The organism is Streptomyces canus, assembly GCF_030815415.1.
GTDB lineage: Bacteria > Actinomycetota > Actinomycetes > Streptomycetales > Streptomycetaceae > Streptomyces > Streptomyces canus_F.
Window position 1 is genome coordinate 1 of the sequence record NZ_JAUSWW010000001.1, and the last position, 461,373, is coordinate 461,373.

364 protein-coding genes, 2 tRNA genes and 58 pseudogenes (1 of these 424 only partly in view) are annotated in these 461,373 nt (G+C 68.7%); 184 read left to right on the top strand and 240 right to left on the bottom strand.

The genetic code is table 11. The annotated features are described in order from the left end of the window. Positions 1-131 (bottom strand): annotated as a pseudogene (locus QF037_RS51360) (DUF2637 domain-containing protein); the annotation flags it as partial. Positions 132-337: 206 nt separating this feature from the next. Here QF037_RS51360 and QF037_RS00005 point away from each other — a divergent pair. Both QF037_RS00005 and QF037_RS00010 read left to right on the top strand, forming a co-directional pair. After that, complete coding sequence (locus QF037_RS00005) at positions 338-583, top strand: hypothetical protein (RefSeq protein WP_307020539.1); 246 nt, start codon at positions 338-340, stop codon at positions 581-583. Positions 584-813: 230 nt separating this feature from the next. After that, positions 814-1,665: a methyltransferase domain-containing protein gene (locus QF037_RS00010; RefSeq protein ID WP_307020542.1), complete on the top strand. Its 852-nt coding sequence runs from the start codon at positions 814-816 to the stop codon at positions 1,663-1,665. Positions 1,666-1,779: 114 nt separating this feature from the next. Here the strand turns inward: QF037_RS00010 and QF037_RS00015 are convergent, their stop codons facing one another. Then, the gene (locus QF037_RS00015) at positions 1,780-2,151 is read right to left on the bottom strand and encodes a hypothetical protein (RefSeq protein ID WP_307020544.1); all 372 of its coding nucleotides are present in this window, start codon (positions 2,149-2,151) and stop codon (positions 1,780-1,782) included. A 147-nt stretch (positions 2,152-2,298) separates the two neighbouring features. On the opposite strand from QF037_RS00015, the pseudogene QF037_RS00020 reads away from it, so the two are divergent. Then, positions 2,299-2,454: pseudogene (locus tag QF037_RS00020) on the top strand (IS5/IS1182 family transposase); the annotation flags it as partial. A 447-nt stretch (positions 2,455-2,901) separates the two neighbouring features. On the opposite strand, the gene QF037_RS00025 reads toward QF037_RS00020, so the two are convergent. Continuing rightward, positions 2,902-4,341: an amino acid permease gene (locus tag QF037_RS00025; RefSeq protein WP_307020546.1), complete on the bottom strand. Its 1,440-nt coding sequence runs from the start codon at positions 4,339-4,341 to the stop codon at positions 2,902-2,904. A gap of 241 nt (positions 4,342-4,582) precedes the next feature. On the opposite strand from QF037_RS00025, the gene QF037_RS00030 reads away from it, so the two are divergent. After that, on the top strand, positions 4,583-5,317 hold the full coding sequence (locus QF037_RS00030; protein ID WP_307020548.1) for a FadR/GntR family transcriptional regulator: 735 nt from the start codon (positions 4,583-4,585) through the stop codon (positions 5,315-5,317). Positions 5,318-5,387: 70 nt separating this feature from the next. After that, positions 5,388-6,860: an APC family permease gene (locus tag QF037_RS00035; RefSeq protein ID WP_307020550.1), complete on the top strand. Its 1,473-nt coding sequence runs from the start codon at positions 5,388-5,390 to the stop codon at positions 6,858-6,860. Positions 6,861-6,876: 16 nt separating this feature from the next. Here the strand turns inward: QF037_RS00035 and QF037_RS00040 are convergent, their stop codons facing one another. Next, positions 6,877-7,398: a cupin domain-containing protein gene (locus tag QF037_RS00040; protein WP_307020552.1), complete on the bottom strand. Its 522-nt coding sequence runs from the start codon at positions 7,396-7,398 to the stop codon at positions 6,877-6,879. A 492-nt stretch (positions 7,399-7,890) separates the two neighbouring features. On the opposite strand from QF037_RS00040, the pseudogene QF037_RS00045 reads away from it, so the two are divergent. Continuing rightward, a pseudogene (locus QF037_RS00045) lies at positions 7,891-8,553 on the top strand (GlxA family transcriptional regulator); the annotation flags it as partial. 47 nt (positions 8,554-8,600) lie between these two features. Beyond that, the gene (locus tag QF037_RS00050) at positions 8,601-8,819 is read left to right on the top strand and encodes a helicase associated domain-containing protein (protein WP_307020554.1); all 219 of its coding nucleotides are present in this window, start codon (positions 8,601-8,603) and stop codon (positions 8,817-8,819) included. 592 nt (positions 8,820-9,411) lie between these two features. Here the strand turns inward: QF037_RS00050 and QF037_RS00055 are convergent. The 4 genes and pseudogenes from QF037_RS00055 to QF037_RS00070 form a co-directional block, all read right to left on the bottom strand. Further along, positions 9,412-9,579, bottom strand: coding sequence for a hypothetical protein (locus QF037_RS00055; RefSeq protein WP_307020556.1), 168 nt, complete (start codon positions 9,577-9,579; stop codon positions 9,412-9,414). A gap of 37 nt (positions 9,580-9,616) precedes the next feature. Next, positions 9,617-9,973, bottom strand: coding sequence for a PRC-barrel domain-containing protein (locus QF037_RS00060; RefSeq protein ID WP_307020559.1), 357 nt, complete (start codon positions 9,971-9,973; stop codon positions 9,617-9,619). Between the two features lie 221 nt (positions 9,974-10,194). Further along, positions 10,195-10,468: pseudogene (locus QF037_RS00065) on the bottom strand (hemolysin III family protein); the annotation flags it as partial. Between the two features lie 59 nt (positions 10,469-10,527). After that, entirely contained in the window at positions 10,528-11,790 is a 1,263-nt protein-coding gene (locus QF037_RS00070) for an IS110 family transposase (RefSeq protein ID WP_307020561.1), read from the bottom strand. A gap of 436 nt (positions 11,791-12,226) precedes the next feature. Between QF037_RS00070 and QF037_RS00075 the strand changes: the two are divergent. Then, positions 12,227-12,346 (top strand): annotated as a pseudogene (locus tag QF037_RS00075) (transposase family protein); the annotation flags it as partial. 17 nt (positions 12,347-12,363) lie between these two features. Here QF037_RS00075 and QF037_RS00080 read toward each other — a convergent pair. From QF037_RS00080 to QF037_RS00090, 3 genes and pseudogenes are all read right to left on the bottom strand, one after another. Then, positions 12,364-13,701, bottom strand: a complete 1,338-nt coding sequence (locus QF037_RS00080) for a flavin-containing monooxygenase (RefSeq protein WP_307020563.1) — start codon at positions 13,699-13,701, stop codon at positions 12,364-12,366. 33 nt (positions 13,702-13,734) lie between these two features. Beyond that, positions 13,735-13,920, bottom strand: coding sequence for an NAD(P)-binding protein (locus QF037_RS00085; RefSeq protein ID WP_307020565.1), 186 nt, complete (start codon positions 13,918-13,920; stop codon positions 13,735-13,737). 233 nt (positions 13,921-14,153) lie between these two features. Next, a pseudogene (locus tag QF037_RS00090) lies at positions 14,154-14,303 on the bottom strand (IS256 family transposase); the annotation flags it as partial. Between the two features lie 1,299 nt (positions 14,304-15,602). On the opposite strand from QF037_RS00090, the gene QF037_RS00095 reads away from it, so the two are divergent. Next, positions 15,603-17,552, top strand: coding sequence for a flavin monoamine oxidase family protein (locus QF037_RS00095; protein ID WP_307036904.1), 1,950 nt, complete (start codon positions 15,603-15,605; stop codon positions 17,550-17,552). 20 nt (positions 17,553-17,572) lie between these two features. Here the strand turns inward: QF037_RS00095 and QF037_RS00100 are convergent, their stop codons facing one another. Together QF037_RS00100 and QF037_RS00105 are read right to left on the bottom strand one after the other, a co-directional pair. Then, on the bottom strand, positions 17,573-19,531 hold the full coding sequence (locus QF037_RS00100) for a CASTOR/POLLUX-related putative ion channel (RefSeq protein ID WP_307020566.1): 1,959 nt from the start codon (positions 19,529-19,531) through the stop codon (positions 17,573-17,575). Positions 19,532-20,057: 526 nt separating this feature from the next. After that, the gene (locus tag QF037_RS00105) at positions 20,058-20,507 is read right to left on the bottom strand and encodes a lamin tail domain-containing protein (RefSeq protein WP_307020568.1); all 450 of its coding nucleotides are present in this window, start codon (positions 20,505-20,507) and stop codon (positions 20,058-20,060) included. Positions 20,508-20,545: 38 nt separating this feature from the next. Here QF037_RS00105 and QF037_RS00110 point away from each other — a divergent pair, with 38 nt between their 5' ends. Then, entirely contained in the window at positions 20,546-20,788 is a 243-nt protein-coding gene (locus tag QF037_RS00110) for a hypothetical protein (RefSeq protein ID WP_307020570.1), read from the top strand. A gap of 420 nt (positions 20,789-21,208) precedes the next feature. Here QF037_RS00110 and QF037_RS00115 read toward each other — a convergent pair whose 3' ends face one another. From QF037_RS00115 to QF037_RS00125, 3 genes are read right to left on the bottom strand one after another with little or no spacing between them, the layout of a single operon-like run. Next, entirely contained in the window at positions 21,209-21,847 is a 639-nt protein-coding gene (locus QF037_RS00115) for a TetR/AcrR family transcriptional regulator (protein ID WP_307020571.1), read from the bottom strand. A gap of 4 nt (positions 21,848-21,851) precedes the next feature. After that, entirely contained in the window at positions 21,852-22,979 is a 1,128-nt protein-coding gene (locus QF037_RS00120) for a hypothetical protein (RefSeq protein ID WP_307020573.1), read from the bottom strand. Between the two features lie 15 nt (positions 22,980-22,994). Next, a complete protein-coding gene (locus QF037_RS00125) occupies positions 22,995-24,503 on the bottom strand; it encodes an FAD-dependent oxidoreductase (protein ID WP_307020575.1) in 1,509 nt (502 codons plus the stop codon). Between the two features lie 253 nt (positions 24,504-24,756). On the opposite strand from QF037_RS00125, the pseudogene QF037_RS51365 reads away from it, so the two are divergent. Both QF037_RS51365 and QF037_RS00140 read left to right on the top strand, forming a co-directional pair. Beyond that, positions 24,757-25,483 (top strand): annotated as a pseudogene (locus tag QF037_RS51365) (transposase); the annotation flags it as partial. Between the two features lie 365 nt (positions 25,484-25,848). Then, the gene (locus QF037_RS00140) at positions 25,849-26,685 is read left to right on the top strand and encodes an IS5 family transposase (protein ID WP_307020581.1); all 837 of its coding nucleotides are present in this window, start codon (positions 25,849-25,851) and stop codon (positions 26,683-26,685) included. Here QF037_RS00140 and QF037_RS00145 read toward each other — a convergent pair. Then, entirely contained in the window at positions 26,637-27,107 is a 471-nt protein-coding gene (locus QF037_RS00145; RefSeq protein WP_307020583.1) for a hypothetical protein, read from the bottom strand. The genes QF037_RS00140 and QF037_RS00145 overlap by 49 nt on opposite strands. A gap of 764 nt (positions 27,108-27,871) precedes the next feature. On the opposite strand from QF037_RS00145, the gene QF037_RS00150 reads away from it, so the two are divergent. The 3 genes from QF037_RS00150 (at position 27,872) to QF037_RS00160 (ending at position 31,312) form a co-directional block, all read left to right on the top strand. Beyond that, positions 27,872-28,282, top strand: a complete 411-nt coding sequence (locus QF037_RS00150) for a hypothetical protein (RefSeq protein ID WP_307020584.1) — start codon at positions 27,872-27,874, stop codon at positions 28,280-28,282. 24 nt (positions 28,283-28,306) lie between these two features. Beyond that, positions 28,307-30,673, top strand: a complete 2,367-nt coding sequence (locus tag QF037_RS00155) for an ATP-binding protein (RefSeq protein ID WP_307020585.1) — start codon at positions 28,307-28,309, stop codon at positions 30,671-30,673. Between the two features lie 474 nt (positions 30,674-31,147). Further along, positions 31,148-31,312: a hypothetical protein gene (locus QF037_RS00160; protein ID WP_307020587.1), complete on the top strand. Its 165-nt coding sequence runs from the start codon at positions 31,148-31,150 to the stop codon at positions 31,310-31,312. Here the strand turns inward: QF037_RS00160 and QF037_RS51370 are convergent. Then, positions 31,296-32,538 (bottom strand): annotated as a pseudogene (locus QF037_RS51370) (IS3 family transposase). The gene QF037_RS00160 and the pseudogene QF037_RS51370 sit on opposite strands and share 17 nt — an antisense overlap. A gap of 95 nt (positions 32,539-32,633) precedes the next feature. On the opposite strand from QF037_RS51370, the gene QF037_RS00180 reads away from it, so the two are divergent. Continuing rightward, a complete protein-coding gene (locus tag QF037_RS00180) occupies positions 32,634-32,936 on the top strand; it encodes a transposase (protein ID WP_307020592.1) in 303 nt (100 codons plus the stop codon). 32 nt (positions 32,937-32,968) lie between these two features. Then, positions 32,969-33,583: pseudogene (locus QF037_RS50795) on the top strand (IS3 family transposase); the annotation flags it as partial. Between the two features lie 472 nt (positions 33,584-34,055). On the opposite strand, the gene QF037_RS51375 reads toward QF037_RS50795, so the two are convergent. From QF037_RS51375 to QF037_RS00195, 4 genes are all read right to left on the bottom strand, one after another. Beyond that, positions 34,056-34,223 carry a helicase associated domain-containing protein gene (locus QF037_RS51375; protein ID WP_444972126.1) on the bottom strand — a complete coding sequence of 56 codons (168 nt, stop codon included), beginning with the start codon at positions 34,221-34,223 and terminating at the stop codon, positions 34,056-34,058. Between the two features lie 28 nt (positions 34,224-34,251). Then, the gene (locus QF037_RS51380) at positions 34,252-34,374 is read right to left on the bottom strand and encodes a hypothetical protein (RefSeq protein WP_444972106.1); all 123 of its coding nucleotides are present in this window, start codon (positions 34,372-34,374) and stop codon (positions 34,252-34,254) included. Between the two features lie 601 nt (positions 34,375-34,975). After that, the gene (locus QF037_RS00190) at positions 34,976-35,452 is read right to left on the bottom strand and encodes an NPCBM/NEW2 domain-containing protein (RefSeq protein WP_307020594.1); all 477 of its coding nucleotides are present in this window, start codon (positions 35,450-35,452) and stop codon (positions 34,976-34,978) included. 125 nt (positions 35,453-35,577) lie between these two features. Beyond that, positions 35,578-36,096: a hypothetical protein gene (locus QF037_RS00195; RefSeq protein ID WP_307020596.1), complete on the bottom strand. Its 519-nt coding sequence runs from the start codon at positions 36,094-36,096 to the stop codon at positions 35,578-35,580. A gap of 177 nt (positions 36,097-36,273) precedes the next feature. On the opposite strand from QF037_RS00195, the pseudogene QF037_RS00200 reads away from it, so the two are divergent. The 3 genes and pseudogenes from QF037_RS00200 to QF037_RS00210 form a co-directional block, all read left to right on the top strand. After that, positions 36,274-37,224: pseudogene (locus QF037_RS00200) on the top strand (ISAzo13 family transposase); the annotation flags it as partial. Between the two features lie 110 nt (positions 37,225-37,334). Continuing rightward, positions 37,335-38,642 (top strand): IS4 family transposase, encoded by a 1,308-nt coding sequence (locus tag QF037_RS00205; RefSeq protein WP_373463625.1) that lies wholly within the window; start codon positions 37,335-37,337, stop codon positions 38,640-38,642. Between the two features lie 17 nt (positions 38,643-38,659). Then, positions 38,660-39,343, top strand: a pseudogene (locus QF037_RS00210) (ISAzo13-like element transposase-related protein); the annotation flags it as partial. 323 nt (positions 39,344-39,666) lie between these two features. On the opposite strand, the gene QF037_RS00215 reads toward QF037_RS00210, so the two are convergent. The 10 genes from QF037_RS00215 to QF037_RS00260 form a co-directional block, all read right to left on the bottom strand. Beyond that, a complete protein-coding gene (locus QF037_RS00215; RefSeq protein ID WP_307020600.1) occupies positions 39,667-42,861 on the bottom strand; it encodes an RICIN domain-containing protein in 3,195 nt (1,064 codons plus the stop codon). Positions 42,862-43,207: 346 nt separating this feature from the next. Beyond that, positions 43,208-45,055 carry an RICIN domain-containing protein gene (locus QF037_RS00220; protein ID WP_307020602.1) on the bottom strand — a complete coding sequence of 616 codons (1,848 nt, stop codon included), beginning with the start codon at positions 45,053-45,055 and terminating at the stop codon, positions 43,208-43,210. Positions 45,056-45,129: 74 nt separating this feature from the next. Beyond that, positions 45,130-45,339 (bottom strand): hypothetical protein, encoded by a 210-nt coding sequence (locus tag QF037_RS00225; RefSeq protein ID WP_307020604.1) that lies wholly within the window; start codon positions 45,337-45,339, stop codon positions 45,130-45,132. Positions 45,340-45,394: 55 nt separating this feature from the next. Continuing rightward, a complete protein-coding gene (locus tag QF037_RS00230) occupies positions 45,395-47,263 on the bottom strand; it encodes an RICIN domain-containing protein (RefSeq protein ID WP_307020606.1) in 1,869 nt (622 codons plus the stop codon). Between the two features lie 65 nt (positions 47,264-47,328). Then, the gene (locus QF037_RS00235) at positions 47,329-49,086 is read right to left on the bottom strand and encodes an amylo-alpha-1,6-glucosidase (protein WP_307020608.1); all 1,758 of its coding nucleotides are present in this window, start codon (positions 49,084-49,086) and stop codon (positions 47,329-47,331) included. A gap of 108 nt (positions 49,087-49,194) precedes the next feature. Next, positions 49,195-50,037 carry a carbohydrate ABC transporter permease gene (locus QF037_RS00240; protein ID WP_307020611.1) on the bottom strand — a complete coding sequence of 281 codons (843 nt, stop codon included), beginning with the start codon at positions 50,035-50,037 and terminating at the stop codon, positions 49,195-49,197. Beyond that, complete coding sequence (locus QF037_RS00245; RefSeq protein ID WP_307020613.1) at positions 50,034-51,017, bottom strand: carbohydrate ABC transporter permease; 984 nt, start codon at positions 51,015-51,017, stop codon at positions 50,034-50,036. Before QF037_RS00245 ends, QF037_RS00240 begins: the two co-directional genes overlap by 4 nt. An 18-nt stretch (positions 51,018-51,035) precedes the next feature. Continuing rightward, complete coding sequence (locus QF037_RS00250) at positions 51,036-52,283, bottom strand: sugar ABC transporter substrate-binding protein (protein WP_307020615.1); 1,248 nt, start codon at positions 52,281-52,283, stop codon at positions 51,036-51,038. A 158-nt stretch (positions 52,284-52,441) separates the two neighbouring features. Beyond that, complete coding sequence (locus QF037_RS00255; protein ID WP_307020616.1) at positions 52,442-53,497, bottom strand: LacI family DNA-binding transcriptional regulator; 1,056 nt, start codon at positions 53,495-53,497, stop codon at positions 52,442-52,444. Positions 53,498-54,605: 1,108 nt separating this feature from the next. Next, complete coding sequence (locus QF037_RS00260) at positions 54,606-54,782, bottom strand: hypothetical protein (RefSeq protein WP_307020618.1); 177 nt, start codon at positions 54,780-54,782, stop codon at positions 54,606-54,608. Positions 54,783-54,858: 76 nt separating this feature from the next. On the opposite strand from QF037_RS00260, the pseudogene QF037_RS00265 reads away from it, so the two are divergent. Then, positions 54,859-55,691: pseudogene (locus QF037_RS00265) on the top strand (IS701 family transposase); the annotation flags it as partial. A gap of 211 nt (positions 55,692-55,902) precedes the next feature. Here QF037_RS00265 and QF037_RS00270 read toward each other — a convergent pair. The 5 genes from QF037_RS00270 to QF037_RS00290 form a co-directional block, all read right to left on the bottom strand. After that, entirely contained in the window at positions 55,903-56,817 is a 915-nt protein-coding gene (locus QF037_RS00270; RefSeq protein WP_307020619.1) for an SDR family NAD(P)-dependent oxidoreductase, read from the bottom strand. 62 nt (positions 56,818-56,879) lie between these two features. After that, the gene (locus tag QF037_RS00275; RefSeq protein ID WP_307020621.1) at positions 56,880-58,124 is read right to left on the bottom strand and encodes an MBL fold metallo-hydrolase; all 1,245 of its coding nucleotides are present in this window, start codon (positions 58,122-58,124) and stop codon (positions 56,880-56,882) included. 137 nt (positions 58,125-58,261) lie between these two features. Further along, entirely contained in the window at positions 58,262-59,467 is a 1,206-nt protein-coding gene (locus QF037_RS00280) for a cytochrome P450 (protein ID WP_307020624.1), read from the bottom strand. 44 nt (positions 59,468-59,511) lie between these two features. Continuing rightward, positions 59,512-60,687 carry an NAD(P)/FAD-dependent oxidoreductase gene (locus QF037_RS00285; protein WP_307036908.1) on the bottom strand — a complete coding sequence of 392 codons (1,176 nt, stop codon included), beginning with the start codon at positions 60,685-60,687 and terminating at the stop codon, positions 59,512-59,514. Positions 60,688-60,692: 5 nt separating this feature from the next. Continuing rightward, entirely contained in the window at positions 60,693-60,890 is a 198-nt protein-coding gene (locus QF037_RS00290; RefSeq protein WP_307020626.1) for a ferredoxin, read from the bottom strand. Between the two features lie 312 nt (positions 60,891-61,202). Here QF037_RS00290 and QF037_RS00295 point away from each other — a divergent pair, with 312 nt between their 5' ends. Beyond that, positions 61,203-61,778, top strand: coding sequence for a TetR/AcrR family transcriptional regulator (locus QF037_RS00295; protein ID WP_307020628.1), 576 nt, complete (start codon positions 61,203-61,205; stop codon positions 61,776-61,778). Between the two features lie 157 nt (positions 61,779-61,935). On the opposite strand, the pseudogene QF037_RS00300 reads toward QF037_RS00295, so the two are convergent. Continuing rightward, positions 61,936-62,570: pseudogene (locus QF037_RS00300) on the bottom strand (transposase); the annotation flags it as partial. Positions 62,571-63,380: 810 nt separating this feature from the next. Here QF037_RS00300 and QF037_RS00305 point away from each other — a divergent pair. From QF037_RS00305 to QF037_RS00315, 3 genes are all read left to right on the top strand, one after another. Then, the gene (locus QF037_RS00305; protein WP_307020630.1) at positions 63,381-64,286 is read left to right on the top strand and encodes an alpha/beta hydrolase; all 906 of its coding nucleotides are present in this window, start codon (positions 63,381-63,383) and stop codon (positions 64,284-64,286) included. A gap of 78 nt (positions 64,287-64,364) precedes the next feature. Further along, a complete protein-coding gene (locus tag QF037_RS00310) occupies positions 64,365-64,949 on the top strand; it encodes a TetR family transcriptional regulator (RefSeq protein ID WP_307020632.1) in 585 nt (194 codons plus the stop codon). 95 nt (positions 64,950-65,044) lie between these two features. Beyond that, the gene (locus QF037_RS00315; RefSeq protein ID WP_307020634.1) at positions 65,045-65,167 is read left to right on the top strand and encodes a hypothetical protein; all 123 of its coding nucleotides are present in this window, start codon (positions 65,045-65,047) and stop codon (positions 65,165-65,167) included. Between the two features lie 91 nt (positions 65,168-65,258). Here the strand turns inward: QF037_RS00315 and QF037_RS00320 are convergent, their stop codons facing one another. Next, on the bottom strand, positions 65,259-65,420 hold the full coding sequence (locus tag QF037_RS00320; protein ID WP_307020636.1) for a hypothetical protein: 162 nt from the start codon (positions 65,418-65,420) through the stop codon (positions 65,259-65,261). A gap of 225 nt (positions 65,421-65,645) precedes the next feature. Between QF037_RS00320 and QF037_RS00325 the strand changes: the two genes are divergently transcribed. Further along, positions 65,646-68,558, top strand: coding sequence for a LysM peptidoglycan-binding domain-containing protein (locus QF037_RS00325; protein WP_307020638.1), 2,913 nt, complete (start codon positions 65,646-65,648; stop codon positions 68,556-68,558). Positions 68,559-68,708: 150 nt separating this feature from the next. Here QF037_RS00325 and QF037_RS00330 read toward each other — a convergent pair whose 3' ends face one another. Beyond that, positions 68,709-69,404: a hypothetical protein gene (locus QF037_RS00330; protein WP_307020640.1), complete on the bottom strand. Its 696-nt coding sequence runs from the start codon at positions 69,402-69,404 to the stop codon at positions 68,709-68,711. A 79-nt stretch (positions 69,405-69,483) separates the two neighbouring features. Here QF037_RS00330 and QF037_RS00335 point away from each other — a divergent pair, with 79 nt between their 5' ends. Next, positions 69,484-69,681, top strand: a complete 198-nt coding sequence (locus QF037_RS00335; protein ID WP_307020641.1) for a hypothetical protein — start codon at positions 69,484-69,486, stop codon at positions 69,679-69,681. Here the strand turns inward: QF037_RS00335 and QF037_RS00340 are convergent. Next, positions 69,656-69,967 (bottom strand): annotated as a pseudogene (locus QF037_RS00340) (helix-turn-helix domain-containing protein); the annotation flags it as partial. The gene QF037_RS00335 and the pseudogene QF037_RS00340 overlap by 26 nt on opposite strands. 134 nt (positions 69,968-70,101) lie before the next feature. Between QF037_RS00340 and QF037_RS00345 the strand changes: the two are divergent. Next, positions 70,102-70,617 (top strand): hypothetical protein, encoded by a 516-nt coding sequence (locus tag QF037_RS00345; protein ID WP_307020642.1) that lies wholly within the window; start codon positions 70,102-70,104, stop codon positions 70,615-70,617. Between the two features lie 321 nt (positions 70,618-70,938). On the opposite strand, the gene QF037_RS50800 is transcribed toward QF037_RS00345, so the two are convergent. Next, entirely contained in the window at positions 70,939-72,822 is a 1,884-nt protein-coding gene (locus QF037_RS50800; RefSeq protein WP_373463626.1) for a DUF2637 domain-containing protein, read from the bottom strand. Between the two features lie 292 nt (positions 72,823-73,114). Here QF037_RS50800 and QF037_RS00355 point away from each other — a divergent pair, with 292 nt between their 5' ends. Beyond that, positions 73,115-73,255 carry a hypothetical protein gene (locus QF037_RS00355; RefSeq protein WP_307020644.1) on the top strand — a complete coding sequence of 47 codons (141 nt, stop codon included), beginning with the start codon at positions 73,115-73,117 and terminating at the stop codon, positions 73,253-73,255. A 454-nt stretch (positions 73,256-73,709) separates the two neighbouring features. Here the strand turns inward: QF037_RS00355 and QF037_RS00360 are convergent, their stop codons facing one another. Then, positions 73,710-78,395 carry a WD40 repeat domain-containing protein gene (locus tag QF037_RS00360; RefSeq protein WP_307020645.1) on the bottom strand — a complete coding sequence of 1,562 codons (4,686 nt, stop codon included), beginning with the start codon at positions 78,393-78,395 and terminating at the stop codon, positions 73,710-73,712. 203 nt (positions 78,396-78,598) lie between these two features. On the opposite strand from QF037_RS00360, the gene QF037_RS00365 reads away from it, so the two are divergent. The 3 genes from QF037_RS00365 (at position 78,599) to QF037_RS00375 (ending at position 81,140) form a co-directional block, all read left to right on the top strand. Next, a complete protein-coding gene (locus QF037_RS00365) occupies positions 78,599-79,483 on the top strand; it encodes a hypothetical protein (RefSeq protein ID WP_307020646.1) in 885 nt (294 codons plus the stop codon). Positions 79,484-79,647: 164 nt separating this feature from the next. Further along, positions 79,648-80,441 (top strand): IS5 family transposase gene (locus QF037_RS00370; protein WP_444972127.1). Its coding sequence is split into 2 segments (ribosomal slippage): positions 79,648-79,980 and positions 79,983-80,441, totalling 792 coding nucleotides; the frame shifts between segments, so codons are not numbered across the junction. 36 nt (positions 80,442-80,477) lie between these two features. Then, positions 80,478-81,140: an HAD family hydrolase gene (locus QF037_RS00375; protein WP_307020649.1), complete on the top strand. Its 663-nt coding sequence runs from the start codon at positions 80,478-80,480 to the stop codon at positions 81,138-81,140. On the opposite strand, the gene QF037_RS00380 is transcribed toward QF037_RS00375, so the two are convergent. Continuing rightward, a complete protein-coding gene (locus tag QF037_RS00380) occupies positions 81,121-82,347 on the bottom strand; it encodes a helix-turn-helix transcriptional regulator (protein WP_307020651.1) in 1,227 nt (408 codons plus the stop codon). The two genes, QF037_RS00375 and QF037_RS00380, sit on opposite strands and share 20 nt — an antisense overlap. Before the next feature lie 188 nt (positions 82,348-82,535). On the opposite strand from QF037_RS00380, the gene QF037_RS00385 reads away from it, so the two are divergent. From QF037_RS00385 to QF037_RS00415, 7 genes are all read left to right on the top strand, one after another. Next, a complete protein-coding gene (locus tag QF037_RS00385; protein ID WP_307020653.1) occupies positions 82,536-83,333 on the top strand; it encodes a hypothetical protein in 798 nt (265 codons plus the stop codon). 191 nt (positions 83,334-83,524) lie between these two features. Next, on the top strand, positions 83,525-84,892 hold the full coding sequence (locus tag QF037_RS00390; RefSeq protein WP_307020655.1) for an ATP-binding protein: 1,368 nt from the start codon (positions 83,525-83,527) through the stop codon (positions 84,890-84,892). A 101-nt stretch (positions 84,893-84,993) separates the two neighbouring features. Next, complete coding sequence (locus QF037_RS00395) at positions 84,994-85,428, top strand: roadblock/LC7 domain-containing protein (RefSeq protein ID WP_307020658.1); 435 nt, start codon at positions 84,994-84,996, stop codon at positions 85,426-85,428. Further along, positions 85,425-85,808, top strand: coding sequence for a DUF742 domain-containing protein (locus QF037_RS00400; RefSeq protein ID WP_307020660.1), 384 nt, complete (start codon positions 85,425-85,427; stop codon positions 85,806-85,808). Before QF037_RS00395 ends, QF037_RS00400 begins: the two co-directional genes overlap by 4 nt. A 76-nt stretch (positions 85,809-85,884) precedes the next feature. Further along, complete coding sequence (locus QF037_RS00405) at positions 85,885-86,433, top strand: GTP-binding protein (protein WP_307036912.1); 549 nt, start codon at positions 85,885-85,887, stop codon at positions 86,431-86,433. Beyond that, positions 86,433-87,080: a GAF domain-containing protein gene (locus tag QF037_RS00410; protein WP_307020662.1), complete on the top strand. Its 648-nt coding sequence runs from the start codon at positions 86,433-86,435 to the stop codon at positions 87,078-87,080. The genes QF037_RS00405 and QF037_RS00410 overlap by 1 nt, the downstream gene beginning before the upstream one ends. 100 nt (positions 87,081-87,180) lie before the next feature. After that, positions 87,181-88,431 (top strand): acyl-CoA dehydrogenase family protein, encoded by a 1,251-nt coding sequence (locus QF037_RS00415; protein WP_307020664.1) that lies wholly within the window; start codon positions 87,181-87,183, stop codon positions 88,429-88,431. 190 nt (positions 88,432-88,621) lie between these two features. Here the strand turns inward: QF037_RS00415 and QF037_RS00420 are convergent, their stop codons facing one another. Then, a complete protein-coding gene (locus QF037_RS00420) occupies positions 88,622-89,062 on the bottom strand; it encodes a helix-turn-helix domain-containing protein (RefSeq protein ID WP_307020667.1) in 441 nt (146 codons plus the stop codon). Positions 89,063-89,326: 264 nt separating this feature from the next. Next, positions 89,327-90,649, bottom strand: coding sequence for an XRE family transcriptional regulator (locus QF037_RS00425; RefSeq protein ID WP_307020669.1), 1,323 nt, complete (start codon positions 90,647-90,649; stop codon positions 89,327-89,329). A gap of 238 nt (positions 90,650-90,887) precedes the next feature. On the opposite strand from QF037_RS00425, the gene QF037_RS00430 reads away from it, so the two are divergent. The 11 genes from QF037_RS00430 (at position 90,888) to QF037_RS00480 (ending at position 100,274) form a co-directional block, all read left to right on the top strand. Beyond that, positions 90,888-91,526 (top strand): rRNA adenine N-6-methyltransferase family protein, encoded by a 639-nt coding sequence (locus QF037_RS00430; protein ID WP_307020671.1) that lies wholly within the window; start codon positions 90,888-90,890, stop codon positions 91,524-91,526. Beyond that, on the top strand, positions 91,523-92,692 hold the full coding sequence (locus tag QF037_RS00435) for a metallophosphoesterase (protein WP_307020673.1): 1,170 nt from the start codon (positions 91,523-91,525) through the stop codon (positions 92,690-92,692). Before QF037_RS00430 ends, QF037_RS00435 begins: the two co-directional genes overlap by 4 nt. Beyond that, positions 92,685-93,497, top strand: a complete 813-nt coding sequence (locus QF037_RS00440) for a TauD/TfdA family dioxygenase (RefSeq protein WP_307020675.1) — start codon at positions 92,685-92,687, stop codon at positions 93,495-93,497. The genes QF037_RS00435 and QF037_RS00440 overlap by 8 nt, the downstream gene beginning before the upstream one ends. Next, positions 93,494-94,048, top strand: a complete 555-nt coding sequence (locus QF037_RS00445) for a dCTP deaminase (RefSeq protein ID WP_307020677.1) — start codon at positions 93,494-93,496, stop codon at positions 94,046-94,048. Before QF037_RS00440 ends, QF037_RS00445 begins: the two co-directional genes overlap by 4 nt. Further along, entirely contained in the window at positions 94,045-94,569 is a 525-nt protein-coding gene (locus QF037_RS00450) for a dCTP deaminase (RefSeq protein ID WP_307020679.1), read from the top strand. The genes QF037_RS00445 and QF037_RS00450 overlap by 4 nt, the downstream gene beginning before the upstream one ends. Positions 94,570-94,574: 5 nt before the next feature. Further along, positions 94,575-95,294, top strand: a complete 720-nt coding sequence (locus QF037_RS00455) for a PIG-L deacetylase family protein (RefSeq protein ID WP_307020681.1) — start codon at positions 94,575-94,577, stop codon at positions 95,292-95,294. Further along, entirely contained in the window at positions 95,291-96,022 is a 732-nt protein-coding gene (locus QF037_RS00460; RefSeq protein WP_307020682.1) for a WbqC family protein, read from the top strand. Before QF037_RS00455 ends, QF037_RS00460 begins: the two co-directional genes overlap by 4 nt. Further along, a complete protein-coding gene (locus tag QF037_RS00465; RefSeq protein WP_307020686.1) occupies positions 96,019-97,125 on the top strand; it encodes a glycosyltransferase family 4 protein in 1,107 nt (368 codons plus the stop codon). The genes QF037_RS00460 and QF037_RS00465 overlap by 4 nt, the downstream gene beginning before the upstream one ends. Further along, positions 97,122-98,786 carry a proline--tRNA ligase gene (locus QF037_RS00470; RefSeq protein WP_307020688.1) on the top strand — a complete coding sequence of 555 codons (1,665 nt, stop codon included), beginning with the start codon at positions 97,122-97,124 and terminating at the stop codon, positions 98,784-98,786. The genes QF037_RS00465 and QF037_RS00470 overlap by 4 nt, the downstream gene beginning before the upstream one ends. Positions 98,787-98,984: 198 nt before the next feature. Continuing rightward, a tRNA-Ala gene (locus QF037_RS00475) sits at positions 98,985-99,059 on the top strand. A 117-nt stretch (positions 99,060-99,176) separates the two neighbouring features. Next, complete coding sequence (locus QF037_RS00480) at positions 99,177-100,274, top strand: UDP-N-acetylglucosamine--N-acetylmuramyl-(pentapeptide) pyrophosphoryl-undecaprenol N-acetylglucosamine transferase (RefSeq protein ID WP_307020690.1); 1,098 nt, start codon at positions 99,177-99,179, stop codon at positions 100,272-100,274. Here the strand turns inward: QF037_RS00480 and QF037_RS00485 are convergent. Next, complete coding sequence (locus QF037_RS00485) at positions 100,271-100,669, bottom strand: HIT family protein (protein ID WP_307020692.1); 399 nt, start codon at positions 100,667-100,669, stop codon at positions 100,271-100,273. The two genes, QF037_RS00480 and QF037_RS00485, sit on opposite strands and share 4 nt — an antisense overlap. A gap of 277 nt (positions 100,670-100,946) precedes the next feature. Here QF037_RS00485 and QF037_RS00490 point away from each other — a divergent pair, with 277 nt between their 5' ends. The 3 genes from QF037_RS00490 to QF037_RS00500 all read left to right on the top strand — a co-directional run bounded on the left by QF037_RS00490 (position 100,947) and on the right by QF037_RS00500 (position 103,365). Beyond that, positions 100,947-101,072, top strand: a complete 126-nt coding sequence (locus QF037_RS00490; protein ID WP_307020693.1) for a hypothetical protein — start codon at positions 100,947-100,949, stop codon at positions 101,070-101,072. 24 nt (positions 101,073-101,096) lie between these two features. After that, positions 101,097-101,291 carry a hypothetical protein gene (locus QF037_RS00495; protein WP_307020695.1) on the top strand — a complete coding sequence of 65 codons (195 nt, stop codon included), beginning with the start codon at positions 101,097-101,099 and terminating at the stop codon, positions 101,289-101,291. Positions 101,292-102,756: 1,465 nt separating this feature from the next. Then, entirely contained in the window at positions 102,757-103,365 is a 609-nt protein-coding gene (locus QF037_RS00500; protein ID WP_307020698.1) for a hypothetical protein, read from the top strand. Positions 103,366-103,472: 107 nt separating this feature from the next. Here the strand turns inward: QF037_RS00500 and QF037_RS00505 are convergent. Beyond that, positions 103,473-103,895: pseudogene (locus tag QF037_RS00505) on the bottom strand (transposase); the annotation flags it as partial. A 52-nt stretch (positions 103,896-103,947) separates the two neighbouring features. Here QF037_RS00505 and QF037_RS00510 point away from each other — a divergent pair. Then, positions 103,948-104,913: an immunity 49 family protein gene (locus tag QF037_RS00510; protein WP_307020700.1), complete on the top strand. Its 966-nt coding sequence runs from the start codon at positions 103,948-103,950 to the stop codon at positions 104,911-104,913. Positions 104,914-105,288: 375 nt separating this feature from the next. Here the strand turns inward: QF037_RS00510 and QF037_RS00515 are convergent, their stop codons facing one another. Together QF037_RS00515 and QF037_RS00520 are read right to left on the bottom strand one after the other, a co-directional pair. Beyond that, the gene (locus QF037_RS00515; RefSeq protein WP_307020702.1) at positions 105,289-106,428 is read right to left on the bottom strand and encodes a hypothetical protein; all 1,140 of its coding nucleotides are present in this window, start codon (positions 106,426-106,428) and stop codon (positions 105,289-105,291) included. A 55-nt stretch (positions 106,429-106,483) separates the two neighbouring features. Then, positions 106,484-106,669 (bottom strand): annotated as a pseudogene (locus tag QF037_RS00520) (helix-turn-helix domain-containing protein); the annotation flags it as partial. Here QF037_RS00520 and QF037_RS00525 point away from each other — a divergent pair. From QF037_RS00525 to QF037_RS51385, 5 genes are all read left to right on the top strand, one after another. Continuing rightward, a complete protein-coding gene (locus QF037_RS00525; protein WP_307037806.1) occupies positions 106,632-106,943 on the top strand; it encodes a hypothetical protein in 312 nt (103 codons plus the stop codon). The pseudogene QF037_RS00520 and the gene QF037_RS00525 sit on opposite strands and share 38 nt — an antisense overlap. A 389-nt stretch (positions 106,944-107,332) precedes the next feature. Continuing rightward, on the top strand, positions 107,333-108,148 hold the full coding sequence (locus tag QF037_RS00530; RefSeq protein ID WP_307020704.1) for a phytanoyl-CoA dioxygenase family protein: 816 nt from the start codon (positions 107,333-107,335) through the stop codon (positions 108,146-108,148). After that, entirely contained in the window at positions 108,145-108,456 is a 312-nt protein-coding gene (locus QF037_RS00535) for a hypothetical protein (protein ID WP_307020706.1), read from the top strand. Before QF037_RS00530 ends, QF037_RS00535 begins: the two co-directional genes overlap by 4 nt. A gap of 340 nt (positions 108,457-108,796) precedes the next feature. Continuing rightward, entirely contained in the window at positions 108,797-110,734 is a 1,938-nt protein-coding gene (locus QF037_RS00540) for an RICIN domain-containing protein (RefSeq protein WP_307036913.1), read from the top strand. A gap of 201 nt (positions 110,735-110,935) precedes the next feature. Next, a complete protein-coding gene (locus QF037_RS51385; protein WP_444972107.1) occupies positions 110,936-111,286 on the top strand; it encodes a hypothetical protein in 351 nt (116 codons plus the stop codon). A gap of 145 nt (positions 111,287-111,431) precedes the next feature. On the opposite strand, the gene QF037_RS00550 is transcribed toward QF037_RS51385, so the two are convergent. From QF037_RS00550 to QF037_RS00600, 11 genes are all read right to left on the bottom strand, one after another. After that, complete coding sequence (locus QF037_RS00550; protein ID WP_307020708.1) at positions 111,432-112,409, bottom strand: expansin EXLX1 family cellulose-binding protein; 978 nt, start codon at positions 112,407-112,409, stop codon at positions 111,432-111,434. Between the two features lie 201 nt (positions 112,410-112,610). Beyond that, entirely contained in the window at positions 112,611-114,380 is a 1,770-nt protein-coding gene (locus QF037_RS00555) for an alpha-L-fucosidase (protein WP_307020709.1), read from the bottom strand. 323 nt (positions 114,381-114,703) lie between these two features. Continuing rightward, positions 114,704-114,991: a LutC/YkgG family protein gene (locus QF037_RS00560; protein ID WP_307020711.1), complete on the bottom strand. Its 288-nt coding sequence runs from the start codon at positions 114,989-114,991 to the stop codon at positions 114,704-114,706. Between the two features lie 348 nt (positions 114,992-115,339). Then, on the bottom strand, positions 115,340-116,836 hold the full coding sequence (locus tag QF037_RS00565; protein ID WP_307020713.1) for a LutB/LldF family L-lactate oxidation iron-sulfur protein: 1,497 nt from the start codon (positions 116,834-116,836) through the stop codon (positions 115,340-115,342). Further along, positions 116,833-117,573, bottom strand: a complete 741-nt coding sequence (locus QF037_RS00570; protein WP_307020715.1) for a (Fe-S)-binding protein — start codon at positions 117,571-117,573, stop codon at positions 116,833-116,835. Before QF037_RS00570 ends, QF037_RS00565 begins: the two co-directional genes overlap by 4 nt. Continuing rightward, positions 117,564-118,472: an amidohydrolase family protein gene (locus tag QF037_RS00575; RefSeq protein ID WP_307020717.1), complete on the bottom strand. Its 909-nt coding sequence runs from the start codon at positions 118,470-118,472 to the stop codon at positions 117,564-117,566. The genes QF037_RS00570 and QF037_RS00575 overlap by 10 nt, the downstream gene beginning before the upstream one ends. Further along, the gene (locus tag QF037_RS00580) at positions 118,469-118,780 is read right to left on the bottom strand and encodes an L-rhamnose mutarotase (protein WP_307020719.1); all 312 of its coding nucleotides are present in this window, start codon (positions 118,778-118,780) and stop codon (positions 118,469-118,471) included. Before QF037_RS00580 ends, QF037_RS00575 begins: the two co-directional genes overlap by 4 nt. Next, positions 118,777-119,805 carry an aldo/keto reductase gene (locus QF037_RS00585; RefSeq protein ID WP_307020721.1) on the bottom strand — a complete coding sequence of 343 codons (1,029 nt, stop codon included), beginning with the start codon at positions 119,803-119,805 and terminating at the stop codon, positions 118,777-118,779. The genes QF037_RS00580 and QF037_RS00585 overlap by 4 nt, the downstream gene beginning before the upstream one ends. Then, complete coding sequence (locus QF037_RS00590) at positions 119,802-120,575, bottom strand: SDR family NAD(P)-dependent oxidoreductase (RefSeq protein ID WP_307020723.1); 774 nt, start codon at positions 120,573-120,575, stop codon at positions 119,802-119,804. The genes QF037_RS00585 and QF037_RS00590 overlap by 4 nt, the downstream gene beginning before the upstream one ends. After that, positions 120,572-121,909: an L-fuconate dehydratase gene (locus tag QF037_RS00595; protein ID WP_307020725.1), complete on the bottom strand. Its 1,338-nt coding sequence runs from the start codon at positions 121,907-121,909 to the stop codon at positions 120,572-120,574. The genes QF037_RS00590 and QF037_RS00595 overlap by 4 nt, the downstream gene beginning before the upstream one ends. Positions 121,910-121,923: 14 nt before the next feature. Further along, on the bottom strand, positions 121,924-122,775 hold the full coding sequence (locus QF037_RS00600) for a fumarylacetoacetate hydrolase family protein (RefSeq protein ID WP_307020726.1): 852 nt from the start codon (positions 122,773-122,775) through the stop codon (positions 121,924-121,926). Between the two features lie 858 nt (positions 122,776-123,633). On the opposite strand from QF037_RS00600, the gene QF037_RS00605 reads away from it, so the two are divergent. From QF037_RS00605 to QF037_RS00620, 4 genes are all read left to right on the top strand, one after another. Further along, on the top strand, positions 123,634-124,683 hold the full coding sequence (locus tag QF037_RS00605) for a sugar ABC transporter substrate-binding protein (RefSeq protein WP_307020727.1): 1,050 nt from the start codon (positions 123,634-123,636) through the stop codon (positions 124,681-124,683). A gap of 133 nt (positions 124,684-124,816) precedes the next feature. Next, positions 124,817-126,418, top strand: a complete 1,602-nt coding sequence (locus tag QF037_RS00610) for a sugar ABC transporter ATP-binding protein (RefSeq protein ID WP_307020729.1) — start codon at positions 124,817-124,819, stop codon at positions 126,416-126,418. A 2-nt stretch (positions 126,419-126,420) separates the two neighbouring features. Next, on the top strand, positions 126,421-127,464 hold the full coding sequence (locus QF037_RS00615; protein WP_307020731.1) for an ABC transporter permease: 1,044 nt from the start codon (positions 126,421-126,423) through the stop codon (positions 127,462-127,464). Positions 127,465-127,552: 88 nt separating this feature from the next. Further along, positions 127,553-128,254: a FadR/GntR family transcriptional regulator gene (locus QF037_RS00620; RefSeq protein WP_307020733.1), complete on the top strand. Its 702-nt coding sequence runs from the start codon at positions 127,553-127,555 to the stop codon at positions 128,252-128,254. Between the two features lie 203 nt (positions 128,255-128,457). On the opposite strand, the gene QF037_RS00625 is transcribed toward QF037_RS00620, so the two are convergent. After that, on the bottom strand, positions 128,458-130,656 hold the full coding sequence (locus QF037_RS00625) for an MMPL family transporter (RefSeq protein ID WP_307020734.1): 2,199 nt from the start codon (positions 130,654-130,656) through the stop codon (positions 128,458-128,460). Between the two features lie 235 nt (positions 130,657-130,891). On the opposite strand from QF037_RS00625, the gene QF037_RS00630 reads away from it, so the two are divergent. Together QF037_RS00630 and QF037_RS00635 are read left to right on the top strand one after the other, a co-directional pair. Next, positions 130,892-132,265: a flavin monoamine oxidase family protein gene (locus tag QF037_RS00630; RefSeq protein WP_307020736.1), complete on the top strand. Its 1,374-nt coding sequence runs from the start codon at positions 130,892-130,894 to the stop codon at positions 132,263-132,265. Positions 132,266-132,312: 47 nt separating this feature from the next. After that, positions 132,313-132,798, top strand: coding sequence for an SRPBCC family protein (locus QF037_RS00635; protein WP_307020738.1), 486 nt, complete (start codon positions 132,313-132,315; stop codon positions 132,796-132,798). Positions 132,799-133,225: 427 nt separating this feature from the next. Here the strand turns inward: QF037_RS00635 and QF037_RS00640 are convergent, their stop codons facing one another. Beyond that, positions 133,226-133,978, bottom strand: a complete 753-nt coding sequence (locus QF037_RS00640) for a FadR/GntR family transcriptional regulator (RefSeq protein ID WP_307036915.1) — start codon at positions 133,976-133,978, stop codon at positions 133,226-133,228. Between the two features lie 412 nt (positions 133,979-134,390). Here QF037_RS00640 and QF037_RS00645 point away from each other — a divergent pair, with 412 nt between their 5' ends. From QF037_RS00645 to QF037_RS00675, 7 genes are all read left to right on the top strand, one after another. After that, positions 134,391-135,680, top strand: a complete 1,290-nt coding sequence (locus QF037_RS00645) for an ABC transporter substrate-binding protein (protein WP_307020740.1) — start codon at positions 134,391-134,393, stop codon at positions 135,678-135,680. Continuing rightward, positions 135,677-136,591 carry a carbohydrate ABC transporter permease gene (locus QF037_RS00650; RefSeq protein WP_307020742.1) on the top strand — a complete coding sequence of 305 codons (915 nt, stop codon included), beginning with the start codon at positions 135,677-135,679 and terminating at the stop codon, positions 136,589-136,591. Before QF037_RS00645 ends, QF037_RS00650 begins: the two co-directional genes overlap by 4 nt. Continuing rightward, on the top strand, positions 136,581-137,555 hold the full coding sequence (locus QF037_RS00655; RefSeq protein WP_307020744.1) for a carbohydrate ABC transporter permease: 975 nt from the start codon (positions 136,581-136,583) through the stop codon (positions 137,553-137,555). The genes QF037_RS00650 and QF037_RS00655 overlap by 11 nt, the downstream gene beginning before the upstream one ends. A 50-nt stretch (positions 137,556-137,605) precedes the next feature. Continuing rightward, the gene (locus QF037_RS00660) at positions 137,606-139,630 is read left to right on the top strand and encodes a hypothetical protein (protein ID WP_307020746.1); all 2,025 of its coding nucleotides are present in this window, start codon (positions 137,606-137,608) and stop codon (positions 139,628-139,630) included. Continuing rightward, the gene (locus QF037_RS00665; protein ID WP_307020749.1) at positions 139,627-139,974 is read left to right on the top strand and encodes an L-rhamnose mutarotase; all 348 of its coding nucleotides are present in this window, start codon (positions 139,627-139,629) and stop codon (positions 139,972-139,974) included. Before QF037_RS00660 ends, QF037_RS00665 begins: the two co-directional genes overlap by 4 nt. 63 nt (positions 139,975-140,037) lie before the next feature. Then, the gene (locus QF037_RS00670) at positions 140,038-142,722 is read left to right on the top strand and encodes an RICIN domain-containing protein (protein ID WP_307020751.1); all 2,685 of its coding nucleotides are present in this window, start codon (positions 140,038-140,040) and stop codon (positions 142,720-142,722) included. A gap of 117 nt (positions 142,723-142,839) precedes the next feature. Continuing rightward, positions 142,840-143,712, top strand: coding sequence for an amidohydrolase family protein (locus QF037_RS00675; protein ID WP_307020754.1), 873 nt, complete (start codon positions 142,840-142,842; stop codon positions 143,710-143,712). Positions 143,713-144,061: 349 nt separating this feature from the next. Here the strand turns inward: QF037_RS00675 and QF037_RS00680 are convergent, their stop codons facing one another. From QF037_RS00680 to mhpA, 7 genes are all read right to left on the bottom strand, one after another. Further along, on the bottom strand, positions 144,062-144,289 hold the full coding sequence (locus tag QF037_RS00680) for a hypothetical protein (RefSeq protein ID WP_307020757.1): 228 nt from the start codon (positions 144,287-144,289) through the stop codon (positions 144,062-144,064). A 64-nt stretch (positions 144,290-144,353) separates the two neighbouring features. Next, positions 144,354-145,550, bottom strand: a complete 1,197-nt coding sequence (locus tag QF037_RS00685) for an RNA-guided endonuclease InsQ/TnpB family protein (RefSeq protein WP_307020759.1) — start codon at positions 145,548-145,550, stop codon at positions 144,354-144,356. A 44-nt stretch (positions 145,551-145,594) separates the two neighbouring features. Then, positions 145,595-146,035, bottom strand: coding sequence for an EthD domain-containing protein (locus QF037_RS00690; RefSeq protein ID WP_307020761.1), 441 nt, complete (start codon positions 146,033-146,035; stop codon positions 145,595-145,597). Between the two features lie 101 nt (positions 146,036-146,136). Next, a complete protein-coding gene (locus tag QF037_RS00695; RefSeq protein ID WP_307020763.1) occupies positions 146,137-147,192 on the bottom strand; it encodes a maleylacetate reductase in 1,056 nt (351 codons plus the stop codon). Further along, positions 147,189-148,058 (bottom strand): dioxygenase family protein, encoded by an 870-nt coding sequence (locus tag QF037_RS00700; RefSeq protein ID WP_307020765.1) that lies wholly within the window; start codon positions 148,056-148,058, stop codon positions 147,189-147,191. Before QF037_RS00700 ends, QF037_RS00695 begins: the two co-directional genes overlap by 4 nt. Positions 148,059-148,066: 8 nt before the next feature. Further along, entirely contained in the window at positions 148,067-149,152 is a 1,086-nt protein-coding gene (locus QF037_RS00705; protein WP_307020767.1) for an alpha/beta hydrolase family protein, read from the bottom strand. Further along, entirely contained in the window at positions 149,149-150,705 is a 1,557-nt protein-coding gene (gene mhpA, locus QF037_RS00710) for a bifunctional 3-(3-hydroxy-phenyl)propionate/3-hydroxycinnamic acid hydroxylase MhpA (protein ID WP_307020768.1), read from the bottom strand. The genes QF037_RS00705 and mhpA overlap by 4 nt, the downstream gene beginning before the upstream one ends. Positions 150,706-150,881: 176 nt before the next feature. Here mhpA and QF037_RS00715 point away from each other — a divergent pair, with 176 nt between their 5' ends. After that, positions 150,882-151,529, top strand: coding sequence for a TetR/AcrR family transcriptional regulator (locus QF037_RS00715; protein ID WP_307020771.1), 648 nt, complete (start codon positions 150,882-150,884; stop codon positions 151,527-151,529). Positions 151,530-151,844: 315 nt separating this feature from the next. On the opposite strand, the gene QF037_RS00720 is transcribed toward QF037_RS00715, so the two are convergent. Together QF037_RS00720 and QF037_RS00725 are read right to left on the bottom strand one after the other, a co-directional pair. Continuing rightward, entirely contained in the window at positions 151,845-153,893 is a 2,049-nt protein-coding gene (locus QF037_RS00720; RefSeq protein WP_307020773.1) for an alpha-L-fucosidase, read from the bottom strand. A gap of 318 nt (positions 153,894-154,211) precedes the next feature. After that, a complete protein-coding gene (locus QF037_RS00725; protein WP_307020775.1) occupies positions 154,212-156,512 on the bottom strand; it encodes an alpha-L-fucosidase in 2,301 nt (766 codons plus the stop codon). A 395-nt stretch (positions 156,513-156,907) separates the two neighbouring features. Between QF037_RS00725 and QF037_RS00730 the strand changes: the two genes are divergently transcribed. Next, on the top strand, positions 156,908-158,347 hold the full coding sequence (locus QF037_RS00730; protein WP_307020777.1) for an RICIN domain-containing protein: 1,440 nt from the start codon (positions 156,908-156,910) through the stop codon (positions 158,345-158,347). Here the strand turns inward: QF037_RS00730 and QF037_RS00735 are convergent. Then, a complete protein-coding gene (locus tag QF037_RS00735) occupies positions 158,289-159,533 on the bottom strand; it encodes an MFS transporter (protein ID WP_307020779.1) in 1,245 nt (414 codons plus the stop codon). The genes QF037_RS00730 and QF037_RS00735 overlap by 59 nt on opposite strands. A gap of 216 nt (positions 159,534-159,749) precedes the next feature. Here QF037_RS00735 and QF037_RS00740 point away from each other — a divergent pair, with 216 nt between their 5' ends. Further along, entirely contained in the window at positions 159,750-160,823 is a 1,074-nt protein-coding gene (locus tag QF037_RS00740; protein ID WP_307020782.1) for an AraC family transcriptional regulator, read from the top strand. 8 nt (positions 160,824-160,831) lie between these two features. Here QF037_RS00740 and QF037_RS00745 read toward each other — a convergent pair whose 3' ends face one another. The 9 genes and pseudogenes from QF037_RS00745 to QF037_RS00785 form a co-directional block, all read right to left on the bottom strand. Then, positions 160,832-162,244 carry an aldehyde dehydrogenase family protein gene (locus QF037_RS00745; protein WP_307020784.1) on the bottom strand — a complete coding sequence of 471 codons (1,413 nt, stop codon included), beginning with the start codon at positions 162,242-162,244 and terminating at the stop codon, positions 160,832-160,834. Further along, positions 162,241-163,119, bottom strand: a complete 879-nt coding sequence (locus QF037_RS00750) for an SDR family NAD(P)-dependent oxidoreductase (RefSeq protein WP_307020786.1) — start codon at positions 163,117-163,119, stop codon at positions 162,241-162,243. Before QF037_RS00750 ends, QF037_RS00745 begins: the two co-directional genes overlap by 4 nt. After that, the gene (locus QF037_RS00755; RefSeq protein ID WP_307020788.1) at positions 163,116-164,462 is read right to left on the bottom strand and encodes a flavin-containing monooxygenase; all 1,347 of its coding nucleotides are present in this window, start codon (positions 164,460-164,462) and stop codon (positions 163,116-163,118) included. The genes QF037_RS00750 and QF037_RS00755 overlap by 4 nt, the downstream gene beginning before the upstream one ends. Positions 164,463-165,131: 669 nt before the next feature. Further along, a complete protein-coding gene (locus QF037_RS00760) occupies positions 165,132-165,770 on the bottom strand; it encodes a SpoIIE family protein phosphatase (protein WP_307020790.1) in 639 nt (212 codons plus the stop codon). A gap of 145 nt (positions 165,771-165,915) precedes the next feature. After that, entirely contained in the window at positions 165,916-166,545 is a 630-nt protein-coding gene (locus QF037_RS00765; RefSeq protein WP_307036916.1) for a TetR/AcrR family transcriptional regulator, read from the bottom strand. Between the two features lie 455 nt (positions 166,546-167,000). Next, positions 167,001-167,191: pseudogene (locus QF037_RS00770) on the bottom strand (IS982 family transposase); the annotation flags it as partial. A 140-nt stretch (positions 167,192-167,331) separates the two neighbouring features. Then, the gene (locus tag QF037_RS00775; RefSeq protein WP_307020792.1) at positions 167,332-168,861 is read right to left on the bottom strand and encodes a carotenoid oxygenase family protein; all 1,530 of its coding nucleotides are present in this window, start codon (positions 168,859-168,861) and stop codon (positions 167,332-167,334) included. A 57-nt stretch (positions 168,862-168,918) separates the two neighbouring features. Continuing rightward, a pseudogene (locus tag QF037_RS00780) lies at positions 168,919-170,387 on the bottom strand (benzaldehyde dehydrogenase). Between the two features lie 43 nt (positions 170,388-170,430). Beyond that, positions 170,431-174,162, bottom strand: coding sequence for a S8 family serine peptidase (locus tag QF037_RS00785; RefSeq protein ID WP_307020794.1), 3,732 nt, complete (start codon positions 174,160-174,162; stop codon positions 170,431-170,433). A gap of 789 nt (positions 174,163-174,951) precedes the next feature. Here QF037_RS00785 and QF037_RS00790 point away from each other — a divergent pair. Beyond that, positions 174,952-175,875 (top strand): LAETG motif-containing sortase-dependent surface protein, encoded by a 924-nt coding sequence (locus QF037_RS00790; RefSeq protein ID WP_307020796.1) that lies wholly within the window; start codon positions 174,952-174,954, stop codon positions 175,873-175,875. Positions 175,876-176,051: 176 nt separating this feature from the next. Here QF037_RS00790 and QF037_RS00795 read toward each other — a convergent pair. After that, positions 176,052-177,237: pseudogene (locus QF037_RS00795) on the bottom strand (IS3 family transposase). Between the two features lie 310 nt (positions 177,238-177,547). Between QF037_RS00795 and QF037_RS50805 the strand changes: the two are divergent. Further along, positions 177,548-178,024, top strand: a pseudogene (locus tag QF037_RS50805) (AAA family ATPase); the annotation flags it as partial. Between the two features lie 29 nt (positions 178,025-178,053). Here the strand turns inward: QF037_RS50805 and QF037_RS00800 are convergent. From QF037_RS00800 to QF037_RS00810, 3 genes are all read right to left on the bottom strand, one after another. Then, entirely contained in the window at positions 178,054-178,419 is a 366-nt protein-coding gene (locus QF037_RS00800) for a helix-turn-helix domain-containing protein (RefSeq protein WP_307020800.1), read from the bottom strand. Positions 178,420-178,648: 229 nt separating this feature from the next. After that, a complete protein-coding gene (locus QF037_RS00805; RefSeq protein WP_307020802.1) occupies positions 178,649-179,530 on the bottom strand; it encodes a helix-turn-helix transcriptional regulator in 882 nt (293 codons plus the stop codon). Positions 179,531-179,600: 70 nt separating this feature from the next. Further along, entirely contained in the window at positions 179,601-180,395 is a 795-nt protein-coding gene (locus QF037_RS00810) for an SDR family NAD(P)-dependent oxidoreductase (RefSeq protein ID WP_307020804.1), read from the bottom strand. A gap of 446 nt (positions 180,396-180,841) precedes the next feature. On the opposite strand from QF037_RS00810, the pseudogene QF037_RS00815 reads away from it, so the two are divergent. After that, positions 180,842-182,250 (top strand): annotated as a pseudogene (locus tag QF037_RS00815) (IS701 family transposase). Between the two features lie 116 nt (positions 182,251-182,366). On the opposite strand, the gene QF037_RS00820 reads toward QF037_RS00815, so the two are convergent. Continuing rightward, complete coding sequence (locus QF037_RS00820; protein WP_307020806.1) at positions 182,367-182,573, bottom strand: YaaC family protein; 207 nt, start codon at positions 182,571-182,573, stop codon at positions 182,367-182,369. 342 nt (positions 182,574-182,915) lie between these two features. Between QF037_RS00820 and QF037_RS00825 the strand changes: the two genes are divergently transcribed. Beyond that, entirely contained in the window at positions 182,916-185,105 is a 2,190-nt protein-coding gene (locus QF037_RS00825) for a WD40/YVTN/BNR-like repeat-containing protein (protein WP_307020808.1), read from the top strand. Positions 185,106-185,369: 264 nt separating this feature from the next. Here the strand turns inward: QF037_RS00825 and QF037_RS51390 are convergent. From QF037_RS51390 to QF037_RS00840, 4 genes and pseudogenes are all read right to left on the bottom strand, one after another. Then, positions 185,370-185,519 (bottom strand): annotated as a pseudogene (locus tag QF037_RS51390) (transposase); the annotation flags it as partial. Next, entirely contained in the window at positions 185,477-186,241 is a 765-nt protein-coding gene (locus QF037_RS50810) for a zinc finger domain-containing protein (RefSeq protein ID WP_444972108.1), read from the bottom strand. The pseudogene QF037_RS51390 and the gene QF037_RS50810, both read right to left, overlap by 43 nt. A gap of 325 nt (positions 186,242-186,566) precedes the next feature. After that, positions 186,567-187,379, bottom strand: coding sequence for a hypothetical protein (locus QF037_RS00835; protein WP_307020810.1), 813 nt, complete (start codon positions 187,377-187,379; stop codon positions 186,567-186,569). A gap of 34 nt (positions 187,380-187,413) precedes the next feature. Further along, positions 187,414-189,267: a serine/threonine-protein kinase gene (locus QF037_RS00840; RefSeq protein ID WP_307020812.1), complete on the bottom strand. Its 1,854-nt coding sequence runs from the start codon at positions 189,265-189,267 to the stop codon at positions 187,414-187,416. Positions 189,268-189,457: 190 nt separating this feature from the next. Here QF037_RS00840 and QF037_RS00845 point away from each other — a divergent pair, with 190 nt between their 5' ends. Further along, positions 189,458-190,603: an FHA domain-containing protein gene (locus tag QF037_RS00845; RefSeq protein ID WP_307020814.1), complete on the top strand. Its 1,146-nt coding sequence runs from the start codon at positions 189,458-189,460 to the stop codon at positions 190,601-190,603. A 624-nt stretch (positions 190,604-191,227) separates the two neighbouring features. Here the strand turns inward: QF037_RS00845 and QF037_RS00850 are convergent. The 4 genes from QF037_RS00850 to QF037_RS00865 form a co-directional block, all read right to left on the bottom strand. Beyond that, positions 191,228-191,470 carry a hypothetical protein gene (locus tag QF037_RS00850; RefSeq protein WP_307020816.1) on the bottom strand — a complete coding sequence of 81 codons (243 nt, stop codon included), beginning with the start codon at positions 191,468-191,470 and terminating at the stop codon, positions 191,228-191,230. Beyond that, positions 191,467-192,237 carry a hypothetical protein gene (locus QF037_RS00855; protein WP_307020818.1) on the bottom strand — a complete coding sequence of 257 codons (771 nt, stop codon included), beginning with the start codon at positions 192,235-192,237 and terminating at the stop codon, positions 191,467-191,469. Before QF037_RS00855 ends, QF037_RS00850 begins: the two co-directional genes overlap by 4 nt. A 267-nt stretch (positions 192,238-192,504) precedes the next feature. After that, on the bottom strand, positions 192,505-193,050 hold the full coding sequence (locus tag QF037_RS00860; protein WP_307020820.1) for a hypothetical protein: 546 nt from the start codon (positions 193,048-193,050) through the stop codon (positions 192,505-192,507). 174 nt (positions 193,051-193,224) lie between these two features. Continuing rightward, positions 193,225-193,869, bottom strand: coding sequence for a GAP family protein (locus QF037_RS00865; protein WP_307020822.1), 645 nt, complete (start codon positions 193,867-193,869; stop codon positions 193,225-193,227). A gap of 440 nt (positions 193,870-194,309) precedes the next feature. Here QF037_RS00865 and QF037_RS00870 point away from each other — a divergent pair, with 440 nt between their 5' ends. Continuing rightward, positions 194,310-195,254, top strand: coding sequence for a DUF1214 domain-containing protein (locus QF037_RS00870; protein WP_307020824.1), 945 nt, complete (start codon positions 194,310-194,312; stop codon positions 195,252-195,254). A gap of 113 nt (positions 195,255-195,367) precedes the next feature. Then, positions 195,368-196,723 carry a hypothetical protein gene (locus QF037_RS00875; RefSeq protein WP_307020826.1) on the top strand — a complete coding sequence of 452 codons (1,356 nt, stop codon included), beginning with the start codon at positions 195,368-195,370 and terminating at the stop codon, positions 196,721-196,723. A gap of 249 nt (positions 196,724-196,972) precedes the next feature. On the opposite strand, the gene QF037_RS00880 is transcribed toward QF037_RS00875, so the two are convergent. Both QF037_RS00880 and QF037_RS00885 read right to left on the bottom strand, forming a co-directional pair. Next, positions 196,973-197,284, bottom strand: coding sequence for a hypothetical protein (locus QF037_RS00880; RefSeq protein WP_307020828.1), 312 nt, complete (start codon positions 197,282-197,284; stop codon positions 196,973-196,975). Between the two features lie 534 nt (positions 197,285-197,818). After that, positions 197,819-198,253 carry a hypothetical protein gene (locus tag QF037_RS00885; RefSeq protein WP_307020830.1) on the bottom strand — a complete coding sequence of 145 codons (435 nt, stop codon included), beginning with the start codon at positions 198,251-198,253 and terminating at the stop codon, positions 197,819-197,821. A gap of 328 nt (positions 198,254-198,581) precedes the next feature. Here QF037_RS00885 and QF037_RS00890 point away from each other — a divergent pair, with 328 nt between their 5' ends. Then, positions 198,582-199,046: a hypothetical protein gene (locus QF037_RS00890; RefSeq protein ID WP_307020832.1), complete on the top strand. Its 465-nt coding sequence runs from the start codon at positions 198,582-198,584 to the stop codon at positions 199,044-199,046. Positions 199,047-199,644: 598 nt separating this feature from the next. Here QF037_RS00890 and QF037_RS00895 read toward each other — a convergent pair. Continuing rightward, positions 199,645-200,079, bottom strand: coding sequence for a hypothetical protein (locus QF037_RS00895; protein ID WP_307020834.1), 435 nt, complete (start codon positions 200,077-200,079; stop codon positions 199,645-199,647). A 190-nt stretch (positions 200,080-200,269) separates the two neighbouring features. Beyond that, entirely contained in the window at positions 200,270-201,283 is a 1,014-nt protein-coding gene (locus QF037_RS00900) for a DNA polymerase Y family protein (RefSeq protein ID WP_307020836.1), read from the bottom strand. Positions 201,284-201,371: 88 nt separating this feature from the next. On the opposite strand from QF037_RS00900, the gene QF037_RS00905 reads away from it, so the two are divergent. The 3 genes from QF037_RS00905 to QF037_RS00915 all read left to right on the top strand — a co-directional run bounded on the left by QF037_RS00905 (position 201,372) and on the right by QF037_RS00915 (position 203,424). Further along, positions 201,372-201,749, top strand: coding sequence for a DUF6233 domain-containing protein (locus tag QF037_RS00905; RefSeq protein WP_307020838.1), 378 nt, complete (start codon positions 201,372-201,374; stop codon positions 201,747-201,749). Positions 201,750-201,826: 77 nt separating this feature from the next. Further along, positions 201,827-202,033, top strand: a complete 207-nt coding sequence (locus QF037_RS00910) for a hypothetical protein (protein ID WP_307020840.1) — start codon at positions 201,827-201,829, stop codon at positions 202,031-202,033. 296 nt (positions 202,034-202,329) lie between these two features. Continuing rightward, the gene (locus QF037_RS00915; RefSeq protein ID WP_307020842.1) at positions 202,330-203,424 is read left to right on the top strand and encodes a pentapeptide repeat-containing protein; all 1,095 of its coding nucleotides are present in this window, start codon (positions 202,330-202,332) and stop codon (positions 203,422-203,424) included. 311 nt (positions 203,425-203,735) lie between these two features. Here QF037_RS00915 and ku read toward each other — a convergent pair whose 3' ends face one another. The 6 genes from ku to QF037_RS00945 all read right to left on the bottom strand — a co-directional run bounded on the left by ku (position 203,736) and on the right by QF037_RS00945 (position 208,420). After that, positions 203,736-204,638, bottom strand: coding sequence for a non-homologous end joining protein Ku (ku, locus tag QF037_RS00920; RefSeq protein WP_307020844.1), 903 nt, complete (start codon positions 204,636-204,638; stop codon positions 203,736-203,738). 132 nt (positions 204,639-204,770) lie between these two features. After that, entirely contained in the window at positions 204,771-205,067 is a 297-nt protein-coding gene (locus QF037_RS00925; RefSeq protein WP_307020846.1) for a hypothetical protein, read from the bottom strand. Positions 205,068-205,408: 341 nt separating this feature from the next. After that, complete coding sequence (locus tag QF037_RS00930) at positions 205,409-205,909, bottom strand: hypothetical protein (protein WP_307020848.1); 501 nt, start codon at positions 205,907-205,909, stop codon at positions 205,409-205,411. Between the two features lie 807 nt (positions 205,910-206,716). Then, positions 206,717-207,070, bottom strand: coding sequence for a transposase (locus QF037_RS00935; protein ID WP_307020850.1), 354 nt, complete (start codon positions 207,068-207,070; stop codon positions 206,717-206,719). Between the two features lie 269 nt (positions 207,071-207,339). Further along, entirely contained in the window at positions 207,340-207,789 is a 450-nt protein-coding gene (locus QF037_RS00940; protein WP_307020852.1) for a hypothetical protein, read from the bottom strand. A gap of 133 nt (positions 207,790-207,922) precedes the next feature. Then, positions 207,923-208,420 carry a GNAT family N-acetyltransferase gene (locus QF037_RS00945; RefSeq protein ID WP_307020853.1) on the bottom strand — a complete coding sequence of 166 codons (498 nt, stop codon included), beginning with the start codon at positions 208,418-208,420 and terminating at the stop codon, positions 207,923-207,925. Positions 208,421-208,796: 376 nt separating this feature from the next. Here QF037_RS00945 and QF037_RS00950 point away from each other — a divergent pair. Next, positions 208,797-208,976, top strand: a pseudogene (locus tag QF037_RS00950) (NF041680 family putative transposase); the annotation flags it as partial. On the opposite strand, the gene QF037_RS00955 reads toward QF037_RS00950, so the two are convergent. Further along, positions 208,961-211,888, bottom strand: coding sequence for an AfsR/SARP family transcriptional regulator (locus tag QF037_RS00955; protein ID WP_373463633.1), 2,928 nt, complete (start codon positions 211,886-211,888; stop codon positions 208,961-208,963). The pseudogene QF037_RS00950 and the gene QF037_RS00955 overlap by 16 nt on opposite strands. 151 nt (positions 211,889-212,039) lie before the next feature. Between QF037_RS00955 and QF037_RS00960 the strand changes: the two genes are divergently transcribed. Further along, a complete protein-coding gene (locus QF037_RS00960; protein WP_307020857.1) occupies positions 212,040-212,534 on the top strand; it encodes a peptidoglycan-binding domain-containing protein in 495 nt (164 codons plus the stop codon). 434 nt (positions 212,535-212,968) lie between these two features. Further along, positions 212,969-213,340 carry an ATP-binding protein gene (locus tag QF037_RS00965; RefSeq protein ID WP_307036919.1) on the top strand — a complete coding sequence of 124 codons (372 nt, stop codon included), beginning with the start codon at positions 212,969-212,971 and terminating at the stop codon, positions 213,338-213,340. A gap of 267 nt (positions 213,341-213,607) precedes the next feature. Here QF037_RS00965 and QF037_RS00970 read toward each other — a convergent pair. Continuing rightward, positions 213,608-213,681 (bottom strand) — tRNA-Met (locus tag QF037_RS00970). Between the two features lie 510 nt (positions 213,682-214,191). Between QF037_RS00970 and QF037_RS00975 the strand changes: the two genes are divergently transcribed. From QF037_RS00975 to QF037_RS00985, 3 genes and pseudogenes are all read left to right on the top strand, one after another. After that, the gene (locus QF037_RS00975; protein ID WP_307020859.1) at positions 214,192-214,896 is read left to right on the top strand and encodes a hypothetical protein; all 705 of its coding nucleotides are present in this window, start codon (positions 214,192-214,194) and stop codon (positions 214,894-214,896) included. Positions 214,897-215,556: 660 nt separating this feature from the next. Beyond that, positions 215,557-215,751 (top strand): annotated as a pseudogene (locus tag QF037_RS00980) (helix-turn-helix domain-containing protein); the annotation flags it as partial. 438 nt (positions 215,752-216,189) lie between these two features. Next, positions 216,190-217,313: pseudogene (locus QF037_RS00985) on the top strand (IS110 family transposase); the annotation flags it as partial. Positions 217,314-217,318: 5 nt separating this feature from the next. On the opposite strand, the gene QF037_RS00990 reads toward QF037_RS00985, so the two are convergent. Beyond that, a complete protein-coding gene (locus tag QF037_RS00990) occupies positions 217,319-218,020 on the bottom strand; it encodes a hypothetical protein (RefSeq protein ID WP_307020861.1) in 702 nt (233 codons plus the stop codon). Between the two features lie 99 nt (positions 218,021-218,119). Between QF037_RS00990 and QF037_RS00995 the strand changes: the two genes are divergently transcribed. Then, positions 218,120-218,515: a pentapeptide repeat-containing protein gene (locus QF037_RS00995; RefSeq protein ID WP_307020863.1), complete on the top strand. Its 396-nt coding sequence runs from the start codon at positions 218,120-218,122 to the stop codon at positions 218,513-218,515. Between the two features lie 192 nt (positions 218,516-218,707). Here QF037_RS00995 and QF037_RS01000 read toward each other — a convergent pair whose 3' ends face one another. The 8 genes and pseudogenes from QF037_RS01000 to QF037_RS01035 all read right to left on the bottom strand — a co-directional run bounded on the left by QF037_RS01000 (position 218,708) and on the right by QF037_RS01035 (position 224,491). Continuing rightward, the gene (locus QF037_RS01000; RefSeq protein WP_307020864.1) at positions 218,708-219,004 is read right to left on the bottom strand and encodes a hypothetical protein; all 297 of its coding nucleotides are present in this window, start codon (positions 219,002-219,004) and stop codon (positions 218,708-218,710) included. Positions 219,005-219,094: 90 nt separating this feature from the next. Next, positions 219,095-219,997, bottom strand: a complete 903-nt coding sequence (locus QF037_RS01005) for a replication-relaxation family protein (RefSeq protein ID WP_307020867.1) — start codon at positions 219,995-219,997, stop codon at positions 219,095-219,097. A gap of 440 nt (positions 219,998-220,437) precedes the next feature. After that, positions 220,438-220,654, bottom strand: a pseudogene (locus tag QF037_RS01010) (hypothetical protein). A 790-nt stretch (positions 220,655-221,444) separates the two neighbouring features. Continuing rightward, entirely contained in the window at positions 221,445-222,380 is a 936-nt protein-coding gene (locus QF037_RS01015) for a hypothetical protein (RefSeq protein ID WP_307020869.1), read from the bottom strand. A gap of 223 nt (positions 222,381-222,603) precedes the next feature. After that, complete coding sequence (locus QF037_RS01020; RefSeq protein WP_307020871.1) at positions 222,604-223,302, bottom strand: Clp protease N-terminal domain-containing protein; 699 nt, start codon at positions 223,300-223,302, stop codon at positions 222,604-222,606. A 64-nt stretch (positions 223,303-223,366) separates the two neighbouring features. Then, positions 223,367-223,840: pseudogene (locus QF037_RS01025) on the bottom strand (RNA-guided endonuclease InsQ/TnpB family protein); the annotation flags it as partial. Positions 223,841-223,871: 31 nt separating this feature from the next. Continuing rightward, the gene (locus tag QF037_RS01030; RefSeq protein WP_307020874.1) at positions 223,872-224,207 is read right to left on the bottom strand and encodes a hypothetical protein; all 336 of its coding nucleotides are present in this window, start codon (positions 224,205-224,207) and stop codon (positions 223,872-223,874) included. Next, entirely contained in the window at positions 224,204-224,491 is a 288-nt protein-coding gene (locus QF037_RS01035; protein WP_307020876.1) for a hypothetical protein, read from the bottom strand. Before QF037_RS01035 ends, QF037_RS01030 begins: the two co-directional genes overlap by 4 nt. Positions 224,492-224,548: 57 nt before the next feature. On the opposite strand from QF037_RS01035, the gene QF037_RS01040 reads away from it, so the two are divergent. After that, on the top strand, positions 224,549-225,127 hold the full coding sequence (locus tag QF037_RS01040; protein WP_307020878.1) for a DUF4240 domain-containing protein: 579 nt from the start codon (positions 224,549-224,551) through the stop codon (positions 225,125-225,127). A 25-nt stretch (positions 225,128-225,152) separates the two neighbouring features. On the opposite strand, the gene QF037_RS51395 is transcribed toward QF037_RS01040, so the two are convergent. Beyond that, a protein-coding gene (locus QF037_RS51395; protein ID WP_444972109.1) for an IS630 family transposase occupies positions 225,153-226,231 on the bottom strand; the annotation gives its coding sequence in 2 pieces (ribosomal slippage) (positions 225,153-225,730 and positions 225,730-226,231; 1,080 coding nt in all). Between the two features lie 352 nt (positions 226,232-226,583). Between QF037_RS51395 and QF037_RS01055 the strand changes: the two genes are divergently transcribed. After that, positions 226,584-227,786: an IS110 family transposase gene (locus tag QF037_RS01055; RefSeq protein ID WP_307020883.1), complete on the top strand. Its 1,203-nt coding sequence runs from the start codon at positions 226,584-226,586 to the stop codon at positions 227,784-227,786. A 42-nt stretch (positions 227,787-227,828) separates the two neighbouring features. Here QF037_RS01055 and QF037_RS01060 read toward each other — a convergent pair whose 3' ends face one another. The 5 genes and pseudogenes from QF037_RS01060 to QF037_RS01075 form a co-directional block, all read right to left on the bottom strand. Next, positions 227,829-229,553, bottom strand: a complete 1,725-nt coding sequence (locus tag QF037_RS01060) for a family 43 glycosylhydrolase (protein WP_307020885.1) — start codon at positions 229,551-229,553, stop codon at positions 227,829-227,831. A gap of 439 nt (positions 229,554-229,992) precedes the next feature. Continuing rightward, positions 229,993-231,504, bottom strand: a complete 1,512-nt coding sequence (locus QF037_RS01065; RefSeq protein ID WP_373463636.1) for an arabinofuranosidase catalytic domain-containing protein — start codon at positions 231,502-231,504, stop codon at positions 229,993-229,995. A 190-nt stretch (positions 231,505-231,694) separates the two neighbouring features. Next, a complete protein-coding gene (locus QF037_RS01070) occupies positions 231,695-233,122 on the bottom strand; it encodes a non-reducing end alpha-L-arabinofuranosidase family hydrolase (RefSeq protein WP_307020887.1) in 1,428 nt (475 codons plus the stop codon). Positions 233,123-233,333: 211 nt separating this feature from the next. After that, a pseudogene (locus QF037_RS50815) lies at positions 233,334-233,460 on the bottom strand (IS5/IS1182 family transposase); the annotation flags it as partial. Between the two features lie 86 nt (positions 233,461-233,546). Then, positions 233,547-234,017: pseudogene (locus QF037_RS01075) on the bottom strand (Tn3 family transposase); the annotation flags it as partial. 176 nt (positions 234,018-234,193) lie between these two features. Here QF037_RS01075 and QF037_RS01080 point away from each other — a divergent pair. Continuing rightward, positions 234,194-234,511, top strand: a pseudogene (locus QF037_RS01080) (helix-turn-helix domain-containing protein); the annotation flags it as partial. Here QF037_RS01080 and QF037_RS01085 read toward each other — a convergent pair. The 3 genes and pseudogenes from QF037_RS01085 to QF037_RS01095 all read right to left on the bottom strand — a co-directional run. After that, positions 234,508-235,133, bottom strand: a pseudogene (locus QF037_RS01085) (winged helix-turn-helix domain-containing protein); the annotation flags it as partial. The pseudogenes QF037_RS01080 and QF037_RS01085 overlap by 4 nt on opposite strands. 36 nt (positions 235,134-235,169) lie before the next feature. Further along, positions 235,170-237,302 carry an alpha-galactosidase gene (locus tag QF037_RS01090; RefSeq protein ID WP_307020891.1) on the bottom strand — a complete coding sequence of 711 codons (2,133 nt, stop codon included), beginning with the start codon at positions 237,300-237,302 and terminating at the stop codon, positions 235,170-235,172. A gap of 74 nt (positions 237,303-237,376) precedes the next feature. Continuing rightward, complete coding sequence (locus QF037_RS01095) at positions 237,377-237,712, bottom strand: hypothetical protein (protein WP_307020892.1); 336 nt, start codon at positions 237,710-237,712, stop codon at positions 237,377-237,379. Between the two features lie 636 nt (positions 237,713-238,348). Here QF037_RS01095 and QF037_RS01100 point away from each other — a divergent pair. From QF037_RS01100 to QF037_RS01110, 3 genes are all read left to right on the top strand, one after another. Beyond that, positions 238,349-240,808, top strand: a complete 2,460-nt coding sequence (locus QF037_RS01100) for a SpoIIE family protein phosphatase (RefSeq protein WP_307020893.1) — start codon at positions 238,349-238,351, stop codon at positions 240,806-240,808. A 313-nt stretch (positions 240,809-241,121) separates the two neighbouring features. Continuing rightward, complete coding sequence (locus QF037_RS01105) at positions 241,122-242,330, top strand: RNA-guided endonuclease InsQ/TnpB family protein (RefSeq protein ID WP_307020895.1); 1,209 nt, start codon at positions 241,122-241,124, stop codon at positions 242,328-242,330. A gap of 61 nt (positions 242,331-242,391) precedes the next feature. Further along, positions 242,392-242,538, top strand: a complete 147-nt coding sequence (locus tag QF037_RS01110) for a hypothetical protein (protein WP_307020897.1) — start codon at positions 242,392-242,394, stop codon at positions 242,536-242,538. 123 nt (positions 242,539-242,661) lie between these two features. On the opposite strand, the gene QF037_RS01115 is transcribed toward QF037_RS01110, so the two are convergent. Then, positions 242,662-243,102: a hypothetical protein gene (locus QF037_RS01115; RefSeq protein WP_307020899.1), complete on the bottom strand. Its 441-nt coding sequence runs from the start codon at positions 243,100-243,102 to the stop codon at positions 242,662-242,664. Positions 243,103-243,109: 7 nt separating this feature from the next. On the opposite strand from QF037_RS01115, the gene QF037_RS01120 reads away from it, so the two are divergent. Next, entirely contained in the window at positions 243,110-243,442 is a 333-nt protein-coding gene (locus QF037_RS01120) for a hypothetical protein (protein WP_307020901.1), read from the top strand. Between the two features lie 213 nt (positions 243,443-243,655). On the opposite strand, the gene QF037_RS01125 is transcribed toward QF037_RS01120, so the two are convergent. After that, on the bottom strand, positions 243,656-244,822 hold the full coding sequence (locus QF037_RS01125) for an RNA-guided endonuclease InsQ/TnpB family protein (RefSeq protein WP_307020902.1): 1,167 nt from the start codon (positions 244,820-244,822) through the stop codon (positions 243,656-243,658). 17 nt (positions 244,823-244,839) lie between these two features. On the opposite strand from QF037_RS01125, the gene tnpA reads away from it, so the two are divergent. From tnpA to QF037_RS01140, 3 genes and pseudogenes are all read left to right on the top strand, one after another. Beyond that, a complete protein-coding gene (tnpA, locus tag QF037_RS01130; protein ID WP_307020904.1) occupies positions 244,840-245,268 on the top strand; it encodes an IS200/IS605 family transposase in 429 nt (142 codons plus the stop codon). A 357-nt stretch (positions 245,269-245,625) separates the two neighbouring features. Further along, positions 245,626-245,826 (top strand): annotated as a pseudogene (locus tag QF037_RS01135) (transposase family protein); the annotation flags it as partial. Between the two features lie 89 nt (positions 245,827-245,915). Continuing rightward, positions 245,916-246,242: pseudogene (locus QF037_RS01140) on the top strand (transposase); the annotation flags it as partial. A 199-nt stretch (positions 246,243-246,441) separates the two neighbouring features. Here QF037_RS01140 and QF037_RS50820 read toward each other — a convergent pair. The 6 genes and pseudogenes from QF037_RS50820 to QF037_RS01165 all read right to left on the bottom strand — a co-directional run. Then, a pseudogene (locus QF037_RS50820) lies at positions 246,442-246,672 on the bottom strand (glycosyl hydrolase family 95 catalytic domain-containing protein); the annotation flags it as partial. 167 nt (positions 246,673-246,839) lie between these two features. Then, complete coding sequence (locus QF037_RS01145; RefSeq protein WP_307020906.1) at positions 246,840-248,342, bottom strand: RICIN domain-containing protein; 1,503 nt, start codon at positions 248,340-248,342, stop codon at positions 246,840-246,842. A gap of 73 nt (positions 248,343-248,415) precedes the next feature. After that, the gene (gene arfA / locus QF037_RS01150; RefSeq protein WP_307020908.1) at positions 248,416-249,951 is read right to left on the bottom strand and encodes an arabinosylfuranosidase ArfA; all 1,536 of its coding nucleotides are present in this window, start codon (positions 249,949-249,951) and stop codon (positions 248,416-248,418) included. A 65-nt stretch (positions 249,952-250,016) separates the two neighbouring features. Then, a complete protein-coding gene (locus QF037_RS01155) occupies positions 250,017-250,889 on the bottom strand; it encodes a carbohydrate ABC transporter permease (protein WP_307020910.1) in 873 nt (290 codons plus the stop codon). Beyond that, positions 250,889-251,857: a carbohydrate ABC transporter permease gene (locus QF037_RS01160; protein WP_307020912.1), complete on the bottom strand. Its 969-nt coding sequence runs from the start codon at positions 251,855-251,857 to the stop codon at positions 250,889-250,891. The genes QF037_RS01155 and QF037_RS01160 overlap by 1 nt, the downstream gene beginning before the upstream one ends. Before the next feature lie 15 nt (positions 251,858-251,872). After that, positions 251,873-253,147, bottom strand: coding sequence for an ABC transporter substrate-binding protein (locus QF037_RS01165; RefSeq protein WP_307020914.1), 1,275 nt, complete (start codon positions 253,145-253,147; stop codon positions 251,873-251,875). 318 nt (positions 253,148-253,465) lie between these two features. Between QF037_RS01165 and QF037_RS01170 the strand changes: the two genes are divergently transcribed. The 3 genes from QF037_RS01170 (at position 253,466) to QF037_RS01180 (ending at position 259,488) form a co-directional block, all read left to right on the top strand. After that, entirely contained in the window at positions 253,466-254,650 is a 1,185-nt protein-coding gene (locus QF037_RS01170) for an ROK family transcriptional regulator (RefSeq protein ID WP_307020916.1), read from the top strand. Between the two features lie 133 nt (positions 254,651-254,783). After that, positions 254,784-256,754, top strand: a complete 1,971-nt coding sequence (locus QF037_RS01175; protein ID WP_307020918.1) for a glycoside hydrolase family 97 protein — start codon at positions 254,784-254,786, stop codon at positions 256,752-256,754. Between the two features lie 394 nt (positions 256,755-257,148). After that, positions 257,149-259,488 (top strand): alpha-L-fucosidase, encoded by a 2,340-nt coding sequence (locus tag QF037_RS01180; RefSeq protein ID WP_307020920.1) that lies wholly within the window; start codon positions 257,149-257,151, stop codon positions 259,486-259,488. A gap of 556 nt (positions 259,489-260,044) precedes the next feature. Here QF037_RS01180 and QF037_RS01185 read toward each other — a convergent pair. The 3 genes from QF037_RS01185 to QF037_RS01195 all read right to left on the bottom strand — a co-directional run bounded on the left by QF037_RS01185 (position 260,045) and on the right by QF037_RS01195 (position 262,643). Further along, positions 260,045-260,179: a hypothetical protein gene (locus QF037_RS01185; RefSeq protein ID WP_307020923.1), complete on the bottom strand. Its 135-nt coding sequence runs from the start codon at positions 260,177-260,179 to the stop codon at positions 260,045-260,047. A 662-nt stretch (positions 260,180-260,841) separates the two neighbouring features. After that, complete coding sequence (locus QF037_RS01190) at positions 260,842-261,984, bottom strand: sensor histidine kinase (protein ID WP_307020925.1); 1,143 nt, start codon at positions 261,982-261,984, stop codon at positions 260,842-260,844. Continuing rightward, on the bottom strand, positions 261,981-262,643 hold the full coding sequence (locus QF037_RS01195; RefSeq protein ID WP_307020927.1) for a response regulator transcription factor: 663 nt from the start codon (positions 262,641-262,643) through the stop codon (positions 261,981-261,983). The genes QF037_RS01190 and QF037_RS01195 overlap by 4 nt, the downstream gene beginning before the upstream one ends. A gap of 183 nt (positions 262,644-262,826) precedes the next feature. Between QF037_RS01195 and QF037_RS01200 the strand changes: the two genes are divergently transcribed. The 5 genes and pseudogenes from QF037_RS01200 to QF037_RS01220 all read left to right on the top strand — a co-directional run bounded on the left by QF037_RS01200 (position 262,827) and on the right by QF037_RS01220 (position 266,733). Then, entirely contained in the window at positions 262,827-263,762 is a 936-nt protein-coding gene (locus tag QF037_RS01200; protein WP_307020929.1) for an ATP-binding cassette domain-containing protein, read from the top strand. After that, positions 263,759-265,288 (top strand): ABC transporter permease subunit, encoded by a 1,530-nt coding sequence (locus QF037_RS01205; protein ID WP_307020931.1) that lies wholly within the window; start codon positions 263,759-263,761, stop codon positions 265,286-265,288. Before QF037_RS01200 ends, QF037_RS01205 begins: the two co-directional genes overlap by 4 nt. Next, a complete protein-coding gene (locus tag QF037_RS01210) occupies positions 265,285-266,043 on the top strand; it encodes an ABC transporter permease (protein ID WP_307020933.1) in 759 nt (252 codons plus the stop codon). Before QF037_RS01205 ends, QF037_RS01210 begins: the two co-directional genes overlap by 4 nt. 49 nt (positions 266,044-266,092) lie before the next feature. Then, positions 266,093-266,357, top strand: a pseudogene (locus QF037_RS01215) (ABC transporter permease); the annotation flags it as partial. 49 nt (positions 266,358-266,406) lie between these two features. After that, positions 266,407-266,733: a hypothetical protein gene (locus QF037_RS01220; RefSeq protein WP_307037811.1), complete on the top strand. Its 327-nt coding sequence runs from the start codon at positions 266,407-266,409 to the stop codon at positions 266,731-266,733. 61 nt (positions 266,734-266,794) lie between these two features. On the opposite strand, the gene QF037_RS01225 is transcribed toward QF037_RS01220, so the two are convergent. From QF037_RS01225 to QF037_RS01245, 5 genes are all read right to left on the bottom strand, one after another. Next, positions 266,795-267,238: a hypothetical protein gene (locus QF037_RS01225; RefSeq protein ID WP_307020935.1), complete on the bottom strand. Its 444-nt coding sequence runs from the start codon at positions 267,236-267,238 to the stop codon at positions 266,795-266,797. 950 nt (positions 267,239-268,188) lie between these two features. Then, positions 268,189-268,695, bottom strand: coding sequence for a hypothetical protein (locus QF037_RS01230; protein WP_307020937.1), 507 nt, complete (start codon positions 268,693-268,695; stop codon positions 268,189-268,191). 437 nt (positions 268,696-269,132) lie between these two features. Then, complete coding sequence (locus QF037_RS01235; protein ID WP_307020939.1) at positions 269,133-269,342, bottom strand: hypothetical protein; 210 nt, start codon at positions 269,340-269,342, stop codon at positions 269,133-269,135. Between the two features lie 257 nt (positions 269,343-269,599). Further along, positions 269,600-269,770 (bottom strand): hypothetical protein, encoded by a 171-nt coding sequence (locus tag QF037_RS01240; RefSeq protein ID WP_307020941.1) that lies wholly within the window; start codon positions 269,768-269,770, stop codon positions 269,600-269,602. Further along, a complete protein-coding gene (locus tag QF037_RS01245; RefSeq protein ID WP_307020943.1) occupies positions 269,767-270,333 on the bottom strand; it encodes a hypothetical protein in 567 nt (188 codons plus the stop codon). Before QF037_RS01245 ends, QF037_RS01240 begins: the two co-directional genes overlap by 4 nt. Before the next feature lie 129 nt (positions 270,334-270,462). Between QF037_RS01245 and QF037_RS01250 the strand changes: the two genes are divergently transcribed. After that, a complete protein-coding gene (locus QF037_RS01250) occupies positions 270,463-271,800 on the top strand; it encodes a transcriptional regulator (RefSeq protein WP_307020945.1) in 1,338 nt (445 codons plus the stop codon). A gap of 44 nt (positions 271,801-271,844) precedes the next feature. Further along, positions 271,845-272,381: an NUDIX hydrolase gene (locus tag QF037_RS01255; RefSeq protein ID WP_307020947.1), complete on the top strand. Its 537-nt coding sequence runs from the start codon at positions 271,845-271,847 to the stop codon at positions 272,379-272,381. 15 nt (positions 272,382-272,396) lie between these two features. Here QF037_RS01255 and QF037_RS01260 read toward each other — a convergent pair. The 16 genes and pseudogenes from QF037_RS01260 to QF037_RS01335 all read right to left on the bottom strand — a co-directional run bounded on the left by QF037_RS01260 (position 272,397) and on the right by QF037_RS01335 (position 289,699). Next, positions 272,397-273,328, bottom strand: a pseudogene (locus tag QF037_RS01260) (IS5 family transposase). 53 nt (positions 273,329-273,381) lie between these two features. Next, the gene (locus tag QF037_RS01265) at positions 273,382-273,813 is read right to left on the bottom strand and encodes a hypothetical protein (protein WP_307020949.1); all 432 of its coding nucleotides are present in this window, start codon (positions 273,811-273,813) and stop codon (positions 273,382-273,384) included. Continuing rightward, positions 273,810-275,294, bottom strand: a complete 1,485-nt coding sequence (locus QF037_RS01270; RefSeq protein ID WP_307020951.1) for a LutB/LldF family L-lactate oxidation iron-sulfur protein — start codon at positions 275,292-275,294, stop codon at positions 273,810-273,812. The genes QF037_RS01265 and QF037_RS01270 overlap by 4 nt, the downstream gene beginning before the upstream one ends. Beyond that, entirely contained in the window at positions 275,291-276,031 is a 741-nt protein-coding gene (locus tag QF037_RS01275; protein WP_307020953.1) for a (Fe-S)-binding protein, read from the bottom strand. The genes QF037_RS01270 and QF037_RS01275 overlap by 4 nt, the downstream gene beginning before the upstream one ends. Further along, positions 276,022-276,438 (bottom strand): annotated as a pseudogene (locus QF037_RS01280) (amidohydrolase family protein); the annotation flags it as partial. The gene QF037_RS01275 and the pseudogene QF037_RS01280, both read right to left, overlap by 10 nt. A gap of 44 nt (positions 276,439-276,482) precedes the next feature. Next, a complete protein-coding gene (locus QF037_RS01285) occupies positions 276,483-277,517 on the bottom strand; it encodes an aldo/keto reductase (RefSeq protein WP_307020955.1) in 1,035 nt (344 codons plus the stop codon). After that, complete coding sequence (locus QF037_RS01290; RefSeq protein WP_307020957.1) at positions 277,514-278,272, bottom strand: SDR family NAD(P)-dependent oxidoreductase; 759 nt, start codon at positions 278,270-278,272, stop codon at positions 277,514-277,516. The genes QF037_RS01285 and QF037_RS01290 overlap by 4 nt, the downstream gene beginning before the upstream one ends. A gap of 29 nt (positions 278,273-278,301) precedes the next feature. Continuing rightward, entirely contained in the window at positions 278,302-279,153 is an 852-nt protein-coding gene (locus QF037_RS01295; RefSeq protein ID WP_307020959.1) for a fumarylacetoacetate hydrolase family protein, read from the bottom strand. A 62-nt stretch (positions 279,154-279,215) separates the two neighbouring features. Continuing rightward, the gene (locus QF037_RS01300) at positions 279,216-279,599 is read right to left on the bottom strand and encodes an L-rhamnose mutarotase (RefSeq protein WP_307036924.1); all 384 of its coding nucleotides are present in this window, start codon (positions 279,597-279,599) and stop codon (positions 279,216-279,218) included. Between the two features lie 48 nt (positions 279,600-279,647). Continuing rightward, positions 279,648-282,851: an RICIN domain-containing protein gene (locus tag QF037_RS01305; RefSeq protein WP_307020961.1), complete on the bottom strand. Its 3,204-nt coding sequence runs from the start codon at positions 282,849-282,851 to the stop codon at positions 279,648-279,650. Between the two features lie 216 nt (positions 282,852-283,067). After that, a complete protein-coding gene (locus QF037_RS01310; protein WP_307020963.1) occupies positions 283,068-283,952 on the bottom strand; it encodes an amidohydrolase family protein in 885 nt (294 codons plus the stop codon). Positions 283,953-283,990: 38 nt separating this feature from the next. Then, positions 283,991-284,338, bottom strand: coding sequence for an L-rhamnose mutarotase (locus QF037_RS01315; RefSeq protein WP_307020965.1), 348 nt, complete (start codon positions 284,336-284,338; stop codon positions 283,991-283,993). Next, on the bottom strand, positions 284,335-286,350 hold the full coding sequence (locus QF037_RS01320) for a hypothetical protein (protein WP_307020967.1): 2,016 nt from the start codon (positions 286,348-286,350) through the stop codon (positions 284,335-284,337). Before QF037_RS01320 ends, QF037_RS01315 begins: the two co-directional genes overlap by 4 nt. A gap of 106 nt (positions 286,351-286,456) precedes the next feature. Further along, a complete protein-coding gene (locus QF037_RS01325) occupies positions 286,457-287,368 on the bottom strand; it encodes a carbohydrate ABC transporter permease (protein WP_307020969.1) in 912 nt (303 codons plus the stop codon). 55 nt (positions 287,369-287,423) lie between these two features. Then, positions 287,424-288,338: a carbohydrate ABC transporter permease gene (locus QF037_RS01330; RefSeq protein ID WP_307020972.1), complete on the bottom strand. Its 915-nt coding sequence runs from the start codon at positions 288,336-288,338 to the stop codon at positions 287,424-287,426. Next, a complete protein-coding gene (locus tag QF037_RS01335) occupies positions 288,335-289,699 on the bottom strand; it encodes an ABC transporter substrate-binding protein (RefSeq protein ID WP_307020974.1) in 1,365 nt (454 codons plus the stop codon). The genes QF037_RS01330 and QF037_RS01335 overlap by 4 nt, the downstream gene beginning before the upstream one ends. A 374-nt stretch (positions 289,700-290,073) precedes the next feature. Between QF037_RS01335 and QF037_RS01340 the strand changes: the two genes are divergently transcribed. The 8 genes and pseudogenes from QF037_RS01340 (at position 290,074) to QF037_RS01375 (ending at position 297,785) form a co-directional block, all read left to right on the top strand. After that, entirely contained in the window at positions 290,074-290,871 is a 798-nt protein-coding gene (locus QF037_RS01340; protein ID WP_307020975.1) for a FadR/GntR family transcriptional regulator, read from the top strand. Then, positions 290,798-291,466, top strand: coding sequence for a hypothetical protein (locus QF037_RS50825; protein ID WP_373463637.1), 669 nt, complete (start codon positions 290,798-290,800; stop codon positions 291,464-291,466). Before QF037_RS01340 ends, QF037_RS50825 begins: the two co-directional genes overlap by 74 nt. 200 nt (positions 291,467-291,666) lie before the next feature. After that, positions 291,667-293,730: an alpha-L-fucosidase gene (locus QF037_RS01350; RefSeq protein WP_307020980.1), complete on the top strand. Its 2,064-nt coding sequence runs from the start codon at positions 291,667-291,669 to the stop codon at positions 293,728-293,730. Positions 293,731-293,905: 175 nt separating this feature from the next. Further along, positions 293,906-295,540 carry a GDSL-type esterase/lipase family protein gene (locus tag QF037_RS01355; protein WP_307020982.1) on the top strand — a complete coding sequence of 545 codons (1,635 nt, stop codon included), beginning with the start codon at positions 293,906-293,908 and terminating at the stop codon, positions 295,538-295,540. 300 nt (positions 295,541-295,840) lie between these two features. Further along, positions 295,841-296,137 carry a transposase gene (locus QF037_RS01360; RefSeq protein WP_307020984.1) on the top strand — a complete coding sequence of 99 codons (297 nt, stop codon included), beginning with the start codon at positions 295,841-295,843 and terminating at the stop codon, positions 296,135-296,137. A 161-nt stretch (positions 296,138-296,298) separates the two neighbouring features. Continuing rightward, positions 296,299-296,454: pseudogene (locus QF037_RS01365) on the top strand (transposase); the annotation flags it as partial. A gap of 372 nt (positions 296,455-296,826) precedes the next feature. After that, a complete protein-coding gene (locus tag QF037_RS01370) occupies positions 296,827-297,087 on the top strand; it encodes an integrase core domain-containing protein (RefSeq protein WP_307036926.1) in 261 nt (86 codons plus the stop codon). Between the two features lie 41 nt (positions 297,088-297,128). After that, positions 297,129-297,785 (top strand): annotated as a pseudogene (locus tag QF037_RS01375) (IS6 family transposase). A 130-nt stretch (positions 297,786-297,915) separates the two neighbouring features. On the opposite strand, the gene QF037_RS01380 reads toward QF037_RS01375, so the two are convergent. Next, positions 297,916-299,277, bottom strand: a complete 1,362-nt coding sequence (locus QF037_RS01380; protein WP_307020986.1) for an SAM-dependent methyltransferase — start codon at positions 299,275-299,277, stop codon at positions 297,916-297,918. A gap of 237 nt (positions 299,278-299,514) precedes the next feature. After that, positions 299,515-300,648, bottom strand: coding sequence for an SGNH/GDSL hydrolase family protein (locus QF037_RS01385; protein ID WP_307020988.1), 1,134 nt, complete (start codon positions 300,646-300,648; stop codon positions 299,515-299,517). A gap of 583 nt (positions 300,649-301,231) precedes the next feature. On the opposite strand from QF037_RS01385, the pseudogene QF037_RS01390 reads away from it, so the two are divergent. Continuing rightward, positions 301,232-301,393: pseudogene (locus tag QF037_RS01390) on the top strand (IS5 family transposase); the annotation flags it as partial. Between the two features lie 256 nt (positions 301,394-301,649). On the opposite strand, the gene QF037_RS01395 reads toward QF037_RS01390, so the two are convergent. The 4 genes from QF037_RS01395 to QF037_RS01410 all read right to left on the bottom strand — a co-directional run bounded on the left by QF037_RS01395 (position 301,650) and on the right by QF037_RS01410 (position 307,942). Next, positions 301,650-304,730: an alpha-L-rhamnosidase gene (locus QF037_RS01395; protein WP_307020990.1), complete on the bottom strand. Its 3,081-nt coding sequence runs from the start codon at positions 304,728-304,730 to the stop codon at positions 301,650-301,652. 125 nt (positions 304,731-304,855) lie between these two features. Continuing rightward, positions 304,856-306,121, bottom strand: a complete 1,266-nt coding sequence (locus QF037_RS01400; RefSeq protein WP_307020992.1) for an ABC transporter substrate-binding protein — start codon at positions 306,119-306,121, stop codon at positions 304,856-304,858. Positions 306,122-306,176: 55 nt separating this feature from the next. Further along, entirely contained in the window at positions 306,177-306,998 is an 822-nt protein-coding gene (locus QF037_RS01405; protein ID WP_307020993.1) for a carbohydrate ABC transporter permease, read from the bottom strand. After that, on the bottom strand, positions 306,995-307,942 hold the full coding sequence (locus QF037_RS01410; protein ID WP_307020994.1) for a carbohydrate ABC transporter permease: 948 nt from the start codon (positions 307,940-307,942) through the stop codon (positions 306,995-306,997). The genes QF037_RS01405 and QF037_RS01410 overlap by 4 nt, the downstream gene beginning before the upstream one ends. 345 nt (positions 307,943-308,287) lie before the next feature. Between QF037_RS01410 and QF037_RS01415 the strand changes: the two genes are divergently transcribed. The 3 genes from QF037_RS01415 to QF037_RS01425 all read left to right on the top strand — a co-directional run bounded on the left by QF037_RS01415 (position 308,288) and on the right by QF037_RS01425 (position 313,215). Then, positions 308,288-309,325, top strand: a complete 1,038-nt coding sequence (locus tag QF037_RS01415; protein ID WP_307020996.1) for a LacI family DNA-binding transcriptional regulator — start codon at positions 308,288-308,290, stop codon at positions 309,323-309,325. Between the two features lie 181 nt (positions 309,326-309,506). Continuing rightward, a complete protein-coding gene (locus tag QF037_RS01420; RefSeq protein WP_307020998.1) occupies positions 309,507-310,637 on the top strand; it encodes an ABC transporter substrate-binding protein in 1,131 nt (376 codons plus the stop codon). Positions 310,638-311,451: 814 nt separating this feature from the next. Further along, entirely contained in the window at positions 311,452-313,215 is a 1,764-nt protein-coding gene (locus QF037_RS01425) for a hydroxysqualene dehydroxylase (protein WP_307021000.1), read from the top strand. Positions 313,216-313,839: 624 nt separating this feature from the next. On the opposite strand, the pseudogene QF037_RS51400 reads toward QF037_RS01425, so the two are convergent. The 6 genes and pseudogenes from QF037_RS51400 to QF037_RS01455 all read right to left on the bottom strand — a co-directional run. Further along, positions 313,840-313,962: pseudogene (locus QF037_RS51400) on the bottom strand (IS5/IS1182 family transposase); the annotation flags it as partial. A gap of 703 nt (positions 313,963-314,665) precedes the next feature. Then, positions 314,666-315,357: pseudogene (locus QF037_RS01435) on the bottom strand (IS5 family transposase); the annotation flags it as partial. A 68-nt stretch (positions 315,358-315,425) separates the two neighbouring features. Next, the gene (locus QF037_RS01440; RefSeq protein WP_307021003.1) at positions 315,426-316,271 is read right to left on the bottom strand and encodes an LLM class flavin-dependent oxidoreductase; all 846 of its coding nucleotides are present in this window, start codon (positions 316,269-316,271) and stop codon (positions 315,426-315,428) included. Between the two features lie 507 nt (positions 316,272-316,778). After that, positions 316,779-318,074 (bottom strand): annotated as a pseudogene (locus tag QF037_RS01445) (ISAs1 family transposase). A 47-nt stretch (positions 318,075-318,121) separates the two neighbouring features. Next, positions 318,122-319,318, bottom strand: a complete 1,197-nt coding sequence (locus tag QF037_RS01450) for an IS110 family transposase (protein WP_307036927.1) — start codon at positions 319,316-319,318, stop codon at positions 318,122-318,124. Between the two features lie 486 nt (positions 319,319-319,804). Then, on the bottom strand, positions 319,805-320,305 hold the full coding sequence (locus QF037_RS01455; RefSeq protein WP_307021005.1) for a peptidoglycan-binding domain-containing protein: 501 nt from the start codon (positions 320,303-320,305) through the stop codon (positions 319,805-319,807). A 353-nt stretch (positions 320,306-320,658) separates the two neighbouring features. Between QF037_RS01455 and QF037_RS01460 the strand changes: the two genes are divergently transcribed. Continuing rightward, positions 320,659-321,543: a transposase gene (locus tag QF037_RS01460; protein ID WP_307021007.1), complete on the top strand. Its 885-nt coding sequence runs from the start codon at positions 320,659-320,661 to the stop codon at positions 321,541-321,543. Positions 321,544-321,550: 7 nt separating this feature from the next. Further along, complete coding sequence (locus QF037_RS01465) at positions 321,551-322,015, top strand: FMN-binding protein (RefSeq protein ID WP_307021009.1); 465 nt, start codon at positions 321,551-321,553, stop codon at positions 322,013-322,015. On the opposite strand, the gene QF037_RS01470 is transcribed toward QF037_RS01465, so the two are convergent. Together QF037_RS01470 and QF037_RS01475 are read right to left on the bottom strand one after the other, a co-directional pair. Continuing rightward, positions 321,912-323,285 carry an RHS repeat-associated core domain-containing protein gene (locus QF037_RS01470; protein WP_307021013.1) on the bottom strand — a complete coding sequence of 458 codons (1,374 nt, stop codon included), beginning with the start codon at positions 323,283-323,285 and terminating at the stop codon, positions 321,912-321,914. The two genes, QF037_RS01465 and QF037_RS01470, sit on opposite strands and share 104 nt — an antisense overlap. Positions 323,286-323,375: 90 nt before the next feature. Further along, a complete protein-coding gene (locus QF037_RS01475) occupies positions 323,376-323,747 on the bottom strand; it encodes a hypothetical protein (protein ID WP_307021015.1) in 372 nt (123 codons plus the stop codon). Here QF037_RS01475 and QF037_RS01480 point away from each other — a divergent pair. Further along, entirely contained in the window at positions 323,724-324,146 is a 423-nt protein-coding gene (locus QF037_RS01480; RefSeq protein WP_307021017.1) for a hypothetical protein, read from the top strand. The genes QF037_RS01475 and QF037_RS01480 overlap by 24 nt on opposite strands. Positions 324,147-324,483: 337 nt before the next feature. Next, complete coding sequence (locus QF037_RS01485; RefSeq protein WP_307021018.1) at positions 324,484-324,741, top strand: integrase core domain-containing protein; 258 nt, start codon at positions 324,484-324,486, stop codon at positions 324,739-324,741. An 85-nt stretch (positions 324,742-324,826) separates the two neighbouring features. Here the strand turns inward: QF037_RS01485 and QF037_RS01490 are convergent, their stop codons facing one another. The 6 genes from QF037_RS01490 to QF037_RS01515 form a co-directional block, all read right to left on the bottom strand. Beyond that, positions 324,827-324,940 carry a family 1 glycosylhydrolase gene (locus QF037_RS01490; protein ID WP_307021020.1) on the bottom strand — a complete coding sequence of 38 codons (114 nt, stop codon included), beginning with the start codon at positions 324,938-324,940 and terminating at the stop codon, positions 324,827-324,829. 101 nt (positions 324,941-325,041) lie between these two features. Continuing rightward, positions 325,042-325,173, bottom strand: a complete 132-nt coding sequence (locus QF037_RS01495) for a hypothetical protein (RefSeq protein WP_307021023.1) — start codon at positions 325,171-325,173, stop codon at positions 325,042-325,044. A gap of 203 nt (positions 325,174-325,376) precedes the next feature. Next, positions 325,377-325,715 (bottom strand): AbfB domain-containing protein, encoded by a 339-nt coding sequence (locus QF037_RS01500; RefSeq protein WP_307021025.1) that lies wholly within the window; start codon positions 325,713-325,715, stop codon positions 325,377-325,379. Beyond that, entirely contained in the window at positions 325,706-326,167 is a 462-nt protein-coding gene (locus QF037_RS01505; protein WP_307021026.1) for a hypothetical protein, read from the bottom strand. Before QF037_RS01505 ends, QF037_RS01500 begins: the two co-directional genes overlap by 10 nt. 901 nt (positions 326,168-327,068) lie before the next feature. Further along, complete coding sequence (locus QF037_RS01510) at positions 327,069-327,944, bottom strand: hypothetical protein (protein ID WP_307021028.1); 876 nt, start codon at positions 327,942-327,944, stop codon at positions 327,069-327,071. A 178-nt stretch (positions 327,945-328,122) separates the two neighbouring features. Then, positions 328,123-328,383: a hypothetical protein gene (locus QF037_RS01515; RefSeq protein WP_307021030.1), complete on the bottom strand. Its 261-nt coding sequence runs from the start codon at positions 328,381-328,383 to the stop codon at positions 328,123-328,125. 54 nt (positions 328,384-328,437) lie between these two features. Between QF037_RS01515 and QF037_RS01520 the strand changes: the two genes are divergently transcribed. From QF037_RS01520 to QF037_RS01535, 4 genes and pseudogenes are all read left to right on the top strand, one after another. Continuing rightward, entirely contained in the window at positions 328,438-329,766 is a 1,329-nt protein-coding gene (locus tag QF037_RS01520; RefSeq protein WP_307021032.1) for a HEAT repeat domain-containing protein, read from the top strand. Between the two features lie 18 nt (positions 329,767-329,784). After that, positions 329,785-329,934, top strand: a pseudogene (locus QF037_RS01525) (DUF6192 family protein); the annotation flags it as partial. Positions 329,935-329,937: 3 nt separating this feature from the next. Beyond that, a pseudogene (locus tag QF037_RS01530) lies at positions 329,938-330,367 on the top strand (RacP protein). A 109-nt stretch (positions 330,368-330,476) separates the two neighbouring features. Continuing rightward, positions 330,477-330,838 (top strand): annotated as a pseudogene (locus QF037_RS01535) (transposase); the annotation flags it as partial. 6 nt (positions 330,839-330,844) lie between these two features. Here QF037_RS01535 and QF037_RS01540 read toward each other — a convergent pair. Beyond that, positions 330,845-332,086, bottom strand: coding sequence for an IS110 family transposase (locus tag QF037_RS01540; RefSeq protein ID WP_307036930.1), 1,242 nt, complete (start codon positions 332,084-332,086; stop codon positions 330,845-330,847). A gap of 366 nt (positions 332,087-332,452) precedes the next feature. Here QF037_RS01540 and QF037_RS01545 point away from each other — a divergent pair. After that, positions 332,453-332,937: pseudogene (locus tag QF037_RS01545) on the top strand (transposase); the annotation flags it as partial. On the opposite strand, the gene QF037_RS01550 reads toward QF037_RS01545, so the two are convergent. From QF037_RS01550 to QF037_RS01560, 3 genes are read right to left on the bottom strand one after another with little or no spacing between them, the layout of a single operon-like run. Next, positions 332,907-333,089 (bottom strand): hypothetical protein, encoded by a 183-nt coding sequence (locus tag QF037_RS01550; protein ID WP_307021034.1) that lies wholly within the window; start codon positions 333,087-333,089, stop codon positions 332,907-332,909. The pseudogene QF037_RS01545 and the gene QF037_RS01550 sit on opposite strands and share 31 nt — an antisense overlap. Positions 333,090-333,144: 55 nt before the next feature. Beyond that, a complete protein-coding gene (locus QF037_RS01555) occupies positions 333,145-334,419 on the bottom strand; it encodes a glycosyltransferase (protein ID WP_307021036.1) in 1,275 nt (424 codons plus the stop codon). After that, positions 334,416-335,060, bottom strand: a complete 645-nt coding sequence (locus QF037_RS01560; protein WP_307021038.1) for a tetratricopeptide repeat protein — start codon at positions 335,058-335,060, stop codon at positions 334,416-334,418. Before QF037_RS01560 ends, QF037_RS01555 begins: the two co-directional genes overlap by 4 nt. 407 nt (positions 335,061-335,467) lie before the next feature. Between QF037_RS01560 and QF037_RS01565 the strand changes: the two genes are divergently transcribed. Beyond that, entirely contained in the window at positions 335,468-336,919 is a 1,452-nt protein-coding gene (locus QF037_RS01565; RefSeq protein WP_307021040.1) for a hypothetical protein, read from the top strand. 9 nt (positions 336,920-336,928) lie between these two features. On the opposite strand, the gene QF037_RS01570 is transcribed toward QF037_RS01565, so the two are convergent. Continuing rightward, positions 336,929-338,109 (bottom strand): IS3 family transposase gene (locus QF037_RS01570; protein ID WP_307021042.1). Its coding sequence is split into 2 segments (ribosomal slippage): positions 336,929-337,845 and positions 337,845-338,109, totalling 1,182 coding nucleotides; the frame shifts between segments, so codons are not numbered across the junction. Positions 338,110-338,582: 473 nt separating this feature from the next. Here QF037_RS01570 and QF037_RS01575 point away from each other — a divergent pair. Further along, positions 338,583-341,276 carry a hypothetical protein gene (locus QF037_RS01575; protein WP_307021044.1) on the top strand — a complete coding sequence of 898 codons (2,694 nt, stop codon included), beginning with the start codon at positions 338,583-338,585 and terminating at the stop codon, positions 341,274-341,276. Positions 341,277-341,434: 158 nt separating this feature from the next. Here the strand turns inward: QF037_RS01575 and QF037_RS01580 are convergent, their stop codons facing one another. From QF037_RS01580 to QF037_RS01595, 4 genes are all read right to left on the bottom strand, one after another. After that, positions 341,435-341,923, bottom strand: a complete 489-nt coding sequence (locus QF037_RS01580; protein ID WP_373463638.1) for a dTDP-4-dehydrorhamnose 3,5-epimerase family protein — start codon at positions 341,921-341,923, stop codon at positions 341,435-341,437. Continuing rightward, positions 341,920-342,108 (bottom strand): hypothetical protein, encoded by a 189-nt coding sequence (locus QF037_RS01585; RefSeq protein ID WP_307021047.1) that lies wholly within the window; start codon positions 342,106-342,108, stop codon positions 341,920-341,922. Before QF037_RS01585 ends, QF037_RS01580 begins: the two co-directional genes overlap by 4 nt. Positions 342,109-342,169: 61 nt before the next feature. Continuing rightward, a complete protein-coding gene (locus QF037_RS01590; protein WP_307036932.1) occupies positions 342,170-342,550 on the bottom strand; it encodes a sugar phosphate nucleotidyltransferase in 381 nt (126 codons plus the stop codon). 350 nt (positions 342,551-342,900) lie between these two features. After that, positions 342,901-343,299, bottom strand: a complete 399-nt coding sequence (locus QF037_RS01595) for a hypothetical protein (protein ID WP_307021049.1) — start codon at positions 343,297-343,299, stop codon at positions 342,901-342,903. A 159-nt stretch (positions 343,300-343,458) separates the two neighbouring features. Here QF037_RS01595 and QF037_RS01600 point away from each other — a divergent pair. From QF037_RS01600 to QF037_RS01615, 4 genes and pseudogenes are all read left to right on the top strand, one after another. Further along, positions 343,459-343,641, top strand: a pseudogene (locus tag QF037_RS01600) (NF041680 family putative transposase); the annotation flags it as partial. Between the two features lie 437 nt (positions 343,642-344,078). Beyond that, on the top strand, positions 344,079-344,420 hold the full coding sequence (locus QF037_RS01605; RefSeq protein WP_307021050.1) for a hypothetical protein: 342 nt from the start codon (positions 344,079-344,081) through the stop codon (positions 344,418-344,420). Positions 344,421-344,604: 184 nt separating this feature from the next. After that, positions 344,605-344,982 (top strand): STAS domain-containing protein, encoded by a 378-nt coding sequence (locus tag QF037_RS01610; protein ID WP_307021052.1) that lies wholly within the window; start codon positions 344,605-344,607, stop codon positions 344,980-344,982. Positions 344,983-345,652: 670 nt separating this feature from the next. Beyond that, a pseudogene (locus QF037_RS01615) lies at positions 345,653-346,162 on the top strand (ATP-dependent DNA ligase); the annotation flags it as partial. A gap of 467 nt (positions 346,163-346,629) precedes the next feature. Here the strand turns inward: QF037_RS01615 and QF037_RS01620 are convergent. Continuing rightward, the gene (locus QF037_RS01620; protein ID WP_307021054.1) at positions 346,630-347,472 is read right to left on the bottom strand and encodes an alpha/beta fold hydrolase; all 843 of its coding nucleotides are present in this window, start codon (positions 347,470-347,472) and stop codon (positions 346,630-346,632) included. Positions 347,473-347,633: 161 nt separating this feature from the next. Further along, complete coding sequence (locus tag QF037_RS01625; protein ID WP_307021056.1) at positions 347,634-348,209, bottom strand: Dps family protein; 576 nt, start codon at positions 348,207-348,209, stop codon at positions 347,634-347,636. 459 nt (positions 348,210-348,668) lie between these two features. Here QF037_RS01625 and QF037_RS01630 point away from each other — a divergent pair, with 459 nt between their 5' ends. After that, positions 348,669-351,542 (top strand): helix-turn-helix transcriptional regulator, encoded by a 2,874-nt coding sequence (locus tag QF037_RS01630; RefSeq protein WP_307021058.1) that lies wholly within the window; start codon positions 348,669-348,671, stop codon positions 351,540-351,542. Between the two features lie 100 nt (positions 351,543-351,642). On the opposite strand, the gene QF037_RS01635 is transcribed toward QF037_RS01630, so the two are convergent. Then, positions 351,643-352,929 carry an MFS transporter gene (locus QF037_RS01635; protein WP_307021060.1) on the bottom strand — a complete coding sequence of 429 codons (1,287 nt, stop codon included), beginning with the start codon at positions 352,927-352,929 and terminating at the stop codon, positions 351,643-351,645. A gap of 453 nt (positions 352,930-353,382) precedes the next feature. Here QF037_RS01635 and QF037_RS01640 point away from each other — a divergent pair, with 453 nt between their 5' ends. The 12 genes and pseudogenes from QF037_RS01640 (at position 353,383) to QF037_RS01695 (ending at position 365,074) form a co-directional block, all read left to right on the top strand. Continuing rightward, positions 353,383-354,402, top strand: coding sequence for a helix-turn-helix domain-containing protein (locus tag QF037_RS01640; RefSeq protein ID WP_307021061.1), 1,020 nt, complete (start codon positions 353,383-353,385; stop codon positions 354,400-354,402). Positions 354,403-354,446: 44 nt separating this feature from the next. After that, a complete protein-coding gene (locus QF037_RS01645; protein ID WP_373463639.1) occupies positions 354,447-355,316 on the top strand; it encodes a helix-turn-helix domain-containing protein in 870 nt (289 codons plus the stop codon). A 163-nt stretch (positions 355,317-355,479) separates the two neighbouring features. Next, entirely contained in the window at positions 355,480-356,457 is a 978-nt protein-coding gene (locus QF037_RS01650; protein ID WP_307021065.1) for an alpha/beta hydrolase, read from the top strand. 59 nt (positions 356,458-356,516) lie between these two features. After that, complete coding sequence (locus QF037_RS01655; protein ID WP_307021066.1) at positions 356,517-356,858, top strand: SsgA family sporulation/cell division regulator; 342 nt, start codon at positions 356,517-356,519, stop codon at positions 356,856-356,858. A gap of 500 nt (positions 356,859-357,358) precedes the next feature. Further along, positions 357,359-358,330: an alpha/beta hydrolase gene (locus tag QF037_RS01660; RefSeq protein ID WP_307021068.1), complete on the top strand. Its 972-nt coding sequence runs from the start codon at positions 357,359-357,361 to the stop codon at positions 358,328-358,330. A gap of 92 nt (positions 358,331-358,422) precedes the next feature. Continuing rightward, on the top strand, positions 358,423-358,890 hold the full coding sequence (locus QF037_RS01665) for a cupin domain-containing protein (RefSeq protein ID WP_307021070.1): 468 nt from the start codon (positions 358,423-358,425) through the stop codon (positions 358,888-358,890). Positions 358,891-359,015: 125 nt separating this feature from the next. Then, a complete protein-coding gene (locus QF037_RS01670; RefSeq protein WP_307021071.1) occupies positions 359,016-359,894 on the top strand; it encodes an LLM class flavin-dependent oxidoreductase in 879 nt (292 codons plus the stop codon). A gap of 299 nt (positions 359,895-360,193) precedes the next feature. Continuing rightward, positions 360,194-360,652, top strand: a pseudogene (locus QF037_RS01675) (MarR family winged helix-turn-helix transcriptional regulator); the annotation flags it as partial. 10 nt (positions 360,653-360,662) lie between these two features. Beyond that, positions 360,663-360,791: a hypothetical protein gene (locus QF037_RS01680; protein ID WP_307037813.1), complete on the top strand. Its 129-nt coding sequence runs from the start codon at positions 360,663-360,665 to the stop codon at positions 360,789-360,791. Between the two features lie 358 nt (positions 360,792-361,149). Further along, complete coding sequence (locus QF037_RS01685; protein WP_307021072.1) at positions 361,150-361,605, top strand: hypothetical protein; 456 nt, start codon at positions 361,150-361,152, stop codon at positions 361,603-361,605. Then, positions 361,602-363,356: a M48 family metalloprotease gene (locus tag QF037_RS01690; protein WP_307021073.1), complete on the top strand. Its 1,755-nt coding sequence runs from the start codon at positions 361,602-361,604 to the stop codon at positions 363,354-363,356. Before QF037_RS01685 ends, QF037_RS01690 begins: the two co-directional genes overlap by 4 nt. 452 nt (positions 363,357-363,808) lie before the next feature. Then, positions 363,809-365,074 carry an IS701 family transposase gene (locus QF037_RS01695; RefSeq protein ID WP_373463640.1) on the top strand — a complete coding sequence of 422 codons (1,266 nt, stop codon included), beginning with the start codon at positions 363,809-363,811 and terminating at the stop codon, positions 365,072-365,074. 420 nt (positions 365,075-365,494) lie between these two features. Here QF037_RS01695 and QF037_RS01700 read toward each other — a convergent pair whose 3' ends face one another. Then, positions 365,495-366,163 carry a response regulator gene (locus tag QF037_RS01700; protein ID WP_307021075.1) on the bottom strand — a complete coding sequence of 223 codons (669 nt, stop codon included), beginning with the start codon at positions 366,161-366,163 and terminating at the stop codon, positions 365,495-365,497. Continuing rightward, positions 366,160-367,338 carry a sensor histidine kinase gene (locus QF037_RS01705; RefSeq protein ID WP_307021076.1) on the bottom strand — a complete coding sequence of 393 codons (1,179 nt, stop codon included), beginning with the start codon at positions 367,336-367,338 and terminating at the stop codon, positions 366,160-366,162. The genes QF037_RS01700 and QF037_RS01705 overlap by 4 nt, the downstream gene beginning before the upstream one ends. Positions 367,339-367,585: 247 nt before the next feature. Between QF037_RS01705 and QF037_RS01710 the strand changes: the two genes are divergently transcribed. Continuing rightward, entirely contained in the window at positions 367,586-367,990 is a 405-nt protein-coding gene (locus tag QF037_RS01710) for a hypothetical protein (RefSeq protein ID WP_307021078.1), read from the top strand. A gap of 187 nt (positions 367,991-368,177) precedes the next feature. Here the strand turns inward: QF037_RS01710 and QF037_RS01720 are convergent. Beyond that, positions 368,178-369,123: pseudogene (locus tag QF037_RS01720) on the bottom strand (IS5 family transposase). On the opposite strand from QF037_RS01720, the pseudogene QF037_RS01725 reads away from it, so the two are divergent. Next, positions 369,113-369,424: pseudogene (locus tag QF037_RS01725) on the top strand (transposase); the annotation flags it as partial. The pseudogenes QF037_RS01720 and QF037_RS01725 sit on opposite strands and share 11 nt — an antisense overlap. Positions 369,425-369,589: 165 nt before the next feature. Here QF037_RS01725 and QF037_RS01730 read toward each other — a convergent pair. From QF037_RS01730 to QF037_RS01760, 7 genes are all read right to left on the bottom strand, one after another. Beyond that, on the bottom strand, positions 369,590-369,718 hold the full coding sequence (locus QF037_RS01730) for a hypothetical protein (RefSeq protein ID WP_307021080.1): 129 nt from the start codon (positions 369,716-369,718) through the stop codon (positions 369,590-369,592). Further along, a complete protein-coding gene (locus QF037_RS01735) occupies positions 369,715-369,987 on the bottom strand; it encodes a hypothetical protein (RefSeq protein ID WP_307021082.1) in 273 nt (90 codons plus the stop codon). The genes QF037_RS01730 and QF037_RS01735 overlap by 4 nt, the downstream gene beginning before the upstream one ends. A gap of 141 nt (positions 369,988-370,128) precedes the next feature. Next, the gene (locus QF037_RS01740) at positions 370,129-370,821 is read right to left on the bottom strand and encodes a response regulator transcription factor (RefSeq protein WP_307021084.1); all 693 of its coding nucleotides are present in this window, start codon (positions 370,819-370,821) and stop codon (positions 370,129-370,131) included. Continuing rightward, the gene (locus tag QF037_RS01745) at positions 370,818-372,164 is read right to left on the bottom strand and encodes a sensor histidine kinase (RefSeq protein ID WP_307021086.1); all 1,347 of its coding nucleotides are present in this window, start codon (positions 372,162-372,164) and stop codon (positions 370,818-370,820) included. Before QF037_RS01745 ends, QF037_RS01740 begins: the two co-directional genes overlap by 4 nt. Positions 372,165-372,173: 9 nt before the next feature. Further along, positions 372,174-374,420: an MMPL family transporter gene (locus QF037_RS01750; RefSeq protein ID WP_307021089.1), complete on the bottom strand. Its 2,247-nt coding sequence runs from the start codon at positions 374,418-374,420 to the stop codon at positions 372,174-372,176. Positions 374,421-374,623: 203 nt separating this feature from the next. Next, on the bottom strand, positions 374,624-375,532 hold the full coding sequence (locus QF037_RS01755; RefSeq protein WP_307021091.1) for a helix-turn-helix domain-containing protein: 909 nt from the start codon (positions 375,530-375,532) through the stop codon (positions 374,624-374,626). Between the two features lie 304 nt (positions 375,533-375,836). Continuing rightward, positions 375,837-376,637, bottom strand: coding sequence for a class I SAM-dependent methyltransferase (locus QF037_RS01760; RefSeq protein ID WP_307021093.1), 801 nt, complete (start codon positions 376,635-376,637; stop codon positions 375,837-375,839). Positions 376,638-377,107: 470 nt separating this feature from the next. On the opposite strand from QF037_RS01760, the gene QF037_RS01765 reads away from it, so the two are divergent. Further along, positions 377,108-377,785, top strand: coding sequence for a hypothetical protein (locus tag QF037_RS01765; protein WP_307021095.1), 678 nt, complete (start codon positions 377,108-377,110; stop codon positions 377,783-377,785). A gap of 181 nt (positions 377,786-377,966) precedes the next feature. Here QF037_RS01765 and QF037_RS01770 read toward each other — a convergent pair. Together QF037_RS01770 and QF037_RS01775 are read right to left on the bottom strand one after the other, a co-directional pair. Then, a pseudogene (locus tag QF037_RS01770) lies at positions 377,967-378,372 on the bottom strand (hypothetical protein); the annotation flags it as partial. 245 nt (positions 378,373-378,617) lie between these two features. Continuing rightward, complete coding sequence (locus tag QF037_RS01775; RefSeq protein WP_307021097.1) at positions 378,618-379,106, bottom strand: MarR family winged helix-turn-helix transcriptional regulator; 489 nt, start codon at positions 379,104-379,106, stop codon at positions 378,618-378,620. 64 nt (positions 379,107-379,170) lie between these two features. Between QF037_RS01775 and QF037_RS01780 the strand changes: the two genes are divergently transcribed. Further along, positions 379,171-379,551 carry a tautomerase family protein gene (locus tag QF037_RS01780; protein ID WP_307021099.1) on the top strand — a complete coding sequence of 127 codons (381 nt, stop codon included), beginning with the start codon at positions 379,171-379,173 and terminating at the stop codon, positions 379,549-379,551. Between the two features lie 288 nt (positions 379,552-379,839). Here QF037_RS01780 and QF037_RS01785 read toward each other — a convergent pair whose 3' ends face one another. Further along, complete coding sequence (locus QF037_RS01785; protein WP_307021101.1) at positions 379,840-380,172, bottom strand: carboxymuconolactone decarboxylase family protein; 333 nt, start codon at positions 380,170-380,172, stop codon at positions 379,840-379,842. A gap of 153 nt (positions 380,173-380,325) precedes the next feature. After that, positions 380,326-381,419 (bottom strand): IS630 family transposase gene (locus QF037_RS51405; protein WP_444972110.1). Its coding sequence is split into 2 segments (ribosomal slippage): positions 380,326-380,973 and positions 380,976-381,419, totalling 1,092 coding nucleotides; the frame shifts between segments, so codons are not numbered across the junction. A gap of 766 nt (positions 381,420-382,185) precedes the next feature. Here QF037_RS51405 and QF037_RS01800 point away from each other — a divergent pair. Further along, entirely contained in the window at positions 382,186-384,087 is a 1,902-nt protein-coding gene (locus tag QF037_RS01800; RefSeq protein ID WP_307021105.1) for a sensor domain-containing diguanylate cyclase, read from the top strand. A gap of 108 nt (positions 384,088-384,195) precedes the next feature. On the opposite strand, the gene QF037_RS01805 is transcribed toward QF037_RS01800, so the two are convergent. Continuing rightward, complete coding sequence (locus tag QF037_RS01805; RefSeq protein ID WP_307021107.1) at positions 384,196-384,645, bottom strand: hypothetical protein; 450 nt, start codon at positions 384,643-384,645, stop codon at positions 384,196-384,198. A gap of 96 nt (positions 384,646-384,741) precedes the next feature. On the opposite strand from QF037_RS01805, the pseudogene QF037_RS51410 reads away from it, so the two are divergent. Both QF037_RS51410 and QF037_RS01820 read left to right on the top strand, forming a co-directional pair. Next, positions 384,742-385,851: pseudogene (locus QF037_RS51410) on the top strand (IS630 family transposase). Positions 385,852-386,482: 631 nt separating this feature from the next. Beyond that, positions 386,483-386,893, top strand: coding sequence for a hypothetical protein (locus QF037_RS01820; RefSeq protein ID WP_307021112.1), 411 nt, complete (start codon positions 386,483-386,485; stop codon positions 386,891-386,893). 277 nt (positions 386,894-387,170) lie between these two features. Here QF037_RS01820 and QF037_RS51415 read toward each other — a convergent pair. Beyond that, positions 387,171-387,317 (bottom strand): annotated as a pseudogene (locus QF037_RS51415) (IS630 family transposase); the annotation flags it as partial. 153 nt (positions 387,318-387,470) lie between these two features. Here QF037_RS51415 and QF037_RS51420 point away from each other — a divergent pair. Continuing rightward, positions 387,471-388,549, top strand: a protein-coding gene (locus tag QF037_RS51420; RefSeq protein WP_444972111.1) for an IS630 family transposase whose coding sequence is annotated in 2 segments (ribosomal slippage) — positions 387,471-387,972 and positions 387,972-388,549 — 1,080 coding nt in all. Because the reading frame shifts where the segments join, the coding sequence is not laid out codon by codon here. On the opposite strand, the gene QF037_RS01835 is transcribed toward QF037_RS51420, so the two are convergent. Continuing rightward, complete coding sequence (locus tag QF037_RS01835) at positions 388,541-389,959, bottom strand: condensation domain-containing protein (RefSeq protein ID WP_307021113.1); 1,419 nt, start codon at positions 389,957-389,959, stop codon at positions 388,541-388,543. The two genes, QF037_RS51420 and QF037_RS01835, sit on opposite strands and share 9 nt — an antisense overlap. A 354-nt stretch (positions 389,960-390,313) precedes the next feature. After that, positions 390,314-390,436, bottom strand: a pseudogene (locus QF037_RS51425) (IS6 family transposase); the annotation flags it as partial. Between the two features lie 456 nt (positions 390,437-390,892). Here QF037_RS51425 and QF037_RS01845 point away from each other — a divergent pair. After that, a pseudogene (locus QF037_RS01845) lies at positions 390,893-392,170 on the top strand (IS110 family transposase). Between the two features lie 3 nt (positions 392,171-392,173). Here the strand turns inward: QF037_RS01845 and QF037_RS01855 are convergent. From QF037_RS01855 to QF037_RS01915, 13 genes are all read right to left on the bottom strand, one after another. After that, on the bottom strand, positions 392,174-392,875 hold the full coding sequence (locus QF037_RS01855; RefSeq protein ID WP_307021119.1) for a cytochrome ubiquinol oxidase subunit I: 702 nt from the start codon (positions 392,873-392,875) through the stop codon (positions 392,174-392,176). Positions 392,876-392,916: 41 nt separating this feature from the next. Further along, the gene (locus QF037_RS01860; RefSeq protein ID WP_307021121.1) at positions 392,917-394,113 is read right to left on the bottom strand and encodes an RNA-guided endonuclease InsQ/TnpB family protein; all 1,197 of its coding nucleotides are present in this window, start codon (positions 394,111-394,113) and stop codon (positions 392,917-392,919) included. A gap of 203 nt (positions 394,114-394,316) precedes the next feature. Next, complete coding sequence (locus QF037_RS01865; RefSeq protein ID WP_307021123.1) at positions 394,317-395,486, bottom strand: esterase-like activity of phytase family protein; 1,170 nt, start codon at positions 395,484-395,486, stop codon at positions 394,317-394,319. Positions 395,487-395,586: 100 nt separating this feature from the next. Continuing rightward, positions 395,587-396,540, bottom strand: a complete 954-nt coding sequence (locus QF037_RS01870) for an ABC transporter permease (protein WP_307021124.1) — start codon at positions 396,538-396,540, stop codon at positions 395,587-395,589. Continuing rightward, positions 396,540-397,673 carry an ABC transporter permease gene (locus QF037_RS01875; RefSeq protein WP_307021126.1) on the bottom strand — a complete coding sequence of 378 codons (1,134 nt, stop codon included), beginning with the start codon at positions 397,671-397,673 and terminating at the stop codon, positions 396,540-396,542. The genes QF037_RS01870 and QF037_RS01875 overlap by 1 nt, the downstream gene beginning before the upstream one ends. After that, positions 397,670-399,241, bottom strand: coding sequence for an ABC transporter ATP-binding protein (locus QF037_RS01880; RefSeq protein ID WP_307021128.1), 1,572 nt, complete (start codon positions 399,239-399,241; stop codon positions 397,670-397,672). Before QF037_RS01880 ends, QF037_RS01875 begins: the two co-directional genes overlap by 4 nt. A 25-nt stretch (positions 399,242-399,266) precedes the next feature. Continuing rightward, complete coding sequence (locus QF037_RS01885) at positions 399,267-400,361, bottom strand: BMP family lipoprotein (RefSeq protein ID WP_307021130.1); 1,095 nt, start codon at positions 400,359-400,361, stop codon at positions 399,267-399,269. A gap of 89 nt (positions 400,362-400,450) precedes the next feature. Further along, positions 400,451-401,167, bottom strand: coding sequence for a purine-nucleoside phosphorylase (gene deoD, locus QF037_RS01890; protein ID WP_307021133.1), 717 nt, complete (start codon positions 401,165-401,167; stop codon positions 400,451-400,453). Next, positions 401,167-401,928: a glutamine amidotransferase gene (locus QF037_RS01895; RefSeq protein ID WP_307021135.1), complete on the bottom strand. Its 762-nt coding sequence runs from the start codon at positions 401,926-401,928 to the stop codon at positions 401,167-401,169. Before QF037_RS01895 ends, deoD begins: the two co-directional genes overlap by 1 nt. Before the next feature lie 58 nt (positions 401,929-401,986). Further along, a complete protein-coding gene (locus QF037_RS01900) occupies positions 401,987-403,045 on the bottom strand; it encodes a LacI family DNA-binding transcriptional regulator (RefSeq protein ID WP_307021137.1) in 1,059 nt (352 codons plus the stop codon). Next, a complete protein-coding gene (locus QF037_RS01905; RefSeq protein WP_307021139.1) occupies positions 403,035-404,378 on the bottom strand; it encodes an amidohydrolase in 1,344 nt (447 codons plus the stop codon). Before QF037_RS01905 ends, QF037_RS01900 begins: the two co-directional genes overlap by 11 nt. Before the next feature lie 146 nt (positions 404,379-404,524). Then, a complete protein-coding gene (locus QF037_RS01910) occupies positions 404,525-405,994 on the bottom strand; it encodes an APC family permease (protein ID WP_307021141.1) in 1,470 nt (489 codons plus the stop codon). Positions 405,995-406,067: 73 nt separating this feature from the next. Beyond that, the gene (locus QF037_RS01915; protein WP_307021143.1) at positions 406,068-406,802 is read right to left on the bottom strand and encodes a FadR/GntR family transcriptional regulator; all 735 of its coding nucleotides are present in this window, start codon (positions 406,800-406,802) and stop codon (positions 406,068-406,070) included. A gap of 824 nt (positions 406,803-407,626) precedes the next feature. Here QF037_RS01915 and QF037_RS01920 point away from each other — a divergent pair. The 3 genes from QF037_RS01920 (at position 407,627) to QF037_RS01930 (ending at position 411,785) form a co-directional block, all read left to right on the top strand. Further along, positions 407,627-409,072, top strand: a complete 1,446-nt coding sequence (locus tag QF037_RS01920) for an amino acid permease (RefSeq protein ID WP_307021145.1) — start codon at positions 407,627-407,629, stop codon at positions 409,070-409,072. 719 nt (positions 409,073-409,791) lie between these two features. Beyond that, complete coding sequence (locus QF037_RS01925) at positions 409,792-410,937, top strand: ABC transporter substrate-binding protein (protein ID WP_307021146.1); 1,146 nt, start codon at positions 409,792-409,794, stop codon at positions 410,935-410,937. Between the two features lie 386 nt (positions 410,938-411,323). Continuing rightward, entirely contained in the window at positions 411,324-411,785 is a 462-nt protein-coding gene (locus tag QF037_RS01930; RefSeq protein WP_307021148.1) for a transposase, read from the top strand. On the opposite strand, the pseudogene QF037_RS01935 reads toward QF037_RS01930, so the two are convergent. The 3 genes and pseudogenes from QF037_RS01935 to QF037_RS01945 form a co-directional block, all read right to left on the bottom strand. Next, positions 411,719-412,913: pseudogene (locus QF037_RS01935) on the bottom strand (RNA-guided endonuclease InsQ/TnpB family protein). The gene QF037_RS01930 and the pseudogene QF037_RS01935 overlap by 67 nt on opposite strands. 265 nt (positions 412,914-413,178) lie before the next feature. Next, positions 413,179-413,688 carry a DinB family protein gene (locus QF037_RS01940; RefSeq protein WP_307021149.1) on the bottom strand — a complete coding sequence of 170 codons (510 nt, stop codon included), beginning with the start codon at positions 413,686-413,688 and terminating at the stop codon, positions 413,179-413,181. 171 nt (positions 413,689-413,859) lie between these two features. Then, entirely contained in the window at positions 413,860-414,198 is a 339-nt protein-coding gene (locus QF037_RS01945) for a DUF6233 domain-containing protein (protein WP_307021150.1), read from the bottom strand. 396 nt (positions 414,199-414,594) lie between these two features. On the opposite strand from QF037_RS01945, the gene QF037_RS01950 reads away from it, so the two are divergent. From QF037_RS01950 to QF037_RS01960, 3 genes are all read left to right on the top strand, one after another. Next, complete coding sequence (locus tag QF037_RS01950) at positions 414,595-415,905, top strand: cellulose binding domain-containing protein (protein WP_307021152.1); 1,311 nt, start codon at positions 414,595-414,597, stop codon at positions 415,903-415,905. 22 nt (positions 415,906-415,927) lie between these two features. Beyond that, positions 415,928-417,100, top strand: coding sequence for a cellulose binding domain-containing protein (locus tag QF037_RS01955; RefSeq protein ID WP_307021153.1), 1,173 nt, complete (start codon positions 415,928-415,930; stop codon positions 417,098-417,100). A gap of 191 nt (positions 417,101-417,291) precedes the next feature. Next, on the top strand, positions 417,292-418,788 hold the full coding sequence (locus tag QF037_RS01960) for a cellulase family glycosylhydrolase (protein WP_307021155.1): 1,497 nt from the start codon (positions 417,292-417,294) through the stop codon (positions 418,786-418,788). A gap of 558 nt (positions 418,789-419,346) precedes the next feature. On the opposite strand, the gene QF037_RS01965 is transcribed toward QF037_RS01960, so the two are convergent. The 3 genes from QF037_RS01965 to QF037_RS01975 form a co-directional block, all read right to left on the bottom strand. Next, entirely contained in the window at positions 419,347-420,459 is a 1,113-nt protein-coding gene (locus tag QF037_RS01965) for a 2-oxoacid:ferredoxin oxidoreductase subunit beta (protein WP_307021157.1), read from the bottom strand. Next, entirely contained in the window at positions 420,452-422,380 is a 1,929-nt protein-coding gene (locus QF037_RS01970; protein WP_307021159.1) for a 2-oxoacid:acceptor oxidoreductase subunit alpha, read from the bottom strand. Before QF037_RS01970 ends, QF037_RS01965 begins: the two co-directional genes overlap by 8 nt. A 501-nt stretch (positions 422,381-422,881) precedes the next feature. Then, positions 422,882-424,351, bottom strand: a complete 1,470-nt coding sequence (locus tag QF037_RS01975) for an MFS transporter (protein WP_307021161.1) — start codon at positions 424,349-424,351, stop codon at positions 422,882-422,884. Positions 424,352-425,221: 870 nt separating this feature from the next. Here QF037_RS01975 and QF037_RS01980 point away from each other — a divergent pair. Continuing rightward, positions 425,222-426,280 carry a ketoacyl-ACP synthase III family protein gene (locus QF037_RS01980; protein WP_307021163.1) on the top strand — a complete coding sequence of 353 codons (1,059 nt, stop codon included), beginning with the start codon at positions 425,222-425,224 and terminating at the stop codon, positions 426,278-426,280. 186 nt (positions 426,281-426,466) lie between these two features. On the opposite strand, the gene QF037_RS01985 is transcribed toward QF037_RS01980, so the two are convergent. Continuing rightward, a complete protein-coding gene (locus tag QF037_RS01985) occupies positions 426,467-426,901 on the bottom strand; it encodes a transposase (RefSeq protein WP_307021165.1) in 435 nt (144 codons plus the stop codon). A gap of 367 nt (positions 426,902-427,268) precedes the next feature. Between QF037_RS01985 and QF037_RS01990 the strand changes: the two genes are divergently transcribed. Continuing rightward, positions 427,269-428,327 carry a ketoacyl-ACP synthase III family protein gene (locus QF037_RS01990; RefSeq protein ID WP_307021166.1) on the top strand — a complete coding sequence of 353 codons (1,059 nt, stop codon included), beginning with the start codon at positions 427,269-427,271 and terminating at the stop codon, positions 428,325-428,327. A 186-nt stretch (positions 428,328-428,513) separates the two neighbouring features. Here the strand turns inward: QF037_RS01990 and QF037_RS01995 are convergent, their stop codons facing one another. Further along, on the bottom strand, positions 428,514-428,948 hold the full coding sequence (locus tag QF037_RS01995; RefSeq protein ID WP_307021165.1) for a transposase: 435 nt from the start codon (positions 428,946-428,948) through the stop codon (positions 428,514-428,516). Between the two features lie 367 nt (positions 428,949-429,315). Between QF037_RS01995 and QF037_RS02000 the strand changes: the two genes are divergently transcribed. From QF037_RS02000 to QF037_RS02050, 11 genes are all read left to right on the top strand, one after another. Beyond that, on the top strand, positions 429,316-430,374 hold the full coding sequence (locus tag QF037_RS02000) for a ketoacyl-ACP synthase III family protein (protein WP_307021169.1): 1,059 nt from the start codon (positions 429,316-429,318) through the stop codon (positions 430,372-430,374). Next, positions 430,374-431,366 carry a 3-oxoacyl-ACP synthase III family protein gene (locus QF037_RS02005; protein ID WP_307021171.1) on the top strand — a complete coding sequence of 331 codons (993 nt, stop codon included), beginning with the start codon at positions 430,374-430,376 and terminating at the stop codon, positions 431,364-431,366. The genes QF037_RS02000 and QF037_RS02005 overlap by 1 nt, the downstream gene beginning before the upstream one ends. A gap of 52 nt (positions 431,367-431,418) precedes the next feature. Next, the gene (locus QF037_RS02010; RefSeq protein WP_266883322.1) at positions 431,419-432,306 is read left to right on the top strand and encodes a Phenylacetic acid catabolic protein; all 888 of its coding nucleotides are present in this window, start codon (positions 431,419-431,421) and stop codon (positions 432,304-432,306) included. Continuing rightward, positions 432,307-433,404 carry a Phenylacetic acid catabolic protein gene (locus tag QF037_RS02015; RefSeq protein ID WP_307021174.1) on the top strand — a complete coding sequence of 366 codons (1,098 nt, stop codon included), beginning with the start codon at positions 432,307-432,309 and terminating at the stop codon, positions 433,402-433,404. Next, positions 433,401-433,892 (top strand): iron-sulfur cluster assembly protein, encoded by a 492-nt coding sequence (locus tag QF037_RS02020; RefSeq protein ID WP_307021176.1) that lies wholly within the window; start codon positions 433,401-433,403, stop codon positions 433,890-433,892. The genes QF037_RS02015 and QF037_RS02020 overlap by 4 nt, the downstream gene beginning before the upstream one ends. Further along, complete coding sequence (locus QF037_RS02025; RefSeq protein ID WP_307021178.1) at positions 433,889-434,629, top strand: SDR family NAD(P)-dependent oxidoreductase; 741 nt, start codon at positions 433,889-433,891, stop codon at positions 434,627-434,629. Before QF037_RS02020 ends, QF037_RS02025 begins: the two co-directional genes overlap by 4 nt. Then, positions 434,626-435,423, top strand: a complete 798-nt coding sequence (locus QF037_RS02030) for an enoyl-CoA hydratase/isomerase family protein (RefSeq protein WP_307021180.1) — start codon at positions 434,626-434,628, stop codon at positions 435,421-435,423. Before QF037_RS02025 ends, QF037_RS02030 begins: the two co-directional genes overlap by 4 nt. A 5-nt stretch (positions 435,424-435,428) precedes the next feature. Next, entirely contained in the window at positions 435,429-437,135 is a 1,707-nt protein-coding gene (locus QF037_RS02035) for an AMP-binding protein (protein ID WP_307021182.1), read from the top strand. Positions 437,136-437,182: 47 nt separating this feature from the next. Further along, a protein-coding gene (locus QF037_RS02040) for an IS5 family transposase (RefSeq protein ID WP_444972128.1) occupies positions 437,183-437,976 on the top strand; the annotation gives its coding sequence in 2 pieces (ribosomal slippage) (positions 437,183-437,515 and positions 437,518-437,976; 792 coding nt in all). Between the two features lie 33 nt (positions 437,977-438,009). Further along, positions 438,010-439,536, top strand: a complete 1,527-nt coding sequence (locus QF037_RS02045) for an MFS transporter (protein WP_307021184.1) — start codon at positions 438,010-438,012, stop codon at positions 439,534-439,536. A gap of 48 nt (positions 439,537-439,584) precedes the next feature. Further along, positions 439,585-440,814, top strand: a complete 1,230-nt coding sequence (locus QF037_RS02050) for a cytochrome P450 family protein (RefSeq protein WP_307021186.1) — start codon at positions 439,585-439,587, stop codon at positions 440,812-440,814. Between the two features lie 322 nt (positions 440,815-441,136). Here the strand turns inward: QF037_RS02050 and QF037_RS02055 are convergent, their stop codons facing one another. The 9 genes from QF037_RS02055 to QF037_RS02095 form a co-directional block, all read right to left on the bottom strand. After that, positions 441,137-442,441 carry a flavin-containing monooxygenase gene (locus tag QF037_RS02055; RefSeq protein ID WP_307021188.1) on the bottom strand — a complete coding sequence of 435 codons (1,305 nt, stop codon included), beginning with the start codon at positions 442,439-442,441 and terminating at the stop codon, positions 441,137-441,139. 64 nt (positions 442,442-442,505) lie between these two features. Next, complete coding sequence (locus QF037_RS02060; protein WP_307021190.1) at positions 442,506-443,516, bottom strand: zinc-binding dehydrogenase; 1,011 nt, start codon at positions 443,514-443,516, stop codon at positions 442,506-442,508. 32 nt (positions 443,517-443,548) lie between these two features. Beyond that, positions 443,549-445,042: an aldehyde dehydrogenase family protein gene (locus tag QF037_RS02065; RefSeq protein WP_307021192.1), complete on the bottom strand. Its 1,494-nt coding sequence runs from the start codon at positions 445,040-445,042 to the stop codon at positions 443,549-443,551. A gap of 53 nt (positions 445,043-445,095) precedes the next feature. Further along, positions 445,096-446,637, bottom strand: coding sequence for a GMC family oxidoreductase (locus QF037_RS02070; protein WP_307021194.1), 1,542 nt, complete (start codon positions 446,635-446,637; stop codon positions 445,096-445,098). A 62-nt stretch (positions 446,638-446,699) separates the two neighbouring features. Next, positions 446,700-447,944: a cytochrome P450 gene (locus tag QF037_RS02075; RefSeq protein WP_307021196.1), complete on the bottom strand. Its 1,245-nt coding sequence runs from the start codon at positions 447,942-447,944 to the stop codon at positions 446,700-446,702. A gap of 103 nt (positions 447,945-448,047) precedes the next feature. Continuing rightward, positions 448,048-449,412: an aspartate kinase gene (locus QF037_RS02080; protein WP_307021198.1), complete on the bottom strand. Its 1,365-nt coding sequence runs from the start codon at positions 449,410-449,412 to the stop codon at positions 448,048-448,050. A gap of 103 nt (positions 449,413-449,515) precedes the next feature. Next, positions 449,516-450,628 (bottom strand): 3-dehydroquinate synthase II family protein, encoded by a 1,113-nt coding sequence (locus QF037_RS02085; RefSeq protein ID WP_307021200.1) that lies wholly within the window; start codon positions 450,626-450,628, stop codon positions 449,516-449,518. Between the two features lie 113 nt (positions 450,629-450,741). After that, positions 450,742-451,575: a 2-amino-3,7-dideoxy-D-threo-hept-6-ulosonate synthase gene (locus QF037_RS02090; RefSeq protein WP_307021202.1), complete on the bottom strand. Its 834-nt coding sequence runs from the start codon at positions 451,573-451,575 to the stop codon at positions 450,742-450,744. A gap of 135 nt (positions 451,576-451,710) precedes the next feature. Then, positions 451,711-452,796, bottom strand: coding sequence for a ParB/RepB/Spo0J family partition protein (locus tag QF037_RS02095; protein WP_307021204.1), 1,086 nt, complete (start codon positions 452,794-452,796; stop codon positions 451,711-451,713). 654 nt (positions 452,797-453,450) lie between these two features. Between QF037_RS02095 and car the strand changes: the two genes are divergently transcribed. After that, positions 453,451-456,951: a carboxylic acid reductase gene (gene car / locus QF037_RS02100; protein WP_307021206.1), complete on the top strand. Its 3,501-nt coding sequence runs from the start codon at positions 453,451-453,453 to the stop codon at positions 456,949-456,951. 220 nt (positions 456,952-457,171) lie between these two features. Then, complete coding sequence (locus tag QF037_RS02105; RefSeq protein ID WP_307021208.1) at positions 457,172-457,777, top strand: TetR/AcrR family transcriptional regulator; 606 nt, start codon at positions 457,172-457,174, stop codon at positions 457,775-457,777. Positions 457,778-457,863: 86 nt separating this feature from the next. Here QF037_RS02105 and QF037_RS02110 read toward each other — a convergent pair whose 3' ends face one another. The 3 genes from QF037_RS02110 to QF037_RS02120 form a co-directional block, all read right to left on the bottom strand. Further along, positions 457,864-458,607, bottom strand: a complete 744-nt coding sequence (locus tag QF037_RS02110; protein WP_307021211.1) for an HAD family hydrolase — start codon at positions 458,605-458,607, stop codon at positions 457,864-457,866. Beyond that, positions 458,604-459,839 (bottom strand): acyl-CoA dehydrogenase family protein, encoded by a 1,236-nt coding sequence (locus QF037_RS02115; protein WP_307021213.1) that lies wholly within the window; start codon positions 459,837-459,839, stop codon positions 458,604-458,606. Before QF037_RS02115 ends, QF037_RS02110 begins: the two co-directional genes overlap by 4 nt. Before the next feature lie 305 nt (positions 459,840-460,144). Next, positions 460,145-461,203 (bottom strand): ScbA/BarX family gamma-butyrolactone biosynthesis protein, encoded by a 1,059-nt coding sequence (locus tag QF037_RS02120; protein WP_307021216.1) that lies wholly within the window; start codon positions 461,201-461,203, stop codon positions 460,145-460,147. A gap of 138 nt (positions 461,204-461,341) precedes the next feature. Here QF037_RS02120 and QF037_RS02125 point away from each other — a divergent pair, with 138 nt between their 5' ends. Continuing rightward, a protein-coding gene (locus QF037_RS02125) for a ScbR family autoregulator-binding transcription factor (RefSeq protein ID WP_307021218.1) crosses the window boundary here: on the top strand, positions 461,342-461,373 show its start. Its footprint extends 598 nt past the window's final position; the window shows 32 of its 630 coding nt (coding positions 1-32); the start codon lies at positions 461,342-461,344; the stop codon falls past the right edge of the window.

Consider the following 461,373-nt stretch of genomic DNA (forward strand, 5'->3'; position numbering starts at 1 on the left):
TTCTCGAGGGCCAGCTCACGGACGGCCGCGTACGAGCCCGCGAAACCGATACCGGCAATTGCGACAGCACCGAACGCCACTACGCCAATCAGTACCCGGTGCGTCCGTGTCAGCTGTAACCGTGCGGCCACCCCTACTCCCCCTTCGATCGCACTAGCGAACACATGACACTCTGCCATGCCCGGCGGGGCGTCGGGAGAGGTCTACGCGCCGTGCAGGAGGACGTGGCTTCGCCAGTCTCAACTGGCCCCGCGTCACCCCGATTTGGCCCCATTTGTCGGGGCGGGGTTTTGGACCGGGTACTTTTGGCCGCAACGAACTGAGGGGTGAGAAGCCGATGACGCTTGATCCAGCTCGCGTGGAGCGGCTCTCCGCTCTCGTCACGGAGTGCGGGCCGTTGCTTGGCTCGCCTGCGGGAATGGACGCGGTGCAGCGGCTGCTGAGTGACCGTGGGGTGAGCGTGAGGGGCATCGTGCTGTCCTGCCCGTCACGGGGTGTGGAACGTCAGCGTCATGCCGAACTGGTGGACTCGCTGCTCGACGCGGTGGACCAGGTCGTGTCTCCCAACTTCGGTGGGGCATGAGGGGCTTCGCCGATTCGCGTAGACTCATGAGGTGGCATTCATGAGCACCCCGCACTGCTGCTTCCTGTGATCGGAAGGCGCTGAGGGCGATGCCGGACGGCGTCGCCCTCCTTAGCGTGCCTGCTGCGTGAGCCACGTTCCCACCGCTGCCCGCTCCTTCCTCAGGCAGTGGCTCTCTGAGCGCGCGTACAGGCACGGATTCTTCCCTTCACCCTTGCCAGGAGTGCCTCGTGCCCGTGTCGCTGCCCCCTGCCCTCGAGCTGTCCCTCGACCTGCTGCGTTGCCCAACGTGCCGCACGCGCCCCCTGCGCCCAGACCGCGGCGCACTGCGCTGCCCGGTGGGCCACGCCTTTGATATCGCCCGCCACGGCTACGCCGGCCTGCTGACGGGCACCCGCGCCACCAGCGGCGACGACGCAGCCATGGTCATGGCCCGGGACCGGTTCCTGTCCACCGGCGCCTACGCCCCCATCCGCGAAGTCGGAGCCCGCCTGGCGGCCGACGCCGTGTCCGAGCAGGCAACGGTCGTGGACGTAGGGTGCGGCACGGGCTATTACCTGGCCGGCGTACTCGACCAGTTGCCCGGTGCCCGCGGTCTGGGCCTGGACACATCGGTGCGCGCGCTGCGCTCGGCAGCCCGAGCCCACGAACGAGGCGCCGCGGTGGCCTGGGACGTCTTCCGTCCCCTTCCACTGGTCGACGGGGCGGCCGATGCCGTGCTGAACGTGTTCGCCCCGCGCAACCCGGCCGAGTTCCACCGCGTGCTGCGCCCAACCGGCCGGCTGATCGTGGTCCGTCCCACCGGGCGGCACCTGGCCGAGCTGCGCGGCCGATGGCCTGCGATGGTCACGGTCGACCCGGCCAAGGAACAGCGCCTGCACCGGGCACTGGACCCCTTCTTCGAGGCCGCCGTCACTGAACACGTGGAGTATCCCGCGACCCTGACCAGGATGAATGCCCTTGACCTGGTATCGATGACACCGAGCGCACGCCACGTGAGCGAAGCAGAGCTCAACGATGACAGCTTCGTGCCCGATCAGGTCACCGTCTCCGTGCTGGCCACCGCCTACCAACCTCGGTGACCACAAGCAGGCGCATGCGCCTGCCGACCGACGAGCAGAGGGACGCCGGGCGGCCTGTCTCCCCCGCAACGCGGGAAATACAGGGCGCCCGCCGCGCGCTGAAAGTCAACGGGTTCAAGAGGAAGATTGCGTGCTGCTGATGACTGCGGGGGCGATCAGCGCTACTAGGTTGTCGGCCCAGCAGTCCGATTCCTTGGTGGCGACCTCGGTGCCGCAGTCTGCGCAGACGAGGTTGGGGCCGTCCTGACCGTGAAGTCCGCAGCAGCCGCCACGACGTCCTGAGTCCGGGTGCAGAGCGGTGCCTGGCACGTCGTCAGGATGCAGGATGAACAGCGTGGCGTCGTAGTTGATCGCATAGGTGCCTTGTGCCACCCGCGGGTCGGCGATGCGATGGTCAGACAGGTGATCGCTGGCCGGGGCAGCCTGTGATTCCTGGAGATCGCCGGTGAGCGGGTGCTCGCAGTTCGCGCAGGTAAAGAGGGTCACCGGGACATTGTGCCGGTCACAGGGTGCCTGGCTCCGGTGCGTTCTCCCTGCGCTGCGCGAGCCGACCGGCGTCGACATGGTCGGCGAGGTAGATCATGACACCTTCGGGGTCCATGCCGAGGGCTGCGGCGAGCTTGGGATCCTCGGGCCGTCGACGTTCTGGGGCTGATCATCGGCGTCGTGGTGCTGGCCGCATCCGCCCACGACAACACGGCCGGCACCGCCCTGCTCGACCAGGCCGCCGAGCGGTGCGGGATGCGTCTGGAGAAGGCTCTGGTGGACCAGGGCTTCAAGGACGAAGTTTCGTAGGTGGTGTCGCTGCGGCCCGCGTCCGGGTCGACGGTACTGGCGTCACGAGCGTCATTTCAGCGTCAAGACATCGCCCGTAACGCCCACAGCGCCCATAACGCGCACCGACAAAACCGCAGGTCAAGAGCCCTTCGCGACGGATTTCAAGGATGGCAACGCACTCCATGTGATGCGTCATCAGAATCGCGTCAGCGTCAACAAGAGTGAGACAACCCGCAGCTCAGGAGCATCTCCTCGACTCGCTGAACGGACCTTCAGGGGCCCGGAGCGTCACGGCCACCGCCTGCGATGGCTCACCCACTGCCGACCCCGGCGAATGCCTTGCGCAGCCGCTCGGCGCGATCGGCCGGCACCGCCCTCCGCAGCAGCGACACCTCGGCGGTGGCATGGCCGAGGAGGCTCATGCCACCGCCGAGGGGATCGGAGCGGATGCGGGTCCGCCTACGACACCTTGACGCGGTCCGGCGTATGCGTCCCCTTCCGGACGGCTCGGCGCTGGCGAACCACGGCGTAGACCACCACGGCCAGGGCCACCAGGGTGGACAGGACGACCTGGTCGCGGCCGCCGCCGTCGGCCGTGTCGGTGAGCATGTAGCCCAGGACGAAGGTGATGAGGGCGATGGTGGCCCAGGTCAGGTAGGGGTAGAGCCACATCCGGACGACCAGCTTCTCCGGCGACTCCCGCTCGATGATCTTGCGCATCCGCAACTGCGAGAAGCAGATCACCAGCCAGACGAACAGGGCGATCGCGCCGGAGGCGTTGAGCAGGAACTGGAAGACGGTGTCCGGCCACAGGTAGTTGAAGGCGACCGCGACGAAGCCGAAGACGACCGAGGCGAGGATGGCCGAGCGCGGGACGCCACTGTCCGTGGTCCGGCCGAAGGACGCCGGGGCGTCGCTGCGGCGGCCGAGCGAGAAGGCCATGCGGGAAGCCGTGTACAGGCCGGAGTTGAGACAGGACAGCACCGAGGTCAGCACGATGGCGTTCATGATCTCGCCGGCGTGCGGGATGCCGACGGAGCTGAGCGCGGCGACGTACGAACCGTCCTTGAGGATGGCCGGGTCGTCCCAGCCCACCAGCGAGACCACGATCAGGATCGAGCCCAGGTAGAACACCGCGATCCGCCAGATCACGCTGTTGGTGGCCTTGGTGACGGCGGCCCGCGGGTTCGCGGTCTCGCCCGCCGCCAGCGTGACGATCTCGCTGCCCATGAAGGAGAAGACCACCATCAGGACGCCGGTGAGGATCGCTCCGGGTCCGTTCGGCAGGAAGCCGCCGTGCGCGGTGAGGTTGGAGAAGCCGCTCGCCGGGTGGTCCGAGCCGGGCAGCAGGCCGAAGATGGCAAGGCCGCCGACCACGATGAACCCGGCGATCGCGACGACCTTGATGCCGGCGAACCAGAACTCGAACTCGCCGTAGGAGCTGACCGAGACGAGGTTGGTGGCGGTGAGGACGATCATGACGATCAGGGCCCAGCCCCACTGCGGGACCGCCGGTATCCAGCCGGCCAGGATCTTGGCCCCGGCGGTCGCCTCGACGGCGAGCACCACGACCCAGAAGAACCAGTACAGCCAGCCGATGGTGAACCCGGCCCACCGGCCCAGCGCGCGGTCGGCGTAGGCGGAGAACGAGCCGGAGGTGGGGTTGGCCGCGGCCATCTCGCCGAGCATGCGCATCACGAGGACGACCAGGACGCCGACGAGGGCGTACGAGATCAGGATGCCGGGGCCGGCGGCGGCGATGCCGGAGCCGGAGCCGACGAACAGGCCGGCGCCGATGACACCGCCGATCGCGATCATCGACAGATGGCGGCTCTTCAGGCCGGCCTGCAGGCCGGACTCGGGTTCCGTGGGAGGGCTTTTGGGGACGGTTGTGGTCATCTCGACATCCATGGAGGGAGTGCGGACCAGGGCCCCTGGAAATTAGTTCAGTACGATCCAAAAGAACAAGACTTGTTTAACTGTTCACCTCGCTCTATTTTTCGTGCGACCCCTCCGTGTTCCGGCCGACCCTCCTGGGGAGCCCCCATGCACCACACCGCGGCATGGTCGCGAGAACCCTCCGTACGGATGCCGTCGCCGTGGGCCCTGCCCACGCTCGACAGGGCGTTAGGGTGGCGTCGTGGTGAATGCAGCGGGCAAGTTCGGTCCCTACAACCAGCCGGTGCCCGCGCAGTCCGCGCCGGTCAGCAGGGCATGGGACACCCGCGTTCTGGCCGGCCGGGGCCCCACGGGAGCAGAGCTCGTCCGGTCCAGGATCGCCCTGCGGGTCCGCCTGAGGTCCGTGGCGCCGGGAGACCGGTTGCCGGACGTGGGCGTCCTCGCCGAGGAACTGGGGATCAGTGAGATCACCGTGCGCCGCGCGCTGGAGGCCATGTGCCAGGACGGCCTGCTCGACCGCCGTCGGGGCCGGGCGGGTGGGACCTTCGTCGCCGCCGACTGGGACGCGGTCGTCGCCGTGCTGCACGACGCAGACGAGGCGGCCGGGCTGGACTCCTTCCATCTGCTGCTCGAATGCGGGCTCGTGGCGCACAGCACGGGCGAGGTCCCGGACGGGCGGCTCGACGGACTGCGGGCATTGGTCGAGGAGATGGACCTGGTCGAGGATGCGGCCCGACTCCTGGAACTGGAGACCCGCTTCCACCTCGACCTCGCGGAGGCTCTCGGCGGCGCCGGGATCCGTGAGTTCGCGGCCGACCTGCTCGGCCGGCAGTGCCTGCTGGGGCCCGCGCCGGACCCCGCGGTCGTACGAGCCCGCAACCGCTGCCACGCCGACCTGCTCGACGAACTCACCCGCGGCGCGATGGACCCGGCGGTACACGCGGTGAAGGCACACCGGCACGCCGGCCTGAACTGATCCCCTCTCGCCCTCCCTCGCCCGCCCTCTCCCTTCCCTGTGTCGCCACCCCGCAGAAGGAGCTGCCGCCATGCCGGACCCCGGAGCTGTCGGCCCGTCGTCGACGTCGGGCCCCGTGGCCGACGCGCCCCAGCGGCTGCGCGGCGGCGTCCTCGGCATGGCGGACATCGCCGCCGCCACGATGGCCAACGTCGGCCCGGCCATGAGCTTCTTCTTCGGCTTCGCCTTCCTGGCCACCACCGCGGGGGTCGCATCGCCGCTGACCATCGTGGCGGCGGGGGTGGCGGTCGCGCTGCTCGGCAACACGCTGGCCGAGTTCTCCCGGGCGCACCCCTCGGCGGGCAGCTTCACCACCTTCGTCGGCCGGACGTTCGGGCCGGTCAGCGCGGTGACCACGGCCCTGCTGGCCGGACTCGGCTACATCATCGCGATGGCCTCGGTGATCGCGATCTCGGGCGGCTTCGTGCAGATCACCCTGTACCACTACACGGGCGTGGACCTGCCGTGGATCATCTGGACGCTCCTGCTGACCGGACTTTCGGTGGTACTGATGCTGCGCGGAATCGTGGTCTCCACCAAGTGGGCCGGCTACTTCTTCGGCGTGGAGATGCTGGTGCTCGTCGTGGTGTCGGTCGCGACGCTCGTCGAGCACCGCGGCAACCTCTCCGCCACCCCGTTCCAGCCCGACCACCTCACCCACGGCCTCAAAGGGCTGGCGGCCGGCTTCCCACTCGCGGTGTACCTGTTCATCGGCTGGGAGAACTCGGCCGCACTCGCCGAGGAGACGGAGAACCCACGGCGCAACGTCGGCCGCGCCGTCTTCTCCTCCGTCGCGATCATGACCGTGAGCTACATCCTCTTCTCCTACGCCACGGTGACCGGCTTCGGCTACGACGTGGGGCGGCTCGGCGCCTCCCGGATCCCCTTCATCGACGTCGCCCACCACACCCTCGGCTCGCTGGCGCTCCTCGCCTACGTCGGCGGCCTGACCTCCACCCTGGGCGTGCTGATCGCGGGCATCAACTCCCAGGCCCGCCTGGTGTTCAACGCCGGACGCGAGGGACTGCTGCCGTCCTTCTTCGGCTACGTCCACCCCACGCGCCGTACGCCGAACAACGCGATCATCACCTTCGCCGTCACCGCGCTGCTGATCATCGGAGGCTGGGGCCTGGGCCATCTGCTCGGGTCCGACGGCGGTTCGATGAACCCGGTGGTCTTCTTCACGGAGTCGTCGAGCCTGGGCGCCATTCTGATCCTGCTGGTCTATCTCGCGTCCAACATCGCCCTGCCGCTGTACTACCGCAGATACCGCCCGCAGGAGTTCCGGACCGTCCGCCACCTCGTACTGCCCGCGATCGGCGTCCTCGCCATCCTGGTCCCGCTCTACTACCTCGCCAAGCCCGGCCAGCCCGCCCCCTACAGCTGGTTCCCGTACGCGGCCCTGGCCACCCTGCTCGCAGCCGTCGGCTACGCGACCCTCCTGGTCCGCCGTGACCCCGGCCTGGCCGAGCGGGTGGGCTCGGTCGTCGCCGACGCGGAGTAGATCGGACGACGGGGGGCTACTCCTGCCCGGACCGAAGCACGTACAGGCTCGGCAGGTTGACGACCACGGCCTCCTGCGTGCTGCGGGCGATCACGACGACGGCCTCGTCGTCAGGGTCCGGGTTCTCCTCGCGGTGCGGCACGAACGGCGGGACGAAGATGTAGTCGCCCGGCCCGGTGCGCAACCGCACCTCCTCGGGCTCCGCCCCAACCCCGGCGGAATCGGCCAGGAAGACGAACTCGGGGTTGCCGCTGACGACGTAGATGGCGGTCTCTGAGTCGCCGTGGTGGTGGTCGGCCGAGGCGGTCGCGGGAGCAACCGTGGTCTGTCCCATCCACATCCGCTCCGAGCCGACCCTGGCACCGCTGATCGCGGCGAAGCGACGCATGCCATCGGTCTGGGCGGTGCCGCCGTCCAGGTCGTCGGCACGGACGTGGTGGACCCGCGTGCGCGCCTCGGGCAGCGGACCGCTCGGACCACCGGTCAGGTCCGGGTGGAAGCCGTCGGGCGGAGTCGGCGACGAAGACTGCGAGGTCATCGGGATCATCCTTTGAGGTCGGAGGAACCAAGCAGCCGACCCAACCGCAGGTCAGGAACCCTTGGCCGCAGGCTCCAGAATCGCCACGCACTCCATGTGGTGCGTCATCGACAACATGTTGACTGAAGCACCGTAGTCATCCCGCTATGAACACGACCGAGGGCGGAGCATCGAGGCTGGCCAGCCTACGCAGACGATCGTCGATGACGTCCAGGAGTTGGTTGAAGCCGTCGAGCCTTCTGAGCCGGTCCGCGGTCACGACACGGATCTCGGCAGCGGTGATCTTGGCTTCGGGGCCGTCGGTACGCAGCCGGGAGGCGAAGGGACCATCTGACTGGAATCCGCAGAAGGGGTGGTGCCCGTCGTCGCCGTCGACACCCTCAGCCGTACGCGACAGCCAGGCCCGGGCCTTCAGGGCTGATGCGTTCTCAGGTTGTGAGATGAAGCAGCTCGGACGCGTGGGCGGGGCTGACCGGTAGTGGTCGGTGGCTGCAGCGAGGTTCGCCGATCGTCGCCATCTGCACGGGGGCGTTTGTCCTCGCTCAGGCCGGACTGCTCGACGGCCGCCGTGCCACCACCCATTGGCGCAGCGCCGCCCGGTTCGCCGCCGCCTTCTCCGAGGTGGAGGTGGATCCTGACGTGCTCTTCGTGGACCACGGCGACGTGGCGACCAGCGCCGGGACCGGCGCGGGCATCGACCTGTGCCTGCACCTGGTGCGTTCTGACCACGGCGCGGCGTACGCCGCACAGATCGCCCGGCGCATGGTCCTGCCACCGCACCGGGAGGGCAGCCAACTCCAGTACGCCGCACAGCCCGCACCGGCCAGGGCGGACGAGTCGTTGGCGCCACTGCTGGACTGGGCCACGTCCCACCTCGACACCCGGCTGACTCTCAACCACCTGGCCGAACGCGCCGGACTATCCAGCCGAACCCTCGCCCGGCGTTTTACCGGACAGCTCGGCACCAGCCCGGGGCAGTGGGTGCTCGGCCAGCGCCTTGATGCGGCACGGATACTGCTGGAACAGACCGACCTTCCGGTGGAAGCAATCGCCACCCGGGGCGGACTCGCCTCGGCGGTCAACCTGCGTCGCCGTTTCCGGCGGCATCTCGGCACCACCCCCGGCGCTTACCGACGGGCCTTCGGCGAAACCTGATGACGCAGCTGGGCGTTCCTGCACGCGCGGGCCAGAACGTACGGCCCGTGAGGCGGTCCCAGGACGAACTATGGGAGCGGAACATGGCCGCCGCCCGCCAGTTCCACGCCCGCGAGGCACATCTGCGTGTGCCTCACAAGCACGTGGAGGAAGCGGACGGGGAGACGATCCGGCTGGGCGCGTTTGTGGATAACAGCCGCCGACGGGCCGCGAAGCTCAGCGCGGAGCGCCGGTCTGACCTCGACGCCCTCGGCATGCGCTGGTAGAGGGGCTGGCCGGTCCATACACCGCTCGCGTCGAAAGCGCGGAATCTCGTGCGCCCCTCTGTCTCCACCTACTTGGCTGTGGCGGCCTCTCGGGGAGTCGTATTGCGTAACAGTTCCGGGTTGTCATGGTTCGATTCTGGACCCGGGCTCTAAGCTCAGGTCAGTCCTCCGCGCCTTCTGGCGTATCAGGGAGGGCCCATCCCGCAGCAGAGCGAGCCTGTGGCGCATCCCAGAAGCGCCGGGCTTGCCTTCCTCTCCTGCGGAAGTCGCCGACAGCCCGGCCCGTCCCTCGGGGCAACTTCAAGGCCGGGCTGGACCACGCCCCCGGCTGCCTGGAGGGAGTGCTCCAGTGGCTTGCCCGGGGAGGGCAGGGGCACTCGGAAGGGGCACGCGGCCGCCGTCCCGAACGGCGGCCGCCACCCGTTCACCTTCTCCCGTCCACGGACCCGCAGGCCGCGCCGACCTCACCGACGCCTCCGCACCGTCACGGACAAGGCGGACAACTCATGCGCGATGACGCGATGCCTGGTCCGGCACCCGCTGCGTCCGGTCTCCAGCCGGGCGGCCCGGGGCACCTGCCCGGCTGACCACGTCACCGAGGAAGACGCCTGCGACGGCGGCCCAGGCGCAGGCCAAGGAGAACGAAGTCGGCGACCAGAACCACCACACCGATGACCAACAGATAGAAGAGGCCTTTCGCCACCACACCGATGATGCCGAGCACGATGGCCACAAGGACCAGTAAGAGGAACAGAGCCATCGGTGTCACCTCATGGTGGGGCACATTGGTGGGGGCATCAGCGGCGGGCGAGGCGGCGTTCGCCGCCCTCACCCATTCGGTAGGCGAGCTTGTAGTGCTCGAAAACCGCCTCCTCGTCCTCCGCGAGCAGTTCGCCGTCCGTGCCGATCGAGGGTGCTTCCTTGACCTGCTTCTTGTCGTAGGCGACCTTCAGATAGCCGGGACCGACCGTCGCATCGCCCAGGGGGACGAACACCAGCCGGTGCCGGGTCGGCAGGCCGACCATGACGGTCGCGAACGCGGGCTGGTCTGTGGCCGTGTCCACGTAGACCGCCTCCAGAGCGCCGATCTTGTGCCGCCCATGGTCGACAACGTCGTGGCCTCGCCATTCCCTGATGTCTTGCGCCTCGAACACGGCAGCCCCTTCGTCGCAGGTCAGCTCAAGACCACTGGCGTTACCTTCTCCTCCCTCCTTACCTCTCTACGCATATTCACACCCTTCATGGCAGCCAGCTTGCAGGCCGGACGGCGGACGACTTTCACGCGTGGCGCGATGCCTCCACGACCCCCCTGCACGTGGCGGTCCAGCACGCGGCAGCGTGGGCGATGAGGGGCGCGGCCAGAACGCTGTCGGGGTCAGTAGGCGGCCGGGGAGATGGCGATGTAGTGCGCGGTGAAGGCCGCCACGGCCAGGGCGTGGAACACCTCGTGGAAGCCGAACCAGCGGGGTGAGGGGTGGGGCGCTGAAGGGCGTAGACCACCGCACCAGCACTGTAGAGGAGCCCGCCGGCCACGATCAGGCTGAGTACAGCCGCTCCCCCGGTGTGCAGGAAGTCGGGCAGGTAACGCGCGCGGGAGCCCACCCAAGGGCCAGGTAACACGGGGTGTACAACCAGCGCGGAGCTCCGACTGTCCGCGTACAGGTGACGTGGCCCTGACACGAAAAGAACCTGCGGTTGAGCTCGGTGGTCAGGCCGTGGCGACGGGTTCGAAGCGGATGGTCAGGCCGAGAGTGTTGGCTTCCTTCAGCATGCGGCGCATGGCGCGTGCTGGATCGCGGCGGGTGAAATAGTCCGCGCCCAGTTCGAGGTAGGGGACGTGGTCGTGGAGCACGTGCCAGACAGCGATGGCGATCTTGTGCATGACCGCGACCAGTGCCCGTTTGCCACCTCGCCGTGCCGAGATCCGGCGGAAGAACACGGCGAGATAGGTGTCCCTGCTTCTGATGGCGGCCAGCGCGGCGACTCCGAGCACGCGTTTGAGATTGGTGTTGCCGTGCCGGGTCCGGCCGGACTTGTTCACCCCTGCCGACTCGTTCTGCCCCGGGCAGACCCCGATCCAGGAGGCGAGGTGATGGGCCGTGGCGAACTGGCTCATGTCTCCGCCGGTTTCGGCGAAGACGATCTCTGCCGCCATGCGCCCGATGCCGGGAACAGTGTCCAGGAGGTCCAGGTCGTGCTCGTGCTCGCTAAGCAGGGTGGCGATACGGGTGTCGAAGACAGCGACCGTCTCCTTGAACCGGTCCGCCTCGTCCAGGTAGTGCTGGACCATGAAGGCGTGGTGGTCGGTGAAGTCGCCGTCCAGTGCCTCGATCAGGGCGGGGATCTTGGCACGGGCCTTGCCGACGGCAAGATCCGCAAGGCGTTCACGGTCGCGTTCACCGGCGACCAGGGCTGCCAGGATCGTCCGTCCGGTCTTCCCGGCCACATCGGTCAGCACGGAGGTGAGCTTCATCCCGGTGTCCTCCAGCTCCTTCTCCAGCCGCTGGATCTCCCGACCCGCAGAACGCAGGAGTTCGGTGCGGCGCCGGGTCAGGTCACGCAGTTCCCGCACCATGCGGCCGGGGACGAAGGACGCCATCACCATTCCCGACGCGCCGGCCCGGGCCAGGAACGCGGCGTCGCTCGGATCGCTCTTGCGGCCCCTGATCCCCTTCAGGTGAGAGGGATTGACCAGCATCAGGTTCAGCTGCGGCTGTAGCAGGTAGTAGACCCCGCGCCAGTAGTCGGCCGTTGCTTCCATGACCACCACGTCGACCTGGCGTTCCACCAGCCAGGCCAGGAGCCGACGTAGTTCGGACCGGGTGGTGCCGAACCGTTCGGTCTCCAGGCTCCATGTTCCCGCCCGAGTCGTACTGGGCGTTCGCACGCAGGCGAGCAGGAACCGCTTGCCCAGGTCCACTCCCGCGGACCGCAGATGGATGACCTCGTCCTTCACGTCCTGCCGACTCATCGCCCGCTCCTGAACACCCGTAGCGAAAACCTGGCGGGAACCCCGGAGGGATCAGGGAAAGAAGCGGAATCTGACACGCGTGCTCCCGGCAGCGGATCACTGCCTTGGCAACAAACCGTGGTCCCCAGCGCGACCCCCATTGCCATCCTGGACAAACGAGCTCACCGGCATCGCAGAGCCATCGGCGTGACCGGGGCACCCACCCCATTTTCTCTCACCCGAGGTGATCAGCGCAGCCATCCCCGTTCCTGGCAAGATTTTCGTGAAGCCGGGGTATGCCACCGTGCGCCGGTGACGCTCCGTCACGGGTGGTGGCAGTGTCAGCGAGTGTGATGACCTCGTACGGATCATGTCTCCGCACCTGGATGCGGTGCGGGTGGAACGGGTGTGGTCGGCAGGCGGTGCGGTCTGCATCTCCGCCCGCACCCGGGAGCTGATGGTGGCGTGTCCGGACTGCGGTCGCGAGTCGGAACGGGTGCACAGCCGATATCTGCGCACGCTGGCCGACGTCGCTGTCGGTGGCCGCCCGGTGCTGATCGGATTGTCGGTGCGGCGGTTGTTCTGCGACAGCCCTCACTGCAGTCGGCGGACATTTGCCGAGCAGGTCAATGGGCTAACGGTGCGCAACCAGCGACGCAGCCCGCCGCTGCAGCACCTCAGTCGGCGCACGAGCCGGCCAGTGGACCACGGCCAGGCGAAGGTGTTGTGCCCGGGGGAAGTGAAGTAGTAGCTGGTGCAGCCGCCTGTGTTGTAGACCGTGGTCGCGAGCGCCTCCTGGACGGTGGTGTTGTGCACGGCCTGTACGGCTGGCCTGACTTCCAGGGCGCGGTGGCCGCTTTGGTCGAGGTGAGCCAAAGCAGCGATGAGGTAGGTCAGCTGGGCTTCCAGGACGGTGATCGCGGAGGTGGAGCCGCCGAGCAGGGTGGGCCCCAGGAGCAGGAAGAGGTTGGGGAAGCCGCTCACGGTGGTGCCCAGGTATGCCTGCGGTGCGCCGCCCCAGGCGTCGTCGAGGGTCTGGCCGTTGGTGCCGTGCAGGGTCGTGGCCAGCGGCACCTCGCCGACGCGGAAGCCCGTGGCTTCGATGAGCACGTCGGTGTGGGCGATGGTGCCGTCGGCGCCGATGACCTCGTTGCCGCGTACGGCGGTCACGGCGGTGGGATGCAGCCGCACGTGTGGCTGGGACAGGGCCTGGTAGAACGTGCTCGATGTCAGTAGGCGCGTGCAGCCCAGCCGGTAATCCGGTGTCAGGTGCCGGCGCAACAGCCGGTCGCGGACCGTGAGGCGCAGGTGTGCACGGGCGCCGGCCTCGAGGAGGCGGGCGCCGGCCTGCGGGTGGCGGAAGGCGTAGCCGAAGCCCTCCTGCAGGGCGTACTGGCCCGCGCGCAGGGCGCCGCGCGCGCCGGGGACGCGGTCCACGAGCCGGTTGAGCGCCGTGGGCAGCGGCAGGTCGGGCTTGGGCAGCACCCATTGGGGTGTGCGCTGGAAGAGATCCACAGTCGCGGCCTGGGCTTCGATGGCCGGGACGATCTGGACGGCGGAGGCGCCACCGCCCACCACGGTCACCCGCCGGCCTGTCAGGTCGACGCTGTGGTCCCACCGGGCAGTGTGGAAGACGGGGCCGTCGAAGTCCTCGATGCCGGGAACCTCCAGGCGGCGCGGGACGTGCCACGGTCCGGTGGCCAGGACCAGTACCCCCGCGCTGTAGGGTCCGTCGGTCGTCTGCACCAGCTTGCGGCCGGCTGCCCCGTCCCATCGTGCCCCGAGCACCTGCACACCACAGCGCAGCACGTCGCCGAGCCGGTAGCGCTCAGCCGTTGCCTGCAGGTAGGCGAGGATCTCCTGCTGTCCGGCGAAGATCCTGCTCCATGCTGTGTTTGGGGTGAAGGAGTAGCTGTAGAGCGTCGAGGGCACGTCACAGGAGCAGCCCGGGTAGGTGTTGTCCCTTCAGGTACCGCCGAGATGCGTCCCCTTCTCCAGAACTAGGACGTCGTCGAACCCTGCCTCGCGAAGCCGGACGGCGGCCCCGATCCCGGAGAACCCCGCTCCGACGACCACGGCCCGCACGTCCCTGACGGTCCGCTCACTCTGCGCCGGGATCACAGCAACGCTCCAGCCGGGCAGCCAACGCACAGGCAACGGTCCACACGCAGCTCCCGCAGGTGCCGCTGTGCGGCCGTCCGGGCGACAGCGTCAGGTAGCAGAGCGATCTGAGCCAGACCCCGCTCGAGTGGTGTGATCACATACGGCCAACGACCACGACTCTGCGGGGTCACCGTACCCGAGCCGGCAAATTCAACACCCTTCGCAAAATGCGGCCAGGAGGTACTGCAGGGCCGGACGGGACACGAGAGCGCGGACCCCACGGCCCGTGCCGACACCAGGGCGACGAGGCAGGCGCCGGTGACCGCGCGCCAGCGGGCCTGGGCGGATTCGACGAGCTCGAAAACCATCGCGAGGGCCGCGGCCGGACTGCCGGCGCCGCGGGTGACCTTGGTTCGGAGCTTTACGGTGGAGATCCGAAGTCCAAGGTCGGTCTGTACGCGGTGATCCGCCGTGATACCCAGACGGGGATGTCGTTACGAGATGACCTTCCGAGGGGGCTGATCGCCGTTCCTCGTGATGAGGACTGCTCCGGCAGCGCCGTGGGGGAACGATCCGCTGCCGGAGCAGTCCTCTCCACGCGTGTCTGCCCGCTGCCTCACGGTCCAGCCCACATCTCACTCGCTTGAGTGGCAGGGCGAAGGCACGTGCGACTCACCCCGTCAGGACTACCGACACCGTCGCAGCGACGATCGAGATCGCAGCCAGAGCGACCATCACCGTCCTCACCCCCATCACCCGTCGAGCTGTGCAGACGCGAGGGCAGCCCCGGTGGAACCATCCAGGGCGCGGGCGAACGTTTTCCCTGCGCTGCCGACGTCTGAGGGGCTCCGGCGTCAGCCTCCCGCAGTTGCACGCACCACACGCAGGTGTCCTCTTCATGCCCGACAAGCCGGGCGTCGGGACCCGGGTTGGGGCGGTTACCGAAGGCTTCCATACCTGCTCAACGGACCCACTCAGGCCAGGAGGTCGACACCTCACCCATTTGCCGCCCCATCCAAGCTCAGCCGAACGCCCCGCGAGGGCCTGGCACTGTGACGGCGTCAGACCCTCGGGCGGGGCGCCTCAGGCGCCATTCCGCTGGACGAACTGGCTGGCCCACGGGCAAGCGCCATCTCGCTTCCCGGTCCCTCGACCGGCGGACGGCCCGCTCCAGCAGCCTGCCAGGGTGATGTCGAAGAGCACCCGGTTGCCCGCGACAGCATGCAGTCCGCGTCGCCATGAACCGCCAAGCGGTGGGCGACGGCATCAGGACCACCGCTGTCCTGGGCGACAACGCCCAGTCCCCGGCCGGGATCGAACCACTTCACCACGCCGCACGGCACAGGCAACCTCCAGCTCTTGCACGTCAGTTGGGGGGCGACCAGCATCCGCCCGCGCCCAGTCGGCCGCAACCAGCGCACGTCCCGGCTCCCGAGGCAGGCACCCCACACCCGTGTCGTGCTTGAGGGCGTTGGTGACCGGCTCGCTGACCACCAGCTGGGTGAGGTCCCTGGGCCCCGCCGGACGGGAGAAGCCTGGGGCACATGGCCAGGAGGAACACCGGCGGTGCAGCCAGTGCGGCGCTCAGCTGCTCGGAACGAAGGCCGCCCGTACGAAACTCAGTTCGTCAGCACGGGACGGCGCGCGACGCACGTCCGGGTGGTACTTTCCCGCGCGGGTGCATTCTGGCCGTTCGGGTCCGGGCGGGCGGCAAGAGTTGGGTCATGATCATGGATCCCACTGCCAACTCCGAAACCCCTGAAGCTCCCGGAACCCCCGGCGGGCACGCACCGGCCCCCTCCCGTCGTACCGTCATCGCCGGCGCGGCCGCCGTCGCCGGAGCCGGCGGGCTGACGGTCGCCGCCACCTCCGCCGAGACCGCGCAGGCCGCCCCCGCCACCGCGGTCGCCGACTGGGGCGCCTGCCTGACGATCGCCCGGGCCATCCTCGTACGGGACGACGAGGACCAGCCGCTCGTCCCGCGCTACGCCGACATCCTCCTGAACAACGGTCTACCCCGCTCGCGCCGCCGCGGCAAGAAGGTACTGATCGTCGGCGCCGGGCCGGCCGGTCTCACCGCCGCACACCTCCTGCGCGAGGCCGGCCACCAGGTCACCGTCATCGAGGCCAACGCCAACCGGGTGGGCGGCCGGATCAAGACCTTCCGCACCGGCGGCCACGAGAACGCCGCCCAGCCCTTCGCCGACCCGAAGCAGTACGCCGAGGCCGGCGCGATGCGCATCCCCGACAGCCACCCCCTGGTCACCGGACTGATGGACAGCCTCGGCCTCAAGCGCCGACGCTTCCACCTGGTCGACGTGGACGGGGCCGGCCGCCCCGCCTACCGGACGTGGATCTACGTCAACGGCATCCGTGTCCGCCGCGCCGACTACGCGCGCGCCCCGCAGGCGCTCAATCGTTCCTTCGGAGTGCCGCAGGCGTACGAGGCCCTCCCCGCTTCGCAGATCGTCCGTGACGCCTTCGCCCCCGTACGCAGGGAGATCGAGGGCAAGAAGGACAAGGAACTCGTCGAGGGCTGGGCACGCGTCATCCAGCGCTACGGCCACATGTCGATGTACCGCTTCCTGACGGAGGAGGCCAGGCTCGACGAGCGGACCATCGACCTGATCGGAACCGTCGAGAACCTCACCTCCCGCCTGCACCTCGCCTTCGTGCACAGCTTCATCGGCGCCTCCCTGATCAGCCCCGACACCGCCTTCTACGAGCTGCCCGACGGCACCGCCACCCTGGCCGACGCCATGTACGCCCGCGTGAAGGACCTGGTACGGCTCGACCGCCGTGTCACCCGCATCACCCACGGCGAGGGCAAGGTCAGCGTCGAGACCGTCTCCGAGGGCCGCGGCGGCCACCCCGTGCGGCGCGAGACCTTCACCGCCGACACCGCCATCATCACCGTCCCCTTCTCCGGGCTGCGCCACATCCCCGTCGCCCCGGCGCTCTCCTACGGCAAGCGGCGCGCGGTCACCGAGCTGCACTACGACGCCGCCACCAAGGTGCTGCTCGAATTCAGCCGCCGCTGGTGGGAGTTCGACGAGGCCGACTGGAAGCGCGAGCTGGAGGCCGTGCAGCCCGGCCTGTACCGGAAGTACCAGACCGGGCAGACGCCGACGAACGGAACCCTGCTGGGCGCCCACTCCTCCGTTCCCGAGGGCCACATTTCCGCGGGCCAGCGCGCCCACTACACGGCCTGCCGCGTGGTCACCCGCGACCAGCCCGAGGCGGCCGGCGTCATCGGCGGCGGCTCGGCCACCGACAACCCCAACCGCTTCATGTTCCAGCCCTCCTACCCCGTCGAAGGCAGCCCGGGCGGCGTCATCCTCGCCTCCTACAGTTGGTCGGACGACGCCCTGAAGTGGGACTCCCTGGACGACGAGGAGCGCTACCCGCGCGCCCTCGCCGGGGTGCAGGAGGTGTTCGGGCAGCGCATCGAGGTGTTCTACACCGGCGTCGGCCGCACCCAGTCCTGGATGCGCGACCCCTACGCCTACGGCGAGGCGTCCGTACTGCTGCCCGGCCAGCACACCGAGCTCTTCCCCCACGTCCGCAAGGCCGAGGGCAACCTGCACTTCGCCGGATGCCACACCTCCATCAAGCCCGCCTGGATCGAGGGAGCCCTGGAATCCGCAGTGCGGACCGCCCTGGAAGTGCACACGGCGTAGCGGCCGCCCCAGCGGCGCCGTCAGCTCTCGGCGAGCACGATCAGCCAGTCCCCCTCCAAGAACCGGACCCGCTGCCGTTTGTCGGGGTTGATCCGCACCCCGTAGTCGGGGCCCGCGGCGCTCCGCGCGCGCAGCCGGTAGCCGACCGCGCATTCCCTGCGACGGCGTGCCGACTCGACGGCGGTGGCGAACGAGACCTCGGAGCCGGCCCGGACGTAGTCCGCGGCCGGCTTGAGGTGGAACTCGTGGCCCACCGCCGTGAACAACTCCTCGAAGACCGCGGCGAGATACGGGCTCTGTGAGATCTGGGTCATCAGCAGGCTGATCAGCCTGCCGCTCACGATGAAGTCGGCGCCGTCCCGGGCGGGCGCGAGGAGCCGGTTGCCGTCGTCGGACATCTCGGTGGTGAGCGCGAGTTCCCGCTGCGCGGCCTCCGCGACGGCCCGCAGATGCAGCAGGGTGACCAGGGTCCTGTCGTCCGCCCGCGCCTCCGGATGCGGCACCGGAGCGAGGGAGGCGACGGGCGTGTCCGAGACCGAGCCGCAGGCCGGGGCCGCGAGTTCCGTCTCACCGATCACGATCACGCTGTCGTACGAGGGCACGTCCAGCTTGGCCAGGGTGCGCGGGTCGGTGATGTCCCCGTCGTGGAATGAGACTTCGAGGTGGGACCGCTCGGCCGTGACGGATCGGGCGCCGCGCGTGGCCGCGTACTCGCCGAGCGCCACGACGTCCAGGGTGGTTCCCGGGCTCACGTACTGGTCGAGCTGCTCGATGACGAGCGGGGCGCGGCGGTTCCAGCCGAGCAGGAGGAGGCGTTCGGCCTGGGCGGCCCTGGGCCCGGCCGTCACGATCGCGTCCTCCTCGACATGGGAGGTCACGTCCGTCCGCACGGCCGTGTCGTCGTCCTGGGAGATGACGATGATCCGGTCGGCCGGGCCGATCGCCGCCCCCGGATCCGGATTGAGGGTGACACTCCCGTCGGTGTGCAGCAGGCCGATCGCAGAGGACGTGGCGAACGACATCAGCGCCTCGCCGAACATACGCCCCACCAGGCCCCCGGCGGCGACCGCATAGAGCTCGTCGCCCTCGAAGTCCAGCAACTCCGAGTAGACGAGCGAGAGGCCGGGCTGCCGGGCCGTCGAGACGAGGAGCCGGGCGACAATGGCGTCGACGCACAGGACATGTCCCGTGGGCCCGGCGGCCAGCCTGGCGGTCATGTGGTTGCGGGAGTCACGGACGGCGGCGACCACCACCGCTTCCCCTTCACCGAACCCGGGGACGGCCGCGTCGAGGGCCAGCAGCGTCTTCACCACATGGGCGTCACCGGTGTCCCCGGTGGGAGGCAGCACAAGCACCGCCTTCGCGGTGCGCGGACTCACCCGGCACAGCTCGGTGGGATCGGTGGTGCTCCCGTTGCGGCAGATGATCCGCGTCCTGCCACTGTCGCTGACGCGGGTGGAGATCTCGTCCTCCATCCACACCTTGTCCTGCGGGGCCAGCACGGCGACGGCGGAGCGGCGCTGGTTCGCATTGGCGGCCACCAGCTCCCCGATCACGGGAAAAACCTGGTCCGACCACCCCAGGACGACGGTGTGCCGCGTCTCCAGCACGGTGGAGTGGCCCAGGCGCAGCGACATGATGCGCCGGTTGATGCCCGTGGTGATCAGACTGACCAGGGTCGACACGAAGAGCAGCGCCACCAGCGCGAGCGATACGGAAGCCAGCACGTAGAGCGGGGAACCGACCGCACCCCCGATCTTCAGCGTCTGGCCGACGCTGACCCACACGGCGGCGAGCCGGCCGGAGAGCGTTGCCGGAGCAGCCCGGTCGGACCATACAAGGACCATGCTCGCCGGAACGACAACGGCGAGGCAGGCCAGGGCCAGCCAGCCAATGAGCGCGGTCGTTCCCCCCGAGACCAGATGGTCGAAGCGGTACCGGAGACGGAGCCGGAGTGACGTCGTGTGCTGCTGCGCCACACAAACTCCCGTACATGAGTCGACGCGCCGATCGGAGCGGCTGCCCGCCACCCCAGAAATCACCCTAGGCAGACCTCTACTCCCGCCGACCTTGAACCCGACCAACCTCACTCAGAGGTATGAACGCACCATGGAAACCAGACCGGGCGGGGCATCGAGCGACGTCAGTGATCGGGTGCAGCGCCCTGCGGGGAAAGGGCCGCGTGCCGGGTTCGAGGGCATCCGGGAGGTATCGCCGTCCTCGAAAGCGGGCAGGCCAGCGACGCTGGAATCCTGGACCAGGCGCGGTCGTCGGTACATACCGATCCGACCTCGCCCCACGACCACGACCGTGCAAACCACAGCCCGCAGGGATGTGCCTGGCGGCGACGCGTCAAGCTGCGGCACGACTCCGATCTCCGCCTGGTTGCCCCGTAGAGCGACCCACCTCACGCCGGCGGCGCGCCGGGCCGTTGCGGGCCGGGCGCGCCGCCGTCTCGGGTGTGGGGGCGGGTGACGTGGTCAGCCGCCCGTGGTGGGGGTGGTGTCAGCGGCGGGCGTCGCCGTGGCGGTGGTCGCGGTCGCGGCCCCAGGACTCGTCGTCGATGAAGCGGCCGCGGTCGTTGCGCAGAGTGGCCGTGTCACGGTCGTTGTTCCACACGTAGTTGCGGCGGTCCTGGTAGACGTCGGTGCGGGTGTCGTGGCCCTCACCGGTGTGGATACGGACCGTGGCACGGCCGGCCAGGCGGTAGTGCTCGAACGTGTAGGTGTGGCCGAAGGCGTCCTTGAGAGTCCAGCCGTCGAGGTTGACCGTGTGGCGGGTGGTGTTGGTGAGGTCCACCCACTCCTTGTTCAGCGACCTGTTGGAGCGGTCGTCGCGTCCCGGGGAGTCGTACTGGACCGCCGAGATCTCCGCCTTCGGATGCTGCGGACGGGCAGGGCCGGCAGCGGACGCCGGCAGCACCGCCACCGAGACCAGAGCACCGGCCGCGAGCACTGGCTCGCCGACGATCCGATCCCCCGGGCATCATCCTCGTGGAGTTCGCCGACGTCTACGACCGCCCCCACCAACTCGTCGGCAAAACCGCCTACTTCGGCGGAGAGCTGCAGCCTGAATCCCCCTACCCATGCCCCACCAGCATCCAGTGCACCATCGAAGAAATCGCTGACGACGTCGCCACGGTCAGCACCTGGTGGCTGGAGGGCGGCCCCAACAGCACACGCTTCGTCTTCGACGTCTGGCTCGACACCCTCACACCCATCACCGACGACAACTGACCTGCCGGCATCGCTCTGATGTGGCGTGGGCCCACCTCGTACTCGCTGCGTCATCACCTTGGGGAGCTTGGCTCGGGCCGTATTCGATCGGTCCCGGGGGTACGGGATTCCGAGGTTCATGCCGCTGTCGGTGGTGATCGGTGGCTGCTGCCAGGCGAGGCTCATCTGCGCGCCGGACTCGGCTCGCGCCGTTGCCACGAGGGCCGCATAGGGGCCTGCGACGGTTGTGGCCTCGATCTGGAGCCATGCCTGGTGGAAGGCCATGCGAGCGAGCAGGCCGCTGACCTCGTCGGTCAGTTGTTGTCGTACGGCGGAGGAGGACTCGGGTCGGCGCTGTATGCGGTACGGCATTTCCAGGTACTCCTCAACCGCCGTCAGCGCCTCTGCGCAGGTCTTGGCCCGGCGTTCCTGCCTCTTACGTCACTGGGTGAGTGTTGAAGAACGTGGGTGCGCGGATGCTGATGTCCGGGACAGCGCCGGGGCCAGCCAGCGGTTGAGGAAGGTGCGGAGCCGGGTTTCGTCCTGCAGTGGCTCGCTGGGGTGCTGCAGCAGCGACGTGAGGAGTCGCATGATGATCTCGGCGAGGCCGTTGAGGTCGTCCTCGTCGATGTCGGCGGCGGCCCAGTCGACGGGGAAGCGCTGCAGCATCTTGGCGCCGTAGGCGATGGTTTCCCTGGTGGTGGTGCCGCGGCCGAAGGCGGTGGTGTCTCCGAGTTGCAGCAGAAGGCTCAGGCGTGGCTCGGTGGGGATGGTCCGTACGCAGAAGACCATGCCTTCGACCACGGCTTCGGCCGGGTCGGTGGTCCCTTGCAGGTGCGCGACCATCAGGTCGACGAACGACTCGGCGCCCTGGGCCGCCACCTCGCCGATGATGTCGCTGATGCGGCCGAAGTGGCGGTAGACGGTCTGGCGGGTGACGCCGAGCTCGCCGGCGACGTCGGACAGGGTCGTCTTCGTGACGCCGTGCCTGTCGATGCAGCGGGCGGTCGCGTCGATGATGCGCTGCCGGGCCTCCGCGTCCGATGCGGGAGGCCGGCCTCCCCAGCCGTGATGCCCCATGGGCTTAGGATTGCACAGGCTCTGTGGTCCGTCGGGACATGGTCGCGCGGAGTACGGCCACGATGAGCCCGGTTGCGGCTACGGTGCACAGCACGGTGTACCACAGGCTGCCGATCGGTGTGTCCTGCTCGGTGATGCCATTGGCCGCCGCGAAGTAGGCCGGCAATGCGACCAGCCAGAGGACGATGTGGACGCCGAGGTACAGCGCCGGATAGATCCGCGCGAACAGCGGCGATGTCACCGGAGCCGGATCTGTTCGCCGCGCGCGCCAGGCGTCCGCGAGAAGGTGGAGGCCGACGATCCAGACCAGGGCGAGCTCGGCACCGAGGATGGCCTGCTGGATCCCCAGGTGGTCCCCACCGCGGAAGATGTTGCTGGGGACGCCGGCGACCGCCATCGCCAACGGTGTCAGGGCGCCGGCGGCCACGGTGCGCAGGCTGATCTGCCGGCCGGTGAGCGTGCCTCGGCCGTCCTTCGCGCCGACCAGCCGGACGACCAGGTAGGTCATCGCACCGAAGGACACGGAGGCGAACAGGAACATGCTGTTCATCGGGACCGAGGCGAGTGCCGGCTTGTTGATCATTTCGTTGCCGGGGTTCCAGGCCCACCACTTCAGCTGAGGTCCGAGCTGATCGAAGATCTCGTAGAACGCCTGGCAGGCGAACGCGACCGCCAGCGAACCGAGAAGGAGCCCCCGTCGCGCGAAGACGCCGAGAACACGGACCACCTCGTAGGCGAGCTGCGACAGCGCCGGGTAGAAGGCCACTATGTAGAGCGGCAGCCGGTCGTACATGAACTGCACGGTGAACACGTTGTGGGAGAAAATGAACCCGACGTGTTCCTCCAGGCCGAACCAGCCTGGGAAATAGAGCGGCGGCTCGATCACCGCCAGGTAGACGAGCGAGGCGAACCACAGGGAGATGTTGACCGGGTCGCCGTCGCGCCGCCACCGCCGCCACGCGTGGACGAGGGCGAAGACCGCACCGCTGATGATGAGCAGTTCGAGGAACGGCATGGTGCCGTTCTCGAGACCGAACGGGTTGCGGAAGTCCACGACGGGATCGGCGTCATGGCAGGAGAAGCCGAGCCTTCCAGCGAGGCGCTCGGCCGCCGAGTCGCATGAATAACTCATTCCTCGCTCCTCGGGTCAGTCATTGACGAGGTCGGTCTCGGCGTACGGCGAGCTGCCGGCGCGGGTCAGGCCGGTGAAGTCGGTGCCGGGCGGATCCTGCTGATCATCGAATCCGCCGGGCACGACCGTGCGTCCGAGCCGCTGACGCACCTTGTAGCGCGCGATGCCGAACCAGAACCGCACATCGGTGGTCATCTCCCTGAGTGACATGTCGAGGTTGAAGACCTGGGCGAACGTCCGCTCGACGTAGGCGTCCTCGCGGCTCGTGGCGTTGATGGCGTTGAAGACCGGCCAGCTGAGGCGTGCGGCCAGCTTGCGACGCCAGGGAGCGACGACCTCACTCCCGGTCGCGAAGTCATATGCCTGGTCACGGGCCATCGCGAGCATCCAGGGAACGTCGAGTGACTTCTTCTGTCGGGTGAGGAACTCGCGGAAGAATGCGAGGTCGAGGACGTCGTGGCCGTGCAGCATCTCGGCGAGAATGAGAGCGGAGCGGGCCGCCGAGCTCATCCCCTGGGCGTAGAACGGGTTGAACGCGCAGATCGAGTCACCGACGCAGACCAGCCCGAGCGGGGGCTGGTCGAGCAGGTCGAAACGGCGCCATTTGTTGCCGGTCGAACGAGTGAGGTGCACCCCGGAGGTCGGAGTGCAGGCACGCGCCGCCTGCCCGAAGGAGCTGGCCCGCACGCGGTCCACCGCGGCCTCGAAGGTGTCGACCTCGTGGGGCATCCGGATGCCCCACGCCCCCATGCACACGATGGCGCGGTCCCCCTCGATCGGGAAGAAGTTGCTGAGAAACTCGTGTTCTTCGGGATGGTCGCCGGTGTCCTGGGTCGGAGTGACGACCAGGTGCTTCCACCACCACGCCGGTGGACGCCGGTCGGCGGGCGGCAGGTCGTACCACCGCGACGTGTAGGTGACCTTGGCGTCGAGAGTCTTCTCCGGCGGCGCCGGCCATCCCGCCGTGCTCAGCCAGTCGGCGACGGAGGATCCGCGCCCCAGCGCGTCGACGACCAGGTCGGCGGACAGGTGGCCCGAGTCGTCGCCCGCGCGGTACTCGACTCCCTCGACGCGCCCGCGCGCGGTGCCGCCCCTGGTGGTACGAAGTCCGGTGACGGTCATGCCCTCGCGGATCTCGATGGCCGGGAGCTCACGGACCTTGTCGCGCAGGACCCGTTCGATGAGCACACGCGAGCTGTAGATCATCGTCATCGAACCGGCCTTGCGCGGGGCCCAGCCGGCGTGCTCGCAGTACGCCGCGTCCATCGCCGGCATCAGGCGCATCCCGCCCGCGGCGATCAGTGCCTCCTCGAACCCAGGAAAGATCTCGCCGATCGCGCTACGCCCGGAGTTGAGGAGGAAGTGCGGGTGCTTGCTCTGTGGCACGCCCCGCCGATGCTGCGCTTCCGGCGGGAGCCGGTCCCGCTCCAGGACGATCACCTCGTCGAAATGCCTCGCGAGCACTCCTGCGGCGCACAGCCCCGCCACGCTACCGCCGAGCACCACAGCCGTCTTTCCCCGCATATTGCCTCCATTCATACATTTCATGACTGAATGTATGAGCGGGGGGAAGCTAACAGGTACGGCCTGAACATGCCACCCTTCCCGCGAGACGTCGGGTCCGGCGGAGTGACCTCCCACGGTCCAGCCGGGGCGACGGCCGGCTGGGACGCCCACGTGGCCTTTGGTGTAGGGAGGACCGCCGCTCCGCTTCCGGTCGATGCCCATGACCGGTGTCAGTTCTCATCGAGCGTGTTTCAACCTGAAGTTGCGCTTACTGATCTCTTCGGGGTGTTGTCAGGTGACGCGTGGTGATCCCTGCGAGCGGATCCGGTATGAGGCGGGTGAGCGGTTCGCTCGTGGCGAGAAGAACCCGGTGATCGCGAAGGATCTGCGGGTCAGGGAGCGGTCGGCGGAGCGCTGGCGGCGGGCCTGGCGGCAGGGCGAGATGGATGCCCTGGCCTCCGCGGGGCCGCCGAAACGGCCGAAGCTGTCGGATGGCCAGTACGCCGAACTAGAGAAGGAGTTGGCGCTCGGGCCGGCCAAGCACGGCTGGGAAGACCAGCGGTGTACCGTGGCGCGGATCAGAGCGGTGATCGCCTGGAAGTTCCAGGTCGACTTCTCGATGGCGGTGGGTGGCGGTTGCTGCACCGCCATGACTGGTCCTGGCAGCCTGTGTCGCGGCTGATCCACCGGCTCCGCCAGCACCGCAAGTGCCGGGGCAAGGGGCGCAACAGCTTCGCTTGGAGCGACTACCGCGACCTTTCGTGCGTGCTCACATACAGCTCGAGGTCCCCCATCGTCCTCGTCTGGGACAACTCTCAACACCCACCGGGCCGCCGGGATGCGCGAGTACGCGGACGAGCATGACGGGATTACCACCGTGGAACTGCCTTCTTATGCACCGGACTTGAACCCGGTTGAGGGCATCTGGTCGCTGTTATGGCGCGGGCCCGCTGGCCAATGTCGCCTTCACCGACGACGACCGATGGTTGCGGCATGGACCAGGAGTTGGAGCGTGCCGCGCTCGTCGCAGCCGAGGGGGCCAGTTGGATTGGATGCCCAAGTGCAGCGGCACCCCTTGTGACCTGCGCTGTACTAAGACGCCATCCGCTTATCGATCACGGGACTGGCCTGGTCGAACAGGGTTCCTGATCGGGTGATCGCGTGAGATTCGGCGCATGACAGCAGGGCCTCCTGGTAGCTCGGGGGTGCGAACCAAACCAAGCACCAGGAGGCCCTGTTGCCGCAGTCTTTCGCGCTCGCGTGTGTGGAGTCCAACTCGCCTTCCCTGTCGTGTGACTGCCTCGCGCACAGGTTCGGCAACGCGGCAGACCGGCCTGACCGCGTCCCGAGCTATGTCTCGGACATGACGGAGGCTGAGTGGCAGGTCATTCGGGCGGTGCTGCCGGTTCCGGCCTGGTTGGAGGGGCGGGGCGGGCGGCCGGAGGGCTTCTGCCACCGGCAGATGATCGATGCGGTGCGCTATGTCGCCGACAACGGCGTCAAGTGGGCCAACCTGCCTGCGGACTTCCCGCCGTATCGGCGGGTGCATGCTTTCGCCCGCCGCTGGCAGGTGACGGGGCTGCTTGCTGAGCTCCACGACCGGCTGCGCGACAAGGTCCGCCAGAAGGAGGGCCGCGCGGTGGATCCGACGGCCGCGATCGTGGACTCGCAGTCGGTGCGGGCGGCGGCGAACATCCCGCGCTCCACTTCCGGCTGGGACGGCGGGAAGAGGGTGGGCGGCCGCAAGCGGCACCTGGTGGTGGACTGCCTCGGCATGGTCCTGGCCGTGGCTGTGACCGCGGCGAGCGTGCAGGACCGCGATGCCGCCGTTCCTCTGCTCGAGCGGCTGCGAAAGATGTACTTCTCCATCCGCCTGGTGTGGGCGGACGGCGGCTACGCCGGGCGCCTGGTCGACTGGGCGGCCGAGAAACTCCAGCTCACCCTCGACATCGTCAAACGCTCCGACGACACCACCGGGTTCGTGGTGCTGCCCCGCAGGTGGGTGGTGGAAAGAACGCTGAGCTGGCTGATGCGCTCACGTCGTCTGGCGCGCGACTACGAGACGCTGCCCGCCATGCACGAGGCCATGGTGCTGTGGTCGATGACCATGCTCATGAGCGGCCGCCTGGCCGGACGCCGCCCCCGGTGTTTTCAGCCGGCCGGCACCGCGAGCGCGGTGAACACCCCCGGCCGGACCTGAAGGGCCCACCCCCGCTCCACCAGGCGTTTCGCCTTCGACCGCAGCCCCTCGACCTTCGCCGGGACCACCTGCAGCCCCAGGGCCACGGCCAGCTGTTGGCAGCGCATTCCCTCCCGGCCCGCCTCCGACTCCAGCACCGACACGATCCGTTGATAGTCCGGCGCGAGCACCGACGCCGCCATGCCTTCGATCCGGTGCGGCACCGGCGAACCCGCCATCGCACCCCGCACCGGCTCCGCGGCTGCCGAAGACGGCTCGGCCAGCACCTCGGCCACCGTCGCCCGGGCATCCACCAGCCGCTGAAGGGCTCCTTCCGCCTCACTGAGCGCGGCCTGTACCCTCTCGGCCTCCTCCCGCAACCGCGCGATCTCTTCCCGGACTCTCTTCTCCCGGGCCTCCAGCAGACCGAGCACCGACGGCACCAGCCACCTCCACGAGCCAGACGAGCGGACGAACCACGCTCATCTCTCCCGCCACCAACCGGAGTTCATGCCCACCCACCCCGGACCAACGCAACACGTTCGGAAAGCGGATGGCGTCTCAGGACCACTGCTCCAGGCTGAGTCATCTTCGCAGTTCCTTTGCGGGAGTAGGAGACCCGAGGGTGCGGCTCGACACCACGGACATCGTGTGAGGGCCGGAAGTGACATCCCATAGCTGTTGGAACTGCTGAGGTGAGGTTTCGCGTATCTGTGACCAAATTGTCGCTACTGCGGGGCGTGACCCGACATGCCATCAGCAGGCGGGTAGCCAGACGACACGAGCCCTACTCGGTGGCCATCCCAGCGCGGATGGTGAGTAGGTCGCGCCCTCAGCTTGGAAAGCTGCGGGCATTTGAGGCTGGTTCTGGCGATGACCTGGGTGAAACGGCCATGGCGCGGCCCTGTTGGGCTCGGCCGGATCCCCGTGATTCCCCGAAGTTCCCCGCCCTATCTGGTGCGCTCGTGGTGCGGAGCGGCACCGGTTCTCAGAGAGTCGCGCTGGCGTGCACGTCGCCGTGAGCCGACGCACGCGGCAGTCGAACACTTGCGCCGCCTTTGCCGCGCCGCTGGTCGGTGTCACGGAGCCTGCCCTTGACGAACCGGGAGTGGGCTGACAATGGGCACCAATGTTCTGGGATTCCCTCCAAAGGGCTAGGTCTTCTGGAAGCATGACATGTCAGCTCTTGGCACTAGGAGGTACAGGCATGGATCCGATCTCGGCGGCGCTCCTCGTAGCAATCGCGACCGGGGCAGCAGGGGAGGCCGGAAAGCAACTTTGGGGAGGATTGGCGGGACTGGTGCGCAGAAGGCCCGCAGGCGAGACAGCCGAACTCAATGCTGCGTCGTCAAATCCTGGAGAATCGGAACTGGCCCTTTTGGCTCAGTCGCCAGATGACGTGGATCTGGCACGAGCCCTCAGCGAGGCCTTGACACATCGAGCTGAGCACGACGAGGCGTTCCGGGCTGGCTTGATGCAGTGGCATCAACAAGCACAGGCGTTGCGTACGGGTGACGGAGAAACAAAAAACACCATTAGCGGCGGAAACCAGAGTGGGCCCGTCTTGCAGGGACGTGATTTCTCCGGAATCAACTTTAATGGGCCGAGCCAAAAGTAATAGGAGTCAACGGAGAGCTCAGGTATGAGTACAGGGGATTCGCGGCAGCGTGAGGTTTCTAACGAAATCCAAGACGGGCTATTCCTTCATGCGGTAATTCAAGGTCGAGATATCACTCTGCAATTGCCTAGAGTGATCCAACCCGCACTCGTGGGTTTGCCTGCCAGATCCCCTGTATTCACTGGTCGACAGGAGAGTATAGATGCGCTCCTGCATGAGATCGCCCCCAACGCCGACTGCGTTGGAAACTTCTTCCATGTAGTTTCGGGACTGGGAGGTGTCGGCAAGACGGAGTTGATTAGCCAGGTCGCTTATGAGGTGCTAAATAGAGGCTGGTTTCCAGGGGGTGTGCTATTCATAGATCTTTTTGGATATGACGATCGACGTCGCCTATCACCGGAGCGAGCGCTAGTCAGTCTTCTTCAGGCGATAGGAGTACCAGAAGAAAATATCCCTGAAGATCTCCAAAGCAGAATTAGACTCTATCGATCAATTCTGGCAGCCTACGCTGAACAAGGATCTCGGGTTCTGATTTTGATCGACAACGCTTCTTCAGCTGAACAGGTCAGTGCCTTGCTCCCCTCTGATGGCAAAAATGTGGCGCTTGTTACATCCCGCCACACGCTGAGCATTGGTGGGCGTATACATGAACTGCAAGTACTCAGTGCAGACGCTTCTATTGAATTGCTTCGGAATGCACTGAGAGTCGCGCGAGGCGAGGGTGACACGAGAATTGATCAAGATATTGAGAACGCCTATGAGTTGTCGCGACTATGTGGCTATTTGCCGCTTGCTCTCCAGATATGCGCCGCAATCCTCGCAGACAGTCAGATGCGCCCTACGGCCTCGCTCGTAGCCTCCTTGAATAATTCCCACAGTCGACTCGATGCATTGCAGCGAGAAGAAAGGGCTGTACGAGCCGTTTTCGACTTGTCCTATGAGCTTCTCACCGAACGAGAGAAACAGGTACTAGGGTTCATCTCCTTCAGCCCGGGAGTCGATGTCTCGACGGCGGCTGCAGCCCGTTTGGTAGATGTATCAGAGAAAGAAGTTGAAGAGATTCTCCTGAGCCTTATCCGGTCTCACCTTCTTGAGCACGGAATCGCTTGGGGGCGCTGGCGGCTACATGACTTGGTCAGACTGTACGCCCTCGAAAAGGTTGCAGATCTCCCTGGGCAAGAGGATGCCGTATTGCGCCTCTTTGATTTTTACCTTGAGAATTCAAGAGCGGCTGCTGAACTCCTTGGAGGCGCGGAGAAAGGAGATGTATTCGATTCTCGTGAAGCTGCCCTTGAGTGGCTTGACGCGGAATATCAAAACCTAATCGCAACTGTGCATATAAGTGCCAATCAGCCCGGACTCTTCCACTACGCAGCCGAGATTCCACACAGGCTTGCAAGGTATCTGGATATGCGACGCCTGTTTAATGACTGGAGAGAAGTCATGGAGGCGTCGCTTGTCATCGTCAGGGAAATCGGGTACGCAGAATTTGAGGCGAATGCCCTAGATAGTCTGGGAATGGCGTGCCTAGAGCTCCAACAGATTCCCTCTGCCGTCTCATATCATCGTGAGGCTGTCGGCATCGCTCGGGAGATGGGGAACGAGGAAATGCTGGCGCAGTACCTCAATAATATGGGCAACGCGCTATTCCGGGGTCGTGACTTTCAGGCAGCTTTGGACGCCCATTCGGAGGCGGCGACGCTTTTCGATGGGCTGCAAAATAAGCTAGGGTTCGCTAGGGCATCTGATAATTCTGCCAGCGCTCTTCGCGAGCTAGGTCGCGCAGAAGAAGCAATTCGGTTGCACCAAGAAGCCGTCCGTTTGTTTAAGGAATCTGGCGCCACCGAGAACGAGGCTCGTGCCCTTACTCATTTCGGAAGTACGCTTTTGGATATGGGGCGTTCCGATGAGGCGGTAACAGCTCAAAGAAGAGCTTCCGATCTACTTAAGGAGCTCGGTCTTTTCGCTCTCGCCGGGTATACCATGATTAACTTGTCGAATGCTCTGCGAGTAAATGGTGATTTGGAGGGGGCTCTCCATGCAATAAATGAGTCGTTGGAGATTCATGAATCGGTTGGTGACGTCCTTGGTGAGGGTAGGGCACTCAATCAGCGTGGTCTGATTTATACAGATCTCGGGGAATTTGAACGGGCTTCCAATAGTTTTGAGAAGTCTTTGAGTGTGCTATTTCAATTTGATGGTTTGATTGATCTCGGTTACGCATACGCGAATCTCGGCAGACTTTACGGCGTAAATCGCATGCCTGTGGAGGCAATCGAGAATCTGAAAAAGGCATCAATTATATTCTCTGCATGTAACGCTCAGGATGACGCCCTTATGGTTGGGCGACTAATTGACGTTCTGTCGTTCGCGATGCCTGGTAGTGATTAGTTAGAGGGTTGACCGGGTACGTAGGTCGGCGGAGCGGCTTTGGGGTGGCGCTGCTTTGGCGCGAGTGATCATGGCCCCGTAAGCTTCCGGCGCGTCGGGCAGTCTGTGGACCTGCCCGGTAAAGCACGACGTTGGGGCCATGATCTTCGATGCTTGCGCCAAAGTGGCTCCGTAAAGCCGTGGAGCCGACCGCCCCAGCCACGACGTACCCTTTCTCTGGCAGTAGGCGGCTGCATGCTTTGAGCGCGGCACGGGCGCCGGCCGGGCTGGAGCGGGGCGGAGACAGGAGCGCAGGCCCGGCCGGGGGCCGGGCCGCGCGCGGTGAGCGGAGCGAGCCGCCTTGAACCAGTAGAGAAAGTTGTAACTCAGTCGGGCGTGTGGGGCTTGTCTTGTCTCGCTTGATGCTTGACACCGCTTGCCTCGGCTTGGCTGCGTGTGCGCTTGGCGTAGACCCGTTGGCCTACGCTTCGGTTCATGGGGGCGATGATCTGGAGCGGCATGCGGGAACGGGTGGAGATTCTGGCCCGTGCCGACAAGGCGCGGAAGGCCTTCGGCGCATGGGACAAGTACGGGGGAACGGGGCACGGTCCTTCCCCCGTGAAGGTGGGCACGCGGTTATTGATCACGCGGCGAGCGTGAGTTTAGCGGTGTGGTGTCGGTGTTCGTATTCGTTGGGGCTGAGGTGGCCGTTGGCGGAGTGCCGGCGGCGGGTGTTGTAGCGGGTCAGCCAGGCGAAAACGGTCCTGCGGCAGGTGCCGGCGTCGCCGTAGTCGTGGGCGCCCTGGAGTGTCTCGCGTTTCAGGGACGCGTGGAAACTCTCGCAGGCCGCGTTGTCCGCGCTGGTGCCGACCGCGCCCATCGACCGGGTCACTCCGAGCTGGTCACAGAGGTCGGCGAAGGCCCTCGATCCGTATTGGGCGACCCGGCGTCGCTGTGGTGGATCAACTCTCCTTTCATATAGGGGTGTTGGTCGCGGTCGCGTTGCCACAGGGCCATCTCGAGGGCGTCCAGGACGAGCCGGGTCTCCTTCGAAGTGGCTGCCGACCAGCCGACGATGCGGCGGGAAAAGGTGTCCACGACGAAGGCGACGTAGACGACACCGGCGAACGTGGTGACGTGGGTGAAGTCGGCGACCCAGCAGCGGTTCGGGCTCGGGGCGACGAAGTCACGGTCCACCAGGTCGGGGGCACGTTCCGCACGTGGATCGGGGATCGTGGTGATGACCTTCCTGCCGCGGACCGCGCCGCTGATGCCGAGGTCACGCATCAGGCGTTCGACGGTGCAGCGGGCCACCGCGACATCCTGCCGGTTCAGGTGCCTCCAGATCTTCCGGGCGCCGTAGACACGGTAGTTGGCCTCGTACGCCTGGATGATCAGAGCTTTCAGCTCGGCGTCGCGAAGCGTGCGGGCAGCCGGCCGGGCCTGCCGTTTGTGGTGGGCGTAGTAGGTGGAGGGGGCGATCCTGCAGTCGTGTGCGGTCAGCACGCGGCAGATCGGCTCGACACCGCCGAAGCGGTCCTTGTACTCGTCGATGAACGCTACGAGCGTGTGTGTGGCCGGTCGAGCTCGGCCGCGAAGAAAGACGCCGCGGCCTTCAGGATCTCGTTGGCCCGCTTGAGCTCGGCGTTCTCCTTCTTCAGCGCCTTCATCGCCGCGGATTCCTCCGTGGTCGTCCCTGGACGCTGTCCGGAGTCGATCTCGTCCCGCCTGATCCAGTTCCGCAGCGTCTCGGCGGAGCCGATGCCGAGTTTCTGCGCGACCGCCCGCAACGCGGCCGACTCGTTCGGATAGTCACCGCGGACTTCGGCGACCATACGGACCGCTCGTTTGCGCAGTTCAGCAGGGTAGGAGGAGGGACGTGCCATGACTCGATCCTTTCACGGAATCGAGTGGTATGCCCCGGTTCTGATGGAGTCGGGTTGCTGGACAATTGACGATCCAGCAGCCTTCGGAGGCCCTGATGCCCCGCAGCTATCCGCCCGAGTTCCGCCGCAAGGTCCTCGATCTCGTCGCATCCGGAAGGAAGGTCGCCGAGGTCGCAAGGCTCCTCGGCATCAGCGACCAGACGATCTATGTCTGGCGCCGCCAACACCTCATCGATACGGGGCAGTTGCCCGGTACGAACAGCAGCGACCTGTCCGAGCTCGCTGCGGCTCGCAAGCGCATCACCGAGCTGGAGGCCGAGTTGGCCGTCCACCGCCGCGCAGCCGAACTCCTGGGTGAGGTGACGTCCCCAAAAGGCGGTTCGAAGCCATCCACGTGATGGCCCGTGAGCAGCTGCCGGTGCAGCTGGCCTGCCGGGTGCTGCATGTCGCCGAGTCCGGGTACTACGCCTGGCGGAACCGGCCACCGTCGAACCGCCTGGTCAAGCACGCCTGGCTGACCGAGGCCATCGTGGGCATCCACGCCGCCTCCCGCGGCACCTACGGCTCGCGCCGGGTGCACGCCGAGCTCGGGCTGGGCCTGAGCATCCATGTCAGCCACGCCACCGGTAGCGTGAAACCAAGCGACTCGACTCCACCCAACTCGGGGCACTCCCGAGTCTCCACCGAACCCGGAACGGTTCAACCTGCACATCGACAAAGCAGCGGCCCTTCCCTGGCCGACGGTTGTGTTGTCCGCCGGCTCATAGCGGTACTACGGCCGCCTCCGACGCCCACCCGACTCGCGCCCACTTCCCGGGGATCACCCGGTTATAGGATGCGCAGCTTCCGGCAGCACCTGTCCGCAGGCCGCCGGGCCGGGGAGGGCCTCCCCAGTTCCCGCTGTCACCGTCGCAACGTTCCATGCCCCATACGCCGGGGAGTCCCTCACGGCTGCATCTCCAGGATCTTCGCCGCTTCCATGGCCTTCGCCCTGATTTCGGGGGCTCGGCACTCCCTGTCCCCGCCCCGAAAGGCGGACCTCTAACGACGCCGCAGACTTCGCGTGATGCTACGGACCGCTGCTTTGCTCCCCCTTGCAGGGCTTTCGACACTGGGCTTCGACGCCGGGCGTTTCCCCCCGACGCCGCCAGTCTGCTACCGGGCCTCCTGGCAGCTACCCGGACCGGACTTCCACCGGCAGGCGACAACTAGCTTACGACTCAAAGACCTCCGAGTCTGCTGGGCGCGCGGAAGCCCGAGGCTAACGCTGGGAGCGGCTCAGGCGACGGACTGGGGAGCCTCGAAGGACTCCCAGGCCGGGGCGCGCATGATGCGCCAGCTGGTGCGCGGCGCGGTGACGACGTGGACCAGGACGACGACGGCCTGGCGGCCGAAGCCGCCGGGAACCCACGGCCCGGTGAAGCGGACCTGATCGGCCGCCCAGTCACCCGCACGTCGTCACGGGCGTAGCCACCCGAGCAGGTAGTCGGCCGCGACGGCGGTGCCGACGACGGCCATCACGACCAGCGCATGCCGATCGCGGACAGCTGCTCGATCCGCTCCGGTGTCAGCGTTGCGGCCCTACTTCGCTGGTTCCCGATCCATGCCCCGAGCCGGTGCACCCGCTCCTCCTGGTCCTCGCCACTGTCGCCGTCTCCGTCGTCGCCGATGACGATCCGTTCGATGTGCTTCCTCGGGACCTGAAGGTGCCCCTCACGCCTCGTAGAACTGCTTGGCGGCCTCGTAGTTCATCGCCCACTTGTCGGCCTGCGTACGGCGCGGCTTCGGCTTCTCGTCCTCGGACGCGGGCTCGATCCGGAGGACCTGCTCACACATCCGGAGAATTCGTCGTCCTCCGGGCAGGTGCCGTCCTCGTTATATTATGCGGCCAGGTCTTTACCTACCGTAGAGGTAGCGCAGACCTGGGGGTACAGGCGATCAATATCCAATCTGTGCACAAACTCCCATCGTGAGCGTCACGAAGGTATCAGCTTCAGACGATGTCAGCGGATAAGACGTAAGAGTCGAATCCATGACGTGGGCGGTCATCTCCTCCCACGTGGCTCCCTTTTGGTGGTACATTTCGCAGACCTCATCGGCCCAGTCTAGGATGGTGTCACTGTCCCAACTATCGGCGGCAGTATCTACTTCCTGCTCGACAGCTTCGACGAATTCGGTCGTGCTCGAGAAGGCAGGGCTAGGGCTGGGGCTCTCCGTAATGGAGGGTTCAGCGGTTACCGTTTCGGTTTTCGTGGGGGTAGCTGACGGCTTAGCCGTGACTGTCACGGATTGCGTTTTGGTGGGTTGAGGCCCGGCCTCGTCAGTTTTACTGCAGGACATCACGGTTAGCGTAATCGAAAAAGCTGCGAGCGCAAAAATTGCTCGTCGATAAGCAAGCATTCCTCACGTCCCTTCTGCGTATTCTTCCCTGCAATCATCAACTCTCGACAGTGAGTTTTGCGTCTCCCCACGTGCCGTAGACATAGTTGGAATCTTGGTCGGCGTAGGTAATGGTCAACTTCAGCCGCAAGGCTTCACCTACATCAAGGTCAATTTTATAATCTTCCCCTAGGGAAACTGATCTGCTGAACAGTTGTTTTTCGTCGGCCGAGACCTGGAAGGTCAATTTACTTCTCGTCGGCGAGTCATCGCGCAGCCCGATGGTTGCCGTAAAGTTCTTCCAGTGACGACCGAGGTTGTACTCCACTTCATTCACTGGTCCACCGGCGCTTGCCGTGAGTGTGACGCTGCGCGGGTGCCCGTGCCCGTTCACTTCTGCCGAACCAGTGTCGACTCCCTGTGTTGAGGTCAGGGGATCAACGTCGCTCAGATATAGGCTCGTCGCTGCCGAGGGCGGGGCGGGTGATGTCGATGTATTATCCGCCGTCGGCGTTGCTGTTTCTGTCACCGTCACTCTTGATTGTTCGTCCGAAGGCTCGTCTGTGGAGTCACAGGCAAGTGTGAAGGAGATTAGAGCGACCGTCGCACCCGTCGCCAACGCCCTGGCCGTCCTGGCAATCATGAAGGAGGTAGGAGGATTCATTCGCTGTTCGGTTCCTTCGAAGCTTCTCCAGATGGTGGTTCACCACGGCCCCCGCTCTGCGGTCGGAGCGCATACGCCACGAGTGTGAATATGGCCGTCGCCAAGGAAAACAGAAATCCAAACCACAAAGCGGCGCCGGTGGATACGTTGGTGGACGTCACTCTGGTGGCGAGATCGGCCAAGTCTGATACGTCTGCGAGCTTGACTATATAGATGACTAGCAGATTGGAGGCGGGGAATAGCGCCGCCTGCACGTAACCTCTTCTGTGCGTGATCATGGCACAGTAAATCAATGCCATCGTGGCCAGCGCCATGACGATGATAAGCGCAGGCCCCGCAGCCTGCATATCTTGGCCGAAGGCGTTGACGCTGGTCGAGCCGGTCAGCCAAGGGGGAAAGAGCATTATAATGCCAAGGAGTGCTGAGGCTGCGGCAGTAAGCAACGGCCAGTCGTGCGCTACGTTTATGGCGCGGGGGCGCCAGTCACGAAGTTCCCGGGGGAAGTTATTCGACAAGGCGGAATCACCTCGGAGAAAGACAACTCGACGCATACTCGGTCGACTTCCACCCTCCGATGGTCGGCTAATCACCGCCACTGGGACTAGTCCAATAGGGTTATGGCCGCTGGCGGCGCCTAAGGGCTTGCAGATCATCAAGGTGTTGCTTCCCGTCCCATGGCTCGTTGATGTGGTATGCGCATCCCGGACGAGATCTGTGCCCAACTCACCATGAAGTTCGGGGTGTTGTTCCCGCATCTGGATGAGCGGCAACGACGGTTGCTGATGGCCGCAGAGGCCCGTGCGCTGGGACACGGTGGCGTTCGGGCCGTCGCGCGGGCGGCCTTGGTGAGTGAGACCACGGTCCGCAAGGGCGTGTCCGAGTTGGAGGCGGGCGAGGGGCCTCTGGGGCGAGTGCGGCGGCCGGGCGGAGGCCGCAAGAGGGTCGCAGATCTCGATCCGGGGCTGCGCCCGGCTCTCCTGGCGCTTGTCGAGCCGGACGAGCGAGGCGATCCGATGTCGCCGCTGCGGTGGACGGTGAAGTCGACCCGCACGCTGGCGCGGGAGCTCGCTCGGACCGGACACAAAGTCAGTGCGGACACCGTCGCGGACCTGCTGCGGGAGGAAGGCTTCAGTCTGCAGGCCAACGCCAAGACCATCGAGGGAAGCCAACATCCCGACCGGGATGCCCAGTTCCGCTATCTCAACGAGCAGGCGCGTGATCACCGGGACGCTGGCCAGCCGGTGATCAGTGTGGACACCAAGAAGAAGGAGCTCGTCGGCGCGTTCAAGAACAACGGCCGCCAGTGGCGGCCTGCGGCTGATCCCACGCCGGTGAACGTCCATGACTTCGCCGACCCCCAGCTGGGCAAGGCCGTTCCGTACGGGATCTACGACCTCGCGGCGAACACCGGCTGGGTCAACGTGGGCACCGATCACGACACCGCCGCATTCGCGGTGGAATCGATCCGCCGCTGGTGGCGCGGCCAGGGCCGGGTTGCCTACCCGCAGGCGACGCGACTGCTCATCACCGCCGACGCGGGCGGCTCGAACGGCTACCGCACCCGGGCCTGGAAGCTCGAACTCGCCCGGCTCGCGGCCGAAACAGGACTGACGATCACCGTGTGCCACCTGCCGCCGGGCACACAATGCCGTTGTTTGATGGTTCATTGAGTTGGTAGTGACGGACTGAACGTCGCGCAGTTATGCCGGGCGTGCATCCGTGGAGCGGGGTATCTGAGCGAGTGCGGCTGGGCTTGATCACGAAGTGGGTGACGCCCGAGTTGGTGGACGAGGTCCTGTCGGAGTGTCGCAAACAGGACCGTCGGCCGGGAGCGCTGCCGGCGGGGTTCATGGTCTACTTCACACTCGCGCTTGCACTCTTCCACCAGGACTCCTACGACGATGTGGCCGAACAACTGGTAGGTGGTATCCCGGAGTTGAGTGGGTGCATCCCGCACAAGGCGTCTTTCACCCGGGCTCGGGAGCGCCTGGGGCCGGAGGCTGTGGAGCAGCTCTTCCACCGCCTGGCCGGCCCGCTGGCCCCTGCGGGGCTGGCCGGATCCTTCTACCGGGGGATGCGTCTTGCTGCGGTCGACGGTTTCCTGCTGGACGTGCCGGACAACGAGGCCAACCGACGCGCCTTCGGCGGGCCGAAGGACTCCAGCGGGAAGCCGGGCGGGTTTCCGCAGGTCAGAGTCGTGACGCTGACCGAGACCGGCACGCATTCCTCCATCGACGCGCGGGTGGGCGGCTACAACAGCGGTGAACGCGACCCAGCCGTGGCAATGGCTTCCTCGGCCTCCGGGATGCTCGTGATCATGGACCGGGGGTTCCCCGGGGTGGAGTTGTGGAAGGCGTACACCGGTGCCGGTGCCCACCTCCTGCTGCGGGCCCGCTCGTGTGTCGCACGCCGCCCAGTACGCCACCTGCCCGACGGGACCTACCTGGCGCGCATGAACCTCGCGGGGCAGAAGGGCTCCCATCCGGGCGGCGTGCTGGAGCGCGTGATTGAGTACCGCGTCGATGGGGGCGAAGTGATCCGGTTGCTGACCGACCTCTTCGACCACGACACCTACCCAGCAAGGGAGTTGGCGGTCCTGTACCACGACAGATGGGAGGTGGAATCCGCCTACCGGCAGATTAAGACCTTCCAGCGAGGTCGGCAGGAAGTCCTGCGATCGACAGACCCGCAGCTGGTGCGCCAGGAAGTATGGGCGCATCTGGTCGTACACCACTGCCTGACCGGCATCGTCATGCAACTCGCCGACAGCAACGGCATCGACCCGGACCGCATCTCGTTCGTCAAGGTCCTCAAGCACACCCGACGCAGCGTGGTCCGCCAGCGCGCCGACACCCCGTCAAAGATCCGCAGCTTCCTGACCGCGCTGGCGGCGAAGGTCCGCCGGAAACTCGACAACGGCACCCGCCGACTGCGAGAGGCAGACCGCTTCCTCAAACGGCCCAACTCGCTGTACTCCTACCGGCCGAAGGACCAACCGAAGGCCCCACCACGCCGCGTAGCGGCCAGGACCATCACACTGCAGGCGACGATAGTTCAGTAGTCAAACAACGGCATTGGCCGGGCACATCGAAGTGGAACAAGATCGAGCACCGGCTCTTCTCCCACATCACCATGAACTGGCGGGGCCGCCCGCTGACCAGCCATGAAGTCATTGTCCAGTCCATCGCCGCGACCACCACCCGCACCGGACTGCGGGTCATGGCCGAGCTGGACACCAACGTCTACCCCACCGGAGTCCAGATCGGCGACGCGGAGATGGCGTCCCTGCCACTGACCCGACACGCCTTCCACGGCGACTGGAACTATGCCTTGCATCCCCAGCCCTGCCCAGTCATCCCAGCACCCCGGGCTCCGCACAAGCCGGACCCGGAGTGGGACCCCGCTTTCCTGTCTGACCCCGCCCTGACCGGCATGTCCCGGCAGCAACTGAGCGATCTCACCAACACTTTGGCCCTCCACGGCGACGTCAAGCGCGGCCGCCCGCCCCGGCTCGCCTTCCCCGACCAGGTCCTGGCAGCCGTCCTCCACCTGCGGGCTGCCCTGGCCGCGGAACCCCTCGCCGTGCTGTTCGACAGCAGAACCGCTATGCACCGCACCCTGCTGAAGATCAGGACGCTGCTGAAGGCGCACAGCATCGTCATCCCGCCGGCGGCCACTCCGCCCTCTGCCCTCCCGGCGCTCCAGGCTCGGGTTCGAGCCCTGAGCAGCGACACCAGCAGCACGATCAAGACAACGTGTTAATGATCTGCAAGCCCTTAGTGATCACTAACGGATTTGTCACAGCGGCAGCCTCATCAGCAAGCGCGGCGCGGTCGGGCGCGAGGTCACGGCGACGAGGCCGCGGGAGGGGCGGGCGCCCGCTCGACCCGCCTACCGGAGCGGGCCGCCGGTGTCCGCGGTGCAGGAGGCCCCAGCCCACCACGGTGGTCGCCGGGACTGGGGACCCGGGTATGCGCGTCGAGAGGGCCACGATGGGATGTCGTGGCCCTCTCTCGGGGCCCCGCAGGGGAGCGGGGCTTGTTCCTGCAGGCGTGGCCGGGAGACTCAGCGGGATCCGCTGTGGGTCAGTCCTTGCCGGTGAGCCTCCAGATCTGGTTCTTCTTGGTGGTCAGGGCGCTCGCCGGGTCGCAGGTCCACTGGTGGACGAGGGCGCCGGGCGCGGTGGAGATGGTGCTGACGTCGACGCACTTGCCGCTGTGCACGGCGACCAGCTGGTAGTCGTGGCTATTGCCGAGCGCGGTCACCGCCCTGAGCGCGAAACGCTGGTTGACGCCGTTGAGGCAGGTCCACTGCTGGACGGCGGCGCCGTCGGCCGTGGAGAGGGCCGAGACGTCCAGGCACTTCCCGCTGGAGTGGTTGACGAGGGTGTAGGTGTCGGTTGTGCCGGTGACGGGGTGGAAGTCGAAGATCTGCTCCTGTCCGCTTCCGCAGGTGTTCTGCTGGTACTGGGTGCCGTTGGCGGTGGACTGGCCGGGGTCTTCGAGGCAGAGCCCGCTGTGCTGGGCGACGGCCGTGGAGGAGAAGCCGGTCGAGGCGCCGATGTGGAGGCTCGCGGGTGCGAAGGAGACCTGGTCGAGGTGGGGCGCGGAGCTGGACCGCAGGGGCTGTCCGATGTCGCTGCCGCCGCCGGAGTAGACCACGCCGATGGTGGTGCCGTCCCAGTTGTACAGCTGCGAGGCGGTGAACTTGACGGTGTTGGCGCCCTTCGCGAGGGTCACGGGGACGGTGTAGTCGTTGAACTGGTTCCAGTGCAGGGTGCTGGCGAAGTTGACGCGCTTGGCGGCGCCGCCGTTGACGCTGACGTCCGCGTGCTCGGCGTACAGGTCGGGATTGTAGTGGTTGGAGGGCAGTTCCTCGCCGTTGGCGTAGCGCATGGTCATGGCGTACGTGCCGGCCGCGGGCGCGCTGACGTTGAGAGTGAGGGAGTTGGCGGTCCCGTTGCCGATGCCGGTGACGACGCCGCCGTTGGCCTGGCTGTAGGTGGTGTCGGTGGCCGCGGTGCCGGTGAGGGTGCCGTTCTCGGCCTGGTAGGTGACGACGTTGCCGGTGGTGACGGCGTCGGTGGCGCTGAACGGGGTGACGGCCAGGTCGTCCAGGGCGAGGGTGCCGCTGGTGCCGGTCACCTTGACCTTGTTGATGCCGCCGTTCAGGTACACCCGGTTGGTGGAGGTGGACCAGGCGCCGGTCGTCGCGCCGGAGAGAGTCTGATCGTTGACGGTCCTGCCGTTGACGGTGAGGCCGGCCTGGCCGGTGTTGCGGAAGCGGGCGGTCAGGTCCGCGTAGCCGTCGCGGGCGGAGTAGACCCAGAACGTCGCGGACTTGCCGCTCGTCAGATTCACCGCACCGGCCCCGGACTGGCCCTGGGACGTGTAGGTGGCGGTGCCGCTGTCGGAGAGGTTGGCCTGCTCGGCCTCGTAGAGCGTGGTGCCCTGGACGGCGGCGTCCTGGTATCGGAGGTCGATCTTGTCGATGAGGGCGTCGCCGGTGGTCTTGGCGCCGTTGTCGCCGGTGGTGGCCAGGGTGATGGTGTGGCTGCCCGCGGTCAAGTGCACGGTGGCGTCGTCGTGTCCCCACACCACCCACTGGAAGCCGACGGGTATGTCGATCCTCGTCGAGGCGCCGCCGTCGACCCGGGCGTACACGTTCGTCGGGCCCTTGACGTCGGCGTCCTTGGCGTAGCTGTTGCCGAACACCGACAGGTCGTAGTCACCGGTGGTGGGGACGGAGACGGGGAAGGAGATCACCGTGGTCGAGCCGGTGCGCAGGCCTCCGACGTCCTTGGTGCCGGAGGTGGCGAACTTGTCAACGTGTCCGGTGGTGCCCTCAGTGTTGATGTTGTAGCCGCTGCCGCTCAGCGTGGCGTTCTCGGCCTCGTACGTGCCCGTCCAGGTGGCGTCGGAGGCGGTGGCGCTGCCGGTGCCGCCCGGGGAGACGATCACCTGGTACGCGGACATCGCGTCGAGAGTGATGGGGACGGTGATCGAGCCGTCGGAGCCCACGGCCACGTCGGCGTCGGAGAGCCGGGTCGGGGTGGCCGCCGCGCCGATGTAGCCGCTGTAGCGGTCCTGGAACACGCTGACGTGCACGGTGCTACCAAAGACGGCGGGGTCGATGTTCTTGATGACCGTGTCGGAGGCGCCGCTGGTGCCGCCCCCGGCAAGGATGACGCGCGCCTGCTTCTTGGCCGTGTCCAGACTCGCCAGGCCCTGGAGGGTGTACGCGGCGTTGGACGCGGCGCTGGTGACCTTGACGGTGTTGCCGCCGCTCATGGAGCCGTACCAGTTGTACAGCCACCACTGGGCGTTGGGGGTGTTCTGGGCCGCGGCCGAGTCGCCGAGGTTGCCGTTGATGTTCCAGTACGGCAGGTTGCCGTCGACCTTCTCGTCCTCGAGGGCCGCGATCCACTGCACCATCTGGCCGGGGTCGGTCAGGTGGTAGCGGTGCGCGTACTCGTTGAGGTTGACGGGGATCGGGGAGGTGATCCCCGCGGCGGTCTCCACCACACGGTAGGCGTCGACGGTGCTGCGGACGGCCGCCGGGCTGCCCAGGGTGTGCCACGTCACCACGTCGGGCAGGCAGCTGTTGGCCTTGCAGAACTTGAGGAAGCCGCTGAAGGAGGAGTTGGTGTAGCCGGCGGAGTTGGGCCCCGCCAGCCGTGCCGCGGGCCAGATGCCCTTGATGAAGTTGTAGGTCTGAAGCCATTCGGCGTTGAAGTTGGCCAGCGCGGTGGCGTCGCTGCCCATGCCCTTGAACCAGTTCAGGTCGGGCTCGTTGTAGGGGATGAAGACGATGTGGCCCGCGTAGGGGCTGGCCTTCGCCTGCTCGACCTGGGTCCTCATGGTCGCCTGGTAGGCCGAGTAACTCGTGCGTTCGTAGTTCGCGCGGTACACGTCCGTCATGTAGATGAAGACGTCCCCGCCGCCGCTGTCCACGAAGGGCTTGGCGATCTCCAGCGCGTCCGAGCCGGGGTGCTGCTGGCCGTCCTGGTACTTGGTGTTGGTGGTCTTCAGCCCCATCCCCTCGATGAGGTTGTTGGTCGGCACGTCCTGGCCGTACAGGCCGTACAGCGCCCCGGAGGCGCCGCCGCGGACGGCTCCGGTGCTCGCGCCCAGGTCGACGGTGAGGGTGGGGGTGGCGGCGGAGGCCGGCATCGCCGTCACGGTCGTGACGCCGGCTATGACGGCCAGCGGGAGCAGCGTCCTGGTGATGCCGCGGAGCAGGCGTCTCGAGGTCGAGCGTCTTTGCTCGATTCTTGGCATGTGCTTACGCCCCTTCAGGGATGTGCTGGTTGTTGTTGCGCCGGCCCTCGTGCCGGATGTGTGGGTGGGTGGTCGCCCGTGGTTCGGGCGACGGCGGCGCCGGACGCGGTCTCCGTGCGGCGGGGTGGTGGTCGCGGGCGAGCAGCAGGTAGCTGCCGGCGGTCCAGGTGTAGGCGCGGTCGCGGAGTCCCTGGCCGGTCAGGGCGTCGGAGTTCTCGGCGAGGCCGGAGGTCTCGCACAGGGCGCGGAAGCGGGCGCTGACCTCTCGTCCGCGAGGCGCGTCAGCCAGGCCGGCCCAGGTGGGGGCTCCCAGCCGTGTGGGGAGCCCCCGTGCTCAAGGGACAGGTCAGGCCTTGCCCTGGAGGCGCCAGATCTGGTTCTTCTTGGTGCTCAGTGCGCTCGCGGGGTCACAGGTCCACTGATGGATCTTGGCTCCGGCCGTTTTCGAGACATCGCTGACGTCGACACACTTGCCGCTGTGGACCGCGACCAGCTGGTAGTCCTTGCTGTTGCCGAGCGCGGTGACGGGGTTGAGGGTGAACATCTGGTTGGTGCCGCCGGTGCAGGTCCACTGCTGGACGGCGGCGTCGTCGGCGGTGGAGGCGCCGGAGACGTCGAGGCACTTGCCGCTGAGCTCGTTGACCACCGTGTAGGTGTTGGCCCGCCCGGCGACCGGCTTGAGGTCGAGCATCTGCTGGTAGCCGCCCTCGCAGTAGTACTGCTGGTACTGGGTGCCGTTGGCGGTGCTGAGGTTGGTGTCGTCCAGGCACTGGCCGCTGTTCTCGCTGACGGCGACCGTGGAGACGGTGGTGTTGGACGGCGGGAGGAGGGTGATGGTGTAACCGTCCTTGGCGTTGGTGTAGGGGACGGTCACCGAGGCAGCGTTGTTGCTGACGGTCAGGGTGGTGTCGGAGACGGTGATGGGTCCGGCGGCGGCGTTGCCGTTGGGTACCCGCTGGACGACGGCGCGGACCTGGCCGTTCTCCACGACCGAGGTGGTGTCGAGCCGGTTGAGGTTGACGGTGACGTTGCCGGTGTTGCCGTTGCTGCCGATGAGGATCTTGGCGTTCTTGGCGGTGTTGTCCTTGGTGGCGAAGCCGTCGGTGTTGGTGCCGGGGACGAGGTTGACGACGTTGCCGGTCTGGGAGCCGTAGTAGCGGTACATGAACCACTCGCCGCGCGGCAGGTACTGGCCGGCGCTGTTCTTGGTGAGCAGGTTGGCCTCGTAGTCGTGCAGGTTGGTGCCGGAGGCCCAGTTGCCGCGCAGGCCGTCGGCGCCGGCCCGCTCCAGGCGGCCGATGAACCAGGCGCCGCCGCCCGGGGTCTGCATGGACGCCAACGCGTACTCGTTGATCTCGTACGGCCTGGTGTTCGTCAGGCCGGCCGCTGAGATCGTCGAGTTGGCGCGGTCTGCGTCGACGGCCGGGTCACCGGGTTCGTCGTGCCAGCTGTAGATGTCGGGTGCGACGTTGTTGGCCTTGACGTAGTTCAGGTAGGTGGTCCACCAGGTGTTGGAGGAGTTCGGCTGGCCCGCCATGCTCGGGCCCACGATCAGCTGGTCGGGGAACGCGGCCCGCACGCGTGCGTGGAAGCGCGACCACATCTGCAGGTACTGCGTCTGCGACGCGCCCCAGAAGCCGCTGAGGTCGGGTTCGTTCCACAGGTCCCACTGGACCGTCATGTTGTTGGCTTTGACGTCGTTGATGAGCTGGGTGACGAAGTTGTCGAACTGCGTCCAGTCACCGTTGTCGCCGGGCCAGCCCTGCGTGGTCGTTCCGTCCGCACCCCACAGGTCGTGCGGGAGCAGCTCGAAGGTGCCGCCGAGGGCGACGGTCCGCTTGTACTGGGCCAGGGTCGAGTTCCAGCGGGTCTGGTAGGCGGCGAGGCTGGTGGCGTAGCCGCCGCTGTTGAGCTGTGCGCCGCCGGCCCGCATGAAGTGCCACTTGATGTCCTTGAAGAAGTGGTCCTGCGGCAGCGAGCCGTTCGGGGTCATTCCGTAGATCATCCCCGAGGCGTGGTAGGTGGGGGCGCCTGCGGCGGTGGCGAAGTCGACGGTGACGCTGGTGTCCGCGGCCTGCGACGGGCCGGCGGGCACCAGGGTCGTGGCCAGCACGGCCAGGAGGACGGCTGCGGCCGAGGCCGCTCGGCGTCCGGTGCGGGTTGTGGGTCGGGGAAGTGTCCGGGGCGATTTCATGGTGCGGCTCCTGCGTGAGCGGGGAGGGGGTTCCGGGACCGTAAAAGGGCCCGGGGCTGTGGGGAGACGGCCGGTCAGCGGCTGTCTCGGTGGGCGTGTGCTTCGGCGAGGAGGAGGTAGCTGCTCGCGGTCCAGGTGTAGGCGCGGTCGCGTAGACCCGTTCCTGTGAGGGCGTCGAAGTTCTCGGCGAAGCCGTGGGTTTCGCACAGGGCGCGGAAGCGGGCGCTGATCTCGTCCGCGAGGCGTTCGCGCCAGTTCGCTTCCCTGGCGCAGGAGCTGGGCATCCGGCCGGCGGGGGCTCCCTGGTGTGGCCGGGAGCCCTTACGGAAGGAACGCTGGTCAGCCCATGCCCTGGAGGCGCCAGATCTGGTTCTTCTTGTTGTTCAGCGCGCTCGCCGGGTCGCAGGTCCACTGGTGGATCTTCGCGCCGGCGGTGGTAGAGATGCCGGAGACGTCGACGCACTTGCCGCTGTGGACGGCGACGAGCTGATAGTCCTTGCTGTTGCCGAGCGCGGTGACGGGGTTGAGGGTGAACATCTGGTTGGTGCCGCCGGTGCAGGTCCACTGCTGGACGGCGGCGCCGTCGGCCGTCGAAAAGTCCAAGACGTCCAGGCACTTGCCGCTGAGCTCGTTGACCACGGTGTAGGTGTTCGCCCGGCCCGCGACGGGCTTGAAGTCGAACATCTGCTGGTAGCCGCCCTCGCAGTGGTACTGCTGGTACTGCGTGCCGTCGTTCTTGGACAGGTTGGTGTCGTCCAGACACTGACCACTGTGTTGGGCCACCGCGACGGTGGAGACGGTCGAGTTGGACGGCGGCAGAAGTGTCACCGTGTAGCCGTCAGCGGCATTCGTCCACGGCACGCTCACCGAAGCCGAGTTGCCGCTCACGGTCAGCGTCTGGTCGGAGACCGTCACCGGTCCGCTCACGGCGCCACCACCGTTGTTCGGTACGCGCTGCACGAGGGCGCGGACCCGGCTGTTCTCCACCACCGAGGTGGTGTCGAGGCGGTTGAGGTTGACGGTGACCGTACCGGTGTTGCCGTTGCTGCCCAGCAGGATCTTCGCGTTCCGCGCGCTGTTGTCCTTCGTCGCCAGGCCGTCGGTGTTCGTACCGGCCGTGACGTTCACGATGTTCCCGGTCTGGGAGCCGTAGTAGCGGTACAGGAACCACTCCCCCAGTGGCAGGTATTGACTGCCGGTCTTGGTGAGGAGCTTCGCCGCGTTGTCGTGCAGACCGCTCCCCGACGCCCAGTTGGCGCGCAGACCATCCACCCCCGCACGCTCCAGACGCGAGATGTACCAGCCACCGCGACCCGGGTTCTGCTCGCTGGGGGCGCCGTACTCGTTGACCTGGTACGGGCGGGTGTTGGTCAGGCCCGCGGCGGCGAGGGTGGAGTCGGCCCGGCCGACGTCGGTGACCGGGTCGCCGGGCAGGTCGTGCCAGCTGTAGATGTCGGGGGCGACGTTGTTCGCCTTGACGTGGTTCAGGTACGTGGTCCACCAGGTGTTGGACGAGCTCGGCGTTCCGGCCATGCTGGGGCCCACGATCAGCTGGTTCGGGAAGGCCGACCGCACGCGGGCGTAGAACCGCGACCACATCTGCAGGTACTGGGCCTGCGACGGAGCCCAGAAGTTGCTGCCGTCGGGTTCGTTCCACAGGTCCCACTGGACGGTCATGTTGTTCGCCCGGACGTCGCTGATGAGCTGGGTGACGAAGGCGTCGAACTGCGTCCAGTCGCCGTTGTCGCCGGGCCAGCCCTGACTGGTGAATCCGTCGGCGCCCCACAGGTCATGGGGGAGGAGGACGAAGGTGCCGCCGAGGGCGACGGTCCGCTTGTACTGGGCCAGCGTGGCGTTCCAGCGGGTCTGGTAGTCGGCGGGGCTGGTGGCGTAGCCGCCACTGTTGAGCTGGGCGCCACCGGCCCGCATGAACTTCCACTTGATGTCCCGGAAGAAGTGGTCCTGCGGCAGCGAACCGTTCGCGGTCATCCCGTAGATCGTGCCCGAGGCACGGTAGGTGGGAGCGCCCCCGGCCGTGGCGAAGTCGACCGAGACGTTGGTGTCGGCGGCCTGGGCAGTCGTGCCGGGAAGAGCGACGGCCGCGACCGACGCGAGCAGCGCCGTGAGCGCGATGGTCCTGCGCAGACGGCGGCCTCCGGCGGAGGCGGGCTCCGTGGTGCGTCCGGCCGGCGGAAGGAAGCGGGACATGTGCATGTGTTCTCCCTCGGGGAAAGGTGGCTGCTGCTGCCTGGGCGGGCTGGCCAGGGGCTCTCTCAGCCGCCGGTGTGCACGGCGGGTGCGGTGTGCCGGAGCTCGTGGGCCCCGGCGAGGAGGAGGTAGCTGCTGGCGGTCCAGGTGTAGGCGCGGTCGCGCAGTCCTTCGCCGGTCAGGGCGTCGAAGTTCTCGGCGAAGCCCGAGGTTTCGCACAGGGCGCGGAAGCGGGCGCTGATCTCGTCCGCGAGGCGTTCGTGCCCGGCGCGGCGCAGGCCGTCCTCGATGAGGACGGTGGCGGGGGCCCAGATCGGGCCGCGCCAGTAGCCGTCAGGCTCGTAGTGCGGGGAGGCGGGGTGCTCGGTCGCCAGGCCGAACACGGTCAGGTGCTCCTCGATCCGCTCGGCCAGCCGGTCGCTGACCTCGGCGGGCAGGCGGTCGCCGAGCACGATCGGCATCAGGTCGAGCAGGCTGGCGCTGCGGGCGGGGCTTCCACCGTCGGCAGGCCGGCTCAGGAACCGTTCGCCGTCCCACAGCTCGTCCAGCAGAGCGGCCTGGAGGGCGTCGGCTGTCTCGGTGCGGCGCCGGGCGTCGTCCGGGTAGCCCAGTTCGGCGGCCAGGCGGGCCAGTTCGTCCAGCTGGAGGATCAGTATCGCGGCGAGGTCGGTGGTGACGGCCAGGCGTGCGGGGTCGAAGGTGGTGGCGTTGTCCCAGCCGCTGTCGTTTCCGTGCTGGTAGTGGGGCAGGGTCGCGCCGGGTGCGCGTCGCGCGGTGAGCCAGAAGTCCGTCCAGCGGGTCAGTCTCTCGTACGCCTCGGTCAGTTGTGCCGGAGTGAGCGGCTCGGGGAGCCGGCCGCGCAGATGGCCGAAGGTCCAGCCGTGGATGGGCGGTTTGACGAAGTTGTAGAGGACCTCGGAGTGGGTGACGGAGTCGGGCAGCGCACCGCTGTCGTCCTGGTGGTCGAAGGGCAGCGAGAACTGGTCCCAGGCGAGACCGGGGCAACCGGGCGCCAGGGCAAGGGCGTTGAAGCAGTGGTCCCAGCTCCACACCTTGTCCATCCAGTGCTTGGACATCAGTACGGCGGGCCGGGTGACGAGACCTGCCGGGCGCACGGTCGCCGACCACACCACGTAGGCGGCGAGTTGGGCGGCCGGGGTGGCGGCTGATCGCCAGGGGGCGACCGTTTCGACGAACCCGGCGAACGACTGCCGCGCGGCCTCCATGACCTCGCCGAACGTCGCCGACGAGCGGTACGGCGCTCGCGCGCTGTCGAGTTCCTCGACGGCGACCTCCCACGAGCCGTCCGTCTCGGCGGTGACCGTGAGACCGCGGTCCCCGGCGCCCAGTGTCTGGGAACCGGACACGTCGGCAGCCGTGCCGGACAGCACGGTGACGCGGTAGCGGCGCCCTGTCTCGTAGGAGGTGAACACATGCGCGCCGTCCACCGGGTCGCGGTAGAAGTAGGTTCCGCTGAACGGGGTCAGGGTCCTCGCCGCCGCGGAGACGCGCAGCCCCAGCCCCTTGCCGCGCACGCGTACGGTGTCCGGCGACTCGTAGGCGAGGTCGATGCGGCCGTCCGTACCGGTCCAGCTGAGCAGGCCCGGTGTCGCCTCGACGAGGGTCTCGGCGCGGTCGCCCGTCGCCGCGTCGAGGGGGGCGAGGCGCAGGACGGCGTGCATGCCGTTCTGGTGCGAGACGAGGTGGAGGTCCTCGGCGCGTGTCTTCTCCGCCAGCACGGGAGAGATGCCGAACCAGGAGCCGTGCGCGCTGAAGGGTATGTCGTGGACGGAGAAGAGCGGGCCGGTCGGGGCGGCGGTCATGAAGCGGCACTCATTTCTTGAGCGGAGGGGGCGGTGATCCGCCGGGTGGGGCGGCGGCGCTCGCACGGCCGCTCGTGAAGAGCTCGGCCGCGTGCGGGCGTTGCTGTGTCAGTCCTTGACGGCACCCGCGGTCACGCCGGCGGCGACGTAGCGCTGTGCCAGGACGAGGATCACCGCGGCGGGCAGTGAGGCGACGACGGCGGTGGCCATGATGGCGTTCCACTGCTGGTTGTTGTTGCCGATGTAGTGGTAGATGCCCAGGGTGATCGGCTCGTGGGCGCCGCCGTTGACGAGGGTGCTGGCGAAGATGAAGTCGGACCAGGACCACAGGAACGCGAACAGGGACACCGTGACGACCGAGTTGCGGCTCATCGGCAGGACGATCGACCGGAAGGTGCGCAGCGGCCCGGCGCCGTCCATGGTCGCGGCCTGGAGGAGTTCGCTGGGGATGCCGGACATGAACGCGGTGAAGATGAGCACCGCGAACGGGACGGCGAGGGTGGAGTCGGCGACGATCAGGCCGGGGACGGACTGGAGCAGGCCGAGCTGGAGGTAGATGGCGTAGAAACCCATCGCCATGATGATGCCGGGGATCATCTGGGCGGCCAGCAGGACGAAGTTGAGGATTCCGCCGCCGCGTGGACGCAGTTTGGCGAGCGCGTAGCCGGCCGGGGCGGCCAGTGCCACGGTCAGGGCCACGGTGCCGAGGCCGATGACGAGGCTGGTGCCGAGGTAGGGCAACTGCTGGTCGACGACGGCCCGGTAGCCCTCCAGAGTGGGCCGGGCGGGGAACAGGTCCGGCGGGCTCTTGCGCATGTCCTGGTCGCGGGTGAAGGACACGTTCAGCATCCAGTAGACCGGGAAGAGCATGACCGCGGTCAGGACGAGGCCGATGGCCGTCTTTCCCGAGGTACGGGGGCGCCGGTTCAGGACCGACTGCGCACTCGTCATGACAGCGCCTGCTTTCGCTGGACCCGGACGTAGACCAGGCCGAAGACCAGGGCGGCGACCACGAGCAGGTTGCCGACGGCCGCTCCGGGGCCGAAGGCGGGCAGCAGGTTGCCGAAGCCGAGTTGGTAGGACCAGGTGGCGAAGGTGGTGGAGGAGTCGGCCGGGCCGCCCTTGGTCATGATCCAGATGATGTCGAAGACCTTGAGTGTGTAGACCAGGCCCAGGAGGAGGGTGATGGCGGAGACCGGGCGCAGGAGCGGGAAGGTGATGCGCCAGAAGCGCTGCCAGGCGTTCGCGCCGTCGAGGGCGGCCGCCTCGTACAGGCTGGTGGGGATGGACTGCAGACCGCTGTAGAGGACGACGAGGTTGAAGGGGACGCCGATCCAGATGTTCGCGATGATGACTGAGGTCAGTGCCCAGGACGGCGATGTCAGCCAGTTCACCGGATCGATGCCGACGGCGTGCAGGGTGGCGTTGACGATGCCGGAGTCGCTGTTGAGCATCCACGACCAGGTGGAGGCCGACACGATGAGCGGCAGCAGCCACGGCACCAGGAACAGGGCGCGCAGGGTCGCCGAGAGCCGGAAGTGCTGGTTGAAGAAGACGGCGAGGGCCAGGCCGATCGCGTACTGGAAGACCAGGCACACGGCGGTGAACACCACGGTGTGCAGTAGAGCGGGGGCGAACGTCGGGTCGTCGAAGACGGTCCGGTAGTTGGCCAGGCCCGTGAACGGCGCGTCCCCCTGGACGAAGGAGCGGACCGTGTAGTTGCGCAGGCTCAGGTCGATGTTGCGGAACAGGGGATAGGCGTAGAAGAGAGCGAGGTAGAGGGTGACCGGGGCGAGGAAGGCCCAGGCGGCCCACTGCTGGGAGGCCGGTCGGCGTCGGATCGTGGTGCGGGCCGGGGGCGGGGCGGCGGTCGCCGCCCCGTTCCGGCTCCGCACCGGCCGGCGGTCCGGCGACTGTGTCGTGTGTTTCATCGGCTGGCGGAGTCCTGGCTACTTGACGGCCGACTGGGCTGAGCCGAGCGCGTCCTTCGGCGACGCCGACCCGCTGAGCGCGGACTGGACCGCCTTCCACAACTGCTCGGAGATCTTCGGGTACTTGGTGCCCAGGTCGTCACTGGTGCGCCCCTTGGCCGCCTTGACCGCAGCGATCCACGGCTTGAGCTTGGCGTTCGCCGCAACCTGCTTGTCCTGGACCTCGCTGTTGGGGGCCACGTAGGACAGCGTGGTGTCGGTCTCGAGCAGGTTTTGGCTGTTAGTCAGGCAGGACACGAGCTTTTGCGTGGTGGCGTAGCGGCCGGTGTCGCCCTGCACCGGGACGGTGACGAATTCACCGCCTGTCGGGGCCGCGGCGTCGCCTCCCGTGGCGGCGGGGACGGGGATGACGCCGTAGTCGAAGCCGGCCTTGTCGGCGTTGGCGAGCTGCCAGGTGCCGTTCTCCGCGAACGCGTAGTCGCCGCTGGCGAACTCCTGCCAGCTGGTCGTCTGGGTGTTGTTGATCACCGAGTTGGGGGCGTAGCCCTTGTCCAGCCAGTTCTTCCACAGCGACAGCGCGGAGACCGCCTGGTCGGAGTCGAGCGCGGTCAGCTCGGCGCCCGAGCCCCAGTACCAGGGCAGGAACTGGAAGCTGCCCTCCTCGGTGCCGATCGCGGAGAACGTGATGCCCTTCTTGCCCGCCGCCTCGACCTTCGCGAGCGCCGCGGTCAGCGACTTCCAGTCCTTGACCGAGGCGATGTCCACCCCGGCCTTCTTCAGCACGGCCTTGTTGTAGTAGAGGGCGAGGGTGTTGGCGCCGATCGGGGTGCCGTACGTCTTGCCGCCCGACTGGCCGGCCGCGAGGAGGTTGGGGTCGACCTTGGAGGTGTCCAGCTTGATTTCGGCGGTCTTGGTCAGCAGGCCCGCATCCGCAAGGGTGGACACCACCGGGTTGTCGACGATGAGGACGTCTGCGGAGTTGTCCTGCTGCGCCGCCAGCAAGGCCTTGTTCGTCAGGTCGCTGGTGTCGAACGCGGTCCGCTTTATCTTCACCCCGGCCTCGGTGCCGCAGCCGTCCAGCAGCTTCGCCCATGCCGAGCTCTTGTCGAACTGCGGGTACGGGTCCCAGATCGTGTACGTGCCGCTGTTCGCGGCCTTCGTGGAGGTGTCGCCTGAGCCGGAGGAGCACGCGGTGGCGCCGGCGGTGACGGCGACGACGGTCAGGACTGCGGCGGCGGTCAGACGCCGTCTGGCAGAGCGGTTCATGGTGTGTTCCTCATGGTTTTCGGCACAGGTGTGCCCTGGGATCGGCACAGGTGTGCCCTGGAAGGGGTGTCGGAGACTGCTGGGCTCGCCGAAGCGGGGTGTCGCGCAGGAAGCCGGCGCGGGATGGGGAGGGTGAAGGAGCGGGTGCCGGGTGGCGGTCAGGGGTGAGTGGGGACGAGGAGGTCTGCGGCGGGGTCGGCGGGGGTGGTGCCGACGGGTGCGGTGCTCGCTCGCAGGGAGATGGGCGGGGCGAGCAGGTGGTTCCGGGCCGGTGCGTCGGGGTGGTCGAGCCGTTCCACGAGCAGGTCGACGGCGAGGCGGCCCATCTGCTCCGCCGGTACGTCGGCCGCGGTGAGCTGCGGGGTCACCGTCTCCGCCCACCGGCCGGCCACCACTCCGGTGACGGAGAAGTCGCGTGGCACATGGCGGCCGGCCTGCGCGAGCCCCCGGTAGAGACCGCCGAGCGCGGCCTCGTTCAGTGTGACCAGGGCCGTGGTGGCGGGGTCGTCGTGCAGGATCCGCTCCAGGCAGGCGAGGCCAGAGGCGGCGTCGTCCCCGCAGCAGTACGTGCGGACGGTCAGCCCGCGTTCCGCCGCTGCCTTGGTGAACCCGTCCAGCCCACGCTGGGCCGACTCGTACCCGGCCCGCAGCAGTTGCTCCGGCCGGTTGACGAAGGCGATCCTGCGGTGGCCCAGATCGGCGAGGTGGTGCACGCAGGCCGCCGCCAGCGCCGTGTGATCCAGGCCCACCCACCAGCTGCCTTCCGGTCGGGCAGTGCGGCCGATGGCGACGGAGGGGAAGCCCACCGCGGTGAGATGGTCGAGCCGGTCGTCCTCCAGCCGGATCTCCATCAGGATCGCGCCGTCGACCCGCCGCTCCCCCAGCAGCCGCTGGAACGAGCGGTCACTGTCCACACCGCTCGGAGAGAGCAGCACGTCGTAGTCGTAGGCCGCGGCGGCCTCGGTGACGCTGCCGATGAAGTCCAGCTGCATGCCGGTGTAGTGGTTCCCGGCCGGCGGGAAGACCAGACCGATGGTGTTGGTCCGGCCGTTGGCAAGAGCGCGGGCACTGGCGCTGGGCTGGTAGCCCAGCTCGTCGACGACCCGCTGGATCCTCTGCCGGGTGTCCTCCGACACCGGGCGCTTGCCGCTCAGCGCGTAGGACACGGTGCTCCGCGAGACACCGGCCCGCTTGGCGATCTCACCGATGTTCACGGAGGCCTCCTTGCCGACACCGATCGAATCGGTTCGATGACTCAAGGGAAACGAATCGGCCAGATGCCGTTCGTCGAACCGGTTCGCGTGAAGTGAAGGTAGGAGCAACCCGGACGGGTGTCAACGCCTCGCACTGAATTTCTGGTAACGGCCCAGAAACATCAGTGTCCGGAGGTGTAGTGCCTGGCCTGTGCGGGTGTGCACCCGTTTCGTCGACGGGCCGGATGTCGGAGGTGACGGCGGTTGCCCCGCGATCCCCGTCGGGAGGGCCGACCGTGCGCGGCCGAGGGGATGCGTATCGGAGGTATTGCTGGCCGGTTTCGTCGCTGCTAGCTTTTCGAACCGGTTCGACCAAATGATGGGCGCCCTGACCGTCATCGCGGGCGTCATGCCCCGCCGGGATCCCGCGCCACCCCCGGCGACGGCTCAGCGCGCACGCTGAAACGCATGGCCGCTCAGTACGACGAGAACGGGTTGATGGGGCTGGCGGACGGAAGGGTGGACGCCGCCCCTGCGAGGCCGCCGGGCGATCGGGGACGAAGTCGCCGAGGCAACCCGTGCCGTTCATGCCGAGGCAGCTGCATCGCTCGAAGCTGAGCATGAAGACGAAGGAGAGGTTGATCCATCGTACGTTCGGGAGAAATTCGAAACCGAGGGCAAGAACGTGGAGGTGCCGCACTACACCACGCTGGCGAAGGTGTGGAAGGAGTGGTTCGGCGCCGAGAGGGCCCGGCAAGGTGCTCGACGATGTCTTCGGTGCCCCGCGGTGACCGCCCGTCGTCTGTCCGCTGCCGCTCTCGCGGCCGCCGCGATCGTCGGGGCGGTGGCGCTGCCGGCGTCGGCCGCCGGCCACACCCGGGCCGAGCGGGCGAGGGTGGAGATTGCGGGCCGGATCTGCCTGGCGGCATGGAGCGACCGGAGCAGGTCCGCGCCCGATCCCACCGAGCGTCAGCCGGCTGCGTCGCGGTGGTCTGGAGGCGATCCGGCTCAGGGACCGGCCGGTTCCTGACGGAGCAGGTCGGGGCGGATCTCAGCGTCCGCGCGGTCCGTCGGCGGATCGGCCCCGACAATCGCACTCAGCTGCTGGACGCGACGAGAGCGTACGCCTCTACCGGATCGAGCTGGTGAGCGTCCCACCGATCCTCTTGGGCTCGATCGGTGTCTCCGGATGACCGGCGAAGTGCTTCTGGATGTCGTCGTAGGTGGCGGTGCCGCCCACTTCGACCAGGCGGCGCAGGACGGCGCGGGCGCGGGGCATGAGCGCGGCGACGGTGTCGAACAGCATCCGCTCCGTCCAGCCGTCTCCTAGTAGGGCTCCGTTAGGTCTTTCCGTTGGGCCTGATCAAGAGCATGTTGGGTGTGTGGACGCACATGAAGTGAACCGGGCTCGGGCGAAGTTGGCGCGTCGCTGATGTGTTCGCGTCGGTGCCGCGCAAGGACCAGCGGGCGAAGGGTGACTGCTATCTGCGGGGGCTGATGCTGGACGGGCGGCGCAAGTCGATCCAGCCGATGGCGGAGCGGCTGCCGGACGGCAACGAGCAGAACCTGCAGCAGTTCGTGAACCAGTCGACCTGGGATCCGGTGCCGGTGCGGCGGCGGATCGCGGAGCGGATGGTGCCGAGAATCGGGCCGGATGCATGGGTGGTCGATGATGTGTCGTTTCCCAAGGACGGGAAGATGTCGGTGGCGGTCGCGCGCCAGTACTGCGGGGCGTTGGGCAAGCGGGCCAACTGCCAGGTCGCGGTGAGCGTGCACGCGGTCTCCGATGCCGCGTCCTGTCCGCTGCAGTGGCGCTTGTTCGTGCCCCAGGAGTGGGCGGACGATGCCCCACGCCGACACAAGACCGGGATACCGCCCGAGGTCGGTCACCGGGAGAAGTGGCGCCTGGCCCTGGACATCATCGACGAGCTGGCCGGGTGGAATCTGGTGCCGCCGGTGGTGGTGGCCGATGCCGGCTACGGGCAGAACGCCGACTTCCGCGACGGCCTGGAGGGCCGGGGCATCGGCTATGTCGTCGCCATCCGTTCGGATGTGACCGCCCACCCGCACCATGCGCGGCCCGCCGCCCCGGCATGGTCGGGCAACGGCCCCAAGCCGCAGTCCCGTTACCGGGACAAGCCCTCCTCGGTGGCCGTGCTGGCGGCCGGCCGTGGGCGGCAGGCCTTCACCGAGGTGACCTGGCGGGAAGGTTTGGAAACTCAGACCCGGGCGGCCTCGCGCTCCCTGTCCGGATCCGGTGCTTTTGCGTCGAGCTGCTTGGCCAGCTCCTCGCCTTCCTCTGATCGCTGACTGGTTTCCATGCTCACTGACCAGGAGCTTCGGGGCCCCGGGATACCCGGTCACACCCAGTCACACCTGCGCCCATCGGCGGACTCCTCATTGCGCAAGTACAGGCGCTCGCCTGCTCAGGGGATGAGGGCGAATTCCTCGACGAGGGAGCCGGGGACGTGGTATCCGGCCTGGTCGCGGACGGTGTCGATGTGCGCGGCCACGTCATCGGCGGTGGCGATCGGAGCGTCGGCGGGGACGTGGTGTCCCCCGGTGACGCCGATGAACACGCGGGCGTAGCGGCCGCGCGCGATGGAGAACGCCTCGTGGCTGTAGGGGTTCTCCTCGCTCGCGAGGTAGCTCGCCATGGCGGTGATCATCTCGGGTTCGTTGTGGGCCGGGGTGGTGGGGACGCCGGCGAGGGTCTCGAGGTTCATGTTCTCGATCATGCGGCTGACGGCGGCCGGGAGGATGGTGTTGACCTTGATGCCGTGGGGGGCGCCTTCGAGGGCGACGACATTGGCCAGGCCCAGGACGGCGCCCTTGGCGGCCGCGTAGTTGGCCTGCTCGGGGCTTCCGAAGATGCCCGCGGCGGACGAGGTGAACACAATGCGCCCGTAGCCCTTGTCGCGCATGACGGCGAAGGCGGGCTGGGTGACGTAGAAGGCGCCCTTGACGTGGACGGCGAGGAGGGCCTCGATGGCCTCGGGAGTGAGGTCGGTGAAGGGCGCGTTGCGGATGTTGCCCGCGTTGTTGATCAGGATGTCGACCGTGCCGAAGGCGTCCAGCGCGGTCTGGACGATGGCCTTGCCGCCCTCGGGGGTGGCGACCGAGTCGTAGTTGGCGACGGCCTGCCCGCCGGCCGAGGTGATCTCCTTGGCGACCTGGTCGGCCATGGCGCCGCCGCCGCCGTCGCCTGCAATGCTGCCGCCGAGGTCGTTGACGACGACCTTCGCTCCGCGGGCGGCCAGATCGAGGGCATGCGCACGCCCCAGACCCCCTCCTGCCCCGGTGACGATCGCGACGCGTCCATCGAACGAGATACGGGTCATGGTGACAACTTCCTTCTGTGCTATCGCGTGGTTCTGAGGCCGGAAGGCCCGCCCCGGCGCTGTCACGTTGATTGACTGGATGGGATGATCTTCTGGTTGATCGTGTTGGAGGGGGCTGTCCGTGGGGGCCGTGTCGCCGTCGTACAAGGGGTACCGGTACCCGCGGGCGGCCAGGCGGCCCAGCCGCCGACCGGCTGCTGGGACACGGCACGCCACCACGGGTTCACCGGCGGAGTGCTCCGCGGCTCGAACGGCTGCCCGGGGTACGGCGCGGCCATCGTGACCCCCGCGCCGTGCGTGGCCCACATCATCCGCTCGCCCGGCTCGGCCCAGGCGTGCAGCGCCAGGTTGAACGTCGCCCAGTGGATCGGCATCATCACGCCGCTGGGCTCACTGCCCTGCAGGTCGAGGTGGGTTTGCAGACCCTCTTCGGGAATCATGTGGATGTCGGGCCACAACTCCGCATAGGCGCCGACCTGGATCATGGTGATGTCGAACGGGCCGTGCGCGGCGCCGATGTCCTTGAAGCCGTCGAAGTACCCGGTGTCACCGCTGTGGTAGATCCGGTGCTCGTCACCGGCGACGACCCAGGAGGCCCACAGCGTGTGCTGGGTGTTGCGCAGGCCCCGGCCGCAGAAGTGCCGGGCGGGGGTGGCGGTCAGGGTGAGACCGCCGACCTTCGTCGACTCCTGCCAGTCCAGCTCGCGGATCCGGTCCGCGGAGACGCCCCAGTGCTCCAGATGCGCGCCGACGCCGAGCGGGACGGCGAAGACCGTGTCCGTACCCGCCAGCTCCTTGATCGAGGGCATGTCCAGGTGGTCGTAGTGATCGTGCGAGATGACGACGACGTCGACCGGACCGAGCGCGGCCAGCGGCACCGGCACGGGGTGCAGCCGCTTGGGCCCTGCGAAGGCGAACGGCGAGCAGCGTTCCCCCCAGACGGGGTCGAAGAGCACCCGGTGCCCGTCGATCTCGGCGAGCACACTGGAATGGCCCATCCATGTGATCCGCAGCCCGCTCGCCGGGGGTCCGGCCAGGTCGGCGAGGGTCGTGGCGTGCACGGGGATCGGCCCCGCCGGGGCCCGCCGCACCCGCTCGTCCTTGCGGAACCAGCTCTTCGCCGTTTCCATGGCGGCACCGCCGGAGAAACGGACCCGGGCGCTCCCGGGATTCACGAAGACCCCGTTCGCGAAGTGCGGGGATCTGCGGATCCGCTCCATTCGGGCACCGCGCGGGTCCGCGCCGAAGGCGGCGGGCCGCACTGCGCGCAGCCCCGAACTGAGAGAACGCGATCCGGAACCGGGCACGGCACCTCCTGGTGAATTCGCTCGGGCGTCCCATATGGGCCGCCCCTGTGGCAGCGCCGGGTCCGAAGCATTCCCGCACGATGCAATACTGATCAACTGTTCAGTAGCTCTCTACTGTCGCCTGTGGGCGGATTCGGTCACCAGGCCACCGGAAGAGCAGCGACGCCGTAGACGAAGCTGTTCGTCCGCATCTCGATCTCGTCTGCGGGAGCGCCCAGACGCAGGGTCGGGAACCGTTCGAGGAGTGCGGGAATCGCGATGCGCATCTCGACGCGGGCCAGTTGCTGGCCGACGCACTGATGGACGCCGAAGCCGAAGGCCAGGTGAGTGGCGGCGGAGCGGCCGATGTCGAAGGTGTGGGGGTCTTCGAAGCATTCCGGGTCACGGTTGGCCGCCATCAGGGCGGGTACCACCACGTCGCCCTTTTTGATCTGCCGGCCGCGGACCTCGACGTCTTGCAGAGCGGCGCGCTCCCCTCCGAACTGCGGGACGGTCAGGTAGCGGAGCAGTTCCTCGACCGCGTTGTCGATCCGGCCGGCGGGGTCTTCGCGCAGCAGGGCCAGTTGGTCGGGGTGTTGGAGCAGGGCGAAGGTGGACAGGGCGATCATGTTGGCGGTGGTTTCGTGACCGGCCACGAGCAGGGCCAGGCCGAGGAAGGCCGCCTCTTCCGGGGAGAGTTCCTCGTCCTGGGCGAGTTCGCTGAGTATGTCGTCCGTTGGGTGGGCGCGCTTGTGGCGGGCCAGTTCGTGGATGATGTCCAGGATCCCTTGGATCGCCGCACCGTACTCTTCCATGGTGCTGCCCACTTTCAGCAGACTGGCGGTACGGGACTGGAACTCTTCGCGGTCCCCGTAGGGCACGCCGAGGAGTTCGCAGATGACCAGCGAGGGTATGGGCAGGGAGTACGTCTCGACCAGGTCGACCGGGGCGCCCATGCGTTCCATCTCGTCGAGGCGCTCGTTGACGATCTGAGTGATGGGATCGGCGAGCCGGGCGACCCGCTTGGTGGTGAACTTGCCCTGGAGCTTGCGGCGCAGCCGGGTGTGGTCCGGCGGATCCATGGCGGCCAGGTTACCGACCTCGGCGGGCCTGCGTGCGAAGAGCATGGTTCCGATGGGCGAGGTGCGCAGTTCACCGCGGGAGCTGAAGGTCTCGTGGTTGCGCAGGGTCGCGTAGATGTCGTCGTAGCGCGTGAGCAGCCATCCGTCGGTGCCGTCCGGCATGGTGACCGGGCACACCGGCTCCGTCTCCCGGAGTTCGCTCAGCTCGGGGGGCGGGTCGAACGGGCAGCCTTTCGCCCGCTGTACGGGGATCGAACGACGCTCGGGCAGGGTTCCCGACATGGGAATCCTTTCTTGACGGGACGGGACGGGGCCGGCGCGGGGTATCAAGCCGCCCGGGCCGCACTCACGACGTCGCGCCAGGCGACGCGCAGGGCGACGGACTGCCGCCATGCCCGGATCGCCTTCGGCGGCATACCGACGGCGAGGACTCCGGTGAGGCGGTCGCGGCTGCGGTAGGCGGTGACGAACCGTCGGGAGGCCAGATCGCCCTCCACGACGGTGGCCTCGTCGTGTCCGCGCAGGTAGCCGTAGGCTTGGATCTTCATGCCGTACTGATCGGACCAGAAGTACGGCACCGGCGCGAAGGGCTTGCGCGCCTGCGGGTTGAGCAGATTGCGGGCGGCGGCCACACCCTGCTCGGCGGCGTTCGTGCGGTGCTCGATGCGCATCCGCGTGCCGAACAGAGGGTTGTGCCACGAGGCCACGTCGCCGGCTCCGTACACGCCGGGGGCAGCGGCACTGAACTCGTCGCACACCAGGCCGTCGCCGACGGTCAGGCCGCTGCCCTCCAGCCATTCGGTGTTGGGCAGTGAGCCGATGGCCACGAGTACCTCGTCGGCCTTGAGCACGCTGCCGTCGCCGAGGCGTACACCGCCGGGGACGACCTCGGCGACTGTCACCCCGGTGCGCAGGTCCACGCCGTGGTCGCCGTGGAGTGAGGAGAGCACGCGTCCGACGTCCTCGCCGACCGTGTGGGCCAGCGGCACGGAGGCCGGCTCCAGCAGCGTCACCCTCGCGCCCAGGCTCCGGGCGACTGCGGCGGCCTCGGCGCCGAGGAATCCGGCTCCGACCACGACCAAGTGGCGGCCGGGCCGGATACGGTCCCGCAGGGCGAGCGCGTCGTCCAGCGTGCGCAGCACATGCGCCCGCTCACCGGGCAACCGACGCGGCCGTACACCCGTTGCCAAGACGAGGCCGTCGAAGCCCACCTCGGAGCCATCGGCCAGCGACACCGTACGGCCGGCCAGATCCAGTCCGGTCGCGGCGAGACCGAGGCGCAGATTCAGGCGCATGGCTTCCAGATCGGACTCCGGGCGCAGCGGGAGCCGGTCGGCGCCCCACGATCCCGACAGGATCTCCTTCGACAACGGCGGCCTGTCGTACGGCAACAGGGGCTCGTCGCCGATGACCGTGATCGTGCCCTCGTACCCCTGCCGCCGCAACGTCTCGGCGGCGGCGAGCCCGGCAGCCGAGGCGCCGACGACCGCGACCCGGTTCAGGCAGTTCACGATTCGGTCAGCCGTATCGCAGCGGCCGGGCACACCGCCGCCGACTCCCTCACGGCGTCGTGGTGGTCGGGTGCCGGGGCCGCGTCCAGCAGGATGACGAGGCCGTCTTCCTCCTGCTGGTCGAAGACCTCCGGGGCGAGCAGGACGCACTGCCCCGAGGCGACGCATTTGGGAGCGTCAACCTCTACGCGCATCGGCATGGCGTATCACCTCAACTGTCGTGGTCGGCTTGTTCACTGGGGCGCGGTGACGGCTGTCGGCGGTAAGCCGTCACCCGGTGCCATGGGAAGCACTCTACGAGTTCTTGTCATAAGCGGACGGTAAGTCCTATGAGGACAGGAAGTCCGTCGATGACATAACATTGGGTTTTCGGCCAGGTGGTGGGGATGATCGGAGGCGGCGACGTGAAGTGCGGCGACATGGCCACGGGCCAACAGGACGCACCGGACGCGGAGCGGAGAACAGGACGTCCGCCGCTGACGGAGCGGCGCAAGGCCGCGACGAGGATGGAGATCGCCCACGAGGCGGTGCGGCTGTTCGTGAGCAAGGGCGTCGCCGCGACCTCCACCGATGAGATCGCGGAGGCCGTCGGCATCTCGACGCGCACACTGCGGCGGTACTTCCCCAGCAAGGAAGCGTGTGTCCAGCCGTTGTTGGCGGCGGGGGCCGAAGCGGCTACCCGACGGCTGCACGCCTGGCCGTCAGGGCACACCCTGAGAGAGGCCTTGAGCGACTGGAAAGACGTCACCCCCCTGATGGACTGGCCGGACGCTGCCGCGACTCTGGACCTCATCCGCCTCACCCGCACCGAGCAGGCACTGAAGACCGTATGGCTTCAGACGTACCACGCATACGAAGGCCAGCTCGCCGAAATCCTCGCCGAGCGCACAGGTTGTCACCCTGGTGACCTGCACATCAGGGTCCAAGCCGCGACGATCAACGCCGCTCTGCGCGTGGCCGCGGAACATCACGCGTGGCGAGAGCGCGATGACCGGGCCGAGCCTGACCAAGATGAAGGCGCGGAACTGTGGGAGGCACTGCGTACCGCGTTGTTGACAGCTGCTCAAGGACTCCCGGACTGAGATAGCGCGCCGAGCGTTGACGACGCCGGAGGGCTCCCGGTTCTCCGAGTCGGAGCGGCTGCGCCGGCCGTCGATCATCGCAACAGCGGCTTCTTCAAGAGATAGTAGGCGTGTCCGTTCAGGGCCTCGGCGGGTGTCTTCCATCTGAGGGTCGCGATTCCCAGGTCAGCGACCTGCGCAGCTTCTCGGGCGGCGTGGTGGCCGTGGCGGCGACAGCGTCCTTGACGGCTGCGGCACCACGGCCGGCCAGTGCCGGACCGTTCTTCACCCGAGGCTCGATGCCGTAGCCGTCCATCCGCGGCAGTGCAGCAACATGGCGAACCAAGTGGTGCGCTCCACCAGCGTGCCGATTGCGGACCGGCCTGTGGCGATGATGAGATCGCCCTCCCGGTGCCCCGGCACCGCACGGTCCTCGGCTTCAGCCGGTCGCTCGCTGATCATCACCTCGGGCGTGACATGACCACCAGGCCGCTGCCGCGCACGCGCTCGTGGAACCCGCAGCGCACGGCCGGTCCGCCGGCAGGCGACCAGCTCACGCTTCAAGGCACCCCGGCCCTGGATGAACAGGACCTGATAGATCGCCTCGTGCGAGATCCGCAGGGAGTCATCCTCGGGGAAAGTCGGCCTTCACCGGTTCGCAATCTGCTCCGGGCTCCACGACGTTGCCCACCCGCGCGCCTTGCTCCGGCCCTTCCACGGCGAAACCTCGGGGCCCGCCACGGACTGTCCACCCGGGAGACAGACGGCGCCAACAGCCGGTCCTGGTACGCGCTCCGCCACGCGATCACGAACGGGGGCTCCGCTCGGGCGACCCGGCAGGCATCGAACAGGAGATGTGGTCCCCGCTCACGCTCTACCAGGCCCTTTGCACTGTGATGGTCGATGCCGCCGAGCCCCTCCTCGGGACCGGCCCGGACCGCTGCTGTTTCAGCATCACGCTCCACACCGCCCGTGACCAGGTGATTCAGGCCACGGGTAGCGTCAGCGCGGACACCGATCGGGACACTCTTCTCGGGACGATCGGCCGCCGGATCCTGGCCGGCCTGCTTCAGCCCAGGCGGCAGCGGGTCAGCACCCGCAAGGTCAAGTCACCGATGTCCCACTACAGCGAGCGCCGCGCCGCCGGCCGGCCCGACAGCAGCCGCACCATGACCCGCCTCAACGTCACCGTCCCCGAACCCGTGGATCAACCTGCGCTGCCCACGGCTTTCCCAGGACGACCGGCACGCCACCCCTGCCACGCGGCGCCGACACCGCACCCCGACACTCCACCAGGAAGACCCCACCCGCTTCTGGCAACCCGTGAAATCACTGCCCACTCGGCGACGTCAGCCTGGGGAGCATGTACAGACAACTGAACCGGTGGACCGCCAGCGGCCTCGTCCGCAGGTTCGGCCAGGCCCCCCATGCCCATCGGCCGCCTCACTGCACAGAACCATGCCCAATAGGGCAACCAAACGGTTGGTTGCCCTATTGGGCATGGTTCTGTAGTGTCGGATCATCCGATCGGTTAACTCGGCGCTCAGCCGCTGCGTGACCAACCGCGGCTGAGCCGGAAGACCCCTTCAGCCGCGGAACCCAGAAACAAGCAAGGAGCACACCGTGCCTATCGACGTTCACTTTCGCAGCGGCGGTATCACTGTCGCGGGCCACCTCTACCTTCCGGAGGATTACAAGGAGGGTCAGAAGCGGGCCGCCGTGGTGACAGTGGCCCCGGGAAGCGGGATCAAGGAGCAGGCTTCCGGTCGTTACGCCCGTGAGTTGTGCGACCGGGGTTTCGTTGCCCTGGCCTTTGATCACCGGTCGTATGGCGAGAGTGAAGGCTTTCCCCGCTACGACGAGGACCCGTTCGCGAAGGTCGAAGACATCAAGAACGCGGTGAGCTATCTCGGTAACCGCCCGGAGGTGGATCCGGACCGTATTGGCGCTATGGGCATTTGCGGCGGGGGTGGCTATGCGCCCGCCGCGGCAGCCACCGATCGCAGGATCAAGGCCGTCGCCACTGTGAGCGGTGTCGGGGATCAGCGTGGCGTGTTTCACGAGCAGGCAGGTCCCGACCACGGTGTTCTGGTCGCCATGCTGGAGGCTTGCGGCGCGGCCAGGCAGGCGTTCTCGCGCGGGGACGAACCCACGTATTGGCCCGTCATCCCGGGCCCGGAGGTCGAGAACGCGTTCGCCCCCCTCAAGGAAGCTCCGGACTACTACTACGATTCAACGCGCGGGGCTCACCCCCGATGGGAGAACAAGACGCTGGCCTGGTCGCTGGAGAAGCAGCTGACCTTTTCCGCATTGGATGTGGTCAGTCTCATCGCGCCACATCCCCTTCTGCTGATTGTCGGCACGGAATCCGCCAGTCGGTCTCACAACGAAGCGACGTACGCGGCTGCCGCGGATCCCAAGGAGCTCTTCCTGATCGACGGGGCTTCGCACCTCGACCTGTACGATCTGGACCAGTACGTCAAGCCGACCGCCGACAAACTGGCAGATTTCTTCGCCCAGAATCTGTGACTGGGCTTACTGGGGTGAATCCTGAAGGCGACTCAATGGGGAACAAGACAGTGTCACGCCTCTACTACCCTGCAGCTCATGACGTCTGATTCCAGCGCGAGTCGAGGCCGGCTACTCGACGCCGCCGCTTCCGAGTTCAGCGCACATGGCTTGGCCGGTGCCCGGGTCGCTCGCATCGCAAGCAGTGCCAAATTGAACAAGGAGCGCATCTATGCGTATTTCGGTGACAAGGAGGGGCTGTTCGACGCGGTGATGGATCAACGGCACGTCGAGGTGATGGCGGCAGTCCCGCTGGACGCCGACGATCTGCCGGGCTACGTAGGTCGCCTCTTCGACTACATCATCTCCCACCCAGACCTCATGCGGTTGGCCGCCTGGAAGCAGCTTGAACGCCCCCTTGGTCAAGGCGGCAAGAATATCGGCTCTTACGACCACGCCCTCGCCCCGCTCACTGCCGCGCGGGACGAAGGGCGGATCGACACCACCTTCAACCCGGTCGACCTCGCCGTCATCCTGTACGGCCTGGCCAGCGCCTGGCATCACGTCTTCGCTGCGCAACGCGATACCGAGTCGGGGACAACGGACGACGTCTGGTCGGCGCAGCGGCTCACCGAGCATCGTGAGGCGCTGATCGAGGCGGTGCGCAGGCTCATGACCGGCTGAACACCCTTGGTCGGGCCAGTCGGGTGTGAGGTTCCCCCGAGATGCGGAGTCAGTTGACAGAGAGTCAGGTGGGAAGGGTGAGAGGAACATCGACCATGGCTGCCGCCAGGAAGTACTCGCTGGAGTTGCGTGAGCGTGCGGTACGGACGTATCGCGTTTCCGACCCGAAGCCACAGATCAAGAAGCTCGCTGTCGATCTCGGCGTAAGACCGCCATAGAGTTCAGCGGCGAGATGGGGGAGCCCACCAAGAGGTCAGGAAGCGTGAAGGTGCGGCTCGTAAGAGGGGCGAGCAGGGGGCTCTGACCGGCTCAGCCGCCATGCGTGATGATCTTCTCGATGATCGCGATGTGGTCTGGCGAGTGCAGGGGCTCCCGCTCCGCGAGCAAGGCTGGCTCCAGTACCGCGGCCATGGCCTGTTCCAGGTGCAGGTTCACCACTCGCTTGGTCTCGCGCAGCGCCTGGGCGGGCATGGCGGGACCCGCGGATGGGCACCACCACCCCTGCCACGGCGGGCCGCCGCGTGGCCCGTGGGGTCACGGCCGGCTTGAGCCTGCTGGTCCTGGCCGGCGCGGTCGTGGGGCTGCCGCTGCTGCTGGCCTGGGCCACGCCCGTGCTGTGGGAGGCAGGCCACGACGACCTCACGGCGGCGGCCGGGCGTACGGGCTCCGGGCTCCCCGACCTACACGGTGCGCCAGATGCGGCCCGCAGAAAGTCTGTGGAGCATCGCCGAACAGGAACTGGGCGACGGCGAACAGTGGCGGCAGATCGCCGCCCTCAGCGAGGGCCACACCATGGGCGACGGCCAGGTGTTCCGCTCCAACGGGTTTCTGCAGCCCGGCTGGCAGCTGAAAATGCCCGCCTCCTACGCCCCAGCGGCAGGCGTCGATACGCAGCTCGACCAGGTCGTTCCGGCAGCGGCCAACGAGCCTGCACAGGTGGAAGTCGTCGAGCCGGGCGACTCCCTGTCCACCATCGCCGCGGAGAAACTCGAGGACGGCAACCGGTGGGAGCTCTTCACGGCGAGCAGAGACAAGCCGCAGCCGGACGGTCTCCCGGCCATCACCGACCCCGACGTGATCTACCCGGGCCAGCACATCTGCCCTCCACTGCCGGCGAGTCCGACGCCCCGCCACCCGCACGCGATCACACCGGAGAGGACGAGCAGGACTCCCAGCAGCCCGCACCACCGGACCCTTCGGCCTCCGACGACGAGCAACAGCCCAGACACGACGACCAGGAGGCGCAGCCACCGGCGCCCAGCCCGTCCCCAACCGCTACACCAGAGTCTTCTGCCTCCAGCAGCCAGTCGACCGAGCGCCCCGGGCCAGAACACGAGCAAGGCGCTCCGCCCCCAGCCGGCTCTAGGGATCCTGGGCCAAGCAGCAGCGGTGTGCCCTCGATCTCCCCAGGCGTCACCCGAGGTATCCGCCTCCGATGCGTCCTCCCCGAGCGCACCACCCACGGCCGAGCCGGCTCCGGCCGGCAGCTCGCTGAACCTGCGCGTCGTGCTGGGCGCGGGCGCACTGCTGGCAGCCTCTATCACCGGGGCACTGGCCCTGCGCAGGACGCTGCAGCGCCGCCGCCGTAAGCCCGGCGAGAAGATCGCCATTGCGCCGGAAACGTCCACGGCCGAGGCTCAGTTGGCGGCCGCTGCCGAGGCGGGCGGCGCCGTCCGTCTGGACCTTGCCCTGCGCACCCTGGCCCGCTATCTGCCCACCGCCGACCCTGCGCGAGAGCTGCCGGCGTTGCGGGCCGCGCGGATCGGCACGCACAGCGTCGACGTCCTGCCCGAGGACCTCGCACACGAGCCGGTGGCGCCGTTCGTGTCCGGGACAGCGGGGTGGTGGGCCCCGCCCGGCGACGCCGATCTCCTGGACGAGGGGGCCGCCCGCGACGTGCCAGCCCCCTACCCGGGGCTGGTCACCATCGGCAGCACGGATACGGGTGACCTGGTGCTCCTCAACCTCGCCGCCCTGCCCGCCCTGCTGCTCGACGGCAGCGCCGTGCACATCACCGAGGTCTGCACCTCCCTCGCCCTCGAGCTGGGGATGAGCCCGTGGGCCAGCGACGTCGAAATCGTCACCATCGGGTTCGGCGAGGATCTTCCGCAGCTGCTGCCGACCGCGCGGATCGCCCACATGCGCCAAGCCGCGCACGCACTGCGCGACCTGAGCGAGCGGCTGCTGGAAGCACGCCAGATGCCCGACACCCACAACCAGCCCTACCTGCTGCTGTGCGCGTCATCTCTCCACGCGGACACGGCGTGGCAGTTCGCCGATCTCATCGGCAAGGCGGACCCGGTCCCCGTCACCCTGATCGCCCCGGCCTCTTCGGCCGCCGCGCACTTCCTCGAGGCCGAGATCCTCAACGCCTCGCTCCACACCCCGCAGCACCTTGCCCACGCCGGCACCGACATCATCGTGCAGCGCCTGGAGCACGCCGCCTACCAGCAGATCACCACGGCGCTCGCGGTGTCCGGGGAGTCGGCCCAGCCGGCCGAGGGCCCCTGGCGGGATGTCCCGGACGAACCCGACCAGCTGCCTCAGCCCGCGCCAGCCGAGTCCCCTGCACCGGCGACCGCCTCTGGCGAGGTCCCGGTTCCGCAGACCGCGTCGCAGGCCGGCTCGACAGGCGGGGTCTTTGCGGCCCTGGTCGCCGCCAGCGCCGACCCGGCTGGGCTGCGTCTGCTGCCCGCGTCACCTTCACCTGGCGGCGAGCCTGCGCCGGACACCGAGGGAACTCCGCTGGCAGCTACCGAGCCGGCTTCCGGCGCAGAGGCAGGAGGGAGCGAGGCTCCCAAGGACAGCGCCGGGAACGGTAAGGAGCCGGCGGGAGCGGAGGGCACGGAGCAGGACCTGCGCGCGCCGGAGATCCGCGTCCTGGGCCCGGTCGAGGTGGACGGCGTCGCTGCCTCCGGGCATGGTCCGCGCAGCAGCCAGCTCGCCGCCTTGTTGTATTTCCGGCCGGGTCGCTCCGCCGACGTGCTGTGCACCGACATGGACCCCCTCAATCCGTGGAGCGTGAACACCCTCAACTCCCGGCTACGCGGCCTGCGTGGCGCCCTGGGCAGCGACACCTCCGGCAATCCCTACGTTCCGCGGCGTCACACCGGCGAGGACCCCTACCGCCTCTCCCCCGAAGTGCGCTGTGACTGGACGAGATTCCTCCAGCTCGCCGAACGCGCGCTGCCCCAGGGACCAGCCGGTGTGCCGGACCTGGAACGAGCCCTCAGCCTGGTACGGGGCACACCGTTCGGCGGTAACCCCCTGCCCTGGGCCGAGCCTTTCCAGCAGGAGATGATCACGAGGATCATCGACGTCGCGCACTCAGTGGCCACCCACCGCACCCCTCCTGGCCCGCTGCACGACCTCAGCGCGGCCCGGCGAGCCGTCGCGATCGGCATCGGCGCCGACGACAGCGCCGAGCTGCTCTACCGGGACCTGATGCGCATCGAGCACACGGCCGGGAACCGCTCCGGCCTGCACACCGCCATCACCCGCATCCAGCAGATCAACCAGACACTGGACTGCGATCTTGAGACGGCCACGGAGCAGTTGATCAACGATCTTCTGCACGGCAATGGAAGGAATCAACGCAAAGCCCCCTAGGGAGCGTATGTGGTTGCGATCACCAGGTGGTCCGGGTGAGTTCTCTGAGCCAGATCATCGAGGCGCGCAGGTGGAGGCCGGCGAGGTGGGCTGCGACGGCGCCGTCCCCAAGTCCCTGTCCTGCACGGGGCCCCCGTCGCCCGTGCCTTCCTAGATCGTGCCGCTCCACGCCCGGCGGTTCTCCCGTCGGCGCACATGGCCGCGCCAGCCCGCGAGCAGCGTCATGCCCGTCCATGCGGCGACTCCCGCGACGAGGCCGCCGAGCCTGCCTTCGGGGTCGACGTCCACGGCGTCCTCCAGGGGGACGGCGCCTTCCGGGTCGCGGAGGATCTCGATGCGGTCGCCCACCCGGTAACCGGGGTTGCTCCCCCGGTACTCGAGGGTCTCGTCGAGTTCACCGCCCGGCCCGACCAGTGTGAACCGGTGGTTCTTGCTCGCCGTTCCCGCCGCGCTGTCCGCGGTGATCGTGACGCTCTCGCGGACGCCACGTCGCTCCAGCGCCGCCTCGGGGGCGTACTGGACGGACCCGACGAGAATGAAGAGCGCGGGGACCACGGACAGGACGGCGAGCCACCACGCCCTGTGGAGCAGCCGCAGCACGATCACGAAGACCAGGCAGCCGAGCACGCCCGCCGCGATCGGGATGAAGTCCATGCCCAGCGTGACGTAGGCGAGTGCGGTGTTGCCGGCGGCGATCCCCCAGGCGACCAGCACCACCCACAGCGTGGCAAGTACGGACGCCCCGGCGCTCCTTGACGTGCGCTGCCCACCTGAAGCGGGCACTCCAGCCCCGGCCGCATCCCCGACGCCACCCGCCACGGGCGCGTCCATCCTCTGATCACTCATCCGCGCAGCATACGAGGCGGCCGGAACGCCCTACCCACGTGGCCCACTGCACCACCTCAGCGCGGCCAGACGAGCCGTCATGATCGGCATCGGCGCCGACAACAGCGCCGAGTTGCTCTACCGGGACCTGATGCGCATCGAGCACACGGCCGCAAACCGCTCCGGCCTGCACACCACCATCACCCGAATCCAACACATCAACCAGACACTCGACTGCGATCTTGAGACGGAGACTCAGGACCTCATCCGCGAACTCTTCGATGCCGGGTGCGGCTGATTCTACGAGAGGCCGCGATGGTGCGGTCTCGCGTGGGGACCAGGGTGCCGTCGACGATGTTGACCGTGTCTTCCCGTCTGCGGCGGGCCGGTGAGATCGCCAGCAACGGCGCGAGATGGTCCAGAATCCGGTCCGCAGCCGACTTGGAGACACCGAACAGCGGCGCCACCTGCCGCAACGTCAGATTCGTGCGCCAGTACGTCGCCACCAGCAACACCCGGTCCTCGAGCGGCAATCGCCACGGCCGGCCTCGCTGGACGAGCAGCGAGGAGCCGGATCTGCGCAATGAGTCCACACAGTGTTGGCTCTGTGTCGCCCTTCCACGGAAAAGCGTTGACCGGCCTCTCGGCTCGAGCGATGATCACTGTCAATTAGATCTCCGCATCTACCACTCTAAAGGATCTCCCAATTTTCGCGATCATGAAATCTCTGAAGACTCTGAGACTGACGCTGCCCATGATGTTCGCCGCCCTCATGCTCACCGTGGCGGGCGCAATGTCCACCGCGTCCGCGACGACCACCCGCTGGGTGTACCAGAACGCCTTCGAGGGCAACTGCCTCACCTACTCCGGCACGACCAGCAACGTCTGGTCGGGCCCCTGTGACGGGGCAACCGTCGCCTGGTATTGGGGTGCTTCGTGGACCGACAACACCAGCGGCGTCACCCTCCGCCAGCTGAAGGCCTGGTACGTCACCGGCGACCTTTGCCTCACCACGGACTGGAAGACCGACACGAACGCCGTCTGGACGAGCCCCTGCAACACAGGCAATGACGGACAGTACTGGAGCGCTGACAGCAACATGATCACCAACGTCCCCTGGCTCTCGGCCAGCCACCTGCGTACCTCAGCGAACGGTGACGCCGTCTACTCCACCACCTACGCCCAGCCCGGCATCGAGTCCTCACGTTGGACCTGGTACGGCACACACAACTGACCACTCCACGACGTGACGAAGGCCCTCACTCCCACCCTCCGTTCTAGTCCCAACGCCGGCAATGGCCGAGTGGCCACCGGACCGGGTGAGCTGCCCGGGTGCCTGAGAGAATCTGTAGTGTTATCGGCAGACGGCACACCAGTCGGGCCACCGCTGCTCCGGGTGGGCTTCTGAAGGCTTTTCCGCAGAGGTCGGACGGCCCTACCCACCGTGTTCCTACTCCGGCCAGAAAAGCCGTCCCTATCCGCCCTAAAGGCTGCGCAGGCGACCTGGAAGGGTGGACGGGATCGGCCCTTGCACAACTGCCGGGCAAGGCCGGTTTCACTGCTGGTTCTGCGCGTGGTGGCGGGGGAGGGCCTGCCAGCGCCGTTCGAAGTCGTCGACCTGGCCGGCGATGTAGGCGGCGGTGATGGGCCGGTGGTGCTGCGCCGTGATCCCCTGCGCAGCACACTCCTGCGCAACGGCCTCCAGAGAGGGGGTCTGGCTGCGCAGGCGCTGCTCGGCCCACAGGCGGTAGATCCGGAACGGCAGCAGGTAGCGGCGCAGGTTGCCGGCACTGACCGGCTTGCCGCCGCGGCCGCGCAAGCCCTTTTCGTCCGCGAGGTAGACGGACAGTTCCTCAGCCTCCACCGTCGAGGACGCAGGTTCTTCACTGCGCTGCGCCTGGTACTCCGCCCACGCCAGGTAGTACCGGTCAACGGTGCTCAGCCCGACGGCTTCCCCGGCTGACGGGTCCTCGTTCGGCGCCGGGCCATCGATGGGGGCGCTGGCCCGAAGGCCACGCTGGTTCTTGGCCGCTTGTGCACCTGCGCCGGCGGGCGCGGACTCGGTTGTCTCGTCGTTGCCCGACGCAAGCTCGTCGGCGTGCTGCTCACGGGAGTCGCCGGCTGGGACTTCGACGGGCGGGGCCGACTCGGGGAACGCGCGCTGCTGGAAGTCCTCGACAAAGCCCTGAAGGTCGGCGCCCGTGAGGGGGCGGCCACCGGGGCCGGCGATCTGATCCCGCCCGTAGACGTACGCGGCGAGGGCGCCAGCATCGGGGTATGCGCCGTGCTCCTGCGCATACGCAAGCCAGGAGTTGTAGAAGTAGTCGTACCAGGACAGTTCATCGTCCGCCTGCTGCACCGCGGCGATGGGCTCGGGTGTCGGACCGTAGCGCTGGTTCAGGACCTTCAGCAGGGGCTGCAGCTGGGCGTCGGTGAGAAGTCCACCGGCGGCGGTGGTGATGCCGTGGTCCTGGAGCCAGTACGCGAACTGGGCTGCGGAGGGCGCGGTCTGGAAGTTCGCGATCCAGGCCTGGTAGGCCGCAGCAAAGCCCTCGGCCTCGTCCGTCTGCTCTACCTCGGGCGCCTGTCCCGCCCTCCCGAGTGGGGCTTGATCTGTGGTGTGTGGTGCCTCACCGCTCAGCTCGACCGGTTCGCCCTCGGCGCGTGCCGCGGGCTCGAGGGCGGGATCCTCAGCGGGTGTTGGAGCGGGTGCCCGTTCGACAGCGAAGGTGAACTCGATCGGCGACTCCACGATGCCGGCGGCGGCGAGACCGGCGGGAGCCGTCTCGGCGAGCGGGACACCGTAGCGGGCCAACCGCAGCGGCATCAGGGCTTCCACAGGTGCCTTGCGGCGCCAGACGCGGCCGAACCGGGACCGGAGACTGGCCTGGTAGACCAGGCGCTCCTGCTCCAGCTTGATCACCTGCTCGTAGGAACGCAGCTCCCACAGCTTCATCCGCCGCCACAGCAGGAACGTCGGCCCCGGGGACAGCAGCCAGCGGGTGAGCCGGACACCCTCCATGTGCTTATCCGCAGTGATGTCCGCGATCCGGCCGATCGCGTGCCGGGCTGCCTCGACCGAGACCACGAACAGGACCGGGATCACCGCGTGCATGCCGACGCCGAGTGGATCCGGCCAGGCGGCCCCACCGTTGAAGGCGATCGTCGCCGCCGTCAGGAGCCACGCCGTCTGACGCAGCAGCGGGAACGGGATACGGGCCCACGTCAGCAACAGATCCAGAGCCAGCAGGACACAGATACCCGCATCGATACCGACCGGGAAGACGTAAGAGAAGTTCCCGAAGCCCTTCTGCAGAGCCAACTCACGGACCGCCGCGTAGGAACCCGCGAAGCCGATACCAGCGATCACGACGGCACCGAACACGACGACGCCGATCAGTACCCGGTGCGTCCGTGTCAGCTGTAACGGCGCGGCCACCCCTACTCCCCCTTCGATCGCACTAGCGAACACATGACACTCTGTCATGCACAGCCTGGCGGCGGGAGAGGATTACGCGCCGTGCAGGAGGACTCGGCTCCGTCAGTCTCAACTGGCCCGGCGTCAACCTGATTCGGCCCCATTTCTCGATCTCGGGACGGGCTTTGGGACAGGGTATTTTGGCCCCACCAGACCGAGGGGGGAGAAGCCGATGCCGCTTGATCCACCTCGCGCTGAGCGGATCTGCGCTCTCGTCACGGAGTGCCTGCCGCTGCTTGGCTCACATGCGGGAATGGACGCCGTGCAGCAGCTGCTGAGCGACCGCGGGGTGACTGTGCTGGACGCGGTCATCGTCACGCGCGAGCTGCTCGGCGCGGGCCCCACCGCCCTGGGCGAGGCGAAGGGCATCGTGCTGTCCAGCCCGTCACAGTGAGTGGAACGTCAGCGTCATGAGGAACTGGTGGACTCGCTGCTCGACGCAGTTGACCAGGTAGCCGACGAGAGGTAACCCACCGCCGTCACTGGTGGGCCCAGCCCCGACTGCCCAGTGGGGCCACGAATCACTGAACCTCTGTCATTCTGGGCTGTCGAGTGAGCCAGGCTGGTCAGGGGCGGTGACGTGGCGAAGCCCCTCGTCGTTGGGGTGCGATCTCACTCAACACACCGACGGCCGCGGGCTTCATGGCGTCATCGAGAACTGCCACACGCGACAGATCCTCGCCCACCCGGACCGGCCGCTGTTCCAGACGGTGCATCCGAGCACCGCGTACGCGTGGTGCGAGAGGCACTACGAGATGCGTAGTGCAGCCGAGAGGCTGTGTGAGCGCGACTACCTTGCGGCGCCCGCGGCTATTGCGAGGCCCCGCAGGCTCAGCGGCCACGACCGCTCACACCTGGCGTGGTGCGACCTGCCAGGACAGACGTGTGACGTCGAAGCCATGGCTGACCACCAGATACCGGCTGGTTGCCGCCAGCCGAGTACAGGTGTTTGGGAATGCCAGCGTGTGCGATTGTGCGGACTCGCCGCTGAGGTCCCAGATCATCGCCGATTCGCCTACACCGGTGGCGATGAGTGTGCGTCCGCCCACCACCGCTGCCGCGACCGCGTTCACCGCTCTTCCCTCGTGCCCCAGGCGATGCACACATACTCCTGAGGCGAGATCCCACACTCGAGCTGTTCCGTCGTCTCCAGCAGTAACGATCAGCGCTTGATTCTCATTGACCAGAGTCGCCACCGCGTTCACAGAACCGATGTGCCCCTTCAAAGCCGCCACACGCTGCCTGGTGGCCAGGTTCCACACAAAGGTGGTGCCGTCGACTCCCCCCGTGATGATCAGCGACCGGTCACCCAGTACGAAATGCTCCATGACGTTAACCGCATCACGGTGTCCGACGAACTCATCCACCTGCCGCCCCCGGGCCAGGTCCCACACGAGCACACGAGCGTCTCGGCTGGCGGTCACGGCCAGCGGCCTACTGCCGACCACAGCGATGACTACTGAATGCACGGCGTCCTTGTGTCCCGGAAAGGTAGCCAGCCGTTCGCCGTTGGAGAGACTCCACAGGGCAACCGCTCCGTCGCGTGCACCGGTCACTGCAACGGGTTGGTTGTGCAGCAAGGCCGCTGCCGCGCCGGTCATCGCGTCGGTGTGTCTGATGAGGATGCGGCTGTCTCGGTCGGGGTCGCGTTGCGACGCGGAAGATGTGCGGTCGACGGGATCAGAGCGAGAACTCGGCTCCCAAGCCGTCACCGTGCCGTCATTGCTCGTCGCAACCACCCAGTGCTCGCCGTCCACCGAGACGCTCGCCAATGCGTTGATGGATGTACCGCGTTCGACGAAGGTACGAACGTGCCGGCCGGTGTCCAGCTCGCGGGCCGTCGGCGCGCCTCCACGGCCACATGTGAAGATCAGCCGCCCGTCGTCCGAAATCACCGCAGCGCTTCTTGCCCCCGCTTGACCGGAGAACGTGTGTGTCTTCTGCCCAGTGACCAGATTCCAAGCGAAGGCGGTGCCGCCGCGACCACCGGTGACGGCGTAGGGGACGCCGTCGACGACTCCCGTGTCGAGCGCGCTGACCGTTCCCCCGTGGCCCACCAGCGTGTGTACACGTTCATAGGTGGTGAGGTCCCAGACGATCGCGGTGCCGTCCGCGCCGGCGGTGACGGCGCTGGGGCGGCCGTTCAGTGTCCTGGTGACCACCGCGTTCACCGAGCCGGCATGGCCGACGAGCGTATGAACGGATTGCCCGCTGCTGAGGTCCCAGACGATCGCAGTGCCGTCCGCGCCAGCGGTGACAGCGCTGGGGCGGCCGTCCAATGTGGTGGTACCCACCGCGTTCACCGCGCCGCGATGGCCGACCAAGGTATGCACACGCCGCCCTGAAGCCAGGTCCCACACCACAGCTGAGTGCTCTCGGCCGCCCGCCACCACGCAGGCGCGTCCGTCCACGCTGGTGATGGTCGAGGCGATCGCTGCGGCTCCGTTGTTCCTGAAGGTGCGGATCAGGTGTCCGGTACATAGGTCCCAGACGGCCACGGTGCCATCGGCGGAGGTGGTGACGCCCAACGCCTGATCTTCCACGGCGAAAGCGGCGATCTCCACTACCGCAGAGCCGTGGCCGGCGAGGACGTGCAGACGGGTGCACGTCCTCAGGTCCCGCACGACCACTGTGCCACCACGGCCGGCTGTCATTCCGAGGAGCCGGTCGTCCAGCGCGAGGGTTGCCACGGCCTTGACGTCCGGGGAGTGGCTCGTAGGTGTTCCGACGAGCTGGCCGGTTGCCAGGTCCCAGACCGTGGCCGTGCCGCCTTTTCCGCCGCTCAGTGCCAGGGACCGGCCTGCCCCCTCGATCGTCGCGACGCCGAGCGTCCAGGAGCCTGGGTCGACGAGATGGTGGATCCGGCGCCCGCTGTCGAGGGACCACACGGTGATTGATCCGTCGTCGGCGGCGACAACCGCTGTGGGACGGCCGTCCAGGGTGACGGTAGAAACGGAGATAACCCAGGGGCCCTGGTCGGTCATCGTGTGGTGTCGGCGCAGCGTCTCCGAGCGCTGGTGGGTGGTCCAGATCGGTAGCGCGGGAAGGCGCCGGTGATCGATCCGCAGCGAGGCCCAGGCCTCAGCAAGGCTGGGGTTGCGCCAAGCCGTGGCCTGCAACGCGAGCAGACTGCGGCGCGCCTCCAGGATGTGCCGCATGGGGTGGTGAGCGGTGGGCCGATAGATTTCCGCACACTGGACTGCTTGCAGGGAACGGGCTCGATCGAGCAATGGGGCAAGGTGCTCGGGATCAGCAAGGACGAGGAATTCCGGATCCGTGAGGAGCTCATCGAGGGCATTGGCAGCCACTGCGTGTTCGGCCAAGTGCCGGAGCAGGTAGGGGGGTGCCAGGTGCCAGACAGGTCCAGCGTCCGCCGGGCCGGGTGTGACTGTGCTGAGCAAGGCGTCGAAGACCTCGCGAGGTTTTGCCAGTCGAGCCGTGTGTTCGGCGAGGCTTTCGTGAAAGTACCGGTACAGACGGCGACCGTCCGTGTCAGTTGCGGCACGCAGATAGAAGCCCGAGGTGGCTAGGGCATCCAACGTGGCTTGCACATCGGGCTCCGCCCCCTGCGGGTTCGTGCATCTGCCGCGGTCGAGGGCGAGGGCGTGGAGCAGGCTGGCTGGCATCCCCTGGCCTCGTGCGTGGCCTAACGCCGCCAGGACCGGCCTCACCCACGGCATCTCGTCGGCCAGCGTGGTGAGGTGAAGGTCGAACATCCCACTGAGAGTTAGGGGTACTTGTTCGGCGGCCTCACTGTCTGTCAGCGTGATGGTGAGATTCCGCAGATGGTCGGCATACAGGGCGGCGAGAAGGAATCCGCCGTGTTCGGTGGACCGAGAGAGGTTTGCCGCGATGGCACCCGCAGCGGACTCGGAATACCGGCCGTCCGACCACAGTAGCGCTCGCAAATAGCCTTTCAGGTCATTTGTGAGCCGCTTAGCCGGGACCTTGTCGAGGTCCAGAAGCCGTCCTGTCCGTGCGACAGCGGTATCGAGGGCATCCATACTCTCGACGCCACGACGCGTCCCGATCACCACACGGCATTCGGGTGGGGCGGGACCGCTCTCTTTCTCGGCCAGTGGCAACAGCACGTTACGCAGAAGGGCCAATGGATCGTTAGCTTCGTCGAGCGCGTCGACGATCACAACGGTCGGCCCCGCCAGCCGCAGTTCTTCGGCGAGTTCGCGCCAGGCCTCATCATGCGACCGCGCGTCGCCAAACAGTTCTTCGGGACGAAGTGAGTGGCCTTTCGCCACGCCCGAGAACCGACGCGAGTCAAGGTCCGTGTCCAGGTTCCTGAGTTGGCTCAGAAGAGACCTCATGACTTCGAAGGTCGAAAGTTGGCGGGCATGGACGGCCAGCACACGGGCGTTCGGACGAGGTCTCTCCCCCACATCGATACGACTATGGACGGCATCCGCTACCGGAGCCAGTTGCCGGTGTGTAAGGCATGCGGTAATGCCAAGGAGCGCGGACTTCCCTGATCCCGCGATACCGGTGACCACCAGCAGTGGGGGCTCGTCACCGTCGTTGTTCTCCAGCCAGCGGTTGATGGTCGCTCGCTCTTCTTTACGGCCGTAGAAGAGACACTGCCCCGAGTCCGCCCAGCCGGGTGAGCTGCCAGAGGCGCGAGTGACGAAGTGAACGGGGTCTAATCCCAACGAGGCTTCTGCGGCGAACTGCCAGAGCGCAGATTCCACCCGTGACCGGTAGCGACCCGATGGATGATCGGAGTAGGCACGGTTACGGAAGAACGGAGGAGGAGGAGCGGAAGCCGCCAAGTGCGGAGTCAGGATCACCGTCTGCGCGTACGCGGACTCCTCGGCTGCGCATGTACGGATCAGTTCCAGGTCGATCTCGGCAGCGAGGGTTTCCAGCGGCACGTGCGTGAGAGCCGGAGAGACGTCCAGCCAGCCCTTCGCCAGGCGCTCGAAGACCGTGGCAGCCGCAAGCGTGAAGCGAGACCGGAACGCGCTTTGATCGGCTGCACAGGCAGCGATTACCCAGGCTTTGCGGTCCTGTTCGGCGATGTCCTGGGCCATCTGGGCCGCCACCGCCTGACCTGCGCCGCATACGTCCAGCAGGAACAGAACTTCCCCTACCAACTCCGATCCCTCAACGTCGCCCAAGAGCTGTGTCATGCTGAGCGACGTTTTACGCAGTGTGGATTTGTTCCGTTGGCTGCCTTTGACAGCCAAATACAGGTCACCCTTGTACGTTTCGCCGTGGCCGGTGAAATGCACTAGCAGGGGTTCGCCCGGCGCACTCTCCAAGAGAGCCGTCCACAGAGGCTCTACCGTCTTCTTTTCAGGATCGATCAGAGCGGGACCGACTTCAAGGCCGGGTATGCGCAGCAGCGCTCGGGCCAACTCGGTCAGGGCGGGCCTCACACTCTTGAGCGGGCCGAACTCTACTTCCCCGGCTGCCTGTTCGTCCTCGGTGGGCATCACCGTCGGAAAGTCGCCGGCGCCAAGTACCCAGGTACGGACCATCCTTGTTGCCACCACCCCGTCGCAGTCGGCCTCACGGGCCAAGTGCACATCCTGGCAGCTGAGCAGCACGCCGGGAGCGATTCGGTGCTATTTCGGGCCCGAGTTCAGTCGTGGCGCGGTGTGTTGGTCGCCAATGTGCAAGCATGCCTGAGAAGCACGATTCGGCAGGCGCGAAAGGGCTGTGCGGTACTGCCGACGGCAAGGAGTCGAGTCGGATGTCGGGCCAAGTGTAGCGAGGGTGTCCTATGGCCGCGGTGGTACTGGTGCACGGTATCTGGAATCTCGTCTCCGGCCTGGCTCCGCAGGAAGCCGCTGCGGCGAAGAGCTCGGAGTACCGGGAGACCTTGAGGCAGGGCCTGATGGCAGCACAGCTGACTCATGTGCCTGTGCCGGACATCGCCATGGCGTACTACGCACACCTGCTGACGAACGCCCCACTCGACGAGCAGTCCGGCGGACATGCGGACCGCCTGGAGGACCTCTCGCACGAGCAGCTACTCGAGGCCTGGGAATGGCTGCTGCTTGCGGGGGTTCCGGAGCCGACGGAGGCACAGGCCGGGTGGCTCGCACCGGTGCGGCTGGCCGTGGGATGGCTGGCGCACGAGCATCCGGGCACCAACGGGCTGGGGGCGCGAGCCCGTCGTCGTCTGATGGATGTGGTCGAACGGGTGGTCGTCGCCATGATCCGCGACACCGACTCCTACGTCTCCCGCCCGGAACGCCGACGCGCGGCGCGGGCAGTTGTGGCGGAGACGATCAGGGAGCACCAGCCGCAGGTGGTGGTAGCGCACTCACTCGGTTCGGTCGTCGCATGGGAGGCTTTGCACGCTTACCCGGAGCTTGAAGTGGAGCTGCTAGTGACGGTCGGCTCGCCGCTGGGGTTGCCCGGACTCGCGCGGAAACTGGAACCGGAGCCGATCGACGGACGCGGAAGGCGACCTGCGGGCGTCAGACAGTGGGTGAACATCGCCGATCCGGGCGACCTGGTCGCACTGCCGCCCGAGTTGGGTGGGATGTTCCCAGTCGATGCACACGCGGACACCGACACCGGGATCCTGGGTTTTCACAGCTTGAAGGGTTACCTCGCGAACGGGCTGACCGCCGCGGCCATGGCACCGTATCTCTCCTGACTACGGGACGGCCACAGCCGGAGCGGACACGCAAGGAACAGGCCCAGGGTCTGGCTCTCCTGGATGAGCTTGAAGACGGAGACGCCGTCGTCGTCCCCCACCGCCCGGAGGACCTTAGAAGACATCTCATTTGGCGTGTTCGATAGTCTGCGGTCGTGGACATCGTGGAGCGTCTGGTGCCGGATGAGCTGTGGGAGCTGTTCGAGCGGGTGGTGCCACCCGCTCCGACGCGGCCCCAGGGTGGTGGCCGTCGGCGGTACGGGAATCGAGAGGTGCTGGCCGCGATTGTGTTCGTGGCCACGTCAGGGTGTACGTGGAAGCAGTTGCCTCCGTCGTTCGGCCCGTCGGGGCCGACCGCGCACCGCCGGTTCAGCGAGTGGAGCCGGGCCCGGGTCTGGGCCAGGCTGCACCGCCTGGTGCTCGACGAGCTCGGTGCGCGTGGAGACCTGGACTGGTCGCGGTGTGCGATTGACTCGGTGAACATGCGGGCCCTGAAAGGGGGGACCTGACAGGTCCGAATCCTGTAGATCGGGGCAAGAAGGGCTCGAAAATCCACCTGATCACCGAGCGGACCGGTCTGCCCATCTCCGTCGGCATCTCGGGCGTCAACCTCCACGACAGTCAGGCCCTTCAGCCGCTCGTGCGGGGGATCCCGCCGATCCGCTCCCGCCGTGGTCCCCGTCGGCGCAAGCCCGCCAAACTCCACGCCGACAAGGGCTATGACTACGACTACCTGCGCCGATGGTTACGTGAGCGGGGCATCACCCATCGCATCGCACGCAAGGGCATCGAGACCTCGCAACGACTGGGCCGCCACCGTTGGAAAATAGAGCGCACCATGGCCTGGCTCGCCGGATGCCGGCGCCTCCATCGCCGCTACGAGCGCAAGGCGGAACACTTCCTGGCCTTCACGGCCATCGCCTGCGCCCTCATTTGCTACCGCCGACTTGCCAAATGAGACGACTTCTTAACGCTGCCCCGCTACCCTGCCGTCATGATTCGTGCAGTGGTGTTCGATGTCGGTGAGTGCCTGGTGGACGAGACCCGGGAGTACGGGACATGGGCCGACTGGCTCGACGTGCCCCGGCACACCTTCCACGCGATGTTCGGCGCGGTCATCGCACAAGGGCGCGACTACCGCGAAGTGTTCCAGGAGTTTCGGCCCGGCTTCGACCTGTACGAGGAACGCGAGCAGCGGGCAGCCGCTGGGCAACCGGAGACGTTCGGCGAGGACGACCTCTACGAGGACGTTCGCCCCGCGTTGGCACAGCTGCGCGCGGACGGCTTGTGGTTGGGCATCGCGGGTAACCAGACCGTCCGGGCCGGCCAGCTCCTGCGGGAGCTGTTCTCGACCGACGTCGATCTGATCGGCACCTCGGACGACTGGGGTGCCAGCAAGCCGGACCCTGAGTTCTTTCGGTGTGTTGCCAAGGTCGTTCCCTTCAGCAACGACGAGATTCTCTACGTCGGCGATCGTGTCGACAACGACTTGCGGCCAGCAGTAGCTGCCGGGATGCTCACCGCGCTGGTCCACCGAGGTCCGTGGGCGACGATTCAGTGGCGGACCGAGGAAGCCGAAAAGCTCCCGACGTTCCGTGTCGAGAGCCTCTCGGAGCTGTCCGATCTGATCAAGAACTTCAACGGCTCAACGCGCTGACGGTCGTCGACCAGCCGTACAACCGGTCGTCGAGATCCCGTACACATCGTTCGTGCTGGTGCGGCGCTAGCGTGCGCCGCACCTCCCGAACCCGGTCCATGCCTGTCGCGTACCAGGTCCGCTCCAGCTGATCGAGGGCCCGAAACGCATACGCGCACGCCTCTTCCGGCCGGCCCGCTGCCGCCTCGACTGCAGCGAGGTCCCCAAGGACAACGGTCAGTTGCTTCTCCTCGCTCGGTTCCAGGGCAGACAGAACCCCCAGCAGAGTGTCGCGCGCCTGCGGCAAGTGCCCAGCTTTCAACTGCGTGTTGCCTTTGAAAGCCGCCAGCCGGACCGGGCTGAACCAGTCCAGCCACGGTGGGCTCACGTTCTCAGAGCCGGCGGCCAGCACGTCTTCGGCGTGTCCGATCAGATGGAGCGCGGTACGCGTGTTACCGCACCGGGTTTCACACTCCGCCTCAACCGCATCCAGCCACGCCAGCAACTCGGCGGACGCGGGAGCGCGCCGCGCATAGGTGCGCGCGGCCACCATGCGTTCGACAGCGTCGTCACGACGTCCTTCCCAGCCGGGCACGAACGCTGCGTGGGCGAGGGTTGCCGCACCCAGCAAGGAGTCATCGGCTTCGCCGGCGGCCTGCAGCGCGCGCAGCAGGGTTTGTCCTGCACGATCGGGCTCGCGCATGTCGAAGAACTCAATGCGCCCGGCGAGCAGGTAGGTCTCGGCCAGTGCTGCAGCAACCGACCGCCTGGTCTTGCCCACGGTTTCGGTGAGCAGTGCGCACCCGAGTGCGGCGTGGGCAACGGTGGAGGGGTGCAAGATGGCGGGGGCGACGGACCAGTAGAGATGCCGATGAGAGCGGGTGACAGCCTCGAAGTCCGCAGCCACGGTGGCGGGTTGAGTCGCGACCGACTGCGTGGGGACAGCCGCGAGCCCGACTGCTGCCGCCGTCGCGGCCAAGACGGTGCGACGACCGCGGTCGGGCTGGAGGCTGTGCGGTGCGGCGAAGCCCAGCGCTTCCAGTTCCTGGCCGAGTTCACGCGTGAGAGCCTGCGCCTGTTCCGGCTGCGGCCACGGCGGGTTGTCAGATTCCCAGCGCCGTACTTGGCGGACTCCGACGCCGAGTGCGTCGGCGAGGGCCTGTTGTGAGCTGAAACCGGCCGCCACCCGGGCCGCCTTGAGTCGATTGTTGCCTGTGGGCCGTGGCACTGCTGCACCTCCATCTCGAACACTGCAGTCAGTGTCACCTCAGGCCCTCTATCTGGCTAGTCATCACCTCGCTAGCCCAACAAAAGTCCTATTAGAGGCACTTGAAAGACCTCTCAAAGCCCTCGTTTGCGACGCTCACGACGGCCACGCTGGAGCCCACCTACTCGTCGGCGCTTCAAGGAGCCGTGATGCCGACCAACCGTTTATCGATCGCCGCCGGGTTCGCGCTGTACGACGCCGGTCAGGACTGGGATGCGATCCGCGTGCCACAGCCGCTCGGCGTCGCTGCGATGACGATCCTGGGTGGCCGCTGCGGAGCCGTCGCCGAGGATCCCCACACGAAAGTCGTCTACTACTTCGTCCCTGCAGGCACCGCAGCGCAGTGGGAGGTCGAGCACACCCGCGCGATCGGCGGTGGAGGCACAGTGGTGATTCCCCCCGTGCGCTGCACGAGCGGCCCGGGCCCTCACTGGCGAATCTGTCCTGGAGACGGCGGCTGGCTGACAGACGCACGTGCCCTGCGCGCAGCGCTTGAGGACTGCCGCGAGAACGGCGGTCAGCCCGCGTACCGGTGGGAGGACCGGTTGAAGGGGGATGAGTTCGTCGGTTCCAACGTTCGGTTGCGGGTGCGGCCGCGGCTGACGGTGGCGCGCTGGCCGGGCAACATCGACGTCGCCACGCGGGTCTGCGGCCACCTTATGGACAACGTGGTCCGGCACGCGAAGCTCTTCCCGGACCGCATGGTTCCCATCCGGCTGATCTGCCCGAGCCGACACGGCGATCTGATCATCGAGGTCGACGACGCCCTCCCGGACTTCCCGGGCTTTGACGAGATCGTCGGCCAGGGCACCGACGGCTATCCGCCGGTGACGGGTCTGTGGTGGATCGCCCACGCCAGGGGGCGTTTGTCCTGGGATCTGCTGCGCGGCGGCGACGGCGAGGTCATCGGCAAGACCGTCAAGGCTGTACTCCCGCCGTCGCCCTGACCGCCGAAGCGGCTCCCGCGCTGCACCGCCCTGTTGCCATTCATCCACACCCGTTGTTGAGGATTGTCATGTCTGACGGCGTATCCCCCGCCACCGCCGCAACCCCCCGCCGGCACAGGAGGAGACGGGGCGATCCGGTGCACCGCGGCCTGCACGATCAGATCCGCGCCGCAGTCTTACCGCCACGATTGGTGGACGGCGCCTTACTCGGCTCCGCCGCCCTGGCCTGGTGGACCCTGCCCGTACCTCCGGGGAGCATCCTTGGCGCGATGGCCTGCGGTCTCGGCGTGAGCGGCCTGATCGCTTGGGGCCGCACGAGGACAGCATCCCGGGCAGTCCAGCACCACTTCGACGGCCAGTTGGCGGGCGTGCAGGACGCCGTCGCCGAGGTGGAGAAGGCCACGCAGGCGGCGGTCGATGCGCTTCTGCGCGGGGAAGGAATCCCCTCCCCGTTCGTGTTCGTGCCGACGGCAGGCGATGAGCCTGCGACGTCAGAGGTGAAGCGGCTGCTGGGCGAACTGCAGGAGCGGGTGGTGTGCTCTCTGGCCGAGGTGCACGCCAGTCGGCAGTCGGCGGTGCTGCTGGAGGTGCTGCGCCGCCTGGCACAGCGTGAACATGCGCTGGTGGAGAAGGCGCTGGCCGCGCTGTCGGATCTGGAGGGCGCGACCGACGACGCCGAACTCCTGCACCGCATCTACCAGCTGGACCATCTGGTGACCCGGATTCGGCGGCAGGTGGAGAGCACGGGTGTGCTGGGAGGTCAGTCGCTGCGCGCTACCAGGCGGCCGGTGTCGGTGTCGGTGGTGCTGCGCGGCGCGGTCTCGGAGGTGGTGGCCTACCCCCGCGTCGACGTGGTGGCGGGTCAGGCCGGGGCCTCGATCGGGCTGGCGCAGCAGGTGGGGCCGGACCTGTCGCACCTGCTGGCCGAACTGATCGAGAACGGCTGCCGCTTCTCCGCCCCCGAAACCCGGGTGATGGTGCGGGCGCAGCCGGTTCCGGTGGGGCTGGCCATCGAGGTGGAGGACCGCGCCCTGCGCATGCAGCCACCAGTGCGCGCCCAGCTCAACCAGCTGCTCGCCGCGCCCGACACGATCGACGTCAGCGACCAGGTACGCCGCGGCCACTTCGGCCTGCTCACCGCAGCCAAGATCGCACAACGGCACGGCCTGACCGTCACCCTGTCCGAGAACGTCCTCGGCGGCACCACAGCCCTGGTCGTCATCCCCCGCCGCCTCCTCGTCCCCATCCAGGACGACGACGCCGAAGACCTGACAGCCCCCAGCGCGCCAGACCCCGTCCCCCAGACCGCGGCAGGACCCACGCGCGTTCCCGCTCAACGGCGTCCCGGCCCGGCTCCTGCTCCTGCTCCGGCTGCGACCGTGGGTCCGACCGGGCTGCCGCAGCGCAAGAAGGGGGCCGGTCTGCCGCCTCCGGGGGCGTCTGCGGCAGTGCCCACGGGGACAGCTACGACGGGTTTGGCGGGTGCCTTCCGCAGCGCCTACCGCGCCGCCAGCCCCACCACCCCCACGCCGCCGCACCAGCCTCCGGCCTCCCACTAAGCCCTCCCCCACCCCTCTCTTCTCTCTTTGGAGTCCTCCGCATGCTTCCGCACAGTGATCCCGCAACCACCCCTGACGGCACCGGGGAGCACCGGGAGTCGATGGCCTGGCTGTTGCGCGAGTTCGTGAATGAGGTGGCCGGTGCCACCCATGCGGTGCTGGCCTCGCGTGACGGCGTGGCCTTACTGGACAGCGACATCGACAGAGACTGGGCGGATGAACTGGCGGCGGCTGTGTGCGGGCTGGCGTCTCTGGGCGGCAGCATCACCGGGCCAAGGCATGAGAAGCACCTGCCGCGGCAGATCATCATTGAGCGCCCGGACTCGCTGATCTTCATTCAGTTCGCCGGCCGCAGCACGGCCTTCGGCAGCCACAACGGGATCGGGCAGCAGTTCGTGGACACCGTGCTGTGCGTGGTGACGACTCCTGAGGCTGATGCCGGCACCGTGGGCTTCGAGATGGGGCGCCTGGTCACGGCCTTCGAGCCCCACATGCTGACCCCGGTCCGTACTCTCCCGGCCGACACCACACGATGACGCCCGCCGCGCGGCGCCTGTCGGTGGCGGCCGATCCGGAGACGGTGGCGTTCGTCCGGCCCTATGCGCTCACCCGGGGCCGTACCCGGCCGCAATACCGGCTGCGTCTGGAGTCGGTGATGCACCCCGGCACCGGGCGCCCAGGGCCCGGGCTGCCGGAGGAGTGCGGGCGGATCACGGCCCTGTGCCGGGCCCGGCCGCGCTCCGTCGCCGAACTGGCCGGCACCCTGGGCTGCGGCCTGACCCCCGCCAAGATCCTCATCAGCGACCTCCTGGCCGCCCACGTCCTCATCCCCGCCACCGAAAGCGCGCCCGATCCCGACCAAGCCCTGCTCCTGCGGCTGCGCGCCGCCCTGACGATGAAGTGGCTCGATGAATAGTCCAACCTGCCGCCCTGACGGTCCCGCAGCGCACGGGCATGCCGAGACTGGCGCAGGCCGCACGGTGTTCAAGGTGGTGATCGCCGGTGGGTTCGGGGCCGGGAAGACCACCGCGGTCGGTGCCATCAGCGACATTCCGCCGCTGACCACCGAAGAACGCCTCACCGAAGCGAGCCTGCCGGTCGACCGCCTCGACCACCTGGCCTCCAAGACAACCACGACGGTGGCGTTCGACTTCGGCCGCGTCGGCTTCACCGACCCGCACCCCTTTGAGCTGCTGCTGTTCGGCACGCCCGGGCAACAGCGGTTCTCCCACCTCTGGTACGACGTGTGCAGCGCAGCCATCGGCGCCGTCGTGCTGATCGACACCCGCCGACTGGAGGACAGTTTCCTGGCGGTGTCGTTCTTCGAACAGATCCGACTGCCGTTCATCATCGCGATCAACCCGTTCGACGGCGCCGTCCTCTTCCCTCACGAGGATGTCCGCCAGGCCCTCGACATCGCCCCCGACATCCCGATGGTGCGCTGCGACGCCCGCGAGGCCACCCAGGTCGCGGCCGCCCTGGTCACCCTCGTCGACCACGCTCTAACCTGCCTCACCAATACGACCCCCTTGGACATGTGATGACCCACCAGCCTCTCGTGCACTCCCCCGCAGCCGGCCTCAGCGGTGTTCGCCCGCTGGCTTCCCCCGGGGAGGCGGTGATGGCGCCGCCCGGCCTGCTGGCCCACCAACCGGCCTCGATCAGCGCCGCCACCGCGCAGCTGATCGCCGTGGAGCAGGCGCGGCAGGAGGTGATCGCACGCCTCGACATCGCCCCGGCGGCTGACGATCGCATGGACCAGCTGGCGCGGGAGATGGCCGAACGGACCGGGCTGGCCTACGGCTTCGTCAACATCTTCTGGTCCCAGCAGACGTTCATCGGCCTGCATCAGCCGCCGCCGGACAGCGGGCTGATTCCGGTGGGCCGCAGCATGAGCCGACGCCACGGCTGGTGCCCGGAAGTCATCGCCCGCCAACGAGCTCTTCCGTTACCCGACGTGTATGCCAGCCCCCGCTTCGCCGGCAACCACGTCACCGACGCCCTCGGCATCCGCGCCTACTTCGGCGCACCCCTCATCGACCCGGACTCTGGTGTCGCCTGGGGGACGGTGTGTGTCATCGACCCCGAACCCCGCCCCCTGGCCCAGGCCCAGCACCTCCTCGACATCGTCAAGGACACCGGCACCACCGTGGTGCAGACCCTGACCGCCCAAGCGCTATCACGCTGACGCGCGGCGACCCCGCCCCATCCTCATCCGCGCCCCGCCAGCCGCCTGAGAGGCCGGGCGCATCGCACTCGGCGACCTCGCTCAGGGACAGGGAGACGACATGCCCACCACCCCACCCGCCTCACTGACCCCCTTCCTGACCGACGCCCACCTCCCGCTGTGGGAGCAGGCTGACGCGTTCGCCACCGGCGAGACCGCCGCGCGCGTGGAGCGTATGGAAGCCGCCCCGCACCAGGTGGAACGCAAGCTGCCCCAGACCATGGCCAAGCTCGGCTGGTTCGGCATCACCATCCCGGCCGAATACGGCGGCATGGGCGCCGGACACGTCGCACGCACGATCCTGATCCACCGCCTGGCCGTGGTCTCCGCTGCCGCCGCGGCCATCCTGCAAGCCGGCCTGATCCCCATCGGCGCCCTGTGCCACTGGGGCACCCCCGAACAGAAAGCCCAGTGGCTCCCCCGCGCTGCCGAGGGCTCGGCGCTGCTGTCGATCGCGGTCACCGAGCCGCACACCGGCGGGCACATCGGCGGCATCGAGACCATTGCCGTCCCTACGGGAAACGGCCAGTGGGTGATCAGCGGCGAGAAACTCCACATCGGCAACAGCCATCTCGCCGGCCTGCACGTCGTCGTCGCCCGCACCGCCCCGGCCGACACCACCGCCTCGAAGGCGCTGACCGCGTTCCTCGTCGAGCACGACCGTAAGGGGGTGAGCCTGGCGCCTCACCGGGCTCGCCTGGGCCTGCACGGCTTCAGCGCCGGCCACCTGATCCTGGACCGGGTACGCGTGCCCGCTATGGCGATGCTCGGCGACCTGGGCCAGGGCCTGCACGTCGCGCAGAGCAGCAGCATCGTTTACGGGCGCCCCAACCTCACTGCCCTCAGCCTCGGCCTGCACGAAGCCTTCGTCTCCACCACCGCCACCTGGCTCAGCGCCCGGCCGCGCTACGGCGCCCACCTCGCCGACCTCCCGGTCGTCCGCGACCGCCTCGGCGCCATGCAGGCACGCCTGCAGCAAGCCTCCTGCACCGGCTACCACGCCGTGCACCTTCTGGACCGAGGCCTGCCGTGCGACAGCATTCTGATCGGCGCCAAGCACACAGGGCACGAGCTCGCCGCCGCGACCGGACGCGACGCCATGGAACTGCACGGGGCCCACGCACTCGACGGCGACTATGCGTTACAGCGCCTGTTCCGGGACGTCCAGCACACCTACGCGCCCGCCGGGACCGGCGAGTTCCAGCGCATCCACCTCGCCAACACCGCCCTCGGCACCCCCACCACCGACTGGTCCCAGCAGCTGACAGCCCTCCCCAGCGCTGCGGCGAGAGGCCAGCCCACCGCCGCATGAACTCCCGTGCGCGGCACCCCCGTTGCCACTCCCCGGCCGCGCACGGGCCCTGCACCCCTGGCGTCGATCCCGTTCCCCCACGGCCGGCGCCAGGGGGCCCCACACCCTCGCCCCCGGCAAGACGGTGACCGGGGGACAAGGGTCAACACCCGGCGCTGAACGGCCCCGTATCCCGTCCAGCTTTCCTTGGTCACCGGAGTGTCGGCCGCGGTGCCGGGCCGCTTAGGGGAGCGCGGCCCGGCACCGGGTTGTAGCGGCTGACGGGGTCCGCGCCGTCATTGCGGAGCAATCGGCGCATCCGCAGGTGGAACGCGTTGCCGTCGAACTCCAGAGCCGCATCGTCTTCCAATACCAGCAGTTGTGCCGTGCTGGATGGAAGCCCGGCCGGTTCAACCTTCGTCGAAGAGGTGTCGGTCCGCTGCCACGCACACCACAAGGCCCCGCCGGCATCGAGTTTCGCATCCGCCCGGCGAGCGAGATGGGCGCTGCCATGCTCGCGACCGGCCTCGAGATGGCTGACGTACGAGTGGTCAACGTTGAGTCGAGCCGCCAACGCCCTTTTGGACAGACCACGAACGGTACGCCAATGCGTGATTTCAGCGGTGAACGTACCGCGCTCCTCGCTCTCCAAGGTGCCATCCCTCTGCAGGAGTTCGGCAAAAACGTGAGTGAGTGCCCCTCACCATCGCCTCATCCTGCCCGGCGAGAGCTCAATGACGCTAGCTGGCGGACGTTGTGTCGTGGTCGGCGCGCGCGAGCGGCCTTCCTTCACTCGTCGTCGCGGGAGGTCGGGTACTTGAAGCGCTGGGCACGCCTCGCATCAGGTCAACTTGCCACTGGCCCGGGATCCGCAGCACGCGTCGGGCTGGCAGCCTTTGCGGAGGCTGCGGGTGTCTCACGCGGCGGCGAGGGCCAACAGCTCGGGCACACCTTCGACGCCAGCGTGAGCCTCGAAACGAGGAATGAGTCCTTGCACCAGCTCGACGCACCGGGGCGCGCCGATTCGGTGGGCGACTTGGAGAGCCTCCAGGGCGGCGGCTGCCGCGGGTTCGGGTTCCCCCAGGTTGAGGTGGCTCCTGGCCTGATAGGTCAGGAAGACGCCGTGAGTTTTGGCGCGGCTGGTCGGCAGCAAGTTCTGACCTTGCCGGATGAGCTCGTGCGCGCGGCGGGTGTCCCCGAGGTCGAGCAGGGCCTGCCCGGAATCGACAGCCAGGTCGGCTTGGGACATCCACGCGCACCATGCCGGTACAGGGTCGCGCGACGAAGCGTCGAGAAGGTGTTCGGCGGCGCCGAGGGCCCGCAGGGTGGCGCGCCGCTCGCCTTGTGCCGCCAGGGCCCGCGCGAGCCGGAGCTGGAGAAGGGATTGGGCGGCCGGGTGCCGGGTCCCGGAAAGCGCTCGTTCGAGGATGCCGGCGGCTGTGGGCGGATCGTCCCGCCAGGAGGCCTGATAAGCAAGGTCGCCGAGCAGGGCGGCGCCCATGTCTCGGTCGCCTCCGGTGTGAGCGCTGTGCAGGCCGGCGATCCAGTACTGGCTCGCCTCGTCGTGCAGCCCGTAGTCGAAGCGATGCCAGCCGACGGTCTGGCTCAGGCTTGCGGCGAGTGCGTGGAGGCGAACTTTGACCGGCTGGCTGTACCGGCTGCCTTCGATGATGTCCGTGACCGTGGTGAGGAGCGCGTCGATCAAGGGTGCGGTGTGCTGTCGCTGCTCGGTTGCCTGCACAGTCAGCCGGGCGCTGGTGTCTTCGAGCAGTGCGACCAGATCCTCCCCGACCGCTTTGGTGTCGTGCAGCGACTCGCTCGTCAGGGCTTGGGTATCGGTCGACGCCCAGGTGCTGGCCAGCGTGACCAGAGCAGTGCCGGAGATCGCGGTCAGGAAGGTGCGGCGGGAGCGTTCCATAGTCGTTCGCAAGGCCTCTCGGAGGGCTGGCACCGGGCTGGGACCGAGGGGGATCACCATGCCGCCGACGCCCGGCAGCCAGTGCGGCCACGAGCGAGGATCCACCGCTCCGGCAGGAACCCCGAATACTTCGGCGATGTAGGCCTGCGAGTCGGCATCGGGGGTGACGCCCTCTGTCTCCCACTTGTAGACGCGTTGCTTGGTCGCACCCGATCTCAGATCGCGGCGTTCGGCGGCCCGGCGGATCTCCCGGGCAAGATCAACTCCTGTCATCCCGCGCGCGATCCGGGCCTGCGCCAGCGGGTGCGTCTTGTCGGCCACGCTGTCATCCAATCACCGGTGCCTGCACTGAGCGTAGCCGCGAGCCCACCGGGATTACCGGGGGATGACCGTCAACTCCTTTTGCTGCACGAACGGTTGGCCGACACTCGGTCACCCCAGCGACCAGGTGCTGGCCCTCAAGACGATCTGGGCCAGCACCCACAGGCTCGGAATTCTCTCCATCACCAGTACGCCGGACACCGGCGTCGCGCGCATGCATCGTGAAGGGAACTCAGTGATGCAGCACTCACCGCTCCTCGGCACTGCCCCGGCCCCGCTCCTCGGCACTGCCCCGGCCCCGCTCCTCGCCGACGATTTCGCGGCCAGCGGGCTGCCGGTGCGCGCGGACCTGGGGCAACACTTCCTCCGTTCGCCCGAATCAGCCCGCCGGCTCCTGGATCGGGCGGAGATACCGAGCGGGGCCCAGGTCCTCGAGGTCGGCGCGGGCCTGGGCACGCTGTCCGCGACGATCGCCGGGGCCGGCTACCGCATCTGGGCGGTGGAGAAGGACGCGCGGCTGCGGCGCCCGCTGGAGAAGCAGCTCGGCGAGTTCGGCGACAGCGCCCGGATCACGATCGCCGACGTCCGCCGCGTCGACCTCACCCAAGGTCTGGAGGCCGGCAGCACGCTTGTGTCGATCATGCCGTTCGCGCCGGAGCTGGCCGCCGCTCTGGTCCGCCACGTGTTCGGCTCCCCGCTGCTGGTGCGCGGCCTGGTGGTCATGCCGAGCCTCGGCGCCGAGCAACTGGCGGACGACCCAGCCAGCGGCCTGCGGGTCGAGGAGGTGGACGGCATCGCGCGGGCGGACTTCTACCCGCCTGCGCCGACGGTCCTGCGCGTGGTGGTCGTCGAGAGGAACCTGCCGTGTTTGAAGTGATCGCCACCGGCTGTTTCCATTCCGCTCTCCCCGACGGCCGCGCCGCTTTCACCGCCATCCGTTCGGCGAAGGCGAACGGTGCAGTGGTCGTCGACGCCGGGGACTTCTTCTCCGGGAGCGCCTTCCATGCCTTCTCTCAGGGGCGGGTCGAGGAGCGGCTGTTGTCGGAGCTGTACGACGCCGTCGTCCCCGGTAACCACGATCTTCCCGATCTGATGCGCCTGAGGGACCCGGTGCGCTTCCCGCCGGTGGTCTGCGCCAACCTCCGCCCGCCGGCCGCGTTTGCGGGGCGCTGGGTAAGCGGCCTGATGCTGGAACGAGGCGCGCACCGCCTGGGCGTCGTCGGCTATCTGGGGCGGCAGGCCTTCGGGACGATCCCCGACGAGGAGCGGGCCGACTTCACGTATTGCGACCCGACCGCGGAGCTGATCGGGGCGGAGACGGCCCGGCTGCGGGAGGCCGGCGCGGACTTCGTCATCGGGGTCAGCCACACGGGCTTCCTCGCCGATGTCGCCGATCAGGAGGCCGGCTGGCCGCTCGATGTGGTTGTGGCTGGCCACTGCCACTCTCCGTGGTCGCACTGGACGGAGGCGGGCCGGCACGTCGCGAAGCCGCCGGCGTCCGGAGCCGGCATGCTGCGCCTGCACCTCGATTCGTCCGGTCCCCGCCGTGTCGCACCGGAGATCTGCGTCCCCTCTTCGCCGTGCGTCGACGACCTGGAAGCGGACCTGTGCGCCTACGGGACGTGGGCCAACGAGCTTCTCGGCAGCCTGGACGCGCCGCTGGCAGACCGCGCCGAGGTCGCTCGCCGCCTCGCCGCCCAGGCCCGCAGCAGCCTTGGAACGCACACGTTTGCGCTCAACCTGTACACCCTTCGCGGCGGTCTGCCGCAGACCGTGACCCGCCGGGACCTTATGGACTGCGCGCCGTTCGACAGTGACCTCGTTCTCTTGGACACGGCGTGCCCCCTCGATGTCCTGACGGCCCGCGCTCAGGCCGTCGGCGAGGAACTCATCGCCGCCACCTCCGACTCTGCTCCGGGCCCGGGCACGGTCGCGACTACCAGCTATGTCGCTGGCCGTCTCGGCTTGTCCGCGCGCCCCGTCTATCCCCCGCGCACTCTGCGCGACGCCCTCACCGATCTCGTTCGGAGTCCTCATGAGTGATGTGCTGACCCTGGATGGCCGCGAACTGACCAGCGGCCCGTACGCGCCCGGCCAGTTGGCCGACGCCGTCACCGGCCCGGGCGCCGGCCGCGCCCTGGTCCAGTTCGAGGGACAGGACCACGCGCTGAACCTGGAGCTCAGCCTGAGCCTGTTGTCCAGCCTTGGCCCCGTCGTGTCCGTGTATCCGAGCGACGGCTGCTGGAGCGACCTGTCGGTCAGCCTGGCCGCCGATCCCGGGCGCACGCACGGCGTCGGGGAGAATCGGCTGCACGTCGACCTGGTCGACCGGGACCGCCTCCCGCGCTACATCGCCCTGTACTGCGTCCGCGCCGACCCGGTGGGAGGTGGGGCATCAGCGCTGGCCGACCTCTGGCAGGCCGCCGACGCGCTCTCGGACACCGACCGTAGGCTCCTCGCCGAGCCGGTCTTCTCCTACTTTGCCGACGAGGGCGTGCACGGCGTCGGCGAGAGCCTGGAACAGTTTCCCGTCCTGCCGCAGCGGATCGACGGCAGCGCGCCGATCCGGTTCACCGCCAAGATGGGCCCGCACCTTGACCGCGGCGAACTCGTCCACGCCGAAGAACCCAAGTCGACCGCCGCCGCGTTCGGCCGCTTCGTCAACGCGGTCTCCGTCTGCCGCTCGACCATCCGCCTGCAGCCAGGCGACCTGCTCATCTTCGACCAGCACCGCTACGCGCACGGCCGGATGCCGCTCGGCGACGGCCAGAACTGCTACCCCGCCGACGAGCGGCGGCTGCTGCGTCAGACGTACATCGGCGCGGGAGCGTTCGGAGGCACGCGATGATCCTCACAGGCCCCGAGATCCACGCGTCGGTTGCGGCCGGACAGCTCACCATCACCCCGTACGACTCGGATCTGCTGAACCCCAACAGCTACAACTACCGCCTCGGCAGGACGCTGAAGCAGGTCGTCAGCGATCCCACCGATCCGATGCGCCTGGCAGAGACGGCCGTCATCGAACTGCCCGACAAGGGGTACGTCCTGCGTCCGGGTGTCGTGTACCTGGGCGCGACGATGGAGACCGTCGGCGGAGACGAGTACGTGACGAGCCTGATCGGCCGGTCCTCACTCGGCAGGCTGGGCATGTTCCTGCAGATCTCCGCCGACCTCGGAAACCTCGGCTCCGCCCATCAGTGGACCCTGGAGATCAAGGTCGTTCAGCCTCTGCGGGTCTACCCGCACATGCGCGTCGGTCAGGTGAGCTTCTGGAAACCGGTCGGTGCCCGCATGCCCTACGACGGGCTCTATGGCGGAATCAGTGAGCCCACCGCGTGTTCCCCGCGCGCGGCCGCCGGCCTCGGTGCGGCCCCCGTACGGCAGGGGGCCGCCGCGTGATCCTCACCGGTCCCGAAATCGCCGCACAGGTCAAGGGCGGGGCAATCCAGATCGCCCCGTACGACGAGCAACGACTCCAGCCGAACTCCTACGATTTCCACCTGGGCGAGCGCATCGGCTGGTACACCGACGAAGTCCTCGACTGCGCCCGCGAGAACCCCTTCGAGGTGCACACCATCCCCAGCGAGGGCATGGTGCTGGAGCCCGACCGCATCTACCTTGCCTCCACCCGCGAGAGGATCGGCAGCGACTATTACGTACCGATCATCCGCGCCCGCTCCTCTATCGCGCGCCTGGGGCTTTTCGTCCACTGCACCGCCGACCTCATCGACATCGGCTCCTACGGGCAGCTCACGCTGCAACTGCACGCCGTACAGGGCGTGCGGATCTATCCCGGTCTGCTGATCGGGCAGGTGACCTTCTGGGTCCCTCTCGGGGACATCGTCCTCTACGACGGGAAGTACCAGGGATCCGACGGGCCACAGCCGTCGCTGGTCCACCGCGATCTCGAGGCCCGGTGACGCCCGTGTCCTCCACGTCCTCCAGCGGCCCGGTGGAGCGGGTGGTCGCCGTGGTCGCCCACCCCGACGATGCCGAACTGATGTGCTACGGCACGCTGCGCAAGGCCCGCGAGTCCGGCGCGGTGGTGTCGGTCGTCGTCGTCACTCATGGCGCGAACGGAGTGTCGGTCGCCGACGCTGGGCGCCAACTCACCGAGGACGAGCGGGAGAAGGAGGTCACCGCTGCCTGGCACGACACGGGCATCGACACGGTCTTCCTCCACCTGCCCGACGGCGCGCTGAAGGCCGACCTCCCCCTGATCTCCCGCCTGGAAGCCGAGCTCAACCGGCTGAAATGCGGGCTGCTGATCACTCACAGCCCACGAGCGGCCAACGACCACCAGGACCACCTCGCGATCGCCGCGGCCGCCGCGAACGCCGCTACCCGGGTGCCGACCTGCCACACCGTGCTCCACGGCGAACCCCACGCTCCCCGCTCCGGCTTCAGACCGACCGTCCTCGTCGACATCACCGACGTCCTCGACGACAAGGTCCGGGCCCTGACCGCGCACCACAGTCAGGGCGGGCGCTGGTACCTGAGTCCGCAGTACACCCGCCACCGTGCCGCTCAGGCCGGATGGTCCCTGCGTCCCGCAGCCACGGCCGATGGACGCGCCTTCGAAGCCTTCGAGACCACCCTGCTCACCCTCGCCTTCACTCTCTCGCCAGAGGACCCCCAACCTTGATCTACATCGAACAGCCGTCGTTCGCCCCGTGGCTGGGGTTCTGCGAAACCCTGCTCGGCTGCGACACGGTCGCCTTCTATGACGACGTGCAGTACACCCAGGGCGGCTGGCAGAACCGCAACCGCATCAAGACCGCAGACGGGATCGCCTGGCTGACCGTGCCGGTCATCCGGGAGACCGGGCAGCTAATCAAGGACACCCGGATCGCACCTTCCTTCGACCCCGACCTGATGCTGCGCCAGATCCGCCTCGCCTACGCCCGCACCACCCACATCGACGAGGCCCTGAACGTGCTGCGTCCTGCGCTGACGGCGGGCCACACACACCTGGCGGACCTCAACATCAGCCTGATCACCGCCATCGCCACCGCCCTCGGCTCCCAGACGCGTCTGCTGCGCACCTCCCAGATGAAGATCACCGCAGACGACAAGACCGAACGCCTGGCCCGAATCTGTGCGACCGCCGGGGAACATGTGCTGTGGGCCGGCTCCGGCACCCGCGAGTACCTCGACACCGCCGAGCTGGAACGCCACCAGGTGGCGGTGCGGTGGAACGAGTTCACCGGCCGCCACCCGGAGTACGCCCAAGCATGGCCCCGCCAGCAATTCCTGCCAGGCCTGTCCGCCATCGACGCGGTATGCGCCCTGGGATGGGCCGGCACCGCCGCGCTGCTGCGCGCCTCGTTCGCGACCTACCTCCCGCTCGCGGAGAAGGGAAGTGCGACATGACCCGCCCGCTGATCATGACCGGGATCGACCTGCCGATGGAGCCCTCGTGCGGGTCGACCATCTGGTGCAGCGACGTCTACGAGCGGCTCGCCGACGAGTTCCGGGTGCTGTTCCTGGGCCTGCCGGGCAGCGGCACCTGGAAGCACAACTTCCCCGAGACCGCCCTGCTCGCCGCCGACAAACAGCCCTACGGCCCCGGCTTCGAGGCCTACGCAACCCAGCTGACGGACGAGGTCGGCGACCTCATCCGCGCTCACCGGCCCGACCTTCTCCACGCCCAGCACCTCGGGTTCGGGCTCGCGCTCGCTTTCGCCCGCGCGGCCGGCCCCATCCCCGTGGTGTCCGTCGCGCACGGCACCGATGTCATCGCAGCCCGCGAAAGCGAACAGGCTCTGGAGGTCTTCACCGAGGTCGTGGCCGCCAGTTCGAAGGTGGTCGTCCCGAACCCGGCACTGGGCTTCGAGGTGGACCGGCTCACTGACCATGTCTACACCGACCGGCTGACAACCGTTCCCTGGGGCGTTCCTCTCCCACCCGCGCCGACTGCTGTGCCACGGCCCTGGGCCTGCCTCAACCTGCTGCACGCCGGCCGCCTGGACGCCAACAAGTCCACCATCACCGTGATCCAGGCCCTCGCCCTCACCCGGACCAGGCACCACCTCACCGTGATCGGCAGCGGCAGCGAATTGCCGCTGCTCAAGGAGCGCACGCACAGCCTCGGCCTGGACGAGCGAGTCACCTTCATGCCGTTCATGCCGCGCGAGGACTTGTGGAGCATGTTCCCCGGCTTCGACGCGTTCGTGTTCACCACCCGCCAGCTGGAAGCCTTCGGCCTGGTCGCCGTAGAAGCCCAGGCCCACGGCCTGCCGGTGCTCTACGGCGACCTGCCCGGCCTGGTCGACACCCTTCTGGATGGCGGCCTGGTCTACAAGCCCGGTGACGCTCCTGCGCTCGCCAGGCTCATCGACCGCGTGGGCGCCGACCTGCCACTGCGGCAGTCCCTGCACAGCGCGGCCGCGGCCAACGCCCGCCGGCACAACATCGCCAACACCGCCGCACAGCTGACCCGTCTGTCCCGTACCGCGATCAAAGGGCTCCGATGACCGCCGCGACTGCGTTGTATGCCAGCCGGATGTGGCCGCCGGTCCGCCGTGGAGTGGGCGAGGCCACCGACTCCACCCTCGATCTTCTCTACCACCTGGGCCTGGTGGCCCGCACCGCGGCCACCGGCGTCCACACGCTCCTGCCGCTCGGCCTGCGGGTCCACGACCGGATGTCGGCGATCGCCCGGAGCGCGTTCGAGGAGCGCGGCGCGCTCGCCTTCGCCGCCCCCACTCTGCAGAGCCGCCGCCTGTGGGAGCAGACCGGCCGGTGGCGCACCTACCAGCGCGAAGGCGCTCTGCTGACGCTGCGCAGCTCCAGCGGAGAGGAGATGTGCCTCGCGCCGACCTCGGAGGAGATCGCGGCCGCGACAGTTCGCGAGTATCTGAGTTCCTTCCGGGATCTGCCCGTGCGGCTGTTCCTGTCCACGAGCAAGTTCCGGGACGAGCTCTCCCCGCGCGGTGGGCTGATGCGCGGCCGCGAGTTCACCATGGCCGACGCCTACACGTTCGACACCTCGGCCGACGGCATGCGCGAGTCGGTGGACTTCCTCAACAATGCCTGCACGGCCGCCTTGACCGGCATGGGGCTGAGCGGCGTGTTCCAGGCCCCGGCCGACGGCGGCGCCATCTCCGCCGGCCCCAGTACCGAGCACCTGGTGCTGTCCAACGCCGGGCAGAGCACCATCGTGGCCTGCGACCACTGCGGCAACCGCGGCGACGGTGCCGTCACACCCGCGCGGCCCTCGCCGCCGCCCGGCGCGCCCGTCGTCAACGTGATCGGCTTCGTCCTGACCCATCCTGACGGTCACATCCAGCCGGCCGCCGTGGCCGTCCGGTCCGACCTCAAGGTCAGCGCCCGCAAAGTCGTCGCCGCAACCGGCGCCCTGAAGGTCGCCCTCCTCGAGCCGCAGGACCTTCCCGCAATCCTCGGCAAAGAGGCCGGGACCCTCACCCCGTGGGACGCCGCGGCCAACCCCGACGCCCTCCTATTGTTCGACGATTCCGTCGCCGACCTGGACGAATTCGCGATCTCGGACGGGGCGGACGGGCTGCGCAGCGGCGTGACCTGGGATGGGGACCAGCATCTGCGCGCGCTGAGCCCGCACGGCCGCGACCTCGCCGAGGCGTCGGACGGCAGCCGGTGCACCCTGTGCCCCGGGACCCACCGCGCCGTACGCGCGGTCGAAGTCGCTCACGTCTTCGAACTCGGCACCCAGTACTCCCAGCCGATGAAGCTCGCCTTCACCGATCCCACCGGCCGCCAGGCCGTCCCCTGGATGGCGTGCTCCGGCATCGGCATCACCCGCTGTATGCAGACGGCCGCCGCCCTCCACCGTGACCATCACGGCCTGCGCTGGAAGCCCGACACCGGGCCAGCCGACGTCCATCTCACCGTGCTGCGCGCCGACCAGCCGCAGATGCAAGAGCGCACCGACCGGCTCGTGCAGGACCTCACCGCCCGCGGCCTGAGCCTCTTCGTCGACGACCGGCCCCTGCCCGCCGGCGAGAAGCTCCGCTACGCCCGCCTGCTGGGCCTGCCGCACGCCGCCGTCCTCTCTCCCGAACGCCCCGCCGAGGAGATCGAAGTCATCAGCCGCTGGACCGGACGCACCGCCGTCACCGAATCCAGCCACATTCCCCAGCTCGCCTCCAGCGGATAACCCCAGGCAACACCGTCAGCTCGGACTGAAATGGCGTCGCTGCAGCCCCCGTCACAGCGACGCTATTCGGCATGCCCGTACATAGAAAAGCAGCACTCTATTCGCGCGAGTGAGCGATGGCTAAAACTCCGCCGGTATTCCGTCGATCGCGTTGACGACCGAATACGGCGGCCCCTAGCGTGATGGCACCACAGTGAACGGGTCGTAGCTCAAGCGGTGGAGCACGGCAAAAGCGTTGCCGAGGAGCTGGTTCAAGTCCAGCCGGCCCGACCAGCCCAGCCAGTACCCGCGCCCGTGACCGACTATCGGCCGTGACCGGTTGCAGGGGTACCGGCTGAAGGAATATCGAACTCCCGCATATAAGGGCTTGTGAACCCGGAAACGATATTGATGAAAATTGCGATCACCGGCGGCGGCAGCGCCGGGCACGTTGTTCCCGCTCTTTCCGTCGCCACCCAGCTCGCACAGAGCGGGAACGCACTCGTGTTCTTCGGACGGGATGGAAGCATTGAGGAGGAGTATGCCGAGAAAGCCGATATCCGCTTCCGCTCCGTGCCGTCCGCCGGCCTGAAGCGCTACGGCTCATGGAGCAATCTGTGGATGCCTTTCACCGTCCTGCGCGGTATCGGCGCCGCCTGGAAGGCGATGCGCCGTGAGCGTCCCGACGTCGTGTTCAGCAAGGGCGGCTACGTCACCGTCCCCGTCGGCATCGCCGCCTGGCTGTGCCGCATCCCGGTCGTCATCCACGAGTCCGACCACTCCCTCGGACTCGCCAACCGGATCCTCGCCCGCACGGCCGCTCGCGTCTGCCTCTCCGAACCGGCTCGGTCCCAGACGCCGCGCTGGCTCGCCCGCAAGACGGTCGTCACCGGCCTGCCCTTGCGGGGCGATCTCGCCCAGGGCAACCCGGACCGGCTGCGCCGCCAGCTCGGCATCAAGCCCGGTGCCGAAGTACTGCTGATCTTCTGCGGCAGCAGCGGATCCGCCCGTGTCAACGACGCCGTACGCAGCCAACTGGACCAGCTCCGCAGCCGGTTCGCGGTGATTCACGTGTGCGGCAAGGGCAACCTCGACCCGTCCCTCGGCGGAACTGCCGGCTACTGGCAGTTCGAGTACCTGCACGCGGACATGACCGACGCGCTGTGGCTGGCCGACCTGGTCATCGGCAGGGCCGGCGCAACGACCCTGGCTGAGCTGGAGGCACTGGGGAAGCGCGCGGTCCTCGTCCCGCTGCCGGCCAGCGTCAGCCGCGGCGACCAGTTGGTGAATGCCGAGGCGTATGCGCGGCGCCATCAAGGACGCTGCCAGGTCATCCAGGACGACGACACCCTCGCTGGCGGCGCCACGCTCGTCGCAGCCTGCCTTCGCCTGGCCGGCGCTCATGCGGGTTTCAGCCGGCCTGACCCTGAGGTGATTCACCAGGCGGCCAGCCGCATCGCCGGCGAGACGGTGTCCGCCGCACGGCCGCGGCGCCGCCGAACTCGCTAGGCCTCGTCGTCACCGTGGCCGTACATTGCGAGGATCTCCTCGTCGGTTTCGCCACGATGGACGACGTGCACGTGCAGGTGCTTGGACTCTTGGTACTTGCCCAGGTTGGTGATCACCGAGGCGGCACCGTGCTGCTCGGTGACCTGAGCCGCCACCTTGGCCGCCACGTCCATGACCTCCGCCAGCAGCTCCGGGCCACCGGCACCCAGGTCCACAAGCGACGGAATGTGTTCCTTGGGCACCACCACGATGTGCACCGGGTGTGAGGGCTTGGTGTGGTGGAACGCCAGCACCCGGTCCGTCTCCATCACCCGCTCGATCTCCACGAGGCCGGGAATGGCCTGGTGGCAATAGAAGTCCGAGATTTTCGCGGGGGCCACAACAGCAGTGGTCACAGTTCGTCACTTTCCGTGCCTGTTGGTGATCTAGGCGCAAGATTACCGCCCTATTCCACAGCACACCCGCCTCATCCACCCCCGAACACCGCATCGAAAAGAGAAGTCCGCGTGGCCTCTTCTGCACCTGAAGCCCCTTCTAACGAACAGGAGTTTGCCTCCCGGTGCAGCGCGAAGCCGCCGTCATGGCCGAGCGCACCGGCGCCAAAGCGCCGTCCTCGGCATCGCCGTCCTCGACCGTCTCACCAACGACCGCCCGCCTCTGGATCCCGCCGCCGTGGAACAGCTGGCCGGCCAGGAGCCCACCTCGCGGGACCGCGGGTGGCCCTCTCCGTCCCCGCCCGCCGCCTTCGGCCCCCACCGCGACGAAGAGTTCCAGCAGCGGGCCGAGAGCGACCGGTAGCGCCTCCTGAACAACCTGGAGGCGATGTTCGACCTGCTCGCCAGCGAGGGCATCGACGCCACACCGCTGTCGAGGAGGCAGGCCGATGCCTGCCGGCTGGGCCCGGCGACCCCTGCGGGTGTCGATCCGTACTGGCTGGATCTGCTGAAGCCGGTCCTCAGCCTCAGCGAGTCACTGCCGTACGAGATCGCCCACCACCTGGGATCCACCCGGAGGTGACCCGTCCCGTCCGAGGTCGACGGCGGGTCCGTGGTCTTTCCGCCACCGCAGTAGGCCGCGGCGGCGGCACGGGCCCCGGAGGCTAGTGGACCCGGGCTGGCTCGCTGTACCAGTGGTAGGTGTCCTCGCCGATGTAGAGGGCGGGCGCGCGGTCGGTCAGGCGTGCTCGCTCTGGTGGATTGAGCTCGCCGCCGTGCCTTGAGGTGGACCGAGAGCACCCGGAAGGTCGCCTCGCACCAGCGGTCCCACTCCTGTTCGGTGCAGGCCTCAAGGCGGGCGAGGTCGGTCAGGCGCAGCCGCCCGCCGAGCATGTGGTCGCCCAGGGGCCGCACGACGCGAAGCTGCCGGCGGCACTCGACCGCGTCCGGTCCCGGGCGCAGTCGTTCCATCGGTGCCGTCAGGGGCAGCGCCGCCATACGGGTGCCCGGACCGGCCTGGAAGGCGCCCTCGTACAGGGCCAGTCCCAGGGCCACCAGGATCATGTGGGCCTCGCGGGCCGGGTTCGGTGTGCCGGCGCCGAAGAGGTGGTGGAAAAGGTGGCCGTGGTGGGGCAGGGACGCTGCCCGTGCCACGCCGAGCTCGGCTCCGGTCGGCGCAGCGAAGGAGGGGGTCCTGCCGCCCGTGGCGGCGCCGACATCACCAACCTTTGAACAAGCCTGATTGCGCCGTCCGTGCCGTCCGTCTACAAGCCTTTGTCTCAAGCGCCGTCATCACGGTCCGGCCGCTGGGCCACTGAGAATTCGTGGGTACTAAGCCATGGCGGCCACACCCCGACTCCGCTGGGCCCGTGAGCTCCAGAGCGCTGTCTCCGTCTACCCGAAGCGCTTTCCGGAACGAACACCCAACTCCACGCTAGGCGAAGGACAGCGGAAGCTCATCTGGATCACTCGAGACCGCGGTCGGCGCTTTCGCCGAGTTGTAGTTACTACCGGGAAAGAACGTGTATTGGGGCTCAGACTCGCCCTCAGCGTCTTGCATCAATGGCGACCCCCTGCCCGCATGGCCCGGCCTTCGCGTAGGCCGCGATCCGTGGTTCAAGGGGAAACTGGCTGCAACGGCCGCCACGCGCCCCTGAGCGGGCTCTCGCCACGCACGCCCCTCGACCCTCAACGCTCACCTGCGCAAGGGAAGTTCTCTGATCGCAGCCTCCCGTCGCACAATCCAGTAGCCAACCCAGGCACAAGATGCGGCAGATCACGAACTGAGGGATGATCGAAGAGTCCGCGTTTTCTACTGGTGGTGCCAGCCTTCCTCGAGTCCGAGGCACGGCTACCGGGACAAATGGCGTTGCAAAACGCAAGCTGCCGGCTCGACATTGGGCGTCGACTCCCTCTACCAGTAGGCCCCCTGGGTAGTGGTGGTCATCAGAGCGTGCTTCCCGTCACCATACGTGCGGGCCTGCACCGCCCATGCGGGACAGGCCCGCGTCTTCCGATCTGTTGACTCTGTATCGTTCGGAGATGTCATGGCAGCGAGCAACCCATTCACAGACGATCCGGAGCGTGCCGAGATATGGGAACTCGGCTACGTGGCTGGCTTTCAAGACCCCGACGGCTCCGACTTCCTTCCGTTGTCACCGGAATTGCTGGAGGTCTATACCCAGGGGATAGATGCTGGCCGAGATGACAATATTTCGAGTTCGGCGACCTTGGTTCCGCGCTCGGAGCTTGAAGGCGAGTCGAGCGACGAATGGGTAGAGCACCTCGTCATCGAGGGCGTCGCCGAGACCTTGGCTCACATTTTCAATAGAGCGGCTCTCGGACTAGTCGGCGTGGTCATCACAGCGCTATCGATCCAGGGCGACACCCCCCTGCACCCGCTCGAGGACGATTTCAGTGAGCTGTACACGGGACCGGACGACGACCCGAACGTCACCTTCATCGCGATGTGCCCTCGAACGGATCATCCGATGGCTGCCGCTGACACCACCGTTGACGGATACTGGACCGGATCGCCGATGACCGACTTCGGCGAGGCGCTTCAGCAGACACTCGCACACAGCCATCGCGAGGCGGTCGTTGCACGGTGCAGCCTCACCGACAACACCTGTGGGCTCGTGTGGGCAGCGAAATGAGAATCTCTAGGCCGCGCCCCGCTGGCCCAGACGCCAGCGTAGGCTCCGACAGGGCAAAACTCTTCATAGCGGCATGCGGCCACACACGGGGTCAGCGACGGTGAGTGTCAGCGTCGATCAGTACCGCCAGTTTCACAGTGTTCTCCACAACGCTCGACCGCATGCGCGTTGAGCTGGTCGGTCGCCAGGGTGGTGGCGTATTTGATGTCATCGCGGTTGGCGAATGACCGGCCGGTGAGGGCGGCCTTGCGGAAGATGCGCCACCAGCCTTCCTGCAGGTTGAGCCAGCACGCGCCCACCGGGATGAAGGCATGGTGGATACGGGGATGGTCCTCAAGCCAGGTCCGAGTGGACACGCTGTTATGACTGGACAGGTTATCGGTGACGATCCAGATCTCCCCGTCCGGGTTGGCGTCCTCGATCAGTTGCAGGAGCTGCTGGTAGAACACGCTGTTGCGGGAGGACGCGGTCATCGTGACTGCCTGGCCATCGGCCGGACGCAGACCACCGTAGACCCAGGTCTTCTCCGGCCCGCGGCTGTAGTCGAGTTCCGCTCGTGGAGTTCATGAAGGGTCGGGGTACGTGCGGAATGCGACATGCCATCAGGTCGGCGAGCAGCGGTTGGCCGAGGCGCTCGACGACATCGACGGGCGGGCCTACACGCGGTGGCACTCGCTGCGGTACGGCAGCATCTCGCCGACGCTGATTAGGGACTTGGCTGACGAACTGCTCGACCATGTCGCCGCGCGAACGGTGACGGAGCCGGGGCTCGACGCTGCGGCCGGCACGGTCGCCGTCACCGCCGCAGAGTGTATGCACGGAGTGCTGAGCATCATGTGCTTCCCGAACGGGGACCAGGAACTCCGGTTCCCCCTCGTCGGGGAGCGGATCAGCACGGACCCGGACGACGACGAGTTCGGGGACGGGCCCATCACCTTCCGGGACGTCGTCAAGGAGGCGCCCACCGCGCGGACCTGGCTCGACATGTTCGAGATGTGTGTCGTCAGCGGGCATGTGTGGGACTGGGAGCGGGTCACCGGGTTGCTGCTGCGCGGCGACTACGCGCCCGCCATCCGTGACGGCGTGCCCTACAACCGGTACACCTCCGTCTCCGACCCCGCCGACCTCGCCGCCATGGACGCCCTGTGCCCCTATCTCACCGAGGCAGCCGGGCATCTGCCCCGCGACTGGCCTACGGTTCCGCTGCGCAAGCCGGACGCCGGGGAGCGCACGGAGGCCGCCCGGCGGCTCGACGAGGTCGGCCACGCGCTGAGCGCGGACCAGCAGCTGCTCCGCGTACTCCTCGACGACGACCAGCACACCTTCGAGAACGCCCTCGTCGCCCGGCTGGTCGCGTACCGGGAGAGCGCCGAGGCCGGTGCCGGTGATCCCGCACCCCGGTCCCTCCTCCCCCTCGGCACCCTCGCCCTGGCCTGCCTCGCCGTCCAGGTCCATGGCTGGGTACTCCGTCTCCGGTCCGGGTATCTGCCGTACGGTCTGCTGGGATCGCCGGACGCACCGCGCCGGGCGGCGGAGGGGAACCGGTAGCAGATGGCCATCCGGGCGTCGACCAAGAACGTTGCTCTGCGGTGGCGGGGAACGTCACCGACCCGATGCGCTTCCGGTACCCGGCGAGCACGACCTTGCCGCGGCCAAACGCCCCTGCTGTGGGTGAGTCGCGAGCCGGGCCAGAACAACCGGGAGACCCACGACCATGGTTACGTGCAGGTCGGCCAGCGGGTGCAGGAGGAGGCCCGCGGACATCGGCGCGTCCGGGACCGAGGACGCCACTGCGTGGGCCCGCCAGGTGGTCCTGGTCGCCGAACTCCGCGCTAGGCCGGACTCCGACGGCCGGGAGAGCGGCTCGGCGGATCGCCGCTTCTTCGCTTTCGGGCGCCGCTTCGTGGTCGGTGGCCTGGTTCGTCACCCGATGGGGACCACGTCCGTGAACACGACTCGGTCCGCCAGCTCTGAAGGTTGGTCCGGCTCCACCCCGTCGGGCAGCGGGCGCGCCTCTCCGCCAGGGATCAGCTCGATCTCCCGTACGCGTACCCGCAGGGGGCCGGGCCCCGGCGCGTCCGCGAGCAGCGTCACGCCGAGTTCTCCCCTGGCACCGCCGACCGGTACCCAGCCGGCGGCCTCGGGGTCGTTCGGGTCCGAGGCGGCTCCCTCCACTCCGGTGTCGGTGAGCCGCTCCACGGACACACGGACGGAGTTGGGTTCCGGTCCGTCGGGACCGATGCCGTCGAGGGTGATCTGCAGCATGTCGTCGGGAGCGGGCTCCACGGTCAGCGTCCGGTCGGGCAACAGGGGGACGAAGTCCGCGCGGACGGCCGGCGAGAGGGCGAGACCCTGCAGGCTGTGGGGTTGCAGGCGGGCGAGGGCGGGTCGTACGAGGGGGCTGTAGGAGTTGGTGGCGGGGAGCGGGACGTCGGCGTACCAGCTGTCGCCGTGCGACCAGACGGGGTGCCCCACCGCGAGCACCCGACCGCCTGTCTCGCTCAGGACGACGGGGGTGCCGTTCAGGGTCGGGGAGCGCGGCGGGATCGCTGTGTCCCAGATGGGGTCGCGGCCGAGGAGGGTGACGTAGGGCAGGAGGTCCTCGTCCGGATCGCCCTGGGCGACCAGCAGCGCCAGTTGCTCATCGGCGCCCGTGGTGAACCAGGGGCGGGCCAGTTCGACGCGCAGCCGGTTGCCCAGTCTCCGGTGCGTGATGACGTCGTCCTCCTGGTCGGTGGTCCAGGTGAACGCCGGGACGACCGACAGGACTTTGGGTGCTGTCGGACGGGCGGAGCTCGGGACGACGACCTCGGGTGTGGGGGCGGAGGCCCGGAAGTCGTCCGGGGTTCCGTCGTCGTAGAACGCCCGGAACCGGCTGTTGGCAGTGAGGGTGTACGTGACGCGGCGGTGCTTGGTGTCGCCGAACTCGTGCCGCAGCAGCGGCAGTTCGGTGGCGCCGCGTTCCACAGGGACGACGGTGGCGGTGGCGGAGACCGGGCGGCTGCCCGCGTCGTCGACCTCCGGCCGGGTGCGAAGCTTTGTCGGTGGTGGGCTGGGCGGCACGGATGCTGCGTGGGGCGGCCCCGAGTTCGCGTCGGCAGGCCTTGTTGAACGCCTGGAGGTCGGGAATTCCGACGGAGGCCGCGACGGCGGGGATGGTCAGCGTGGTGGCCCGCAGGAAGTGGCGGGCCCGTTCCATCCGCCGGGCCCGGATGTAGCCGACGACCGTCTCCCCGGTGGCGGCGCGGAACAGCCGGGTCAGGTGATTGTGCGAGACACCCGCCGCCTTCGCGATCTCGGACACGGTCAGCGGCTCGGCCAGCCGGGTCTCGATCAGTGCCGCCGCCGCGGCGACAGCGGGATGGGCGGCCCGGGTGTCCCGTGTCGTCGGCGGGGCGAGCTGCGCGACCCGCCACAGCGCCGCCCACACCTCGGCCGCCGCCCGCGCCGCCGTGTTCGGCCAAACGGCCAGTGCCTGCCTCAACTGCGCGGTGAGCAACGGCAGTTCCGGCCCCGCGTCCTGGATCACCGGGACGCTCCTAGGTGTGCCGGACGGGCTCAGGCGCGGATGGACGTAGAGGTGCTCGGAGCGACCCCGGTAGCGGTAGCGGACCTGGGTGCCGGGCGGGACGAGGCTGACCCTGCCGGGGCGGATCAGGTGCGGGGTGCCGTTCACCGTCAGGTCGGCCTCATAGCCGTAGAGATGAAGCTGCCACAGGTCTGGCAGCGTGAACTCGTCCACCTGGCCGGCGGGGCCGTGCACGCCGACGCCGACTGCGGCGAGAGCGGGAGGCTCGTCGAGATGGACGAGGGCCGTGTGCATGGGCACCTGTTCTACCACGACGCCGGTAGGCGCGCACCGGGATCGCCGTCCCCGGCCCTTGCCGGTCCTGGTGGTGAGAATCGACCAGTGGAGGGTGAACGTGACCCACGCGGCGGGCGGGGGGCGGTGCCTAGCGTGGCGGTCATGGAGAAGAGGCAGGAACTGCTCAGCTCGGTCGAGATGGCGCGCTTCGTGGCGCACGGGTCGCTGCGTCTGGACGCGGTGGTCCCGGCGGAGATGAACGCCGAGGGCCTGGCGGTGCTGGCGCAAGACGTGGCGCCGGTGCCGTACGGGACGCCGCTGTCCGAGGCGTACCCGGCGGATTCGTTCGTCCGCAGGCTGCTGGACCTTCCACGGGTGGCCGGTGCCCTGCACAGCCTGGTCGGCCGGGAACCGACGGTGGACCACCACTTCGTCCACATCCGCGAGCCCCGCGGCGGGGACGCGCAGCCGCTGCACGGGGACGCCGTCATCGACGTCCGGCCGGACGCCTTCGACGTGCAGTTGATGTACTACCCGCAGGCGGTGACGCTCGACATGGGTGGCACCCTCAGCGTGCCGGGAAGCCATCTGCGCCGCATCAACGAGTCCGACACCGGCCGCTACCAGAATCTGCGCGGCCAGTCGCGGCTGGTCTGCCCGGCGGGCACGGTGGTGTTTCTGCACCACGGGCTCTGGCACGCGGGGCGGCGTAACGACAGCGACACGGTCCGCTACATGTTCAAGATCCGCTTCAACCCGACGGTCCGTCAGCAGCGTCTGTGGGACACCTCGGACCTGGACGACCCCCAGGTGGTCCGGGAGCTGGACGTGACGTTCCCCTGGTACGAGCCGGCCACGGGACGTCTGGAGCGCTACAACCGCATCCTGCTGTGGCGGGCCCTGACCGGCGACGACTCCTTCGACATCGACTACTGGGTCACCAGGGTCTCCAACCGCCCGCAGGAGGCCGCGGTATGACGAGCGAGGCGATGTCCCGCACGACGCTGCGGCAGCAGGTGCTGGTGCTGTACCTGGCCAACTCCGCCCTGGACTCCCATGTCGTCGGCTGGTCGCTGTACGACGGCACCGGCCGCACCTCCCCCACCACGGGCGACAGCGACGAACCGCCGTACGACTCGGGGGTGGCGGCGCTGCGGGACGGCTGGCGGCTGATCCAGGCGGCGCAGCTGATCCCGCCGTATCCGGGCCACGAGTACGACGTCTCGTTCCTCAAGTTCGAGTTCTTCTTCGAACGGCTCGTGGACATGGCGGCGGAACTTCCGTAGACCCGCTCCATCGCCGCGCCTGAACTCGCCTAGCGGCCCAACACATCCTATGTCTGGGCCGCTCCACCCTTCGATACGAGCGCACCCTCGACCGCAGCTTCCAGCTTTATCTGCCAATTTTCGTCGTTCCCCTGGACAGGCCACCAACTCATACCTCTTAATACATCCGATGTTGCTCCGTCGAATGTGCCTCCCAGGGCAGCCTTGTCGGCAGGTCCCGCTGACACTCCCCCCACCCCTTTGGACGCCCGCCCGACCGGCATCGGCTGCCCCTGGACATCGACACCGCGACGAATGCCGTCGATCGATCCACAGGAGTTGAGCCGTGTCCTCCCCCAGAATGTCCCGCCGCACGTTTCTCGGTGCCGCGGGGGCGGCGACCGCCGCGACCGCGCTGCCGCTCGTCCCCGGCTTCTCCGGGCTGCTGTCGCAGGCCTCCGCCGCGGACACCCAGAGCAACCTGAGCAAGATGGTCGACATGCGGTTCGGCATGTTCAACCACTTCAGCCTGGGCACCTTCACCAACCAGGAGTGGGCGGAACCCAACCAGAGCCCCACCCTCTTCGCCCCGCCGAGTGTCAACTGCGCGCAGTGGGCCGACGCGGCGGCCGCCGCGAAGATGAGCTACGGCTTCCTGACCACCAGGCACCACGACGGTTTCGCCCTGTGGCCGAGCGCCTACGGCACCCAGAACGTCGTGAACAGCTCCTACAAGCACGACGTCGTCCAGGCGTACTGCGACGCCTTCCGGGCGAAGGGGCTGAAGGTCGGGCTGTACTACTCGATCTGGGACCGCACCTTCGGCGTCGAGGCCTGGGAGAGCCGGCACAAGGTGACCGGCCTGGAGATCACCGACGCCATCCAGCCCCGCCACATGACCTTCATCCTCGGTCAGATCCGCGAACTGCTGACCAACTACGGCACCATCGACATGTTCATGACTGACGGTTACGCGTGGCAGATGGGGCAGCAGGCCGTCTCCTACCAGGCGATCCGTTCGCTGGTGAAGGAACTGCAGCCGGACTGCGTCATGATCGACCTCGGCGGGCTGTCGGAGCCCTTCCTCGGCGACGCGATCTTCTTCGAGGAACCGCTGGGCGTCACGGCGCCGACGGGCAACACCTACGCCGGTATGCAGGGACAGACCATCAGCAACGGCTGGTTCTGGCACCCCTCCACCCCGACCGAGGGCCTCATGAGCAAGGCCGCGATTCTCTCGCACCTGGCCGACCTGGAACCGAAGTACACCTCGTTCATCCTCAACTGCCCGCCCAACCGCAACGGCCTGCTCGACACCAACGTCGTCAACCGGCTGGCCGAGGTAGGCGCGGCCTGGAGCCCCAACGCCGCTAGGCCGCCGCTGCCCACCCAGCCGCTGCGCGCCGAGCACCCCGTCACACCGGTCAACGCGTACGCCACCGGCTTCCACACCGGCGAGGGTCCGTTCAACGCCATCGACGGACTCAGCGACGTCCGCTACGAGACCTGCTGGTCGACCTGGGGGCTGTCGGCGCCGCTGCCGCAGTCCATCACCATCGATCTCGGCGGCGTGTGGAGCAACGTCTCCGCCCTGGAGTACCTGCCCAAGCAGTGGGGCCGCAACAACTCCACCGACGGCGACATCACCTCGTACACCATCCTGACCAGCACCGACGGGGTCACCTTCACCCAGGTCGCCACGGGCACCTGGGCCGGCAACCGCAAGACCAAGCTGGTCGAGTGGCCCAACCGGAACGTGGGCTTCGTACGGCTCCAGGTCAACGCGGCCACCGGCGGCTACGCCAACGTCAACAGCCTCAGGATCGGCGGCCGGTCGGTCAAGCCGGCCCTGGTCTCCACCACGCTGCCCGGCGACGGCACGGTCTACCGCCTGGTCGCCCGACACAGCGGCAAGTCCGTGGACGTGGAGGGCAGGCGCACCACCGACGGCACCAAGGTTCTGCAGTGGTCCTCGCTCGACCAGACGAACCAGAAGTGGGCCTTCGTCAAGACCGGCGACGGCTACTACAAGATCAAGGGCGTGGGCAGCGGCAAGCTCCTGGAGGTCCAGGGCCTGTCCCGCGCGGAAGGCGGCACCGCCGGCATCTGGGGAGACGCCGACGCTCCCCAGCAGCACTGGGCCGTCACGCCCACCGGTGACGGGTACCACGTCCTCGTCGACCGCTACAGCGGCCTCTGCCTCGCCGTCGACGAGGGCAGCAGCGCGGACGGAGCCGCCGTCGAGCAGCAGACGTACACGTCGCAGACGCATCAGCAGTGGCGGATCGTCGCCGTCTGACCCTGCTCTTCGCGGGCGCGGGAGGTGCGGGCGTCTCGCGCCCGCACCCATAGACGAAAAACTGACAAAACACCCGCCCGCCATTCGACACCGCCAGGCATTCTCTACAACGGACCTGCGCAATGACCGGGAGTGATCACGCTCGTGGACCGGTGACCGGCCCACGAGCGTGGCCGCGCTACGACTCCCCAGCTCCTCGGAATGACCCCGGTGAAGCCCAGCGGCTCCGACGGCCCGCTCAGCGGGTCACGGGACATCGGCACGCTGTACCCGGCGCTCTGGGCCGCCAACCCCCTCTTCGCCACGGCGACGGGCCTCGCCCAGGCCGCGAACAAGCAGTCCTACGTCGTCCGCACCGGCATCGGCGACAACGCCAACGGCGCCTTCTCCAACGACGGCGGCCAGACAGGAACTTCACGGCCGTCACCAGCTGCCAGGCCTCGTACACGGTCGGCTTCGGCAAAGCCGCCGACGGCGCCCGCGGCCCGGCGATCTACCACCTCGCCACCGTCTCGGGCGTCACTGGCCAGTGGGGCGGGGCTGGCTCGGTGAGGCCATCACCGGAGACCCGCGGGAATACGGCCGGGTGTACCTGGCCACCCACGGGCGCGGTATCCAGTTCGGGCAGCCGGCCTGACGCATCGGCATCGGGTCTCTCCGAATGCTCCGTGCGGAGAGACCCGATGCCGGGGCGGGGTCAGTGCCGGGCGAACTGGACTCCCGTCGACTGCACGGCGTCCGGCCGCACAGCGAGGCCGTTGATGGTGAGTCGTTCTCCGTAGATGTCGGTGAGCCTGATCGACTTGCCGCATCCGGTGCCATCGGGCGAGAGGAAGTAGTTGTAGCTGGTGCGGGTCAGCTGGCGCCAGCCGCCGCCGGTGCTGACCTCCAGCCGGGCGAGCGGGTTGCGGTGCCCGATGGCCTGGATGCCGCACCAGTAGGGGCTGGATCCGTTCTTGTAGCGGATCGAGATCGTGCCCACCGAGCTGGGGCTCACCAGGCTCCAGGTGATGCCGATCCGGCCGGTCGAGGTGGGGGCAAGTTTGGCGAAGGCCTGTTCGCTGAGGTCGAGTTGACCCGGCGCACACGGCAGCGGGCATTCGTTGGTGATCCGGACCGTGACGGAGTTGCCGTTCGCCGCGCGCACGAGTATGTACGCCCCGCAGGCCTTGGACGTCTCGTAGTCGGTGGTGTTCATCGCCGCGATCATCATGTCGCTGCTCGGCCCGTACGAGCAGGCGCCGTCCCCGACCCCGGCCTTGTAGACGGTGGCGACTCCCGGGTAGGTGACGCTGCCCCGGATCCGCCCGGCCAGGGACGACGTGCCGGGCACCTTCTGCGAGGACGCCCCCGACGAGGTCTGGGACGGGGACGCGGCGCCCTTCGGCTTCTTGGGCTTCGCCTTCTTGGGCTTCGGCTTCTTGGCCTTGGGTGAGGCGGACTCCGCGGACGGGGAGGGCGTGGGGGACGTCTTCCCGGGCGGTGACGGCGAGCTCGTCTCTTCGGCGCCGGCGACGGCCGTGGCCGCGGTCCGCGCGGCGTCCTCCTTGCCGTCCGGCCGCATCGTGATGGCCAGGCAGACGAGGAGACCTGTAACGACCAGCCCCGTGGTCGTACCCACCATCAGCTGGCGTCTGTGCCTGCGCTGCCGTGCGGCCTGGCGTGATTCTGGCATGTCCATCCGTTCGAAGAGCGTGTCGCTTGCACTACCCAGTGGCCGTCGGTGCCGAAAAGGTTGCCGCCGATTCTCGATCTTTTTGGGGCGGGTCCGGGACCGGAACCTCCGGACGGCGGCGCCGCAGACGTGGCCCGCGGCGACCACGTGCTCCCGCCCAAGAGTCCTTGGACGGGAGCACGTTCACGCTGCGCGGGCAGGTCAGCCGATCTTGGTCATGTTCCACTGCTGCGGGGCCCCGCCGTTGGGGGTCCACTGGATGACCTGGGTGTTGTCCGCCGTGTTGTTGGCGTTATCCAGCGCCTTTCCGCTGTGCCGGTTGATGAGCCGGAAGGCGCCGTTGCCGAGCGCGGTGACGGCCCACTGCTGCTGACGGCTGCCGTTGTCGGTCTTCTGCACCATCACCCCGCTGTCGGAGGTGCTGTTGTTGTCGTCAAGGGCCTTGCCGCTGCGGACACAGACCAGCTTGTAGTAGCCGTGGCCGAGGTCGGTGACCGTCCACTGCTGCGGCGAGCCGCCGTTGGCGGTCCACTGGATGACCGGGCTGCCGTCGTTGCCGGTGTTGCCGTTGTCGAGGGCCTTGCCGCTCTGGGCGCAGAGCAACCGGTAGACACCGCTCGCCAGGACGGCCGGCATACCGCTGACCTCCACGCAGACCACGGAGTCGTTCGCGTTGGGCGCCGAGGTCGGCACGCTGACGTTGATCTGCCCGCCGCTGACGGAGTAGTTGAGGTTGGTGCCCGGGTTGTTCATCAGGTACACACGGCTGATCGTGTTGTACACCGCCGGAATCTGCAGGGTGCCGCCCGTGGGCCAGTTGAAGACGTGGGCGAACAGCTTGCCGTTCTTCTTGGTGATCTTGCCCCAGGACGGCTCGGTGGCGAAGGGGCTGCCACTGGTGCCGTGGATGCTGTCGCTGTAGGTGGCCATCCACGAGGCCAGGCCGTTCAGGATGGTGACGGATCCAGGGGTCATGGTGCCGTCACCCTTGGGACCGATGTTGAGCAGGTAGTTGCCGTCCCGGGAGATGACGGTGACCATCTCCTGGATGATGTCCTTGACGGGCCGGTAGAGGCCCTCCGCCCAGCCTGTGTAGCCCCACTGGCCGTTCATGGTGGCGCAGGTCTCCCACGGCCGGTCCATCGGCTCGGCGGGCACCGACTGCTCCGGACAGGCGAAGTCGCCAAGCCCCTGGTCCCGCTTGACACGCTCGTTGACGATGAGGTTGGGCTTGCGCGCCATCAGCCAGGCGTACAGGTCCTCGCCGTCGGACTTGGCCCACCAGTCGCACCAGTCGCCGTCGAACCACAGGACGGCCGGGTCGTAGCGGTCCAGCAGTTCCTGCAGCTGGCCCTTCATGTCGTTGATGTAGCCGGTACGGGCTGCCGGGTCGATGACGGAGTCGTAGTTGGGGGCGGGACGACAGGTCTGCGAGGGGTGGTTCCAGTCCATGATCGAGTAGTAGAGCCCGAACTTGACGCCCCGGTTCGTGCACTCGGTCTTCAGCTGGGCCAGCAGGTCGGGCTGGAAGTTGCTGTAGTCGTGCAGGTTGTACTGCTTGGTGCCGGTGGTGTCCTTGAAGCCCGCGACGTTGGAGTCCCACATCCCATAGCCCTCGTGGTGCTTGGCCGTGATCACGAGGTACTTCATGCCGGCGCTCGCGGCCAGTCCGGCGATCTGGGCGGCGTTGAAGCTGGACGGGTTGAACGGCTTGCTCACGTTGTTCTGCCAGTCGGCCTTGGACCAGTTGCCCTGGCTGAACTCCCACTCGCCCTTGCCGAGGTAGGAGTAGGAGCCGAAGTGAATGAACATCCCGAACCGGGCCTGGTACCACCAGTCCAGCTTCGAGGAGACGGAGTAGGCCTCGGCCGTGGTGGGCCACAGGGCCTGCGGCAGGCCGACGGCCACGGTACCGCCGGCAAGGGCCGCGGCCTTGATGAGGGAACGCCTGCTGAGGGGGGCGGAGGACATCGTGCGGCTCCTGGGGAGTGAAGGACACAGAGTGCCGGCAACTGCTTTGCCGTGAAGCCGCGCTGTCGGCGGAGTACGGCGGCTCGTGTCCGACGGGACTCGACCAGCCCTACGGACATCGGATGTATTAACAGACACGGCCGTACCCGTTGTCTAGAGCACAGGGGGAAATTCCAAACATCCCTGCTCAGGACCCCGTCTCCGGGGTTCGAGTGCAAGATACATTGGACCTCTACGCGGGCGCGTTTCACAGCTGAAACGGGCATGCCTTCGCAGCGCGGCCGCCCGGCCACGCTGCGAAGGATCCGGTCCGGCACCGTCGGCTACGTGTCCTCCACCACGACGATGTCGAGCGTCCTGGGCCCGTGCACGCCCTCGACACGGTCCAGTTCGATGTCGCTGGTGGCCGAGGGGCCGGAGATCAGAGTGAGCGGCCGGTAGGGGTCGAGCAGCGCCAGTGCCTCGGGCACGTCGGGAGCGATCTGGTCCGCCCGGACCACACAGATGTGCTGGTCGGGAAGCAGGGTCAGGACCCGCCGCCCCTGGCCCGGCCGGTGGTCCAGGGTCACGGTGCCGGTGACGGCGATGGCGACCGCGACGGTGGTGACCACGGCGTCCGCGGGCGTCGAGTTGTCCGACCGTCAGTGGCGGGGCGTCCGTCAGCAGGGACCAGGGCCCCCCAGGGACCAGCTCCTCGGGCAGCCCGGGCGGCACCACCAGGGACCGGGCCCCGGTGCGGGCCAGCGCGCGAGCGATGGCCGCCGCGACCTCGGCCGGCGGGACCCGGACCACGGTGGCGCGGTACTCGGCGGCACGCTCGGCGAACAGCCCGACGACATCCGGTCCCGCGTGATCGACGCGGTGACCGGGTGGAAAGGGCACCTCGTCGGGGCGCTCCGTCTGGGGAACGCCGGACAGCGCTCCCCGGATCGCGCTCAGGACGCTCTCGCGGCCGTTCGTCATCGCCCCTTCCCTTCCGCCGTCGTACGGCTGTCCTCGCTGCTGGATGGTCGTGTACGGCGCCACCAGGCGCGCAGGGACTCACGAGCCGGCGCCGGGGTGTCCCGGGTGCCCGACCAGCGGGCGAACGGACCGGGCAGGGCACCGATCCGGCCGTCGCGGGCCACCAGCCGGGCTCCCATCGCGGCCAGGCGCTGCACGGCGGCCAGTCGCCGCGGTGAGCCCAGGACGGCACCCGCGGCCTTCATGGCGAGCCCCTCGGTCGTGGGGAACAGCCGGCCCCGGCGTTTGGCCTCCACGGCCTCGGCGCGCAGATGGACCAGCACCTCGGGAATGTTGATCTTCACGGGGCAGGCGTCGTAGCAAGCGCCGCACAGGGTCGAGGCGAACGGCAGCGAGGCCGCGTGCTCGACGCCGACGAGCTGCGGCGTCAGAACGGCGCCGATCGGCCCGGGGTAGACCGAACCGTAGGCATGGCCGCCCGTGCGTTCGTACACCGGGCAGACGTTCAGGCAGGCCGAGCAGCGGATGCAGGCGAGGGCCTGGCGGCCCACCTCGTCGGCGAGGGTGGCGCTGCGGCCGTTGTCGAGCAGCACCAGGTGGAAGTTGCGGGGGCCGTCGTCCTCGGTGGTCCCGGTCCACAGCGAGGTGTACGGGTTCATCCGCTCGCCGGTCGAGGAGCGGGGCAGGAGCTGGAGGAACACGTCCAGGTCGGCGAAGGTCGGCAGGACCTTCTCGATGCCCATGACGGTGATCAGGGTCTCCGGCAGGGTCAGGCACATCCGTCCGTTGCCCTCCGACTCCACCACCGCGATGGTGCCGGTGTCGGCGGCCGCGAAGTTGGCGCCGGAGACGGCGACCTTGGCGCGCAGGAACTTCTCCCGCAGATGGAGCCGGGCCGCCTCGGCGAGGTCGCGGGGGTCGTCGGTGAGGTTCTCGGGGGCGGGTCTGCCCCACTCCCCCATCTCCCGGCGGAAGATCTCCCGGATCTCGGAGCGGCCCCGGTGGATGGCCGGCACGAGGATGTGCGAGGGACGGTCGTCGCCCAACTGCACGATGAGTTCCGCGAGATCGGTCTCGTACGCACGGATGCCCGCCTCCGCGAGCGCCTCGTTGAGGCCGATCTCCTGGGTCGCCATCGACTTGACCTTGACCACCTCGTCCTCGCCGGTCTGCTTGACCAGATACGTGACGATGCGGTTGGCCTCGGCGGCGTCCGCCGCCCAGTGGACCACTCCCCCCGCGGCGGTCACCGCCTTCTCCAGGCGCAGCAGATGGTGGTCCAGATGGCGCAGGGTGCGGCGCTTGATCGTCGCCGCCGTCTCGCGCAGTTCCTCCCAGTCCTCCAGCTCGGCGGCGGCCGCCAGCCGCTTGTCCCGGATGGTGCCGGTCGCGCGGCGCAGGTTCGCCCGCAGCCGGGTGTCGGCGAGCGCGGTGCGCGCCGCCTCGGGAAAGGCCGGGGTGCCCAGCCATACGACGTTGTCGGCGCCGGTCACCGTACGTCCCCTTCCGTGGCGGCCAGGATCTCGGCCAGGTGCATGGTGCCGACGCCGGTGCGGAGCCGGGACAGGCCGCCGCCGATGTGGGTCAGGCAGGAGTTGTCGCCCGCGGACAGGATCTCGGCGCCGGTGTCCAGGACATGGCGCATCTTGTCGGCCAGCATCGCGTTGGACACGTCCGCGTTCTTCAGCGCGAAGGTGCCGCCGAAGCCGCAGCAGGACTCGGCGGCGGGCAGCTCGACGAGGTCGATGCCCTTCACCGCGCGCAGCAGCTGGAGCGGCCGGTCGCCGACCCGCAGCATGCGCAGCGAGTGGCAGGTCGGGTGGTAGGTGACCCGGTGCGGGAAGTACGCGCCGACATCGGTGACGCCGAGGACGTCGACGAGGAGTTCCGACAGCTCGTACACCGTCGGCACCACCTGCTCGACCGCCTCGGTGAGCGCGGCGTCGCCGTACTGGGCCGCCACCACGCGGTGGTGGTCGCGCACCATGCCCGCGCAGGACCCGGAGGGGGCGACGACGGCGTCGTAGCCCGCGAAGACCTCGGCGAAACGGCGGACCATGGGCAGGGTCTCGGGGCGGTAGCCGGTGTTGAAGTGCATCTGGCCGCAGCAGGTCTGACCCCGCGGGAACTCCACGGTGTGGCCGAGGCGTTCCAGCAGTTCGGTCACCGCGCGACCGGTGCGGGGGAACATCGTGTCGTTGAAGCAGGTGATGAAGAGGGCTATGCGCATGGGGTTTCCTGGTGCGGGTCCGGCGGTGCGGGGACGGGCAGGTGGTAGGTCCGCACGGCCGTGGCGGTGAAGACGTCGTGGCGCTCGGCCGGCCCGAGCCCGGCCGTCAGCTCGCATGCGGCGGAGATCACCTCGGCGTAGGTGGCGGCGAGCCGGCAGACCGGCCAGTCGGAGCCGAACATCAGCCGCCCGGGCCCGAAGGCGTCGAGCACGGTGTCGGCGTACGGCCTGAGGGCCGCGACGCTCCAGCTGTGCCAGTCGGCTTCGGTGACCATGCCGGAGAGTTTGCAGACGGTGTTGGGAAGGGCGGCCAGCCGCCGGATCTGCTGGGCCCAGGGGGCGAGTTCGCCCGAGGCGATGGGCGGCTTGCCGAGGTGGTCGAGGACGAACGTGAGGCCGGGCAGTCGCTGCGCCGCCTCGACGGCCGCCGCGAGTTGGTGGGACTGGACCACGAGGTCGTAAACGAGTCCCGCCTCCGCGACCGCGGACAGGCCGCGCAGTACGTCGGGGCGGACGAGCCAGCGCGGGTCCGGCTCGCCCTGTACCTGGTGGCGGATGCCCACCAAGTGCTGCCCGCCGGTGCCCGCGCGCAGTTCCGCGAGGGTCTCCGCGACGTCGGGTGCGGTCAGGTCGGTCCAGCCGACGACCCCCGCGACCAGGTCGCTCTCCGCGGCCAGGGCCAGGAACTCCGGGGTCTCCTCCGGCACGGTGATCGTCTGCACGAGCACCGTGGCGGTGACACCGGCGGCCCGGGCCTCCAGCGCCAGGTCGGCGAGGGTGAAGTCGCGGCGCAGCGGAGCGAGTTCGGCCCCGCTGATCCAGTCCTGGTCGCGGACGGACAGGTCCCACACATGGTGGTGGGCGTCCACGATGCCGGGCCCCGTCTCCGCTCGGGTCACAGCTGCCACACCACCGGCAGCGAGGCGTCCGCGCCCTCGGCGGAGTAGTCGTGGACGACATCGAGCAGGTCGGCCATCCGGGCCTGCCAGAAGATGTTGACGGGCAGCTTGTCGAGTTCGGCGATCATCGCCTGGTAGTCCTCGACCTCCAGCACATGGAACAGATCCGTGCCACTGCGCCAGATCGTCCACTCGCTCACCCCCGCGGCGCGGATCGCGGCGGTGAGTTCCTCCGGCACCTCCCGGTGCGCGGCCTCGTACTCCTCGATGCGGTCGGCGCGGACCTTGGTGTGCAGGGCGACCTTCATGACGGCTCCTTCGACGGCGTGGCGTCCCCGGGCGGGGTGGCCGCGGGGACAGGGATGCCCGGGTCCAGCAGACCCTCGGCGCGCAGTTCGTCCCACAGCGCGTCCGGGATCGGGCGGGCCAGCTGTTCCACCGTGTCGTGCACCTCGTGCGGGGAGCGCGCGCCGGTCAGGACGCTCGCGACCGCGTGATGACCGAACGGAAAGCGCAGCGCGGCGGCCCGCAACGGCACGCTGTGACGCTCACAGACCTCCAGCAGCCTCAACGCCCTGTCGAGCACCGGCTGCGGAGCGGGTGCGTAGTCGTACGTGGCGCCGGGCCGGGGAGCCGTCAGCAACCCGGAGTTGAACACCCCTCCGATGACCACGCTCCGGCCACGGGCGGCCGCCTCCGGAAGCAGTTCGGTGAGCCCGTCCTGGTCCAGCAGGGTGTATCGGCCGGCCAGCAGCACCACGTCGACGTCGGTCTCGCGGACGAACCGGGCGGGCAGCGCGGACTGGTTCATCCCGACGCCGATCGCTCCGATCACGCCTTCGGCGCGCAGCCGCTCCAGCGCCGGATACGCCTCGTCCAGCGCCTGTTCGGCGTGGTCGTCCGGGTCGTGCAGCAGGGCCACGTCGATGTGGTCGACGCCGAGGCGTTCCAGGCTCGCCTCCAGGGAGCGCAGCACTCCGTCGGCGCTGAAGTCCCAGACCCGGCGGTGGGTGGCCGGGACGGCGAAGCCGTTCGCGAGGTCGTCGCCGGCGCCGCCTTCCGGGTGCGGCACCAGGAGCCGGCCCACCTTGGTGGAGAGGGTGTAGGTGTCGCGGGGGCGGCCGCGCAGCGCGGCGCCGAGGCGCCGTTCCGACAGTCCGAGACCGTAGTGGGGCGCGGTGTCGAAGGTGCGGACGCCGGCGTCCCAGGCCGCGTCCACCGTGGCGTGGGCGGCCTCGTCGGTGACCGGCTGGAAGAGGTTGCCGAGGGCGGCACAGCCCAGCGCCACTTCCGAGACCGGTACCGCGGTGCCGCCCAGTCTGGTGGTCCTCACGACCTGTCCACCGGACGCAGCCGCAGGCCCTGCATACCGCCGTCCACCGCGAGCGCGGTGCCGGTGACGGACCCCGCCGCCGGACCGGCCAGGTAGACGATCGCGGCCGCCACCTCGTCTGCGGTCACCAGTCGGCCCATCGGCTGGCGGGCGTTGAGGGCGGCGCGCTCGGCCTCCGGGTCGTCGGCGGCGTCCAGCAGCCGGGACACCCAGGGGGTGTCGGCGGTACCGGGGTTGACGCAGTTGACCCGGACGCCCTCGCGGACGTGGTCGGCGGCCATCGCCAGCGTGAGCGAGAGCACGGCGCCCTTGCTGGCGGAGTACAGGGCGCGCTGCGGCAGTCCCGCAGTGGCCGCGATGGAGCAGGTGTTGACGATGGACGCGGTGCCCGGACGGGCAGCGGCAGCGCGACGCAGGTGGGGCAGGGCGGCGCGGGTGGTGCGGACGATGCCGAGGACATTGACGTCCAGGACGCGGTGCCACTGCTCGTCGTCGTTGTCCTCGACGGTGCCCGCCGCCCCGATGCCCGCGTTGTTGACGAGAATGTCGATGCCGCCGAGCTGGTGCGCCGCCGCGTCCACGGCGGCACGCACGGAGGCGTCGTCGCCGACATCGGCCTTGAACCCGAGCAGCGGTTCGCCGGCGCCGTCCGGATCGAGGTCGAGGACGGCCACCGCCGCGCCCTGTGCCGCCAGTGCGCGGGCCGTGGCGAGCCCGATGCCGGACGCGCCCCCGGTGACGATGGCCTTGAGTCCTGACAGTCCGGTCATGACCCCTCCTCCTGAGCGGCGCGGTCGGCCACCCAGAACGTGCCGTCCGGGTAGCGGTACTCGGCGATGGACTCCTCCCACATGGTGGCCGAGAAGCCCGGGGTGAGCGGCGCGACATAGTGGCCGTCGCGGATGACCACGGGTGCGGTGAAGTGCTGGTGGAGGTGGTCGACGAACTCGATCACACGGTTCTCGATGGTGCCGGACAGCGCCAGGTAGTCGAACATCGACAGGTGCTGCACCAGCTCGCACAGGCCGACGCCACCCGCGTGCGGGCAGACCGGCACACCGAACTTGGCGGCGAGCAGCAGGATCGCGAGGTTCTCGTTGACGCCGCCGACGCGGGCCGCGTCGATCTGGAGGACGTCGATGGCGCCGGCCTGGAGGAGCTGCTTGAAGATGATGCGGTTCTGCACGTGCTCGCCGGTGGCCACCTTCACGGGGGCGACCGCCTGCCGTACGGAGGCGTGGCCGAGGACGTCGTCGGGGCTGGTGGGCTCCTCGATCCAGTACGGGTCGAACTCGGCGAGCGCCTTGGTCCACTCGATCGCCTCGTCCACGTTCCAGCGCTGGTTGGCGTCGATGGCGATGCGGATGTCGTCGCCGACGGCGGCGCGGGCGGTGCGCAAGCGCCGGATGTCGTCGTCGACGTCGGCGCCGACCTTCAGCTTGATCTGCGTGAAGCCGTCGGCGACGGCCTGCTTGGCCAGGCGGGTGAGCTTGTCGTCGGAGTAGCCGAGCCAGCCCGGGGAGGTGGTGTAGCCGGGGTAGCCGCGCTCCAGCAGGATCGCCTCGCGCTCGGCGAGGCCCGTGCGGCCCTCGCGCAGGAGGGTGAGGGCGTCCTCGGGGGTGAGGGCGTCGGCGATGTAGCGGAAGTCGACCTGGGAGACCAGCCATTCGGGGGTGGCGTGGGCAAGCAGCTGCCACAGCGGCTTGCCCTCCCGCTTGGCGGCCAGGTCCCACACGGCGTTGACCACGGCGCCGATCGCCATGTGCATCACGCCCTTCTCGGGGCCGAGCCAGCGCAGCTGGCTGTCGCCGATCAGGTCGCGGCTGAGTGAGCCGGGGTCGGCGCACAGCTCCTCGACACTGCGGCCCATGAGATGGGGCCGCAGCGCGTCGATCGCGGCGACCTGGACGTCGTTGCCGCGGCCGATGGTGAAGGTGAAGCCGTGGCCTTCGGGTCCGTCGGCGTCGTCGGTGCGCAGCACGACGTAGGCGGCGGAGTAATCGGGATCCGGATTCATCGCGTCCGAGCCGTCCAGTTCCCGGGAGGTGGGGAAGCGGACGTCGTAGGTGTCGACGGCGATGATCCGTGCGGATGTTGCAGTCAAGGGGGTGCTGCCTTTCACGCTTGGGCGAAGGTCTGGCGCTGGCTGCCGAGGCCGTCGACGGAGAGCTCGACGGTGTCGCCGGGGCGCAGATAGGGAGTGCCGGGAAGGCCCAGGGCCACGCCCGCGGGCGTGCCGGTGTTGATCACGTCGCCGGGTTCGAGGACCAGGTACTGGCTCAGGTACGACACGATGTGGTCGACCGCGAAGATCATGTCGCTGGTGTGGCCGTCCTGGCGCTTCACACCGTTGACGCTCAGGTGCATTCCGAGGCTCTGCGGGTCGCCGACCTCGTCGGCGGTGACCAGCCAGGGGCCGAGCGGGTTGAAGGTCTCGCAGGACTTGCCCAGGTCCCACTGCGACGAGTACTCCAGCTGGAACTCGCGCTCGGAGACGTCATGGCTGATCGCGTACCCGGCGATGATGGCGCGTGCGGCCTCGGGACCTTCGAGGTAGCGGGCCCGCTGTCCGATGACGACCGCCAGCTCGACCTCCCAGTCGGTCTTGACCGAGCCGCGGGGGACGAGCACCTCGTCGTACGGGCCGATGACCGTGCTCGGGTCCTTCATGAACACCACGGGACGGGGCGGGATGGCCGCGCCGGTCTCTTCGGCGTGGTCGCGGTAGTTCAGCCCGACGCAGATGACCTTGCCGGGGCGGGTGACGGGGGCGCCCACCCGCAAGCCGTCCTGGTCGAGCTCGGGCAGTTCTCCCGCCGCGACGGCCGCACGGGCCCGGTCGACTCCCCCGGAAGCGAGGAAGACGCCGTCGATGTCCGGGGTCACGGAGGACAGGTCCAGCAGCCGGCCGTCGTCGGTGCGGACGGCGGGCCGCTCCTCACCGGGGGCGCCGATTCGTATCAGTTTCACTGGGGAGCTCCCTTGCCATGCGGGATTCGTCTGAGGGGTGGTCGGCCGTAGAGTCGGGCCGCCTGCCGTGCGGTGATGTCGGGCCGTTCGGGGTGTCACTCGTCCCCGTCGGCAGTCATCGGAGGTATGACGGCACAGTGACCTTAGATGCGAGGATCCGCGCCTGACAAGGATTCCTCGGATGTATTTCCTCGACGTTTCCAGCAAAGCGCCCATCACGGTGGATTCTCCGCGGCCGCGCCTGACCAGGACGTCGACACGCGCCGCGCCATCCGATGAATCCAAAGTCGAGCCACAGAGACACCTCCCCTGCTCAGGGCGCGACGAGCAGGCTCGCCGCCGACCGCCCCGGGCGGTCACACCCCCTCGGGGCACCCTCCCGCACCCCTTCCCGACCGGCCCGGACCTCCTCCGTTGCCGAATCGTGAGCTGCCAGCGCGTCGCCCGTTCTCCACCAAGGCCACGAATGTGCAGGTAGCAGGGTTGCCTGTGCGATATCCCGAGGCCAGGACGGCGCCTCGCCACCCCGCTGGGTAATGTCCCGCAAATCTCTGGCGGCGAACTCTTGTCAACGTCGGCAACGTCGTCGTAACGTCCTCGACGTCCGGGATACATCGGAGGAATAGTCGTAATACCCAGTGCGCCTGTTCGGCTCGCATCCGTGTGCCGCTTCGCCTCCAGGTCCTCGGTCCCCTGACCGCCCCTCACATCCGATCCTGTCGGGCATGATCCGCGCATTTCCGCTCCGGATCGGCACCTGCCCGTCGGCGTCCTCGCCCGTCCCCCCCCAGGCAGGTATGTCCCCCTCCCACCGTCGCCCTGCGGCCCCGCGCCCCTGGCTAAGGAGAGAACACGGCCATGAAGCTCGCTCGTACCCGCTCCACCGCTGCAGCCGCCACCGCCGTCCTCGCGGTACTGGCCCTCGCCACCGCGTGCAACCGTGAGAGCACCGACTCGGTCGCCTCGGACGGCGGCAAGTCCGCCATCGGCATCGACCTGCCGCGCTCGGACTCCGACTTCTGGAACTCCTACGCGCAGTACATCGACAAGGACATCAAGGCCGACGGCATCAAGGCGCTGCCGATCAGCAACTCGCAGAACGACGTCACCAAGCTGGTCGCCAACGTGCAGGTGTTCGAGAACACCGGCGCCAAGGCCGTCGTCATGGCCCCGCAGGACACCGGCGCCATCGCCTCCACCCTGGACACCCTCGCGTCGAAGAAGATCCCCGTGATCAGCGTCGACACGAGACCCGACAAGGGCGATGTCTACATGGTGGTCCGTGCCGACAACCGGGCCTACGGCACCAAGGCCTGTGAGTTCCTCGGCAAGCAGCTGGGCGGCAAGGGCAAGGTCGCCGAGCTGCAGGGCGCGCTGGACTCGATCAACGGCCGCGACCGCTCCGAGGCCTTCGCGGAGTGCATGAAGACCAAGTTCCCGAAGATCAAGGTCTTCGAGCTGCCCACCGACTGGAAGGGCGACGTGGCCTCCGCCAAGCTGCAGAGCCTGCTCGCCCAGCACAAGGACCTCAACGGCATCTACATGCAGGCCGGCGGCGTCTTCCTGCAGCCGACCCTGGCCCTGCTGGAGCAGAAGGGCCTGCTCAAGCCCGCCGGGGAGAAGGGCCACATCAGCATCGTCTCCAACGACGGCATCCCGCAGGAGTTCGACGCCATCCGCAAGGGCCAGATCGACGCCACGATCTCCCAGCCCGCCGACCTCTACGCCAAGTACGCGCTGTACTACGCCAAGGCGGCGGCCGAGGGCAAGACCTTCCAGCCGGGCAAGACCGACCACGACTCCACGATCATCAAGCTGCCCAACGGCCTTGAGGACCAGCTGCCCGCGCCGCTGATCACCAAGGACAACGTCGACGACAAGTCGCTGTGGGGCAACAACGTCGGCTGACGACCGACCGCTCCCTCCCGCCGCGTCGGGGAACGGACCTCCTCCGTCCCCCGACGCGCCCCGTCCCACCCCATCCCGGGTGCACACCCGCGCCCCTCGGCCCAGCCTCCGTACACGAAGGACGGTATCCACCATGGCGGACACCGCGACCGCCCCGGCGACCGGCCCCGGCACCCCGGCCCCGGTGGCCGAGGCGACCGGTATCAGCAAACGATTCGGCGCGACCGTCGCACTGCGCGACGCTCGTATCACCGTCGCACCGGGCGAGTCGCACGCCCTGGTCGGACGCAACGGCGCCGGCAAGTCGACACTCGTGTCCCTCCTCACCGGTCTCCAGCAGCCCGACACCGGCACCCTGAGCTTCTCCGGTGAGCCGGCGCCCGCCTTCGGCGACATCGACGCCTGGCGCTCCCGGGTCGCCTGTGTCTATCAGCGCTCCACGATCATCGGGGACCTGACCGTCGCCGAGAACCTCTTCCTCAACCGGCAGAGCGCCGGGGCGGTGCAGCCCATCCGCTGGCGGCAACTGCGCCGGCGTGCCGAGGAGTTGCTCGGCGAGTACGGCGTGGCCGTCGACCCCGGCGCGCGAGCCAAGGACCTCACCGTCGAACAGCGGCAGTTCGTCGAGATCGCCCGCGCCCTGTCCTTCGGCGCGCGCTTCATCATCCTCGACGAGCCGACCGCCAAACTCGACGCCCGTGGCATCGACCGGCTGTTCGACAAGCTCCATGACCTCCAGCGTCAGGGTGTCGCCTTCCTCTTCATCTCCCACCACCTGCAAGAGGTCTACGACCTCTGCACCACGGTCACGGTCTACCGCGACGCCGGCCACATCCTCACCGCGCCCGTCGCCAACCTCGGCCACCATGCCCTGGTGGAGGCCATGACCGGCGAGTCCCACTCCATGGTCACCGCCGTCGACAAGCGATCCGCCTCGCGGTCCGACTCGGCGGAACTCCTGACGATCGACGCCCTGACCCTGCCCGGCGTCTGCGAGGACATCTCCCTCTCGGTCCGCTCCGGCGAGGTCATCGGGCTCGCCGGTGCCACGGCCAGCGGCAACGTCCAGGTGGGTGAGGCCATCGCCGGTCTGCACCGCGCCAAGGACGGACGGATCACCGTCGGCGACCGGACCGTGCGCACCGGCAGCGTGCCGTCCGCGCTCGCCGCCGGAGTCGGTCTGGTCCCCGAGGACCGCCACCTCCAGGGTCTGGTGAACAACCGCAGCGTGGCGGAGAACGCGACGCTGACCGTCACCGCCCAGCTCGGCCCGTTCGGCACGGTGCTGCCCGCCCGTACCAAGGCGTTCGCCGGGCGCATGATCCGGGACCTCGACATCAAGACCCCGGGACCCGCCACCCCGGTCTCCGCCCTCTCCGGCGGCAACCAGCAGAAGGTCGTGGTCGCCCGCGCGCTGGCCACCGACCCGCACGTCCTGGTCGCCATCCGCCCCACCAACGGCGTGGACGTCAAGTCCAAGGAGTTCCTCCTCGGCCGTATCCGGCAGGTCGCGGAGGACGGCAAGGCCGCGCTGATCGTCTCCGACGAACTGGACGACCTCAAGGTCTGCGACCGGGTCGTCGTCATGTTCCACGGTCGTGTGGTCGCCGAGTTCGACCACGGGTGGAAGGACGAGGACCTCGTCGCCGCCATCGAGGGGGTCTCCGGCGACGCGACCCCCGCCACCACGTTCCCCGTATCCGCCTCATCCGGCGCAGACGAGCACGGAAGGTAGTCATGTCCGCCACCACAGATCTCACCGAGCCCGCAGTGAGCACGGCTGAGCCGACCGCCGCGGACACCAAGCGCCGCAAGGTCGACCTCGGACGCTTCCGTGAACTGTCCCTGGTCCCGGCGATCCTCGTCCTGGGCCTGATCGGGTTCATCGTCTCGCCAGCCTTCCTCACCGCCGACAACCTCATCGGTGTGGCCCAGCAGTCCACAGAGCTGAGCTTGCTGGTGCTCGCCACCACCTTCATCCTGATCTCGGGGCGGATGGACCTCTCCCTCGAGTCCACCATCGGCGTGGCCCCCGTCATCGCCGTGTGGCTCGTCCTACCGACCAGCGGCGGCCGGTTCAACGGGCTCGGCCTCTTTCCCGAGTGGACGGCGGTCCCGCTCTGCCTGCTGGTCGGCGCGGTGATCGGCGCCGTCAACGGCTTCCTCATCCTCAAGCTGCGCCTCAACGGCTTCATCGTCACCCTCGGCGCCCTGACCATGCTCCGCGGTCTGCAGGTCGCCCTCTCCGAGGGTCAGTCCATCGTCGAGCTGCCGTCCTCCTTCACCTACCTGGGCAAGGCGTCCTGGCTGGGCGTGCCCGCCGCCATCTGGGTGTGCGCGCTGCTCTTCGCCATCGGCGGCAGCGCCCTGGCCTGGCTCCGGCACGGCCGGGCGCTGTACGCGATCGGCGGCAACTCGGAGGCGGCCCGCACCGCGGGTATCCGCGTCGACCGCATCGTATGGATCGTCCTGATCCTCGGCAGCGTCCTCGCCGCGTTCGCCGGCATCCTCTACAGCGGTCACTACGGTTCCATCTCCGCCACCCAGGGCAGCGGCTGGATCTTCCAGGTCTTCGCCGCGACCGTCATCGGCGGGGTCAGCCTCAACGGCGGCAAGGGCTCCGTGTTCGGCGCGCTCACCGGTGTGCTGACCCTACAACTGGTCGTGAACGTCATGACCTTGGCGGGCGTACCCCCGCTGTGGAACCAGTTCCTCAACGGCGCCATCATCATCGTCGCCCTGATCATCTCCCGCTTCGCCTCCGGCGAGAAGCAGGAATAGCCACGTGCCGGTGGGCGGCTCCGCCCATCCCGGGCCCCACCCGGGCGGAGCCGCCCACCGGCACATCCCCCACTCAGAGAGGCACCCCGTGGCACTCACGGACGAGGCGATCGACAAGATCAAGGCGATGATCGTCGCCGGTGAACTCGCGCCCGGCTCCCGACTGCCCAAGGAAGAGGTCCTCGCAGGACAGCTCGGCCTGTCCCGGAACTCCCTGCGGGAAGCGGTCCGGGCGCTGACGGCCATGCGGATCCTGATCACCCGGCAGGGCGACGGCACCTACGTCTCCAGCCTCGAACCCCATCTCCTGCTGGAAAGCCTCTCCTTCGCCGCCGACGTGTCCCAGGGCCACACCGCTCTGCAACTGCTCCAGGTACGGCGTCTGCTCGAACCGCAGGCGACAGGGCTGGCCGCCACACTGCTGAAGCCGAAGGACCTCCAGGAACTGCGCAACATCCTCGACCGGTCCCGGACCGTCACCACCGTCGAGGAGTTCGTCGCCCACGACATCGCCTTCCACCTCAGGATCGTCGAAGCCGTCGGCAACCCGGTGCTGTCGATGCTGCTGCAAGTGCTCTCCACCCGTACCCAGCGCGTCCGCATCGTCCGCGGCAGCCAGGCCGATCACGCCCTGAAGAACGCCCACGAGGACCACGAGCAGATCCTCAGCGCGCTGGAAGCGCGTGACGCCCTCCTCGCCGTCTCCGCGTCGACCATCCACATCACGGCCGTGGAGCAGTGGCTCGCCAGCAGCCTCACCGACAACCCGATACCGGCGATCGTCGACTGACCTCCCGCTCCCCGCCGCCACCCGGTCTCCCCCTCCCACGCACCGGCCGGGTGGCGGCGGGCCACATCCGTCCACCGGCGCCGGCACGGACGTCGCGCCCGTCCCATCGACACCGATTCGCCTTCGCGGGCGTCGGCGACAGACCCAGGCCCCGGCTGGGGAGGCAGTGTCCTCCAGCCGGGGCCTGGATACGTACGCGGCGGTCAGCCGGCCCGCACGGGCTCCTTGGGCGCCTCCTCGGGGGCCTCGCGGAGACGGGTGCCCTCCACGTCGAGGTCGGGCAGGACACGGTCGAGCCAGGCGGGCAGCCACCAGGCGTGTCGTCCGGCCAGGGCGAGGACCGCCGGTACGAGGGTCATGCGGACGGCGAAGGCGTCTATGGCCACACCGACGGCCAGCGCGAAGGCGATGGGCTTGATCAGGGCGTCGTCGAGGGGAAAGAACCCGGCGAAGACGGTGAACATGATCAGGGCCGCCGCGGTGACGACCCGCACGCTGTGCCGCGCGCCATCGACCACGGACCGGCGGGCCTCGCCGGTGTGGACCCATTCCTCCCGCATTCCGGAGACCAGGAACACCTCGTAGTCCATCGCGAGTCCGAAGAGCACCCCGATCAGGATGATCGGCAGGAAGCTCACGACGGGACCGGTGTGGGCCAGGCCGAAGAGGTCGGCCAGCCAGCCCCACTGGAACAGGGCGACGACCGTGCCGAGCGAGGCGGCCACCGAGAGCAGGAATCCGGCGGCGGCCTTGAACGGGATGACCAGCGAGCGGAACACCATGGTCAGCAGGATCAGGCTCAGGCCGACGACGATCGCCACGAACGGCAGCAGGGAGTCGCTGAGCCGGTTGGAGACATCGATGTTGACGGCGGTGGTTCCGGTGACCGCGACGGTGGCTCCGGTGGTCTCGTGGATGCCCGGGGCGGCGGTGCGGATGTCATGGACGAGGCGGTCGGTGCGGGCGCTGTCCGGACCGGTCTCGGGGATGATCTGGATGACGGACTGCGCGGGGTCGCGCGTGGGCTGGGGCGGCAGCACCGCCTTGACGCCCTTGAGGTCCTTCAGCTTCTCCGCGGCCTGCGCACCCGCCCGCGCACCGGACCCGTCGTCGGTCTCGGTCAGCACCAGGAGCGGGCCGTTGAAGCCGGGCCCGAACTTGTCGCCGACCACGTCGTACGCCTTGCGCTCGGTGGAGCTGACCGGCGCCGAACCGTTGTCCGGCAGGGCGAGGCGCAGATCCGCCACGGGGAGGGCGAGCGCGGTGAGGATGCCCACGACGGCCAGGACCGTCAACAAGGGCTTGGCGACAGCGGCCTTGACCCAGCGGGCGCCCAGGGTGGCCCTTCCGGTGGACCCGTCGGGGTCGGTGGCGCGCTGAGCCGCCTTGCCGCCGGGCTTGGGCGTCAGCCGGGCACCGGCGAAGCCGGCGATGGCCGGGAGCAGGGTGACCGCGGCGAGGACGGCGATGAGGACGGCGCCGGCGGCACCGAGGCCCATCGTGGTCAGGAACGGGATGCCGATGACACTGAGTGCGGCCAGGGCGATGATCACGGTGCTGCCGGCGAAGACCACCGCGCTGCCGGCGGTGCCGTTGGCCAGTGCCATGGACTCCTGCGGGTCCGTGCCACGGGCGAGTTGCTGGCGGTGGCGGGAGAGGATGAACAGGACGTAGTCGATGCCGACGGCCAGCCCCAGCATCAGTGCGAGGGTGACCGCCGTCGAGGAGATGCTGACCGCCGGGGCGAGGGCGAGCAGCCCGGCCAGTCCCACCGCCACTCCGAGCAGGGCGGGCAGCAACGCCATGCCGGCGGCGAGCAGTGAGCCGAAGGTGACGACGAGGACGAGCAGGGCGATGGCGACGCCGATGATCTCGGACGGGCCGATGTGGACGCCGTTGCTGCCGAAGGCACTGCCGCCCACAAAGGTCTTGAGCCCGTGCTGCTCGGCCGCCTCGGCCGTCCGCTCGATCGCGTCCAGTGACGAGGCGTCCACCTCGGCCCGCTGGACCGAGTACTGCACCTGCACGATCGCCGTGGTCCGGTCGGCCGAGACGGCACCGGTGGCGCGCGGACCCATGACGGCACTGACCTGGGGTGCCTTCGCGGCCGCCGCCTCGACTCCGGCGATGGCCGCCTTGTAGGGGGCTTCGGTGACGCGGTGGCCCTCGGGTGCGGTGAAGACGATCGCGGCGCCCACTCCGGAGGCCTCGGGCAATGTCCTGCCGAGCGTGTCCAGCGCCCGCTGCGACTCGGTGCCCGGCACGGTGAAGCGGTCGTCGAGCTTGCCGCCGAAAACGCCGACGCACGTGATGAGCGCGGCCAGGACGACGAGCCAGATGCCTAGCACCAGCTTGCGGTGACGGTAGGCACTGTGGCCCAGCCGATGGAGCAGGACAGCCATGGCTGACTCCCAAGGTCGGTGAGGGGGTTCGAGCACCAGACTTTATCAGTCGCTCAAGTCGACTGAACATGTCGACTGCATGACTCAGCTCACATTGCCGCTTTGCACCCCTCCCACCTGCGGCTTCTTAAAATCAATCGACACAATCAGACGACTTGACCCAGCGACAGTGTCACTCGACAAGGTTGTCTGTATGGTGAGGGGCATCCGGTACCACCCAGGACAGGGAGCGATCATGGGCAGCACGCAGCACACGGACGTCGTGGTCATCGGCGCGGGACTGGCCGGCCTCACCGCGGCACGGCAGCTCGTCGCGGAGGGCAAGTCCATAGCCGTCCTGGAGGCCCGCGACCGAGTCGGCGGCCGACTGCTCAACCACGATCTCGGCGACGGCCAAGTCACGGAGATCGGCGGGCAGTTCGCCGGCCCCACCCAGGACCACATCCTGGCGCTGGCCGAGGAGGTCGGTGTCGCCACCTACCGGGCAGCCGTCCCTGGCGAGACCGTCTACGTCCACGACGGCAAGGCCAAGCGCTACTCCGGCCACACCCCGCCGGACCTGTTCGCCCTGCCGGACATGGGCATCGCCCTGGCCCGCATCGCCAAGGAGGCGGCCAAGGTGGACCCGGCGGCCCCGTGGCGGTCCCCGCACGCCCGCGAACTCGACTCCATGACCTACGAGACGTGGCTGCGCAAGGCCGAAATCACCGGCGACGCCGTCGACATGTTCAGCCTGTTCCTCAACTCCGCCTACGGCGGCGAGGCACGCGACGCCTCCGCCCTGTTCAGCCTCTGGTACGTCGCCACCTTCGGCGACGAGACCCACCCCGGCACCATGGAACGCGGCACCGGCACCACCGGCGGCGCCCAGGACAGCCGCTTCGTCGGCGGCTCGCAGCTCGTCGCCCAGCGGCTGGCCGAGGAACTCGACGGGCGCGTCCACCTGTCCGCCCCGGTCCGGCGCATCAGCCAGGATTCCACGGGCGTCACTGTGGTCTCCGACGCCGGAGACTGGCGGGCCGGCCAGGTCATCGTCGCCGTCCCGCCGGTGCTCGCCGCGCGGATCGTGTGGGACCCGCTGCTGCCGCCGCAGCAGGACCAGCTCTTCCAGCGGCTGCCGTTCGGCACCCTCATGAAGTGCGTCTCCGTCTACGACAAGCCGTTCTGGCGCGAGGACGGTCTGTCCGGCATGGGTCTGCTGCGCGGCGGCTCCCCCATCCGCGAGATGTTCGACAACACCCCGCCCGACGGTGGACCGGGCGTCCTCATGGGCTTCCTCGGCGGCCGGGAATGGCGCAAGTGGGCCCACCGCCCGGCCACCGAGCGCCGTGGAGCGGTGCTGCGCTCCTTCGCCCAGGTCGTCGGGGACCGGGCCTTCGACACCGTGGACTACGTCGAGCAGGACTGGACAGCCGAGCAGTGGACCCAGGGCGGCCCGACGTCGGTCGCCGCCCCCGGCGTGCTCAGCGACTTCGGGCCGTGGATGGGGCTCCCGTTCGGCCGTGTGCACTGGGCGGGCGCCGAGTTCTCCCCGTACTGGAACGGCTTCATGGACGGCGCCGTCCGCTCCGGCAAGCACGCCGCCACCGAAGTCCTGGGCCGGGACTGAGCACGAGCGGCACCGACAAGAGACACCATCGAGAAAGGAACACCGCAATGAACACGTACGTCGTCACCGAGCAGGCCGTCATCAACGCACCCCTGGGACGCGTCTGGGACGTCATCTCCCGCACCGACCGATACGCCGAGTGGGTCGCCGGAGCGATCGAGGTCACCGACCACCACGGCGTCGCCACGGTCGGCCGGACCTACGCCGAACGCAACCGCACACTCGGCCCCCTGAAGACCGACTCGGTCTGGACGGTCAGAGAGATCGAGCCCTGCAAGCGCCGCGTCGACACGGGCACCGGATTCGCCCCGCTCCGCAACGTGACCAGCGTCTTCGAGTTCCGGCCGTTGCAGAGCGGGGACGGCCGGGAGACGACGGAGATGATCTACCAGGTCGAGTACACCATCGGGCTGGGACCGCTGGGGGACTTGCTCAACCGCGTCCAGGAGCCGTCGATGCGGTCGGCGATGCGCACCTCCATGACCAACCTCGACAGGTTGCTCCGCTCGGAGAGCTCGACGACCGCCCGGTGAGCGGCGACGCTGTTCGGCAAGGCCTGCGGCCTTGCCGAACAGCATGGAGCAGCTCGTCCTCCCTGACCCAACAACGGACCGGCAGGTCATGCCAGAAGATCCGTACGGATCTTCTGGCATGACCTGCCGGTCCTCGACACGCGGTCGGCGCGCGCAGCTGGTCCACGAGGACGCCACCCGTACGGCGGCGAAGGGGACGGATGCCCCGGCTTGACGCTCAGCACACGGAGGCCGCCACGCTCCGGCGCGAGGTCGAACACCGCACGGCACCGGCTGAGCCCAGGTCGGCCGGTGCCGTGCGGCCTGGACCTCGCGCACGCCTGCGCCCGTGCAGCAGCACAACATCGTGGTCACGCGGGCGGCACGACGTCCAGCGTGCACCCTGGGCTGCGGCCGAGGTGCGGCGCGGGCGGCTCGAACCGACCAGTTATCCGAACAGCCGCCGCTGGATCGCACGACGGTAGTCCTCGAGTGTCTTGTCCAGGTGGACGGCGGTCGCCTGGGCCGCGGCTTCGGGCCGGCCGTCCCGTATGGCCTCGTAGATGGCCGCATGTTCCTCGACCGCAGCCTCGGCATGGTCGCTCAGCACGTCATGCATACCGATCGCGCTGGACTGTCGCTGCAACCGGCGTGCATCACGCACGGCCTCGACGAGGAAACTGTTGTGCGAGGCCGCCGCTATCCCGGTGTGGAAGTCGTCGTCCGCTTGGTCGAACACCTCCACCTCCCCCTGGACGAAGCCGTGCCGGCACGTCTCCACGGCGACTTCGATGGCCCGCAGTTCGGCAGGCGTGGCCCGGGTCGCCGCCAGACTGCTGGCCGCCATCTCCTGGACCCTGCGGAACTCGAACAGCGAGAAGATGTGATCGAGATCGGTGGGCCGGAAGAAGCCTCCCCAACGACTCGCCGTCAACATGCCCTCGTCGTCCGCGACGAAGAGGCCTCGGCCTTTGTGCGCCCGGACTCGTCCGAGCGCGGAAAGGATCTTCACGGCTTCGCGGACCACGGCTCTGCTGGTGCCCAGCCGGCCGGCCAATTCGGTCTCGGTAGGCAGTCTGTCACCAGGGGTCAGGCGCGACTCTGCGATGAACTCGACGATCTGTTCCGCGACGCGTTCGTAACCCGGGCGGTACTTGCCGTTCCCCTCTGCCCCAAGCATCGCCCCCCCTGTCTCACTCATCCCCGGCCTCCGTTGCCGATGCACCTGAAGCACACCTGATCCGCTTCGCAATCACTCGTCATGTTACAGGCCCTCGCTCCATCAATGAGTCGTACTCATTTAGGAAAGCATCCCGGAAACCCAACCGTCCACCCTTGTCGAGAGAGTCAAAAAACCGGAGATTATGCCACAGAACCTCCCATAAGCATGTGTCGATGCGGAAAATTGTGCCTGCACATCCCCTTGACCAGTTCCCTGATAGGGCGCCTAATTTCTTCCGCAAGCCGAAATCTGTCGGCATAAGCCCTCCCCGCCGCTCTGCTCAGGGCGCCCACAACGCAGTGGAGTACTCATGGTCACAAGGAAGCCGTTCACCGATCGCGGGCGACCGTTCCCGAGGAGCAGGAGGCGGTCGGCGCTGCTGGCCGGTTGTATGACAACCGGGGTCCTGGTCGCCGTGACGGCCTGCGGCGGCAGCGGAACCGGCACGACCACGAAAGACGGTTTCGCCCAGGCACCGCAGAAGGACGGCGCGTTCACGGTGTGGGTGGACTCGACCCGCCTGGCCGCCGCGAAGCTGTACCAGAAGCAGCACCCGAAGGTGCAGATGAAGATCGTCACGTACGACGGCAACGCCAACGGGTCGAACTACCTGCAGACGAAGGTGCAGCTCTTCAACCGCACCGGCAAGGGCTGGCCGGACGTCGTCTTCAGCTCGCAGAACAACGAGGTGACCTGGGCGGTCGACGCCAAGTTCGTCGCCCCGCTCAACAAGGGCCTGGTCCCCCAGAGCACCCTCAGCGGGTTCGCCAGGGGAGCCAACGACGTCTGCACCGTGGACGGCACGCTCTACTGCCTGCGCAACGACCTCTCCCAGGCCGTCCTCTGGTACAACGCGCCACTGATGAAGAAGTGGGGCTACCAGGTGCCGACGACCTGGGAGGAGTACCAGAAACTCGGCGAGAAGGTCGCCGCCGAACACCCCGGCTACCTCGTGGGCGACGCCGGTGACTCCTACACGCCCGAGGTCTACCTGTGGGCGAGCAAGTGCGGCGCCAACGACATCACGGGCCCCAAGGCGGTCTCGGTGAACACCACGAGCGCCAACTGCACCAAGATGGCCCAGCTCATGGACGTACTGATCAAGAAGAAGTCGATGTCGATCAGCGGTGTGTTCAGTACCGACTTCGGCAAGAACAAGGCCGACAAGGTGCTGATGATGCCCGGCCCCGCCTGGTACGGCGGCGCACTGTTCAAGGGCACCTTCAAGACGCCGGCCAAGCAGATCGCGGCAGCCCCGATGCCGCAGTGGAGCGGTGAGACCTCCCCGTCCACCGGCAACGTGGGCGGCGGCACCTGGCTGCTGTCCCAGCACTCCGAACACGTGAAGGCGGCCACCGACTTCCTGACCTGGGTCACGACGGACAACGCCTACCAGGGGGAGGTGGCTCCCGGCTTCCCCGCCTGCGCGTCGGCGGCCGAGGCCTGGCTGAAGCAGCAGAACGCCTCCGGCTACTACGCGGGGGACCTCAACGTCCTCAAGGACGCCTCGACGCAGGTCTGGCCCAAGTGGGGCTCGGGGCAGTTCAGCCAGGAGGCGATCTGGGCCGCCACGGTCAAGCCCGGTATGACGCAGGGCAAGACCATCGTCTCGCTGCTGCCCGCGTGGCAGGACTCCATCGTCAAGTACGCCCAGTCCAACGGATACAAGGTCTCGCAGTGACCGTCACCCACTCGACGGCCGGCTCCGCCGGGCGGCGCCCTCGCGGTGCCTCCCGGCAGAGCCGGGCCGGAGCGGCCTTCGTCGCCGCCTACGTCGTCCTCCTGATCGCTTTCGGTGTCGTCCCCACCGGCTACGCCATCTGGTTCGCCTTCACCAACGCCCAGGGCGCCTTCACCGGACTGGACAACTTCGTCACCACCGCGCAGGACTTCCGGTTCGTGCCGGCTCTCGGTCACGTCGCCCTGTACCTGCTGTTCTGGCTCGTCTCGCTCGTGGTCCTCGTCGTGGGACTGGCGCTGCTACTGCACCGGATGGCGTCGAAGGGAGCCTCGAAGACACTGAGGTTCCTGTTCTACATTCCCGGAGCGCTCGCCGGCGCCGCGAGCGTCCTGGTGTGGCTGTTCATGCTCGACCCCACGGTGAGCCCGGTCAGTTCCCTCCTCGGGCTCCTGGGCTACGGTACCTTCGGTGAGGTCATCGCTCCGGGCAATCTGCCGGTGCTGTTCACCGGCATCGCGTTCTGGACGGGCGCGGGCGGTTGGATCGTCGTCATCTACGGCGCCCTGAACAACATCCCCCACGATGTGATGGAGGCCGCCCGGATCGACGGAGCCGGCCCCTGGCAGACCGCGTGGCGAGTGCAGATCCCCATGCTGCGCAAGTGGATCGTCTACATGGTGATCCTGGCCTTCGCGGGCGGCGCACAGCTCTTCGTCGAGCCCCAGCTGCTCTCGCTCGCCAGCGTCGGAGTGGCCGGCCGGGACTACTCCCTCAACCAGCTCTCCTACGACTTCGCCTTCCAGATGAACAACATCAACGGAGCCGCGGCCATCTCCGTCGAGCTTCTCCTCATCAGCCTGTCGGCCGCCGCCCTCTTCGTCACACGGTCGGGATTCTTCGATGCCGAGTAGAACTCAGCCGCACCCACCCGCGGCCCACGCGCGCCCCCGCACCGGTCACGGCATCGTGGGCCACGCCGCACCGACGCCGTCCCGGCCACGCCGGATCCCTGTGCGACGCCACGCGTCCCGGCTGCTGGTCGGCATCGTGCTCGCGGCCTTCGTGTTGTTCTTCGTCCTGCCCGTGCTGTGGCTGGTCCTCGCCGCGACGAAGACGGACCACCAACTCGTCCACGGCAACCCGCTCTCCTTCGGTTCCTGGCACGCGCTCAAGGCCAACTGGGACGCGCTGACCGGCTTCCAGGACGCCGCGATCCTGCAGTGGCTGCGCAACTCCGCGCTCTACGCGGGGATCTCCCTGGTGATCACCCTGTGTGTCGCGGTACCGGCCGGCTACGCGCTGGCGACGACCGAGTTCAGGGGGCGGCACACGCTCCTCGTCGCGACGCTGATCGTGATGCTGATGCCGAACGCGACGCTGGTGGTGCCGCTGTTCCTGGAGATCAACGCAGTCCAGCTCATCGGCACGATGTGGTCGGTCATCCTGCCCTACGCCTTCTACCCGTTCGGCGTGTATCTGACCTACATCTACTTCACCACCGCCGTACCCAAGGACCTGCTGGCGGCCGCCCGCATCGACGGGTGCAGCGAGTTCGGGGTCTTCCGCCACATCGCGCTGCCCCTGGCCGCACCGGTCGTCGCGCTCGTCGGGTTCTTCAGCTTCGTCGCCAACTGGACCAACTACTTCCTGCCGTACGTGATGCTCCCCGAGAGCGACCAGATGCCGGTGCAGGTCGGTATCGGCAGCCTGCTGAGCAATGTGCCCTCCTTCAATCCGACGGTCGGCTCGCTCGCCATCGAACGGCCGCAGCTCGCTCTGGCCACACTGCTGGCCATCACCCCCGTGCTGATCGTCTTCCTCTTCTCCCAGCGCTTCCTGGTCGCGGGAATGCTCGCCGGCGCCACCAAGGACTGACCGCCCCTCACCCGGCGCGCCCTCCTCCTTCCCTCCCGAACGGAGCCCTCATGCCCTTCAGCCCTGACGACCGCACGTCGGGCGGGGACGCCACATCCTCTGGTGCCCCCGCCGCCTTCCCCGGGGTGCGCGCCAGTGTGCCGCTGCTCGAACCTCCCGGCTGGGCCGTCTCCCAGCGGGCACTGTTCGACCTCCTCGACCACGCCTGGCGCCGCTTCGCCCGTGACTTCACCGACCCCGACGGACGCCTGAAGTACAACGGCCGGCTCAGCACCCGCGACGGCGTGGACGACTTCTACGAGGTGTTCTTCAACTGGCCCCAGCTCTATCTGCTCGGCGGCGCCGACGACCTGCTGCCCGCGAGCGAGCGGCACTGGGAGGGCGTGACCCGCCAGCTCACCGAACTGGGCATGCTCCAGGACGAGTTCGAGCGCGGCTACGACTGGTTCCACCAGGGCGAGAGCCTGCTCCTGCTCTACTTCCTGTGCATGGCCGATCCGGAACGCTGGTCCGAACGCGCCCTGCGGTTCGCCGAGTTGTACGTCGACCCGGCCAAGGGCAACTACGACCCCGAGCACCGGATCATCACCCGACCGCACAACGGCAGCGACCCGGACCGCCAGGGGCTGTCGAACGGGGACGCGTACCCCTGGCTGCCGTCGGAGGCGCGCACCTACGGCTTCCCGCTCGACTGGATCCTGCCGGACGACGCGCCGTCCTACCCGCTGTCCGAGGACCCGCGTCTGGGGCAGGAGATGCGCGAGCGGATGGGCGTGGGCGACACCGCGGTCAACCTCGCCGCGGCCGGGCTCGTGCTCAACGCGTGGATCCTGTCGGGCGACCGTCGCTACCGCGACTGGATCGTGGAGTACGTCGGCGCGTGGCGGAAGCGGGCCGAGGACAACGGCGGGATGATCCCGGACAACGTGGGGCCCGACGGTGTCGTCGGCAGCCTGCACGAGGGCCGCTGGTACGGCGGGCACTACGGCTGGTCCTGGCCGCACGGCTGGCACAGCGTGGGCCACGCCGCCTGTGTCGCGGCGCTGGCCGCGGCCACGGTCACCGGCGACGAGGACCACCTCTCCTTCGTCGGGGCCACGCTCGACACGCTCCTGGAGCAGGGCACGACGATGGCCTTCGCCGAGGCCGACTCCAGCCTCCAGTCCAAGTGGGTCGCCCAGCTCGGACCGGACATCGACACCCCCACCCTTCACATCCCCTTCCGCCGCAACGACGAGGGGTGGTTCGACCACAACCCGGTCACCCCCGCCGTACCGGTGGCGCTGTGGCACCACACGGCCGCTCCGGCCGATCGCGCCCGCCTTGAGCGGATCCGCGAGGCCTCCGGCATCGACTGGCGCACCGTACGGTCCTTCCGGGCCAAGGAGGAGTCCGGGCACGAAGAGGCATGGTTCGCCTTCCTCGCCGGCGACGACCCCGGCTATCCGGAGCGGATCCTCGCCGCGGCTCAGGCCCAGGTCCGCCACCGGCTCACCCGGATGGACCGATACCGCGACCTCGACGTGCCCGAGGCGGACATCCACCTGTGGCAGCAGTCGAACCCCGTCGTCACCGAGGCGCTGGTCCAGCTGACGTGGGGCGGTCCCCAGGTCCTCTACAACGGTGGCCTCCAGCAGGCGCGGGTGCGCTACCACGACGGCGAGGCGGGCCGAGCGGGCCTGCCGCCCGAGGTGGCGGCCCTGGTGACCTCGATCGACCCCGAGGCGACCTGCGTCGAACTGGTCAACCTCTCCCCCGACCGCGCCCGGACGGTCGTCGTCCAGGCCGGTGCCTTCGCCGAACACACCGTCGCCTCGGTGCGCTACACGACGTGCGAGGACGACTCGTGGGTCGGGGACATGTACGACTATGGCCACGGGGAGCCGGCGGTCACCGAAGCGGAGGCGCCCGTCGGCAGCCACCTGCTCACGGTCGAGCTGCCCGCCTCGACCCGCATCCGGCTCACGCTCCGGCTGGAGCTGCGGACGAGGACACCCAGCTATCGCACGCCGTTCTCGGCGGACGCCCCGGCGGGGTCCGGCGCCGGCCTGCGTGGCGGGGAGGGCGGGAAGTGAAGCGGATCGCCCAGACCATCAGGCTCCGTCCCGAACGACGCGAGGAGTACCTCACCCTCCACGCCGTCGTCTGGCCCGGCGTCGAAGCCGCGCTGCACCGCGCCAATGTGCGCAACTACACCATCTTCCGCCACCACGATGTCCTCTTCGCCTACTTCGAGTACCACGGCGATGACTTCGAGGCCGATATGGCGGCGATCGCCGCCGACCCGGTGACTCAAGAGTGGTGGAAGCTCACCGATCCGTGCCAGGAACCCTGGCCGGACCGGAAGCCTGGGAACTACTGGACCGATCTGCCCGAGATCTGGCATCTCGACGATCCGGTATCCGACGACCCCTCCTAGGACGCAGGTGGCGTGCCCGGCTCCCGGCGACGCGCTGCGCAACACGGTAAGGAGAACAACGGCATGAGACCCGCACGACTCATGGTGGGACTACTGCAGAGCCTGCTGGTGGCAACAGCGGTCGTCCTGCCCGCCCAGACGGCGCACGCGGCCGACACCAGCTTCTACGTGGACCCCACCAACGGCAGTGACAGCAATTCGGGAACCAGTACGTCAACGGCCTTCAAGACGATCGCGAAGGCTCGCGACGCGGTCCGCACGGTGAACTCGGCCATGTCCGGGGACATCGTCGTGAACCTGCGCGGCGGCACGTACCCCCTCACCAGTCCGGTCGACTTCACCTCCGCCGACTCGGGCACCAACGGCCACAACGTCATCTACAAGGCGTACGGCTCCGAGACCCCCGTCGTCTCCAGCGCCAAGAGCATCACCGGCTGGACATCGGCCACCAACGGCGAGTACAAGGCATCGGTCGGCAATCTCGACTTCCGGCAGCTGTACGTCAACGGCGTGCGCGCCACGCGCGCCCGCTACCCGGACGTCGGCTCCAACTTCCAACTGCAGGGCAGCGACAAGACGGCCCAGGTGCTGAAGGTCCTCAGCTCCCAGATGGCGAACTGGGGCCAGTTCAACCGCGTCGAGATGGTGCTGCAACTGCAGTGGGCCGAGAACTACCTGCGGCTGAAGTCGTTCGCCAACAGCGGCAACATGGCGAACGTCTCGATCCAGGACCACGAGGCCGGCATCCTCTTCCAGCGGCCTTATCCGCTGCTGTCCAACGGCTCACCCCTGCACTTCGAGAACGCCCACGAGTTCCTCACGGAGCCCGGTGAGTTCTACCTCGACAAGGCCGCGCAGACGCTCTACTACCTCCCCCGGCCGGGGGAGACCATGACGTCGGCCACCGTGCAGGTCCCGACACTGCAGACCCTCTTCAACATCCAGGGTGACAGCCTCAGCGCCCCTGTTCACAACCTGCAGTTCTCCGGCATCACCTTCACCCAGACCAACTGGACCGAGGCCAGCAACAACGGCCTGCTCAACGCCCAGGGCGGCAACTCCAACATCTCCGCCGACTCCAGCAACCACCAGTACGTCAACCGCCCGCCGGCCGGTGTCTACGCTGCCGACGCCGACAACCTGTCCTTCACCGGTAACACCTTCACCCAGATGGGCTCGACCGCCCTGGACCTGCACCACGGCGTCCACAACTCCGCCGTCACCGGCAACATAATCCAGGACATCGCGGGCAACGGGATCACGGTGGGCAAGTTCTCGGATCCCACCGTCGAGTACCACACCGTGTACAACCCGCCCACCTCACCCGCGGGCGAGGACGCACGCGAAGTCGTCAGTGGTGTCAGCGTCACCAACAACCTGATCAACCGCATCGGTGAGGACTACTACGGCACCGCCGGCATCAACGCGGGCTTCGTGAACGGCACCACCATCGACCACAACGACATCTCCGACTCCGCTTGGGCCGCGATCTCCCTGGGCTGGGGCTGGCAGTCGGCCGCCAACGCGGAGGGCAACAACTCCGTCAGCTACAACCGCATCGGCAACGTGATGAACCAGTTGTGCGACGCGGCAGGCATCTACCACCTCTCCAACGACCCCGGCACGGTGATCAACAACAACTACATCCACGATGTGGTCCGCACGCCCACCGCGTGTTCCTCGGCCGTGGCCGGCACCTATCTCGACGAGGGCTCGAGCAACATGACCCTTGCGAACAACGTCCTGTCGCACACCGACAACTTCATCAACCGCAACGCCAACGGCCCCAACGTCACCCTCTCCAACAACACGACCACCGGAACCGCGGTGATGCAGGCCTCGGGTCTGCAGTCGGCCTACAGCGGGCTGCTGGCGAAGATCAATCTCGCCTACGGCAAGGCGACCTCCGCGTCCTCCGTCTACAACTCCACCTGGGCACCGGCCAAGGCCAATGACAACGACCCGGCGACCGGCTGGTCCCCCACGGGGAGCGACACCTCGGCCTGGTGGCAGGTCGACCTCGGCAGTGCGTACCAACTCGGCCAGTTCTCCTTCACCACCCGCCAGGACATCGACCAGCCCGAAACCCGCAGCAACTTCGAGATACGCGGCTCCAACGACCCCAGCTTCGCCGAATACACGGTGCTGGGACGCCAGGACGCCGCGACCCTTCCGTATACCTCGACGCTGACGGCCAAGATCGACGCACGGCAGAAGTTCCGGTACGTGCGCGTCGCCAAGACCGACGGCGCCTACTTCTACATCGACGACTTCAGCGTGCAGCAGGCTGGCACCGCGCTGCAGAACTCGGGCACCGCGCCGTCCTTCAACCCGTCGACGAACTACACGATCAAGAATGTCAACAGCGGCCTGGTGGCCGACGTCTACCAAGCTTCCACCGCGGACAACGCCGCCGTGATCCAGTGGCAGAGCACCTCGGGCACCAACCAGCAGTGGAACGTCGTGCGGGTCAGCGGCAACCTCTACAAGATCGTCAACCGTAACAGCGGCAAGGTCCTCATCATCTCCAACGGCTCCCACTCCAAGGGTGCGGCGGTCGTCCAGTCGACCTACAACGGAGGCAACAACCAGCTCTGGTACTTCGAGCCGAGCAGCAGCGGATACGTCATCCGCAACTTCGAGAGCCGGCAGGCCCTGGAGGTCGGTGGCGCCTCCACCACCGCCGGCGCCGCGCTCGACCAGTGGACGGCACTGAACCAGACCAACCAGCTCTGGACGATCCAGTGACGCTCCGCTTGTGAGGCGACGGCCCCGCTACGGCCGGCAGCTCAGCTGTCGGCCGGCGGGGCCGTCGTCACTACAGCGCCTTCCCACGACCACCACCGCGCCGCCCTGGAGCCCCCCATGCCCCGGCCCGACACCCTCGCCCTCGTCGACGCCCATCACCACCTCTGGGATCTCGACCAACGTGCGCAGCCCTGGCTCGACGAGCCCGTCCTCGCGCCCATCCGACGCTCCTTCACACCCGCCGGCCTCGCCGCCGACGCCACCCGCACGATCGCCGGTCACCGGCTCACCACCACCGTGGTCGTGCAGTGTCTGCCCTCCCTGCCCGAGACCGAGGAACTCCTCGCACTCGCGGACCGGGAACCGCTCATCGGCGCGGTCGTCGGCTGGGCCGACCTCACCGACCCCGCGATCGGTGACACCCTCGACGGTCTGCTCGCCGGACCGGGCGGCCCGTATCTACGGTCGCTGCGCCACCTCGTCCAGGGCGAGTCAGAGCCCGGCTGGCTGCAACGGCCCGATGTGCGCCGGGGTCTGCGGGCGGTGTTCGCGCGCGGCCTCGCCTACGACGTGCTGGTCCGTGCTCACCAACTGCCGTCGGCCGTCAGGCTCGCCGAGGACCATCCGCATCTCCCGCTGGTACTCGACCACGCCGGCAAGCCGCCCCTCGCGGACGGCGAACTCGGCGAGTGGGAGAAGCAGATACGGTGCCTCGCGGCCCGGCCTCAGGTGACGTGCAAGGTGTCCGGGCTGGTCACCGAAGCGGACTGGACCGCCTGGACGACCGACGACATCCGTCCCGTATGGGAGGTGCTGCTGTCCGCGTTCGGGCCCGAGCGACTCATGTTCGGCTCCGACTGGCCGCTGTGCCGCCTCGCCGGGGGCTGGGAGCGTTGGGCCGCCACCGTCGAGGAACTCCTCCAGGACTGCTCCCCCGGCGAGCGCACAGCGGTGCTGGCGGGCACCGCCACCCGCTTCTACCGTCTGTGAGGCACCGGCAGAAGGACACATGAGATCTCGCGAGATCCCGGATACCTCGCTGGAACTCACCGAGCCGGGCTTTGGCACCTCGGCCCGTCGCCGGCTGCTCGTTCCCAACCAGCACCCGCGAAGGATCGACACCGAAGGGTTCGTCGTAGATGTCGGCGGGCCGCTACCGCCTCCTCGACCAGTCGGCCCCGGACGACGTCCTGGCGGTGGCCAGGCGTGGGCGAGGGCATCCTCGTCGCGGCCGGCGTGTTCGCGCTTCGGCCATCGCCGACCTGAGCGCCGCTCCCGGCACGACACTCCCGGCCGCCGCGCCCCTGCGCGGGGATGCGCCTCTTTGCTCTTCGAGGCGTCACCCCGCAGCGTCGCCCTCGGCCAGGTCGTCGAAGATCACGACCTCGCGGGTGAGGAGGAAGAAGGACAGCGAGGGCGGGAAGTGCGCACCATGCTTCTCCGCATGCCCTGCCAAGGCCTCCTGCCAGGCACAGAAGCCGGTCAGGGCCTCCGCCTCCTCGAACCACAGGGCGAAGTAGGCGTCGTACGAGGGCTGCTCCGATGTGCCTCCGAAGTACGCTGCCATGCCGTCCCCGGGCAGGGCCGTGTTCCACTCTTGACATCCTCCCCTCCCTAAAGGGAGGGGATTCCTACGGCTCGCGCCGTGGGTGTTTCTGCTTCGTCGCCGACTGCCCGCCCGGAGAACTCCGTTGAGGTCTTACACCAGCTCCACAGACAGATGCGGTCAGCCCGACCGCCAGAATATTCTTCGCCGCGTTCACGTCCCGGTCGTGGGTCGTGCCGCAGTCGCACGTCCACTCACGGACATGCAGGGGCATCTTCGATGCGATGGTGCCGCAGGCGGAGCACAGTTTGGACGATGGGAACCACCGGTCGACGGTGATCAGTTCCCGTCCGTACCACTGGGCCTTGTACTCCAGCATGGTGCGCATCTCGCGCCAGGCCGCGTCACTGATGGCGCGGGCCAGACTGTGCTTCTTGACCATGTTGCGCACGGTCAGGTCCTCGATCACGATCGTTTGGTTCTCACGAACGAGCCGAGTGGTGATCTTGTGCAGGTGGTCCCGGCGCCGGTCGGCGATCCGGGCATAGACCTTCGCGACCTTGACGCGGGCCTTGCGCCGGTTCGCGCCGTCACCCCTGGCCTTGCGGGCCAGGTTCTTGTGAGCTTTGGCCAGGCGGCGCCGGTCGACCCGCTCGCATTTCGGATTGGTGATCTTCTCGCCGGTCGAGAGGGTCAGGAGGCTGGTGATACCGGCGTCGATGCCAACAGCGGTATCCACGACGGGCAGCGGCTCGACCGGCATGTCGTCGCACAGCATCGACACGAACCAGCGCCCGGCCGCGTCCTGCGACACCGTTACCGTGGACGGCACCGTGCCCTCGGGAAGAGGCCGGGACCAGACAATGCCCAGCGGCTCCGTCATCTTGGCCAGGGTCAGCTTGCCCTCCCGGAACCGGAATGCCGAGGACGTGTACTCGGCAGACTTGCCGGACTTCTTCTTCGACTTGAAGCGCGGGTACTTGGCCCGCTTGGCGAAGAAGCTGGAGTACGCCGTCTGCAAGTGCCGAAGTGCCTGCTGCAACGGGACGCTGGAGACCTCGCACAGGAAGGCCAGCTCCTCGGTCTTCTTCCACGCCGTGAGCATTGCCGAGGTCTGGTTGTAGTTGACCCGCTCCTGACGCGTGAACGCCTCCGACCTCGCGGCCAGGGCAAGGTTGTAGACCTTCCGGACGCACCCGAACGTGCGCGACAGCTCGGCTGCCTGCGCATCGGTCGGATAGAAGCGGCACTTGAACGCCCGCTTCACGCCGGTCGTGGTCACGGTCACAAACTAGGCCGCAGTCCTGTAAAGATCAAACCTGCGGGTCAGAGCACCGCGGTCCGCCCAAGGGGCGAATCGCAGCCCGTTGCCCTGCTCCGCAGGAGCTTCGTTTCCCCCCACCTAAAGGTGGGGGTATCCACGAAGGACTCCCGATGACCGCGCACGTACCGGGCGGGCCCGGCGGAGTCGGCGAACAGGTCCTCGTACGCGCGTCGCAAACCCTCCTGGAAGGCACCCGGAGCCAGCCCCTCGGCGGCCTTGAGGAAGTGGAGGATCTTCACCGTGCCGGTTCCGGATCGGGGCACCTCGGCACCGCTCTCCTCGACGAGGAGGCTGACTGCGGCAGCCTGGTCGCTGAAGTTGGCCCCGTCCGGGCCGACGACGTCGCGCGTGTACGGGTCCGCGAAGGTCTGCGCCATGGACTCGAGGTCGTCGAAGTACAGCTCGGTCACGGAGTCGCGAGGGAGCGTCAGCTGGTAGCCCACGTCCCCGAGCGCGCCGTAGGCGCCGCCGTCCGGCGGCCACCAACTTGATCATTTTCGTCTCCTGGTGTGTCGAGGTGTGACAGATATCTGTGAAGGACCGGTCAGGGTGCGAGGGTTCCCTTCAGAGCGTCCGAGAGGAGGGAGCGGAGGGCTCCTTCGGTGACCGGTCGTGGATTGGCGTACGGCTGGGCCTGTGCTTGCGCCGCGATCTCGTCGAAGTCGCCCTCGGTGAGGCCCAGTTCGGCAAGGGAGCGGGGGGCGCCGAGTTCGGCGGATGCCCGCGCGAGGTGCTTCGGTACGTCGTCCGTGGCCAGCGCGCGGCGCAGGGCCTGCTCGGCGGCCGGTGCCGCGGGGAGGTTGAAGGCGGCGACGTACGGGAGCAGGACGGTGTGGGTGGCGGCGTGGGGCAGGTCGAAGGTGCCGCCCAGGATGTGGCACAGCTTGTGGTGGAGCGACATGGTCGTGGCCCCCAGAGATGCCCCGCACAGCCACGCTCCGCGCAGCGCGTCGGTGCGGGCCCGGGTGTCTTTGGGGTCGGCGGCGACGACCGGTAGCGCCGCGACCAGCGAGCGCGCCCCCTCCTCGGCCATCAGGGACACGATCGGCGAGGCGTCCGGTGCGTAAAGGGCTTCCACGGCATGGGCGATGGCGTTGAAGCCACTGGTCACCGACGTGTCCACGGGGAGGCGGAGGGTGAGTTCGGGGTCGTAGACCACGCTGCGGGGCAGGACGGCCCGGTCGCGCCCGGTGCGCTTGCGACCGTCCTCGGTGAGTCCCCACACGGTGGTCATCTCCGAGCCGGCGTAGGTCGTCGGCACACTGATCACGGGCAGGCCGGTGCTCAGGGCGATCGCCTTGCCCAGACCGATGGTGGACCCGCCGCCGATGGCCAGGCAGCCGTCCGCGTCGGCATCGCGTGCGGCCGTACGAGCTGCTTCGGCGACCTCCACGGGCACATGCATCCGGGCCCCGGTGAACAGCCCGACGCACGCGTCGCCCAGCAGGCCGGCCGCGTGCTCGGCGAGAGCGCGCTGGCCGGGGGTGGCCAGCACCAGCAGCCGCCGCAGACCCAACCTCGCTGCCTCCTGCGGCAGTTGGCGCAGACTTCCGGTGCCGAAGACGACCCGCATCGGCAGGGCCTCGTAGGTGAGGGTCATCGTGCCGACTTGGCTTCCGGGGCCAGCACGATGTCGAACCGGGCGTGTGTGAAGGGCACGGTCACGCCGAAGCGCTCGGCCTCCCGCTTCTCGTACGACTCGGTGAAGTCGGTGATCAGGCCACGCTTGACCGCGAAGACGGCGTCGGAGTCGACGTACGGGCTGCCCGCGACGAACGCGTGGGTGGTGATCGGCCGGTGGCGCTCGGCGCTCGCGATGAAGTGGACGTGGGCGGGTCGGTAGGGGTGTCGGCCGGTGGCTTCGAGAAGGCGGCCGACGGGGCCGTCGGTGGGGATCGGGTAGTGGGAGGGGACGACGGTACGGAACCAGTAGCGGCCCTCGCCGTCCGTACGGAACAGCCCGCGGCCGTTGCCCGGCGGCTGTACGTCGGGCTGTTGCACGTCGTAGAAGCCGTCCTCCGAGCACTGCCACACGTCGAGTTCGGTGTCCGGCAGCGGGGTGCCGTCGGCGGTGAGCACTCGGCCGGACACCACACACGGGCGGCCGGTGCCCAACAGGTCGATGGAGTCGCCGAGTTCACGGCGGGGTGACTCGGTCATGTGGAAGGGGCCGAGGACGGTGCTCTCGGTTCCCTCCTCGGCCCCGTTCAGGGTCTCGACGAGCATGGAGACGCCCAGGACGTCGGAGAGCAGGACGAACTCCTGGCGGGTGTCGTCGCAGGTCTGGCCGACGGCGGTGAGGAAGCCGATCGCGGCTTCCCATTCCTCCATCGTGGGTTCGACGTCCCGCACGAAGTCATGGAGGTGGCGGGTCAGGCTCTCCATGACCTCGCGCAAACGCTGGTCCTTGGTCTCCCGGAAGCTGTCGACCACCGCGTCGGTGGCGGTCTCGACGGTGAAGTCCACTGGTCTTCCTAACTGTTCGTGGCAAGGTGGTCGCTGAACCAGTCACCGGTGAGCGCGTCGCGTTCGGCCGCGTGGTTGTAGAGGGTGTGCTCGCCGTCGGGCCAGATCCGCACCGTGGCGGTGGTGGGGTCGGCGGCGCGGAGGAACGGCTCCTGGTCCTCGTAGCGGGCGAGGGGGTCGCGGCCGCCGTGCAGCAGGAGCAGCGGGCAGCCGATGCGGTGCTTGTCCGGGTCGAAGCGCAGGCCGTCCATGACCTCGGCCACCCGGCCCAGGTCGTCGGTGCCGACCACGGCGGCCATCTGATCGCGGGCGGTACGGAACTCCGGGACGGTCGGGACCGCCGGAGCGCCGTTGACGACCACCGCGCCGACGCGCGGATCGACGGCGGCCAGGTGGGCGGCGAACAGGCCGCCGAAGCTGACCCCCTGGACTCCGATGGCACCGCCGAGGCGGGGATCGGCCTCGACCAGGTCGACGAAGCGGGCGAAGCCGTCGGTGACATGTTCGGCGACGTACAGTCCGTGGCGCAGCCGCGACTCGCCCTGACCGGGGCCTTCGGCGAGCAGACAGGCCAGGCCGCGCGCCGTGTACGCGTCGGCGAGGGAGAGATACGCGGCCCCCCAACCGCTCAGCCCGCCCCACACGATGACGGTGGCCCGGGGCGGGGCGGTCTGCGGCAGAACCAGCCAGCCGCCGAGGACGCCGCCGCGGTGACTGATCTCCACCCGCTCCACGCCGGGTGCGAGAGCGGCGGTGGCGGCGGTGTGGCGGGCATACAGCTCCCGCTTCGCCGAGGTGTCGCTCTGGTACGCCATCTGCGCGAACATCAGGGCCGCGGAGGCGAACCGGTATGCCTGCCGGGCGGTGGTGCCATACCCGGCGGCTTGCGCCGACCGCGCGCGCACCAGTTGTACGTCGGCGATGATCGCGGCGGCATCCTGCCACGGGATTCCGGCGGTGGTGTCGGCAAGCAGCCGTCGGGCGTCGGCGGGGTCCATGCCGTAGTCGGTGAGCCGGGTGAAGGGCATGGCCCGGTGCTGGGCGGCGACCAGCGGCGACAACTCGGCCCCCGCTCCAGGATCTTCGTGCGTCATACGGCCGCACCCACTGTTCCGGCCAGCGCGGCGTCGAGGTCGTCCACCAACGCGCCCACGCCTGTGCGGTCGGCCGCCGTGCCGAACAGCACGAAGTCGGGGCGCGCCAGATACGCGGCCGCGCCGAGCAGGTGGAGGTACTCCCGGTGCCGTCCGTCGAGGTCGTCGACCGTGTCGAGGGCGACCACGGCGCAGCCCAGGCGCTCCAACCGGGCGAGCCGCTCGGGCCCCAGGGCATCGGCCGGATCTTCGGCGGTGACCAGGGTGAAGCCGTATCCGGTGAGGTCGTCGAGGCGGCCGGTGCGGCCGTCGGGCAGCCGGATGCGGCCCTGGGGGGTGAGGGTGCCCACCGGTGCGGCGGCCTCCTTGCGCAGCACTCCGCCGCTCAGCGGCGGGAACGGCGGCGGCGGGGGCACCTTGCCGGCGAAGAAGGCCGCGTCCCGGGCCGCGGCGGCCTCGGTGTCGTGCAGGTTGGCGACCTTGCCCAGGCCGATCGCCGCGTGGGTGATCGCGGTGACGTGCGGGCGCCGCTCGCTCTCGTAGGTGTCCAGGAGTGCGTCGGGCGCCAGGCCTTTGAGCACGAGGTGCAGCTTCCAGGCGACGTTGGTGGCGTCCCGCAAGCCGCTGCACGCGCCCTGGCCGAGATACGGCGGCATGGTGTGGGCGGCATCGCCGGCCAGGAAGACCCTGCCGGTCCGCCAGCGGGTGGCTATGCGGGCCTCGAAACCGTAGACCAGCTGCCGGATGATCCGCACGTCGTCCGGGCCGAGGTCGTGGTACTCGCGAAGGAGCCGCCAGGCGGTCTCCGGAGCGGTCATCTCCTCGCGGGTCTCGCCCGGCAGCAGGGCGAACTCGAAGCGCTGGCGGGTCGCGCCGATGTTGATGGTCATGTGCCCGCGTGCTGGATCGCAGTACTGGGTGCCGCATGCGAACTCCGGGGGCTGGGGGCGCAGCCACTCGGCGTCCACGTTGACCCACTGCTCGTTGAAGCCGAGGTCCTGGCGTTGTACGCCGAGCAGTTCGCGGATCGCGCTGCGGCTGCCGTCGGCGGCGATCACATAGCGGGCCCGGACGCTGTCGTGCGGTCCGTCCGCGCACACGGCGTCGGCGTTCCAGCCGCGCAGCCGCAGGGCGACACCGTCGTCGTCCTGGTCGAGGTCGGTGACCGCCCAGCCCTGACGGACGTCGACCGTGCCGTAGCCGCGCAACCGCCTGTCGATCGCGCTCTCCACGTCCGGCTGGTACATGGAGAGGTGATCCGGATACCCCATCGGGCCGTCGGGGTTCGCCGGGATGTTCACCAGGTTCTCGCCCTTGCCGTTGACCCACACGTAGTGGCACGGCGACGAGTCCCGCAGCGCCTCGTCGACGTCACCGGCCGCCTGGACGGTGCGGACGGTCTCGTCGTCGATGTGGGTGAGTCTGGGCAGCCCGTACAGGTCGGGCCAGCGCTCGCAGACCACCACGCGGTGACCGAGCCGGCCGAGCAGCGAGGCGGCGGTGAGGCCTGTCGGTCCGTAGCCGATGACGGCGATGTCGTAGAGGGGAGCCATGGGACACCTCCAGGAACAGCCCCGCGACGTTGCGAGGGGTGAGGTGGGAACGAGAGGGGCACGGCTCGATCTTGCGGACCGAGGTCCGCATGTGAACCGGGACTCACATTTTATGTGAGTCGAGATTCACATACCGATCGGATGGACGTCAAGAGGCCGGTCGATAAACTGCGTGCGTGAACGAGTCCTCCACCAGCAGACCTGCCGCCCTCCAGGAACGCAGCCGCCGTTCGCAGCAGGACATCCTGCAGGCCGGGTACGCCCTGCTCGAGGAGGGCGGAGTGGACGCGCTCGCCGTGGCCGCCGTCGCCGAGCGAGCCGGCATGGCGGTCGGCAGCATCTACCGACGGTTCGGCGACAAGGAAGGCCTGCTGCTGGCCATCCAGCGCGCGTTCACCGAGAACCTCCAGGCCGAGATCACGGCGCGCATGTCCGCGGAGCGACTGCGCATCCTGCGCGATCCGGCCGTGGCGATCGCCGAGGCGGTGGGCGCGATCACGGACAGCTTCCAGGCGCACGAGGCCCTGCTGCGTGTCTTCCTGCTGCTCGGCACCCGGCACGAGGCGGTACGGGCCGAGGGCTCCCGCGTCAGCCTGGAGGGCAACCGCCACTTCACCGAGGCACTGCGCCACACACCCGTCGCGCATCCGGACCCCGAGGCCGCGCTGGACTTCGCGTACCGCCTGATCTACGCCGCGATCGCGCACCGCATCACCCAGGGAGAGTTCCTGGAGTCCGACCGCCCACTGCCCTGGAACGAACTGCGCAGCCACCTCCAGACCGCGGTCGCCTCCTACCTCCTCGACGCCCCGCGGGGCCGCTGAGCCCGGACTCACACTCCCGCAGAGGTGCGCGCACGACCCTTGACGGGCGATGCGGCTGGATGTGAGTTTTCCTTGCAGCCCCATGTGATGGCTCGTTCACATTCAGGTGTTCCTGCCTGCGTCCCATGGCAGGAGGAGACGGCCGGCCAACGCGGTTGTACGGGCGTTTGCTTCAGCCTCCACACAGGCGACGGAGCTCCCGTCGACAGGCCGTCCCGGCGGACTGCCTGTCGACGGGAGCTCCGCCCCCTCACCACTTCTCCACACGCGGGCTCGCGAAGCCCCTTGTCACCAGGGCGCGCACCCGGCCTTGGGTCAGGCCTTGAACGTCCACATCAGGTTGGTGCTGTCCTGCCACCTCCACTGTTTGACCACGGCCCCTTCGGCGACCATGCCGCCGCCGTCGAGGACCAGTCCCGTGGTGCGGTTGGCGATGGAGTAGCGGCCCTGGCCGCGGTGGGTGATCTGCCACTGCTGGTTGGTGCCACCGTTCCAGGGGGCCTGCCGGGCCGGGTCGCCGTTGGTGGTGGCGCCCCAGCCGTCGGCGGCCAGGCCGTTGGTGCGGTTGACGAGCCGGTAGTAGCCGTTGCCGAGATCGATGGCCTGCCACTGGACGTTGGCGCTGCCCACGATCTCCCACTGCTTCAGGTTGGAGCCGCTGGAGAAGCTGCCCCCGCTGTCCAGCACCAGGCCGCTCGTGACGTTGCCCAGGCGGAAGTACGTGGCCGGATTGAACGTCACCTTCAGGGAGGCGATGGCGTCGTTGTTGCCGGTCGTCCGGAGGTCGGCGGCGTTCGAGGTGAACGTCCAGGCGGTGCCGGTGAAGCTGTCGCCGGAGTAGCCGATCACCTGGAAGCCGTCGGGCACCAGGATGGAGGAGGCCTGGGCGGGTCCCAGACCGGCGGCGGACAGCTGGGCGGAGGTGTAGCTGCCCAGTTGGAGAACGCCGCGGGTGCCTTGGTAGTCGACGTTCTGGAACACCGTCGGCGAGACCCTCGTGGGCATGCCCTGGACCTCGACGCACACCACGGGGAGAGTGGCGTTCGGCGCGGTGGTCGGCACGGTGACGTTGATCTGGTCGGTGACGGTGTAGGAGAGCGAGACCGAGGGGTTGTTCAGCAGATAGACGCGGCTGATCGTGTTGTCGAGCCTCGGGATCCGCAGCTGGCCGTTCGTGGGCCAGGTGAAGACATGGGCGAAGAGCTTGCCGTTCTTCTTGGTGAGCTTCCCCCACGAGGGTTCGGTGGCGAACGGGCTGCCGCTGGTGCCGTGGATGCTGTCGCTGTGCGCCGACATCCATGAGGCCAGGCCGTTCAGGACGGTCTGGGACCCCACGGTGACCGAGCCATCCCCCTTGGGACCGATGTTCAGCAGGAGGTTGCCGTCCCGGGAGACCACCGTGACGAGCTCCTGGACGATGTCCTTGAGGGATCTGTAGGAGTTCTCACTCGACGCGTTGTAGCCCCAGGCGCCGTTCATGGTGGCGCACCGCTCCCACGGTCGGCTCATCGGCTCGCCGGCTATCCCGAACTCCGCGACCGCGTAGTCGCCGAGACGGTGGTCCCGCTTGACCCGCTCGTTGACGATGAGGTTGGGCTTGCGGGCCATCAGCCAGTTGTAGAGATCGACGCCGTCCGCTTGCAGCCACCAGTTTTCGAGGGTGGGGCTGGAGGGCTCGCCGAACCAGTCGCCGTCGAACCACAGCAGTGCCGGGTCGTAGCGGTCCAGCAGTTCCTGGAGCTGCGCCTTCATGTCGGCGATGTAGGCGGTGCGGGCGGACTGCGACGACATGGTCGTAAGGCCGCTGTCGTGGCGGTCGGTCTGGGATGGGTGGTCCCAGTCGAGGATCGAGTAGTACAGGCAGAACTTGATCCCACGGCTCTCGCACTCGTTCTTGAGGTTCATGAGCGGGTCGCTCTGGACCCCGCCGAAGTCGTGCAGGTTGTACAGCTTGGTGCCGGTGGCGTCCTTGAAGCCCGCGACGTTGGAGTCCCACATCGCGTAGCCCTCGTGGTGCTTGGCCGTGATCACGAGGTACTTCATGCCCGCGTTCTTGGCCAGCTCGGCGATCTGGGCGGCGTTGAACTGGCTGGGGTTGAAGTTCTGGGTGACCTGGGTCTGGTAATTCGCCTTGCTCCACTGCGAGTTGGTGAACGCCCACTCGCCCTGGCCGAGTTGCGAGTACGACCCGTAGTGGATGAACATCCCGAACCGGGCCTGGTACCACCAGTCCATCTTCGACGCGACGGTGTACGCCTCGGCGGTGGAGGGCCACAAGGCCTGCGGCAGCCCGAAGGCCGCCACTCCCCCGGCAAGGGCGGCGGCCTTCATCAGAGAGCGTCTGCTGAGGGGGGCTGAGGACATGGGTGCGGCTCCATGAGTCAAGGGGGGGGAGGCAGGGAGTTACGAGCGGAATGCCGGCCCTAGCACTCCGCTCCGCGTGGTGCCACGAGGAGACATCGGATGGATTTATATGAGTCCGGTGGTGGCCGTGTCTAGAGGTGGGACAGAAATACCCGGCAGAAGGGGCGCTTTGAGGGATTCTCGAATGTGGCGGAAGCCATTGAGGGTCCGTCACGCCGGGACATCCACCCTATACATCGGATCTCTTTGGGGCGGTGCTGACCAGGCAAAGGCGAGGGGCCCGCGCCGCGGTGGCACGGGCCCCTCGCCGGGAGGCCGTCACAGGGCGATGAGCTGCCAGTCCTGGTTCGACCCGTCGGTGGTGGGCCACTGGATGACCTTGACACCGTCCGTGGTGGAGGCGTCCTTGACGTCGGCGCACCATCCGTTGCGGACATTGACGAGCCGGTAGTAGCCGCTGGTCTGGGAGGGCACCAGCTTCCACCACTGGTTGTCGCCGCCGTCGTCGGTCGACTGGGCGAGGGCCGCGCCCTGGGTGGAACCGTCCGGGCTCTCCAGGGGTTTGCCGCTGCGGACGTTGATCAGCCGGTAGGAGCCGTCGGCGTTCGGCAGCAGCTTCCACTGCTGGTTGGTGCCACTGGTCGAGGGCCACTGGATGATGGCGGCACCGTCGGCGCTGGAGGCGTCGCTGACGTCCATGACCTTGCCGCTCTTGCGGTTCACCAGCCGGTAGGTGCCCAGATCCGCGGTGAAGGGCCGGTCGTAGACCTCCAGGCTGCGGATGGACGCCCACACCGAGGCGGGCAGCCCGGTGACCGTCACCCGTATGTAGCGTGCCTGCGCGCGGAAGGCGGAGACCTGCACCTGGCTGGTGCTGGTGGTGGCGGTGCGGTCGGTGAGGGTGGTCCAGGTGCTGTTGTCGGTGGAGCCCTCGATCCGGTAGCGGTAGTTCGTCGCGTCCAACTCCCAGGCGATACGGGCCCCGGTGACGGACTTCGTGCTCCCCAGATCCACCTTCAGCCAGTGCCCGGTGTTGCCGTTGTTCGCGCACCAGCGCGTCGCGGTGGATCCGTCCACGGCCTTCGCCGCGGTGTTTCCCTTGGAGGTCTCCTCGCTGCTGGTGGTGGCCGTCCGGCCGGCGGCCACGTCGGCGGGCTGCACCGAGCGGTCCAGTGTCACGCCGACGACACTGTCCTCGGGAATGCGGGTGCGGCTGATGCCGGTGATCGTCACCTTCCCGTCCGCGTCCACGGTGTACGACAGGTCGGCACCCGACGCGACGTCGAAGACCCGGGTCACCTTCGCATCGCCGATCGAGGGCGTGGTGAAGCCGGTGCCGCTGTAGCCGGGCAGCAGGTGGACGTAGAAAGTGCTGCCCTTGTACGTGTAGCCGTACTTGCCGTCGACAGGCTGCCAGGGCCCACCGCGGGTGCCGTAGACGGCCTCTCCGCAGGTGGTCATGAAGGAACCGATCCGGCGCACCAGGTCGGCCTGGGCGGTGGGGACCACGCCGGTGCGGTCCGGTCCGACGTTGACCAGGCAGGTGAGGTTGCGGACCCAGGCGTTGACCAGAATGTTCATGGCCGTGCCGAAGCCCATCACGCTCGCGCCGGCCTTGTAGCCCCAGGCGCCGCCGATGGTGAAGCACTTCTCCGCGACGCCTCCGGCGCGGATCGAACCGGAGGGCACGGAGGGGCCCTCCTCGCTGGTGTAGTCGCCGATCCAGCCCGAACGCAGGGTGGTGACGATGTCCGGCTGGTGCTTGCGGACCAGCCCGGTCAGACCCAGCGGCTTGCCGGTGGCGGGATCGGTCTCGCTGTACGCGGAATCCACCGGCCACTCGTTCGCCGGGTCACGGAACTTGCCGGGCTCCCAGAAGAACGCGCCGTCCGCGTCGGAGCCCTGCTGGCCGAGCCAGCCGCCGTCCCACCACAGGTCGTCGATCTTGCCGTACTGCGTGACCAGCTCCCTGACCTGCTGGTACAGCTCGTTCTTCATGATCCGCGCGTTCTCCTTGTGCGCGGCATCCGTGGTGTAACCCCACTTGTTGGGCAGGCAGTTGGTGCCGGTGACGTCGTAGTAGCCCGGGTAGCGCCAGCTCAAGGGCGAGACGTACAGGCCCACCTTCAGTCCGGCGTTGCGAACGGCGGTGACGTACTGGCTGATGAAGTCCTTCTGGAGCGGGGCCTGTCCGGCATGCCAGGCGTTCGGGTGGATGGACGGCCACAGGGCGAAGCCCTCGTGGTGGCGGGCCGTGAGCACCGTGTACTTCGCGCCCATGTCCTTGGCCAACTGGGCCCAGTCGGCCGGGTTGTAGTCGCTGGCGGTGAACTGCTCACCGGTGGCGTCGGTGACGTACTTCCGGTAGTTCTCCGGGGTGACGGCGGCGTTCTCCATGTACCACTCGCCCTTGGCCGGGCCGGAGTAAACACCCCAGTGGATGAACATGCCGAGCTTGGCGTCCTGCAACCACTGGACCTTGTCGTCGGGTTGCTGCTCGACACCCAGGTCGAGCTTGGGGATCCGCAGCGGCGGAAGGGGGAGCGGCTGGGGAGCGGCGGCGTAGGCAGGGATCGCCAGTGTGGGAGTGATGGCCGCGGCGGCCGTCATGGCCGCCATGCCGACAAGCATCCTCCGGCGAGTGATCGGCTGTGACAAAGTCTTCTCCTGACTGTCCGCAAGACAGCACACGGGTGCTGCGGCTCAGCGTGGGGTCGAACAGATCGGATGGGTCACTCAGAAACGGCGAGGCGCGGAGGAGCCACACGGGACAGCGCTTCGCCTTGGTGACATCGGATGTATTAATCAGCAATGGGTCCCGCTGTGTCTAGAGGGCGGGCGAAGTCTCGTCAAAGTCACAGGACTTCGGAGCAGCGAGGCCGAGGGGCGATTCCAGAGACATCGGATGTGTCATCGAGTCCAAAGCGTTGACGAACCCTCCTTACGCACCTACCGTCCTCAAACGGAGTCGCACACAATCAAACACATCACAAGCCTCATCGAGGTGGATCCACATGCTCCGACGCGCCCTCCCCCATGTGTTGGCCGCCCTCCTGTTCGTGACCGCGTTCCTGGCCATCGGCTCCCCCGCCCAGGCGGCCACGGTCACCGTCACCAACGCCACCCAGTTCACCGACACCACCGGTGCCGTCGTCCACGCCCACGGCGGCGGGGTGATCAAAGTCGGCTCGTACTACTACTGGTTCGGCGAGAACCGCAACGCCGACAACACCTTCAAAGCCGTTTCCGCCTACCGCTCGACCGACCTGAAGACCTGGGAGTTCAGACGCAACGTCCTGACCCCGGCGGGCGACCCGGAGCTGGCGGTCGCCAACATCGAGCGACCGAAGGTCCTTTACAACTCCGCCACCGGCAAGTTCGTGATGTGGATGCACAAGGAGAACGGCGCCGACTACACCCAGGCCCGCGCGGCCGTCGCCGTCTCCGACACGGTCGACGGCGACTACACCTGGAAGGGCAGCTTCCGACCCCCGAGCGGCACCACGTCCCGCGACATGACCCTGTTCAAGGACGACGACGGCACCGCCTACCAGATCACCTCCGCCGCCGGCAACGCCGACCTGCAGATCTGGAAACTCAGCGCCGACTACACGGCCTACGAGAGTCTGACCGCTAACCCCTGGGCCGGTACCTTCCGTGAGGCTCCGGCGCTGTTCAAGCGCAACGGTGTCTACTTCATGCTCACTTCCGGCAACAGCGGCTGGAAGCCCAACCAGCAGAAGTACGCCACCGCCACCAGCATCGCCGGCCCGTGGACGGCCATGACCGAGATCGGCGACGAGACCGGCTACCGTTCCCAGACCACGTTCGTGCTGCCCGTCCAGGGGACCGCGGGAACCTCGTACCTCTACCTGGGCGACCGCTGGGGCAACTCCATGGGCGGCACGGTCAACGACTCACAGTACGTCTGGCTTCCGCTGACCTTCCCGACCCGGACCACCATGAACCTGCCGTGGTACCCGCAGATCGCCATCGACACCGAGGCCGGCACGGTCACCGGCGTGGGCGGCGGCCCGTACTACAACCTGGTGGCCCGCCACAGCGGCAAGTGCCTCGACATCTCCGACAACTCCGCCGCCGACGGTGCGGTCGCCCTCCAGTACACCTGCGGCGGCGGCCTCAACCAGCAGTGGCGGCTCAAGGACGCGGGCAGCGGGTACGTCCAGATCCTCGCCCAGCACAGCGGCAAGTGCCTGGACGTCGCGAACAACTCGACCGCCGACGGCGCCTTCGTCAACCAGTACCGCTGCACCAGCGGCACCAACCAGCAGTGGCAGTTCCAGGACCAGGGGGACGGCTCCTACCGGATCGTCGCCCGGCACAGCGGCAAGTGCCTTGATGTGGCGGACGCTGCCACCACCAACGGCGCACGCCTCATCCAGTGGCCCTGCGGAACCGGCGCCAACCAGAAGTTCCAGCGACGCGCGGCGTGACGGGATCGGGCAGGAAATGCCGGGCGGCGGCCAGGAGCAGAACCGCCAGGACGGCCGGTGCCGCGTAGGCGAGACGGAACTGGCCGGTGGAGCCGAGGAGTCCGCTGACCGCGCCGCCGGTGATGACTCCGACGTAGTTGAAGAGGTTCAGGCGCGCCAGGACCGCCTCCGAGGCAGCGGGACGCAGCCGCGCGGCCGAGGCCAGACACAGCGGAGCCAGGACCGACGCGCCCAGGCCCACCGCCCCGGCCGCGAGCACGGCGAACGGCCAGCTCGGTGCGGCGGCCATCGCTGCCAGGGCGCCCGCGACCATCAGGGCCGCGGTGCGGACGACGACGGCCGCGCCGAACCGTCGCACGAGGCGGTCGGTGGCGGCGCGGCCGGCGACCGTGCCGGCCTGGTAGGCCGCATAGGCCAGCGGCGCGACCGTGAGGGACGCGGCGAGAGTCTGGCGCAGGTAGACCGACGACCAGGCCGAGACGGTGGAGTCGACGACGTACACGACGAGGAGGACAAGGCCGAAGGGGATGAGCCGGATCCACAGGCGGCGCCCCGGCGGCGGCTGCGCGACGGTGTCCGACGGTCCCGCGGAGGAGGTGGGGAGGGCGTGCTCCCGGATGCAGACGGCGAGGAGCGACACGATGCCGGCCTGCACGCTCAGGCCGACGCCCACCGGCCACTCCAGCCGGGCGGCTCCGGCAGTGAGCAGGGCCGCGACCACGCCGCCCACGCTCCATGCCGTATAGAAGGAGCCGAAGATGCTGCGGCCGTAGGCGCGTTCGATCGCCGCCGCCCGGGCGTTGGCCCCGACATCGAGGGCCCCGACGGCGAGCCCGAAGAGGATGTACGCGCAGATGACGGTTGCCTCGTCGGGGGCCCACCCGATCAGTACCAGTGCCACCGCGGCCGTCAGGACGGCCCCGCGCATCGTGGCGACGGGACCGGCGCGACGGATCGCGGCCAGACCCAGGAAGCTGCCGCCCCCTGCCATCAGCGCCACCGCGACCAACAGGGCGGTCGTCAGCAGCGGAGCCAGTTTCAGGTGCTCGGTGACGGCGGGGACCGTCGTGTACACGGCTGCGACGGACACCCCTTGCGCGGCGAACGCGAGCGTCGCGCCCCTTCGGGCACCGGACTTGGAGACCGGATGACCGGCCCTCGCCCGTACGGGAGCATTTGAGGTCATGATGCTGTCGCGCCTTCACTTCCTGTGTGCGCTGGTGTGAACAGTCGAGGACCAGGGAGTCGAATGCCGTATGGGTGCTGCGGGTGGCCGAAACGCTAGCCGGACGCGGACGACAGGCTCAGGACGCCAGGGGCCGTACAGGGGACTTCAGGGGCCACAACGTGCGACCGGTGATGCCCGCTGCCTACGGTGGTCACCGAGGAGAAGGTGAGTGCGATGTCCTTTGCCCCCCACCCGGCGGACCCGCCCGGGACCAGTCGCAGCACGTCGGCGACGATCCAGCCGAACATCCTGCGTTATCTCGTCGTGGTCGCCGACGAGCGCGGTGTCGATCTGCGGCCCCTGCTGAAGCAGATGGGACTCGACGAGACCGTCATGCGCTCCGCCGCGCTGCGGGTGTCGTACCGGCAGGGCAGCGCGGTGATCCGCCGTGCGCTGGAGCTCACCGGGGACGAGCGCCTGGGGCTGAAGGTCGGCGCGGCGCAGCACCTGACCGCGTGGGGCCTGCTCGGCTTCGCCCTGATGGCTGACGACACGCTCCAGCACGCCATCGAGACCGGCGTGAAGTACCAGAACCTCTCCGGCGCGATGGTGGTGTGGTCGGCCGGTCTGGGTCCGGACGACGACGCCTTCGTGCTGCGCGCCGATCTTCCCGATCCCGCCATGGACCCGGCCGTGGCGTCCTTCCTGAGCGAGGAGGCTTTCGCCTCCGTGCTCACCCTGGGCCGGCTGGCCGTCGACCCGGCCTTCGCGCCCCGGGCCGTGGAGTTCTCCTTTCCGCCACCCCGCCGACGCGACCTGTACGACGCCCTGTTCCGCTGTCCGGTCCGCTTCGGCGCCCCCACGAACCGCATGCTCATCGACGCCACATGGGCCCGTACCCCCATGCCCGGCCGCGATCCGGTGGGCTACGCGTCGACGCTGGAGATGCTCGACGCGCAGATGGCTTCCCGCCGTGACCAGCAGGACCTGCTGGAGGTGCTGGAGGTCTCCGTGGCGCAGAGCCTTCCGGTGGTGCCGTCGTTCGGTGAGCAGGCACGGCGGCACGCGACGAGCGAGCGGACGCTGCGCCGTCGGCTGGCCGACTGCGGCACGACGTACGAGGCACTCGTCGAGGGGGTGCGCCGGGAACGCGCCGAACAGTTGTTGCTGCGTCCGGAACTGACGCTGCGCGACATCGCCCGCCGGGCGGGGTTCTCCGACGAACGGGCGCTGCGCCGCGCGGTGCGCCGCTGGCACGGTGCCTCCCCGGTTCAACTGCGGGAGCGGATGCGTACCGCTCGCCTGTGAGGCCGAGGTCAGCGGGTGCGGATCCAGATCGTCTTCTCCCGGGTCCACTGGGCGAAGGCGTCGGTGGACTTCTCCGCGCCGCCGAATCCCGACTGTTTCCAGCCGCCGAACGGTGTGGTGATGTCGCCCTCGCTGTAGGCGTTGACGGAGACCACGCCGGCCTCGATGCCGCGGGCCAGTCGCAGCGCGGTGTCCAGGTCGCGGGTCCACACCGAGGCGGCGAGACCGTATTCGGTGGCGTTGGCCCTGCGGACCGCCTCGTCCTCGGAGGTGAAGGTCTCGACGGTGACGACGGGACCGAACAGCTCCTTGGTGAGGACCTCGCTGCCGTCGGGGGCTCCGGTGATCACGGTGGGCGGGTAGTAGGCGCCGTGTGCGGGCAGCCCGTGCGGCAGTCCCCCGGTGTGGATCCGGGCTCCGCCGGCCCGGGCGGCCTCCACGGCTCCCGCGACCCGGTCGAAGGCGGCTCGGTTGATGAGCGGCCCCATCCGCGTGCGCGGGTCGGCCGGATCGCCGATGACGAGGTCTCGGGCAGCGGCCGTGAACCGCTCCAGGACCTCCTCGGCGATACTGCGGTGCACCAGCACCCGGGAGCCGGCGGTGCAGTTCTGCCCCATGGTCAGGAACGCGGCCTCGATCATGTTGTCGATGAGCTCGTCGCCGTAGGAGAGCGCGTCGGCCATCAGCACCTGGGGGCTCTTGCCTCCCATCTCCAGCGAGACGCGCTTGAAGTTGCTGTCGGCGGCGTCCTTGAGGATGCGGCGGCCGGTCGCTGTGGACCCGGTGAAGGAGAGCGCCCCCACGAGGGGGCTGCGGGCGAGGGCGGCCCCGGCTTCCCCGCCGTAGCCCGGCAGGACCGTGAGGACCCCGTCGGGCAGGCCCGCCTCGGCCGCGAGGGCGGCCAGGTGCAGGGCCGAGCGCGGGGTCGCCTCGGCGGGCTTGACCAGCAGACAGTTGCCCGCGGCCAGGGCCGGTCCGACCTTCCAGGCGGTCATGGCCAGCGGGTAGTTCCACGGCAGGATCGCCGCGACGACCCCGACCGGTTCGCGGCTCATCAGACCGAGACCGTCGGGCCCGCCCGGCGCGACCCGTCCGAAGACCTTGTCGGCCGCCTCGGCGAACCAGCGGATCGACTCGATCGCGCCCGGTACATCGCCCGTACGGCACTCCGTGATCGGCTTGCCCGCGTCCTCGCTGTCCAGCCGGGCGAGGATCTCCGCGTCGCGCTCCATGAGATCGGCGAGCCGCAGCAGCACCGCGCCGCGCTCCCGCACCGGCAGCCGCGACCACACCCCGGCCTCGTGGACCTGCCGGGCCCGCTCGGCCGCCTTGGCCACGTCGTCGGCGCTCGCGGCGGGCAGGCTGGTGATCGGCTCACCGGTGGCGGGGTTGACGACGTAAAGCGTCTCGTTCGTGGTCATGCTTCCTCCACCAGTTCCCAGCGTCCTTCGGTCCGGCGGGCCAGTCCGCGTCGGCGCAGGTCCTCCAGATAGCGGGCCATGCCGCGGTCACCGCGCTTGCGGAACAGCGGGAAGACGCGGGGCAGCAGGTTCGGCACGAGCATCGCGAACCGCACCAGACGGGACTCGCCGGCCCGGGGGTAGGCCTCAAGGCGCGGCTTGTCCAGCAGGCTCACCACGGCCGCGACGACGTCGGCGGGCTGCTGCGGGGGATCCTGGAACTGCATGGAGTTCCCGCCGTCCACGGCCTCCTGGCGCAGCATCCGGGTGTCGGTCGCCGATGGCAGCACCGAACCGGCCAGGATTCCCTTGCTCCTCAGGTCGAGCCCGATGGCGAGCATCGCGCCGCGCAGCCCGAACTTGGAAGCGGTGTAGATCGGGGTCTCACCCAGCGGGAAGACCCCTCCGAGGGAAACCGTGGTGACCACCCGGGCGTCCCGGGAAGCCATGAGCAGAGGAAGGGCGATCCGGGTCGTGATCAGCGGTGAGGTCAGGTTGAGGGTGATCTCCCGCTCGATGCTCTCGACACTGCGGACGTCGAAGCGTTCGGCGCTCGTCATGCCCACGTTGTTGACGAGTACGTCGAGCCCACCGTGGTCCTCGGCGACCACCTCGAACAACCGCTCCACCTGGGCGCGGTCCATCAGGTCACAGCCGATGCCCGTATGCCCGGCGCCCGGCAGGTCCGCGGCCACCCTCATGGCGCGGACCGCGTCGATGTCGACGACGACGCAGCGGGCGCCGCCGGAGGCGAAACGACGGCACAGCGCGCTGCCGATGCCGCCCGCGCCACCGGTCACCACGATGACCTTGTCGGTGAAGTTGAAAGCGCTCATGCCGTCGCCGCCGCGGGGCGAAGGGAGCGCACGGGCGGCGGCTGGCCCTCGGTGCGCCAGCCCATCTCGCGCGCGACCTTGCCCAGGTACTTCACGAAGGCCCCGCTGTCGACGTAGCCGGTGTGGCGCGGCGAGTCGACGAACTTCAGCCGGCCGGACAGATCCGGGCGGTCGGCGCGGATCCTCTGGGTGAACCGCTCCGCGTTCGACCGCCGGTGCCGCGCGTCGTGGAGGTACCCGGCGATCAGCTGCGCCTGCACGTCGAAGAGCTGGTAGGCACCGGAGTTGGTCTCGACGAAGCCGATGCCGAACAAGCCCTCGTGCTCGCGCGAGAACGACGACAGGTACAGGTCGGGGTGCTGCTCGTCGCCGAAGTACTGCTGCGCGACCGGCACTTTGTGGACGTAGCCCGTGGCGAGCAGGACGAGGTCGAAGTCCTCGCTCGTGCCGTCGGTGAAGTGCACGGTCCGGCCCTCGGTGCGGGCCATCCCGGGCTTGGCGGTGATGTCGCCGTGCTGGAGGTGGTGGATCAGCATCGAGTTGACGGCAGGGTGGGTCTCGAACAGCTTGTGGTCCGGCTTCGGCAGCCCCAGCCGCGTCGGGTCCCCGTTGATGATCCGCAGGAGGGCACCGAAGACCCGCTGCGCCAGCCACATCGGCAGATGCGGCCCGCTGTTGGCGATGGTGTCCACCGGCCGGCCGAAGAGGTGCTTGGGGATGAACCAGTATCCGCGCCGCATGCTGATCACCGCGTGGTCCGCGGCCCGGGCCGCGTCGCACGCGATGTCGCATCCGGAGTTGCCCGCGCCCACGACCAGGACCCGCTTGCCCCGCAGTTCCTCCGCGCCGCGATAGCCGACGGTGTGCCGGACCTCTCCGCTGAACTCCCCCGGCAGTTCGGGGATGTTGGGGTGCCACTGCGATCCCGTGCAGACGACGACCTGCCCGTGCACGCTTTCCCTGCCGTCGGCCCGGGTGACCGTCCAGGTGCCGTCCGTGTTCTTCCGGACGTTTTCGACCTCGGCGCCGAACTCGATGCGGTCCGTCAGCCCGTAGGCCTCGGCGAAGGACGTCAGGTACGACAGGATCTGCCGGTGGGGCGGATAGTCCGCGAAGTGGTCGGGCATCGGGAAGCCGCCGAAGCCCGACAGGGTCCTGCTGGAAATGAAGTGGGCCGACTCGTACATCGGGCCGCCGGGATTGTCGATGTCCCAGATACCGCCGGGCCCGGTGTGCCGCTCCAGATGCGTGTACGGGAGATTCCGCTCCGCCAGGGCCCTGGCGACCGCCAGCCCGGCAGGGCCCGCCCCGATCACGCACGTGTCAAACTGGCTTTCCTTCACGGGCCTGCCTCCTCGTTCGTCCCGCTTCACGGGCCTTGGAGGAAACGTATTCACCCGCCGTTCAGCGGGAACTGACCTGCGCGGCCACGGACCGGACCTCAGCGGCCGCGCGACCACGGCATCGGTTGCGCCCGGCCCGGCTGCTCGGCAGGCTCATCCAGCGGTTCCGTCCAGATCATCCTGCCGGCGGAGGCCGGACGACTGCCCCCGGCGCTCGGCGCCCTGGGCGACGAGCAGCGGTCCCGTCCGCCTTCGTCGAAGACGCGGGCCCGCCGCAGGTGCCGGGCGGTGCCGGTGCCGTCGGGAAGCCGCCGCGACTTCGCAAATGAGCGCGTCCGCGCGGATGAGCCAGGGCTCGATGGGCGCGTTGCCGTAACGGATGGCCCGACTCGCTGACGATCAGCTCGGTGGCAAGCTCGAGCCCGGACAGCCTCCAGGCAGCTGGCTGTTCGCCCGCCATCCGGCGCGCACCCGCGACGGCCGCGGGATCCATGGGCAGCCGCCAGGTACATACCTGGTCGGCGCCGAGCTTGGAGGTGCGGGCCAGGAGCAGGACGATGTCGTCGGCAGGGGTGTGAGGCCGTACCTTGCGGAGCAGTCGACGGCCGGGCGGCGCAGTGCCTCACAGCAGGGGCGGTCCAACGTCGACATCGCGGCCGGGCGCCTGGATCAGTCCGTCGGTGCAGAGGGCGAGCAGGCTGTCCTCGCCCATGTCATCCGGGCGGCCTCGAAGGGCAGACCGCCCAGGCCGAGTGGTGGCCCGGCGGATAGGTCCGGGACCCGCACCGTGCCGTCGGAGGTCACCAGGTCGGGTCGCGGGTGCGCTGCCCGCGCCAGGTCACATCGGCCGGCGACGGGGGCGTAGACGGCGTAGAGGCAGGTGGCCCCGGCCTCCTTCGAGGCCCCTCGCGCATCCGGGCCTTCCTCCCGGTCGAGGCGGACCATCAGGTCGTCCAGCCGGGTGAGCAGTTCGCCGGGCGCGAATCGGCGTCGGCGAGGGTCCGTACCGCAGAGCACGGACGCCCCGTCGTGGCCGAGGCGTGCAGCAGCGGATCGCCCGCACGGTGTCAGCGCCGCGGCAGGAGGTGAGCTGGGAGCGCAGACGTCGGGGCCGCCCGCCGGGACCACGGATTCCGGGCACTCCGGGAGCACCGAACACTGCGCGGTACGACGGCACACGACCGGTGTGGCGGGCGGTATCGCTTGCGGCTCATGTCCCTGGACAGCCGATTCCAGCAGATCGACGGTGGCGCAGTCGGCGAATCCCGTCACCGCCGGCTCGGCCAGTTCCTCGGCTGTCCGGGTCACATGGCCTGCCCGGGTGCCTGCCGCCGGTGTTCGTCGGGGCCGCGCAGGTACACGATGGCCAGCCTGTCCAAGCAGGTGCGCTCCAGCGTCATGCCCGCCGCCTCGACGACGGCCGGGCCTGCGTAGCGCCGGGAAGGCCTCGCGGTCAGCCCGCCGTGACGGGAGTCGCGGTGGGGTCCAGCCGGCCGTCGGCAAGCGCCAGCAAGGCGGAGACGAGGGCTCGCAGGCAGATCTGCTCGGCCTCTTCGTCGGGCAACGACAGGTGCTGCATCACGAGGCCGTCGAATCCGGCGAGGAAGTAACGGGCAATGGTCTCCGCAGGCTGGGCGAGCGCCTGTCCCGTTCGCTCGGCCGCCTCGGCCACGATCCTCGCCGCCACTTCGATCACGTCGCGGTAGTGACCTTGCCGTGCCTCGGCCAGAGAGGGTGTGCGCAACGCGAACATCATCAGTTCCGTCAGCAACTGGTGACTCGCCGGCTGCTCGCGCACGGTCTGCCACAGGGCGGCTGCCAGAGTGCCGATGGTCTCCTCGAATCCCCCCTCCTCAGGCGTGGCCTGCTCGACCTGCGAGATCAGCTCTGCGGTGAGCTTCTCCATGACAGCGCGGTACAGACCCTCCTTCGTGCCGAAGGTGTAGTGCACGGTGGCCTGTGCCACGCCGAGCTCGGCCGCGATGGCCCGGGTACTTCCGGCCGCGACACCCTCCCTGGTCATGAGGTCAATGGCCGCTTTGATCAGCTGGGGGCGGCGCTCAGCCGCAGAAACGTGAGCCATGAAGCGACTATAGCGACTTAGTCCACCGATTAAGTTGGACGACCAAATGGTCGTCCGGTTGCGCGGGCTGTACCGCGGCGACTTGGTCTGGTGGCTGCGCCGATCCCCCGGCCTGGTGATCGGCGGGAAGGCCGCCATGCCTTCCTGACCGACGTGGTCGAAACCGGCGGCCAGGAGCGTCATCTCTGCCGCCACGGCAAACCGCGTCCGAGCTCGCCCCGACCACGAATCCCGTGACGGCCAGCCCGTCGGGTCAGGGCGAAGGCCAGGGATCAGCCGCCTGTCGCAGCGACCCCGATGTTGGTGAGAGTGCTGGTCGAAGCCAGGGCGGTCATCCAGCCTTCTCCACCAAGCAGCTGATCAGCGAGTTGGTCACCAAGGGCAGCCGCTATGGCGCCGCCCCAAGCAAACTGCGGCGACTGCCCAACGGCAGTCGGCCTGATCTGAGACGTGGCTCAGTGGGCATGGGCGATCAGTGAGCGGGTGATCGGTGCGCCGGTGGTGCGACTGTGCCAGATCGCGCAGGCCATCGCCAGGATCCGCTGGGCCACCGGACACCGACGCCCTCGATGGTGCGACCGCCGTGCTGTTCGAGATCGAGCTGGCCCTTGAGGGTGTCGTTGTCCGACTCGATCAGCTGCCGCACCGTCGATCCAACTCACTCATCCGCTCCAGCAGCGAACTGGCGGGGCGGTTCAGGCGGGCATGGTCTTCGACGCCGCATCCGGAACAGGTGATGCAGGCGACTTCCGGAGCCGACCGAGGGACGGCTCCGGTGCAGGGCAACTACCCTTCGTCGCCGCGGTGGGCCGCGATGGCCCGGTCCAGGGTGAGGTGGTCGGCCCAGCTGCCGTGGAAGCCGAAGGGCACCCGGCTGGGGAGCCTGACCCGGGCCAGCGGGGTGCGGCGCAGGTCTGCGGCATCGTGGATGAGCAGTTCGCTGAGGTCGGTGGTGCGGTTCCACCACAGGGAGAGCAGGTAGCCATCGTCCTCGGTGTGGGCGTTCTCGCGGGCGACGAAGACCGGTTCGCCGGGGCTGGTCAGGCCGGCCGGCCCTTCGACGACGGTGGTGCGGTCGAGGAGATAGTCGTGGCGGGCCAGTCCGTCGGACATGATGTCGTCGGCCAGGCCGCGCGTGGTGACGAAGTAGCCGTAGCGGTTCGGCCGGCCGGTGTACGCGTCGTTGATCTTGGGGAACTCCCCGAAGATGCCGCTGATCATCTCCTCCGAGGCCCGTCCGGTCGCCAGGTCTACGCGCCAGCGGTAGGGCAAGGCCGGGGGGAACCACTCGTGGGAGCTCAGCGGCGTGGAGAGGCGGTCGACGGGGTTGCCGAGCCGCGGAATGCGGTGCCCGTCGATGATCAGCTCACCGTCCTGCTCGTAGGCGTTGAAGAAGTGGGTGTTGGCCCAGTGGCCGCCGAGTTCGTGCCAGGTGACCTCGTGGGTGTGGCGGTTCATCAGGACGATATGGACCCCGTGTTCGAGGGAGTTCTCGTCCCAGACCACGCCAGGCCTGCTCTGGGCCACCAGGTCGAGGCGGAACTGGGCGGGGGTGACGAAGAAGATGGCGTAGTTGTCGCTCACCGCGAAGTCGTGGATGAGGACCGGCACGCCGATGTCGAAGGAGTGCGAGTCTTTGATCTCGGCCGTCTTCACGTCGGCGCGGTACCAGGTGATGGTCGCTCCGGTGGCGGCGAAGAAGAGCATGTCCCCGCTGTCCGGGTCGGTCTTGTAGTGGCCGGTGCACAGGACGTCGATGCCGCCGTGGAAGTCGTATGTGCCGAGGGTGCGCAGGGTTTCGGGGTCCAGGGCGTGCGGCAGTCCGCCCTCGAAGTAGACGATCAGGTGGTCGTCGAGGATGCCGGCGTTGATGTTGGCCACGTTCTTGGCGGGCGGGGCGCCCTCGGGCAGCCGGCCCGGGGTGCCGCCGTTGACGAAGCCGCTGTAGATCGCTTCCCCGGCCTCGACCTCGACCTTCATCGAGTCGGTCTCGACCCAGCGGGTGCGGTAGGCGGCGCGGCCCTCACGGAGGTAGATGCCGCACACCATGCCGTCGCCCTCCCACCAGTGGTAGTGGTCGGTGTTGCGGGGCTGGAAGCGGGGGTTGGAGGAGACGCGGAACAGTGCGCCTGCGAGGTCGGACGGTATTTCTCCGTCCACCTCCAGGTCGTACGCCTCGTTCTCCTCCGTCCAGGGCGCGAACGGGCCGTTGAGGAACTTGTTGTCGGTGGGCCAGTCGACTCCCGCGGAGACGGAAGCGGGGGCGGAGGTCTGTCCGGTCTGACGGGGGACGACGGTCATCGGGTTCAGGGGCATCGTTGCTCCAGAGTGCGGGGCGGAACGGGTCGGGTACAGGTGTCGGAACGGACCCCGTCAGAATGGGTAATGGGGGAGTTCGCCGCGTACGGTGACCCACTGCTGTTCGGTGAAGGCTTCGAGGTTGGCGGCGGTGCCGCCGTGGCGGGAACCGGTGCCGGAGTCGCCTACCCCGCCGAACGGGATGAGCGCCTCGTCGTTGACGGTCTGGTCGTTGATATGGACGAGGCCGCTGGGGACGCGCTCCGCCAAGGCGAGACCCTTCATGACGTCCCGGGTGAGGATGCCGAGAGACAGCCCGTACTCGGTCCCGGCGGCCAGGCGGGCCGCCTCGTCCAGGTCCTGGAAGGGGACGACGGGCGCCACGGGCCCGAAGATCTCCTGCGCGTAGGCGGGCGCGGTCAGCGGTACGTCGGTGAGCACGGTCGGCCGGTAGAACAAATCCTGGTAGGTACCGCCCGCGGCCAGCCGGGCACCGGCCTTGACCGTCTCGGTGACGATGCGGTGGATGTTGTCGCGCTGGCCGGCGTCGATGATCGGTCCGAGGGCGACATTCTCGCCGAGCGGGTCGCCCACCGGAAGGGCGTCGGCGTGCTGGGCGAGCAGGGCGGTGTAGTCGTCGGCGACCGGAGCGTGGACGAGGTGGCGGCTGCTGGCCATACAGATCTGGCCGGCGTGGACGAAGGATCCCCAGGCACCCACCGAGGCGGCCTTCTCCAGGTCGACGTCGTCCATGACGACGAGCGCCGAGTTCCCGCCCAGTTCCAGGTGGACCCGCTTCAGGTGCCGGGCCGCGGCGACACCGATGGCGCGTCCGGCCCGGGTGGAGCCGGTGAACGCAATGACGGGGACCTGCGGATGCTCGACGACAACGGCTCCGACGTCCGCACCACCGGGCAGGACGTGCAGCAGGCCGGGCGGCAGGCCCGCCTCCTCGAAGACGCGGGCGAAGACGACGCCGCCGCTGATCGCGGTGCGGGGGCCCGGCTTGAGGACGACCGCGTTGCCCAGGGCGAGCGCCGGGGCGACCGCCCGCATGGCCAGGGTGATCGGCACGTTGAACGGGGCGATGACGCCGACCACCCCGACTGGCTTACGGCGGGCGAACGACAGCCGCTCCTGCCCGGAGCGCAGCAGCTCACCGTAGGGCGCCCCGGCGAGGGCGGCGGCCTCGTGGCACTCCTCCGCACCACCGCTGCTGACCTGGAGGGCGGCGAACGGCCGGATCGCACCGGACTCCCGTACCAGCCAGGTCTCGATCTCCTGCTGGTGCTCCTCGAAGAGGCGCGCGGCGCGGCGCAGTACGGCGGCACGGTCGGAGTACGGCTGGGCGGCCCACTCCCGCTGGGCTCGTACCGCCGTTCCACCGCCTTGTCCACGTCGGCCGGTGTGGCGGAACCGACGCGGCCCAGCGTCTTGCCGGTGGCGGGCTCGACGGCGTCGTACACCACGCCCGCGCCGTTGATCCACTCTCCCGAGCCGGAGAAGATGCGGCCTTCCCAGGTACTGCTGTCCAAAAGCGTCATGTTGTCCCGATCCAGAAGTGCGTCGTGGCGCGAAGGTTACGATTCATGTCGCGAAGGTGGTGAGGTGGGGTGATTCTGGCCTCGATCCCGGTTTCATCCCGCGGACGCCCCGGTGAGAGCCCTGTCCGGGTCCGGGTCCTTGTCCTGGCCTCGGTCGCGCGAGGCTCGCTCCAGGCCGAGCAGAGAGTCGGTCGCCAGCACACCCGGGCCGGCGGCGAAGATGACCAGGCACACCGCCAGGAAGAGGAAGTCGACCTCGGCTCCGCCGGCGCCCTGCGGGCCCAGAACGCCCGTGTGCCAGACGCCCAACTTGATCCAGAACCCCGTCAGCAGCATCTCCGCGCTGACGATGAGGGCGATCACGCGGGTCAGCAGCCCGGCGATCAGCAAGGCACTGGGGCAGCGCCGTCCGCTGGTCCGTGTGCGCCGAGGCGAAGGACCATTCGGTGTGGGTGCCGGTGGAGTACGCGGCCCAGCCGGCCGCGCGCCGGGTGTCGAGCACGAGACGGTACGAGGCCTTCGCCGCAGGGACGTCGAAGGTGCCGAGTCCGCCGAGTGTGGTGGCGCCGACCAGCTGCCCGTCCTTGTACAGCGTGCCCTTCGCGGTGTCCTGGATGTTGTCCACGGACGCGTAGTGTCCCGGGTTCGAGTCGCTCAACTCAGGGATCGCGAAGGTGAGTTTGTCGCCGGTGCGCTGGGACAGGCCGTACTGCTCACGGGTCGCCGGGCGGACGACCTGGCGCAGCCACTCCTCGGAGGGCAGCTTGCCCGCCTTGTCGAAGGTCCGCAGGGCGTTCCACTGAGGCCTGTTCGCGTTCGTGTCGGGATAGACGGCGTGCCAGATCCGGCTGTCGGAGACGTTGTAGTACTCGGTGCGCTCCGTGCCGAGTTGCACGTTGTTGGTGGTTGCGAGGTCGGTTTTCTGCCAGGGACGGAACCGGTACACGGCGTCCTTGCCGATCTGGCCGGCCCGGCCCGCGTAGTAGCGCACCGTCTGCTTCACCGTGTTGGAGCTGTTCAGGTCGTACGTCTGGTCGGCCGAGACAGCATCTGCCTGCGGGAACATCACGCTGTACACGTACGGGCTGACCGCGGTGCCCTTCAGCTTCAGACTGACCTTCTTCCCGCTCTTGAGCAGGGCCCCGAGCTTCGCGCCGTCCTCGCCGGTGGCGGTCATCAGGGGGATGGTGGCGCTGTTCACCCAGGAGATCCAGTACCCGGGGGTGTCGTGGTAGGCGAGGACGTAACCTGCCCCGGCGGCGGTGGCGTTGGTCAGTGCCTCGTCCGCCGTCGCGCCGGCGCCCACCCGGACGACTGCCACCTTGGCCTTGACGTCGAGCCCGTCGAAGTCGGCCGCGGTGCCGCTGCCCGCGTCCACCGCCCGGACCGTGCGCTCACCGTTGATCTTCACCGGGAAGCCGCTGGAGGTCTGTGCGTAGTCGAGGGGCAGTGCGTACTTCTCGGGGCTGGTGACGCTCGCCGTCAGCTCCTTGGCGTACAGACGGAACTTCGAGGAGAACTCGAACATGCCCTCGGTGATTTTCTTGGTGGGCGCCACGTAGACGTGGTCGGTCCACCAGCCCTGACTGTAGGTCAGGCCCCAGGCGGTGCCCGGACCCTCCCGGTGCCAGTTGGTGCTGAAGCCCTGGAACTCGGAGTTCTCCCTGGTCTTCGGCTTGATCTCGACCGCCTTGCGGGCGTCGAGGACAACCTCGGTGTTCTTGTCGACCTTGATCTCCGGATCGCCGACGACCGAGGTGTTGGCCTCCAGCCCGGCCGCGTCCCGCTGCGAGATCCAGGACGCCATGCTGTACGTACCGGCCGGCACCTTGAACGTGTAGCCGCTGCCGAGGAAGCCGTACGTCTCCGGGTACGCGCCGTTCAGCTCCTGCAGCATGAAGATGGACGCCGAGGTGGACGGCTTGCCGTCGCGGCCCACCAGGGACACCTTCAGGTCGTAGGTCTTCGCCAGCTTCTCGAAGCCGACGGCGGTGGTGACCTGCACGCCGTCGGCGCTCGCGGTGACATGGCCCGTGTACCGGCCCGTCGCCTCCGCGGCCGGATCGACGGTGACCCCGACCGTGGCGGTGCCCTTCGCCGGGACGGTCACGGTGTCCGCGTTCAGCGCGGCATCGGGGAGCGACGAGGCCACCTTCAACTCCACCGCTTTGTCCGTGGTGTTGGTGTAGGTGATGTCCTTGCGGTCCGCCTCGCTGTCACTCTCCTCGTACTTGCCGAAACTCAGAACCGGCGTCGAGAAGACACCCTGGTTGACTGCCCGTACGGCATCGACCCGGCCGTCGCCCTGCTCGAACACGGAGTTGACGGTGTTCGTCCTCGCGGTGGTCGCCAGCGCCTGCTTGATCTGCTTGCCCGTCCAGTCGGGGTGGGCCTGTGCGACCAGCGCCGCGGCGCCCGCTACGTGCGGGGTCGCCATCGACGTACCGCTGGACGTCGTGTAGTACTCATCGACCGGGGTGCCCATGGTGGTGCCGGCCGCGCGGGCGGCGGTGATGGCCGCGCCCGGTGCGGTGATCTCCGGCTTGATGGCCGAGTCGCCGAGGCGCGGGCCGCGGCTGGAGAACGAGGCCAGCTTGTCGGACTTGTCGACGGCGCCCACCGTCAGTGCCGAGTCGGCGATGCCCGGGGTGCCCACGGTCTGCTCGGACGGGCCGGAGTTTCCCGCCGCGATCACGAAGAGGGTGCCGGTGGACGCGGAGAGTTCGTCGACCGTCTCACTCAGCACGTCCGAGGGGCCCGTGGCCGTGCCGCCCAACGACATCGACACGATCTTCGCGCCGGAGCGGGCCGCCCACTCCATGCCCGCGATGATCCAGGAGTCCTGGCCGTGACCGGTGTTGTCCAGCACCTTGCCGACCAGCAGTTCCGCGCCCGGTGCCACACCCTTGCGCTTGCCCTGCGAGGCAGCGCCCGAGCCGACGATCGTGGACGCCACGTGGGTGCCGTGACCGTGGCCGTCCTGCACCGCCTCGTCCGGCACGAAGCTCTTCGTCTCCCCGATCTTCCCGGCGAGATCCGGGTGACCGGCGTCCACGCCCGTGTCCAGGACGGCGACCTTGACGCCCTTGCCGTCGTAGCCCGACTTCCACACCTCGGGAGCGCCGATCTGCGGCACACTCACGTCGAGCGACGCCTCGACCTTGCCGTCGAGCCAGATCTTGTCGATGCCCTCGCCGAGCCGCTTCGCGGCCTTCGCCGTGGGGTCGGTGCCGAGTGCGGGGGCGATGTCGGCCCAGAAGGCGGGCGACTTCTTCGCGCTCAGTGCGGCGCCGTCGATCGTGGGCAGGGCGAGCGTCCGGCGCGCGCCGTCAGGGGTCGCGCTGCCCTTCGTGTACGTCGCGATCACCGGCGTGGTGCCGGTCTTCGCGTCGGCGTACCCCTGCCGCACGAGCTGGGTGACGTTGAACAAGGCCGGGTCGAGACGGCCCGCGTTAACCAGCGGGATGGCGTCCGCCGGCAGGACACTCACCTCGCCGTCCTTCTCGCTCGACACGAAGGTGGCGGCCTCACGGCCCTTGCCGCGCTGCACGTCGACGGCGGACTTTGCGTCCGGGCGGACGGTGAGCGACACGGTGTCGCCGGTGATGAGGGTGACGGTCTGCGTCTTGGTGATTGCGGTCGCGGCGCTGCTCCGCACCACCGGAGCGTCGGGTGCGGTGACGTGCGCTCCGGAACCGGCTGTGGCGGGCGTGACCGTGCCCGTGAGTAGTCCTGCCGCTCCTGCCACTGCCCACAGGGCGTGGAGTCTTCGCATGGGTGGCGTCCTCCCCTGAACGCTGACAACGCTTCCGGCCTGGTGAGCGGAAGCCAGTGATCAGAGTGAGCGCTGAGCGGAAACAGGCTCAAGGGAATCATGTGGCCGAGGAGTGCCAATGCCCTCTTCGGCCACGGGAATTGGCGGTCGTCGTACGCCCTGTCGTCGGACGTCCGTGTGCGCGGGGAGGGCAGGCCGGGAAGGGCCCGCACGGTCGGCCGCGGGGATTCGGCTGACACGGAGCAAGGGGGTTTGACCTGCCTGAGCTGCTCCCGCTCGCGCAGCAGCCCCGGCAGTGTCCTCTGGCGCCGAGTGGTATACCCGGCTGGAGAAGGGCCACATCAGCGACGTCTCTCCAAGGACGTACCACCGACAGGCGTCGGCCAAGGCGATTGAGTCGGGGTCGCCACGGCGGTCCAGGGCAAGCGAGCCTTCTTGAACTCTCGGCTCCCTCCCAGCCAAGGACACCGTGCCGCGCTTCCACGCCTGCCAGAAGGACAGCACCTGGGCATCAACACCTGCGTCAGAGGCTTGCCTCGACACAGAGAGCAGAATGCGTGGGTTCGACTACCTTCCGACCCCAAAACCGACCGCCACGAGCTTGAGGTTGTGGTGAACTCGCAAAAATTTGACGGGAGTTGTGAAGGAGGACAAGAATCCGAGTCACTCGCTGCGTCTGAAGTGAGCCAAGTGACGCGAGTGGCTTGCCCCCAGGCTTCTTGGTCTCTGCATATGTAGGCCGCTCGCGCCCATCCACCTCCCACACTCCTGATTCCACAGAGGCAGATCTTGACGCTCTCCCCCCGCTCCAGAACCTCGGCTGCCCTCGCCGCAACCGCTTTCCTCGCCTGCGCCACACCCCTGCTCGGGGCCGCTTCCGCGAACGCGGCGACAGCAGGCGGCTGCCAGTCCGTCACCGTGCAGTACCGCATCGTCGACGCAGACGGACGCCCGGTCGGCGCCGACTGGACCTCGCAGGGCGGATTCCACCAGTGGGACGCCGCCCCCGGCACGGTTGAGGTGCGCCTGGCCCCGGGACAGACGGTCGGCGACGGCTGCAAGTACCCGGTGTCGCTGGCCGAATACACCACCGAAGGCTCCAACTGGTACACCTCCGGCCACCAGACCCTCGTCGATCACGCCACCGTGTACCTCACCGCCGCCGACGTCGCGGACACAGACAGCGGCAAGCACACCTGGCAGAAGCTGACGGTGAAAACGCCCGACTGCTACGGGCAGATCGACCTGTACGGCGACGACATCATCTACGACGGCAAGACGGAAGACGGCCACGGCCCCGCCCCATACCAGCCCGACAACGTCGTCACCCCGTACCACCTCATCGCCGCGTGGAACGGCGGGGACAAGTCCTGCACCCCCGATCAGCCCGACTCCCCCGCCCCGACGCCCTCGGAATCGACGCCGGACACCCCGAGCACGCCTCCCACCAGCCAGCCTCCCGCCCAGGAGACAACGCCCCCCGCCACCCCCACGACGCCGTCCACCGAAACCACTCCGCCCACCACCCCGGACATCCCTCCGCTGGAGTCGACCCCGCCTACTACCCCGACGCCCTCGCCCAGCGACAGCACCCCGCCACTGGCCGAGACCGGCTCCAGCGCACCGGTCGGCCTGATAGCCGGCGGCGCCGCCGTAGTGATCGCCGTCGGCGCCGGCGCGATCTACACGACCCGCCGCACGCGCCGCTCATGACCACAGCCGCGGGGCAAGGCGTCACACCGTAGGACGTCCGACAGCTCCGCCGAACCCACCCCTCCATCCGACGCGTAGGAGGCTGGGCGGCGGAGCTGCCACAACAGAGTGAACCGCGCCGGGATCGGTGGAGGTACGGGAGTGCCCCGAGTTGGGTGGAGTCGAGTCGCTTGGTTTCACGCTACCGGTGGCGTGCGGAGTTCGTACTCCACCGGACTGAGCATGCCCAGCGCGGAGTGCCTGCGCTGTCGGTTGTGGAAGATCTCGAGGTATTCGAAGAGGGCGGTGGACAGCTCCATCCGTGTCCGCCACCGCCGACGGTTGAGCAATTCGACCTGGACCCGGGCCCAGAAGAACTCCATCATCGCGTTGTCCACGCAGTCCCCTATGGAGCCCATTGAGGGCAGCAGGCCGGAGGCGCGGGCGCGTTCGGTGAATGCCCAGGACCCGAACTGCACGCCGTGATCGGAGTGGATGATGGTGCTGCCCGGGCTCGGGGAGCGGTTGCCGATGGCCATGGCCAGGGCGTTGGTGGTCAGCGCCGCGGTGGGCGAGGCGTCGATCGACCAGCCCACCACGCGTCGCGAGAACGTGTCCAGGACGACCGCGCAGTACACCTTGCCCTCGAAGGTGGGGTGTTCGGTGATGTCGGTGACGCACAATTGGTCCCGGGCGTGGCGGGTGAAGTTCCGCTCCACCAGGTCGGCGACGGACGGGGTGACGTGCTTGGCGCGGGGGCACCGGTTGCCGGGCAGGCCGTGCAGGCCGGCGCGCTGCATCAGCAGCTCCACGGTGCCGTGGCTGACATGGATGCTCAGGCCCAGACCGAGCTCGGCGCGCACCCGTCGGGAGCCGTAGGTGCCGCGGGAGGCGGTGTGGATGCCCACGATGGCCTCGGTCAGCCAGGCGTGCTTGACCCGGCGGTTCGACGGCGGACGGTCCCGCCCGGCGTAGTACCCGGACTCGGCGACGTGCAGCACCCGGCAGGCCAGCTGCACCGGCAGATGCTCACCGGCCATCACGCGGATGGCTTCGAACCGCCTTTTGGGGACGTCACCTCACCCAGCAGCACGGCGGTGGATGGCCAACTCGACCTCCAACTCGGCGATGCGCTTGCGAGCCGCAGCGAGCTCGGACAGGTCGCTGCTGTTCGTACCGGGCAACTGCCCCGTATCGATGAGGCGTTGGCGGCGCCAGACATAGATCGTCTGGTCACTGTGCCGAGGAGCCGGGCGACCTCGACGACCTTCTTTCCGGATGCGACGAGATCGAGGATGTGCGGCGGACCTCGGGCGGATAGCTGCGGGCAGGACGGCTTCCGAAGGCTGCTGGATCGACAATTGTCCAGCAACCCGACTCCATCAGAACCGGGGCATACCACACCGTCGCCGAGGCAGGGCTCACCGCTTGCACCCTGTGGCTGCCCATCGCGGCTGAACACGTCGAGGAGGCCATGGAGTGGGTCGCAGCCGAGATGGCACCGCGACTCACGCTGGGCCATGACGGCCACTTCACCCCAAGGCCTCAGTATTCGGACCGCTCGTCCAGGCCGGTGGCAGCGGCGCTGTCGGGTAAGGAAGCGGGGCCGTCGCGGCCCGGGCTGTTCTTCAGATCGTCGGACGCGGCACAGTACCCTGACCCTCGAACAGACCGGGTCCGGCAACCCGGTCTGATGGGGGGGGAACGCGGAGCTCATCGGTCGGGACGATCAGCTGCAGCTGTTGCGCCGGCTGCTGGCGGAGCCACGGAGCCGCGGTGCTCGTCCGGGGGGCGCCCGGCATCGGGAAGACAGCACTGCTCACCCGGACCCGCCGCCCTCGCCGAGGAACTCGGCTACCGGGTCCTGCGCACCAGCGGTGTCGAAGCCGAGAGCGACATCCCCTACGCCGGTCTGCAGCTCATCCTGCGGCCACTCGCCACAGGAGCCGCCGACCTCGCCTCATCGGACCGGCAGGCATTGGACGCCGCTCTCGGACACGCCGAGACCGGTGTACCCGACGTCTTCCTGGTCGGTCTGGCGGTGCTCAACCTCCTGGCCGACGCCGCCGCGGCCGCACCGGTGCTGGTCCTGGTCGACGATGCCCAGTGGCTCGACGACGCCAGCGCCAGTATCCTTGCCTTCGTGGCGCGAAGGGTCGGCACGGAGCCGGTGGTGCTGGTGGGAGCCGCCCGCGACGGCTACCGGTCACGGCTCAACTCCGACGAAGTCACCTCCGTATCCCTCAGTCCGCTCACGGACGCCCAGGCCACGCAGCTCCTGGCGGACCAGGCACCGGAGCTGCGGCCGACCGCGCATCGCCGGCTGCTGGCCGAGGCGGCCGGTAACCCGCCGTGGGCGAACCGGCCGCGCCAGGCACGAACCGTGTCCAGGTGCAGGCCCGTCTCGTGGGCGATGCGCGCGTTGGAGCGCCCCCGTGCCGCGTGCAGGACGATCTGCGCACGGACCCGCAGCCGGTGCTCGGTCTTGTGGCCGTAGGCCATCTTCTTCAACCGCTTGGGCTCGGTGGCGGTCGGGACTACCGGGCAGGCCGGGGCAACGGGCATGACAGGCGGGCCGATCGGGAGAAGTGGAGCACTCCACCCTGTCGTCTGCTGCACCCGCCTCGGCGAGCGAGGTTCGCCACGCGGCACGGATGGGTGCGCGGATATCCGCCGGGACCGGGCCTGCCGGTCTGCGGGGCTCTATTCGTCGACCTGCTGGTCGGGGCATGACCGATGGTGTGTCTGACGCAGGTGCGGGTCGCCGGCGGTGAGGCCGGGACTGCCCCGAAGGTCAGCGCGCGCGGTCGTCGGCCGGCATGGGGGAAGGGGCCTCGGTGGCCCAGGCCAACAACATCCGCAGGGCGTCGTGCGATGGGCTGCCCGGCTCGGCGGCATACGTGATCAAGGCCTGATCGGGGTCGTCCGTTGCGCGCAGGGTCTCGTAGGCCAGTTCCAGGTCGCCCACCACCGGATGGTGGAATCGCTTGGTTCCCGAGGTCTTGTCCTGCACTGGGTGCTCGGCCCACCAGCGACGGAAGTCCTCGCTCTTCATCGACAGTTCGCCGATCAGGCTCGCCAACCGGGGGTCCTCGGGGTGCCGTCCCGCGTCCAAGTGGAGGTAGGCCACGTTCTCGCGGGCGCAGGAGGTCCAGTCCGCATACAGTTCCCGGGACGTCTCGTCGAGGAAGGTGATTCGGGCGATGTTGCGCTCGGCTCGGTGCAGGGGCGCGTAGTCGCCGAAGAGGGCGGCCGCTGCTGTGTTCCAGGCCAGTATGTCCATGCGTCGGCCCATCACCATCGCCGGCATGTCCACCAGATCGTCCAGCAACCGCTGGAGCATGGGGCGCACGCGTTGCAGCCGGGCCTGGCGCCGGGGAACGTGCCGGGCGGAGGGCTGCGGTCGGGCGAGGCGGTGCAGGTGCCGGGTGGCATCCCCGTCCAGCCGCAGTGCGCGGGCGAGGGCGTCGAGTACCGCGCCCGAGGGGTTGGGCACGCGGCCCTGTTCCATCCGGGTGTAGTAGTCGACGCTCACCCCAGCGAGCTGCGCGATCTCCTCGCGGCGCAGGCCCGTGACCCGGCGCTGGCCTCCGAAGTCCGGCAGGGCAACGTCTTCGAGATGCAGGAGGGAGCGGCGGGTGCGGAGGAACTCGCCCAGGTTGATCGCTGTGCTCATACGACGATTGTCGCTGGTCGTGATGGGTGGCTGCCTGGCCCTGCCGGGGCCAGGCAGCCACCCACCGCCGTCAGGAGGCGGGGATCGCGGTCACCAGACCCCCGTCGACGGCGATGTCCTGGGCGGTGATGTACGACGACCGCGGGGAAAGAAGGAAGGCCACGGCCTCGGCGACGTCCTGGGCCTGCCCGAGCCGCCTCAGCGGCACCTGGGAACGGATGGCATCGTGCGAGGCAGGGTCCGGGTTGGCGGCATCGAACATCTCGGTGACGATGTAGCCCGGGCTGATGGAGTTAACCCGGATGCCCCGCTCGGCGAGATCACTGCCCAGCGTGCGGGCCAGATTGTGGACGGCAGCCTTGGTGGCCGCATACACCGGTGCGACGGCCAGACCCCGGTGCAGCGTCCACGAGGCGTTGATCACGATGGAACCGCCACCCGCCGCGTAGAGCAGCGGCAGAACCTTCTGGACCGTGAAGAACACCCCCTTGAAGTTAACGTCGACACTGAGATCGAAGTCCTGCTCAGTGACCTCGCCACTGCGCTGGAACACTCCGACCCCGGCATTGGCAAACACCCCGTCCAGACGCCCGTGGCGTTCACGGATCAGGGCAGCCAAGCGATCGAGATCGGTGAGGCTTGCGGAGTCGGCCCGGACCGTGAACAGACGGGCACCCTGGTCGGACGCCTTGTCCAATTGTTCGGCTGCGCGGTCGAGCCGGGCATCGTCGCGGCCGGTGATGACGATATGGGCGCCGGCTTCCAGGAGCAGACGCGAGGCGGCCAGGCCCATCCCGCTGGTTCCGCCGGTGATCAGGACGACACGGTCGTGGAAGCCGGTCACATCACTGTTGCTGTCGGTCATGACCACAGCTTCGCCACCAGCCTTCGGGCCAACCAGGCCCAGATCAACCTGGGTATCCCAGAACCCCCCTTCTGCGGGCAGCCGAAACAGCCTCCACCACACCGCCCTGGACGTCCAACGATGCGACACCCGCCGCACCGGCCTCATGTCAACCCCCGAAGGACTTCCGGAGCCAACCACTTAGCCAGAGCAGTTACGTCCGCTTTTGAAAGATGACCTGGTCGGATTCGGGCTGGCGAAGTTGCCCGGCCGCTTAGATGCGGCTTCACCCCAAGGGCTGCTCGGAGCGACTGCTCCGAGCAGCCCGTTGTGCTCGGGTCTCTCAATCCTGCCTTCGGGCGCCGTTTACCGGTAGTTCGTTGAATCCGGTGGTGGTGCGGGTTGACGGTAGGCCAGGTTGGTCGTAGGCCGGTGGTAGGAGTCAACTGCCTGGCTGGGGGCTGAAGATGACCGCTCGCCGTCCGTGTCCGCCCGCGCCGGGGCCGTTGGAGGAGTACGCGGCCCGGTTCGACGACCTCTTCTTCAGCCTGGCCCAGCGGCGAGGGTTTCGCGAGTACCTGACCGGGCTGCTGGCGCCGCGGGAGCGGAACAAGACGATCACCTGCCTGGCGGGGGCGGAGCCGCTGACCGGGGCGGGCATGCCGGGGGTGCAGCGGCTGCAGTTCTTCCTGTCCGAGTCGCCGTGGGAGGTCGAGCGGGTCAACGACCGGCGGCTTGAGCTGCTGCGCGAGGAGCCGGCGACGGCTCCGCACGACGGCGGGGTGATCGTGATCGACGATTCCGGGGACCGCAAGGACGGCACGGCGACCGCGAACGTGGGCCGGCAGTGGCTGGGCCGTTGGGAAAGACCGACAACGGCATCGTCACGGTGACCACGGTATGGACCGACGGCCGCGTATATTACCCGCTGCACGCCAGTCCTTACACCCCCGCCCACCACTTCGCCCGCGGCCGCTCCGACCCGGCCTTCCGTACGAAACCGCAACTGTCCGCTGCCCTCGCGGCCCGGGGCAAGGAGGCGGGCTTCGGCTGCCGGGCGGTGGTTGCCGACTGCGCCTACTCCGTCAGCGACGACTGGTACCTCGCTCTGCGCGAGGCCGGCCTGGCCTATATGGTCGCGCTCAAGCCGCACCGCGGCACCTGGGCCCGAGCCGACCAGCCGCACACCCCCATCGAAGCAGCCCACGCCCTGGCCTGGCACGATGCCAGGCGTCCCGGCGAGTGGACACCCGTGGAGCGTCACTTCCGTGACGGGCACACCGAGACCTGGTGGGCCGCCGATGCCCACTTGAGTGGCTACGGTCCCGGCTCACGCTGCCGTCTGGTCGTGGCCACCACCGACCCGGCCGCCCTGCCGGAGAAGGCCACCTGGTACCTGGCCACCAACCTGCCCCACCCCGACGCACCCCACGCCGCCACCGGCTCGCACCCGCCGGCCGACCTCGCCGAAATCGTCCGCCTCTACGGCCTGCAGCCCTGGATCGAGCAGAGCTACAAACAGATCAAGGACGAACTCGGCTGGGCCGACTTCCAAGTCCGCTCCGACCGTGCCATCCGCCGCCACCAGACCCTGGTCAACTGCGCCTTCTCCTTCTGCTGGGACCAGTGGTTCACCCCATCCGGACCCCTGGATCCCATCGCACCGGACCCGTGCCCCGACGACCGGCCAGAGAGGGGGACCAAGCGAACCCCACCCACCCCAACTGCCCTGCTGGCCCAGGGCATTACGTTCAGTCCGCGCATGGCTCACCCCCGCCACCACCCTGAACCGATGGTGGCGAGCCTGGACGGACAAAGACCCACCCGCCGAGCTCCAGGCCCTGATCCACGCGGTCACCAACAGACACGGCATTGACCTCTACCGCCGCATTTAACGAACTACCGGTAGTCGAGCCGGTGATCACCCCGTGGAAGGACCGGCACCGCTCGGTCAGCAGCCACCAGGGCGCCTACGGCATGCGGGAAGGTCGATCACGTTCTCACCTCGGTGATCGCGTCCGCGATCAGGACGGGCAAGTGGTTGATCGCACGTTCCAGAAGCCGCTTGATCGGGACCGCGTGCTGGCTGCTGTCGACGTTGATGAGCGTGCCCCGGGTCGCGGGTTTGTAGCGGGAGAGCATGGACAGCGCGTACAGGACCGCCCACCAGGCCATCAGCGGGTGTAGCTCCCGCTTCATCGGCGGCAGGACGGGCAGGAAGTACCGGTCCCGGTGTAACTGCGGGTCATGCCCCGCAGGTGGGCCAGTCCTTCGGCTCTGGTTGCATTCCCGTCGAATCCCGTCCGCGACCGCGCGGACAACGCGCGTGGATGATGGTGCCGCCTGGCCGAGGCCGTCGATGTCGAGGGCACCAACGCCATCGTGAACGTTGGTCGACGTCCACCTCACCACGGAGTGACCTGAAAAAGTTCCCGGCTCACGGCAACCGTGTGAGGGGTCTGCGACGACAAGGGAACGGGTCCGGCCAGTTCCGGTGGCCGGCTTCCTCCAGTGACAGCATGCAAGGAGCACCTCACCCCCATGAACAACCCCACGAACGGCGGGCGCCGCGGGCGTCATCGCCGCCGCTGGACCGCCACCGTTGTACTGCTCGGTGTGCCCGCCGCCGTCGTGCCGTACCTCGTGTTCACGCAGGACGACTCGCAGGCCAGCAGTGCGCAGACCACGCTCGCGGCCGGGCCGTACAGGTGGAAGAACGCCCAGGTGGTGGGTGGCGGTTATGTCACCGGGCTGGTGTTCAACCTGCGCGAGAAGGGGCTGCTGTACGCCCGTACCGACATGGGCGGCGCCTACCGCTGGGACACCGCGGCCGAGCAGTGGATCCCGTTGACCGACTGGATCGGCGAGAAGGACTGGAACCTGCTGGGCATCGACTCGGTGGCCACCGACCCCGTCGACCCCAAGCGGCTCTACCTCGGAGCGGGCACCTACACCAACGACTGGGCCGGCAACGGCGCGATCCTGCGCTCCACCGACAAGGGCCGCACCTTCAAGCGCACCAACCTGCCCTTCAAGGCGGGCGGCAACGAGGACGGCCGCGGGGCGGGCGAGCGGCTGGTGGTCGACCCCGCGAACAACGCCAACCTGCTCCTCGGCACCCGCAAGAACGGCCTGTGGCGCAGCGCCGACCACGGCGTCACATGGCGCCAGGTCTCCTCGTTCCCCGTCAAGGACGGGGCGAGCAGCGGCGCGGGCATCTCCTTCGTGACGTACGGCCCGGCCGGCAGCAAGACCATCTACGTCGGGGTCGGCGACAGGTCCACCTCCCTGTACCGCTCCACCGACGGCGGCGGCACCTGGCAAGCCGTTGCCGGGCAGCCCACCGGCCAGCTGCCGCAGCACGGCGTGCTCGCCGGTGACGGCTCGCTGTACCTGACGTACACCGACCACCTCGGACCCAACGGCGTGACGGCGGGTTCGGTGTGGAAGTACACGCCGGGCAGCGGAGCGTGGAACAACATCTCCCCGTCCCAGGGCAGTTACGGGTTCTCCGGTCTGGCCGTCGACCCGCGCAAGCCGTCCACGGTGATGGTCACCACCCTCGACCGCTGGTGGCCCCAGGACGAGATCTACCGCAGCACCGACGGCGGCAAGAGCTGGAAGGCACTGGCCGACAAGTCGGTGCGCAACGCCTCCGCCGCTCCGTACGTCGGCACGCACACCGGGCACTGGATGACCGCCCTGGCCATCGATCCCTTCAACTCCGGGCACGTGCTGTACGGCACCGGCAACGGCATCCTGCGCAGCAAGGACGCCAATGCCTCCGACAGCGGCGGCACCAGCCACTGGAGCATGGGCGCCCGAGGGCTGGAGGAGACCGCGCTGCTGGACGCGATCGCCCCGCCCGGCGGCGCCACCGTCATCACCTCCATGGGCGACCAGGGCGGCTTCCGGCACGACTCCCTGACCAAGGTGCCCTCCGGGCGGCTGAAGAACCCGCTGATGACCAACAGCACCGACATCGACTTCGCCCAGTCCAAGCCGGCGCTGATGGTCCGCGTCGGCCGCGGCGGCGCGCAGGACGGCGCCTACTCCACCGACGGCGGCCGCAGCTGGCACGGCTTCAAGGCGGAGCCGGTGGCCAGTGCCCAGGACGGGCATGTCGCGTTCGCGGCGGACGGCTCCGCCATCGTCTGGACCCAGGCCGGTCAGGCCCCGTACCGCTCGACCGACAAGGGAGCGAGCTGGTCCAGGGTCAACGGCCTGGACACCGACGCGGTGGTCGTCGCCGACCGCTCCTCAGCGAGGACCTTCTACTCACTGTCCGGCGGCACGCTCTACGCCAGCACCGACGGCGGCGCGACCTTCACCGCCCGCGCCGGCAACCTGCCCGGCGGCAAGCTCACCGCCGTCCCCGGCATCGCCGGTGACCTGTGGATCGCCGGCGGCGACAAGGGGCTGCTGCATTCCACCGACGGCGGCCGTACCTTCACCACGCTCAAGACGGTGCAGTCCGCCTCCGCCCTCGGCTTCGGCAAGGCCAAGCCGGGCGCCAACTACCAGGCCCTGTACCTGATCGGCACCGTCAAGAACGTCACCGGCGTCTTCCGCTCCACCGACAAGGGCGCCACCTGGCTCCGCGTCAACGACAAGGCCCACCAGTGGGGCGCCATCGGCAGCGTCGGCGTCATCACCGGCGACCCCGACACCTACGGCCGCGTCTACGTCGGCACCAACGGACGCGGCCTCCAGTACGGCGACCCGTCCTGACCCACACACCCGAGCGGGGCCGCAGCCACAACGGCCTGCGGCCCCGCCAAGGCAGAGGGGAAAGCGCTGTCCCAGCGATCCCGCACGGTGATCCACTGGGCGATGGCTAACAAAATGTCCCGCGACGAGCCGGCGGTGCTGCATCAGCCGGCCGAAGGCCCTCGGCCGGGCCCGTTGCACGGCTTCGACGTCGATGCCGTAGTTGGCACCGTGATTGAAGATGCTGTTCTGGTAGCCGCCGTCGGACCAGACCTTGGTGACCCTGGGATGGTGTGCCGCCAGGTCGCCGAGCAGACGCTTTCCGCCGATAGTCTCGTGGACGTTCGCGGCGGTCACCAGGACGGCCAGGACCAGGCCGAGGGTGTCGGTGCTCAGGTGCCGTTTGCGGCCCTTGATTTTCTTGCCGGCGTCGATGCCGCGGTGGGCTGTGTGCTGCGGCCGTTCGCGCGACGGCTCTTGTCGCGTAACAAAGTGCAGCCGCTCACCCGGCGGCGCAGCGGCGGGTACCTCAGCCCCACAGTTTGCGGGTGAACTCCTTCGCCCACTCCACCCGCTCCTGGTGCGGACCGTGGGGCACGCACGGGGAGTGCGGGCCGGCCTCGCACTTTGGGCAAGTGACCTCTCTCGCATGCCAGGTCCGCGCCGCCGAGGTTGCGGGTTCCTGTGTTTCCTGCTCTCTCCTGTGCGGCCGGGGAGGCCTGGGTTCGGCCCGGGCAGGCGGCGGGGGCACGACGTCGACGGCCTGCTGCTGGCGTTCGTTGCGGGCGACCTTCTGCTTTCTCGCCGGGGCCAATGCGGTCGTCGCTCTGCAGGACGCGGCGCAGGCGTTCGTCGTGGGGAAGCTGTCGCTTCTCGCTGGGGCCGACGCGATCGTCGTTGTGGCACAGTTTGCCCGGTTCGGCGTGGCATCGCGGGCACGTCATTCGGTACCAGTCGCCGCGTGGCACCTGGTGGTGCAGCCGGGCCGCGGTCTTCTTGCCCGGCACACTGAGCGAAGAGAACTGACGGGACGCTGAAGAGGCGATGCACGTCGGCGCGGGCGCCGGCGGCAGTCCGGCCGGTGGATCACCCGTCAGGGCCACCGACCACACCGCCGTACAGCCACAGCCCTTCCTGAGCGGCGTGGGCCCGTTCATGCCCGCCGCCCGCAACCGGCTGTACTCCCTCAACGGCGAACTGGCCGAGCCCGGGATCTACGCCGGGACCCCGCGATCCGCACCCCGCGATCCACACCCCAGGTCCTCGCCTTGGGCGACGACGTCCCGCGGCCCGGCCGGGAGCGCCCCGCCCGCCGTCACGTGCGCGAGCGCCAGCGGAACGAGGGAGATGCGCGTTGCTCTCCTCGTGGACACGGGACTTGCCGCACCCAGCCGCTCCCACCGCCAACCCCGGTGAGCCTTCCCGGTCAGAGCGCCAGCCGGATCTCCTCCAGGAACTGCCAGGCCCGCGGTTGTCGGTGACTCACCCAAGGCGCTGGGTGATGCGTGACCACATACTGGGCGAGCCGGAGGGCATGGGGGCGGGCCGACGGTCGCGGAGCTGCTTCCACGTCGGCTTCGGGCAGCGTCCCTTGGGCCGGGCACCGGTGAACTTCTCGTAGGGCACCCGGCGCGGGAGAAGACCGATCTCGACCCAGTGGGCCTTGCCGGAGGTGAAGTCCCAGCCCTCGTTGGGGATGCGGATGTGGTCCGCGCGGTCGTCCTTGTTCTGGCTGGTGATCTGCAGCACCTCGACGTGGCGGAGGCGGGGTCTCATGACCACGCAGTAGTGGGGCAGTTCGCCGTCCGAAGCCCGGAAGGGGACCAGAGCGTGCCAGATCTCGCCCGCGGCCGGGCGGCGCCGGCCGCCGTTGAGGCCGCCGTCCTCCCACCAGCGCGCCGCGCGGTGGCAGAGGAGAGCGGCGAGGCCGGCCGCCCCGCTCTGGGCCAGGGAGCGCGAGCTCCAGTCGGGTGAGTCGAACCGGGCCCCGGCCCAGGCGACGGCCGCCTGACTCAGGGCGACAACGGCCGCCGTCCGGGCAAGGAAGACCCACGGTGGGCAGGGGCGGGTCCGGCACGTGAACGCCGTCACGGCTGTGGCGGCCACGACGGGAATCCCGTACAGGACGGCGTACTGGTCGAGGCCGTGCACCTCCTGCGGAGGCTTCTGAGCGGCCATCAGGTCGGGCACAGTGGCCGGAAGCGCCAGGGCGTAGCCGACCAGAACCCACAGGTTCAGCTGCAGGTAGACCTTGACGGCGATGCCCAGGCAGGACGAGTTCGTACGACGGGACACGGATTCCCTTCCGCTTCGTTCCCCGGCGGCCGGGTCAGGGTGCCTTCCAGAGGGTCAGTTCCGTGACGTAGTCGCGTGCCTTGTAGCCCGCGTCGTCCTTCTGGACGACGACGTCCTTGATGTTGAGCATCGCGAGGTTGTCCTCGTCGGTGACGGTGCACAGCACCGTGCCCGGGGTCAGCAGTTCGCCCTGGGCGTCGCCGTCGAGCTCGGAGGGCAGCGCGTTGGCCGCCGCGCCCTCGGCACACTCCTCGGGGGTGGTGCCCGCGCTCTTTCCCATGGTCGTCAGAAAGCGCAGGCTGTGGCTGCCGCCGAACTCCTCGTACTGCAGCTCGTTTCCCTTCCCCTCGCTGAGGGCGTTCGTGTCGATCTTCGGCGCGTCCAGATCGACGGTGGTGTACGAGAAGCGGGTGTCGGTGAACTGGGCGCGCAGGGTGAGCGGCTTGTTCTTGAAGATCTCCGTGTAGTCGTTCGACGCCGCGTTCGCTGTGTGCGACGCGTCGGTGCTCGGCGTGGCGGTGGCGGTGGCCTGGGATTCGTCGGGCGCCGACGAGGCCGCCCCGCCGCCGCTGCCCTTGGCGTCCTTGTCGGTGTCGTTGTGCTGGGTGAAGATCCAGGCGCCCGCCGCGACCACCACCACGGCCAGCGCGACCGCGCCGACGCTCAGCGCGGTCCGGCTGCGGGCTGATGCCGGCACCGTTGGCGGGCCGGAGGGGTGCGGTGCTTGCTGCGGGGGCGGGGCGGCGGATCCGGTGGGCGGCACCGGGGGCGCCGGGGCATGGTGCGGCTGCTCGCCGGGCCGGGAAGCAGCTGTGGGTGTGTACCCGCCGGACGCCGCAACACCCGGCGGTGCAGTATCCGCCGCCGCCACGAAAGCGGGAGGCACGGCCGCCGCCACGGAACCAGGAGCCATGGTCGCGGCCCCCGCCGCGTCCTCGGCGTCCGGTCCGGGCTCCGTCTCGATCTGCTGCCGGGCGAGTCTCTCCCGGTGGGCGATGTCCGCCGCGACGGGCGCGGGCAGCCAGCCGGTGAAGTCCCGCAGCGGCCGTCCACTCAACTCCTGGCAGAGTTCGGCCAGTTCGGCGGGCCTGGGCCGGGCGGCCGGGTCGGCGGCCAGCGTCCGTTCCAGGACGGTACGCAGCAGCTCGGGATACGCCGCCAGATCCGGCGGGCGGAACTCGGTGTTGGCGATCTTGGTGGCCAGGGTGATGGCCCCGGAGTCGCCATAGGGGTGGCGGCCGGTCGCGGCGACAGCGGCGATCAGGCCGAGCGAGAAGACATCGGTCGCCGGGGTGAGATCATCGCCGTTGGCGTGTTCCGGTGACATGAACTGGGGCGTGCCGATGAGCCCGCCGCTGCGGGTGAGCTGGGTGGCGTCGGCGGCCCGGGCGATGCCGAAGTCGATGATCCAGGGGCCTTCGGAGCCGATGAGGATGTTGCTCGGCTTCATGTCGCGGTGGATCACGCCCGCCTTGTGCACCGCGTGCAGCGCCTCCGCCGCGCAGCCGGTCAGCTGCAGCACCGCGGGCAGCGGGAGCGTTCCGTGCCCGGTGAGGATCTGGTCCAGGGCGAGGCCGGGGACATAGGTGGTGGCCAGCCAGGGCTGAGGGCCAGTGGTGTCGTGGTCGACGACGGGGACGATGTGGTAGCCCTGCACCCGGCGGGCGGAGGTCGCCTCCTGCTCGAAGCGGCGGCGGAACTCCTCGTCCTGGGCGTATTCCCGGCGGATCACCTTCAGGGCGACCGGCTGTTTGCCGCGCGTACGAGAGAGGTAGACGGATCCCATGCCGCCCTCGCCGATCCGGGCGAGCAGGCGGTAACCGGCCACCTCGCGCGGGTCGTCGGGGCCCAGCGGGCTCAACCCACCAGCGATTTCAGCACTGTTCAAGGATTCAACCTTCCCGTCACTGGCGTGATCATAGTGGCGCGACGCCGCCAGCGGTACACATCTGTGGAGATCAAGTAAAAACAGCCAAGGCCAAAGGGAATCAGGGAGGTTGGCGGGATTCATCCTGATGGCGGGGTGCCGACGGGCGGCCGTACAGTGACACCCCCTGCCGTCGGACAGCGAGGCGTTCATGGAACATCACCTGGCCACGTCGGCGGAGCGAGCCGACTATCTGGTGGAGCTCTCCAACATCGCCCGCGACACCTCCATCGGCCCACGCGGGCCGCGCTCCCTGCGCCGCCTCGGGCTGGTCCTGCGGGCCCTTATGGAGCTCACCAGGGATCCCGACGTCTCCGTCTACTTGGTCGCCGACAGCAGCCTTCTGGGCGGGCACCGGGAGTTCGGCGACCAGGCCGAGGTCCGGCGGCTGCGGGGCTGGGTGGCCGACGGGCTGGTCGAGGAGGTCGACGACGCCGACGAACGCGTCCTCGACCTGGCACGCATGACCGCGACCCCGGTCATCACCGGCGACCAGTACGTCGACCACCGCGCCGGACACCCGTGGATCCAGGGCAACACCTGGCAGTTCCTCAGACCCGAAGCCCGCCCCGACGGATCCGTCACCCTCGTCGCAATGGACATGGGCGTGCGCTCGGCGGCCGAGATCTCCCGCAAAATGGAACTGTCCGCGCTGAAGAAACAGGGTCTTCTCGGGCCCTCCAGGACCCCGCTGACCGACGTGATCATGCAGAGCTGGCGCTGTCCGGAGCCCCGCTGCTCCCTCTACGACATCCGCCGCGGCGACCGGATCCTGCTGCCCCGCATGCGGCGCGGCGTCCCCACCTGCGAGCTCCACGGCACGCCCTTGGAGAACGATGGCCCGCGCCTGGGCACCACCCAGCTCAAAGCCGTCATCGACGGCACCTGCGTGGCCCGCTACACCCTCGACGAGGGCTCCGAAGCATACGTCGGCCGACTGCCGGGTCCGGCGGGCATCGCCCTGCACAGCCTGCTGTCCCCACAGGTCGCCCAGCAGGTCAGCCGCAGGCATCTGGCCGTCTCCGCCCGGAACGGAACGGTCCTGATCCGCGACATCAGCACCTACGGCACGCGGATGCGCCGCACCGGCAAGCGCGGCGGGTTCGGCCCCTGGGAGGCGCTGCCCCCGCAGACCGACCGTCCCTTCCGCCCCGGCGACGAGGTCGAACTCGCACCCGGCGTCGTCCTCACGCGCAGCGGCCGACGCTTCCCCGCCGAACTCGCCGACGCCTGGCGCACGCAAACCGCCCACACCCCGATGACGCCCATCGCGGCAGCGCCCACCCGCCGGGCCTGACCACCGCGATCGACTGATGGGTGATCCGCCGAGGAGCGAAACGGCCGCGGAGGCAGGGGTGTTCACGCCTCCTCGGTGAATGAGCAGCTGTGCCCGTTCCACAACCACCTCGGCGAGGACCACCCGCACTCCACGTCGTCCGGACTCTGCAGGCGCTGCGCGATGAGCAAGTGGAGCAGGCCCGTGCGCTGGTGGAGACCGTGGTGGCTCTGCACCGCTGACCGTGCCACCGTGCGGGTGGGTGCGCACCGGTGCGGGGGTGCGCACCCACCCGGTGCGCACCGAGTCCATCCGTGCGCACCACGACGCGCACCACCGTCCATCCGGTGCGCATCCACTCGGTGGGCGGTGCGCACCGGTGCGGCCGGCGGCGCGGGAGTGGTGCGCATCGGGTGGAGTCGATGCAGTGGCCGGTTGAGGGCGTCGGGTGGATGCGCGGCATCGTCCCCGGCGATGTCGTCCACTCCCGCACGATGTCGTCCACTCCACCGGGTGGGCTCCACTCAGTGGATGGGCGTCGAGCACGGTGTCCTCCACTCCCGCCGGTGGACTCCACTCGGTGGAGTGGAGCCCACCCGCATCGTCGGTGTGCACACCGCACCGGGCGCGCGGCATCGGGTCCACTCAGTGGCTGGGCTCCCGGCCTCGGTGCGTTCCGGGCTCCTGCGGACTGTGCGCCTGCTGGTCGTCCTGGCGCACCGGGCGTACTACGTCGGCGTCGTCCTGTTCGGTGTGGCGGTCTGCGCGGACGCGGGAGTCGTCGGCCGCCTTGGCGAACGCGTCCTGGAGGCGGCGCAGCCGGTCGGCCGTGAGATCGAGGGCTTCTACGTCCGTGCGGGACTCCCGCAAGGCCCGCAGCGCCGTCATGTCGATCGCCTCCCGGCGTCCTGCCTCCGGTTCCTGGTCGTCGTGCTCGAGGTCGGCGGCCGGGGGTGCGAGCAGCTGCTCGGGCATCGCCGCCTGCTGGTGGGCGACGGCGTCGTATGCCCGGCCCCGCACGGCGGTGGTGGTGGTGCGCAGCTTCTCCCGCACCACCGCACCGGCGAGGACGGCCCGCTCGTACTGCAGCGGGAGTCGGGGTATCTCCCACTCCCCCGCGTCCTGGCCCGGGGCGCGGGGCGCAGCTGGCTCGCCGGGATCGGCCGGGGGTTACCGGTCCGGGCCGGGCGCGGGAGTGGGTGGGCGGCGCCGGTCGGGGAGGTCGGACAGGTCCCACAGAGGCGGTAGCCGGCCCCCAGGCCGCGCACGGTCTTCGGTTCACTGATGTCCAGGCAGTGGGTGGAGACGGCGGCGGCCACGATTCTGTCGTCCAGGCCGGGGTCGCGGCGGCGGCCGCGCAGGACGAGGGCGAGGTGGCGTCGGGCTTCGGCGAGCAGGTGCCGGCGGTGGAAGCGGCCGCCCTCGTTCATCACGAACACGGTCGCGGCGACGTCGACGGCCGCCAGGGCGACGTCGACCACGGCGGCGACACGGGCCCGGATCGCCACCGCCGCGGCGCGGGCGTACTCGAGGAGGGAGTTGATGACGTCGACGGCCACCTTGGACGTTCGGATCGCGCTCTCCTTCCACTCCTTGCGCAGCTGCGCAAGGGGCCGGGTCTTCTGCTTGGGCGGGCGGGTCTTGCGGGCAGCCATCCCGTTCAGCTTGGCGCGTATTTCCGTCGCCTTGATGTGCTCGCCGGGGCGCGGTTCGGGCGTGCTGGTGAACGGGCCCTCAACTGCCCAACAGGCAGCTCGTGCATGTGCAGTACCCGTAGTTGTCATGCAAGGACCAGACAGAGCTGCCTCTTTGGCCAGGTGGCGTGCTCAGTTCGGATCCTCGACGACCTGCGCGGCAAGACAGTCCTTGCGCTGACCGGAGAAGAGCCAGGTCAGTGTGACGGCGCGTGCTGGTCGGGGCCATCAACGAATGGAATGTCTCGACTCTCTGATCGCGCACACCTTGACTGCCCCGACGCTGCCAGACGAGATCGCGCGATGTGCAGCAAGGCCTGATGCTGGCTCCGGCTCGGTGACATCGATACGGCCGACCAACGACTGGGCGACAGAGGCACTGCCGGCACACGCTTTATCCACAGGGGTGCGGCCTGAGCATCTGATCAGTCGCCGTGATCGGCACGGCGGCAGTCTGTTGAAGGCGCGGCGGAAGACGGCGGCGGGGCCGATCACCTGCGGGCCGAACACGTCGCGCACGAGGTCGACGGCGGTCTCGGCGGCGAGGCGGGCTTCGCGGGCGTCATCGAGTGAGAGCTGCCGGGGCGCCTGGTCGGCGTCGATGAGGTCCTCACCTTTCAGGACCAGGCCGGTCAGCCGGCCGCGCTGCAGGCCGGCTCCATCCGTCAGCTGGTAGGCGAGCCGGCGCAGGTCGCCCTCGTGCGCAGAGGGCGCGCGAACAAGCGGCGGGACGGGAGCTTTGCGTGGCGCCGTCGCGCTTACGTCGTACGCCACCCGTGTGGGTGATGACAGACCTACAGTCCAGCGAGACGCAGCAGAAATTCGAGAACACCCCGCACCACACAGACCACTTCAGGGCCCGGTTCGCTCAGCGCGGCCGGGCTCTCGCGCGGGTGGCCCGGCCGTACCGCAGCGGCCGCGCCGCCCGCATCGCTGGGGCTTCCTGTATCAGGTGACCAGCTCGGCGATGCTCCGGGCCGTCAGCCACAGGCCGATCACCAGGGAGAGCGTGACGACCAACTGTTCTTGGTGCCGCTCCAGCCAGCTCCGCAGGGCAGCCAACCGGGCGTTCGCGACCGCGGGCGCCCGGACCACGTACATCTCCATGACAATGAGGCTGAGTGTGGCCAGCAGGCAGTACCCGGTCAGCGCAAGCCAGTCAGTGAGGGTGGAGAGGTTCGCCTCGATGACGGTCGCGGCGCCGGCGCCAACCAGAGCCCAGGGCTGTAGCAGCCATGCCAGACCAGCTGCCGTGACCGGAGTGGCATCGTCGATCCAGGCGGTCCAGCGTGGCGGGGAGTGCGGGCGGGGCGGTCTGCGGTGCCGGTACGCGCTGTACAGCATCAGTGCCACACCGATGGCGAGTTTCGCACTGATCGCGGCGGTCGAGGGCACGCTGTGACGGGCCGGGGGCTGACCGCCGGTCAGCAGCACAACGACCGCGATCACCGTAACCAGGTTGGCCAGCCAGGACATCAGGAACGCCAGACCGTGACGAACGCCGCGCCGAGAGGAGAGCAACAGGATGAAGGCGCTGTTGTGCAAAGGCCCCAGGGAGATGGCCGTACCGATCACAACCAGGTTGAGGACCATCGGATCAGTCGCTCCTGGGTGTCAGGGCCGTCCGCCACCTGCGGACGAGGCGCTGGCCGGGAGAGGGATGCGGCGCTGCTGCGGTGCCACATCCCGACTCTGCAGGCGGCGGCTCGGCTGGTCAAGCAGGCCACGCCCGCGAAGCCCTGCCGGCAAGCACGGCCGCAGCCGTTCCCCCGCCGCATCTGTCAGCTCCCTAAAGACCGGCCCGGCCATGGCGGTCACCCGGACGGCCGATGGTGGATGGCATGGCGCGTGCTGTGGACGCTGCCAGACCTGGCTGGCCACCCCCATGCCGATCCTGCCCTGCTTCCGGGGTGGGCCAGCGAGCCGGCGGGGACCGCTCCCCGCGCCCTCGTCTTTCGCCCGACCGGTCGGCGCTTGCTGGCACTAAGTCCGCATGCGACGATTATGCACAAAAGGGGGTTGAGGAGTTTTTTATGGCAAATGCCCTGCGGGTCAATGTCGACAACTTCGTGCGCGCTGAGACTGACAGAATGTTCAACGACCTTCAGCGGACCGCCGGCGGCGTGAACGTCTGGTCACACAACCGCACCCCGACCCCCGTCGAACAACAGCCCGTCATCCGGATGAACCGCGACACTCTGTACAGTTTCGCAGTCGTTGACATCAGCCGCGGTGCGAGATTGAGTATCCCGGACGCTGGCGGGCGTTACTTCTCGGTGATGGTGGTGAACCAGGACCACTACGTCAACCGCATCTTCTGCGAGCCCGGTCAGTACGAACTGACCCCCGAGGAGTTCGACACTTCGTTCGTAGTCGTGGCTCTGCGCGTGCTCGTCGACCCGACCGACCCCGAAGACCTGGCGGCGGTGGGCGAACTGCAGGACAGGTTCGGACTCACGGCCGTCTCCAGCCGCGCGTTCGAACCGGCCGACTTCGATGAGGAAAGCCTCAACGCCACCCGTCGTGCGCTCCTCGAACTCGCCAAGGGCCTGGGTGGAGTGGAACGCGCCTTCGGCACACGCGACGCCGTTGACCCCGTGCGTCACCTCATCGGAACGGCCGCCGGATGGGGCGGACTGCCCGAGACGGAGGCGTCCTACGTCACCGTCGACCCCGACCTGCCGGTAGGAGAGTACGAACTGACGGTGCGTGACGTCCCGGTGGATGCCTTCTGGTCGATCTCGCTGTACAACGCGGATGGATTCTTCCAGGCCAATGACCGTGACGCTTACAGTGTCAACAGTGTCACCGGGGTGCCCAACAGCGACGGGTCGATCACCGTCCGGTTCGGAGGCTGCACCGAGGGCCGCGCCAACTGTCTGCCCATCATGGAGGGCTGGAACTACCTGATCCGGCTCTACCGCCCACGGAAAGAAATCCTCGACGGCTCCTGGACCTTCCCCAGCATTGGCGCTTGAGAGCAGGTCTGAGCACTGCATGTGTCATTCACTCTGACGGTCGCCGAGGGCTCGCGCGTGGCCGTGGGCGGGGTTCTGCTGGCATTGAACCCACAGCACGAGAGGGTCGAGCCATGCCGAACGGCGGATCAGCGGGTCCCGGGGGTGAACGACCTGACGCGTCGAGCCCCGATGAACGCTCCGAGCTGGCGCGGCTACAGGCACGTATCACCGCTCTGGAGGCCGACAAGAAGGCTCGGGCTCCCCGTCACCGGTGGCGGTCCTTCTTCTCCGCGTTGCTCATCGTCATTGGTTGCATCCTTGCCCCACTGGCCGCTGTCGCAGCCTGGACAGCGGATGAGATCGGCGACACGGACCGCTACGTTGACACGGTCGCCCCGCTCGCTTCCGACCCTGACATCCAGGCGGCCGCCGCGAACCGGGTCACCAACGCGGTGATGGAACACATCGACCTGCCGACCCTGCTGGAGGGAGTGGCGCCGGCTGACCGGCCACTCGCCGAGAAGGCACTCGGCAAACTCGGCGACTCACTGGAGAGCGCCATCCGCAGCTTCGTCCACGACAAGGCGGAGGAGATCGTCTCCTCCGACACCTTCGAGGAATTCTGGACCGATGCCAACCGTCGGATCCACGCGGCTGTCGACAAAGCCCTGACAGGCAGCGGCGGCGGCGCAGTGAAGATCAACAACGACTCGGTCACCGTCGACCTCGGCCCAGTCGTCGACCAGGTCAAGCAGCGCCTCATCGACGACGGAATGACCGCCGCCTCGAAGATCCCCGAAGTGCACACCGACTTCACGGTGCTGCGAGCCGACGACGTCGGCAAGGTCAAGACGTACTTCCGGATCCTGCAGATGGCCGGGTTCTGGCTGCCCGTCCTTTCCGTGCTGCTCATCGCCGCCGGGGTCCTGCTGTCCACGCACCGCCGCCGCATTCTCGTGGTTGCCGCGCTCGCCTTCGCCTTCGTCATGCTGCTGCTCGGTGGAGGCCTGACCCTCTTCCGCGTGGCGTACCTGAACGCGCTGCCGGACACCGTCTCTCAGCCTGCTGCCGAGTCCGTCTACGACACGCTCACGCGCTACATGCGCACCACGGTCCGCACGGCCGTGACACTCGGCGTGGTTGTCGCCCTGGCTGCCTGGCTGAGCGGGCACGGCCGATGGGCGACGTTCGTACGGCAATCGTGGCACTCCGGCATCGGCTCCGTCCGCGCCACCGCCGACCGGGCGGGTATGCGCACCGGTCCGGTCGGACCGTTCATCCGGCGCCACCGCACATGGATCACCTGGGTCCTGGTCGGTCTGGCAGTGCTGACGGCCATCTTGTGGAGCTACCCGACCGCGCTGGTCATCGTCGGCATCGCACTGGTCTGGCTCCTCGTGATGGCCGTGGTGGAGTTCCTGGCGGGGAACCCGGAGGAAGGACACGCACGGGCGGCTGATGTTTCGTCGGGGCAACCGACCACCTGAGGACGGCCCGTCTCCAGGAAGTGCGAAGGTATGTGCGGGGTGCTGGACTGGCACAGAGGGCTCTCCCCTCACCGTGCTGACGGCCGCCACCGCCCGCCGTCAGCGGCCGGGGCGAGCCCGGACCTTGACCCGCTCGTGAGGAGTGGCCGTGAGCGAAGACCTTGCTGATCTGGAAGAGATGGGGCCTGTCGACTAGGCGGCGTCGGTGGGCGCCAGGATGGCGCCGACGAGTGCGAAGTTCCCACATCGTCAGCCCCGGCAGGGCAGTCCGATGCCCAGCAAACGGCCGGGCAGAAAGCCGCCAATGTGCAGGTCCCGCCGGCGGACCGTCATGGCATCGGTGAACAGCACGAGCGCCAGGGTGATTTCAAGAAGCAAGACGATGGCTGCGGCATCGCGCTCAAGATCGACGAGGTCGAGCACGGCCGGCCCGAGGAGGATGCCGCACCCGACAAACGCCATCGCCGATGACAACGGCGTCGAGGACAGCCGGCGCGAGCCCAGTGCGTACGCGGCAGTCACGCCCGCCACCGCCACCCCGGCCCAGGCCGTACTGCTCATGCTCCACCCTCCAGACGGACCGCGGTGGCCCTATCACCGCCAAGACCTGTTCGGTCCGTGCCTTCCGCAACCGAGACGAAGAAGGGATCAGCAAAGGCCCCGGTCAACCGGTCCAGCACGACTGCTCGCTCTTCCATCAAAGCCGTCCGTTGCCGGAACCGTCAGCGTGATCATCCCGTCGGCACTGGCCGCGAGAGTTGTCTGTACCGTCGCCGCCTCGTAGTCCCAGGCCCGCCGAAGGAATGACCTGCGCCCAGTGCGGCATTCCCAGACCCAGCACACCCAGAGCGACCACCGCGGCCCCCCGAGACTCTGACCGCAATGAGCGTGTCGCGTGGCCCCCGACGAGACTCAGGCACAAGGCCACGCACACTCGCCGGCTCACCCACCACCTCGTAACGGTAGAAGCCGGGCCGGGCCCGCCTGCTCATGACGCAGGAACCGACCGCATCTTGCCCGTAGGCCACGACATCACCCGGCGCAACGTCGCCCAGTGCAGCGTCTCCCCGTGCCAACAAACCTTCGCTCTGGCCTTCAGCGGTCGTCCGTCCGCAGCCCGGGGACGACGAACGGCCCATGTACCCGTTCACGCTTGTCCGCCGAAGTAGCAACCTCGATACGTGCACCGCCTTCGACCTCCACGGAAATGACGGCCACGCGCTTCCCGAGACGTCTCACCTCGCCCCGCTCGGCGTCACGATCCGCGCCTGCCAGGGCATCTGCAGGAACAAAGTCACCCCGGAACAGGAAGGGCGCCTTCCTCCAGACGAGAACGTCACGGACCCAGTAGCCATAGCCTCGCCGCCATTTCGCGGACAGCCCTCGCACGTGGCCGTCGACGACCCTGATCGCTCCCTTGAAAACGCCCGGCTGGCGGCTGATCCAACGCCGGCGCGTCAGCACAACGAGCAACAGAACGACGATCACGATCAAGTCGACACCCAGCACAGCGAGCAGCGCGAGCACCATGCGTCAATCCTCTCGCGGTTGCTGCCCGACCGCCTCCCCACCACACCTGATCACCACCCGACGAAGATCGGGACGACGACCAGGAGCAGAAGGGCGCGCTGCGGGTGAGCAGTACGGCGGGTATGGGTGCTGCGTTTCAGTGAGGAGCGCGCGATCCTGCCGTGCTGACGCAGTTTGTCCGGCTGCAGATCATCAACCCGGAGGGCGCCTACCGTCGGCGCGGTATCGAGGCCCCGTCCCGGTAACTGCACGAGACCCCGTACACACGAGTTGCAGGTGCTGTACACCTTCGTCGCGCCGGTCCAGTGGGGCGCGGGCCCGCGCGTAGTTGAGCTCCCTGCTGACCCGCGACCTGGTCACCTACCCCGAACCGTCGCCCTCGCCCGCGCACTTGCTCTACGGCGGCGCGGCCCGCCAGGCCGTCGTCCTCCTGGTCCACGTTCTCGTCAGACCGCGCACCAGCTGGCGCGTGGGGCCCGAACGCCTGGCCGCGAAACTCACCGTCTACGCCCGCCTGCACGGCTACATTCCCGCGCCCCCGCCCGGAACCCGACGGACCTGGCGCCAGCGTTACCCGCTCTTCCCGCGCCTCCTGGACGGCACCGGCCCCACCGGCATCGACAACCGCATCCACGCCCTGCGGGCCGCCGCCCGGGACCTGATACCAGCCGCCTCCACCCACCAGGTCCCCATCCTGGCCGCCCCGCTCACCGACCTCCTCCGTGACGGACCCTCCGCACCCGTATGGCACCCCGCCACCGCCCCCGGGCAACAGGTCAGCTGGACACACTGACGGGGCGGACGCCCCGGGGGTTGCGCAGTCCTGCGCAACCCCGCCACTCCATACCCGCAGCTACGCAGCACCTGCCCGCCCCCGACCACAGGCCCGACCACGACGGCGGCCATGGAGCGCGCAGGCCCGACCACAGACCCGACCATGCAGGTCAGCGCCCTGCGCAGGCGATGCACCTATGGCTGCGCAACCGGCCGGCTGTTGCGCGTTGCCCAAAGCCAGTCACCGCTGGCCAGTTGTGCGGCCTGCGCATCGCCCCTCACCGGCACGCCCCAAGCACAGATGGCCGGGACAGTCTGCGCAGTGGACGCAGCCGCGCATGCGCAGCCGCCGCGGAGCCGGTTGCGCAGGTCTGGCCCCGTCATTGCGCAGCCGGATGCGGGGCAGCTGCCCGGGTCGGACGATCACGCACCGCCCGCCCTCGGCACCTGCCGAAGGCCACCGGAGGAGTACCGGCCTGACACTCGGCGATGTCCCCGGCTGCGGTCTCCTCGACGGCCCTTCGTGTCCCCATGTGGCAGGCCACACGACACACGTACGCATAGACGCTCAAAGCCGCAGCCACCCGCCACGGGGGGAAACCGGCGGGGCGACTTCGTCATCGGACGTGGATGTCAGGATGAGCGATCACACGTACCGCGTGGGGGCGGTAGTCATCGCGGCTGTGCTCGGCCTTGTAGCCGAGCGTCGTCAGCATGGCGATGATGGCCGTCGCCATGTGTCTGTAGGTCTGGCTTGCCGCCTTCAAGAGAGGGTCATCGGCTTGCCCACGCTGGAGGGCAGCCCGGACCCCTTCCTGCGTGCGGGTGTGGAGTTGCCAGTGAAGCCAGACGCCGCCCCCGGCATCATCGAAATCGTCCAACTCGATCTTAAGACCACCCCCTTCTCCCAGCGTCACACCGCGTTCATCAGTACGGTGGACGGTCAGACCTGATGCTGACAGATCCTGTCGTACCTGCTCGGCAAGCTGGCACCGGCGACTGACCTCATCTGGCATGGCCTTCTTCAGCCCGAAGGTGTTCTCAGAGTCCACGGCGTGCACGATACCGAGCGGTCGGCCTAGCGACTTTGGCCGGGAGCTGCTTTGGCGCGAGGCGTGCGGTCAGTGCGTCGTCGACGGCCCGCACATACGGCCAGTGCGGCAGGCCGTGAGGGCTGCCCGGCCATCCGGGCGGCTCAAGCAGCACGGACCTGACCTCCAGGAGCAGCGGGAGTGGTTCGGGTCATGAGGCGCGCCGGAAAACGGCGGCCGGGCCGATGACGCGGGGCCCGAACTTGTCCCGGATCCGGTCAACGGTGTCTTCGGCCACCAGCCGGGCCTCGCGGGCGTGATCGAGGCTGATCTGCTCGGCCGTCTGGTCGGCGCCGATAAGGTCCTCGCCCCTGAGCGACATCCCGCTCAGGCGGCCGCGCTGCAGGCCGGCAGCGTCCATCAACTGGTAGGCGAGGGTGCGCAGGTCGTCGTCGTGCGCGGACGGCCCCACCAGCCGCCGCGTCTTCTCCCAGCGGGTGTTGCCGGCGAAGGTCAGGGTGAGGGTCAGCGCGCGAGCCGCCTGGCCGCGGCCGCGCAGCAGCAGCCCGAGGCGGACGACGAGACCGAGCAGGCCGGCGCGTACGTCGGCGCCGTCCAGGACGTGCCGCTCGAAGGCGCACCGGACCGCCGCGGTCGCCGGCAGAGCGCGGGCCACGACCGGACGCGGATCGATACCCCGGGCGCGGTCGGCGGCGATGCGGCCGGCGCGACCGCCCAACAGGCGGTGCACCGTGGCCGGCGGGACGGCGGCGAGCAGGCCGACGCAGTGGATGCCGTAGTCGCGCAGGATCTGGGCCTGGCGGGGGCCGATCCCGTGCAGGGCGTCCACCGGCAGCGGCCCCAGCCAGTCGGCGACCTGCTCCGGGGCGACGGCAAGGACACCACCCGGGGCGGGGATCTGGGCTGAGGCGGTGGCCGCGACCGTGATCGTGGGCCCGATGCCGACGCGGACGTCGACCCCGAGCCGGGACAGGGTGCGCACGCGCAGGATCTCCCCAAGGTGGCGGGCATTCCTGCCGTGGTAGCGCAACACCCCCTTCAGCTCCACCAAGGCCGCGGTCGGCGGCAGCGCCTGCACCACCGGCGACAGCTCCGACATGAGCTCCAGAATCTGCCGGTAGGCGGCCTCCCCCAGCCCGTCCGGGCACCACCGCACATGCATCACCGTCGACACCGTGTCCGGCCTCATCACGCTCGTCGTCATCACCGCCACCTCCCACACCCCACGCTATCGAACAAAAAATCGAACACGCGAGGGCGCAAGCGTGGATCATGAGCATAGAATCAAAAATGTGTTCGACGACCTACCTCCCGACCTAGAGCGCTTGGAGACCTTGCGGGTCTGGCACGCGCTGTGGATCGAGCGCATCGACCGCAAGATCGCGGCCGTCCGGCAGCGCGAGCGCGAAGCCGAACACGGCCGGCGCACCCGGCCGCGGCCGCCGGAGTGGCTCGTCGAACTCGGCATCGGAGACAGCCGCCCGCCCGTCCAGGTCCACGCCGGCGACTGCCACATGACCGGCAAGCGCCACCGTCCCGTCGACCGCGACGAAGCCCGCCGCCTCCTCGCCGCCGGCCTGCCCGGCTGCAGCCACTGCCAGCCCGACGTCCGGCTGCACATCCTCGACTTATCCGCCCGCCCGGCCTCCCCCCTCACCGCGGCGCGCTGATCGAACACCTGCACCACCTGCTCGTTATGCTGCGCTCGCGGTGATACACCCCAGCACCCGGAACAGGACATGTCCCCATGCTCACCATCACTGCCCCGCCGCCGGTCTCCGAGCCGGACCCCTCCGCGCTAGTCTGCCCCGGCGACCGCGTCGGCCTGTGCGCCGGCTGCCAGCGCAAGACCCACCGGTACGGCAGCGGCGGTGAACCGCTCTGCCAGTGGTGCATGGCCGCCGCGAAGGACCAGTGGGACTCACGCGTGCGCTACACCAGCACGCGCCTCTGAGCCAGCTTGAACCGTCCACCGCCGCTCCCGGCCCGTACCCGGTCGGGTGAAGTCGCCCGAAGGGGAGAACCCCGACAGGGCCCGGCGCGTAGTGCTCTGTGTGAGAGCGATCAACGAAGCGCATGTCGCGGAGCCGGGGCTGGCGTAACCGCTTCTACGCCGGAGATGCGAGAAGAACCTCCTCGAGGAGGCCCGAGGCAGCGCATAGCCGACCGGGCTTCCACCCCATCAGGTCGACCAACGGCGCTCCACGGACTGGCTGCAACCGCTGACGTCAGCGTCTAGTCCTCATCGTCATGACAGCCAATCGAAGGCCCCACCCCGCCCCGGATGACCGGGAGTTGCGGTTGTGGAAGGTCGGACGGGCGCTGGCCCTCGCCTTCGCCGCCGCGGTCCTCGTCGCGGGCGGCATCTTCTACGGCCTGGTGGTGCTGCTGGACGTCAAGGAGATCGACAGCACCGCCAAGCTCGACGCGGCGACGCTCTTCGACCTGGTGAAGCTCTCCTTCGGCGTGGTCGCCGGGGCCGGGGCACTCGTCGCCCTGGTCGTCGCCTACCGTCGCCAGCGCGTCGACGAGGCCGGCGCCCACCGCGAAGCCACCCGGCTCCACACCGAACGCTTCTCCCAAGCCGTCGACAAACTCGGCTCCGACTCCCCAGCCGTCCGGCTCGGAGGCGTCCACGCCCTGGCCGGCCTCGCCGACGACGCCCCCGACAGCAGCCTGCGCCAGACCTGCATCGATGTCCTGTGCGCCTACCTCCAACTCCCCTTCACCCCCGACCCCGGCGACGATCCCACCCACCAGGAGGAACACCACCGCTACCTGGCCCTTCGCAAGGTCCGGCACACGATCCTGCGCCTCATCGGCGACCACTACCGACGTCCCCAGGGCACCCACCGCTCTTGGCAAGGCTGCGATCTCGACCTCACCGACATCACCATCGACAGCACCATGGACTTCAACGGCGCGACGTTCTCCGGCGGCGCGGTGTCCTTCCGCGGCGCGACGTTCTCCAACAGCACCGTGGACTTCAGCAGAGCGACGTTCTCCGGCAGCATGGTGTCCTTCCGCGGCGCGACGTTCTCCAACAGCACCGTGGACTTCAGCGGCGCGACGTTCTCCGGCGGCACGGTGTTCTTCAGCGGCGCGACGTTCTCCAGCGGCACGGTGGACTTCAGCAGAGCGACGTTCTCCGGCAGCATGATGTTCTTCAGCAGAGCGACGTTCTCCAGCGGCACGATGTACTTCAGCAGAGCGACGTTCTCCGGCGGCACGGTGTCCTTCAGCGCCGCGACGGGTCCAACTCCCCATGGGCTTCTTGATGCCGTCGGCACTCCTGTTCCTGCGACAGTCACCCTCCCCCCGGCTTGGCTGCCCTCGAATCCATAGCACTGGGAGAGGGCCAGCGACCACGTCAGCCAGCGAGGGCGGCTCCGACTGGACGAGATCCTCGTGCGCGCCGTCGTTGCGGCGGGAGCAGCTCCCCTCCGCGGCGAGGGCAACGTCTTCGCAGGTCGCCCCATTTCGGCAATTTCCGTGCCAGCTGCGGAGCTACCCCAGCGCGGAACGCGCCGATGCCGCCCGCTGGGCAAGCCTCGGGCAGGCGGCGGCTTGCCCACAACGGCCGCCCTCGTGGTCGGTGAGGGCGGTCGTTCATGGTGGGTCGCTGAGCGAGCTCTGCCCCCATGGACAGGGTTTCCTCAGGCGCTGCGTGAGCGGCGTGCTGCCGTCTTCTTCGTGGTCTTCTTCGCTGTGGTCTTCATGGCCGGCTGCTTCTTCGCGGTCTTCTTGGCCGGGATTTCGTGGACGTCGGCGTCCTCGCCACGGGAGGCTCTGGCCTGTTGGACGGACTCGGTCAGGGCGGCCATGAGATCGAGGACCTTGCCCGGCTGTTCCGGCTCCGGGACGTCGGGCAGGGGCTTCTCCTCCCGCTTCGCTTCGATGATCTTCGCCAGGGCGTCGGTGTAGGCATCGGTGAACTCGGGGCCCTCAAGGTCCTCGTGGGTCATGCGGTCGATGAGCGCCAGCGCTCCCTCGATCTCCTCTTCCGACACCGCCTCGGTGGGCGGGTCGACGGCGGCTGGATCGCGGACTTCGTCGGGCCAGCGCATCGCATGCAGCACCAGCACATCGTCCCGGATGCGGATCAGTCCGAGGCGCTCCCTCCCGGACCATGCGTACTTCGCGACGGCCACCTTCGACGACCGGCCGAGCGCCTGTACCAGGAGCTTGTAGGGCTTCGCGGCGACCTGCCCGTCCGGGGCGAGGTAGTAGCCCTCGCCGATCCGGATCGGGTCGATGCTGTCCAGGGGCACGAACCCGGCGATCTCGATCGCCTTCGCCGTGGGGAGCGGGAGAGAGTGCAGATCCTCGTCGGTGACCGGCACGACCTGGTCCTTGGCGTACTCGTAGCCCTTGCCGATCTCCGCCTGGGCGACCTCGCGGTCCTCCAGCTCGCACACCTTCCGCACCCGCACCCGCCCCATGTCCTCGAGGTGGTACTGGTGGAACTGGATGGAGTGGTTCTCGGTAGCACCCACCACGTGGATAGGCACCGTGACCAGTCCAAACGAGATGGCACCGCTCCAAATAGTCCGGGGCATGGCAAACCTCCACTAGGCCCCGAGCCCTCCCAGCCTAAAAGCACCACCGGCACCCGGCACCCGAGCAGCAACCGCCCGCCACCACCGGCGTGGGTCCACCCGCACTCCGACCAGCCCTGGTCGGGCTTGTGGTCAGGGTGTGTCGCCGGAGTAGTAGAAGCGGCACATCACACCCGGGCCGGAGGTGCGGGACTCATAGGGGCCCGGGTCGTACAGGGCGCGGCCGCCGGGCCACCGCGACAGCTCGGTGGGCAGGGCGGCGCCGTCGTCGACTTCCTCTGGCCGCCAGCTCGTGATGTCGAGCAGGAGTCCGTCCAGCGGCCCGCCTATGAGCGCGGCGTAGGTCTGCTCCGGGCGCGGACCCGGGTCGGGGTCGTCATGGTCGTGGCCATAGACCCGGCCGCGCAGCAGCTGCTCGTCTCCGTTCATCCGACCAGCCTCGCAGCCGCCACCGACAACGCCCGCGCGGCGCGGGCCTGGCCCGCGCCTCCATGCGCCCAGGCCGGGCCGGGCCCGCCGTGCTCAGCGCGCCTTCGGCAACGCCTCCAGGGAGCGGCGTTCCTCCCCCGCGCCGCGGCCGGCCACGCGCCACACCGGCTCATCGGGCCACCGCAACACGTTGGCGCAACATCCAGCGCAACACGGATGCCAGTTAGTCACGAGGCCGGCTGACCCGCCGCCGTGATCTGCCCGGCCCGGGCCACGGCCCGGTGGTCACCGCTCGCTCGCACGACCAGGTGGTACAGCCTCAGTTCGTCTTGGTTTCATGATCACTGCGGCAGGCCGGCCTCGCCCGCCCGGCGGATGACGTCCCCGCACGTGGGGGACGGCGTCGGTGAGCGTTCGGCGAGGACGACCAACACATGGCGCAGTTCTCTGCCCAGTTGGAAGAGCCGGCGACTTGCCTGCCCGCCCTCGTAGGCGGACAGGCGGAAGAGATCGACGGCCTGTCCGTCGCGGCCGTCGGCGAAGGTAGTCGGAAGCCCGGCGAGCAGTTCGAAGTCACGCTTGCCGGTTGCCGCGTCCGCCACCGCCTCCAAAGGCAGAGTGTCGAACGCTGCGGCGGACACGGAAGCGTCGGCCACGACGGCGTGGGTGGCCAGGGCCGCGAAGACCTCGATCAGCCGCTCACCTACCGCCACGTCGATGTCCCAGGTCAGCAGGTTCTCGTGGCGACGGGCCCGCTCCCCTGGCTCTTGGTCCACCAGCGGCAGCAGGACCCGGCCCAGGTGCGCACAACGACGCCACAGCATGTCGTGGTCCGAGGTCACGATTGATCCTCTCTCCGGCGAGTGGAAGGCCTGGGGCCGAGGAGCCACTCGACCACCCCAGGCCCTCCAACTTCACACGACGCGCAGGGCACGTACAGAACGGGGCTGTTCCCTACGCCCGAGCCCGCGGAGCCGCCCGAGCTCACGAGAGTCCCAATCGTCGTGGTCCGCCAGGCCACTTTCGGGTCATCGGGGTGGTTCACGCAGGTAGCCGCTGCAGTCGACGACCGCAGCGGTGGCGCGTACTTGGTCTGACGCGCGGTCCCAGCCGTCATCCACCTGCTTGAGAAGTCGTTGTAGAACTCAAGATCCACCTCGCTGGTACAGGCCACTGGCCCGCCCGAGACGTCTTGATGCCCCCCGTACCCGTCATCCGGGAGCCGCTGTGGTTGGGCTTCGACGCGTAAAAGTCGCACTCCGTTACTGCCTCAGGGGATGCGTCCTGCACGGTCACCGTGACCTCAGGCGGTTCCGGATTCGGCGGCGGGGCCGCCAGTGCCGTCTGAGTGCTGGCGGCGACCAACGCCACCCCGAAAGTGAACGCACTCACAATGGATCTTAATCACACGAAACGGTCTCCTTTTCGCTGTACAGCCCAACTGACCATCAGTCGGACGGCTTTGAGTGAAACGAGACCGTAGAGGTGGAACGAGTGGCACAGCAGGGGCATACCAGCCAAGTCCTCCTCTTCCGTCTCACATGCCTGAGCAGTGGCGTTCCGTAGCAAGGACCTCCTCGAGTTCGAAACCAGGTACTCACGGAGGAGGCATTTCCTCGGAGCTCGCTTCGGGAGTTATGACGGCCGAGTCACGAACCTGAGGCGGCCGGCACCGTCGCGGCGGCCCGCACCGACTGCGCGTCGATGACACCGGCCGTGGGCTCAGCCTCGCGGCCCTCGCGCTCCCTGACCTTCCCGCGCAGCCGGTCGTGGAACTCGGCGATCAGCCCGTGCTCGCGCCAGCGGCGGAAGAAGGTGTAAACGCGGCCCCAGTCGGGGAGGTCCGCGGGCATTGCCCGCCAGGAGATTCCGCCCGCGACCAGGTAGCGGATCGCGTCCAGCAGCTGGCGGTGGCAGTAGCCCTCGGGCTGCCCGCCTCTGCCCTGGAGCCAGGCCGGCACCGGCAGCAACTGCCGGATGGCCGCCCACTCCGCGTCCGTCATGTCCGACGGATACCGGCGCACCCGATCGGGATGATCGGCAGCGTTGCCGTATACGTGCGCGAGGCAATCGCACGAGACGGAGGGCGAGTTGAAGTCGACGGGCTCGGGGCGTCCAACAACGGCAACAGGGCCTCCGGGAACCGCTCGGAATGGGGTCGCGCCCCCGAGCTACCAGGAGGCCCTGCCTTCATGCGCGTATCGCCGGAAGATCACCTGACCAGGAACTCTGTTCAATCCACACGTTCCAAGATCGGTTGAGGGGCGGCTCCTCAGCCGGCATTAGGCCAAATCTGGATAACCCACACCTCAAGGGGATCCTCGTGCGGCCCTTCAGGGGGGAAGGGATCGAGTGCCAGCGAAGCCTCAACGTGATCTCGCCCTCGGCAGAGTAAACGCAGGTGATAGCGCCCCGGCCGCAGCTGGATCTCGCCGTAGCAGACGCCGCCCAAGTCGACCACCGCGAGGTGATCTGCCATCGGAGAATGAAAAGCCTGTTCATACTCCCAAGAGCCTGATGGATGAGGAGCGGGCCCGTCCCACACCTCTAAACGCACCAAAGGGTAAAAGTCGTTGTCGCTGGAGGTAAGCCTCCAGCCTTCCCCGGGGATCTGGACAATGTCGTCCTCCGCCGGCGCTTGTTCGAAGAGGATGGGGCCGATCTGGATGGTCCTGTAGTACACGCGTGGACGGACATCAACAGCGTTGACCAGAGTGGGCACTTACTCTCCTCACCATCGAGCGAGCAGGGCCCGTCAGGCTAGTGCTGCTCCGCAGAAGTCTGTGGAGGGGTGTCCACATGTGGTTGCGGCTAGCTGATCCAGGTAAAGCCAGGCTGGTGCCGACGCTGGAGAGTCAGTCCTCCAGCCGAAGGCCCATCAGGACATCGTCCACGTATGCGCCGTCCAGCAGAAACTCCTCCGGTAGCACGCCCTCGACCTGGAACCCGCATCGCTCGTACAGCCGCCGCGCCGGGATGTTATGCCCGAGCACGCGGAGCGAGATTCGGCGGGCGCCCTGGGCGCGGGCGGCCAGACAGGCGGCCTCGACCAGGGCTTGTCCGACCCCGCGACCGCGGACGTCAGGGGACACCTGCAGCCCTTGGATCTGCCGGACGTGCTGGTTACTGGCGAGCGGGGTCGGTGGGATCTGGCGGATGTAGCCGACCACGCGGCCGGCGAGCTCGGCCACCAGAAAAGGCTCTACCCCGTGTCTCTCATCGAACATCGATGCGTCCTCGGCCCGCTTCGGCATGACGTCGCTCAGAGAGGACCAGCCGGCCCGCTCGATCGCGATCAACGCCGGGCCGTCCGACGTACAGGCACGGCGGATCGTCAGATCATCATTCGACACGGCGACATGTTAATGCTGCGCCGGGATGCCGTGCGGGAGTAGCGATCAGGCGGCCTTGAGCGGGGGGGCCGAGCCGAAAGCCCCCTCAACTCATCTCGCAACGATCACGAACGGGCACCCCCCTGTCCTCATGCGCGTATCGCCGATAGGTCACCCGACAAGGACCTCTGTTCGATCCGCACGTTCCAAGATCGGTTGAGATACGGCTTCTCAGCTTGGTGTTTAACCTCGGCCGTTCACCTGACCCGCTGATCTTGGTTCGTTCCCGGGACAGCAGGGGCGGCCGTTCTTCACGCTTCGAGGTGTCGAGCAACGTCGCGTGAAGGAACGGCCGCTGGTGAAGAGTCTCGCCGCTGAACAGTCTGCTGACGCCGCGTTGGGTGTCCTGTCCCACTTTCGTGTCCAGTTCTACGACTGCCTCTACAGCCGGGCGGATGCGCTCTTCGAGCTCACCGACGCGGTGCTGTGCTCGGACGGCCCGGTCGCCTCGCTGGTCGAGTTGACGCTCACGGGTCGAGGACGGGTGTACGGAGGGCTCCTTCAGTGCTGCTCCGCCCCTGCTCCGAGCCGGTTCTCGGTCTCCTCGGCCTGAGCTGTCCGGTGCTGGGCGCGATAGAGGGTGAGTGCCTGGTTCCAGGCGGTGCGGGCTTCGGCGTACTCGCCGAGGGCGTGGTGGGCCTCGGCCAGGCCGCTGAACGTGTTCGCCACCTCGTAGGCGTCGCGGCGGTTGCGGTAAGCGTCCAGGGCCTGGCGGAAGTATCCGACGGCCTCACTGTGGCGGCCCGCTTGGGTGTTGACGTGGCCGAGGGTGTCCAGAACGGCTGCCTCCGCGTGCGGCCAGCCGTATGTCCGGCTGGCCTCCAGGGACTTGTGGCAGTTGGCCGCGGCCTCTTCGTAGTGACCGACGCGGCCCTGGCACCAGCCCAGTGTGTTGAGCGCGTTGGCCTCGCCGTGCGGGTCGCCGGCCCTTTCGTAGAGTTCGAGGGACCGTTCGGCGTGCTTCAGCGCGGCCTTGGGGGCATCGGCCCGGTCCAGTGCCATCACCAGGCCCTGGTGCGTATGGGCCTGGTTGAGCAGGTCACCCGTGTCCTCGGACAGGCTCAGTGCCCTGCCCAGGTGGTCGAGAAGCTTCGACCCGTCGCGATCGGCCAGCAGCATCGCGAAGGCCAGGCCGCGATGGGCCATGGCCTGGAGGGTCGGTGCCGTCGGGCCGTCCAGGGCCTGCGCGGCGGCGAGGCCGGTCTCGCTGACGCCGAGGAGTTCCTGGACGTCGCCGGACCGGCGCAGGAACAGGGTGGTGTCCCAGCAAAGCCGCCACACCTGGGAGTGGAGCCTCATCGAGACAGCGAGCTGAAGGACGGCGAGCAGGCAGGACCGTTCGGCGTCGAACCACTCCGTCGCTGTGGCCGAGTCGTCCAGCCCGAGCGGGACCGGCCCACCGGACGATGCGCTCTCTTGCGCCCCTGCCGTGTCTGCCGCATTTTTCGGTCCTTCCGCGACAGCCGAAGAAGTGCCGTGGGGAGCCATCAGCGAATGGGCGCGGTCCGCTGTCCGGACGTAGAAGCCGATCAGGGCGCTGAGCGCCTCGGTGAGCTGCGCCGGAGACTGGTCCCGGGTGGCCCGCTCGGCGGCGTAGAGGCGTACGAGGTCATGGAGGCCGTATCGCCCTGGCGCGTGCTGCTGTACGAGATGGGCGTCCTCCAGCGCACGGAGCAGCGCGCCGGTACGCGTCGGCGGGAGCCCGGCGAGGGAGGCCGCGGCGGGCAGGCCGATGTCCTGACCGGGCGCGAGGCCCAGCAGACAGAGCAACCGTGCGGCGGAGCCGTCGAGGGCACCGTACGAGGAGTCGAACGCGGCACGCAGTGAGGTGCTCAGGTCGCCGGTGTCCAGGGCGTCGAGCCGAGTCTCGTGTGGGCGGAGTTCGGCCGCCAGGGCGGCGAGCGGAAACTGGGGGTTGCCCATGGCCCGAGCACAGGCCACGGCGAGTGCGAGGGGCAGCCCGCCGCACTTCGATATTAGGGCTGTCGCCGCCTCGGGTTCGGCGGCCACCCGCTGATCGCCGAGCCGGTCGGCCAGCAACCTGTGGGCCTCGGGGGTGGTGAGAGGTTCCAGGACGACAGGGAGGGCGCCCTCGGCGGCGACCAGTCCGCTGAGCCGGTTCCTGGAGGTGATCAGAACCGTGCAGGAAGGAGAGCCCGGCAGTAAGGGGCGGACCTGCTCGGCGTCACGGACGTTGTCGAGGAGGATGAGGATCCGTTTTCCGGCGACCAGGCTGCGGTAGAGACCGGTCTGTGCCTCGAAGTCCGTCGGGACGGCCCTCCGGTCGACGCCGAGGGCGGTCAGGAAACCGCGGATCACGGCCTGCGGAGTCAGGGGCCGGACGGTGGGGGCGAATCCGCGCAGGTTCGCGTGGAGCTGCCCGTCGGGCCAGAGGTGGAGATTGTCGTGCGCCCAGCGCAGCGCCAGCGATGTCTTCCCCACACCTCCCAGACCGCAGATCACGGTGACGGGCACCGTGTCGCTGCGCTGTATGTCGTCCAACGCCGCCAACTCCTGGGCCCGCCCAGCCAACGAGGACGGCGGCAGCGGGAGCTGACCGGGGCGAGCGGTCGGCACCAGGGCGGGGGCGGGTGACCGCTGGTCGTCGGAGCGGCCGGTCTTCGCGTCGAGGATGCGCAGATGCAGCCGTCGCAGTTCGGGCCCGGGGTCCGCGCCCATGGTGTCCGCGAGGTCCCGGCGAAGGCGTTCGTACTCTTCGAGCGCGTGAGCCGAACGGCCCTCCCGGTATAGGGTCAGCATCAGCTGCCCGACGAGGCGCTCGTTCAACGGCCTTTCCCCGACACGGGACTGCAACTCCACGAGCAGCCGGGCCTGGCGGCCCTGCCGCAGTAGCAGATCGCCCCGCTCCAGCTCGGCCTGGAACCGTTCCTCGTCCAGGTGTGCGCGGACCTCGTCGAGCCACGGCGATTCGAGCGAGGCGAAGGCGTGTCCGTGCCACAGCCCGAGCGCCTCGTCCAGCAGGGCTGCGGCCCGCTCTCCGTCGTCGGCCGCGCCACGCGCCCGGTCCAGGAGATCCCTGAACCGGTGTAGATCCACCGTGACGTCGGCGACGCCGCCGACCCCCGGCCTCAGGGCGAGGACATACCCACTGGGTCGCCGCTCGATCGCGACCCGCTCGCCGGCGGGTAGAAACGCCCTCCGTAGGCGCGAGAGGTAGCTGTGCAGGATCTGCCGGGCGCCGTCGGGTGGTCGCCCGCTCCATACTCGGTCCGCGAGACGGTCGGACGACACCACCCGGTTCGCGTCGATCAGGAGTCCCGCCAGTACGCACTGCCGTCTCGGCGGACCCAACTCGACCGGATTCCCGTCGATCAGGACCCGAATGTCGCCGAGTACCGAAATCTGAACCGCCATCGCGTCTCCCCCCGCACCGGCCACGACTGAGTCCACCCGAGTCCGCCCGGTCATGACGGGGAGCCTGCTCAGCCCACAAGAATCCTACAAGGAGACCGCACGGGCTCTCCTGAAGCATTCATCCGGTACGAGCCTTTCCCGGTACATGCCCGTCGTTCAAAGCGGAGGGCGCCCAAGTGGCCCCACCCGAATAGAGGGAGAAAGCGTGAGATCTCGCATGCCAAGGCGCCCGTTCAGCCTGCTCGCCACCGGAGCGCTGTTCACCGGCCTGCTCGGCGGCGCCGTCGCCATGGCGCCCGCCGCCTCGGCGCACGGTGATTACCCGCACTGCCAGGGGAGTTGGCTGTACGAGCGGGTCGGGAACAGCGACCAGAAGGTGAGGCTGCCGGCGGAGGTCGGGTTCAGCATCGGCATCCACTGCTACCTGACGAACGGCGACGGCACGATCCAGTACCCCCTGGGCGGTGTCAAGACCCTGCAGAACGCGCTGAACAGGTGCTACTCGGCGGGCCTCTCCGTGGACGGTGCCTTCGGCGACAAGACGGAGGACGCGCTGCGGCGGGCGCAGAGCTTGGCGGGGGTGAAGGTCGACGGCGAGTACGGTCCCGCGACCCGTCAGTTCATGAAGTGGCCGACGTACAGCGACGCCACGACGAAGGTCACTTGCCAGCAGCACGGCAGCATCCGGCGCGACCTGTGACTGGGGTCCGTTCTTCCTGAGCGGAGGAGAGGAAGAGTGAGGTTCCGGGACTCGGTGAGTCCCGGAACCAAACCGCTTACATGAATCCTCCTCCGCACCACCGCAATTCCCGACGGCTGCACTCGTCTTCGCCTCACCCACCCCTGACGCAAGACGGCAACCTTTTGGCTGGTGTGGCAGGCGATGCGACGATCCCTCGCAGCTCCTGGCTTTGCGCGCGAGCATCCTGCTGCGGTGCGCGGAGGGCGGGACGAATAGGCCCGGCGTGTTTGCGCGTGCTGCGATGTTGCGGGGGTAGACGGGTGGGCAACGAGCGGCGCTTCGGACATGAGGCGGTTCCATGGACCTTGCTGGGCACAACGAGGGCCAGGAGCCGCTCGTCGACCCTCTGATCAGGGCCGGTGGGCAGTGCGGAGATCGCCGAAGCCCGGGACATGGCCCGCGACTTCCTCACGTCCGTACAAGCCGTGCACGGGCTGCCGGTATCAGCGCGGGTCATGGGCATTGTGCAGCTGGTCGTCAGCGAGCTGGTCACCAACGCCCGCAAATACGCGCCCGGCCCCTGCCTGCTCGACCTGGAGATCAACGGCGGCGCCGTCCAGATCAGCGTGTGGGACAGCAGCACCACACTGCCCTCCGTCCAGGCCACCGACCCAGAACGGATCGGCCAGCACGGCCTGGAAATCACCATGGCGGTGTCCCAGACCTTCAGTGTCCACCGCGAACCCGTGGGCAAACGCATCACCGCAGCCATCGAGCTCGCCGACGACCCCGGCGGCGACCCAGCCGGCCGACAGCCCTCCTGACCGCGCCCAGCCCGGGCTGTTCACGACGCCGGAATCGGGCTGGGCCGGCCAGAGCCCGCGCGCGGCACCACTCAGCGGCGGTCAGGCCGCAGGCCAGGTCCAAGCGGTAGGAGATCGAGAGCCGATCGGCAACTCCGCAGCCGGCACCACCTGGTGGGGGCCGGACGGAACAGGCCGAGTGGCGGACACGACACGCGCACGCCCCGCCGTCCGCGGGACAAACGCGGCAGGGCTCGGATCCCGACGGATCCGAGCCCTGTACGGCAGTAGCGGGGACAGGATTTGAACCTGCGACCTCTGGGTTATGAGCCCAGCGAGCTACCGAGCTGCTCCACCCCGCGTCGGTAAACCCCACCGTACGCCACCACCACACCCGGTGAAGACCACCCCGGCGAACAAGGCGACAGCCGGGCCCTCGCCCGGACTGGGCGAGCGGCGAGGCCCACCTCTCAAGGGGCACGGACGGCTCCCTGTGGCCTTCGATGCGCGGTGCACGCCGGGGCATTTGAACCGGCGCGCACCTGACCATCAGTCAATTGGGGTGGCTGTGAGGGAATGCGCATCAGTGCAGATCAGGCGGCTTGGGCGCAGGGGAAATACCAAGATCGTGTCGGGTGTGCGGCGGCTTTTCGGAAAGAGATCCGAAAAGCAAGCTGATTGCCCGTGCAACCTCGACGAAAGTGTCCGATGAGTACCGTGTTGGGTTGCTAATGGGGGGCATTTGACCGAATGGCGCTGGGTAGAGCGTCTCACTACAGTCACGGAGCGCGAACCCGCGCTTACCAGGCCTCGGGTTCGCGCTCCAACAAGTCCCGGGACCGGTCCCGTGCAGGGTGGGTAGGCTGCCGGTCATGGCAGTGCAGTCATTTTCGCTAAAAGGAGAGACTATGCACGGGCGGGCACTCTTGGCATTGTTGTCCCTGGCCCTGCTCACTGCCTGCTCTGGCGACCCGCAGCGCAATCCCCAAACCGCGATCTCTTCATCTGCAAAGCCAAAAGAGTCCACAGGGTCAACACGCAAGCAGCCAGTGATGACGCCCCCCGAGGAAGCCTGCCACGGCGGCGTGCCCTTCTATACCGCGAGCCCACCGTACGCCGGTGCGGGCCCGCACCGGGTGATCGGTTTCTGGCTCTACAATCCTGATTCGGAAGTCAGTTCGCCGCCGTATCCTCCGAGCCTCCCGCCGTCCTGGGCATCGTCCACACCTGACGGGTACGGCAACGATGCTCAGGTGTTCGAGCTCGCACCCATGGAGGCCGACTTCAAGCAAGCCCAACTGGCTCTCTGTATGTCCTGGCCACGACTGACAGGCAAGGCAGCCGTCGGAGAATGTGGTCCCTATCAAGGCGTAACCAGGGAAGTGTTCCCGGCTGACTATGATTTCCAGGTGTTCGAAGCCAGAACCGGTCGGCTCATAAAGTCCTTCACCCTCAGCGGATCCGAGAATGGCTGTCCGGCGCAAATCACCCTGGGTGACAAATCAATGCTGCCCCAAGCCGTCGGCGAAGAAGCTCTCGCTCCTGAACTTCGCTCCCTTGTGGAAAGAGATTTCTGAACAATTCCGGATGCCAGACACACGTCGCCTGGTTCGGCGGATGGCCCCTCCGCGCACCGCTGACCTGACCACAGAATCCGGAGACTCTGCAGGCTGAACGCCAGTACGATCAGGGCCGAAGAACACCCTGGCGTGATCGTTTGCCATCCAATCCAGTCGGCGCAGGTCAACACGAGCCGAGCGACTAACTTCGCTGTTGAAGGACACTCGTGGTCGCGTTCGCAGCGATAGTTGTCACCAATTGCTCGGGCTAGTTGTCACCAAGGCTGAGTTCGCGGTCGGGTTGTCACCATTTTCGAAGCGTCCTGGCAGGAGATCCTGCACGCGCTCGAAGAGCCCGACGCGCAGGTCACCGACCCCCTCGAGCAGATGGTGCGCCTCCAGGTCCTCGCCGAACACCTCACCCCCCACATGGTGGCCAGGACCAAACAACGCGGCGCCTCCTGGGAACAGATCGCAGCCCTGCTCGGCATGAGCAAGGACACCGTGCGCAAGAAATGGTCGCCGCCCACCCGCCGCGGCCCCGCTCCCCCACGCACCGTCCTCACCCCCACCCCGCCCACCGACCCTCCCCCCGCCGCGCCCGCCGGCCGGGACCACACCGGCGACACCGGCGGCCCCCGCTCACCGGCTCCCCCGCCGTCCGGGACTGCACCCCCCATGCCCTTCCTCGCCGGCCAGGACCTCGCCACCGTCCTCAGCAGCCTCCAACGCGCCTCCGGCTACAGCCTGCGCGCCCTGGCCGCCCGTACCAACATGTCCCCCAGCTACCTCTCCCGCCTGATGTCCGGCGAACGCTTCCCCGCCTGGCCCAAGGTCGCCCGCCTCGCCCGCGCCTGCGGCGCCGACCCCGAAGTCCTGCGCCGCGTCTGGGAAGCCTCCAACGCCCGCCGCGACAGCCAGCCCCGCCCCGCCTCCCTCACCTCCGCCCTGCGCTTCCTCCACCTACGCGCCGGCAGCCCCACCCCCTGGGCCATATCCGTCACCAGCGGAGGCGACCTCGACCAGCACTACATCGAAGCCCTCCTCACCGGCCCCGACATCGGCGAATGGGAAGACGTCCACCGCCTCGTCCAACTCCTCGACGGCGAACCCTCCTACTTCCTGCCCCTGTGGGAAGCCGAAGCCGCCACCCCCACCACCCCACCCACCGGCACCAGCCCCCCAGCACCCACTGCCAAGCCGCCCGCCGACAACCCGCACCCCGCATCCACCCGCGTCGAAGATCTCCTCACCGCCTTCCAAGACGCCCTTGGCCCCACCCACCCACCCCCCCTCTCCCCCCCTCCGACGATCCTTCTGGAACTGCTCGCCGAGTACGGCGACAGCGAGGAGAACCCGATCCCGGCAGCGATCGAGACCTCTCGCGGCTTGCTGGTGGCTGTCCTGCGGACCGGCACGCGCAAGGTGTTCGCGATCAACCCGATGGCCGCCGCCCGCTACCGAGACCGGCACTCCGTCTCGCGCAAGAAGTCCGACCCCGGCGACGCCCTGGTCCTCGCCAATATCCTCCGCACGGACATGCATGCCCACCGGCCTCTGCCCGAAGACTCCGACCTCGGCCGTGCGATCGCCGTCCTCGCCCGGGCTCAGCAGGACTCGTTGTGGAACCGGCAGCAGCTCGCCAACCAGCTCCGGTCCCTGCTGCGCGAGTACTACCCCGCCGCCCTGGCGGCCTTCGCCGCCTGGACCAACGGCCTGTGCCGCCCCGAGGCCCGCGAGCTCCTCAAGACCGCCCCGACCCCGGCCCGGGCCGCACGGCTGACCCGCACCCAGATCCAAGCCGCCCTTAAGCGAGCCGGCCGCCAGCGCGGCATCGAAGCCGAGGCAGACCGCCTCCGCGAGGTCTTCCGCTCGGAGTGGGCTCACCAGCCGCCGCTGGTCGAGGACGCGCTCGGCAAGCAGATGCTCGCCCTCCTCATCCAGCTGGACGCCGCCTGCACCGCCGCCGACCAGCTCGCCGAAGCGGTCGAAGAGGTCTTCCCGCAGCACCCGGACGCCGAGATCCTGCTGAGCTTCCCCGGCCTCGGCATCCAGCTCGCCGCCCGCGTCCTAGCCGAGATCGGCGACGACCGCACCCGGTTCGCCGATGCCCGCGGACTCAAGGCCTACGCCGGCTCCTCACCTATCATCCGCGCCTCCGGCAAGAAGTCCGCCATCACCAGACGGTGGGTGAAGAACGACCGGCTCAACCACGCTGGCTACCTCTGGGCCTTCGCCTCGCTCAGGGCATCCACCGGGGCCAACGCCCACTACCGGCGCCGCCGCGAGCAAGGCGACTGGCACGCTGCCGCCCAGCGCAACCTCTTCAACCGCATGATCGGACAGCTCTTCCACTGCTTGAACAGGGCACGACCTACGACGAGTCGCTCGCCTTCGGGGCCTCTCCCACAGAGGCCGTTGTCACTGCGGCTTGAGACGGTCAGCGGGGAGTGAGGCAGGCTTCGAGGGCGGCTCGCTGTTGTAGTGGCAGATGGTCGCCGAGGGGCACTTTGCGGGGGCTGTGCTCGCCCTCGCAGAGCCAGCTCTGTTCGTCATCGTCGAACCACCAGTCCTCGGCGCCCCACATGGGGTGCCCCTGAAGCAGGTGTCGGGCCAACGCCTCGCTCGCCTCGGGCGCACCCTGAACGACCAGAGCCTCGACCACCGCCGTCACGGCCTCCTCCGGAACCGCCGCGTCGCCGAGAACAGGCAGAAGAAGGAGGAGACGGGCGTGAGAGTCGGTTACGCCTGCCGCACCCGGTGGTGCCTCCAGCAGGGCGGCGAGTTCGGGCCAGCACAGCCCAGGGCCGATGCGGTCCTGATCGTCACTCGCCAGGACGAGATCCTGGCTCCAGTCGGGATGCGTGAGGAAGTAGTCCGTCGTGGTGAACTCCTCGCCGCTGTTGAAGTGCACGACGATCGCGAAGCCGCCGGCCAGCGGCACCGTGAACCTCGGCCACGCCGACCGGTCGTGGAGCGTGTCCAGCATGGCGTCCGCGTCGCCCGCGTCCGATCCGAAAGCCTCCGGCGCGAACCCGTCAGCCAGGTCCGCCAAGTACGCAGGCCAGAAGCCCGGCTCATCCAGGAGCGGGTGCCCGTCCACGACGGGCGACGAGGAGTACCAGTGCCGTGCCATCACCATGCCGGGATTCTCTCCAAGCCCGGTCAGCACTGTTCGAAGACCCCCGGCCTCGCGGCCGACCGACTTGACGGCATAGCAACGTGAGGTGTCTGCATCGATGTGCTGTGCGCCTACCTCCAACTCCCCTTCACCCCCCACCCCGGCAACGACCCCGCCCACCAGGAGGGACACCACAACTACCTGGCCCTTCGCAAGGTCCGGCACACCATCCTGCGCCTCATCGGCGACCACTACCGACGTCCCCAGGGAACCCACCGCTCCTGGCAAGGCTGCGACCTCGACCTCACCGGCGTCACCATCGACGGCACCATGGACTTCAGCGGCGCGACGTTCTCCGGCGGCACCGTGTACCTCGGTAGCGCGACGTTCTCCGGCGGCACCGTGTCCTTCGACAGCGCGACAGGCCTAACTCCCAATGGGCTTCTTGCTGCCGTTGGCATTCCTGTTCCTGCGACGGTCACCCTCCCCTCTGCTTGGCTGCCCTCGAATCCATAGCGCTGAGAGCAGCCGACGACCGCGTCAGCCTGGTCGGCGTCCGAGCGCAACCCGGGTGGCAGGCCGGAGTCGAGTGGACGCTGCTGTGGAATGAGAACACCACCAGCCCGCTGACCGAGGACAGCCCGAGCCGGTGGTACGGGCAGGCAGCACGCTGACCTGCCGTGGTCGGGCTGGCGGTCGGGACTGTGGTCAGGGCGTGTCGCCGGAGTAGAAAAAGCGGCAGCTCACACCCGGGCCCGCTGAGCGGGGCTCGCCGGGGCGCGGGTCGTACAGTGACCGCCCGCCGGGGAACTGCCCGAGTTCGGTGGCCAGGGCTACCCCGTCGTCGATCTCTTCCGGCCGCCAGCCCGTGATGTCGAGCAGCAATCCGTCCAGCGGCCCGCCTATCAGCGTGGCGTAGGTCCGGTGCGGGAGCGGGCCGGGGTGGGGGTCGTCGTGGTCGTGGCCGTAGACGCGGCCGTTCAGCAGCTGCTCGTCTCCGTTCATGCCGTCCAGCCTCGCAGCCGCCACCGACAACACCCGCGCGGCGGCCGGCCCGGCCCGCGCTTCCATGCCTCCAGGCCGGGCCCGCCGTGCTCAGCGCGCCTTCGGCAACGCCTCCAGGGAGAGGCGTTCCTCTCCCGCACCGTGGCCGGCCACGCGCCACACCGGCTCATCGGGGCCGTGCTGGGTCAGCTGCGCCAGCGTCGTGGTCGCCACGATGATCCGGTAGTTGACGCCGTGGACGTGCTGAGCGCGCTGGTGGAAGGCGGCTTCCCGGGTGGCCGGGGCCGCCGCGCGGTGCGGGGCCGGGGCGAAGACGAACAGCAGCGGCGGGTAGGGCCGTTCCAGGGATGGCCCGGCGTAGGTCTCCTGCCAGTGGCTGCGCGGGACCCGGGCGGCGTTGCCGCGTCCGGACGGCGGCGCGTTGCGGTAGGCGTCGTAGCGCTCCAGCTTGGCGACCAGGCGGGCGTAGGACATGGTGCGGTCGATCTCCACGAACGCGCTGGAGCCGTCGGCCAGGAGGACCACGGCGTCGGGCACCAGGTTCCCGGCCGGGGTAGGGTGGGCGACTTCCACCTGCCAGTCGGCATGGTCGGCCGCCTGCGCCTGGTGGAAGGTGACGACGGTGTCGACCAGCGCGAGGCCGTGTTCCCGAAGACCGGTCTTGCTGGCGGCGATGCGCTTGCCGGTGGTCCGGCCGGCCCGCGGCGCGAGCTCACCGGAGGCGGCGGCTTCGGCGAGGCCCGCCGCAGTGCAGTACCAGTAGCCCTGCTGGGCGCGGTGGGTCCGGCCGACCAGGGCCGGGGATTCGGCGAGCAGGTTGCGCAGCGCGCGACGAACGTGGTCGGTGTCCTGCTGGTGCGGCAGCAGCAGTGCCTTGAGTTGGCGGGGTGTGGCCAGGCGCAGCTGGGCGAGGGTGAGCAGGACCTCGCCGCGGATGTCCGCGCCGGCCTTCGCCGCCGCCGCCTTCCGGGCCCGGGATGCTTCTCCCGGCACATCAGTGCTGGGAGAAGAGGAGTTGCAACCGGCGGGGGCGGGGCGACAAGGGTTCTGATCAGCGACAACCGCCAGACGGCGGCTCGCAGCTGTGGGGCCGGGAGCGTGGCTTGCCGCAGGGCTCGTTGCGCGGCTCGCTGTCGCAGCACTGTCCGACCCGGTCGGCGGCGTCGGCGGGACGGGCGGGCGGGGTGCGGTGGTCATCGCGTCCTCGGGATTCTCCGGCCGTACGCGGCCGGGTCGGTGACAGGTCCGGCCCGCACACGCAAGGACGTGCGGACCGCAGCCACCGTGAGGAAGCACCCCTTGTCCGCTGTCTGTTCAACAACCAGTAGTGGTGTCCGTTTTGACCCTTGACCACCCCTTGACCGGATGGTTCGTCCGTGGCCGATGCCACACCGCCGCAGCCTCGGGGTGGCGGAGGCTGGAAGGCACAGAGCTCAGGGGCTGCCCGACTGGGTGACGCCCTGCGCGAGTTGGCCGACGATGTCGAGGATGGTCCGGCCGAACGCGGTAGGGGCGATCAGTACGCCGAAGACCAACACGATCACGTCGGTCAGCTTCTCGTCGTTCCGGCTCCGGGCGTGCGTACGCCGCCGCAGCCGCACGACGATGAAGCACCGCCAGCAGAACCGCAACATTGATCGACAGAACCACCGGCCAGTCCTCCCCGTCACACGAACGTCCCAGCCCACCTGTAGCCGGAACCACTCCATGCGGTGGGTTGATTACTGATCGTTGGCGGCAAAACGCTTCTGCCCGGCCGGACTTCCGGCCTTGACCCCCACAGCCGCGCACCGCGCACACGCGGCGCGGTGCGCATGGTGCGCGCGGCGCGATGTGTTGTGCACAAGCAACGCACCTCCCCGCCAGCGGTGCGCACCCGGTGCGGTGCACACACCCAACCAGGTGCGCACGTTGCGGTTCACTCCAGCGGTGCGGTGTGGTGCGCATCGCCGTGCGGAGTGCGCACCGCACCGTGCACTGGTTCAGGCAATGTGAAGGACTCAAGGGGCGGGCGCGGGAGGGAGAGTTCTCCCCACGGTGCACAGCGTCGCGCACGCATACGGGGACGATGCGGATGGTAGCGAACGTGGTCCAGGGAAAACGTCGGCACCTTCGACCGCGACAAGGGTTGATTCTCAACTCGACAAGGGGTGCGCATCCGGCGCGGCCCCTTTGGACAAGGGGTGCACACCGGCGGGCCGGCCCGCGCACCGTCACTCAACGTATGCGCACCAGGGAGTGCCGGGCACTCTCGTGGACATCGCGGTGCGCACCGGTACACCCGTGCGCAGTGCACGACATCGTCGACGCGCGGCCCGGTGCGCGTGGCGCGACTGGTCGTGCGCACCCGCGCAGCCGTCAGGGTGTCACCGGACAGTCCGGGTGTCTCGTTTGGTGACTACGGCGTCCAACGATCGATCGGTCCCGAGCACCGGTGCGATCAGGCCGAGGCCGATCCCTTCGCCCGAAACGTGCCTGGAATACCGGACTTCTGCACGCCTGCCACTGTCTGGCAAACGTCGATGACGTCGGCCTCAGCAGCTCGGAGCTTCGTGGCGTCCCAGCCGTATTGGGCAAAGAACCGCCCGAGAGTGGCGATTACGGCTAGCGGGGCTCCCCCACAGCGAAGGGCGGTGTCCTTTGAACTCGTCTGAATCCTGACTGCGGCATCCCCATGAGCAGGGTCGACTGCCAGGTCCTGGCGTTCGAAGAACATGCTAATGCCGTGGTGTTGACCATGTGCGATGGCCGATCCCATACGCCAGAAGAGAGGGCCGAGCGTCGGGGCCTGCGGCGCGATCATTTCCGCCGCTAGAGAGGTGGTGGAGGGCATCTGGCTGTCAAGGTATGGCGCTCGGTACCGGTCCCCCTCCCTCCGTACCTCGAATCCGTGCGCTCGTGCCGCCTTGGTGATGAGCGCAATCCGGTCCGTGGAGTGGTCGCGAATTGCGGTGCTGTCGGAGCCTGCTTCGAGCTGCACCTGCTCCTTCAGACTCTGAAGCCGAAGGTTCATGTAGCGACGCACTCGCTCTCGCTCCCCGATGCCTGGCTCAAGCAAGTACCAGGGGCCGATCGCGATATCAAGAATCGCGCGAGCGAGGGTGTGCGAGGCCGTGACCCCGCCGGGAGACCTGAACACAGACGCCAACGTGTCCAGGTGGTCGAACAGGACAAGAAGTGGCGACAAGGGGGCGATGTTTGCGTCGCGTACCGGGCTGGTCCCCCACGTACCAGCCAGAGTGGCGTCCCGACTGCACTCGTCGCTAGCGGGTGAGCCGGGCAGAAATCCGTGGACCGGCTCGTAGCTCTCGTAGAAAGCAACGCGGAGACCGTCCAGTGAGCGGGCCAGTTCAGCCCATGCATCTGCTATTCGCACCTCCGTGACAGTAGGCCGATGGGGGCGGCTGCGCTGAGATTTACTGCCATCGTGACTGCCGTTGAGGGGTGTCCTGTCTCGGATAAGTCCGGGCATCGTGCTGCGCTGACCTGCGGTGCCCGGACTAGTGAGACGGGATTCGTCGGTCGGGCTCACTCAAGTCCGGGCAGGGAACCGGGCTCGCGTAGTCCAAGGAGTAGTGCGTGGCGGGGTCGTGATGGGTTCAGGCGCCGGCAGGCATGGTGTCGAGGGCGGCCGGGTCGAGTCCAGCCTCGGTCAGGACGTCGGCGGCCACGCCGCGGCCGACCTGGGCAAGGCCGATCAGCAGGTCCTCGCAGTCGATGCGGTCGGATCCGTGCTGCTTGGACCGTGCCTCCGCGATGTCGATGGCTTTGCGGGAGTAGGGAGTCCAGGCGATCCGTTCGGCTGCCTGGGATGCCCCCATGCTCAGCCGGGTTCCGACGGATTGGTGGACCGTTTCCGGTGAGACGCCGGCGGTCTGCAGGAGCCGGGTGGCGCTGTTGTCCTGCGCGGTCAGTCCCCAGAGCAGGTGCTCGGTGCCGATGTAGTTGTTGCGGTGGTGCACCGCTGTCTGCTTGACGTGGACCATCGCCTGGCGGAGGTCATCGGTCATCGTCTCGGGGCTGTAGCGCTTGTGCGGGGCATGGAAGCGCTGCTGGACCGCCTGCCGGGTCACACCCAGGGACGTGCCGATGTCCGTCCACGAGTTGCCGTGCATCCGGCAGTGCTCCACGTAGTCCTCGACCAGGTCGTCTGCCAGCGCCTGTAGTTGGCCTGCGAGTTGGGCAGCGACCGTGAGCAGGGCAAGCCAGTCGGGCTGTTCTTGTCCGCCGGGGCGGTGTGCGGTGTCGCACCTCCGGTCGACTTCCGCGATGAGATCGTCCAGGTCCGGAAGAGTCATGAGGCAAGTACGCCTTGACATTTCCAAACTGTCAAGACGTACTTGCATCTCTCGCATGAGGGGGCGACGCCCGGACGTGAAGCTTCCCCGTGCCCTCGGGAAGAGGCCGGGACCAGACAATGCCCAGCGGCTCCGTCGTCTTGGCGAGGGTGAGCTTGCCATCCCGGAACCGGAATGCCGAGGACGTGTACTCGGCGGACTTGCGGGACTTCTTCTTCGACTTGAAGCGCGGGTACTTGGCCCGCTTGGCGAAAAAGTTGGAGTACGCCGTCTGCAAGTGCCGAAGTGCCTGCTGCAACGGGACGCTGGAGACCTCGCACAGGAAGGCCAGCTCCTCGGTCTTCTTCCACGCCGTGAGCATTGCCGAGGTCTGGTTGTAGTTGACCCGCTCCTGACGCGTGAACGCCTCCGACCTCGCGGCCAGGGCAAGGTTGTAGACCTTCCGGACGCACCCGAACGTGCGCGACAGCTCGGCTGCCTGCGCATCGGTCGGATAGAAGCGGCACTTGAACGCCCGCTTCACGCCGGTCGTGGTCACGGTCACAAACTAGACTGCAGTCCTGTAAAGATCAAACCTGCGCTGCTTCGCGCTCGGCAGCGAACTCGTCGAGGAGCTCGAACAGGACCTTGATCGCCTGCTGTTCGTCCTCAGGCGGAAGATTCCACAAGTCGCCCCAGCCGTTCGGGAGGGCGATGTGGAGGATTTGGCCCGGCCAGGCGTGGTTGCAGTCGCGTCCGCGACGGGCGACGAGCCAGTCGTGCCAGCCGGTGAGCCCGGGCCCACCGTGCCGGAGAGCATGCTGGTCATAACCGGTCAGGAACGCGGTCAGCATGTGGAAGGAGGGCTTGCCGACGAACATGCCGGGACGTTGGCCGACGCTGACGAAGTACTCGCGTTCAGTCATCTCCGAGAGGGGCTCCATGTGTCCGTATCCTCCTCGTCAATGGCGCTGTCGCCCAGGTCTGGACGAAGCCTGCTGCGGGCCGCCTCCAGACGTTCGGCGTAGTCCGCCGCAAAGATCCCCGATAGCGACTTGTCGAGCGTTCCGGCAATGCGGTGAAGGGGTGCCCAGACCGCCGCATCGCCCACGAGACGACTGAGGTCCGTCATCTGCACCTGCTCCAGCCAGTCCGACAGGACCAGCGCCTCATCTGAGGTGAGCTTGATGATGATCTCCGGATTCTCCACTCCTCGAACATAGTTCGTCGACCCTGCACTGTCAGAGGTGCCTGGCACAGTGCCGCTGTGGACATTGATTCCTTCTGGAAGCTCATCGAGGAGTGCCGGCGTCAGGCGCAGGGCCCGGACGAGCGGCTCGCGTGGCTGCGTGGCGCATTGGCGCGAAGGTCGCTGGCTGAGGTTGTGCAGTTCCAGGTGCGCTTGGACGAGGTGACGCACGAGGCGTTCACGTGGGATCTGTGGGCGGCAGCGGACCGGATCTTCGGTGGCTGGTGTTCGGATGACGGATTCTGCTACTTCGGCCTGTGGATGGTGGGGCTCGGCCGTGATGCCTTCTCCAGGGCATTGGCTGATCCGGACTCTCTGGCCGACGTTCCGGAGGTCCAGCGCATGGTGGGACGCCCGCGGGAGATGTGGAACAACGACTGGCCCGAGTGGGAGTCTCTCGACTATGTCGCGATGGAGGCGTACGGGAGCCTGACCGGTGTCGATGACGACTGCAGCGAGGCGTTTTACGAGGATGTCGAGGCCGAACAAGGCGATGGAGAGAGCAGCTCGGGGCCGCTCGGTCAGCGGTGGGACGTGCGACGCGAGGACGAGGCAGCACGCAAGCTGCCGAGACTGAGCGTGATGTTTCCTCTGTGATCGTTCGCTTACTGACTTCGGCTCGTCAAGGTGACGCGGGTTCGTCGAGGGTCAGGCCGGTTCCGGCTATGAAGCCGTCGAGGGTGTCGGGCCTGTACTGAAGGCGTTTGAGCCGGTTGCGGACGAGTGCCTCGAGACGGTCGAGAGCGACAACGGCGAGGTTGGCCAGGCTGTGCTTGACGTGTGCCCATACCCACTCGACGGGGTTGAGGTCGGGTGAGTAGGCGGGCAGCAGGAATACCGTCAGCCACTCGCGCTCGGCGATCAGCTCGCGCATGGCGTGGGAGACGTGGGTGTTGAGGCGGTCCCAGACCAGCACGATCGGTGCCTTGACGAGCTGGTGGACGCCGTCGACGAGTGCGATGAAGTCCCGCTCGCCCATGCTGCGGCGCTTTCCTTTGCCGGCTCGGTGGGTGCGCAGCCGGTGGCACAGCCGGGTCCGCGAGCCCGGCCGCATCGCGATCAGCCCGGCCACCGACAGACGCCCAGAGCGGCGCCCGCTGACGGTCACGACCGGGGTGCGCCCGCGCCGGCCCCAGGTTCGACCTCGGGGCGGCTTTCGGGTGAACCCTGCTTCATCCTCGAAGCAGATGTAGCCCCCGCAGGCCGCCCGGGCTCTTTTACCTCGGCCCAGGTCACCTCCTTCCACGCAGTGACGGCCTGCTCGTCGCGTTCTGCCACCCTGCGTGCGGGGACCTGCGGACTGAAGCCGAGCCGGTGCATCAACCGGGTAGCTCCGGAGACGCTGTAGCAGACGTGGAACTTCCTGCCGATCAGCGTGGCCACCCTCGCCGCGGTCCACACCTGGTCCTCCACCCAGCCGTGGGCGGCCGGGCCCTCATCGAGGTACGCGGCCAGTTTCTCCAGACAGCGTGGAGACAGTCGGCAACGGGATCCGCTCGGCCCACGGGAAGCCAGAGCCCGCACGCCACCGTCCCGCCACAACTGGTGCCACTGGTAAGCCGACTTCGGGCTCACTCGCAGGCGCCGTGCAACCTCCGGCGGCTTGATCTCCTGCTCGAACAACTCAGCCGCCTGCATCCGTACCGACTCCCGGCGCCGACGCCCCGCAGCGGTCAACCCGCCCCCATCGCCATATTTCACACACCAGCGGGATACAGCCACCACTCCGAGCCCATCAGAAGCTTCGCCAAGGTTCACCCTGACGAGCCGAAGTCAGTAAATTGACACACCCCCGTTATCTTCTTCGCGGTTCCGCAATGGGACCGCTGGCCTCCGGGCCCGGCATGACTGTTCCCCCCTGTCGAAGGCATGACCTGGGGGGTGGTGTCACCGGGCCCGAGAGGCGCCGTTGGAGACGCTGATGAGAGGTCCGACTACCGCCCGGCCGAGCGCAACGCCCGGCCGCGTACGGGCGGCAGGTCTGCATAACGTGGATGCGCGCACGACGCCAACGCCCAGGCCAGCACGCACGACATCCGTTCGGGAGGACGGCGTGAACGACAGCGACGAGATAGGCGTCTTCCTCGGCCTGGACGTCGGCAAGACGAACCATCACGGACACGGACTCACCCCGGCCGGCAAGAAGGTCTTCGACAAGCAGCTGCCGAACACCGAGCCGAAACTGCGGGACGTCTTCGAAAAGCTGAAGGCCAAGTTCGGCACCGTCCTGGTGATCGTGGACCAGCCCGCCTCGATCGGCGCCCTGCCGCTGACAGTCGCCCGGGACGCCGACTGCAAGGTCGCCTATCTGCCGGGCCTGTCGATGCGGCGGATCGCCGACCTCTACCCCGGCGAGGCCAAGACCGACGCCCGCGACGCGGCCGTGATCGCCGACGCGGCCCGCACCATGCCGCACACCCTGCGTTCGCTGGAACTGACCGATGAGATCACCGCCGAACTGACCGTGCTGGTGGGCTTCGACCAGGACCTGGCGGCCGAGGCCACCCGCACCAGCAACCGGATCCGCGGCCTGCTCACCCAGTTCCACCCCTCGCTGGAACGCGTCCTCGGGCCACGCCTGGATCACGCCGCGGTGACCTGGCTGCTGGAACGCTACGGATCCCCGGCCAGCTTGCGAAAGGCCGGACGCCCCAAACTCGTTGAGGTCATCCGGCCCAAGGCCCCGCGCATGGCCGCCCGGCTGATCGACGAGGTCTTCGACGCCCTCGACGAGCAGACCGTCGTCGTCCCGGGCACCGGCACCCTCGACATCGTGATCCCCTCCCTGGCCCGCTCGCTCAGCGCCGTCCACGAACAACGCCGGGCCACGGAAGCCCAGATCAGCGCCCTGCTGGAGGACCACCCTCTTTCGAAGGTCCTGACGTCGCTGCCCGGCGTCGGCGTCAGGACCGCCGCCACCTTGCTGGTCACCGTCGGCGACGCAACCAGCTTCCCCACCGCCGCGCACCTCGCCTCCTACGCCGGCCTCGCCCCGACCACGAAGTCGTCCGGGACCTCGATCCACGGCGAACACGCCCCACGCGGCGGCAACCGCCAGCTCAAACGCGCAATGTTCCTGTCCGCGTTCGCCGCCCTGCACGACCCCGCCTCCCGCACCTACTACGACCGCTGCCGAGCCCGAGGAAAGACCCACACCCAGGCCCTCCTCCGCCTCGCCCGCCAACGCATCAACGTGCTCTTCGCGATGCTCCGCGACGGCACCTTCTACGAACCCCGAACCCCACGCCTCGCTTGACGAAAGACATAGAGGCACCCCCCCGGGCGACGCTGTGTTGGTTCAGCTCTTGCCGGTCAGGCGCCAGACCTGGTTCTTCTTGGTGGCCAGGGCACTGGCGGAGTCACAGGTCCACTGGTGGACCAGCGCTCCGACGGCGGTGGAGATCCCGCTGACGTCCACGCACTTGCCGCTGTGCACCGCGACGAGCTGGTAGTCGTTGGCGGCGACCTGCCGCAGCGTGAACTGCTGGTTCGTGCCGCCGTGGCAGGTCCACTGGTGGACCGCCGCGTCGTCGGCGGTGGAGAAGCTGCTGATGTCGAGGCACTTGCCGCTGTAGTGGTTCACCAGGAAGTAAGTGTCCGCCGCCCCTGGCACCGGGCGGAAGTCGAACCGCTGTTCCGCACCGGCGCCGCAGGTGTACTGCCGGTACTGAGTGCCGTCGGCGGTGCTCTGGTTGGGGTCGTCCAGGCAGTACCCGCTGTGCTGGGCGACGGCGGTTGACGAGAAGGTGGGCTGGCCGGCGGTGAACTGCCACCAGTTCATATTGAACAGGTACCCGCTGCCACCGGCGAAGCTCAGGTACAGGTCGTGGGTCCCGGTCGCACCGGTAACAGGGCACGAGACCGTGCTCCAGGTCTGCCAGCCTCCGGTGCCGGACACAGTGCATGTCCCGACCGTTGGCCCAGTAGTACTGTCCAGGTGCAGCTCAACTCGGCCGCCGCTGGTGCTTGATGCCACCCTGGCGGTGAACGAGCCGGCACCCGCGCCGAATGCTACGCCCTTGACCTTGACGTAATCGCCGTTTTCAATCCAGCTGATGTTCATCCCGCCCTCGCTGGAGGGTTCGGTTTCGATGCCGCTGCCCCACGCGATGGTCTCGGCTTCCTGACGGACATAAGGATCGAGCGTGCCGACCTGCGGCGCCCCGGCCGTCGTCATATTCATCGTTGGAATGGTGCCGTCGGCGTTGTAGCTGAACTTCTCCACCGCGACCGACCGGGTGAAGCCACCGCCGCCCGGCAGAGCGCCGTTGTGGTAGAAGAAGTACGAGCCGCCGTTGAAGTCGACGACGCCGACGTGGTTGGTGAAGCTGCTGCCCTCCGAGGGCATGATGGTGCCGCGATACGTCCACGGTCCGGTCGGGCCGGGCGAGGTGGAGTAGGCGATGAACTCAGAGCAGCATTTCGCCGCGAACACCATGTAGTACAGGCCGTTCCGCTTGTAGAACCACGGGCCTTCCTCGTACAGGGTGGGCCGGTTCGCGTCTCCCGTGCGGGTGCCGAACCCCGCGGTGGTCAGCGGTACCTGCGTCGGGCTGCCGGAGTACGAGATCATGTCGGCGTTGAGCCGCACGTACCACAGATTCGGGTTGCCGTAATACAGGTAGGCTTGCCCGTCGTCGTCGATGAAGACGGTCGGGTCGATCTCACTGTTCTCCACCAGGGGGTGGCCGAGGGCGTCCCGGAACGGGCCGGTGGGGCTGTCCGACACCGCCACGCCGATGGCGAATTGCCCGGTCGCCCGGACCGACACCGGCACGTACCAGTAGAACTTGCCGCCCCGTTCGACGGCCTGGCCCGCCCACGCGTTGGCGCCCGCCCAGCTGAAGGTGTTCAGGCTGAGCGGTGAGCCGTGGTCGGTCCAGTTGACCATGTCGGCGGAGGACCACACCCGCCAGTCCTTCATCACAAAGGAGGTGGAGCCGTCCTCGTCGTGCCCGGTGTACAGGTAGACCCGGCCGTTGTAGACCAGCGGTGCCGGGTCGGCGGTGTAAATGTGTTGCACGATCGGGTTGTCTGCCCGGGCTGCGGCCGGAAGGAAAGCCATCATGCATAGAAGGCTTATCGCCAAGGCGAGGACGCGTTTCGACCACCGCTGAAGTGTGAATTTCACTGTTTGAGTCCCTTGTTCGGTTGGGATACGAAGGGGTTGCGTCGGCGGGGACCGCCAGCAGCCCGGACCTCTAGCGCTGCAGTGTCAGCACGCCCGGCCGGTAGGCGGTGATGGTCGGGCCACCTCCGCATAGGTGCGCCCGGTATGGCCGCTGTGCGGAAGGATGCCGCCCCAAGACCCTCCACGCGGAAGGGGTCAGAAACGTCCGCGCCCGACCCCTTCCGTGTGGTTCAACCTGCGCAGGGTTCATCAGCACATCTGGGCGAAGCGGTGCCGCCGCCTTGGAGCGGCGGCACCGCTTGTACCCGTCAGGCCGGCGGCCGGGTCTGGTTCATCGGTAGCCGGCGGCGGCGATGTTCGCCTGGACCGCATTTTCGGTCGCGTCCGACGGGTAGCCCGAGACCATGGCACCCTCGTAGAACGTGCCCGCGCTGTCGTTGATGTTGCCTACCTCGGGTGAGCAGCAGTCGCCGCCACTGCCCAGGACGATGGCGCCTTGCTTCTTCATCGGGCTGTATACGTTGGGCTCGTTGGGAAGCGCGCCGTCCCATAGGGTGTTCAGGCTTCCGGACTGGGCATTGCTGCCCTTGATCGCGAATCGCGACGTCCCGTTGTTCTTGAGTGTCGCCGTGACGAACTTGCTGCTGAACGCCTGCTGGTTCGGGTTCCACGTGCTGCCGCCACCTGGGAACAGGCCCCATTCGAGGTCGGCCTGCACCCAGGGTCCGGTTCCGGAGCAGCCGCCGAACCAGCAGCTCGTCCCGAAGTAGATGGCGTCCATGGCACCTGGCCCGTCGGCCTTGCGGGTGGTTTCGCTGTTGCCGTAGTCGAAGCAGCAGCCGCTGTTGACATGCGTACCGCTGGTGACCATGTACATGCCCTCGGGTGCGCTGCCCGTCGGGACACCCGTCAGGTGGCCGTCACGCCAGTAGCTGGTCCCGGGGTTGATGTACAGCGAGTAGGCCTTGCTGCCGCCGACCGTCAGCGATTCGGTGGTCGCTACGGCCGGGCGGGTCTGTGGTGAGCCCGGGACCACGCTGGAACCCTGGTACCACAGGTCGTTGCCACGCCCGGACTGGTCGAACAGGACCGTGATGACACACGTGGTGTTTGCGCAGAAGGAGTCCTGGGCCGCCGCGTTGGCGACGCCGCCAGGGGTCAGTACGCCGATGTTGCGGGTTGTGTTGTCTGAGGAGCGTCTGACCTGATACAGGTCTCCGTTGTAGGCGCTGTAGAGGGCGCGCGTTGTGCTGTGCGCCGCCACGCAGGGCGTACCACCTGCGCCGTAGATGTCGCACGGGCCGGAGCCGGTGCCCGCATCCACCTTGACGAGTTGCCACTGCTGGTTGGTGCCGCCCCAGTCGCTGTACTGCACGACGTTGGCGCCGTCGTTGGTGGCCGCGTTCTGGACCTCGACCGCCTTGTTGCTGTTGCGGTTGATCAGCCGGACGTAGCCGCTGTCGGAGTCGGCCAAGCGGAACTGCTGGTTGGCGCCGCCGTGGTCGGTCCACTGGTGGATGGCGGCGCCGTCGGCCGTGGACCAGCTGGATACGTCGATCATCTTGCCCGAGTGGCGTGCCTTGATCCGGTAGTAGCCGCCGCCGGAGTCCACGAACTGGAACTGCTGGTTGGTCCCGTCGTGCCGGGCCCACTGCGTGATCGCGGCGCCGTCCGCGGAGCTCGCGTCCGCCACGTCCAGCGCCTTGCCGCTGTTGCGGTTGACCATGACGTACCAGGCGTTCGTGTCCACAGTGGCCGCTTGCGCCGCCGGCGCTCCGATCACGACCAGTAAACCGGCCATCAGGGCGGTGACCATGCCGATCACCGTTGTTCGACTGCCCATGTTCACCATCTTTCTCATTCGTCGGCCCGAGTGGGCTCAGCGCTGGACGCGCCCGAAATCGTGGCACCGCTTGGTTGCGGTGGTCAGGATGACTCCACTGTGGAGTGCCGGTGGTATCGCCCACGCGGTGAACAGCTCGTCCACGCGTCGGCGGACCGCACCCCATCGCGATCACCGTGGGTCAGGCGGGTCAGCGCTGCAGGGTGAGCAGGCCCGGCCGGTACGGCAGTTTCAGGTAGTCGGGTTCCTGTGTGTTGTTGGGGAGGCCCTGGTAGAGGAACTGCAGGTTGCAGGGATCGATGGTCATGGTCTGGTCGGGGTTGTCGCGGACCAGGTCACCGTGGCTGACGCCCTGGGCCCAGGTGGAACCGCTGTTGGCCTGGCCCGCGAAGGGGCTGCTCTCGCTGCCGGCCTGGACGGTCCACGGACCGTCCAGGCTGGAGGCGGTGAACGAGCGGAAGTAGCGGTTCGTACCCTGCGCCTCAACGATCATGAGGTACTGGTTCTGGCCCTTGACCTTGTAGACCTCCGGGGCCTCGAACAGAAGGTCCCTTACGTCGCTCATGACCGTCGTGTACGAGGAGCCGAAGTTGCCCGGGAAGTTCCCGATCGGCATGCTCGCCCGGTAGATCTTGCCGTTGTCAGCGGCGAAGAACAGGTACATGTTCTGGCCGTCGGCGATCATGGTCGGGTCGATCGGCTTGTCCCTCTGGTCCCCGGGGCCCTCGGGGAGGCTGCCGGTGAACAACGGCTGCTTGGCGGACCAGCCGTTGGGGTTGGTGGGGTCGCTGGACGTGCGGTAGTAGAGCGGCCACTGACCCCACTGGGACACCATCACCCAGACGTTCTTGGGCGCGAAGTAGAACAGTTCGGGCGCCACCGCGCCGTCGTTCATCTGGGTCTGGGTGGCCGCCCCCATGTCCGACCAGTTTGTGAAGGGACTGAACGTCGTACCGCCCCAATTCGTTCCGTCGGAGGTGGTCGCGTAGACCAGGTTCTTGCCGTTGTACTTCACGGTGGTGAAGTCCTTCAGCGCGACCTGCCCGTTGGCCGGCTGCGCCAGCGGGCCGGTCGAGGTCCACCGGTAGGTCGACGGAAGAGCACACGCGTTGCTCGCCCCGGACAGGCCGGTCCACTTCTGGTTGGCGCCGCCGGTGCACGACCAGAGCCGCGCCTCCGTGCCGTTGGTCTTGCCCCAGCCCGAGGCTTCCAGGCACAGCCCGGACCGCACGCCGACGATCGTGCCGTCGGAGTTCACCCGCCACTGCTGGTTGTCACTGCCGTTGCACGTCCAGATCTGCACCGGGGTCCCGGAGGTGTTGGCACCGCCCCGGGCGTCCAGGCACTTGTTGCCGTACACGGTCAGCTGACTGCTGTCCGTCAACGTCCACTGCTGGTTGACTCCACCGTGGCAGTCCCAGATGTGCACGTTCGCGCCGTCGGTCTGACTGAAGCCCTCCACATCGAGACAGCGGCCGGAATCAACACCGCGCACCTCGCTGGTGGTGGCCGCCTGAGCCGGGCCGGCGACGAGCAGCGCCGCCAACGCGGCCAGGGCCGCGACCACGGCGGCGAGCACCGCCGACGGATTTCTGCGGCTGAAACTACGTCTGCGCATAAGACCCTCGTCATCCTTGAGCAAGCGGCTCCGGTTTGGCCCGTCAGAGGCTGTCCGGAGGCGGTGTGGCACGACCCCGGCTGTCCGATATACCGAACAAAGGTCGAAGTACCGATCGAGAGAATGCTAGACATCCCATGAATGACGTCAATACTTCTTGCAAGATCCGCGGGCAGAAACGTTCACAGGCTGAAACCAGGCGGCTTCGAGTCCCGTGGTTGTGCGGGCAGGTGCGGCACTTCCACGCGAGCGCTGGCCTCCAGGGTGCGGCGGAGATCCGCTCATCGCCGGCCGCGGACCGGATCGGCCGGCATCATCGGCTCGATCCGGTCCCCCATCGCATCAGTGATCAGCAACTGGCAGGCACATCCGGTCGACTGACCAGCCCGTCAAGGAGACATGTCCTCGCTGCCGATCGGCGCACTCATCCCTCGCCCTCGTCGTCCTCGTCGAGCTCGGGGGCGTCGGGGTCGCGTAGCGGGCGCAGGCCCTGGGGTGGGGTGGAGGGGGTGAAGCTGTAGCGGCCCAGGACGTTGAGGTTCTTGAACTTCAGCAGGGAGAGGCAGGCGACATCCTCGTCGCTGATCTCGTGGCCCTCGGCACGGAGCTGGGCGACCGCAGCGTCGATGTGCTTCGTCGTCCACAGCACCACGGAGTTCAACACCAGGCCCAGTGACCCGAGTTGGTCCTCCATGCCGTCCCGGTATGCCTGGTGGATGGTTCCCCGCTTGCCGTGGCAGATGTCCCGGGCGAGGGTATGGCGGGACTCCTGGACGGACAGCTGCTTGCCCATCTGCCGCCGGTAGGTGTCATCGACCGGGTCGACGACCTGGAGCAGGTGCAGGGTCTTGGCGATCCGCCCGTACTCGGCAAACGCCTGCCCCAGCGGTGGGGGCCGTTCATCGGTGTTCTCCTTCGTGGATACCCCGGCGTTTAGGCCGGGGAGGAAACGAAGCTCCTGCGGAGCAGGGCAAGGGAAGCCGGTTCGCCGCCAGGGCGGACCGGTGTGCGCAGTCCACCTGCCGACACCCGCTGCCCACACGGAAGTTGATAGAGTGTGACGTGTGACGTGTGACGCGGCAGGTCAAGCGGGCATTCAAGTACCGCTTTTACCCCACCGGCGTGCAGGCGGCTGAGCTGTCGCGCACGTTCGGCTGTGTCCGCCTCGTCTACAACAAGGCGCTGGAGGAGCGGACTCGGGCCTGGTACGGCGAGCAGCGCCGCATCTCCTACGTGCAGTCCTCCGCCGCGCTCACGGCGTGGAAGAAGACCGGGGATCTGGCTTTTTTGGCGGAGGTGTCCTCGGTTCCGTTGCAGCAGGCGCTGCGCCATCTTCAGACGGCGTTCGGGAACTTCTTCGCCCAGCGCGCGAAGTATCCGCGGTACAAGCGTCCCGAGCGCCGCCCACCGACCGTCACGACCGGTGTGTGGCCGCGTCGGCCCCACGTGCGTCCTTTGGGCGGCCGTCGGGTGAAGCCTGCCTCGTCCTCGAAGCAGATGTAGCCTCCGCATGCCGCCCTGGCTCTTTTACCTCGGCCCAGGTCGCCTCCTTCCACACCTTCACGGCCTGCTCGTCGCGTTCGGCCACCCGCCGCGCGGGCACCTGCGGGCTGAAGCCGAGCCGGTGCATCAACCTGGTGGCCCCCCAGACGCTGTAGGAGACATGGAACTTCCTGCCGATCAGAGTGGCCACCCGCGCTGCGGTCCACACCTGGTCCTCCACCCAGCCGTGCGCGGCCGGCCCCTGCTCGAGATACGCGGCGAGCTTCTCCAGGCAGCGTGGAGAGAGGCGGCACCGTGATCCGCTCGGGCCACGGGACGACAGGGCCTGCACACCGCCATCGCGCCACACCTGGTGCCATTGATAGGCGGATTTCCGGCTCACTCGCAGCCGCCGCGCGACCTCCGGCGGCTTGATCCTCTGCTCGAACAGCTCGGCCGCCTGCATCCGTACCGTCTCCCGGCGCTGACGCCCCGCAGCGGTCAGTCCGCCCCCATCCGCATACCCGATAGTTCCTCTCATCGGTTCGTGATGCGGGTGTGGGGTTCAGGGAGCGTCGGGGGCCGTGGGAGTGATGCGCAGGAGGACGGCGGACGGCGCGGTGGGCAGGGTCAGGCTCAGTTCGGCCGTGTCGGGCATCCAGGCGGAAACGGCCCGGCTGACCGAGGGGTAGAGCACGTCGACACGGGCGGCGGTGGCGCGAAGGTGGGGCAGGTGAAGCGTTGCTGTGTCGTCGGTTCCGGGGCGGCGCCAGGCTGTTAGGTAGGTGGTGGCGGGAGTGCGCAGGGCCAGCGCGATCCAGGGGTCGTCCCAGGCGGGAAGGCCCAGTGGCCAGGACGGCACCGCTTGCGGCAGGTCGGCGCGGATGGCCTTGTACGCGGCTACCGCCTCGTGGACCAGGGCGCGGGCCTCCGGCTCGAGTTCGGGAATGCGGCCGGAGAGATGGATCCGGCCGAGGAGCGCGTTGGCCATGGTGAAGGCCACCTCGTCGAGGGAGTCCTCCGGCTGGGGGTACGCCCAGACAGCGCCTTGTTCAGGGGTGACGGCGGTGGGTGCGGAGGCTGCGATGGGGGCGTAGAGGTGGAGGTTCTGCTGGTCGCTGGTGGACTGCAGTTGCAGCCGGGACAGCAGGGCGTCGTCCCAGCGCATGCCGCCGGAGGCGCAGTTCTCCACCACCAGATGCGGATAGCGGTCCAGGATGCCGTCGAGCCAGTCGAGATGCGCCCGGTTGTGGCCGAGCAGTCCAGCGCCCGGGGTCTCGCCGGGGTGGGCGCTGGTGCCGGAGCCGGGGTCGATGTTGTGGTCGAGCTTGAGGTAGCCGACGCCCCACTCGCCGACCAGGCGGTCCACGACCTGGTCCAGGTGGGCGCGGGCGGCCGGGTGGCGCAGGTCCAGGTGGTGCCGGCCGTTCTCGGTGACGCGGACGTCGTCGCGGCGGAAAAACGCCTCGTCGGGAAGGGACTTGGCCATGGGGCTGCGGACGCCGACCACCTCCGGCTCCAGCCAAAGCCCGGGCACCATGCCGTGCTCCCGGATCCGGTCCAGCACCTCGTGGAGCCCGCGTTCCCCGGGGAAGCGGGAGGCAGAGGCCTCCCAGGCGCCGACGCTGTCCCACCAGCCGTCGTTCTCGCCGTCGTACCAGCCGGCGTCGATGACGAAGTACTCCGCGCCCGCGTCGGCCGCCGCGTCGATGTGCGGCAGCAGCTTCTCGGTCGTGGGGTCGCCCATCAGGCAGTTCATGTAGTCGTTGAAGATGACGGGCAGGCCCTGGTGGTCGGTGTGCGGCCGGCGCTGGGCGCGGCGGTAGCGGGTCAGCGCGGCGAATGCGGCGTTGGGGCCGCTGTCGTCGCTGAAGGCGAGCGCGGCGGGTACGGTGCGGAAGGCGGCGCCGGGTTCAAGGGAGTGCCGCCAGCTGTGGTGGGTGTCGGTGGGTCCGAACAGTGCCGCGTAGGCCGCCCTGTCGTGCTCCTCGCATTCCCAGCGCCAGCCCCCGCCGTTGTGCTCGATCTGCCACACCCAGGTGCGGCCGGTACGCCGGTCCGTCAGGCCGCCCATGGGGAGGTGTCCGCAGCTGGACCAGGTGCGCTGTCCGTTCAGGGCGAGGCCGGCTTTGCCGTGCCCGTTGCTCACGCGTCCGCTGTGGACCGGTGTGGTCCGGCGCATCGGCTGTCGTTGCCAGCGGCATTCGGTGAGCCAGTCGTTCTCCGCCCACAGCAGGTCCGTGGCGTCGATGGCCGCCGGGTCCTGCGGGGTGAGGCAGCCCACCACGAGCGAGCTGATCGACTCCAGATGCAGCGTGCTCTGCCCTTCGTTGCGCAGGGTCACCTCGCTGCGGAGCACGGGGATGCCGTCCGGTGATCGGTAGGTCACCTCCGCGGCCAGCCCGGTTTCGGGATCGTGGAGATGCACGGTCAGGGTGTGCCAGTCGCCGTCGCGGGTCACGTGGTGGCTCCGGTGGCGCAGACGCCCGCCGAGATCGGTGCCCACGAGTCGGTTGCCCGACCAGCCACGGCCGTGACCCGTGGCCGTCACCTCCACCAGGGGCAGGGACGCCCCGGCGGGTTTCTCCGCCTCGCCGGGCAGCCCGAGGTGTGTCAGGCGCGGGCTGCCGTCGTCGAGGACGATCTCGAGCTGGAGGGCCCCGTGCCCCCAACGGATGGTCCTCTGTTCCTTGGTCATGGTGGCCCTTTCGAGTCAGTGCCCGCGCAGGACGGCGCAGCCACCGGGCGGGATTTCGTGCGCGACTTCACCGGTCAGCAGGTCGTGGGCGGGCTCCGGCAGAGGCATGGCATCGTTGCCGTGGTCGATCGCGAGGGCGGGGTGGTCGCCCTAGCGTTCGGCGAGCACCGCGGCGATCCGACGGGCCGCGTTCCGGTACGCGCGGTGAGGCAGTAGGCGTCCCGGCTGCCGTGGACGAGACGGGTGCCGTCGGGCCGGACCGTCAGCGCGTCCGGGTGGGCCGAATTGCCCCTGGCCCTGCGCATCAGCTCGTCGTCCTCCATCCAGACCGACTCGTCCCACTGGTCGGGGTTGTAGTCCCCGCCGAAGGCAAGGCCGCACAGGCGGTCGGTGATGCTGCGAGTCGTCATGACGGTTCCTCGGGTACGGAGAGTCCAGTCCTGCTCTGTCGGCCCGCCAGGACCGGTGATCACTCGACCGAGACTGCTGCGCCGACGAAGCTTCTGCGGTTCGGCTCATGGCGACGGCCTTCCTGGGCTGTCGAAGCGCTTCACTTCCAGGCGAAAGTTAACGGAGAAGTTTCGTGTGGAACAAGGGTCTCTACCGCGAGAAACTTTCTACTGCTGGTGCGTTGACAGTCTGCCGGGTGGAATGGCATCGTCGAAGCGCTTCGACACTCTCTTCACAGGCCGTTCCCCTTGTTGCTGAGCCACAGGTCGCCGGTGCGGCCCGGCCGCCGTCCTGACGGTCGGGCGGACGGACTGGACCTTGTCGCGCGGCGCGCCAGCCGTTCGCGGACGAGCCGGCCCCGTCCTTCGAGACCGGCCGACCCCGCTCAGCGCCCCATGAGCTACGGCAAATGGAGGCGACCCACATCGGCGGACGCTCTGCGGCCGCTGCCGCAAGAGGACGGCCCCGGTCGCTCCGGCACCCGGCCCCCCCGATCGCGCCAGTCGGAGCGCCACGGAGCGGGGGCCGATCTAGGCTGGAAACAGCCGCTGAAACCAGCACTGACGGGCTCGGCGGTGCGGACGGAGGCGTGGCGGGTGGAGACAGCCGACAAGCAGGACGCGCCCACTGCCGTTGCCGTGGTGGACCCGGACGGCACAGTGAGCGGCTGGAGCGAGGGGGGCCGGCTGCTCCTGGGCTGGACGGCGGAGGACACGGTCGGGCGCCCCGTGACGGAGCTGCTGGTCGATCCCGCGCCGCCCGGCTTCCCCGAGGGCTACGGCACCGGCCCCGACCCCACGGGGTTCATCCCCCTGCGCCACCGGGACGGCTCCACGGTGGACGCCGTAGTAACGGCTCACCCGCTGTCCGGCCCCGACGGGAGGGCACTGGGTCACGTGATGACCGCCCAGCGTTGGGGACGCCGCCCGGTGATCGCGGACCGGGCCTTCGAGCAGTCTCCCTTCGCTCTGGGCGTCTACGACCCTGATCTGCGGTTCCTGTGGATCAACACCTCCTCTTGCCGGGTGATCGCGCACTCCGAGGAGCAAGTACTCGGTAAGAAGTACCGCGAGGTGCTTCCTGAATTCGACCGCACGCTGTTTCCCGAAAGGGACGACAAGCCCTACACCGACGCGCTGGCCGAGGTGGCGAGGACGGGCGAGGCCACGCGTCTCATCACCGTCTTCCGCCCTCGCGGCAGTAACTACGCCAATGCCTGGGCCACCAGCATCTGGCCCGTCCGGGATGCCGAGGGCAGGGTCCGCGCGGTCGCCAACTGGGGATTCGACATGAGCGCCGAGTACTGGGCCCGGCAACGCCTGCTCATCCTCAACAAGGCTGGCGCCGGCATCGGCCGGACCCTCGACGTCACCGGCACCGCCCAGGAACTGGCCATGACCCCGGTGCCGGGATTCGTCGACCTCGTCAGCGTGGATCTCTTCGACGAGGTGCTGCGCGGAGAGGAACCACCCTCCGCCTCCGCGTTCGACCCCGACCAGACGATCACGCTCAGCCGTGCCGCCCAGCACAGCGCGCAAGAGGGCGCCGACCCGGCTGCCGGGCCCACGGCGCCGGTCAGTCACCCTGCCGGCTCCGTCGCCGCCCGCTGCATGGTCACCGGCAGGTCCACGGTCGAGCTCGCGGCGGAGCCCGGACAGGGCGGCGAGTGGGCCTTCGGACCCGGGCTCGCCGCCGACCCGGCCCACTGGCCGCCGGGCAACCCGGTGATCCACGAGTCCCTCGCCGCGGACGGGCTGACGGGCCGGATCACCGTGCCGCTGCGGGCACGCGGCGCACTCCTCGGCGTCGTCGCCTTCTCCCGCCTGGACCGGCCCGAGGCCTTCACCGCCGACGACCTGATCCTCACCGAGGAGCTGGCCGCCAAGGCAGCCGTCGCCATCGACAACGCCCGCCGGTACGCACGCGAGCGAACGACCGCTCTGACCCTGCAACGCAGCCTGCTGCCGCAGGGACTGCCGATCCAGGAAGCGGTCGAGGTGGCCTCCCGCTACCTGCCCGGCGGGACCGGCACAGAAGTGGGCGGTGACTGGTTCGACGTCATACCGCTCTCCGGCGCCCGGGTCGCGCTGGTCGTCGGTGATGTCGTCGGCCACGGCCTGCACGCCTCGGCCAGCATGGGCCGGCTGCGTACGGTGGTCCGCACTCTCGCCGACGTCGACCTGCCGCCGGACGAGCTTTTGACGCACATGGACGACCTCGTCCTTCACCTCGCCAACGACCTCCAGCCCACCGGCCACTTCCAGCCGACCGGCGAGACAGGGGCCACCTGCCTGTACGCCGTCTACGACCCGGTCTCCCGACGCCTTACGCTGGCGAGTGCCGGCCATCCCCTGCCGCTGATCATCTCCCCGGACGGCACCGGTACCCCGGTACCCGCCCAGCCGGGACCGCCGCTCGGCATCGGTGGTCTGCCGTTCGAGGCCACCGAGCTCGAACTGCCCGAGGGCAGCCTGCTCGCCCTCTACACCGACGGACTGGTGGAAAGCCGCGAGCGCGACGTCGACCAGCGGACCACCGAACTGCAGCGCGCCCTGGACCTCTCGGCCACCTCACTGGAGGCCCTGTGCGACACGGTGATGGACGCGATGCTCCCCGACCGGCGCACCGACGACGCGGCCCTGCTGCTCGTTCGCACTCATGCGCTGGATCCCCACCACGTCGCCGACTGGGACGTCGAGCCCGACACCGCGCAGGTGCCGCGCGTCAGGAAGTTCGCTGTCGATCAGGTGAGCGCCTGGGGCCTGGAGGAGGCGGCGTTCGTGACCGAACTGGTCGTCAGCGAACTGGTCACCAACGCCATCCGATACGGCGAGCCGCCGATCAGGCTCCGGCTGATTCGCGACACCTCCCTGATCTGCGAGGTCTCCGACGCCAGCAGCACCGCTCCGCACCTGCGCCGGGCCCGAGCCTTCGACGAGGGCGGCCGGGGACTGTTGCTCGTCGCCCAGCTCACCCAAGGGTGGGGCACCCGGCACACCAGCAACGGCAAGACGATCTGGTGCGCGCAGACCCTTCCCGCCTCTGGGCCGTCCTGAGATCTCAGCTCGCGGAGCGGCGCCGACCGGTCGGCAGGGCACGGCAACGGCACTACTGGTCCGTACGGGAGCCCGCCGCCTGGCGAGGGCCGGCACCACGTCCGACGCCGGCGCCGACCGACGAAGATCCGTCAAGTGACGTCATCGGTGTTCTCCTTCGTGGATACCCCGGCGTTTAGGCCGGGGAGGAAACGAAGCTCCTGCGGAGCAGGGCAAGGGAAGCCGGTTCGCCGCCAGGGCGGACCGGTGTGCACAGTCCACCTGCCGACACCCGCTGCCCACACGGAAGTTGATAGAGTGTGACGTGTGACGTGTGACGCGGCAGGTCAAGCGGGCATTCAAGTACCGCTTTTACCCCACCGGCGTGCAGGCGGCTGAGCTGTCGCGCACGTTCGGCTGTGTCCGCCTCGTCTACAACAAGGCGCTGGAGGAGCGGACTCGGGCCTGGTACGGCGAGCAGCGCCGCATCTCCTACGTGCAGTCCTCCGCCGCGCTCACGGCGTGGAAGAAGACCGGGGATCTGGCTTTTTTGGCGGAGGTGTCCTCGGTTCCGTTGCAGCAGGCGCTGCGCCATCTGCAGACGGCGTTCGGGAACTTCTTCGCCCAGCGCGCGAAGTACCCGCGCTACAAGAGCCGGAAGAAGTCGCGGGCGTCGGCCGAGTACACGCGTAGTGCCTTCACATGGCGCGACGGAGCGCTGACTTTGGCGAAGATGCCGGAGCCCTTGGACATCCGCTGGTCGCGCCCCCTGCCCGAGGGGACGGAGCCGACCACGGTGACGGTGTCCCGGGACGCGGCGGCCCGCTGGTTCGTGTCCCTGCTGTGCCAGGACCACATCGCCCTGGCTCCCGCCACCGCCAACGCGGTGGGCCTGGACGCCGGGATCACCTCCCTGGTGACACTGTCCACCGGGGAAAAGGTCGCCAACCCCAAGCATGAGAGGCGTGACCGGGCCTGCCTGGCCCGCGCGCAGCGTGAGCTGTCGCGCAAGTCGAAAGGCTCGGCGAACCGGGAGAAGGCCCGCCGTAAGGTCGCCCGCGTGCATGCGCGGGTCGTCGACCGGCGCCGGGACTTCCTGCACAAGCTGTCGACTCGACTCGTCCGTGAGAACCAAACGGTCGTGATCGAGGACCTGAGCGTCCGCAACCTGCTGAAGAACGGCACGCTCGCACGCGCCATCAGTGATGCGTCGTGGACACACCTGCGCTCCATGCTGGAGTACAAGTGCGCCTGGTACGGGCGCGAACTCGTCGTGATCGACCGCTTCTTCCCCAGCAGCAAGCTGTGCGGGAACTGCGGCACGGTCACGTCGAAGATGCCGCTGAACGTCCGTGCGTGGACGTGCGTCTGCGGCGCGGTGCATGACCGCGACGTGAACGCGGCGCGCAACATCCTGGCCGCCGGGCTGGCGGCATCTGCCTGTGGAGACGGTGTAAGACCTCAACGGGAGCCCTCCCGGACGGGGCGGTCGTCGGTGAAGCAGGAACCCCAGCGGGCGACCGCTGCAATCCCCCGCCTTTAGGCGGGAGAGGAAGTCAAATTGGCATCCGTTGCCCGGGGTGTCGTCGCGCTCGACGAGCCCCATGCTGCACTTCAACAACGGCTCCTTCCCGGGCCACACCTGGACCGGCGGTGCCGACTGGCTGCTCTACCCGCTGCCGGAGTACTACGAGGTCACCGCCGACACCGACTTCTACCGGAACAAGCTGGCGCTAGCAAGATTTCCGTGACGCGGGGCTGTGCCACCGTGCGCCGGTGACGCTCCGTCACGGGTAGCGGCGTCGGAGGTGGGACATGAGGACGACGCGGTGGCGCAGGAGCGGAACGTCGGCGCGGCCGGCGATGATCCGTTTCTAGAGCTTCAGGTCCGTGATCCGGCCTTCGTTGACGCCGGAGTTGAACGGGGTGGTGATCCCCTGCACGACTGCCAGCCGGTCTTCGCGAATGGCGTTGGCCGGGCTCGCCAAGGAAGACAGGCCAGAGGCCACGAGTTGGTCGAGCCAGTCCGGCAGCGGGGCGGCATCGCGGGCATCGAGCATGGCCGCGAACTGCCGTACCAGAGTATGGGTTTGGTCGAGCTCCGGGCAGTGTTCAAGCAGCCGACGGAGTGCCTCGGTGGGGTGCAGGCCGCGCCGAGGCGGTGTGGTGGAGATCCACCGGGCTACCTGGCGGGGCGATGGTGGCCGCTCGCGCGGTGTGTCGATCGGCAAACCGCGGCGTAGCGGCGCGATGGCCATCTTGACCCGCTGATAGTGGCCGCCGTAGCCCTTGGCGACAATCTCCTGGTGCAGCACGGTCGCGGTGCTCGCCTTCCTCCCACCGCTGCCTCAGATACGGGTCGAGGCTCGTGGACCGGCGGGGCGGAGTGCGCCGTACACACTCCTGCCAACCGGCAGCGCGTGCGTACTTGGCCACGGTGCGGCCGTTCAAGCCGAGCTCGCGGGCTATCGCAAGATCCTGGCGATCGTGCGGGCGGCCGACGGCCCGGTGCAGGTCAGGGCGGTCGGTAAGCGGCTGAGCCTGAACGCCTCGGCGCGCGGCAAGCTGGAGCCTTTGCGGGCGAAGATGACCAAGCTCGCCGATCGCAGCAGGCTGCACAAGGGGGGCGACGGGCGGTTCACCGCACGTCCGTAGCCGCGCGGGGTGCGCCCGTAACTGACGGGCGCCCGACGGCAGTTGAGTTTGTGTGACGAAAAACAACGGTCTCGCCGAGGGCTCTGACGGCCTTGTTTACACCGCCCGCCTGCCGCTGTCGAGCGCCACTGTCAACTTGACCCGGCCCTAAAGGACCGGGCTTGGAGGTAGCGCCCAACTGGCTGCTGGGTTGACTCCTCCGTCCAGACACCCCTATCGGGTGGCAGGGACGCGTGACTCACGCCCCGCGTTCCACACGTTCTCGCCACGGGTGGCGATGTTGTGGGAAGCATTCCGGTCGGCGTGGGCAACGACCCCGCACCCCCGGCAGATGAAAAGTCCCTGGTCGACACGGTTGCGTTTGTCGACGTGGCCGCACTCGGTGCATGTCTGGGACGTGTACGCGGGATCGACGATGACCAGGGGCACTCCTGCCCGCTTGGCCTTGTAGATGATGAAGTCTGCGAGTTGGGCGAAGGACCAGGAGTGGAGCGCGACCCGTTGGGGCTTGCGGAGCCGTACCCTCTGCCGGATTCCCTTGAGTTCTTCCAGGGAGATCCCGGCCGAGGTGCGTTCAGCCTCGATCACGATCGTCTTGGCGATGATGTGGTTGGTGTTCTTGACGTGCCGCGCCTCGCGGCGGGAGCGCTCCTTGAGCCGGCGCTTGGCGGACTTGGTGCGCTTCTTCTGGAGCTTGGCCCGCAAGGCAAGCTGCCTCTTGCGATACCGGTTCAGGGCGCGTCCGGCGGCCTGGTAGCCGGTGGATGTGGTGACGATGTTGACGATGCCGAGGTCCACGCCGATGAAACCGTCCGGCTCGTACGTCTCGGCCTCGGGAACCTCACACGTGGCGATCAGATAGAAGACGCCGTCACGCTCGATCAGGTCGGACTCGCCCTTGCGGTACTGCTGGAGCACCTTGAGCGCGTCCGCCGAGCACACGAACCGCACACCCTTCAACCGGCCTTCGGTGGTCCAGATCGAGACCGTCCGCTGGTCGTACTGCCAGCTCAAACACCGGTCGTCATACGGCTGCGCGGCATCGCGACGGAACGTGATCGGCTTCGACTCCGCCTTGCGGCGGCGCTTCGACTTCGGCTTGCCGAGGTTACCGGCCCGGATGTTCGCCCTCAAGGTGGTGTAGGCGTCGCGCACCTTCTTGATGGTGTGCTGGGCGGCCTGCGCCCCGAGACCTTTGGCCTTGAGGCGCGGGTAGGTGTGCTTGCGCAGCTCGTACTCGCGCGGCACCCCGTAGGCGAACGCCACTTCGGAGACCCAGCACGCCAGATCGTTGACCGTGCGCAGGGTCGCGGACAGCGCGGTGGCCTGCTCGGCCTCCGGCATCAGCTTCACTTGCGTCACGATCTTCACGACGATCATCGTACTACAGTTGGTCTATGTCACCACGCTGGGAGCCAAACCCCAACATTCACAGGGGCCGTACGGTCGTCTACACCCTTCACGCCCATTTGGTCTTCACACCCAAGTACCGGCGCGGACCGTTCACCGACGAGATCCTTACGCGCTGCGAAGAGATCATGCGGGCCGTGTGCGCCGACTTCGAAACCGAGCTGGTGGAGTTCAACGGCGAGCGTGATCACGTCCAACTGCTCGTGCACTACCCGCCCAAGGTCGCCATCTCGCGGTTGGTCGGCTCCCTCAAGGGGGTGTCCGCCCGCAGACTCCGCCAGGAGTTCCCCGGCCACATCCGCAAGTACCTGTGGGGCGACCACTTCTGGTCCCCGTCCTACTTCGCCGCATCCTGCGGCGGCGCACCGCTAGAGATCATCAAGGAGTACATCGAGAACCAGAAGCGACCCGACTGAGGGCAACAGTGCAGACCCGTGCGCCCGTGCAGGTCACCCCTATCTTGAGAAGCGCTTCCTCCCGGGCGTGAACGCCCGGGGTTCCGCGCTAGATCATGCTGAACTGGCTCGCCGACCTGATACGCGGCCGCCTGAAGAGGATCGGCTCGCGGTGGCGGGCCCTGCCCGCGGGGAAGATCGCCGGCATCGTGCTGGCGGTGCTGCGCTGTGACCAGCGGCCGGGCGACCTGGCTGGCGGCAACGGGATACACCGCACCACCGTGACCCGGTGGGTCAGGGAGGTCGTCCCTGCTGGCCGCCCGCGCCCCGCGCCTGGAGCGGGCCCTGAAGAGGATCGCCCGGACGGGTGGCGGGGTGGTGCTGCTGGACGGCACGCTGATCCGCACCCGGCGGCGCACCGGGAAGGAGAACCGGAAGAACTACTCCGGGAAGCTCAAGCACCATGGCCTGCTCGTGATCGCGCTCACCGACGACCGGGGCCGGCTGGTATGGGTCTCCGCGGTCAGACCCGGGCGGACCTCGGAGATCACCGCCTGCCGTCACGACACGCTCACCCAGAAGTTGCGGGCGGCCGGGCTGGGAGCCATCGCCGACCTGGGATTCGTCGGGCTCGAGACAGTGATCCGACGCCGACCCGGCGGTGATCACCGGCTCCTGTGGATCGGGGCAAGTAAGGCTCGAAGATCCACCTGATCACCGAGCGGACCGGTCTGCCCCTGTCCGTCGGGATCTCCGGGGCGAACCTGCACGACAGTCAGGCGCTGATCCCGCTGGTGAAGGGGATACTGCCGATCCGCTCCCGGCGCGGACGCCGACGGCGCAGGCCGGCCAAACTCCACGCCGACAAGGGATACGACTACGACCACCTGCGGCGATGGTTACGCGGACGCGGCATCCGGCACCACATCGCCCGCAGAGGCATCGAGTTCTCGCCCCGCCTGGGCCGCCACCGCTGGACCACAGAACGCACGATGGTGCCACTTGTCCCCCAACTGGGCTTGCCGGCAGCGCAGCGCGACCGTCCGCTTCACAATCTGGGAGCAGATCACCGGAGTCGCCGGCCTTTCCACCACGGCCTGACCACAGCCCGGAACCGGGCGCCATCACGCGCAACACGCTGTCAGGCACTCCCGCACTCACCAACGTGACAGCGCGCCAGGACTCGTCCTCGGGGTTGATCTCGTGCAGCGGCCAGGCGCCGTACAGGTGCTGGATGTGCTGGTGGTTGTAGCGGTCGGTCAGGCTCGGCCAGGACCATTCGGCGAGCGCGCCGTCGCCGTTGACGCGGTAGTCGGGGATCTTGTGCAGCAGTGCGGTCCGGGAGAGGGAGGCCGCCCCGGCGGTCAGGGCGGCGGCGGTCAGGAAGCACCTGCGATCGATGGAGTGGTCCAGTCCACTACGCAAACTCCTTTGTCTGCTGAGGGCTATACGAAATGGGGGAGTTGGGATGTGTAAGGAGTCATGGGCAGGCGAGCGGACAACCTTCCGGTCCGCACCGGCCCGTGAGGTGATCCTCCGTAGGGGACGTGCCCCGGCGGCCCGCTCGGTCGCGGGGCCGCCGGGGCATGCGGTCAGGAAAGAGTCCAGGTCTCGCTGTTGACGCTCGCGCTGCCGCCGAGCTCCTGGTCGACCGCCGCTCCTCGGGTGGTCGAGCCCGCGACGCCGATGTGCAGGCCGCTGCCGATGCCCACCAGCATGTAGTTGCTGCCGGTGTAGCTGCCGGTCAGGTCGAGGGCCCACTGCTGGTTGGTCCCGCCGTTGCAGGTCCACTGGTGCAACTGGAGGCCGGCGGTGGTCGACTTGTCGGGGACGTCCAGGCACAGGCCGCTCTTGACGCTCTTGAGCGTGAAGATGTTGTCCGCCACCCGGGTGAGGGTCCACTGCTGGTTGGCACCGCCGGTGGACGGCCACTGGATGATCTTGGCGCCGTTTGCGGTGGAGCCGTCGGACACGTCCATCAGCATGGAGCTGCTGAGGTTCTTCAGCGTGTGGACCCCCTCCGAGGGGATCCCGCTGCCGGCCGTCCACGTGCCCGCGTCCACGTCGAGGGACCAGGTCGGGTACTGACCGAGGTTCACCGTCGTGCCCCGGATGGTCAGCGGCAGCCAGATCAGCTTCGACGCGCCCAGGTTGGAGGTGTCCCAGCGGTCACCGGCGTAGATGTACGTGGTGCCGGAGGTGCCCTGGACCGTGATGACGTTCGCCGTCTGGCTGCCGTAGGTCTTGGTGCCGGGGGCGGCGAAGTTCCGGAACGCCGACCAGGGGCCGCCCAGCGAGGTGGCGGTGGCGTAGACGTTGTCGTTCAGGCTCCAGCCCGTCAGGTGGGAGCCGAAGACGTAGTACATGCCGCCGATCTTCACCATGGCGGGCGACTCGACGCTGGCACTGCCGCTGCTGCCCAGCACCGCCACCGCGCTGTCCACTGAGAGGTAGTCGGCGGAGAGCTTGTAGATGCGCAGGCCGTTGTTGCGGTCCTCGCTCAGCAGATAGCCGGTGCCGTCGGTGTCCTGGAACAGGCCGATGTCCCGGCTGAGGTTGCCCTGCGGCCGGAAGCTGCCCCGGTAGGTGTACGGGCCGCACGGCGTGCTGCTGGTGGCCACACCGACCTTGGCCTCGGCGTAGTTGGTGCTGTCGATGTGCATGTACATCACGTACGTGCTGGTCGACGCGTTGTAGATGACCTTCGGCCGCTCCACGATGCGGCTGGGGCCCAGGTCACCGCTGGCCTGCCGGCTCAGGGCCTGGCCCTGGTGGGTCCAGTTCGCCAGGTCGGTCGAGGTGTAGCAGGGGATGTCCTGGAACGACGTGTCCGTCGAGTTCCTGCCGGTCTTGTCTTCGCCGAAGCCGTACCAGGTGTTGCCGACCTTGATGATGCCCAGGCCGTGCAACTGCAGGGCGTTGCCGTTCTGGTCGGTCCGGTCGGCACCCGTCGTGAACGTCACCGAGGCCGCTTGTGCCTGCGTGGCGGGTACGAGCAGGGCGGCGAGGCCGCTGAGCAGGGTCAGGAGCGTGAGGAGCGTGGTCCGCCATCGGGGGCGCGGTGGCGGTGTGCGGTGCCATGTGTTGTCGGGCATGGTGTCACCTCTCCGTTGAGGTCGGGGATGCTGCGGGTGCGCGGGTGGAACAGGGGGGTGGGCCTGGGGCCGCTCAGGGGGCGAGCGGGATGGTGATGGTGTTCCAGGACATCGGCGGCAGCACGGCACTCAGCCGGCCGCCGTCCGTGATCGTGCCGGTCACCGGCTTCGGCGTCACGCGGTCCTGCTGCTGGAGCGTGTTGGCCGCCTGGCGGTCGGGGTCGGCCAGGGCGGTGTGCGTCACCTGCCCGGCCACCGGGTTGAACGCCCGCAGGTCGGCGGTGAGTTCGAGCGGCCTCGTGGTGTGCCGGTTGACGGCGAAGACGGTGAGCGTCCCGTCCTCCTGCCGGACGGCGGTCGCGTGCAGCAGTGGCACCTCGCCGTAGCGGGCGGTGTCATGGACGGGGCTGTCCAGGGCGAGCCGGAGCACCTGGCCGCCACTGTGTCGGGCCGCGTCGGCGAAGGGATAGAAGATGGTCTGCCGCCAGGCCGGGCCGCTGGGCTCGGTCATGATGGGGGCGATGACGTTCACCAGCTGGGCGAGGCAGGCGGCGGTGACGCGGTCGCAGTGGCGCAGCAGGGTGATCAGCAGGCTGCCGACCACGACGGCGTCGGTGACGGTGTAGACGTCCTCGAGCTGGCGCGGGGCTACGCTCCAGTCCGGGGTGTCGGTGTTGTTGACCGGCCGGCTCTGGTACCAGACGTTCCACTCGTCGAAGGAGAGGTTGATCCGCTTGCTTGAGTGGCGCTTGGCCCCGATGTGGTCGGCGGTGGCGACCACCCCGTCTATGAATGCTTCCATGTCGGCGGCCGAGGCGAGGAAGCTGTCGACGTCACCGTCGCTCTCCTCGTAGTAGGCGTGGCAGGAGATGAAGTCGACGAGGTCGTACGTGTGCTCCAGGACCGTCGCCTCCCACGCGCCGAAGGTCGGCATGGAGCGGTTGGAGCTTCCGCAGGCGACCAGTTCCAGGCCGGGGTCGACGTCGCGCATGGCCTTGGCGGTGACGGCGGCTAGGCGGCCGTATTCGTCGGCGCTCTTGTGGCCGAGCTGCCAGGGGCCGTCCATCTCGTTGCCCAGGCACCACAGTTGGATGCCGTGCGGCTTGTCCACGCCGTGCGAGCGGCGCAGCTCGGAGAAGGCCGTGCCGGCGGGGTGGTTGGTGTACTCCAGGAGGTCGAGTGCCTCCTGCAGGCCACGGGTGCCGAGGTTGAGGGCCTGCATCGGCTCGACGTCGGCCTTGGCCGCGAAGCGCATGAACTCGTTCAGCCCGAACCGGTTCGTCTCGACGGTCCGCCAGGCGCCGTCGAGCCGGCGGGGCCGCTGCTCCACCGGGCCGACTCCGTCCTCCCAGCGGTAGCCGGAGACGAAGTTGCCGCCGGGGTAGCGGACCATCGTGACGCCCAGTTCCCGGATCAGGGCCAGGACGTCGGTGCGCAGTCCGTCCTCGTCGGCGCTCGGGTGGTCCGGTTCGAAGACGCCGGTGTAGACGCAGCGGCCGAGGTGCTCGACGAAGGATCCGAACAGCCGCGGATTCACCTCGCCGACGGTGAAGTTGGGGTCCAGGTGTACGGCCCCTGCGAGCGGCGGGTGGCTGGCGGGGTTGGGCATGGGTCACTCCGGGATGGATCGGTGCGATGAGTGGCGTTCTGTACGGTTGCCGGGGCGCTCTGCGGTCAGCCCTTGATGCCGGTGTGCGCGACGCCTTCGACCAGGTATCGCTGCAGGAAGAGGAAGACGAGCACCAGCGGCAGGATGGACACGGTGGCGGCGAGGAACAGCTCGTGGATGTTGACGGTCTGCGCGGTGGTGAAGGTCGACAGGGCCACCTGCACCGTCCAGCTGGACTGGTCCTGGCCGATGACCAGCGGCCACAGGAAGGCGTTCCAGTTGGTGATGAAGGTGATCACCGCGATCGCCGAGAAGAAGCCGGTGGAGTTGGGGACGACGATCCGCCAGTACGTGCCCCAGCTGCCGAGACCGTCGATCCGGGCGGCCTCCTCCAGTTCCTTGGGGAAGCCGAGGAAGTACTGCCGGAAGAGGAAGGCGGTGAAGCCGCTGAACAGGCCGGGCACGATGAGACCTTGCAGGCTGGAGACCCAGCCCAGTGACGACACGAGGACGAAGCTGGGCACGAAGGTGACCGCGCTGGGGATCATGAGGGTGGCCAGCACCGCGTAGAAGATCTTGTTGGCGTGCCGGTACGGGACGCGGGCCAGCGCATAGCCGGCCAGGGAGCAGACCAGCAGCTGCCCGGCGGTGCCGAGCACCCCGACGACGAGGGAGTTCCACATGCTGCGCGCCATGGGAACTGCGGGGTCGTTGAACAGCTCGGAGATGTTCTCCCAGTGCAGCGTGCTCGGGAAGAACTTCCAGTTCACCCCGGTGAGGTCAGCGTCAGTGGCCAGACTGTTGCGGATCAGCAGATAGAACGGGACCAGGAACAGCAGCGCCGTGGCCACGGCGACGGTGTACAGGGCGACGCTGCCGGCCCGTTCGCCCACGGTGCGTGGGCGGCCGCTGACCTGGGCGGTGGACGAGGTGGCCATCAGCTGTCCGCCTTTCCGAAGCCGAAGATCCGGCCCTGCAGCAGCGTCACCATCGTGATGAGTGCCGACAGCACCAGCGCCCCGGCGCTGCCGTGGCCGAAGTCCTGACCCTGCCCGAGGGCCGTGTAGTAGAGGTAGACCAACGGTGGCCGTGCGTAAGGGGTGTTGGGCAGCAGGTTGTAGAACTCGTCGAACGCCTGGTAGGCCGCGATCAGCAGAAGGAGCACCACGGCGACCGAGGTCGTGCGCAGCTGCGGCAGGGTGATGTGCCGGAAGGTCTGCCAGCCGGGTCGGGCGCCGTCCGTCCAGGCGGCTTCGTACAGTTCCTTGGGGATCTGCTGGAGGGCGGCCAGGAAGAGGATCATGTAGAAGCCCAGCTGGAGCCAGAGCCGTACGGTGACCAGCACCATCCAGTACCAGGGCGGGGAGACGGTCCCGATCCAGGCGATGGGTTCGATCCCGAACCAGCCCAGGACGGTGTTGGCGAGACCGAAGCGCACCCCGTTGAAGATCGACAGCTTCCACACCATCGAGGCCACGACGTAGGAACACGCGGTGGGGATGAAGAACACCGAACGGAAGAAGGCACGGGCGACGCGGATGCGATGGACGAGCAGCGCGAGCGCCAGAGCCAGGACGTAGGTGAGAGGGACGACGATCAGCGCGAAGAGCGTGAAGGTCCACAGGCTGTCGGTGAACGGCCCTTCGGTGAGGATGTCCGCGTAGTTGTCCAGGCCGACGAACTTCGTCGGGCTGACCGTGTTCTGGGCCTGGAACAGGCTCAGGTAGAAGCTCCAGCCGACCGGCACGTAGACGAACAGCAGGAGACCGGCCAGGAAGGGACCCGCGAAGAGCCAGAAGGTGCGGGTGCTGCCTCGCACCCCGTGCCCGTCACGTGTCGCCTTCGCCGCGGGGCCGGGTGGCGCGGTGGCGCCCGGGCGGGCGCCACGGGTGGTGGTGGTTGTCATGCCTGTCAGGGCCCCTCAGGCGATCTTCTTGAGTTCGGCCTCGACCCGGGTGCGGGCCTTGGCCACCTCGGACTCGGGGTTCTTTCCGCTGACCACGGCGTTGTTCACCATGTCCTGGGAAATCGTCACCATGGCCTGGGTCCAGTACGGGTCGTCATAGTGCCCCTTGGTCTCGAACAGCTTCACCGCCTCGGCGGCGGTGCCGTTCTGCAGCTTGGTGGCCTTCGCCGCCAGGCTCTTGCGCGGGGGGATGTGGAAGCCGTACGAGGTGCACCAGTCCTCCTGGAACTTCGTCTGCTCGATCCACAGCCACTTCACGAACGCCTTGGCCGCGTCGACGTCCTTGGCCTTGGCGCTCACGTAGGTGGACCAGCCGCCGTTGTAGACCACCTGGCGGCCGGCGCTGCCGATGCCGGGCAGGGGGACGATGCCGAAGTCGTCACCGAGTGCCTTCTGGATGCCGGGCATCGCCCACAGGCCGCACCACTGCATCGCGGTCAGGCCCTGGATGAACGCCGACGGGTCCCACCAGTCGGTGGGGGCGCCGAGCAGCAGCGTCTTGCTGGTGTACAGCTCGCGCATCTTCTTCAGACCGTCGACGGTCGCCTGGTTGTCGAAGGCGACCTTGTGGTCGGCGGTCAGCAGTTCACTGCCGGTGGCCCAGATCAGGGGACTGGCCAGGATGTCGCTGCCGCCCTTCAGGCCGAGGTACAGACCCTTGACCCCGCCCTTGTCGAGCTTGCGGGAGGCGTCTATCAGCTCGTCGAAGGTGGTCGGGGGCTGGACACCCGCCTTCTCCAGCAGGCTCTTGCGGTAGTACAGGAACTGCGGGTCGTCGATCATGCGGATGCCGTAGACCTTGCCGTCAACCGAGTTGGCGGTCAGATCCTTCTCCGTGAAGTCGGACTTCACGTCCGCGATGATGTCGTCCAGCGGCACGATCTGCCCGGACTTCGCCATCTGGACGTCGGGGTGGAACTCGAAGACGTCGGGGCCGCTGCTGGAGACCAGGCCGCTGGAGAGCTTGGAGGCGTAGTCACCGGGGATCCACTGCACCGACACGTCGGCCTTGGTGTACGCCTTCGCGTACCGCAGCGCCGCCTGCTGAGTGCCGGCCTCGCCGTACTGGTGGTACCACTGGCTGATCGCCGCCTTACCGCCGGCGGAGCCGCCGCCGCGACCGGTGTTCCCGCCGCACGCGGCGAGGAATCCCGCCGCTGCCACGGTGCCGGAGCCGCGCAGGAAGGACCTGCGGCCGAACGGTCTGCTGGGGTTCTGCTCAGGGGACATGGCTACCTCTGCTGTGAAGTACGGGTGTGGGACCGGGCCTTGGGGACGAGGCCGCGACGGCGGGTGATGACGCTGTGGACGGCGGCGGAGTGCGGCCGGTAGGAGCGCGACGCGAAACCCGCGGGGTGGGGGCACGCAATCGGAGGGGGGAATCCTTGCCGCTGACGGGGTTGCAGCGAGCAAGGCGAGACGCAGGTTATGCGCGCTACACCCCTTCGTCAACAAGCCAGAAAAAGTCTGTGCACGGCGGTTCCAACGACGCGCTCCCCGTGGATACGATCAGGCGCCCCAGCCCCCATCGAACACAGGACAACGTCGTTGAAGCGGACGTACCAGGACATTCGCCGGACCAACCGTTTCGCGGTGATGCGGCATCTCATCGCCTCGGCGCCCGTCGTCAGGCGCGACATCGCCGCAGCCACGGGCCTGTCAGTGGCCACCGCCTCCGACATCGTCAACGAGCTGCACGAGCTTGGGCTTCTGGCCGAGATCGGACAGCAGGCTTCGGGCGGCGGACGCCCGCGGAACCTCCTCGCGCCCGCCCTCGAGGGTCCCCGGCTCATCGGCGTCGACATCGCCGAGACCTACGTCCACGTCGAGGTCTTCGATCCCGCTCTGCGGGTTCTGGCCAGAGCCGAGTACGAACTGCACCCGCACACCAACTCGCCGGACTACGTCGTGGACCGAATCGTCCGCGGCATCGACGACGCGATCGCGCAGGCCCAGGTGGAGCGCGGCAGGATTCTCGGGGTCGGCGTCAGCATTCCCGGCCAGGTACGGCCGGACGGCACAGCCTCCGTCTTCGCCTCGAACTGGAACTGGAACGACGTGCCACTGCTGGCCCTGCTCACCGACCGGCTCCCTGATGTGCCGGTCATCCTCGACAATCCGCTGCGTGCGAGCACCATCGCCGAACTGTGGTTCGGTGCCGCCCGCGGCCGCGACAACGTCGCCGTACTCACCCTGGGAACCGGCGTCGGCGCGGGCCTGGTCATCCAGGGGGCGCTCTACCGCGGGGCCACGAACACGGCTGGCGAATGGGGCCACACCAACCTGGTCATCGACGGCCGCAACTGCCGCCGCGGATGCGTCGGATGCGTGGAGACCTACGTGGGCGCACCCGGCATCATGCAGCACCTCGCGGAAACCGACCCGGACAGCCCGCTCCTGCACCCCGACGACCAGATGGCGACCATCAACGCCCTGGCCACCGCACACGCGGCCGGCGACCCCGCCGCACAGCAGGTGATCGCCACGACCGGCCGCTACCTCGGCATCGCCATCGCCAACCTGATCAACCTGTGCAACCCGCAGATCATCGTGCTCACCGGCTGGGTCGCCGACAGTCTGGGAAGCGCCGTCCTGCCGCATGTGCGCGCCACCGCCGCCCGCTACGCACTCGCCGAACCCTGGGAAGGCACCGAGATCAGTCTCTGCCCCATCGACCGCAACCCGGTCAGCCTCGGCGCGGCGACCCTCGTCCTCGAAGGATTCCTGTCCTGACACTCCTGCTGTGAGCGGCTCCAGCTCGAGGACGGAACTCCCGGGCGCGCCCAACTGCGCCTGCAATCAGGAACTTTGGCCTTGTTTGTTTGTGCCCAAATCGAAAAGCATGCAACGGAGAGGTGCACGAGTCATGGCAGATTCAGCGAGCCACGCCATACCTGAACAGCCATCGGCCGGCGCCCAGGGAGGGCTCTCGCGGCGTGGGCTCCTCAAGGGTGCCGCCGTCACCGTGGGAGCCGCGGCGCTCGGTGCCGGCGCGGCCGGGACGGCCGCGGCGGCCGACGCCTCCGTCACCGCGACGGCCCCCGACGGCAGCAACACCATCACGATGTCGCTGACTTCGGGCGCGCTCAGCTGGTCGGCGAAACGAAGAGGCGTGACGTTGGTCGACACTTCGGCTCTCGGCCTCAAGCTGAGCGACGGAACGGTGCTCGGCGCCGCCGGCACGGTGATCACCAACTACCAGCACTGGACCATCGAGAACACCTGGACTGCGGTGTACGGCCGCAACGCGACCGTCCGCGACCGGTACCAGGAGATGCGCTGGAACCTCCAGGACACCGCCTCGCTGATCAACTTCAGCGTCCAGATCCGCGCCTACCCGACCGGCGTCGCCTTCCGGTACGTGCTGCTCGGCAAGGGCACCGCCACCATCGCCGACGAGCTGACCACGTTCGTCTTCCCCGACAGCACCCTGGTCTACAGCGCGCGTGACGAAGACCCCTACAACCCGGTCGCGCCCGGCTCGATCCCCTCCACGGGCACCTCGACCACGGACACCGGCCCGCTGACCGACCTGCCGCTGACCGCCACCTACGCCGGCGGCAGCCTGATCGCCTGCATCTGCGAATCCTCGCGTCTCAACTTCCCGCGGCTGATGCTCAGCTCCGTGTCCGGGCAGCCGGGCGCCCTCGCCGCCTACCTGATGGAGCACACCGGCCGCGGTTCGGACAGGGTCCAGACGACCTCGGCGGTCACCACGCCGTTCGCCACGCCGTGGCGGGCGGTGGTGACCGGCTCCACCCACGCCGAACTGGTCGACAACGCCGAGCTGGTGCTCAACCTGGCCCCCGCGAGCACGTTGGCCGACACCTCGTGGATCAAGCCCGGCAAGGCCTTCCGGGTACAGCTGACCACCGCCGCCGGGATGGCGGGCGTCGACTTCGCCGTGGCTCGCAGCCTGCAATTCATCGAGTACGACGGTGGCTGGTACGGCGACGTCACAGGCACCGACGCGACAAAGCCGATTGCGGACATCGACCTGCCCTCGGTGATCTCCTACGCCACGAGCAAGGGCATCGGCGTCATCCTCTACGTCGACCGCGTAGCGGCCACCAACCCCGACAGCCTGTTCAGCCTCTACAAGAGCTGGGGCGTCAAAGGTGTCAAGCTCGGATTCGTCAACGACGGCACCCAGGCGATGACGAACCAGATCACCAACTGGGTCAGAACGGCAGCCAAGTACAACCTGCTGATCGACATGCACGACAACATGCGCCCGTTCGGCTACGAACGGACGTACCCGAACTGGGTCAACATGGAGGGCGTGCGCGGCAACGAGCGCTTCCCGACCGCCAGCCACAACGTGACCCTGCCGTTCGCCCGCAACATCGGCGGGCCGATGGACTACACCATCTGCTACGGCCAGTCGCGGGACCGGACCACCAACGTCCACCAGATGGCCATGGCGGCGGTCTTCTACCAGCCGCTGAACTTCCTGTACTGGTACGACTCGCCGTCCAAGTACGCCAACACGTCCAACTGGCCGGGGCTGCCATGGTTCGACGCCATCCCCACCACCTGGGACCAGAGCCGCACCCTCGCCGGATCGATCGGCCAGTACGCCGCCGTCGCCCGCCGCCACGGCGACACCTGGTACGTCGGGGCGATGACCAACGAGACGTCCCGGACCTTGTCGCTCCCGCTCACGTTCCTGGGCGGCGGAACATACACGGCGACCGTCTACGCCGACGGCACCCCAGGCACCAACCCCTACCAGACGCCGGTCGTGGTCAGCACCCGGACGGTCACCTCGGCCACCACGCTGAACGTGGCAATGGCTCCCGCGGGCGGCCAGGCGATCATCCTCAAACCGAGCTGACGCGACGGACGCGGGGTCAGTCGGTCGGTGATGGTGACGCACTTCCAGGCGCCGCGGGTCGTGAAGTTGACGGACTTCCGCAGCCGCCTCCGGGTGCTGCGCGGGCCGGGCCTGACCGGTCGCCCGGCCCGGCCCCCGCAGCGGTACCGATTTTCCGTGTCCGTCGTCGTGCCTCCGGAAGCAACCCGTGTGCCTGATCAGCGTTTCACCCCCGAACAAGACGCCTGTGCCGAGCCGTCCTCGTCAAGAACGCCCTTGATACCTAACTAATCCGTCCCATGTTTCTCGATGAGTGGTGACATACGGCGCACCGCCGCGGTCCCCCCGACGTGCTCGCTCCACGCCTGAGCCGCATGACCATCCGTGCTTTTCTGTGAACAGCCAGGAGAGAACCATGTCCGGACCGATCAGTCGCCGCAGAGTGCTGACCGCCATGGCCGCCATGACGGTCGCCGCCGCCGTCTCACCGACCCTGGCGACAGCCGCACACGCCGCCACCTCCCCCCAGCCGCTGCCCCTTCTCCCGCTGCGGATCCCCAAGTCGGAGCTGGGCATCGAGCAGCAGTCCAACGAGAAGCTCCAGTGGCTGCAGGACGCCAAGCTGGGCATGTTCATCCACTGGGGTGTGTACTCGGGCCCGGCCAAGGGTGAGTGGCACATGGAGAACTCCGCCGTCACGCCGGAGAACTACAAGAAGTACTTCACCGAAGCGACCACCGAGCAGTTCACGGCGAGCGCCTACAAGCCGGCCGACTGGGCCCAGCTGGCCAAGGACATGGGCGCGAAGTACACCGTTCTGACGACCCGTCACCACGAGGGCTTCGCCCTGTGGCCGTCCACCCACCCGAACGCCTTCCATGCCGGACAGGCCCCGATGCAGCGGGACCTGGTCGGCGAGTACGTCACCGCCGTACGCGCCGCCGGGCTCAAGGTCGGTCTGTACTTCTCCCCGATGAGCTGGCGTTACCCCGGCTACTACGACGTCACCGGCACCAACTGCCTGCCGAACAAGTGGGGATACACCACCGATCCCGCGCACAAGGAGAACGCGCGGATCATGAAGAACGAGGTGTACCAGCAGGTCAAGGAGCTGATGACCAAGTACGGCAAGATCGACGACATCTACTTCGACGGCGGCTGGCTGGGCCAGCAAGGCCCGGACGCGGACGCCGCCTTCTTCTGGGAGCCCGGAAAGGTCCGCGACAGCGCCAATCAGTGGCCGGTGGACGCCGCCTACAGCGAGACCGACTCCGCCACCGGCAGCCCCCTCGGTGTGATGGGCCTGGTGCGCAAGCACCAACCCGACGTCGCGGTCAACCCGCGCTCCGGCTGGATGGGCGACTACATCAGCGAGGAAGGCGGTTCGATCCCCTCCGGCGCCATGCGCACCGAGCTTCTGTCGGAGAAGAACTTCACCATCTGCGGCACCTGGGGCTACAAGGCCGGCGCACCCGTGATGAGCTTCAGCACCATCATGAACATCCTGGTCAACTCCTGGGTACGCAACATGGTCTGCCTGCTCAACGTCGGTCCCGACCGGACCGGGGCGATCCCCGCCGACCAGGCCGCAGCGGTGCGCCGGGTCGGTTCCTTCCTGACCTCCTGCGGCCAGGCCGTCTACGGCACCCGCGGCGGACCCTGGCAACCGGTGGACGGCAAGTACGGCTTCACGTCCAAGGACAACACCTTCTACATCCACCTGCTGCCCGGCTACAGCGGAACCTCCTTCACCACCCCGTCGATCGGGGACGCCCAGGTCACCCGCGTCTTCGACGTCGCCGCGGGCACCGACCTCCCGTACACCGTGGGCGCCGACGGCAGGGTGACGATCACCGGCATCAACCGCACCCGCATCCCCGAGGACAGCGTCGTCGGGGTCACGCTGGACCGCTCCGTGCAGCCTGCCGACATCGCCGCCGGCAAGGCCGCGACCGCCGACAGCGAGGAGACGTCCAAGGGCAACACCGCGGCCAAGGCGGTCGACGGCTCCACCGCCACCCGCTGGTGCGCGAACGACGGCAACACCGGCCACTGGCTCAAGGTCGACCTCGGCTCGACCCGCTCGCTGACCGGCACCCGGATCGCCTGGGAACTGGACAAGACCAACTACCGGTACAAGGTCGAGGGCTCCACCGACAACAGCACGTGGACCACGCTCGTCGACAACACCGCAACCCCCAGCACGCGCCAGGTCCAGACGGCCGTGTTCCAGGCCCAGGCACGGTACGTCCGCGTCACCGTCACCGGGCTGCCCGCCGGGGTGTACGCGTCGATCCGCAACCTGGAGGTCTACGACCGTCCCTTCACCGCGGACCTGGGCACCTACAAGGTGATCAACCGCAAGAGCGGCAAGGCCCTCGACGTCTCCAACGCCTCGACCGCCGACGGCGCCACGCTCATCCAGTGGCCCTACGGCGGCGGGACCAACCAGCAGTGGAGCCTCCTGCCGAACGTTGACGGATCGTTCCTGCTGGTCAACGCCAAGAGCGGCAAGCTCCTGCAGAGCCCCAACAACACCCAGGGCTCCACCCTGAACCAGCTGTCCGACAACGGCGACGACAACCAGAGGTGGAAGCTGATCCCCTCGGCCACCAGCGGCTACCACCGGCTCGTCAACGTCCGCACCGGCTGGTGCGCCGACGTCGCCAACGCCTCCACCGCCGACGGCGCCAACGTCATCCAGTGGCCCTCCACCGGCGGGTCCAACCAGGAGTGGCAGGTCCTCGCGCTGTGACGGCGCTTGGCAGGGGCACGCCGCGGGAAGGCGCGCCCCTGCCATCCCCTCTCTTCCTGAGCCGCAACTGGAGTCAGCGCCATGGGCCTGTCCGGCCAGCCTCTCGACGCAGACGGTTCCTGAGGGTCTGTCAAACGAGCGGCCCTGTCTCACATTCGGTGATGACAGAGCGTCATCCCTACTATGCCTGGTCCGAGCTCCGAGGAAAGCAGTCGCAGACGGGTCATCGAGCGGAGCGTGCATGGTGTCGACGGTCGCTTCACTCATGCTGATCTGGGGGTGTTACTGCCAGCCACGGCAGCTACTTACCGTTACCACCGAATGTGAGACAGGGCCGTTAAATTGACACACCCCCGGCCTCTTGGGCGACCTCGCCTACCAGGCCGCCTGGCGCCGCGATCACACCACCGCAGCCACCATCCTCAACCACGCCCTGACCCGCGTTCAGAACCCCGCTGCCTGCTCCAATTGCGCCTGGCCCGCACCCTCGCCGCACGCGGCGACCGCAATGAACGCGGCGCCGTGCTACCAGCCCTCACCGCCGCGGAGCACCACCTCATCCGCTCGTCCAGCAGCGCGTCACCGTTGATCGCGACGGGTCGTCGAGCTGCGGGGCGATCAGCGCGGTGAACGCGTCGACTGGGACGCCACCGGTGATCCCCCTGGCGGCGACCCGATGCAGGAACAGCAAGCTACCCCGGTAGGCACAAGCACCCTGCCCAGCGGCACCACATATCTAGGGGGCGCGGCCTGCGTGTTTGTGGCAGATTCCGAAAGTCGTGGGCTGACGCTCGTGCGCCCGGACGCGGCCGTGCCGGTGGATCCGGCCGCGGTGTCCGTAGAGACCGGGCTCGCGGACGTCATCACCCTCCAGCGGCGGCGCGAGGCTCGGATCTCGGCGCACGATGAGGAGATTTTCTCCCTCGACACGCTGTCCGAGTACCAGTGGGCACGGGACGCGGCCTGGCGGCGGCGGCGACGCCGTTGGACGGCCTGCGCCAAGACAGGATCCTCAACGAGGCGCTGGAGACCGCCGATCCCCTCAAACTGATGCGGCTGTTCGGCATCACGGAGCAGACCGCCATGCATTACGTCGGCGTCGCCCACCCGGGGCGTACTGCGAAGCTGCCCCGATGGCCGCGCCGGTCACCCGCCAGTCAGCAGCAGCGGGTGCATGGGCAGGTGGCAGGGACGTCACGGGCCCAAGCGGGCCAACGACATCGTCGTCCAGCTCTCCGGTGAGTGCCGCCCGCCGACACCTGACAGGTCCTCAATTTCGGTGCGAACGATGGGCTACCAGGGCGGGCAGACTTGTTTTGTACCGCTGTCTGGCCAGGGCCGCGCCGACGACGCCTACCCAGCGTCCTTGCCGCGCTGCCCCTGGCTGAGGTTCGGATGAGATGTGTGCGTGAACCGAACGGTGATGGACAGGCCGCCTTCGGGGGGTGCACTGGCGGTGAGGGTGGCGTGGTGGGCATGGGTGACAGCGTGGACGATGGCGAGGCCGAGACCGTAGCCCTCGCAGTGGCCGTTACGATCGGGCGCCAGTTTCTGGAAGGGGTGAAAGAGTCGCTGGATCTGGTTGTCGCGGATGACCGGCCCGCTGTTGGTGACCGTAAGGGTCACCTGGGTGCCGGAGTTCTGGGTGGTGATCTCTACGTGCCCGTCTGGGTGGTTGTGGCGGATGGCGTTGTCGACGAGGTTGGCGACGAGGCTTTCGATCAGTCTTGGATCTCCGGCCGTCATGGCGGGCGTTAGGTGTTCGGCCAGGTCGATGCCTCGGTCTGTTGCTTGGTCGCGGCGGGAGGCGAGCACTCCTTCGACGACTTGGGCGAGGTCGAGGGTGTCCCAACGAGAGATTCCGCGCTCGCTGGTGGCGAGGACGAGGAGCGCCTTGACGAGCCGCTCTTGGTGTTCGCCGAGGGCAAGGGCCTCCTCGCAGGCCGAGCGCAGGCTGTCGGTGTCGGCGTCGGGGTCGGCGAGGGCGACTTCGAGGAGGGTGCGCAGGCCGGCGAGGGGGGTGCGTAGCTCGTGGGAGGCGTTGGCGACGAAGTGGCGTTGGGCGTCGAAGGAGGCTTGAAGGCGGGCGAACAGGTCGTCGAGGGTGTGGCCGAGTTCGGTCAGCTCGTCTGTGGGCTCGCCGAGGTCGAGGCGCCGGTGGAGGTTGCCGGCGGAGATGCTTTTGGCGGTGGTGGTGATGGCGCGTAGCGGGTGCAGGAACCGGCCGGCGACGAACCAGCCGAGTGCCAGGGCGACGGGTATCAGAATGACCAGGGCGACGGCGGATCCCGTGAGGAGGTGGGGCAGGCTGATCCCGCGCCCGGTTCCGGTGGTCACGCTCGACGAGGGGTGGCCCACGGGTGTGGCCGCATCGACGCTGGCAAGCGGGACAATGACGAGGACCAGCACGAAGACCCCGGCGGCGTAGATGCCCGCCGCGTAGGCGAGCGCGAGCCGTGTCTGCAACGACCTTCCGGCGAGCTGCTGGGAGGTCATGACGATCCAATGCGGTAGCCGCCTTCGCGGATGGTCTCGATCACGGGCGGGTTGCCGAGCTTGGCCCGCAACCGGTGCATGGTGTGCTTGACGGCGCTGCTGAAGGGGTCGGCGGCCGCGTCCCAGACTCGTTCGAGCAGCTCCTCAGCGGAGATGACCAGGCCGGGTGCGGCGAGCAGGCATTCGAGCAGGGCGAACTCCTTGGGGCTCAGCTCAAGGCGCCGGCCGGCCCGGAATGCAACTCGGCGGGCCGGATCGAGGGCGATGTCCCCGCATGCCAGGGTGGGCGGTAGCGGTGGGGTGGCGCGGCGGGCCAGGGCACGGACGCGGGCGACCAGTTCGGCGAACGCGAACGGCTTGGGCAGATAGTCGTCGGCGCCGAGGCTGAGCCCGACGACGCGGTCCTCAATCGTGTCGGACGCGGTGAGCATCAGCACGCGGGTCGCGCAGCGGCCGTGGGCGAGTTGTCGGCAGACCTCGTCCCCGTGGACGCCGGGCAGGTCGCGGTCGAGGATCACAACGTCATAGCGGGTGACGGCCAGATGGTCGAGGGCGGCGGTCCCGTCCAGGACGACGTCGACGGCCATGCCCTCGTGGCGCAGCCCGTTTCCGATGGAGCGGGCGAGGACCTCAAAGTCCTCGACGACGAGAACCCTCACCGCCCCCCACCGCCGGTCGTCGTGCGGGCGGGGCGGCCGAACCGGCCCGCGGGTCGAGGTGACATGCGCCAACGATGCCAGATCCCAGGTCTCAGCCGGGTCGCAGCAGCTGCGACCCGGCTGGAACCCGGTGCCGCGTACAACCGTCGGCATGAGTGCATTTCGAACCGTGAGCCCGCTGCGATGAGCGCCCCAGGGATTGTCGTCGTCGGACTGCGCAAGCGATATGGGGCGACCCTGGCCCTCGACGGCATGTCCTTTACCGTCCGTCCGGGTGTGGTGACCGGTCTCGTGGGGCCGAACGGGGCCGGGAAGTCCACCACGATGCGAGTGATCCTCGGCCTCGACGCGGTCGATGAGGGCACCGCACTCATCGAGGGCAAGCCGTACCACGGCCTTCGGCACCCGCTGAACCACGTCGGTTCACTGCTGGACGCCGCGGCGCTGCACCCCGGCCGCAGCGGGCGTAACCACCTGCTGTGGCTGGCGCACGCGCAGGGCCTGGCCGCGCGGCGGGTGGACCAGGTGATCGAGCAGGTCGGCCTGACCCCGGCAGCCCGGCGCAAGGCTGGCGGCTACTCGCTCGGCATGCGGCAGCGGCTCGGGATCGCCGCGGCCCTGCTGGGCGACCCGCCGATCATCATGCTCGATGAGCCGTTCAACGGTATGGACCCCGACGGCATCATCTGGATGCGCAGATTCCTGCGGTCGTTGGCCGCTCAGGGACGCGCCGTGCTGGTCTCCAGCCACCTGATGAGTGAGGTGCAGGAGACGGCCGATCATCTCGTCGTGGTCGGGCGCGGCAAGGCCGTCGCCGACGCCGACATAGCCGACCTGATCGCGGCCGCCTCCCAGAACCGGCTGGCCCTGCGGACCACGGCTGGGACGCACGCGATGAGGGTGCTCGCGCATGCCGGCGCGAGCGTGGCGGCCACGGGCCGCGACACCATTACCGTCGCCGGTCTGCCTGCGGAACGGATCGTGACGCTCCTCAGCCAGAGCGCGGTGCCGTTCTCCGAGGTATCAGCACACCGCGCCACCCTTGAGGACGTCTACCTGGAGCTCACCGGCAGGGCGGTCGAGTTCCGCGCCGCAACGCCCACGGAGGTCTCGCAGTGACCGCCACGCTCACGCCGTCCCGTTCCGGGCAGCGGGCTGGGCGCAACGGCTTTGTCCAAGTAGTGCACGCGGAGTGGACCAAGTTCCGAACCGTCCGCGGCTGGGTGACCGGCATGATGGCGGCGCCACTGATGATGGTGCTGTTCGCCCTGCTCGCCGGGATCAGCGGCAACCAGAAGGGCTCACCACCCGTTCCGATCGGACCGGGCGGTGGGCCGGTCACCGACAGCTTCTACTTTGTGCACCAGCCACTCGCCGGAAACGGCAGCATCACCGTCTCCGTCTCCGCGCTCAAGAGCAGCATCCCCAAGGGTCCCGGGAACCTGTGGCCCGGCACCGTGCCGTGGGCGAAGGCCGGGCTCATCATCAAGGAAAGCACCCGCCAGGGATCGCCCTACGCGGCGATCATGGCCACCGGCAGCCACGGCGTACGGATGCAAGACGGCTACGTCAACGACACGGCCGGCCTCCCCGGTCCGGTCTCCGCCGAGTCCCCCCGCTGGCTGCGGCTGGACCGTTCGGGCGACACGATCACCGGCTATGCCTCCACCGACGGCACGAAATGGACCAAGGTGGGCACCGCGCAGGTGAGCGGGCTCGGCTCGACCGCGCAGGTAGGGCTGTTTGTCGCCTCCCCGCCTCACGTGGGCGGCGGGGGCACGTCCGGCAGTGTTTCCACGGCCACCTTCGGGGATCTTCGTACCCAGGAGGGCTGGGCCGGTGGCAACTGGACAGGCGGTCAGGTGGGAGCCAGATCCCCCAGCTTCGCCGGCTACCCGGAGAACGTCTCGGGTTCGTTCACGGGATCCGGCGCCCGGTTCACAGTGACCGGTGCCGGCGACATAGCGCCCGCGGTCCGCGACAGCCTGCCGACCGGCGGCCACCTCCGGGACATCCTCGCCGGCACGTTCGCCGCGCTGATCGCGGTGATCGTCGTGGGGGCGCTGTTCATCACCGAGGAGTACCGGAACAAGATGGTCCACCTCACCCTGGCCGCGAGTCCGAGGCGGAGCCGAGTGCTGGTGGCCAAGGCGATCGTGTTGTGGGCCGTCACCTTCGTCGCCGGGTTGGTGGGGGCGATCCTCGCGATTCCGCTCGGTGAGCGGCTCGCCCGGGGCAACGGCGTCTACATCTTCCCGGTGTCGTCCTCGACCGAACTGCGGGTGGAGCTCGGGACCGCGGCGCTGCTCGCGACCGCCTCGGTCCTGGCCCTCTCCGTCGGCGCCATCTTCCGGCACAGTGCGGGCCCGGTCACCACGGTCATCGTGGCCATCGTGCTGCCCTACATCCTGATCGCCATCCCGTTCATGCCCGCAAGCGTGTCGACGGCAGTGGCCACGGTGACACCGGGCGCAGCTTTCGCCGTCCAACAGACGCTTGTGCCATATGACCAGGTCGCAAGCAACTACACGCCCTACTACGGCTACTACCCGCTGGCGCCATGGGCCGGGTTCGCCGTCCTGGCCGGCTACGCGGTGGCAAGTCTGGCCGTGGCCGCCATCCTTCTCAACAGGAGGGACGCATGAGACTGGCATTGCACGCGGAATGGACGAAGATGCGGACCGTCGCCAGCCCTCTATGGCTGCTGTTAGGTACCGTCGCGGCGACGGTGGCCCTGAGCACCGTGGCGACCTCGGTGGTGAACTGCACGGCCAGTGGCTGTGGCGGCGACACGACCAAGCTCACCCTCATGGGCGTCTACCTCGGCCAGGCGCTGGTCACCATCCTGGCAGTGCTGATCATCAGCGGCGAGTACAGCACGGGCATGATCCGCATCACCCTGACGACGGTGCCGCGGCGAGCCACCGCCTTCGCGGCCAAGGCCATCACTCTCACCGGAGTCGTGGCCGTCGGCGGAACGGTCGCCGTCCTCGGGTCAGTGCTCGCCGGGCGGCTCATCCTGCCCGACCTCGGCGACCAGGCCCTGTCCCTGTCCGACGGGCCGACGCTGCGCGCGGTCTTCGGGACGGTCCTCTACCTGATTCTGATCGGTCTTCTGAGCCTCGGTGTCGCGACCGCCGTGCGGGACTCCGCCACCAGCGTCGGGGTCGTCCTCGGCCTGCTGTACATCGTCCCGATCGTCTCCCAGACCATCAGCGACCCGGACTGGCAGCGCCTGCTCGAGAAGATCGCGCCGATGAGCGCCGGGCTCGCCGTCCAGGCCACCACCGATCTCGGCAGCCTGCCCATCAGCCCCTGGGCCGGCCTCGGCGTGACCGCCGGGTGGGCCGCCGCGGCGCTGCTGGCTGGCGGCCTGCTGCTGCGCATACGTGACGCCTGAACGCCCTCTCCGGCCAGCCGTCTCCGCCCCCGCTGCAAGCGGCTACCTGTTGCTCACGCTCTTCGCCCTGGCACTCGCCTGGATCGCGATCGGGCTGGGCATGGCCAGCCCGACCGCCGTCCAGCAACAGCGCGATGCCGCTGATCCTCCTGTCGCGCATCTCCACTGCGTTCACCCCGATCGACGCGATGCCGGGGTGGTTCCAGCCGATCGCCAAGTACCAGCCGTTCACGCCCGCCATCGAGACTCTGCGCGTCCTCCTCCTCGGCACCCAAATCGGCCACAACGGGTGGCTCATGGTCGCCTGGTCCATCCCGAGCCCGCTCGCCAGAAGCCGTCCAACGGCTACTCGCGTGCGGGTTCTTGCCCTCAGCCATCCGAGATTCCGCGAACCCGAGCGTTTCCGACCGCACAGCGCAGAAGATCCGCCGCCAGGAACAGGGCCATCAGTACGCCGAAGCCCAACTCATCGCGCTCGGGGCTCCAGTGCCGCGGGCCGGGTGCAACCCGGCCGTCTGGCTTCGGGAGGCCCTGGTCGCGGTCGGGGCCCGCAACGTACGCCACCGCGGAGCGCACCGCTACGTATGGCGGCTCGGGCGAAGCGGGCGCGAGCGTGAGCAGATCAAGCTCGGCATCCCCGCCCAGCGGCCCTATCCCAAACAGCCCGACCCCGAACCGATCGCGGTCTGAGGGCTGTCCAGCCGCGCAGTCCGCAGTGCCCGCCGCGGTCGCCCGTTTCACGGGATGCCCCCTATCCCGCCCACCAGAAAGAGGAAGTCGGGTCGACCCGCTTGGCGAGATGGTAGTGCAGCCGAGCCTCCTCGTCGTCTCCGCGCAACCGCAGCACCCGAGCCAGGTGGGCGTGTACATCGGCCCAGAAGGGCTGGTGGTCGTACATCGCGACGGCGGCGTGACGTGTGAGGTACGTGGGGTCGCTTTCCAGCACCGCACGCAACTCGCGCTCTGCGGAGACCAGGTGGCCCAGCCCTTCGTGGCACAGGGCGATGTGGATACGTGTGGTCAGGCCATGGTAGCGGGAGACACCGGAAAGCATGTCGAGTGCTTCGGCGTAACGCTCCATCGCCAGAAGGGCGTTGCCTGCCAGGGCGCGGGCCCCCTGGTGGGCGCTGTCGGCCTGGAGCGCGCGCTGCGCCCACTCCAGGCTTTCGTCGAAGTCCCGCCGGTGCGAAGCCACGCAGCCGACGCTGTAGAGGGCCTCTGCCGAGTCCGGGGTGAGGGCAGCGCCTGCTGGTACGCGTCCTCGGCACCGTCCAACTCCCGCTGGGCGAGCAGCGTGTCGCCACGCTCGATCGCCTCTCTCATACGTCGTTGGCGTAAGCGTTTGGATGTACCGCCGCCGAACATACGACCTCCTCCGGAGCGACGTGGTCACAACACCACGGTCCAACTGAAAGGTGATCTCTACGCTGCGTTTGCCGAGCGGGGCGCTGCCGATCAGATGGATCGGCTCAGAGAGCCACCACAGATGGGACGAGCCGTGATGGGCGGTCGGCTGGATCTGGTGGTCGAGTCTCTCGTCAGCACGTTCTCGACGGCTGCCGACAGTGCGTGGATTGGTATGCGACAAGTCTTCGGCGGCATGACGACCAACTCCCCCGTGAGGCAACGACGTCGCGCCCCCGTGGAGGAATGGTAGAGGGTTGCCGTGATCGCTCGCGAGTCTCTGGAGACGAGGATGAGAGTGCGGTAGGTCCGCTGGTTCCGATCCCGTCGTCGCGGGTTCAGCCTCCCGGTTCATTGCGTGCCCAGGCAGGAACGATTTCGTGACGGCGGGAACTGTTGTCTTGCCAAGTTTGAGGGCTGCGTTTTCCCTGGCGGGGCATAGGAGCCGCGATCTCGTGGGAGTGATGGTTGTTGTGTCGTGGCTCCCGCGGAGCTTGAGGATACCGTCGCTCGTCGCACTGCTGAACAACACGAACTCTCCGCTCGGCGCCGGGTGGACGAGCTTCAAGGAGCAAGCCGACCGTATCCAGGCCGAGTTGCCCCAGCTGACGTCCACGAAGCCTTCCGCAAACTCGTCTGCTGCCTGATCGCTCACCGGCAGCTCGGCGTATTGCGCTGCCATCGATAAAGGACACCGCGCGCTGGGCACTGTTGTCGAACGCATCTTGCCTGGCAAGCGTCCTATGAAATGGTCACGGCATGCTGCATTTCACACCTGTCGTGCTGGAGGTGCAACCGACGGAGGTCTTGCAGTGCAGCGATGGGAAAGGGGTGCTGAACCCACTTCGCCAGATAGCCGTCCTCGCCGTGGACCTCCAGTACTGACTGAGCGGCCTCCAGGACGACGTGTCCGAGAAGGCCTCGCGGCTGCGTGGAGCCCCAGACGAGCGTGCCTTCCTGGTCGGGCGCATCGAAGCTCGCGGACATGTCAGGGAAGCGGTAGATGGACAGATCATCTTCCGGACCCCTGCCTCGCAGAATCCACCTCACTTCAGCCGGTTCCAGGTCAAAGGAGAAGCGCTGGACAGGTGTGGGGCCGTACAAACCCGCCACACCGTGAAGCACGTCGGCAAGAGCATCCGTGCAGTAGCTGACGATGTCCTTCCGCTCCGAAGAGCCGTCCTTGATGCGGCACGTCGCCCAGCCGCTGCCGCTCAGTTCCCAACTGAACCGGAGCCCATTGGTCATCCCGCCCCTCCCGGTGATCGCCACCGAAGACGGTACAGCCCAGAGGCAGGCGGATCCCCTCGCGTCCAACACAACCAACGACGAAGGCCTCGTACCACTGGAGTACTACGTTCGCACGACAACGCCCCCGATCGAAGGACCGGGGGCGCCCCGACCCCGCCCCATCCGCCTGGCAGCAGGAATTGGGGAGGCCGTCTCGGGCGGCCGCGCTCGTCCCGCTACCGGCGCACCGCTGCGGCCGGTAGCGGGGGTTCATGGCCGCTGAGCTGTATTACTGCGGGCCTCGCCGCGTACGCGGCGGCGGGCTGCCGGGCGGATCTGGTCCCGGAGCTGGGGGCGTACTGTCTACGCTCATTTGCGTTCCCCTCCCTTCGCGGGGTTCGGGAGCCTGACGTCTCGGTCACTCGGCCTTTCCAGGGGTGACGGTGGCCGAGACGTCAGCCGCGTTCGTTCGTGGGTTGCGGCAGCTGGCTCCGGCGTTCACCCTCGGGACACACCGGGCAGACATCCAGGCCGGCCAGGAGCGGCATCATCTGCTGGCTGCGATGCACCGGGCAGTACCTCCGGCCGCGGATCTGGTCGGTGCGGTACTCGTCCTCGGCTAGATCCCTGCTGGTGGGGGTTGGTTGTCGGGTGCTGGCTGCCATGGGTGCTCCTAGTTGTTGTCGTCCGGGGGCGGAGTGGGCGGATCGTCGGGCGGTTGAGGCACGGGCGGCCAGGTCATGACCGTCGCGCTCCCGACCGTTGCAAGGGTGCGCCGCATGGGTCCCTCCCTTCTGAATAGGGCCGACTTCTGATCAGAGTCGGTCGATGGCTTGACCTTCCTTGCGCACCCGTCCCGGGCGCTCGACCTGTCCAGGGCTGGGGGACCCGGGGCGGGAGTTCATGTACCGGACCTGTCGAATCAGGGGTGGCAGGTGCAGCCGCAACGGCGCTGGATCAGCACCCCGTTACCTGTGGGGAGCGGGATGTCCTCGCTCTGGCGGCAGGTCTCGTGCAGATACTCGTATCCGTCCCGCTGCGCGAGCGTGCATTCCGCCGACAGCGCCGGGGCCTCGGCAGCGGGCCTGGTCATGGCAGATCGTCGCCGTCGGCAGTGACGTGACCCAGGAGCGCGAACTCACACACGGCGGCCAGGCTGCACAAGCCGTGCGGTCTGGTGATCGGCACCGCCCAGTACGAGGCCAGCGACTCCTGGTCCAACTCGGTGTGGTCGGTGCGCGGTACGCCGAGGTAGGCGCCGTCACCCAGGTACCCCATGCCGGGGGCTGTCCGCACCTGCCCGCTGCCGGGCAGCACCAAGGCGTAGTACCGGTCGAAGCCGGGGTCGTGGATGACCGGGCCCCGCAGGCATTCGGCGAGGCGAACGTTCACGGTGGGCCGGTCGTGGCTTGCGGCCGCAGCACGGACCATGGCACCGGGGATGCGGACCACGGCAAAATGCCTTCCGAGTGGCAGCAGCGTTACCGTCAGCTCCTGCCACTCCATACGAGCCCGGTCCCGGCCCGCGCCGGCAAGGCCGGACAACAGCCAGCGTTCGGTCTCGACTCCTCGTTCGGCACGAGGGCGCACGAGCACGCCGGGCCGTGTCTCCGCTGGCGGCTGGGCCCGGTCAAGTGCGCTGTGCGAGTTGTCCATGTGGCGATGCTCGCCGCCCTGACCAGCAGTGCGGGAGTGTGTACGGGGCATGAGCCGCGTTGGCAGCTTCACACACTGTGTGAACCGACTGTCGGTACCCTCCACACACTGAGTGAATCGGGGGCACCGATGGAGCCGAACACACAGCTGGACGCCCTCATGTACGAGGCCGGAATGTCCCGCGTGGGACTCGCCACGCGGATCAACCGCGCGGCAGCAGCACAAGGGACACAGATGCGCTACGACCACAGCTCCGTCATCCGCTGGCTCCGGGGCCAACGCCCCCGCGGCCGCACCCCGGAGATCATCGCCGACGTCCTCGGCGCCCGGCTCGGCCGGCGCCTCAGTCTCGACGACATCGGCATGGGCGCCCCGTCCACGCCCCAGCCCGCCGGTACGCCGCTAGACGGGTTCATCGGAAAGGCCACTGCCCTCTGGCGGGGCGATCACCAGCAGCGCGAGGACCTCCAGAAGGCACCCGTCATCACCGGTCTGCCCGCCGTGGGGCCCGTGTGGGAGTGGGAGAACCCGCCGGACGACACCGACGTCAGCAGCCGCGGCACGATCCGGGTGGGCCTCCCCGACGTCGATCAGCTGCGGACCGCGCGGAGCCACTATGAGCAGATGTACCGAAAGATCGGCGGCGTCGCGACACGATCCCGCGTGCTGCGATTCCTGGCGGAGGACACGGCACCGCTCATGCGGGGCAGCTACTCCGACCAGACCGGACGCGAGCTGCACCGTGCAGTCGGCGGACTGGTCGCAGTCGCTGGAATCTGTGCGTACGACTCGAACGCACAGGGCCTCGCACAGCGCTACTACCACCAGGCCCTCCGGCTCGCAAAAGCCAGCGGCGACCGCACGTTCGGCGGATACGTGATAGCGCTCCTGGTCAACCACTCGCTCTTCATGGGCGAGTACCGCCAGGCCGTCGCTTTCGCTGAAGCCGGCCTGCGCACCGCAGGAGCAGCGATCAGCCCCGCCCTCGCCAGCGACCTGCACGCCATGCAGGCCAAGGCATTCGCCCGCATGGGAGACCACGCCGGGGCGCGCCGGGCCATCTCCGCCGCCGAGACAGCCTCCGGGCAGATCCGGCCCGATGAAGAGCCGGCCGAGACCGGCTACGTACAGCCTGGCCTGCTGGAGAACGCCCTCGCCGACACCCTCATGCGGCTCGGCGATACCGGGCCAGCGCAGCAGTACGCCGCCGAGGCCGTCGCGACACACACCCACGCCCGCGGCAAGGTCCACCGTCTCGCGACCCTGGCCGACTGCGAACTACGCGCCGGCGAAGTCGACCAGGCGGCCGGCACAGCGGTGCGGATGCTGGACACCGCGCAGGGCATGGAGTCACAGCGGCTGTACGACCGGCTTGCCGGGGTACGCAGGTCCCTGTCCGCCACACGGAGCACTGCGGTTACCGACGTCGTCGACCGCATTGACGACGCGCTGCGCATCCCGCTGTAGCCGGTGTGCTGGGATGGATGGCGTACCCGACGAGAGGCTAGATCGTGTCCGTGTGGCAGAACCTGAGCGAGCGCACCGTGTACGAGAACCGGTGGGTCACGGTCGCGATGGCGGATGTGGCACTGCCCGACGGCCGGCACCTGGACCACACCGTCATCCGGCTGCGCCCGGTAGCCGTCGCCACGGTGGTGAACGAGGCGAACGAGGTACTCCTGCTGTGGCGGCACCGGTTCATCACCGACGCCTGGGGGTGGGAACTCCCCTCGGGTGGCACCGGCGAGGGTGAGGATCCCGCGGTCGCGGCCGCGAGAGAGTTCGAGGAGGAGACCGGGTGGCGTCCGGGCCCGATGCAACTCCTGCTCGCCGTCGATCCCATGCCGGGGATCTCAACGAGTCACCATCGCGTGTACTGGTCGGACCAGGCCGAGCAGGTACGGGACGTGCCGGTCGACGCGATCGAATCTGCACGCCGCGAGTGGGTGCCGCTGGAAAAGATCCCCGAGCTGATCGCGCGCGGCGAGGTCCGGTCGGCGAACGCGGTCGCTGCACTCCTGATGCTGCGCCACCTCCGACTCGGCTAGGAGCTGTCCGGCCGATCATGTGCGGAGCCAGATGACGAGGGCGGCGGCCGTGGCCGTGCCGAGGTAGACGTAGCCGCGCTTGTCGTAGCGGGTGGCCACCGCCCGGTGCTGCTTCAAGCGGTTGATGGCCCGCTCAACGGTGTTGCGCTTCTTGTACCGTTCTTCGTCGAATCCCGGTGGCCGTCCGCCGCGTGAGCCCTTGCGCAGGCGGGCGGCCTGGCTGTCGGACTTCTCCGGGATCGTGTGCCGGATGCCCCGTTTCCGCAGGTACTGGCGGCACGGCCCGTTGCTCTAGGCCTTGTCCGCCGCGACGCTGTCGGGCTTCTTGCGGGGCCTGCCCGGCCCGAGTTTGGGGACGCGAATCTTCTCCAGCAGGGGCTGGAACTGGGTGCAGTCGGCCCTCTGACCTGGTGTGACGATCAAGGACAGAGGGCGGCATCGTCCGTCTGCGCTCAGGTGGAGCTTGGTAGTGAACCCGCCGCGCGAGCGGCCCAGGCCCTCACCTCCAGCACCACCTCCACCAGGCGGGCGACGAGACTCTGCCACGGTGCCTCGGCCTGGTGTTCTGGGACTTCGTCCCCCTTTGATGTGGGGGCCGGCGACGCGTCGGTGCGGGCTCCGGCCGCGTGCTGATGCGCCCGCACGATCGTGGAGTCGACCGAGATGTCCCAGTCGATCTCACCCGCTTCGTCGGCAGCGGCCTGGACCTGCTGGAGCAGACGCTCCCACGTCCCGTCGCCCGACCACAGCCGGTGGCGTTCGTAGACGGTCTTCGACGGCCCGAACCGTTCGGGCAGGTCACGCCAGTGAACACCGGTCCGAACCCGGTGCAGAATCCCGTCGATCACCTGCCGATGATCCCGCCACCTGCCGCAACGCCTGTTGCTGACCGGCAGGAACGGCCGCAACCGTTCCCACTCGGCATCACTCAGATCACCCCGCCCCATGCCCACATCAACGACCCGAGCAGGACCTAGTCACAAGATCGGGCGGACAGCTCCTAGTCGTCCGCGATCATGACGATGTCGAGCGTTCGCGGGCCGTGCACACCCTCCACCGGCATGGCTGCGGCGACAGTGGTGAGCACGGCGTCCGCCGTGTCGAGCTGTCGGACCGTGAGCGGTGGAACGTCATCCAACCGGGACCAGGGTCCTTCGGGTACCAGGTCTTCAGGGAAACCCGGGGGCACGACAAGGGACCTCGCTCCGGTGCGCGTCAGCGCGCGGCCTACGGCGGCGGCATCGGACGGCGGAACGCGGACTACGGTGGCGCGGTAGTCGGCGGCGCGTTCGATGAACAGCTCGACGACGTCCAGCCCCGCCTGCTGGGAGCGCGGTTCGTGCGGGACGGGGTCGCTGTCGGGGGTTTCGGCACCCGATACGTCGGCCAGCGCGCTCCGGATGTCGCCCAGTACGGTGTCGCGGCCGGTCATCGGCCCTTCCCTTCCATCGTCGTACGGTCTTCTTCTCTCGTCCGTCGCCACCAGGCGCGCAGGGACTCGCGGGCCGGTGCGGGGGTGTCACGGGTGCCGGACCAGCGGGCGAGCGGGCCGGGCAGGGCTCCGATCCGACCGTCGCGGGTCATCGGCCGGGCGCCGAGGGCGGCGAGTCGCTGGACCGCCGCCAGCCGCCTCGGGGAGGACAGCACCGCGCCTGCGGCCTTCATGGCGAGCGCCTCGGGGGTGGGCAGCAGCCGGTCCCGGCGCTTGGCCTCCACGGCCTTGGCCCGCAGATGGACGAGCACCTCGGGAATGTCGATCTTTACCGGGCAGGCGTCGTAGCACGCGCCGCACAGGGTGGAGGCGAAGGGCAGCGAGGCCGCGTTCTCCACGCCGACGAGCTGTGGGGTGAGCACGGCGCCGATCGGACCGGGGTACACCGAGCCGTAGGCGTGGCCGCCGGTGCGCTCGTACACCGGGCACACGTTCAGACAGGCCGAACAGCGGATGCAGGACAGCGCCTGGCGGCCCACCTCGTCGGCCAGGGTCGCGCTGCGGCCGTTGTCGAGGAGGACCAGATGGAAGTCCTGCGGCCCGTCGCCCTCGGTGACGCCCGTCCACAACGAGGTGTACGGGTTCATCCGCTCGCCCGTGGACGAGCGGGGCAGCAGCTGGAGGAAGACGTCCAGGTCGGAGAAGGAGGGCAGGACCTTCTCGATGCCCATGACGGTGATCAGTGTCTCCGGCAGGGTCAGGCACATCCGCCCGTTGCCCTCCGACTCCACAACCACCACCGTTCCGGTGTCGGCGGCGGCGAAGTTGGCGCCGGAGACGGCGACCTTGGCGCGCAGGAACTTCTCCCGCAGATGGAGCCGGGCCGCTTCGGCCAGGTCCCGCGGGTCGTCGGTGAGTCCCTCGGGGGCCGGACGGCCCCACTTCCCCATCTCCCGCCGGAAGATCTCGCGGATCTCGGAGCGGCCCCGGTGGATAGCCGGTACCAGGATGTGCGAGGGCCGGTCACCGCCCAGCTGCACGATCAGTTCGGCGAGATCGGTCTCGTACGCGCGGATGCCCGCTTCGGCGAGCGCCTCGTTGAGACCGATCTCCTGGGTCGCCATCGACTTGACCTTGACGATCTCGCTCTCGCCGGTCGCCTGCACCAGCCGCGTGACGATGCGGTTCGCCTCGGCCGCGTCCGCCGCCCAGTGGACCGTGCCGCCGGCGGCGGTCACCGTCTCCTCCACCCGCAGGAGATGGCGGTCGAGGTGACGCAGGGTGCGGCGCTTGACGGCCGCCGCCGTCTCCCGCAGGCCCTCCCAGTCGTCGAGCTCGGCGGTGACCGCCAGCCGCCGGTCCCGGATGGTGCCGGTGGCCCGGCGCAGGTTCACGCGCAGCCGTGTGTCGGCGAGCGCGGCGCGCGCCGCCTCGGGGAAGGGCGGGGTGCCCAGCCACACGACGTTGTCGGCGCCGCTCACCGTACGTTCCTTTCCGTGGAGGCCAGGATCTCGGCCAGGTGCATCGTGCCGACGCCGGTACGCAGCCGGGACAGGCCGCCGCCGATATGCGTCAGGCAGGAGTTGTCGCCCGCGCACAGGTACTCGGCGCCGGTGTCCAGGACATGGCGCATCTTGTCGGCCAGCATCGCGTTGGACACGTCCGCGTTCTTCAGCGCGAAGGTGCCGCCGAAGCCGCAGCAGGACTCCGCGTCGGGCAGCTCGACCAGGTCGATGCCCTTCACCGCGCGCAGCAGCCTGAGCGGCCGGTCGCCGACACGCAGCATGCGCAGCGAGTGACAGGTCGGGTGATAGGTGACCCGGTGCGGGAAGTGGGCGCCGACGTCCGTGACGCCGAGGACGTCGACGAGGAGTTCCGACAGCTCGTACACCGTCGGCACCACCCGCTCGACCGCCTCGGTGAGCGCGGAGTCCCCCAACTGGGCGGCTACCACCCGGTGATGGTCGCGCACCATGCCCGCGCAGGACCCGGAAGGGGTGACCACGGCGTCGTAGCCGTCGAAGACCTCCGCGAATCGGCGCACCATGGGCAGGGTCTCGGGGCGGTAGCCGGTGTTGAAGTGCATTTGGCCGCAGCAGGTCTGGCCCTGCGGGAACTCCACGGTGTGGCCGAGCCGTTCCAGCAGTTCGGTCACCGCGCGGCCGGTGCGGGGGAACATCATGTCGTTGAAACAGGTGATGAAGAGAGCTATGCGCATGGTGCTTCCTGAGCGGCCGGTGAGCCGGTGAAAGTCAGGCCGTAGGTCCGCAGGGCGGTCTTGGTGAAGACCCCGCGGCGTTCGGCGGGATGAAGCGCGGCCATCAACTCCCTTGCGCTGGAGATGACTTCGGCGTAGGTGGCGGCCAGCCGGCAGACGGGCCAGTCGGAGCCGAACATCAGCCGCCGCGGACCGAAAGCGTCCAGCACCGTGTCCGCATACGGCCGGAGGTCCTCGACGCTCCACCGGTCCCGGTCGGCCTCGGTCACCATGCCGGAGAGCTTGCAGACGGTGTTGGGCAGCGAGGCCAGCAGGCCAACCGCGTCCGCCCATGGCCGCAGCTCGCCCGAGGCGACGGGGGGCTTGCCCGCGTGGTCGAGTACGAAGGTGAGGCCGGGAAGCAGTCGGTGTGCGTCGATGACGCCCTCACCGGTGTTCCCCTTCATGGCGGTCACCCCCACGGCTCCCCTTTCAGTCGACCGGTTTCTTCGACCGGCATGCCAGCAGGGACGGGGGCGTGCGGGCGCAGCAGTCCTTCGGCGCGCAGTGCGTCCCAGACCGCGGCCGGCATCGTTCGCTCCAGCTGGTCCACTGTGTCGCGGACCTCCTCGGCGGAACGCGCGCCGGACAGTACGCTCGCGACCGCCTGATGGCCGAGCGGGAAGCGCAGAGCGGCTGCGCGCAGCGGTACGCCGTGGCGTTCGGTGACCGCCTTCATGCGCAGGGCCCGGTCGAGCACCTGTGGTGGGGTGGGTGTGTAGTCGTATGTGGCGCCGGGTTTCGGGTCGGTGAGCAGACCTGAGTTGAAGACCCCGCCGACGATGACGCTTCTGCCGCGGGCGGCGGCCTCGGGCAGTACCTCCGCGAGCCCCTCCTGCTCCAGCAGGGTGTAGCGGCCGGCGAGCAGCACGACGTCGATGTCGGTCTCGCGCAGGAAGCGGGCGGGGAGTGCGCACTGGTTCACTCCGATGCCGATCGCCTTGAGGACGCCTTCGCCGCGCAGCCGTTCCAGTGCTGGGTATGCCTCGATGAGGGCCTGCTCGGCGTGGTGGTCCGGGTCGTGCAGCAGGGCGATGTCCACATGGTCCAGGCCGAGGCGGTTCAGGCTCGCTTCCAGGGAGCGCAGGACTCCGTCGGAGCTGAAGTCCCAGACTCGGCGGTGGGTGTCGGGCACGGCGAAGCCGTGGGCGAGGTCGTCGCCGCGGCCGCCTTCAGCGTGGGGTTCGAGCAGTCGTCCGACCTTGGTGGAGACGGTGTAGGTGTCGCGGTCGCGTCCGCGCAGCGCGGCGCCCAGGCGTCGCTCGGACAGCCCGAGTCCGTAGTGCGGGGCGGTGTCGAAGGTGCGTACGCCCGCGTCCCAGGCCGCCTCCACCGCGGCGTACGCGGCCTCGTCGGTGACGGGGCGGAAGAGGTTGCCGATGCCGGCGGTCCCGAACGACAGCTCGGTGACCCTGACACCGGTGCCGCCCAGTGTGGTCGTTCTCATGCGCCGGCCGCCGGGCGCAGCCGGAGTCCCTGCATGCCACCGTCGACGGCGAGGGCGATGCCGGTGACGGAGGCCGCGGCGGGGCTCGCCAGGTAGACCACGGCCGCCGCCACCTCGTCCGCGGTGACCAGGCGGCCCAGGGGCTGGCGTGCGTCGAGGGCGGCGCGTTCCGCCTCCGGGTCGTCGGCGGCGTCCAGGAGCCGGGTCACCCAGGGGGTGTCGGCGGTGCCGGGGTTGACGCAGTTGACGCGGATGCCCTCACGGACGTGGTCGGCGGCCATCGCCAGGGTCAGCGACAGCACCGCACCCTTGCTCGCGGAGTACAGGGCGCGCTGGGGCAGGCCCGCGGTGGCCGCGATGGAGCATATGTTGACGACCGCCGCGTGCGACGAGCGCCGCAGATACGGCAGGGCGGCCCGGGTGGTGCGCACCGTTCCGAGGACGTTGACGTCGAGGACGCGGTGCCACTCCTCGTCCGGGTTGTCCTCGACGGTACCGACGGCGCCGATGCCCGCGTTGTTGACCAGGATGTCCAGGCCACCGAGTTGTCCGGCAGCGGCGTCCACGGCGGCACGTACGGAGGCGTCGTCGGCGAGGTCGGCCTTGAGGGCGAGCAGCGGCTCGGGGGCGCCGGAGGGGTCGAGGTCGATGACGGCCACCGTGGCGCCGTGCTCGGCCAACATCCGGGATGTGGCCAGCCCGATACCGGACGCGCCACCGGTGACGACGGCCTTGAGCCCTGACAGGCCGCTCAAGCTGTTCAAGCTGTTCAAAGGGGCGCCTTTCACGCTTGGCCGAAGGTCTGGCGCTGGGCGCCGAGGCCGTCGATGGAGAGCTCGACGGTGTCGCCGGGGCGGAGGTAGGGGGTGCCGGGGAGGCCGAGGGCCACGCCCGCGGGAGTACCGGTGTTGATCACGTCGCCCGGTTCCAGGACCATGTACTGACTCAGGTACGACACGATGTGGCCGACCGGGAAGATCATGTCGCTGGTGTGACCGTCCTGTCGTTTCACGCCGTTGACGCTCAGGTGCAGTCCGAGGTTCTGCGGATCGCCGACCTCGTCGGCGGTCACCAGCCACGGCCCGAGCGGGTTGAAGGTCTCGCAGGACTTGCCCAGGTCCCACTGCGGGGAGTACTCCAGCTGGAACTCGCGCTCCGATACGTCATGGCTGATCGCGTACCCCGCGATCACGGCCCGCGCGGCTTCCGGCCCGTCGAGGTAGCGGGCCCGCCGTCCGATGACGACCGCCAGCTCGACCTCCCAGTCGGTCTTCACCGAGCCGCGCGGGATCAGCACCTCGTCGTACGGCCCGACCACCGTGCCCGGGTCCTTCATGAACACCACCGGGCGCGGAGGGATCGCCGCGCCCGTCTCGGCGGCGTGGTCGCGGTAGTTCAGACCGACGCAGACGATCTTGCCGGGGCGGGCGACGGGTGCTCCGATCCGCAGACCGTCCGGGTCCAGTTCGGGCAGAGTTCCCGCCGCGGCGGCCGCCCGGGCGCGGTCGACACCGCCAGAGGCGAGGAAGGCGCCGTCGATGTCGGAGGTTATGGAGGACAGATCGAGCAGCCGGTCTTGCTCGGTGCGGACTGCGGGACGCTCCTCGCCGGGCGCGCCGACTCGTAGAAGTTTCACTGGGCTTTTCCTTGCCACGGGTGGTGGTCAGATGGCTCGGGCGAGTGACGGGGGAATGACCGTCACGGTGTGCCGGACTCACTCAGATGCCAGATCTCGGTCAGATCCGACCAGTTGCCCCCGGTGCCGGTATCGGCCCAGGGCTCCTGGCATGGGCCGGTGGGCTTCCACCAGGCCTGGGTGACCGTGCCGGTGCCGATCGCGGCCATGTCGGCCTCGAAGTCGTCGCCGTGGTACTCGAAGTAGCCGAACAGCGTGTCCTCGCGCAGAGAGATGCTGTAGTTGCGGATGTTCGCGGCCCTCAGCGCGGCCTCGAGGCCCGGCCAGATCGCGCAATGCCGACGCAGATACAGCTCACGATGCTCGGGCCGCAGGCGGACGGTGCCGGCGTTTCGCCGGCACCGTCCCTCAGGTCCTTCGCCTCCCTCGATCCGCCCCCGCAGCAGCGCAACCGAGGTGGCTGAGCGGGTGTGCGGCCCGTGGGGCGGAGGGAATCAGTCCACGTTCACCGCCTGCCACAGCTGGCTGTCGGCGTTCGTGTCCGTCGTCTGCACAAGCTGAGCGCCTGCTGTCGTCGACGCGCCGGACACCGTGAGCAGCTTGCCGCTGTTCACGTTCTTGATCTTGTAGTAGCCGTTCCCGGCGGCGACCAGTGTCCAGTGCTGGTTCGCACCGCTTTTGTCGGTCCACTGGATGACGGTCGCACCGTCCGCGATGGACGCTTGGTAGACATCCAGCAGTTTGCCGCTGTTCTGGTTGATGATCTTGAAACTGCCGTCACCCACCGCAACGAACCGCCAGTGCTGACTCTGGGCGCCGCTGTCGTTCCTCTGGATGGCGCTCGCTCCGTCGGAGCCGGATCCACCTCCGATGTCGATCGCCATGCCGCTGTTCTTGCCCAGGAGCTTGTAGAACGCGTTGGTGGCGGGGAAGGAGATGCCCGCGAAGGCGTCCAGTGCACAGACGGTGCTGGACGAGGACGCGTTCTTTGTTCCTGTGCACACGACCTTGATCGTGTGCGGGCCGGCGGCGAGATCCGTCTTCTCGAACAGCACCACCTGCTTCGCCACCGTCGAGGCATAGGCGTCGATACCCGACTGCGCCAGGGCTCCGTCGATGTAGACGTCGACCTTGCCCATGTTCGGTTGCTTCATGCCGAGATACCGCACGCTCGAGCCGGTGAACGAGTACTGGGCGTAGTTGCCCACCCCGCTCGTGAAACTCTCGGACCCGCTGAAGTCTAGAGCGTCGTTCCAGGTCGACCAAGGGGAGCTGTAGGTAATGCCGGAGCTCTTGTCGTCGACGTAGTTCCATCGCTGCCGCACGATCGACTTCGACGCGGCGGATGCACTCCCCTGGGCGTCCACGACGTAGAGGCGGTAGTCACCGGCCGTCGGCGGGACACCGATGGTCGCCGCGGTTCCGGCCGCCTTCGTCATGGTGGGGCCGACGGCGAACGTCGTCGTACCGGAGGGAGCCAGCCAGAGAGTCCTGGTCGCGTCACCGATACTGCGGAGGGGGATGGACGACACGCCCTTGCCGGTGAACGTGCTCGCGGGCAGGGCGTAGTCCTGCTGGCTCAGGTTGCTCCGGGGGACGAGGTCCTTGTAGGCGTCCTCCAGACCGGAGTTCACGGCGATGGCGTACGCCTGGGACGGCCACACGTTGTCCGCATACGCGCGCACGTCCTCGATGGTGCTGTTCGGGACGTCCTTGTTGTTGATCTTGTTGACGGTGCCGTAGGTGTTGGTGATGCTCAGGTCGTGCTGCTTGCCCCACGTGCCGGAGTTGATGGCGAAGGCGACATTCGGGTCGATGTCGAGCACGTTGTCGTGGAAGTTGATGTAGGCGGAGCCTTCATCGGGGTGGAGTGCGTACTTGTGGCCGGCCGGAACGCCCTGGATGTAGTTGTTGCTGATCTCGGTTCCCGGCTGACTGCCCAGATCGTAGATGGGAGCGGAGTCGCCGAGGACCTGCATCGTGTCGACGATCTGGTTGTAGCTGATGGTGTTGTTCTTCGCCGTGGTGGTCGGCACATTCGGTCGGATCGAGTTCGACGAACCGTCGAAGTTCCACCATCCCCAGCCGAGGGTGATACCCGCCCACGGGGACTTCTCGATCCGGTTGTGCTGCACGGACAGGGAATCGGTGAAGTACGCCGACACGGGGCTGGACCCCTGGAACAGCACCGCGCTGTCGTAGAGGTAGTTGTTCTTGATCGAGATGTTCTTGCAGAGTCCCTCGACGTTCACCGGGTACTTCTCGTGGTTGGTCGAGGTGTAGTCCCCGATGTACACGTGCTGGGGGTGTCCCACGGTGATGGCGGATCCGGCTATGTCATTCGTGATGTTGCCGGTCAACTGCGAGTCCGTCACGTCGTTGGCCAGGGTGATTCCGTCGGCGCCGGTGTGCTGCACCGTGTTGCGCTGGAGGCTGATCCCGTCGGCGTTCTCGATCTGGATGATCCCCGGCGGCAGGTCGACGTTGCGGTAGGTGTACGCGTGGAAGTTCTTCTGCGCGTACACGGTCGCGATGGCGTTGCCCTGCTGGCCCTGCCGGAAGACGGAGCCCGCTACATTTGTCAGGTTCCAGTCGGAGTGTTCGACGGTGAGCCCGGAGAACGTGATGTTCCGCGCGTGGTCGGTCGTGGACGTGCCGGCGATCTTGATGAGGGTGGACACGTTGTTCGGCGCGAAGGCCTCCACCGACGCCATGTCCTCGGAGCTGGACTTGTAGTAGTACAGCGTGTGGTTCGTCTTGTCGAAGTAGAACTCGCCGGGCTGGTCCAGGAACTCGTACGCGTTCATGAAGGTGGGGGTGCCGCCGGCGGCGGCGAAGTTGCCGTTCGGCGGTCCCTGGGCAATGGCCGCACCCGGCTCCTGGAACAGGGCCACGCGATTGGCGCCGTCCGAGCTCGTGGTGATCTGGCGGACTCCCACGATGGATGTGGTCCAGGTCGTCGCATACTTGATTTCGACGTCGTCCTGGTTGGCGGCGACGGCGGGCAGATCGGAGAGGCTGTACTTGGCTCCGTCGCACTCCGAACCCGACTCCCAGGCCCAGGGAGCCTGGCCGGCCGTGACGGTGTAGGTCCCGTAGCATCCGGCCGAGGCGATCGTCTTCGAGGCCATCTGGGCGCGCTTGTTGTTGACGTAGAGCGCGCGGAGCTTGTTGTCGCGGTTCAGCGGGGCCTTCCAGATGTTCCCGCTGTGCTGTGTCCAACCGGTCACCTGAACGCCTCCGTTCAGCACCGGCTTCTCGTTCTGGTAGGCGGCGTACACGACATGGTGGCCGTTCGTTCCGGAGTCGGCCGACGTGAAGTTGATGGTGCTGCTCACCGGGTAGTTGCCGCCGCGGAGAAAGACGTTGATGTCTCCGGTCATGTTGCTGTTGACCGTGCGCACGACGTCCCGTGCGTGCTGCAGGGTCTTGAACGGCGCGGTGATCGTCCCGGCGTTGGAGTCGTTGCCGCCGGGGGCGACGTAGTAGGTCGCCTGGGTCGCGGCCGAGGCCGGGGCCGACGTCGTGAGGGATGTCAGCAGCACCGCGGGGAGAGCCATCGCAAGCACTGCTGACACCTTGCGGATGGTGGAGGTGACGGGCTTCATCGTCTGCCCCTCCTGCTGTTCGGGACGGTCGGGAAAGCGTTCATGCGGCGGCTCCGGGGTGTTGTCAGTGCGGTTGAAGCGGATCTTCACCGGCCCCGGCCCTTGAGCGTCCCGAGGGCCCAGGAGCGTCGGAAGCCGGTTTCGGGTGATCAGGCGGCGGAGGTCCGGTCGTTGACTCCGGCTGAGGGCACCGCGCGCAGGGTGTCGCCAGAGCGCGTCGGGCCTGTCCAGGCTGCGGGCAGCGATGTAACGAGCGGCGAGTGTTCATCGTGTTCTCCAGAGTTCCTTCAGCACGAGTGCCGACGGTCAGCTGCGGGCGGGAAGGTGGTAGAAGGCGGTCGCGGTGCCGGCGAGGAGCGCGTGGATCTCGTTCTCGGCACAGTCGGCGAGCAGTTCGTCCACGGTGGTGGCCCAGCGGTTCCAGCCGCCGGCGAGGTTGGCGACCGGCCAGTCGGAGCCGAACATCAGCCGGTCGGGGCCGAAGGCGGTGAGCAGGATGTCCCAGACGGGGCGGATGTCGGCGGTGGTCCAGTTGTCGTGGTCGGCCTCGGTGATCAGTCCCGACAGCTTGCAGACCACCTGCTGGTGTGCGGCCAGCCGTTGCACCTGACGTCGCCAGTTCGCCAGTTCGCGCCGCGCGATGTCCGGTTTGCCCGCGTGGTTGAGTACCTGGGGCAGGTCGGGGAAGCGTTCGGCCAGGTTGATCGCCTGGTCGAGCTGGTGGCTTCGGACCAGTACGTCGTAGGAGAGTCCGCGGTCCCTGGCCACCGCCAGCCCTCGCTCGACATCGGGGCGTTGCAGCCAGCCCGGGTCCGTCTCGCCCTGGACGAGGTGGCGCAGGGAGCGCAGATACGTGCCGCCCGGTCCGGCGAGCAGTCGGTCCAGCGTCTCGCCGATCGCCGGCGACGTCAGGTCTGCCCAGCCGACCACCGCCTCGATCAGCGGCTCCTGTTCCGCGAGGGCGAGCAGGTCCTCGGTCTCGGGTACGTCCGGCATGCACTGCACGGCCACCGTGCTGTGCAGGTGACGGCCCGCGATGGGACGGGTCGCGGTGGAGCGCAGGTCGCCGGAGGTGAAGGTACGGCGGATCGACTCAAGGCCGGGGTCGTCGAGCCAGGGCTGCGGACGCCGTTCGAGGTCCCACAGATGGTGGTGCGCGTCGATGAGGACGGGGGCGGGGGCGGGGATCATGGCAGGTTCCAAGTCGGGTCGGTCTGGCGCGGGCCGCGTCAGACGGCGACGTCTTCGCCGGGCGGGTCGAGGTGCCAGATCTCGGTCAGTTCCGTCCACTGGCGGGAGTCGCCCCGGTCGGGCCAGGGCTCCTGGCAGGGGTCGGTGAGTTTCCACCATTCCTGGGTTTCGGGGTCGGCTTCGAGGACGGCCATGTCGGCCTCGAAGTCGTCGCCGTGGTACTCGAAGTAGGCGAACAGCGCATCGCCGTGGAGGAAGATGCTGTGGTTGCGGATCTGTGCCCGGTGCAGGGCGGCTTCCACGCCGGGCCAGACGGCCGAGTGGAGTTCGAGGTACTCCTCGCGGTGCTCGGGGCGGAGCCTGATGGTCTGGGCGATGCGTTTCATGCGGTGGTCTCCTCCGTGCCCGGGGAGGGCCGGTCGGCCGGGGTGTCGAACGGGGTGCGGTAGCTGGGGGTGCGGGAGCGCAGCCGGAGGCACAGGGTGAGCCGGATACGGGTGGCCGCGGGCAGTCGTACCGTCAGGAAAGCGCCGCCGCAGACCTGCTCCGCCTCGGTGACGACGGGCTCGGTGTGGCCGTAGTCGTACATGTCCCCGATCCAGCCGTCGTCCGCGCAGGTGGTGTAGCGGGCGGTGGTGATGGTGTGCTCGGCGAAGGCGCCGGCCTGGACGATCACCGTGCGCTCGGCCCCCGGGGCGAGGTTGATGAGTTCGACGGTGGTGGCCTCGGGGTCGATGGAGGTGACGAGTGCGGCCACGTCCGGGGGCAGGCCGGCGCGGCGGGCCTCGGCGTCGTGGTAGCGCAGCCGGGCCTGTTGCAGGCCGCCGTTGTAGAGGACCTGGGGTCCGCCCCAGGTCAGCTGGACGAGGGCTTCGGTGACGACGGGGTTGGACTGCTGCCACACGTGGATGTCGGCCTCGGGAACGTCCAGGTCGCGGTAGCGCTCGATGCGCCGCAGGCGGTGGCGGATCTGGGCCTGGGCGGTGGCGAGGATCCGTTCGGGGTAGCCGGGGTCGTCGCCGGCGAGGAAGGCGAACCACGCCTTCTCGTGCCCGGACTCCTCCTTGGCGCGGAACGGCCGGACGGTGCGCCAGTCGATGCCGTCGGCTTCACGCAGCCGCTCCAGGCGGGCGCGGTCGGCGTCGGAGGCGGTGTGGTGCCACAGGGCCACCGGCACGGGCGGGGTGGCCGGGTTGTAGTCGAACCAGCCCGAGTCGTTGTGGCGGAAGGGCAGGTGCGGAGTGGGTGTGTGGGTGTCGGGGCCGAGCTCAGCCACCCACTTGGAGGGGAGGCTGGAGTCGGCCTCGGTGTGGGGCATCACCTTGCTGTGGCCGATGAGCGTGTCGAGGGAGGTCGCGACCATGGAGAGGTAGCCGTCGTCCCCGGTGACCGTGGCCGCCGCCAGCGCCGCCACACAGGCCGCGTGGCCCACGCTGTGCCAGCCGTGCGGCCAGGACCAGCCGTAGTGGCCGCCGTACCAGCGGCCTTCCAGCAGGCTGCCGACGACCCCGTCCGGGCCGGCGTTGTCCGGGACGAGACCGCCGTTCGCCTCGGTGCGCTCGCGCCACGCGCCGACGTACTCGACGATCCAGTCGCGGTAGCGCTCCTCGCCGGACAGGATCCAGGCGTTGAGGACCAGTCCGGCCGCAGCGAGGTTGACCGCGGTGTCGCCGACGCCCATCCGGTCCCGCATCTGCGCGCCGAGACGGGGATCCGCGGAGAGCGGGTGGGGGCCGGTGTCGGCCTCGGGGATCCAGTCGAGCGGGAAGCCGTACGTCTCCGCTTCCTTCAGCAGCCAGGGATAGACGTCACCGTCGAACAGGCCTGTGCGGTCGGGGTCGCTGCCGTTGTGCGGGCGGGCGATGACACGGTGGGCGGGGTCGTAGTTGCCCTCGGCCGGGTCGACGTACAACTCGGCAAAGCGCAGGGCGCGTTCCGACCAGCGGTCGGGGGCGGCCATGCACAGGAAGTAGAGCAGCAGCAGGCTCTCGCCCTGGTGGAACCAGTCGTATCCGCGTTCGTACTCGTCGCGCAACATGTTCAGTTCGGTGAGCTGCCGGGTCACGCCCTCCCAGTGCTTCTCACTGGCGGGCAGCAGGTCGTCGGCGCCGCCGAGGAGATACAGCTGGGGCCAGTTGAAGAACACCTCGTAGAAGTCGTCCACACCGTCACGGGTGGTCAGCGGGCCGGAGTAGTTCAGGCGTCCGTCCGGACCGGTGAAGTCTCGGGCAAAACGGCGCCAGGCGTGGTCGAGGAGGTCGAACAGGGACCGCTGGGCCACGGCCCAGCCGGGTGGTTCGAGCAGCGGAACCCTCGCCTCGATCGCGGGTGGCTGGGCCGGCTGCCCGGAGGCCGGGGCGTTCTCACCGGACGTGAGACCGGAAGAGCTGAAGTGCATGGGATGGATCTCCGTTCGGGGTGGCGGGGGTGCGCGCGCCGGGGACGACGGCCGGGCGGACGACGCCGACTCGGGCTTCATGGGTGGAGCCACTGGCGGCCGGGGCCTACTCCTTGGTGGCGCCGGCGAGCATCCCACTGACCAGGAAGCGCTGGGCGAAGAGGAAGACGATCAGCACCGGTGTGATGGCCAGCAGCGTGGCCAGCGCCAGCTGCGGGCGCTCGATGGCGAGGGTGCCGACCGCGGGGTTGAAGGAGGGCACGTTGCTGAGCAGGCTTCCGACGCCCACCTGGATCGGCATCTGGTCGCTCTCGGGGAGCATCACGTAGGGCAGGAAGTAGTTGGTCCAATTGGCGACGAAGCTGAAGAAGCCCACGAGCGCGATGACCGGGGTCGCCAGTGGCAGCGCGATGTGCCGGAAGACGCCGAGCTCCGAGCAGCCGTCCATCCGTGCCGCTGCCAGCAGGTCCTTCGGTACGGCGGTGGTGAAGTAGATGTACGTCAAATACACGCCGAACGGGTAGAACGAGTACGGCAGGATGATCGACCACATCGTGCCGATCAGGTGCACCGCGTTGATCTCCAGGAACAACGGCACCACCAGTGTGGCGGTCGGCATGAGCATCACGACCAGCGTCGAGACGAGCAGAGTGTGCCGGCCGCGGAACTCGGTCATGGCCAGGGCGTACCCCGCCGGTACGGCCACGCAGAGGGTGATGACCAGCGAGATCACCGCGTACAACGTGGAGTTGCCCAGCCATTGCAGGACGGCGTTGTCCTGGAACGCGGTGAGGCCGTCCCAGTTGGCCTTGAAGGCGTGCCAGGAGCCGAAGGACAGCGGGTTGCCATGGACGAGTTGCTGGTCGGTCTTGGTCGCCGCGAGGACGAGCCACAGCACCGGCAGCACGAAGAACACCAGGAAGACGAGCAGTATGGAGCCGGTCAGCAGGCGGGGCACGAGGCGACGCGGGGTGCGTGGGCGCCGCCGCCCAGGGGCCTGGTGGTGCGCTCGGCTCATGGCGCTTGGTTCCCCTTCAGTGCGTGGTATGGCGGCGGCTGGGCCGGCAGAAGTCCTAGTCGGCATCGAAGAACCCCGACCGTGCGACGAAGACGGCGGCGGCCGACACACTGACCACCAGGAGCTCCACCGAGACCGCCGCGGCGCCGTTGATGTTGTTCATCTGGAAGGCGAAGTCGTACGTCAGCTGGTTCAGCGAGTAGTCGCGTCCGGCCACACCCACACTGGCGAGGGACAGCAGCTGGGGCTCCACGAAGAGCTGGGCGCCGCCCGCGAAGGCCAGGATCACCATGTACACGATCCACTTGCGGAGCATCGGGATCTGCACGCACCAGGCGGTCTGCCAGGCGCCCGCGCCGTCGATGCGCGCGGCTTCCATGACGTCCCTGGGGATGTTGTTGAGCGCGCCGTAGATGACGACGATCCAGCCGCCCGCGCCGGTCCAGAACGCGATGACCGTGAACAGCAGGGGCAGGTTGCCGGGCGCGATCACCTCGCCGAAGGTGTGGAACCCCAGCATGCCCAGCAGCGAACCGACCGGGCTCACCGTCGGGTCGAGCATGAACAGCCACACCAGCACACTCGCGGCGCCGGCGAGCGCTCCTGGGATGTAGAAGAGGAAGCGCAGGGACTTGCTGACGGTGCCCGAGGCGAGACGGTGCAGCAGCAGCGCCAGACTCACCACGAACACCACGAGTGAGACCAGCCAGAACAGGAGGTACAGCGCGACATGGCCCACGGCGTCCATGAAGCGGAAGTCCTGCGCCGTGGTGACGAAGTTGCTGAAGCCGGTGAACGTGCCCCCGGCGTCGGTGAAGGCGAAGTAGACGGCGTATCCGGTCGGCAGGATGCCGAACGCGATGAGGAGGAGCACGTAGGCGGCGACGAAGGCGATGCCGGCCCGGCTCTGCCGGGCGGTGCCGCGGGGGCGCCGCCTGGCAGAACCGGCCGAGGGGTGAGTCACGGTCACTGGGAGACCTTGTATCCGTTGGACTTGGCGTACTTGGTGATGGAGTCCTGCCAGGCGGGCAGCATCGAGGCAATGGACTTGCCCTGGGTGATGCCGGGCTTGACGGTGGCCGCCCAGATCGCCTCCTGGCTGAACTGGCCCGAACCCCACTCCGGCCAGACCTGGGACGAGGCGGCCGAGAGTGCGCTCAGGTCGCTGGCGAAGTAGCCGGCGGCGGCCTGCCCCTTCAGCCAGGCCTCGGCCGCGGGCGCGTAGGCCGGGAAGCCGGGCGCCTTCTCGCCCTGGTAGGCGTTGTCGGTGGTGACCCACTTCAGGAAGTCGGTGGCCGCCTTGAGGTGGGTGGAGTGTTGGGACAGCAGCCAGGTGCCGCCGCCGACGTTGCCGGTGGACGGCGCGTTGTCTCCCTGCCACTGCGGGATGGGAGCCGCCGCGATCTGCTGGGCGGGGACCTTGAGGGTGTCCTTGAAGACCGCGCCGCCGTACCAGGCGGGGCCGGGCATGAGCAGGACCTTGTCGGCCTGGTTCTTGCCGAAATCGGTGCTGAAGACGCCGCTGATGGACATGGACTTGTTCTTGATCAGCACGTCCAGCAGCTTGGCCATCTTGGTGCAGGCCTCACTGGTGGTGTTCACCGAGACGGACTTGGGCCCGGTGATGTGGTTGGCGCCGCACTTGCTCGCCCACAGATAGATCTCGGGGGTGAAGGAGTCGCCGGCGTCGCCCACGAGATAACCCGGGTGCTCCTTGGCCACCTTCTCGCCGATCTTCTGATATTCCTCCCAGGTCGTCGGCACCGTGTAACCGAACTTCTTCAACAGCGGAGCGTTGTACCAGAGCACCGCCTGGGAGAGGTCGTTGCGCAGGCAGTAGACGGTGCCGCCCACCGTGCAGACGTCGTTGGCGCCCTTCGCGAACTGTCCCAGGGTCGACTCGGAGATCAAACCCTTGTTGAGCGGAGCGGCGAAGCCCGCGTCGACCGCCCAGGAGGCCTCGTTGTTCTGGGAGCTGAAGACGACGTCCGGCCAGCCCTTGCCGGTGCGGTTGAACAGCTGGACCTTGGTCTGGAGGTAGTTCGAGCCGTTGGCGTCGCCGTCGTAGCTGACGAGGTCCAGCTTCACGTCCGGATGCTGCTGCTGGTACAGCTTCGCGGCCTCCATGCGGGTCGCGTCCACCCAGACGGTCAACGCGCCGTCCTTCTGCGGCGCCTGGGCGAAGCCGTCCTTGGTGGTCGTACCGGCGGTGCTGCCGCCGCCACAGGCCGTCACGGTCAGCAACACCGTGGCTGCGCAGCCGGCCAGCAACACCGCACGCTTCTTGCTGAGCGCTCTCTTCGGGCTGGACGAAGGCTTGTTGACGGTCATGAGTGACTCCACTGGGTTTGTGGGCGCCCCGACCGGGTCGGGGGGGGTGGCGCATGGATGGCCGACACCGGGCCGTCCCGGGCGGGTGTCGGGCACTGAAGGCGGCTGCTGCTGCCGACGTGGAAGAAATTAGCCGCCTTATCAAGGGGTTCGTCAAGAGTGCGTACTGCGTTCTTTTGACGGGATTGAGGGCGATGGCCTAGTGGTCGTGCCCGCTCATGACTGATAAAAGGCATTTGTACGCCGCAGTACCCAGAGTGCACGTCATAGATCTTGGTCGAAATGAGTACGACTTATAAGTCACCTAAGCTACGATGCTGTCGGCTCCACAGCGATCAGTCGCGTGAGCCGCAGTCACCCGGGAGGCAGGACAAATGGACGACACGCCAGCGATCGAAGAGGCTTTGCCGGCTCAGGTCCTTCCCGCTGCGCCCGCGGCGGTGGACGGCTCGGACGAGCGGCGTGACTACCGTCCCGGGTACGAAATCGTGGCGGAGCGGATCCTCGAGTACATCGCCGGGGAGCGGCTGGTGCCGGGTGACCGGCTGCCCACGGAGATCGACCTGGCCCAGATGCTGGGCACCAGCAGGGCGGTGGTGCGGGAAGCCGTGAAGATCCTTTCGGCCCTGGGCCGCGTACGGGCCCACAAGGGGAGAGGCCTGTTCGTCGCGGAGGACGAAGGCATGCTCATCACCAGCCGTTGGGGAGGCTTCTTCCGTCCCGTCGACATCGACCATGTGCTGATGCTGTTCGAGTTCCGCAGGGTCCAGGAGATGTCCGCCAGCAGTCTGGCGGCCACCCGCGCCACTCCTTCGGAACTGCGCACCATCGAGGTGGCCATGGAGCAGTGCCGGCATGGGTTCGTCCACCGCCAGGTCGACGTGTTCAATCAGGCGGACGACGACTTCCACGCGGCCGTGTCCGCGGCTTCGCACAACAACTTCCTCGTCAGCGCCGTGCGGGACGCACGACGTCTGCAGCGCCAGTCCAGTGCCATCGGTATCCATGACACGCTCGGCGAGAACACCGGGGCGGCCGTCGAGGAACACGAGGCGATCTACCGGGCCATCCGTGACGGCCGCCCCGAGGAGGCGGCGCATGCCACCGCGGCACACCTCGACAGAACCCTGGAGGACTACCGGCGCGAGATCCAGCGGCGCCTGTTCGGGTAACGCTGCGTCAGCGCGCACCCGGAGCTCGTCTTGCGGCGCATCCTCCCACAACGTCACGGCCGCCGCCACGGGCGCCAAGGTCGTCGACATCGCCTACACCAACGGCACCAACGCCGCCCGTACGGCCGTCCTCCAGGTCAACGGGCAGCAGGCCACCACGGTGTCCTTCCCGCCGACGGGCTCCTGGACCACGCCCGGCACCGTCTCGGTCGAGGCTTTCCTGGCCAAGGGCTCGTCGAACACGCTGAAGTTCTCCAACTCCTCCGCCTGGACACCGGACTTCGACGCCATCGAAATCCGCCCGCTGCCCGGCGCGAACGGCGCCCAGGTGGTGGGAGCGCAGTCGAACCGCCGCCTCGACCCGTCGCGGCCGCTGACACTCATCTCAGGTCCCTCGGTGACCGGCGACATCGAGCTGGAGCGGGTGGGGGCGTATACGGGCCCAGGACCCTCGACATCATCGTGCTGGGGGACGCGTAGCCGCCGGAGCACATCACGGTTTCGCAGTGCGGTCAGGTGGCCGCGCTGCGAAGCCGTGTGCATTTTCCACGCATCGATCGTGATAGATCCGATCTATTTTTGCATTTTGACCTGATCATGGGGCAGTGCCGAGGAGCTTTCCCGTTTCTGTCCCCAGCTCTAGACAACACGTGAGGGCGTACCGCTTAATACATCCGATGTCCGAGAGGATGTGGCCTGATCGGACACGAGCCGCCGTTCCCCGCCGTCCGGGCTGAGTCACGGACAAACCACTGTCCACACGCCCCGTGTCCTTCACCCCTTCTGGAGCCGCAAATGACCTCCGCTCCCCTCAGCAGGCGCTCCCTCATCAAGGCCGCCGCCCTCGCCGGCGGTACCGTGGCCTTCGGACTGCCGCAGGCCCTGTGGCCCACCGCCGCCGAGGCGTACTCGGTCTCCTCGAAGATGGACTGGTGGTACCAGGCCCGGTTCGGGATGTTCATCCACTTCGGGTCCTACTCCTACCTCGGCCACGGCGAGTGGGCCTTCAGCTCCGAGAGCTGGTCCAAGGCCAACTACCAGACCCAGGTGTCCGCGAACTTCAACCCGACCGCGTTCAACGCGGCAACCATCGCCCAACTGGCGGCGGACGCCGGCATGAAGTACCTGGTCATCACTGCCAAACACCATGAAGGCTTCGCCATGTGGGACTCCAACGTCCCCAACTTCACCGACACCACCGGCACCAAGCTGTACAACCTGCACGACTACGCCGGTGTCCAGGGTGATCTGCTGGCGGCGCTCAAGACCGAGTGCGAGGCACGAGGCGTCAAGTTCGGGCTCTACTACTCGATCCTGGACTGGAACCACCCCTCCCAGACCATCCGAAGCGGCGGTGTCACCACGATGGCATCGCAGGCCGCCCGCACGGGTTACATCGCGGACATGAAAGCCCAACTGCAGGAGCTGCTGGACCGCTACGACCCGGCGCTCCTGTGGTTCGACGGCGACTGGTTCGGCGAACCCTCCAGCCCCACCCTCCAGGACTGGTGGCTGCGGTCGGACGGTGTCGACCTCTACAACTGGTTGATCGCCCGCAAGCCCCAACTCGTCGTCAACGAACGGGTCAAGCGGGACCTCGGTCTGGGCGACTACACGGTCGCGGAGTTCGGTGTCCCCAACGCGCCGCTGGAGCGCCAGTGGGAGAGATGCGACACCATGAACGGCGCCTGGGGTTACAACGCGGGCCGAGAGAACTCCTACCGCCCCGTCAAGGATTTCGTTCAGGAACTGGTCACCTGCGTCTCGCGGGACGGCAACTTCCTGCTGAACATCGGCCCCAAGGGCGACGGCTCTGTCACCACCGGATCCGTGACCGTTCTGCGCGGCCTGGCCTCCTGGATGGCGACGTACGGCGACAGCGTGCACGGAGCCACGGCAAGCCCCTTCACCACCGACCCCACCTGGGGCAGGGCTACCAAGAAGGACGGCAAGCTGTTCGCCCACGTCTTCACCTGGCCCGCGGGCGGCGTGCTGCAGATCCCGGCGATCACCAACACGATCAGCCGCGTCTACCTGATGAACAACCCCTCGGCCTCGCTCACCTACACCGTCAGCGGCGGCCAGATCAGCGTCACCGTGCCGGCTACCGCCCCGGACGCCAATGACTCCGTGGTCTGCGTCGAGGTCAGCGGCGTCCCCACGGCCGCCGGCGCAGCCCGGGTGACCGTGTTCCAGGACGTGAGTTACTCCTCGGCGAGCGCCGCCCTGCCGCTGGGCAGCTACACCTCCTCCCAGCTGTCGGCCGCGGGAGTGGGCTCCGCGACCATCTCCTCGCTCAGGGTGCCCCAGGGCTACCGGGTGACGGGCTACTCCGGCGACAACTTCACCGGCACGGCCTGGACGTTCACCGCGGACAATCCCGACCTGCGGGTGACCGGCAGCAACGACGCCATCGTCTCGCTGAAGGTCACCTTCAACCCGGCCACGTACTTCCGTCTGATCAACGTCACGGACGGTCTGGCCCTGGACAGCGGCGGCAACGTCGCCAGCGGCTCGAACCTCAAGCAGTGGACGCCGGTCGACAGCCCCAACCTCCAGTGGCAGGCCGTAGACCTCGGCGACGGCTACTACAGGCTGGTCAACCGCGCCAACGGCATGGTCGCCGACGGCTGGGGCTCGACCAGCAACGGCGCTCCAGCCCAGCAAGCGGCCTGGAACGGCGATCCCCACCAGCAGTGGAAGATAACCGACCGCGGCAACGGCCAGTACTCGATCGCCAACCGCACCACCGGACTCGTCCTCGACGGCGGCGGACAGGTCTCCTCCGGGTCTGTGACCAAGCAGTGGACCTGGGTGACCAACAACAACCTGCTGTGGACGTTCCAGCCCACCTCCTGACCACCCGTCACGGCCGCGCCGCCCGTACCTCTTCCCGGACCACAGCGCCACGACGCGCCTCCCGCGTGGCCGCTGTGGGCCGGGGCCCCTCCGACCCGCACGTCTCCACGAAGAAGACGCGCACGTCCCCACGCGGAAGAGCCGCACGTCCCCACCCAGCAAAGAAGGGCCGCACATGCGCACCTCCCGAAGACTCTCCGCCAGACTCACGGCCACGGCATCCGCCACCTGCCTGGCCGCTGCCGGACTCGCCCTCGTCCCGGCGGCAGACGCCTCGGCCGCGGACGCGCCGCAGGGCGGCCACGTCTACACCCTGACGGCAGCCAACAGCGGCAAGAACGCCGCCGTGCTGTCGGACTCCCTGGCCAACAGCGCGACGGTCGTGCAGAAGACCGCCTCCGGCGGCCCCGGCCAGCTGTGGGAGGCGGTCGACCACGGCGACGGCACCTTCTCGCTGGTCAACATCAACAGCGGCAAGTGCATGGACGTGGCGAACGGCTCCACGAACGCGGGCGCCCCGATCGTCCAGGGGACCTGCACCGGCGCCGGCAACCAGCGCTGGGCCTTCAGCGGTTCGGCGATCGTCTCCGCCCGCAGCGGCCTGTGCCTGGACGTCTCCGGCGGCTCCACCGCGGAGGACCGCGCGCTCATCCAGTGGACCTGCAAGAACACGGCCAACCAGCAGTGGAGCCTGACCGAGCGTCTGCGCTCGGCGACCTGGGGCCCGGCCATGGTCAGCGGCGGCCAGAGCTTCAACGCGCAGACCATCCGGATGGTCGTCCACAACAACACCTCCGGCGCGGGGCTGCGCATCCGGCTGTCCAACCTGCGCGGCACGACCGCCCTCTCGGTCGGTGCCGTCACGGTGGCGGTCCAGTCCAGCGGCGCCACCGCGGTCGCGGGCACCACCCACACCGTCACCTTCGGCCGTTCGGCCACGCCGACCATCCCCGCTGGGCAGGAACTGACCAGCGACGTCATCCCGATGCCGGTCGTCGCGGAGCAGAACCTGCTGGTGAGCGTCTACCTCCCGGGCACCACCGGCGCCTCGACCTACCACTACGACGCCCACCAGACCTCCTACCTGTCCGCCGCGGGCACCGGCAACCACGCGGCCGAGGAGGCCGCGACGAACTTCGCCACCACCACGGCCCGCTGGTTCTACGTCGCCGGACTCGACGTCGTGTCACCCACGGCCAAGGGAACCGTCGTGGCCATCGGCGACTCCATCACCGACGGCTCCAGCGCCACCGACAACGCCAACCAGCGCTGGCCCGACTACCTCGCCCGGCGGCTGCAGGCCGAGTCCGGTGGCCAGCGCCTCGGCGTGGTCGACGCGGGCATCGGCGGCAACCGCGTGGTCACCGACAGCCCGTCCGCGCCGCAGGGCATCGCGGCCATGACCCGGTTCTCCCACGACGTCCTGACCCAGCCGGGCGTGAAGGACGTCATCGTGCTGGAGGGCATCAACGACATCAACTCCACCACCGTCACCGCCGACCAGATCATCGCCGGCTACCAGACCATGATCAACCAGGCGCACCAGGCCGGTGTCCGGATCATCGGCGGGACGATCCTGCCGAACTCCACGCAGACCGCCGCCAAGGCCGCCATCCGCGCCCAGGTCAACGATTGGATCCGCACCAGCGGCGCGTTCGACGCGGTGATCGACTTCGACGCGGCGCTCCGGGACCCGGCCAACCCGGCGCGCTTGCTCCCCGCCTACGACAGCGGCGACCATCTGCACCCCAACAGCGCCGGCATGCAGGCCATGGCCAACACGGTGAACCTCGCGCTGCTCACCTCCTGAGCGGTGCCCACCTCCCGGACGGCGTAGTTCCGTCCGGTGCCCCCTCTGCGCGTGTACGGGGCACCGGACGGAACGGCCCGTCATCCGTGCGCCTGCGGGCAGCTACTGCCGACGATGCCGGCCAAGGGCACTGTCACGTTGGCTGACCGGTGGGATGATCTTCTGGTTGATCAGCCTGGGAAGGGGCGTCCGTGGGGAGCGCGTCGCTGTCGTACAACGGGCACCGGTACCCGGCCGAGGTCATCTCCTGACCTTCCCCTCGTAGCGTTGAGGCTGTGACTGCAGGGGAAGTTGAGAGTCATGGCGGAGAAGCGACAGTCGTACGATGCCGAGTTCCGTGAGGGGGCTGTGCGGATCGTGACTGAGACGGGGAAGACGATCGCGCAGGTAGCGGCCGATCTCGGTTTCAAGGAGACCACCCTGGGCAGCTGGGTGGCGCGGGCCCGGAGGGCCGGCGGGGGCGGGACGCTGGGCGAGCTGGAACGCGAGGAGCTCGTGCGGCTGCGCCGGGAGAGCGTGGAGAACCGCAAGCGGATCAAGGAAGTTGAGATGGAGCGTGATGTCTTCAAGCGTGCCATGGCTCTCTGGGTGAAGTGACCGAGAACGAACCGGAGGCGCTGGTCGCCTTCATCGGTCGCCAGAGAGCCGAGCACACCGTGCCCCATCGGAGGTCCTGTCGCCTGCTCGGGGTGAGCGAGGCGTGGTTCTACAAATGGCGGCGACGTTCCGCGGAGCCGACGGAACGTGAGGTCAGGCGCGTGAAGCTGGAGGAAAGGATCAGGTACTTCTTCCGCGCGTCGGGCGAGACGTACGGGTCGCCGAGGATCACGCTGGATTTGTGGGAGGAGGGCTGGCAGGTGTCGGTGAACACCACCGTCGCCGAGATCATGGCCGAGCTCGGCCTACAGGGGCGCAAGCCCCCGCGTCGGCGGAAGTCACTGACCCGGCAGGGCAAGCGGAAAGCCGCCCCTGACCTGGTGCGTCGTCGGTTCGACGCTGTCGCTCCGGATCTGCTGTGGTACGGCGACATGACCGAGATCGAGACCGGCGAGGGCAAGATCTACTTGGCGACGGTGGATTCAACTGGTCGTCGCAACACTTTGACCTCGAAGCCGTCGCCATGGCCATCAACAACCGGCCCCGCAAGACCCTCGGCTGGCGGACACCCGCCGAGGTCTTCGAAGAGCAGCTACGCTCGCTGCAACAGCCCGGTGTTGCAACGACTGGTTGAACTCGCCGAGTACACGTCCGAGGCGTACAACAAGCTCTGTGACCGCCTGGGCGTGGTGCAGTCCATGGGACGGGTGGGGTCCGCGCTGGACAATGCCGCCGCGGAGAGTTTCAACTCGCTGATCAAGGTCGAGTACATCCACCGCCGACAATTCGCGACCCGGACCGAGGCCCGCCTGAAGATCGCCACATGGATCACTGGGTTCTACAACCCGCGACGAAGGCACAGCGCGGCCGGCGGCCTACCGCCCGAGGAGTTCGAAAGAATCATCGCCGAAGCGCGCGAGCGACACGGCCAGAAAGATCAGACCGCATAACCGAAGTCTCTACGGAACCAGGGGATTGACACTCCCCCTGCGTGTGGCTGTACCACCGCTTCCCGCTGTCGTTCCGCGAGGTCGAGGAGCTGATGCTTGAGCGCGGGATCGTCCTCTCCTACGAGACGGTCCGCCGCTGGTGTGTGAAGTTCGGCCCGGCCTACGCACGCGAGTTGCGTCGCCGTCGGCCCCGGCCTGGGGACAAGTGGCACCTGGACGATATCTTCATCAAGATCAACGGCGAGCAGAAGTACCTCTGACGGGCGGTCGACCAGGACGGCATGGTGCTGGACATCCTGGTGCAGAACCAGCGGGACAAGACCGCGGCCAGACGCTTCTTCCGCAGGCTGATGAAGAAGACCCGCACGGTGCCCGGGGTGGTCGTCACCGACAGGCTCCGCTCCTACGGGGCGGCCCACCGCGAGGTCATGCCCTCCGTCGAGCACCGCTCCCACAAGGGGCTGAACAACCGGGCGGAGAACAGCCACCAGCCCACAAGGCAGCGCGAACGGGCGATGAATGGTTTCCGAAGCACCGGCGCTGCCCAGCGGTTCCTGTCCGCGTTCAGCGGCATCTCACCCCACTTCCGCCCCAGACGCCACCTGATGACCGCCCCCGACTACCGAGCCGAAATGACCATCCGCTTCGCCATCTGGGACCAGATCACCGGCGCTGCCGACCGACCCACCACGGCCTGACCACAGGCCCGGCTCCCAAGCCCACCCTGCCCCGACGCGCCGTCAGGCAGTCACACCCCCAACAACGTGACAACGCCCCTGCTCGAGATAGGCGTGTTCCACCCACCGACGGCACCGGGCCGACGCCTCGTCAGGCGAGCGCCGAGGTCGAGGTCAAGGTCGAGGCCCCCAGGAAGTCCCTGCGCAACGGCATGCCGGACAGGCCGTCACCGCCGGTCCTGACCGCCAGCACCTGGTTGACGCCCATCGTGTTGGTCTCGAACCCGACCGCCGAGGCAGCCATATACAGGCGCCATACCCGCGCCCGCCCGGGCGAGGTCAGTTTGACCGCCTCGTCCCAGTGCGCTTCGAGGTTGGCCACCCACTCACGTAGCGTGAGGGCATAGTGCTCGCGCAGGGACTCGACGTCGCGCACCTCGAAGCCCGCTTCCTCCAGCAGCGACACGGTGGAGCCTATGGGAGCCAGCTCGCCGTCGGGGAAGATGTACCGGTCGATGAAGGGGTCCATCCGGTACTTCCCTTCGTCCCGCACAGGGCGCCGCGATATCTGGTGGTTGAGCAACCTCCCGCCGGGCTTCAGCAGTTGATGCAGGATGTCTGCGTACTCTCGGTATCGCTTCCTGCCCACGTGCTCGGCCATACCGATCGAGGAGATCGCGTCGAAGGGGGAGTCGTCGATCTGGCGGTAGTCCTGCACCCTGATCTCCACCAGGTGCTCAAGCCCCGCCGCGGCGACACGCTCGCGAGCCAGTGCCGCCTGCTCGTCCGAGATGGTGACCCCTACGACCTGTACGCCGTAGCGTCCGGCCGCGTGTATGGCCATCGAGCCCCAGCCGCAGCCCACGTCCAGCAGCCGCTGCCCCTTGCGCAGAGCGAGCTTGCGGCAGACCAGGTCCAGTTTGGCCTCCTGGGCCTGCTCCAGAGTGTTGTCGGAGCCGGAGGACGGGTCGCTCTGCCAGTAGGCACAGGAGTAGACGAGGGAGGGGCCCAGGACCAGGGCGTAGAAGTCGTTGCCCACGTCGTAGTGGTGACTGATGGCCGCCTTGTCACGGCGCATGCTGTGCGCGGGACCGCGACGGCGCACCACCTCCTCGGCGGGTGGTGCCGGCGGGAGCCCGACCCCCGCGAGGCCGAGCGTTCGGCTCACGGTACGCAGGCTGCCGGGGGTGGTCAGCACGCTCAGCGCTCCGCGGAGCGCCGCCGTGCGGCTGCCGGACTCCTCCCGTTCCCACAGCAGGGTCGAGATGCGTTTCAGCAACTCGTACAGGTCGCCGTCGACTTCGAGGTCTCCGGCCACCCAGGCGCGGGCAAGCCCCAGCTCGCCGGGCCGCCACAGCAGACGCCGCAAAGCTTCGCGGTTGTGCAGGACGAAGGCCGGCCCGTCCTTGGGACCGGCCGTGCTGCCGTCCCAGAGGCGGATTCCCACGGGCAGGGGGAGACCCAGCGCCTGTTCACTGAAGCGGGCCAGAACTGCTGCGGCTGGTTCGGTCATGTGAAACCTCTCAGTTCAAAACGCGGGCCTTATCCACCGGCCCCACGTCGGTCAGCAGCTGGTGGGCGTAGGAGCAGGGGATGGAGAACAACCTTGTGTGACCGTGCCCATCGCGCTGTGCCTTGCGCAGCAGGGCGAGCCCCGCCCTCCGGGCTGCCCGGTCGTCCGTAGCCGGGCAGCAGGCCCCCCGCGACATCGCGGGCGGCCTGCTGTCGTCCGGGATCTACTGACTGACTGTCAGCTCTCGTTGGTCGTACGGCGCCTGCGCGCGAAGTAGACCGCGGCAATGCCGGCCGCCACGACGGCGAGACCGGCACCCGCGAGGACGGGGGTGCTGCTCGACGCGCCGGTTTCGGCGAGGTCTCCGTTCGTGGACGGCTGGTTCGCCCCCGTGCCGCTGCCGGTGCCGCTGCCGCTGCCGCTGCCCGTGCTGGTGCCGGGCTCGGGCGTGGCCGAGTCGTCAGGGGTGGGGGTAGGGGACGGACTCGCACCGGGCACGTCGTTGTCGGCGAGCTGCGCCGCGAAGGCGCCGGCGATCAGCTTGTGGCCGTCGGCGTTGGGGTGGGGGTCCTTCTTCGTGCACGCCCAGGTCAGCTGGCAGATCTTGGCCACGTTGGCCGGCACCTCACCCGCGCCGGGCACGTTGACCTGGGTGGTGAAGTCGTCCGAGGAGAAGGCCCCGGCCACGTCCGCCACCTTGAAGCCGGTGGACTTGTACACCTGGGTGATGCCCGTGTTGGCGACCCCGACCAGGGGTGCCGACTCCTTGGCGGCCTGCTGACCCGCGGCGCCCAGCAGCCAGGTCGCCAGGAACGGGTTGTAGTACGTCGATCCCACGAACTGGGTGTTCTTCGTGCCCGCCTCGCGGAGCGCGCCCGCGATCTGGGCGATGTTCTTCGCCATGGTCTGGCTCCGGCTGTTCAGGCACGCCCCGTCGAGGGTGCCGGCCGGGCCGACGCAGTTGAGGAGGATGTCGTTCGCGCCCACGCTGAGGGTCACGTAGGCGACCTTGCCGCGGTGCTGGGCCAAGGCCTGCAGGGCGGCGTCCAGTTGGGACTTGGCGTGCGGGTAGTCGCACTTGCCGCCCTTGATCAGAGACTCGGTGGTCTCAGCGGTGCAGCCGAGGCGTATGTGCTTCAGTCCGGGGGTGCGCTGCTTGAGCTGCGCGTAGAGCTGGTCGGTGTAGGCGAGGTCGGTGTCCTTGTCGACGTTCGGCTGGTAACCCGTGGTCAGGGAGTCGCCGAGCGAGATGTAGTACGTGGCGTCCTTGCCGTTGGTCGCCTCGTCGGCGATGGCCGGTCCGGGCGTGCTCAACGCGATCGCCGCAGCAGAGATGGCCAGTCCGGGGCCGAAACGCTGGAGGAATCTCATCACTTGGTGCACTTTCAGTTGTGTGGGGGGTCCGAAATGCCGATCAGCATGGGGTGAGACATGGCGGGAAGCAGCGCAACTCAGCCGCCACGGTTCCCGGGCACCCGAAGAAGGCCTTTCTGAAAAGCCTAGATGGGATGTATGCCGCCGATGAGCTTGCGGGTTCTGCCCGGGTTAATTTCGGGTGCGGGCGTCAATCTAGGGGGCTGGCCACCGGCTTGGCTGTGGGAAGGCCGACAAAGTGACGGATCCTCTGACACGTGTAACGGCCAAAATGATCCCATCAATTCGCACTTGGTGACGGGACCCGTTGGTAGCCTGTCTGTCGGTGATCGACTGGGGAGGTTCTCCTCTCAGAAACAGGCACTGAGAGGGTGTTTTCATCGCCATTAAGGTGCTTTAGGTAGATATCCATGCCTGATCTGGTGGGGGCGATGGGGTTGATGCGATCTGCGTTGCGGGAGGGTTGATTAAGCGGGTGTCTTGGTCTGGCTGCTCCTGTTTCATCCCAAGGCGCCGGATTACGCGCCGTGCGCTTCGAGCGCTGGAACGCGCGCCTGGGCTCTGTGGGTAGTCCGGGATCGTGCCTGAACGCCGTCGTTATCCGAGCGATCTGTCCGATGCCCGCTGGGAGTTGGTCGAGCCGATCCTGACCGCCTGGCGGGCCGAACGCCGCGGCCGCGGACTGGACATCGGCCGTCCACCGAACCACGACCTACGCAGCCTGCTCGACGCGGTCCTCTACGGTGGAGCCGCACAGCGTTTTCGCAGGTGAGCCGCCTGATCGCAGACTAGCGCGTCGTTAAGCCCGTTCGGAAAATCTCGTCCAGCACTCCAGCGCCTGGTCTGCGACGAGTTCAGCGGGGCAGCGCCCGGCGTGCACTGGTCGCGCCCCCGCTCGCCGGGTGCTGTCGATGACCGCGTCCGCGATGCCCCCTCGGCGCCGCGAACACGGCCGCTTCGTGATGTCGGCACCTGCCTGACAGGCGTCTGGCGGCAGGTCAGCGGAGCCGGGCGGTCAGGTGATATCGGCCCGAGGGCAACCTGTACGAGGCCACACCGTCCTTGTGGCCGAGGAGACGCACCCCGTCCACTCGGGCCAGCGGAGTCCGTCCTTCGCGTACGGCATCGGCGGAGATGACTGAAAGGCGCAGCGTCGCCTCGCTGTTGGCGGGCACGAGCGCGTCGTACACAAGGCTCCCGCCTCCGTCCTCCATCTTCCACTCGCTCCTGATCTCGCCGTACGGCGACTCGTGCGAGCCCGACACCTGCGTGATCCTGGCGGTGGGATCGATGTGGGGTTGCAGGACGAAGTGCTTGAAGCCGGGGCTGTCCGGGTCGCGGGCGATGCCGGCCATGTAGGCGTACATCCACTCCATGATCGCGCCGTAGGCGTAGTGGTTGAAGGAGTTCATGCTTACCGGCCCGAACCCGTCCTCCTTGGAGTAGGAGTTCCATCGCTCCCAGACGGTGGTGGCGCCGTTCTTCACGGAGAACAGCCAGGACGGCAAGGCGTCCTGGTGGAGCAGCTTGTACGCCAGGTCCGCGCGCCCCTCGTCGGTGAGGATGGGGGCGAGGACGTTGACGCCGAGGAAGCCGACGGACAGCGTGTTCTCGGCGTACCTGACCCGGCTGCTGTTCGGGTGCGCCGCCTTGTAGGCTTCGTCGTTGCCGATGTTGTCGGCGAGATGCCCGACGAGTGTGCGGCGTTGGGCCTCCGTCTCGTAGAAACCGAGCTTGAGGACCCAGAGCAGCGCCGTCTGGCTGTTGTCCTCCGTCTTCTGGTTGGGGTCGGAGCCCGGTTCGATCGGGGAGGCGTCGCCGAGGCTGGACTTGACCGTGACCGCGCCGCCCTCGGTGCTCAGGTACTTGGTGATGAACGCCTGCCTGATGCGTCCGAAGAGCCGGTCGTACACCTCTCCCTCCGCCGTCCTGCCGATCGCGCGGGCCATCTGTGCCATCAGCCGGGTGCTGTAGCCGTAGTAGACGTCGCTCATCAGCTGGGCGCTGGTCTTCTGGGGCCCCAGCCAGTCGCCGGTGAGGGAGCCCTGTCCGGCATAGGTGTCGCCGGTCTGCTCCTGGATCCAGTCCAGGTAGCGGGTCATCGCCGGCCAGTTGTCCTTGACGATGGTCGCGTCCCCGGTCATCTGCCACACGGCCCAGGGCACGATGACACCGGTGTCCGCCCAACCGCTGCCGCCGCCAGGGAAGTTGAATCGTCCGGTGGGGGCGACCCCGGTGAACTGGGCTTTGTCCGTACCGTAGATGGCCTGGGAGTCGACGACCGTGTCCTGGAAGTGGCTGAGGAAGACCCCGGCGTCCACGTTGTACAGACCCGTCGTGGAGAAGACCTGGGTGTCGCCGGTCCAGCCGAGGCGTTCGTCGCGCTGCGGGCAGTCGGTGGGCACCCAGAGGTAGTTGCCGCGCTGACCCCAACGGATGTTGCTCGCAAGCTGGTTGATGTCGGGATCGTTGGTGGTGAAGGTACCGATCTCGCGGATCGCGGAGGTGGCGACCTTTCCGGTTAGGCCGGCGATCGTGACGGTGTCCGTCGTGGTGACGGACACATAACGGAAGCCATAGAAGGTCAGGCAGTCCTGGTGGGTCTCGCCGTGCCGGTCGCCCTTGAGGATGTAGGTGCTAGTGGCCTTGGCGCTTCGGAGATTGGCCCGGTAGAGGGAGCCCTCGGGGCCGTCCGCGCCGGTGCTGTCGTCATTGAGCATCTCGCCGAACCTGAACTCGACCTTGGCTCCGGCGGGGCCGCGCAGGCTGTAGCGGGCCACACCGACCATGTTCTGACCGAGGTCGAAGACGGCCGTCTCGCCACTGCCGATCGTGGCCGAGGCGGAGGCCGCCTTCACGGGGTCGGTCACCGTCCGGGCGGGGTCCACGACGATGCGGCCCCTGCCGTTGGGGCTGCCGTCCTGCCCGGTCACCCCCGTGGCGACGGTGATCGACCGCGGTCGCCGATCCCAACGGTCCATGAAGCGCGCGGTCTCGCCCGGGTAGACGAGGAGCTGCGCGTCCGGGAACTTGTCCTCGAAGGCGACTCGCTCCACGTCCGACCAGGCGGAGTCGTCGAACCCGTGCGCTGTCCAGCCCGGCAGCTCCATCCGGGCGTCGTAGGTCTGGCCGTCGTAGATGTCGTCGGCGCGGTAGGGGCCGGTGTCGGTGGCCTTCCAGCCGCCGTCCGGCCCGGTGACGACCGTCTGCGACGTCCCGTCGGCGTACCGGATCAGTAGCTTGGCCTTGACGGCCAAGGCGTTGCCGTCCGCCGAGTAGTACGTACTGCCGTCGGATATACGGCCGTTGTACCAGCCGTTACCCAGGACGAACCCGAGGGTGACGTCCGCGCGCTCTCGCGTCACGAGGTCCGTGACGTCATACGTCATGTAGTTGACGCGCGCGTCGTAGTTCGTCGAGCCCGGGGGGAGCAGTTCGATCGCGGTGCCGTCGTCCTGCGGGACGGTCACGTGGCGTCCGTTGACATAGGCCTCGTACACGCCGAGGGCCGAGACGTACAGCCGCGCCTCGCGGATCCCCTTTTTCAGAACCACTTGCCTCCGAAGCATCGGCGCCCCAGCCGAGTTGGGGACCTTCCCCTTCATCCCGATCCACTGCGAGCCCTCCCATCCGCCGACGCCGTCAGTGCTCATGAGGCCGGTCTCGAAGAAGGCGGGGGGCGCCGTACCGACCGGACGGCCTTCGGCGTCCCAGACGGTGACGGTCCAGTGGTAGCGGGTTGAGGTGTTCAGCGCCCTGCCCGCGTAGCGGACAGCCACGGAATCGGCGGAGCGTACGCGGCCGCTGTCCCAGACGTCCGCGCGACTGGCCGTCAGCCTGTCCCGTGAGCTCGCCACCAGGATCTGGTAGGCCCCCTGGCTCCGCCCGCGCGACGCGGACCGCATGCGCCAGCCGAAGCGCGGCCGCTCGGCGTCCACGCCCAGGGGGTCGGTGCGGTGTTCCACGGTCAGTCCGGTCACCGCGGCGTCCGGACGGCGGGACGGTGCCGCCTGCGCGGTGGCCGAGCCGCCCACGGCGCCGGCCACTACCGGCACCGCGCCGGCCGTCGCCACGAGCATGGTTCTACGGCGGATTCCCGCGTTGCCTCCGCCGGGGCATCGCTCTTGCCGAGGTCACGGTCCGTGCCGTCCGCATGGTGGGGTGCATTGCTCACACCGTCATCCCTTCGGGTGTTGGGGGGTGGTCAGGAGCCGGACTTGTAGTCGGTGTCCATCTCGGCGAGGAGCTTTTCGGGCGTGGACTGGCCGCTGAAGATCTCCTGAAGGCCGCTGAGCATGGTCTGCTGGACCTTGGCGTTGGGCCACAGCTGGTCCATGAACGGCACGGTGCGGTCCGACGTGATGAACTTGGACAGTTCGGCCAGGGACGGATCCGCCACGTACCCCGTGTCCGGCAGGGAGGGCAGACCGCCCTGCTTCTTGACGAACAGGTTCATGCCCTCGTGCGACATCACGAAGTTCACGAACTTCAGGGCGAGTTCCTTGTTCTTCGCCTTGGCGTTGACGCCGTAGCCGGCGCCCGCAGCCGCCGGGATGAGGGTCTGGGAGGGGTCATCGGTGGCGGGGAGCGCCTTGAGCGTGAACGTGCCCTTCGGGTTCTTGCCCTTCAGGAGGGCGATCACCCAGTTGCCCTGGATGATGCCGAGGGTCTTTCCGGAGGCGGCGAGGGCTTGGCTGGCTTCGTAGTTGGTGCCCAGCGGGTTCTTCTGGAAGCAGCCGGTCTTCTCCATCGTGAGGTACTTGTCCAGGGCGGTGGCCCACTGCGACTGGGCGAAGGTGGCCTGGCCCGCCTGCATCTGCTGGTCGAAGTCGCGGTCCGGGCCGTAGACGGTGGTGGCGACCAGTGCGTACAGGACGAGTTGGGTCACCCAGTTGTCCTGGTTGCCGAGGGCGAAGGCCGGGGTTCCCTTGGCCTTCGCGGCCTTGCAGAAGGCCAGCAGGTCGGTCCAGGTGTCCGGCGCGGTGAGCCCGGCCTTCTGCACGGCCTGCTCGTTGTAGACGGCGCCGATGCCGTTCTGGCCGAAGATCGCGTTGTACGTCTTGCCCTCGTACTGCGCGACGGTCTTGATGGCGTCCGGCATCTTGGCGGCCCAGGACTGGTCCGAAAGGTCGCGCAGATAGCCGGGCTTGGCCAGGACGACCGTGGCGCCCGGGTTGCCGTTGCCGGGCCAGACCGACATCACGTCGGGTGCGGTGCCCGAGGACAGCTGGGTGCGGATCTGCTGCTGGTACTGGTCGGCGCCGCTGGTGGTGTAGCGGACCTTGACGCCGGGGTTGGCCTTCTCGAAGGCCTTGACGACGTCCTCGACGGAGCCCTGGTCGACCGAGGCGAGCGTCAGGGTCTTCGATCCCCCGCCGGAGTCTCCTGCCCTGGTACCGCCGCTGCAGGCGGCCAACACCGCCACGGATGTCACCGCGGCGATCAGGGCCGGGAGTGTGCGTGTCTTCATGAAGTCCCCCTCGAGGAAGAGCAACCGAACATGAGGGACGGGTGGGCGGTGTGTGTCATCCGCGCAGCCCACCCGCGAAGCCGTTGATGATGCTGCGCTGGAGCAGGAAGTAGACGAGCAGGACGGGCAGGATGCTGATCACCAGTGCGGCGAAGATGAGGTTCCAGTCGGTGACGTACTGGCCGACGAAACCAGCGATGGAGACCGGCATGGTCTGCTGCGCGCTGCCGCTGAGGTACAGCAACGGGGTGAAGAAGTCGTTCCAGATGGCGACCGTGTTGAGCACCAGAGCGGTCACCGTGATCGGTTTGAGCATCGGCAGGACGATGTACCGGAAGCCCTGCAGCGAGGTGCAGCCGTCGATCAGTGCCGCGTCCTCGAAGTCCCGGGGCAAGGCGCGCAGAAAGCCGACGTACAGGAAGACGGTGAAGGGCACCTGCAGACCGGAGTAGAAGAGGACCAACGCCCAGGGGGTGCCGAGGAGCCCCATGTCCCGCATGGTCTGGTAGAGCGGCAGGGCCGCCAGTTGGAACGGCAGGACCAGGCCCAGGAGGAAGGTCAGATACGTTCCCCGGGACCAGCGGGCCGCCACCCGGGCCAGGGGGTACGCCGCGAGCGACGAGACGGCCAGCACGATGACGACACTGCACACCGTCACCAGCACGCTGTTGACCAACGCCCCGCCCAGCGCGCCCTGCTGCCAGGCCTGGGTGAAGTTGGCGAGGGTGGGTGAGGTGGTCGGGCTGATCGGTGAGGAGGTGTCCGACGCCGGGCGTACGGCCAGGTTGACCAGGACGTACACCGGGAAGCCCACGACCAGGGCCGCGGCGATCATCGCCAGTTCCAGCGCGAGGGTGCGGCGGCGGTAGCGGATCATGAGACGGCCCTCTCGTTGCGGGACAGCACCAGGTACTGACCGGTCGAGACGACTGCCACGATGATCGTGAGGACGACCGCGAGCGCGATGCTGTAGCCGAACTCGCCGAGCGTGAAGGCGTCCTTGTAGATCAGGGTGGAGAGGGTGTCGGTGGCGTGGCCGGGGCCGCCGCTGGTCAACGCGTAGACCTGGTCGAAGAGTTTGATGCCGCCGATGATCGACAGCATCAGGTTGATGGTGAGGGCCGGGGCCAGCAGCGGGCGCGTGACCGACCAGAAGCGGCGCACGGGGCCCGCCCCGTCGATGGCAGCCGCCTCATGGATCTCCTTGGGCACGGACTGGAGTCCGGCCAGGAAGATGACCATCGAGTAGCCGGCGTACTGCCAGACGATCACTCCGATCACCGACCACAGAGCGACCTGCGGACTGCCCAGCCAGTCCTGCTGCCAGCCGTCCAGCCCCGCGGCGCCGAGCAGGCTGTTGACCGCGCCGTCCGGGCCGAGCAGGTTGCGCCAGAGGTAGGCGGTGACGATCGGGGTGATCACGGCCGGGGCGAACAGGAACACCCGGAGCGCGTTGCGGGACTTGATCGCCGAGTTGACGCCGAGGGCCAGCAGCAGACCCACGGCGTTCTGGACGACCGTGATCGACACGGCGATCAGCAGGGTGTGCCAGATGGCCTGCATTGCGTCGGGGTCGTCGAGTATGTCGGAGAAGTTGTCCAGGCCGATGAACGAGAAGTCGGGGTCGAGACCGTCCCAGTCGGTGAAGGCGTAGTAGACACCGCGGACACTCGGCACCAGGACCACGAAGGCGAACAGCAGCAGCGCGGGCAGCGCGAACCACCAGGGCGGGGTGGTTCGCGCCCGCCGGACCTTCGGCGCCCGCTTCGCATCGGGAGGCCGGTCATGGTCCGGCAGCTGCTCGTGCGGGGCGAGGGTCATCGACGCACCTCCTCTCATGAAACGTTTCAAACAGAGTGTTGAATCGGGGCTCCAGCACTGCGGACTGTGTGTGAGGGCGCCGACCGGTTGTCGTGGTGGGTGATGCGGTCCAGGTGTCGGATGGTCCGGTGGTCGGATGCGGGGCCGGATGACCCGGAGTCCGATGGGTAACGTTTCCCATAGGTGTTGCCAGACCCTAGAGAGCGTCCTGCGTGACGTCAAGATGCCGAGCAAGCTGCGCAATTGTTACGACGGCGACGCGGCTCAGGGTCTGCGGCGGCTCCACCGAATCACGCATTCCGTCCTACACTCGCCGACAACGTTTCCCGAAGGGACAGGAACCGGATGGAGCCGCAGGCCCGGCCTCGACGCGTCACCATCGTCGACGTCGCCCGTCACGCAGAGGTGTCCACGACCGCCGTTTCCAAGGTGCTGCGCAACGCGTACGGTGCCAGCCCCGAGATGCGCGCCAAGGTGCGCCGCGCGATCGACGAACTGGGCTACCGGCCGAACGCCGGCGCCAGGGGCCTGCGCGGACAGACGTACACCATCGGTGTCATGCTGCCCGACATCCGCAACCCCTTCTTCCCCGAGATCCTCGACGGCATCACCACCTCGCTTGCGGACACCGAGTACCAGGTGCTCCTCGGCCCGGGCTGCAACGGGGAGAAGGAGGAGGCCCGCGTCACCGAGGCAATGATCGACCGCGGCATGGACGGCATCATCCTGGTTGCACCGATCTCTTCACGCGCCCATATGGAGCGCGTCGGCAGCGCGGTGCCGACCGTCGTCATCGGCCGCCACGGCTCGTCTCCTGCGTACGACACGGTGGCCGACGACGACGTCGAGGGCGCCGCGCTGGTCGTCGGCCACCTGGCCGACCTCGGGCATCGCCGGATCGCCCACATCGAGCATCACGAGACCGATCCGACGCGCCTCACGGAGATGCCCAACGCCCGCCGCGCCGACGGTTATCGCCAGGCCATGCGGCAGCACGGCCTGGAGGAGTGGACCGACGTCGTCTCCACCAGCTACACCCAGGACGGCGGTTACCGGGGCACGAAGGAGCTGCTGGCCCGGCCCGTCCGGCCCACGGCCGTCTTCGCCGGAGCGGACATCGTCGCCATGGGCGTGCTCGAAGCAGTCGCCGAGGCCGGGCTGTCCGTGCCCGGCGACCTCTCGGTGGCCGGCTACGACAACACCACGTTCGCCGCGTTCGGCCCGATCTCCCTCACCAGCGTCGACCAGGGCGGTCGCGAGATGGGCCAGAACGCCGTACGCCTCCTCCTGGAGCGGATCGCCGACCGTGGCCGCCGATCGGCCCAGGTCACCCTCTCCCCCACGCTCGTGCCGCGCCGGTCCACTGCGCGGCTGACGGAATAGGGCGTCAGCTCCGAGTTGTGCAGCGGGCGTTCAATCGTTCGATTGAAAGTTGAATTTGGCCTTTGGAAAACGTTGCCCATCCGGTGGGGTGAGGCAAGGATGAAGGGCGCCCGACGACCATGGCCGTGCCCAGGCGCCGGGGCTTCACCACTCCACCCCCCACGAGAGAGGCCTCTTCAGCGTGACCACCTTCAGCAGACGACATGTCCTGGCCACCGGTGCCGCCCTCGGCGTCGGAGCCCTCGGCGCCACCGCGACTCCGGCCGCGGCCGCCCCGGCGGGTTACCGCGGTGCGGGCGGGCGCGAGGAGACGCGAACGCTCGACGAGCTCTACCAGGCCGCGCTCGTGGAGGGCGGCAAGCTCGTCGTCTACGCCGGCGGCGACACCCCCACCCAGCAGGACGCCACCAAGGCGGCCTTCAAGGACCGCTTCCCGGAGATAGACCTCACGCTGATCGTCGACTACAGCAAGTACCACGACGTCCGCGTCGACAACCAGTTCGCCACCGACACCCTCGTCCCGGACGTCGTCCAGTTCCAGACCCTCCAGGACTTCGACCGCTGGAAGCAGCAGGGCCGCCTCCTGCACTACAAGCCCGCCGGGTTCTCCAAGGTCTACGACAAGTTCAAGGACCCGCAGGGCGCATGGGTGGCCACCGGGGCGCTCGCCTTCAGCTTCATGTACGACACGGCGAAAGTCGGCGGGACGACGCCGCTCACCCCGCGCGACCTGGTCGACCCGAAGTGGAAGGGGAAGATCGCCTCCGCCTACCCGCACGACGACGACGCGGTCCTCTACCTCTTCTCGCTGTACGCCCAGAAGTACGGCTGGGACTGGGTGGCCAAGTTCGCCGAGCAGGACGTGCGGTTCGGGCGGGGCAGCAACTCCCCGGGCGACGCCGTCTTCGGCGGGCAGAAGGCGATCGGTGTCGGCACTGCCGGATCTGCGGTCAGCACTTCTCCCGTAACGTTCGCCATCGGCGCCGGGCACCCGTTCATGGCCTGGGGCCAGCGCGCCGCGATCCTCAAGCAGGCCAGGAACTCCACGGCCGCCAAGCTCTTCCTCAACTGGCAGCTGTCGGCCGAGATGCAGAACGGGTCGTTCAACGGCTGGTCCGTCCGCACCGACGTCACTCCCCCGGCGGGACTGAAGCCGATCTGGGAGTACCCGAACGCCCACGTGGACGGTTTCCCCCGCTTCATGGCCGACCGTGCCGCGGTCGAACGCTGGAAGCAGACCTTCGCCCTCTACTTCGGCGAGGTCAAGGGCGACCCAACACCCGGCTGGTTGGGACTGCACCCAGGGGTATAGACGTGGGGCGGGTGCGTCGGCCGGCGCACCGCGCCCGCACCCGCACCCGCACCCGCACCCGCACCCGCCAGACCTGACACTCTGCCGCCCCGGACTCGCAGCGCGAGGAAATGGGCGGTCTTGGCCCGCCGCGCCCACTGCGCCAGCTGCCTGCGCTCAGCCTCGTCCAGGACAGGACGAACTCACAATGCTGCAGCTCGCCCCACTCTTCTGGGCGCTCCATTGGCCGCGCTGTGGATGGCTGCGCCAGCAGCGCCACCATCAAGTGGGACAACGGATCGGCCCCGAGACACCGCTGGCCTGGACACGTCTGCGCCGCCCCGGCCCCTGTACGGCCCCTGGGTCTTGGCATCGGCCCTCAAGGCAGTCGCCCGGACCGTGAGCCAGGACCTCGATCATCCACTCAGCTGCAGGTCAGACGGTTTGCAGCTCCCCCGGCCGTCTCCGGACTCCAAACTCACGGGCAGCGGATTCATTCCGTTCAGGCAAAGTTGACGATCCGACAGGACAAAATGAACGTTTCCGCAGGTCAAAGGCTTGCGCAGGTGGGGCGGGTGGGACTCGAACCCACGGCCGACGGATTATGAGTCCGTTGCTCCGCTCCAGGATGAAATTCGCTCCCTCAACACTTCCCCGCCTCTCGGCATGCGGCTGGCCGCAGTGGGATCTGGAACGCCTTGGCCGCACGCCGTCGGGTGCGCCGAGATGATGCGGCATCAAGCCAAAGTGGCCCAAGCTCCGTTGGCCGTCTTCCAGGATCGGTGCGTCGCCCATATCCTCGTGCGCCGGTGGTTACCTACGGTAAGGGGTAGCGATGGGCGGCACCACACGCAGAGGGTTCCTGGGTTCGGCCGCGGCCGCCGGCGGCGGGGTCGCCCTCGCGACCCCCCAACGGGCCGCGGCCCGTAACGGCGCCGCCGCACAGACCGTGGCCGTACTGGGCGGGGGCGTCGCCGGGCTCACGGCCGCCCACGAACTCGCCGAACGCGGCTTCCGGGTCACGGTCTACGAACGCAAGGCGCTGGGCGGCAAGGCCCGCAGCATGGACGTACCGGACAGCGGCACGGGCGGCCGCGGGCCCCTGCCCGGGGAGCACGGCTTCCGCTTCATCCCCGGCATCTACCACAACCTGCCCGACACCATGCGGCGCATCCCCTTCCCCGGCAACCTCAACGGTGTCCACGACAACCTCGTCGCCCCGAAGGAGATGCTGTTCGCCCGGTCGGGCGGCCGCGAGGACATCCGGATCCCGCTTCCGTGGCCCGGCAACACCCCGGCCGAACTCACCCCCGACGAGATCCGCCGCGCCCTCACCTCGGTCCTGGACACCGCCTTCAACCTCCCCCTCCACGAGGCCCTCTACTTCGCCAACCGCTTCCTGGTCTTCCTCACCAGCTGCGATGAACGCCGCGACGAGACCTGGGAGCAGATGCCGTGGTGGGAGTTCGTACGGGCCGAACGGATGTCGTACGACTACCAGCGGATCCTCGCCATTGGCATCACCCGCAACATCGTGGCCACCAAGGCGGAGGAGGCCAGCACCCGTACCGTCGCCACCCTGCTGGAGGCCTTCGCCTTCAACCTCCTCGGGCGGGGCGCGGACGGACCGCTGGACCGGATCCTCAACGCGCCCACCAACGAGGCCTGGATCGACCCCTGGGTGACGTACCTGAAGTCACTCGGGGTCGAGTTCCACATCGGCTGGACCGTACGGGACCTGATCCTGGACACGGGCCGGATCGCCGGCGCCGTCGTGGAGGACCCGGGCGGTGCCCGCCGGACTGTCACCGCCGACCACTACATCTCGGCCATGCCGGTCGAGCACGCGCGCCGCACCTGGAACTCCGCCGTGCGCGCCGCCGATCCCCAACTGGCCGAGTGCGACCGGCTGGAGACGGACTGGATGACCGGCATACAGTTCTATCTCACCGAACGTACGCCGATACTGCACGGCCACCTCGACCTCATCGACTCCCCCTGGTCGCTGACCGCGATCGCCCAGGCCCAGCACTGGCCGGGCCACGACTTCCCTGCCGACTTCGGCGACGGCACGGTCGCGGACTGTCTGTCCGTGGACGTCTCCGAGTGGGACCAGCCGGGCATCCTGTACGGCAAGACCGCCAAGCAGTGCACCCGCGCCGAAGTCGCCCGCGAGGTGTGGGCGCAGTTGAAGGCGGCGCTCAATGACAGCGGCCGTACGGTCCTGAAGGACTCCGTGCTGCACTCCTGGTTCCTCGATCCGGCCGTCGACGGCCTCGGCACTGCGAACCCGGTCAACGAGGAGCAGTTGCTCATCCATCCGACAGGGACCTTCCACCACCGTCCGCGATCGGCTACGAAGATCCCCAACCTCTTCCTGTCCGGCGACTATGTGGCCGTGCCCATCGATCTGGCCACCATGGAAGGCGCCAACACCTCGGCCCGGCAGGCCGTCAACGCCCTGCTGGACGGGATCGGTTCGGCCGCGGAACGCTGCACCGTCACCCCGCTGTACCGGGCCCCCGAGTTCGAGCGGATCAAACGCCACGACCGCACCCGTTACCTCCTTCGACTGCCGAATCTCTTCGACGTCGGTTGACAGCAATGCTGAACCGTCCCCGGCGACGGGGATCCCTGGGCTCTCCCGATGCTCCGGCGAATCAGCTTGCCGTTTAACGACTCCGCTGGGCAGACAACGGTGCTGGGGTAGGGATCGACGCAGGTCTATCCCCAACAGCGTCTTGCCCACCATCCGTCGTTGGGCGAGGTGAACGGGTCGGGCCAAGTTTTGGCGATGTAGAGGTCGTCGAGCGGTTTCACCAGACGCCGCAGCTCACGCGCCGCCTGTGGTGGAAGAGCGCGCATGGCCGCTTCCAGGACTTCCCGCTCGTCGGTTGTGTAGAAGGGGTTGCACAAAGGGCAACCGCAACCGCCAGACAGAGCTCGGCTGGGGCGATGGGCTGTTCGTGACCACTGCTGCATGGCCTGGGCTATCGCCCCAGGCCAGAGGCGATCGTGTTCGAGGCGGGCGACCGCTCCGGCAAGCTTGCCGGAGCCACGGGGCAACCCAGGCGTTGGTGTTTCATGCGCCTGCCGCCTCGGGTGACGTCCGGAGGCGCGGACTTGGGACGGCCGATTACGCGGCATCGTCCTTTCTGATCTTGTTGTTCACGGGGCCAGCATGCCAGATCCGGGGACGGCTTCGCGCCCCGGATTATTGGCCCTAACAAAGCCTCTGGACGTGCCGGTGGGTGACCAGGCAGACGGCAAGTCCGAGGAAGGCCTCGTGGATGTCGTCGCGTCGTTCCCAGCGGATCCGTAAGCGGCGGAAGCCATGCAGCCAGGAGGATGGGTCGGCCGCGCGGTGAGGTACCTGCCGTGGCAGGTCCTGTTCCGCGCGGCCTCCCGCCGAACCGGACGTGACGGTTTCCCGTCATCCGGCTCTCCAGTGACTACAGCGTGAGCGGTTCAGGCTGCTCGCGCAGGACACACAGCGCCGTTGCGGCGATCTGCATTTCGCATACCTCCCGGGTCTGGTGTGTCCGAGTCACCTGGCCCCCTTCGCCCTGTGGACGGCTTTCCCGTCCTCCCCGGCCGGTCGTTAATCCGGCGACTACTACGGGGCCTCCGTCGCCCTGGAACTCGCGTCCCGTAGGCGATCCCACGTTCGTCTCTGTCCGTACGTTCTAGCGCGAGGTAGGCGTCCCACTCGTCTCCTTGAATGCCCTCGCTGGGCATCGCTCCGCACCCCGGAGGTGCACGGGAGCACGATCGAACCCCGTGCAGGGTGCGGCGCCGGTTTCAGCTGTCCTTCCGGCGGATGAGAACTTGCATCTGCTGGAGATTGGGCTTCAAACAATCCAGTCTTCGCCATGTCGCGCGGGCCTCCCAGCACCCCGTCTCCGACAACTGAGCCCGGTCGCTGGTTTCCTGACATGCTGTTGTCCCTTCACCTTTCGGATCCAGGTAAGTCATCAGGCCCAGGAACCTCCTTCCGAGTTCCTCCCGGCTGAACCGGGGATACAAACAGAGCGCCTCGTGGCGCACATCGTCCGCTCAACGACCCAGCGGAAGGTGCCCAGTCCTGTCCCGTGCGGCTGGCCACGCTCGGCGATCGCGGGCCTGATGCCGCGCTGCCGAAGAAGCTGGCGGTACTTGTCGTGGTCGTAGCCGCGGTCAGCGAAGAGCATGTCCGGCCGTCTGCGCGGCCGGCCGACAGCTCCGGCCACTGCCGGGATCTTGTCCAACAGGGGCAGCAGTTGGGTGACATCGTTGCGGTTTCCGCCGGTCAAAGACACCGCGAGCGGGATCCCCTGGCCGTCGGTAATGATGTGGTGCTTGCTGCCCGGGCGTGCGCGGTCGACCGGGCTGGGCCCGCTTTTGGGCCCCTGCGCGCGGCCCGGACATGGGAGGAATCGATCACCGCCCGCGACCAGTCCAGCTGATTCTTCGAGTGCAGCTTGTTCAGCAGCAGCTGGTGCAGCTGGTCCCAGACGCCGGCCTCGTTCCAGGCCGCCAGGCGCCTCCAGCACGTCATGCCCGAGCCGAAGCCCAGTTCCTGCGGGAGGCACTCCCACTGGATGCCGGTATGCAGGACGAACAAGATCCCGCACAAGGCCTGGCGGCCGGGCACTCGCGGTCTGCCCTCGGCCTGCTTCAGGGGCGGCTCGGGCAGCAACGGCTCGGTGAGCGACCACAGTTCATCCGACACGATCCACGGTCGCGACTGACGCTTCCCCATGCCCACATCAACGAGCGATCAAGCAGACCGTCACATGATCAAACCGCTTTTGTTAGAGCCAGTAAGCCTCACAGGACGTCGGTGAGACGGTCTACCTGGCTCGGGTCAAGGCCGTAGCAGTAGAGCATGACCTCGTCGGCACCGAGGTCGGCGAAGCGGGCGATCGCGTCGCGGATCTCGGTGGGCGTGGTAAGCAACCCGGCGACCATCCGGTCGGGCGTGCCGGTGAAGGTGTAGTACGCGTGCATGTTGGCCTGCGCGTCGTCGATCACGTCTTGAGGGCCGAGGGCGACGTTGACCTGCGCGACAATGCGCGGTTCGCCGTCGCGACCGTACTCCTTCCAGAAGGTGCGGACGGTGTCGAACAGGCCGCCCGCCCACGAGGGCGCCGCGGCGGCGAGGAAGCCGTCCCCCCAGCGAGCAACGCGTTCGAGCGCGACGGGCTTGAAGCCACCGAAGAGCACTTCGGGGCCGCCGGGCCGGGCCGGCGCGGGGCCGATCGGCCCGACGCCGTCGCCGTACGGCCCGCCGGACCAGAGGCGGCGCATCACCGCCATCTGCTCGTCGAGGCGTCGGCCTCGGGTGCGCTTGTCGATGCCCGTGACCTGGTGGTCGTCGTCCCGGCCGCCGATGCCCAGGCCGAGGACCAGGCGGCCACCGGCCATCCGGTCCAAGGTGGCGGCCTGCTTGGCGAGGAGGACCGTATCGCGCAACGGGGCGAGCAGCACCTCGGTCTGGACGCGGATGCGAGTGGTAGCGCCCGCGAGGATGGCGAGCGCGACCAGCGGTTCGGGGTTGTGGTAGACGAGCCGGTCCAGCAGGCCGAGCGTGCTGAAGGGCCCGGCGTCAGCGCGCCGGGCCCAGGTGAGCAGGGTGGTCGGGTCGCCGATGGGCAGGCCGATACCGACGTTCATGAAGGAGACCTCCGAAAGGAAGGGTCGACAAAGACGGCTGCCGCCCCTCCGGCACCTCAGCGAGGTGGGACGCTCCCGCTCTGCGGCGTGCTTCTGGGGAACGTCTCATCGAAGTGGTCTGACCCTAGGGCGGGCTGTGCTCGTGGGACAAGCCAATTTTGTCCAGCCCCCAGCAGTCACAGACAGGACGTCTGGAACCGCTTCCGCACCATCGGCCAGGACTGCGCGCGAGAGGCGCCGCACCCGGGTCGGCTCAGCTGATAAAAGCTGGCTCGCGCCCCGTCCCGTGCCTCAGAATTCTCGGCGTGGCAGACACCTCGACTTTCGACGTTTTCGTTGATCGTCGTGGGGTCGCTCGGGTGGGTGATGTGGGGCCGTTGGGCCGCGTTGGCGGCGGGCAGCAGAGAAGCATCGGCGGTGCTTACGCCACCTCCGGGGAGGGGACCCGCCGATGCCTCCGGATCCGACCGTCAGGGCCCCGGCCTTTGCCTGACTCGTCCGGTTTGATCATGTGATGCCGTAGAGGGTGAGGACGCGGAGGCGGTCGGTGTGGGCTCGGCGTCCGGCGGCGGTGTTGACGTATCCGGCGAGCTTGAGTGCGCTGCGGATTAGGTCGCGGACGGCAGCGAGTACGGCGGGCGCATTGTGGGTTCTGACCTGGGACTTGTCTTCTCCGAAGACAACATCTCGGACCCAGTGGACGGTGTTTTCCACCGTCCAGTGCCCGCGAGCCCAAGACGCGATCTCGGCCGCGTTCGCTTCTTCGGCGGTCAGGTCCGTGATGGCGTAGACGGTCTCGCTGGACCACTTCTTCGCTCCGTAGAGGCGGCGACGGCGCTGGATCCGCAGGACCTGGGCCGCGTACGGAAAGAGCAGGCCCGCGACGGTGACGACCTGGACGATCCGTTGCTCGTGGCGGCCGTGCCCTCGCGTGTCGTCGCGGTGGATCACGGGGATGTTCTTCCAGGGCAGGGCATGGAGTTGGCGGGCTGGCCCCGCTGGTTGTTCTTGATTGTCAGCAGGTAGTGGGCGCCGCGTTCGTGCAGGTAGGTGGCGTGGTCCCGTTGGGAGTGGAGGGCATCGGCGGTGACGACGGTCCCCGCGAGACCTGTGTCGTCGATCTGGTCGAGCAGGGGTGCGAACTCGGGGATCTCGTTGGTCTTCGCGCCGATCTCGCGCGAGGCGAGCGTGACGCCGTCGCCGTGGCGGTCCGCGGACAGCACGAAGACCCGGCTGCCGTCCGGTCGCTTCGCGCCACGCAGGCACTTGCCGTCCACCGCGATCGCCCGGCGCCTGGACCTCACTGGCTCGGCGCGGGTGGCCATCCGATGGGCCCGGCGCTGTTCGCGCTCGATTCCGCCGCCGGGCATCACCGGATCCGGCCGAGGGGGCTGCGTGGACAGCAGGGGTCGGAGGTAGTCGTAGCCGGCCGCGCCGATCTCACCGGGATCCAGACGCCCCAGGACGCTGCGCAGGGTCTTCTCACTCGGGACTCGGTAGCGGCCCAGCAACGGGTGATAGGGCAGGCCAAAGGGCGGCAAGCTCCTGCGGCGTCGCACGCCGGCACCACTCCGCCGCCGCGGTGATCGAGTCGTGGCCCGCCGCAGTCATCGCGCAGACCACCAGGGCCAACAGCGAGGAGATCCGGTAACGCACCCCGCAAGCCCCTCGCGGGTCGGTGACCGACTCGACCTCGGCGACCAGACAACGGACTTGGACCTGTGCGACAGCCTCGCCGAGGGCCTCCAGGCGGGGTGCGCGAGGCGCGAGAACAGCGACAGGAGATGATGGAGGGACGAACACGGCACCTTCGTGGATCTTGAAGCGTAGAGAACTTCCCAATGACGTTGTCAAGCCGCTGCCGTGACTGGTGGTGTGGCTTGGTAGCACGCTCCGTCGCGAATCATGGCCCACAGGACGTTGGCCCGGCGACGGGCGAGCGCCAGCAGCGCCTGCTTGTGCCCCTTGCCCTCGGCCCGCTTGCGCTCGTAAAACTGCTTCGAGGCCGGACAGTTCCGCAGGCTGGCGAAGGCCGAGAGGTAGAAGGCGCGGAGCAGGCCGCGGTGGTAGCGGCGTGGACGGTGGAGGTTGCCGCTGACGCGTCCGGAGTCGCGGGGGACGGGTGCGAGGCCGGCGTAGCCGGCCAGGCGGTCGGCCGTGCCGAAGGTATCCATGTCGCCACCGGTCGCAGCGAGGAACTCCGCGCTCAGCATGGTGCCCATGCCGGGCAGGCTCTGGATCACCTCGGCGTGCGGGTGCTCGAGAAACCGGGCCTCGATCAGGGCTTCGAGCTCGGCGATCTCCTCATCGAGGGCCATCACCCCCTTCGCCAGACGGGCCACCATGATGGCCGCGAGTTTCTGGCCGGGCAGTGCGGTGAACTGGGCCTCGGCGGCCTCCACGACGGTCCGGGCCAGGGCCGCGCTGTTGCGGACCTTGCGGTTCTTCAGCCACGTCGCGATCCGGGAAGCACCAGCGCGACGGATCGCGGCCGGGGTCTGGTAACCGGTCAACAACAGGACCGGCCCCTTCTTCGTCAAGTCCAATGCGCGTTCCAACGCAGGGAAGATTTCCAGGAGTTGGGCGCGCAGCCGGTTAATCTGCCGGGTCCGGTCGCAGACCAAATCGGTGCGGCGGGTAACCAGAGTGCGCAGGTCGACCGATATTTCGTCGCCGGGCCGCAGGACACCGAGGTCGGTGCGCATGCGCGCCTGGTCGGCGATGACGAAGGCGTCCTTCGCGTCGGTCTTGGCCTGGCCTCGGTAGCCGGCCGAGGCGCGGTGGATGGCTAGGCCGGTGATGTAGGTGATGCGCTGGTCGTGGCTGACCAGCAGACCGAGCAGGAGCGCGGCCCCGCCGTGGTTGATGTCCACCGCCCACAGCACATCCCGCGACAGCTCCAGTACGTCAGCGATGAGCTGGAGCAGTTCAGCCTCGTCGTTCGGAATCCGACGCGACAGCAGTCGCTTGCCCTGGGCGTCGATCACCACGCAGTGGTGATGTTCCTTGCCGATGTCCACTCCGGCCCAGATCTCGGGCACAGCCACCTCCGTCAGCTCGTCGTACACCAACCCAGCAGACGACCTCGCCGACGTTGTCCTACAAAGCGATCGCGTCGCGTCTCCCAATTAGCGGTCGAGTCGTCGCGGGGTTCCGGGCGGCCAAGTTCTCTGAGCCATCCAGCGGCGACTCCATGACAGCCATACCCGGAACCCCTGGGCCCCGCCGATCTTACGAATGACCAGCTCAGACCCACATCAAGAAAGGTAGGACTCCATGATCCACAGGTGCCGTGTTCACCTGCTTCCGGGGCGCGCCCGCTGCCGCGATCAACCACTCCAAGCCGGGGCGATCCGGGCACACGCCGGGGGGCCCTGCCGCACACGCCTCGTACGTTTACTGCTCTTGGCCCCCCGGCGGAGTGCTCGGCAATTGCCGTGGCCGAGCAGGCCATCGGTCAGCCGTTCCCCGAGCCCTTGGTGGAGTCCTTGCTGCGGCACAACGGCATGGCCATGCCCTAGGCGGGAGGCGCATCACCCCGTGTATCTGGAGCAACCACCTGTGGTGGTGGTGGGGTTGAGGTTCGTGTCGTGGTACCACAGCGCAAAGCGCATGTGGTCGCGGGCGTAGGGGCCGTAGACGCCGTCGACGTTGCTCCCAGTGAGGCCCCACACGTTTTTCTGGATCCACTTGAACGCATCTCGGGTGCCGGCGCCGTAGACGCCGTCAGCGCCGCCACTGTTCTTGATATAGGTTGCGGCGGGCGTCCCTGAGTAGCAGACGAGGATGTTTATCTGCAGGGTGTAGACATAGTCGCCGCTCATCCCCTGCTGCACGTAGCAGGTCGTGACCCCGGCCCGGATCCTGGGGACGATGATCAAAGTGTTGGCGATGCGCGTCCTGATCGTCGTGTCGCTGCATGGCGTGCTCGCTGCGGCCGCAGCGGGCCCGCTGGCGAGTGTGACGACGCTCAGGCCGCCGATCGTGACGGCGAGCGCGGCGAGCAGGGTGCGGAGGCGGTGGGTGGTGCGCATGCTGAGGCGTTCCTATCTGTAGGGGGAAGGGACCCGGGAAGCACGACGCCTGAGCGACCGAGCGTCCTGTCGGGAGGCATGTATGGGCCTCGGCGTCGTTGCCCCGCGGCCAGTTGCGAGAGACCCAGGGGCGGCGACCTCGCCCATGAACATTAGGGTCGTCGTGGGCTTCGGATTTTGTCGTCCGTGCAGGGAATTTTGTCAGTCGTGCACCGTCTCTCGACTTTCGACGTTTTCGTTGATCGTCGTGGGGTCGCTCGGGTGGGTGATGTGGGGCCGTTGGGCCGCGTTGGCGGCGGGCAGCAGAGAAGCATCGGCGGTGCTTACGCCAACTCCGGGGAGGGGACCCGCCGATGGTTCCGGATCCGACCCTACCCACTTCGCTGCTTGCTGTCCTGGAGTTGGTCAGGGGCAGCTTCACGACTCCGACGTTCCGTACGTTCGCCGCGCTGGTCACCGGGCTGATCGCGCAGACCGGCCGGTCCACGGTGACCGGGATGCTCGGCGGCGCCGGTTTGACGCGGCTGTGGTCCCATGACCGGGCGCACGCCTTCTTCTCCCGGGCCCGCTGGAACGCGGACATCCTGGGCATCTCCCTGTCCCACCTGATCGTTCGCCAGCTCCTTGCCGAGGGCGCGGTGCTGACCGTGGCGGTGGACGACACACTGTTCAAGCGGCGCGGGAAGAAGGTGTTCGGTGCAGCCTGGCAGCACGACGGTGCCGCCCAGGGGCCCAAGCCGGTCGGGCAGGGGACCTGCTTCGTCGTGGTCGGCCTGGTCGTCGAACTCCCCGTGCTGGCCCGGCCGGTGTGTCTGCCGGTGATGGCCCGGCTGTGGCGACCGGGGCAGGAGCAGTCCAAGGTCGACATCGCCGCCTCGATGCTCCGCTTCCTGGCCGCCTGCCACCACGGCCGACGCCTGCACGTCGTCGCGGACGCCGCCTATCACGGCAAATCCCTGCGCGACCTGCCCGTCAACGTCACCTTCACCACCCGGCTGGGCGGCGAACTGGAGGCCGTCGCACGGTGGCGCGGGGCGAAGGTGCTGTACGCACTCAACGGGCCGGACGGCCGGCGCCCCGACCTCACGGCACCCTCCCTGCGCGCGACGGTGCCCGACCTGGACGCCCACGACGTGTACCTGTGCGGCCCGCACGAATTCGCACGGGACCTGTACGAGGCGCTGCGCACCGCCGGGGTTCCGGACCGCCGTATCCACCACGAGTCCTTCGAGCTGTGAGGCCGTCTTGCACACGTTGAGGAAGAACCGTCCGCTGCGCCGCATCGTGCTGGCAGGTGCCGCGACCGTCTCCGGGATGGTGCTGCTGCTATCGCTGAAGCCGCACACGACGCCGACTGTCGCCGAGGTCGCCACCGTTCCCGCGCCGTCCAGCACTTCGAGCGGAACAAGCGGCTCGAGTGGCTCGGCCACGGGCACCCGGACCCGCACAGGGGCCTCGGTCCAGACCCGCTACGGCCCCGTCCAGGTCCGCGTCACCCTGAAGAACGGGACACTCACCGACGTCACCGCGATCACCTACCCTCAGGAGAACCCGAGGGACCAGCAGATCAACGCCTACGCCATCCCGCAGCTGACCAGAGAGGCGCTCACCGCCCAGAGCGCCGACATCGACACCGTCTCCGGCGCCACGTACACCAGCGAGGGCTACCGCCAGTCGATGCAGTCGGCGCTGGACTCCGCGAGCCGCTGACACCTGTCTTCGCCGTCGACCAGGACCCGCGCTTCGCGACACCTCGATCTGCGGGCGGAACCTTCAGCGCCGACAGCAGACCAAGCTGGGTGGCAGAGGGCCGCACGCCGAGCCGCCCGTTCCTGTCCTTCGTCGAACCGACGCCCATGAGGTCGGCGCAGACCGCGGCGGGCCCAGAGGTGACGGATGCTCCCTCCTGGCACGGATTGGTGTTCCCGCCCAGGGCCATCACATATCTCTGCAGTTCGACGGCGAGGGCCTTGTACAGACCGCCCTTGAACTGGTTCTTCAGCGCTTGGAGTGCCTTCAGACAGGCCGCATCGCATCCACCGCTCTGCACGTTGCTGCCACCGCTATCGCTGCTCTCGCCACTGCCGCCGAGGCTGTTGTCGCTGGGGCCGCATTCGGTCCAACCGTCGCTGCATTGTGTTCCGTCGGGGTTCAGCCTGATCAGTCCGGACGGGTCGGAGTAGTTGATGGGGTCGTTGCCGCTGTAACTGTACGCAGAGAGGTTCTGTGGGTCGTGCGGGGTGCTGAGGGGGTCGGGGCTGAGGAAGCGGCCGAGTTCGGGATCGTAGGCGCGGGCGCCGAGAAGAGACAGGCCGGTGCTGGTGTCTTCGGTTTTGCCGAGGAAGCCGTGGTCGGTGCCGGTGGGCAGGGTGCCGTTGCGTTCATCACCGAAGGGCGTGTAGCGGCGGCGGGTGGTGGCGCCGGTAGTGGTGTCGACGGCGAGTTGAGTGAAGGCCTGGGTGTCACCCATGAGGAAGGTGACCTTGCCGTTGGTGGCGGTCGTGCCTTGGGTGGTGCGCATGGCCACCGTCGTGGCGCCGCTGGTGTAGTAGCGGGTTGCCGTCACGGTTTCGCCGTCGTCGGTGGTGCGTAGTTCCATGCCGCCGATGGACGCCACGCTTTCATCGGCGGCGGTGCGGACCAGGAGGTTACCGTCGGCGGCGTAGGCATAGCGGGTCAGTTCGCTGCCGTCGGACGTGGTGGTCTTGGCCGTGGCTAGCTGACCAAGCTTGGTCCAGGTGTAGTCGGTGGTCTTGCCAGGGGCGATGCGCTGGGTCATCTGGCCGGCGTTGTCGTAGGTGAGGTTCTCGGTCGCGGTGGTGGTGCCCGCGGTGATGGTGTTGATCTTGCGGATGGCGCGTGGGCGGGCGGCGTTGGCGGTGGTCCAGGTGCCGGCGTCGTCGTAGCCGGGGTAGAGGTAGTCGCGGGTGGTGGCGCTGCCGGCGCCGTCGGAGTCTGTGACGGACTGCAGGTTGCCCATGCGGTCGTAGTTGTAGTCCGTCTCGTAAGGGTCTTGGCCGGTGAAGTCGGAGGCGGTGTACAGAGAGCAGCCGCTGACCTCGGCGCGGGTTTAGGAGGTGATCAGGCGGGCCTGGTCGTCGTAGCGGAAGCACTGCGAATGTGCGGTCTGGCCGCTTGCCTGCTCCCATATCTTGAGGATCTTGCCGTCGCGGTCGTGGGTGTAGAGGTCCTGCTGTCTTTCGGTGGTGACCAGGCCGGCGTTGACGGTGGTGGTGATGCCGCTCAGCCACCGTGTGCCGCCTGCGTAGTAGTAGCTGTAGTCACGGTGCGCGGTAACACCACGGTTGGTGTCGCTGTTTGACGGGCTGCCGTAGGAGCGGCCGGTCAGCAGGCCGTAGGGGTCGTAGTCGGTGCTCCTGATGTAGGTCTGCCAGGGCGAGGTCAGTGCCTCGGGGCGGTGTCGGACTTCTTCACCCCGCACTTCTACGACCCGGTCGCCGCCCCCGGGGTGCGCTACAGCTTCACCGGCAAGCTGGACGGCCCGCGCAAGATCCTGCCCGGCGGCTACATCAGCTGGCACGACCCGGTCAGCGACCACTGGTGGCAGCAGGTCTGGTTCGGCACCGACGAGCCCGAATTCGTCGACCTGGGCCGGCTCACCGCCCGCGCCGGCAGCCTCCGAGCAGCCATCGACTCCCGCACCGGGACCATCTCCCGCATCGCCAACAGCGGCCCACAGTCCGAACGCTTCAGCGCCGCCCGCTCCCTGACCGCCGCGGTCAAGCGGTCCACTGCGTCACGGCCCAACGGATGGCGCAGCCGCATCGAGCAGCTACAGGCCCAGCCGGTCGTCGAGGGCACCTGGGAAGGCGGCGCGTAGCACAATGGACAACCAGACCGATCAGCCCACCTCATAGGGAGGGCGCCCCAATGCCTGACGATGAGAAGACCGGCAAAAGCCGCGCTGATCAACTGCATGAGCTCATTGCTCGGCTCACCGCCGGCGGGCCCTCCCCCGATGCTCCTGCTCCGACCGGCCCCGCGGAGAAAGCCTGCGCGAGGCCGTTCACCGTCGGATGCGCGAGCTCCATGCCCGCGACAAGGGCACGCAGGAAAAACCGGCGTCAGACGACGATCCCGCCTGAGGCCCGTGATCGCGGTGGCATGCGCCACCTACCGCCGCGATCCGTGCCTGAGCCTGCGGGCGCCACGCCATCGTGCTCAAGCTCCTTGCCCTGTTGGACACCACGCACGTAGTCCGTACGAACCGAACCTCAAGGAGCGGCGGGCATGACACCGAGGGACACGGGACAGATCAAGGTCCTTGGCGGGACGCTGACCAGGTCGAACGCGCCGTCGTGCAGTGGGTCGGCTGGTACAACACCGAGCGCCTGCACTCCACACTCGACTACCTCCCACCCGAAGAGTTCGAGGCGGCCTACTACCGTTCTCTATTCGCTCCGAACGCCACCTGAAACACACAAGATCGGCCGGTACGAAACTCAGGGCAGCTCACTTCTCAGAACAGACAGCGTTCAGCTTCCTCACCAGTTTCGGGCACTACAACGCGCGGTCCTTCAGCGTGCGGCGCTGGGTCTCGTAGCCCACGTGGACGACGCCGAAACGCTTGGAACAGCCATCGCCCCACTCGTAGTTGTCCATCGGCGACCACACGAAGTGCCCGGTGGGCGGCGGTGGGCTGGCGACGGATGCAGTCGACGCGCTCGGGGTCGTGCACGGCGTGGGTGCAGTTGGGACCGACGGTGACATGGTCCTCAAAGGCCGCTCCCGTTCTCGGTGATGACCAGCGGCTGCCCGGGGCACCGGGCGTGCAGGTCCAGGAGGAGCTGTTCGAGTCCGTCGAGGTCGATGTTCCAGCCCGTCGCGGTGTGCGGCCCATCCGCCACGTGGAGCTCGACCTGACGAACGACCAGTCGGTGATCTCGGCGGTGTCTCGATGAGGTACTGCGGATGGTGGCCGCGCGACGCAGCCGGACGGTGCAGCGCAGACGTGCCGAGCGGAACGCTCGGCTGCGGACACGCTGAGGCAGGCCCCACCACTCGGAAGCCGCCGCGGCGAGTGCTGCTGCGGCGGCTTCCAGCCGGTGCGTCAGGCCCAGGACTGAGTGATGACCCAGCTGGTGTCGTCGTCCCACTTGGACGCGGCGTCCCCCACGTTCGAACTACCGTCGCTGGTGATGTGGACGGTGTAATCGACATGGCGCAGATACCGCCCATACGCGTTCGCGGACTCGAACAACACGCAAGAACAGTCGGACAGGCCGGCGCGCCCTCGGAGGTCAACTCCAGAGCCTGTCCGGCGTCTGGTCAGGGCAGCCGTAGAGCGCGGCGATGCCGGACAAGTCGCGTCGGCGGCACGCTCGTTGGGTCGCCCAGGTGCATGACGGGCTCGCCGAGTCACGGGACTCGCATCTCGCCTCAGATCCACCCGCCGGTCAGACGGGTGATCGGACCGTGCGCGCGGTGGCCCGCGCGCCGACCCGCCAGGTAGGACGTGGCACCCAGCACCGACAAACCCACGCCCACACCAGCGGCGAGAACCTTGCGATGGGCGATCACCGTCCACGCCGTCTTGGCCACGGCCGCGGCCTGTCCCGAGGCGTCGATGACGACCTGACGGCCGGCTTGGACACGTTCGGCCGTACTGTTCACGATCGCAGCGCCCGTTCCGGCTGTACGCTCAGCCGCGTCCACGGCTGCTGAGGCCACGTCACCTGACGCCTCGGCCGTCTTGTCCGCCGCCTTCGCAGCAGGGGCAGTCGCCTTTGCCGTGGCCTGCCGGGCCTTAGCAGCGCTCTGGTTGGCCTTGGAATCTTGATTCGCGTCACTGTTCGATTGGCTCATGTACTGCGCGTTGCCGCTCGCGCCGACGGCAAACACACGCTGCCGTTCGGCGTGGACTTTCTACAGCCGCTTGGTCGAAAGCGTCGAATCTCGTGCGACCCTTTGTCTCCACCCACTTTCAGCTGCAGATATCCCGCTTCGCGTCGGAAGCGTGGAATCGGTGCGCTCCTTGGAGAACCGTCGCCCGTCCGGGCGAGCAGGGGCCGAAGCGAGCGCCGGTGGTGGAAGACGTCGACCATGCCTGCGACTTTGCCGTCCAACCGGTCGCTGTCCGAGCCGATGCGCGCCGTACCGGTCAACGATCCTGCGCTGCCTGCGGGGTGGGCGGCGCAACCCACGGCATCACCAGCTCACTGCAGAAGAGCCGCACCCAAGCCTTTACTGCCTCGTCACTACGTTCGGCCAGACCCTGGGCAAGTTCCGCCTTGTGCACGACGCATCGAAGGTAGTCGACCGCAACACCACCCGCCTGCACGCCGTGCACTTCCCCCCTGACCCCGCACGGCCGGGCGAGTTCATGCGTCCCTTCATGGGCGCTATTGAGTTCGCGGACAGCAAGGACCACCCGCAGCTCCAGGTGGCGGACTGGGCCGCGGGCGCGACGCGCCAGTGGGCACAGTGGATGGCAGGTGGCAGCGGGGACCAGTTCTCGCGCGACCTGGAACAGGTTGTCCGCCCTGGCTCATCGACCTCATATGGCCAGCTCCCGTCGAGAGCCCAGAGTCAGGAAGGCGACGAGTAGGTCCTGCAAGATCGTTCGAGGATGACGGATGTGATGGCCGGTGCGCGGCTGACGGAGATGAGCTTGGCGACGTCGGCCCTGTACGAGGGCCCGTTCCAGCGGCCCGGCTGCGTGCTGTGGCTCATCGGGCGAGTGCGCCGCGCCGAACCATCCCGCTCAACTGTGTTCTTCTGGCGCGCTTCCAGTCGCAGCGGTTCACCGGCCAGGCTCGTATGGCGGGATGGTCCAGCGCAGTACCGCTTCGCCGGCGCGGGCTTCGAGGGTTACGGGGTAGACCTGACCGTAGGCCCGCTCTCCGCGGTGACGCATGGAGTGATCCCCGGGATCCCAGCCGAGACCGAGGACTTGGCAGGCGTCGAGTTCGATGGTGCCCGCGAGCAGTGGGTGGCTCCATCCGGCCCTGGTGAATCGGTGGAAGTCGGTGTGGGCGTCGACGGCGACCATCAGGCCGTTGCCGGGTCCTTCGCGTGTCCAGGTCCGGAGCCGTTCGGCGACAGCTTCTGCCTCGTCCAACGGGAGGTCGAGCCATCCGCGCGGGCCGTGTCCGCTGGAGTGCTGCGGGATGCGGTCGCCGCCGAACTGGGCATGGACGGTGTCTTCGTACTTGCCCCAGTAGGTGACGTCCGCCAGGCCGTCGGTGGACTGGCCGTCCAGGCCGGTGAACCCGTCCAGCGCCCGGGCGTCGCCGAGGACCATGCCACACCGGTCGACCGGCAGGTCTCCGAGCTGCAGGGGTTCGCCGGCACCGGGGCCGGGCCAGGGCAGGCCGAGCTCTACCTCCAGGACGGCGATCGTCGGTTCCCCGTCGAAGGGTGAGGCTGAGGTCCGGGCTCGAACCTGCAAGGGCCGGTCGGCGGCTGCTGCTACGGCGATCGCCTCGCACATCCAAGCGGATGGCTCGGTGCCTTCAGGTCCGTGCAGGTGACCGCCGCCGCCGGCTATTGCGGCCCGGGCCCGCTCGGACAGTGGCCCCCCGACCTGCGGCCAGTAGTCGATCCAGCCCGCCATCCCCAGCACGAGCATCCCGGAGGGCGCGTTAACGGTGCCAAGGTCAACAGCGGTCTCAGTCATCTCCTGATTCAACAGGCTCGGAAGCGAAAGGATCAAGGTGTCGTCGCGTCCGACGTTCGCGTGGAGCTGCCATGCTGCGGGGCGCGCCGGTATCCGCGGTAACCTCCGCCGTTCTGGGTAATGGACGTGGTGTGGACCCCCCTGTTGCGGCGGGTGGTTCGGCTGCTCGTGCCGTTTGCTACCGGAGTTCGACGGAGTACGAGGCGCCGGTGAACTGCCGACCATCGGTGCCTTCGCCGATGTCCTCGACGATGACGTCGTCGATGAAGTGGTCCTCGAACTCGTCGTCGGTGAGTTCACCGGCGAGCCAGAGTTCCTCGATCGCTTCCCAGGTACCGCGGCTGCCGTCGATACGCAGGGGCGCGGCGTCTGCGGTGCCGCGTTCGCGTTCGTCGTCGCCGGTCGTGACGACGCCGCTGATCTCGTACTGACCGCTCAAGGAGACAACTCGTCTGCGGGATCGGTGTCAGTGGTCCCTGCGAGCATACGGATCATGAAGCGATCCGACGATCTCTTGGCAGGGCTGGACGACATCGACTGGGCAGCCCTGGGGCACGCCTATGGCAGCGCCGAGGACCTGCCCGGCCAGCTCCGGGCGGTGTGCGGGCCGGACCAGGAGGCCCGGGAGAAAGCCTTCCGTAGCCTGTTCAGCAATATCTTCCACCAGGGCACCCGGTACTCGGCCTCTCCATACGCCGTGCCGTTCCTCGCCCGAATCGCTGTCGCATGCCCGGCCGCCGCTCGGGCTAACGCGCTTATGCTGCTGACCCGTCTGGCCGTTGATTGGCACGATGAGTACAGCCTCCCGCTCGGCATCAACACCGCCGCGTGGCGCGCCGCGGCCATCAGCCCAGAAGAATATCTGCGCTGGTACGACGAGCAGATCGCCGCCGAGACCGACGAGGAGCAGCTGAAGAGCTTGCGCGAGGGACGGGCGTACTGTGCGGCCGGGCACCCCGTCGACTCCCGCGAGGGCGCACTGCGTTCCTACGACGCGGTCCGCGCTCAGCTTCCTGTCCTGCTCGAACTGCTCGGCGACCGGGACTCGGAGATACGCACAAAGACCGCGTACCTCCTCGGCTGGTTCCCCGAGGAGGCCGACGCCACCCTGCCCCCGTTGCTGGCCTGTCTCGACGGCGAGCGGGACCCCTTCTGCTTCGCCACGGTCCTCATCGCGGTCGGGCTGCTCGCCGACCACGACCCGGACGGCCGACTCCGGCACCATCTCAACCACGAGCACCCCTTGCCGCGCTGGGCCGCCGCCACCGCCCTGACCCGCTTGCTGGTCGCGCTCCCGGCCGCCGCGACTGGCCTGCCGTCGGCGGAGCGCATCGCCGCTGAGCTGGCGGCCTTCGGCGCCGGGCCGGCCCCCGAGTCCGCTACCGCCCACCACGGTGGCGACCTGCACAGCTACACCGTCCGCAGCCTGCTGCACCTGATGGGCGCCGCCGAGGACCCGGACGGAGTCCTTCTGGACATCGTCCGCGCCCTGCCTCGTATCGAGAAGACCGGCGTCGTGCCCCACCCGCTGGCAGACCGCGCCGAGAACCTGCTGGACGCCCTGTTCGAACCCACGGATGCCGTACCGGTGTTCACCGAGCTCTCCCCAGGACGCCAGAAGCTGCTGAAGGTCCTGGCCGAGCTGCTGACCGCCGCGGACTTCCAACCTGTGCCGTTCGGCTCAGACCTCCACAAGCAGTTCACCCAGTACGGCCTCCCCGGCACCCGCCCCGCCCTACGCGCCTACGTCGGCCTGTCCACCGAAGGCGAGGACCCCACCGCCCCCCTCCCCGACCCCTGGGAACCATTCCGCAATCACTGAGCTTGCCTGCCATCATGGTCAGCTCGCCAGCTCGGTGATGACGAGCGGACCATCGTGCACGAGAACGTCGCCCGTGTGCGGGCGACGCTGGACTGGATCGAGACGGCCGTCGACACCGGCAGGGTCGACATCGACGGCGAGCTGGCCCGGCTCTTGCAGGGTGAATAGCCGATGCCCTGTGCCTCCGAGCGCAGATCGCCGACGGCCCAGCGGCACGCCGACACCGTTTCGGTTCGTGCTCTTCGAAGCCCGGCCGGCCGGGCTGACCTTCCCTCAGCTGGTCAGATCCAGCGAACTGTCGCCCCACCAGACCCGCTCGGGCCTGGCCTGTCTGCGGGACACCATCACCGAACGCGGCTGGCCGCCGCTGATCTGGACCAGGCCGGACGGCTACAAGTTCTGCGCCGACCCCACCGAGCTCCAGGCATACGAGGTCGCGATCATCCGCGGCAAGCTCACCGAGATTCGCCGCTTCATCACCGGGACCGTCGCACCGCACGCCGCTCTCCAGCCGAAGGGACGGTGGATCAAACACCTCAACACCCAGCTCAACTCGGTCGAGTCCACGCTCGACGTCATCGCCGAGTACACCGGCGCCTGACTGGTGGGACCAACCCCTTCGCGGCCGGTCCCACCCCGTCCTGAGGGAGGAGAGACCGTTGCCGCGGCGACGCTGCTACCCCTCGGACACCTGAGACGACGAGTGGGCGCTGATCGAACCCCTGCTGCCGACGCCGGCCTGCGAGAACCGCACCGGCGGCCGCCCGGAGAAGCACCCGCGCCGGGAGATCGTGGACGCCATCCGCTATGTCGTCGACACCGGCTGCAAGTGGCGGGCCTTGCCCAGGGACTTTCCGCCCTGGCGGACCTGTTACGGGTTCATGGCCGCTGGGCCGCCGCTGGCATCGTCGGACAGATGCGCGACCAGCTCCGTAAGCGCATCCGCCGAGAGATGGGCCCGGCGCGCGGGGCAGTGGCCACCGTCATCGACTCCCAGTCGGTGAAGGCCGCCGACACTGTCGGGAAGGACTCCCGCGGCTACGATGCCGGCAAGAAGACATCCGATGCGAAGAACATGTCAAGCTGTGAGGGCAAGTCGAGGTTCTCGCGGGGTCGGAAAGGCTACGGCCTCGTTGAACGGGACGCGGTGAGTCAGGCAGTGGTGGAGGCAGCCGATCATTCGGTTGAAGAGGTTCCTCTGGGCGGCCGTGTGCCGGTCTCCGGCCTCACGTCGGCGGTCGTAGTGAGCCCGCGCTCCGTCTGAATGGGCCATCGCGGAGAAGGCCCACATGTAGCCGACTCCGGCCAGGCGCTGGTTCTTCACTCTGCGGGCCGCGACGGACACGCTTTTGCCGGAGGCCCGGGTCACCGGGGCGGAACCTGCGTACGCCTTCAGCCCTCTGGCGTCGGCGAACCGATTCCTGTCGTCGCCGATCTCGGCCAGAACCCGAGCCCCGCTGAGCGGGCCCAGCCCTGGGAAGCTGGTGATGATCTCGGCGTCAGCATGTGCCTCGAACGCCTGCACCGCGGCTTCGGCAAGATCATCGGCGCTCGTGCAGGCGGCCTCCAACTGCCGGAGCAGCGCGAGGGCCTGGCGTCCCATGGCCTCCTCGACCAGGGGAAGGTGGCGCATCTGCGGTGCGCGAAGTGCGCTGTGCAGACGCTCGACCTCTCTGTCGATGGTGTTCTTGCGGCCGGCCTTCTTCAGCACGGCTCGCAGCTGCGTCCTGGTCAGTTTGGCCGCTTGGCACGGAGTCGGCGCCGCAGCCAGGAGAGCCCGGGCTATGGGGTGATAGATGCCCTCGCGGCGGTTCCCGACGGCGGCCAGGTAGCTGGGGAAGTACTCGCGCAGGTGGGAGGTCAGCTTGTTGCCGGCCTGGGTTCGGTCCCAGACGGCGTCCTGCTGTGCGCGGGCAAGGACCGCGACGGCCTGGGCCACCTCCGAGTCGGCGGGAAGCATGCGGTGAGCGGCGGCGTCGGTGCGGAGAATGTTCGCCAGGACCATGGCGTCCAGGTGGTCGGACTTCTTCCGGGAGACCGTGTGACGGTCCCGGTACCGTGCGGCGGCCATCGGGTTGATGGCGTAGACGGGGCGGCCGGTTGCCCGAAGGCAAGCAACCAGAAGACCGCGGGAGGTCTCAATGGCCACCGGAATGGGGTCCTTCAGACTGTCGCCGTGCTCGGCGAGCATCTGAAGCAACTGGTCGAGCCCCTCCGCGGAGTCATCGATGCGAGCCCGGGCCAGCAGTGAACCCGTTTCGTCGACGATGGCTATGTCGTGGTGGTCGCTGGCCCAGTCGATGCCGCAGAACGCTCTCACTCGTCTCACGCTTTCTCATCGAACCTGTGTTGTGGCTGGTCACAGCCGTGCAGGGCATGCGTCTCTCTAATGGAAGGGCTCGATGGCCCGACATCCGATTAGCCGTTCATGACCCCAGCGACCTGCGGGGCCCTCGGTCTTGATCGGAGCTGGTGGCTCCCGAGCACGTAAGAGTTAGTCCCCGCAGGGGGCTTGGACCACGATCATCATCGGTGATCAAGTGTTTGCTCTCGATGCCGACGGCGAGCGTCAGCACACGTCAGTCTTCTTTGAGGGCTCATGGCCCCGATCGTCGGTGGACGTTGTGCTGACGCCGGCGGTCAGCATCGAGAAGGTGCTTCACCGGGCTCAGCTACCGCCCATTAGATCAACGGCCGCAAACGGCACCTGGTCGTGGACACCAAGGGCCTGCCCTTATTCGTCATGGTCACCCCGGCCGACATGACCGACCGCAACGCGGCGAAGGAAGTGCTCTTCCGGCTGCGGCTGATGCACCCCGAGATCACCATCGTCTGGGCCGACTCCGCCTATGCCGGACAGCTCGTGAGCTGGGCGAAGACATATCTGAGCCTGACGATCAAGACCGTCAGCCGCCCGAAGAACACTCCCGGGTTCGTCGTCCTGCCCCGGCGCTGGGTCGTCAAACGCTCCCACGCCTGGGGTATGCACGCCCGCCGACACGCCCGCGACTACGAACGGCTCATCCAGCACGGAGTCGTTGATCACCTGGGCCGCGATCATGCTCGTTACCAGGCGAATCACCCGCCGAGCGTCTCGCAGGAGCGGGCAGTCGGCCTCCCGCGAAGCGCAACGGGACTGATCAATCGGTGTCGGCCCTCACCACCGTCCGGACGGTGTGACCGTGCTGACGAGGTGGGCCGCCGGTCTTGTCCGCGTACGGCCTCCTCTCCAGGAGACGTAGCGCCCACATCCAGAGAACCTTGCGCGTCGCGGAGATGCCCGAGTCGAGCCAGCGGTCACCCTTCGGTTCGTCAGCGGTCACGCGGACGAACCGAAGGGCGACTGCGTTCCCTGCACGCACCTCGTCGCCCCAGGCGTCACACCAGCAAGGGACCGCCGCAGCGTTCGGCGCCGTCCTTCACCGCGATCAGATTGGCCTGCACATAGGAGATCTGGTTCCTGGAGTGCCAGTCGGTCGGGAAGTAGGTGACCAGCCGTGAGTTCTGGAATCGGGCCTGGATCTCCGGTACGAAGGCGCGGTACTGGTTGTCGGTGTAGTACCAGAACGAGTTCTCGTTGTAGTAGGCGACATGTGTCGGGTCCTGGTAGGCGCCCCGGCCGTCGGAGCTGGGCGTCTGGGTGAGGAGCATGCCGCCCGGTGCCAGCAGGCGGTACAGCTCATTGATCAGTGGAATCTTCGCGGGCACGTGTTCCAGGAAGTCCACCGCCCTGAGCAGACCGACCGAGTCGTCAGGGAGGTCCAGGGGCGCTGGCAGCGTCGCAACGATGTCGACGCCGTCCCTTGCGTACTGGTCCACTCCCAGGTAGCCGGGCGGCTTGCGGTGCGCGGCGCCGAGGTCCAGCGCGAGCAGCCCACGCCGCTTGGTCCAGGCGAGCGCGTTGCTCTCGATGTATTTGTCGTACAGGGCGACGGTCTCGCGCTGGATGTGCGAGTTGATCTCGGTGTCGCGCTGGGTGTTGTCGGGGTGCATTCGTTGCATGTACAGGCATCGGGGGATGCGGTGGAAGTCACCGGCCTGGAAGAGACGGCACATCAAGTCCTGGTCGTCCAGCACCGTGCGCGTGGCGTCATACCCGCCGACCTGCTCGTACGTGTCCCTGCGGAACGCCCGCACATGGTTGGGGGCGTACCAGATGTACGAGACGTTGTGCGGTGTCGGTGCCATGGAGATGGCTTGCAGGAGGCGGCGGCCGTCGACGTCCGCCTCCTCGTACTGCCAGCCGTGCGCCTCGTTGAACCGTGTGGCGTCCCGGCTTCCGTCCTCGGTGATCTGAGCGGTGTGGCTGTAGACGAAGACGACGTCGGGATGCTCGTCGAAGGCCTTCGCCAGTTCCGCCAGGCAGTCCTTCGCCAGCAGGTCGTCGTGGTCGAGCTCGACGAGGATCTCGCCGCGTGCCACTTCGCAGGCACGGCGTTTGGCGGCTCCAACCCCCCTGATATCGTCCGCGACCTCTACCCGGACACGGTCGTCAGGGCGTTCCGGCCGCCATCGCGCGCCGTTGTTGAGGAGGACGATCCACTCCCAATCGGAGCAGGTCTGCGCTTGCAGGGTCGCGAGGCATTCGTCCAGGAAACGCGGTCGGTGGCTGGGGGTGAAGACGGAGAACCGCGGGGTCGGGGAAGAAGTCATTCCGTGGTACCTACCTGAGTGGCTGTCAGTGCTGCGATCGCGGAATCCCGGAACTCCTCCGGGACGTGCTGTAGAAGCGATGGGTCGGCGCGGACGGCGAGGCCGAAGGCGTCCTCGGCCTCTTCGTCCCGGCCCTTCTTCGCCAGGGCCTGTCCAAGGTGCAGCTGGGCCGTGGCGGCTTTCGGATCGGCGCCCACGATGTGCCGCAGGATCGCGATCGCCTGATCGGTGTGGCTCGACTCGATCAGGAGCGCCTTGTTGTAGAGGGCCGATTCGAAATTCGGGTCGATCTTGAGGGCGTGGTCGTAAGCCGCGCGTGCGTCGGCTGCCTTGTTGTCGTGCTGGGCGATGACGCCGAGGTTGTACCAGGCGAGTTTGTTGGCGGGGTTCACGTTCAGGTCCAGGACCTGTCGGAAGCTATGCGTCGCCCCGGGGAAATCCTTGTTTTCGCCCTGCCTGATGCCCGCTTGGAGCAGTGCCTCCGCCCGCGCGGCACGCTTGGCCACAGGTGATTCGGGCCCGGAAGCAGTCGAAGGCGTGGTCTTGGGGTCCCCTGTGAGCAGTTGGACCCAACCGGTGGCCACATTGGCGACCACGACTGCTGCGGTGAGTCCGGTCCACAGTGCGATCCGCTTTTTCACGGGGGTCTACCTCGCCGATCCGGTGACGCGACTGAGCCGGGCGACAGGGGCAAGCGCGGTTGGCTGTGCGGACGATGCTCCCGGGGGCCGTCGCCCGGTGCGGCCGTGAGCGGCAGCCGGCCGAGCCTGGGGTGTCACGGTGCGGGGGTTCACGGCGCGCATACCGCGTAGACAGTGACTGTGCCCACACCGTTGGAGGTGGCCTGCCAGCCAGTAGCCGGGGAACCCCCGACAGGACGGCTGCTGAGCATCTGGAGGCCGAGGACCGACGTGGTCTGGTAGCCGCCGCCGAGGGCGAATGTACCAGCGGGGCAAAGGACAGTGGCTTGGCCTGTGCCGCTGTTGGAGACGACCGTGCTCTGCGCCCCTGGGCTCGCGCCCTGGTTGCCCTGGAAGCCCTGGTTGCCTTGGAATCCCTGAGTGCCCTGCGCACCGGGGCCGCCCTGGCTTCCCTGGGCACCGGCACCGCCCTGGAACCCCTGATTGCCTTGCGCGCCGACGTTGCCTTGGCTACCTTGCGCGCCGGCACTGCCCTGGACGCCCTGCGCGCCCGTAGCTCCTTGGCCGCCCTGCGCTCCGGTGCCGCCCTGGAATCCCTGCTGTCCCTGGAAGCCCTGGGTGCCCTGGGCTCCGGTGCCGCCCTGGAAGCCCTGATTGCCCTGCGTGCCCTGCGCGCCGACGTTGCCTTGGCTGCCTTGCGTGCCGGCACTGCCCTGGGTGCCCTGGGCTCCGGTGCCGCCCTGGGCGCCCTGTGCGCCGGTGCCGCCCTGGAAGCCCTGGCTGCCCTGGAACCCCTGGGTGCCCTGCGCGCCTTCGTCGCCCTGGAAGCCCTGATTGCCCTGCGCGCCCTGCGCGCCGACGTTGCCTTGGCTGCCTTGCGTGCCGGCACTGCCCTGGGTGCCCTGGGCTCCGGTGCCGCCCTGGGCGCCCTGTGCGCCGGTGCCGCCCTGGAAGCCCTGGCTGCCCTGGAACCCCTGGGTGCCCTGCGCGCCTTCGTCGCCCTGGAAGCCCTGATTGCCCTGCGCGCCCTGCGCGCCGACGTTGCCTTGGCTGCCTTGCGTGCCGGCACTGCCCTGGGTGCCCTGGGCTCCGGTGCCGCCCTGGGCGCCCTGTGCGCCGGTGCCGCCCTGGAAGCCCTGGCTGCCCTGGAACCCCTGGGTGCCCTGCGCGCCTTCGTCGCCCTGGAAGCCCTGATTGCCCTGCGCGCCCTGCGCGCCGACGTTGCCTTGGCTGCCTTGCGTGCCGGCACTGCCCTGGGTGCCCTGGGCTCCGGTGCCGCCCTGGGCGCCCTGTGCGCCGGTGCCGCCCTGGAAGCCCTGGCTGCCCTGGAACCCCTGGCTGCCCTGCGCGCCTTCGTCGCCCTGGAAGCCCTGACTGCCCTGGCTGCCCTGCGCACCGGTGCCGCCCTGGAACCCCTGACTGCCCTGGGCACCGGTGCCGCCCTGGAACCCCTGCGTGCCCTGCGGGCCGACGTTGCCTTGGCTGCCCTGGCTGCCGGCGTCACCCTGGCTGCCCTGGACTCCGGTGCCGCCCTGGAAGCCCTGGCTGCCCTGGAAGCCCTGACTGCCCTGGTTCCCCTGCACACCGGTTTCGCCCTGACTGCCCTGACTGCCCTGGAACCCCTGGGTGCCGGGGCTGCCCTGGCTGCCCTGCGGCCCAGCTCCCGAACCACCCGGGCTGCCCTGCGCACCCTGGGAACCCTGCGGACCGATACCACCCTGGGCACCCTGGACTCCCGCGCCGCCCTGAACACCGGGACCACCCTGGAAACCCTGGCTGCCCGCAGTCCCCGGCACACCCATGCCGCCCTGCGTCCCCTGACTTCTGAGCGGCCTCGCGTTTTCCGGACAGGCGTCTGACTGTCTATGTCACGCGGCGAATCGCAACTTCTCATACTCGGCGTGGACTTCGCGCGGAGGACGGTAACCCACCGCCGAGTGGAGGCGTTTGCGATTGTACCAGAATTCGATATAGCGAGTGATGTCCTGTCGGGCGGCCTCGCGGGTCAGGTAAGTGACCCTTGATACGCGCTCGTTCTTCAGGGCGCCGAAGAATGATTCGGCCATGGCGTTGTCGAAACAGATTCCGGTGCGGCCGGAGGATCTGCGGAGCCCGAACCGGTCGAGTGTCGTCTTGAACTCGGCTGACATGTAGTTGCTTCCGCGGTCGGAGTGAAATATCGCGCCGGCGGAGAGGCTCCTGTTACGGGCCGCGTTGTGGATCGCCCTGGATATCAGGGGGGTTTGATAGTGGTCGTCCATCGCATAACCGATGACTTCCTTCGTGCAGCATTCGATGACCGTTGCGAGGTACAGCCAGCCTTCCCCGGTGGGGATGTAAGTAATGTCGCCAACAAGTTTTTCGCCGGGTGCGTCAGCGGTGAAGTTTCGGCCGACGAGGTCCGGCACCTGGCCGGCCGCGGCCTGGGTGAGGCTGGACCTCTTCGGCCGCGGCTGGCAGGGCTCAAGGCCCAACTCGCGCATGAGTAGGCGGACAAGTTCCAGGCCGGCGGTGACGCTCCAACGGTCCAGCTGGGCCTGGATGCGCCGGTGCCCGTAGGTGCCGTCGGACATGTCGAAGGCTTTCTCGATGAGCAGTTTCAGTTCCCCGCGCCGCTGGGCCGTCGCGGATTCCGGGCGGGATCGCCAGTCGTAGTAGCCGGATCTGGAGACGCCGAGTCGACCGCACATGAACTCGACGCTGTATGCGCACTCCGTAGTGTCGAGCCGCATCTCGTCGATGAACTCGTACTTGCTTGCTACCGGGGATCCTTGGCGAAGTACGCTGCGGCTTTTTTCAGGAAGGTCACTTCCATCTCCAGCTCGCGGTTACGTCGTTCGAGTTCTTTGAGGCGTGCCCGCTCGTTCACGCTCAGTTCCGCATCGGGAGCCGGTTCCTGCTGCTTCTGGTGCTTCTTGACCCAGCCGCGCAGTGTCTCCGGGTTCAGCTCAAGCTCCCGGGCGACTTCGGAGATCGTCTTGCTCGACCTCAACGCGATCTGGACGGCTTCCTCGCGGAACTCCGGCGAGTACTTACTGGGTGGCGCCACTTCTTCCTCGTTTCCTGTTCAGGACAACCCTATTGGGTCCCTGTCCGGGAACTTCGTGGCCCCTCACTTCCCTGACTTCCGGAACCACCCTGACTTCCCTGCAGGCCCTGGCTGCCGATACCACCCTGACTGCCCTGCGTGCCGGTGTCGCCCTGGCTCCCCTGGATTCCGCTTCCCTGGAACCCTTGCGCGCCGGTGTCACCCTGGAATCCTTGACTGCCCTGAGTTCCTTGCGCACCGGTGTCACCCTGGAACCCCTGGCTGCCCTGCGCGCCTTCGTCGCCCTGGCTGCCCTGGCTGCCCTGTGAACCGACGCCGCCCTGGCTCCCCTGTACTCCAGCACCGCCCTGGCTGCCCTGGCTGCCCTGGGCTCCGGCGTCGCCCTGGCTCCCCTGGACTCCGATACCGCCCTGACTGCCCTGCGGCCCGGCACCGCCCTGGCTGCCCTGCGCACCTGCGTCGCCCTGGCTACCTTGGCTGCCCTGGGCTCCGTCACCGCCCTGGCTGCCCTGGACTCCAGCACCGCCCTGGCTGCCCTGGCTGCCCTGGCTGCCGATATCGCCTTGGGTGCCCTGGACTCCGATACCGCCCTGACTGCCCTGCGGCCCGGCACCGCCCTGGCTGCCCTGGGCTCCGGCCTCTCCCTGGCTGCCCTGGCTGCCCTGGGCTCCGGTACCGCCCTGGCTTCCCTGCGCCCCGGCATCGCCCTGGCTCCCCTGGAAACCCTGCGTCCCCATATCGCCCTGGCCGCCCTGGACTCCGGCGTCGCCCTGGCTGCCCTGACTGCCTTGGCTGCCGGTACCGCCCTGGCTGCCCTGGGCTCCGTCACCGCCCTGGCTGCCCTGGACTCCGGCTCCGCCCTGGAAGCCCTGGCTGCCCTGGAAGCCCTGACTGCCCTGGTTCCCCTGCACACCGGTTTCGCCCTGACTGCCCTGACTGCCCTGGAACCCCTGGGTGCCGGGGCTGCCCTGGCTGCCCTGCGGCCCAGCTCCCGAACCACCCGGGCTGCCCTGCGCACCCTGGGAACCCTGCGGACCGATACCACCCTGGGCACCCTGGACTCCCGCGCCGCCCTGAACACCGGGACCACCCTGGAAACCCTGGCTGCCCGCAGTCCCCGGCACACCCATGCCGCCCTGCGTCCCCTGACTTCCCTGACTGCCGGAACCACCCTGACTTCCCTGGGCTCCGGTACCACCCTCGGCGCCCTGGCTGCCCTGCGCTCCGGTATCGCCCTGGTTGCCCTGCGCACCGGATCCGCCCTGACTGCCCTGACTTCCGGTGCCGCCTTCGGTGCCCTGGCTGCCCTGTGCTCCTGGACCGCCCTGGCTGCCCTGGCTGCCGGGGCCGCCCTGGAACCCTTGGCTGCCCTGCGTTCCTTCGCCGCCCTGACTGCCCTGCGCTCCCGCATCACCCTGACTGCCCTGGCTGCCGGGACCACCCTGGCTCCCCTGGCTGCCGGCGTCGCCCTGGCTGCCCTGACTGCCCTGCGCTCCCGCGTCACCTTGACTGCCCTGCGCCCCGGCGCCGCCCTGGCTGCCCTGGGCTCCGGTACCGCCTTCGCCGCCCTGACTGCCCTGCGCTCCCGCATCACCCTGACTGCCCTGGCTGCCGGGACCACCCTGGCTCCCCTGGCTGCCGGCGTCGCCCTGGCTGCCCTGACTGCCCTGCGCTCCCGCGTCACCTTGACTGCCCTGCGCCCCGGCGCCGCCCTGGCTGCCCTGGGCTCCGGTACCGCCTTCGCCGCCCTGACTGCCCTGCGCTCCCGCATCACCCTGACTGCCCTGGCTGCCGGCACCGCCCTGACTGCCCTGGCTGCCGGCATCGCCCTGGCTGCCTTCGCTGCCCTGCGGACCGATACCGCCCTGACTGCCCTGCGGGCCGGCGTCGCCTTGGCTTCCCTGGACTCCGGCGCCGCCCTGGAACCCCTGGCTGCCCTGAAATCCCTGGCTGCCCTGGTCTCCTTGGGCGCCCGTGCCGCCCTGGACTCCCTGGCTGCCTTGGCTGCCCTGGAACCCCTGGGTGCCGGGGCTGCCCTGACTGCCCTGCGGCCCAGCTCCCGAACCACCCGGACTGCCCTGCGCACCCTGGGAACCCTGCGGACCGATACCACCCTGGGCACCCTGGACACCGGCGCCGCCCTGAACACCGGGACCACCCTGAGTGCCAGGAACGCCCTGGGATCCTGGTGTGCCGGTGTCGCCCTGGAACCCCTGACCGCCTTGGCTTCCCTGGGCTCCGATCCCGCCTTGACTGCCCTGATTTCCCTGGCTGCCAAGCCCGCCCTGACTTCCCTGCGCCCCGAGACTGCCCTGACTGCCCTGACTTCCAGGACCGCCCTGGCTGCCTTCGCTGCCCTGAGCTCCGGCGCCCCCCTGACTGCCCTGCGCTCCGACGTCCCCCTGACTTCCCTGCGCCCCGGCACCGCCCTGACTGCCCGGACCTCCCTGCGCCCCCGCGTCGCCCTGACTTCCCTGCGAACCCGTACTGCCCTGACTGCCCTGACTTCCAGGACCGCCCTGGCTGCCTTCGCTGCCCTGAGCTCCGGCGCCCCCCTGACTGCCCTGCGCTCCGGCACCGCCCTGACTGCCTTCGCTGCCCTGAGCTCCGGCGCCCCCCTGACTGCCCTGCGCTCCGACGTCCCCCTGACTTCCCTGCGCCCCGAGACCGCCCTGATTGCCCTGGAACCCCTGACTCCCTTGGGAACCCTGGGACCCGGTGCCCTGGCTGCCCTGAGTGCCTTGGACCCCCTGCGTGCCCTGCGTCCCCTGAAACCCCTGAGTGCCCTGGAACCCCTGAGTCCCCTGAGTTCCTTGGAACCCCTGGGTGCCCTGGGTGCCCTGGGGCCCTTGGGGGCCTGGTGGGTGGGGGTGCGGGTGCTTATGTGGCTTGCCACTGCCCGTTCCGTGCCCGCCTGGTTCGTCACCGTCGTCATCGGCCGTCCGCGGTTGGCGGAGCTCGAAGTCGGCACTCACAGCACCGTTCGGGCCTGGTACACCGATGGAGTAATCGACAGACATACCTGCCGCGTTGGCTGGAGCGGACGTCGACGAACCGAGATTGACGAACAGGCCAAGAGTCCCCGCCGCCGAGAGCGCAGTGACAGCCCGGACCCACGATCTGCGAAGAGACTGACGCTTCATGACGGAACCTTCCTGCATCGCTGAGAACTAGTACGCAGAGGTGGGTGACGGGTCACATGGGCATGCCACGCCAGCACGTCGGACGGCATGAATGAGCGCCCGAACTGTTGCGCAGTCGTGCCGACATCAGTGTGCAGGGGCCCGATTCCACGCCGATGCTTGACAGCGAATGTCGCTGCACTTCATTCAATTGGCGTACGGTCCTGCATTCGGGCTGTCGTCCTTCGCTTCTGGGGCCTGTCCGGGGCTGAACGACAGGAATAGATGCTCTCCGCCAGGCATGCGTCGTACGACGGCAGCATCCCCCTCGCCACCACCTCGGCCCACGACGGTGCCGCCGCGTCCCTGGCGGAGAGCAGCGGTGCGTCGGCCGGCCACTCGATGCCCGGGTCCGGATCGAGCGGATGGACCGCGTGCTCGCCGGTCGGCCGGTACGTCGTCGAGCAGAGGTACGTCAGGGTCGCGTCGTCGGTGAGCGCGCAGAAGCCATGACCCCAGGTCGACCACCACGTCGCACACCGCACCGCGCACGCAGGTGACGTACTTGGCCTGCCCACCGCCTCCGCCAGCCGGTCGAAGCGGTACCCCTCGGTGAACAGCCCGCGCTGGTCGCCGTGCACCTGCGGGACGATCTCGAACGCGCCGGCGATCGTCAACTCGCGGATTTTCACCGCTCACCCTCCTCGAGCAGCCCGGGAAGGTACTGGCCGTACCCGCTGTGGAGCAGCGGCTTTGCCAGCAGGCGCAGTTGGGAGTCGCCGACGAGCCCGGACCGCCACACCGTCTCTTCGACGCAGCCGACCTTGAGGCCCTGCCGCTCCTCGATCACCCGGACGAACTCCGAGGCCTGGACCATCGAGGCGAAGGTCCCGGTGTCCAGCCAGGCCGTGCCCCGGTCGAGCGGGGTGACGTAGAGCTCACCGGTGTCCAGATGGGCCCCGGTTGACCTCCGTGGTCTCCAACTCCCCACGAGTGCTGGGGCGAAGGCCCTGGGCGATCTCCACCGCCCGGTTGTCGTAAAAGTACAGTCCGGGCACCGTGTACCTGGATTTCGGACGGGCCGGCTCCTCCTCGATGCTCAGCACCTGACCCAGCTCGTCGAACTCCACCACCCCGTACGCCGACGGGTCGGCGACGGGGTGGGCGAACACCCTGCCGCCCTTCATGTCGGAGTGCTGGGCGAGCCTGGTGCCGAGGCCGCTGCCGTGGAAGATGTTGTCGCCCAGAATCAGGGCAACAGCCTCGTCCCTTTGGTCGCCGAGCGCCGCCAGGCCCCGTCTGAGCGAGGCGGGCGAAATCCGTGCGGTGAGGCGCTGCCGACTCGATCAGTGTGATGAACAGGGAGATCATGCCGTCCTTGTTATCCACCAGCTCGATGATGCGGGCCAGCTGGTGAGCACCGTCTGCCGGTCGCGATCACCGAAGATTACGGACGTCGCGCCAGGAAGACGAACCCCTTCCTGGGCGGTCGGGCGCATCACGACCGGGAACTGGGCTACAACCGCGCCGGGTGCCCGGTCGACGCCGCACAAGGCTTGATGGCACGGGACACCAGCCCGTCAGCCGCCAACCGGTCGACCTCGCCATCGAAGCCCTTAGCTGGGAAAACACGCACCGGAGCTTTGCAAACAGGCACTCAGCTTGTTCTTTATCTTCCGTCCGCGTCGCAGGGCGGGGACGGAAGGTTCCAGATGGCGTCTGACCGGCTGACGATCTTTCGGAGTTCGCGGGCGCTTCGTGGCGATACAGCCTGCATCACGATGTCGAGGAGAGCTCGGGCTTCGAGCGGGTCGCCGCAGCAGTACCAGTGCACGTTGCCCCACTCGTAGTCGTGCCACAGAGCACGCTCGGGCTGGTGGACGTAGTCCTTCCACAGGCCCACAGCCGTGCTGACGTCGCCCGGCTGCAGATAGTTTCGGGTGCGCTCGAGTTCGATGATCTCGGACAGCGCACGCGAAGACAGGCCGTCGATAACCGGCCGCGCACCCGTTGTCCGGTGGCTGCCGGCGGCGCCGGCACGGATCCGTCCGGGCCGCCTACGCGGCATGGACCTTTCGGTTCGTCGTCATGCGGTACATGGTGCCACCGTCTCGAATGGCATCTCGAACGGATTTGCTCACCCGGGTATTCGCCGGACGTGGGAGCGGCCTTCGCCTGATCCTGTGCTCCGACCAAGGTGCACGTGACCACGACGAAGGCCGTGAGGGTGAGTCTGCTGCCTGATGCTGTCCGGAGGGAAGCGTTCGCGGAGGCATCACGCTTCCGGGGCGAGTTCTACGCATGCCTGACCGCTCGGCGCGACGAATTGTCTGAGTTGGTGGACGCGGTGCTGTGTGCGGACGGTGCGGTGAAGTCCCCGGTGGATTTGACGCTGTTGCCCAAGCATCGGTGCCATGAGGTCCATGGACAACCGCCCACCGATCGCCACGAAGAGCCGCAAGCGCCAGAACGGCCACCTATAACTTTTCAGGTGCCTGTACTCGGCTTTCGGTCCTGATAATGACCGCACCATCGGTGGCGCGACGCTGTTGGGCCACCGAGGCCCGCTCAGCCAGATGGGGGTGCACCAGCCCGGGTTGCCCGGCGCGCTGGTTTCGGCCCAGTGAGGTGCACGAGCACATTGGGACGAGCAACGCTGCGACGTAGAAGCGAACTTGACGAGAGGGAGACAACATGCGGATCAGCCACGGGAGCATCGTCAAGCGTCTGACAGGCCGACGCTTGCTCCGAGCCCTCACCACAGGTGCAGCGGCCACAGTACTTGCTGTGGGTGCGTCGGCTGGAACTGCGAACGCGGCCACCTGGACCTCCAATACGAGGGTATGGGTGTCGGCCGATGACCCCGGCGGCCTCGGCGCGTCCTCGGTTCTGCTACGGGACGCAAAGACCTACTACACGGTGCTGTTCGAGCCCCACGGCGAGGAGCTGCTCATGGAGGACCTGCTGGCCGACGGGCACGCGGCACGGGCCGAAGTGATCGTGGTCAACGCGAGCGGCAGGTTCGTAGAAAGCGACACCTTCTACTCGTCCACGGCCGATGGAGCCAGGTGGATCAACCTGGGCACCCCTGATGGCAGCGGCAACATCCCCGAGGATTACGAGGTCCGGATCAGAGTCTGCATCAACGAGACCTCCACGTGCTCCTGGTGGGAGTCTGGCATCGCCTGACGAGCAGGCATGGGCAGCCGGCGCTAAGCGCGGAGCGGCGGGCGGATCTCGATGCCCTCGACATGCGCTGGTAGACGCTGCAGGCCGCGGGGCAGGCCGGAAGCCGGTGCAGAACATCCGCGCCGGGAACCACCCAGCGGGTAGGGTCGGGGCCACCAGTTGGCGTCGTATGGGCGGGTGGGTGATGACGGTTCCCACGGTCGGTACGAGCCTGTCAGGCGACTGCCTGCTGGCACGGGTCAGCGGCGACATGATCTACGAGAACCAGGCGCTGCTGCGCGGGCAGTTCGAGGACCTCCTCCAGCACTCCGCACGCTGCATCGTGCTGGACATGACCCAGGTCGCGTTCTGTGACTCCACCGGACTGAACACGCTGCTGAACCTGCGCCGCCAGGCCGAGAAGGAGAACACGGTCCTGTTCCTCGCCTGCGTGCCCGCATCCCTGCGGCGCGTCGTGGAGCTCACCGGGACCGACCAGCTCCTGCCGGTCTACGACACCGTCACCGACGCCCAAATGGCCTGGACACGCAAAAAACCTGAGAACAAGCAACCAGCTCGCTGAGACCCGGTCTCGCACCGGCCGCCAGCCCCACCACCGCGCCCGGGCGGGGGCAGCCGGCTCAGGAAGCGTGCCGGCGCGACCCAGTCCATTCGAATCGCGGTCAACTGCCTGTTTCCGTAACGAGGTTCGTCGCCTCACACGACACGGGCTGATCGCGGTGGGAGGCTCCCAGTAGCCGGCCGCCGCCGCTCACACGGCGGCTGACGGGCGCGAGGAGCGGCTCCCCCGGCCTTGAGTCCTCGTGTGTGGTGCCCGCCGGCGTCGGCGCCGCGGGAGGTGCCCCGTCGCCGGCGGGCTGGGGCTGGAGCCGCGATGTCGGCGATGCGGCTCCAGCTTGCCTTTGCGGTCCAGCCTGTGCTGCCAGAAGGGTAGTCGTAGTCAGCAGCGTGGGTGATCGGAAGCGCAGCGTTTTGCCAGGCAGCTGCACGAGGAGACAGAGCTGGACGCGTCCAAGGTCGCGGCCGGGACGAAGGGAGCTCACCACTTCAGAGGCGCAACCCGCACCGCAACACCATCGGCCGACAAGCCGCTCACGTCGAAAGCGTGGAATCGGTGCGCACCCTGGAGAACCGTCGCCCGTCCGGGGGAACAGTGGCTGATGCGGCTCGGGCAGTGGAAGGCGTCGACCATGCCTGCGTCTGTGCCGTCCAGCTGGTCGTTGCCCGAGCCGATGCGCGCCGTGCCGGTCACCGATCCGGCGCTGCCCGCAGGATGGACGGCGCAGTTGAAGTGGGATGGCTACCGGGCGCTGGCCGGCCGGTGGGCCCACGGCCGTGTCGCCGTGCGCAGCCGTAACGGCAGCGATCTGGCCCGGGCGTTCCCGGAGATTGAGGAGGCCGTCCGCCGGCTGCCCGACGATACGGCGGTCGACTGCGAGCTCATCGTGTGGGAGGCGGGCCGGCTCGCGTTCGACCGTCTCCAGCAGCGCATGCACCACCGCGGTACGGCCGCCGTCCGCGCGGCCGTCGAATTCGCGGCGCACCTGGTCGCCTTCGACCTGCTGCGCGTGCACGGCTCGGATATGACCGGACGCCCCTTCAGCGAACGCTACGCCGCGCTGGAGGCGTTGTTCCTCGAGCACCACCTGTCGGCGCCCTGGTCGCTGTGCCCGACCACGACCGACCCGGAGCAGGCAGCCGCGTGGCTGGCCGACTACACGGCCGTCGGCATCGAGGGCCTGGTGTTCCGGCCCCTGACGGGACGGTATGTGCCGGGCGGGCGCGGGTGGACCAAGTACAAGGCGCGCCAGACCACGGAGGCGATCGTCGGCGCGGTCACCGGCAGCCCGCACGCGCCCACCACCGCATTGTTGGCCCGCTACGACAACAGCGGCCGTCTGCGGTACATCGGCCGCACCACCACGCTGGGTGCAGCCGTCCGGCACGCCCTCGCCGACCGGCTGCGCGCCGGGGACGCCGACCACGCGTGGACGGGGCGAAGCTTCCGTGTGGGGTGGGGCTCGCGGGAGCAGTTGTCGGTGCACCTGGTCGTGCCCGGCCGGCGAGCCCTGGGCGTGGCCGGCACCGTCGCCGTACGCCGCGGCTCCGCCGGCCTGCGCAGCGTCGGCGCGTGCGTGCTCATCCCGTGCGGCCCCGGCGGAATCTCGAATCCGCCGGGGCGTCCACCACCGGGGAGATCAGCGCCTGCTCACCGGGCAGCGCGGAGGATGAGGTCGGTTACCGCCGCCGGGTGCGAGACCGTGACTGCGTGCGAGGCGCTGTCGATGGTGACGGTGTGGGCGTGGGCTCGCTCGGCCATCCACTGCTCGGCCTTGGGCGGGATGTTGTAGTCCTCGCCGGCGATCAGGGCGTAGGAGGGGATGTCCTGCCAAGCCGCCTCTGAGGCCTTCTCCTCCAGGGCGAGAGTGGAGACAGGCCGCTGGGTGGCCGCCATGATCGCGGCGGTGGTGACGGGTACGTCGGCGGCGAACTGCTGGTGGAACCTGTCCTGACGGATGGTCAGCTCGGTGCCGGTGCCGCCGCCGGGAAGCGGGTAGGAGGCAGCGTTGACGGCCTCGCCCAGGGTACTGCCGGGGAACTTGGTGGCCAGCTCGCCGGCGCTTTCGCCGACGTTCGGGATGAATGCGGCGATGTAGACCAGTGCCTTGACGTCAGGGTCCCCGGCGGCGGCCTCGGTGATCACCGAGCCGCCGTAGGAGTGGCCGACCAGGACCACCGGCCCCTCCACGGTGTCCAGGACACTGCGCAGGTAGGCGGCGTCGCTGCTCAGACCACGCAGCGGGTTGGCCGTGGCGACGACCGGGTAACTGTCGCGCTGCAGGCGCTGGATGACGCCGGACCAACTGGAGGCGTCGGCAAAAGCGCCATGGACGAGCACGATGGTCGGCTTGGCCTTGCCCGCCCCGGCCTTGTGTGAGGCGGCGCTGGTGCTCACTGTGCCGGCGGCAAGAAGGGAGCCGGTCACCATAGAAGCGATGGTCACGGTGGCGACGTTGTGGACGGTTGAGCGGATGCGAGAGAAACGGAACATGACGTCCTCCTAGGAGGTGGTTGCAGCGAAACGGGTCTTGCGGGAAGGTCGCGCGGCGTGGAGAGTCGGCCAGCCGCGGATTCGACGCTTTCAGGAAGCGGCAGCGGCCCTCTTCCGCCTCTGCGGAGCGGCCGTTCTTGGCATCGGTGGTCCTGATGCGCTCAGACGCGGACGAGGGGTGTGTCGACCAGGTGTTCGGCAAGGAACCAGGCCTGCAACTCACCGGTGCGGATCACTTGCGAGACCAGAACGTCATTGGTGCCGTCATCGCCCAGCTCGGCGCTGCGGGCGGCCACGTCATGGGCCTTGACCAGGATCGTCTCATGCGCCTCCAGCAACCGCGCGAGCATCCCCGGGACTTCCTCCACCCCATCAGGCGGACGTGGAATCGACGTGATCTCGGCGACGTGCCGGGGATCCCCCACCGCGACGCCGCCCAGGGTCTGAACCCGCTCGGCGATCGTGTCGACGAGTTCCAGTTGCTCTCCCGCATGCTTGTCCAGCAGCACGTGCAACTGGTAAAAGGTCGCGCCCCGCATGTTCCAATGGTGCTTCTTGTAGAGGCTGTAGAGGATCTGCGTGTCAGCCAGGACCTTGTTCAGGCGTCGGCAGGAGTACATGCGTGTGTCGTAGGACAAGCCGAGAGGCAACTGCTTGACCGTCGCGAACTCCTGGATCACCTTGCCCTTTTGATGCAGCCACGGCTGGCTGCTCACGGGGTTGGGGCTGGTGGTCATGAAGCGCCTCCTGGGTGCCGTGCTTGCGATACGTGAGGGACGCTAGGCCCTGACATCGGCAACGCGTTGACCAAGAGCGCATGCGATGATCCCCATGAGCGCACCGCCGCGTGCGGCGCTGGCGCCAGGCACCCCTTGCCGGCGGGCGACCGTGCACTCAGCAGGACGGGTCCGACACCTTCGACGCCGGGTCGTGAACCCGCCCACCGGGATACGGCTCGGGTGCGCCATCGCCAGGCGAACGCCATGACAACATCACGCATTCAAGATCATCAATCAGGTTTCCGGCTCCCCGACCGCAATCCAGAATTTACCGTCACGGAGCGACTGCGGCAGTACGCTTTCCGTTGAAACCGTGTCGGAGATGGTCGAAGCGGGAGACGGTGGTCAATGACGACGGGTGCAGGAGATACCACTCGTAGACCCCGGATATCCCCTGTGCGGCGCGGGGACCCCACGATGTCGTTGGGCCTCCCGACTCGTCTTGTCGGACGCGAGGCCGAGCTGGCGGTGCTGCAGGACGCCATCGCACAGTTGCGAACGGGTACCGGCGGCGTGGCCCTGATCGAGGGCGAGCCCGGTATCGGCAAGTCGTCACTGGCCGCCGCAGCGGGCGCGGCCGGCCAGGAGTCCGGCTGCACGGTGCTGCGCGGCACCGCGGAGCAGGCCGCGCACCCGTTGCCGCTGCGATTGCTGGGCGACTGCCTGGAGGTCACGCAGCGTGCGACCGATGCTCGCCGCGCCGAGATCCTGCGGTTCGTGTGCGCTGAGCGGCCCGATCTCCTGCTGAGCAACACCGTGCACACCGCGGTGATCGAGATGCTCCTCACCCTGATCGAGGAGGACTGTGCGACCGCGCCGACCGTGATGGTGCTCGACGACTTGCAGTGGGCCGACGACGCGTCGCTGGACGTGTGCCGGCACCTGGCATCGATCGCCGCGCACCTGCCGTTGTTGTTGGTCCTGTCCTTCCGGCCGGTGCCCCGCGGATCCGGGATGCGGCAGCTTCGCGCCGCGCTGCGCGGCTACGCCACGACAACGATCTCGTTGGGGCCCCTCGGCCCGGACGCGATCCATGATCTGCTGTCCGATGTCGCCGGTGCGCCGCCCGGGCCCGCGCTGGTCGAGCTTGCCGCCCAGGCCAGCGGCAATCCCCTGTACGTGCGGGAGCTGGTGGAGTCCCTGGTGCGTGAAGGCGGTGTGACGGTCGGCGAGCACGCCGACCTGCGGGAAACCTCGCTGAGCACCGTCCGGAGGTCGTTGGCTGCGGCGCTGGACAGCCGGCTGAGCTTCGTGCGGGCCGACGCGCTCGACATGCTGCGGGTGGCCTCGCTGCTCGGCCGGGAGTTCGCGGTCGGGGAAGTTGCAGCGCTCCTGGGCCGGTCCACCATCGACCTCTCCGCTGATCTCCAGGAGGCGGTCGCAGCCGGGATCCTCGTTGATGCCGGTCAGCGGATGACGTTCCGGCATCCGCTGATCCGCCAGGCGCTGTACGACGGCATGCCGACGGCGCTGCGCGTTGCGCTACACCAGGACGCGGCCCGGGCGCTGGACGGTATCGGCGGGGTCGAGCCCCAACGGGTGGCGCTGCAACTGCTGGAGTCGGGCCGCGTCGGCGACCGCTGGACCCGGCGCTGGCTCGCCGACACCGCGTCGGCGCTGGCGGTCAGCGCCCCGCGTATCGCGGCCGAGTTGCTGGACCGGGAACTGAAGCACGGGGTCGCGGACGAGCGTGACCGTGCCGCGTTCAGCGCGGCTCTTGCCCAGATCCTGGTCGGCGCGGGCGAGCACGAGAAGGCCGCGGTCCGCGCCCGGCAGGCCCTGACCGTGTCGAGAGAGCCGGCCGACCGGGGGCGGATGTACTGGGTCCTGGCCCGCGCGCTGTTCAGCAGCGGTGACAACGACGCGGCGGTCGCAGCGCTGGATCAGGCATTGGAGCAAGACCTGCCCGACGCCTGGCGCGCCCGGTTGCTCGCCTCGCTGGCGATGTTCCAGCGGGCGGGATCGGGCGCGCTGGAAGCCGCGGACGCCACCGCGCGCCGCGCATTGGAGATCGGCGAGACGGCCGGAGACACGTTCGCCATCGCTTACGCGCTCACCGACCTGTGGCTCAACGACTCCGTACAGCGGCGCCACCTGTCCGCGCTGGACTGTTTGGATCGCGCGCTGGAGACGCTCAACGCCACCGACGACCACGCGGACCTGCGGTCCTATGCGCTGCATGCCCGGATCTTCACCCTGCAGAACCTGAGCCGGTGGTCGGACGCCGAGGCGGCACTTCGGGAGGCGCGGCAGTTCCTGCTCGCCGCCGACCGGACCGATGACGCCAGGTTCAGCGTCACCGCCGCAGTCCTCACCTACTGGCTGGGCCGGTGGGACGACACGCGGGCGGAGCTCGACTCGGTCGACCAGAGCGTCTCCGCGATGACCTACCGGGGACTGCGCGAGCGCGGCCCCATGTGGCTGTGCCACGGCGTGGCCGCCCTCATCGCCGTCCGCCGGGACGATCGCGCCACGGCCAACGCGCACCTGCGGGCCGGACTGCGTCAGCCACCGGTCACGATCGCCGATCGCGAGAACACCGACTTCCTGCTGTGCGCGCAAGCGCTCGCCGCCGAGCAGAACGGGGACCAGCACCTGGCCCTCTCACACCTCGGCGATCTCCTCACCCGGAAGCCAGGCGAGATGACGCTGACCCACCAGTGGCTGCCGACGGTTCTCCGCCTGGCACTCGCCGTGGACGACGACTCCGCCGCCGCGGCCGCGCTGGAAGCCTGCCGTGCCGAGGCGGCCGCCGAGCAGGTCCCGGCCCGCGCCACGGCCGCCGCCGACTGGTGCACAGGACTCCACGAGCGCGATCCTGCACCGTTGCGGTCGGCGGTGGACCACTACCGGGCCGTCGGCGCGCCGGTGGAGCTGGCGGGAGCGCTGGAGGACCTGGCCGTCGTCCTCGCCGCACACGGGAAAACAACCGAGTCCAAGCACCTGATCGGCGAAGCACTCGACCTCTACGGCGGATTCGGCGCGGTCTGGGACATCCGCCGTGCCGAGGGGCGGCTGCGCCGGTACGGGATCAGCCGCGGCGCCCGCGGCTCCCGGATCAAGCGGCCCGCGCACGGCTGGGACGCCCTGACCCCGACCGAACACAAGATCGCCCTTCTCGTCGCGGCCGGCTGCTCCACACCCGACATCGCGCAGAGAATGTTCCTCACCCGGCGCACCACACAGACGCACATCTCCCACATCCTCGGCAAGCTCGGGAAACGCAGCCGCGTAGAGATCGCCCGGGAGGCCTTCAACCGCGACCCCGCAGCCATTCCCACCGATCTCTGACACCGCCCGCTGTCAGGACGCCGCCACCAGGCGCCGGCGCCGGTGAGCACCTTACGTTGGTGGTGGTGCGGTCGGCATGGAGTGAACCGCGGAACACGGATCAGCTCACCTTCCTGATGGGGATGACGGCCAGGGCGCCGACGGCACAGACCGCGGCGGCGGCGCCGAGCAGCAGGTGGTATTCGTGGCCGCCCGCGGTGTCGACCAGCAGCGCGCCGATGGCTGGAGCGATGGACTGCGGTGCGGCATTGGCGATGTTGAAAACCCCCACGTCCTTGGCCGAGTCCTCCGGATCGGGCAGCACGTCGAGGACGAGGGCGAGGTCCACGCCCGCGTAGACGCCGAAGCCGAGGCCGAGGACAGCTTCTGCGGCGTAGAAGTCGGCGACGGAGTGAGCCGTGATCAACAGGGCCGTGCCAATGCCGAAGACGAGCGCCGAGAACCCGACGAAGACCTTGCGGCGTCGCAAGCGGTCGGACAGCCATCCGGCCAACTGGCCGGCAGCCATCAGAACCATGGTGTAGACCAGTACGCCGGTGGCCATGACGGACACCGCCCGGTCGTCCGACAGGCCCAACTGGTCCTGAAGGAACAGCAGCCGGAAGGTGGTGAACATGAACATCGCCAGGATCACCATGAAGCGGGAGACGAAGGCCCAGGCGAAGTCCGGGTGCCTGCGGGGGTTCACCCAGAACGTCCTGAGCACCGTACGAAGACCACCGTCGGACGGCGGACGCCGCGGCAGCGGCTTGTCGGGCAGGGCGATCACGTACAGCACGACCAGGGCGAGCCCGACCGCTGCCGGAACCATGAACAGCAAGAGCACGTCCGCGCCGAGGACCCTCGCCGCGTAGGCGGCGGCGAGGATGGCCAGGTTCTGCATGACGCCGATCAGGCCGGCAGCCTTGCCCCGCTGGAAGACCGGTATCTGGTCGGCAACCGACGCGGTGAACGCGGCCAGGGCGGCATTGGCGAACATCTGGCTCAGGAACCAGGCGACGGCGACGACCGCAAGACTCTGCGCGGTTGCGATGACGGCGAGGCCGACGGTCAGTCCCAGGGCGCCGATCACCAGCCATGGCCGCCGCCGGCCAAACCGGCCTGTCGTCCGGTCACTGATCCGGCCGAAGACCGGGTTGGCAAGGAGCGCGGCCAGTGCGCCGAGGCTGCTGACCATGCCGAGCGCGGAGACCTCGTCATCTCTGGGGACGAGTGCGTGCACCTTGATGGCCAGGCTGGAGAAGACCGGGGTGAGCAAGGCCAGGAAGAGTCCGAGCTGCGCCAGAGCCATCGTGGTGACGACCCAGGAGCCGGCACCGCGCTCGGGCGAGGGGCGTTGCTCTATGTACGGGAGAGCGGGATCGGGGCGGGGAGAGGTGGTGGTCATGCGACCGCCTTCGTCCTGGGAGACGCGAACCGGGATACGGTGTGAGGCGTCTCAAAAAGTCGCTGACCTGGCTACTCACATGGGGTAGAGACACGTGGGAGTAGCGGCCAAGGTAAGCGCGGGCCGGTCCGTAGGCAAGGGACGGACGCCAGAGACGCCCGAGCGGCCGGAGTGTGCCCCGCACCGCCGCTGAGCAGCCATTCACGCCCACCTGTGACACGGACCGCTGTCATTTGACAGATGTCTCGCGGCCTCGGGCACCGGAATACTCAGGGGTCCATACCCGATCTGCAGGCGCTGGTCGGTCACACCGAGGTAACCGGAGCATCAAGGAAGCCCGCCTGATCCGGCTTTGGGCATACCTGCCCGCACCGGCACAGGTGCCAACGACCGCGGACACCACAGCGTCCTGCGAGCTGGGCCCGCGCACACTGACAGAGAGACGCAGTCACCATGACCGTCATCGTTTCCACCGAACAAGTACTGTCACGCGACCGGCCCGCCTTCTTCGCCGACGCCGTGATGCAGACCCACTTCCGCCACAACATGAACTTCCTGGAAGGGCCGAGACCGTTTTCGGCCTCCATCACCACCGACCAACTGGGACCTCTGCGTATCAACAAGGTGCTGTCCGGTCCGGCTCACATCAGCCGCACCCCCCGCCTGATCTCGCATGATCCCGAGCCATACGTCACCGTCGGCCTGCAGCGCCGCGGAACACCGAAGGTGTTGGCACAGGACGGCAGGGAGACCGGCGCGATGCGACCGGGCGACATCATCATGCTGACCTCGTACGGCCCCTACGCATCGATGTACACGGAGCCGGTCGAGATCGTATCGGTCCTTCTGCCGAGGCCCGCTCTGCTCGTGCCGGATTCCGATCTGCGCGGCCTCACCGGAAGGGTCATCCGCGGTGACCGGGGACTGGCACGGCTCCTGTCTCCTTTCCTGTCACGCCTCGCCGACACCGCCGCATCGCACACCCAAGAGGTCGGCGAACAACTCGCGCGCAACGTGACAGACCTGCTCGCCACGCTGTGTGCGGAACAACTCGGCCACGACAGGCACAGGCTCGACGCCGAGACGGCCCAGCGCACCCTGCTTTTGCGGATCCGGTTCTTCATCAACCGCAACCTGGCCCACCCCGGCCTGTCGCCCGAGTCGATTGCCCGGGCGCACGGCATCTCCACGCGCTATCTGCACAAGCTCTTCGAAGACGAAGGCATGACCGTGAGCCGGTGGATCCTGCGGCGCAGGCTCGAGGAGTGCCGCCGCGAGCTGGACCGCCGCGGCCCCCGCACCCCCACGGTGAGCTCGGTCGCACGGGGCTGGGGCTTCACCCGCCTGCCCCACTTCAGCCGGGTGTTCCGCGCGGCCTACGGGATGTCGCCGCGCGAGTGGCAGGCACGCAGCGGTCTTCCTGTCCCGGGACGGCCGCTGCCTGACATGCCGGAGCGAGGCACCGCGACGTAGAGGGCGGCACACGTGCCGTCTGCGATCCAGCACAGGAACGAACTATGGATGTCTTGACCAGTGTCCCCGGCAGCGGCGCGACCACCGGCCACCTCGCTTATGTGGAAGTCTTCACGGTGGACAACGCGGCGGATCAGGCGGTCGGAGGGCCGAGATCGACGGCGGGCGGCGGGGAGGAACGCCTGGCCATCGCCCTTCAGTGCGGCGGGCAGGGAACGCTCACCCAGGACCGAAGGGAAGCGGTCCTCCGGGCGGGAGACTTCACGATCTTCGAGGCCGCCCGTCCGTACGAGCTGCGGTCCGAAGGACGAACCATGTGCTTTGTCGTCCCGCGCCATGCCGTAGGGCTGAGCAGCGCCGAACTGAGACGGATCACCTCTAGGACCGTCCGCGGAGATCAGGGGCTAGGCGCACTGGTCTCCTGCTTCCTTTCCGGGCTCGCCACTCAAGCGGCGGACTGCGGACCCGAGGTGGGCGAGCGGCTCGCGGGCCACGCCATGAACCTCCTCGCGAGTCTGTTCGCCGAGCAACTCGGCCATGACGGGGACGGGAGTGCCGAACCCGATGCTTCCCATGCGCTGCTCCTGCGGATCAAAACATTCATCGACGAGCACCTCGCCGACCCCGACCTGACACCGGGGGCGATCGCGAGCGCCCACCAGATCTCCGTGCGCTACCTGCACAAACTGTTCCAAGGCGAAGCCACGACCGTGAGCCGCTGGATCAAGCAGTGTCGCCTGGAGAAATGCTGCGAGGAACTCCGTCGCGGCGGGCGATCCGCTCCCAGTGTGTCGGCGATCGCACAGCGTTGGGGATTCCCCCATCCCGCCCATTTCACCCGGGCGTTCCGGGCCGCCTACGGCATGTCCCCGAGCCAGTGGCAGGCGGCGCACACCACCGCCCCTGCTCGCTGATCAGCGACACGTGCCATTCGCTGAAAAACAAGCAGCGGTGCGCTCGCCGTCAATCACCGCCCAGGCAGTGGTCTTAGCGTGACGATCAACACTCACCGGGGCCCGGCGCATGATCCGTGTCATGTCGCCTGAAGGGCCGGTGTACCAACCCCAGGAGATTGACATGTCCGATGCCGTCGAGCCGGTTCAGCCGGTCCTGGAGCCTGCTGCGGCTGCCTTCGCGGAGGCGACCGCCAATCCGCCGTACCTCTTCGACCTGCCGCCGGCCGAGGGACGCAAGGCGGTCGACGAGGTGCAGTCCGGCGAGATCGCGAAGCCCGCGATCGACGAGGAGTGGATCACTGTCCCGGGCGGTCCGACGGGCAGTGTCCGGGCCCGCGTCGTCAGGCCCGTCGGCGTCAAGGGCACGCTGCCGGTGATCCTCTACATCCACGGTGCGGGCTGGGTGTTCGGCAACGCCCACACGCACGACCGCCTGGTGCGCGAACTCGCCGTCGGCGCGAACGCCGCGGTCGTCTTTCCCGAGTACGACCTCTCCCCCGAGGCCCGTTACCCGGTGGCCATCGAGCAGAACTACGCGGTCGCGCGGTGGGTCGTGCAGCAGGGCGCGTCCAAGAACCTTGACGGTTCCCGCCTGGCCGTGGCCGGAGACTCCGTCGGCGGCAACATGGCCGCCGCGCTGACCCTGATGGCCAAGGAGCGCGGCGATGTCCCACTGGCCCAGCAGGTGCTGTTCTACCCCGTCACCGACGCCGCCTTCGACACCGGCTCCTACCACCGGTTCGCCACCGGCTACTTCCTGCGCCGCGACGGCATGCAGTGGTTCTGGGACCAGTACACGACGGATGAGGCCGAGCGCGCCCAGATCACCGCCTCCCCGCTGCGCGCCACCACCGAGCAGCTCACCGGTCTGCCGCCGGCCCTGGTCATCACCGGCGAGGCCGACGTGCTGCGCGACGAGGGCGAGGCATACGCCAACAAGCTGCGCGAGGCCGGTGTCCAGGTCACCGCCGTCCGCTTCCAGGGCATCATCCACGACTTCGTCATGCTCAACGCCCTTCGCGAGACCCACGCCGCCGGGGCGGCCATCACGATGGCCGCCGGTGCCCTGCACGCCGCCCTCCACAGCCGAACATGGTAGCCCCCCTGTCACTGCGGATCTTCCGGATCGTTTGCGACTCCTACAGGATTCCGCTCCGGGTGGAGTTCCGTTTCGACCGCGATGATCCCCTCGTCGCCTCGGTCACCTTCCAACCGGAAGGTGGGCCTCCCGTCACCTGGTGGATCGGCCGTGACCTTCTCCATGACGGCCTGCTGGCGCCGACGGGGATCGGGGACGTGCGGGTCTGGTCGACGATCAGCAAAGATCGGCCAGTGCTGCGCCTGCGCCTGGAGCGCTGCGGCATGCGGGTGCTGTTCGAACTGGACCTGCACCGGGTGGAGGACTGGCTTTTCGAGACATACGACCTGGTCCCGCCCGGCGAGGAACTCACGGGTCTCGACTGGGACGAACTGGTGGCCAACCCGCTCGAGGACCACTGACCACCCGTCGACGGCTCTTCGCGCTCTCCTCGCCGAGACGAATAGGACGAAAAGAGCCGGCCGGAGCCGGCCACAGGAGACGTTCTGGTGCACACGCACCCCCGAGCCGGAAGTGTGCAGGGCGCGCAGGGCCCTGGCGTCCGGACGGCAGGCGGGTCAGACCTGACCGCCGGCGCACTCGGTCGCTCCTCGCTCGGGAGGACGGTGGCCGGAGAGCGCAGACGCGCTGTTTTCCTCGTGTCCTGTGTCGTCCGAGTGCGCTCCGCCGAAGCCGGCTCCGGGTGGAGAGCAGGCGGAGCCTGTCGGAAGTCTTCGCGCACGCGGCTGCTCCCCCGGATCTGCGGCTGTACGGATCGCCATCTTCCACGTGCGTCGCGTACGTGTGAGAGGCCCTCGGCGGACGACTGCATCGAGATTATGTTGCCAGCCACCTTTTCTGCGCTATATTTATGTGGTCGGCCACAGAAGTGGTCGACGGAACCGCGAACACGGAGAGCGCCATGAGTGCTTCGACAGACACCCGGACCCAGGCCCGTCCGCCGTACGACCCCGAGCTGGGGGCCCTGCTGGATGCCAGCCCGCTGCCGACGACGATCACCGCTGAGATGATCGACACCCTGCGAGCCGTACCGTTCACAGCCCCCATCGAGGAGATCCTGGCCACCCGGGCCCTGGATCACCAGGTCCGCACCGTCCCGGTGGAGGGCGGAGAGGTGACCGCGTCGGTGTTCACCCCGCGCCACGGTGCCGTGACCAAGGCTGGGATCTACTTCCTGCATGGCGGCGGAATGATCATCGGCGACCGGTTCACCGGAATCGTCAACATCCTGGACTGGGCCCTGGAACACGACGCCGTCGTGGTGTCCCTGGACTACCGCCTGGCCCCCGAGCACCCCGACCCGACGCCGGTGGAGGACGCGTACGCCGGCTTCGTCTGGACCGCCGACCGCGCCGCCGAACTGGGCATCGATCCAGAGAGGATCCTCCTGGCCGGGACCTCCGCTGGCGGCGGGCTGGCGGCGGGCGTGTCCCTGCTGGCCCGTGACCGTCAGGGGCCGGTCGCGATGGCGCAGCTGCTGATGAGCCCGATGCTCGACGACCGCGACCGGAGCGTGTCCAGCAGCCAGTACTCCGGTACCGGTTCCTGGAGCCGGGAGAGCAACGTCACCGGCTGGACCGCCCTCCTGGGCGAGCGCCGCACCACCGATGCGGTCAGCGCCTACGCGGCTCCCGCCCGCGCCACGGATCTGTCGGGCCTCCCGCCGGCATTCATCGACGTCGGCTCCGCAGAGGTCTTCCGGGACGAGGACGTCGCTTACGCGTCCCGCCTGTGGGCCGCAGGCGTGCAGGCTGAACTGCATGTATGGGCCGGCGGCTTCCACATATTCGATGGCGCGGCTCCCGCGGCGGCCCTGTCCACCGCCGCACTTGCCGCCCGCAGCGCCTGGGTCCGCCGCACCCTTGGGGCCTGACCGCTGGGAGACCGGGACCGTTCCAAGTTCTTGTCGCGGCTGCGGAAGGCACCAGGTGCACCGGCAGGACAGAGCAGAAGGGAAGAGGACGTATGTCCATGGCTTACCTCGCCCAACCCGAACAGCAGCAGAAACTTGAGTGGATCGACGGGGGCACCTTCTCCGTCCTGCTTGACCAGGAGGCCACCGAAGGGAAGCTGACGGTGGGCCGGTTCGCCGTGGCCAAGGGGGAGGCGCCTCCCTTCCACCTCCACACCCGGGAAGACGAGGTCTTCATGCTGATCAAGGGCACCGCCCTGGTGTGGTCGGGGGAGGACGAGCACGAGCTGCGTGAAGGGGGAATCGTCTACCTGCCCCGCAACGTCCCCCACTCCTACCGCATCACTTCCGACCGCGCGGACCTCCTGATGATCACCACCCCCGGCGGCATCGAGGGCATGTTCCGCCACGCCGGACGCGACCTCGCCGCACCGAGACCCGACGGCTTCGAGATTCCCAGGTCCCTGCTGGCCGAAGCCTCGGCACTGTACGGCGGGGTCATCCTCGGACCACCCCGCTGAGCACGATGCCCCCGGGCCGCACCGGCCGGGCCCCTGCACCATCGAAGGACGATCCATGCCTGCGTCGGACGCGAGTGCAGCCCGCACCTCGGCTCCCTCAGGCTCCTGGCCATCGAGAGGCTGTCATGTCCCTTCCCGTTCTGTTCGGCGCGAACGTTGACCCGCTCGTTTCGCCCGTCGGGCGTTCCGGCGACCACGCACTGCTCATCGACGAGCTCGGCCTGGACCTTCTGACTATCCAGGACCACCCCTACCAGGAATCGTTCGACGACACCTGGACGCTGCTCAGTTTCCTGGCCGCCCGGACCCGCAACGTCACCCTGGTTCCGACGGTCGCCTCACTCCCCCTGCGGCCCCCGGCCGTGCTGGCCAAGTCCGCCGCGACACTGGACAGACTGTCCGGGGGCCGGGTGCGGCTCGGCCTGGGGGCCGGAGCCTTCTGGGAGGCGATCGAAGCCATGGGAGGGGCGCGAAGGGAACCGCGGGAGGCCGTCGACGCCCTGGACGAGGCGATCGATGTAATCCGCGCGATGTGGAGTGGGCAGCGCAGCGTCCGGGTCCGTGGCGAGCACTACTCGCTCGCCGGCGTCCGTCCCGGCCCGGCCCCTGGTCCCGGCATGGGTCTGTGGCTCGGCTCTTACGGTCCGCGCATGCTCGCGTTGACCGGCGCCCGTGCCGACGGCTGGTTGCCGTCCCACGCCTACCTCGGACTCGATGCCCTGCCGGTGGCCGTAGGGCGCATCGACGACGCCGCGACCGCTGCGGGCCGCGACCCGTCGGCGATCCGCAAGGTCTACAACATCTCCGGAACCATCCAGTCCGCCGCAGACGGCCCGTTCAGGGGGCCGGTTGCCCAGTGGAGCGAGACCATCGCCGAACTGGTGACGACGGTCGGCATGAACGGCTTCGTCATCTGGCCCGAGCATGATCACGCGGAGCAGATCCGTGCCTTCTCCGCCGAAGTCGTCCCCGCCGTCCGCGAGACCCTGGGGCAGCTGGACTGATTCCGCCTGTGGGAGGCTACGGAACCCCCGCCGAGACTACCGGCCTCGTCGGGTACCCGCCCGGCCCTGAGGCCGCAGTCGTCACCGGAGCCCCTCTCACCGCAGAACGAGGGTGGAACGTCCACCGGTACGCGCCCGAAGCACGCAGATCACCCCGCCGTGCGAGCCGCGCGGCCTGCCGCGCGCGCGTCTCTGGTTGGTCAGAGGCCGGCGACCCGCCCGTACTGGGCTGGCGCGTGCCGGCCGAGTCGACGGCCTCCGCGGCGACCCCGGCCGAAGTCCTCTCCGAATGCTCCGGCGTGCGAACAGGGACGACCGAGTCCACAGACGATTTTCCCAGTACGGTGCGGAAGGGCCGCTTGAGCTACGCGGTGTTCCAGTTGGCTCGAGCCCACCGAGGCTACGCGGCCGCCATGCTGCGCGAAATGAATCTGCACTCGGGGCAGGAACTGTTGCTGATGCAGTTGTACGAAAGGGACGGGCAGACCCAGTCCGAACTCCTCACGAGCGTCGGCCTTGACCACTCGACCGTTTCCAAGGCCCTGCGCCGGATGCAGGACGCCGGGTTGCTGACTCGCGAGCCGACCGCACACGACCGGCGCGTGATGGTCGTCCGGCTCACGGACAAGAGCCACGCCATGAGGAAGCCGATCGCTGCAATGTGGACCGTCCTGGAGGAGATCCTCTGTTCGAGACCTGGCTTGGCCGAATCCTTCATCGCCATCGCCGGCACCATCGAACGGGCGATCAACGATCGCCACCGCGTGGGTGCGCGAGACACAGGAGGTGATCGTCGGCGCGGTCACCGGGCCGCTGTCGAGATCGCGGACCCTGCTGCTGGGGCGCTACGACAAGGGCGGGCTGCGGTACACCGGACGTGCGGCGGTCTCTGCTTGAGGGAAGGAAGGACCTGCCGACTCCGGAGGACGTCGTCGGAGCCCGGGCACCCGATCTTCGTGTCGCCGCGGTACACGGTAGATCCTCTTTGGACGTTCTACGGCCAGTCGCCGCGCTTTCGGAGATTCACGGCAGAGACGAAGGGCAATTACGCGACGGATACCCCGCTCTGGCTGAGCGCGCTCTGCAGCCGCGAGAAGACCTGCCTGGACGCTTCACCGAAAGACCTCACCGATTTCGAACACTGGCGGCTAGGTGGTCTACCTGGACATCGACTCCAAGGTGAAGCAGGTCTACGGCGCAGCCAAGCAGGGAGCCGAGCACGGCCACCTTGAGGTCATCTATTATAATACCCGCCATGGCCGCGTCCGTACGGGGGATCGTCACGCCGCTCATTGCCGAACATGTGCCGCATGAACGGGAGTTGCTCGAATATTTGCAGCCACTCGAGGACGACGGCATCACTCGGCTGTTCACCCGGCCCGATAGCCACGAGCTGCTCGGCTTCGGCGTGGCGGAAGTCGCCAGCCTGATCACCCCCGTCGTATGGCTGGTGGTCAACGAGTTCGTCACCCGGGGAGCAGGCGTCGCGGCGGACGGCTTCTTCGCCCGTATCCGGGCACGCTTCTCCCGGACTCCCGCCCGCAGCGCACGTGTTGTCGCCGACCCAGTGCCGCTGACCCCCGAGCAGCAGAAGGCGGTCTACCAGCGGGTCTACGGCGAGGCGTGCCTGCGGGGCCTCGATGAGGCGGCCGCGAAGCAGCTCGGGGAAGCCGTCGTCGCCCGGCTGGCCATGGGGCCGTCCGAGCAATGACGACGGCGCAGTCACGGGCGCTCACCGCGCGTGCGACCACCCGGCGGATGCTGATGCTCGTCACGGTGCTACTCGCGTCCGGAACCGCGCTCATCGGCGAAGCGGTGCTCACGTATCACTCCGCGACCTCGCTCCCGCACTGTGCCTCCGCAGCCGGCATGAATCTCCAAGGGCCGAAGTGGCGCACCGAGTTGGGGTTGCGTTTCCACCAGGAGCTGGTCGCCTGCCGGGCGGACGGTGCTCGGACCGCGCTGTACGCGACCGTACTGTGCACCGCCGGCGTCGCGGTGGCGGCCGTGCTGCTGTCCCGGTGGCTGCCGCGGTGGCGGCAGCGCAATAACCGGCTCCCGGAGCTGTATTCCGCGCAGCAGATCGTGGCAGCCGTCGAGGGCCGCAGCGGGAACGACGAGCGGTTGGCGCATCTGGCCCGGCTGGTGCAGCGCGCCGAGCTGCCCCGGGACCGGTTGCCCAGCTTCGTGTGCAATCCCCGGGCGCTGTCCGCCAGCGCGGTGACTTTCGGCAGCGTCGGCCGCTACACCGTCTGCCTGAACGTGGGGCTGCTGCCCAAACGGACGACCAAGGACAGGTCGCATTTCGACGCGGTCGTGCTGCATGAGCTCGCCCATGTGCGTAACCGGGACGTCGACCTGGCCTATCTCGCCATCGCGCTGTGGCGGGTCTTTTTGATTGCCGTGCTGCTGCCCTGCCTGGCCCTGAACGCGGCCCTGGTGCTCCACGACCGCTTACAGGGCGCCGAGCGGGCGTACTGGGACGGATATGAGCCCGGAGCGAAGACCGCGCTGCTCGCGGTAGTGCTCACCGCGCTGGTCTACGTGGCCAGGGCCGACATCCTGCGCCATCGTGAGCTGGTCGCCGACCGAGATGCTGTATTCGAGTTCGGAAGCGACCGGGAGGTGTGGAGAAAACAGGCGGAATCGCGGTCAGCCGCGCTGCCCCGGCTTCGGCTCCCCCGCTTTCTGCGCAACCACCCGACCTGGAGTGAGCGCCTGGCCGAAATCGACACCCCCCGCTCCGAGGACAAGGGCGGCACGAAGCTGCAGCTCACGGTCTTCCTCGTCGCGTACGTGACCATCATTTACTCGGTGATCTCCTGGCTCAAGCTCGACACGGTCCCGGCGCAGACGGTGATCTATCTCGCATACCTTGTGGGGCCGCTCATCATCGCCACCGGCTTTGCGGTATTCCCGCGCCGCAAGGCGCGGAGTGCAGACGAGGCGAGTCCGGCCCGCGCCTGGATGTACGGTGTCATCTGGCTGATCAGCGCATTCGCAATGAACCCGTTCGCGAATTGGGCGCAGGCAGAGGATGACTGGGCGACGCAGGCAAGTGCCCATATGGGCGAGATGTCCGACGAGATGAACACGTGGCGCGACGGACCCGCGGTGAGCGCCGCAGTCAAGGACCGGGCCGTCGGCTGGTACGCGCGGGGAGGCTCTGCGGTGCTCGGCCGGTTCGACAAACACCTTCCGGATGGGGCCGCGGGATCCGATGCCGCCAGCGCCCGCTGCGCCGCCTTGGGTGCGACGGTGAGCGACGCGCTGGAACTGCCGGTCTTTCCGGGCTCCGGCGCGGGCGGAAAGGCATGGAAGCGGCTGCTCACGTCGACGGCCGAGGCCCAGGCCCTGCAGTGCCGCTCCGGCTACGACCTGGATGCGCCCAACGAAGACGCCATGGTCAACCTGCGCTACTGGCGGGCCAGATCAGCGCTAAGACAGCTCTTGCCACACTAATTCACGCAGAAAAAGGAACAATTCACCACAAGTGGCTGAGTCCTCACACACTGCATCTGCCGAACAACTGGCCCTGGCAGCACGCGTGGACGCAACTGTTCGCCACCATCCACCCGACGCCCGAGGCACCCTGACGTGACCGACAGCCCATCAGGGCCCAACCCGAGCCGAACCGTGGAAGAGCCGGGCAGACCAGCAAGTACCGCCTGCCCACACCCAGCCGGAGTACCACGGCACGGCCTTCGAATCCTCAAAAGACCACACCAGAAACCGACCGGTAGATCGAGGTGACTCAGGGGGGAAGAACGGGGCGGGACCGTCGCGGCCTGTGGCTCCCGAGGCGCTGGACGACTTCTTCGCGCGCTTCGAGCCCCCGGCTCCCGACTAGTAGTGCTTGGTCATCTTCACTTGTGTATGCGTGTCTCATGCGTCGTGAGGGTCGTTGGAGTGGTGTGACACCTGAGGAGATGGCCTCGGTCCGGGGGGACTTGGAGGCGTTCGCGGCGGAGTTGTTCGACGGGTTCTTCCGTGCGGATCAGCGGCGGTGGGGGCAGGCGTATGTGCGCGGGCTGCTGCTGGACGGGCAGCGCAAGTCGGTGGAGCCGATGGCCGCCCGGCTGGGTGAGGACGGCAACCGGCAGGCGCTGGCGCACTTCATCACCTCCAGCCCGTGGGATCCCGCGCACGTGCGGGCCCGGCTGGCCTGGAGGATGCACGAGGCGATCGGTCCCGAGGCGCTGGTCGTCGATGACACCGGCTTTTTGAAGGACGGCGATGCTTCGGCGTGTGTGTCGCGGCAGTACACCGGCACCGCGGGCAAGGTCACCAACTGCCAGGTGGGCGTCTCGCTGCACCTGGCCAGCGACCGTGCCTCCGCGGCCGTCAACTGGCGGCTGTTCCTGCCCGCATCCTGGGATCCCGACGCGCCGGAGGCCGACCCGGTCAAGATTGCCCGCCGCGGCCAGTGCGGGATTCCGGCCCAGGTGGGGCATGTGGAGAAGTGGCAGCTGGCCCTGGACATGATCGACGAGACCCGGTCGTGGGGCATCGACGTCCCCCTGGTCGTCGCGGACGCCGGATACGGCGATGCTGCCGCCTTCCGGCTGGGCCTGGAGGAACGCAAGCTGGCCTATGCGGTGGGTATTTCCTCGCGCCATACCGCCCATCCCGCCCACGCCCAACCCGTCCAGCCCGCCTACCCGGGCACCGGCCGGCCACCCAAAGTGCGGTACCCCGAGCCTGCGCAGACGATGAAAGACCTGGTCATCGCGGCCGGGAGGGCGGCGGCGAGACCGGTGTCGTGGCGGGAAGGCTCCCGGCCGGGCAAGAGCCGAAGCGGCTTCAAGCGCATGTACTCGCGGTTCGTCGCCCTGCGCATCCGCCCGGCCGGCCGCGGCATCCGCCGGGCCACCGACGATCCTGAACTGCCCGAACGCTGGCTGCTGGCGGAATGGCCCGCGACCGAGCCCGAGCCGGTCCAGTTCTGGCTCTCGAACCTTCCCTCCGGCATGCCACTGGCCACACTGGTGCGGCTGGCCAAGCTCCGCTGGCGCATCGAGCACGACTACCGCGAGATGAAACAGGCCCTGGGACTGGCCCACTTCGAAGGCCGCACCTTCAACGGATGGCACCACCACGTCACCCTCGTCTCCGCCGCCCACGCCTTCTGCACCCTGCAACGACTGGCACCAGACCCAAAAGACGCCGCGCAGGCCTGAGCCTCTACCAAGTGGTCCGCGAACTGCAGACCCTCCTCGCCACCTGGACCGGCGCCTGCCCCACCTGCCACCGCGACATACCCACACCACTACGAACCTGACCAAGCCCTACTAGGGCGCGTATCGAGTCGTGATCAGTCTGCGGGATTCGCCTTCGTAGCCTAAATGATCACGACTCGATACGCGCCCTAGTCGTTGCCGGGCCCGAAACAGGGACGACTTCGCAGGGATGTGCCACTCGCCCAGCACCCTCTGGCCTCGCAGGCGCTCCACCAGGGCCTTCTCCATCCCGAACGCGCCCTCACCGCCGGGGCCCGGCCCGATCTCCGGATGCTCGTGGGCCGCCCAACGTCTACGCCACGTGTACGCCGCGCCAACGCGCACGTCACCAACTGAACCTGAGCGTCTGCGGCAGCCCGCCTACCCTCCTGGTGTCACCAGGCCTGTCTCGTAGGCGATCACTACCGCCTGGGCCCGGCTGTTCAGGCCGAGCTTGGTCATGGCGCGGTTGAGGTGGGTCTTGACCGTCGCCTCGCTGATGGAGAGCCGGTCGGCGATCTCCGGGTTGGACAGGCCGCGCGCGATGAGTTTGAGGACGTCGACCTCACGGGGGGTCAACGTGCCGAGGCTCGGCAGGGGTTGGGCGTCGGGCGTGGATCGGTCCTGTTGGGCATACGCCTCGACGAGCCGACGAGTCACGCTCGGGGCGAAGAGTGCGTCGCCGCCCCCGACCGCGGCCACGGCTGCCAGCAGCCGCTCAGGTCCTGAGTCCTTGAGCAGAAAGCCGGACGCCCCGGCACGCAATGCTCCGTAGACGTATTCGTCGAGGTCGAAGGTGGTCAGGACCAGCACCCGGGGCGCGGGGTCGACCGCGTCCGTGAGGATGCGCCTGGTGGCCTGGATGCCGTTCACGCCGGGCATGCGGATGTCCATCAGGACCACGTCGGGCCGGGTCTTGGCGGCCAGCCGCACCGCCGCCTCGCCGTCCCCCGCCTCGCCGGCGACCTCGAAACCGGGCGCGGCGTTGAGAAGGCCGACGAGGCCGGCGCGGATGAGGAACTGGTCGTCGACGACGAGGACTCTGGTCATCTCCTACCCTCGTCTCCCCACCGTGCGCCAGTTGTCGACGTCGGCAGGGTCAGGCGGACCGCGAAACCCCCCTCGGCACGTGGGCCGACGCTGATCCTCCCGCCGTAGAGCTTGGCCCGCTCCCGCATGCCAATCAAGCCGTGTCCGCCGCCTGCCAGAACTCTGGCCGGAATCAGCCCGTCTCCGTTGCCCGTTCCGTTGTCCGTGACAATGACGATCAATTCATGCTGCCGGTAGTGCAGTCGCACCTGTGCGTCAGCGTGGTGGGTGTGTTTGAGGACGTTGGTCAAGGCCTCCTGGACGACGCGGTACGCGCACAATTCGACGCCCGGGGCGAGCGGACGAACGGTGCCCTTGATGCTCAGCTCGATCGGGACGCCACCGGCCCGGATACGCTCGAGCAGGTCGTCGAGTCGAGCGAGGGTGGGCATGGGGGCGGCTGACTCGGCGCCGCCCAGATCGTGTTCCCGCAGGACGTGCAGGATGCGCCGCAGCTCCTCCAAGGCCTCGCCGCTGGTGTCCTCGATGGTGCCGAGCGCGCCCCGGGCAGTGGCGGTATCGGAGTCCAGGACGAACCGGGCCAGGCCGGCCTGCACGGAGATCACCGACATGTGGTGGGCGACGACGTCGTGCAGCTCCCGCGCTATGCGCCCACGTTCGGCGGCGACCTCACGGCGGGCCCGCTCGGCCTGCTCGCCGCGCAACTGCCGGGCGAGTTCGCGGGAGCGGCGGGCCAGCGTGCCGGACCACACCAGCACCAAGCTGAACAGGAGGGCCTGGCTCACCACTAGCGTCATGGACAAGCTGTCGCTGATCACACCCGCATACACCCACTTGGCGGTCATCACAGCCGCACAGCCGACGGCAAACCGTGCCGAATACACCGACGCCACCGTGTACAGGGCAAGCATCGAGCCCAACGCGGACGCCACCGGCCAGTACCCCAGGCTGATGTAGGAGACGCCAGCCAACTGCACGGCCGCGAACACCACCGTCGGTACCCTGCTCCGAAAGGCAACCGGCAGATGCGCCAGTGCAAGCAGCACATAGGCAGGGGCGTCGAGTTTCGGCCAGCCCCGCGCCACCGACACCTGACCCAGCCGGACGGCCACCCACGTCATGGCGAGCGCGATCAGCGTGTCTAGGACGAGCGGGCGGGGCGTAGGCATGCGCATCGCCGCAGCCTAAGGCCTGTGAACACGCGGCGGCGTCAACCTTTCGCGGTACCCCGGAAGTTGCAGGAACCACTACCGCGGAAGTCGCACGAACCACGCGGCTACCGCGCACGGTGGGGCCAGTGTTCCACCCGCTGTCGGACGCCTCCGCCGTGGCACCGCGCCTACGGTCGAGGACCAGCGGCGCAAACCCACCCAACGGAGCGGGCACCAGGCCGCCGCACCGTCCACGATCAAAGGAGTGATCATGTTCCGGATCCGCCGATTGGCCGCCCTGTCAGCCGGAGCACTCGTGCTCGGCTCGGGAGCCCTCATTCCCTCCGTCGCCATCGCGGCGCCGACCTCCGTCACGCCTGCGGCGAAGGCGCAGGCCGGGAACAGCCAGGCCCAAGCGCCGACGAAGGTGACTCCGATGGCAGTGGCGCCCAGCTGCGTCACGTTCACCCAGTACCCGCACAGTGACATTTTGGGCCCCTACACCAACGTCTACGTCGACAACCGCTGCTCCACCGCCCAAAGAGTCAAGGTCATCATGCGCAACGGTTACGACAGCGGCTGCCTCCAGCTCGCGGCGGGCGAGTTGGACCGTAAATTCCGCTCCAACAGCAACAACAGCTTGCAGCCCTACGTCGACCGCCTCGAATCCTGCTGACCCAGCCACTGTGCACGTGCGAGGCCGACCGTTCCGGCCCCGCACGTGCCACACTCGGGGGCAAAACGCTCGCCAACCTCGGCACCGACCTCGAAATCGTCCAACGCGTCCCGGGAACAAGGGGATTTATCCCGATCCCGAAGCGATGGGCGGTCGAGATCTGGCTAGGGCGCGTATCGAGTCGTGATCATTTAGGGGTCCGGGTGAGGTCTTTGATCCAGATCATCGAGGCGCGCAGGTGGAGGCCGGCGAGGTAGCTGTCTGGGGTCTTGTCGTAGCGGGTGGCGATGCCTCGCCAGGCCTTGAGCTTGTTGATCAGACGCTCGACGGTGTTCCTCTCGTTGTAGAGGCCGGTGTCGTGGCTGACGGGCCGGCCGCCCCTGGAGCCCTTCTTCTTCCGGTTGGCGGCCTGGTCCTTCTTCTCTGGGATCACTGCCGTGATGCCGCGTCTGCGCAGGTGCGCCCGGTTGCCGCGGGAGGAATAGGCTTTGTCGGCGGCGACCGCGTCCGGCCGGGTGCGAGGGCGGCCGACGGGACCCCGGACCCGTAACTTCCCCAGCACGGGGATGAATTGCGGGCTGTCGGCGGCCTGGCCCGCGGTCAGCACGAACGCAAGCGGGCGACACTTGCGGTCAGTGGCGAGGTGGACCTTGCTGCTCTGCCCGCCCCTGGAGCGCCCCCAGGAGGGCGGCCTTCAACCGCAGTTTCCGCCGCCGCCGGATGCGTCGCTCTTCCCGACCGGGATCCGCTTCGGCGTCCTGTCCGTCTTGTTCTTCGAGGCTGCCCCCCTTTGACCTGGCCTTCTCCGCCTCGGCGGCGGCCTTCTCCAGCGCCGTGAGGACCTCCTGGTCCAGGTGTATCCCCGCCGCGTCGTGGTGAGCGCGCGCGGTGGTGGAGTCGATGCTGACCAAAGACAGATCCACCTCACCCCGCTTCGCGGCCTCCGCGATCAGGTCCTCCAGCAGAGCCTCGAAGACACCGGCGTCACGCCACTGCCGGAAGCGGTTGTGGACGGTCGGCCAGGCGCCGAACTCCTGCGGCATCTCCCGCCACTGTCCGCCGGTCTTGAACCGCCAGATCACACCCTCGAACTGCTGCCGCAGCCGCTCGGGGTAGGGGCCGTACTCGCCGATCGTGAAGCTGTGGTCGGACGCCTGGGCCGAGTTCGTGCCCTTCCTCTCCTTCGACGTCGAGATCCGCAAGGTCATCTACAGCACGAACGCAATCGAAAGCGTCAACGCACGCATCCGCAGGTCCGTCCGCGCCCGCGGGCACTTCCCCAACGAGGCCGCCGCCCTCAAGTGCATCTACATGGCACTGATGAGCCTGGACCCCACGGGCAAGGGCCGCAAGCGGTGGACCATGCGCTGGAAAGCACCCCTCAACGCGTTCCAGATCGCCTTCGAGGGTCGCCTGACCCCGAGCAACAACTGACCACTCAACAACCAAGATCAGCCGTTAAATTGACACACCCACACCGTGCTGCGTGGCCTCGACACCCTGCCCTCCGCGTCGGCACGACCGGCCCACTCGGCCCTTGTGCTGCCCGAGTTCGCCCCGATGCTGTGACTTGATACGACACAGGGGGACTCGCCGATCTCAGTCCGGGGCTGCCGCCGTGATGTGACTCAGCACGCACAGCCAGCGGCCGTTCCGGTTCACGAACACATCGGTCGTCCACTCGTCGGCGTCGAAGCGTTGGCCCTTGTAGCGGGGCGCGTTCGTCACCCGCCCCGTGAAAACCGCGGTACGCCGTACACCCGGATCCTCGGCCGACTGACGCTGGTCAGCGCCGAGTGGGTCAACTCCCCGGACTCGACCAGCGAGAGGAACTGCTCCTTGGCGGAGACGCCCGACGCGGAAACGATGAAGCCATCGATCCGCGTGGCGTCGTTGGAGAGGACGGCTTCCGCCCAGTCCTTCGCGAGGGTGATGAGCCGGGTGTGGACAGGGTCGCCCTCGGGACCCTTCCAGGGAGTGCCAGCGATGTCGCTCATCGTTCGAATCTAGTGCGGAATACCGGCTGCCGCTGTCTGTCACGCCGACGACCGGCCTCTGCGGAGCGTGCGGAAGCTCGGTACAGGGCGCGGGCCGCACGCCCCCAGCCCGTGCACCCTCACCAGCACCTCCGCCGTGGACTACGGCAGGCGACCGGTGCCGCCGTCGGGGGCGGCGTGGGCCAGGCCCGTCCGGTAGGCGATGACGACGAGTTGGGCCCGGTCGCGGGCCTCCAGCTTCGTCATGGCGCGCTGCACGTGGGCGCGGACGGTGAAGGGGCTGAGGAACATCCGCTCGGCGATCTCCTGGTTGGACAGGCCGGTCGCGACCAGGCCCACCATCTCGCGTTCGCGCGGGGTGAGCAGGGCGAGTTGTTCGGCGTGCTGCGGCGAGGGGGTGTCCGGTGTGGCCAGGAAACGGGCGACCAGGGAGCGGGTCGCGGCCGGAGACAGAAGAGTGTCGCCGTCGGCGATCGTACGGACGGCGTCCGCCAGGTCCTCGGCCCCGATGCCCTTGCCGATGAAGCCGCCGGCCCCCGCGCGCAGCGCCTGGGCGACGTATTCGTCGGTCTCGTACGTGGTGAGGATCAGGATGCGACTGGCACGCAGTTCCGGATCCGCGCAGATCTCCGACGTGGCGGTGAGACCGTCCGTCCCAGGCATCCGGATGTCCATGATCACCACGTCCGGGCGCAGCTCCCGGGTGAGTCGCACCGCCTCCCTGCCGTCACCGGCCTCGCCCACCACGGTGATGTCGTCGGCGGTGTCGAGAAGCATGCGGAAGGCACCGCGCAACAGAGCCTGATCGTCCGCGAGCAGAACCCTGAGCGTCACGACGCGTCCCCGGCCTCTGCGTCGCCGGTCCGTCCGTGGCCTGTCGTTCCGTCAGTCATTGGCCCCTCGATGGTTGTTGCTTCGTCAGTGTTCCCTGTCGCATCGCCCTGTGTGGTGTCCTTGGCGGGCGGCAGGGGCAGCTGAGTGGAGACGAGGAAGCCGCCCTCCGGACGCCTGCCCGCGGAGAGTTGTCCCCCGACCGCGGTGGCACGTTCCCGCATCCCGATCAGGCCGTAACCGGGCGGACGGTCCACTACGGCGGACGCCCTCGGCCCCGTGGGCGCGGTCGGCGCCGTACGCGCGCCCCCTCCGTCGTCGGCGACGGTGATGGTCACGCGATCGCGGCCGAAGGCGAGGCGCACCCGGGCGCTGCCGGTACCGGCGTGCTTGGTCACGTTGGTCAGGGCCTCCTGGACGATGCGGTAGGCGGTGAGGTCCACTCCCGGCGGCAGCGGCCTGGCCGTGCCTTCCCGGTGCACCGTCACCTCCAGACCCGCGCGGCGGAAGGACTCCAGGAGCGTGGGAAGCCGGGACAGGCCAGGTGCCGGTTCGGCGGGCGTGGCCGCGTCCCCGGACTGACGCAACAGGCCTACCGTGGCCCGCAGTTCGTCGAGCGCGTGTCCGGTGGTCTCGACGAGTTCCCTGAGGCTCGTGCGGGTCTGTTCCGGGCGGGTGTCGAAGAGGTGGGCGGCGACCGTGGCCTGCGCGTTGGCCAGGGTGATCTGATGCGCTACGAGGTCGTGCAACTCCCGGGCGATGCGCACCCGTTCCTCGGCCACTCTCTGGCGCGCCTCGCTGTCCCGGCTCTCCTCGGCCCGCCGCGCCCGCTCCTCCACGGCCGCCAGGTAGGCCCGTCGGTTCCGCACCGAGTGACCGAGTACGCCGGCCACCAGCGGGAACGCCGCCACCGCTCCCACCCTGCTCGCATCTTTCCACGAGAGGGCCCCGAACAAGGGGGTGGAGGCGACCAGCAGTGCCGCGGAGATGAGCAGCACCGCGCCCGCCGCGCGCCGTTCGTTGCGCACGGTGAGCGCGTACGAGTAGGCGGTGATCACGGCGGGGGCCACGATGAGCGGGCTCAGCAGGAGGCCGAGTACCGGCCCCAGCACCCCGCAAGCGGTCGTGACCACCATGGCGGCCAGGGGCGTCCTGTGCCGCACCGGCAGCGCGGCACAGGACACCACGGCGATGAGGTAGGCGGCGGCGGACGGCGGTGACAGCGTGCTGCCGTCGTCCTGCACCACGCCGCCGAGCAGGCAGAGCGCGAACGCTGCCGCCGTGACCGTTGCCTCCCGCCACCACGTGACGCGTGATCGCGGGCCACCGCCCCCCGTGTGCGTCATGGTCGCGGCTCAGTGCTGCTGCCGGCCGACGGGGAGCCGCCGCACCGCCGCGTCCGGGTCGGCGGGGGCCGGGACATGCCTGCTCAGTTTCTCGCCCTCGATATCCACATTCGGCAGCACACGGTTCAGGATACGAGGCAGCCACCAGGCCCGGTGGCCGAGCAGTGCCAGGACCGCGGGCACGATCGCCATCCGGACCACAAAGGCGTCGAAGGCGACGGCGGCGGCCAGCCCGACGCCCATCGTCTGGATGGTCGGGCTGCTCATCCCTACGAATCCGGCGAAGACGCTGATCATGATGATCGCCGCCGCGGCCACCACCCGTCCGCTGTGCCGGAACCCGCTGACGACCGCCTCGCCGGGGGACGCGCCATGGACGTAGGCCTCCCGCATCCGGGCGAGGAGGAAGACCTCGTAGTCCATGGCGAGTCCGAAGACTATGCCGATGATGAGAATCGGCATCAGCGACATGACCGGTCCGGTCTGCTCGATGCCGAGCAGGCCTGCCGCCCAGCCCCATTGGAAGACCGCGACGAGCACGCCGAAGGCGGCACCCACCGACAGCAGGAAGCCGAGCGCGGCCTTGACCGGGACCAGCACCGAGCGGAAGACCACCGTCAGCAGGAGCACCGCCAGTCCGATGACCACGGCCAGATAGGGGATGAGGGCGTCGGACATGGCTTCGGAGATGTCGATGTTCATCGCGGTGGTGCCGGTCACCAGGACGGCGGCGCCGGTGTCGGCGTCGACGTCGGAGACCGCGCCCCGGATCGCGTGCACCAGGTCCTTGGTCTCGCCACTGTTGGGCGCGGTCCGCGGTACGGCGGTGAGGACGGCCGTGTCCTTGGTCCGGTTGAGAACGGGCTCACCGACCGACGCGACCCCGTCCACTCCCCGTACGGTCTCGACGATCCGGTCCGTGGTGGCCCGGGCGTCGGCGGAGTCCGGCATGTCCACGACGACGGTCAACGGGCCGTTGAAGCCGGGGCCGAAGCCCTCCGACAGCAGGTCGTAGGCGCGGCGCTGGGTGGTCTCCACCGACTTGGACTCGTCTCCGGGCAGCCCGAGTTCGAGGCTCAGCGCCGGCAGGGCGACGGTCCCGAGACCGAGTACGCAGGTCACCAGCACGGCCGCCGGCCGGCGCAGCACGAACCGTGCCCAGCGGCTGCCGAGCCCGGGCCGGCCGGCCGCGGTGGGCACCCGGTGCGGGTGCTCGTTCTCCGGCCGGCCGGCCTTGCGGACGGCTCGGGACAGGACCCGCCGGCCGAAGAAGCCGAACAGCGCGGGGACCAGGGTCAGCGCGACGAGTACGGCAAGGGCCACGGCGCCCGCACCGCCCATGCCCATCTTGGTGAGTTCGGGGATGCCGACGACCCCCAGCCCGACCAGGGCGATGAAGACGGTCGCGCCGGCGAAGACGACGGCGGATCCGGCCGTGCCCACCGCCCGGCCCGCGGCCTCCTCCGGCTCGCGGCCCTGGGCGCGCTCGTCGCGGAAGCGGGAGGTGATGAAGAGGGCGTAGTCGATACCGACCGCCAGCCCCAGCATCAGCGCCAGGATGGCGACGGTGGACGTCAGGCCCAGCGGAACCGCCAGCGCGGAAACCAGGCCGAAGGCTATGGCCACGCCCACGAAGGCGGTCAGCAGCGACAGTCCGGCTGCGACCAGCGACCCGAGGGCGAGGACAAGGACCACCGCCGCCACCGCCACGCCGATGAGCTCGGTCGTACCGCCCAGTTCCTCTTCCGCGTCCAGGGCCGAGCCGCCGATCTCCACGGTCAGCCCCGCGTCCCGCGCCTGGCTCGCGGCGTTCTCCAAGGCGCTCTTCGTCGCCCCGGTCAGGTCGACGGCCTCGGCGGTGTAGGTGACCGTGGAGTAGGCGATGGTGCCGTCCTCGCTGACAGCGCCGGTGTCGTACGGGTCGGTCGTCGACGCGACCTGATCGCCCCCGTCCAGGGAGCCGAGCGTGTCTTCGACGGCCGCCTTGTGCTCTCTGGCCGTCACCCGCTGCCCGTCCGGGGCCTGGAACACCAAACGGGCCTCGGCGCCCTGGGAGTTGCTCTGCGGGAAGCGCTCGTCCAGCAGGTCGAACGCCTTCTGCGACTCGGTGCCGGGCATGGAGAGGTCCTCTTCCTCCCCTGCCGGCGCCACGGCGGCGCCGACCACGGCCAGCACCAGGGCACCCAGCCACAGACCGCCCACAAGCCGGCGCTGCCGGAAGGCCCACCGTCCGATCCGGTAAAGAAACGTCGCCACCTTTGATCACTCCAGACGCCGTAAGGCAAGGGGGAACGCGTGAGATTCACGCGCCACCCACACTTCCCTCCGGCGCCCTGCCGGGCATCGTCCTCCTCCGCCGTCCTCCCCTGGTGCATCCGGACCAGGCACTCACGTGTCCTGGTGCGTACGCACTACGGGCCGGTCAGGGGCCGGGCATGGCTTGATTCTGGAATTCGATGTCAGGTCTGATCCGCGGCGCGCAGGGCCCGCGCCAGCCATTCCAGCTCCTCGGTCGCGTCGGGCGACGAATTCTGCCCGCGCACACGGGCGACGAGCCTGCGGTAGTGCTCCGCTCCTGCCTCGATTCCGGCCTCCAGACTGCGCAGTACGGCGGCCCGATCGGTGTCACCGAACAGTTCGGACAGCACTTCGGCCGCGGCCGGCCCCTCGGGAGGGATCCCGCCTTTTCTGACCTCCGCGACGGTCTGCACGATCTCCCTGGCCCACCAGATGGACGCCCCGGCGGGACGACCCTGCCCCGGTACGGGCGTGTTGAGCTCCATCCATGTGCGCAACCGGGCGCGGAACCCGTGGTCCCGCACCAATTCGGCCAGTTCGATCCAGGCATCGACCTGCTCGGGTGTGGGATCGTCGGGGAGTTCGATGCTGAAGGTACGCATGCGGTCGCGCAGGCCCGGGTCGTCGAGGCCGCCGAATACCTCCTCCTTGAACTCGTCGATGATCTGCTCACGTTCGGCGGCGGAAAGCCGCGCCAACCGGTTCATCAGTGCTGTCTCCTCAACGGTCGAACCCCGTTTCGCCACGGTGGACAGGACGGCCCGGCTCACCTTGAGGGAGCGGATCTGCGCGTCGAGCGCGGCCACATGCGCGTCGGCGACCTCGGCGACCGTGGTGCGGCCGCTCAGGACGCGGCACACGTCGTCGAGTCCAAGGCCCAACTCCCGCAGAGTGCGGACCAGTTCGACGCGGGCCACGGACTCGGCGTCGTACAGCCGGTAGCCGCCCGCGGAGCGGCCCACAGGCGGCACCGCTCCCTCGTCCGACCAGAAGCGCAGGGTGCCCACCGACAGTCCGGTGCGGTGCGCGAGCCGGCCAATGGTGAGCACGTCGGGGCGTTCGTCGTCCATGCGTCAGATCCTGAACCCTCCGGCGGGTAGAGACTCAAGCGCCTCAGTGCGAGGGCGGCCGTCGGGGGTGCGAAGGCGGCAGGGAGACGCGGGCCGTGGCCGGTCCCCCGTCCCGGCCACGGCCCCGCTGGTGTGGTGGTTGGCCATCGGCGGATCAGCAGCAGCCGCCCGCGACGGACGGCTCCTGCGCGCCGACTTCTACGGCCGCGTCGGCCGGACCGGTGGTGCAGCAGGTGCTGCCCTCGCGTGGACCGAGGGATTTCGAGTCGTGGTGGCGGGCGTACGCGCCGGCGACGGTGGAGGGTCAGTGACCGGCGCCAGTCTTGACCGCTTTCGTGGCGAAGTAGCCGGAGAGCCAGCCAGCGGTGGCCTCCGAGTGGTGCGGCGCCTCGGCGAAGCCGGTGATGGCGAAGCCCGCCGCGATCTGCCCTCCGAGCTGCTCGGTGAGCGTGTGGCTGTACTCCACCGGCGCGTCGAGGCCCCACAACCGTTCCCGCTCGGCGGGCTCCAGGTGAGAGAGGTCGCTGTAAGGCAGGCGGTGACGCACCACCAGCTTGCCGCGCGCCTCCAACGACTCGGCGTCGAAGAGGTAGACGTCCGGGTTGAGGAAGCCGGACAACAGCGTCCCCCCGGGGCGCAGCACGCGGTGGCACTCGCGCCAGACCGGCGCCAGCTCCGGGATGAACAGGTTGGAGACCGGGTGGACGACAAGGTCGAACGAGGCGTCCGGGAACGGGCTCAGGTCCCGCGCGTCGCCAAGCACGGTGCGCAAGTCGAGCCCCTCCCGCGCCGCGACCATCTCGTCCTGCGCCAGCTGGCGGGGCGAGTTGTCGAAGACGGTCACCCGCGCGCCCGCCGCGGCCAGCACTGGACCCTGCTGCCCGCCGCCGGAGGCGAGGCAGAGCACGTCGCGACCGGCGATCTGCGGCGGGAACCAGGCCGGGTCGACCGGCTCGTATCCGATCAGGACGATGGACCACTGGCCGGCCCGCGCCTTCGCGATCACCTCCGGGCCGACAGGGCGAGACCACTCGTTGCCCTCCTCCACCTCGCGGTCCCAGGCGAGGCGGTTGTGCGCGACGGGGTCGAGGGGAGGCTGACTCATACGCCGTAGCCTAGTTGTTTGAGGCTAGGACATCGGTGACGCCTTCCTGCGGCCGAACGGCCGGTGGCGCTGGCCTCCAGCTGAGCCGCGGGGTCAGTGGTTGTTGTAGTGGATGTTCCAGACGCCGAGGGCTTCGCGGCGTTGGTCTTCGGATGGTGAGCAACATCGGCTGGTGCGAGCAGGTCCAGCTCGTATCCGGGGCCAACCACTCCTTAACTCCTTAACGGCCGGGGTTACGGGGATGCGGAGTGAAGTGCCGCCTCGGCAGGCGCGTCTGCCTTCTGGGGCGTCTAGGCTCTGCTGCCGTGGCGGAATCGATCAGTGGCTCTGCAGCAGGGGTTGTCCTTGCATACGGCCGTACCCGGATATGGGTGGAGCAAGGTGTCCTGCACTGTAGGCGGGGACGTAGAACCATCATTGTTCCGGGGACGCAGATCCGCCGAGTCGAGGTTGCGGGGAAGTCGCTGCAGGTGGTCCTCTTCGAGGACGAGCAGGTCGACAGGACGATAGGGGTTCGGTATCGCAACGAAGTGGTGATCGCCGCGCTCGGTGCCGAGATTGAGGCGATCATCGGCGACACGGGCTCGTCGGGTGTCCGACTGCCAGTACAGCGGGAGTCGGTACGGGTGTGGCCCTTGCGTGTGTTGGCTGACCTGCATCATCAGCTACGGCATGGCAGTCCGCGGTGGCGGCGTGCTCTCTTGTACGCGGGCCTGGGGCTTCCCTTGGCCGTGGGGCTTCCGGTGGACCGCCTTCTGGGGTTCTTCGCCTGGCTGTTGTTGCCGCTGAGCGTCGTGTTGCTGCGCATGTGGATAGGCATGGCCGAGTTGAACACGCGATGGGTGATATGGCGGCGAGGTATCACCGTGAGGGCGAGGTTCGAATCCGACCATGCCAACGAGGGCATCAGTCACATCGTCCACTTCCGCACGCTCGACGGCCAGGAGGTCACGGCGCACCCTGCACTGCGAGGACGCCGGGACGAGATTCGCTACGACCCCGAGGACCCCTCACATGTGCTTGCGCCGACCCGCGTAGCCTGGCTGGGAATCGCCGTGGCCGCGTTCATGATCACCGGTATCTGGGGCGTCGCCTTCGGCATCCCGGCAGCTCTCTGGGTGATCAAGATGCTGTTGCTACTGTTCTAGGAGATCTTTCAGGGCTGAGGCCAGGGCAGTTGGAGGCCGAATCCGGCCCTGGCGACGAGACCTCCGAAGAGCCGGAACTGCCCCGACGACGCCGCGAGGCGACCGGCCTGCGGCGGTCATGCGTAGATTTCCCCGTATCCATGCACACATGATCGCAGGATGGCACGGAAGCCGGTGTACCTCAGCTCTCCCGCCGATGCCCCAGCAGGCGGGCTTGTTCCTTCTTCAGCACGGAGAATCCCTGACGCGCGTAGGCGGCGAGCTCCTCGCTGGGGAACGACACCACCGAGAGGTGCTGGTCGTGGTTTCCCTGCACCCACCGGGCAGCTGTGATCTCGTAGCCCGCCACATGCGCGCACAGCTGGAGCAGGAGTGGCGGCATCGCTGGTTCGCGCAACAGGTCCGCGTGCTTGATGACCAGGTCGCGCATGGCCTGGATGTTCGGCAGAAAAGACGGTAGTCACCCACAGCCGCCACTCGGTGAGCTCTTCTGGAGTGGGCGGGGTCTCATGAACGAACGGTGACGTTCCGCCCGGGCGAGCGTGACGTTCCAGGAACACGCCGAACGCGCGGCTGTTGGCTTCCGTGCCCTCGGCATGCACTGGTGGGGCTGGCCAGTCCACGTACTCAAGACGCCGCGCCCGGGGCTGGCCCACCCTGTGGTCTCCTGGCGTGAGCCCAAGCCGCCGCTCCCGCGGGTCCGAACCTGCGCATCCGTCTGCGTCGTGGACCGGCCGTCCCGCCCACTGCCCAGCTCTCCCTGCCAGGTGAGAAGCGAGCCGAGAAGCGAGCCGTTGCTGCAGGCCGCGCTATGCCGACTCCCTCAAGCCCGCTAACGCGGCTGCGCGTAGGACTGCTGGTCGCCCGCTTGCTCCAAGGCGGCCTCGTAGGCGTGCAGGGCGGTGATGACGGTGGCGCGTTCCGCGGGGTCGAGACCGCGCATGACGCGTTCCCAGGCAGAGGCGCTGCCAGCAAGCCATTCGCTGATTGGTGCGGCGTAGGCGGGGGTGATGGCGATGATGCGGCGGCGGCGGTCGGCGGGGTCGGCGCTGCGCTGCAGGACGCCCGGCCGTGACAGCTCGCTGACCATGAGGCTGACGGTCGTCGGGGCCACCTCCAGCCGAGCGGCCAGCTCGTTGATGCTGGTGGGGCCGTCGTACTCCAGGTGTGCCAGCAACGCGAGGTGTCGCGGTGCCAGGTCCAGACCCTGGAGCGCCGGAGGTATGGGCAGACGCTTGGCACGGCCCACGAGCCGTGGCATGAGCAACAGCAGGGTACGGACGGCCTCATTGACGGCTGGACCGTCCGATTCCGTGGACATCAGCGACCTCTTCCAGATACCTTTAAAAACAAAGGCTTTGGATTCAAAGGGAACGAGGTCCACTATGCCGCATCTGACCGTCCACCTTCCAGAGAACAGGCTGACCGGCAACGAACCCATGCTTATCGCCGCACTGACCGACGCGATCGTCGACGTCTATGGCGAATGGGCCCGCGACCTCGTAAGCGTCCGCTTGGCCGGAGTCCCCGCAGGCCGTTTCGCGCAGGGCGGCAAGGCCGTGGACACAAACGCCTCGGTGATCCTGGGCGTCCGCGCCGGCGTCTTCGACCGCCCCGATGCCGCCCAGATCACCGCGCGCCTCGGCACCGCGCTCACCGAGGCGATCACGCGCGTCGTCGGCGATGCCCTCCGCACCGGCACCATGGTCGAACTCGTGGCGTCACCGCCAGAACGAACCTTCCTCGGCGGCGTCCTCACCGCGTGACCCCATCCGGGCCCACCTTGGGACGGCTACCGCGCGCTGGCCGGCCGGTGGGGCCATCTCCTTCAGCCGCTCGCGCTCGGCGGCAGTCTGCAGCACGGGGCGGGCGCAGGGTATGCGCATGGCAGGAGGAACGGCGAATCTCGCGAAGTGGATCACTGACGGTTGCGCGGCCTGCCGCGCTGTAGAGGACTCGCCGGCTCGCCCAACGATGCCCTGGACCGCGCCCGCCGGCACCGCGCCGGGCCGGGCCTGCGGCCCGAGTCGCGTGCTGGTGCAGGCGACAGGCGCTCAGGCGTCCCCGGCCGACTGCTTTCCCTGCGGCTCATCCTGCTCGGCCAGCAGCGCGTCGAGGACGTTCAGGGCGCGCCAGGTCCGGGTCATCCCGAACGTCGCGGTGGCGCGGACGGCGGCGCGGACCTCGGCGGGCGTCACCCCCGCACCCAGTGCGCGGCCGACGTGGGCGCGGAAGCTCTCCTGGAGGGTCTGGTAGAGGACGTCCACCGTCATCGTCGCGAACGCCCGCTCGCGGACGCTGATCCGGGACATGCCGGCGCGCATCCGCGACTGCAGGTCCATGTAGTCGGCGAAGCCCGGGTCGAGAGCACGCACCTCAGCGCGCATCGCCGGGGGGGATGGGGCTGCCCGTGCCCTCCGCGTTCACCTGGTGGCCCTGGCTGGCCGGCCCGGGCAGGCCGTGCTTGCGCTCGATCTCAGCCAGTCGCTCCAAGGCGGCCAGCGCCGCCGGGCGTACACGACACCAAGATCGAGAACGACCTACTGATCTCTTCGGGTTGTTGTCGGCTGGTGGGTGAGTGTGAGTCCGGTGCCTGCAAAGCAGCCGTCGATCAGGTCGGGGCGGAGCTGGATGTGGCGCAGGCCCCGGCGGAGGGTGCGTTCGAGGTGTTCATCGTCGGTGAAGGCTGTGTTGGCCAGTGGGCCGCGCCGTAACAGTGACCAGACACCCTCGACCGGATTCAAGTCCGGTGAATATGAGGGCAGTTGGATGATCGTGAGCCAGTCGTGTGCGGCCGCGTAGTCGCGCATCCCGGAAGCCCGGTGGGTGTTGAGATTGTCCCAGATCAGCACGATGGGTGCCTGGAGCTGGATGTGGGCGCGGACCACCAGGTCGCGGTAGTCGCTCCAGGCGAAGGTGTCGCGCCCTTTGCCCTTGTGCTTGCGGTGACGGCGCGACCGGTAGATGAGCCGGGAGGTCTCGCCCGGCTTGTAGCAGCACATCGCGGCGATCGACCAGCGGCGCCAGGAGCGGCCGCGCACCCGCACCACCGGCGTGTGTCCACGCCGGCCCCAGGTGCGGGCGCGTGACGGCGTCATCGAGAATCCGGCCTCGTCCTCGAAGACGATGTACGCCCCCAGCGCCGCCGCAGTCATTCCGCCTGCGGCCACACATCCTTCTTCCACAAGCCCACGGCGGCCTCGTCGCGTTCCAGGGCCCGGCGGGCGGGACACTGCCAGGACCAGCCGTGGCGGTGCAACAGCCGCCACACCGCCGCCGATGAGCAATCCAGTGAGAACTTCCAGGCGATCAACGCTCTGATCCGGGCCAGGGTCCAACGCTGGTCCTCCCAGCCATGCACGGCCGGCCCCAGCGCCAGTTCCTTCTCCAACTCGGCGAACTGATCGTCAGGCAGCTTGGGCAGTTTCGGCGGCCCCGCGGAAGCCAGCGCGGCTGTCCCGCCCTCCCGCCAGGCACGGCGCCAGCGTTCCACCGACCGCTCACTCACCCGCAGATCCTTCGCGATCGCCGCGGTTCTCTCACCGCGGCCGAACCGCTCGCCTGCCTCGTACCGGATCCGCTCGCGAAACCGCCGCCGCTCAACGGTCAGTCCACCACCCTGCGCGTACCGCATACCACCGGCCTACCGCAGGGATCACCACACGTCACCACCCCCCGACAACAACCCGAAGAGATCAGTAACGGAGTCCTATCACGCGAGTGGAGCCGAATGCCGAGGCTCGGGCATCGACCTCGCTCTGCCAGGCGCTCCGCTGGTCAGCATCAACGGGAGGAGTACGCAGGAGGTCGATGTAGAGCTCATCCCAGAGTCGTCAAGCGAGCCCGCCACAACTCCTACGGGGTTCAAACGCCCGTACGACGCTGGAACCCGACACGACCGTCCACGTTTCCTGGCTGCCGCGAGGCGCCGTGGAGCGCGGTTTGAATAGCAACTGGCAGGGTGTTAGGGAGGTAAACCCTTTCTTCAGGTGAACTTACTACCTTTAACAGGGATATCCGCTAGACATCCTCCTATCCTCTTCTCGACTGGAGCAGACCGGACACGGTGTGCCTGTCCTCTTTGGGCTTGATGACCGTCGGGGGTTTGCGTGAGGCTGAGCAAGGTCAACTGCTGGGGCTCGTTGCGCGCCGTTCGTATCGGCTGGTCATCGGCAGTCTGTGGGCGGGGCAAGACTCTGTGGCTGGGATTTGTGCTTGCCGCCGCAGTGAGCGCGGGCGCGACAGCGGCGCTGTACATCCCAGTCGTTGTAGGAGTGCCGGCTGCGTATGGTCTGGCCGTCCTGTCTCTCCTTGGGCGTGCCAGGGTGGCCGCCGGACGGGTGCGTCTTCGCCTCGTACTCTTTGCGGGTTCTGCGGCAGCGGGTGGCCTTCACCACCTCGTGGTCAGTCAGCTTTCTCCCTCTCGAGGAAAGCCCGTTGGTGGCGTCCACTTCGTCCTCCAGCTGCTGGCGGTCACCGGAATCGTCTTGTCTCTGTTGGTGGCGGTCGCGGGACTGGTGCTCGCAGTTGCGGACCGCGGCACGACGCTGATCTGGCTGCGGCGAGTCCTGGATGGATGGGTGATCGCCGGCTCCCTGCTCACCGTGGGCTGGGTGCTGCTGCTGCATCGCGCCGACCGAAGCGGCGATGCGTTCGGTTCTTTGCAGGATCTGGGACGCGTGGTGACGGACATTCTGGTCTTCGGACTTCTGGTGGCACTGCGCTACGCACTGAAGCGTCCTGAGCGCACATCGACAACGGTGGGTGCCCTGGCCCTCGTTGCTTTGTCTGCAAGCGACATGCTGCGCATCCTCATGCCGGCCCCCGGCACCTGGTACGGCATTCCTTGCGCGGCGGCCTGCTCGATCACTGGCCTGGTTCTCATCGCCGTGGCCCCATGGCTGGCCGGAGGCACCAGTGTCGTGGACGTCGGCCAACACCTCATGCCCGTCGTCGGAGTCGTGGCCGCTTTCGTGCCCGTGGCCGTCTGCGCCCTGGCCCTGGCAGTCCACACCATGGTCGGCGGCCACACTGGCATGGCCCTCATGGTCCTGGCGGGCTCGCTGCTGGTCGCGCTTGGTATCCGGCAAGGCGTCATCCACGCCGACCACCTGCGTATCACCCATGAAGCCACCACCCGGGAGGCTCATTACCGCACCCTGGTCGACGGCACTTGCGACGTGATCACCATCGTCAGCCCGGACGGCGGCGTCCGCTACGTCAGTCCTGCTGCCTACCACGTCTTCGGCTACCGGCCTGAGGACCTGCTGGGTGCCGGCCTGCCCCTGTACTGCCACCCCGACGACGTGATGCCGCTGATGCAGGCAGTTGAGGCGCTGCGGCAGGAAGCCGCATCAGGCATCCGCAGCCCGGGCCGCCGCGTGTCTTGCCGGGTCCGCCACGCCGACGGACGTTGGCGCCACGTCGAATCGACAGTCAGCCACCACACCGAGGGAATGATCTTCAGCAGTCGCGATGTGACCGAACGGCTCGCCCTGCAGGAACAACTCGAGCACCTGGCCTTCCACGACGCGCTCACCGGACTGCCCAACCGGGCCCTCTTCGCCGACCGAGTCGCGCACGCCCTGCGGAAACGGACCACTCGCACAGCCCCACCCACAGTGCTCTTCGTGGATCTGGACGGCTTCAAGGCCGTCAACGACTCGGCCGGACACGCAGTCGGCGACGCTCTCCTGGTCCACGCCGCACGTCGGCTCCAGGCGTCCGTACGGGCCGAAGACACCGTAGCCCGCCTCGGCGGTGACGAGTTCGCCGCCCTCTTGGAGGGAGAGGCCGGGACCCACCCCCCGCAGGCCAGAGACGTCGCCGAGCGAATCCTCTCCGCCCTGGCACAACCCTACGAGATCGCAGGCAAAGAGGCGCTCGTCTCGGCCTCCATCGGCATGACAGTAGCCCGCCCCGGCGTCACACCGGACGAACTCCTCAACCAAGCCGACAAAGCCATATACGAAGCCAAAAGAGCAGGCAAAGCACGCATCCGCATGCACATCCCCCAACCCCGCCAAAACCGCAACAGTTCATCACCCGAGGCCCAACGGGCGGCCATTCCCCTCCAGGCGTCAGACGAATCGGCTGCGCAAGACCTGCCGCCGGCCCATCAGGGCGACTGTCAGGACCGATCAGCGGCGCGACCCTGCGTGCCTGCCGCCGGATCGGCCATGGGTAACCAGTACAACGGCCAGAGCCAGACGCAAGCGCTGCAGCATGCCACAACCGGTGATCACCCTACCGAGCACCCCCAGTGCGGCGGCACGGCGGTCCCACAGCAGCAAGACGGCTGATCGCAAGGCGAATCGGCTGTCGTCCACACCGTCGCCGCGGGCCACCTTGTCTCGGGCGCCTGAAGGCGGCTGCCGTCTTCGCCGGCCTCAGGACAGCGGCTGTCTCTGTCACGGGACGAACCGAGCTGATGGAGCGTCGCACCTGAGCCTCCCGCTCGGGCTCAACGGACAGGCAACGAGGCACGCCACCCCGCGGCCCCCTTCCTCTGTGGTGCCTGGATGTGCCCGGCGCTCGAGCGCGGAGGCCCCGCCGACGCGCAACCAGGAGACGGACGGCGCCCCGATGAAGACCTTGTTGGCAAAGATCACGAAGGTGTCGGACGAGGTGTGGAAGTCGGTGTACCAACCTCCCGTTGAAGAGAGGCAGGAAGCCAGCTGATCTGCGAGGTGCTGGGCCTCGGGCTCCTCGGCGGCGAAGTCCAGCAGGGTCCAGAGCCGCGGCTGATCATCCCCGGCGTCCGTCATCTCGATCCGTGTCAGCTTGGTGATCCGCAGTGGGATCCCGGTCAGCTCGGCTCCAGCCCTCAAGCTTTCGGCGATCAGTACACCTTCGAGCATCTGAACCCCCTTGATGTCGGTTGGGGGCGAGACTGCTGAGGTTTTCGGGTTGGTGTCGGAGGGTGACAGCGGGTGATCCCTGCGCTACGCCGGTGTATGCGATACGCGCAGGGAGGGGGCCTGACCGCTGAGCGGCGGGCCTTTCGTGAGGGTGTCCGGCGAGCGGTTCGCGCGGGGTGAGAAGACCTCGGTGATCGCGAAGGACTTACGGGTGAGCGAGCGATCGGTGGAGCGGTGGCGTCGCGCCTGGCGCGAGGGTGGAGCGACGGCGTTGGCGTCCTCAGGCCCGGCGAAATCGCCCAAAATATCGGAGGCGCAGTTCGCCGTGCTGGAGGAGGAACTCGGCAGGGGGCCGGCCGCGCACGGCTGGGAAGACCAGCGGTGGACGCTGGAACGCGTCAAGACGGCGATCGCCCGCAAGTTCCATGTCACCTGCTCGATCTCGGGGGTGTGGCGGCTGCTGCACCGGCACGGCTGGTCCTGGCAGAGCCCGGCCCGCCGGGCGCTCGAGCGCGACGAACTCGCCGTGGGGTTGTGGAAGAAAGACGTGTGGCCGCAGGTGGAAGCACCGCGGCGGCGCTCGGGGCCTACATCGTCTTCGAGGGCGAGGCCGGGTTCGCGATGACGCCGCCGCATGCCCGAACCTGGAGCCGGCGCGGACGCTATCCCGTGGTGCGGGTCCGTGGCCGGTCCCGGCGTCGGATCTCGATCGCCGCGCTGGCCTGCTACAAGCCCGGCGAGAGGCCCCGGCTTATCTACCGTCCGCGCTTCCACCTGCCCTGGAAGGGCGCCCGCAAGAGCTTCGCCTGGACCGACTACCGCGACCTCGCCGTCCGCGCTCACCTGCAGCTCGGCGCCCCCATCGTTCTGGTCTGGGACAATCTGAACACTCACCGGTCAGCTGGGATGCGCCAATACGCCGCCGACCACGACTGGCTCACCATCTTCCAGCTCCCCAGTCACGCACCCGATCTCAACCCGGTGGAAGGGATCTGGTCGTTACTTCGGCGCGGAGCCCTGGCCAACGTCGCCTTCACCGACCCCGACCACCTCACCCGCACCCTGCGCCGGGCACTGAGCCAGATCCAGCACCGCCCCGACCTCATCGACGGCTGCCTGACAGAGACCGGACTGACCATCACCCCAAATCTGACGCTAATACAAAAAGCTTCAGTACCCGTGAACTGGCCGCCCGTGAGGGCATGACGGCCGCATACAAGACACAGGGGCCGGCCAGCTCAGGGAGCGACTCCCGTCGGCCGGCCCTCACCCATGTCGCGGGCGCGCCCCGACCAGGCCATCGCATGCGGGACGACCCGAAGGGCGCACTTCCCGCGGGCTGCCGACTCCGAGCGCTCCACTGTTCGGGTGACGTGACGTCAACATGCTTGTCAACGACGTGGCGCAAATGGGTTACTTTACGCATCCGAACAGGTGGGCCGCCCGTCCCTCCACGGGAGAGTGGCAGCTGGCCCACCGTCGGCCCCAGGGACGCCGTTCCAGGCCGGGGTTCGGCTGCCGTCCTGACCGTTTTCCTGAGTGCCCCGAGGCAGCGGTTTCCGGCCGACGCGTTCTTCCCTCACCACTGTTTCGATCGGCCTGAGCGGGAGGGCCGTCCGCGTTCTCGACGACAGAGCGCTGGCCCCTTCCCAGGCCCATAGGCCGATGTGGCCACATCGGCTGATCGGGCTCCCGGGCGGCTGTGAGCCGACTCCAGGTCCCGGCAAGAAAATCCACGGCAGCGCCCACTGATCGCTGACGAGCGTCGGTGAAGCACGGGCCGCCGAGGACAGACCGTTCCTACGCACATCCAGTCCGTCTGAGCAGGAGGTACATCATGTCCTTCATCCAGGAGAGCACATCGGGCCCAGTGGCAGGCTCCGCCGAGTACTTCGTCCCCATCACGGTCACCGGCGAGCAAACCGCCACGCTGCTGCCCGGTGAAACCGCAGACGTCACCCTCACCTTCACCAACCCGAACAGCAATGTAAGGGCCCAACTGATCGCCATTGCCGCCGGCGATGTCGTTGTCGACACCGTTGCGAACGCCGACGACATGACGTACTGCCACGATCAGATCGAACTGTCCACGGCCGGCGTGGGCCCCCTGCCCACGCTTGACCTCAGCCAGGCCAACCTGCCATTCGTGCTGGCTGGCGCTGTGAAGTTGAAGGAAGACTCCGACATCCGCTGTCAAGGGATGACGTTTCACACCACGTGGACGGTCCAGGCCCAGGCCGTCCGCTGAGCGCGGTCCTCATCACCTACGCCATCGAATGAGCCGCACGAGGGACTGCGTCCTGGCGTAAACTGAAGGTCTGGCGCACGGAGTCACTCCCAGTAACCAGCGACAGGCCTGTTGATCGTCCTCAGGAGATATGTGCCTGAGCCCGGTTCAACCGCCGCCGAAAGGGGTGCGGGAGGCCCCCACAGACGCCACTGGCGAGGACCAGCCGTGGTCCGCAGCGCACTGCTGGAGACCGCCGTCGCGCTGCGCTCATGTCGGAAGTCGCTTTCGCCGACGGTTCCACCGATCGCTCGCTCACCCGTAAGTCCTTCGCGATCACCGAGGTCTTCTCACCCCGCGCGAACCGCTCGCCGGCTTCCCGCCGGACACCCTCACGAGAGGCCCCGCCGCTCAGCGGTCAGGCCCCTCCCTGCGCGTATCGCATACACCGGCGTAGCGCAGGGATCACCCGCTGTCACCCCCCGACACCAACCCGAAAACCTCAGTGACGGTAGTTCGTTACTGACTTCGGCTCGTCAGGGTGAACCTTGGCGAAGCTTCTGATGGGCTCGGAGTGGTGGCTGTATCCCGCTGGTGTGTGAAATATGGCGATGGGGGCGGGTTGACCGCTGCGGGGCGTCGGCGCCGGGAGTCGGTACGGATGCAGGCGGCTGAGTTGTTCGAGCAGGAGATCAAGCCGCCGGAGGTTGCACGGCGCCTGCGAGTGAGCCCGAAATCGGCTTACCAGTGGCACCAGTTGTGGCGGGACGGTGGCGTGCGGGCTCTGGCTTCCCGTGGGCCGAGCGGATCCCGTTGCCGACTGTCTCCACGCTGTCTGGAGAAACTGGCCGCGTACCTCGATGAGGGCCCGGCCGCCCACGGCTGGGTGGAGGACCAGGTGTGGACCGCGGCGAGGGTGGCCACGCTGATCGGCAGGAAGTTCCACGTCTGCTACAGCGTCTCCGGAGCTACCCGGTTGATGCACCGGCTCGGCTTCAGTCCGCAGGTCCCCGCACGCAGGGTGGCAGAACGCGACGAGCAGGCCGTCACTGCGTGGAAGGAGGTGACCTGGGCCGAGGTAAAAGAGCCCGGGCGGCCTGCGGGGGCTACATCTGCTTCGAGGATGAAGCAGGGTTCACCCGAAAGCCGCCCCGAGGCCGGACCTGGGGCCGGCGCGGGCGCACCCCGGTCGTGACCGTCAGCGGGCGCCGCTCTGGGCGTCTGTCGGTGGCCGGGCTGATCGCGATGCGGCCGGGCTCGCGGACCCGGCTGTGCCACCGGCTGCGCACCCACCGAGCGGGCAAAGGAAAGCGCCGCAGCATGGGCGAGCGGGACTTCATCGCACTCGTCGACGGCGTCCACCAGCTCGTCAAGGCACCGATCGTGCTGGTCTGGGACCGCCTGAACACCCACGTCTCCCACGCCATGCGCGAGCTGATCGCCGAGCGCGAGTGGCTGGCGGTGTTCCTGCTGCCCGCCTACTCACCCGACCTCAACCCCGTCGAGTGGGTATGGGCACACGTCAAGCACAGCCTGGCCAACCTCGCCGTTGTCGCTCTCGACCGTCTCGAGGCACTCGTCCGCAACCGGCTCAAACGCCTTCAGTACCGGCCCGACACCCTCGACGGCTTCATAGCCGGAACCGGCCTGACCCTCGACGAACCCGCGTCACCTTGACGAGCCGAAGTCAGTATCCAGCGATCCGCTCGTGGGGACGGAGGTGATGAGGCCGCGCAGGCGCTCGACGTACAGGCGCATATTCTTGTCCGCGATGTCGTTGTCCGGATGACGGGTGGTGATGTGCAGGCCCTCGTGGAGCCGGCTGACCCAGACGCCCGTCTGGTCGCCGCGCGATACCCGGAGCAGGCAGCTGGCCCGCATCTCCGCCCAGCGCTCGGCACCCGGGAAGAGACGGGCGTCGATGTAGGAGAAACCGGAGTACAGATCGGGTGAGGTAGGGCGGAACTCCGGGCCGATCAGGGTCAGCACGCGGTCGAGGGGCATGCGGGCCAGCCGCTTGTTGACCCGCAGGTTGTCGCGGGCGGCTCTCAGGGCACCGGTGAAGTCGTGTGCCCGGTCGACGGCGATCTCGACGGGCGCGTTGCCGACGTACCAGCCCACGGAGCCGGACCACTGCGACCTCACCCGGGTGTGGAACGGCACGATGGTGCGGAAGACGGGCTGCTTGGCGAGCTTGTGGATGAGCAGGGCGCTGGCGGCGAGCAGGCCGACGAGGGTGCCGCCGTACGGCCGGCAGTACGCCTCGAACGCGGCGGCGTCCTCGGGGCTCGTGAGCATCTCGCAGATTATCGTCTGCTGCGGCATCCGTCCGTCGGGCTCGTGCCCGACGTCGATCTGGAAGCTCGGCAGTCTGCCGTCGCAGCGCCGGATGAAGTCCCGCCAGCGGGCGACCATGTCATGATCCACGTCGGCCCGGTCCGCGTCCGCCCGTTCGATCTCGCAGAAGTCGATGTAGCTGGCCGCCGGCCCGTGCCGCACCTCGCAGCCGTCGACGGCCGTGGTGTAGAGCTCGTCGATCTCGGCTGGGAGATTCTGCAGGGAGTACGCGTCGACGTTGATATGGTCGAAGGCCATGTACACGCTGGTGGAGTCGTCCCGGACCACGGCGGTGTACAGGTAGTTCGGCCAGCTGAGCGCGTCGGTCGCGGCATCGAAACGGTCCCGCAGATGCCGGACCAGCTCCCCCGCGTCCGGGAAGTCGCCTGCCACCTCGCGCCGCAGTGACACGTCTCCGCCGTCGAGCGTGAAGCGGCACAGCGTGTCGCCGTCCCAGCGGAACCCGCTGCGCAGCGTCTCGTGCCGGACGGTCCAGGTCTGCAGGGCGTCCTGCAGTGCCTCGAGATCGACCGGACCGGGAAGGTCGAATGCGAGGCCGATCCAGGTCGGCTGGATCACGCCCCTCTCGCGTACGGCCTTGGCGGTCCTGATGTGCCCCTCCTGGATGTACGCCGGCGGCCGGGAATCCTGCGGCAGACCGGCCGCCACGGCGAGGGTCGCGGGAGACAACGTCCACTCCACGAGACGTCCGGGCCGGACCCCGCAGCGGTGGAGGTCGGTGATGCGCATGAGGCGGCTCCAGTACGGACAGAAGACAGATCCGATCAAGGAAACACCGTGTATGCACCCGGGATGCGCCGCGACAGGACGGTGGGCCGAGATTTCAATAGAACGGGTGGCTGCTCGGTGCCCGAACGGGGTGTTTTAGCTCAGGCGGTGGCCGAGGATCGCAAGGCCGGCTGCGGCAGCGCGGTCCTGGTAGGCGCGCAGTCCTGGGGCGCCGGGGGCTGCGGGCTTACGGGCGTTGCGGTGCCAGTGGCCGGTGAGTGCGGCAAGGAACGTTGTGGTGGTGTCGGAACGGCTCTGTCAACTTGTGAGGCTGAGGGCGGGTTGAGGCATGCGGACCCGCTGGGCCGGTTGGCTTCAGGCTGTGGCTGCACAGCCGGTGGCCTGGCGCCAGGTGGTGAAACGGTGGGTCATTTCGGTGCGGTAGTCACGGGCTGTGAGCAGGTGGCGGCGAGGGCGGAAGTGAGCTGAGATGCCGCTGAGCTTGGTGTTTAACCTCGGCCGTTCACCTGACCCGCTGATCTTGGTTCGTTCCCGGGACAGCAAAGGCGGCCGTTCTTCACGCTTCGAGGTGTCGAGCAACGTCGCGTGAAGGAAAGTAGCTGTTGTCGTTCCGATCTTGAGGGGTGTGCGTCGAACGGGAGTCTCGATCGGGTGGTTGCCGGCGGCTGCGGGCATGAAGGCAGGGCCTCTTGGTAGTCATCCCGGGCCCTGTCGGTCCCGCCCCGCGGCCGGGAAAATCGGGGTTGTGCCCGTCCGGAGGACGTCGATCGAGCTTGGTGCCGAACATTGAGCCCGTTTGGTAGTCGGACGCTGGGGCCGAGCGCAGGAGTCCAGTGGTGTTGCCGCGAGCACGCAAGAGAGCTTCTTTGAATCCTGTGGTCCCTGATGGGCGGGCACCGTTCCTGGTGCACGCGAGGAAGGGCGGGACGGGACATGGATGTGATCGAGGAGCGGTGCGGGGGCGCCGACTTGGGCAAGACGGATGTCAAGGTGTGCATCCGGGTGCCGGGCACCGGCAAGCGCGCCCGTTACGAGGTCCGTACGTTCTCCACGATGAACGACGGCCTGCTGGAGTTGCGGGACTGGCTGGTGGAGAACAGGATCGCCCGGATCGGCATGGAGGCGACGGCGTCGTACTGGAAGCCGCTGTTCTACCTGCTCGAGGCCACTGAGGGGATCGAGCCGTGGCTGCTGAACGCCCGGCACATCAAGACGGTTCCCGGCCGCAAGACCGACGTGAAGGACTGCCAGTGGATCTGCAAGCTGGTCGAACACGGTCTGGTCCGCCCCTCTTTCGTTCCCCCGCGTGACATCCGTCAGCTGCGGGACCTGACCCGGTATCGCACCGAGACTGTCCGCGACCAGGCCCGCGACGTGAACCGTCTCGCGATGTTCCTGGAGGACACCGGGATCAAGCTGTCCTCGGTCGTCACCGACATCACCGGCCGCTCGGCGCGGGCCATGCTGGATGCCCTGGTGGCAGGTGAACGGGACCCGCAGAGGCTGGCATCCCTCGCCCTGGGCAGCCTGCAAGGCAAGGTCCCCCGACTGACCCGCGCCCTGGCCGGTGACTTCAACGGGCACCACGCGTTCATGATCGCTTCGATGCTGCGGGCCATCGACGAGGCCGACAACCCGATCTCCCGTCTGAGCGAGGAGATCGATCGTCAGCTGCAGCCCCTGCGGCAGCAGGTCGATCTGCTGATCACCATTCCCGGGATCAGCCTTACCCTCGCCCAGGTCCTGATCGCTGAGATCGGTTTCGACATGAGCCGTTTTGCCACCGCCGGACACCTCGCCTCCTGGGCCGGAGTGTGTCCGGGCAACAAGGAATGAGCCGGCAAACGGCTGTCCGGACGCACCCGCCACGGCGACACCCGGCTCAAGTCCGCCCTGTTCATCGCCGGCGCCAGCGCCGCCCACAGCAAGACGACCTACCTGGGCGCACAATTTCGGCGGCTGGTCCCGCACCGAGGCGCCAAGCGCGCGACCCTCGCCGTCGGACACTCCATCCTCGTCGCCGCCTGGCACATCCTCCACGACCTCGTGCCCTACCGCGATCTCGGCCCCGATCACTTCACCAACCGCCTCGGCAAGGAACGCCAGACCCGACGCCTGATCGCCCAACTCACGGCCCTCGGCATGGACGTCACCATCACCGCAACGCGAACAGACCGCATGAACCGCGCCAACACGTATCACCGCAGGTGATTTTCAAGAGAGTTTCGAGAGCTGATACGGCAGTTCATGTCCGGCCACGCCGTCTCCGAGGTAGAGCTGGACGGGCATCAGCAGCGCGGCGACCCCGAGTGCGATCGACATCGAACGCCGGGCGAAAGCCTTCGCGCGCCCCTTGACCAGGTACCAGGCCGAAATCCCGGCGCCGAAGAAGCTCGCAGAGATCAGCACGGCGGCCAGCATGTGCGGCCAGCTCCAGATGAACGACGGGTTGAAGATGACGCGCATCCAGTCCGTCGGCTCGAACCGACCGTGGACGACCTTGAATCCGGCGGGTGTCTGCATCCACGAGTTCGCCGCGATGATCCACGTGGACGACAGGACGGTGCCGACCGACACCATCGCGGTGGACACGAACATCGTGCCCTTGCGAACGCGGCCGTCCCCGTAGAGCAGGACGCCGATGAAGCCGGCCTCGACGAAGAAGGCCGTCACGACCTCCATGCCGATGATCGGGCCGATGACCGGGCCCGTCTTCGCCCCGTACACGCCCCAGTTGAGACCCATTTGGAAGGTGATGACGGCACCGGCGACCACACCGATCGCGAAGCCGACGGCGAAGATACGCCGCCAGAACCGGAACATCTGCAGGTAGACCGCCCTGCCGGTACGCCAGTACAGGCCGTAGACGACCGACAGGAAGATCGAGAGTCCGACGGTGATCGCCGGAAAGGTCATGTGGAACTTGACATCCTCCCCTCCCTAAAGGGAGGGGATTCCTACGGCTCGCGCCGTGGGTGTTTCTGCTTCGTCGCCGACTGCCCGCCCGGAGAACTCCGTTGAGGTCTTACACCAGCTCCACAGACAGATGCGGTCAGCCCGACCGCCAGAATGTTCTTCGCCGCGTTCACGTCCCGGTCGTGGGTCGTGCCGCAGTCGCACGTCCACTCACGGACATGCAGGGGCATCTTCGATGCGATGGTGCCGCAGGCGGAGCACAGTTTGGACGAGGGGAACCACCGGTCGACGGTGATCAGTTCCCGTCCGTACCACTGGGCCTTGTACTCCAGCATGGTGCGCATCTCGCGCCAGGCCGCGTCACTGATGGCGCGGGCCAGACTGTGGTTCTTGACCATGTTGCGCACGGTCAGGTCCTCGATCACGATCGTTTGGTTCTCACGAACGAGCCGAGTGGTGATCTTGTGCAGGTGGTCCCGGCGCCGGTCGGCGATCCGGGCATAGACCTTCGCGACCTTGATGCGGGCCTTGCGCCGGTTCGCGCCGTCACCCCTGGCCTTGCGGGCCAGGTTCTTGTGAGCTTTGGCCAGGCGGCGCCGGTCGACCCGCTCGCATTTCGGATTGGTGATCTTCTCGCCGGTCGAGAGGGTCAGGAGGCTGGTGATACCGGCGTCGATGCCGACAGCGGTGTCCAGTACGGGCAGCGGCTCGACCGGCATGTCGTCGCACAGCATCGACACGAACCAGCGCCCGGCCGCGTCCTGCGACACCGTTACCGTGGACGGCACCGTGCCCTCGGGAAGAGGCCGGGACCAGACAATGCCCAGCGGCTCCGTCATCTTGGCCAGGGTCAGCTTGCCATCACGGAACCGGAATGCCGAGGACGTGTACTCGGCGGACTTGCGGGACTTCTTCTTCGACTTGAAGCGCGGGTACTTGGCCCGCTTGGCGAAGAAGCTGGAGTACGCCGTCTGCAAGTGCCGAAGTGCCTGCTGCAACGGGACGCTGGAGACCTCGCACAGGAAGGCCAGCTCCTCGGTCTTCTTCCACGCCGTGAGCATTGCCGAGGTCTGGTTGTAGTTGACCCGCTCCTGACGCGTGAACGCCTCCGACCTCGCGGCCAGGGCAAGGTTGTAGACCTTCCGGACGCACCCGAACGTGCGCGACAGCTCGGCTGCCTGCGCATCGGTCGGATAGAAGCGGCACTTGAACGCCCGCTTCACGCCGGTCGTGGTCACGGTCACAAACTAGGCTGCAGTCCTGTAAAGATCAAACCTGCGGGTCAGAGCACTGCGGTCCGCCCAGGGGGCGAATCGCAGCCCGTTGCCCTGCTCCGCAGGAGCTTCGTTTCCTCCCCCACCTAAAGGTGGGGGTATCCACGAAGGACTCCCGATGAACCCCAGGCGCAGCCGGCCCGTCTCGCCAACCGGGGACCGACACTTCAGATCCCGTGGGTTGCGAAGGTGATGAACTGGGTCACCTGACGGGCGGCGAAGTTGTCGTCGGAGACCAGGACGACGGTGCGGCGGCCGTCGGGGAGGCGGGGGCCGAGGGTGATGCCCTCGACGTTGTCGACCCGGGGCAGCCCGGCCACGTCGGACAGGTCGGTCACGAGTGTCTTGCGGACCGGCCGGACGGGGCGCGCGGACGTGCCGGTGAGGGAGTCGCGGCCGAGGACGTCGGTGGCACCGTGGAGGTCGACCAGGTAGATGCGGGCCTTCCAGTTGTTGTCGGCGTAGATCGAGGCGCGCTCCAGGACCAGGAAGCGGTCGTGGCCGAGGGCCACGAGGTCGCTGACACCGTTGGTGTCGGTGCTGCCCGCCGGGGGCACGGCGAACAGCGGTTCCACGGGGTAGGCGTACTGAGCCAGCGGCTGCCCGGTGCCTGCGTCGTGGACGGTGATGCGGGCGAGCGCACCGTGCTCGGGGGTGGGGTCGGCGCCGTCCTGATAGAGCGGGTCCTCCATGGCGGTGACGATCCGCCGCCCGTCCGGGGTGAAGGTGACTCCTTCCAGGGTCTGGTTCTTGCGGGGGCCGAACTCCTGGGAGTTCATGTGCAGTTGCGGGGGCAGCGGGAGCTGTCCGGTGTAGGCGCCGGTTGTGGTGGCACGGCGGATCCAGGGGTCGCCGAGGAGGGCCAGGCCGTCGGACGGGACGATGCGTTCGCCCTCGCTCGTCCAGGCCAGACTGCTGTCGCGCGGGTCGACGGCGATGCCCTCCGGGTCGGGTGCGACGGTGGAACCGGCGGTCGAGGTGGGCGGGAAGGTGGTGCCGTCCGGGCGGAGCAAGGGGTGGGTGCCGGTGAGTTCGACGTCCTTGAGGGTGCCGTCGGCGAAGTCGACGTGAGCGGTGTAGAAGCGGGCGGGTCCGGTCTGCGACCGGTCGTCGCTGATCACGTAGTACGTGCCGGACCTGGCGTCGTAGCTGATGGCGGACAACCCGCCGACGGTGGTGCCCTGGAGGGTCGTGGCGTTGGGCACTTCCCGGTCGCCGAGGAAGTCCAGGCGTACGGCGTCGTCGTGGGCGGCGGCCGGGGTTCCGACGAGGGCGGGAAGGCAGGCGAGGACGACTGCGGAGGCGACGATCCGGGCACGGCCGGCGCGGATGCTCATGGGTCTCCAAAGAGGGCGGGGCGGGCGGTGCCGTGGCGCGGCGTGGCTGTGGGGCGGCGGCGAGGGTCTCGGTGGGGGGAGCCTGGGGCGGCGCGGATGCTTACGTGGTTTCCAAGGTGGGCGGTGACATAGGAGCGGCCGCGGTGCGGGACGCGCGTCGGCGGCGCCAGGCGAAGTACGCGAGGGCGAGCAGGGTGAAGCCGTAGGGGATCGCGGAGACCAGCTGGGACGGGATGTCGAGGTTGCCGAGCTGGACGGCGAGGGCCTCGGCGGTGCCGAAGCCGAGGGCGGCGAGGAACACGCCCCAGGGGCGCAGGGCGCCGAGGAAGACGGCGGCCAGGGCGATGTAGCCGCGGCCCGCGGTCATGCCGGTGACGAAGAAGGACACGGCGCCCATGCTCAGGAACACCCCGGCCGCACCGGCCAGCGCGCCGCTGAGTGCGAGGGCGCGGAACTGGACCCGGTGGACGTGGATGCCGACCGAGCGTGCCGCCTCGGGATGCTCGCCGACCGCGCGTAGATGGAAGCCGAACCGGGCCCGGTACAGCAGCCAGGCGACCGCCGGGGTGGCGGCGAGGGCGGCCCAGGTCAGCACGTTCTGCCCGCTCAGCACCGCGCCGAGGCCGGGGACGTCCTCGATCAGCGGCAGCCGGACCGAGGGCAGCGCGCCGCTGTGGAGCCGGCTGGTGCCGCCCTTGTCGCCGAGGAGCGCGTAGACGGTGTACGCGGTCGCGCCCGCCGCCAGGAGGTTGAGGCCGATGCCCGCGATGATGGCGTCCGCGCCCAGGTACAGGTGGAGCACGCCGAGCAGCAGCGCGAGGAGCGCGCCGGCGGCGATCCCGCAGACCGCTCCGGCCCAGACCGAGCCGCTGTACCCGGCGACCAGCGCACCGGTGCACGCGGCCGACAGCATCGAGCCCTCCAGGGCGATGTTGGGCACTCCGGCCCGCTCGGCCAGCAGCCCGCCGAGGGCGGCGAGGACGTACGGCGTCGACACCCCGAGGATCGCCGCGAGAAATCCGGTGCTCAGTACGACTTCGAGGACGGGGCCCATCAGCGGGCCTCCCTTCGGGCGAGGTACCGCTTGACGAGTTCGGGCAGCGCGCGGGCGGTCACGAGCAGCACGATGACCGCCTGGATGATGGTCACGGCCTCGGAGCCGACGTCCGTCTGCTGCTCCATCACGTCGCCGCCGACCCGCAGATACGAGTAGAGGAGCGCGGCGGCGACGACCCCGACCGGGTTGTTGCGGCCCAGCAGGGCGACGACGATGCCCTCGAAGGCCAGGCCGCCGGCCATGTCGGGCTGGAGCCCGCCGTAGATCCCGAGCGCGAGGTGAGCTCCGGCGAGGCCGGCCAGCGCGCCGCCGATGACGAAGCTCCACTCGATGGTGCGCGGGACGTCGAGGCCGCCGTACCGGGCGAAGTCCGGGTTGGAGCCGGTGATCCGGATGCGGTAGCCGAGCGGCGTCCTGGCGAGCAGGAACCAGACGGCCGCGGCCACCGCGAGCATGCCGAACAGGCCGACGTTCGCCTGGTCCAGGGGAACGCCGAAGAAGTCGGACAGGAGCGGCAGCGCCGAGTCGGGGCGTACCGGGGCGGACTGTACGGCGCTGCTGTCGGGTGCCTTGAGATGGTCGGTGAGGAGATAGTCGAAGACCCGTACGACGACGGCGTTCAGCATCAGCGTGGCCACGATCTCGTTGGCGCCGAGGCGGGCCTTCATCACCCCCGGTACCGCGCCCAGCGAGGCCCCGGCGAGGGCGGCGGCGCCCAGCGGGACCAGGACAGCGGCGACGGGCGGCAGGTGGAGGTTGATCGCCACCAGGGCGCTCGCCAGGGCACCGGCGTAGACCTGGCCCTCCGCGCCGAGGCTGATCTGCCGGGCCCGGAAGGGGATCGCGACGGACAGGCCGAGCAGCGCCAGGGTGGTGGCGTCGGCGAGCCAGCGGCCGATCCGGGGGGTGCGCTCCAGCGGGCCGGTGAGCAGGGCGTTCAGTGCGCCGGTGGCGTCCTTGCCGGTGGCCAGGACCACCAGGAAGGCGATGAGGACGGCGACGGCGACGGTCAGCACCGTCATCGTCAGTTCGACGACCACCGTACGGCGCCGGGTGGCCAGGAACTCCCGGCGGCCCTGTGTCTGGGGGCGCCGCTGTTCCACCGCGGCCGGTTCCAGGGTCGAGGTCATCGGACACCCGCCGTGATCCGCTCGTCGGGGTGCCGTTCGACCCCGAGCATGTACAGGCCGGTGGCCTCCTCGGTGAGTCCGGCCGGGTCGTCGAAACGGGCGACGAGACGGCCCTCCTTGATCACCAGCAACCGGTCGGAGAGCGCGAGGAGTTCACCGAGGTCGGCGGAGACCAGCAGCACCGCCGCGCCCGCGTCACGGGCTTCGAGGAGCCGCTCGTACATGAAGTGCATGGCGCCGATGTCGACGCCCCGCGTGAGCTGCGCGGCCAGCAACAGGCGTGGCCGGGCGGACAGTTCGCGGGCGACGACGACCTTCTGGAGGTTGCCGCCGGACAGGGCGCCGGCTGCCGCGTCGGGGTGCGGGGCGCGGATCTCGTAACGGCCGATCAGGTCCTCGGCGAGCTCGCGGATGCGACGGGTGCGCAGGATGCCGCGGCGGGCGACGGGGGGCCGGTCGTGGCGGTCGACGATGAGGTTGTCGGCGAGGGAGCGGTCCAGGGCCGCCCCGTTGGTCAGCCGGTCCTCGGGTACGTGGGCGACGCCGGCCCGGCGGTGGCCCGCCGCGTCGAGGTGGGTGACGTCGGTGTCGTCCACGGTGACCGATCCGGCGGTGGGGCTGCGCAGTCCGGCGAGGAGTTCGACCAGTTCGGTCTGGCCGTTGCCCTCGACGCCCGCGAGGCCGACGATCTCACCGGCCGCGATGTCGAGGGACACGCCGTGCACCGCCGGTCCCGCGAGTGAGCGCACCCGCAGCACGCGCTGCCCGGGCCGCGCCGGGGGCTTTGGTACGTCGAGGGACATCTCCCGGCCGACCATCATGGTCGCCAGCTGCGCGGGCGTCGCCTCCTCGGTGCGTACGGTGCCGATCACCGACCCGGCGCGCATGACGGTGACCCGGTCACTGATCTCCCGTACCTCCTTGAGCTTGTGCGAGATGAACAGCACGGTCATGCCCGAGTCACGCAGTCGGCGGACCGCCGTGAACAGGTCGGTGGTCTCCTGGGGGGTGAGCACGGCGGTGGGCTCGTCGAGGATCAGGATGCGGGCACCGCGGTGGAGGGCCTTGAGGATCTCGGCGCGCTGGCGCATCCCCACGGACACCGTGTCGACCCTGGCCTCCGGGTCGACGGCGAGTCCCGCCTCCTCGGCGAGTGCGGCGGTGCGTTCGGCGGCGGCCGCTCGGTCAACGCGGCCCGCCGGGCCGGGCTCGACGCCGAGGACGACGTTCTCGGCGATGGTGAACGACGGGACCAGCATGAGGTTCTGGTGGACCATGCCCACGCCCAGGGCGATGGCGTCCTGCGGTCCGGCGAACCTGACCCGCCGTCCGTGCACGGCGATGTGCCCGGCCGACGGCTGCTCGAGTCCGTACAGCAGCTTCATCAGGGTGGATTTGCCGGCGCCGTTCTGGCCGACGATCGCCCTGATCTCGCCGCCGGGGACCACCAGGTCGACGTCGCTGACGGCGCGGGTGCCGTTGGGGTAGGTCTTGCCGAGGCCCACGGCCTCCAGGGCGACGGGGGCCTTGTCGAGCGTTGCGTCCACGGTCTCGTCGGCTTTCTCCATGGGTTCCACCAGCGTTCCTCGGAGGTCAGAAGGCCGAAGGGATCTTGACGGCACCGGACTTGACCTTCTCGGCCTGCGCCTTGAGCTCGGCGCGCACGGCGGCGGGGACGAGCTTGTCGAAGTTGGCGTTGTCCACGTAGCCCACGCCGTCCTCGGCCAGGCCTACGGCGGCGGGTTTCCCGTAGGCCAGCGTGCCGGCCTTGTTCGCCTTGGCCGCCAGATAGAGGGCGTTGCCGGCGTTCTTGAGGATCGAGGTAACGACCGTCTGCCGCTGGTCGGGGTCGGTCAGCGTCTTGTACTGGTCGGAGTCGACGCCGAAGGCGTACCGCTTCGTTGATACGGCCGACTCGAAGACGCCGAGGCCCGAGGACCCGGCGACGGGCCACACCAGTTCGGCTCCTTGCCCGTACATCGCCGAGGCGATCTGCTTGCCCTTGGCCGGGTCGCCGAAGGGGTTGTCGCCGCCGACGTACTGCACGAGGACACCGGAGGAGGGATTCCCGCCCGCCGCCTTGAAGCCTGCCTTGAAGCCGATGACGAAGTCCTCGATGACCGGTATCTTCACCCCGCCGATCACGCCCACCTTCCCGTTGCCGGCGCTGCCGGGAAGAGCCTTGGCGGCCACCAGTTTGTCGGCGAGGAATCCCGCAAGATAAGCGGCCTCGTTCTGCTTGAAGGTGACGGAGTAGACGTTCGCGCACTTGTTGGAACAGCCGCTCTTGCCCGTGTAGTCGACGGATCCGTCGAAAATCCAGAACTTCTTGTCCGGGTATTCCGGGGCCAGTTTGGAGACGAAGTCGACGGTGTCGACGGTGCCCGCGGCGAGCACATCGTAGTCGTCGCCGGCGGCGGCATCCTCGAAGCCGGAGGACCACTTGGTGCGGTCGCTGCCCAGCTCGACGACCTTCAGGCTGTAGTCGAGGTCCTTCTCCGTCTTCTTCAGGCCTGCGTACGCCGAGTCGAAGAAGGAGCGGTCGCCGAGGTTTCCGTTGATGACGAACTTGATTCTCAGCTTTCCGGATTTCCCGGACGAGGCGGAGTCCGTGGCGGTCGAGGCACCGCATCCGGCGAGGGTGAGGGAGAGCGCCGCGACGGCCCCCAGAATTCTGATCTTGTTCATCGTCTGGATTTTCTTTCTCTAGCGGGGACCGGTCTTTGCCATTGGCCGAAAGCTATGCAATGCAAAACGTTTTGGCTATGGCCGTCGTGTTAGGAAATTGTTTCCGCGAGCAGTGCGGTGGCCGCGATGGTGACGGCGCGGTCGAAGTCCGTCTCGCGCTCGGCCGGCGTGAGCGCCTCCGTGTGGCGCACATGGTCGCTGACCGTCAGCACGGCGAGCGCGTGGCCGCCCTCGGCGGCGGCGGTCGCGTAGAGGCCCGCGGCCTCCATCTCCACGGCCAGCGTGCCGTGCGCCTCCAGCCGCTCGAACAGCGCCGGGCGCTCCAGGTAGAAGTGGTCGGTGGTGAACACGGGCCCGACATGGATGTGCCGTCCGGTCCCGGCGGCCCGTGCGGCGGCCGCGGCCAGCCGGAAGGAGGCGGTGTGGCTCAGGTGCACTCCGTCGATACGGTGGCTGCCCATCGCGGAGTCGGTATGAGCGGCGGTGGCCACGACGACGTCCCGCAGTCCCACCGAGGGGGGTATGCCGCCCGCGGTGCCCACCCGCGCGATGCTGCGCACGCCGTAGAAACGGAAGAGCTCGGTGGCGTAGATCGTGACGGACGGCATCCCCATGCCGGAGGCCAGGACGGACAGGGGCACGCCTCGGTAGGTTCCGGTGTATCCCTGGATGCCGCGCACGTCGGTGACCAGCCGGGCGTCCTGGAGGATCGTTTCGGCGATACGGCGTGCCCGGCGCGGGTCGCCGGGCATCAGCACGTCCGGCGCGAAGTCGCCGGGGGCGGCCGAGAGGTGGGGGGTGACCATCAGACGTCCTCCCCCACCGGGGCCTGCGCCAGCCAGCGGACCAGCCGGTCCCACAGTTCGGGGTAGCCCTTCCAGTCCAGGAACGCGGGCGGGGCCCAGTGCGGCGCCAGGTCGGAGGTGAAGGCCGCCGACCTTCCCTCCCCGTAGCCGCCCACGGCCAGCAACGGATGGCCGGCGCACTCGACGAGGAGCTCCGCCCCGTCCCGTACCGTCACCTCGTTGAGGCCGAGCAGATCCGGCCAGGTCCCGTCCAGCCCATCCACCACCTGGTGCCGGGCGACGACCCGCGGTGGGGCCCCGGCGGGGAGCTCCACCCGGTCGTCCCGGTCGTGCAGACCGACCGGGAGTGCGGCCGCCAGCGGCGTTCGCCCCCAACGGGCCTTGGCGTCGATGCCGGTGAAGGTGAGATAGCCGCCCACCATCAACAGGCCGCCGCCGCGCTCGACGTAGGCCCGCAGCAGTTCCGTCCGGTCCGGCGTGGGCACCGAGCGGGCGAAGGTCGCCGGCGTGATCTGGAAACTGTTGGCCCCGACGTCGCTGATCACCACGACGTCGTAGGGCTCCAGTCCCTCGGCCGTGGCGGGCAGCCTGTTCGGTATCTCGTGCGCCGGAACGTACGTCACCGTGTGGCCGCGGTCGCGCAGCGAGTCGAGGAAGACCTGGGCGCCCTCGACGTACTCGGAGGTGAAGAAGGAGTCGAACCCCTTCTGATGGACGGAGTGGATGAACCAGGACTCACCCACGACGAGGACATGGGGCATCGCGGAACGACCTTTCAGGTGATGTGTGGTGCGTGGTGGTGGGGCGGCGGTGCCCTGTTCAGCGGGGCGGGCGCACGGGCGCCGTACTGGCGCGGACCTTCAGCCGGACCGGCAGGATGTGCCGGGAGGCGGGGGGCACCTCGTCCCGGTGGACGTAGCTCAGCAGCTGGGCGCCGGCCGTGCGGCCGACGTCGTAGGCGGGCTGGTGGACGGTGGTGAGGCGGGGGTGGACACGGGAGGCGATCATGATGTCGTCGAAGCCGGCCACCGAGACGTCGTCGGGGACGCGCAGGCCGGCGTCCTCGAGGGCGGCGATAGCGCCGAGCGCCATCAGGTCGTTGGCGGCGAACACCGCGGTGAAGTGACGTGGGCCGCCGTCCTCCAGGGCCGCGGCGACCAGGTGGTAGCCGGACCGCTCGACGAAGGCGCCCTCGACCTCGGTGACTCCCGCGTCGCCGAACGCCTCCCGGAAACCGGCGATCCGTTCCAGGCTGCTGACCAGGTCCGTCGGGCCGCTGATCGCCAGCACCCGGCGGTGGCCCAGCTCCCTCAGGTGCTGTCCGATCAGTCGGCCTCCCGCACGGTGGTCGGCGGTGACCAGGATGGTCTGCTCCAGCAGACCGGGGACGACCTCGTCGGCCAGGGCGATGGGGAACCGCCCGAGCAGCGACGCGAGCCGGCCCCGGGAGGGCGGCGATCCCGAGGCGTACACCATGCCGTCGATGAACCGGCCGCGCAGCAGTTCCAGATAGCGGTCCTCGCGGTCGGGGTCGAACTCGGTGTTGCACAGGATGACCCCGTAGCCCAGGTCGTGGGCGGCGTCCTCGACGCCCTTGGCGAGCTCGGCGAAGAACTGGTTGGTGATGTCGGGCACCAGCAGTCCTATGACGTTGGTCGAACCGGCCTGGAGGTTGCGGGCCGTGGAGGCCGGGACGTAGCCCAGCCGGCTGACGACCGAGCGGACCCGCTCGGCGGTCTCCTCCGCGACCGGCCGGTTGCCGCTCAGCACGTGCGACACGGTGGTCGGGCTCACCCGGGCGGCGGCGGCCACGTCCTTGATCGACGCGGGCCGCCGCAATCGGCGGCGCCCCCCGTCCTCGTCCTGCTCACGGGTCATAGTGCTGCACCGCCCTGCCGTGCGAGGTGTCGAGGAGGGCGGGCACGCGTGTCTCGATCTCGGTCAGGAGCCCCGGCAGGTCCACGGTCAGCAGCCGGCCGTCGCGCACGACGACCCGTCCGTCGACCACGACCGTGCGCACATCGCTCGCCCGCACGCTGTAGACCAGGGCCGCCACCGGGTCGTGCACCGGCCGGCAGTGCACTCCGCCGAGGTCGACCAGCACGATGTCCGCGGCCCGGCCCGGCTCCAGCGCGCCGATCCGGTCCCCGAGCCCGAGCGCCCTGGCCCCGCCGCGCGTGGCCAGCCGGACCGTGTCGGAGACCGTCATCCAGGTGGCGTTCCGCTCGGCCTGCTTCTGGGTCAGCGCGACCAGCCGCATCGCCTCCCACACGTCCAGCGTGTTGTGCCCGGCCGCCCCGTCCGTCCCGGCCCCGACGGCGACACCGGCGTCCAGCAGACTCCGTACCGGAGTGAGCGGATGCAGGGCGTGCTTCAGATACACCTTGGGGCAGCAGGCCACGCCCGTACGGTCCCGGTGTGCCGCCAGCGTCGGCAGGTCGTCCGGGACGATGCCGCAGCCGTGCGCGATCAGCGCGCCCGCGTCCAGCACACCGGTCCGCTCCAGCACCGTGATCGGCGTGATGCCACGCCTCGCCAGGCTCGACTCGGTCTGCTCCAGGTGTTCGGCGGCGTGGAGGTGGATCCGTAGGCCCAGGTCCCGGGCCAGCTCCGCGACCCGGACCAGATCCGCGTCCTCGACGGTGTACGGCGCGTGCGGGCCCAGCGACGCGGTGACCCGCCCGTCGCCGGCGCCGTGCAGGGCGGCGGCGGTCCCGGCGCTCTCCTCCAGGGCCGCGCGGCCCTGACTGCTGAAGTAGGTCGGCGCGATGTCGGCCCGGATACCGGTCCGTACGACGGCGGCGGCGATCCGCTCGGCGTGGAAGTAGTGTTCGGCGAACGTGGTCACCCCGCTGAGCAGCATCTCCGCACAGGCCAGCTCCGCGCCGAGGCCGATGTCGGCGGGGGTGAGGTTGACCTCCATGGGCCATACCCGCTCGTTGAACCAGGCTTCGACACTCACGTCCTCGGCGGCGCCGCGCATCAGTGTCATCGGGCCGTGTGTGTGGGCGTTCACCAGCCCGGGTACGGCGATCAGTCCCGTGCCGTCCACAGTCTCCGCTCCGGCTGCCTGCGGCCCGGAGCCCGCCGGGCCCAGCCAGGCGATCACTCCGTCCTCGACCAGGATGTCCTGGTCGGTCTCCACTCGGCAGGGGCCCTGCTCGGGCACCAGAAGCACCGAGCAGGATGTCACGATCAGTCGGCGCGTCATGTGGATCCTTCCGTTCGAACCGGACGTTAAGGATCCAAAACGTTTTGCACAACCCCTGGTCATGCCGGGTCCCTCAGCCTGCGGGCAGCTCTCGGGAACGGTGCGGCGTGGCGCGGTGCGCCGCCGTGGGGGCCGAAACCGCGGCTTCAGTCCGCGTCGGCGACGACCGAACCGACGCGTTCGGCCAGGGTCGGGTCGCGGCGGACCAGGAGGGCCGCGTAGCCGACGGCGGCGAGCAGGGCGGCCAGCGCCGCGTAGGGGAACCAGTTGTACGGTCCGGGCTGGCCCGGCTTGGCGAGGTAGTACAGCGGGACCAGGATGGCCAGGGTGCCGAGCGCGGGCAGCACCAGGTGCCGGACCAGCCGGAACTCCTGCGGCCGGTACCTGCGGTAGTACAGCGGCAGGGCGATGTTGGAGGCGAGGTAGACCAGCAGGATCAGGATGGTGCCGAGGGTCGAGGACTCGGTGAAGAAGACCACCGGGTTCATCGAGCCGCCGGCTGACCCCAGCAGGTGGCCCAGCCCCCATCCGCCGATGATCAGCAGAGCGGTCGCGGCGAAGGTGATGATCGCGTTGTTCGGTGTGCGGCGGGTGGGGTGTACGTAGCCGAAGAAGGACGGGAGCAGTCCCTCGCGTCCGGCGTTGAACACCAGGCGGGCCTGGGAGTTGATGCCGGCGATCAGCACGCCGAGCGTGGAGGTCAGACCGCCCAGATAGGTGAGGAACGCCAGCGCGCCGAGGGTGTGTTGGGCCACCTCGACGAAAGGGATCGGAGAGGCGCCGAGTCTGGTCACGTCGTAGCCGAAGCCGGTCACCGTGGCGTAGGCGAAGAGAACGTAACTCACCGTCATGATCGCGATGGAGGAGAACACCGCGCGGCCGACGTTGCGCCGCGGATTCTCCGTCTCCTCGGCGAGCGCGGCCGAGTTCTCCCAGCCGACGAACAGGTACACCGCCAGCGGGAAACCCGCCGCCAGCCCCTTGAAGCCGTGGCTGATGTGGCTGGGCAGGAACGGATCGAGGGAAAGACCGCCGCGGTGTTCCACCAGCGCCGCGACCGAGACGACGACCAGGACCAGCATTTCCACGCCGAAGAAGTAGCCGGCCCACTTGGTGGAGACCACCACCCCGCGCAGCATCAACCCCACGGCCAGCCCGGTGAGCAGCAGCGTCCAGATGATCCACGGCAGGTCCACGCCGGTGTAGTGGTACAGGGTGATCTGCACGAACCCGCCGGAGATGGCGATGACGGAGGCCATCGCGATGATGTAGCCCAGCCCCGCCAGCAGCGCGGTGGTCACCGCGCTGACCGGCCCGAAGGTCTTGCCCACGAAGGTGGTGAAACTGCCCGCCGAGGGATGCGCCCGGGAGAACTCCGCCAGCGTGTTGCCGAGCAGTGCGACCGCGATGCCCGCGGCGACGATGGTCAGGGGTGACGCCACGCCCGCGGTGGTGGACAGGAAGGCGAAACCGAAGAAGAAGCTCATGGCCGGGCCGACGTTGGCCATCGTGGCGGCGGCGATGTCGGCCATGCCGAGGACGCTGCCGCGCAGCCGCTGCGGCGCGCCGCTGACGGGGCCCGGCGGGGACAGCGGGCCTGCTCCGGGGTCGGGCATGGCGCAACTCCTTGTGCGGTGGTGGCCTGATGGGTGCGCGGGGTCTCGATCGTCGGGCCGGCACCACCGGGCGTCAGCGGTGTCGGGAACGCTGGTGTGCCTTCACTGCCTGCACGGCCGGATCGGTCGCACCCCGGCCCAGTTCGGCGAGCAGTTCGGCGTGGCAGTGGTTCTGCGCCCGTACCACCGCGGGGTCCGGCGCGGGCAGCAGCAGGCAGAGCCGGCCGAGCAGATCGGCGGCGAACTCGCGCATTCCGACACCACCGAGCGTCTCCGCGAGGTCCAGGTGGAAGCGGGCCTCCAACTCGGCCAGGCGTGCCGGGTCTTCGGTCAGTTCCATCTCCTCGACCAGCGCCCCGAGCCCCTCCAGTCGTTCGGCCGGGACCTCTCCCGAACTGTGCGCCACGAGGCCGCATTCGAGCAGCAGATGGAAGGCGTCCAGCGAAGCGGCCTCCTCGGCGTCGTGCATGACGGCGACGACGGTGTCCCAGTCCTGTGCGACGAAGGTTCCGCCCGCCCGTCCGCGTCGGCGGTCGAGCAGGCCGTCCTGGCACATGCCCTCCAGCGCGCGGCGGACGGTGATCTCGCTGATCCCCAGTTCCTCGGCGAGGACCCCGGCATCGGGGAGCCGGTCTCCTGGCTGCACGGAGCGCAGGCGCACCCGCAGCGCGATTCTCGACCGGACGAGGTCGGATCCGCTCTGGCCCCCGCCGGGCAGCGCGCGGGCGTGTCCCACGCCGGTGACCGACGTCGTCCGGGCCGGGCCTGGCTGGTTGTAAGGCCCGAACTTGCCCGCTGCATTCACCACGACGCCACCCTAACGGCCTGCTGCTCGCGGTCGCGGCCCGCGACAGACGCGGACCGGCGCGTCAGGTCGGGGTCCGGCACGTGATCTCGACCGGCCGGACCGGCCGCTGTGGCGCGCGGGCGGTCTCACGCCGGTCGGTGTCCCGCGCCGATTTCTCGACGTCCGCCCCACCGGGAGGCGGGCTCGCGCAGGACCGGGGTGAGTGGGAGGGGCCGCCGGTGGTTCCCGTGACGGTGCCACGGTGTGATGCATAGGGGCTCCCAGGGGGCGAAGAACGTCGGAGGAGGCTCTCCGAAGCAGCCCGCAACAGGCGGGCCTTGGCACGGCGCGGGTGTCGCGCCGGGAGTGGCGGGCCGCGATGCAGGAAAAATTAGAGCAAGGTGAACAGTTAAACAAGACCTTGCTGCGGCCAGTCCGTAAGCGGGAGACAGGGTCGGGTCGGCGGCCGGGCCGCCATGGCTCTGAGCAGGCGATTCGCGTCTCGACGGGCGCGTCTTCGGGGTGCGTCGACGGGGCGTGAGGGTGCGTCTGTGGGGCGTGGGTGCCCCGGGAGGCGGCGCGCGGATGCCGTCGGCCGGACGACCGGGCCCCTTGTTTTTTTTGATCGCCGTGAACTATTTTCCTGAGCGTCACCGGGCAACCGATGCGGCAGATACCGGCCGACGACTGTGATCCACCATGCCCTCCCCGCGACCGTGATCGCCACCCCCGGCCCCGTCCCTGACCCGGCACCCCGCACGCCACGCCCGGCGGAATCCATACGGCCACCTCCGTCCGATCTCGCCGGAACCGTCCCCATTCCCGCCAGTCCCCTGGATGTCGAGATGACAACACGTCCCCCTGCCCCCGCCCCCGACACCGTCACCACCACCGAAAGCACCCCATCAGGATCCGGCCTGCAGGCCGGCTTGAAGAACCGTCATCTGTCGATGATCGCGATCGGCGGTGTGATCGGAGCAGGCCTGTTCGTCGGCTCCGGCTCGGGCATCGCCGCCGCAGGGCCCGGCATCCTCGTGTCGTACGCACTCGTGGGCGCCCTGGTCGTGCTCGTGATGCGCATGCTGGGTGAGATGGCCGCCGCGAACCCGACCTCCGGTTCCTTCTCCGCCTACGCCGACCGCGCGCTCGGCCGCTGGGCCGGGTTCTCCATCGGCTGGCTGTACTGGTTCTTCTGGGTCGTGGTGCTCGCCGTGGAGGCGACCGCCGGCGCGAAGATCCTCGAAGGCTGGATCCCGGGCGTGCCGCAGTGGGCCTGGGCCCTGATCGTGATGATCGTGCTGACCGTCTCCAACCTCGCCTCGGTCGCCTCCTACGGCGAGTTCGAGTTCTGGTTCGCCGGGATCAAGGTCGTCGCGATCGCCGCGTTCATCGGGGTCGGCCTCCTGGCGGTCTTCGGGATCCTGCCGGGCACGCACAGCGACACCGCAGGGCTGTCCAACCTCACCGCGCACGGCGGCTTCCTGCCCAACGGACCCGGCAAAATCCTCACCGGCGTGCTGATGGTGGTCTTCTCCTTCATGGGCAGCGAGATCGTCACGCTGGCGGCCGGGGAGTCCGAGGACCCCCAGCGCGCGGTCACCAAGGCCACCAACAGCGTCATCTGGCGGATCGGCGTGTTCTACCTCGGCTCGATCTTCATCGTGCTGACCCTGCTGCCCTGGAACTCCCCAGCCATCACCAAGGACGGCTCGTATGTCGCCGCCCTGGACTCCCTGGGTATCGCGCACGCCGGGCAGGTCATGAACTTCATCGTTCTCACCTCCGTGCTGTCCTGCCTGAACTCCGGCCTCTACACCGCCTCCCGCATGGCCTTCTCCCTCGGCCGCCGCGGCGACGCCCCCGCCGCCTTCGGTCAGACCAAGCGCCAGGGCGTGCCGCAGACCGCGATCCTCGCCTCGGTCGTCTTCGGCTTCGTCGCGGTGTTCTTCAACTACGCCTGGCCCGACACCGTCTTCCTGTTCCTGCTCAACTCCTCCGGCGCCATCGCCCTGTTCGTCTGGCTGGTCATCTGCTTCTCGCAGCTGCGCATGCGCCGGATCATCCAGGCAGAGGCACCAGAGAAACTGGTCGTGCGGATGTGGCTCTTCCCGTACCTCACCTGGGCGACCATCGCGCTGATCGTGTTCGTCCTCGGCTACATGCTCACCGATACCGCGTCCGGTGGCGGCCGGGACCAGGTGGTGCTGTCCACAGCGGTCGCGCTCGGGGTGGTGGGCATCGCGGTGCTGCGGCAGCGGCTGACCGCCAAGCGCGCGATCTCCGCGGCGTAGGCGAGGGGCAGGGCCCCATGCGCTGGACCTGAAGCGGCTGGTGTCGCAGCTCTCCTGCCGCGACACCAGCCGTTCGCAGCACCGAACCGAGTCGGACGGGACGGGAGTTGCGGAAAACGCTTTGGATTCTTACGACCTCGGGGGAAATTGAGGTCGGGACGTGCTGGCCTGGCGGTTCGGCTGATGTGATCAGCGGGCGCCGTTGCGGACGAGGATGAGTGCGGTGCTCGCCCGGCGCCGGGCGGGCCGCTGTGCGGAGCGGTCGGAGACCAGGCCAGTGATCGCCAGGAGCGGCCGGCAGCTCAGCGTAGGTGGATCCAGTACTGGCGGGAGAATCACAGAACGCCAGCAACTCGTCGATGTCATCGGCGATCTTTTTGACGGCCCCTCAGCCAGGGCTTACCAGAACCCGAGACCCCGTCGCCGACGGCGAAGACGGGAGCGCACGCCCGCGGGTCATGTCCCGCGGGGTGGTGTGGTCACGGCAGCTGTTTCGGTTCCGGTTGTGGGGTGATCTCGGGTTCGGTTGGCGTGGGAAACATCCAGTGGAACAACGAAACTGCTCGCGCCCTTCCGACGGCACCCACCGTGACCGTTCAACCGAACGATTGAACCCGGAGACAGCCTTCGGATGACGCGGAACAACGCGGTTCATCGGCAGGATTGGTGCGCCGCCTCGTACGGAATCTGGCGGCGGAACCAGCAGGAGGACCCCCACGATGCCCAGTAACTTCAGCAGGCGGCGGCTGCTCACCACCGGAGCCGGTGTCGCTCTCGGCGGTGCCGCCGCGGCCGTCGCGACCGACGCTCAGGCGGCTGACCCCGTCGGCGCCCCGCTGGCGGGTGTCCGCGAGGAGAATCGCTCCCTCGACGAGCTCTACGAGGCTGCCATCGCCGAAGGCGGCAAGCTCGTCCTTTACCAGGGCGGGGACGTCGACGCCCAGGCAGCCGGGCTACGGACCGACTGGGCCGCCCGCTTCCCGAAGATCCCGCTGACGGTCTCCGTGGACTACAGCAAGTACCACGACGTCCGCGTGGACAACCAGCTCGCGACCGACACCCTGGTCCCCGACGTCGTCCAGTTGCAGACGCTCCAGGACTTCACCCGCTGGAAGCGCGAGGGCAAACTGCTGCGCTACAAGCCCGCAGGCTTCTCACAGATCCACAAGGGCTTCAAGGACCCGGACGGCGCGTGGACGGCGCTGTTCGTCATCGCCTTCAGCTTCATGTACGACATCCAGGCGGCCGGGGCGAACGCGCCCAGGACGCCACTGGACCTGCTCGACGAAACCTGGAAGGGCGCCATCGCCTCCTCCTACCCGAACGACGACGACGCGGTGCTGTACCTCTACTCCCTTTACCAGCAGAAGTACGGCTGGGACTGGGTGGCGAAGTTCGCCGCGCAGCAGCCCCAGTTCGCCCGGGGCACGAACACCCCGGGCGCCGCGGTCAACGGCAAGACGAAGACCATCGGAGTCGGCGCGGGGGGCAGTGCGGTCTCCACGTCGACAACGGTGAAGTGGGTCCTACCGACCGGCGACCATCCCTTCATGGCCTGGGGGCAACGGGCCGCGATCCTGAAGAAGGCGGCGCACCCTGCCGCCGCCAAGCTGTACGTGAACTGGCAGCTCTCCGAGGAGCGCCAGGCGGCCAGCCGCAACGGCTGGTCGGTGCGGACGGACGTCACGCCGTACGCCGGCCTGAAGCCGGTGTGGGAGTTCCCGAACGCCCACGTCGACGGCTTCCCCAGGTTCATGGAGGACCGCGCCGCGGCCGAGCGGCTGCGGCAGACGTTCTCCCTCTACTTCGGCGAGGTCAAGGGCGACCCGTCGCCGGGCTGGCCCGGTCTGCACCCGGGGAGCTGACGTCAGCGCGGGCACGGCACCACCGGGGCGTTTACCGCGATCAAACAGGTCACGGCTTACGGCGTGGTCCGCGATTGAGGCCCCGACGTGTTGGTCTGGCGGGTTGGCTGGTAGTTGATCAGAAGGCGTCTCGCCGGGCGAGTACCAGTGCGGTGCTCAGCTCGCCGCGGGTTGGCCGGTGAACGGAGCGGTCCGATACCAGCGAGGCGATCGCGCAGTGGGTTTCGGCGTAGTCCTCGCGTCGGGTGGTGTGGCGCTGGAGCGGGCGCCACTGCCGCAGTTCGGCCTTGGTGTGCTCGACGCAGATCCGGGCCGAGGACTGCCGTCGGCGACGGCGAGACGGCCTATGCCCGGCAGCTGCTGCATCACCTTCGACCGGACTGCTGGTGCTCTGGGACAAGGGCTTCGACAGCAACAAGTTCCTCGCCGCCGTGTCCGACACCGACGCCAGGTTCCTGGGTCGCCTCCGCTCCAGGCGACGTCCCCCGGCCCTGTCCCACCTGGTCGACGGCTCGTATCTGTCCGTCATCGGCACCACCCCGGTCCGCATCGTGGAAGCGCAGATCGGCGTCACCTGCCAGGACGGCACCCTGTTCACGGGCACCTATCGGCTGGCCACGACGCTGACCGACGCCCGACGCTACCCGGCCAAGACCCTCGTCACGCTCTACCACCAGCGGTGGGAGCACGAGTCGGCGTACTACGTGCTGCGGCACACCCTTCAGCAAGGCCGACATCTGCGCTCACTTGACTTCCTCCCCCTCGTGAACGAGGGGGATTCCTACGGCTCGCGCCGTGGGGTTTTCTGCTTCACCGCCGACTGCCCCGTCCGGGAGGACTCCCGTTGAGGTCTTACACCGGCTCCACAGACAGACACCGCCAGCCCGGCGGCCAGAATGTTCTTCGCCGCGTTCACGTCCCGGTCATGGACCGCGCCGCATTCACACGTCCACGTACGGACGTTGAGAGGCAGCTTCGCCCGGATCGTGCCGCAGGCACCGCACAGTTTCGAGCTGGGGAAGAAGCGGTCGACGACCACCAGTTCCCGCCCGTACCAGGCGCTCTTGTACTCCAGCATCGTCCGCATGTCGCTCCACGCCGCATCCGAGACGGCCCGGGCGAGCTTGTGGTTCCTGACCATGTTGCGGACGGTCAGGTCCTCGATCACGACCGTTTGGTTCTCACGGACGAGACGGGTGGTCAGCTTATGCAGGAAGTCCCGGCGCCGGTCGGTGATCCGGGCGTGGACACGGGCGACCTTACAGCGGGCCTTGGCCCGGTTGGTCCCGTCGCCCTTGGCCTTGCGGGACAGTTCCCGCTGGGCCCTGGCAAGGCGGGCCCGGTCCCTGCGCTCGTGCTTCGGGTTGGTGATCTTCTCGCCGGTGGAGAGCGTCGCCAGGGACGTGATGCCCAGGTCGATGCCGACCGCGTTCGTGGTGCGCGGGGCCGGGGTGATCGTGTCGTCGCAGAGCATCGACACGAACCAGCCCGGCCGCATCCTGGGACACGGTCACCGTGGACGGCTGCGCACCCTCGGGAAGCGGCCTCGACCACACGATGTCCAGGGGCTCGGCCATCTTGGCGAGCGTCAGTTCGCCTTGACGGAAGCGGAAGCCGCTGGTGGTGTACTCCGCGCTCCTGCGGGACTTCTTCTTCGACTTGAAGCGCGGGTACTTCGCCCGCTTGCCGAAGAGGTTGGTGAACGCCACCTGCAAGTGCCGCAGCGCCTGCTGGAGCGGAACCGACGACACCTCGCCCAGGTACGCCAGTTCCTCGGTCTTCTTCCACGCGGTCAGCATCGCGGAGGTCTGGTTGTCGTTGATCCGCTCCTGCCACGTCCACGCCCGGGTACGGGCATCGAGCGCCATGTTGTAGACCTTCCGCACACAACCGAAGGTGCGCGACAGCTCAGCCGCCTGCGCATCCGTCGGATGGAAGCGGTACTTGAACGCCCGCTTCACGTGGTTCCCGGTCACGCTCACAAACTAGCCCACTACTGGTTAGGTCCAAATCCGCAAACCAGAACACTGTGATCCGCCCTGACGGCAAATCACAGCTCCCTGCCCTGCTCCGCAGGCGCCCGATTCCTCCCCGGCCTGAAGGCCCGGGATTCCTCGGACGCAACCGATGACGAGGGAGTCCAACTCTGTGTTCAACCCCTGACGTTGGACTCCCTCCTTCCTGCCCCGCGGGTGATTCTCTGGAAGGTTCAGCGTATGGAGCTCGATGGCGCCTGCGGACTCAGGCGCCCACGGTCCCGTCGACACCTTCACGTAGAAAGTCCGCATGCCCGTTGTGGCGCCCGTACTCCAGGAGCACGTGCACCATCACCATCCGCAGCGACACCTCCTCGCCCCATCGTGGCTGGTACCCGGCCTGGTCCAGGGACTCCGCCTTTCGCTCGATACGGCGCGAGTTCTCCACCTCGGCATCCCAAGCTCCGAACGCCTCGTCCCTGGTCGACGCGCTCGCGTCGTACGCCGCCTGGAAGTCGATCTTGTCGGACCAGACCATGGGTGCGTCATGGTCCTCGAACACTCGACGGAACCAAGCACGCTCCACCTCCGCCATGTGCCGCACCAGACCGAGTAGCGAAAGCGTGGACGGCGGCATTGACTGCTGTCGCAGCTCCTCGTCGGTGAGCCCTTCGCACTTCATGGCGAGGGTTGCGCGGTGGTAGTCGAGGAAAGCCCGCAGCATGTCGCGTTCGCTGCCAAAACTGGGCGGTCCTATGCGGTTGTCGCTGGTCACTGGTTTTGCTCCTCATCCGTGCCTGCGTTGAGGGCCAGTATCTACTCCCGTCGACTGTCCCAGACGAGGGCCGTCAACCGGACCTGATTGTTCCCCCGGAGGCCGCCGACCACAGGAACCAGAAAGGCTCATTGGTTTCCGCAGCCGCAACTACCCCTCGGAACCGATCATTTAGTCGAGCAGGCCGAGCTGTGTGTCCGGGCGGCAGTGCGGGCAGGCGACGATACCGTCGGTCAGGGCCCGCAGCGCGGCATCCCGCGCCACGCCCTTCGATCGTTTGCCCGCCATGTGGCAGTCACCCGCGTGCACGTACACGGGCGGGGCGTGATGGCCGATGCTCTGCTCGATCAGCCAGCTGGGCACCGGCGGCCGCGCCTCCACACCGCGCCGGCGCTCCGCCTCACGGCGCTCCTCCTCGACGATCCACCGCCGGGTACAGGCCAGATCCCGCTCCTGAACGCGCTCCAGGAAACGGAGCAGTACCAGTCTCGACGGACTTGAATCGTGCACACGTTCGATTATAGGGGCTACCCTGACCTGCGCATCCCAGGGGCTCAGGAGACAGCGTGGACCACTTGGCTTCCTCCCCCCGCCTTTAGGCGGGGGGAGGAAGTCAATCCATGCCGCCCCACCGTCGAGCAGGCGTTGAACGCCTGACTGCCCCCCCTCGGGCCGGTCCATGGCCTCCCCCGGAGCCGAACTGTCCGGGCTCCGTGAGGAGGGAGACAAAACTCCGACGGGAACCCACACCCTTGTCAGGGGCATGGCCCTCTTCTACAGTCCCCGGATACGGAGATTGTGGGAGCGCTCCCATAGGTGAGGTGTTCCAGCGCTCACTCCCCTCCCTCCGAGAGGACTCCCATACGAACGTCACGGCGCCCCGTCACGAAGAAGGCGGATCCCTCCATGCAGCTTCTTTCGACCCCCCGCTCGCCGGCCCGAAGGCGCACCGCCACGTTGCTGGCAGCGCTCTGCTGCGCCGCGTTACCCGTCGTGGCCGTGGCGGCTCAGCCGCCCGCGGCGAGTGCCGCCGCAACTGAGGTCCTGGGCAACGCGACCCACTTCGCCGGGCTCGGCAGCCCCTACGGCGGCTGCGGTCTGCCGCAGCGCGAACTGGACAGCCAGGACTTCGTGGCGCTCAACGTGTTCAACACGCCCGGCGACTACTCGAGCACCTACCCCCGCCCGGTCCCGGACTCAAGCGCATCGGTCAAGGGCGTCTTCGACAACGGCCGCAACTGCGGCCGCTGGGTCAAGGTCACCATCGGGGACTACTGCACCGGCACCAACGACGGCGCCCCGGGCCGGCCCTTCTGCCGCAACGGCTCCTGGGTGGCCGACAGGTACAACGGGGCCACCATGACCATGCTCGTCGCGGACAGCTGCGCCGATTCCAACGCCTGGTGCCGGGACGACCCCAACCACCTCGACCTGGCAACCGACTCTCTCAACCGCTTCCGGATCGGCGGCACCCCCGTGGGGACGATGTACCCGGACCACTGGAACAACCGTCATGTCTCCTGGAGCTTCGTCCCGGCCCCTGACTACAGCGGCGACATCCGTATCGGCTTCCTCAGGGGAGCCCAGCGGTACTGGCCCGCCATCGCCGTCTCCCATCTGCCCGACGGCATCCACGGCGTCCAGTACCTGGCGAACGGCACCTGGACCGACGCCGCGATGAACAGCGACATGGGGCAGTCCTACGTCATCGGCGCGACGACCTCCGACCAAAGCAGCTTCACCATACGGATCCGCGACGCAGCCGACGCCTGGCTGGGCGGCGGCCGTACGTACTCCTTCTCGCTGCCGTCAGGCTGCGCGGGAGGCTGCGCGCAGGACTACACCGTCGTCCCCTACACCACCGACAGCTCTGGAGGGACACCACCTCCCACTCCCGCGCCGAGCCCCTCCGGCGACACCGCCTGCACGGCGGAGTGGAAGCTGACCGGCTCATGGCAGGGCGGGTACCAGGCCGATGTCACGGTCACCAACACCGGGTCCCGGCCGGCCACCGACTGGTCGGTGCACCACACCCTGCCGGACGGTGTGAGCGTGGCGAACCGCTGGAACGCGGTGCTGGATCCGTCCCGCCCCGCCACCACCGTTCACAACGCCTCCTACAACGGCTCGCTGGCACCGGGCGCGTCGACGACCTGGGGGATGACGCTCAGCGGCGACGACCGAGACCTCGGCACACTCTCCTGCACCGCGTCCTGACTCCCGGAGATTGATCATGGCCATGACTTCATTACGCGTGCGCCGCCACCGCCTGCCGCTCTGGGCATTGGTGCTGACCGTGGTGGCGGTGGCCCTTCCTGCCATCGCGACGTCGCGCGCTCAGGGCGCGGCGACGGGCTGCACGGTCACGTACACCACGAACGAGTGGTCCGGCGGCTTCACCGCCCAGATCCGCGTCACGAATCTCGGCGCCGCCCTGAACGGCTGGCGGCTGGAGTGGACCTACGGCGGCGACCAGCAGGTCACGTCCGCCTGGAACGCGCAGGTCACCCAGTCGGGCAGCGCGGTGGCCGCTGTGAACGTCGCGCACAATGCCGTGCTCGCCGCCGGCGGATCCGTGGACTTCGGGCTCCAGGGCACCTGGCGCACCGCCGACCCGGCTCCCACCGCCTTTGCCCTCAACGGCACGCCGTGCGGCGGAACCGCGAGTCCCACCCCGACGGCGACCGCCTCACCGACAGCGACCGCGACAGCCACGGCGTCGGCCGAATGCGCCGGGGCGACGATCTGCTCCGACTTCGAGGACCAGACCGGTACCGTGCCTTCGGGCCCCTGGCAGACCACGGCACCCGACTGCCAGGGCACGGGGAAGGTCAGCGTCGACACGTCCGTCGTCTACAGCGGCACCAGGTCGCTGCGCGTCGACGGCGGCGCAGGCTACTGCAACCACGTCTTCGCAGCCTCCACCCGCGATCTGTCCTCCGTCGGGCCCGTGGTGTACGTACGTATGCGGGTCCGGCACACCACCGCCCTGCCCACCGACCACGTCACCTTCGTATCCATGCCGGACGCCTCACAGGGCGGCAGGGCGCTGCGCGTCGGCGGGCAGAACGGCGCGCTGCAGTGGAACCGTGAGAGTGACGACGCGACGCTGCCGGAACAGAGCCCGGCGGGGGCCGCGCTCAGCACGCCGCTGCCGACCGGCCGGTGGCTGTGCCTGCGGTTCCAGATCGACACCACCGCCCAGTCCATGCGCACGTGGGTCGACGACCAGGAGGTCGCCGGCCTGCATGTGGACGGGGTGGCGACCCAGAACGTCGACGGGCAGTGGCTCGTCCGTAGGACCCCTCCCCGCCCCACCGGCCTGCGCCTGGGGTGGGAGAGCTACGGCACCGGGGACGACACTCTCTGGTTCGACGACGTGGCCCTGGGCTCCTCACCGATCGGCTGCTGACGCCCGCGTGGGATCCGTCGGGAAGACAGGATTTGAACGCGCGACAGTTGTTGATTCCTTGATCCGTACGGCACGCAGTCCCCGCCTGGTGGACCGGTCAGCTGCAGGCCCTCGGCCTGGGCCCCGCTCACCAGTTCGTCGATCAGCTGGGTATCGAGCTCATCGATCCCTTACGGCAACGAGGAGATCAAGTGAAACGTCGTCACGCCTTAGTGGCCACCGGCGCCGCCGGTGCACTGATCCTGGGTGGCCTTGCCTTCGCCACCCTGCCCGCATCGGCAGCCGCCACCGGCTGCTCGATCGCGTACAAGGTGCAGAGCGAATGGCCGGGAGGGTTCACCGCGAACCTGGCCATCACCAATCTCGGCTCCCCCGTGCGAGGGTGGACCGCGACGTTCGACTTCCCGAACTCCGACCAGAAGGTCACCAACGGCTGGAGTGCCACGTGGACACAGTCCGGAGCCCGCGTGTCCGCCACCAGCCTCGACTGGAACGGAGCGCTGGATACGGGCACGTCGGTTTCCATCGGGTTCACCGGTGCGTGGAAGGGCGTCAATCCAAAACCCGCATCGGTTGCGCTCAACGGCGTGACCTGTACCGGCTCGGTGACATCCCCGTCCCCCAGCCCCACCGCCACTCCGACCAGTGGTCCCAGTGATCCGGCCCCGGAGCTGAAGGTCTCCGGCAACAAGATCGTCACCGCGAGCGGCAAGCAGTACCGGCTGCTGGGTGTGGACCGCTCCAGCGGTGAATACGCTTGTGTGCAGGGCAAGGGGCTATGGGACAGCGGCCCGGTCGACCAGGCGTCCGTCGACGCGATGAAGACCTGGAACATCCACGCGGTACGCGTGCCGTTGAACGAGGAATGCTGGCTCGGCATCAACGGCTCGCCCAATGGAGCCACGTACCAGCAGGGCGTCAAGGACTACGTCAACCTGCTGGTGGCCAACGGCATCACCCCGATCCTCGACCTGCACTGGACCCGGGGTGCCTACACCAACGGGCCGGACTGGCACTGCAAGGACGCCACCGCGACCTGCCAGAAACCGATGCCGGACGCGCAGTACGCCCCCCAGTTCTGGACCGGTGTCGCCAACGCGTTCAAGGGCAACGACGCCGTCGTCTTCGATCTGTTCAACGAGCCGTACCCGGAGATCGCCAGCAACTGGGACAAGACCCTCGGCTGGACGTGCTGGCGAGACGGCGGCACCTGCACCGGCCTTCCCTATGAAACCGCCGGCATGCAGGACCTGGTCGACGCTGTCCGGGCCACCGGCGCGACCAACGTCCTCATGCTGGGTGGCCTGGAGTGGGCCAACGACATGCGGGAGTGGCTGACGTACAAGCCGACCGACCCACTGAACAACCTCGCCGCGTCCTGGCACTCCTACAGCTTCAACGCCTGCGCGACCGAATCCTGCTGGGACAGCCAGGTCGCGCCGCTCGCGCAACAAGTGCCGGTCGTCATCGGTGAGTTCGGCCAGGACAACTGCGGCTTCGACTACATGCAGCGGCTGGTGGACTGGGCCGACGCGCACAGCATGGGTTATCTCGCGTGGACGTGGAACCCGTGGGGCTGCAGCACCGGCGCCGTACTCATCAAGGACTGGGCCGGAACCCCGGAGCCTGGCGTCGGCGAGGGTCTGAAGGCCCACCTGATCAGCCAGGACCCCTACACGACCCCGTAACCGCGCACCCAGCGGCTGCTCAGCCGCGTACGACGCCGCCCCGGCCGGATGCCCCAACGGCACAACTCGGCCCGGGCGGCTTTCGACCACCACGAGTGTGAGTGTGGCGAGGTGCTCGAACCGCAGCCCACAGGGGAGTCGCCGGCTTCCGGACTCCAGGTGTGAAACCGGTCGGCGGTCGGCATCGGAGCGTCCCGCACCAGCCGGATGCCCATTCGCCCTTGTCCGACAGGATTCCTCGTGCGTGCAGGCGGAGGATCTGCTTGACAGTGCAGGTCAGGAGCGCTTGGCGACCGGCTACGGCCACCCGTGACGGCATCGTCAAGGTCAACCCCGCCCGGGCGCCCGGCTGGCGACCTCGATGTCCGGGTGCGCGCGTAGTCAGGTAATCGTTGGGTCGGCGTCCCGAGTGTCCCAGGCGCCGACGGGCAGGCAGGTTTCTGCCTCGGCAGCGTGCCCCATTCGGGTCTCAGCACCGCGTACCCACCGAGTCAGCCGGCGGAGCGCGAAATGCACACAGAAGTACCCGGGCCCGGTCCACCACACTGTGACGGGTTGTCATAACGGTCGGCTGCCCGGAGTCGACCGCACAGTCCAGGTGTCGCCGCCTGCGAGGAGCACGGCGAGGTCGCCCTTGCCCTGTTGGTCAACAGCGGTGTCGAGCTGTTCGGCCATCTCAATGTCGTAGACCGGGCGGTGGACCGAGCGCAGCACGCCGATGGGGGTGTGGTGGAGGGTGTCCGGATCGGCGAGGCGGGAGAGCGCGAAGGCCGTGGTCGGGGACGTCGCGTGGGTGTCGTGGATCAGGATCTGCGCCTCGTTGTCCGGTGTGACGTCGACGATCTTCAGGTCGCCGGTGGCCGGGTCCCGAACGACGCCCTTGGCGCCCCGTTCGTCCGCAAGAGGCGTGCCGAAGCGGATCGGTTCACCGTGCTGGAGGCGGATGACGGCCTCCTGGGCCTGCGCCTTGTCCTTAAGGACCTCGAAGGCGCCGTCGTTGAAGATGTTGCAGTTCTGGTAGATCTCCACCAGAGCAGTGCCAGGGTGGTCGGCGGCCTGCCGCAAGACGTCGGTGAGGTGTTTGCGGTCGGAGTCGACGGTGCGCGCGACGAAGGAGGCCTCGGCGCCCAGAGCGAGGGAGACGGGGTTGAAAGGGGCGTCGAGGGAACCCATCGGCGTCGACTTGGTGACCTTGCCGACCTCCGAGGTCGGCGAGTACTGGCCCTTGGTCAGGCCGTAGATCCGGTTGTTGAAGAGCAGGATCTTCAGGTTCACGTTCCGGCGCAGGGCGTGGATGAGGTGGTTGCCGCCGATCGAGAGCGCATCCCCGTCGCCCGTCACCACCCACACGCTCAAGTCCCGCCTGGACGTGGCGAGTCCGGTCGCGATCGCCGGCGCGCGGCCGTGGATCGAGTGCATGCCGTACGTGTCCATGTAGTACGGGAAGCGCGACGAGCAGCCGATGCCGGAGACGAAGACGATGTTCTCCTTGGCCAGGCCCAGTTCCGGCATGAAGCCCTGCACCGCGGCCAGGATCGCGTAGTCACCGCAGCCGGGGCACCAGCGCACCTCCTGATCGGACTTGAAGTCCTTCATGGACTGCTTGCCGTCGGACTTCGGCACCAGGGACAGTGCGACGGTCGTCGGGGCCTCGGTAGCGGTGTCAGCCATGGTGGATGGCCTCCTTGAGAGCCGTGGCGAGGTGCTCTGCTTTGAACGGCATGCCGTTGACCTGTGTGTGGGAGTGGGCGCCGACCAGGTACTTGGCGCGGATGAGCATGGCGAGCTGGCCCAGGTTCATCTCGGGGATGATCACCTTGTCGAAGGCGGTGAGGATCTCACCGAGGTTGGCCGGAAACGGGTTGAGGTGCCGCAGGTGGGCCTGCGCGACCTTCTGGCCTGCGGCGCGGACGCGGCGGACGGCGGCGATGATGGGGCCGTAGGTGGAACCCCAGCCCAGAACCAGCAGCTTCGCTCCATCACCTTCGGCGGCGCCGGGGTCGTCGACTTCGAGGTCCGGGACGTCGATGCCGTCGATCTTGGCCTGGCGGGTGCGGACCATGAAGTCGTGGTTGGCCGGGTCGTAGGAGATGTTGCCCGAGCCGTCGGCCTTCTCGATGCCGCCGATACGGTGCTCCAGGCCCGGCGTGCCCGGGATCGCCCACGGGCGGGCCAGGGTCTGCGGGTCACGCTTGTACGGCCAGAAGACCTCGCTGCCGTCCTCCAGGGTGTGATTGGGATGGGAGGCGAACTGCACTCGCAGGTCGGGCAGTTCATCGGGCTCTGGGATCCGCCAGGGCTCGGAGCCGTTGGCGAGATAGCCGTCCGACAGCAGCAGGACCGGGGTGCGATAGGTCAGCGCGATCCGGGCGGCGTCCAGCGCGGCGGTGAAGCAGTCCGCCGGGGTGGCCGGGGCGATCACCGCAACCGGTGCCTCGCCGTTGCGGCCGAACATTGCCTGCAGCAGGTCCGCCTGCTCGGTCTTGGTCGGCAGCCCGGTCGACGGGCCGCCGCGCTGGATGTCGATGACCAGCAGCGGCAGCTCCAGTGAGACCGCCAGGCCGATGGCCTCCGACTTCAGCGCGATACCCGGACCCGAGGTCGTCGTCACGCCGAGCGAGCCGCCGAAGGCCGCGCCCAGCGCGGCGCCGATGCCGGCGATCTCGTCCTCGGCCTGGAAGGTGCGGACACCGAAGTTCTTGTGCTTGGACAACTCATGCAGGATGTCGGAGGCCGGCGTGATCGGGTACGACCCGAGGAACAGCGGCAGATCGGCCCGCCGACCGGCCGCCACCAGACCGTACGACAGTGCCAGATTGCCGGAGATGGAACGGTACGTGCCAGGCGGGAACGCCTTCGCGGCCGGAGCTACCTCGTACGAGACCGTGAAGTCCTCGGTCGTCTCGCCGAAGTTCCATCCCGCCCGGAAGGCGGCGATGTTCGCCGCGGCGATGTCCGGCTTCTTGGCGAACTTGCTCCGCAGGAAGGCTTCCGTGCCCTCGGTGGGCCGGTGGTACATCCACGAGAGCAGACCCAGCGCGAACATGTTCTTCGACCGGTCGGCGTCCTTGCGGGACAGCCCGAACTCCTTCAGCGCCTCCACTGTCAGCGTCCCCAGCGGTACCGGGTGCACGCTGTAGCCGTCCAGGGAGCCGTCCTCGAGCGGGCTTGCCTGGTATCCGACCTTGGTCAGCGCGCGCTTGGTGAACTCGTCGGTGTTGACGATGATCTCCGCGCCGCGCGGCACATCCGGCAGGTTCGCCTTCAAGGCGGCCGGGTTCATCGCGACCAGGACGTTCGGTGCGTCGCCCGGCGTGAGGATGTCGTGATCGGCGAAGTGCACCTGGAAGGAGGACACTCCCGGCAGCGTGCCTGCCGGCGCTCGGATCTCCGCGGGGAAGTTCGGCAGCGTGGACAGGTCATTGCCGAACGACGCGGTCTCCGACGTAAAGCGATCGCCCGTCAGCTGCATGCCGTCCCCGGAGTCCCCCGCGAACCGGATGATCACCCGGTCCAGACGGCGGACCTCCTTCGTGGGAGGCACCTCGGTCTCGGTCTCGGTCTCGGCGGACAGGCTGGTCTGGACAAGCATGGGAAAGCTCCTGTCAATCCTTGATCTCGCAGATCGCGGCGCCGGAGGGCGCCGTGCGCGGCCGCAACCCGCGAGCCAGGGGATCGTGGCGGGGGCGGGCGGATCCCTGTCGGCGTCCCGGCCGTTGGTTGCCGCCGCGGTGCCGGCGACCGGCCGGGCGCGGCCGATACATGGGCCGGGACCCGCCCTGCCGCACCGCGCGAGGTTTCCGTGCCGCGGGGCAGACGTGCATGGTGCCCCAAACTCTCGGCACGAGAGCCTCGTTGCTGCCCGTACGGACGGCGGCCGGGGCCGGGACGCCCCGACGCCGCCCCGGTGCCGTGCCGGTGTGATGACGGTCGCCGACCTGCTCGCCGACCGTGCGTCGGCCCTGGCGAGGACCCTGCGCGCGGCCGACTGCAGGCCCGGGCTCGCCCACGATCATCCGCGTCGTACGGACGCCGAGGTGTCTGCGTTCCGGCCGACCGGACCCACCCGAGCGCGCCTCTTGCTGATGCAGCGTCAGCTGACCCGCGGAGCGGCCTCCGAGAGATCCGCCTCCACCGCCGGGGCAGTAGCAAGCGCAGGGGTCGGCCGAGGCTGCCTCTTCAGGCCGAGTCCGATGAAGGCGCCGGCGAGCGTCCCCACAGTGGCGACCCACCCTGCCATTCGGAGCCCGCCGACCAGCGCGTGAGGGCCAGGGTTGTGGCCGGCGGAGGAGTTCGCCACCGCGACCAGGGCCGCGAGGCCGAGGGCGCCGCCGATCTGACGGCATGTGGAGGCGAGCGCCGAGGCGACGCCCTGCTGGGCCGGCTCGGCCCCTGATGACGCCACGGCGACGTAGAGCGACGGAAAGGCGAAGCCGCCACCGGCGCCCCAGATCACGACCCCCGGCAGCAGCGTCCAGTAGGAGCCGTGCGCGAACATGCCGGCGACGATCGCGGCCAGCCCGACTGCGGTGAGCAACGTGCCCCCGAAGAGCGTCGTCCGAACGCCGAGCCACCCCAGCACCCGCGCGTTGAGCTTCATCGACACCGCCATGCAGGCCACGGTCGGTGGCAGGAACGCCAGCCCTGCGGCGAGCGGTGCGTAGTCGAGCACCGTCTGCAGGTAGGTGGTGAGCAGGTAGTACGTGCCGCTCGCGGAGGCCTGGAAGACGATCAACGCCAGCATGGCGACGGTGAGGCCCCGCAGGCCGAACAGCTTCAGCGGTACCAGGGGGTCGGCGGAGCGCTTCTCGATGAGGACGAAGACTGCCAGCAGCAGCACGCCGACTGCCAGGGAGCCAGCACCCTCGATCGAGCCCCAGCCCCTGTCCGGGCCGCTCACGAGACCGAACACCAACAGCGTCGAACCGATCGTGGCGACCACAGCCCCGATTGCGTCAAAGCTTCGACCGCCATCGAAGGAGCGGTCCGCGGGCAGGATCCGAGTGGCGGCGAAGGCGGCGCCCAGCGCGAGCGGGACGTTCACGAAGAAGACCCAGCTCCAGCCGAAGGCGCTGGTCAGTACCCCGCCGAGCAGCGAGCCGGCAGCCAGGCCCGCACTGCCCATGGCGCCCCACACGGAAGTGGCCCGATTGCGCTCCGAACCCGCGGCGAAGGTGGTGAAGATGAGCATCAGCGTCGCCGGCGTGAGCAGCGCACCGCCCACGCCCTGTGCCGCGCGGGCGGCCACCAGCAGCCCGGCGTTCTGCGCGAGTCCGCCGGTGAGCGAGGAGAGCGCGTAGATCACCAGGCCGATGACCAGCATGCGGCGCGGGCCGAGCCGATCGACCGCGCGACCTCCGAACAGCAGCAGTCCGCCGAGCGCGACCGCGTAGGCGCTGACGACCCACTGCAGCGCCTGGGCAGAGAAGCCGAGCTGGCGACCGATGTCCGGCAACGCTACATAGACGATGTTGAAGTCGATGGTGACGATGAACTGGACGAACGCCAGGAGGGCGAGTGTGTACCCGGCCCACCGTGGCGATCGGGCGTCTGAGATGGCCATGGTGTGGCTTCTTCCATAGGGATGAGCGGGACAGCGGCCGCCCGAGGCGGGCTCTCACAGAATAATCCCTTCGCGAAGGTATGTAAATCTGGGACGGAAACACGATGGGTCAACCTCACACAGCTGTCAGGGAGTTGAGACTCCGCCACGGCGACGGCGGTGCGAAGCAGCGGGCACCCCTCGACGATCACACAGACCGCGCGTCGAAGTACGCCGGGAGGCGCAGCAGCACCGGGGTGCCGTGACGGCCGCGCCACCCTGAGACGGCGGCATGGGGCGGGACCGTTGGCGCGGTGCATCGACAGGTGGACGGTGGGGGAAGACCTGCGCGGATCACGGTTCAGACCCGTGGATGCCGTCCCGGTCGGACACTGGAAGTGCATTGCCAGGTGGTGTCTCTCGGGTGCTTGCGCTGTTCGGCGAGGAACAGAGGGACGGCGGGCCCGTCGACGCGCCGCGGACGGCTCCGGCGGCCGCCAACCCCCTGCTCCCCCGGTGCACGTCGGCGCCCTTGTGCAGGCGAGGGCGGTCCTCATCCACACAGCGGCCGACACTCCCCTGCGGCGCCCGCGGCACAAGGCGGCGCCGGCAGTCGCAGTGCCTGCAGGCTCGGCACGGCCCGGTGGTCGCTCGACACTGCACTCCGCCACAGTCACATACCTCTGCGAAGGTATGTGATCCTGGCGGTAGGCCAGGTCGCTCAGTGCGCCAGTGGCCGCTCCCGGTGGTGGACGACCCGCGTACCGCACTGCGCCTGCTACGGCGTGCCCCACTTCCCGGCCGGACGAACTGCCGAGCACTCACCCGGCCCCCGCTCGCCGGCCAAAGACCCGCACTCCATACGGATCCCGTGCTTTCGATCGGAGCCTGATGAAATTCGGAAACGACCTTCGGATCAAGACCGTGACCTCGTGGTTTCCACCGGACCGCGAGCATGTCGAGGACGCCGTGGCGGCCGGGAAGCTGACCGGCTCGGACGCGGAGCGGCTCGGCGTCAGCCACCTGCCGGTCTCGGCCACCTTGTCCGCTCCCGAGATGGCGGTAACGGCCGCCCGCGACGCGATGAGCCGGGCGGGCTGGAGCCCCTCCAAGGTGGGCCTCGTGCTGCACACCTGGATCTACCACCAAGGGCACGACATGTGGTCGCCACCGCACTTCGTGGCGAACGAGGTGGGCAATCCCGAGGCCCAGTCCTACGGCGTCCAGCAGGGCTGCAACGGCGGTGCACTCGCCCTCCAGCTGGCCGCGATGCACCTGACCGCCGACCGCCACCTCGGCGCCGCGCTCGTCACCACCGGCGACCGCTTCGAACCCCCCGGTATGGACCGCTGGACCTCCGACTACGGCCTCGGCTTCGGTGACGCGGGGACGGCGGCGCTGCTTCACCGCGGCGACGCGGAACCCGACGACTACGCGCTCGTGTCCATGGCCACCGCGACCGACGCCCAGTTCGAGCTGATGATGCGGCACGGCGACGACTTCAGCCCCGCGCCCTTGTGGCACGACGGCTTCATCGACCTGCGCCGTCCCAAGAAGTCCTATCTGGCGGAGTACGGCAAGAAGAAGTTCGAGACTGTCGCCGGCCGGAATATCCGCAAGGTGATCGCGGACAGCCTGCACGACGCGGGACTGCGGCCCGACGACCCGCGGATCAAGTACATCGCGCTGCCGCGGCTCGGGGCGAGCCTGCTTGACTCCATATACGGCCCGGTGATCAATGAGCTGCTCAAGGCCGAGGCGCTGCGGTTCGGCGCGGCCACCGGCCACCTGGGGTGCGGGGACTTCCTCGCCAACCTGGCCGACCTGCGTGATCACGCGTCGCTCCAGCCGGGCGATATCGCCTTGGTGATCGGCGGTGGAGCGGCCTGGACCTGGGCCTGCGCCGTCGTCCAGGTACCGCAGGAACACGCTACGGCGAGGGACCTCTGATGGGCTTCGGATTCCTCGGCCTCGGCGACCACGTGCCACCGCTCTCTTGAAAGCCCTCGTTCTTGATCATCCTGGTTCGGCGGGGCTGTGGCGTACACCGGAAGCGATACGTGAGCCCGTGCGGAGTGCGACACGACAGGCAGTACGCCGACAACCGTGGCCCGGTGATGGACATCGCGGCGATGCTCAGCGCGCCCTTGAGTCACACCTCGCCGGGCCGGATGGTGCCGTGGCGTTGCTTGCGACGGACTCGTGGTTGCCCCGGCACATCCCGGTCCACGAGGCGAGGTGGCCCGCGGCGGGGAAGCGGCTCACGTCCGGGCCGATCTCCGCCGGCACCACCTCGGCCGCAGACAGCACTGGCCCTGGGGTGGGGACCAACGGCTCGATCCGGCGGCGGTAGGGCGCAGGCCGCCGGTCGATCTCCGCGCTCAGCCCCTCGATCCGGGCCGTGGCCCGGTCCACCGCCTCGAGCATGACCCTGACCTTGAAGAAGCAGGCCGGCGCCTTGTCGAGCACCGGGATCTTCCCGCGCAGCGTGCCCGGCGCCGATTGGGAGAAGACGTCGGGGTCGCGCTCGCCCGCCACCAGGGCGACGAGCGCGCGTCGGGCGGAGACCATGGCTCAAAGAACATACCTTCGGTAAGGTATTTGACGTCGCCCAGAAATGACTCCCGGTGTGCAACTGGGGATGTCCCGCATTTGCACAGCAGCCGGTAGGCCACCCACGGCGCACGCGACTCCGCACAGGCCGCAGGACCGCACTCCGCCGGAGCTATATACCTCCGCGAAGGTATATAGCTCTGTCGGGAAGCCACCTCAGGGCGCCGGTGTCAGCTCCCCGTTGGTGGACGACCGCGTGCCGCGCTACGCCCGGCACGAAGTGCTCGTCTCCCCCGGCCACACCCGAAACGCCGGCCCCCGCCCGGCATCCGCTCACCTGCCGGAGAACCGCTCCCCACAGATCCCAAGCTTTCGAAGGAACCTGATGAAATTCGGAAACGACCTTCGGATCAAGACCGCGACCTCGTGGTTTCCACCGGATCACGAGACCGTCGAGGACGCCATTGCGGCGGGCAAGCTGGACGCCCCGGACGCAGACAAGATCGGAGTCACTCAGCTGCCGGTCTCGACCCAGTGGTCCGGTCCCGAGATGGCGGTAGCGGCCGCCCGTGACGCGATGAGCCGGGCGGGCTGGAGCCCCTCCAAGGTGGGCCTCGTGCTGCACACCTGGATCTACCACCAAGGGCATGACATGTGGTCGCCACCGCACTTCGTGGCGAACGAGGTGGGCAATCCCGAGGCCCAGTCCTACGGCGTCCAGCAGGGCTGCAACGGCGGCGCGCTCGCCCTCCAGCTGGCCGCGATGCACCTGACCGCCGACCGCCACCTCGGCGCCGCGCTCGTCACCACCGGCGACCGCTTCGAACCCCCCGGTATGGACCGCTGGACCTCCGACTACGGCCTCGGCTTCGGTGACGCGGGGACGGCGGCGCTGCTTCACCGCGGCGACGCGGAACCCGACGACTACGCGCTCGTGTCCATGGCCACCGCGACCGACGCCCAGTTCGAGCTGATGATGCGGCACGGCGACGACTTCAGCCCCGCGCCCTTGTGGCACGACGGCTTCATCGACCTGCGCCGTCCCAAGAAGTCCTATCTGGCGGAGTACGGCAAGAAGAAGTTCGAGACTGTCGCCGGCCGGAATATCCGCAAGGTGATCGCGGACAGCCTGCACGACGCGGGACTGCGGCCCGACGACCCGCGGATCAAGTACATCGCGCTGCCGCGGCTCGGGGCGAGCCTGCTTGACTCCATATACGGCCCGGTGATCAATGAGCTGCTCAAGGCCGAGGCGCTGCGGTTCGGCGCGGCCACCGGCCACCTGGGGTGCGGGGACTTCCTCGCCAACCTGGCCGACCTGCGTGATCACGCGTCGCTCCAGCCGGGCGATATCGCCTTGGTGATCGGCGGTGGAGCGGCCTGGACCTGGGCCTGCGCCGTCGTCCAGGTACCGCAGGAACACGCTACGGCGAGGGACCTCTGATGGGCTTCGGATTCCTCGGCCTCGGCGACCACGTGCCACCGCTCTCTTGAAAGCCCTCGTTCTTGATCATCCTGGTTCGGCGGGGCTGTGGCGTACACCGGAAGCGATACGTGAGCCCGTGCGGAGTGCGACACGACAGGCAGTACGCCGACAACCGTGGCCCGGTGATGGACATCGCGGCGATGCTCAGCGCGCCCTTGAGTCACACCTCGCCGGGCCGGATGGTGCCGTGGCGTTGCTTGCGACGGACTCGTGGTTGCCCCGGCACATCCCGGTCCACGAGGCGAGGTGGCCCGCGGCGGGGAAGCGGCTCACGTCCGGGCCGATCTCCGCCGGCACCACCTCGGCCGCAGACAGCACTGGCCCTGGGGTGGGGACCAACGGCTCGATCCGGCGGCGGTAGGGCGCAGGCCGCCGGTCGATCTCCGCGCTCAGCCCCTCGATCCGGGCCGTGGCCCGGTCCACCGCCTCGAGCATGACCCTGACCTTGAAGAAGCAGGCCGGCGCCTTGTCGAGCACCGGGATCTTCCCGCGCAGCGTGCCCGGCGCCGATTGGGAGAAGACGTCGGGGTCGCGCTCGCCCGCCACCAGGGCGACGAGCGCGCGTCGGGCGGAGACCATGGCTCAAAGAACATACCTTCGGTAAGGTATTTGACGTCGCCCAGAAATGACTCCCGGTGTGCAACTGGGGATGTCCCGCATTTGCACAGCAGCCGGTAGGCCACCCACGGCGCACGCGACTCCGCACAGGCCGCAGGACCGCACTCCGCCGGAGCTATATACCTCCGCGAAGGTATATAGCTCTGTCGGGAAGCCACCTCAGGGCGCCGGTGTCAGCTCCCCGTTGGTGGACGACCGCGTGCCGCGCTACGCCCGGCACGAAGTGCTCGTCTCCCCCGGCCACACCCGAAACGCCGGCCCCCGCCCGGCATCCGCTCACCTGCCGGAGAACCGCTCCCCACAGATCCCAAGCTTTCGAAGGAACCTGATGAAATTCGGAAACGACCTTCGGATCAAGACCGCGACCTCGTGGTTTCCACCGGATCACGAGACCGTCGAGGACGCCATTGCGGCGGGCAAGCTGGACGCCCCGGACGCAGACAAGATCGGAGTCACTCAGCTGCCGGTCTCGACCCAGTGGTCCGGTCCCGAGATGGCGGTAGCGGCCGCCCGTGACGCGATGAGCCGGGCGGGCTGGAGCCCCTCCAAGGTGGGCCTCGTGCTGCACACCTGGATCTACCACCAAGGGCATGACATGTGGTCGCCACCGCACTTCGTGGCGAACGAGGTGGGCAATCCCGAGGCCCAGTCCTACGGCGTCCAGCAGGGCTGCAACGGCGGCGCGCTCGCCCTCCAGCTGGCCGCGATGCACCTGACCGCCGACCGCCACCTCGGCGCCGCGCTCGTCACCACCGGCGACCGCTTCGAACCCCCCGGTTTCCGCCGTTGGGCCTGCGACTACGGCCTCGGCTACGGCGACGCGGGGACGGCGGCGCTGCTTCACCGCGGCGACGCGGAACCCGACGACTACGCGCTCGTGTCCATGGCCACCGCGACCGACGCCGGTCTCGAGCTGATGCTCCGGCACGGCGACGACTTCAGCCCCGCACCCCTGTCACACAACGAGTACATCGACCTGCGCCGTCCCAAGAAGTCCTACATGGCGGAGCACGGCAAGGAGCGGTTCAGTCAGATAGCCGGCCGGCTGATCCGCAAGGTGATCGTGGACAGCGTGCACGACGCGGGGCTGCAGCCCGACGACCCGCGGATCAAGTACATCGCGCTGCCGCGGCTCGGAGTGAGCGTGCTGGACTCCATCTACACGCCGGTACTGGACGACGTGTTGAAGGCCGAGGCGCTGCGGTTCGGCGCGGCCACCGGCCACCTGGGGTGCGGGGACTTCCTCGCGAACCTGGCCGACCTGCGTGATCACGCGTCGCTCCAGCCGGGCGATATCGCCTTGGTGATCGGCGGTGGAGCGGCCTGGACCTGGGCCTGCGCCGTCGTCCAGGTACCGCAGGAACACGCTACGGCGAGGGACCTCTGATGGGCTTCGGATTCCTCGGCCTCGGCGGCCACGTGCCACCGCTGGTCATCGACAACGCACAGGTCGCCGAGTGGACGGGCGCGGAAGAAAGCTGGATCGTCGAGCGGACCGGCATCCGGGAGCGCAGGTACCGGGAGCCCGGCACCGTCACCTCCGACCTGGCGCTGCACGCCGCGCGCGAGGCGCTGGGCGCACTGCCGGAGGCAGCGGCCCGGCTCGGTGTGATGATCGTGGCCACGTCGACCCCCGACCAGCCGCAGCCCTCCACCGGGGCGATCCTGCAGGACAAGCTCGGCCTGACCGAAGTTCCCGCGTTCGACGTCAATGCGGTGTGCTCCGGCTTCCTCTACGCACTGGCGGTCGCCGACTCGATGCTGTCGGCGCGGCTGGCCGGGCAGGGCGGCGACCACGCCCTGGTGGTCGGCACCGACATCTACTCCTCGCTGATGAACCGCTCCGACCGGCGCACCGTCAGCCTCTTCGGCGACGGGGCCGGCGCGGTGCTGCTCGGTCCGGTGCCCGACGGGTACGGCGTGCTGGGCTGGCGGCTGGTCGCCCACGGCGAGCACCACGACCTGGTAGAGGTGCCCGCCGGTGGTACCCGCACGCCGCTGGATGCCCGCAGCCGGGAGGCCGGCGAGCACCTGTTCCGCATGCGGGGCCGCGAGGTGCGCGAGTACGCGCTCGGCGTGCTGCCCAAGGTGGTCGGCGAGGCGCTCGACTCGGCCGGGGTCCGGCTGGAGAACGTGGACCGCTTCATCCTGCACCAGGCCAACACCCGCCTGGTGGAAGCGTGCGCGCGTGAACTGGGCGTCGCCCCCGACCGGGTGCCACTGACCGCACCACAGTTCGGCAACACCGCCACGGCCTCCATCCCGCTCACCCTCCGCGCGGAGAACGAACTCCGGCCGTTCCGGCGGGGCGAGCGCCTGGTGCTGGCCGGAGTGGGCGGCGGTATGACGGCGGGGGCCGTGGTCGTCCGCTGGTACTGAGCCGGCCGGACACCTACTGAAAACCGTGCAAACACCATGGAAGGGGACAGACATGCCGACGGCAACCGCGGCGGGGCACCGCAGCTACGAACTGTGGGATCCGATGCCTGACGAGGTACGGGAGGGCGCCAGGCGGTTCGCCAGCGTACAGGCGCTCAACGAGCTGGTGGGCGTGCTGCAGTACGTCGAGTGGCTGGACCGCGCACCCAGCCACACCAGGCGCCAGATGCTCATGGCCAAGATCCAGGACGAGGTCGGCCACGGGCATGCGGTCGCGCGCGTCGCCGAAGACCTGGGCATGCCGCGCGAACAGATCCTCCTCGACTACCTCGAGGGCCGTACCAGGCTGCACAACATCTTCCACTTCTCCTTCGCCACCTGGGAGGAGCTCGGCACCGGGCTGCTCCTGACGAACTCGGCCGCGATCTGCCAGTTCCAGTCCCTGGCGAAGGGCGTGTACCTGCCGTACGCCCGGGCGCTGCGCAAGGTCGAGCGCGAGGAGTCCTTCCACTACCAGCACGCCCTGGATCTGACCCACGAGGTCATGACGCATGGTGACGCCGAGCAGCGCCGCCGGGTGCAGGAGGCGTTCGAGCTGTGGCTGCCCCGCATCCTGGTCTACCTCGGGCCGCCCGACACCGACACCCTGCATGCCAACCGCATGTGGCAGGTCGGCCTGAAGCCGGACAGCAACGACGCGGTGCGCCAGGCCTGGCTGAACAAGATCATTCCGGTCTTCCGGAAGCTGGGCGTGCACGTGGACCCCGCGCTGGTCCGTCAGGCGCCCTCGGGCGAGTGGGAGTTCGCGATGCCCGGCTGGGCCGAGGTGAAGAAGTTGATCGCAAACGGCGGACCGTCATCGCAGCGGCGGCTGGACTGGGTGCGCGACTCCCTGGACCGCAACGCGCGGTACCGGCGGGCGCTGAAGGGGGTGGCGTAGATGCCTCATGTCCCGACCGACACCGACGTCTACGAGGTGTTCGCGCAGAGCGGCTCCAGCACGGCGCTCAACCATGTCGGCTCCCTCGTCTCGCCGTGCCGGGACGCCGCCTGGCACCTGGCCAAGGAGACCTACGGGCGCCGCGACGACCTCGCCAAGCTCTGGGTGGTCCGTCGCACCGACATGATCGTCTCCAGCGCGGGGGATCGTGACCTCCTCGCCGCCAAGACCCGGATGCCGCACCGCCAACCCGGCTTCCCCACCACACGCCGCCGCGACCGCTCTGTCCTGCCTGCCGGCGCCCCCGCGCCGGAGGACCGCGACATCGGCCTGTCCGAGCGCCGCGACGATACGCGGGGGGTCGGCGAGCCCGGGCTCCGGGACCTGTGGCTGGCGCTTGCCGACGACCTGTTCGTCCTGGGCAACCGGTTGGGCGACCGCATCTGCGACTACATCGACCTGGAGGAGGCGCTGGCGGTCGGCTCGATCGGACAGGAAGCGCTGGCGCATGCAGGGACGATCCTGATGCGGTACGGCTTCGACCAGGCCGCTGTCGACGCCCGGTTCTTCGATCGGGAGCAGGCGCAGTGGCAGGTCTCGCGCGCCATCGAGCGGCTCACCGACTGGCCGTCCACCGTGGCATGCGGCCTCGTCTTCGCCGCGGCCGTCACCGTACTCGCCGAGCAGACCGCAGGAGCCGAGCCCGGCGCCACGCAGCTGCCCGCGATCACCGCCATCCGCAGTGAGCAGCTGGTCCATCTGGACCACTGGCGGCGGTGGGCGCGGGCGCTGACCGCCTGGCCCGAGACCCGGGCGGAGTTCACACGTGCCTACGCCGAAGTGACCGAGTGCGCCGCCGACATGTTCGGCGCCCGGCTGCAGGGGGTTGCGACCGACACGCTGTCCGGCGATTCGGCTCTGGCCGTCACGCTGCACGAGCGTCTCGCCGCGCTGGTCAGCGACAACGGCGGACCCGGATCGCGGCTGCCGGACCGCCCGCTGGCGCGGACCGCGGGGCTGGGCGGGAACGCACTGGCCCACTCCCTCGCCCGCGGCAGCGCGGTCCGCCGCGAGTACACCCCGGGGGTGTTCAATTGAACGCCGATCAGCTCGCCGACGTGGTCGCCGGCATATCCGATCCGGAGATCGACGTCAGCTTGCGCGACCTCGGGGTGCTGCGCTCGGTGTCGCTGGCCGGCGACCGGATCCAGGTCCACCTGACCCCCACCCGGCTCGGCTGCCCCGCCCTCGGCGAGATCGCCCGGCGGGTGCGGTCAGCGCTCGCCGACGCGGCCCCGGGACACGAGAGCGAGATCGTGTGGGAGCGCGGCGCGTGGCAGCCGACAGCGGTGACCCCGGTCGGCCGGGACGCCCTGCGCATGGCCGGATACCAGGTGGCGGGCGCCGCCCCCCGGTGTCCGTACTGCGGCGGGGAGGACGTCGTGCGGGCCGGCCGCTTCGGCGGGGCGGTGTGCAAGGTGCCTTACGACTGCCGTGGTTGCGGCTCGCTCTTCGATGTGATCGGCACAGCCGGCTGCTCCGCCGGCCTCCCCTTCACCGACTCCGACCAAGGAGGACCACGATGAGGCTCAGAGGAAAGACCGCCGTGATAACCGGGGGCTCTCGGGGCCTTGGCCGGGCGATCGCGGAACGCTACCTGCAGGAGGGGGCGCGGGTGGTCTGCGCCGCCCGCAACCCCTACGACATCAAGGAGGTCCTCGACCTCGCGCCCGACCGCAGCGCCTACATCCCGGTCGACGTCACCAGCGACGGCTCGGTCAAGGCGCTGATGGCCCGGACCACCGAGCTCTTCGGCGGTCTCGACATCCTGGTCGCCAACGCCGGCGTGAGCCGGGACGGGCGGGTGGACCGGCTGGCGGTCGACGACTGGCAGGACATGGTGGCCACCAACCTGACCGGGGTCTTCCTCTGCACCAGGGCCGCCGTCCCCTACCTGGAGCGCAGCCCGGCCGGCCGGATCGTCAACGTCTCTTCCAGCATGGCGACCCGGGTCGCCGTCGGGGCCTCCGGGTACTGCGCCACCAAGGCTGCGGTGGAGATGTTCACCCGGGTCAGCGCGATCGAGCTCGCCCCACGCGGCATCCTGGTCAACTCCCTGGCCCCGGGAATCCTCGACGAGGGGATGGGCCAGCAGCTCACTGCCAACGACCGGGTCTGGTCGCGCTACAAGACCAGGCTGGCGCTCGGCCGGCCCGGCTATGCCGACGAGGCCGCCGACGCGGCGGTCTTCCTGGCCGGCGCCGAGTCCAGCTACGTCAACGGCCACGTCCTGGAAGTGAATGGAGGCCTGTTGTGGGCATGACTCTCCCTGAGGTGGAGCGCCCCGTCGTACGGCTGGACGTCGACGGAGCGGTGGGCGTCATCCGACTCAGCCGACCGCCGCTCAACGTGCTCGACCGTGCCGCGCAGGTCGCGCTGCACCGCGCCGCCGAGCAGGCCGCAGCCGACGACCAGGTCCGCTCGGTCGTCCTGCACGGCGGGCCCAGGGCCTTCTCGGCGGGGGCCGACATCAAGGAAATGGCCGCGATGACGCATGCCGAGATGGTCCGGCACGCGGCCGTGCTCCAGGCGGCCTTCGACGCGGTCGCCGCCATCCCCAAGCCGGTCGTGGCCGCGATCAACGGGCCCGCACTCGGCGGCGGCTGCGAGCTGGCCCTCTCCGCCGACGTGCGCATCTGCGGTACCGAGGCGCGGCTCGGGCTCCCCGAGATCCTGCTTGGCGTCATCCCCGGGGCGGGCGGCACCCAGCGGCTGCCCAGGCTGATCGGCTCGGCCAGGGCCAAGGAGCTGATCTTCACCGGGCGCCAGGTCAGTGCGGCCGAGGCACTGGAACTTGGCCTGGTGGACCTCGTCAAGCCCACCGACCAGGTGCTGGACAGCGCACTGCAATGGGCGCGGCGCTTCGAGGCAGGCCCGGCACTGGCCCTGCACGCCGCGAAGACCGCCATCGACCGGGGCCTGGCTACCGACCTGGCCGCCGGACTGGCGATCGAACAGACGGCGTTCGCCGGGCTGTTCGGCACCGCGGATCGAACGGCCGGCATGCAGCGGTTCATCGCTGACGGCCCGGGCCACGCAGACTTCACCGGGAGGTAACCACCATGCGTACAGCGACCGAGGAGTTTCGACGCGCCCGCGACCACCTGCTGTCCTCCTACGGGGACCTCCCGCGCGCCCGGGCCTTTCCCAGGCCCGTGATCGGGGAGACATTCAACTGGGTCGCGGACTGGTTCGACGCCATCGCAGAAGGGAACCACGCCACCGCGCTGCGCGTGGTCGACCTGGACAAGCAGGGTGCGCTCGTCGCCGACACCGCACTGAGCTTCGCCGAGCTGGCTGAGCGCTCCCAGCGGGTCGCCCAATGGCTGCGGTCGGCCGGCGTACGGCGCGGGGACCGCATCTTGCTGATGCTCGGCAACCGGGTGGAACTGTGGGAGTCCGTGCTGGCCGCGTTCCGGCTGGGCTGCACGGTGATCCCCACGGCCGTCCAGCTCACGCCCGCCGACCTGGCCGATCGGCTGGAACGCGGTGGGGTGGCACACGTCATCGCCGAGACCGACCTCACCCCCAAGCTGGAGGAGCTGAACGGCGGATGGACACGCATCGCCGTCGGGCCCCCGGTGCCGGGCTGGCGGGACTACCAGCAGGCCTATGCCGCCGACCCGCTCCGGGAGGCCGTGCGGACCGGGCCCGAGGACCTGTCGCTCATCTACTTCACTTCGGGCACGACTTCCCTCCCCAAGATGGTCGGGCACACGAGCGTCAGCTACCCGGTCGGCCACCTGTCCACCATGTACTGGCTCGGCCTGCGCCCCGGCGACGTGCACCTCAACATCTCCTCGCCCGGTTGGGGGAAATGGGCCTGGAGCAACCTGTTCTCCCCCTGGAACGCAGAGGCGACGGTCATGGTCGTCAACCAGCCGAGGTTCGCCGCCCGCCCGCTGCTGGAGATGATGTCGCGCTGCGCGGTGACCTCCTTCTGCGCGCCGGCCACCGTCTGGCGGAGCCTGCTGAGGGAGGACCTCACGCGGTTGCCGATGTCGCTGCGCGAGGCGGTGGCCGCCGGGGAGCCGTTGGACTGGGAGGTGGTGCGCCGAGTCCGCGAGGCATGGGGCATCACCGTACGGGACGGCTACGGACAGACCGAGACCACCGCCTCGATCGGGAATCCGCCGGGGATGCCGAACGGCGACGGGACACTGGGCTGGGCGATGCCGGGCTACGAGGTGACGCTGCTGGATCCGCACACCGGCGCACCCATCCAGGGCGACGCCGCGGAGGGCGAGATCTGCCTGCCGCTGGCTGCCCGTCCGCTCGGCCTGATGGTCGGGTACCTGGGCGACGCCGAGGCGACCGCACGCAGCATGCGCGACGGCTACTACCACACCGGCGACTTCGCCACCCGTGACACCGACGGCCGCTTCACCTTCCTGGGACGCGGCGACGACGTCTTCAAGGCATCCGACTATCGGATATCCCCCTTCGAGCTGGAGAGCGTGCTGTTGCAGCACCCGGCCGTCCAGGACGCCGCCGTGGTGCCCTCGCCCGAACCACTGCGCCTGGCCGTGCCCAAGGCGTACGTGACGCTCGCCGCCGGCTACCTGCCGGAAGCCCAGATCGCACGGCACATCCTCGCGCACGCCCGCGAACACCTCGCGCCCTACAAGCGCATCCGCCGCATCGAGTTCGCCGATCTGCCCAAGACCACCGTCTCCGGCAAGACCCAGCGCGCCGAGCTGCGCAAGCGTGAGGCGCAGCGGGCATCGCGGTCAGCGCAGGAATGGTGGGAGGAGGACTTCCAGAACTAAGAAGACATCTCATTTGGCGTGTTCGATAGTCTGCGGTCGTGGACATCGTGGAGCGTCTGGTGCCGGATGAGCTGTGGGAGCTGTTCGAGCGGGTGGTGCCACCCGCTCCGACGCGGCCCCAGGGTGGTGGCCGTCGGCGGTACGGGAATCGAGAGGTGCTGGCCGCGATTGTGTTCGTGGCCACGTCAGGGTGTACGTGGAAGCAGTTGCCTCCGTCGTTCGGCCCGTCGGGGCCGACCGCGCACCGCCGGTTCAGCGAGTGGAGCCGGGCCCGGGTCTGGGCCAGGCTGCACCGCCTGGTGCTCGACGAGCTCGGCGCGCGTGGAGACCTGGACTGGTCGCGGTGTGCGATTGACTCGGTGAACATGCGGGCCCTGAAAGGGGGGACCTGACAGGTCCGAATCCTGTAGATCGGGGCAAGAAGGGCTCGAAAATCCACCTGATCACCGAGCGGACCGGTCTGCCCGTCTCCGTCGGCATCTCGGGCGCCAACCTCCACGACAGTCAGGCCCTTCAGCCGCTCGTGCGGGGGATCCCGCCGATCCGCTCCCGCCGTGGTCCCCGTCGGCGCAAGCCCGCCAAACTCCACGCCGACAAGGGCTATGACTACGACTACCTGCGCCGATGGTTACGTGAGCGGGGCATCACCCATCGCATCGCACGCAAGGGCATCGAGACCTCGCAACGACTGGGCCGCCACCGTTGGAAAATAGAGCGCACCATGGCCTGGCTCGCCGGATGCCGGCGCCTCCATCGCCGCTACGAGCGCAAGGCGGAACACTTCCTGGCCTTCACGGCCATCGCCTGCGCCCTCATTTGCTACCGCCGACTTGCCAAATGAGACGACTTCTAAAGGGCTGTCCCGCAACTCCTCGTGGATCAGCGCGGCGAGGTGCCGTGGCTGTCGTCGTGCGCCCGCCGGGGAACACGGGACAGCCCTTGGTCTGCCGCTTCAATTCACCTCGGCGAGCGGGCTCTGCCCCTGGCGGACCTCCCACGCGGCACAGCTCGCCCGCCCAGCCGGATCCACCGGCCAACCATCCTCGGAGCCGAAGTGAATTCCGTCATCATAAGCAGGGGCCAGCGCAGAAGAGCCGTGCTGAGCAGCCTCATCGGGAACAGCATCGAATTCTACGAATTCCTCATCTACGGTTCTTTTTCATCCCTCTACTTCAACAAGCTGTTCTTTCCTTCGTTCGACCCCACCACCGGCACCCTGCTGTCTCTGACAACGTTCGCGGTTGCCTTTGTGGGCAGACCGCTCGGCGCCTTTGTCTTCGGGCACTGCGGCGATCGGATCGGCCGCAAGGCGACACTGGTCACCACGCTTATCGTGATGGGTGGCGCGACAGTCCTGATCGGCCTGCTGCCCACCTACAAGACGATCGGCATCGCCGCCCCGATACTGCTGACGATCCTCCGCTTCATCCAGGGGTGCTCAGTCGGCGGGGAGTCCAGCGGTGGATTCCTGATGGCACTGGAGAGCGCCCAGCCGAACAGGCGGGGCCTCCTCACCGCCATCGTCGGCACCGGCAACGCCTGGGGACTACTGCTGGCCAACGGCGTCCTCCTCCTCACCACCCTGCTTCCGGAACGTCAGGTGCTGGCCTGGGGATGGCGACTGCCGTTCCTCTTCAGTGCCGTACTCGTGGGCGTCGCGCTCCACGTCCGACTGCGGCTCGCGGAAACCCCCGAGTTCCAGCGGTCGAAGGCCGAGGGCGCGGTCAGGACCATCCCGGCGTTCGACGTCCTGTCGCGGTACGGCCTGGTCACCCTGTGCGCGTCGCTGTCGGCGCTTCCCCTGTTCCTGGTGTTCTACCTCGGGTCGGTCTTCTCGCTCAAATACGGTGCCAGCATCGGCGTGAGCCAGTCCGCCATGCTGATGCTGCTCGTCGGATCCTGCGCCTTCCTGATCCTCGCCATGCCGTTCTTCGGCTGGCTGGGCGACCGGTTCAACCGCAAGTCGGTATTCATCGGCGGCATCGTCGCCATGACGGCGGCCCCGTTCGCCTGGTTCCCGCTGCTCGACAGCAAGTCCTTCCCGCTGATGGCACTCGGCTTCCTGCTGCTCTTCGCCGGGTTCGCCGCGAACTACGGCGTCCAAGGGGCGCTCTTTCCGCTGCTTTTCCCCACGGTCCTGCGGTATTCCGGAATGTCCATCAGCTACAACGTGGGCGGCCTGCTCGGCGGCGCCGTCAGCCCGCTCATCGCCACCTCCCTGCTCAGCAAGTACCACAGCTGGACGCCCATCGCCCTGTACATGACGGCGGCCGGCGTGATCGGCCTGGTGGCATCGCTGTTCCTGCGAGAGCGCCCCGCCGACTCACCCGTGCAACACCCCGCCACCGCACTGGCGGTGGCCGCGCCCGCCGACGTCGCCACCGCCACCGCCAGGAGCTGAGAGGCACCGGCGCACCTCCCCGTTCGATCTCCAGTGAGGAAATCCCCCATGCCATCCCTGTCCACCACCAGTTGCCCCGTTCTCGATCCCACCGGCCGGGCGATGCACGCCGAGGCCACCTCGCTGCGCGAAGCACCGGCCGTGCTCGTGGAACTTCCGGGACCCGTCCGCGCCTGGGCGGTCACCCGGCACAGCGTCATCCAGTCGCTGACCAACGACCCGCGCGTCTCGCGCGACATACGCCGGCACTGGCCCGACCTGGACCACATGCCCGACGGCTGGCCGCTCGCCGCCCTCGCCCTGCAGCAGAGCTTCTTCAACTTCTACGGCGACGAGCACCGCAGGTCCCGGCGCCGCGTCGCCCCCACGTTCTCACCGCGGCAGGTCGAGCGCATGCGCCCGCAGGTCCAGACGACCGCCGACCGTCTGATCGACGCGCTGGCCGCACTACCCCCGGGATCGGTCGCCGACATCCGCCAGACCCTGGCTCTGCCGCTGACCATCACCGTCATCTGCGACCTCTTCGGCGTCCCCGACCACCTGCGCACCAAGATCGGCACAGGGATCGACGCAGTGCTGAACTCCTCGCTCGGACCGAAGGAGGCGCTGGCCGCCAACAACAACCTGTACGAGCACCTCGGCGAACTACTGCGGTACAAGCAGGAGCACCCGGCCGCCGACCTGACCAGCGACCTGCTGCTGCCTTCCGACCCCGGCCAGGAGCCGATGTCGCAGGACGTGCTGCTCGGCACCCTGTTCCTCATGATCGGCGCCGGGTACGAGACCACCGTCAACCTCATCACCAGCGCCGTCCAGGCCGTGCTCAACCACCCCGAGACCCTCACCCGGATCCAGGAGGGGAGCATCGGCTGGCAGGACGTCATCGAGGAGACGCTGCGCCTCGAGGGACCGATCATGCACATACCGATGCGCTGCGCCCTGGAGGACATCGACCTGGGTGAAGGCGTCGTCATCCGCAAAGGCGATGCGATCACCGTCGCCTTCGCCGCCGCCGGACGCGACCCGGAGCTGCACCCGCAGTGCCCGGAGCGCTTCGACCCCACCCGGTCCAGCAAGGAACATCTCGCGTTCGGTCACGGACCGCACTTCTGCCTCGGCGCGCACCTCGCCCGCCTCGAAGCGGACGTCGCCCTGAGCACGCTCTTCAGCCGGCTGCCGGATCTCGCCCTGGCGCACCCCGGCCGGCAGCCCGCACGCGTGGAGTCCTTCATCATCAACGGCCCCCTGGGCCTGGAGGTCGTCCCCCGCCCGGCCTGACCTGCCCGCACTACACCGCGCCGCCGGCGTCCGCCTCGAGTACCTGGGGCAGCGTCGGCGGCGCTGCCATGTCACCGGCCGGGATCAGATCCCGGCCGGCGCCGTTCACCGGTCCTGTCCGGCACGGCCACCGACGTGGTGGGGACGCAGGGCTCGGCCGACAGCACACGACACACCAACGACGAGGCAGGGCGAGACAGGCGCGCAGCAGGGCGGGGGACGCAGCACGATCGGGGCGGAGTCGACGCAGCGGCGCCCGGCGGGAGGAGCCGCCGGGCGCCGCTGCTTGCGTCGTACTGGTGTTGCCGAAACCGGCGGGTGGTCAGCCCCAGAGCCGGCCGAGCGCCGCCGGCGAGCGGTGGCGCAGCGTGTTGTCCAGATGGATGCCGCGGGCGACCCGCTCGGCCTGGATCCGAGTGGAGGCGATGAGCAGCGGCATCACCGAGCCGCCCTCGGGCAGGCCCGCGTAGTACAGCCCCGGCAGGGTGCCGGCCCCCGCGTGATGCACCGGCATGCCGCTCTCGTTGAGGGCGCTACGGGGCAGAATGCCGTAGTCGGGCACGAATCCCGTGGCCCAGACGATCGTCGTGATGTCCTGGGCGGCCAGGTCCAGTGTGTCCCCGTAGTCCGCGAACTGTGAGGGGTCGAAGGAGGGCAGGGGCGTGGGCTCGGGCACGACCAGGCCGTGCCGCTCTATCGCGGTGTCGATGGCCCTGAGGAGTTCACTCTCGGCGCGGGCCGCGTCCCGCGCGATCGCGCGCACGTTGTTCTCGAGCAGCAGGCTGCCGCCCCGCACACCGCGGACGGTGCCGACGAGAGTGACACCCTTGCGGGCCAGCACACCGAGGCTGAGGTCGCGGCCGCCGGCCTTGCCACTGAGCACCGACACGCCCGGCAAGACCGGCGAGTCGCCCTGCCCGCCGGACGCGGACTCCAAATTGCCCTCCAGCGGCAGCAGTTGCAGCCAGTCCAGGACCTGGGCACCCCGATAGCGGCGCGGCGAGGTTTTGTGCCGGCCAACGGCCAGGTACACCTGTCGGCCGGCGTCGCTCAGGTCCTCGGCGATCTGCTGGCCGCTGTTGCCCGAGCCCACCACGAGCACCGCGCCGGGCGGCAGGGACTGCGGGTCGCGGTAGTAGCGCGTGTGCAGTTGGGTGATGGACGGGTCGATGCGGGCGGTCAGCTCGGGCAGGCGCGGCGAGGAGTAGCCGCCGAGGGCGGCGACGACGTTGCGGGCCTCGACGCTCTGGCCGTTCTCCAGGTGGAGCCGGAAGCGTGCGTCGGGGTGGGCGGAGACGTCGACGGGTGCCTCGACCGACCGTACGGGCGAGTGCTCGCGCACGTCGATCCCCGCCTCGGCCACGTAGCGCCGCAGTCGCGAGGCGACCTCGCGGGCCGGCATGTACCCCTCGGGGTCGTCGCCGTCGTAGGGCATGCCGGGGAAGGTGACGGTCCGGTTGGGCGTGTTGACGCGCAGGCTCTCCCAGCGCTCCTTCGCCCAGGCCTGGCCGATCTCCCCCCGCTCGAAGACCACCGCCCGGTAGCCGAGCCGGGCAAGTGAGCCCGCGACCGAGCACCCTTGCTGGCCCCCTCCGACGACGGCGGTCTCGACGAACTCGGTCATCATCGCTGCGCTCCTGGTCCGCTGGGGAAATGATGTCTGCTCACGCACTGGTGCGTCATGACTCGGTTCACCCGCCGGTGGCGTCGGCCCAGGGCAGCACGACCGTCTTGCCGGTGGCCTGGTCGGCCTCCATGCGGCGGTGGGCGGCCACGATGTCGTCCAGGGCGAAGACTCGGTCGAGGTTGGGGCGATAGACACCCGCCTCGACCTCGTCGACGATCCGCTGCAACAGCCCCTGGCCGGTGCTGCCCTTGAGGGTGTCGCTGTGAAAGGCGGTGAGCCTGGTCCCGGTAGGGATCATGGCGATCGGTTCGAAGTCGGGGATCAGCCAGCCGCTGAGCGAACCCGCCACGCACACCGTCCCGCCGCGGCGCACCAGGCGCAGCGAGTCCAGGACGGTGCTGGTCCCCACGAGGTCCAGGACGTGGTCCGGGCCCTCGGGCCACAGCGCGTGCACTGCGTCTTCCAGCGGCCGGGCGTCGTCCAGCAGGACGTGGTCGACGCCGGCCGCCTTCAGAGCGTCGGCCTTGCCCCGGTTGCGGGTGGTGGCCGCGGTCTCGATGCCGTGGGCGGTGGCGATCTGCGCCGCCGCCAGCCCCACCGAGGAGGTCCCGCCGCGGATCAGCAGCCGTCCGCCGCCCTCGGGTGCGATGCCCAGGGCGTCCAGGGAGCCGCGCGCGGTCAGGTAGGTCTCGGGCAGCGCGGCCAGGACCTCCCACGGAAGGGTGGTGGTCACCGGCATCAGGAGGGCGTTCGGCAGCAGCGCGTACTGCGCGTAGCCGCCGTCGAACTGTCGGCCCATCTCCCCCATCACCGCCGCCACCGTCGTCCCGACCGGCAGCAGGGGGTCGGTGGAGTCGGCCACGACACCCACGCACTCGATACCCAGCACGCGGGGGAAGGTGACGCTCGGAGAGTGTCCCTGACGGGTTCTCAGCTCGGAGCGGTTCAGGCCCGCGCCGTGCACGCGTACCAGGCTCCAGCCGTCGCGGACCTCGGGGACGGGCAGGTCGCGGATCTGCAGGACCTCGGGACCGCCCGCCCGAACGCAGACCGCCGCGCGCATCGTCGTAGGCACAGGCAACCACCTTGCGGGTGTCGGGAGGTCGGTCAGGCTTCGTCGACGACGTCGAGGGACGGCGCCCAGCGGGGGATCGCCTCGCGGCCGGAGGGCAGGCGCAGGCTGCGGCTGAAGCTGTACTCCTGCAGCGTCTCCAGGGCGTGTTCACGGCCGTATCCGCTGGCGCCGACACCGCCGAACGGTGTGCCGGTGAACGCGCGGTTGTAGTGGTTGACGAAGACGACGCCGGCCCGCAGCTCGCGGCTGACCCGCAGGGCGCGCTCGGAGTCGCGGGTGAACACGCCGGCCACCAGGCCGAACTCGGTGCCGTTGGCGATGCGGACGGCCTCGGCCTCGTCGTGGAAGGGGATCAGGCACACGACGGGCCCGAAGATCTCCTCCTGTGCAATCCGCATGTCGGGGGTGACGCCGGTCAACAGGGTCGGCGGCACGTAGTAGCCATCCGCCAGTTCCGGGTCGGTGGGCAGGGGTGCCTGCGCGGCAATGGTGGCGCCCTCGCCGACACCGATGTCCAGGTAGTCCAGCACTCGCCGGCGCTGCGCGGGGCTCACCAGCGGGCCGACGTGGGTGCCCGGGTCGGAGCCTGCGCCGACCTTCAACCGCCCGACTGCGGACGCGAGGCGGCGGGCCACCTCGTCGTGCAGGTCGGCGTGGACCAGGACCCTTGAGGAGGCGGTGCACGCCTCGCCCTGGTTGAAATAGCCGCCCTCGACTGCCCAGGGCAGAGCGGACTCCAGATCCGCGTCGTCGAAGATGATCAGGGCGTTCTTGCCGCCGAGTTCCAGCAGCGTCGGCGTCAGGTTGTCGGCGGCCGTCTTGACCACGGCCTGGCCCGTGGTGGGCGCACCGGTGAAGGAGATCTTGCCGACCAGCTTGTGGCCGGCCAGGTGGGCGCCGACCTCGCCGCCGCCGGGCACAATGTGCACGACGTCGTCCGGCAGCACCGACTGGACCAGCTCGGCGATGCGCAGCACCGACAGCGGCGCCTGCTCCGGCGGCTTCATGACCACGGCGTTGCCTGCCGCCAGGGCGGGGGCGAGCTTGCCCGCGGTGTGCAGCGGGGGCCAGTTGAACGGCACGATCGCGCCCACCACACCGAACGGCTCGCGCACCGTGACATCGAGCATGCTGCCCGCGTCGCGGGCCTGGCCGGGCATCGCCTCGCACAAGCCGGCGAACATCTCGAAGATGGTGACCGCGCCCTCCAGGTCGAACTGGCGGGCCTGGGTGAGCGGCTTGCCGTTGTCGCTGGACTCCAGCGCGGCGATCTCGTCGGCGTGCTCGCGGATCACCTGGGCGACCTTCCACAGCCAGCGGCCCCGCTCGCGCGGGGTGCGGGCCTTCCACGCGTGATGGGCCTCGTGGGCGGTCCTGACCGCCTGGTCCACCCGGTCGGCGTCGGCACCCTGAATGACGGTCAGGGGCCGGCCGGTCGCCGGGTCGTCCACCGTGAACCGATCGGCCTCGTTCTCGGACGACCAACGGGTACGCAGGACTTGTACGGCTTCGAGGGTCGTGGACACGGAATCCTCCTGATAGTGCGCCGGGCATCCCCGGCTTCGGCTGGTGATGGGGCTCAGGTGCGCGGGGCGAGTCGTTCGCACAGCACCGAGGCGATCCGCTCGGCGACCACGATGGTGGGAACGTTCGTGGCCACCCGGGGCATCGCCGGGAACACCGAGGCATCCGCGACGGTCAGTGCCTCGACGCCGCGCACGGCGCCGTCGGCGTCGACCACGGCGCTCGTATCGTCGGGCCGGCCCATGCGCATCGTGGCGCTGGCGTGGTTGTAGTGCGCCGGCGCGCGGCGCACGGCGTCGGCCAGTTCCCGGTCACTGATGTCCGGGCCCGGCACCCGCTCGTCGGCCAGCAGGTCGGCCAGCGGGCGGGTTCGGGCCAGACGGCGGGCCAGACGGACCCCGTCGGCGACTAGCTCGGCGTCAGCGGCGGCACTGTACAGCCCGAGGTCGATCGTCGGCGCGTCCTGGGGATCGCGCGAGGACAGACGTACGCTTCCGCGGGAGCGGGGCTGGACGCAGGAGACGAAGAAGACCATGTCCCAGCCGGTGGGATGGTTCTCGGTCCGCGGCACGAACTGCTCGGGCAGGCTGCCGGCCGGCACCGCCGCCGAGGGCAGGATCTGCACGTCGAAGTCGGGCTCGTCCGGCCCGGCGGCGACGCTGAGGACGCTGCCGAATACCGACCGGGCCTCGGCCTGGGGCGGCTTGGCCGCGTGGACGTTCCAGTAGGCGGGGTGCTCGGTGAGGTTGCGTCCCACCCCAGGAAGGTCGGCCACCACCTCGATGCCGAGGGCCGTCAGATCGCCGCGGTCGCCGATGCCCGAACGCAGGGCGATGGCGGGCGAGTTGTAGGCACCGGCGCTGAGCACGACGTGCCGGGCGGGGATCTCCTCCCCGGTGGCCAGCCGTACGCCCCGGGCCCGGGTGCCGAGCAACAGCACCCGGTCGACCAGCGTCTCGCCGCGCACCTGGAGGTTGGGCCGGTCGCGGACGGGGTTGAGGTAGCCGATGGCGGTGCTCAGCCGGATGCCGTCGGCTGCGCTGAGCGGGGTGCGGGCGAAGCCCGGCGCGCCGGGCGCGTTGAAGTCGGCGACCTCCGGGTGCCCGAGGCGCATGCCGGCCTGCTGTGCGGCGACGGCGTGCTGTCCGAGGTCCTCGGGGGCGGCCAGCGTCATGCGGTAGGGGCCGCCCAGACCGTGGTACTTCTCCTCGCCGTATGGGTAGTGCTCCATCTGCTGGTAGAGGGGGAGCATCTGCACGTAGCCCCAGGCGGGGTCGGCCGCGGCGGCCCACGCGTCGTGGTCTGCGGGGCGGGCCCGCATGGCGACGCAGACGTTGACGGCGGAGCTGCCGCCGATGACCCGGCCCCGCGGCACGGGCACCTCGTTGCCGAACGCGTCCGAAAGAGAGCGGTAGCCCCAGTCGTAGGTGTACGGGGCGTAGGTCGCGTCCTTGATGTCTGCCGGTGTGTCGTCGGTGGTGGCGAAGTCGGGGCCCGCCTCCAGGAGCAGGACCGAGCGCCGCGGGTCGGCGCTGAGCCGGTTGGCGAGGACGCAGCCAGCAGATCCGCCGCCGATCACGATCACGTCGTAGGTCATGGCGGCCGCCTACACGGGCCGGGGCCGGACGGCGACGGGTCGCGAGTCAAGCGCTGGTGCCATCATGATGCGGCCTCTCGCAAGGGTGGGACGTTCCAATGGAGGTGCAGTTCTTCGAATCCGCGTGCGATGACGAGGCGTTCGCGGGTGCGGGATTCGGCGGGGCCCAGGCGGAGTTCGGGGAGCCGGTCGAAGAGCAGCGGGATGGCGATGCGCAGCTGCAGTCGTGCCAGGGAGGCGCCGAGGCAGGCGTGGACGCCGCGGCCGAAGGCCATTTGGTGTCGGCGGGGCCTGCCGCTGAGGGCGAACTCGTCCGGGTGGTCGAAGACGCAGCTGTCGCGGTTGGCGGAGCCCCAGTGGACCATCACGCGGTCGCCGGGAACGAGGTGCCTGCCGCCGAGTTCCGTCTCCCGTGTGACGGTGCGGAACAGGCCTTGCACCGGGGACTCGAAGCGCAGGATCTCCTCGACCATTTCCTCGGCGGATGCCTCGCCGGCGCGCAGGGCCGCGAGCTGGTGGGGGCTTTGCAGCAGGGTGACCAGGCCGTTGCCGATGGCGCGGGTGACCGTGACGTGCCCGGCGATGATCAGGTTCATCACGATGCGCATCAGTTCCACGTCGTCGAGCCCGTGCTCGAGGCCGTACTGCGCCAGCGAGGAGATGAGCGAGTCCTCGCCGGCCCGGTCGGTGTCCTCCAGCCGCCCCATCACGTAGTGCTGCATGGTGACGACGTCGCGGGCCCACTCGACGCGCTCGGTCGGCTCACCGGTGCCGACGGACAGCTTCAGCCAATTGGAGCTCCACTGCCGCAGGAGCGGCACGTCCTGGGGCGGCACACCCAGGATCCGCGCCATGACCATCAGCGGCAGGGGCCAGGCGTAGCCCTCGATGATGTCGGCCCGGCCGTCCGCGGCGAACCGGGCGATCAGCTCCTCGGCGGTGTCCCGGACGAAGGGCTCCAGCGCCGCCACGCGCCGCGGCGTGAAGACGCGGTTGACCGCCACGCGCAGGCGGGTGTGCTCCTCGCCGTCGCTCTCGGTCAGGTTCGGCGTCAGCGCCCAGCCTTCGGCCAGGACCTGCTTGACCTCGTCGGACTCGGGTCCCGCGGTGATCCGTACCGCGCTCTCGGAGGAGAACGTCTCGGGGTCGTGGACGACGCGCGCCACGTCCTCGTGGCGGGTGAGGATCCAGATGTCCCGGTCCTGGTCGTGGAGCACCGGGCACTGCGCGCGCATCTGCGCGTAGACGGGGTAGGGGTCGGCCAGTTGCTCGTTGGAGGTGGGGTCGAAGGTCGGCGTGGCGGTCATCGAAGGCCCTCCGGCCCTGGCCTGGCGGCCGGGCCGTCCGGACGGCCGGGGTCGAGTCGGATCACGGACATCGGTGTTCTCCCTCGTGGTGTGGGGGCCGGGCTCACTCGGCGGCGGCCAGGGCGGGCACCGCGACGTCGAATTGCCCGCATCCGGCGGCCAGCGGCCAGGCGGTGCCGGCGTGGTCCGGGTCCGCCTGGTGGAGCAGGGGCGTCACCGGCTCGGACAGGAAGGTGTCGTGGACGATCTGGGTGGCCGCGGCCAGGTCGCTGCGACCGGTCAGCACGCTGAGCCGGTTGGAGGTGACGTGCAGGTCGGTGCGCGCGGCGCCGACCGAGCGCAGGGCTTCCAGCAGCCGCAGCGGTGCGTACGGCCGTCGGCCGATGCCCAGGCCGACGACGGAGAGCCGGGCCAGGTTCGACGTCCAGTGCGCCTCGTCCAGGCGGATCCCGCGGTCGGTGTCGGCCAGCAGTTCCCGCATCTCCTCGACGCTGTCCTCGGGCAGGGTGAGCGCGATGTCGCCGGCGTCCTCGGTGCCGAGGTTGCCGTAGCGACGCAGCTCGACCTCGGTCTCGCGGGCGACCAGTTCGCCGAGCAGGCGCAGGACGTGGTCGGAGGTGATCCGCCGCAGTACACAGCGCACCAGGCCGGAGCGGCCCGCGACCCCGGCGATCGGGCGGAGGCGACGGGCGGGCGTCCAGGACTCCCCCGAGGCCGCCCCGGCGGCGCGTCGGCCGTCGCCCACCCAGGTCTGCGGACCGATCGCGGCACGGTTGGAGCGCACCTTCAGATCGACGCCGTGGGTGCGGGCGTAGTCGACGGAGTCGGAGGCGAGCACCTTGGCACCGCTGACGGCCAGTTCGGCCATCTCCTCGTAGAGCAGGGCGGTGTGGCGACGGGCGCCGGTGACCGTGCGGGGGTCTGCGGTGTAGACGCCGGCGACGTCGGTGACGATCTCGCAGTGGTCCGCGCCGAGGGCCGCGGCCAGGGCGACGCCGGTGGTGTCGGAGCCGCCGCGGCCCAGGGTGGTGCGGGCCCCGGTGGTCAGGGACTCCCCCTGGAAGCCGGCGACGACGGGGACGGCGCCGCGGGCGAGCTCCTCTCGGAGCCTGCGCGGGTCCACCGCCACGATCGCGGCCCGGCCGTGCCGGTGGTCGGTGCGGATGCCCGCCTCGGGACCGCTGAACGAACGGCTCGCGACACCCTGGTGGTTGAGCGCCAGGGAGACCAGTCCGGCGGATGCGGCCTCGCCAGTGCACAGCAGGGCGTCGAGTTCGCGTGCGTCGGGGCGGGCGGTCACCGCGGATGCCAGCCGGAGCAGCTCGTCGGTGGCCCCGCCCATGGCGGACACGACCACGACGACCTGGTTCCCGTCCTCGTGTGCCGCCCGGATCTGCCGTGCAGCTTCGATGACCTTGTCAGGTGTGGCGACCGACGTTCCGCCGTATTTCTGCACTATGAGCGCCATCTCACGCACTCTCTTCCTTCAAATCCGTGGAACGTGGAGGACGTTGCCCGAGCGCCGCGGTGACCGCCGGGTCCCGCAGGCGGTCACGTGACCGGCGCGGGCTCTACTGCTCGTGGAGGAACTCCCGGATCGCGTAGCCGACGTGGCGCTGGTCGGTCATGGTGTGGCCGAGGATGACGTCGCCGGGGCGCAGTTCGGTGAAGTTGTGCACGCTGCCGCCGGGGCCGAGCGCGCGGACGTGCCAGTCGTCCTGACCGACCATGTCCACGAGCTGGCCGCTGCGGGTGCGGGCCTCGATCCGCAGCATCGGGCGGGACTCCATCTTGATCCGGCCCACGACCACCGTGCGTACGCTGCCGTCGGTGCTGACGGCGAGGATCTCCGAGCCGCAGTGCAGCTCGGACAGGTACTGGGTGCGGTTGCCGGGCGTCAGCGTGTAGGAGGACAGCGCGGCCGCGTTCACCCGGAACGGGCGGGTGGGCATGTACGGCAGCGGGTGGGTCTCGCTGCTGACGAGGACCAGGCCGGTGGAGTACGACCCGACCAGGATGCCCTCGTTGGGCCGCAGGTGGGAGCAGGTGTCGACGCAGACCCGGTCGCCAAGGCCGAGGTGGGTGAGCTGGACGATCTCCAGCTCCTCCATCTCCAGCGAGGCGGCCTCGCCGCGGGTGACCTGCATCAGCTCGGTGGCGTCGCCGACGCGCTTGGGTGCCAGGAGCACCGCGTCCGAGCCGCGCTCCAGCACACCGAGGGTGGTGGCGGCGTCTTCGACGTCCTCGACGACGGTGACGATGGAGCCCTTGGCCTTGTCGGCGGCGGCCAGCAGGATCTCCAGCGGGATCTTGCTGGGGTCCTGGCGGAACTCGACGAGGGTCAGCTCCGCCTCGTTGGCGATCCGGCAGGCGAGGTCGAGGCTCTGCTCGTCCAGCACCTTGATCAGGACGCCGGAGCGCAGGCCGGGGCGCAGGCCTTCGAACTTCTCGGCGATGCTGTGGTCTGCGATCAGGACGTCGACCACGTCGACGAGCTGGTCGATCAGGGTGGTGGGTGTCTCGCCGGTGACGACGGCGGCCTTCTGCACGTTGGGCGGGACCTTGCCGGCCAGTTCGGGGTCGTCCAGCACGACGGTCTCGATGCCGATGTGGGTGCTTTCCTCGACGATGGCGGTGGCGAGTTCGGCAGCGGTGCCGCGGAGGTCGATCCATGCGGATTTCATGTTCGCACCTTTGATTGTGGGTGGCTTGCCTGTCGTGGTCGCGCCTGGCTGTCGGTGACGGGTCGTCACGGCGTGCGGTGGAGGGGGCCGGGCGGGTTGGCCCGGGGCAGGGGTCAGACGGTTGCCTCGGACAGTTCCTGGCCCAGGGCGGCCAGGGCTGCGAGCGACCGGGGTCCGGCGTGGACGCGGCGGGCCACCGAGCGGGCCAGGCCGCCGGGGTCCGGCGCCTGGAAGACGTTGCGTCCGACGGCGACGCCGAGCACGCCGGACTCCATCGTGCTGTCGATGAGGTCGAGGAACTTCCCGGTGTCCTCCAGCACGCCGCCGCCGGCGGTGACGACCGGGATCGGGCTGGCCGCGACGACCTCGCGCATCGTCAGTGGTGAGCCGGTGTACGGCAGCTTCACGATGTCGGCTCCGAGGTCCGCCGCGACGTTGGCGGCGTGCGCCAGCAGGACGGGGTCGGCCGGGTCGGTGATGCGGGGGCCGCGTGGGTAGACCATCGCGAGCAGCGGCAGGCCGAAGCGGGCGCACTGGCCGGCGACCGCGCCGAGGTCGGTGAGCTGGGCGGCCTCGGTGCTGGATCCCAGGTTGATGTGCACGCTGACGCCGTCGGCGCCCAGGGCGACCGCCTCTTCCACGGCACCCACCAGGATCTTCGCGTCCTTGTCCGGCGCGAGCTGGGTACTGCCGTTGAGATGGACGATCAGTGCCAGCCGCCCGAGCGCGTCGGTCGGCAGGAACCGGACGCGCCCCTTGTGGACGATGATCCCGTCCACCTCGTTGGCGGCCATCTCCTCGACGAGTCCGGCGAATCCGGCGGCGGAAGCCACCGGGCCGTCGGCCAGCGAGTGGTCGAGCGGAACCAGGAACGTCGTCCCGGAAGCCGAATGGACAATTCGCTGAACGCGACGGTCCTTTCCGGTCCAGCCGTATGCATCGGTCATTTTATCAACACCCCGTCCCAAACCCAGATGACCAGATCAGTTGTCCGGTGCGCATTCGAAGCGCTTTCTGTGGAAGTTTTTCTTTGGTTTTTCCGGTGTTGCCTCAATGACCAAACCAAAGAATTAGCCGGACCGTCAAGCCTCGCGATTTTCTCGCCTTTCGGTGTTTACCGTGGACTGGCTCTGCCCGGGCGGCGCCGCCCGGCGCTGCGACAGGCGTGTGGCAAGGTCCTGCCACGCCTGCACGCTCGCCTGGGCGAGTTCCGCGACGAAGTCGAGGCAGTGGTCGGGCAGGTCAAGGACGAGTCCCTCCTGCGCCTGCGGGTCGATGGCAGCCACCGCGAGGATGCTGAGCAGCAGGCGGCCGGACTGGTTGAAACGCAAGGAGGGGTCGGTACGCAGGGAACGCAGCAGCGCGGTGGACCGGTCGAGCTTGCCCGACCCCGAGGGCGCGCCCTGCGCACGCGGCGCCTCCGCCCTGCGCGCGGGCGGGACGCGCCGCTGGTCGGGGATCACTGCCCGGCTCTCCCGGTGGAGCTGGTCGCGCACGTCGCGGACGGTGCCCGGGGACACGCCTGCGACCGCGCTCACCGCCCGCAGGGAGGAGGTGGGTTCGCGCCGGAGCATCTCCTTGGCGCGCTCGCGCCCGGCGGCGGTGCTGACCGGTCGGACGCGGCCGTCCCTGCCGAGCCTGGTCTGCCCGCCGGGCCGCCCGATCGCCTCACGCAGGGCAGCGATCGTCTTGGGCGAGAGCCCGACGGACGACGCTATGGCGCGGTTGGACCAGCCCTCCTGCTCGCACAGGATGCGGGTGCCGGCCGCCTTGCGGTCGGCCAGCGACAACGGCAGTCCGTGCCGCACGTTCAGCCGCACTGCCAGGACGAAGGCGCTCGCGTCGTCGCCGTCGAACCAGTGCGCCCGGATCGTCTCTTCACCTCGTAACTGGGCTGCGCGGACCCGGTGCGCACCGTCGATGACCCGGTGGGTGCCTCGCTGCACGACGATGGGCGGCAGGTCGGCCTGCGATTCCGCCAGGACCCGTATGTGCTCGCCGTTCTCCCCCGCGGAGCGCGGCGAGTGGGACAGGTCCAGCGCCGCGATCGGAATCCATTCCGTGTCCGTACCGGTGTCCGATCCGGCGTATCGCGCCTCGGCGTCCACACGATCCGGTGGGTGCACGCGCGCGTCCCGTCGTTGGAGCACTGCTTTGCTGTCCGCCACGTTCGACCACTCCTCAGCCACACCTGCCGCTGCCGGTCAGGGGCCGCGGAGTCTGTGCACGCTCCGACGGACCCACGATAAGAATACCTCCGCCAAGGTATTTTTTTGCAAGCGTGCTGGAGCGCCCAGTGCCGTGTGCAACCGGGGACTTCCCCGGTTGCACACCGATGACCGCGGACTCGGGCCGCCCCGGGGACCACACCCGCTCGGGGACAAAGAGGACGGAGGGCCGCCGTGGAGGGGACCTCTTCGTCGGCAGGTTCCCCTCCCCGACCACGGTCGCCGGACGGAGCGCAGTCCGGGCGGCCCGCGGTGCGGTGACGCGACCACGCGGTGCCGGATGCCGGATGCCGGATGCCGGATGCCGGGCGCGGAATTCCCGTGCAAATCCGCGCACCCCTCCCGCAAGCGGAATGCATATCAGAGTCGCAGGCACAATTCCCTGCCCTCCCCCGCCGCCCCTGGCGCCCATTTCCTTCCGCGCAGTAGCCTGACCTCGCCTGGGGCACCGGCGTTCTCCGCTCCAATGCGCCGGCCCGGCCCGCGGCAGCCTCCTTCGGCCTTAGGCCGGGTTCATGTGCCGGAAAGAATTCGCGGTCACAGAAAGGCGTGGTCATGGTTAATGATTCACCGGGCGCCACCACGCGCGCTTCCGTGAGCAAAAGCCGGAAGCAGCGTATTGCCGAGTTGTTCCGGGCCGAGCCGGAGCTCGCCGACAGCATGCCTGCGGCCGGCGTCTTCGCGGAGACCGCCGGACGCGGGCCGCGCCTGTCCGAGATCGTCAGGCGGACCCTTGCGGCCTACGCCGACCGGCCCGCGCTCGGCGAGCGGGCCAGGCAGTACGTCAACGCGGACGGCCGCGTCAGCGTCCGGCTGCTGCCCCGGTTCAAGACCGTCTCGTACGGCGAGCTGTGGTCGCGGCTGAGCGCGGTCGCCGCCGACTGGTACCACCACCCGCAACACCCGCTGCGCGAAGGCGACTTCGTCGCGATCCTGGGCTTCGCCGGCACCGACTACACCACGGTCGATCTGGCGTGCGGCCAGGTCGGGGCGGTCGCCGTGCCCCTGCACACCAACGCCTCGGTCGACCACATCCGCCACCTGGTGACGGAGGCCGCCCCGCGTGTCTTCGCCACGAGCACCGACCGGCTGGCGACTGTGCTCGACGCGCTGGCCGGGCAGACCTGCGTGCACCGGATCCTCGTCTTCGACCACCACCCCGAACTCCCCGAGCACCGCGAGGCGCTGGCGGCCGCCGCCCGGCTGCTGGCCTCGACGGGTGCACCGATGTCGCTGGAGCTGCTGTCCGACGTCGTCGGCCGCACCGACTCGCTGCCGCCGGTGCCCGAACTGCCGCCGGACAGCAGCGCCGACGGCGCGCTGTCGGCCTTGATCTACACCTCCGGCAGCACCGGCACGCCCAAGGGCGTGATGTTCCCGGAGTCGACGGTGTCCCTCATGTGGCGCCCGCCCGCGGGGCCCGAAAACCAATACCCGTTGATCACGGCCAACTTCCTACCGCAGAGCCACCTGGTCGCCAGGAGGCTGGTGATCAAGACGCTGGCCACCGGCGGCACCGCGCACTTCGTGGCCGACAGCGACCTGTCCACCCTCCTGGACGACCTGGCGCTGATCCGGCCGACCGAGATCGCCATGGTGCCGCGGGTCTGCGAGCTGCTCTTCGAGAGCTACCACGCCCAGCTCAACCAGCGCGCGGCGCGCGGCGAGCTGCGCGACACCGACCACGCCGAGGTGATCGCGCACCTGCGCGACCACGTGCTGGGAGGGCGTGTCATCCACGCTCCCTGCGGATCCGCGCCGCTCGCCCCGGAACTGGCCGCGTTCCTCCGCAACGCCCTCGACGTCCCCCTCCTGGACAGCTACGGCACGACGGAGACCGGGCTGGTCATGCTGGACCACCGTGTGCAGAGCCCCCCGGTCGTGGACTACAAACTCGTGGACGTGCCCGAACTGGGGTACTCCACCGCCGACTCCCCCTACCCGCGCGGCGAACTGCTGGTCAGAACCGCGCTCATCACCCCCGGTTACTACCGGCGCGCCCAGGACACCGCCGAGGTGTTCGACCAGGACGGCTACTACCGCACCGGCGACATCATGGCCGAGACCGCACCCGGCGAACTGATCTACCTCGACCGCCGCAAGAACGTCCTCAAGCTCTCCCAGGGCGAGTTCGTCGCCCTGTCCAAGGTGGAGGCGGCGCTCGTCGCCAGCCCGCTGGTGCGGCAGATCTTCGTGTACGGCAACAGCTCCCGTTCCTACCTGCTCGCCGTGGTGGTGCCCACCCCCGAGGCGATCGCGCAGTCCGGCGACGAGGCGGCGCTGAAGGCGGCGGTCAGCAGGTCGCTGCAGAGCGTCGCCACGCAGGCCGGCCTGGCGCCGTACGAGGTCCCGCGCGATCTGATCGTCGAGCCCGTGCCGTTCAGCCAGGACAACGGTCTGCTGACCGACTCGACCAAGCAGCTGCGCCCGCGGCTGAAGGAGCGGTACGGCGAACGGCTGGAACAGCGCTACGCCGAACTCGCCGAGGGCCAGGCCGCGGAGCTGCGCGCGGTGTGGCAGGACCACGACCGCCCGGTGGCCGAGAGGGTCGCCCGCGCCGCGCAGGCGCTGCTGCCCGGGCTCGACATCGAGCCGGGCCCGGAACAGCGCTTCACCGATCTGGGCGGGGACTCACTGTCGGCACTGTCGTTCGCGAACCTGCTGCGGGAGATCTTCGGCATCGAGGTCTCGGTCGGAACCGTCCTGGGACCGGCCAACACCCTCGGCGAGATCACCGCCCATGTGGAGCGACTGTGCGGCGCCGCCGCGGCCCGGCGGGCCACCTTCGCCGCCGTCCACGGCGAGCACACCGCCTCGGTACGGGCCGGGGACCTCACTTTGGACAAGTTCATCGACGCCGCGACCCTCACCGCGAGCACGGAACTGCCCCAACCGGTCGGCGAACCGCGCACGGTGCTGCTCACCGGGGCCAACGGCTACCTCGGCCGCCTGCTGTGCCTGGAGTGGCTGCAGCGGCTGGCCCCGGTGGGCGGCACTCTGGTCTGCCTGGTGCGCGCCGCCGACGACAGCGCCGCCCGCCTACGCCTGGAGGAGTCCCTGGACAGCGGGGACACCGCGCTCAAGACCCGCTTCGCCGAACTGACGGCGGGCGGCGCGCTGCGTGTGCTGGCCGGCGACATCGGCGCGCCGCACCTGGGCCTTGGCAAGCAGGACTGGCAGCACCTGACCGCGACGGTGGACCTCATCGTGCACCCCGCGGCACTGGTCAACCACGTGCTGCCCTACCGGCAGTTGTTCGAGCCCAACGTGGTCGGCACCGCCGAGGTCGTCCACGCCGCCCTGACCACCCGGCTGAAGCCGGTCGTGTTCGTGTCCAGTGTGGCCGTGGCCGCCCACGGCGCGGCCACGGCAGATGAGGACAGCGACATCAGGGACGACAGCCCGGCACGTGCGCTCGACGACCGGCACGCGGGCGGCTACGCCACCAGCAAGTGGGCGGGCGAGGTGCTGCTGCGCGAGGCCCACGACCTGTGCGGGCTGCCAGTGACCGTGTTCCGCTCCGGCATGATCCTGGCGCACGCCCGGTACGCCGGGCAGCTCAATGTGCCCGACACCTTCACCCGCCTGCTGCTGAGCCTGATCGCCACGGGGACCGCGCCCGAGTCGTTCTACGACGGCGCGCAGGACGGCCGGCGCCCGCGGGCGCACTACGACGGGCTGCCGGGGGACTTCGTCGCCGCCGCGGTGGCCGCCCTGGGCTTCCGCACCGACGGATACCGGACGTTCAACGTGGTCAACCCGCACGACGACGGAATCTCGCTCGACACCGTGGTCGACTGGCTGGCCGACAGCGGAATCAACGTCCGCCGGGTCGGCGGCCACCGGCAGTGGCGCGAGCAGTTCGAGTCCGCGCTGCAGTCTCTGCCCTTGGCGCAGCGCCCGTACTCCCTGCTGCCGCTGATAGCCGCCTGGCGGGAACCGCTCGTCCCTCGTGCGACGTCGGCGCTGCCCGCCGACCGGTTCCGCGCAGCGGTGCGCGCCGTCGGTATCGGCACCGAGCAGGACATCCCGCACCTGTCCCGGCCGCTGATCGAGAAGTACGTGGCGGACCTACGGCTCCTGGGCCTGCTCTAGGGCACCGGCCGCACCCTTGTCGCCCGGGCCCGGTCGGCCCGGCGACGGGTCTCGGCCCTCACACCCATGTCCATGTCTTCCCGGAGCGCGAGGGTGGCGGGATATCGCCTCTTGCTCCGGTCGTGCGTGGATAAAATCATGTGTACGCGGTCGACATCGGGGTTCGTTCCCCTCAAAACATACCTTCACAAAGGTTTCTTCCCTGGAAGGGGGGATCCGTGTGACTCAGGAGCGTGCGGTCCGCACCCGGGAGCAGGTGCTCGACGCCGCGGCGCAGGAGTTCGCGGCGCACGGCTACCTGGGCACGACACTGCTCGACGTGATCCAGCGCACCGATATGACCAAGGGCGCGCTGTACGGGCATTTCTCCTCGAAGGAGGAGCTCGCGGCGGCGTTGATCGAGGAGGCCGGAGGCGAGCTGAGCACGCGCGCGCAACGGGCCGGCGAGCCGGACGCGGCGGCGGTGTGCACATTGCGGGAGACCGTGCTCGACCTCGCCCGACATCTGCGCCAGGACACGCGGGCCCGGTCCGCGCTGCGGCTCGCCGTGGAGAGCCCTCATCTGGACCGGCACGACCTCGGGCTGGTGCAGCGGATCTGCCTGTCGCTGACCCGCGCCGTCGAGGAGGCGCAGGCCGGTGACGGGAACAGCGGCGGATACCCCCCGGAGGCCGTGGCCCGCCTGCTGGTGTCGGTCTTCTTCGGGGTTCCTCATCCCGTGCCGCGTGACGACGCCGACGCCGCGCGGCGGTTCGACGACCTGTGGGCGGCCGTGTCCGGGCCACCGAAGGACGGATGGGCCGACGCCGTCCCGCAAGAACGCTGAAGCGCCGCTCCGACCCCGGCCGGCCGCGCGGCTCCGGTGGAGGCCGGCAGATCCGGTCGAGGACGCACAACCCTCTGTACGGCCGGTCAGGCGCCGTCCCGGACAGGGACGACGCCGGCCACCGGGCCGGGTGAGAGCAGGACCGGGACGTCGAGCGCGGCGTGCGGGTGCAGCATCCGCGCCTGCGGCAGCCGTGCCGTCAGTTCCGCCGAGCCGCCCACGATGACGGGGTGCCCCACCTCCGCCAGCATCGGCAGATCGGAGAGGTGGTCCCCGTACGCATAACACCGCTCCGGGTCCACGACCGGACAACGCCGCAGCGCGTCCCGCACCGCCGCACGCTTCGCCTCTCCGATACAGGGATCGCCCACGAGGTGGCCGGTCAGCACTCCGTCACGCACCCCGGGGACCGAGCACAGCAGGCGGGCTGCCCCCACTTCGGCGGCGATGGGCGCCAGGACCGCAGGGAACGATCCGGACACCAGGATCACGGTGTCCCCCGCGTCGCGGTGCAGTTCCAGCGCCCGGCGGGTAGCGGCCAGGTAGAAGCCGGGAACCCCCAACCGCTCGGCATACCAGGCCTGGGCCAGCTCCGCGACGCGGGCGGCGGGCTCGCCCGCCCAACTGCGGTAGTACAGGCGGTTCATGGCTTCCCTGGGAGCGCCGGCGGACGTCCGCTCGGACAGGTCCTGTCGGACGTCGGCCGCGACGCGGGCGCCTCGCGTTCCACGGGTGGCGCGGAAGTAGTACGCGAGGAAGTCGAACGTCGACTTCACGGAAATGAGCGTCTCGTCGACGTCGCAGAACACCAGGCGGGCCGGCCGACTCACCGCGGCTCCCACGGCGTCGGCGCCGACCACTCGCCCTCGCCCCAGGCGGCGTACGCGCCGGCCGAGGCGTCCAGCCGCAGGACGCCGTGCGCCGCCACCGTGTGCGTGTCCCGCCAGGCCCGCTGGACCTCGCTGGTGTCGTCCCGGGCGTGGACACCGCCCGTCCTGAACAGCCGCTCGACGGCCTCCACCAGCAACTCGGCCGCCACTGCGGCGTCGCGCCGGTTGACCGCCTCGACGCGTGGCGCGGTGGGCTCGGCTTCGGCGCCGACCGCGGCCCGGTCCAGCAGCAGGGCCACGGCGTCGATCTCGGCGCCGGAGCGCGCCAGCACCCGCTGGACGGCTGCGTCGCCCAGGGCCGCCGGGCGCCCGGCGGGCGAGGTCGCCGCCCAGCGGGTCCAGGACCGCAGAGCGAGCCGGGCCGCACCGAGCGCCGGCGCGCAGAGCATCGGGCCGCCGGCCACCAGCGCGGACGCCTGGCGTGCCGGAGAGGCGCCGGGCACGACCACGGCGGCGAGCATGTCGCCCAGCGGGCAGGCACGCCGGTCGGGGACGAACACGCCACGTACGTCGACGGAGTTGCTGCCGGTGCCGCGCAGCCCGGTGCTGCGCCAGGTGTCGCGCACGATCACCTCGGAGCGCGGCACCGCCAGGACCCACGGCCCGGCTGGCGCGGGACCGGCGGGGGTGACTCCGGCCGCGACGGGGATGTCGTCGACCGGGGCCGCGAGCAGGACCCAGTGGGAGAAGTCCACGCCGCTGACACAGTCCCACCGGCCGTCCAGCAGCCAGCCGCCCGGTACCGGTCGGGCCGTTCCGGCGGGCGGGGCCAAGGCCGCGGCGATCAGCGTGTCGGGGCCCCTCCCCCACATCTCCCGTTGCCCTTCTTCGGGCAGCCTGGCGGCGTACCGCCCGTGCGCGGCCCAGAGCATGCCGCACCATGCGGCCGAGGGGCACTGTCCGGCGACCAGCGCCGTGGCGGTGATCAGGTCGGCGAAGCCGCCTTCCCTGCCGCCCCATCGGCGGGGCACGAAGTGACGTGCGAAACCGGCCTCTTTGAGCGCGGTCACGACCGCAGGAGCCAGCCTCCTGTCCCGGTCCGCCGCCGAGGCGGCCCGCCCTGCTGCCCGGGCGGCCCGCAGTACGGCGTCCTCGCAGAGGGTGCCGCCCGTTCGTTCCGGCAGGGAAAGGCCGGATCGCTGCTTTTCTTGCGGCTCAGCATGATCGAGCATGATTGAGCTCCTTGTCGAGCCGGACGAGGGCTGGTAAAAATACTTTCTCAACGGTTTCTTACTTGGAGGTGCGGATGCCGCGAGAGCAGGAACGCTCCCGGCGCACGTACGCGTTGGCGCACTTCCTGACGCGCCGGACACAGGCGCCCGCGAAGTCCGCCCTCCTGATCGATGACGCTTCACATTCGGACGTCAGCCGGCCACCGCGGTCCGCCCAACTGCCAGGGCGTGGTGAGCCGTTGACTCCCCTGCACATCGAAGACCGCGGCCTCGGTCGAGACAGGCCCGCCGGCCTGTGCTCATCGCTACACCCCCGCGCCGGAACCGATCGCGGAACGGGAGAAGGCGGCCTTCTCGGACGCTGCGAGCAGGCCTCGGGGCAGCCACTCCATGGCGACCGTGGCGACGGTGGTCTCCCCCTGTGCGGCCGTGATGCGCAGTCTCGTGACGTCCGACGCGGGCACCGGCGGCTGCAAGTCGGCACACAGCCGCACCGGTTCGTCGAGGTCGGCGAAGGCGGGGCAGTCCATCCGGACGGCGCGCAGCACCGCTCCCGCGGGAGCATCCCGGCGGTGGAACAGGCGGTGGCCCAGCTGACGGGCGCCTTCCAGGGTGACCATCAGCGGTATGTGGTCTCCGGGGTGATCGAAGAGCACGGCGTGATGCAGATCGACCAGCAGCCGCCACTCCCCCGCCTCCGTGCGGCCCAGCACACTGTCCTTGGCCCGCAGGCGCCCGACATCGGCCGCCGGCAGGCGAGTTGCGGCGCCGTGCCCGACGCGGGCGGCCTTGTCACGGCCCTGCTCCTCCGTCCCCCGCCAGCGCAACCGCCGGTAGAGCCGCTCGTCGACGGCGTAGACACTCAGCCCGGCCCGGGCGCAGTCACGCCCGGCCACGGACACCACTGCGTCCACCTGCATGCCGAAGTGCCGCGGCGGCCTGTGCGCCACCCACGACCACTGCACGTCCAGAGTGACGTGCAACGGAGTGTCGCCCACCACAAGGGCCTCGTGGTCGGTGATCTCGAAGTGGGTGTCGCTGCCCACGAAACGGTGCCCCAGCGGGATCCCGCAGTACTCGTGCGCCAGATAGACCAAGGCCTGGCGCACGGTCTCGGTCAGCAGCAGCGGATCGGACACACCCTGATCGTCGGGGTAGTACAGCGCGTGGTCCCGAGGCCACTGGGCTCCCACGAGGAACCGGTCCTTGCCCACTTGCATGGCGTCTGTGATGAAGACCTCCGCGACCGCGGCCCGATGGACCAGTTGCCGGGAGACGGGTTGAAGAAACTTCAGAGAGGCATCCGCTACTGCCGTGCCCGGTTCGCCTGGGACCCTGGTCGACAGTTCGTACAACTGGTCCATGGTCTCTCCCCCATGTGGGTTCGGGAATACCGTGGTGGCGCGATGTGAAAATATACCTTCGCAGAGGTATCTTGCAAGGGAACCAAGTCGTGCGGGGCATGCGCACCAGGCACCGCCGAAGGGTACGGAAGAGGAATCATGAGCAAGCAGCTCCGGACAGCCGCCGGCAC

Coding starts and splice junctions, on each gene's coding strand:
- QF037_RS00005 (WP_307020539.1), top strand. CDS start 338: ATGACGCTTGATCCAGCTCGCGTGGAGCGGCTCTCCGCTCTCGTCACG.
- QF037_RS00025 (WP_307020546.1), bottom strand. CDS start 4,341: ATGACCACAACCGTCCCCAAAAGCCCTCCCACGGAACCCGAGTCCGGC.
- QF037_RS00035 (WP_307020550.1), top strand. CDS start 5,388: ATGCCGGACCCCGGAGCTGTCGGCCCGTCGTCGACGTCGGGCCCCGTG.
- QF037_RS00040 (WP_307020552.1), bottom strand. CDS start 7,398: ATGACCTCGCAGTCTTCGTCGCCGACTCCGCCCGACGGCTTCCACCCG.
- QF037_RS00055 (WP_307020556.1), bottom strand. CDS start 9,579: ATGGCTCTGTTCCTCTTACTGGTCCTTGTGGCCATCGTGCTCGGCATC.
- QF037_RS00070 (WP_307020561.1), bottom strand. CDS start 11,790: ATGAGTCGGCAGGACGTGAAGGACGAGGTCATCCATCTGCGGTCCGCG.
- QF037_RS00095 (WP_307036904.1), top strand. CDS start 15,603: ATGGATCCCACTGCCAACTCCGAAACCCCTGAAGCTCCCGGAACCCCC.
- QF037_RS00115 (WP_307020571.1), bottom strand. CDS start 21,847: ATGGGGCATCACGGCTGGGGAGGCCGGCCTCCCGCATCGGACGCGGAG.
- QF037_RS00120 (WP_307020573.1), bottom strand. CDS start 22,979: ATGAGTTATTCATGCGACTCGGCGGCCGAGCGCCTCGCTGGAAGGCTC.
- QF037_RS00125 (WP_307020575.1), bottom strand. CDS start 24,503: ATGCGGGGAAAGACGGCTGTGGTGCTCGGCGGTAGCGTGGCGGGGCTG.
- QF037_RS00140 (WP_307020581.1), top strand. CDS start 25,849: ATGACGGAGGCTGAGTGGCAGGTCATTCGGGCGGTGCTGCCGGTTCCG.
- QF037_RS00150 (WP_307020584.1), top strand. CDS start 27,872: ATGGATCCGATCTCGGCGGCGCTCCTCGTAGCAATCGCGACCGGGGCA.
- QF037_RS00155 (WP_307020585.1), top strand. CDS start 28,307: ATGAGTACAGGGGATTCGCGGCAGCGTGAGGTTTCTAACGAAATCCAA.
- QF037_RS00160 (WP_307020587.1), top strand. CDS start 31,148: ATGGGGGCGATGATCTGGAGCGGCATGCGGGAACGGGTGGAGATTCTG.
- QF037_RS00180 (WP_307020592.1), top strand. CDS start 32,634: ATGCCCCGCAGCTATCCGCCCGAGTTCCGCCGCAAGGTCCTCGATCTC.
- QF037_RS51380 (WP_444972106.1), bottom strand. CDS start 34,374: ATGTGTGAGCAGGTCCTCCGGATCGAGCCCGCGTCCGAGGACGAGAAG.
- QF037_RS00215 (WP_307020600.1), bottom strand. CDS start 42,861: ATGCCAAGAATCGAGCAAAGACGCTCGACCTCGAGACGCCTGCTCCGC.
- QF037_RS00220 (WP_307020602.1), bottom strand. CDS start 45,055: ATGAAATCGCCCCGGACACTTCCCCGACCCACAACCCGCACCGGACGC.
- QF037_RS00225 (WP_307020604.1), bottom strand. CDS start 45,339: ATGCCCAGCTCCTGCGCCAGGGAAGCGAACTGGCGCGAACGCCTCGCG.
- QF037_RS00230 (WP_307020606.1), bottom strand. CDS start 47,263: ATGTCCCGCTTCCTTCCGCCGGCCGGACGCACCACGGAGCCCGCCTCC.
- QF037_RS00235 (WP_307020608.1), bottom strand. CDS start 49,086: ATGACCGCCGCCCCGACCGGCCCGCTCTTCTCCGTCCACGACATACCC.
- QF037_RS00240 (WP_307020611.1), bottom strand. CDS start 50,037: ATGACGAGTGCGCAGTCGGTCCTGAACCGGCGCCCCCGTACCTCGGGA.
- QF037_RS00245 (WP_307020613.1), bottom strand. CDS start 51,017: ATGAAACACACGACACAGTCGCCGGACCGCCGGCCGGTGCGGAGCCGG.
- QF037_RS00250 (WP_307020615.1), bottom strand. CDS start 52,283: ATGAACCGCTCTGCCAGACGGCGTCTGACCGCCGCCGCAGTCCTGACC.
- QF037_RS00260 (WP_307020618.1), bottom strand. CDS start 54,782: ATGCTGTTCGACACCGTCGCCGCGCTCATGCCCCGCGCCCGCGCCGTC.
- QF037_RS00270 (WP_307020619.1), bottom strand. CDS start 56,817: ATGACCCGTATCTCGTTCGATGGACGCGTCGCGATCGTCACCGGGGCA.
- QF037_RS00280 (WP_307020624.1), bottom strand. CDS start 59,467: ATGTCGGGAACCCTGCCCGAGCGTCGTTCGATCCCCGTACAGCGGGCG.
- QF037_RS00290 (WP_307020626.1), bottom strand. CDS start 60,890: ATGCGCGTAGAGGTTGACGCTCCCAAATGCGTCGCCTCGGGGCAGTGC.
- QF037_RS00295 (WP_307020628.1), top strand. CDS start 61,203: ATGGAGATCGCCCACGAGGCGGTGCGGCTGTTCGTGAGCAAGGGCGTC.
- QF037_RS00310 (WP_307020632.1), top strand. CDS start 64,365: ATGACGTCTGATTCCAGCGCGAGTCGAGGCCGGCTACTCGACGCCGCC.
- QF037_RS00315 (WP_307020634.1), top strand. CDS start 65,045: ATGGCTGCCGCCAGGAAGTACTCGCTGGAGTTGCGTGAGCGTGCGGTA.
- QF037_RS00320 (WP_307020636.1), bottom strand. CDS start 65,420: ATGCCCGCCCAGGCGCTGCGCGAGACCAAGCGAGTGGTGAACCTGCAC.
- QF037_RS00325 (WP_307020638.1), top strand. CDS start 65,646: ATGCGGCCCGCAGAAAGTCTGTGGAGCATCGCCGAACAGGAACTGGGC.
- QF037_RS00330 (WP_307020640.1), bottom strand. CDS start 69,404: ATGAGTGATCAGAGGATGGACGCGCCCGTGGCGGGTGGCGTCGGGGAT.
- QF037_RS00335 (WP_307020641.1), top strand. CDS start 69,484: ATGATCGGCATCGGCGCCGACAACAGCGCCGAGTTGCTCTACCGGGAC.
- QF037_RS00345 (WP_307020642.1), top strand. CDS start 70,102: ATGAAATCTCTGAAGACTCTGAGACTGACGCTGCCCATGATGTTCGCC.
- QF037_RS00355 (WP_307020644.1), top strand. CDS start 73,115: ATGGACGCCGTGCAGCAGCTGCTGAGCGACCGCGGGGTGACTGTGCTG.
- QF037_RS00365 (WP_307020646.1), top strand. CDS start 78,599: ATGGCCGCGGTGGTACTGGTGCACGGTATCTGGAATCTCGTCTCCGGC.
- QF037_RS00375 (WP_307020649.1), top strand. CDS start 80,478: ATGATTCGTGCAGTGGTGTTCGATGTCGGTGAGTGCCTGGTGGACGAG.
- QF037_RS00385 (WP_307020653.1), top strand. CDS start 82,536: ATGCCGACCAACCGTTTATCGATCGCCGCCGGGTTCGCGCTGTACGAC.
- QF037_RS00395 (WP_307020658.1), top strand. CDS start 84,994: ATGGCCTGGCTGTTGCGCGAGTTCGTGAATGAGGTGGCCGGTGCCACC.
- QF037_RS00400 (WP_307020660.1), top strand. CDS start 85,425: ATGACGCCCGCCGCGCGGCGCCTGTCGGTGGCGGCCGATCCGGAGACG.
- QF037_RS00410 (WP_307020662.1), top strand. CDS start 86,433: ATGACCCACCAGCCTCTCGTGCACTCCCCCGCAGCCGGCCTCAGCGGT.
- QF037_RS00415 (WP_307020664.1), top strand. CDS start 87,181: ATGCCCACCACCCCACCCGCCTCACTGACCCCCTTCCTGACCGACGCC.
- QF037_RS00430 (WP_307020671.1), top strand. CDS start 90,888: ATGCAGCACTCACCGCTCCTCGGCACTGCCCCGGCCCCGCTCCTCGGC.
- QF037_RS00440 (WP_307020675.1), top strand. CDS start 92,685: ATGAGTGATGTGCTGACCCTGGATGGCCGCGAACTGACCAGCGGCCCG.
- QF037_RS00445 (WP_307020677.1), top strand. CDS start 93,494: ATGATCCTCACAGGCCCCGAGATCCACGCGTCGGTTGCGGCCGGACAG.
- QF037_RS00465 (WP_307020686.1), top strand. CDS start 96,019: ATGACCCGCCCGCTGATCATGACCGGGATCGACCTGCCGATGGAGCCC.
- QF037_RS00470 (WP_307020688.1), top strand. CDS start 97,122: ATGACCGCCGCGACTGCGTTGTATGCCAGCCGGATGTGGCCGCCGGTC.
- QF037_RS00480 (WP_307020690.1), top strand. CDS start 99,177: ATGAAAATTGCGATCACCGGCGGCGGCAGCGCCGGGCACGTTGTTCCC.
- QF037_RS00495 (WP_307020695.1), top strand. CDS start 101,097: ATGTTCGACCTGCTCGCCAGCGAGGGCATCGACGCCACACCGCTGTCG.
- QF037_RS00500 (WP_307020698.1), top strand. CDS start 102,757: ATGGCAGCGAGCAACCCATTCACAGACGATCCGGAGCGTGCCGAGATA.
- QF037_RS00530 (WP_307020704.1), top strand. CDS start 107,333: ATGGAGAAGAGGCAGGAACTGCTCAGCTCGGTCGAGATGGCGCGCTTC.
- QF037_RS00535 (WP_307020706.1), top strand. CDS start 108,145: ATGACGAGCGAGGCGATGTCCCGCACGACGCTGCGGCAGCAGGTGCTG.
- QF037_RS00540 (WP_307036913.1), top strand. CDS start 108,797: ATGTCCCGCCGCACGTTTCTCGGTGCCGCGGGGGCGGCGACCGCCGCG.
- QF037_RS51385 (WP_444972107.1), top strand. CDS start 110,936: ATGACCCCGGTGAAGCCCAGCGGCTCCGACGGCCCGCTCAGCGGGTCA.
- QF037_RS00550 (WP_307020708.1), bottom strand. CDS start 112,409: ATGCCAGAATCACGCCAGGCCGCACGGCAGCGCAGGCACAGACGCCAG.
- QF037_RS00555 (WP_307020709.1), bottom strand. CDS start 114,380: ATGTCCTCCGCCCCCCTCAGCAGGCGTTCCCTCATCAAGGCCGCGGCC.
- QF037_RS00570 (WP_307020715.1), bottom strand. CDS start 117,573: ATGCGCATAGCCCTCTTCATCACCTGCTTCAACGACACGATGTTCCCC.
- QF037_RS00580 (WP_307020719.1), bottom strand. CDS start 118,780: ATGAAGGTCGCCCTGCACACCAAGGTCCGCGCCGACCGCATCGAGGAG.
- QF037_RS00590 (WP_307020723.1), bottom strand. CDS start 120,575: ATGACCGGACTGTCAGGACTCAAGGCCATCGTCACCGGGGGCGCGTCC.
- QF037_RS00605 (WP_307020727.1), top strand. CDS start 123,634: ATGAAGCTCGCTCGTACCCGCTCCACCGCTGCAGCCGCCACCGCCGTC.
- QF037_RS00610 (WP_307020729.1), top strand. CDS start 124,817: ATGGCGGACACCGCGACCGCCCCGGCGACCGGCCCCGGCACCCCGGCC.
- QF037_RS00615 (WP_307020731.1), top strand. CDS start 126,421: ATGTCCGCCACCACAGATCTCACCGAGCCCGCAGTGAGCACGGCTGAG.
- QF037_RS00625 (WP_307020734.1), bottom strand. CDS start 130,656: ATGGCTGTCCTGCTCCATCGGCTGGGCCACAGTGCCTACCGTCACCGC.
- QF037_RS00630 (WP_307020736.1), top strand. CDS start 130,892: ATGGGCAGCACGCAGCACACGGACGTCGTGGTCATCGGCGCGGGACTG.
- QF037_RS00635 (WP_307020738.1), top strand. CDS start 132,313: ATGAACACGTACGTCGTCACCGAGCAGGCCGTCATCAACGCACCCCTG.
- QF037_RS00640 (WP_307036915.1), bottom strand. CDS start 133,978: ATGAGTGAGACAGGGGGGGCGATGCTTGGGGCAGAGGGGAACGGCAAG.
- QF037_RS00645 (WP_307020740.1), top strand. CDS start 134,391: ATGACAACCGGGGTCCTGGTCGCCGTGACGGCCTGCGGCGGCAGCGGA.
- QF037_RS00655 (WP_307020744.1), top strand. CDS start 136,581: ATGCCGAGTAGAACTCAGCCGCACCCACCCGCGGCCCACGCGCGCCCC.
- QF037_RS00660 (WP_307020746.1), top strand. CDS start 137,606: ATGCCCTTCAGCCCTGACGACCGCACGTCGGGCGGGGACGCCACATCC.
- QF037_RS00670 (WP_307020751.1), top strand. CDS start 140,038: ATGAGACCCGCACGACTCATGGTGGGACTACTGCAGAGCCTGCTGGTG.
- QF037_RS00675 (WP_307020754.1), top strand. CDS start 142,840: ATGCCCCGGCCCGACACCCTCGCCCTCGTCGACGCCCATCACCACCTC.
- QF037_RS00680 (WP_307020757.1), bottom strand. CDS start 144,289: ATGGCAGCGTACTTCGGAGGCACATCGGAGCAGCCCTCGTACGACGCC.
- QF037_RS00695 (WP_307020763.1), bottom strand. CDS start 147,192: ATGACCCTCACCTACGAGGCCCTGCCGATGCGGGTCGTCTTCGGCACC.
- QF037_RS00705 (WP_307020767.1), bottom strand. CDS start 149,152: ATGACGCACGAAGATCCTGGAGCGGGGGCCGAGTTGTCGCCGCTGGTC.
- mhpA (WP_307020768.1), bottom strand. CDS start 150,705: ATGGCTCCCCTCTACGACATCGCCGTCATCGGCTACGGACCGACAGGC.
- QF037_RS00720 (WP_307020773.1), bottom strand. CDS start 153,893: ATGTCCTCAGCCCCCCTCAGCAGACGCTCTCTGATGAAGGCCGCCGCC.
- QF037_RS00725 (WP_307020775.1), bottom strand. CDS start 156,512: ATGGCGGCCATGACGGCCGCCGCGGCCATCACTCCCACACTGGCGATC.
- QF037_RS00730 (WP_307020777.1), top strand. CDS start 156,908: ATGCTCCGACGCGCCCTCCCCCATGTGTTGGCCGCCCTCCTGTTCGTG.
- QF037_RS00735 (WP_307020779.1), bottom strand. CDS start 159,533: ATGACCTCAAATGCTCCCGTACGGGCGAGGGCCGGTCATCCGGTCTCC.
- QF037_RS00740 (WP_307020782.1), top strand. CDS start 159,750: ATGTCCTTTGCCCCCCACCCGGCGGACCCGCCCGGGACCAGTCGCAGC.
- QF037_RS00745 (WP_307020784.1), bottom strand. CDS start 162,244: ATGACCACGAACGAGACGCTTTACGTCGTCAACCCCGCCACCGGTGAG.
- QF037_RS00750 (WP_307020786.1), bottom strand. CDS start 163,119: ATGAGCGCTTTCAACTTCACCGACAAGGTCATCGTGGTGACCGGTGGC.
- QF037_RS00765 (WP_307036916.1), bottom strand. CDS start 166,545: ATGGCTCACGTTTCTGCGGCTGAGCGCCGCCCCCAGCTGATCAAAGCG.
- QF037_RS00775 (WP_307020792.1), bottom strand. CDS start 168,861: ATGCCCCTGAACCCGATGACCGTCGTCCCCCGTCAGACCGGACAGACC.
- QF037_RS00785 (WP_307020794.1), bottom strand. CDS start 174,162: ATGCGAAGACTCCACGCCCTGTGGGCAGTGGCAGGAGCGGCAGGACTA.
- QF037_RS00800 (WP_307020800.1), bottom strand. CDS start 178,419: ATGCCCGTTGCCCCGGCCTGCCCGGTAGTCCCGACCGCCACCGAGCCC.
- QF037_RS00805 (WP_307020802.1), bottom strand. CDS start 179,530: ATGAGCACAGCGATCAACCTGGGCGAGTTCCTCCGCACCCGCCGCTCC.
- QF037_RS00810 (WP_307020804.1), bottom strand. CDS start 180,395: ATGACCGACAGCAACAGTGATGTGACCGGCTTCCACGACCGTGTCGTC.
- QF037_RS00820 (WP_307020806.1), bottom strand. CDS start 182,573: ATGAAGCGGGAGCTACACCCGCTGATGGCCTGGTGGGCGGTCCTGTAC.
- QF037_RS00825 (WP_307020808.1), top strand. CDS start 182,916: ATGAACAACCCCACGAACGGCGGGCGCCGCGGGCGTCATCGCCGCCGC.
- QF037_RS50810 (WP_444972108.1), bottom strand. CDS start 186,241: ATGAACGGGCCCACGCCGCTCAGGAAGGGCTGTGGCTGTACGGCGGTG.
- QF037_RS00845 (WP_307020814.1), top strand. CDS start 189,458: ATGGAACATCACCTGGCCACGTCGGCGGAGCGAGCCGACTATCTGGTG.
- QF037_RS00850 (WP_307020816.1), bottom strand. CDS start 191,470: ATGACGGCGCTGCGGGCCTTGCGGGAGTCCCGCACGGACGTAGAAGCC.
- QF037_RS00855 (WP_307020818.1), bottom strand. CDS start 192,237: ATGGCTGCCCGCAAGACCCGCCCGCCCAAGCAGAAGACCCGGCCCCTT.
- QF037_RS00865 (WP_307020822.1), bottom strand. CDS start 193,869: ATGGTCCTCAACCTGGTTGTGATCGGTACGGCCATCTCCCTGGGGCCT.
- QF037_RS00870 (WP_307020824.1), top strand. CDS start 194,310: ATGGCAAATGCCCTGCGGGTCAATGTCGACAACTTCGTGCGCGCTGAG.
- QF037_RS00875 (WP_307020826.1), top strand. CDS start 195,368: ATGCCGAACGGCGGATCAGCGGGTCCCGGGGGTGAACGACCTGACGCG.
- QF037_RS00880 (WP_307020828.1), bottom strand. CDS start 197,284: ATGAGCAGTACGGCCTGGGCCGGGGTGGCGGTGGCGGGCGTGACTGCC.
- QF037_RS00885 (WP_307020830.1), bottom strand. CDS start 198,253: ATGGTGCTCGCGCTGCTCGCTGTGCTGGGTGTCGACTTGATCGTGATC.
- QF037_RS00900 (WP_307020836.1), bottom strand. CDS start 201,283: ATGACGACGAGCGTGATGAGGCCGGACACGGTGTCGACGGTGATGCAT.
- QF037_RS00910 (WP_307020840.1), top strand. CDS start 201,827: ATGCTCACCATCACTGCCCCGCCGCCGGTCTCCGAGCCGGACCCCTCC.
- QF037_RS00915 (WP_307020842.1), top strand. CDS start 202,330: ATGACAGCCAATCGAAGGCCCCACCCCGCCCCGGATGACCGGGAGTTG.
- ku (WP_307020844.1), bottom strand. CDS start 204,638: ATGCCCCGGACTATTTGGAGCGGTGCCATCTCGTTTGGACTGGTCACG.
- QF037_RS00925 (WP_307020846.1), bottom strand. CDS start 205,067: ATGAACGGAGACGAGCAGCTGCTGCGCGGCCGGGTCTATGGCCACGAC.
- QF037_RS00935 (WP_307020850.1), bottom strand. CDS start 207,070: ATGACGGACGCGGAGTGGGCGGCCATCCGGCAGTTGCTGCCGGTGCCG.
- QF037_RS00955 (WP_373463633.1), bottom strand. CDS start 211,888: ATGACCGGGCGGACTCGGGTGGACTCAGTCGTGGCCGGTGCGGGGGGA.
- QF037_RS00965 (WP_307036919.1), top strand. CDS start 212,969: ATGGCCCGCGACTTCCTCACGTCCGTACAAGCCGTGCACGGGCTGCCG.
- QF037_RS00975 (WP_307020859.1), top strand. CDS start 214,192: ATGGCAGTGCAGTCATTTTCGCTAAAAGGAGAGACTATGCACGGGCGG.
- QF037_RS00990 (WP_307020861.1), bottom strand. CDS start 218,020: ATGGTGATGGCACGGCACTGGTACTCCTCGTCGCCCGTCGTGGACGGG.
- QF037_RS01000 (WP_307020864.1), bottom strand. CDS start 219,004: ATGAACGGAGACGAGCAGCTGCTGAACGGCCGCGTCTACGGCCACGAC.
- QF037_RS01020 (WP_307020871.1), bottom strand. CDS start 223,302: ATGACTCTTCCGGACCTGGACGATCTCATCGCGGAAGTCGACCGGAGG.
- QF037_RS01030 (WP_307020874.1), bottom strand. CDS start 224,207: ATGACTGAACGCGAGTACTTCGTCAGCGTCGGCCAACGTCCCGGCATG.
- QF037_RS01065 (WP_373463636.1), bottom strand. CDS start 231,504: ATGGGCAGTCGAACAACGGTGATCGGCATGGTCACCGCCCTGATGGCC.
- QF037_RS01070 (WP_307020887.1), bottom strand. CDS start 233,122: ATGCGCAGACGTAGTTTCAGCCGCAGAAATCCGTCGGCGGTGCTCGCC.
- QF037_RS01090 (WP_307020891.1), bottom strand. CDS start 237,302: ATGACCAAGGAACAGAGGACCATCCGTTGGGGGCACGGGGCCCTCCAG.
- QF037_RS01095 (WP_307020892.1), bottom strand. CDS start 237,712: ATGACGACTCGCAGCATCACCGACCGCCTGTGCGGCCTTGCCTTCGGC.
- QF037_RS01110 (WP_307020897.1), top strand. CDS start 242,392: ATGCTGCACTTCAACAACGGCTCCTTCCCGGGCCACACCTGGACCGGC.
- QF037_RS01125 (WP_307020902.1), bottom strand. CDS start 244,822: ATGATCGTCGTGAAGATCGTGACGCAAGTGAAGCTGATGCCGGAGGCC.
- tnpA (WP_307020904.1), top strand. CDS start 244,840: ATGTCACCACGCTGGGAGCCAAACCCCAACATTCACAGGGGCCGTACG.
- QF037_RS01145 (WP_307020906.1), bottom strand. CDS start 248,342: ATGCCCGACAACACATGGCACCGCACACCGCCACCGCGCCCCCGATGG.
- arfA (WP_307020908.1), bottom strand. CDS start 249,951: ATGCCCAACCCCGCCAGCCACCCGCCGCTCGCAGGGGCCGTACACCTG.
- QF037_RS01155 (WP_307020910.1), bottom strand. CDS start 250,889: ATGGCCACCTCGTCCACCGCCCAGGTCAGCGGCCGCCCACGCACCGTG.
- QF037_RS01160 (WP_307020912.1), bottom strand. CDS start 251,857: ATGACAACCACCACCACCCGTGGCGCCCGCCCGGGCGCCACCGCGCCA.
- QF037_RS01165 (WP_307020914.1), bottom strand. CDS start 253,147: ATGTCCCCTGAGCAGAACCCCAGCAGACCGTTCGGCCGCAGGTCCTTC.
- QF037_RS01175 (WP_307020918.1), top strand. CDS start 254,784: ATGGCAGATTCAGCGAGCCACGCCATACCTGAACAGCCATCGGCCGGC.
- QF037_RS01180 (WP_307020920.1), top strand. CDS start 257,149: ATGTCCGGACCGATCAGTCGCCGCAGAGTGCTGACCGCCATGGCCGCC.
- QF037_RS01190 (WP_307020925.1), bottom strand. CDS start 261,984: ATGACCTCCCAGCAGCTCGCCGGAAGGTCGTTGCAGACACGGCTCGCG.
- QF037_RS01200 (WP_307020929.1), top strand. CDS start 262,827: ATGAGCGCCCCAGGGATTGTCGTCGTCGGACTGCGCAAGCGATATGGG.
- QF037_RS01210 (WP_307020933.1), top strand. CDS start 265,285: ATGAGACTGGCATTGCACGCGGAATGGACGAAGATGCGGACCGTCGCC.
- QF037_RS01230 (WP_307020937.1), bottom strand. CDS start 268,695: ATGACCAATGGGCTCCGGTTCAGTTGGGAACTGAGCGGCAGCGGCTGG.
- QF037_RS01235 (WP_307020939.1), bottom strand. CDS start 269,342: ATGGCAGCCAGCACCCGACAACCAACCCCCACCAGCAGGGATCTAGCC.
- QF037_RS01240 (WP_307020941.1), bottom strand. CDS start 269,770: ATGACCAGGCCCGCTGCCGAGGCCCCGGCGCTGTCGGCGGAATGCACG.
- QF037_RS01245 (WP_307020943.1), bottom strand. CDS start 270,333: ATGGACAACTCGCACAGCGCACTTGACCGGGCCCAGCCGCCAGCGGAG.
- QF037_RS01250 (WP_307020945.1), top strand. CDS start 270,463: ATGGAGCCGAACACACAGCTGGACGCCCTCATGTACGAGGCCGGAATG.
- QF037_RS01265 (WP_307020949.1), bottom strand. CDS start 273,813: ATGACCGGCCGCGACACCGTACTGGGCGACATCCGGAGCGCGCTGGCC.
- QF037_RS01275 (WP_307020953.1), bottom strand. CDS start 276,031: ATGCGCATAGCTCTCTTCATCACCTGTTTCAACGACATGATGTTCCCC.
- QF037_RS01285 (WP_307020955.1), bottom strand. CDS start 277,517: ATGAGAACGACCACACTGGGCGGCACCGGTGTCAGGGTCACCGAGCTG.
- QF037_RS01310 (WP_307020963.1), bottom strand. CDS start 283,952: ATGATCCCCGCCCCCGCCCCCGTCCTCATCGACGCGCACCACCATCTG.
- QF037_RS01315 (WP_307020965.1), bottom strand. CDS start 284,338: ATGAAACGCATCGCCCAGACCATCAGGCTCCGCCCCGAGCACCGCGAG.
- QF037_RS01320 (WP_307020967.1), bottom strand. CDS start 286,350: ATGCACTTCAGCTCTTCCGGTCTCACGTCCGGTGAGAACGCCCCGGCC.
- QF037_RS01325 (WP_307020969.1), bottom strand. CDS start 287,368: ATGAGCCGAGCGCACCACCAGGCCCCTGGGCGGCGGCGCCCACGCACC.
- QF037_RS01335 (WP_307020974.1), bottom strand. CDS start 289,699: ATGACCGTCAACAAGCCTTCGTCCAGCCCGAAGAGAGCGCTCAGCAAG.
- QF037_RS01340 (WP_307020975.1), top strand. CDS start 290,074: ATGGACGACACGCCAGCGATCGAAGAGGCTTTGCCGGCTCAGGTCCTT.
- QF037_RS50825 (WP_373463637.1), top strand. CDS start 290,798: ATGCCACCGCGGCACACCTCGACAGAACCCTGGAGGACTACCGGCGCG.
- QF037_RS01350 (WP_307020980.1), top strand. CDS start 291,667: ATGACCTCCGCTCCCCTCAGCAGGCGCTCCCTCATCAAGGCCGCCGCC.
- QF037_RS01355 (WP_307020982.1), top strand. CDS start 293,906: ATGCGCACCTCCCGAAGACTCTCCGCCAGACTCACGGCCACGGCATCC.
- QF037_RS01360 (WP_307020984.1), top strand. CDS start 295,841: ATGGCGGAGAAGCGACAGTCGTACGATGCCGAGTTCCGTGAGGGGGCT.
- QF037_RS01380 (WP_307020986.1), bottom strand. CDS start 299,277: ATGACCGAACCAGCCGCAGCAGTTCTGGCCCGCTTCAGTGAACAGGCG.
- QF037_RS01385 (WP_307020988.1), bottom strand. CDS start 300,648: ATGAGATTCCTCCAGCGTTTCGGCCCCGGACTGGCCATCTCTGCTGCG.
- QF037_RS01395 (WP_307020990.1), bottom strand. CDS start 304,730: ATGCTCGTGGCGACGGCCGGCGCGGTGCCGGTAGTGGCCGGCGCCGTG.
- QF037_RS01400 (WP_307020992.1), bottom strand. CDS start 306,121: ATGAAGACACGCACACTCCCGGCCCTGATCGCCGCGGTGACATCCGTG.
- QF037_RS01405 (WP_307020993.1), bottom strand. CDS start 306,998: ATGATCCGCTACCGCCGCCGCACCCTCGCGCTGGAACTGGCGATGATC.
- QF037_RS01410 (WP_307020994.1), bottom strand. CDS start 307,942: ATGACCCTCGCCCCGCACGAGCAGCTGCCGGACCATGACCGGCCTCCC.
- QF037_RS01415 (WP_307020996.1), top strand. CDS start 308,288: ATGGAGCCGCAGGCCCGGCCTCGACGCGTCACCATCGTCGACGTCGCC.
- QF037_RS01425 (WP_307021000.1), top strand. CDS start 311,452: ATGGGCGGCACCACACGCAGAGGGTTCCTGGGTTCGGCCGCGGCCGCC.
- QF037_RS01440 (WP_307021003.1), bottom strand. CDS start 316,271: ATGAACGTCGGTATCGGCCTGCCCATCGGCGACCCGACCACCCTGCTC.
- QF037_RS01455 (WP_307021005.1), bottom strand. CDS start 320,305: ATGCGCACCACCCACCGCCTCCGCACCCTGCTCGCCGCGCTCGCCGTC.
- QF037_RS01460 (WP_307021007.1), top strand. CDS start 320,659: ATGGTTCCGGATCCGACCCTACCCACTTCGCTGCTTGCTGTCCTGGAG.
- QF037_RS01470 (WP_307021013.1), bottom strand. CDS start 323,285: ATGGGCAACCTGCAGTCCGTCACAGACTCCGACGGCGCCGGCAGCGCC.
- QF037_RS01510 (WP_307021028.1), bottom strand. CDS start 327,944: ATGACTGAGACCGCTGTTGACCTTGGCACCGTTAACGCGCCCTCCGGG.
- QF037_RS01520 (WP_307021032.1), top strand. CDS start 328,438: ATGAAGCGATCCGACGATCTCTTGGCAGGGCTGGACGACATCGACTGG.
- QF037_RS01555 (WP_307021036.1), bottom strand. CDS start 334,419: ATGACTTCTTCCCCGACCCCGCGGTTCTCCGTCTTCACCCCCAGCCAC.
- QF037_RS01585 (WP_307021047.1), bottom strand. CDS start 342,108: ATGGTCCAGGCCTCGGAGTTCGTCCGGGTGATCGAGGAGCGGCAGGGC.
- QF037_RS01595 (WP_307021049.1), bottom strand. CDS start 343,299: ATGCCGCGTAGGCGGCCCGGACGGATCCGTGCCGGCGCCGCCGGCAGC.
- QF037_RS01610 (WP_307021052.1), top strand. CDS start 344,605: ATGACGGTTCCCACGGTCGGTACGAGCCTGTCAGGCGACTGCCTGCTG.
- QF037_RS01620 (WP_307021054.1), bottom strand. CDS start 347,472: ATGTTCCGTTTCTCTCGCATCCGCTCAACCGTCCACAACGTCGCCACC.
- QF037_RS01625 (WP_307021056.1), bottom strand. CDS start 348,209: ATGACCACCAGCCCCAACCCCGTGAGCAGCCAGCCGTGGCTGCATCAA.
- QF037_RS01630 (WP_307021058.1), top strand. CDS start 348,669: ATGTCGTTGGGCCTCCCGACTCGTCTTGTCGGACGCGAGGCCGAGCTG.
- QF037_RS01635 (WP_307021060.1), bottom strand. CDS start 352,929: ATGACCACCACCTCTCCCCGCCCCGATCCCGCTCTCCCGTACATAGAG.
- QF037_RS01640 (WP_307021061.1), top strand. CDS start 353,383: ATGACCGTCATCGTTTCCACCGAACAAGTACTGTCACGCGACCGGCCC.
- QF037_RS01645 (WP_373463639.1), top strand. CDS start 354,447: ATGGATGTCTTGACCAGTGTCCCCGGCAGCGGCGCGACCACCGGCCAC.
- QF037_RS01650 (WP_307021065.1), top strand. CDS start 355,480: ATGTCCGATGCCGTCGAGCCGGTTCAGCCGGTCCTGGAGCCTGCTGCG.
- QF037_RS01660 (WP_307021068.1), top strand. CDS start 357,359: ATGAGTGCTTCGACAGACACCCGGACCCAGGCCCGTCCGCCGTACGAC.
- QF037_RS01665 (WP_307021070.1), top strand. CDS start 358,423: ATGTCCATGGCTTACCTCGCCCAACCCGAACAGCAGCAGAAACTTGAG.
- QF037_RS01670 (WP_307021071.1), top strand. CDS start 359,016: ATGTCCCTTCCCGTTCTGTTCGGCGCGAACGTTGACCCGCTCGTTTCG.
- QF037_RS01685 (WP_307021072.1), top strand. CDS start 361,150: ATGGCCGCGTCCGTACGGGGGATCGTCACGCCGCTCATTGCCGAACAT.
- QF037_RS01690 (WP_307021073.1), top strand. CDS start 361,602: ATGACGACGGCGCAGTCACGGGCGCTCACCGCGCGTGCGACCACCCGG.
- QF037_RS01700 (WP_307021075.1), bottom strand. CDS start 366,163: ATGACCAGAGTCCTCGTCGTCGACGACCAGTTCCTCATCCGCGCCGGC.
- QF037_RS01705 (WP_307021076.1), bottom strand. CDS start 367,338: ATGCGCATGCCTACGCCCCGCCCGCTCGTCCTAGACACGCTGATCGCG.
- QF037_RS01710 (WP_307021078.1), top strand. CDS start 367,586: ATGTTCCGGATCCGCCGATTGGCCGCCCTGTCAGCCGGAGCACTCGTG.
- QF037_RS01735 (WP_307021082.1), bottom strand. CDS start 369,987: ATGAGCGACATCGCTGGCACTCCCTGGAAGGGTCCCGAGGGCGACCCT.
- QF037_RS01745 (WP_307021086.1), bottom strand. CDS start 372,164: ATGACGCACACGGGGGGCGGTGGCCCGCGATCACGCGTCACGTGGTGG.
- QF037_RS01755 (WP_307021091.1), bottom strand. CDS start 375,532: ATGGACGACGAACGCCCCGACGTGCTCACCATTGGCCGGCTCGCGCAC.
- QF037_RS01760 (WP_307021093.1), bottom strand. CDS start 376,637: ATGAGTCAGCCTCCCCTCGACCCCGTCGCGCACAACCGCCTCGCCTGG.
- QF037_RS01775 (WP_307021097.1), bottom strand. CDS start 379,106: ATGTCCACGGAATCGGACGGTCCAGCCGTCAATGAGGCCGTCCGTACC.
- QF037_RS01780 (WP_307021099.1), top strand. CDS start 379,171: ATGCCGCATCTGACCGTCCACCTTCCAGAGAACAGGCTGACCGGCAAC.
- QF037_RS01785 (WP_307021101.1), bottom strand. CDS start 380,172: ATGCGCGCTGAGGTGCGTGCTCTCGACCCGGGCTTCGCCGACTACATG.
- QF037_RS01805 (WP_307021107.1), bottom strand. CDS start 384,645: ATGCTCGAAGGTGTACTGATCGCCGAAAGCTTGAGGGCTGGAGCCGAG.
- QF037_RS01820 (WP_307021112.1), top strand. CDS start 386,483: ATGTCCTTCATCCAGGAGAGCACATCGGGCCCAGTGGCAGGCTCCGCC.
- QF037_RS01835 (WP_307021113.1), bottom strand. CDS start 389,959: ATGCGCATCACCGACCTCCACCGCTGCGGGGTCCGGCCCGGACGTCTC.
- QF037_RS01855 (WP_307021119.1), bottom strand. CDS start 392,875: ATGACCTTTCCGGCGATCACCGTCGGACTCTCGATCTTCCTGTCGGTC.
- QF037_RS01865 (WP_307021123.1), bottom strand. CDS start 395,486: ATGAGCATCCGCGCCGGCCGTGCCCGGATCGTCGCCTCCGCAGTCGTC.
- QF037_RS01870 (WP_307021124.1), bottom strand. CDS start 396,540: ATGGGCCCCGTCCTCGAAGTCGTACTGAGCACCGGATTTCTCGCGGCG.
- QF037_RS01875 (WP_307021126.1), bottom strand. CDS start 397,673: ATGACCTCGACCCTGGAACCGGCCGCGGTGGAACAGCGGCGCCCCCAG.
- QF037_RS01880 (WP_307021128.1), bottom strand. CDS start 399,241: ATGGAGAAAGCCGACGAGACCGTGGACGCAACGCTCGACAAGGCCCCC.
- QF037_RS01885 (WP_307021130.1), bottom strand. CDS start 400,361: ATGAACAAGATCAGAATTCTGGGGGCCGTCGCGGCGCTCTCCCTCACC.
- deoD (WP_307021133.1), bottom strand. CDS start 401,167: ATGGTCACCCCCCACCTCTCGGCCGCCCCCGGCGACTTCGCGCCGGAC.
- QF037_RS01895 (WP_307021135.1), bottom strand. CDS start 401,928: ATGCCCCATGTCCTCGTCGTGGGTGAGTCCTGGTTCATCCACTCCGTC.
- QF037_RS01900 (WP_307021137.1), bottom strand. CDS start 403,045: ATGACCCGTGAGCAGGACGAGGACGGGGGGCGCCGCCGATTGCGGCGG.
- QF037_RS01905 (WP_307021139.1), bottom strand. CDS start 404,378: ATGACGCGCCGACTGATCGTGACATCCTGCTCGGTGCTTCTGGTGCCC.
- QF037_RS01910 (WP_307021141.1), bottom strand. CDS start 405,994: ATGCCCGACCCCGGAGCAGGCCCGCTGTCCCCGCCGGGCCCCGTCAGC.
- QF037_RS01920 (WP_307021145.1), top strand. CDS start 407,627: ATGACAACACGTCCCCCTGCCCCCGCCCCCGACACCGTCACCACCACC.
- QF037_RS01925 (WP_307021146.1), top strand. CDS start 409,792: ATGCCCAGTAACTTCAGCAGGCGGCGGCTGCTCACCACCGGAGCCGGT.
- QF037_RS01950 (WP_307021152.1), top strand. CDS start 414,595: ATGCAGCTTCTTTCGACCCCCCGCTCGCCGGCCCGAAGGCGCACCGCC.
- QF037_RS01955 (WP_307021153.1), top strand. CDS start 415,928: ATGACTTCATTACGCGTGCGCCGCCACCGCCTGCCGCTCTGGGCATTG.
- QF037_RS01965 (WP_307021157.1), bottom strand. CDS start 420,459: ATGGCTGACACCGCTACCGAGGCCCCGACGACCGTCGCACTGTCCCTG.
- QF037_RS01970 (WP_307021159.1), bottom strand. CDS start 422,380: ATGCTTGTCCAGACCAGCCTGTCCGCCGAGACCGAGACCGAGACCGAG.
- QF037_RS01975 (WP_307021161.1), bottom strand. CDS start 424,351: ATGGCCATCTCAGACGCCCGATCGCCACGGTGGGCCGGGTACACACTC.
- QF037_RS01980 (WP_307021163.1), top strand. CDS start 425,222: ATGAAATTCGGAAACGACCTTCGGATCAAGACCGTGACCTCGTGGTTT.
- QF037_RS01985 (WP_307021165.1), bottom strand. CDS start 426,901: ATGGTCTCCGCCCGACGCGCGCTCGTCGCCCTGGTGGCGGGCGAGCGC.
- QF037_RS01990 (WP_307021166.1), top strand. CDS start 427,269: ATGAAATTCGGAAACGACCTTCGGATCAAGACCGCGACCTCGTGGTTT.
- QF037_RS01995 (WP_307021165.1), bottom strand. CDS start 428,948: ATGGTCTCCGCCCGACGCGCGCTCGTCGCCCTGGTGGCGGGCGAGCGC.
- QF037_RS02000 (WP_307021169.1), top strand. CDS start 429,316: ATGAAATTCGGAAACGACCTTCGGATCAAGACCGCGACCTCGTGGTTT.
- QF037_RS02005 (WP_307021171.1), top strand. CDS start 430,374: ATGGGCTTCGGATTCCTCGGCCTCGGCGGCCACGTGCCACCGCTGGTC.
- QF037_RS02010 (WP_266883322.1), top strand. CDS start 431,419: ATGCCGACGGCAACCGCGGCGGGGCACCGCAGCTACGAACTGTGGGAT.
- QF037_RS02015 (WP_307021174.1), top strand. CDS start 432,307: ATGCCTCATGTCCCGACCGACACCGACGTCTACGAGGTGTTCGCGCAG.
- QF037_RS02025 (WP_307021178.1), top strand. CDS start 433,889: ATGAGGCTCAGAGGAAAGACCGCCGTGATAACCGGGGGCTCTCGGGGC.
- QF037_RS02030 (WP_307021180.1), top strand. CDS start 434,626: ATGACTCTCCCTGAGGTGGAGCGCCCCGTCGTACGGCTGGACGTCGAC.
- QF037_RS02035 (WP_307021182.1), top strand. CDS start 435,429: ATGCGTACAGCGACCGAGGAGTTTCGACGCGCCCGCGACCACCTGCTG.
- QF037_RS02050 (WP_307021186.1), top strand. CDS start 439,585: ATGCCATCCCTGTCCACCACCAGTTGCCCCGTTCTCGATCCCACCGGC.
- QF037_RS02055 (WP_307021188.1), bottom strand. CDS start 442,441: ATGATGACCGAGTTCGTCGAGACCGCCGTCGTCGGAGGGGGCCAGCAA.
- QF037_RS02070 (WP_307021194.1), bottom strand. CDS start 446,637: ATGACCTACGACGTGATCGTGATCGGCGGCGGATCTGCTGGCTGCGTC.
- QF037_RS02075 (WP_307021196.1), bottom strand. CDS start 447,944: ATGACCGCCACGCCGACCTTCGACCCCACCTCCAACGAGCAACTGGCC.
- QF037_RS02080 (WP_307021198.1), bottom strand. CDS start 449,412: ATGGCGCTCATAGTGCAGAAATACGGCGGAACGTCGGTCGCCACACCT.
- QF037_RS02085 (WP_307021200.1), bottom strand. CDS start 450,628: ATGAAATCCGCATGGATCGACCTCCGCGGCACCGCTGCCGAACTCGCC.
- QF037_RS02090 (WP_307021202.1), bottom strand. CDS start 451,575: ATGACCGATGCATACGGCTGGACCGGAAAGGACCGTCGCGTTCAGCGA.
- QF037_RS02115 (WP_307021213.1), bottom strand. CDS start 459,839: ATGCTCGATCATGCTGAGCCGCAAGAAAAGCAGCGATCCGGCCTTTCC.
- QF037_RS02120 (WP_307021216.1), bottom strand. CDS start 461,203: ATGGACCAGTTGTACGAACTGTCGACCAGGGTCCCAGGCGAACCGGGC.